Origin of the sequence: Corynebacterium sp. c25Ua_89, assembly GCF_047459735.1 — a bacterium.
Taxonomy (GTDB): domain Bacteria; phylum Actinomycetota; class Actinomycetes; order Mycobacteriales; family Mycobacteriaceae; genus Corynebacterium; species Corynebacterium simulans.
Map to the genome: position 1 here is coordinate 1 of NZ_JASBOD010000003.1, position 399,715 is coordinate 399,715.

Annotated in this window: 374 protein-coding genes, 12 tRNA genes, 1 other RNA gene, 5 pseudogenes and 2 riboswitches; of the genes and pseudogenes, 241 read left to right on the forward strand and 151 right to left on the reverse strand. The window is 59.0% G+C overall.

Going from position 1 to position 399,715, the window contains the following annotated elements; genetic code table 11:
- From QKB66_RS05370 to QKB66_RS05385, 4 genes are all read left to right on the forward strand, one after another.
- Positions 1 to 584 (forward strand): sensor histidine kinase (locus QKB66_RS05370; RefSeq protein WP_414252865.1); only part of this gene is annotated, 584 nt, incomplete at its 5' end.
- A complete protein-coding gene (locus tag QKB66_RS05375; RefSeq protein ID WP_005530578.1) occupies positions 581 to 1,222 on the forward strand; it encodes a response regulator transcription factor in 642 nt (213 codons plus the stop codon). The genes QKB66_RS05370 and QKB66_RS05375, both read left to right, overlap by 4 nt.
- Positions 1,219 to 2,625 (forward strand): DUF5129 domain-containing protein, encoded by a 1,407-nt coding sequence (locus tag QKB66_RS05380; protein ID WP_248092872.1) that lies wholly within the window; start codon positions 1,219 to 1,221, stop codon positions 2,623 to 2,625. Before QKB66_RS05375 ends, QKB66_RS05380 begins: the two co-directional genes overlap by 4 nt.
- An 81-nt stretch (positions 2,626 to 2,706) precedes the next feature.
- Complete coding sequence (locus tag QKB66_RS05385) at positions 2,707 to 3,537, forward strand: alpha/beta fold hydrolase (protein WP_414252866.1); 831 nt, start codon at positions 2,707 to 2,709, stop codon at positions 3,535 to 3,537.
- A gap of 222 nt (positions 3,538 to 3,759) precedes the next feature.
- Here the strand turns inward: QKB66_RS05385 and QKB66_RS05390 are convergent, their stop codons facing one another.
- On the reverse strand, positions 3,760 to 4,260 hold the full coding sequence (locus QKB66_RS05390) for a hypothetical protein (RefSeq protein WP_049151470.1): 501 nt from the start codon (positions 4,258 to 4,260) through the stop codon (positions 3,760 to 3,762).
- A gap of 97 nt (positions 4,261 to 4,357) precedes the next feature.
- Positions 4,358 to 4,753: an NUDIX hydrolase gene (locus QKB66_RS05395; protein WP_414252867.1), complete on the reverse strand. Its 396-nt coding sequence runs from the start codon at positions 4,751 to 4,753 to the stop codon at positions 4,358 to 4,360.
- A gap of 274 nt (positions 4,754 to 5,027) precedes the next feature.
- Between QKB66_RS05395 and QKB66_RS05400 the strand changes: the two genes are divergently transcribed.
- Positions 5,028 to 5,252, forward strand: coding sequence for a helix-turn-helix transcriptional regulator (locus QKB66_RS05400; RefSeq protein ID WP_049151474.1), 225 nt, complete (start codon positions 5,028 to 5,030; stop codon positions 5,250 to 5,252).
- On the opposite strand, the gene QKB66_RS05405 is transcribed toward QKB66_RS05400, so the two are convergent.
- From QKB66_RS05405 to QKB66_RS05420, 4 genes are all read right to left on the reverse strand, one after another.
- On the reverse strand, positions 5,249 to 5,905 hold the full coding sequence (locus QKB66_RS05405) for a hypothetical protein (RefSeq protein WP_239299312.1): 657 nt from the start codon (positions 5,903 to 5,905) through the stop codon (positions 5,249 to 5,251). The two genes, QKB66_RS05400 and QKB66_RS05405, sit on opposite strands and share 4 nt — an antisense overlap.
- 27 nt (positions 5,906 to 5,932) lie before the next feature.
- Complete coding sequence (locus tag QKB66_RS05410; protein ID WP_414252868.1) at positions 5,933 to 6,388, reverse strand: hypothetical protein; 456 nt, start codon at positions 6,386 to 6,388, stop codon at positions 5,933 to 5,935.
- A gap of 139 nt (positions 6,389 to 6,527) precedes the next feature.
- Positions 6,528 to 7,670: an HNH endonuclease signature motif containing protein gene (locus QKB66_RS05415; RefSeq protein WP_311518731.1), complete on the reverse strand. Its 1,143-nt coding sequence runs from the start codon at positions 7,668 to 7,670 to the stop codon at positions 6,528 to 6,530.
- Between the two features lie 107 nt (positions 7,671 to 7,777).
- On the reverse strand, positions 7,778 to 9,085 hold the full coding sequence (locus QKB66_RS05420) for a M20/M25/M40 family metallo-hydrolase (RefSeq protein WP_414252869.1): 1,308 nt from the start codon (positions 9,083 to 9,085) through the stop codon (positions 7,778 to 7,780).
- Between the two features lie 77 nt (positions 9,086 to 9,162).
- On the opposite strand from QKB66_RS05420, the gene bioB reads away from it, so the two are divergent.
- Positions 9,163 to 10,143: a biotin synthase BioB gene (bioB, locus tag QKB66_RS05425; RefSeq protein ID WP_070497468.1), complete on the forward strand. Its 981-nt coding sequence runs from the start codon at positions 9,163 to 9,165 to the stop codon at positions 10,141 to 10,143.
- Positions 10,143 to 10,394: a hypothetical protein gene (locus QKB66_RS05430; RefSeq protein WP_248092879.1), complete on the forward strand. Its 252-nt coding sequence runs from the start codon at positions 10,143 to 10,145 to the stop codon at positions 10,392 to 10,394. Before bioB ends, QKB66_RS05430 begins: the two co-directional genes overlap by 1 nt.
- Here QKB66_RS05430 and QKB66_RS05435 read toward each other — a convergent pair.
- Complete coding sequence (locus QKB66_RS05435; RefSeq protein ID WP_248092880.1) at positions 10,391 to 11,368, reverse strand: lipase family alpha/beta hydrolase; 978 nt, start codon at positions 11,366 to 11,368, stop codon at positions 10,391 to 10,393. The two genes, QKB66_RS05430 and QKB66_RS05435, sit on opposite strands and share 4 nt — an antisense overlap.
- Before the next feature lie 183 nt (positions 11,369 to 11,551).
- Here QKB66_RS05435 and amn point away from each other — a divergent pair, with 183 nt between their 5' ends.
- From amn to QKB66_RS05455, 4 genes are all read left to right on the forward strand, one after another.
- Positions 11,552 to 12,937, forward strand: coding sequence for an AMP nucleosidase (gene amn / locus QKB66_RS05440; RefSeq protein ID WP_414252870.1), 1,386 nt, complete (start codon positions 11,552 to 11,554; stop codon positions 12,935 to 12,937).
- 73 nt (positions 12,938 to 13,010) lie between these two features.
- Positions 13,011 to 13,523 carry a phosphoribosyltransferase gene (locus QKB66_RS05445; RefSeq protein WP_248092882.1) on the forward strand — a complete coding sequence of 171 codons (513 nt, stop codon included), beginning with the start codon at positions 13,011 to 13,013 and terminating at the stop codon, positions 13,521 to 13,523.
- A gap of 21 nt (positions 13,524 to 13,544) precedes the next feature.
- Positions 13,545 to 15,020 (forward strand): SulP family inorganic anion transporter, encoded by a 1,476-nt coding sequence (locus QKB66_RS05450; RefSeq protein ID WP_414252871.1) that lies wholly within the window; start codon positions 13,545 to 13,547, stop codon positions 15,018 to 15,020.
- A gap of 114 nt (positions 15,021 to 15,134) precedes the next feature.
- The gene (locus QKB66_RS05455; protein ID WP_248092884.1) at positions 15,135 to 15,620 is read left to right on the forward strand and encodes a ferritin; all 486 of its coding nucleotides are present in this window, start codon (positions 15,135 to 15,137) and stop codon (positions 15,618 to 15,620) included.
- On the opposite strand, the gene QKB66_RS05460 is transcribed toward QKB66_RS05455, so the two are convergent.
- Entirely contained in the window at positions 15,617 to 16,678 is a 1,062-nt protein-coding gene (locus QKB66_RS05460; RefSeq protein ID WP_414252872.1) for an ROK family protein, read from the reverse strand. The genes QKB66_RS05455 and QKB66_RS05460 overlap by 4 nt on opposite strands.
- 96 nt (positions 16,679 to 16,774) lie before the next feature.
- Between QKB66_RS05460 and QKB66_RS05465 the strand changes: the two genes are divergently transcribed.
- On the forward strand, positions 16,775 to 17,344 hold the full coding sequence (locus QKB66_RS05465; RefSeq protein WP_061920146.1) for a TIGR00730 family Rossman fold protein: 570 nt from the start codon (positions 16,775 to 16,777) through the stop codon (positions 17,342 to 17,344).
- 69 nt (positions 17,345 to 17,413) lie between these two features.
- Positions 17,414 to 19,081: a DUF885 domain-containing protein gene (locus QKB66_RS05470; RefSeq protein ID WP_248092887.1), complete on the forward strand. Its 1,668-nt coding sequence runs from the start codon at positions 17,414 to 17,416 to the stop codon at positions 19,079 to 19,081.
- On the opposite strand, the gene QKB66_RS05475 is transcribed toward QKB66_RS05470, so the two are convergent.
- A complete protein-coding gene (locus tag QKB66_RS05475; protein WP_070433352.1) occupies positions 19,078 to 20,166 on the reverse strand; it encodes an AbrB family transcriptional regulator in 1,089 nt (362 codons plus the stop codon). The two genes, QKB66_RS05470 and QKB66_RS05475, sit on opposite strands and share 4 nt — an antisense overlap.
- 99 nt (positions 20,167 to 20,265) lie before the next feature.
- Here QKB66_RS05475 and QKB66_RS05480 point away from each other — a divergent pair, with 99 nt between their 5' ends.
- Entirely contained in the window at positions 20,266 to 21,048 is a 783-nt protein-coding gene (locus QKB66_RS05480) for a TSUP family transporter (RefSeq protein ID WP_083281314.1), read from the forward strand.
- Here the strand turns inward: QKB66_RS05480 and QKB66_RS05485 are convergent, their stop codons facing one another.
- A complete protein-coding gene (locus QKB66_RS05485; RefSeq protein ID WP_414252873.1) occupies positions 21,049 to 23,316 on the reverse strand; it encodes an ATP-dependent RNA helicase in 2,268 nt (755 codons plus the stop codon). It lies immediately after the preceding gene.
- Complete coding sequence (locus QKB66_RS05490) at positions 23,317 to 23,982, reverse strand: sugar O-acetyltransferase (RefSeq protein WP_070433354.1); 666 nt, start codon at positions 23,980 to 23,982, stop codon at positions 23,317 to 23,319.
- A 52-nt stretch (positions 23,983 to 24,034) separates the two neighbouring features.
- On the opposite strand from QKB66_RS05490, the gene QKB66_RS05495 reads away from it, so the two are divergent.
- Together QKB66_RS05495 and QKB66_RS05500 are read left to right on the forward strand one after the other, a co-directional pair.
- Complete coding sequence (locus QKB66_RS05495; protein ID WP_070433355.1) at positions 24,035 to 24,724, forward strand: alpha-ketoglutarate-dependent dioxygenase AlkB family protein; 690 nt, start codon at positions 24,035 to 24,037, stop codon at positions 24,722 to 24,724.
- Positions 24,725 to 24,762: 38 nt separating this feature from the next.
- A complete protein-coding gene (locus QKB66_RS05500) occupies positions 24,763 to 25,308 on the forward strand; it encodes an NADPH-dependent FMN reductase (protein ID WP_070433356.1) in 546 nt (181 codons plus the stop codon).
- A gap of 84 nt (positions 25,309 to 25,392) precedes the next feature.
- Here QKB66_RS05500 and QKB66_RS05505 read toward each other — a convergent pair whose 3' ends face one another.
- Entirely contained in the window at positions 25,393 to 26,970 is a 1,578-nt protein-coding gene (locus tag QKB66_RS05505) for an aldehyde dehydrogenase family protein (protein WP_414252874.1), read from the reverse strand.
- A 45-nt stretch (positions 26,971 to 27,015) separates the two neighbouring features.
- On the reverse strand, positions 27,016 to 29,265 hold the full coding sequence (betT, locus tag QKB66_RS05510; protein ID WP_414252875.1) for a choline BCCT transporter BetT: 2,250 nt from the start codon (positions 29,263 to 29,265) through the stop codon (positions 27,016 to 27,018).
- A 333-nt stretch (positions 29,266 to 29,598) separates the two neighbouring features.
- Here betT and betA point away from each other — a divergent pair, with 333 nt between their 5' ends.
- Genes betA through QKB66_RS05550 form a run of 8 tightly spaced genes read left to right on the forward strand, consistent with a single transcriptional unit; the run spans position 29,599 to position 35,149 of the window.
- Complete coding sequence (gene betA / locus QKB66_RS05515) at positions 29,599 to 31,374, forward strand: choline dehydrogenase (RefSeq protein WP_070497488.1); 1,776 nt, start codon at positions 29,599 to 29,601, stop codon at positions 31,372 to 31,374.
- A 19-nt stretch (positions 31,375 to 31,393) separates the two neighbouring features.
- Complete coding sequence (locus tag QKB66_RS05520; protein ID WP_248092893.1) at positions 31,394 to 32,116, forward strand: LysE family translocator; 723 nt, start codon at positions 31,394 to 31,396, stop codon at positions 32,114 to 32,116.
- Positions 32,117 to 32,141: 25 nt separating this feature from the next.
- On the forward strand, positions 32,142 to 32,495 hold the full coding sequence (locus QKB66_RS05525) for a DUF2218 domain-containing protein (protein ID WP_311518618.1): 354 nt from the start codon (positions 32,142 to 32,144) through the stop codon (positions 32,493 to 32,495).
- Between the two features lie 10 nt (positions 32,496 to 32,505).
- On the forward strand, positions 32,506 to 32,832 hold the full coding sequence (locus QKB66_RS05530) for a YbjQ family protein (RefSeq protein ID WP_062036309.1): 327 nt from the start codon (positions 32,506 to 32,508) through the stop codon (positions 32,830 to 32,832).
- Between the two features lie 4 nt (positions 32,833 to 32,836).
- A complete protein-coding gene (locus QKB66_RS05535; RefSeq protein ID WP_414252876.1) occupies positions 32,837 to 33,760 on the forward strand; it encodes an alpha/beta hydrolase family esterase in 924 nt (307 codons plus the stop codon).
- Between the two features lie 10 nt (positions 33,761 to 33,770).
- Positions 33,771 to 34,058 carry an RNA-binding S4 domain-containing protein gene (locus tag QKB66_RS05540; protein WP_070518330.1) on the forward strand — a complete coding sequence of 96 codons (288 nt, stop codon included), beginning with the start codon at positions 33,771 to 33,773 and terminating at the stop codon, positions 34,056 to 34,058.
- Positions 34,058 to 34,852 (forward strand): VOC family protein, encoded by a 795-nt coding sequence (locus tag QKB66_RS05545; protein ID WP_248092896.1) that lies wholly within the window; start codon positions 34,058 to 34,060, stop codon positions 34,850 to 34,852. The genes QKB66_RS05540 and QKB66_RS05545 overlap by 1 nt, the downstream gene beginning before the upstream one ends.
- On the forward strand, positions 34,853 to 35,149 hold the full coding sequence (locus QKB66_RS05550) for an MGMT family protein (protein WP_248092897.1): 297 nt from the start codon (positions 34,853 to 34,855) through the stop codon (positions 35,147 to 35,149).
- A gap of 4 nt (positions 35,150 to 35,153) precedes the next feature.
- On the opposite strand, the gene QKB66_RS05555 is transcribed toward QKB66_RS05550, so the two are convergent.
- Positions 35,154 to 36,002 carry a PrsW family intramembrane metalloprotease gene (locus tag QKB66_RS05555; protein WP_248092898.1) on the reverse strand — a complete coding sequence of 283 codons (849 nt, stop codon included), beginning with the start codon at positions 36,000 to 36,002 and terminating at the stop codon, positions 35,154 to 35,156.
- The gene (locus tag QKB66_RS05560) at positions 35,999 to 36,574 is read right to left on the reverse strand and encodes a hypothetical protein (protein ID WP_070732670.1); all 576 of its coding nucleotides are present in this window, start codon (positions 36,572 to 36,574) and stop codon (positions 35,999 to 36,001) included. The genes QKB66_RS05555 and QKB66_RS05560 overlap by 4 nt, the downstream gene beginning before the upstream one ends.
- Positions 36,575 to 36,616: 42 nt before the next feature.
- Between QKB66_RS05560 and QKB66_RS05565 the strand changes: the two genes are divergently transcribed.
- On the forward strand, positions 36,617 to 38,554 hold the full coding sequence (locus QKB66_RS05565; protein WP_248092899.1) for a M13 family metallopeptidase: 1,938 nt from the start codon (positions 36,617 to 36,619) through the stop codon (positions 38,552 to 38,554).
- Here QKB66_RS05565 and QKB66_RS05570 read toward each other — a convergent pair.
- Positions 38,541 to 39,047, reverse strand: coding sequence for a CG0192 family protein (locus tag QKB66_RS05570; protein WP_248092900.1), 507 nt, complete (start codon positions 39,045 to 39,047; stop codon positions 38,541 to 38,543). The two genes, QKB66_RS05565 and QKB66_RS05570, sit on opposite strands and share 14 nt — an antisense overlap.
- A 30-nt stretch (positions 39,048 to 39,077) precedes the next feature.
- Here QKB66_RS05570 and QKB66_RS05575 point away from each other — a divergent pair, with 30 nt between their 5' ends.
- Positions 39,078 to 39,911: an alpha/beta hydrolase gene (locus tag QKB66_RS05575; RefSeq protein WP_414252877.1), complete on the forward strand. Its 834-nt coding sequence runs from the start codon at positions 39,078 to 39,080 to the stop codon at positions 39,909 to 39,911.
- Positions 39,912 to 40,159: 248 nt separating this feature from the next.
- Positions 40,160 to 41,452, forward strand: coding sequence for a PepSY-associated TM helix domain-containing protein (locus QKB66_RS05580; protein ID WP_248092902.1), 1,293 nt, complete (start codon positions 40,160 to 40,162; stop codon positions 41,450 to 41,452).
- Positions 41,453 to 41,530: 78 nt separating this feature from the next.
- Here the strand turns inward: QKB66_RS05580 and QKB66_RS05585 are convergent, their stop codons facing one another.
- From QKB66_RS05585 to QKB66_RS05605, 5 genes are all read right to left on the reverse strand, one after another.
- Positions 41,531 to 44,896, reverse strand: coding sequence for an arabinosyltransferase domain-containing protein (locus QKB66_RS05585; RefSeq protein WP_414252878.1), 3,366 nt, complete (start codon positions 44,894 to 44,896; stop codon positions 41,531 to 41,533).
- 30 nt (positions 44,897 to 44,926) lie between these two features.
- Positions 44,927 to 46,897 (reverse strand): galactan 5-O-arabinofuranosyltransferase, encoded by a 1,971-nt coding sequence (locus QKB66_RS05590; RefSeq protein ID WP_414252879.1) that lies wholly within the window; start codon positions 46,895 to 46,897, stop codon positions 44,927 to 44,929.
- A gap of 37 nt (positions 46,898 to 46,934) precedes the next feature.
- A complete protein-coding gene (locus QKB66_RS05595; RefSeq protein WP_061919989.1) occupies positions 46,935 to 47,693 on the reverse strand; it encodes a decaprenylphospho-beta-D-erythro-pentofuranosid-2-ulose 2-reductase in 759 nt (252 codons plus the stop codon).
- A gap of 47 nt (positions 47,694 to 47,740) precedes the next feature.
- Positions 47,741 to 49,156, reverse strand: a complete 1,416-nt coding sequence (locus QKB66_RS05600; RefSeq protein ID WP_061919991.1) for an FAD-binding oxidoreductase — start codon at positions 49,154 to 49,156, stop codon at positions 47,741 to 47,743.
- A gap of 144 nt (positions 49,157 to 49,300) precedes the next feature.
- A complete protein-coding gene (locus QKB66_RS05605; RefSeq protein WP_061919993.1) occupies positions 49,301 to 49,579 on the reverse strand; it encodes a hypothetical protein in 279 nt (92 codons plus the stop codon).
- 34 nt (positions 49,580 to 49,613) lie between these two features.
- On the opposite strand from QKB66_RS05605, the gene QKB66_RS05610 reads away from it, so the two are divergent.
- From QKB66_RS05610 to QKB66_RS05625, 4 genes are all read left to right on the forward strand, one after another.
- Positions 49,614 to 50,078 carry a hypothetical protein gene (locus QKB66_RS05610; RefSeq protein ID WP_062036282.1) on the forward strand — a complete coding sequence of 155 codons (465 nt, stop codon included), beginning with the start codon at positions 49,614 to 49,616 and terminating at the stop codon, positions 50,076 to 50,078.
- Positions 50,079 to 50,133: 55 nt separating this feature from the next.
- Positions 50,134 to 51,024, forward strand: a complete 891-nt coding sequence (locus QKB66_RS05615; RefSeq protein WP_248092905.1) for a plasmid pRiA4b ORF-3 family protein — start codon at positions 50,134 to 50,136, stop codon at positions 51,022 to 51,024.
- Positions 51,025 to 51,095: 71 nt separating this feature from the next.
- Complete coding sequence (locus QKB66_RS05620; RefSeq protein ID WP_248092916.1) at positions 51,096 to 51,485, forward strand: GtrA family protein; 390 nt, start codon at positions 51,096 to 51,098, stop codon at positions 51,483 to 51,485.
- A complete protein-coding gene (locus tag QKB66_RS05625; RefSeq protein ID WP_248092906.1) occupies positions 51,485 to 51,946 on the forward strand; it encodes a GtrA family protein in 462 nt (153 codons plus the stop codon). The genes QKB66_RS05620 and QKB66_RS05625 overlap by 1 nt, the downstream gene beginning before the upstream one ends.
- Here QKB66_RS05625 and QKB66_RS05630 read toward each other — a convergent pair whose 3' ends face one another.
- The 3 genes from QKB66_RS05630 to QKB66_RS05640 form a co-directional block, all read right to left on the reverse strand.
- Positions 51,947 to 52,852 carry a glycosyltransferase family 2 protein gene (locus QKB66_RS05630; protein WP_311518632.1) on the reverse strand — a complete coding sequence of 302 codons (906 nt, stop codon included), beginning with the start codon at positions 52,850 to 52,852 and terminating at the stop codon, positions 51,947 to 51,949.
- 168 nt (positions 52,853 to 53,020) lie between these two features.
- Positions 53,021 to 53,815, reverse strand: coding sequence for an ABC transporter ATP-binding protein (locus tag QKB66_RS05635; protein ID WP_061920004.1), 795 nt, complete (start codon positions 53,813 to 53,815; stop codon positions 53,021 to 53,023).
- Between the two features lie 28 nt (positions 53,816 to 53,843).
- Entirely contained in the window at positions 53,844 to 54,695 is an 852-nt protein-coding gene (locus QKB66_RS05640) for an ABC transporter permease (RefSeq protein ID WP_282440109.1), read from the reverse strand.
- A gap of 240 nt (positions 54,696 to 54,935) precedes the next feature.
- Between QKB66_RS05640 and QKB66_RS05645 the strand changes: the two genes are divergently transcribed.
- Positions 54,936 to 56,192, forward strand: coding sequence for an aminotransferase class V-fold PLP-dependent enzyme (locus tag QKB66_RS05645; protein ID WP_248092909.1), 1,257 nt, complete (start codon positions 54,936 to 54,938; stop codon positions 56,190 to 56,192).
- Between the two features lie 24 nt (positions 56,193 to 56,216).
- Here QKB66_RS05645 and QKB66_RS05650 read toward each other — a convergent pair whose 3' ends face one another.
- The gene (locus tag QKB66_RS05650; RefSeq protein ID WP_414252880.1) at positions 56,217 to 57,176 is read right to left on the reverse strand and encodes an NAD(P)H-quinone oxidoreductase; all 960 of its coding nucleotides are present in this window, start codon (positions 57,174 to 57,176) and stop codon (positions 56,217 to 56,219) included.
- Between the two features lie 82 nt (positions 57,177 to 57,258).
- On the opposite strand from QKB66_RS05650, the gene QKB66_RS05655 reads away from it, so the two are divergent.
- Positions 57,259 to 57,343, forward strand: a tRNA-Ser gene (locus tag QKB66_RS05655).
- A gap of 202 nt (positions 57,344 to 57,545) precedes the next feature.
- Here QKB66_RS05655 and QKB66_RS05660 read toward each other — a convergent pair.
- Genes QKB66_RS05660 through QKB66_RS05675 form a run of 4 tightly spaced genes read right to left on the reverse strand, consistent with a single transcriptional unit; the run spans position 57,546 to position 60,604 of the window.
- On the reverse strand, positions 57,546 to 58,550 hold the full coding sequence (locus tag QKB66_RS05660; protein ID WP_414252881.1) for a ThiF family adenylyltransferase: 1,005 nt from the start codon (positions 58,548 to 58,550) through the stop codon (positions 57,546 to 57,548).
- Complete coding sequence (locus tag QKB66_RS05665) at positions 58,547 to 58,993, reverse strand: molybdenum cofactor biosynthesis protein MoaE (RefSeq protein WP_248092912.1); 447 nt, start codon at positions 58,991 to 58,993, stop codon at positions 58,547 to 58,549. Before QKB66_RS05665 ends, QKB66_RS05660 begins: the two co-directional genes overlap by 4 nt.
- A complete protein-coding gene (locus QKB66_RS05670; RefSeq protein ID WP_070497513.1) occupies positions 58,983 to 59,453 on the reverse strand; it encodes a molybdenum cofactor biosynthesis protein B in 471 nt (156 codons plus the stop codon). Before QKB66_RS05670 ends, QKB66_RS05665 begins: the two co-directional genes overlap by 11 nt.
- Positions 59,453 to 60,604: a molybdopterin molybdotransferase MoeA gene (locus QKB66_RS05675; RefSeq protein ID WP_414252882.1), complete on the reverse strand. Its 1,152-nt coding sequence runs from the start codon at positions 60,602 to 60,604 to the stop codon at positions 59,453 to 59,455. Before QKB66_RS05675 ends, QKB66_RS05670 begins: the two co-directional genes overlap by 1 nt.
- A gap of 83 nt (positions 60,605 to 60,687) precedes the next feature.
- Here QKB66_RS05675 and QKB66_RS05680 point away from each other — a divergent pair, with 83 nt between their 5' ends.
- Positions 60,688 to 60,945: a MoaD/ThiS family protein gene (locus QKB66_RS05680; RefSeq protein WP_061920158.1), complete on the forward strand. Its 258-nt coding sequence runs from the start codon at positions 60,688 to 60,690 to the stop codon at positions 60,943 to 60,945.
- 189 nt (positions 60,946 to 61,134) lie between these two features.
- Here the strand turns inward: QKB66_RS05680 and QKB66_RS05685 are convergent, their stop codons facing one another.
- Entirely contained in the window at positions 61,135 to 61,803 is a 669-nt protein-coding gene (locus tag QKB66_RS05685) for a hypothetical protein (RefSeq protein WP_141744820.1), read from the reverse strand.
- A 493-nt stretch (positions 61,804 to 62,296) separates the two neighbouring features.
- Here QKB66_RS05685 and QKB66_RS05690 point away from each other — a divergent pair, with 493 nt between their 5' ends.
- Positions 62,297 to 62,686: a hypothetical protein gene (locus tag QKB66_RS05690; protein WP_062036260.1), complete on the forward strand. Its 390-nt coding sequence runs from the start codon at positions 62,297 to 62,299 to the stop codon at positions 62,684 to 62,686.
- A 94-nt stretch (positions 62,687 to 62,780) separates the two neighbouring features.
- On the opposite strand, the gene hisC is transcribed toward QKB66_RS05690, so the two are convergent.
- Both hisC and QKB66_RS05700 read right to left on the reverse strand, forming a co-directional pair.
- A complete protein-coding gene (gene hisC / locus QKB66_RS05695; RefSeq protein WP_414252883.1) occupies positions 62,781 to 63,833 on the reverse strand; it encodes a histidinol-phosphate transaminase in 1,053 nt (350 codons plus the stop codon).
- A gap of 10 nt (positions 63,834 to 63,843) precedes the next feature.
- Positions 63,844 to 65,535, reverse strand: a complete 1,692-nt coding sequence (locus tag QKB66_RS05700; RefSeq protein WP_414252884.1) for an alpha-keto acid decarboxylase family protein — start codon at positions 65,533 to 65,535, stop codon at positions 63,844 to 63,846.
- 100 nt (positions 65,536 to 65,635) lie between these two features.
- Here QKB66_RS05700 and QKB66_RS05705 point away from each other — a divergent pair, with 100 nt between their 5' ends.
- A complete protein-coding gene (locus QKB66_RS05705) occupies positions 65,636 to 66,781 on the forward strand; it encodes a PucR family transcriptional regulator (RefSeq protein ID WP_414252885.1) in 1,146 nt (381 codons plus the stop codon).
- A gap of 74 nt (positions 66,782 to 66,855) precedes the next feature.
- A tRNA-Ser gene (locus tag QKB66_RS05710) sits at positions 66,856 to 66,947 on the forward strand.
- Positions 66,948 to 66,996: 49 nt separating this feature from the next.
- Here QKB66_RS05710 and QKB66_RS05715 read toward each other — a convergent pair.
- Both QKB66_RS05715 and QKB66_RS05720 read right to left on the reverse strand, forming a co-directional pair.
- Positions 66,997 to 67,728 (reverse strand): response regulator, encoded by a 732-nt coding sequence (locus QKB66_RS05715; RefSeq protein ID WP_414252886.1) that lies wholly within the window; start codon positions 67,726 to 67,728, stop codon positions 66,997 to 66,999.
- A 699-nt stretch (positions 67,729 to 68,427) separates the two neighbouring features.
- Positions 68,428 to 69,834, reverse strand: coding sequence for an NAD-dependent succinate-semialdehyde dehydrogenase (locus QKB66_RS05720; RefSeq protein ID WP_414252887.1), 1,407 nt, complete (start codon positions 69,832 to 69,834; stop codon positions 68,428 to 68,430).
- Between the two features lie 174 nt (positions 69,835 to 70,008).
- Here QKB66_RS05720 and QKB66_RS05725 point away from each other — a divergent pair, with 174 nt between their 5' ends.
- On the forward strand, positions 70,009 to 71,310 hold the full coding sequence (locus QKB66_RS05725; protein WP_414252997.1) for a TrkH family potassium uptake protein: 1,302 nt from the start codon (positions 70,009 to 70,011) through the stop codon (positions 71,308 to 71,310).
- Complete coding sequence (locus tag QKB66_RS05730; protein ID WP_414252888.1) at positions 71,303 to 72,001, forward strand: potassium channel family protein; 699 nt, start codon at positions 71,303 to 71,305, stop codon at positions 71,999 to 72,001. Before QKB66_RS05725 ends, QKB66_RS05730 begins: the two co-directional genes overlap by 8 nt.
- Before the next feature lie 5 nt (positions 72,002 to 72,006).
- Here QKB66_RS05730 and QKB66_RS05735 read toward each other — a convergent pair whose 3' ends face one another.
- From QKB66_RS05735 to QKB66_RS05755, 5 genes are read right to left on the reverse strand one after another with little or no spacing between them, the layout of a single operon-like run.
- Entirely contained in the window at positions 72,007 to 73,566 is a 1,560-nt protein-coding gene (locus QKB66_RS05735) for a polyamine aminopropyltransferase (RefSeq protein WP_414252889.1), read from the reverse strand.
- Entirely contained in the window at positions 73,554 to 73,952 is a 399-nt protein-coding gene (locus QKB66_RS05740; protein WP_061920035.1) for a DUF350 domain-containing protein, read from the reverse strand. The genes QKB66_RS05735 and QKB66_RS05740 overlap by 13 nt, the downstream gene beginning before the upstream one ends.
- A gap of 14 nt (positions 73,953 to 73,966) precedes the next feature.
- On the reverse strand, positions 73,967 to 74,356 hold the full coding sequence (locus QKB66_RS05745) for a DUF4247 domain-containing protein (RefSeq protein ID WP_005530417.1): 390 nt from the start codon (positions 74,354 to 74,356) through the stop codon (positions 73,967 to 73,969).
- Positions 74,353 to 74,835: a DUF2617 family protein gene (locus tag QKB66_RS05750; RefSeq protein WP_414252890.1), complete on the reverse strand. Its 483-nt coding sequence runs from the start codon at positions 74,833 to 74,835 to the stop codon at positions 74,353 to 74,355. Before QKB66_RS05750 ends, QKB66_RS05745 begins: the two co-directional genes overlap by 4 nt.
- Positions 74,836 to 74,841: 6 nt before the next feature.
- Entirely contained in the window at positions 74,842 to 75,453 is a 612-nt protein-coding gene (locus tag QKB66_RS05755) for a DUF4178 domain-containing protein (protein WP_414252891.1), read from the reverse strand.
- Positions 75,454 to 75,586: 133 nt separating this feature from the next.
- On the opposite strand from QKB66_RS05755, the gene QKB66_RS05760 reads away from it, so the two are divergent.
- The 6 genes from QKB66_RS05760 (at position 75,587) to QKB66_RS05785 (ending at position 79,195) form a co-directional block, all read left to right on the forward strand.
- Entirely contained in the window at positions 75,587 to 75,979 is a 393-nt protein-coding gene (locus QKB66_RS05760; RefSeq protein WP_414252892.1) for an MmcQ/YjbR family DNA-binding protein, read from the forward strand.
- A 16-nt stretch (positions 75,980 to 75,995) separates the two neighbouring features.
- The gene (locus tag QKB66_RS05765) at positions 75,996 to 76,373 is read left to right on the forward strand and encodes a YidH family protein (protein ID WP_414252893.1); all 378 of its coding nucleotides are present in this window, start codon (positions 75,996 to 75,998) and stop codon (positions 76,371 to 76,373) included.
- Positions 76,374 to 76,691, forward strand: a complete 318-nt coding sequence (locus QKB66_RS05770) for a DUF202 domain-containing protein (protein ID WP_311518871.1) — start codon at positions 76,374 to 76,376, stop codon at positions 76,689 to 76,691.
- Positions 76,692 to 76,802: 111 nt separating this feature from the next.
- Positions 76,803 to 78,377 (forward strand): SLC13 family permease, encoded by a 1,575-nt coding sequence (locus QKB66_RS05775; protein ID WP_061920049.1) that lies wholly within the window; start codon positions 76,803 to 76,805, stop codon positions 78,375 to 78,377.
- 148 nt (positions 78,378 to 78,525) lie between these two features.
- Positions 78,526 to 78,598 (forward strand) — tRNA-Arg (locus QKB66_RS05780).
- Positions 78,599 to 79,003: 405 nt separating this feature from the next.
- Positions 79,004 to 79,195 carry a hypothetical protein gene (locus tag QKB66_RS05785; RefSeq protein ID WP_235591329.1) on the forward strand — a complete coding sequence of 64 codons (192 nt, stop codon included), beginning with the start codon at positions 79,004 to 79,006 and terminating at the stop codon, positions 79,193 to 79,195.
- A 42-nt stretch (positions 79,196 to 79,237) separates the two neighbouring features.
- Here the strand turns inward: QKB66_RS05785 and QKB66_RS05790 are convergent, their stop codons facing one another.
- A complete protein-coding gene (locus QKB66_RS05790; RefSeq protein ID WP_061920054.1) occupies positions 79,238 to 80,266 on the reverse strand; it encodes a prephenate dehydrogenase in 1,029 nt (342 codons plus the stop codon).
- A gap of 39 nt (positions 80,267 to 80,305) precedes the next feature.
- Between QKB66_RS05790 and QKB66_RS05795 the strand changes: the two genes are divergently transcribed.
- The 7 genes from QKB66_RS05795 to QKB66_RS05825 all read left to right on the forward strand — a co-directional run bounded on the left by QKB66_RS05795 (position 80,306) and on the right by QKB66_RS05825 (position 88,350).
- Positions 80,306 to 80,785, forward strand: a complete 480-nt coding sequence (locus QKB66_RS05795; protein WP_414252894.1) for a tRNA adenosine deaminase-associated protein — start codon at positions 80,306 to 80,308, stop codon at positions 80,783 to 80,785.
- A gap of 31 nt (positions 80,786 to 80,816) precedes the next feature.
- Entirely contained in the window at positions 80,817 to 81,248 is a 432-nt protein-coding gene (locus QKB66_RS05800; RefSeq protein WP_239299236.1) for a nucleoside deaminase, read from the forward strand.
- Between the two features lie 44 nt (positions 81,249 to 81,292).
- Positions 81,293 to 81,493: a CsbD family protein gene (locus QKB66_RS05805; RefSeq protein WP_239299222.1), complete on the forward strand. Its 201-nt coding sequence runs from the start codon at positions 81,293 to 81,295 to the stop codon at positions 81,491 to 81,493.
- Positions 81,494 to 81,541: 48 nt separating this feature from the next.
- Positions 81,542 to 81,632: transfer RNA gene (locus QKB66_RS05810), tRNA-Ser, on the forward strand.
- A 110-nt stretch (positions 81,633 to 81,742) separates the two neighbouring features.
- Positions 81,743 to 84,145, forward strand: coding sequence for an MMPL family transporter (locus QKB66_RS05815; RefSeq protein ID WP_414252895.1), 2,403 nt, complete (start codon positions 81,743 to 81,745; stop codon positions 84,143 to 84,145).
- 5 nt (positions 84,146 to 84,150) lie between these two features.
- On the forward strand, positions 84,151 to 85,446 hold the full coding sequence (gene tgt / locus QKB66_RS05820; protein ID WP_414252896.1) for a tRNA guanosine(34) transglycosylase Tgt: 1,296 nt from the start codon (positions 84,151 to 84,153) through the stop codon (positions 85,444 to 85,446).
- Between the two features lie 390 nt (positions 85,447 to 85,836).
- Positions 85,837 to 88,350 (forward strand): VaFE repeat-containing surface-anchored protein, encoded by a 2,514-nt coding sequence (locus QKB66_RS05825; RefSeq protein ID WP_414252897.1) that lies wholly within the window; start codon positions 85,837 to 85,839, stop codon positions 88,348 to 88,350.
- A gap of 253 nt (positions 88,351 to 88,603) precedes the next feature.
- Here QKB66_RS05825 and QKB66_RS05830 read toward each other — a convergent pair whose 3' ends face one another.
- Together QKB66_RS05830 and QKB66_RS05835 are read right to left on the reverse strand one after the other, a co-directional pair.
- Complete coding sequence (locus QKB66_RS05830) at positions 88,604 to 89,065, reverse strand: hypothetical protein (RefSeq protein ID WP_414252898.1); 462 nt, start codon at positions 89,063 to 89,065, stop codon at positions 88,604 to 88,606.
- Positions 89,066 to 89,422: 357 nt separating this feature from the next.
- On the reverse strand, positions 89,423 to 90,139 hold the full coding sequence (locus QKB66_RS05835) for a queuosine precursor transporter (protein WP_239299214.1): 717 nt from the start codon (positions 90,137 to 90,139) through the stop codon (positions 89,423 to 89,425).
- Positions 90,140 to 90,443: 304 nt separating this feature from the next.
- On the opposite strand from QKB66_RS05835, the gene QKB66_RS05840 reads away from it, so the two are divergent.
- The 9 genes from QKB66_RS05840 (at position 90,444) to QKB66_RS05880 (ending at position 106,912) form a co-directional block, all read left to right on the forward strand.
- The gene (locus QKB66_RS05840; RefSeq protein ID WP_239299212.1) at positions 90,444 to 91,055 is read left to right on the forward strand and encodes a hypothetical protein; all 612 of its coding nucleotides are present in this window, start codon (positions 90,444 to 90,446) and stop codon (positions 91,053 to 91,055) included.
- On the forward strand, positions 91,055 to 93,964 hold the full coding sequence (locus tag QKB66_RS05845) for a vWA domain-containing protein (RefSeq protein ID WP_414252899.1): 2,910 nt from the start codon (positions 91,055 to 91,057) through the stop codon (positions 93,962 to 93,964). The genes QKB66_RS05840 and QKB66_RS05845 overlap by 1 nt, the downstream gene beginning before the upstream one ends.
- A gap of 72 nt (positions 93,965 to 94,036) precedes the next feature.
- A complete protein-coding gene (locus QKB66_RS05850) occupies positions 94,037 to 97,708 on the forward strand; it encodes a tubulin-like doman-containing protein (protein WP_414252900.1) in 3,672 nt (1,223 codons plus the stop codon).
- Entirely contained in the window at positions 97,708 to 100,569 is a 2,862-nt protein-coding gene (locus tag QKB66_RS05855) for a hypothetical protein (protein WP_248093310.1), read from the forward strand. Before QKB66_RS05850 ends, QKB66_RS05855 begins: the two co-directional genes overlap by 1 nt.
- A 14-nt stretch (positions 100,570 to 100,583) precedes the next feature.
- Positions 100,584 to 102,860, forward strand: a complete 2,277-nt coding sequence (locus QKB66_RS05860; protein ID WP_414252901.1) for a hypothetical protein — start codon at positions 100,584 to 100,586, stop codon at positions 102,858 to 102,860.
- The gene (locus QKB66_RS05865) at positions 102,860 to 104,407 is read left to right on the forward strand and encodes a hypothetical protein (protein WP_414252902.1); all 1,548 of its coding nucleotides are present in this window, start codon (positions 102,860 to 102,862) and stop codon (positions 104,405 to 104,407) included. Before QKB66_RS05860 ends, QKB66_RS05865 begins: the two co-directional genes overlap by 1 nt.
- Positions 104,408 to 104,412: 5 nt before the next feature.
- Positions 104,413 to 105,372, forward strand: coding sequence for a hypothetical protein (locus QKB66_RS05870; RefSeq protein ID WP_061920080.1), 960 nt, complete (start codon positions 104,413 to 104,415; stop codon positions 105,370 to 105,372).
- Positions 105,372 to 106,385, forward strand: coding sequence for a TRAFAC clade GTPase domain-containing protein (locus QKB66_RS05875; RefSeq protein WP_061920082.1), 1,014 nt, complete (start codon positions 105,372 to 105,374; stop codon positions 106,383 to 106,385). Before QKB66_RS05870 ends, QKB66_RS05875 begins: the two co-directional genes overlap by 1 nt.
- Positions 106,382 to 106,912 (forward strand): hypothetical protein, encoded by a 531-nt coding sequence (locus tag QKB66_RS05880; protein WP_414252903.1) that lies wholly within the window; start codon positions 106,382 to 106,384, stop codon positions 106,910 to 106,912. Before QKB66_RS05875 ends, QKB66_RS05880 begins: the two co-directional genes overlap by 4 nt.
- On the opposite strand, the gene QKB66_RS05885 is transcribed toward QKB66_RS05880, so the two are convergent.
- Positions 106,899 to 108,308 (reverse strand): hypothetical protein, encoded by a 1,410-nt coding sequence (locus QKB66_RS05885; protein WP_414252904.1) that lies wholly within the window; start codon positions 108,306 to 108,308, stop codon positions 106,899 to 106,901. The two genes, QKB66_RS05880 and QKB66_RS05885, sit on opposite strands and share 14 nt — an antisense overlap.
- 52 nt (positions 108,309 to 108,360) lie before the next feature.
- Here QKB66_RS05885 and gluQRS point away from each other — a divergent pair, with 52 nt between their 5' ends.
- From gluQRS to QKB66_RS05900, 3 genes are all read left to right on the forward strand, one after another.
- Positions 108,361 to 109,305, forward strand: coding sequence for a tRNA glutamyl-Q(34) synthetase GluQRS (gene gluQRS / locus QKB66_RS05890; RefSeq protein WP_414252905.1), 945 nt, complete (start codon positions 108,361 to 108,363; stop codon positions 109,303 to 109,305).
- A 70-nt stretch (positions 109,306 to 109,375) separates the two neighbouring features.
- On the forward strand, positions 109,376 to 110,932 hold the full coding sequence (locus QKB66_RS05895) for a cation:proton antiporter (RefSeq protein ID WP_070433395.1): 1,557 nt from the start codon (positions 109,376 to 109,378) through the stop codon (positions 110,930 to 110,932).
- Between the two features lie 24 nt (positions 110,933 to 110,956).
- Complete coding sequence (locus tag QKB66_RS05900; protein ID WP_061920092.1) at positions 110,957 to 111,289, forward strand: hypothetical protein; 333 nt, start codon at positions 110,957 to 110,959, stop codon at positions 111,287 to 111,289.
- Positions 111,290 to 111,310: 21 nt separating this feature from the next.
- Here the strand turns inward: QKB66_RS05900 and QKB66_RS05905 are convergent, their stop codons facing one another.
- Complete coding sequence (locus QKB66_RS05905) at positions 111,311 to 113,299, reverse strand: acyltransferase family protein (RefSeq protein ID WP_414252906.1); 1,989 nt, start codon at positions 113,297 to 113,299, stop codon at positions 111,311 to 111,313.
- 518 nt (positions 113,300 to 113,817) lie between these two features.
- Between QKB66_RS05905 and QKB66_RS05910 the strand changes: the two genes are divergently transcribed.
- Genes QKB66_RS05910 through QKB66_RS05920 form a run of 3 tightly spaced genes read left to right on the forward strand, consistent with a single transcriptional unit; the run spans position 113,818 to position 119,030 of the window.
- A complete protein-coding gene (locus tag QKB66_RS05910; RefSeq protein WP_414252907.1) occupies positions 113,818 to 116,439 on the forward strand; it encodes a YhgE/Pip family protein in 2,622 nt (873 codons plus the stop codon).
- Complete coding sequence (locus QKB66_RS05915) at positions 116,439 to 118,490, forward strand: YhgE/Pip family protein (protein ID WP_414252908.1); 2,052 nt, start codon at positions 116,439 to 116,441, stop codon at positions 118,488 to 118,490. Before QKB66_RS05910 ends, QKB66_RS05915 begins: the two co-directional genes overlap by 1 nt.
- A 21-nt stretch (positions 118,491 to 118,511) precedes the next feature.
- Positions 118,512 to 119,030 carry a methylated-DNA--[protein]-cysteine S-methyltransferase gene (locus tag QKB66_RS05920; RefSeq protein ID WP_248093299.1) on the forward strand — a complete coding sequence of 173 codons (519 nt, stop codon included), beginning with the start codon at positions 118,512 to 118,514 and terminating at the stop codon, positions 119,028 to 119,030.
- Positions 119,031 to 119,124: 94 nt separating this feature from the next.
- Here QKB66_RS05920 and QKB66_RS05925 read toward each other — a convergent pair.
- The 4 genes from QKB66_RS05925 to QKB66_RS05940 all read right to left on the reverse strand — a co-directional run bounded on the left by QKB66_RS05925 (position 119,125) and on the right by QKB66_RS05940 (position 122,273).
- Positions 119,125 to 119,213: transfer RNA gene (locus QKB66_RS05925), tRNA-Ser, on the reverse strand.
- A 154-nt stretch (positions 119,214 to 119,367) separates the two neighbouring features.
- Entirely contained in the window at positions 119,368 to 120,663 is a 1,296-nt protein-coding gene (locus QKB66_RS05930) for a glycosyltransferase 87 family protein (RefSeq protein WP_414252909.1), read from the reverse strand.
- 2 nt (positions 120,664 to 120,665) lie between these two features.
- On the reverse strand, positions 120,666 to 121,949 hold the full coding sequence (locus QKB66_RS05935) for a glycosyltransferase 87 family protein (RefSeq protein WP_248093297.1): 1,284 nt from the start codon (positions 121,947 to 121,949) through the stop codon (positions 120,666 to 120,668).
- A gap of 235 nt (positions 121,950 to 122,184) precedes the next feature.
- Positions 122,185 to 122,273, reverse strand: a tRNA-Ser gene (locus QKB66_RS05940).
- A gap of 140 nt (positions 122,274 to 122,413) precedes the next feature.
- Here QKB66_RS05940 and ffs point away from each other — a divergent pair.
- From ffs to recR, 6 genes are all read left to right on the forward strand, one after another.
- Positions 122,414 to 122,510, forward strand: an RNA gene (gene ffs, locus QKB66_RS05945) — signal recognition particle sRNA small type.
- Positions 122,511 to 122,610: 100 nt separating this feature from the next.
- Positions 122,611 to 123,882: an aminotransferase class I/II-fold pyridoxal phosphate-dependent enzyme gene (locus QKB66_RS05950; RefSeq protein ID WP_414252910.1), complete on the forward strand. Its 1,272-nt coding sequence runs from the start codon at positions 122,611 to 122,613 to the stop codon at positions 123,880 to 123,882.
- A 69-nt stretch (positions 123,883 to 123,951) separates the two neighbouring features.
- A complete protein-coding gene (locus QKB66_RS05955) occupies positions 123,952 to 124,428 on the forward strand; it encodes a suppressor of fused domain protein (protein ID WP_070731788.1) in 477 nt (158 codons plus the stop codon).
- Positions 124,429 to 124,484: 56 nt separating this feature from the next.
- Positions 124,485 to 127,031 carry a DNA polymerase III subunit gamma and tau gene (locus tag QKB66_RS05960; RefSeq protein ID WP_414252911.1) on the forward strand — a complete coding sequence of 849 codons (2,547 nt, stop codon included), beginning with the start codon at positions 124,485 to 124,487 and terminating at the stop codon, positions 127,029 to 127,031.
- Positions 127,032 to 127,097: 66 nt separating this feature from the next.
- The gene (locus QKB66_RS05965; protein ID WP_061920106.1) at positions 127,098 to 127,472 is read left to right on the forward strand and encodes a YbaB/EbfC family nucleoid-associated protein; all 375 of its coding nucleotides are present in this window, start codon (positions 127,098 to 127,100) and stop codon (positions 127,470 to 127,472) included.
- Positions 127,473 to 127,551: 79 nt separating this feature from the next.
- Positions 127,552 to 128,208, forward strand: coding sequence for a recombination mediator RecR (gene recR / locus QKB66_RS05970; protein ID WP_061920107.1), 657 nt, complete (start codon positions 127,552 to 127,554; stop codon positions 128,206 to 128,208).
- 124 nt (positions 128,209 to 128,332) lie between these two features.
- Here recR and QKB66_RS05975 read toward each other — a convergent pair whose 3' ends face one another.
- From QKB66_RS05975 to leuA, 6 genes and pseudogenes are all read right to left on the reverse strand, one after another.
- Positions 128,333 to 129,118 (reverse strand): type 1 glutamine amidotransferase, encoded by a 786-nt coding sequence (locus QKB66_RS05975; protein ID WP_061920109.1) that lies wholly within the window; start codon positions 129,116 to 129,118, stop codon positions 128,333 to 128,335.
- A complete protein-coding gene (locus tag QKB66_RS05980; protein WP_414252912.1) occupies positions 129,111 to 130,397 on the reverse strand; it encodes a MurT ligase domain-containing protein in 1,287 nt (428 codons plus the stop codon). The genes QKB66_RS05975 and QKB66_RS05980 overlap by 8 nt, the downstream gene beginning before the upstream one ends.
- A gap of 484 nt (positions 130,398 to 130,881) precedes the next feature.
- Positions 130,882 to 131,982 (reverse strand): annotated as a pseudogene (locus QKB66_RS05985) (DNA polymerase III subunit epsilon); the annotation flags it as partial.
- Positions 131,983 to 132,038: 56 nt separating this feature from the next.
- Positions 132,039 to 133,784, reverse strand: a complete 1,746-nt coding sequence (locus tag QKB66_RS05990; protein ID WP_414252913.1) for a hypothetical protein — start codon at positions 133,782 to 133,784, stop codon at positions 132,039 to 132,041.
- A gap of 223 nt (positions 133,785 to 134,007) precedes the next feature.
- Entirely contained in the window at positions 134,008 to 134,907 is a 900-nt protein-coding gene (locus QKB66_RS05995; protein WP_414252914.1) for a hypothetical protein, read from the reverse strand.
- A 19-nt stretch (positions 134,908 to 134,926) separates the two neighbouring features.
- Positions 134,927 to 136,744 (reverse strand): 2-isopropylmalate synthase, encoded by a 1,818-nt coding sequence (gene leuA, locus QKB66_RS06000; RefSeq protein ID WP_414252915.1) that lies wholly within the window; start codon positions 136,742 to 136,744, stop codon positions 134,927 to 134,929.
- A 295-nt stretch (positions 136,745 to 137,039) separates the two neighbouring features.
- Between leuA and QKB66_RS06005 the strand changes: the two genes are divergently transcribed.
- The gene (locus QKB66_RS06005; RefSeq protein WP_414252916.1) at positions 137,040 to 138,212 is read left to right on the forward strand and encodes a hypothetical protein; all 1,173 of its coding nucleotides are present in this window, start codon (positions 137,040 to 137,042) and stop codon (positions 138,210 to 138,212) included.
- Here the strand turns inward: QKB66_RS06005 and QKB66_RS06010 are convergent.
- A complete protein-coding gene (locus tag QKB66_RS06010; RefSeq protein ID WP_061920124.1) occupies positions 138,209 to 139,066 on the reverse strand; it encodes a DMT family transporter in 858 nt (285 codons plus the stop codon). The two genes, QKB66_RS06005 and QKB66_RS06010, sit on opposite strands and share 4 nt — an antisense overlap.
- Positions 139,067 to 139,325: 259 nt before the next feature.
- Between QKB66_RS06010 and QKB66_RS06015 the strand changes: the two genes are divergently transcribed.
- Both QKB66_RS06015 and QKB66_RS06020 read left to right on the forward strand, forming a co-directional pair.
- A complete protein-coding gene (locus QKB66_RS06015) occupies positions 139,326 to 140,591 on the forward strand; it encodes an aspartate kinase (RefSeq protein ID WP_061920127.1) in 1,266 nt (421 codons plus the stop codon).
- A gap of 21 nt (positions 140,592 to 140,612) precedes the next feature.
- Positions 140,613 to 141,650, forward strand: a complete 1,038-nt coding sequence (locus QKB66_RS06020) for an aspartate-semialdehyde dehydrogenase (protein ID WP_248093260.1) — start codon at positions 140,613 to 140,615, stop codon at positions 141,648 to 141,650.
- A gap of 97 nt (positions 141,651 to 141,747) precedes the next feature.
- On the opposite strand, the gene QKB66_RS06025 is transcribed toward QKB66_RS06020, so the two are convergent.
- The 3 genes from QKB66_RS06025 to QKB66_RS06035 form a co-directional block, all read right to left on the reverse strand.
- Positions 141,748 to 143,067, reverse strand: a complete 1,320-nt coding sequence (locus tag QKB66_RS06025; protein ID WP_070432787.1) for a hypothetical protein — start codon at positions 143,065 to 143,067, stop codon at positions 141,748 to 141,750.
- Positions 143,068 to 143,299: 232 nt separating this feature from the next.
- Entirely contained in the window at positions 143,300 to 144,622 is a 1,323-nt protein-coding gene (locus QKB66_RS06030; RefSeq protein ID WP_414252917.1) for a hypothetical protein, read from the reverse strand.
- A 267-nt stretch (positions 144,623 to 144,889) separates the two neighbouring features.
- On the reverse strand, positions 144,890 to 145,441 hold the full coding sequence (locus tag QKB66_RS06035; protein ID WP_248093246.1) for an RNA polymerase sigma factor: 552 nt from the start codon (positions 145,439 to 145,441) through the stop codon (positions 144,890 to 144,892).
- A gap of 185 nt (positions 145,442 to 145,626) precedes the next feature.
- Here QKB66_RS06035 and QKB66_RS06040 point away from each other — a divergent pair, with 185 nt between their 5' ends.
- Positions 145,627 to 147,174 carry a catalase gene (locus QKB66_RS06040; RefSeq protein ID WP_414252918.1) on the forward strand — a complete coding sequence of 516 codons (1,548 nt, stop codon included), beginning with the start codon at positions 145,627 to 145,629 and terminating at the stop codon, positions 147,172 to 147,174.
- Between the two features lie 16 nt (positions 147,175 to 147,190).
- On the opposite strand, the gene QKB66_RS06045 is transcribed toward QKB66_RS06040, so the two are convergent.
- Complete coding sequence (locus QKB66_RS06045) at positions 147,191 to 147,715, reverse strand: hypothetical protein (RefSeq protein ID WP_144290913.1); 525 nt, start codon at positions 147,713 to 147,715, stop codon at positions 147,191 to 147,193.
- 114 nt (positions 147,716 to 147,829) lie between these two features.
- On the opposite strand from QKB66_RS06045, the gene QKB66_RS06050 reads away from it, so the two are divergent.
- Positions 147,830 to 149,260 carry a hypothetical protein gene (locus tag QKB66_RS06050; RefSeq protein ID WP_414252919.1) on the forward strand — a complete coding sequence of 477 codons (1,431 nt, stop codon included), beginning with the start codon at positions 147,830 to 147,832 and terminating at the stop codon, positions 149,258 to 149,260.
- Between the two features lie 261 nt (positions 149,261 to 149,521).
- The gene (locus tag QKB66_RS06055; protein ID WP_414252920.1) at positions 149,522 to 149,776 is read left to right on the forward strand and encodes a pentapeptide repeat-containing protein; all 255 of its coding nucleotides are present in this window, start codon (positions 149,522 to 149,524) and stop codon (positions 149,774 to 149,776) included.
- Between the two features lie 46 nt (positions 149,777 to 149,822).
- Here QKB66_RS06055 and QKB66_RS06060 read toward each other — a convergent pair whose 3' ends face one another.
- Positions 149,823 to 150,536, reverse strand: coding sequence for an ASCH domain-containing protein (locus QKB66_RS06060; RefSeq protein WP_414252921.1), 714 nt, complete (start codon positions 150,534 to 150,536; stop codon positions 149,823 to 149,825).
- A 541-nt stretch (positions 150,537 to 151,077) separates the two neighbouring features.
- Positions 151,078 to 152,312, reverse strand: a protein-coding gene (locus QKB66_RS06065) for an IS3 family transposase (RefSeq protein WP_414252922.1) whose coding sequence is annotated in 2 segments (ribosomal slippage) — positions 151,078 to 152,024 and positions 152,024 to 152,312 — 1,236 coding nt in all. Because the reading frame shifts where the segments join, the coding sequence is not laid out codon by codon here.
- Between QKB66_RS06065 and QKB66_RS06070 the strand changes: the two genes are divergently transcribed.
- Positions 152,226 to 152,495 (forward strand): IS3 family transposase, encoded by a 270-nt coding sequence (locus QKB66_RS06070; RefSeq protein ID WP_414252923.1) that lies wholly within the window; start codon positions 152,226 to 152,228, stop codon positions 152,493 to 152,495. The genes QKB66_RS06065 and QKB66_RS06070 overlap by 87 nt on opposite strands.
- 36 nt (positions 152,496 to 152,531) lie before the next feature.
- Here the strand turns inward: QKB66_RS06070 and QKB66_RS06075 are convergent.
- Positions 152,532 to 152,780 (reverse strand): annotated as a pseudogene (locus QKB66_RS06075) (transposase); the annotation flags it as partial.
- 67 nt (positions 152,781 to 152,847) lie between these two features.
- On the opposite strand from QKB66_RS06075, the gene QKB66_RS06080 reads away from it, so the two are divergent.
- Positions 152,848 to 153,027 carry a hypothetical protein gene (locus QKB66_RS06080; RefSeq protein ID WP_246818172.1) on the forward strand — a complete coding sequence of 60 codons (180 nt, stop codon included), beginning with the start codon at positions 152,848 to 152,850 and terminating at the stop codon, positions 153,025 to 153,027.
- Between the two features lie 157 nt (positions 153,028 to 153,184).
- Here QKB66_RS06080 and QKB66_RS06085 read toward each other — a convergent pair whose 3' ends face one another.
- The 6 genes from QKB66_RS06085 to QKB66_RS06110 all read right to left on the reverse strand — a co-directional run bounded on the left by QKB66_RS06085 (position 153,185) and on the right by QKB66_RS06110 (position 160,980).
- Positions 153,185 to 154,957 carry an ABC transporter ATP-binding protein gene (locus tag QKB66_RS06085; protein ID WP_061921189.1) on the reverse strand — a complete coding sequence of 591 codons (1,773 nt, stop codon included), beginning with the start codon at positions 154,955 to 154,957 and terminating at the stop codon, positions 153,185 to 153,187.
- Positions 154,950 to 156,698, reverse strand: a complete 1,749-nt coding sequence (locus QKB66_RS06090) for an ABC transporter ATP-binding protein (RefSeq protein ID WP_061921192.1) — start codon at positions 156,696 to 156,698, stop codon at positions 154,950 to 154,952. The genes QKB66_RS06085 and QKB66_RS06090 overlap by 8 nt, the downstream gene beginning before the upstream one ends.
- Positions 156,699 to 156,705: 7 nt before the next feature.
- Positions 156,706 to 158,175, reverse strand: a complete 1,470-nt coding sequence (locus QKB66_RS06095; protein WP_414252924.1) for an ABC transporter ATP-binding protein — start codon at positions 158,173 to 158,175, stop codon at positions 156,706 to 156,708.
- Positions 158,172 to 158,897 (reverse strand): energy-coupling factor transporter transmembrane component T family protein, encoded by a 726-nt coding sequence (locus tag QKB66_RS06100; protein ID WP_414252925.1) that lies wholly within the window; start codon positions 158,895 to 158,897, stop codon positions 158,172 to 158,174. The genes QKB66_RS06095 and QKB66_RS06100 overlap by 4 nt, the downstream gene beginning before the upstream one ends.
- Positions 158,894 to 159,529 (reverse strand): MptD family putative ECF transporter S component, encoded by a 636-nt coding sequence (locus QKB66_RS06105; protein WP_061921197.1) that lies wholly within the window; start codon positions 159,527 to 159,529, stop codon positions 158,894 to 158,896. The genes QKB66_RS06100 and QKB66_RS06105 overlap by 4 nt, the downstream gene beginning before the upstream one ends.
- Before the next feature lie 216 nt (positions 159,530 to 159,745).
- Positions 159,746 to 160,980 (reverse strand): IS3 family transposase gene (locus tag QKB66_RS06110; RefSeq protein WP_414252922.1). Its coding sequence is split into 2 segments (ribosomal slippage): positions 159,746 to 160,692 and positions 160,692 to 160,980, totalling 1,236 coding nucleotides; the frame shifts between segments, so codons are not numbered across the junction.
- Positions 160,981 to 161,114: 134 nt separating this feature from the next.
- On the opposite strand from QKB66_RS06110, the gene QKB66_RS06115 reads away from it, so the two are divergent.
- On the forward strand, positions 161,115 to 161,876 hold the full coding sequence (locus tag QKB66_RS06115; RefSeq protein WP_414252926.1) for an NAD(P)/FAD-dependent oxidoreductase: 762 nt from the start codon (positions 161,115 to 161,117) through the stop codon (positions 161,874 to 161,876).
- A 137-nt stretch (positions 161,877 to 162,013) separates the two neighbouring features.
- Here the strand turns inward: QKB66_RS06115 and QKB66_RS06120 are convergent.
- Positions 162,014 to 162,090 (reverse strand) — tRNA-Pro (locus tag QKB66_RS06120).
- Between the two features lie 101 nt (positions 162,091 to 162,191).
- A complete protein-coding gene (locus QKB66_RS06125) occupies positions 162,192 to 163,064 on the reverse strand; it encodes a metallophosphoesterase (RefSeq protein ID WP_371326192.1) in 873 nt (290 codons plus the stop codon).
- Between the two features lie 51 nt (positions 163,065 to 163,115).
- On the opposite strand from QKB66_RS06125, the gene QKB66_RS06130 reads away from it, so the two are divergent.
- Complete coding sequence (locus QKB66_RS06130) at positions 163,116 to 163,580, forward strand: GatB/YqeY domain-containing protein (protein WP_061920175.1); 465 nt, start codon at positions 163,116 to 163,118, stop codon at positions 163,578 to 163,580.
- A gap of 110 nt (positions 163,581 to 163,690) precedes the next feature.
- Here the strand turns inward: QKB66_RS06130 and QKB66_RS06135 are convergent, their stop codons facing one another.
- Complete coding sequence (locus QKB66_RS06135) at positions 163,691 to 166,138, reverse strand: transglycosylase domain-containing protein (protein ID WP_414252927.1); 2,448 nt, start codon at positions 166,136 to 166,138, stop codon at positions 163,691 to 163,693.
- A gap of 223 nt (positions 166,139 to 166,361) precedes the next feature.
- Between QKB66_RS06135 and QKB66_RS06140 the strand changes: the two genes are divergently transcribed.
- From QKB66_RS06140 to QKB66_RS06155, 4 genes are read left to right on the forward strand one after another with little or no spacing between them, the layout of a single operon-like run.
- A complete protein-coding gene (locus tag QKB66_RS06140) occupies positions 166,362 to 166,685 on the forward strand; it encodes a WhiB family transcriptional regulator (RefSeq protein WP_061920180.1) in 324 nt (107 codons plus the stop codon).
- Between the two features lie 59 nt (positions 166,686 to 166,744).
- Positions 166,745 to 166,903, forward strand: coding sequence for a DUF4177 domain-containing protein (locus tag QKB66_RS06145; RefSeq protein ID WP_086892235.1), 159 nt, complete (start codon positions 166,745 to 166,747; stop codon positions 166,901 to 166,903).
- A complete protein-coding gene (locus tag QKB66_RS06150; protein ID WP_061920182.1) occupies positions 166,903 to 167,361 on the forward strand; it encodes a RidA family protein in 459 nt (152 codons plus the stop codon). The genes QKB66_RS06145 and QKB66_RS06150 overlap by 1 nt, the downstream gene beginning before the upstream one ends.
- Positions 167,362 to 167,380: 19 nt before the next feature.
- Positions 167,381 to 168,193 carry an MBL fold metallo-hydrolase gene (locus tag QKB66_RS06155; RefSeq protein WP_248093213.1) on the forward strand — a complete coding sequence of 271 codons (813 nt, stop codon included), beginning with the start codon at positions 167,381 to 167,383 and terminating at the stop codon, positions 168,191 to 168,193.
- Positions 168,194 to 168,294: 101 nt separating this feature from the next.
- On the opposite strand, the gene glxR is transcribed toward QKB66_RS06155, so the two are convergent.
- Positions 168,295 to 168,978, reverse strand: a complete 684-nt coding sequence (gene glxR, locus QKB66_RS06160; RefSeq protein ID WP_061920186.1) for a CRP-like cAMP-activated global transcriptional regulator GlxR — start codon at positions 168,976 to 168,978, stop codon at positions 168,295 to 168,297.
- 339 nt (positions 168,979 to 169,317) lie between these two features.
- Between glxR and nth the strand changes: the two genes are divergently transcribed.
- From nth to QKB66_RS06180, 4 genes are read left to right on the forward strand one after another with little or no spacing between them, the layout of a single operon-like run.
- Complete coding sequence (gene nth / locus QKB66_RS06165) at positions 169,318 to 169,971, forward strand: endonuclease III (protein WP_248093210.1); 654 nt, start codon at positions 169,318 to 169,320, stop codon at positions 169,969 to 169,971.
- Positions 169,972 to 169,990: 19 nt separating this feature from the next.
- A complete protein-coding gene (locus QKB66_RS06170; RefSeq protein ID WP_414252928.1) occupies positions 169,991 to 170,605 on the forward strand; it encodes a TlpA family protein disulfide reductase in 615 nt (204 codons plus the stop codon).
- On the forward strand, positions 170,602 to 171,309 hold the full coding sequence (locus tag QKB66_RS06175) for an NUDIX hydrolase (RefSeq protein WP_248093206.1): 708 nt from the start codon (positions 170,602 to 170,604) through the stop codon (positions 171,307 to 171,309). Before QKB66_RS06170 ends, QKB66_RS06175 begins: the two co-directional genes overlap by 4 nt.
- A 59-nt stretch (positions 171,310 to 171,368) precedes the next feature.
- The gene (locus tag QKB66_RS06180) at positions 171,369 to 172,565 is read left to right on the forward strand and encodes a MarP family serine protease (RefSeq protein WP_248093203.1); all 1,197 of its coding nucleotides are present in this window, start codon (positions 171,369 to 171,371) and stop codon (positions 172,563 to 172,565) included.
- Here the strand turns inward: QKB66_RS06180 and QKB66_RS06185 are convergent.
- From QKB66_RS06185 to QKB66_RS06210, 6 genes are all read right to left on the reverse strand, one after another.
- The gene (locus QKB66_RS06185) at positions 172,562 to 174,259 is read right to left on the reverse strand and encodes a dipeptide ABC transporter ATP-binding protein (RefSeq protein WP_248093191.1); all 1,698 of its coding nucleotides are present in this window, start codon (positions 174,257 to 174,259) and stop codon (positions 172,562 to 172,564) included. The genes QKB66_RS06180 and QKB66_RS06185 overlap by 4 nt on opposite strands.
- Positions 174,259 to 175,218, reverse strand: a complete 960-nt coding sequence (locus QKB66_RS06190) for an ABC transporter permease (protein ID WP_061920197.1) — start codon at positions 175,216 to 175,218, stop codon at positions 174,259 to 174,261. Before QKB66_RS06190 ends, QKB66_RS06185 begins: the two co-directional genes overlap by 1 nt.
- A complete protein-coding gene (locus QKB66_RS06195) occupies positions 175,211 to 176,137 on the reverse strand; it encodes an ABC transporter permease (RefSeq protein WP_248093189.1) in 927 nt (308 codons plus the stop codon). Before QKB66_RS06195 ends, QKB66_RS06190 begins: the two co-directional genes overlap by 8 nt.
- Before the next feature lie 338 nt (positions 176,138 to 176,475).
- On the reverse strand, positions 176,476 to 178,062 hold the full coding sequence (locus QKB66_RS06200; protein ID WP_414252929.1) for a peptide ABC transporter substrate-binding protein: 1,587 nt from the start codon (positions 178,060 to 178,062) through the stop codon (positions 176,476 to 176,478).
- Positions 178,063 to 178,299: 237 nt separating this feature from the next.
- Positions 178,300 to 179,235, reverse strand: coding sequence for an alpha/beta fold hydrolase (locus QKB66_RS06205; RefSeq protein WP_414252930.1), 936 nt, complete (start codon positions 179,233 to 179,235; stop codon positions 178,300 to 178,302).
- 161 nt (positions 179,236 to 179,396) lie between these two features.
- Complete coding sequence (locus tag QKB66_RS06210; RefSeq protein ID WP_070497029.1) at positions 179,397 to 179,891, reverse strand: phage holin family protein; 495 nt, start codon at positions 179,889 to 179,891, stop codon at positions 179,397 to 179,399.
- A 122-nt stretch (positions 179,892 to 180,013) separates the two neighbouring features.
- On the opposite strand from QKB66_RS06210, the gene QKB66_RS06215 reads away from it, so the two are divergent.
- Entirely contained in the window at positions 180,014 to 180,751 is a 738-nt protein-coding gene (locus tag QKB66_RS06215) for an oxidoreductase (RefSeq protein ID WP_248093182.1), read from the forward strand.
- Positions 180,752 to 180,760: 9 nt separating this feature from the next.
- On the opposite strand, the gene QKB66_RS06220 is transcribed toward QKB66_RS06215, so the two are convergent.
- Entirely contained in the window at positions 180,761 to 181,627 is an 867-nt protein-coding gene (locus QKB66_RS06220) for an HAD family hydrolase (protein WP_248093179.1), read from the reverse strand.
- A 404-nt stretch (positions 181,628 to 182,031) separates the two neighbouring features.
- Here QKB66_RS06220 and ssd point away from each other — a divergent pair, with 404 nt between their 5' ends.
- The 7 genes from ssd to QKB66_RS06255 are packed head-to-tail and all read left to right on the forward strand — an operon-like array spanning position 182,032 to position 186,427.
- On the forward strand, positions 182,032 to 183,057 hold the full coding sequence (gene ssd, locus QKB66_RS06225; protein ID WP_248093178.1) for a septum site-determining protein Ssd: 1,026 nt from the start codon (positions 182,032 to 182,034) through the stop codon (positions 183,055 to 183,057).
- Complete coding sequence (locus QKB66_RS06230) at positions 183,054 to 184,217, forward strand: TadA family conjugal transfer-associated ATPase (protein WP_371440779.1); 1,164 nt, start codon at positions 183,054 to 183,056, stop codon at positions 184,215 to 184,217. Before ssd ends, QKB66_RS06230 begins: the two co-directional genes overlap by 4 nt.
- Positions 184,214 to 184,990, forward strand: coding sequence for a type II secretion protein F (locus QKB66_RS06235; protein ID WP_070587217.1), 777 nt, complete (start codon positions 184,214 to 184,216; stop codon positions 184,988 to 184,990). Before QKB66_RS06230 ends, QKB66_RS06235 begins: the two co-directional genes overlap by 4 nt.
- On the forward strand, positions 184,984 to 185,514 hold the full coding sequence (locus QKB66_RS06240) for a type II secretion system F family protein (protein WP_070587219.1): 531 nt from the start codon (positions 184,984 to 184,986) through the stop codon (positions 185,512 to 185,514). Before QKB66_RS06235 ends, QKB66_RS06240 begins: the two co-directional genes overlap by 7 nt.
- Before the next feature lie 53 nt (positions 185,515 to 185,567).
- Complete coding sequence (locus QKB66_RS06245) at positions 185,568 to 185,759, forward strand: DUF4244 domain-containing protein (RefSeq protein WP_070587221.1); 192 nt, start codon at positions 185,568 to 185,570, stop codon at positions 185,757 to 185,759.
- A gap of 3 nt (positions 185,760 to 185,762) precedes the next feature.
- Positions 185,763 to 186,107: a hypothetical protein gene (locus QKB66_RS06250; RefSeq protein WP_070587224.1), complete on the forward strand. Its 345-nt coding sequence runs from the start codon at positions 185,763 to 185,765 to the stop codon at positions 186,105 to 186,107.
- A complete protein-coding gene (locus tag QKB66_RS06255) occupies positions 186,107 to 186,427 on the forward strand; it encodes an Rv3654c family TadE-like protein (RefSeq protein WP_061920222.1) in 321 nt (106 codons plus the stop codon). The genes QKB66_RS06250 and QKB66_RS06255 overlap by 1 nt, the downstream gene beginning before the upstream one ends.
- On the opposite strand, the gene QKB66_RS06260 is transcribed toward QKB66_RS06255, so the two are convergent.
- Entirely contained in the window at positions 186,424 to 188,787 is a 2,364-nt protein-coding gene (locus QKB66_RS06260) for a DEAD/DEAH box helicase (protein WP_414252931.1), read from the reverse strand. The two genes, QKB66_RS06255 and QKB66_RS06260, sit on opposite strands and share 4 nt — an antisense overlap.
- Before the next feature lie 186 nt (positions 188,788 to 188,973).
- Between QKB66_RS06260 and QKB66_RS06265 the strand changes: the two genes are divergently transcribed.
- Positions 188,974 to 189,177, forward strand: a complete 204-nt coding sequence (locus QKB66_RS06265; RefSeq protein WP_061920226.1) for a cold-shock protein — start codon at positions 188,974 to 188,976, stop codon at positions 189,175 to 189,177.
- Positions 189,178 to 189,226: 49 nt separating this feature from the next.
- Here QKB66_RS06265 and QKB66_RS06270 read toward each other — a convergent pair whose 3' ends face one another.
- Complete coding sequence (locus QKB66_RS06270; RefSeq protein ID WP_070587243.1) at positions 189,227 to 189,856, reverse strand: DedA family protein; 630 nt, start codon at positions 189,854 to 189,856, stop codon at positions 189,227 to 189,229.
- Between the two features lie 356 nt (positions 189,857 to 190,212).
- Between QKB66_RS06270 and topA the strand changes: the two genes are divergently transcribed.
- Together topA and QKB66_RS06280 are read left to right on the forward strand one after the other, a co-directional pair.
- The gene (topA, locus tag QKB66_RS06275) at positions 190,213 to 193,176 is read left to right on the forward strand and encodes a type I DNA topoisomerase (RefSeq protein WP_070587231.1); all 2,964 of its coding nucleotides are present in this window, start codon (positions 190,213 to 190,215) and stop codon (positions 193,174 to 193,176) included.
- A gap of 2 nt (positions 193,177 to 193,178) precedes the next feature.
- Positions 193,179 to 193,838 carry a hypothetical protein gene (locus QKB66_RS06280; RefSeq protein ID WP_049147250.1) on the forward strand — a complete coding sequence of 220 codons (660 nt, stop codon included), beginning with the start codon at positions 193,179 to 193,181 and terminating at the stop codon, positions 193,836 to 193,838.
- Here the strand turns inward: QKB66_RS06280 and QKB66_RS06285 are convergent.
- Both QKB66_RS06285 and QKB66_RS06290 read right to left on the reverse strand, forming a co-directional pair.
- A complete protein-coding gene (locus QKB66_RS06285) occupies positions 193,786 to 195,054 on the reverse strand; it encodes a DUF418 domain-containing protein (RefSeq protein ID WP_414252932.1) in 1,269 nt (422 codons plus the stop codon). The genes QKB66_RS06280 and QKB66_RS06285 overlap by 53 nt on opposite strands.
- A 60-nt stretch (positions 195,055 to 195,114) precedes the next feature.
- Entirely contained in the window at positions 195,115 to 196,647 is a 1,533-nt protein-coding gene (locus QKB66_RS06290; RefSeq protein ID WP_311518215.1) for an adenylate/guanylate cyclase domain-containing protein, read from the reverse strand.
- Here QKB66_RS06290 and QKB66_RS06295 point away from each other — a divergent pair.
- From QKB66_RS06295 to QKB66_RS06305, 3 genes are all read left to right on the forward strand, one after another.
- Positions 196,646 to 197,893 carry a DNA polymerase III subunit delta' gene (locus QKB66_RS06295; RefSeq protein WP_248093172.1) on the forward strand — a complete coding sequence of 416 codons (1,248 nt, stop codon included), beginning with the start codon at positions 196,646 to 196,648 and terminating at the stop codon, positions 197,891 to 197,893. The two genes, QKB66_RS06290 and QKB66_RS06295, sit on opposite strands and share 2 nt — an antisense overlap.
- Before the next feature lie 102 nt (positions 197,894 to 197,995).
- Positions 197,996 to 198,071: transfer RNA gene (locus QKB66_RS06300), tRNA-Thr, on the forward strand.
- A 144-nt stretch (positions 198,072 to 198,215) separates the two neighbouring features.
- A complete protein-coding gene (locus tag QKB66_RS06305) occupies positions 198,216 to 198,371 on the forward strand; it encodes a DUF1963 domain-containing protein (protein ID WP_248093458.1) in 156 nt (51 codons plus the stop codon).
- A 50-nt stretch (positions 198,372 to 198,421) separates the two neighbouring features.
- On the opposite strand, the pseudogene QKB66_RS06310 reads toward QKB66_RS06305, so the two are convergent.
- From QKB66_RS06310 to QKB66_RS06320, 3 genes and pseudogenes are all read right to left on the reverse strand, one after another.
- Positions 198,422 to 198,877, reverse strand: a pseudogene (locus QKB66_RS06310) (DUF4442 domain-containing protein).
- Positions 198,878 to 198,969: 92 nt separating this feature from the next.
- Positions 198,970 to 199,224 (reverse strand): annotated as a pseudogene (locus QKB66_RS06315) (response regulator transcription factor); the annotation flags it as partial.
- Positions 199,128 to 199,364, reverse strand: coding sequence for an ATP-binding cassette domain-containing protein (locus QKB66_RS06320; RefSeq protein WP_399530881.1), 237 nt, complete (start codon positions 199,362 to 199,364; stop codon positions 199,128 to 199,130). The pseudogene QKB66_RS06315 and the gene QKB66_RS06320, both read right to left, overlap by 97 nt.
- A 196-nt stretch (positions 199,365 to 199,560) precedes the next feature.
- Here QKB66_RS06320 and QKB66_RS06325 point away from each other — a divergent pair, with 196 nt between their 5' ends.
- The 3 genes from QKB66_RS06325 to nagE are packed head-to-tail and all read left to right on the forward strand — an operon-like array spanning position 199,561 to position 203,714.
- The gene (locus tag QKB66_RS06325) at positions 199,561 to 200,727 is read left to right on the forward strand and encodes an N-acetylglucosamine-6-phosphate deacetylase (RefSeq protein ID WP_414252933.1); all 1,167 of its coding nucleotides are present in this window, start codon (positions 199,561 to 199,563) and stop codon (positions 200,725 to 200,727) included.
- Positions 200,728 to 200,760: 33 nt separating this feature from the next.
- On the forward strand, positions 200,761 to 201,525 hold the full coding sequence (nagB, locus tag QKB66_RS06330; protein WP_070518615.1) for a glucosamine-6-phosphate deaminase: 765 nt from the start codon (positions 200,761 to 200,763) through the stop codon (positions 201,523 to 201,525).
- Positions 201,526 to 201,578: 53 nt separating this feature from the next.
- A complete protein-coding gene (nagE, locus tag QKB66_RS06335) occupies positions 201,579 to 203,714 on the forward strand; it encodes an N-acetylglucosamine-specific PTS transporter subunit IIBC (protein ID WP_311518212.1) in 2,136 nt (711 codons plus the stop codon).
- Between the two features lie 141 nt (positions 203,715 to 203,855).
- Here nagE and QKB66_RS06340 read toward each other — a convergent pair whose 3' ends face one another.
- Entirely contained in the window at positions 203,856 to 205,505 is a 1,650-nt protein-coding gene (locus tag QKB66_RS06340) for an AMP-binding protein (RefSeq protein WP_414252934.1), read from the reverse strand.
- 232 nt (positions 205,506 to 205,737) lie between these two features.
- Between QKB66_RS06340 and QKB66_RS06345 the strand changes: the two genes are divergently transcribed.
- The 3 genes from QKB66_RS06345 (at position 205,738) to QKB66_RS06355 (ending at position 208,416) form a co-directional block, all read left to right on the forward strand.
- The gene (locus QKB66_RS06345; RefSeq protein ID WP_248093494.1) at positions 205,738 to 206,550 is read left to right on the forward strand and encodes a GDSL-type esterase/lipase family protein; all 813 of its coding nucleotides are present in this window, start codon (positions 205,738 to 205,740) and stop codon (positions 206,548 to 206,550) included.
- Between the two features lie 110 nt (positions 206,551 to 206,660).
- Positions 206,661 to 207,776 carry an S-(hydroxymethyl)mycothiol dehydrogenase gene (locus QKB66_RS06350; RefSeq protein WP_049146094.1) on the forward strand — a complete coding sequence of 372 codons (1,116 nt, stop codon included), beginning with the start codon at positions 206,661 to 206,663 and terminating at the stop codon, positions 207,774 to 207,776.
- Between the two features lie 19 nt (positions 207,777 to 207,795).
- Positions 207,796 to 208,416 (forward strand): MBL fold metallo-hydrolase, encoded by a 621-nt coding sequence (locus tag QKB66_RS06355; protein ID WP_414252935.1) that lies wholly within the window; start codon positions 207,796 to 207,798, stop codon positions 208,414 to 208,416.
- A gap of 27 nt (positions 208,417 to 208,443) precedes the next feature.
- Here QKB66_RS06355 and rfbA read toward each other — a convergent pair whose 3' ends face one another.
- From rfbA to QKB66_RS06390, 7 genes are all read right to left on the reverse strand, one after another.
- Entirely contained in the window at positions 208,444 to 209,310 is an 867-nt protein-coding gene (rfbA, locus tag QKB66_RS06360) for a glucose-1-phosphate thymidylyltransferase RfbA (protein ID WP_049146097.1), read from the reverse strand.
- 10 nt (positions 209,311 to 209,320) lie between these two features.
- Entirely contained in the window at positions 209,321 to 210,664 is a 1,344-nt protein-coding gene (gene rfbD / locus QKB66_RS06365) for a dTDP-4-dehydrorhamnose reductase (RefSeq protein WP_248093497.1), read from the reverse strand.
- A gap of 53 nt (positions 210,665 to 210,717) precedes the next feature.
- Positions 210,718 to 211,716 carry a dTDP-glucose 4,6-dehydratase gene (rfbB, locus tag QKB66_RS06370; protein ID WP_248093776.1) on the reverse strand — a complete coding sequence of 333 codons (999 nt, stop codon included), beginning with the start codon at positions 211,714 to 211,716 and terminating at the stop codon, positions 210,718 to 210,720.
- A 100-nt stretch (positions 211,717 to 211,816) separates the two neighbouring features.
- On the reverse strand, positions 211,817 to 213,247 hold the full coding sequence (locus QKB66_RS06375; protein ID WP_062036100.1) for an HNH endonuclease signature motif containing protein: 1,431 nt from the start codon (positions 213,245 to 213,247) through the stop codon (positions 211,817 to 211,819).
- A gap of 108 nt (positions 213,248 to 213,355) precedes the next feature.
- On the reverse strand, positions 213,356 to 214,708 hold the full coding sequence (locus QKB66_RS06380) for a M1 family metallopeptidase (RefSeq protein WP_414252936.1): 1,353 nt from the start codon (positions 214,706 to 214,708) through the stop codon (positions 213,356 to 213,358).
- Between the two features lie 61 nt (positions 214,709 to 214,769).
- Positions 214,770 to 215,855, reverse strand: a complete 1,086-nt coding sequence (locus QKB66_RS06385; RefSeq protein WP_248093502.1) for an alpha/beta hydrolase — start codon at positions 215,853 to 215,855, stop codon at positions 214,770 to 214,772.
- Positions 215,856 to 215,894: 39 nt separating this feature from the next.
- Positions 215,895 to 217,307 carry an alpha/beta hydrolase gene (locus tag QKB66_RS06390; RefSeq protein ID WP_414252937.1) on the reverse strand — a complete coding sequence of 471 codons (1,413 nt, stop codon included), beginning with the start codon at positions 217,305 to 217,307 and terminating at the stop codon, positions 215,895 to 215,897.
- A gap of 608 nt (positions 217,308 to 217,915) precedes the next feature.
- On the opposite strand from QKB66_RS06390, the gene lpdA reads away from it, so the two are divergent.
- A complete protein-coding gene (gene lpdA, locus QKB66_RS06395) occupies positions 217,916 to 219,328 on the forward strand; it encodes a dihydrolipoyl dehydrogenase (protein WP_096336201.1) in 1,413 nt (470 codons plus the stop codon).
- Positions 219,329 to 219,532: 204 nt separating this feature from the next.
- Here lpdA and ramB read toward each other — a convergent pair whose 3' ends face one another.
- Complete coding sequence (ramB, locus tag QKB66_RS06400; RefSeq protein WP_248093513.1) at positions 219,533 to 220,939, reverse strand: acetate metabolism transcriptional regulator RamB; 1,407 nt, start codon at positions 220,937 to 220,939, stop codon at positions 219,533 to 219,535.
- 391 nt (positions 220,940 to 221,330) lie between these two features.
- Here ramB and QKB66_RS06405 point away from each other — a divergent pair, with 391 nt between their 5' ends.
- The 8 genes from QKB66_RS06405 (at position 221,331) to QKB66_RS06440 (ending at position 227,893) form a co-directional block, all read left to right on the forward strand.
- Positions 221,331 to 222,086 carry a succinate dehydrogenase cytochrome b subunit gene (locus tag QKB66_RS06405; protein WP_248093515.1) on the forward strand — a complete coding sequence of 252 codons (756 nt, stop codon included), beginning with the start codon at positions 221,331 to 221,333 and terminating at the stop codon, positions 222,084 to 222,086.
- Positions 222,087 to 222,101: 15 nt separating this feature from the next.
- Positions 222,102 to 224,117: a fumarate reductase/succinate dehydrogenase flavoprotein subunit gene (locus QKB66_RS06410; protein ID WP_414252938.1), complete on the forward strand. Its 2,016-nt coding sequence runs from the start codon at positions 222,102 to 222,104 to the stop codon at positions 224,115 to 224,117.
- On the forward strand, positions 224,117 to 224,866 hold the full coding sequence (locus tag QKB66_RS06415; RefSeq protein ID WP_061920270.1) for a succinate dehydrogenase/fumarate reductase iron-sulfur subunit: 750 nt from the start codon (positions 224,117 to 224,119) through the stop codon (positions 224,864 to 224,866). Before QKB66_RS06410 ends, QKB66_RS06415 begins: the two co-directional genes overlap by 1 nt.
- A 47-nt stretch (positions 224,867 to 224,913) precedes the next feature.
- Complete coding sequence (locus QKB66_RS06420) at positions 224,914 to 225,285, forward strand: hypothetical protein (protein WP_061920272.1); 372 nt, start codon at positions 224,914 to 224,916, stop codon at positions 225,283 to 225,285.
- 155 nt (positions 225,286 to 225,440) lie between these two features.
- Positions 225,441 to 226,727, forward strand: coding sequence for a DUF445 domain-containing protein (locus tag QKB66_RS06425; protein ID WP_311518482.1), 1,287 nt, complete (start codon positions 225,441 to 225,443; stop codon positions 226,725 to 226,727).
- Between the two features lie 11 nt (positions 226,728 to 226,738).
- The gene (locus QKB66_RS06430) at positions 226,739 to 227,119 is read left to right on the forward strand and encodes a hypothetical protein (protein WP_414252939.1); all 381 of its coding nucleotides are present in this window, start codon (positions 226,739 to 226,741) and stop codon (positions 227,117 to 227,119) included.
- Positions 227,120 to 227,169: 50 nt separating this feature from the next.
- Entirely contained in the window at positions 227,170 to 227,421 is a 252-nt protein-coding gene (locus QKB66_RS06435) for a DUF2516 family protein (protein WP_414252940.1), read from the forward strand.
- Position 227,422: 1 nt separating this feature from the next.
- A complete protein-coding gene (locus QKB66_RS06440) occupies positions 227,423 to 227,893 on the forward strand; it encodes a hypothetical protein (protein ID WP_061920281.1) in 471 nt (156 codons plus the stop codon).
- Positions 227,894 to 227,911: 18 nt separating this feature from the next.
- Here QKB66_RS06440 and QKB66_RS06445 read toward each other — a convergent pair whose 3' ends face one another.
- The 3 genes from QKB66_RS06445 to QKB66_RS06455 are packed head-to-tail and all read right to left on the reverse strand — an operon-like array spanning position 227,912 to position 230,108.
- On the reverse strand, positions 227,912 to 228,733 hold the full coding sequence (locus QKB66_RS06445; RefSeq protein WP_061920283.1) for a DUF2993 domain-containing protein: 822 nt from the start codon (positions 228,731 to 228,733) through the stop codon (positions 227,912 to 227,914).
- Between the two features lie 52 nt (positions 228,734 to 228,785).
- Positions 228,786 to 229,598: a class I SAM-dependent methyltransferase gene (locus tag QKB66_RS06450; RefSeq protein WP_311518479.1), complete on the reverse strand. Its 813-nt coding sequence runs from the start codon at positions 229,596 to 229,598 to the stop codon at positions 228,786 to 228,788.
- Between the two features lie 18 nt (positions 229,599 to 229,616).
- The gene (locus tag QKB66_RS06455) at positions 229,617 to 230,108 is read right to left on the reverse strand and encodes a DUF2505 domain-containing protein (RefSeq protein WP_061920287.1); all 492 of its coding nucleotides are present in this window, start codon (positions 230,106 to 230,108) and stop codon (positions 229,617 to 229,619) included.
- Between the two features lie 24 nt (positions 230,109 to 230,132).
- Between QKB66_RS06455 and QKB66_RS06460 the strand changes: the two genes are divergently transcribed.
- The 3 genes from QKB66_RS06460 (at position 230,133) to QKB66_RS06470 (ending at position 233,250) form a co-directional block, all read left to right on the forward strand.
- On the forward strand, positions 230,133 to 231,242 hold the full coding sequence (locus QKB66_RS06460) for a UDP-N-acetylmuramate dehydrogenase (RefSeq protein ID WP_248093533.1): 1,110 nt from the start codon (positions 230,133 to 230,135) through the stop codon (positions 231,240 to 231,242).
- 130 nt (positions 231,243 to 231,372) lie between these two features.
- Positions 231,373 to 232,218: an endonuclease domain-containing protein gene (locus tag QKB66_RS06465; RefSeq protein WP_248093535.1), complete on the forward strand. Its 846-nt coding sequence runs from the start codon at positions 231,373 to 231,375 to the stop codon at positions 232,216 to 232,218.
- 120 nt (positions 232,219 to 232,338) lie between these two features.
- Positions 232,339 to 233,250: an aldo/keto reductase gene (locus QKB66_RS06470; protein ID WP_414252941.1), complete on the forward strand. Its 912-nt coding sequence runs from the start codon at positions 232,339 to 232,341 to the stop codon at positions 233,248 to 233,250.
- A 16-nt stretch (positions 233,251 to 233,266) separates the two neighbouring features.
- Here QKB66_RS06470 and QKB66_RS06475 read toward each other — a convergent pair whose 3' ends face one another.
- A complete protein-coding gene (locus tag QKB66_RS06475) occupies positions 233,267 to 233,728 on the reverse strand; it encodes an S-ribosylhomocysteine lyase (protein WP_061920295.1) in 462 nt (153 codons plus the stop codon).
- Positions 233,729 to 233,808: 80 nt separating this feature from the next.
- On the opposite strand from QKB66_RS06475, the gene QKB66_RS06480 reads away from it, so the two are divergent.
- Positions 233,809 to 234,921, forward strand: coding sequence for a YihY/virulence factor BrkB family protein (locus QKB66_RS06480; RefSeq protein WP_248093540.1), 1,113 nt, complete (start codon positions 233,809 to 233,811; stop codon positions 234,919 to 234,921).
- A gap of 616 nt (positions 234,922 to 235,537) precedes the next feature.
- Positions 235,538 to 236,698: an RtcB family protein gene (locus QKB66_RS06485; RefSeq protein ID WP_005531143.1), complete on the forward strand. Its 1,161-nt coding sequence runs from the start codon at positions 235,538 to 235,540 to the stop codon at positions 236,696 to 236,698.
- A gap of 137 nt (positions 236,699 to 236,835) precedes the next feature.
- On the opposite strand, the gene QKB66_RS06490 is transcribed toward QKB66_RS06485, so the two are convergent.
- On the reverse strand, positions 236,836 to 238,113 hold the full coding sequence (locus QKB66_RS06490; RefSeq protein ID WP_414252942.1) for a Fic family protein: 1,278 nt from the start codon (positions 238,111 to 238,113) through the stop codon (positions 236,836 to 236,838).
- A 237-nt stretch (positions 238,114 to 238,350) separates the two neighbouring features.
- On the opposite strand from QKB66_RS06490, the gene QKB66_RS06495 reads away from it, so the two are divergent.
- A complete protein-coding gene (locus tag QKB66_RS06495) occupies positions 238,351 to 238,485 on the forward strand; it encodes a hypothetical protein (protein WP_282440168.1) in 135 nt (44 codons plus the stop codon).
- Positions 238,486 to 238,626: 141 nt separating this feature from the next.
- Here the strand turns inward: QKB66_RS06495 and QKB66_RS06500 are convergent, their stop codons facing one another.
- The 5 genes from QKB66_RS06500 to QKB66_RS06520 form a co-directional block, all read right to left on the reverse strand.
- On the reverse strand, positions 238,627 to 238,791 hold the full coding sequence (locus QKB66_RS06500; protein WP_248093558.1) for a hypothetical protein: 165 nt from the start codon (positions 238,789 to 238,791) through the stop codon (positions 238,627 to 238,629).
- A 9-nt stretch (positions 238,792 to 238,800) separates the two neighbouring features.
- Positions 238,801 to 239,103, reverse strand: coding sequence for a hypothetical protein (locus QKB66_RS06505; protein ID WP_248093561.1), 303 nt, complete (start codon positions 239,101 to 239,103; stop codon positions 238,801 to 238,803).
- A gap of 148 nt (positions 239,104 to 239,251) precedes the next feature.
- Positions 239,252 to 240,790, reverse strand: coding sequence for an AMP-binding protein (locus QKB66_RS06510; RefSeq protein WP_414252943.1), 1,539 nt, complete (start codon positions 240,788 to 240,790; stop codon positions 239,252 to 239,254).
- A gap of 44 nt (positions 240,791 to 240,834) precedes the next feature.
- Positions 240,835 to 242,565 carry a long-chain-fatty-acid--CoA ligase gene (locus tag QKB66_RS06515; RefSeq protein ID WP_414252944.1) on the reverse strand — a complete coding sequence of 577 codons (1,731 nt, stop codon included), beginning with the start codon at positions 242,563 to 242,565 and terminating at the stop codon, positions 240,835 to 240,837.
- 135 nt (positions 242,566 to 242,700) lie between these two features.
- Complete coding sequence (locus QKB66_RS06520) at positions 242,701 to 244,419, reverse strand: long-chain-fatty-acid--CoA ligase (protein ID WP_311518474.1); 1,719 nt, start codon at positions 244,417 to 244,419, stop codon at positions 242,701 to 242,703.
- Between the two features lie 82 nt (positions 244,420 to 244,501).
- On the opposite strand from QKB66_RS06520, the gene mshA reads away from it, so the two are divergent.
- The 5 genes from mshA to QKB66_RS06545 all read left to right on the forward strand — a co-directional run bounded on the left by mshA (position 244,502) and on the right by QKB66_RS06545 (position 249,804).
- The gene (gene mshA, locus QKB66_RS06525; protein WP_248093567.1) at positions 244,502 to 245,767 is read left to right on the forward strand and encodes a D-inositol-3-phosphate glycosyltransferase; all 1,266 of its coding nucleotides are present in this window, start codon (positions 244,502 to 244,504) and stop codon (positions 245,765 to 245,767) included.
- A 32-nt stretch (positions 245,768 to 245,799) separates the two neighbouring features.
- Positions 245,800 to 246,921: a sensor histidine kinase gene (locus QKB66_RS06530; RefSeq protein WP_414252945.1), complete on the forward strand. Its 1,122-nt coding sequence runs from the start codon at positions 245,800 to 245,802 to the stop codon at positions 246,919 to 246,921.
- Positions 246,921 to 247,577 (forward strand): response regulator, encoded by a 657-nt coding sequence (locus tag QKB66_RS06535; protein WP_248093570.1) that lies wholly within the window; start codon positions 246,921 to 246,923, stop codon positions 247,575 to 247,577. Before QKB66_RS06530 ends, QKB66_RS06535 begins: the two co-directional genes overlap by 1 nt.
- Positions 247,578 to 247,646: 69 nt before the next feature.
- Positions 247,647 to 248,327, forward strand: a complete 681-nt coding sequence (locus tag QKB66_RS06540; RefSeq protein WP_248093579.1) for an ATP-binding cassette domain-containing protein — start codon at positions 247,647 to 247,649, stop codon at positions 248,325 to 248,327.
- 277 nt (positions 248,328 to 248,604) lie between these two features.
- On the forward strand, positions 248,605 to 249,804 hold the full coding sequence (locus QKB66_RS06545; RefSeq protein ID WP_414252946.1) for a hypothetical protein: 1,200 nt from the start codon (positions 248,605 to 248,607) through the stop codon (positions 249,802 to 249,804).
- On the opposite strand, the gene QKB66_RS06550 is transcribed toward QKB66_RS06545, so the two are convergent.
- Complete coding sequence (locus QKB66_RS06550) at positions 249,801 to 250,874, reverse strand: hypothetical protein (RefSeq protein ID WP_414252947.1); 1,074 nt, start codon at positions 250,872 to 250,874, stop codon at positions 249,801 to 249,803. The two genes, QKB66_RS06545 and QKB66_RS06550, sit on opposite strands and share 4 nt — an antisense overlap.
- A gap of 114 nt (positions 250,875 to 250,988) precedes the next feature.
- Between QKB66_RS06550 and QKB66_RS06555 the strand changes: the two genes are divergently transcribed.
- From QKB66_RS06555 to QKB66_RS06565, 3 genes are all read left to right on the forward strand, one after another.
- Positions 250,989 to 251,735, forward strand: a complete 747-nt coding sequence (locus QKB66_RS06555) for a phosphoglyceromutase (RefSeq protein WP_414252948.1) — start codon at positions 250,989 to 250,991, stop codon at positions 251,733 to 251,735.
- 80 nt (positions 251,736 to 251,815) lie between these two features.
- On the forward strand, positions 251,816 to 253,078 hold the full coding sequence (locus QKB66_RS06560) for a sensor histidine kinase (RefSeq protein ID WP_414252949.1): 1,263 nt from the start codon (positions 251,816 to 251,818) through the stop codon (positions 253,076 to 253,078).
- On the forward strand, positions 253,075 to 253,773 hold the full coding sequence (locus QKB66_RS06565) for a response regulator transcription factor (RefSeq protein WP_248093599.1): 699 nt from the start codon (positions 253,075 to 253,077) through the stop codon (positions 253,771 to 253,773). Before QKB66_RS06560 ends, QKB66_RS06565 begins: the two co-directional genes overlap by 4 nt.
- 8 nt (positions 253,774 to 253,781) lie before the next feature.
- On the opposite strand, the gene QKB66_RS06570 is transcribed toward QKB66_RS06565, so the two are convergent.
- On the reverse strand, positions 253,782 to 254,705 hold the full coding sequence (locus tag QKB66_RS06570; RefSeq protein ID WP_414252950.1) for a hypothetical protein: 924 nt from the start codon (positions 254,703 to 254,705) through the stop codon (positions 253,782 to 253,784).
- A gap of 33 nt (positions 254,706 to 254,738) precedes the next feature.
- Between QKB66_RS06570 and QKB66_RS06575 the strand changes: the two genes are divergently transcribed.
- From QKB66_RS06575 to QKB66_RS06595, 5 genes are all read left to right on the forward strand, one after another.
- Positions 254,739 to 255,668, forward strand: coding sequence for a Ppx/GppA phosphatase family protein (locus tag QKB66_RS06575; protein ID WP_248093610.1), 930 nt, complete (start codon positions 254,739 to 254,741; stop codon positions 255,666 to 255,668).
- A 9-nt stretch (positions 255,669 to 255,677) separates the two neighbouring features.
- Positions 255,678 to 256,544 (forward strand): Yip1 family protein, encoded by an 867-nt coding sequence (locus QKB66_RS06580; protein WP_414252951.1) that lies wholly within the window; start codon positions 255,678 to 255,680, stop codon positions 256,542 to 256,544.
- Positions 256,545 to 256,697: 153 nt separating this feature from the next.
- Complete coding sequence (gene proC / locus QKB66_RS06585) at positions 256,698 to 257,489, forward strand: pyrroline-5-carboxylate reductase (RefSeq protein WP_414252952.1); 792 nt, start codon at positions 256,698 to 256,700, stop codon at positions 257,487 to 257,489.
- A gap of 236 nt (positions 257,490 to 257,725) precedes the next feature.
- On the forward strand, positions 257,726 to 257,914 hold the full coding sequence (locus QKB66_RS06590; protein ID WP_005527601.1) for a helix-turn-helix domain-containing protein: 189 nt from the start codon (positions 257,726 to 257,728) through the stop codon (positions 257,912 to 257,914).
- A gap of 244 nt (positions 257,915 to 258,158) precedes the next feature.
- Positions 258,159 to 258,260: a 30S ribosomal protein bS22 gene (locus QKB66_RS06595; RefSeq protein ID WP_003855542.1), complete on the forward strand. Its 102-nt coding sequence runs from the start codon at positions 258,159 to 258,161 to the stop codon at positions 258,258 to 258,260.
- 55 nt (positions 258,261 to 258,315) lie between these two features.
- On the opposite strand, the gene QKB66_RS06600 is transcribed toward QKB66_RS06595, so the two are convergent.
- Positions 258,316 to 259,332: an HAD-IB family hydrolase gene (locus QKB66_RS06600; protein WP_061920387.1), complete on the reverse strand. Its 1,017-nt coding sequence runs from the start codon at positions 259,330 to 259,332 to the stop codon at positions 258,316 to 258,318.
- Between the two features lie 138 nt (positions 259,333 to 259,470).
- On the opposite strand from QKB66_RS06600, the gene QKB66_RS06605 reads away from it, so the two are divergent.
- The 9 genes from QKB66_RS06605 to QKB66_RS06645 all read left to right on the forward strand — a co-directional run bounded on the left by QKB66_RS06605 (position 259,471) and on the right by QKB66_RS06645 (position 269,009).
- Positions 259,471 to 259,722 (forward strand): glutaredoxin family protein, encoded by a 252-nt coding sequence (locus tag QKB66_RS06605; RefSeq protein WP_414252953.1) that lies wholly within the window; start codon positions 259,471 to 259,473, stop codon positions 259,720 to 259,722.
- Positions 259,723 to 259,836: 114 nt separating this feature from the next.
- The gene (locus QKB66_RS06610; RefSeq protein WP_248093621.1) at positions 259,837 to 261,204 is read left to right on the forward strand and encodes a glutamyl-tRNA reductase; all 1,368 of its coding nucleotides are present in this window, start codon (positions 259,837 to 259,839) and stop codon (positions 261,202 to 261,204) included.
- 18 nt (positions 261,205 to 261,222) lie between these two features.
- Positions 261,223 to 262,110: a hydroxymethylbilane synthase gene (hemC, locus tag QKB66_RS06615; protein WP_248093625.1), complete on the forward strand. Its 888-nt coding sequence runs from the start codon at positions 261,223 to 261,225 to the stop codon at positions 262,108 to 262,110.
- A 215-nt stretch (positions 262,111 to 262,325) separates the two neighbouring features.
- Positions 262,326 to 264,005, forward strand: coding sequence for a uroporphyrinogen-III synthase (locus QKB66_RS06620; RefSeq protein WP_414252954.1), 1,680 nt, complete (start codon positions 262,326 to 262,328; stop codon positions 264,003 to 264,005).
- 100 nt (positions 264,006 to 264,105) lie between these two features.
- On the forward strand, positions 264,106 to 265,083 hold the full coding sequence (gene hemB, locus QKB66_RS06625; RefSeq protein WP_414252955.1) for a porphobilinogen synthase: 978 nt from the start codon (positions 264,106 to 264,108) through the stop codon (positions 265,081 to 265,083).
- Between the two features lie 64 nt (positions 265,084 to 265,147).
- The gene (locus QKB66_RS06630; RefSeq protein WP_248093631.1) at positions 265,148 to 265,963 is read left to right on the forward strand and encodes a hypothetical protein; all 816 of its coding nucleotides are present in this window, start codon (positions 265,148 to 265,150) and stop codon (positions 265,961 to 265,963) included.
- On the forward strand, positions 265,960 to 266,511 hold the full coding sequence (locus tag QKB66_RS06635; protein ID WP_239239233.1) for a tellurium resistance protein TerC: 552 nt from the start codon (positions 265,960 to 265,962) through the stop codon (positions 266,509 to 266,511). Before QKB66_RS06630 ends, QKB66_RS06635 begins: the two co-directional genes overlap by 4 nt.
- A gap of 66 nt (positions 266,512 to 266,577) precedes the next feature.
- Positions 266,578 to 267,618, forward strand: a complete 1,041-nt coding sequence (hemE, locus tag QKB66_RS06640) for a uroporphyrinogen decarboxylase (protein WP_248093634.1) — start codon at positions 266,578 to 266,580, stop codon at positions 267,616 to 267,618.
- Positions 267,618 to 269,009 (forward strand): protoporphyrinogen oxidase, encoded by a 1,392-nt coding sequence (locus QKB66_RS06645; RefSeq protein WP_414252956.1) that lies wholly within the window; start codon positions 267,618 to 267,620, stop codon positions 269,007 to 269,009. The genes hemE and QKB66_RS06645 overlap by 1 nt, the downstream gene beginning before the upstream one ends.
- Before the next feature lie 157 nt (positions 269,010 to 269,166).
- Here QKB66_RS06645 and QKB66_RS06650 read toward each other — a convergent pair whose 3' ends face one another.
- The 5 genes from QKB66_RS06650 to QKB66_RS06670 form a co-directional block, all read right to left on the reverse strand.
- The gene (locus QKB66_RS06650) at positions 269,167 to 270,285 is read right to left on the reverse strand and encodes a DUF1648 domain-containing protein (RefSeq protein ID WP_414252957.1); all 1,119 of its coding nucleotides are present in this window, start codon (positions 270,283 to 270,285) and stop codon (positions 269,167 to 269,169) included.
- Positions 270,282 to 270,650, reverse strand: coding sequence for a GntR family transcriptional regulator (locus QKB66_RS06655; RefSeq protein WP_062035995.1), 369 nt, complete (start codon positions 270,648 to 270,650; stop codon positions 270,282 to 270,284). The genes QKB66_RS06650 and QKB66_RS06655 overlap by 4 nt, the downstream gene beginning before the upstream one ends.
- A 106-nt stretch (positions 270,651 to 270,756) precedes the next feature.
- Positions 270,757 to 272,262, reverse strand: a complete 1,506-nt coding sequence (locus QKB66_RS06660) for an ABC-F family ATP-binding cassette domain-containing protein (protein WP_414252958.1) — start codon at positions 272,260 to 272,262, stop codon at positions 270,757 to 270,759.
- A gap of 120 nt (positions 272,263 to 272,382) precedes the next feature.
- Complete coding sequence (locus tag QKB66_RS06665) at positions 272,383 to 273,429, reverse strand: ABC transporter permease (RefSeq protein WP_256999694.1); 1,047 nt, start codon at positions 273,427 to 273,429, stop codon at positions 272,383 to 272,385.
- Positions 273,429 to 274,004, reverse strand: coding sequence for an ABC transporter ATP-binding protein (locus QKB66_RS06670; protein ID WP_414252959.1), 576 nt, complete (start codon positions 274,002 to 274,004; stop codon positions 273,429 to 273,431). The genes QKB66_RS06665 and QKB66_RS06670 overlap by 1 nt, the downstream gene beginning before the upstream one ends.
- 110 nt (positions 274,005 to 274,114) lie before the next feature.
- On the opposite strand from QKB66_RS06670, the gene QKB66_RS06675 reads away from it, so the two are divergent.
- Both QKB66_RS06675 and QKB66_RS06680 read left to right on the forward strand, forming a co-directional pair.
- Positions 274,115 to 274,324, forward strand: a complete 210-nt coding sequence (locus tag QKB66_RS06675; RefSeq protein WP_414252960.1) for an antitoxin VbhA family protein — start codon at positions 274,115 to 274,117, stop codon at positions 274,322 to 274,324.
- Between the two features lie 10 nt (positions 274,325 to 274,334).
- Positions 274,335 to 274,952, forward strand: a complete 618-nt coding sequence (locus tag QKB66_RS06680; RefSeq protein ID WP_049063784.1) for a Fic/DOC family protein — start codon at positions 274,335 to 274,337, stop codon at positions 274,950 to 274,952.
- Positions 274,953 to 274,958: 6 nt separating this feature from the next.
- On the opposite strand, the gene QKB66_RS06685 is transcribed toward QKB66_RS06680, so the two are convergent.
- On the reverse strand, positions 274,959 to 275,798 hold the full coding sequence (locus QKB66_RS06685) for an NAD(P)-dependent oxidoreductase (RefSeq protein ID WP_248093645.1): 840 nt from the start codon (positions 275,796 to 275,798) through the stop codon (positions 274,959 to 274,961).
- Positions 275,799 to 275,823: 25 nt separating this feature from the next.
- A riboswitch (guanidine-III (ykkC-III) riboswitch) is annotated at positions 275,824 to 275,897 on the forward strand.
- An 897-nt stretch (positions 275,898 to 276,794) separates the two neighbouring features.
- Between QKB66_RS06685 and hemL the strand changes: the two genes are divergently transcribed.
- The 7 genes from hemL to QKB66_RS06720 all read left to right on the forward strand — a co-directional run bounded on the left by hemL (position 276,795) and on the right by QKB66_RS06720 (position 283,245).
- Positions 276,795 to 278,117: a glutamate-1-semialdehyde 2,1-aminomutase gene (hemL, locus tag QKB66_RS06690; RefSeq protein ID WP_248093646.1), complete on the forward strand. Its 1,323-nt coding sequence runs from the start codon at positions 276,795 to 276,797 to the stop codon at positions 278,115 to 278,117.
- A 32-nt stretch (positions 278,118 to 278,149) separates the two neighbouring features.
- Positions 278,150 to 278,758, forward strand: coding sequence for a histidine phosphatase family protein (locus tag QKB66_RS06695; RefSeq protein ID WP_062035984.1), 609 nt, complete (start codon positions 278,150 to 278,152; stop codon positions 278,756 to 278,758).
- 46 nt (positions 278,759 to 278,804) lie between these two features.
- Positions 278,805 to 279,371 carry a TlpA disulfide reductase family protein gene (locus QKB66_RS06700; protein WP_248093778.1) on the forward strand — a complete coding sequence of 189 codons (567 nt, stop codon included), beginning with the start codon at positions 278,805 to 278,807 and terminating at the stop codon, positions 279,369 to 279,371.
- 42 nt (positions 279,372 to 279,413) lie between these two features.
- Positions 279,414 to 280,214: a cytochrome c biogenesis CcdA family protein gene (locus tag QKB66_RS06705; RefSeq protein ID WP_248093649.1), complete on the forward strand. Its 801-nt coding sequence runs from the start codon at positions 279,414 to 279,416 to the stop codon at positions 280,212 to 280,214.
- A 16-nt stretch (positions 280,215 to 280,230) separates the two neighbouring features.
- Entirely contained in the window at positions 280,231 to 281,874 is a 1,644-nt protein-coding gene (locus tag QKB66_RS06710; protein WP_414252961.1) for a cytochrome c biogenesis protein ResB, read from the forward strand.
- Between the two features lie 82 nt (positions 281,875 to 281,956).
- Positions 281,957 to 282,988 (forward strand): c-type cytochrome biogenesis protein CcsB, encoded by a 1,032-nt coding sequence (ccsB, locus tag QKB66_RS06715; RefSeq protein ID WP_414252962.1) that lies wholly within the window; start codon positions 281,957 to 281,959, stop codon positions 282,986 to 282,988.
- Positions 282,988 to 283,245, forward strand: coding sequence for a helix-turn-helix domain-containing protein (locus QKB66_RS06720; RefSeq protein WP_061920405.1), 258 nt, complete (start codon positions 282,988 to 282,990; stop codon positions 283,243 to 283,245). Before ccsB ends, QKB66_RS06720 begins: the two co-directional genes overlap by 1 nt.
- Positions 283,246 to 283,406: 161 nt before the next feature.
- Here the strand turns inward: QKB66_RS06720 and QKB66_RS06725 are convergent, their stop codons facing one another.
- Complete coding sequence (locus QKB66_RS06725) at positions 283,407 to 283,691, reverse strand: hypothetical protein (protein ID WP_248093651.1); 285 nt, start codon at positions 283,689 to 283,691, stop codon at positions 283,407 to 283,409.
- A 41-nt stretch (positions 283,692 to 283,732) separates the two neighbouring features.
- Between QKB66_RS06725 and QKB66_RS06730 the strand changes: the two genes are divergently transcribed.
- Positions 283,733 to 284,062: a DUF4229 domain-containing protein gene (locus QKB66_RS06730; RefSeq protein WP_061920409.1), complete on the forward strand. Its 330-nt coding sequence runs from the start codon at positions 283,733 to 283,735 to the stop codon at positions 284,060 to 284,062.
- 4 nt (positions 284,063 to 284,066) lie between these two features.
- On the opposite strand, the gene QKB66_RS06735 is transcribed toward QKB66_RS06730, so the two are convergent.
- Entirely contained in the window at positions 284,067 to 284,957 is an 891-nt protein-coding gene (locus QKB66_RS06735) for a 1,4-dihydroxy-2-naphthoate polyprenyltransferase (RefSeq protein ID WP_239239194.1), read from the reverse strand.
- Positions 284,958 to 285,171: 214 nt separating this feature from the next.
- Between QKB66_RS06735 and QKB66_RS06740 the strand changes: the two genes are divergently transcribed.
- Positions 285,172 to 285,843 carry a metal-dependent transcriptional regulator gene (locus tag QKB66_RS06740; RefSeq protein WP_034656208.1) on the forward strand — a complete coding sequence of 224 codons (672 nt, stop codon included), beginning with the start codon at positions 285,172 to 285,174 and terminating at the stop codon, positions 285,841 to 285,843.
- Here the strand turns inward: QKB66_RS06740 and menE are convergent, their stop codons facing one another.
- The 8 genes from menE to QKB66_RS06780 form a co-directional block, all read right to left on the reverse strand.
- Complete coding sequence (gene menE, locus QKB66_RS06745; RefSeq protein ID WP_005322961.1) at positions 285,844 to 286,977, reverse strand: o-succinylbenzoate--CoA ligase; 1,134 nt, start codon at positions 286,975 to 286,977, stop codon at positions 285,844 to 285,846.
- Between the two features lie 56 nt (positions 286,978 to 287,033).
- Positions 287,034 to 287,861 carry a metal ABC transporter permease gene (locus QKB66_RS06750; RefSeq protein ID WP_023020499.1) on the reverse strand — a complete coding sequence of 276 codons (828 nt, stop codon included), beginning with the start codon at positions 287,859 to 287,861 and terminating at the stop codon, positions 287,034 to 287,036.
- Positions 287,861 to 288,694 (reverse strand): metal ABC transporter permease, encoded by an 834-nt coding sequence (locus QKB66_RS06755; protein WP_023020500.1) that lies wholly within the window; start codon positions 288,692 to 288,694, stop codon positions 287,861 to 287,863. Before QKB66_RS06755 ends, QKB66_RS06750 begins: the two co-directional genes overlap by 1 nt.
- A complete protein-coding gene (locus tag QKB66_RS06760; protein ID WP_023020501.1) occupies positions 288,691 to 289,377 on the reverse strand; it encodes a metal ABC transporter ATP-binding protein in 687 nt (228 codons plus the stop codon). The genes QKB66_RS06755 and QKB66_RS06760 overlap by 4 nt, the downstream gene beginning before the upstream one ends.
- A gap of 6 nt (positions 289,378 to 289,383) precedes the next feature.
- Positions 289,384 to 290,550, reverse strand: a complete 1,167-nt coding sequence (locus QKB66_RS06765; RefSeq protein ID WP_414252963.1) for a metal ABC transporter substrate-binding protein — start codon at positions 290,548 to 290,550, stop codon at positions 289,384 to 289,386.
- A gap of 362 nt (positions 290,551 to 290,912) precedes the next feature.
- Positions 290,913 to 291,062, reverse strand: a complete 150-nt coding sequence (locus tag QKB66_RS06770; RefSeq protein ID WP_168162301.1) for a hypothetical protein — start codon at positions 291,060 to 291,062, stop codon at positions 290,913 to 290,915.
- A 34-nt stretch (positions 291,063 to 291,096) separates the two neighbouring features.
- Positions 291,097 to 292,065 carry a 1,4-dihydroxy-2-naphthoyl-CoA synthase gene (locus QKB66_RS06775; RefSeq protein ID WP_070497825.1) on the reverse strand — a complete coding sequence of 323 codons (969 nt, stop codon included), beginning with the start codon at positions 292,063 to 292,065 and terminating at the stop codon, positions 291,097 to 291,099.
- 295 nt (positions 292,066 to 292,360) lie between these two features.
- Entirely contained in the window at positions 292,361 to 292,822 is a 462-nt protein-coding gene (locus QKB66_RS06780; protein ID WP_414252964.1) for a DIP1984 family protein, read from the reverse strand.
- Positions 292,823 to 292,898: 76 nt separating this feature from the next.
- Between QKB66_RS06780 and QKB66_RS06785 the strand changes: the two genes are divergently transcribed.
- From QKB66_RS06785 to QKB66_RS06815, 7 genes are all read left to right on the forward strand, one after another.
- Positions 292,899 to 293,918: an o-succinylbenzoate synthase gene (locus QKB66_RS06785; RefSeq protein WP_311518902.1), complete on the forward strand. Its 1,020-nt coding sequence runs from the start codon at positions 292,899 to 292,901 to the stop codon at positions 293,916 to 293,918.
- Between the two features lie 156 nt (positions 293,919 to 294,074).
- Positions 294,075 to 296,495 (forward strand): excinuclease ABC subunit A, encoded by a 2,421-nt coding sequence (locus QKB66_RS06790; RefSeq protein WP_414252998.1) that lies wholly within the window; start codon positions 294,075 to 294,077, stop codon positions 296,493 to 296,495.
- A gap of 60 nt (positions 296,496 to 296,555) precedes the next feature.
- Positions 296,556 to 297,263, forward strand: coding sequence for a hypothetical protein (locus QKB66_RS06795; RefSeq protein ID WP_248093665.1), 708 nt, complete (start codon positions 296,556 to 296,558; stop codon positions 297,261 to 297,263).
- A gap of 33 nt (positions 297,264 to 297,296) precedes the next feature.
- A complete protein-coding gene (gene menD, locus QKB66_RS06800) occupies positions 297,297 to 298,922 on the forward strand; it encodes a 2-succinyl-5-enolpyruvyl-6-hydroxy-3-cyclohexene-1-carboxylic-acid synthase (RefSeq protein WP_248093677.1) in 1,626 nt (541 codons plus the stop codon).
- Between the two features lie 15 nt (positions 298,923 to 298,937).
- Positions 298,938 to 299,462 (forward strand): DUF3592 domain-containing protein, encoded by a 525-nt coding sequence (locus QKB66_RS06805; protein WP_239239178.1) that lies wholly within the window; start codon positions 298,938 to 298,940, stop codon positions 299,460 to 299,462.
- Between the two features lie 23 nt (positions 299,463 to 299,485).
- Entirely contained in the window at positions 299,486 to 300,682 is a 1,197-nt protein-coding gene (locus QKB66_RS06810; protein WP_061920433.1) for a glycosyltransferase family 4 protein, read from the forward strand.
- An 11-nt stretch (positions 300,683 to 300,693) separates the two neighbouring features.
- Positions 300,694 to 301,386, forward strand: coding sequence for a demethylmenaquinone methyltransferase (locus tag QKB66_RS06815; RefSeq protein ID WP_061920436.1), 693 nt, complete (start codon positions 300,694 to 300,696; stop codon positions 301,384 to 301,386).
- 111 nt (positions 301,387 to 301,497) lie between these two features.
- Here QKB66_RS06815 and QKB66_RS06820 read toward each other — a convergent pair whose 3' ends face one another.
- Positions 301,498 to 302,757 carry a geranylgeranyl reductase family protein gene (locus QKB66_RS06820; RefSeq protein WP_414252965.1) on the reverse strand — a complete coding sequence of 420 codons (1,260 nt, stop codon included), beginning with the start codon at positions 302,755 to 302,757 and terminating at the stop codon, positions 301,498 to 301,500.
- 99 nt (positions 302,758 to 302,856) lie between these two features.
- Between QKB66_RS06820 and QKB66_RS06825 the strand changes: the two genes are divergently transcribed.
- The 9 genes from QKB66_RS06825 to rplA all read left to right on the forward strand — a co-directional run bounded on the left by QKB66_RS06825 (position 302,857) and on the right by rplA (position 307,592).
- The gene (locus QKB66_RS06825) at positions 302,857 to 303,861 is read left to right on the forward strand and encodes a polyprenyl synthetase family protein (protein WP_061920439.1); all 1,005 of its coding nucleotides are present in this window, start codon (positions 302,857 to 302,859) and stop codon (positions 303,859 to 303,861) included.
- A gap of 86 nt (positions 303,862 to 303,947) precedes the next feature.
- Positions 303,948 to 304,029: transfer RNA gene (locus QKB66_RS06830), tRNA-Tyr, on the forward strand.
- Between the two features lie 251 nt (positions 304,030 to 304,280).
- Positions 304,281 to 304,356, forward strand: a tRNA-Thr gene (locus QKB66_RS06835).
- A 30-nt stretch (positions 304,357 to 304,386) separates the two neighbouring features.
- Positions 304,387 to 304,458, forward strand: a tRNA-Met gene (locus QKB66_RS06840).
- 129 nt (positions 304,459 to 304,587) lie between these two features.
- Positions 304,588 to 304,663, forward strand: a tRNA-Trp gene (locus tag QKB66_RS06845).
- Positions 304,664 to 304,688: 25 nt separating this feature from the next.
- Positions 304,689 to 305,021, forward strand: a complete 333-nt coding sequence (gene secE / locus QKB66_RS06850) for a preprotein translocase subunit SecE (RefSeq protein WP_414252966.1) — start codon at positions 304,689 to 304,691, stop codon at positions 305,019 to 305,021.
- A gap of 195 nt (positions 305,022 to 305,216) precedes the next feature.
- Complete coding sequence (gene nusG, locus QKB66_RS06855) at positions 305,217 to 306,131, forward strand: transcription termination/antitermination protein NusG (protein WP_248093691.1); 915 nt, start codon at positions 305,217 to 305,219, stop codon at positions 306,129 to 306,131.
- A 209-nt stretch (positions 306,132 to 306,340) separates the two neighbouring features.
- Positions 306,341 to 306,784 (forward strand): 50S ribosomal protein L11, encoded by a 444-nt coding sequence (rplK, locus tag QKB66_RS06860; RefSeq protein ID WP_061920442.1) that lies wholly within the window; start codon positions 306,341 to 306,343, stop codon positions 306,782 to 306,784.
- A gap of 103 nt (positions 306,785 to 306,887) precedes the next feature.
- Entirely contained in the window at positions 306,888 to 307,592 is a 705-nt protein-coding gene (gene rplA / locus QKB66_RS06865) for a 50S ribosomal protein L1 (RefSeq protein WP_070732057.1), read from the forward strand.
- Between the two features lie 416 nt (positions 307,593 to 308,008).
- On the opposite strand, the pseudogene QKB66_RS06870 reads toward rplA, so the two are convergent.
- A pseudogene (locus QKB66_RS06870) lies at positions 308,009 to 309,100 on the reverse strand (cryptochrome/photolyase family protein).
- A gap of 24 nt (positions 309,101 to 309,124) precedes the next feature.
- The gene (locus QKB66_RS06875; RefSeq protein ID WP_345791639.1) at positions 309,125 to 309,967 is read right to left on the reverse strand and encodes a siderophore-interacting protein; all 843 of its coding nucleotides are present in this window, start codon (positions 309,965 to 309,967) and stop codon (positions 309,125 to 309,127) included.
- A gap of 74 nt (positions 309,968 to 310,041) precedes the next feature.
- Between QKB66_RS06875 and QKB66_RS06880 the strand changes: the two genes are divergently transcribed.
- From QKB66_RS06880 to QKB66_RS06930, 11 genes are all read left to right on the forward strand, one after another.
- The gene (locus QKB66_RS06880) at positions 310,042 to 310,986 is read left to right on the forward strand and encodes an ABC transporter substrate-binding protein (protein WP_311517817.1); all 945 of its coding nucleotides are present in this window, start codon (positions 310,042 to 310,044) and stop codon (positions 310,984 to 310,986) included.
- Complete coding sequence (locus QKB66_RS06885; protein WP_414252967.1) at positions 310,987 to 312,054, forward strand: FecCD family ABC transporter permease; 1,068 nt, start codon at positions 310,987 to 310,989, stop codon at positions 312,052 to 312,054. It begins immediately after the preceding gene.
- Positions 312,051 to 313,103, forward strand: coding sequence for a FecCD family ABC transporter permease (locus QKB66_RS06890; protein ID WP_248093706.1), 1,053 nt, complete (start codon positions 312,051 to 312,053; stop codon positions 313,101 to 313,103). Before QKB66_RS06885 ends, QKB66_RS06890 begins: the two co-directional genes overlap by 4 nt.
- 6 nt (positions 313,104 to 313,109) lie before the next feature.
- Positions 313,110 to 313,904 (forward strand): ABC transporter ATP-binding protein, encoded by a 795-nt coding sequence (locus QKB66_RS06895; protein WP_248093709.1) that lies wholly within the window; start codon positions 313,110 to 313,112, stop codon positions 313,902 to 313,904.
- A 318-nt stretch (positions 313,905 to 314,222) separates the two neighbouring features.
- Entirely contained in the window at positions 314,223 to 314,744 is a 522-nt protein-coding gene (rplJ, locus tag QKB66_RS06900; protein ID WP_414252968.1) for a 50S ribosomal protein L10, read from the forward strand.
- A 79-nt stretch (positions 314,745 to 314,823) separates the two neighbouring features.
- The gene (gene rplL / locus QKB66_RS06905; protein ID WP_070432568.1) at positions 314,824 to 315,210 is read left to right on the forward strand and encodes a 50S ribosomal protein L7/L12; all 387 of its coding nucleotides are present in this window, start codon (positions 314,824 to 314,826) and stop codon (positions 315,208 to 315,210) included.
- Positions 315,211 to 315,338: 128 nt separating this feature from the next.
- The gene (locus QKB66_RS06910) at positions 315,339 to 316,295 is read left to right on the forward strand and encodes a DUF3068 domain-containing protein (RefSeq protein WP_311517814.1); all 957 of its coding nucleotides are present in this window, start codon (positions 315,339 to 315,341) and stop codon (positions 316,293 to 316,295) included.
- Positions 316,296 to 316,523: 228 nt separating this feature from the next.
- Positions 316,524 to 320,018, forward strand: coding sequence for a DNA-directed RNA polymerase subunit beta (locus tag QKB66_RS06915; RefSeq protein ID WP_070456866.1), 3,495 nt, complete (start codon positions 316,524 to 316,526; stop codon positions 320,016 to 320,018).
- A 136-nt stretch (positions 320,019 to 320,154) separates the two neighbouring features.
- Positions 320,155 to 324,147 (forward strand): DNA-directed RNA polymerase subunit beta', encoded by a 3,993-nt coding sequence (locus QKB66_RS06920; protein WP_414252969.1) that lies wholly within the window; start codon positions 320,155 to 320,157, stop codon positions 324,145 to 324,147.
- A gap of 458 nt (positions 324,148 to 324,605) precedes the next feature.
- Positions 324,606 to 326,951, forward strand: a complete 2,346-nt coding sequence (locus QKB66_RS06925) for a S8 family serine peptidase (protein ID WP_414252970.1) — start codon at positions 324,606 to 324,608, stop codon at positions 326,949 to 326,951.
- Positions 326,952 to 326,977: 26 nt separating this feature from the next.
- A complete protein-coding gene (locus QKB66_RS06930; protein WP_414252971.1) occupies positions 326,978 to 329,434 on the forward strand; it encodes a S8 family peptidase in 2,457 nt (818 codons plus the stop codon).
- Between the two features lie 119 nt (positions 329,435 to 329,553).
- On the opposite strand, the gene QKB66_RS06935 is transcribed toward QKB66_RS06930, so the two are convergent.
- The 3 genes from QKB66_RS06935 to QKB66_RS06945 form a co-directional block, all read right to left on the reverse strand.
- Positions 329,554 to 329,937, reverse strand: a complete 384-nt coding sequence (locus QKB66_RS06935; protein WP_311517810.1) for a hypothetical protein — start codon at positions 329,935 to 329,937, stop codon at positions 329,554 to 329,556.
- 392 nt (positions 329,938 to 330,329) lie between these two features.
- A complete protein-coding gene (locus tag QKB66_RS06940; protein WP_414252972.1) occupies positions 330,330 to 332,882 on the reverse strand; it encodes a S8 family peptidase in 2,553 nt (850 codons plus the stop codon).
- 426 nt (positions 332,883 to 333,308) lie between these two features.
- Positions 333,309 to 335,576 (reverse strand): S8 family peptidase, encoded by a 2,268-nt coding sequence (locus tag QKB66_RS06945; protein WP_414252973.1) that lies wholly within the window; start codon positions 335,574 to 335,576, stop codon positions 333,309 to 333,311.
- Between the two features lie 621 nt (positions 335,577 to 336,197).
- Positions 336,198 to 336,317: riboswitch (TPP riboswitch) on the forward strand.
- Between QKB66_RS06945 and QKB66_RS06950 the strand changes: the two genes are divergently transcribed.
- From QKB66_RS06950 to QKB66_RS06990, 9 genes are all read left to right on the forward strand, one after another.
- Positions 336,304 to 336,900 carry an ECF transporter S component gene (locus QKB66_RS06950; protein ID WP_414252974.1) on the forward strand — a complete coding sequence of 199 codons (597 nt, stop codon included), beginning with the start codon at positions 336,304 to 336,306 and terminating at the stop codon, positions 336,898 to 336,900. (Overlaps the previous riboswitch by 14 nt.)
- Before the next feature lie 39 nt (positions 336,901 to 336,939).
- Positions 336,940 to 338,406 (forward strand): ABC transporter ATP-binding protein, encoded by a 1,467-nt coding sequence (locus tag QKB66_RS06955; RefSeq protein WP_414252975.1) that lies wholly within the window; start codon positions 336,940 to 336,942, stop codon positions 338,404 to 338,406.
- On the forward strand, positions 338,399 to 339,166 hold the full coding sequence (locus tag QKB66_RS06960; protein ID WP_414252976.1) for an energy-coupling factor transporter transmembrane component T family protein: 768 nt from the start codon (positions 338,399 to 338,401) through the stop codon (positions 339,164 to 339,166). Before QKB66_RS06955 ends, QKB66_RS06960 begins: the two co-directional genes overlap by 8 nt.
- A 72-nt stretch (positions 339,167 to 339,238) precedes the next feature.
- Complete coding sequence (locus tag QKB66_RS06965; protein ID WP_248093752.1) at positions 339,239 to 339,817, forward strand: hypothetical protein; 579 nt, start codon at positions 339,239 to 339,241, stop codon at positions 339,815 to 339,817.
- 575 nt (positions 339,818 to 340,392) lie between these two features.
- The gene (gene rpsL / locus QKB66_RS06970) at positions 340,393 to 340,764 is read left to right on the forward strand and encodes a 30S ribosomal protein S12 (protein ID WP_046646811.1); all 372 of its coding nucleotides are present in this window, start codon (positions 340,393 to 340,395) and stop codon (positions 340,762 to 340,764) included.
- A gap of 6 nt (positions 340,765 to 340,770) precedes the next feature.
- On the forward strand, positions 340,771 to 341,238 hold the full coding sequence (rpsG, locus tag QKB66_RS06975) for a 30S ribosomal protein S7 (RefSeq protein ID WP_042529270.1): 468 nt from the start codon (positions 340,771 to 340,773) through the stop codon (positions 341,236 to 341,238).
- 348 nt (positions 341,239 to 341,586) lie between these two features.
- Positions 341,587 to 343,716: an elongation factor G gene (gene fusA, locus QKB66_RS06980; RefSeq protein ID WP_061920474.1), complete on the forward strand. Its 2,130-nt coding sequence runs from the start codon at positions 341,587 to 341,589 to the stop codon at positions 343,714 to 343,716.
- Positions 343,717 to 344,133: 417 nt separating this feature from the next.
- Complete coding sequence (gene tuf, locus QKB66_RS06985) at positions 344,134 to 345,324, forward strand: elongation factor Tu (RefSeq protein WP_248093753.1); 1,191 nt, start codon at positions 344,134 to 344,136, stop codon at positions 345,322 to 345,324.
- 112 nt (positions 345,325 to 345,436) lie between these two features.
- The gene (locus QKB66_RS06990) at positions 345,437 to 346,156 is read left to right on the forward strand and encodes a hypothetical protein (RefSeq protein WP_414252977.1); all 720 of its coding nucleotides are present in this window, start codon (positions 345,437 to 345,439) and stop codon (positions 346,154 to 346,156) included.
- On the opposite strand, the gene QKB66_RS06995 is transcribed toward QKB66_RS06990, so the two are convergent.
- From QKB66_RS06995 to QKB66_RS07025, 7 genes are all read right to left on the reverse strand, one after another.
- Positions 346,153 to 346,719 (reverse strand): alkaline shock response membrane anchor protein AmaP, encoded by a 567-nt coding sequence (locus QKB66_RS06995; RefSeq protein ID WP_248093757.1) that lies wholly within the window; start codon positions 346,717 to 346,719, stop codon positions 346,153 to 346,155. The genes QKB66_RS06990 and QKB66_RS06995 overlap by 4 nt on opposite strands.
- Positions 346,712 to 347,287, reverse strand: a complete 576-nt coding sequence (locus QKB66_RS07000; protein WP_248093758.1) for a DUF6286 domain-containing protein — start codon at positions 347,285 to 347,287, stop codon at positions 346,712 to 346,714. Before QKB66_RS07000 ends, QKB66_RS06995 begins: the two co-directional genes overlap by 8 nt.
- On the reverse strand, positions 347,280 to 348,116 hold the full coding sequence (locus QKB66_RS07005; RefSeq protein ID WP_248093767.1) for an Asp23/Gls24 family envelope stress response protein: 837 nt from the start codon (positions 348,114 to 348,116) through the stop codon (positions 347,280 to 347,282). The genes QKB66_RS07000 and QKB66_RS07005 overlap by 8 nt, the downstream gene beginning before the upstream one ends.
- Positions 348,116 to 348,310, reverse strand: coding sequence for a DUF2273 domain-containing protein (locus tag QKB66_RS07010; protein ID WP_061920486.1), 195 nt, complete (start codon positions 348,308 to 348,310; stop codon positions 348,116 to 348,118). The genes QKB66_RS07005 and QKB66_RS07010 overlap by 1 nt, the downstream gene beginning before the upstream one ends.
- An 11-nt stretch (positions 348,311 to 348,321) precedes the next feature.
- Positions 348,322 to 348,660, reverse strand: coding sequence for a hypothetical protein (locus QKB66_RS07015; protein ID WP_248093769.1), 339 nt, complete (start codon positions 348,658 to 348,660; stop codon positions 348,322 to 348,324).
- A 29-nt stretch (positions 348,661 to 348,689) separates the two neighbouring features.
- A complete protein-coding gene (locus QKB66_RS07020; RefSeq protein WP_248093770.1) occupies positions 348,690 to 349,193 on the reverse strand; it encodes an Asp23/Gls24 family envelope stress response protein in 504 nt (167 codons plus the stop codon).
- 68 nt (positions 349,194 to 349,261) lie between these two features.
- A complete protein-coding gene (locus tag QKB66_RS07025; RefSeq protein ID WP_414252978.1) occupies positions 349,262 to 349,480 on the reverse strand; it encodes a hypothetical protein in 219 nt (72 codons plus the stop codon).
- A 408-nt stretch (positions 349,481 to 349,888) separates the two neighbouring features.
- Between QKB66_RS07025 and rpsJ the strand changes: the two genes are divergently transcribed.
- The 11 genes from rpsJ to rpsQ are packed head-to-tail and all read left to right on the forward strand — an operon-like array spanning position 349,889 to position 355,067.
- Positions 349,889 to 350,194 (forward strand): 30S ribosomal protein S10, encoded by a 306-nt coding sequence (gene rpsJ, locus QKB66_RS07030; protein ID WP_003848085.1) that lies wholly within the window; start codon positions 349,889 to 349,891, stop codon positions 350,192 to 350,194.
- 42 nt (positions 350,195 to 350,236) lie between these two features.
- Entirely contained in the window at positions 350,237 to 350,893 is a 657-nt protein-coding gene (gene rplC / locus QKB66_RS07035; protein WP_061920490.1) for a 50S ribosomal protein L3, read from the forward strand.
- A complete protein-coding gene (rplD, locus tag QKB66_RS07040; RefSeq protein WP_061920492.1) occupies positions 350,890 to 351,552 on the forward strand; it encodes a 50S ribosomal protein L4 in 663 nt (220 codons plus the stop codon). Before rplC ends, rplD begins: the two co-directional genes overlap by 4 nt.
- Positions 351,552 to 351,854, forward strand: a complete 303-nt coding sequence (gene rplW, locus QKB66_RS07045) for a 50S ribosomal protein L23 (RefSeq protein ID WP_061920494.1) — start codon at positions 351,552 to 351,554, stop codon at positions 351,852 to 351,854. Before rplD ends, rplW begins: the two co-directional genes overlap by 1 nt.
- A gap of 35 nt (positions 351,855 to 351,889) precedes the next feature.
- Positions 351,890 to 352,726 (forward strand): 50S ribosomal protein L2, encoded by an 837-nt coding sequence (gene rplB / locus QKB66_RS07050; RefSeq protein ID WP_061920496.1) that lies wholly within the window; start codon positions 351,890 to 351,892, stop codon positions 352,724 to 352,726.
- Positions 352,727 to 352,739: 13 nt separating this feature from the next.
- Complete coding sequence (gene rpsS / locus QKB66_RS07055) at positions 352,740 to 353,018, forward strand: 30S ribosomal protein S19 (protein WP_005527741.1); 279 nt, start codon at positions 352,740 to 352,742, stop codon at positions 353,016 to 353,018.
- 3 nt (positions 353,019 to 353,021) lie between these two features.
- A complete protein-coding gene (gene rplV, locus QKB66_RS07060; protein WP_061920498.1) occupies positions 353,022 to 353,384 on the forward strand; it encodes a 50S ribosomal protein L22 in 363 nt (120 codons plus the stop codon).
- On the forward strand, positions 353,384 to 354,130 hold the full coding sequence (gene rpsC, locus QKB66_RS07065; RefSeq protein ID WP_248093772.1) for a 30S ribosomal protein S3: 747 nt from the start codon (positions 353,384 to 353,386) through the stop codon (positions 354,128 to 354,130). Before rplV ends, rpsC begins: the two co-directional genes overlap by 1 nt.
- Positions 354,131 to 354,133: 3 nt before the next feature.
- Entirely contained in the window at positions 354,134 to 354,550 is a 417-nt protein-coding gene (gene rplP / locus QKB66_RS07070) for a 50S ribosomal protein L16 (RefSeq protein ID WP_061920502.1), read from the forward strand.
- Positions 354,550 to 354,780, forward strand: a complete 231-nt coding sequence (gene rpmC, locus QKB66_RS07075) for a 50S ribosomal protein L29 (protein ID WP_061920505.1) — start codon at positions 354,550 to 354,552, stop codon at positions 354,778 to 354,780. The genes rplP and rpmC overlap by 1 nt, the downstream gene beginning before the upstream one ends.
- Positions 354,781 to 354,782: 2 nt before the next feature.
- Positions 354,783 to 355,067, forward strand: coding sequence for a 30S ribosomal protein S17 (gene rpsQ, locus QKB66_RS07080; RefSeq protein ID WP_061920507.1), 285 nt, complete (start codon positions 354,783 to 354,785; stop codon positions 355,065 to 355,067).
- An 18-nt stretch (positions 355,068 to 355,085) separates the two neighbouring features.
- On the opposite strand, the gene QKB66_RS07085 is transcribed toward rpsQ, so the two are convergent.
- Entirely contained in the window at positions 355,086 to 355,697 is a 612-nt protein-coding gene (locus tag QKB66_RS07085) for a GNAT family N-acetyltransferase (protein ID WP_414252979.1), read from the reverse strand.
- Positions 355,698 to 355,740: 43 nt separating this feature from the next.
- On the opposite strand from QKB66_RS07085, the gene QKB66_RS07090 reads away from it, so the two are divergent.
- A complete protein-coding gene (locus tag QKB66_RS07090; RefSeq protein WP_414252980.1) occupies positions 355,741 to 357,123 on the forward strand; it encodes an MFS transporter in 1,383 nt (460 codons plus the stop codon).
- Between the two features lie 81 nt (positions 357,124 to 357,204).
- The gene (locus QKB66_RS07095; protein WP_414252981.1) at positions 357,205 to 357,738 is read left to right on the forward strand and encodes a TetR/AcrR family transcriptional regulator; all 534 of its coding nucleotides are present in this window, start codon (positions 357,205 to 357,207) and stop codon (positions 357,736 to 357,738) included.
- A 48-nt stretch (positions 357,739 to 357,786) separates the two neighbouring features.
- On the opposite strand, the gene QKB66_RS07100 is transcribed toward QKB66_RS07095, so the two are convergent.
- From QKB66_RS07100 to QKB66_RS07115, 4 genes are read right to left on the reverse strand one after another with little or no spacing between them, the layout of a single operon-like run.
- Entirely contained in the window at positions 357,787 to 358,341 is a 555-nt protein-coding gene (locus QKB66_RS07100) for a metallophosphoesterase (RefSeq protein WP_414252982.1), read from the reverse strand.
- Entirely contained in the window at positions 358,338 to 359,975 is a 1,638-nt protein-coding gene (locus tag QKB66_RS07105) for an ABC transporter permease (protein WP_414252983.1), read from the reverse strand. Before QKB66_RS07105 ends, QKB66_RS07100 begins: the two co-directional genes overlap by 4 nt.
- A complete protein-coding gene (locus QKB66_RS07110) occupies positions 359,976 to 361,034 on the reverse strand; it encodes an ABC transporter substrate-binding protein (RefSeq protein WP_248092756.1) in 1,059 nt (352 codons plus the stop codon).
- Positions 361,027 to 361,998, reverse strand: coding sequence for an ABC transporter ATP-binding protein (locus QKB66_RS07115; RefSeq protein ID WP_414252984.1), 972 nt, complete (start codon positions 361,996 to 361,998; stop codon positions 361,027 to 361,029). Before QKB66_RS07115 ends, QKB66_RS07110 begins: the two co-directional genes overlap by 8 nt.
- 341 nt (positions 361,999 to 362,339) lie before the next feature.
- On the opposite strand from QKB66_RS07115, the gene QKB66_RS07120 reads away from it, so the two are divergent.
- Positions 362,340 to 362,801: a hypothetical protein gene (locus QKB66_RS07120; RefSeq protein WP_248092753.1), complete on the forward strand. Its 462-nt coding sequence runs from the start codon at positions 362,340 to 362,342 to the stop codon at positions 362,799 to 362,801.
- Positions 362,802 to 362,880: 79 nt separating this feature from the next.
- On the opposite strand, the gene QKB66_RS07125 is transcribed toward QKB66_RS07120, so the two are convergent.
- Together QKB66_RS07125 and QKB66_RS07130 are read right to left on the reverse strand one after the other, a co-directional pair.
- The gene (locus QKB66_RS07125) at positions 362,881 to 363,300 is read right to left on the reverse strand and encodes a multidrug transporter (RefSeq protein WP_248092751.1); all 420 of its coding nucleotides are present in this window, start codon (positions 363,298 to 363,300) and stop codon (positions 362,881 to 362,883) included.
- Positions 363,301 to 364,209: a carbohydrate kinase family protein gene (locus QKB66_RS07130; RefSeq protein WP_414252985.1), complete on the reverse strand. Its 909-nt coding sequence runs from the start codon at positions 364,207 to 364,209 to the stop codon at positions 363,301 to 363,303. It abuts the gene before it with no gap.
- A 21-nt stretch (positions 364,210 to 364,230) separates the two neighbouring features.
- Here QKB66_RS07130 and QKB66_RS07135 point away from each other — a divergent pair, with 21 nt between their 5' ends.
- Together QKB66_RS07135 and QKB66_RS07140 are read left to right on the forward strand one after the other, a co-directional pair.
- Positions 364,231 to 365,556: a glycoside hydrolase family 32 protein gene (locus QKB66_RS07135; RefSeq protein WP_414252986.1), complete on the forward strand. Its 1,326-nt coding sequence runs from the start codon at positions 364,231 to 364,233 to the stop codon at positions 365,554 to 365,556.
- Between the two features lie 130 nt (positions 365,557 to 365,686).
- A complete protein-coding gene (locus QKB66_RS07140) occupies positions 365,687 to 367,738 on the forward strand; it encodes a sucrose-specific PTS transporter subunit IIBC (protein ID WP_414252987.1) in 2,052 nt (683 codons plus the stop codon).
- A gap of 219 nt (positions 367,739 to 367,957) precedes the next feature.
- Here QKB66_RS07140 and QKB66_RS07145 read toward each other — a convergent pair whose 3' ends face one another.
- Entirely contained in the window at positions 367,958 to 368,848 is an 891-nt protein-coding gene (locus QKB66_RS07145; RefSeq protein WP_248092746.1) for a hypothetical protein, read from the reverse strand.
- A 531-nt stretch (positions 368,849 to 369,379) separates the two neighbouring features.
- On the opposite strand from QKB66_RS07145, the gene rplN reads away from it, so the two are divergent.
- From rplN to rplE, 3 genes are read left to right on the forward strand one after another with little or no spacing between them, the layout of a single operon-like run.
- Entirely contained in the window at positions 369,380 to 369,748 is a 369-nt protein-coding gene (gene rplN, locus QKB66_RS07150; protein WP_061920530.1) for a 50S ribosomal protein L14, read from the forward strand.
- Between the two features lie 4 nt (positions 369,749 to 369,752).
- Entirely contained in the window at positions 369,753 to 370,067 is a 315-nt protein-coding gene (gene rplX / locus QKB66_RS07155) for a 50S ribosomal protein L24 (protein WP_005527724.1), read from the forward strand.
- Positions 370,068 to 370,069: 2 nt separating this feature from the next.
- Positions 370,070 to 370,621, forward strand: coding sequence for a 50S ribosomal protein L5 (gene rplE, locus QKB66_RS07160; RefSeq protein ID WP_046646792.1), 552 nt, complete (start codon positions 370,070 to 370,072; stop codon positions 370,619 to 370,621).
- A gap of 57 nt (positions 370,622 to 370,678) precedes the next feature.
- Here the strand turns inward: rplE and QKB66_RS07165 are convergent, their stop codons facing one another.
- On the reverse strand, positions 370,679 to 371,701 hold the full coding sequence (locus QKB66_RS07165; RefSeq protein WP_235591317.1) for a hypothetical protein: 1,023 nt from the start codon (positions 371,699 to 371,701) through the stop codon (positions 370,679 to 370,681).
- A 194-nt stretch (positions 371,702 to 371,895) separates the two neighbouring features.
- Here QKB66_RS07165 and QKB66_RS07170 point away from each other — a divergent pair, with 194 nt between their 5' ends.
- Complete coding sequence (locus QKB66_RS07170; RefSeq protein WP_062035873.1) at positions 371,896 to 372,681, forward strand: formate/nitrite transporter family protein; 786 nt, start codon at positions 371,896 to 371,898, stop codon at positions 372,679 to 372,681.
- On the opposite strand, the gene QKB66_RS07175 is transcribed toward QKB66_RS07170, so the two are convergent.
- The 3 genes from QKB66_RS07175 to QKB66_RS07185 are packed head-to-tail and all read right to left on the reverse strand — an operon-like array spanning position 372,678 to position 374,514.
- Positions 372,678 to 373,430, reverse strand: coding sequence for a B3/4 domain-containing protein (locus QKB66_RS07175; RefSeq protein ID WP_414252988.1), 753 nt, complete (start codon positions 373,428 to 373,430; stop codon positions 372,678 to 372,680). The two genes, QKB66_RS07170 and QKB66_RS07175, sit on opposite strands and share 4 nt — an antisense overlap.
- Entirely contained in the window at positions 373,427 to 374,269 is an 843-nt protein-coding gene (fdhD, locus tag QKB66_RS07180; RefSeq protein ID WP_414252989.1) for a formate dehydrogenase accessory sulfurtransferase FdhD, read from the reverse strand. The genes QKB66_RS07175 and fdhD overlap by 4 nt, the downstream gene beginning before the upstream one ends.
- A complete protein-coding gene (locus QKB66_RS07185) occupies positions 374,269 to 374,514 on the reverse strand; it encodes a DUF6457 domain-containing protein (protein WP_061920542.1) in 246 nt (81 codons plus the stop codon). Before QKB66_RS07185 ends, fdhD begins: the two co-directional genes overlap by 1 nt.
- Before the next feature lie 353 nt (positions 374,515 to 374,867).
- On the opposite strand from QKB66_RS07185, the gene rpsH reads away from it, so the two are divergent.
- From rpsH to eccB, 19 genes are all read left to right on the forward strand, one after another.
- Positions 374,868 to 375,251 carry a 30S ribosomal protein S8 gene (gene rpsH / locus QKB66_RS07190; RefSeq protein ID WP_061920544.1) on the forward strand — a complete coding sequence of 128 codons (384 nt, stop codon included), beginning with the start codon at positions 374,868 to 374,870 and terminating at the stop codon, positions 375,249 to 375,251.
- 14 nt (positions 375,252 to 375,265) lie between these two features.
- Positions 375,266 to 375,802, forward strand: coding sequence for a 50S ribosomal protein L6 (gene rplF / locus QKB66_RS07195; RefSeq protein ID WP_061920547.1), 537 nt, complete (start codon positions 375,266 to 375,268; stop codon positions 375,800 to 375,802).
- Positions 375,803 to 375,805: 3 nt separating this feature from the next.
- Positions 375,806 to 376,207: a 50S ribosomal protein L18 gene (gene rplR, locus QKB66_RS07200; protein WP_248092739.1), complete on the forward strand. Its 402-nt coding sequence runs from the start codon at positions 375,806 to 375,808 to the stop codon at positions 376,205 to 376,207.
- Between the two features lie 40 nt (positions 376,208 to 376,247).
- Positions 376,248 to 376,874 (forward strand): 30S ribosomal protein S5, encoded by a 627-nt coding sequence (rpsE, locus tag QKB66_RS07205; protein WP_005527787.1) that lies wholly within the window; start codon positions 376,248 to 376,250, stop codon positions 376,872 to 376,874.
- A gap of 3 nt (positions 376,875 to 376,877) precedes the next feature.
- The gene (rpmD, locus tag QKB66_RS07210; RefSeq protein ID WP_061920551.1) at positions 376,878 to 377,063 is read left to right on the forward strand and encodes a 50S ribosomal protein L30; all 186 of its coding nucleotides are present in this window, start codon (positions 376,878 to 376,880) and stop codon (positions 377,061 to 377,063) included.
- A 3-nt stretch (positions 377,064 to 377,066) separates the two neighbouring features.
- Complete coding sequence (rplO, locus tag QKB66_RS07215) at positions 377,067 to 377,516, forward strand: 50S ribosomal protein L15 (protein ID WP_061920553.1); 450 nt, start codon at positions 377,067 to 377,069, stop codon at positions 377,514 to 377,516.
- Positions 377,517 to 377,763: 247 nt separating this feature from the next.
- Positions 377,764 to 379,089: a preprotein translocase subunit SecY gene (gene secY / locus QKB66_RS07220; protein WP_061920555.1), complete on the forward strand. Its 1,326-nt coding sequence runs from the start codon at positions 377,764 to 377,766 to the stop codon at positions 379,087 to 379,089.
- The gene (locus QKB66_RS07225; protein ID WP_070732028.1) at positions 379,089 to 379,634 is read left to right on the forward strand and encodes an adenylate kinase; all 546 of its coding nucleotides are present in this window, start codon (positions 379,089 to 379,091) and stop codon (positions 379,632 to 379,634) included. Before secY ends, QKB66_RS07225 begins: the two co-directional genes overlap by 1 nt.
- Before the next feature lie 6 nt (positions 379,635 to 379,640).
- Positions 379,641 to 380,441, forward strand: coding sequence for a type I methionyl aminopeptidase (map, locus tag QKB66_RS07230; RefSeq protein WP_414252990.1), 801 nt, complete (start codon positions 379,641 to 379,643; stop codon positions 380,439 to 380,441).
- Between the two features lie 117 nt (positions 380,442 to 380,558).
- Positions 380,559 to 381,395, forward strand: a complete 837-nt coding sequence (locus QKB66_RS07235) for a L,D-transpeptidase (RefSeq protein WP_414252991.1) — start codon at positions 380,559 to 380,561, stop codon at positions 381,393 to 381,395.
- 267 nt (positions 381,396 to 381,662) lie between these two features.
- The gene (gene infA / locus QKB66_RS07240) at positions 381,663 to 381,881 is read left to right on the forward strand and encodes a translation initiation factor IF-1 (protein WP_004566852.1); all 219 of its coding nucleotides are present in this window, start codon (positions 381,663 to 381,665) and stop codon (positions 381,879 to 381,881) included.
- A gap of 181 nt (positions 381,882 to 382,062) precedes the next feature.
- Positions 382,063 to 382,431, forward strand: coding sequence for a 30S ribosomal protein S13 (rpsM, locus tag QKB66_RS07245; protein WP_034656519.1), 369 nt, complete (start codon positions 382,063 to 382,065; stop codon positions 382,429 to 382,431).
- Positions 382,432 to 382,434: 3 nt separating this feature from the next.
- Positions 382,435 to 382,839, forward strand: coding sequence for a 30S ribosomal protein S11 (gene rpsK / locus QKB66_RS07250; protein ID WP_034656521.1), 405 nt, complete (start codon positions 382,435 to 382,437; stop codon positions 382,837 to 382,839).
- Between the two features lie 21 nt (positions 382,840 to 382,860).
- Positions 382,861 to 383,466: a 30S ribosomal protein S4 gene (gene rpsD, locus QKB66_RS07255; RefSeq protein ID WP_061920567.1), complete on the forward strand. Its 606-nt coding sequence runs from the start codon at positions 382,861 to 382,863 to the stop codon at positions 383,464 to 383,466.
- A gap of 114 nt (positions 383,467 to 383,580) precedes the next feature.
- Positions 383,581 to 384,591 carry a DNA-directed RNA polymerase subunit alpha gene (locus tag QKB66_RS07260; RefSeq protein ID WP_061920569.1) on the forward strand — a complete coding sequence of 337 codons (1,011 nt, stop codon included), beginning with the start codon at positions 383,581 to 383,583 and terminating at the stop codon, positions 384,589 to 384,591.
- Between the two features lie 73 nt (positions 384,592 to 384,664).
- A complete protein-coding gene (gene rplQ, locus QKB66_RS07265) occupies positions 384,665 to 385,150 on the forward strand; it encodes a 50S ribosomal protein L17 (protein ID WP_248092734.1) in 486 nt (161 codons plus the stop codon).
- A gap of 178 nt (positions 385,151 to 385,328) precedes the next feature.
- Positions 385,329 to 386,141: a trimeric intracellular cation channel family protein gene (locus QKB66_RS07270; RefSeq protein WP_414252992.1), complete on the forward strand. Its 813-nt coding sequence runs from the start codon at positions 385,329 to 385,331 to the stop codon at positions 386,139 to 386,141.
- Positions 386,142 to 386,147: 6 nt separating this feature from the next.
- Positions 386,148 to 386,996, forward strand: coding sequence for a tRNA pseudouridine(38-40) synthase TruA (gene truA, locus QKB66_RS07275; RefSeq protein WP_311517792.1), 849 nt, complete (start codon positions 386,148 to 386,150; stop codon positions 386,994 to 386,996).
- Positions 386,997 to 387,061: 65 nt separating this feature from the next.
- Positions 387,062 to 388,372, forward strand: a complete 1,311-nt coding sequence (gene eccB / locus QKB66_RS07280; RefSeq protein WP_311517791.1) for a type VII secretion protein EccB — start codon at positions 387,062 to 387,064, stop codon at positions 388,370 to 388,372.
- An 18-nt stretch (positions 388,373 to 388,390) separates the two neighbouring features.
- Here the strand turns inward: eccB and QKB66_RS07285 are convergent, their stop codons facing one another.
- Complete coding sequence (locus QKB66_RS07285; protein WP_414252993.1) at positions 388,391 to 389,605, reverse strand: S8 family serine peptidase; 1,215 nt, start codon at positions 389,603 to 389,605, stop codon at positions 388,391 to 388,393.
- Between the two features lie 7 nt (positions 389,606 to 389,612).
- On the reverse strand, positions 389,613 to 391,016 hold the full coding sequence (eccD, locus tag QKB66_RS07290; protein ID WP_414252994.1) for a type VII secretion integral membrane protein EccD: 1,404 nt from the start codon (positions 391,014 to 391,016) through the stop codon (positions 389,613 to 389,615).
- 237 nt (positions 391,017 to 391,253) lie between these two features.
- Between eccD and eccCa the strand changes: the two genes are divergently transcribed.
- From eccCa to glmM, 7 genes are all read left to right on the forward strand, one after another.
- On the forward strand, positions 391,254 to 394,994 hold the full coding sequence (gene eccCa, locus QKB66_RS07295; RefSeq protein ID WP_414252995.1) for a type VII secretion protein EccCa: 3,741 nt from the start codon (positions 391,254 to 391,256) through the stop codon (positions 394,992 to 394,994).
- Positions 394,991 to 396,121: a type VII secretion-associated protein gene (locus QKB66_RS07300; RefSeq protein ID WP_414252996.1), complete on the forward strand. Its 1,131-nt coding sequence runs from the start codon at positions 394,991 to 394,993 to the stop codon at positions 396,119 to 396,121. Before eccCa ends, QKB66_RS07300 begins: the two co-directional genes overlap by 4 nt.
- A gap of 119 nt (positions 396,122 to 396,240) precedes the next feature.
- Complete coding sequence (locus tag QKB66_RS07305) at positions 396,241 to 396,558, forward strand: WXG100 family type VII secretion target (RefSeq protein ID WP_061920581.1); 318 nt, start codon at positions 396,241 to 396,243, stop codon at positions 396,556 to 396,558.
- A 46-nt stretch (positions 396,559 to 396,604) separates the two neighbouring features.
- Positions 396,605 to 396,892, forward strand: a complete 288-nt coding sequence (locus tag QKB66_RS07310; protein WP_061920583.1) for a WXG100 family type VII secretion target — start codon at positions 396,605 to 396,607, stop codon at positions 396,890 to 396,892.
- Between the two features lie 325 nt (positions 396,893 to 397,217).
- Positions 397,218 to 397,661 carry a 50S ribosomal protein L13 gene (gene rplM, locus QKB66_RS07315; RefSeq protein ID WP_034656527.1) on the forward strand — a complete coding sequence of 148 codons (444 nt, stop codon included), beginning with the start codon at positions 397,218 to 397,220 and terminating at the stop codon, positions 397,659 to 397,661.
- On the forward strand, positions 397,661 to 398,203 hold the full coding sequence (gene rpsI / locus QKB66_RS07320) for a 30S ribosomal protein S9 (RefSeq protein ID WP_248092707.1): 543 nt from the start codon (positions 397,661 to 397,663) through the stop codon (positions 398,201 to 398,203). Before rplM ends, rpsI begins: the two co-directional genes overlap by 1 nt.
- Positions 398,204 to 398,329: 126 nt before the next feature.
- On the forward strand, positions 398,330 to 399,673 hold the full coding sequence (glmM, locus tag QKB66_RS07325) for a phosphoglucosamine mutase (protein ID WP_248092705.1): 1,344 nt from the start codon (positions 398,330 to 398,332) through the stop codon (positions 399,671 to 399,673).
- Positions 399,674 to 399,715 lie beyond the last annotated feature (42 nt).

Genomic DNA, 399,715 nt, shown 5'->3' on the forward strand with positions numbered 1-399,715 from the left:
TGGAGAGCGATGCGCGAGCCACGCTTATCGACGCCTTCTCCGGCGAGCGCCGCCGCATCGAACGGGAGCTACACGACGGCCCGCAGCAGTACCTCACCGCGCTCAAGCTCAACCTAGCCGCGGCGAAAAGGGGAGACACCGCGGCTCTCGACGCCGCCGACCACAACGCCAGCCTCGCTCTTGCCGCATTGCGCGATACGGTCCGCGGCATCGCGCCACAGGTCCTCTTCGATAATGGCCTGATTCCGGCTCTCGAAGAACTCCTCGTCCATTCCGGGCTGGAGACCACCCTCGAATGCAAGGGCGTAGAACGCTCCCTTGATGAAACCAGCGCCTTGTTGGCCTATCACTGCGTGGCAGAGGGGCTAACCAACGCCGTAAAGCACGGTGAGGCCACTGCAGCGACTGTGAAGCTGGATTACCGAGAAGGAATAAAAATTTCCATCACCGATAACGGGCACGGGTTAACCGCAGGCGAGGGAACCGGCATCGCCGGCCTGGAAGAGCGCGCCATAGCCCTGGGCGGAAGCGTGAAACTAGAAGACACTGATCAGGGCGCACGGTTAAGGATGAAACTGCCATGAAAATTTTGCTTGCTGAAGACTCCGCCCTGCTGCGTGCGGCAATCGAACAACTCCTGCGTTCCTTGGACCATGAGGTCACCACGGTCGAAGATGCTGATCAATTGCGTGCTGCGGCAGAAGGATTCGACATCATTGTCACCGACGTCAGGATGCCGCCGCTTTTGCAGGACGACGGCCTGCGAGCAGTCAATGAGATTCGCAAACGTACGCCCGAGCAGCCCGTCGTGGTGTTGAGCCAATACGTCGCCGCCAGCTACCTGGACGGACTCATCGAACACGGGGGATTCGGCTATCTTCTCAAGGAAAGAATCGCCGATGTGGATGAGTTCATCCATGCACTGGATACGGTCTCTGCAGGTGGCACCGTGGTAGATCCGGAAGTCGTGAGTACTTTGCTCTCCTCCCGGAAGATGGGCGTCGATAAGCTCACGCCCCGAGAACGCGAGGTACTAGCCTTGATGGCACAAGGCGCCAGCAATCGCGAGATCGAAGGCAAGCTCGTGCTCACTGCCGGTGCAGTAAGCAAACACGTGGCGAATGTTTTCATGAAGCTCGGGTTCAGCCCCGAAGACGAAAACCGCCGCGTCAAGGCAGTCCTGGCATGGCTGCGCACCAAGCGAGAATGGAGATTGGAATGAAAAAGATTCTGGCGGCATCTGCAGCAGCAGCGCTTTTGGTTGGCGGCGGCACTGCTTTCGGTGTTGCCACGCTTGCGGCATCTCCGGAGCAAGCAGATTATTCCGTCGAGAGGTCCGCAGACGTCAAGGTCGAGATCATGGATCCCGAAGATGTCTTAAACCCCGATGACGAAGCACGCATGCGTCGTGACGTTGAGCGAATCCACTTCGCAGCTCCGGTCAAGCAGCTGAACTACCTTGTCTTCAAAAAGAACAAGGACGAGGTAGAAGATTCCGTCGAAGAGTATCTACGCGATAATCACCCAGACCTCATTGGCGATGACCATTTCACCGATGGCCAGCTCTTCGTTGGCGTGGGCCTCGATCCACGTCAGGCTTTCATCTTCGCGGGCAACGATGTGGCGAAGGACCTGTCCCTGGAACTCGATGATGGCCATTTGGAAGACGCAATCGAAGAGATCAAACCGGGCGTGAAGGCAGGAAATATCCCGGCAGGTCTTTTCGCTGGCGCTGACTATGCTGCCGATGCAGACAAGGTCAGTGAGGAGCTTTATTCCGATGCTAAGGCTAACCGCGGTCTCGGTATTGGCTTTGGTGGTTTCGGCGCAGGTGCGGCTGCCGGAGGAATCGTGGCTGCGGTGGGCGCTACGCGGCGTCGGAAAGCGCAGCGTATTGCGACCGCCCGTGAGGATTGGAAATACGTTTCACGGGCTTATGGGGATATCGCTCAACGCTTGAATGCCATCGACGTGCGTGCGCACTCTTTGCAATCAGCGCTTGTCGACGCCCGGATGCGCGAGGAATGGGAGCAATTGCGCGACGAGTTCCTCAATCTCGACGATAAAGTTAGCCCTTTTGCCAGCCTGAACGAGCAGTCCTCCGACGAGGACTTCGAACAAGCGGCGAGTGGAATCGAGGAAGCGAAATCCATCTGTGATCGCGTAGATACCGCAGAACACAACATCGACCGTCTGTATGCCGTCGAGCATGCTGACGTTAACGCGCGCCGCAAGGAACTCTATGAGCTACGCAAGGACCTGATTGAGGCGCGCACGGAATCCACGGGCGGGGTCGCGGAAGAAGCATCCCGGCTAATTGCCGTTTCCGAGGAGATCGATGCGGCCGCGCCTGAATTTATGGATCGTTACCTCGAGCTAGTGGAGCGCGCAGCCACGCTCTTTGGGCAGATCCAAACGCAGTTACAAAAGGAAAACGAAGCGGATGAGTTGGCGGCGCGCCCGCGTATTGACGAGTCTTCCTTCTATCCGGGAGTGGGTTATCACGGATTCGTACCTTTTATGGCGATCAGCTCATGGAATAGCGCTTCCGTAGCTTCTTCACCCAATGTGAGCAGCAACTTTAGCTCGGGGTTCTCCGGCGCTGGTGGTGCCTCGAGTTTCTGACACTTTGAGTATTATCCGAACGTACACACCCGGCCACCCTATCTTGAATAAAATCCGTGAGCAGGGTCTATTCTGTGGGGCATGCGTCGAATTACCACCTTCCTCACGGCTTCTTTTCTAGCCGCTACCGTGTCCATCGCACCTGCTCAAGCTGCTACTTTTGAGACCTCAGTGCCAGAGAGCTACGGCATCAACGATCCGAGCTGCGTTTCTGAGGTTGAGCCAGTGGTTCTCATTCATGGCACCAGCGACAATTCCTCGGCGTGGACGGATCTGATTCCGCGGCTGCAGGAGCAAAACATGTGCGTGTGGGCATTCGACTACGGCGCGGACGATGTCACGTTGCAGAATGCTATCCCGGCCATGAAGGCGATTGGGGATCTTGATGCTTCTGCTCGCGAGATTGCAGAGCAAATCGAGTATGTTCGGTCCGCTACTGGCTCTGACAAAGTCAACCTCGTGGGCCATTCCCAGGGCGGGCTGCACACCAAGACTTTCACGCAGCTCTACGGTTCCCCAGAGGAGGTCTCCCGTGTTGTCGCAATCGGTGGCAACTATCACGGCACTACGCTGAGCGGTATGGGACCTGCGTTGAGTGATATTGCCAAGGTTATGCCGAAGCTGGCTGCCTTCTTGGGCACTACGGCCGGCATTCAGCAGCTGCAGGGCTCGGACTTTATTGAGAAAATGAACAAACTGCCCGATACCGCGCCGGGGGTTAAGTACACCTCGATCTATAGCCCGGCGGATACCACCGTCACGCCGAACGAAACCTCGAAGCTTACTGCGGTACCAGGCGCCGACGTTGAAAACGTCAGCTTGGGCGACGTCTGTGAGGCCCCAGCAGCGCATCCAGATCTGCCGCACGATTCTTGCGCGCTCGATCAGGTTATGTGGGGTCTTACCCGCTAATGATTCATGGGGCACTCGCTTGTCGACGTCGTGGCAAACAAGTGCGCTACCTGCCGCGAGTGGTTCGGGTCCTATGCCCCGCGATGAGCAGGCCGTCATGTGCGGTGCATGCGGCACGCAGATGGACTATGCCACCTATACCGCCACGTACAAATGCGTCCGCTGCGGGCACACATTCAATACTGGATGTGCGCTGCACGCGGACGAGTACTTTCTGTCCTCCTAGAAGGAAGAAAGCTGCGAAACCTGGGACTGTGCCTGGGAGAAGAGATCCTGGATGATCTTGTTGATGTCCGGAATGCGGAAGACCTGCGGGCCAACCGGCACATCAACCGTAGGCTGGCCAGGAACCACACCAACCGAAATCACGTTTGCTGGGGCAGGTGCTGGTTTTGGAGCTGGAGCTGGTTTTGGAGCTGGAGCTGGGGCCGGAGCGCCACCATTTAGACCACAACGCGCGATTGCCTCATCCGCGCGCGCGATGGCATCGCGGATTTCGCCACCACGCGGGTGGAAATTAGCCGCGGCGAGCGCCTGGGACTTCTTGGAGTTGTAGTCGGAAGCGTTGGTGTAATAGCGGCTTGCCTGATCGCAGGAGATCTGGCCCGCAGGAACCTTCGCGAGGTAGTCATCCACCATGTCGGCGGAGGCGGCTGGAGTGGCAAGGGAAACGGTGATTGCGGTGGCTGCAGTCAACAGTGCGGACTTACGTACTTTGCTCATGCAGGCCATTGTGTCATGAAAGTGCAGTAAGTGGAAGGTTTACGCGGCCAAAGACAGCAACTCCAACATGTCGCTCTATGCTGCTCGTGACCGCAATCTAACAATGCTTCTCGCGTAGTGCAGGGGTTTTCAGAAGCGGTGCGAGTTCAACGTGAGGTTCGGCCAAATCTACCCATGCGTACTCGGCAATCTCCGCTGCAATGTTTGGGATGACAGGGGATGGATAGCTGAAGACATCTGCAATGACCTCATGATTTTTCTCGTTGGCGGCGGCTGCGCGGAAGGTGCCGCGTGGGCTAAGTAGGGCGCCATCAAGCGTGACGCCAATTTCCTCTCCAACCTCGCGCACTGCAGCTTGGAGGGGTGTTTCGTCGGCGTCTGGCTTACCGCCCGGAAACTGAAACGCGGTGGTGTTTTTCTTTCGCACGCAAAGGACATGGCCTTCTGAGTTGTGGAAAATGACAGCGCTTACGTGAATTTCTGGTGTTGGCATGCGGTGAGCTTATCAACAGTGAAGTCACCCCTTTCAGTATGTAGTACATGTGCTACTGGTCCGGACACCTATCGCGGTGGATCTCGGATAATCCTGCGCAGTGGGAGTACGGCGGAGAATTCACCCCTGTGCTAGCTGTGGGGGTTCTTCTTACTTGGATCATCGTTGGATTTATAGTTGTTATTGCCTTGCTACGCTATAGCTTCCGCAAGGAGACTTTTGGCTCCCTCGCCAATATCCAATCCAAGACTCGGGCCCAAATCGGAATTTAGAAATGACTGAAGATATAGTTCACAACCGCATCGCTGTGATGCGTACTGACCGGCGAATCAGCCGACGTGAACTCGCCGAGGCCCTAGGCATTCACTATCAGACGATTGGTTACCTAGAGCGCGGCGAGTCTGCACCGTCGTTGCATCTTGCTTTGCGTATTGCGCAGTATTTTGGAGTGCCGGTGGAATCCGTTTTTTCCTTGGATGAATTCTCGCCGTTGTCTTAGCGGTTTGCCACCTTATTTACTTGCTTTTCCATGAGCTGGCGGAGTGCTTGTTCATCGTGCGAGCTGACGCTGACGACGGCGTCGTCGACAAGCGCGTGCGCCACGAATTCGCTCTCGCCAGGTTCACCGACTAGCGGGTTCCCAGCGTTCTCGATGGTTACCTTTGCGGCTTGCAAGTTCTCGACGCCTTCTATCTGCAAATCGAGCGGTGTGGTGGAGTAATCGCTGACGATTCCGCTGACGTCATTGGAAAAGGAAGCGCACTCCGCGAGGTCAGCGGGGAAGGGGAGCGTCTCTGGGTTCGTGCTTAGAGAGACCGTGGCATTGATATCTCCAGCGTTGAAATCGGCGGCGGAGAATGTATCCGGATTCTTGTAAATCTTGGCGATGAAATCCATCGCTGAGGTGGCAAGCGGTGCGCATTGCTCGGGGGTCGTGGTCTTTTCGGAGTCGCTGGAGACGAGGTCCTCGGTGAGAGCTTGGTCTTCGGTGCTCACTAGCTCGTTGATGTTTGAATATTCGTATCCTTCTGGCGCATCTTCTGCGGAGAGAATGTGATCATGGGCGTCAACTGGCGGCTTTGGTGCTGCGGGTTCTTGCTGGGAGCAACCAGAGAGAAGTACGGCGAGAAGAATGAAAGAGATCTTTTTCATGCAAAAATTATAAATGGAATTTTTGTTTTAAGTAGAGATCCAAATATTCATTGAAATTAAGGCAACAAGCACGATGATTCCGCCAATGAGGTTTGTTCGCAGCGGTTCTTGTTCAACCTCGCTCCACCGGCCGTGGAAGATGAAACCCATCGGGGCGAAGGTGAGCACGCCGAAATCGGAAATGCAGACGAGGATCTTTTCGCCGATGCTCAGCGATGCGTCACTAACAGCAACATAAAGTAGCTGCAGCGCGCACATCGCTGAGGCGCCAATGAGCCACGGCCAGAATGCCATTGCCCATTGGGCTTTGCGGTCATCCCCGGCGAAGCGCTTGATGTACGGCGCAAAGTGCCAAGCGGTGGCGAACATGCCTGCCACACCCACCGCGCACATGACTAATTGCACCCATGCGGGCCAACCGAGTGCATCCACAACCGTTGCTGTGTCACCAGCGCCAGCGGGCGTGATGACGAAATAACACACGCCCTCCATGATGGAAGCAAAGCTGAACCAGATCCATACAAGGCGTCTTGGTTGTAGCAGCGAGCAGATGATACCGCTGAGCAGGCTAAAGATAGGCCCCGCGGCAGCAATCAAAGCGGTGTGCGGGTCATGGTTGTGACTAGCTCTTTATCTCCTCCTTTAAAGCAGCGGCCTGCTCGTGGGCACGGCGACGCCTACTTGCGATGGCCTGCGCGAAAGTCTGCGCCCAGTTCTTCTCAGCGATGGGCCCGGTGGGCTCGGTGGATTTCCACGTCCCATCTTCGAAGAGCCAGAAGATATCCCCGGTGTATGGGTCCATGATGTAGAAGGCTGTGCCATCCGTTTTGATGTTGTGGTGGTGCTGGCACAGGCAAGCAAGATTTGCGGGGGTTGTTGGGCCACCGTCGGCGAAATTGACGCGATGGTCCGTCTGGCACTTATGGGCCGGATGGTTGCAGCCCGGGTAGCGGCAGGTGCCGTCGCGGCCCTCAACATACTTTCGGATATTCGCCGGAGTGACGTAGTTCTTGCTTTCGGCGTATGGGTCGACCTCGTGGACCTCCGAAGGGGAAACGGGAGTACGGGACCAACCGTGGCCTTGGATGAAGGTTGGCGCGCCGGGGATGTCAGTTGCTTGGTAGGTGTGCAGGATGACCTTTGGTTGGGCCTCGCCGAGGATGAGGCGCGTCATGGCCTGGGCGAGTGGAATCTGCTCGGCCTCGGCGAAGGCGCGTACCGCCTGGTCGACGCTCGCGATGGTTTCTGGATCTGCTTCCAGCGTTACGGAGAATGGGTCGGTGCTGTATCGACCACGGCGGCGCGTATCTTGCAGGGCAATCGTGTCATCTTCGGCGCTAATGAGCTCATTGAGTTTGCGTTTGATATTTGCTTGCGTGGGCGGGACTTGGTTCGCACGCTTTGGTGTGAGGTACTTGGTGATGCCTGCGTCGATGCGGGCGAGGGCGCCGGCAAGCGGTTCCCCAAGCTTGTCTAAGGACTCGTTGATGGCGATAAGCCGATCTAAATCTAGGTGGAGATAGCGCTCTTGGAGAGCATGTAGTTCTGGCATGGATTCGAGGCGATCTAAAGCCATGAAAATTTTGGAAATGCGCGTAGGGCTAACGCCGGTGGCAGAAAACATTCTCTGCACCGCGAGCTCAATATCGTTATCGAATTCCGGCAGATGCTCGCGCCAGAAGCGCAGCTCTGCATGCCGGATTTGTGCGGCGGCTTGGGCTATTTCGTCTTCGGGGTTGGTGTGAGAGTGGTAGGGCACTTTCATAGCAAGAGGTTCCTCACCGTTAAAGTGTTTCGAACTAACTTACGAATCACACTTTAAAACATGCCCCGGACACGGCTTGCCGACGCCGACTTTTTCCAGGTAGTGGCCTACTTTTCGGAAGAAAGGAACCGCGTTACAAGTGAGTCATAAGCGCGCACTGTAAGCTCCAAATCCTCGAGATAAAGATGCTCGTCGTGGCTGTGTAGCTGGGAGTTGGCGCTCGCCATATCGCGGGCTTCGGCATGCATGGCAAAGCCATAGGCGTTGCCGCCCATACGGCGCGCGAAACGCAGATCGGACCCACCCGTGGCGTGGACTGGAACCACATCTTTATCGGGGAAGAACTCTTTGGAGGTTGCCTCAATCGCGTGCCAGAGCTTCGAATCGGTGGAAGATTGCGTGGCGTCTTCCGTAATCAGGTGCTCGATTTCTACCTCGTCAGCAAGATCTCCTAGTGCCTCGCGCAGAAAGTCATCGAGCTCATCCTGGGTCTGGCCTGGGAAGGGGCGGATATCCATCTCCAGGTAGGCGTGGGAAGGCAGCACGTTGATTGCGCCGCCAGCACGTAGGACGGTCTCGGCGATGGTGGTGTGGCTAAACGCGTGAGCGTAGGCGGCAAGATCGCCGAACTTCGAGTAATCGCCGGTACCTGCAATTAGTGCCGCCTCTGTTTCTGGATCGAACTTGAAGGTCTTGACGAATCCCTCCCAGATCTCATTCGAAGCAACGGGCGGTTCAGCAGCGGCGATGCGGCGTGCGACCTCGCCGATCTTCAAAATTGCAAAGTCCTTGCCATAGGGCGTGGATCCGTGGCCGGCGTCGCCATGCACGTGGATGCGGCGCTGGCCGGCGCCCTTTTCGCCCACATTAAAGCCCACCGCGTCGGGTAGGTGGCTGCCGCCGGTCTCGGACAGGCAGTTCTTCCACGAAAACGCATCCGGGTGCTGCTCCGACATGAACTTCACGCCGAGCCCGCCGCGGGCTTCTTCGTCGGCCATGCCTACGAATGCAAGGGTGCCGCCTGGGTTGCCCTCCTGGGCAATCTTGCGGGTGACCGCCGCCATGGAGGCGGTAATAAAGAGCATGTCGACGGCGCCACGGCCGTAGAGCTTGCCGTCTTCAATGAGGGCGTCGAAAGGCGGCTTGGTCCACTTCGGCTCGTCAACGGGAACCACATCCGTGTGTCCCATGAGGGTAAGCGGCTCCTTTTCTGGATCGCCTGGGACGGTGACAACGATGCTCACTCGCGAGGGGTGGGATTCATAACGCGCGATGGAGACGTCGGTGCCCGCAAAGAACTTCTCCAAGGTGTCGGCGTTGCGCACCTCGTTGCCGGAGTCCGGCGTGAGGTCATTGACGCAGGCATTGCGGATGAGTTCTTGCAGTAGTTCCAGGGTGTCGTCGTAAAGCGTCATGCGTTTAAGGGTAGCCGCCGGGTGAAATTTCGGTTCTTTTAACAAAAATTGAACGACGTTCAAGTACGCTGCTCTCCATGAGCATTATCGATATCGCCCGTGATAAAGCCTTAGGCCAGGGAATTGGTCTCAGCCAAGAAGAATTGCTGGAAGTGCTGCAGGTTCCGGATGAGCAGCTCGAGGAAATCGCAGACATTGCGCACCAGACTCGCCTGAAGTGGTGCGGCCCGGATGTTTCCGTGGAGGGAATTATCTCGATTAAGACCGGCGGTTGCCCTGAGGATTGCCATTTCTGCTCGCAGTCCGGTCTTTTTGAGTCCCCGGTGCGTGCTGCCCGCCTGAACATTCCGGAGTTGGTGGAGGCCGCCAAGAAGACCGCCAAGACTGGTGCGACGGAGTTTTGCATCGTTGCCGCTGTAAAGTCGCCGGATGAGAACTTGCTTTCCCAGGTCGCGGAGGCAATCCCGGCGATTTTGGATGAAGTCGATATCGAGATTTCTTGTTCCCTTGGCACGCTGACCCGCGAGCAGGCGCAGCGCCTGAAGGACATGGGTGCCCAGCGCTATAACCACAACTTGGAAACCTCTCGTTCTTTCTTCCCCAACGTGGTGACTACGCATACCTGGGACGAACGCAAGGAGACCCTGGAGAACGTGCGTGCGGTGGGCATGGAAGTATGCTCCGGCGGCATCATCGGCATGGGTGAGTCCTTGGAGGATCGCGCGGAGTTCGCGTACCAGCTCGCGCAGATCGAGCCTTGTGAGGTCCCGATGAACTTCCTCGATCCTCGTCCTGGCACCCCATTCGCGGATTACCCGCTGGTTCCGCTGGGTGAAGCGCTGCGCGCCGTTGCCGCTTTCCGCTTGGCGATGCCGTCTGTGACCTTGCGCTTTGCAGGCGGCCGCGAGCTTTCGCTTGGCGACGACGGCACAGAGAAGGGACTGCTCGGCGGCATCAACGCGATCATTGCGGGCAATTACCTGACCACGCTTGGCCGTCAGATTGAGAAGGACGTCGACATGCTGGGCCGCATCGATCTGCCGATCAAGGCTCTGTAATGGATGAGTTGGCTGCTGCCGTATTGGCAGGGGAGGAGCCAATCTTCCATCCGAATACCGGCGAGCCGTTTAAAGACGCGCACCTGCATCCAGCGGCGGCCGCCGGCTTGGACGTGCCGCGTTTTTGCCAGATCTGTGGCCGCCGCATGGTGGCGCAGGTCCGACCCGATGGATGGAGCACGAAGTGTTCACGCCACGGAGAATTGGATTCGGATTGGCTCTACGTGGAGACGCTGCCTTCTTCTAACTAATCAATCAGTTCTAGAAGAGTGCGCACGATGGCGTGGACGCGTTTATCAAGCGGCATGTCTTCGTGCATGACCACGGCGCGTTTGTCGAAGTCTTGGACGTAGATGTTGCGCACGGTGCCGTCTGCTACTTTGCTGCCGTCGAGGAAGCAGGTCTCGGGCGGCACTACGACGGCATCGTTCTTGGTGGCGATGCAGGTATAGCTGACGCCGGGCTCTAGATCGCCATCGATATTTGTATCCAGCAGCACTTTGCTGCCGACGATCTGTTGCATGCCGGCGGGACCGAACCAACCATCGATGATGGAGCGCATGACGGATTCTTGACGGCTGCCGCGGATGAGCCGGCTTACGATGCCGCCTTGGGTGGTGCCGTGGTTGGGCGAGCTCAAGCAGATGAGGTGCCGTACCTTTTCCGCACCCCCGGTGATGCGCATCCAGTAGCGGGCGAGCAGGCCGCCTTGGGAGTGGCCGATGAGGATTACTTTTTCGGCTCCGGTGACGGAGAGGATGGCGTCGATGTAGGCGCCCAATTGTTGGGCGGATTCGGGGATGGGCTGGGTGGCGCGGTGGCCGTAGTCGGGGGCGAATACCGCCCAGCCGTCCTCACGTAGCTGGGTGCCTAAGATTTGCCAGATGCCCTTAGTGTCGCAGGTGCCGTGGATTAAAACCACTGGCCAGGGGCGTTCGACGGTGGGGCGAGCGGACCAGTCATCTTCGAAGACGCCGCGGGGTTTGATGCGCGCGCCAAGTGGCAGGGTGGCGGCGGTGTCGGCCTCGAGTACTTTTTCTCCCGGGGTGGTAGCGGTCTGGGCTTGCAGGCGGGAAGCGATTTCTTGGGAGACTTCCTCGCGCAGCGCGATGGCGCTGGCCGGGGTGGCTATTCCGTAGCGTGGGGAGTCCTCGCTAGGGCGCCAAAACTTCCCGAGCTGCTCGGAGATTGAGTTTCGCAGTTCAACGATCGGATCCGGTGCCATGAATTAACACTCTACCCCTTGACCATCATTCAAAAGGTTTATAAACTAAGGCTTGCCTAATCACGGGTGGCTACTTGAAGGGATGCGCTCCACTTCCTCTTTAAGAGCCGAAGATTAGTCATGGGGAGAAAGCCCGCCAGTGCGCAGCTGGCGGGCTTTCGCATTCCAAGTAGACTCGCTGGCATGACTGACCTGCAGCGCGTCCATTCCGTTGACGAGGCAGTGCGCCGCCTCATCCAGCTCTATGACAATTCTTGTGCGATCGCCCGGGCAGGCGACGTCGAGAAGCATTCGCAGGTGCTCTATCCCAAGATTGTGGTGGATGTCTTGGAGTGGCGGCCCATCGACCGTTCCGAGCCTTTTGGATACGTGGACGGAAAGGGGCGCTATTCGGCGGTTATCTCTAAGCCGCATCTTCTCCGGAGCTATTTGCGGGAGCAGCTCACCCGATTAACGGAGAATTATCCGTGCGAGATGTACGTGGGTTATTCGGGCCGTCGCATTGCGCCGGAGTACATTTCCGGGGTGGATCCTGATAATCGTGGGGAACTTCCGCGGCCCACGTTGGACGAGGTCAATGACGCGATTATCGACGGCGAGTGGGAAGCGTTCCACGGCGCTGAAAAGCCGTTGTTCCACTTTGGGCCACAGCGTTTCGATATCGCCTGCGCGCGCATCGAGCATTACACGGGCATCGAGGTCGATACCGTGCAGAAGTACATTCTGTTTACGAATTACGCGATGCATACCACCGAGTTCGTGAAGTTTGGCTTGCGCGAGCTGACGAAGGAGGACTCGCGTTATACGGCACTGGTGTTGCCTTCCGGGGAGACCATTCATTCCAATGACGCGGTGCTTGTCGATGTCGATGAACTCATGCTTACTTCCCGCTATCAGATGCCGCGTTTCGATCTGATCACCGCGGGCGGGGATGGAATCACGATGATCAACATTGGTGTCGGTCCTTCGAATGCCAAGACCATCACCGATTGCCTTGCGGTATTGCGCCCGGAGGCATGGATCATGATTGGCCACTGCGCGGGCCTGGATGGGCGCATGCGAATAGGTGACCTGATTTTGGGCAATGCTTATCAGCGCAAGGACAACATTTTGGATAGCAAGGTAGATCCTGGAAATCCGATCCCCGCCATCCCCGAGGTGCAAAGGATGCTGGAGGCCTCCGTGCTGGAGGTATATGGCGATGAGAATCCGCTGATGCGTACCGGCACCGTTTTGTCTACCGATGACCGCAACTGGGAATGGCGCACCTCGCAGGATCTCTGGCAGTGGCTGCAGCACTCTACTGCGGTCGCAGTAGATATGGAATCGTGCACGCTCGCCGCGAATGGGTATCGCTATCGCATTCCTTATGGAACACTGCTTTCTGTCTCGGACTTGCCCCTGCATGCAGTGCCAAAGCTACCCGCGGGAGCCCAGGCCTTCTATTCCAATTCCAAGGAGGCGCACGTGATGTGTGCGGTGCGCGCGGTGGAACAGCTGGCTGAGAACCCGGATCGCTTGCGTACCCGCAAGCTGCGCCGGACTTTGGGCGAGGTTCCCTTCCGGTAGGTGCCTTTTCTTTGGCAGGCATCGCTCGTTAAACTACAAAGAAAGCCCATGACGCAAAAGGAGCCACGCAAGCGTGTCTGAAAATTGGATCCACCCGGACCGAGAAAACCTCACCTGGGAGGTCTTCGGCGAGGCGAGCCGTAACCTGTCGGAACAGATTGTGGAATCTGGTTGGTTCCCAGACCTCATCGTGGGCGTCGCCCGCGGCGGCCTGATCCCAGCCGGCGCTATTGGTTATGCCATCGGCGTGAAGGCCATGGGCGCAATCAATGTGGAGTTTTATACCGATATTGGTCAGACTCTGGAAGAGCCAGTAATTCTGTCCCCCCAGCTGGATACAGATTCGCTCAAGGGCAAGAAGGTACTGGTAGTCGATGATGTTGCGGACTCGGGCAAGACCCTGGATTTGGTGGTTAACCTGCTCAAGGAAACCGCAGACGATGTGCGCTCGGCCGTCATTTATACCAAGCCAAAGACCATTTTCGAGCCGGACTTCTCGTGGAAGAAGACCGATCAGTGGATCAACTTCGCGTGGTCTGTGTTGCCCGTCATCACCGCAGATGGCTCATTTAAGGAAGGCTCCTAAAGTCCACTAGTATGTGCAGGCGTGATTAAAGAAGAGCCTGCTCCGACCAGCGTTATCGCCAGTTTCCGCTATGCATTTTCTTCGCCTGCGCGCCTGCGCATGGAGGTCTTTGGTGGTCTCGCGGTAGCGCTAGCGCTGATTCCGGAGGTGCTGAGCTTTTCCATTCTGGCTGGCCTCGATCCGCGGGTTGGCCTTTTTGCTTCGGTGATAATGGCGATTGCCATTGCCTTTACCGGCGGCCGCCCGGCCATGGTTTCTGCCGCGGCGGGCGCAGTGGCGCTGGTTATCGCGCCGCTTTCGCACAGCCACGGGCTTGATTTTGTGGTTGCCACCATCTTGTTGGCCGGCGTGCTGCAGATAGTTTTAGCGCTGCTGGGCGTCGCCAAGCTCATGCGTTTTATTCCGCGCTCGGTGATGACGGGATTTGTTAATGCGCTTGGCATCATGATGTTTACAGCGCAGTTGCCGCATCTTAAGCATGTGCCGTGGATGGTATACGTTCTGGTGGGCGTGGGTCTTGTCAGCATGCTGGGCCTGCCGCGGCTGACCACCGTGATTCCGGCGCCGCTGATGACCATCCTCGTGGTGACTGTGCTGGCCATCGCGTGCGGCTGGGAGGTGCCGGACGTGGCGGACCAAGGCGAGCTGCCAACGAGCCTGCCGGGACTGTTTATCCCAGACGTGCCTATGAACTTCGAAACGCTGGAGCTGATTGCCCCGTACGCGGTCGGCGTGGCGCTGGTGGGCTTGATGGAATCTTTGCTCACCGCGAAGCTGGTCGATGACATTACGGATACCCATTCCGATAAAACGCGCGAGTCCTTTGGCCAGGGGGTGGGCAACATCTTGTCGGCGCTGATTGGCGGCATGGGCGTGTGCGCCATGATTGGCCAGACCATGATCAACGTGAAGGGCGCGCAGGCACGCACGCGCTTGTCGACGTTCCTCGCCGGCGTCTTCCTGCTCATCCTCGTCGTTGTGCTGGGAGAGACCGTCGGACGCATTCCGATGGCAGCGCTCGTGGCCGTGATGATCATCGTTGCCGGAACCACCGTGGACTGGCATTCGATAACACCGCGCACGCTGTGCTTGATGCCGCTTTCAGAAACCGTGGTGATGCTCGTGACGGTCGCGGGCACGCTGCTCACGCATAACTTGGCGGTTGGTGTCGTGGCTGGCGTGCTGACGGCGTCGGTTGCCTTCGCTCGCCGCGTGGCGCATTTGGTCACGGTGAAGCTAGAAGGAAATACCTACTTTGTGCGCGGGCAGCTTTTCTTCGCCTCTTCTAATGACTTGGTCTACTCGTTTGATTACACGCTGCCGGTGGAGAAGGTTGTCATCGATATGTCGGGCGCGGAGATTTGGGATGCCTCTACGGTGGCAACTCTCGATAGCGTGCAGGAGAAGTACCGCGACCGCGGCGTGGACGTGGAGTTTTGTGGCCTCGACGGCGCTAGCTTGCAGCGGCTTGAGCGCTTGACCGGTAAGTTTGCTTAAGCAAACCTTGCTAGCGCTAACTAAAAACTTCTGTATTCTCGGGGAGGTACTTAATAATTGCCCTGGTTTGATAGGAAAAAAATTAGGGCCACGTCCAGAAGAAAGGTTCCTGACATGGACGAGAAGCTGCAAACCCTCCTGAACAATCAGGTCAACAACGAGCACGGCGCTGCTCTTATCTACACCCAGCTGGCATACGAGATGGATAACCTCTCCTTCCCAGGTATGCGCGACTGGTTCTACGCGCAGGCAGAAGAGGAGCGCGCGCACGCGCAGAAGTTCGCGCAGCACCTGCTGGACCGCGGCTACCGAGTAGAGCTTTCTGACATCCCAGTTCCTTCCATCAAGGCAGCTACCCCGCTGGATGCTTTCGAGGCGGCTTTCGCGCACGAGCAGAAGGTCTCCGAGCAGATTCGCGAGATCGCGCGCACCGCTGATGCGGCCGGCGATCTGGATTCCCGCTCCATGATCAACTGGTTCCTGGAGGAGCAGATCGAGGAGGAGTCCACCGTCAGCGAGATCATCGACCAGATCAAGCTCGTGGGCAACGATGGCTCCGGCCTCCTGCGCATCGACGCAGAGCTTTCCTCCCGCGGCTAAGCCTTTAGCTCGAGCGGCACGCGCAGCAGGGGATCGAGCGCAATTGCGCGGGTAATCGCCCCCACGATCTCCTGATGTGAGGGGATGAGACGTAGCTGGGTGGACTTTCCGGCTTTTTCTCGTACGACTGCCGCGAAGCGTTTCGGCGCTGCAGGGTCATCAAGGAATGCTCCACCGGCGAGCACAACAGTGGTGGGCTCATGTTCCTTGATGAGCCGTGCCGCGACAAGGCCTAGATGGCGAGCGCGTTCATCGAGTATCTCGCGGTGTGCGGAGGTATCGACGCTGTCTAGCCTTTTCTGCACGGCGGCGGTAGTTAAGGTTTCCTCTGGGTGGGGCACCTCTGCGACGGAAGGCAGGGGGATGATCTGGGAGACTTCGTCGCCGATGGAAAGCGCGGCGCCGATTGAGTCATCCGCAAAAAGAACTAGAACTGGATCAGTATTTCCAAGTTCCGCGGCTTGGGTTTCGGAGCCCAAGATTGCGGGCACGGCGGAGGAAACCACAACGGGCACGCTGAACTGATAGCGCAGGCGCTCTGCGATATCGACGTCGACCCAGCCCAGGTTTGCGGCGGTGACGCGGCCCGCGGCGTCGACAGCGCCGGAGGTGGTAATGCCCGCGGAGACCAGTTTGCGGTCGAGGCCTGCGCTTAGACGATGGACGCCGGCCATGATGTGCTCGATGAAGTCCTCCTCGCTCAGCTGCGCGACGGGGGTAGGTACGTCATCTTCGCGGATGGTGCGCCCGAGCGTGTCGTAGAAGCCGATGTGGGTCTGCGAGGTACCCACGGCGATTCCGGCCAGGATCCAGTCATTTTCGGCAACTTCGAGTGGAACCGTGGGGCGCCCGCGGCCGCGGGAACGGGTGAGATCGTTTCTTTCCTGGACGAGGCCCGCCTGGAGCAGCGCCGCGGTGGCGCGGGTGATGGTGGGCTGGGAAAGTCCTGTTGCCTCGACGAGCTCACTGCGTGTGATGATGGGGTTTAAACGCACGAGGTGAAGGCACTTAGCCGCTGGGGTGCGCGGGCGAGTGAACACGGGGCCAGGTTTGAGCATAATTAGAAGTATAGATTTGCTAGACCGTATTGTCTAGCATGTATCCGTAGGATTAGACAACATTGTCTAAGAGCTTCTTTCTATAGTGTGGTGTCCATGGATTCAATTGCGGTTTATTGCGGTTCGGCCACCGGTAACTCGGAAGCATATATCGAAGCAGCCCGGCAGCTGGGTGGGCAGCTGGCAGATCGTGGAATCAACTTGGTTTACGGCGGCGGCAACGTGGGGCTCATGGGCGTGGTAGCGGATGCATGTCTGGCAGGAGGCGGAACGGTAACCGGCGTGATTCCCGAGCAGCTGGTGGACCTAGAGCTTTCACATCCTGGCCTGACCTCACTCGAAGTGGTGGAGACCATGGCGCAGCGCAAGACCCGCATGGAGGACTTGGCAGATGGCTACGTGTGTCTGCCGGGCGGCGTGGGCACCCTCGAAGAGCTCGCGGAGGTGCTGACCATGCAGCAACTAGGCCACGTCGACGGCCCCGTTGGCTTGGTGGACGTCGCCGGATTCTGGCGTCCTTTCGTGGACATGTTCGCGGGCATGTCAGAGGCGGGCTTCGTGCAGCGCCGCTTTGTGGATGCGATCGTGCTTGAGCCAACGCCAGCGCAGGTTCTGGATGCCTTTGCGGGTTGGACTAATCCCGGGATGAAGTGGGATAACAAGTAGCTAACAAGCTGACAACGTTTGGCGCCTGGGTTGGCCCTGGGCTCCAGGTAGAGGATAGACTTCACCCTCATGAGTTCAGAGCCAAACCAGAGCCGCCATCCTTCCCTCTTGGACGCGGCCTGCGATAACTTTGTGCACGATCTTGCGGAGCTAAGCCCTACCGAAGCAACGGCGTGGGGCATCCCGGGATTCGAAGGCGAGCTGCAGGATTTCTCGCCGGAGTACTACGCGGCTATTGCTGACCGCACCCGTGACATGGTCGCTGACGTCGATGCTCTGGATGACACCACTGACGAGTCCGATGACGAAGATGACTTCGACGATGTGGATTATGTGACCGCAGCCGTCTTGCGCGATCGCCTTTGCCTGGAGCTGGACTTGCACCACCACGGCGAGGATATGCGCAACCTCAACAACATCGCCTCCCCAGTGCAGACCATTCGCGATACTTTGCTGCTGATGCCGCAGGACACCCCTGAGCAGCTTGATGCTATTCGCTCGCGCCTGTCCAAGGTTGGTGGCGCACTAAGCGGATACAAGGATTCCTTGCAGGAGTCGGCAGCACATGGCCTGATTCCGCCGCATCGCCAGATCAATGAAGTCTTCGTCCAGTGTGAGCGGCTTGCCGACGCCGGTTCCATGTTGGAGGGCCTTGGCGTCGAGGGTACTGAGGTCGAGGCGGCAAAGAGCGCTTTTGGGCAGTTCGCTGATTGGCTCTCCAATGAACTACAGCCGCAGGCTTCCACCGAGGATGCGGTGGGCCGTGACCGCTATGAGCGGTTTTCCAAGCTTTTCGTCGGCGATACCGTCGATCTTGATGAGGCCTACGAGTGGGGCCTGGAGCGCGTCCAAGAAATCCGTGCTGAGCAGGAAAAGATCGCGCACGAGTTGTATGGCTCTGAATGCACCGTGAAGGCCGCGATGCGCAACCTCAACCAAGAGGAGCGCTACGTGCTGGAGGGCACCGATGCGCTCGTGGAATGGATGCAGGGCACGGCGGAGAAAGTCATCAAGGATTTGGATGGCACCGAGTTCGACATTCCGGAGCAGATCCGCGATATCGAATGCTGCATCGATCCTGCCGGTACAGGCGGCATCTTTTATACCCCGCCTGCAGATGATTTCTCGCGTCCCGGCCGCATGTGGTGGTCAGTTCCGGCCGGCCAGGAGCGTTTCCACACCTGGCAGGAGCTGACCACGGTTCACCACGAGGGCGTGCCGGGCCATCATCTGCAGCTGGGTTCTGCGCTGGTCCAAGATGATCTCAACCTGTGGCGCCGTGCGGTGACCTGGAACTCGGGCCACGGCGAAGGCTGGGCGCTTTACGCTGAGGCGCTCATGGCGGAGCTGGGTTATATGGAGGATCCGGGATTCCGCATGGGGCTTCTCGACGCCCAGCGTTTCCGCGCCGCCCGCGTTGTGGTGGACATCGGATTGCACTTGGGCAAGAAGCTGCCGGACTGCAGCAACTCTGGCAAGTGGGATAAGGCCCACGTGAAGACCTTCATGCGCGAAAACACCGCGATGGATGACGCGAACCTCAACTTCGAGGTCAACCGCTACCTGGGCTGGCCGGGGCAGGCGCCTTCCTATGCGTTGGGCGAGCGCCTATGGCAGCAGACCAGGCAGGAGGCCGTTGAGCAGGGAATGAGCGTGCGGGACTTCCACTCCGAGGCCCTGGCGCTCGGCTCTGTCCCCATGTCCGTGCTGCGCGAGGCTGTACTGGAGACTGACTAAGGGCGCAGACGCTTTGCCAAGCGTAGGAGTTGTGGCAAATAACCAGCGACGACGAGGACCGCTATGAGGCGGGTGAGCTGGACTGCGATGACCGCGGGGCCGGCCCCGCCCTCGGCCGAGAGTGCGAGTACGGTCTCCAGCGCGCCGGGGCTGGTGGCCAGGTAGGCCTCGAAGTAGGAAATGTGTAGCCACATGGTCAGCGGCCAGGCGGTGGCCGCGCAGATGCCGATAATGACCACGATGAACAAAATTGTGGCAGGCAGCTGCTTGGCAAAGGCCTTGAGCGCCGGCAGCGAAAGCCCGCCGCCGCAGACCCAGCCGATGGACAAAAACGCCATCACCTTAAAGGCGTAGAGTGGCTCGAGCGTGTGGCCCTCCGGCAACACGAAAGAGGCTAGCACTGTCAGCAGCAAGGGACCGAGCACCGCGGCTGCGGGGAGGTGGAGGAACCTGCCTACCTTTTCGCCGATGAAGGCAATGGCGATCACTAGGGCAACTATCCACCAGGTGGTTTCGCCGTCGACCGAAAGATCCGCTCCCTTGCCGGCGGGCGTGTCCAATAGGGCGACCACGGCCGGTAGCGATACCGAGACTACTAAGAGGCGCAGGTATTGGGTGAGGGCGACGTAGCGGAAGTCGGCACCGAGTTCGTCGGCAAGCGCGGGCATGAGCGAAGCACCACCCGGCAGCATAGATAAAATACCGGTTTCGGAAGAGACATCCTGTGGCCGTGCGCGGTGTAAGAGTTGGCCGCCGATAACTCCCACCATCAGAGTGACAAGGGAGATCGTCAGGGCGGCAGGCAGGAAGCCAAGCAATTGGCCCACCGGAACCACGGTCAGCGGGATGGCAGCCATGATGCCAATAAAGCCGCGCGACAGGCTATAAAAACTCCGGTTTACGTGCAGATCTTCCCCGGTAAAAAGCGCCATGGCGCCGGAGGAAAGGATCGCTGCCAAAATCCAGGCCGCAGGTACGTGCCACATGCTAAAGAGCCAGCCCAGTACGACTGATGCTGGAATAACAATGGCCCACCGTGCCACGGTACGGGCACTAAGCCGGGTGCCTTCCTGTTGTGCGGCCATGCGAGCCTCCCGGTTCTGCTGCGGAAAAGTATAATGCCTGCTTTTCTCCACTACGGGGAGGGCAGTAGGCGGGTTATCACCTTACATCATTCAAGATTTATGATCGGGGGCGTGGAAATCGATGTGGTGCAGTGGATAATTCTCTTCTTTGGTACTGCGGCCGCGGGATGGGTCGATGCGGTCATCGGCGGTGGCGGATTGATCTTGATCCCGATGCTGCTGGCGGTCCTGCCGGGCCTTGCTCCGGCCGCTGCTTTGGGCACTAGCAAGCTCGCCGCGGTGACCGGCACCGGATCCGCTGCCGTGACCCTCGCTCGCAAGGTGAAGCTGGACAAGGCAGAAATGGCGCGCTTCATCCTCATCGCGCTGGTCTGCTCCGGATTGGGGGCCAGCGTGGCCTCGAGCCTCGATAAAGACATCATGCGCCCCATCATCATCGTGCTCATGGTGGCCGTGGGCATCTTCGTTGCCTTCAAGCCAGATTTTGGCAACAGCGACTCGGCCGGTATCCGTGGCGGGTGGCGGACCGTCGTGGTCTTGGTGCTCTCCGGCATCATTTCCTTTTATGATGGCATCTTCGGTCCGGGTACCGGAATGTTTTTGATCATGGCGTTTACCTCTATTTTTGCGCAGAATTTTTTGACCTCTGCGGCCATGGCCAAGGTAGTCAATACAGCTACCAACCTCGGTGCGCTTATCGTATTTATTATTGGCGGGCACGTGTGGTGGACGCTTGGCATCGTGCTCGGTGTAGCCAATATCGCCGGCGCACTCCTCGGCGCTCGTACCGTACTTGGTGGCGGCGCCAAATTCATCCGCTACGCGTTACTTACCTTGGTCGTGGTCATGAGCTGCTACCTGGGCTGGCAGCAATGGGGCTAACTACATTCGGTTTTTGGTGCGCGCGGTAGCAACCGCGTTCCACGGGTCCTCCGGCCACGGGTGTTTGGGGTAGCGCCCGCGCATATCGGCGCGCACGCCAGCATAGGGGCCGGACCAGAAGCTGGCGAGATCATCGGTCACCGCGAGTGGCCGCCCGGCGGGGGAGAGCAGGTGGAATTGCACGCGGTGGCCGCAGTATTCGGGAGATGCGGCCAGGCCGAAGCATTCTTGTAGCTTGATGTGAACCACGGGGCGATCGCCGGACCAGTCGATTCGTGCGTCCCGGCCGGAGGGGACTGGGAGGCGTTCAGGGGCGAGCTCGTCCAGGTGGGTGGCTTCTGGCCAGGGCAGAAGGCGTTGCAGCGCGGGGTACATGTCGAGCTTGGCGGCGGGGGTTCCTTCCGCGATGCGGTGGAGTTCGGATCCGAGCCACTCGGCGGGATCCGCCTGCTCCACGTCTGGCCACGGCTCGCCAAAGTGGGCGTGCAGGTGGCGCAGGCGGTCTTTTAAACTTTGGGCCTTCTCGCTGAAGGTAAAGAGGCCTAGGCCTTCTTCACGGATGCCGGCGGCAAGTGCCCCCTCGGCTGCGGGGCCGGTGACTTTGACAGGGGTTTCAGAAAGCGTGATGGCGCCCGCGGCCTTGACTTTGACGCCGCGCACACGGCCATCGCGCAGGAAGGCGCGGGTTTCTTCGGTGACGCCGATGGCCGCCAGAGCTGCGGTTTCCTCGATGCGGGCGGCCGAGCGGATGATGGCATTGCCCGCATTAGACAGGGAAACCTCCGCGATGGCGAGCCACGGGGAACCGGTGAGGCCCGAGCTATCGAGCAGGCGCGCGCGGGTGCCGCTAGCCAGCAGGTAGTCCTCGCCCATGCGCTTGGCCACCTGCTCGGGAAAGGCGGTGGCGACGACCTCCCCGGGATCGGCGGGGCCGAGATCGTCTACGAGACGTGCAAGCCGCTTGACCTCTTTTTGAGGTGGGCGGTGACGGGTGAGATCGGGGGTTAAGGGGGCGTCGGCAAGCGAGGCGATAACGGGCGCGGCCTGGCTGCCGTGGCGGAGCAAGGAGGCGCCGAGGCGCGGATCGGTGGGCAGGAGGGCAAGCTCCTGTGTGGCACCAATGCGCTTGAGCGTTGCCTGCGCGGATGCGAGGGCCTGGGCTGGGGGCGGATCGAGCAGCGGGAAATCGGGGCCCGCGCCCCAGCAGTCCAAAAACAGCGCGGCCTGGGTTAGGTCCGCGGAGAGGATCTCCGGAGTAGTGTGTGGGGAAAAGTGCTGATAATCGTCCTGCGAATAGCAGCGAATCACGGTGCCTGGTGCCTCACGGCCAGCACGACCAGCGCGCTGGTCGGCACTCGACTTTGAGGTAGACACCGTCACTAGCCCGGACATGCCGCGTTGGGTGTCGCGCCGGGGAACGCGGGAAAGCCCGGCATCTACCACCACGCGCACGCCCGGCACGGTAAGCGAGGACTCCGCGATAGAGGTAGCTACGACGATGCGCTGTTCATCGGTATATAGCGCGGCGTCTTGCTCCGCGGTGGTCTGCTTGCCGTGCAGCGGGAACACATTATGGCCCTGCAGCGCTTCACAGACGAGGTTTACTTCGCGCACGCCTGGCACAAAGACCAGCGTTGATTCCTGCTGACAGGCTGCCTGCTTGGCGATGTCCCCGTAAAACTCCCTCGTTCCCGCCGCCCTGCCCGGCAGGGGCGCGTAATGGATATCAAGCGGATGGGTCACCGCCTCGGTCACGTGCACGGGTGCGTCCATAAGTTGGGAAAAGCGCTGTGCATCCACGGTGGCGGACATGGCGATGACGCGAAAGTCCTCACGCAATTCGGTCAGCTCCAGGCACATGCCTAGCACCAAATCCGTATCGAGCTGGCGCTCGTGGACCTCATCGATGGCAACGGCGGACACGCCCTCGAGCTCCGGATCCTTAAGCAGGCGGCGCAGCAGCACGCCCGGCGTGACGAACTCGACCTCGCTGCCCTTGCGGGACTCGCCTCGGATGGCGAAGCCGACCTTGTCCGGGGTGCCGCTAAGCGTGCTTAATCGCTGCGCGGCCGCGCGCACGGCCACACGACGTGGGGCGGTGACAATGACTTTGCCACCTCCTGCCGCATGATTGGCTAGCGCCGGTGGCACGAGTGTGGTCTTACCCGTGCCGGGCGGGGCCTGGATGACGACGTTTCCGGTTTCCGGCAGCGAATCGATGGTCTCGGCGACGGGCAGACCATCGCCGATGCGAGCGAGATCAAACATTTACTTGGCGGCTCCAAAACCTTCGACAGGACCGTTGAGATCCTGGCGTTCCCAGACCTCTTCATTGTCTTCCAGCTCGCGCACCACGCGGCCGGGTGATCCCAGGACCAGCGAATTATCCGGGATATCGGTGGTAATAAGTGTGCCTGCGCCGATGACACAGTTCTTTCCGATGGTGATGCCTGGCAGCACAGTGACGTTGGCACCGAGCCAGGTGTTGTCACCGATGGTGATGGGCTTGGCTATCTCCCACCCACCAGCGCGCATCTCATGATCGTTTACCGGATGCCCCACCGTAATCAGGGAGCAATTGGGGCCCACCATGACGCCATCACCGAGCATCACCTGGGCCTGGGCCAAAATGGTAGCGCCAAAGTTAATGAAGACGCGCTCGCCGCATACTAGATTGCAGCCGTACTCCAGATTCAACGGCACATGCAGGCCTGGCACCGCGGAATCTTCCGGCAGTATCTCGTGCAAAATGCCTTCGGCACGCTCCTGGTCCGTATTGTGCAGCTCGTTGAGCTGCTTTACCAAGCGAAAAGTGCGCTGGTGCTCTTTCTTCGCCTCCGGCATGCTCGGCAAGAACCACTCCCCACCGGTCATTCGCTCCCATGAGCCGTAGCGTTCCAAGTCCTGCCGCTCCTGTGCATCCATGGTGGTCATTGTAGAGGGTGAGTGGATCGATTTATTGGGGTGCTCGGATTAGGGTGAGGTCATGCTTTTTGATTCGCTGCCGCGGCCGAGCGTGCGTGTGGCTCCGGGGGTGGGGCATGTGCCGGGATGGGTGGGCGTCGATAAGCAGAAAGCCTTGGTAGAGGAGATGCGCGGCATTGCGCGCGAGTATGCGGCGACACCGATGGCGATGGTGCGCCCGCGGTTGAAATCCGGCGGGCAAATGAGCGTATTTCAGCTGCATTTGGGCAGGTATTGGCATTATCCCAGCTATCGGTATGTAGATAATATGGACGGCACGCGGGTTCCGCCGGTTCCGGAAAGCCTGCGGCGGATTGCTCCGGGGGCATTGCGCGCCGCGGCCGAGGTGGCACCCGAGCTGGAGCCATGGGTCGAGACTTTCGTGCCGGAGATGGCGCTGGTGAATTACTATCCACCGGGATCGGCCATGGGCATGCACGTGGATGCCTTTGAGGAATCACCTGCGCCGGTGATTTCGCTTTCCATTGGGGATGAGGCACTTTTCCGTATGGGGCATACCGAGGCGCGCACGCGGCCGTGGGACGATATCACGCTGTGTAGTGGTGATTTGGTGGTCTTTGGCGGACCGAAGCGCTACGCCTACCACGGGGTGGTGCGCGTCAATGACGGCACGCTGCCGGAGGGCTGTGGGCTTAGAGAGGGACGTATCAACATCACCATCAGACAAGTATCTGCACGGTCTGTAATCTAGAGATGTTACATAAAGCTTGAAGAAAAGAAGGTTTTCTCATGTCTCGTATTGGCATCATCATCGGCAGCATCCGCGATAAGGCCGTCGGCAAGGTAGTAGGCGAGTGGCTCAACGACGTGGCCCAAGGACGCCAGAATGGCGTGGACTACACGTTGCTGGATCTCAAAGAATTCGATATTCCGGTTCTGACCACCGAAGTTGTACCGGCTGCCGCTAATAAGCAGTACGAGGACGAGAAGGTCCAGGCATGGTCTGATGCAGTGGACGCCTGCGATGGCTTCATCTTCATCACGCCAGAGTACAACCGCTCCGTGCCAGGCCCGTTCAAGAATGCCTTTGACTGCTTGGCCGCAGAGTGGGCGGGCAAGCCCGTTGCCTTCGTTGGCTACGGCCCATCCGGTGCCGTTCGCGCGATCGAGGCATGGCGCCCTATCGTGGTGAACTTCTCCATGCCACAGCTGCGCAACCAGATCGAGTTCTTCCTCGCCACCGACTGGGCGGAGGGCGAATTCCGTCCGGTCGATTTCAAGGTGGAGCGCACCACTTCCTTGCTGGCTGAGCTGGAAGACGCCGTTTCCGCATAATCAGTGCCCGTTGGCCGCATATAAAAAGCCAGCCCCCGCGCTCTTTCCGAGCAGCGGGGGCTGACTTTTATGTGGCCGGCTTAGTTACTGCAGGCCAAACTGATCCCAAGCGGCAGGGGAGAGGTTCTGGTACACGTGCTTGTGCTCCTGGTACTCGGCCAAGCCGGTGGGGCCAAGCTCGCGGCCGTTGCCGGACTGCTTGTAGCCGCCCCACTCGGCCTGCGGCAGGTACGGGTGGAAGTCATTGATCCAGATGGTGCCGTGGCGCATAGCGCGTGCCATGCGCTCAGCCTTGCCGGCGTCGCTAGTAAATACGGCGCCTGCCAGGCCGTACTCGGTGTCGTTCGCGGTAGCGATGGCTTCTTCTTCAGTGGTGAAGGTCTCGATGGTCACGGTCGGACCGAAGGCCTCGTCGTGGACGCATTCCATGTCCTTAGTGGCGCCATCGATGATGGTCGGCAGGTAGTACATGCCCTTGCCCAGGTCCGTGTTGCCGGTGCCGTGCTGGCCATTGGTGTCCTCGCTGGTAGCAGCGCGGCCGCCGGTGAGGATCTTGGCGCCCTGCTCGCGGGCCTTGTCCACGTAGGCGGCGACCTTCTCGCGGTGATCGGCGGAGATGAGCGGGCCGGTCTCGGCCTTCTCATCGGTCGGGCCACCGATCTTAATCTTATTGGCGCGCTCTACTAGGGCGTCGACGAACTTGTCGTGCAGGGATTCTTCCACGATGATGCGGGAACCCGCGGAGCAGACCTGGCCGGAGTGGAAGAAAGCGCCGTTGAGGGCGTTGTCCACGGCGACGTCGAAATCAGCATCGGCGAAGATGACGTTCGGGTTCTTGCCACCGAGCTCCAGCGCGGTGCGCTTGACAGTTTCCGCAGCGTTCTTTGCGATGATCTTGCCGGTGACTAGGCCGCCGGTGAAGGAAACCATGTCGACGTCAGGATGCTGCGACAGCGGGTTGCCGCAGTTAGCACCGGCGCCGGTAATCAGGTTGCCTACGCCGTCTGGCAGGCCACATTCCTTGAGGGCGGCCATGAGCAGCATCGCGGTGTGTGGGGTAAGCTCCGCCTGCTTGAGGACGAAGGTATTACCGGCGGCCAGGGCCGGGCCGACCTTCCAGGAGACCTGCAGAAGCGGGTAGTTCCACGGGGTAATCAGTCCACAGACGCCAACGGGCTCGGCGTCGATGCGCGATCGCAGGTTGGGATCCTGCGGGTCGACTACGCGGCCGGCCTGGTGCTGGGCCAGGGTGCCGAAGTACTCAAAGGCGTTGGCGATGTCATCCATATCGCCCAAGGACTCCTCATAGCGCTTGCCGGTATCAGCGGACTCGGCGGAAGCGAAAAGTTCCTTGTGCTCGCGGATGAAATCGGCCACGCGGATGACCAGCTTGCCGCGCTCTGCGGCCGGGGTATTAGCCCACTCGCCGCTATCAAAGCTTTCACGGGCAACCTTGATGGCGCGCTCGGTGTCCTCGTTGGATGCCTCGGAAACTTCGCCCACCGTGGAGCCGTCTGCCGGGCAAATGATGGTGCGGGTGTCGCCGCTTTGGGCGGCTTCCCACTTACCGTTGATGAACAGGGACTTCGGGGCGCCATCAGCATGTACGCCCTTTAGCAGCTCGGTCTGGGTGGGGTCGAACAAAGTGTTCTGGGTGCTCAAGTGAAAAGCAACCTTTCTCTCATAGAGGTAGTTGTAGTGGCCAGCTTAGTTATCTTCGCGCCAGGTGCGCTCGGGCTCGGCGCCATCAGAGACATCGGAGTCACCCGGCTGGGTCTGCTGCATGTAGAGGAAGGCCAAGTGACGCTCATAAAGATCCAGCACATTGTTAATGATCTGGTTCTCGGAATAGCCGTAGACGTCATAGCCCAGCGAACCGGTCATATCGTAGACCTCGAGGCGGTAGTACTCGTCGCCTTCGCCCGCGCTGAAATCGGGGCGCTCGGCCGCAACCGGGAAGAGCTGGTAGCGGAACATGCGCTCATTGTGCAGCTTTACTTCTAGGTCGAGCTGGGGCAGTTCGACGTCGGGAAGCTCACTGGTGAGCAAGATGGCGTCGTAGCCGCGGGTACGCATGTGCGTTGCCACCTGCTGGAGGGCGTAGGTAGCGGTTTCGCGCAGGTAGGTATCCATCTCCTGCTTGGAGGGGAAGGTATTGGCCCGGTCGAGGCGGTTCTTCCAGAGGTCGGCATTGGCCGGTTCGCGCTCGGTACGGGAGGAAATCACTCCGTGCATAGCGGTGGTGCGGGCCTCGCGCTGCACGTTTTCTAGGCGCAGGGACTTCCACAGGGAGAACATAATGAGGTAGACCACGAAGGCGAAAGGCAGGCCCATGACCACGGTGGCGGACTGGACTGTGGTGATGCCATCGATCTGCAAAAGCGCCAGGGTTAGTGCGCCCACGGTGACGGACCAGAAGATGCGCATCCACTTCGGGCCGTCCTGGCGGTTATCCGTAATCTTCGAGGTGAAGTTGGACATCACCAGCGCACCAGAGTCGGCTGAGGTGATGTAGAGCAGCAGACCGATGAACGTGGTCAAGAAGATGACGATGGATGCGCCGGGGAACTCGGCCAGCATGTCGTAGAAGCCTTGCTCCGGTGTATTGATCGCGGCTTCGGCAAAGTCGGGGTATTCGCCGGAACGAACCATGTCCAAAGCGGTGTTGCCGAAGAAGGACATCCACATCAGGATAAACAGGAAAGGGAAGGTCAGCACGCCGAAGATGAACTGCCGCAGGGTGCGGCCGCGGGAAATACGGGCGAGGAACAGGCCGACGAAGGTAGCCCAGGCAATCCACCATGCCCAGAAGAAGAGGGTCCAGGACTGCATCCAAGTGTCTACGTTGGCTTGGTCTTCGGCGAAGGCGAAGGTCTCCATGGTCCAGGATGGGAACTTCGAGACGTAGTCACCGATATTGGTCACGATGGCATCGAAGAGGTAGGCGGTCTTGCCAAAGACCACGACGTAGACCATCAGCGCGATGGCCAAATAGACGTTCAGCTCGGAGAGGAAGCGAATGCCCTTATCCACACCGGATACAGCCGACAGTGTGGCAATGGCCACCGCAATAATGATGAGAGCGGACTGCAGGCCAAGGCCCTGCTCGATGCCGAAGATGAGGTGGAAGCCGTAGGACAGCTGCACCACACCGATGCCCAGGGAGGCGGTCACACCGAAGACGGTGCCCAGCATGGCAGCGATATCGACTGCATCACCAACTGGGCCGTGTACGCGCTTGCCGATGAGCGGATACAGCGCGGAGCGGATAGCCAGTGGCATGTTGAGGCGGTAGGCGAAGTAACCGAAGGCCATGCCCATCAGTGCATAAAGCGCCCAACCGGTGATGCCGTAGTGGAACATCGCCCACACCACGGCCTCCTTGGCGGCCTCCATGTTTTCGCCTTCCCCGACCGGTGGGGTGACGTACATGGTCACGGGTTCTGCGACGGCGAAGAACATGAGGTCCACGCCGATGCCGGCGGCAAAGAGCATGGAAGCCCAGGAGAAGGTGTTGAATTTCGGCCGCGAGTGGTCCGGGCCGAGGCGGATATTGCCGGCATTGGAAAAGGCAATATAGAGCACGAAGACCACGGCGATGGTGGCGGTGAGGACATAGAACCAGCCGAGGTTGTGGCCGATCCAGCCGGTGACGCTGGCGAGGGTTTCCGCCGCGGAATCGCGGCCGAGCCCGGCATAGAGCGCCATGGCAATAATGAGGACGCCGGAGATGATAAATACCGGCCAGTTTGTCTTGGGAGCAGGGACCTGATCCGCGCCTACGGCATCGCCGGTTTCAGCCTTGTAGCTGCCGACGAGGGCACGAACTTGGTAGCGTGGGCTGCGCTTCTTGGGCTCTCCAGAGGGGGTTGCGAGAGAGGTGTTTTTACCCCCTTCTTGGGGGGCTTTATTTGAAGTGTGAGACTCCTCAGGATCGTGAGGGTCAAAGTTAGCCATCTACTTCTCCTAATGTTGGTTGGTTTGGGCCGAATCTTTCGCACGGGTGCCCCAAAATGCTCACAAGATCACAGGGAGAGAAAGGTGAGTGAAATGAATCATATTCGGACAACCTATGTGCAAAGACTTCGGATTTCATCTCCAGAGACATCCATCCGGACAAGGTAAATATACATTAAGATGGGCAAACTTCTAGAGGGATGTGTACTCTGAAGGTAGTGCCCGCACATGAGGCGATGTGAATAAATGCAGACTTTTGTATAAATTACAATATTTTCACTTCCAGTGGGACAATCTTGACGTGTGAAATATTTCACAGAAAGAAGGGGATTTATGGGTTTTATGGACAAGCTGACCAAGAAGCGTTCCGCTAAAAAGGTCACCGATGAAGTAAGCGACGTAGTTGTCGTTGGCGGTGGCTCCGCAGGCTCCGTCATCGCCGAACGCCTGACCGAAGACAAGAACACTCGTGTGCTGGTCCTTGAGGCCGGACGCAACGATTCCCTCTGGGATCTCTTCGTCCACATGCCTTCCGCATTCTCTTTCCCGATTGGTGCAAAGAACTACGACTGGATGTACGAATCCGAGCCGGAGCCAGAGATGAACGGCCGCCGCATCTACCACGCCCGCGGCAAGCTGCTCGGTGGCTCTTCCTCCGTCAACGGCATGATTTACCAGCGTGGTAACCCGATGGACTACGAGAAGTGGGCTAAGAACCCGGGCATGGAAAACTGGGACTTCGCGCACTGCCTGCCATACTTCAACCGCATGGAAAACGCCGCCGCGGCAGAAGATAACGATCCGCGCCGCGGCCACGACGGCCCGCTCTACCTTTCCCGCGGCCCGGCAACCAGCGAGCTCTTCCAGGCCCTGTTCAAGTCCGTGCAGCAGGCCGGCTACCACCTGACCAACGACGTTAACGGTTACCGCCAGGAAGGCTTTGCTCCTTTCGACCGCAACATCAAGCACGGCAAGCGCTGGTCCGCCGCGCGTGCATACCTGCACCCGAATCTAGACCGCGAGAACCTCGAGGTTCGTACCCGCGCGTTTACCACCAAGGTCCTCTTCGAAGGTCAGAAGGCCATCGGCGTGGAATACGAGTGGAAGGGCGGCGTCCACCGCGTATTCGCGGACAAGATCGTTCTTTCCGCTGGCGCCATCAACACCCCGCAGCTGCTGCAGGTCTCCGGTGTCGGTGACGAGGAGCTGCTGCGCAAGCACGGAATTGACGTCGTCAAGCACCTGCCGGGCGTCGGCGAGAACCTGCAGGATCACCTCGAGGTCTACATCCAGTACGAGACCACCAAGTCCACCGCTTCTTCCCAGCCTTACCTGGACAAGTGGCGCTGGCCATTCATGGGCCTGCAGTGGATTCTCACCAAGAAGGGCCCGGTTGCAACCTCCCACTTCGAGGGCGGCGGATTCGTTCGTTCCAACGAGAACGAGGAATACCCGAACCTGATGTTCCACTTCCTGCCGATGGCAGTGCGCTACGACGGCCAGAAGGCCGACGTCAAGCATGGCTTCCAGTGGCACGTTGGCCCGATGTTCTCCGATACCAAGGGCCATGTCCGCATCAAGAGCGCCGATATCCACGAAAAGCCGGAGATTCTCTTCAACTACCTGAAGACCGACCAGGATCGCCGCGAGTGGGTCGAGGCAGTGCGCGTTGCGCGTTCTCTGCTGGACACCGAAGCCATGGCTGAGGTGGGCGCCCGCGAGTTCAGCCCGGGCCCTGACGTACAGACCGACGAGGAGATCCTCGAATGGGTACGCAACGACGGTGAGACCGCACTGCACCCGTCGTGCACCACCAAGATGGGCTCCAAGGATGACCCAATGGCGGTTGTGGACCCAGAAACCATGCAGGTCTGGGGCATTGAGGGCCTCTACATCGCTGATGCTGGCGTCTTCCCGTCCGTGACCAACGGCAACATCTACTCGCCAACGATGATGGTGGGCGAGAAGGCCGCCGATCTGATTGCCGGAAAGAAGCCTTTGGCACCGCTTAACGACGTAACCTGGTACAAGGCCGGCGAGGACATGCCGCTGTACGCCCCAGGCGAGGCAGTGCGCGATCACAAGCAGGCCGTGAAGGGTGCTTACTAAGAAATAACAAAGGGGTCGAATGTCCGGAGCTGCTCTAGTCACGCTGCTTGGAGTATGGGTGGCCATGATTGTGGCTCCGGGCCCAGACGTAGTGCAGATTATTCGCGTTGCCCCGCGCTCCACGCGTGCCGGAATCATGTGCGCGCTGGGCATCTGCACAGGCATCGTCGTCTGGCTCACCGCCTCCCTGGCAGGGCTATCTGCTCTTATCGCCGCTCGCCCCAGTCTGCTCGGCTTGCTGCAGCTGGTGGGCGGCGGCTTCCTTCTCTGGATGGCCTATGGCTCCATCCGCTCGGGCCTGGCGCAACGGCGCTCTGCCCTTAACTCTGCCCGCAGTACTTCACAGGACTCAGCGGAAAACGCCGTAGAAAGCGCGGGAAGTTTCGACGAGGAGCACATCGAACAGGCAGTGAGCACTGGCGACGTCGAGGACATCACCGCTGGCCGCGCCTACAAGCTGGGCATGCTCACCAACCTTTCCAACCCGAAGGCGCTCGTCTTCTTCGGTGCCGTCTTTGCCCAGTTCATTCACCCTGACATGGGGCTTGAATGGACCGTGTTCATCGCCATCCTCCTGACTGTGGTCTCCGTGGCGTGGTTTTCTACCTTCGCGCTCATCGTCCGCGCGGCGGCGCGTTTTCTCACGAAGTATTCGGCCCATCTCGATATCGGCTCGGGCCTCATCTTCGGCGCCTTGGGCTGCGTGATGATTTATGAGGGAATACTCGCACTGGTTAGGTAAACCTAAAACGCGTACAGTGACCGGCATGAGCAATTCCACCGCACGCGTTTCAACCGATCGCCCGGCACGCTACGGCAAGCAGCTGGCATCACACTTCTCTGCCAAGATTGACGCCCACTGGGCACCAGAAACCGAAACCGGCCGCTGCGTCTTCGAGCGCGAAAACACTCGCGGCACCCTCGACCTTTCTGTTGAGCCCAACATCCTCCTCCTCAACGTCGAGGCAGACCCAGAAAGCATCGAGTCGGTCGAGCGCGTTGTGGCCCGCCACCTCGTGGCCTTTGGCAAGAAGGACGACTTGAAGGTCGAGTTCACTCGCGCCGGCGGCACGCCGGGCGTGCACTTCGGCGTCGCTGATCTTCCCCCAGAACGCAGGTAGTCTAGAGCTCATGATTTTCACCACCACCAACAACGTCGATGGTCACGAAATCACCGAGTACATTCGCGTCATTGCGGGTGAGACGGTGACCGGTATTAACTTCCTCAAGGACTTAGGCGCCTCCTTCCGCAGCTTCACTGGCGGCCGCTCCGCTGGCTATGAGGAAGAGGCAGTCAAAGCCCGCGAGGCAGCGCTTAACGAGCTGTGGAACCGCGGCCAGGAGCTGGGCGCCGACGCCGTCGTGGGCATCAGCTTTGACTACTCGCCTATGGGCCAGGCCAACGACATGCTGATGGTCACCGCCACCGGCACAGCAGTAAAGCTGCGCGCTCTCTAGATAGGTGCGCAAGTATCTTTTAATAGCGCTGTGCCTAGGCTTGAGCGCGTGCTCGCACGTCGATGAGCCGGGGCACGGCCCTTATGATTATCCCGCGGACATGGAAGCGGCCTCGGAAAAGGCCGAGCTTCCTTCCCAGGGCGCAACGCAGACCGGCCACTTTCGCACGATCGAGCTGCCTAGCGGCAGAAGCTTCATCGCGCACGTACCCGATAACTATGACGCAGCGCAGCCCGCGCCGGTGGTCATGGTCTTTCATGGATATAACAGCGATCCCGCGACCATCTTCCAGGACACTGAGCTCTATGAGGCCAACGCCATTACCCTCTTTCCGGCGGGTATTGGGGAGGCTTGGGCGCCTGCGCCTTATGCGCGGACTTCCTTGGGGGAAGACTTCGCTTTGGTGGATGACACCTTGGCCTGGGTTAAACAGAATTACAACACCGATGGCCGCGTCTTTGCCGCAGGCTTTTCCAATGGCGGCGGTTTCGTGCGCGCCCTAGCCTGCAACCGGCAGTTGGACGGCGCCGCCACGGTTTCCGCGGCGAACTACGATGCCGTGGATGAAAACTGTGAAGGTAAGCCCACCCCTTATTTTGCGGTGCACGGCACTGCCGACGTCGTTATTAATTACGGTGGCGGCACCGCCCACGGTGGCCACTACCGCGGTGTGGAGGAGACCATGGCGGAAGTCGCCGAGGACAATGCCTGCGATCCTTTCCCCGCCGAGCACCGGGAAGACGCAGTCACCCGCTTTACGTGGGGTTCCTGCGCGGTGCCCACCGTGAATTACAAAATTAAGGGCGGCACGCACACCTGGAACGGTGGCGTAACGGATCGCAGCGGGCTTGTCCCGCACGATTGGGCAACCAACTCCATTTTGGACTTCTTCAAGGTTGAGTATCCCGGCAAGGTGCCTTCTCGGTAAGCTATGCCGCATGTTAGAAGTCTCAATCAAGGGCGATTCCATTAAGCTCGGCCAGTTCATCAAGCTGGCCTCCCTCGTTGCCACGGGCGGTGAAGCAAAGGAGCTCATCGCGCAAGGCGAGGTTCAGGTCAATGGGGAAGTGGTGACCCAGCGCGGCGCCACCCTGCACCCCGGCGACGAGGTGAGCATCGCTGGCACCAGTGCCCGCGTGGCCGCAGCAGATGAGGACGAGGACGATTACTTCGATGAGGCCACAGCAGACGATGACTTTGATCCGGAGAAGTGGAGGAACATGTAATGCCTGCTTTCGAAGCTGAAGTAGGCATGCCCTACTGGATCGACCTGACCACCTCCGAGCCGCGGAAATCCGTGAACTTTTACGAGCAGGTGCTGGGCTGGGAAGTAGATTCCACCAACGAGTACCGCGTGGGCCGCGTGCAGGGCCTGCCGATTGCCGGCTTCATTCCGCAGCCAGAGCAGGCTTCCATGCCGGATACGTGGGTGACCTATTTTTTGAGCAAGGACATCGACGGCGATTGTGCGCATGCGGAGCAGCTTGGCGGCCGAGTGCTGGTGCCGGCAACGCAAGTGCAGCTGGGCCATATGGCGCTGCTTGTCGACGTCGCCGGTGGCATGTTTGGCCTCATTCAACCGGCGGGCGCGGACCAGTTCGTGGCCGGCGGCGAACCAGGCACGCCGGTCTGGCACGAACTGACTGCCACTACCAGCTACCAGCAGGCCTTGGACTTCTACGGCCAGCTGTTTAACTGGGAGGTCCGTGGCGGCGATGCTTATGCCACCGCGGAGGAAGATGGCGCGCCTTTCGCCGGCTTTTGGAACGCGGAGGGTCAGTTCCCGCCGCAGGTGCCAAGCTTTTGGCAGACCTACCTCGGCGTGCGTGATCTCGAGGCGGCTGCTGCCAAGGCAGTAGAGCTTGGCGGTGAGGTTATCCGCGAGCCGTGGGATTCGCCTTTCGGGCGCCTGTGCCTGCTGGCTGATTCCACCGGCGCTACGGTCACTCTGGCCGAGGTCGAGGACGCGCCGGAGGAAGAGCCGCGTGAGTCAGACGACGTGCTCAACCTCGACTTTTAGATGAAAGACAAGGTAGAGGAAGTAGCGGAGGTCGTTCGGCGCATTCCGGCCGGCAACGTCTCTACCTACGGGGAAGTGGCTAAAGCGGCGGGCTGCCATGCCCGCTACGTGGGCTGGGTGATGAAGAAGGTCCCTGGCTTGCCCTGGTGGCGCGTGGTGCGCGCCGACGGCACCTCGCACGCGCCTGAGCGCTCAATCCCACGCTGGGAAACCGAAGGAATTACTCATAAAGACGGCCGCGTAAACATGCGTCGCCATGGATTAGATGCCCGCGACTTGGAAGGGTTGATCGGTTGAGAGCTTAGTTCTTTCTCTTGCTGGCTGCAGTGCCAGCATGCATCACGCTGTATGTGGTGTCCTCCCGCGCGAACTTGTTGCCGCGATAGACCAGGTAGATGTTCAGTGGGTAGAGCACCAGCCCCACCAGCACGTATTGAACTGGCACCAGCGTGGTGTTATCCGGCAGGTAGTTCCAGCAAAAGTGCAGGCCAAAGGCTAGCAAAAGGAAGCCAAAGATGGAGCCCAGGCGCCACCACACTGTCTTGTTCGCGCTGAATAGCGCCCAGCCTATTCCCCAACCCGCCAGCGCGGTGAGCAAGACGTGCAGCGCCGGACCCGCGATGAGGCGCAGACCCCACATCTGAAACATTCCGGTCCAGTCAGAAAGCGGGTGCATCGTGCCGCCGACGACGCTGTACAACACGTTCTCGAAGGTCTCAAAGCCTAAGCCCACGGTGGCGCCCACGACCCAGCCGTGCCACGGCCGGTTGAGCTGCCGGAATGACAAAAGAATGAAGAAGACTCCGGTGGCCTTGGAAATCTCCTCCGGGTAGGCACCTGCCCACGACATCGTGGCGGCCTGCCACCCGAAGGATGACGCCAGCGTCATCAGCGGAGTAGAGGAGAGCAAAGCCATGCCCACCGCGGTGCCGCCACCCCACAGGAGCGCCGCCCAGACCCATCCGCGCGCCGGGAACATGGGGCTTAGGCGAAGCAAAAAGAGGACGAGGGCCACGTAGGCGCCGCCGATGAGCACGCTGGGTACCACCAAAGCAGGAGCAATCAGCAGGTAGCCGATTAGGTTAGCCATGATGCTCACCATGCCCAGAGCCAGTAGTACCCACAGCGAGTTGCGGAAGAGTTTGCTCATGATGCCACTACTCCCGTCTCCGCTTTCACCGGCAGCTCGCGGTGTCCAAAGGCCTGCCAGATGAGTTCCGCGGCGTGGGTGAAATCGCCGCCGGTGAGCACCACGATGTAGTCAAAGTCGGTAAAGTCGCCCTCTCCGTCGCGGGAGAGGACGATTGCGTCGGCGGGGGCGTCGTAAAGCGCGAGTGCGTCGCCCTCCCTGTGGATCTTTGCCGTGGAAACTTCGCCGTAAGCATAGCCGCGGACGGCGCGATGCATCGCCACCTCCTCGTCGACACCGTCGAGGCCCTCAGTGCTGACCACCTGCACGAGCGTCGCACCGCAGTCCCAGGCTTGGTTCGCCATGGTCTCCGAATTAGGCGTGCAACGCAGACCCGGGACCTCAATGGTCCAGGTTTCATCCTCGCTGAAACCTGTTGTCGCAGAATCAAGCACCACCTCCTCGGTCTTCGGCTCGGGCGGGGTCACCGTTGCTGCGATAAGCGTGGGGATGACGAGCACTACCAGCACGAAGCTAACGACCGCGAGAAAATATCCGCGGAGTTGTGATGGTGGGAACCGATAAGTTGGCATAACCCACACCTTATAGACCGTGATTGACATAGAGTGGCTGGCATGAAAGATCTCTACCAATTTGTCAACGGACCATGGCTACAATCCCATGTCATCCCCGATGATCGTGGCGTTGATGGCACCTTCCACAACCTTCGTGACGAGGCGGAAGAGCTCGTGCACGAGATTGTTAAAAATGACACTGGGCGCCCAGGAGCGCTCTACGCATCGCACCTTGATACCGAGGGCGTAAATGGTGCAGGCATGGCGCCAATCGACGCCGACCTCGACCGCCTCACCGCAGCCGACCCGCAAGAGCTGGCGCAGCACCTGGGTGAGCTGGAGCGCGAGGGAGTCGGCGCCCCGGTGACCTTCTGGGTGGAAAAGGATTCCGGCTCCGAGGAAGCCGTGGCCTACGTCATCCAGTCTGGCCTGGGCCTGCCGGACGAGGCTTATTACCGCGAGGAAGCGCACGCGGAGACGCTGGCTGCATACGAAAAGCACATGGCGCAGATGCTGGGCTTCCTGGATCCTGCCCGCCTGTTCGGCTTGGGCGCCGACGTTGCCGCCACGCGCATCGTGGGTTTGGAAAAAGAGCTGGCTGCCGGTCATTGGGATGTCGTTTCCACGCGCGATGCCGTGAAGACGTATAACCCGATGCCTTTCGAGGAGCTGCCGGAGTTGGCACGCGCCATCCTTTCAGGTGGCGGCCTGGAAGCACAGCGTGTAGTGAACATGATGCCTTCCTACCTCGAGCACTTCGAGACGCTTTTCACCGCGGACCGCATGGCAGATTGGCAGCTGTGGGCCACCTGGCACATCCTGCTTTCCCGCGCGCCGTACCTGCCGGAGGAAGTCGGCGCGAAGAACTTCGAGTTCTACGGCACCCGCCTTTCAGGTGCTACCACTCAGCGTGACCGCTGGAAGCGCGCCGTGGGCCTGGCGGAGTCCCTGGTGGGCCAGGAGATTGGCAAGGTCTTTGTGGACCAACACTTCCCGCCGGCATCTAAGGCGGAGATGGACACCCTGGTTGATTACTTAACCGCTGCCTACCGCGAGCGCATCTCCCAGCTCGAGTGGATGACGCCCGCTACCCGCGGGCGTGCCTTGGAGAAGCTTGCCCAGTTCAAGGCCAAGATTGGCTACCCGGATAAGTGGCGCGACTACTCCGATCTTTCCTTCAGTGCGTCGGGCAAGGACCTGATTGCGAACGTGCGCGCCGGCAACGCGTGGGCACACGACTTCGAGCTGCGCAAGATCGGCAAGCCGGCGGACCGTGACGAATGGTTCTCCACCCCGCAGACGGTCAACGCTTTCTACAACCCGGTGGTCAATGACATCACTTTCCCGGCCGCCATCCTGCGCGCGCCGTTCTTCGTGCCTTCTGCTGAAGGTGGAGACGTTGCAGAGAACTTCGGCGCAATCGGCGCGGTCATCGGCCACGAGATCGGCCACGGTTTCGATGACCAGGGCTCGCAGTACGATGGCCAGGGCAACCTGAACTCCTGGTGGACCGAAGAGGACCGCGCGGCATTTGAAAAGCTCACCGCGAAGTTGGTGGAGCAGTTCAACGGCCGCGTGCCTTCCGTTCTGGAAGGCACTGATTCCGCGGGCGTCAATGGCAGCTTCACCCTGGGTGAGAACATCGGTGACCTGGGCGGACTGGGCATCGCAGTGGTGGCTTACAAGAACTACTGCGCGGACAACGGCCTCGACGTCGCCGGCCAGGTGGCCCCTTTTGAGGTAGAGGACGCATCTCCTGCGCTTTACGACGCCGAGTACAACGGCCTGCAGCGCCTCTTCCTGTCCTGGGCGCGTGTTTGGCGCACCGCAATCCGCCCGGAGATGGCCACCCAGTACTTGGCCATCGATCCGCACTCCCCGGCGGAGTTCCGTTGCAACCTCATCGCGGCGAATGTGGCGGAGTTCTACGAGGCCTTCGAGGTAGAGAAGGATTCTCCGTTCTACCTGGCCGAGGAAGACCGCGTCACAATCTGGTAAGACGCGCTGCGAGGTAGTCGGTTCCGGTCTCGGAGTCGACTACTCGTAATTGCCCAGCCTCCGGTGGGGTGACGGTAAGGGTGGGCAAGAACTCGATTTCGCCAGGTAGTCCGCCGGTGCCATAGGCGTGGAAGCGCTGGGGGCCGGTGGAGTATGTGGCGGAGGTTTCCTCGTTTTGTACAAGATGGACCCATTGCGTGATGGCGACTGGGTCGTCTTCGGCGCGGGCCACCGAGCGCTTTCCGAGCACGGAGTGGTCCATGGCGCACAGTGGTTTGTTGGTGGCATTGTCGGCGGCGCGGTAGGTGACGGGGAATTGGACGATGTTGCCGGCGTAATCGTGGCCGAGGAGGACCTCGATGCCAACTTCGTCATCAGGATCTACTGCGCGGTAGCTTCCAATGATCTCGTCGATGTGGGCGTACTTAGCTGCGATTTCGGCTTTAGTGGGGGATAGTTCGGCGGTGGGGTGGAGTTTGGCTACCTTCGTCATGGCCGCCATAGTAGCGGTAACCTCGAATGCATGACTTCGATTGAGCAGTGGCAGATTGGCGGACAGGACCGCCAGTTGAGCGAGGAAGAGCAGCTGGAACAGCTCTATTCCTACATGCAGGTCCACTACCCACTGCCGGATTTCCGTCCGCCGTGGGCTGGCGGCGGCTCGCCGGATGCTGACCGCTACTGCGCGCTTTTGCCGGATCGCATCACGCAGGCTTCCATGATGGTCTTGGGCACGGCAGTTGACCACGCGTTGCCGGGCACCAAGTTCACTGATGGAATCACGCAGCGTGACACTGAGGCCGGCGCCATCTTTGAGCCCACTGCGCCGAATGGCAAGTGGGCAGTCTCCCTCCACTCCGGCGGCTGGTGGCGCGGTGATGGAACCGCGTTAGAGATGCAGTGGCGCCCCGAAGTTGCCGCCGCAGCACAGTTGTCCGGCACCACCATCATCGACGTGGACTACCCGCTAGCACCTGAGCACACCGTGGCGGACATGGTGGAATCCGTCAACAAGGCCATCGCTTATGCCCGCGAACAAGGTGCGAATTCCGTGACCGTGTGGGGCTACTCCTCGGGCGGCGCCTTGGCTGCACTCGCGCCCGCCGATGTACTCATCCTTACTTTCCCTGACTTCGCCGCGCTTTCCAATCTCCCCGAGGAGATCCGCGCCGGCTACGAGCTGCCCACCGAGTACCCGCGCACCCTGGTGCAGACTGCGGCGCAAGACGAAATCGCCGAGCGAGTCACCATCCCCGGCGCCGAGACCGCCGACTACGTCTCGACCCACCGCATCTCCACTCCGGCAGTGGCCCGCCAGCGCATCATGGACACTGCGGACTTCCTGCGCTCCGTCTAAGCTGCCTGGTTTTAGCGTTTAGCGGTTTGGTCCCATTGGTTGGATCCCCTTGGGGGTAAAGCTACCCAATGGGGCATCCCGCACGGCTTCGCTACTCGTAAAGGGACCATTAGAGGGGGACCCAACCAGGGAAGCCAAACCGAATTGAGGGCAACCTGACTACTGCCGGCAAAAGTTCCCGCGATTCGAAAGGATCACAAGAAAACTTTATCGGGAACTATTGCTAATAACGTCGCGACTATTCACCCATGAGTATTTCCAATCATGGTGCGATGTCGCGCTTACACAAGACAGCTGGTGTCCTCATAGCGCCGTTCCTCATCGTTGCAGCGCTGAGCGGGTTCTTCTACGCCTTGGCCCCCAGCATCGAGTCGGTGGTGTACAAGAATGAGATCGTGGCGTCAGGAAGCGGTGAAGCACACAGCCTCGATGAGCAGATCGCAGCAGCCCAGAAGGTCTATCCGGATCTCGCAGTAAGTAAGGTGCAGGCCTTCGACGACAGCGCGAAGAACACCCGCGTGCTCTTCGCGGATGACGCACTGAAATCCTCCAGCTACGCCCACGCAGTGTTCGTGGACCCCGCCACGCTCGAAATCAAGGGTGACCTCGTGCAGTATGGTTCCTCTCGCGCGTTGCCGTTGCGCAGCTGGATCTCCGAGGGGCACCGCCGCCTCTGGCTTGGCGACGCCGGCCGCATCTACTCCGAGCTCGCCGCCTCATGGCTGGGCGCACTGGCGATCATGGGCATCTACCTGTGGTTCAAGCGGCGTCGGAAAGCGGGCAAGATGCTCACCCTGCACTCCAAGATCGGCGCGTGGCTGTTGCCCGGCTTCGTGTTCCTCACCATCACTGGCCTGACCTGGTCCTTGGTTGCTGGTGAAAACATCTCTACCCTGCGCGAGAAGATGGACTGGATGCAGCCCAAGCCCGCAGCAACTGCCGCCGCGGACCCGCATGCCGAGCATCATCACCATATGGACATGACGGGGGACATGAACGTGATGGGCGGCGCAGACGCGTTGGCGGCCGCGCGTTCGGCGGGGCTGACCGGCATCCTCGACATGACGCCGCCTTCCGCGGAGACGCCAGCGTGGACCGTCACTGAGGCACGCCAAGACTACAAGCTGAGCTACGATGCCATCGCTGTCGACCCGCACACTGGCGAAGTGGTGGACCGCGTGGACTTTAAGGACTGGCCGCTCATGGCCAAGGTGGTCCCATGGCTCATCCAGCTGCACATGGGCACCTTGTTCGGAATCTACAACCAGGTTGTGCTCGCGCTTCTCGCGCTAGGCCTGTTGGCGGTCAGCGTCATGGGCCTGTGGATGTGGTTTAGTCGCCCGAAGCGCGCGCTCCAGCACCTGAAGCTCTCGCCAGCGCTGGTCGTGGGCGCGGTGCTGTATTCCATCATCGCTCCGCTCTTCGGCGCATCCCTGGTGCTGTTCTTCCTCGTGGATTGGGCAGTGCAGCGCGCTAAGAAGGCGAAACAGACCGAGCCACGCGAAACCCAAGAAGGGGAAAGCATCAAGCAACCTGTCTAGAACGATTGCCATAAAGTAACGAGAAGGAGGACCACCTGGTCCTCCCTCTCTCGTACTCGCTGGGTGTCTCACCCAGCATTATTTCTTCTCAGAGCCCTCCGGGCGAATCTTCATCTCGGATTCCTTCCAGAGTCCGGAGCGCGAAACGATCTCATGATCGATGTTCGCCTCGGCAGGTGCCTCGCCCTTGGAGTTGGTGCGCAGCTCGTACTTTTCGATTGCGCCCCAGTCTCGAGCCCAATCATTGTTGAGGTAGCTCGGAATCTCGTAGGAGTAGTTGACTGCCTCAGCCGTGGCCATCGCGCCACCGCCCGAGAAGGACTGGAAGTCAGTCAAGGATGTCTGCGCCGCAGCATCGGGCAGGATGCGGTATTCCGGAATCTCCGTAACACCGGCGTAGTGGTCGAAAGTGCGCTGGCATGGGAACTGCAGAGCCACAGACCAGTCCAGCAGCGCCGGGGTCTGCGAATCGAACTGTGAGTTGATGGTCGCAAGCTCCGGCACGCGCGGCGGAGTGAAGGCGAGCCATTCGTCCTCGTCAGTGGAATCATCCACGGCCACCAGGCGGACCACGTTGGCCTCAGCCGGCAGCTTGTCCAGCGGGATGCGCAGGTTGCGCCACTTCGGGGTAGCGCCGACGTCGGAAAGCTCTGCTTCGCCCTTGTTGGTGGCCTTGCCGTCCTTGTAGGTGGCGTACTCCAGCTTGAGCTCCATGCCGTCCTGCTCGATGCCGTTGACATCGTGGTGGTAGATGTTGCCCGCCGCAGAAACAGCCAGAATCGGGGCGTTTTCCTTGGCCTCAGGCAGGTTGTACCACTGGGTCGTCACGGTAGAGGTAGAACGCTGCTTTTCATCGTAGGAGCCCAAAACCGGTACCTTGTTGTAATCCAGGTTGAAAGGCAAGTGACGGGTCGAGCCGTTTACGCCCTTGGTCCCACGCACGCCGCCGCTTTGCTCATTGGCGGACTTTTCGCTGCTTTCCTCCGACTGCGCGGCATCGGCAGAGTCAGCATTTTCTGCCTTCTCGGTTGAGGTATTCGCAATTGCGCCAACCGACGCCGAGTTCAGGTTCTCCGGCTCGATGGATTCCGGGATGTTATCGGGGCCAAAGCCGAAGGAATCTTCGCTTGGGTCCTCCAGCGAATCCTTGAGCTCGCCTTCAACCGGGCTGAGGAAGGAGTCGTTGGTGTTGGTCTCGACCATCGTGGCGTCGGCAAGCGAGCACTGGTTGCCCTTCAGCGAGGCCAAGTTGCCCTTGCCCACGGAGTAGGAATCCTGCTGCGAAGCATAAGCCTTAGCGAAAGATGCACACGAGAAGGCCACAATCAGCGCGCAGGCCAAAGCCAGCGGCGCGGACATGATGCCTGCCCAGCGCGAAACTTTGGCGGCAGCCTGTGCCTTGAACTCCTCGAGGCGGCCTTCCTCTTCTGCTTGAGCCTTGCGGTAACTGTGGAACATCGCCTGGACGACGCCGACGGCAAGGACCACCAAGCCAATAAACAGCAGCACAGTGTTGGCCTCAATGGCCTTGAGCTGAACCGTGCGATCCCACCACGGGATGCCGAAGGAGGAGACGTACCACCAGGCATTCCAGCCAGCCATGGAGATAGCCAGCAGGAAGATGACCGATGCGAGGGCGAAGGTGCGTGCGCGTGGCGAGCGCATCGCGATCTGGGAGAGGACAACCGCGCCCAATGCCGCAATCACGCCCGCGACGCCGGCGTAGATACCGAAGTGGTGGGTCCACTTGGTTGGGGTGAACATCAAGAAGAAGGTGCTAAGCCCAACGATGAGCAGCAGGCGCTGGGTTGGGCCGACCGCTGCGCCGACGACGCGGCGATCCTTGATGAAGGCATAGATGATTAGCGCCAAGCAGAAGATCATGGTGAACATGGCGAAGCGGCGGGTCATCGAGCCGTCCACGGACTGCTGGAAGAGCGTGGTGTAGCGTACGTATTCTGAGTACCACGGCAGCGAAGGGCCGACCTCAGAGCGCACGCGGGTGGACTCCATGACCGAAGCTAGTGTCTGATCACCAAAGGCTGCGACCATGATGGCGGTGCCGGAAGCGAGGAAAGGTGCAATCATGGCGAGCCAGCCCACGTGCGGGGCGCGCTCGGCCATGAAGGCAAATAGCTTCGGCAGTGATACCAAGAACACGCCGACGGCGAAGAGGCCGGTAGGGCCAGCGCCCAGCGTCAAGGTTGCGGCGATGGTGCCCACGGCTGCTGGCAGTAGGCGGCGGGTGGCAATAGAGCGCTCGAAGGATGCCCAGGTCACCATGACACCGAGAGCCACGATCGGCTCTGGGCGGGTGCCGTTGTTATATGGCAGCCAGAATGCCAAGAACATGAAGGCGGCGGTCCAGTGCGCCACGCGGCGCTTATTCACCAAGTCACCAAAGCGCGGCAGAATCTCGCGCGAGAGAATGAACCAGACGATGAATGCGGAGATGAGCGCAGGAAGACGCACGAACATTGACGTACTGGAAATCTCCGACAAGAAGGCCACGAGGTCGTAGTACGGGGAGCCGAACGGGGCCTCGGGAACGCCGTACCAGCGGTAGTAGTTCGCCATATAGGAAGCGTGACCGGAAACGCGGCCCATCGTCAGGATGAAGCCGTCATCCGAGGTATTTGAGCCGAAGATATGCCAGAAGACGAGGACGGCAGCAACCACGCCGTCGAGCGGGCGGATCTGCTTCCAGGTGGCAGGCATAAAGCCCAGCTTGCGCCCGTCTAGACGGTCAATGCGCCACAGGCAGACAAGGCTCAGGATGGTCATGGCCACGCCCAGCCACATCGCAATCTTCTTTAGCAAAGAAGGCGAGGAGGTAAAGCGTGAGTTGATATCGACGTGGACGTTTAGCCCTTCGTCGACAAGCTGTGCGGCATCCTTATCTTCTAGCTCGGTGTAGACGCCGGTGACCTGCGGACGAACGTCGTCCTTCGTGGTCTCGGAATGCTTATCCACGCTGACCGTGGTGCCGGAGCCGGAGGAGTCGATCTTGAGCACGGCGTCGTCAGGCAGTGCGGCTACTTCCTTGGGGGTAAGGGCAAGCAGCACCTCGTCCAAGGAGACGACGGACAGGCCTTGGTCGCTCACGCGGACGAACATGCCGCGGTTGGAGGCCTTGGTGGATTCCGGCGGGATGGTGCCGTAGAGCAGGTCCTGATCATTATGGAGCTGGTCTGCGGCGCTCAGCGGGATCTCGGCCTTGATGTCCTCCGGCGCCACCGAAATCAGCGGGGCGTTTATGGACTGCAGTGAATTATTCTGCGGCCAATCAAAAGAGGACTGGGTTTGGTTCACCGGAAGTAGCGGGGTCGCTACAAAACAAATGAAGCCAATCAGGCCGGCAATAATTGCGGTTAGCCGCAGCGAACGCGGGGCGTCCGCTATGGCTAAGCGGGTATTTTCGGTACTAGGAAGGCTAACTGACACGGCGATCAGTTTACGGCACGGCCCCTAGAGTTAGTGAGAACGCACCGCCACCACGAATGGGCCGACCTGCTTGGTATCCCAGCCTTCCTCGAAGACATCTGGGTTGAAGAAGACCGCACGGTAACGCACGTTGGGCTGGTTGGGATAGATATCCTCAGCCAGGTGGATCTTGAAGCCATCGCCCGGCTCTTCGAGGCTGCCGCGGAAGATGACAACATCGGGACCATTCCACTTCGCGGAATCGATCGCCTTCTGGAACTCGGCCGGCGTTTGCTCCCAAGAGTCCTTGCCCCAGGCTTCGATCTGCGCGTTGCGGGCGCTGAACTCACCCAGCGGGTTGGCGTAGTGGCTGGTAAAGGCGTTGAAACCCCAGTATGGGTGATAAGCCATAAACAGCTTCTCGTCCGTCATGACCGTGGTCGCATTCGGCGCGTAGCCGTGGGAGTCGATGAACTCACGGATCTTCAGGTAGTCCTGAGAGGAATCGCTGGCAAAGCGGTCGGCGCGCTCGCCATTGCCGTCGGTATCGGTATAAGCGTGGTCGAGGGCATCCTCGTTGGCTTCCGGGATGTGCTGCGCGTAGTAGATTCCGCCGAATACCAAGAAGACGGCGAACACTGCCGTGATGCGCTTGTTGGTGGTCTCACTAAAGCGCGCCGGGTACAACGTGGGAATGCCCAGCAGGCGGATTTCTGCCAGACAAAGAACGCCGGCGGTGGCGAAAAGCAGCACGATGATGCTCTCCAGGCGGAAGCCCAGCAGGGTGGAGCCGGCCAGGGTGACCACCATGGACATCACGACCCAGAGGTAGGTACCCAAGGTGGCGATGACGAGGGCGCGTACTGCGGCGTCTTCCAGGCGCATGGCCATGTAGATAAGGCCGATGAGGCAGAGCGCGCCGATGATGCTGAAGGAGAGGAAAGGCACCGGAATTTGGGTTCCTTCCTCCGGCAGGTAATGCTGAGCGGCGGACTCCAGCGGCGCCTCTGCGTGGAGGGTGGCGAGCAGATAAGGCGTCCAGGCAATGGCGGCGATGGCCAGCGAGCCGACGCCGATGACCACCAGGTGCACGAGGGGGCGCAGGGAGCGCTCGTAGATTGCGGTGACGATAGCAACCAACGAGACCACGGTCAGTGCGATGGCGCCAGTGAACAAGGTGTAGAAACAGGCGGAGAAACCCAGGTACAGGGCCACGCCTAAGGTAGAAAGCCAGGAGCCGTTGAAGGCGCGGGCAGCCAGCACAGCTACTGCCGGAACGCCCATGGCGATGACCGCGGAATAAGGCTCCTCAGCGTTGACCGTGAGCGTGACGGCGGTGGTCACGAGCGCGATTGCGGTGGCAACTGGAAGCGAGCCCACCAAGCGCTGCCAAAGCGGAACGAGCAGGCAGCCACACATCGAGATGGAAATCAGCGCCCACGGCTGGAAGACCTCCCAACCAGGCATGTGCAAAAGGTTGGCCAAGCGGCCGCCAAGCCAGAACCAGCCCATGGGGTAGAAAGTGGGAAGGCCCTCGTAGTTCATGTCGGCGTAGCCCATCTGATCCGTGGTGCGGGTCAGGAACTGGGTGCGGAAGACCTGGTCCACCTGCACGCCGTCCAGCCACAGCTTGGAGGCGGAAAGCGGCAGACCGATGGCAGAAAGCACTAGCAAGGCAGGCGAGAGATAGCACGCCGCGTAGGTCAGCCACGTTCGCCACTTAGGCCGCGTGAAAGCAGGGCGGTGGGTGTCATAAATCCACTTCACGCAGAGCACGCCGACCAGCAAGAGGGTCAAAACAATGCCGACCGTGCACAGCGCACGGGTGACCATGGAGGTACTAAAAGCCGGCAGGGAGACCGTCTTGAAGGCATAAAAACCGAGGAGAGCGACGACCGCCCCGCCAAGGGCAGCCGCCGCTATGCCCAGCAGAGCCGACTTACGTGAAAGCTCGTCGGCGTTGTAATCCGTGGCACGGGTGTGTTCAGTGTGCATGGAGTGCATGGTTGCTGGGCTAGTCATGCACACTAGTTTCCCACATTCGGGAGGATTGCTGGAACTAGAAAGGCAGCTTTCGGAAGATGGATTGTGGGATGAACTTGAAGGCCAAGGAGACGTACTCGAACAGTGGGTGTACGTAGATGGACTGCGTGCCGTTCAAGATTGCCTTGACGGTGGCCTTGGCAACATCGTCAACGTTGACGGTCAGCGGAGCCTCGCCAGCGTTCGCGGACATCTTGGTGCGCACCTGGCCCGGACGAACCACGAGGACGTTGGCGCCGGAGCCGCGCAGTGCCTCACCTAGGTTGATGAAGAAGCCATCCACGCCGGCCTTGGAAGCGCCGTAGACAAAGTTGGAGCGGCGCACGCGCATACCCGCCACGGAGGACATGGCGACGATGGTGCCGTGGCCCTGCTCCTTGAACTTCTGGCCCAACAGCACGCCCAGGGAGACCGGGGCGGTGAAGTTGGTCTGTGCGGAAGCGACGGCCTTGGCCTGGTCCTGCCAGAGTTCTTCCTGGTCACCCAGGGTGCCGAAGGCGACGATGGCAACGTCGACGTCGCCGCGGTTCCATGCCTGCTTGACGACGTCCGGGTGGGCCTCGAAGTCAGTTGCGTCAAAGTCGATGACCTCGACGTCAGCACCGCGGGAGGTCAAAGCGGCGGTGGCATCGGCGATGCGCGGGGACTGTGCGCGGGCAGCGAGGGTGACCTTGGCCGGGCCACGCTCCAAGAATTCCTCGACGATGCCGAGGCCGATTTCGGAGGTGCCGCCAAGGAGAAGGATGTGTTGTGCTTGGCCTACTGCATTGAGCATGTGGGTTATTCCTTAAAAATCTTCTGCGTTGTGTTCGGTGCGGACGTTTAGCGCAGCTCGAGGCGGCGGGACATGTCGGATGCGAAGACGCCGGTTGGGTCGATGGCGTTGCGGGTGGCAAGCCAGCCCTCCATGCCCGGATACATCTTGTGGAAGTTCTCCGCAGAGGTACGGGATTCCTTGGCCAGGTAGAGGCGGCCGCCGAATTCCATGACGCGCTTGTCCAGATCATCAAGAAAGGCGCCGAGGCCTGGCTTGATTGGGAAGTCCACGCAGACGTTCCAGCCCGGCATCGGGTAGGACAGTGGTGCCTTGTTGCCTGGGCCGAAGAGCTTGAACACGTTCAGTGCGGAGTAGTGGCCGGACTTTTGCATGTCACGGATGATCTCCTTGAAGGGCTCAACTGCCTCGGTCGGTACCACGAACTGGTACTGCAGGAAGCCGTTGGAACCGTAGCCGCGGTTCCACTCGCCGATGAGATCCAGCGGCTGGTAGAACTGCGTCAGGTTCTTGATCTTGTTACGAGCCGGCGCGCCCATGAGGTAGTAAGCCTCGCCGATGGCCATCAGGGAGAGCTTGTTCATGGTGAAGTTCGGGAAGATATCCGGCACCGTCATCAGCTGTGGAGCGTTGAACTTCAGCGGATCCTTCGCCAGCTTTGGTGCGAGCTCTTCGAGCTGCGCCAGGGTGGCCAGGCTGCCGCGGGAGATGGTGGAGCGGCCGAGCTTTGGCTCTGGGGAGATGACGTCGAACCAAGCAGAGGAGTAGGTGTAGTTGTGCTCGGAGCCATCCGAGTGGAAGGCTACGGTCTCATCCAGGTTCTCGGTGCGGTCCGTGTCCGCGATGAAGTAGGCGGTCTCGGTCTTGGTCATGCGGATCTGCGCGCGCAGGATGATGCCGGTCAGGCCCATGCCGCCGACGGTGGCCCAGAAGAGCTCTCCGTCTGGATCATCCTTGGAACCGTTAGGTTCCAAGTGGAGTACGCGGCCGTCTGCCACGAGCAGCTCCATGGAGGTGACGTGGTTGCCAAAGGAACCGGCGGAGTGGTGGTTCTTGCCGTGGATATCCGGGCCGATTGCGCCGCCGATGGTGACCTGGCGGGTGCCTGGCAGAACCGGGACCCACAGGCCGTATGGCAGGGCGGCCTTCATCAGCTGATCCAGGGTTACGCCACCGTCTACGTCGACGATTGCGGTTTCCGGATCGATGGAGTGGATCTTGTTTAGCGGCTGCATGTCGATGACCAGGCCGCCGCCGTTTTGGGCAGGGTCACCGTAGGAACGGCCCATGCCGCGGGCGATGACGCCGCGGCGCAGGTGTGCTGGTTTGTCGGAGTTATCTTCTGCAACCTGTGCGACGGCCTTCTTGATGACCTCGACGTCTTCGGTGGACAGTACGTGGGCAGTCGTCGGCGCGGTGCGGCCCCAGCCGTGCAGGGACTTTTCGGTGGTATGTAGTTCCATCTCTTACTCTTTACTCGACGTGATATGTCGTTCCTAGCCTACTCACCAACACGGACACGTGACGTGTGTGACGTTAGTGATATTTGGAACATGTTCGGGCATCGGCCGTGCCCGAACATGTTGATTTGGCGTCCTAATCCAGATCTAATACAGATCCATGAGCTCGCGAATCTCTGCTGGGAGCTGCTCCTGGGAGGTAATCTCCGGGCCCTTGTAGGAACGCAGAATCTCATAGACCCGACGGCGCGAAGTGGAATCGAGGATGGGCAGCTCTTCAGCCATAAGGCGCGTCATAAATCCATCGAGCGGGAGATTGGTGTGCTCGGTGGCCAGGAAGTGGCCGTTGTACTTGTCGTCTTCAGCGCGTTCGTCTTGGGCTGCGCGCTGGGCAGGGGTGAGGTGCTCTTTCTTTGAGGAGTACATGCGCTTTAGCTTAGTGCCGCATAAAGTAATCCCCATGACTGAGCAAGACTCCGCACAAGAAACCGAGCGCGTCGACCGCTACGCACTCGATGACACCCTGGCTGGCCGCATAACGCAATCGCTGGCTTTGGGCCTTATGACCTCCTATCCAGATTGGATCAAGAACAAGAAGGCACTCGTCGCCGCTTATATCGGCTCGTTTCTGGGCTTCGGCGCGCTGGTTGCGGTGACCAATGCACAGCGCGAGCAGGAAGAACAGCAGCCGGTACAGGCACAAGAACAAGAGATGGACGTGAAGGCCTGGGCAGCATTTGTTGCCGTAGTACTGGTTCTCATCGCCGGTGGTTTCATCAACGTCAAGGTTGCGCAGGCCATGGTCAAGCCCCTGCGCAAGCGCGGTGTGCAGAAGCCATGGACCACTCTGGGTGCCATCGGCGCAGGCCTGCTTTTTGTGGTGAGCGAGCTGGAAGCACGCGACATCGCCAAGCGCGCGGCGTAGCCTCACGCGCTTGCCTCCACAACTTTGACCCGCAACTTTGCGTATGGTGGGGCTCATGAGCCTCGGGGTCACAGATTTGAGTACGGTACGCGCCAAGCGTGACAACTCTGTAGTGACCCTGCGCCGCGAGCCTCTCACCGTCATCTGCCAGGTTTCCAACGTGAGCGCGGACGTCGAAGTCCACCGCCAAATCGGGTTTTCTGACGCCCTTACCTTTGAGCAACTCCACCACGTGCTCGAAGTCTGCTTCGGGCTCCCCGATGAAGATTCGCCGTGGCACTTCTTTGAACACCATGAAGCCCGCGGGGCCCGCATCGATCCCAAACATCAAGTCTCCGAGTTTTTGTGGCGTGAGGGCGTGCAGCTGGACTATGTCTGGGGGTTGTGGGACTTTAGCCTGGTTGTGGTTGACATTTACCCGCGCGATTCCGGTACCCCTGAATCATTGTGTGTAGGCGGATCGGGCGCCTTCACGCAGCCTTTCGATCTTACCGCCATCAATGCGCAATTAACTGGCCAGGAGACCATCGATGAAGTGCTCAACATCGTGGCCCCGCCGGTGCGCGCGCTCATCCAGCGCAGCAAACTTTTCGATTTCGTGCCGCTGCTGCAGGCGCTCGATTTAGAGCGCAGCGATTCAAACGCGCCTTTATCAGTCCTAGATTCTTTGCCGCGCGAAGTTACCGCAGAAGGCCAGGACTCGTTTTGGTCCATGGTTTTAGCGCTGACCTGCATGGGTGGGCGGGAGCTTAGCAATTCCGTGGCAGAGTCCACGATGGATGCCTTGGGTTGGGTCTCTGATGAAGGCAAGCTCTTAACGGGCGAGGAAATACGCGAGTTGTGTAGCGCTTCGCTTTCTGTGCTTGCAAGTGTGGGCGCCTATGGGGATGAGGCACTAGCACCGGTGGATCGTCTTGACATTTACCGTGCCCTGCTGCGCAGGTAGGCTTTTTAGCCGTGACTGATAAGAATCCTTCTGACGCGGCGCCCCGCGACGTCGAGGTGCGCCGCACCTCGCTGGCGACGCAGCTTTTCCGTTTCGTATTCGTGGGCGTGTTCACAGCGGCAATTGACTACGGACTTACTTTGTTACTGACCCATTTTGGCCTGCACCGTTCTGCGGCAAAGGCAATCGGTTGGGTCTTTGGCACTATCGCTGCCTACGTTGCCAATGCGCGTTGGACATTCGGCGCGCAGGTCTCCGGCCGCACTGCGGGTGCCGTGGCGGCGTTGTATGCCTCGACCTTTGCGGTACAGAACTTCCTGTATTGGGTGCTCAACGAGCCGCTGATTTCTATGGGCTTTGAGGGAGCAATCAAAGACACCATCGCGTTTGTCATCGCGCAGGGCGTGGCCACCGTAACCAACTTTGCCATTCAGCGCATCTTCATCTTTAAGGGAGATTAATGGCGACCAGCGCAGAGAAACTCTCACGCTCGAATTCCCTGCAGGCGCAGGGAACCAAGTTTGTTATTACGGGCGCAATCTCTGCGATCGTTGATGCCGGCCTAACGTGGCTTCTGCAGCTGGGCTTGGAGCTGCTTGATAAAGACGGCGCCCGCACCGTTGGCTTTATCTTTGGCACGCTCGTGGCGTACTTGCTCAATCGCCGTTGGACGTTCAACGCCAAAGCCTCCAAACGCCGCCTTGCGGCAGTGGCGGCAACGTACGCCCTGACTTATTTGGTCAACATGGTGATCTACCGCCGGGCTTTTAACTTCTTTGACGAGGACCTGGCTTGGTCATCCACGTTAGCGCTGGTCGTGGCGTATGTTCTTGCGCAGGGCACGGCCACCATCATCAACTTCTTCGTGCAGCGCTGGGTAATCTTCCGCCGCACCCGGAAATCCTTCGTGGTGGAGGATTAGTTAGGGCCGGCGGAAGTCTTCCTTGCGGCCCTGGTTATGCAGACGAAGCCACTCCACAAAGCCTTGTGGATCGCGTTTTTGGACGAGGAAGAACCAGCCAAAACGTGCGAATTCTTGGGGCAGGAGCTTGCGCATGCCGCGCTGCCAGAGCAGATAGCCGCGGTTGCGGTAGGTAAAGAACCTCTTGAACTCGCCGTCTGGGTACTGGGTGTGCATCTTGCCGCCAAGAATCGGCTTGAACTCGTCGGAGCCATCCGGGTGTAGGTAGCTGGTGGTCAGTGCGGTGCCGAACTTGAGGCCCGAGCCTGCTAGGCGGCGGTGGTATTCCACCTCGTCGCCACGGATGAAGAGGCGATAGTCCGGTACACCGATTATCTGCATGGCTTCCGCCGAAATCAGCGCGCCGTTGAAAAGCGATGCAATACCTGGCAGGAAGTCTCCCTCGAGCTCGCTCATGTAGCGGCGCCACACGAGGCCCTGGCGCAGCGGGAAGGCTAGGCGGGCTGGTTCGTTGATGTTGCACACGGCAGGGGAGACCTCGTGCAAGCCGTTGGCTTCTGCCACGCGGTAGAGCTCTGCGAGCACGTTTTTATCGGCGGGGCGGCCATCGTCGTCGGCGCACCACACGGCGTCGGCGCCCAACGAAAGAGCCGTGAGGAAGCCAAGGGCGAAGCCACCCGCGCCGCCCAGGTTTGTCTGGGAAGGAACGTAGACGGCGCGGTCGCCGGCAGTCTCATTGACCAATTCCTCGACTGCGGTCTCGGCCCCATTGTCCACCACGATGATCCACTGCACAGGGTGGGTTTGGTGCGCTACCTGCTCCAATGAGGCGCGAAGCAGTTCCACGCGCTGGTGGGTGACGATTACGGCGGCCGTCGAACCGGCGGCGTTCAAGGTGGCAGTCATGGGCTCTATTCTGCCACCCGCGGCGCCGCGTATAGGCTTTGGACATGGAGTTAGAACAGATGTGGCCGCCGTTTGCTGTGCGGATTGATGCCAGTGGCTTTACGACGACACCGGCTACACCATTGAAGTAGAAGGCGTAACCGGTGAGTTAAAGAAGATGCTTGGGGCTTAGTCGTCTTCGTTGTCGAAGCGGCGGCGCAAGTCCTTGACGTATTCGCCTACCTCGGGGCCTTCGTATTGGCCCACGACTTCAGAGACCTCGCCGGCAGAGCGGACGGTGCCGTGGTCAATCCACAGCGCGGTGTTGCACAGCTGGGCCAGGAAGTCATTGGAGTGGGAAGCAAAGACGAGGATGCCGGAGCGCTTAACCAGCTCCTGCAGGCGCACGCGGGCCTTGGCCATGAAGGCGGCGTCGACTGCGCCGATGCCCTCATCGAGCAGCAGGATTTCCGGCTCGATGGAGGTAACCACGCCGAGCGCCAAGCGTACGCGCATACCGGTGGAGTAGGTGCGCAGCGGCATGGCGAGGTAGTCACCCAGTTCAGAGAACTCGGCGATCTCATCCATCTTGTTTTTCATCTGCTTGATGGTCTGGCCCAAGAACAGGCCGCGGATGATGATGTTGTCGTAGCCGGAGACCTCCGGGTCCATGCCCACGCCCAAGTCGAAGACAGGGGCGACGCGGCCGCGAACGTCGGCAGTGCCGCGCGTGGGCTCGTAGATACCAGAAAGCAGACGCAGCAGCGTGGACTTGCCGGCGCCGTTGTGGCCCACGAGACCTACGCGGTCACCTTCGCGGAGGTGAAGGTTGATGTCTTTGAGGGCCTCAACCACGACGGTTTTGTCGGAGTTTTGGCCAATCGCACCGCCGGCTGAGGAAAGTACAGCCTTCTTTAAGGAGCGGGACTTGGCATCAAAGATGGGAAAGTCCACGCAAGCGTTATAAGTATCGATAGAAACCATTGTTGAAGATCCTTTCGTGCAGCTTGCGCTATACCCAGTAGCTCACGCGGAAACGCCATTGGCGCATGGCCAGGCCGGCGACGAGGAGGCCCACGACGGTACACGCGATGACGATAAACCAGTGGTAGCCCGCGACGGGCTCACCGATCATGGGGGCACGCACGATCTCCATGTAGTGATACAGCGGGTTGATCTCTGCGATGCGAGCGCGGTTGCTCACGGCACCGCCTTGCTCCTTCAAAGTGTTGGTCATCCAGACAATCGGCGTGACGTAGAACAGCAGCTGCGTGAGTGCCTCGAGCAGTGGCGCAATGTCGCGATAGCGGGTTGCCACGATGCCGAAGAACATTGCTACCCACACGCCGTTGACCAGTAGGAGGCCAAGTGCCGGGATGAAGAGGAAGAACTCCCAACCCAGGTGACGCGGGAAGATAAGGATGAGTAGCAACCAGATGATGAGGTTGTGGCCCAAGAATAGCGTTTGGCGCCACACCAAGCGGTAGACGTGCACCGATAGGGGAGCCGGGAGCTGTTTGATGAGGCCCTCGTTGTCAATGAAGACGGTAGAGCCTTCCTTGATTGCGCCCGAGATGAAGTTCCACATGATAAGGCCCACGGTGACGTGAGGCAGAAACTCCGCGACTGGGATCTGGAAGAGCATGGAGTACAAAAGGCCCAGTGCTGCTGCCATCACACCGGTGGCGATGGTGATCCAGAAAGGTCCTAGAACCGAGCGGCGGTAGCGTTGCTTGATGTCCTGAATGCCCAGCATGAACCACAATTCGCGCTGTTTGGCGCCTTGGATAAGATCGGCAAAAGCCGCCTTCATGGTCATGGACTGGGAGGCCGGTACCGCGCTTTCCTCCGGGGTGGAGGTCATGCGGGCGATGTCGGCGCGCAGTTGGTTGTTATCTTGCACGTCAAAACACCCTAGCGCGCGTGCTGGACAAACGGGTATCTACACGCCGTCTGTACTGGGGGAATGGCTGTAACCTGCACAAATTCCTTTTTAGGAAACCAAACCCAAAGCCGTATAGAGTAGGGAGTCGACTGCCCCACAGCGGCCCCTACAAACGTTGCGTTTGGGTACCAATGAAAGGCGTAGAGGAAGGTTTTATACATGCCATTAGGCTTGCCAGCACGGTATGACGTCGCCAGTGTGCGAGGTCTTTACACTGGCCTATCGGACGGGTGGACCTACCTCAACGCGAATGCTGCGCCGCAGATCTCTGAACGAGTAGCGGCCGGCGTAGCTCGCTCGTTCCGTATGTCCCCAGCAGTGGCCCCGCAGGAAGATGCCACGGGCGCGCACTCGGCCAATAGCGCGCCGGGCCGGTTGGAAGGTGCGGCGCATTACGACGCCGCGCGCATGGCGATTGCGGATCTTGTTGGCTCGAAGGCCAGCCGCGTGGTCTTAGGTCCTTCGCTGCCGGCTTTGTACCAGACCTTAGCGCGCAGCCTGCGCCCGATGTTGCGTCATAATTCTTCGGTGGTTCTGTCCAAGTTGGATCCGCCGGCGCTGTACTCCGCGTTGTCGGAGCTTGATGCGGAAGTGCGTTGGGCACAGCCGGATCTGGGCACGGGTGAGCTGCCGGCTTTCCAGTACGCCGAGCTTGTCGACGGCTCGACACGCCTCGTTTCTTTCTCCGCAGCGCATGAGCTGTTGGGCACGGTAGCACCCACGGCGGAGATTATTGAGAAGATTCGTTCGCGCTCGCGCGCGTGGACGCTTGTCGATGTCTCCGCGTTGGCGCCTTATCGTCCCCTGGACTTTGATGAACTCGGAGCGGACATCATCGGTATTGATATCGGAATGCTCGGCGGCCCGCAGCTGGCGGCCTTGGTATTTCGTGATGAGGCGATGTTCCGCCGCGTCGATGCGCATAGCCCGGTGAAGGCTTCTAATTCTGCGGAAAAACTAGAGACCCCAGTATCTACCGGCTTGGCCGGTGGCGTTGGCCCTCTAGTTGATCACTTGGCAGCGTTGGCTGGCGGTGAGGCTGGTTCGCGCCGCGTGCGCGTGCATAAGTCGATGGAGGCGCTGAATGAGTACTTGGGCGATCTGACCAATGACATGTACACCTACTTGGAGACCTTGCCGGCCGTCCACATCTTGGGCGTGACGGGTGAGGCCGCCGCCGGCGCTTCAAAGGACCGCCTGCCGCGGCTTACCTTCGCGGTGCAGAACGTACCGGCAGAAACAGTGCACCGCCGCCTCATCGACAACGGCCTGGTCACCACGTTGGCGCTGCGCACCCCGCTTCTTACGGAGATGGGCGCCGACGAAATCGGCGGCGCCGTTACCGTGGCACTGGGCCCGTTCAACACCCGCCACGATATTGAACACCTCACGCGCGTGGTGGCGTCTTTGGCCTAAGCCAGTAGCTTAGACCCAAGACGTTTAAGACACCGTCAGCACCAACTTGCCGGTGACCTCGCCAGCGTTGAGCGCCTTGTGCGCTTCCGCGGCCTCTGCCAGCGGGTAAGTGCCGTGGAGATGGTGTTTGACGGTGCCATCTTCCAGCCATGGCCATACGTTGGCGACGGTGTCTGCCACGATTGCGGCTTTGTCCTCAATGCTGCGGGAGCGCAGCGTCGTGCCCTGCACGGTGAGGCGCTTTGCTAGAACGATGCCCATGTTGAGCTCTTCCTTCGTGCCGCCTTGCAAGCCGATGGTGACCATGTGGCCGTCGGTAGCCAGCGCCTTCAGGTTCTGTTTGAGGTACTTCGCGCCAATGATGTCGAGGATGACATCGCATTGGTTCTTTAGCTCTTCGGCGAAGTCTTGTTCCTTGTAGTTAATAAGGATGTCTGCGCCGTAGCTCTTGCAGGTCTCCAGCTTTTCCGCGGAGCCGGCCGTCACCGCAACAGTAGCGCCCAGCGCCTTGGCCACCTGGATGGCGAACAAGCCGATGCCGCCCGCACCACCATGAATGAGAATGGTTTGTCCAGCGTGCAGGTTCGCTTCCATGGCGAGGTTGGACCATACGGTGCAGGCCACCTCGATGACTGAGGCGGTATCGGTAAGCGAAAAGCCCTTCGGAATGGGCAACAGCTGGCCCGCTGGTACCGCGACATATTCGGCGTAACCACCGCCGGCAAGCAGCGCGCCAACCTGGGTGCCTTCTTTCCACTCGGTGCCATTTGCATCCACGATTTCACCGGCCACCTCCAGGCCGATGGTCTCGGAAGCGCCTGTTGGTGGCGGATAGTGTCCGCGCGCTTGCAAGAGATCAGCGCGGTTCACACCTGCAGCATGGACCTTTACTAGAACTTCTCCGGGGTGGAGCAGCGGCTTTTCGACGACGCCTAGCTCCAGCGCGCCGGGATCTTCAGGGTTGGTCTGCACGATAGCTTTCATGCCCACCCAGCTTAACGAAAACTCCGAGGCCGAATATGATCTGCATCGCTAGGTTTAGTAGGCTTAGTGGGTCGCAAGACAAGGAGACGTGGCAGAGCGGCCGAATGCACTGGTCTTGAAAACCAGCGTGGGTCAAACCACCGCGGGTTCAAATCCCGCCGTCTCCGCCGTGTGAAGTCTCGAGACATCGTTCCTTTGGATGGTGTCTCGAGATTTTTGTTTCCTTCAAACGCCCTTCGCATTGCCAGGCGTGGTTTCATGTACCGATATATGTAAATAGCGGCCAGAAAACCAGTGATTTAGGCACGCTATATACACACAGAGGTACATACGCCGTGGACTGTCTTCGGTGTCCTTAATATGGGGCGCCTACGCGGTATTCTGCTCCAGCCAGGCATTGATGCCGCCGCGCAGGGAATAGACCTGCGTGTAGCCGCGCTCGCGCAGTGCGGCTACGGCTTGGGCGGAGCGGATGCCGCCGGCGCAGTGGATCACGGCGGGTTCGTCGTGGCCGAGCCGGGGATTCTCACCCGCCAGGATGCGGTCCAAAAGGAAGTGCTCGGAGCCGGGAATGGAATGCTCCGCGCGTTCTTCCTCGGTGCGCACATCGATGATGCGGTAGCCGGAGGGGACGGTGCGTACTTCGGGGGCGTCGGCAGGCTGCGTGGGCGTTGCGCCGCCGGCAACCACCGGAATGTACTCCCAAGTGCAGGTCAGCGCATCGAAGTATCCAATCTTTCCGGTCAGCAGCGTGCCCGTACCCGTGAGGTACTTGAGTGCCTCCAATGCCATGGCAGAACCCACCGTGCCCACCACGGGGCCCAGCACGCCGGCTTGGGAACACGAAGGCACCGAGCCAGGGGCAGGTGCCGTGGGAAAGACGTCCTCGTAGACCGGACCGTGCCCAGACCAGAAGACGGAAAGCTGCGCATCGAATCCTAAAATCGAGGCCCACACGTGCGGAATACCCAGCTCGTGGCAGGCCCAAGAGCACAGGTAGCGGGCTTCAAAATTATCGGTGCCGTCCAAGAGAACGTCGGCTTCAGCCAAGTGCGCAAGCGCCGTGGCGGAGCTTAGGCGCGGGTACTGCAGTACCTGTACCTCCGGATTGAGCTGATGGATCGTCTCCGCGGCTGACGCAGTCTTCGGCCCACCAATATCGTCCATGCCGTGGATGACTTGGCGTTGCAGATTGGATAGGGAGACCACGTCGTCGTCGAAAAGCAGGATGCGTCCCACACCTGCGCCTGCGAGGTAGAGCAGGGCAGGCGAGCCAAGCCCGCCGGCACCGATGACCGCCACCGTTGCATTAGCTAGCTTGGCCTGGCCCTCTGTACCCCACAGGGCCTCCTGGCGTGCGTAGCGATTACTCATTCCAAGCCCACCCAGTTGCTAAAACCATCTGCGTAACGTTGTTCTTTCCAAATCGGCACCTCCGCCTTCACGCGGTCGGCGCACTCTTCCGCAGCCGCGAAAGCATCCCCGCGGTGGGCCGCGGCAGCGATCACCACGAACGCTGCCTCGCCCACGCGCAGATCACCGGTGCGGTGTGCGCACCACAGGCGGGTATTAGGATGCGCGGCGATGACTTCGTGCGCCACGCGGGAGATCTCGGATTCGGCAGTGGGGTGCGCGGTATAGCGCAAGAGCTCCACGCCGCCGCGCCCGCCATCATGGTTGCGCACGATGCCGTCGAAGGTGACCACGGCACCCATCGCCGGGGTGGAAATATCGGGCTTTTCAATGGGCGAGCTCGTCATTATTGCCCCGATTACCTTTCCGGTATCGGCGCTGACAAAGGCGGGATCAGTGCTCATGCCTTCCTTCCAATTGATCGACGATGTGCGGCAGCAAAGGTTCCAAAACCTTACAACCATCCTTCACCCCGCCCGTGGAACCGGGCAGCGCCATGGCGAAGGTATGCGCGTTGACGCCGGCGACGGTACGCGAGAGCGCGGCGGTGGGCACGCTTGCCGACGCCGCGTAAAAAGCATGCGCTATCCCCGGCAGCTCCCGTGCCAGATGCGCGGAGACGGCCTCCACCGTGGCGTCGTCAGGCGAAATGCCCGTGCCTCCGGAAGTTAAAATGACGCTGGGCTGGGCGGCGAAGACCTTATCGAGGGCCTCGGCGATTTCGGCATCGGGTACCACGAGCGCATCCGGGGTATCAAAGCCCATCCGCCGCAGAAACTCCACCGCGATGGGGCCGGAACGATCTTCGTAGATGCCCGCCGCCGCGCGGGTGGAGGCAACCACTACTACTGCACGTCGCGCCATTAGAACGGGATGACCTCAACGACATCGCCCGGCTGCAGCTGTGCGCCGGCCGGGATGCGGATGAGGGCGTTGGCGCTCATGGCCTGCGAAATCAGGTGGGAACCAGTGCCGGCAAAGAGCTCGGCCGTGGCGATACCGTTTTCATAGTCGATGATGCCGCGACGGAACTGGTCACGGCTTTCCAAGCCGGTAACCGGAACGGTGACCTGCGCGGTGTGTGCGGCCCTGGCGCGACCCAGCGCGGGTCCTACGTAGATACGGAAGCTGACCAGCGTCGAAACGGGGTTGCCGGGTAGGCAGATAACCGGGACGCTGCCGAGCTTGGACAGTCCCTGCGGTCCGCCGGGCTGCTGTGCCACGTGGCCGAACCAGCCGTCTTCTTCGAAGACCTGGCGCACGACTTCGAACTTGCCGTGGGATACGCCGCCGGAGGTGACGATGGCGTCGGGCTGGTAAACGCGGACCACGCCTTCCAGATCGGAGCGCAGGATGCCTGGGTCATCGTTGGTGCGTACAAAGGCGACGACCTCAATGCCGTACTCGCGGCAGAGAGCAGCAATCATCGGCGCATTCGCATCGGGGATGCTGGCCGCACCTTGACCGCCGATCTCCGCGCCACCCGTGGCGACCACGATGCGTGCCGGGGCATAGACCTCGACTTCAGTGATGCCTTGGGAGGCCAACGTGCCGATGATGGCCGGGGTCAGCCGCGTGCCTTCCTCCACCAGCACCTTGCCAGCCGCGATGTCGGATCCGGCCTCGCGGATGAACTGGCCCGCCGGAGCCGCCGGAATGGTGACCTTTTCACCCTCGCGCGGGAACTGCGGTGGCTCGCATTGCTCCACCGGGACGATGGTCACGGTGCCCTCTGGAACCTTGGCGCCGGTCATGATTGGGGCCGCGATGCCATCCTGTGCCGCGCTGGGTACAGCACCGGCAGCTACCGTCTGGCCGACGGTGAAGGTGCCGCCTTCCGTCGTGGTGATGGCGTAGCCGTCCATCTGCGAGTTATTAAAGCGCGGCATGTCATAAGCCGCGGCGATGGTGCGCGCGAGGATCAAGCCATTGACCTCCAGCAGTGAGCGAGTCACCACCGTCGGCGCAGGTAGTGCCCCACGGATAGCTGCTAGGTGTTCTTCGTAACTGCGCATGCTGGCGTGCCTCTCCTTATGTGCCTGGTTAACCTCTTCAATTTTAACGGCACTTTCAATGCAAAACTGGCATAGTGGCAGACATGGTTGAAATTCACTATTTCGCCGCTGCCCGCGCAGCGGCAGGCTTAAGCCATGAACAGACTGCAGCTCCTGCAACGCTCGGTGAGCTGCTGGACACCGTGGCTGCAGAGCATTCCGGCACCACCGAGGCCGGCATGAGCTTGGGCGAGGTGCTAGACCGCTGCACCTTCCTGGTGGATGGCAAAAACGCCGAACGCGCCGCCACCCTCACGGGTGCGACGCGTGTTGACGTGTTGCCGCCTTTTGCAGGCGGGTAGGGCTGCTGGTCTAGTGTCCTGTATCGGACCTCAGGGCATTTACGTCCGACAACAAACTCTGCCGAGTATCAACTAGCCTCCAACAAAGTTGGTCTGGTCTGTTCCTAGGCGTTTAGCACTTCAAGGAGCTGATTCCGGTATTGCATTGTGAGGGTGTCTGTTTCAGTACAACTAGGGGGAGCAGTTTACTTACTTCTGTGGTGTGCAAACATAAGGGGGGTTCATTCCTGGGACAGGATTTTGCCAAAGGATGATTCCCTGGTCATTCCAGTCGCATAAAGCTCCTGCTGCAACAAGGGCCCCTAGTCCTACTGCAACCCATCCAGCAACTGAAGCTGCGAGTCCTTCTGCAATGATTTCTTTTGTCACCGCGCCAGCGGCGCCTCCGGCAGTGAAAATTTTAGTAGCTTTAGAAACCACATTGTGACTCAGATAAACTTTTACGACTGGCCCCCAGTGGGACACCTTTGTTTCATTTCCGTATGTGGTAAAAGTAGGGTGTCCAGCCGGGTCGACGGCTGAATTATTCTGTTGAATAAATTCATCGATCCTGGTAGCGCCGTCTTTATTTGCTGAGCGAACATCCGCGGGGATAACCGCAGTGGCGAGTCCTTTTTCGTCATACTTGATATATTGGCCGAGCTTCTCGAAAGCTTCACGATCTGCTTCAGATCGGTATTCGACATAGGTTTTATCGGACTCTTCCACTGGCAATTTCGATGTGGATGCTTTCGTTGTTTGATTATGCGTTGCTTCAGTAGCGGGAGCAGTGTCTGCCTGTGCCAATGGTGTTGCGCCAATTGCAAGACCGAGCATCACAGTCGACAAGAGGACTCCTGGATTGCGCAAAGATTTCATGGAAGTGAACCTTTCTGGTTGATAGACGAGTTCCACAATGCTGGCTAATGGAACACGCCCACTTTCACCTACATGATCTAGTCAAACCACAAAATCCGAGAAGAGTATACGAAAGTATCCGATTTAGAAACAGGACTCATTGGTGGGAAAAGAATTGTTAGTCTAAAGGGCGATTCTTAAGTTCAGTTGATGACGAAAATTGTAAGGACGATGCGGAAATGAAATTGCTTAAAGTTTTTACCCTTGTCGTTCTCATTGCAGGGGGTTTGTTGTGCGTAGCGGGCCTATATTGGGAAAATAAGCTTACCAATCTTGGGGTTCCCATAGCCTTGCTAGGCATCGCTCTTTCGGTTGCTATACCTGTGAAAAAGAGAAGCGAAGGGGAAAAACACGCTTAGCACAGATAGTGAAATGAAGAACGCTAAGTTTACGTGTTTCATTCATCAATGAGTCCCGTTTGAAGTGTCTTCGGGAGCCGAAAATTATAAAGTCCATGTTGCCCGATAAACCGCGCAAGATTCTCACTGCCGATGAAGTCTACGACGCTGTCATTGATTGGTTCAGAGCCGATGATGATTGGGTCAATCTTGTCTACATCGTCCAAGATACCGGCTACGATGACGACGCACTGACTAGTGAGCAGCTTCAGGATGTCATTGAAAAAGTCATGAGCTTTGATGACCTTGCTATATATGACGCTGCAAGCCCTTCATCAAGTGAGATTGGAACAAACTTTGGTGGCAACCCACTGCCTAGGGACGCGGACGCAGCGGCATTGAGCCGATTCATCATTGAAAAGGACCGAGCTGGCCTGCTGATGGCGCTTATGGTTGTCCCGCATCCGGATAAGCACAAGATGCCTTACGAATACGACGAGGAATAGGAGTATATCGCGGCTTGCGATATATCGCTTCGCTAAAAGGGGGTGCCGCATTGGTGGCAACCCCTTTCGGTGATCTTTTACCCGCTTTGCCGCTTTAGACGCCGAAAGCAGCCTCCCACGCCTTGAGGAGTACATCGGTCTCCTCAGCGGTGGTGATGGAGATGCGCACGCCTTCGTCGAAGGCGCGAACCAGCACGCCGTTTTCGGCGAGCTTGGCAGCGACTTCTTGTGGGGTGCCCAGTTCGGTGATGTTTGCTGCCGGGAACCAGATGTGGTTGGCCTCGGAAGAAGGAACGCCGAACTTAGCAAAGTGTCCGGTGACGCGCTCGCGCTGGCGGACGGTCTCATCAGTGCGCTCACGCAGGGAATCCTGTGCCGCCAGAGAGTGCAGGGCGCCGACCTGAGCCACCGTGTTCACGGAGAACGGGATGGCTACCTTGTTCAATGCCTCAATGATCTCTTTGTCGCCGAAGGCATAGCCCACGCGCACGCCCGCTAGGCCGTAGGCCTTGGAGAAAGTGCGCAGGCCCACGACGTTGCGGTGCGTCTTGACGTAGTCGGTGGCCAGCGGCAGGGAGTCGTTGCGGTTGTACTCGATGTAAGCCTCGTCCAATGCCACGATGATGTCATCCGGCACGGCCGCCAGGAACTCGTCGAATTCCTCGCGAGTGATGATCGAACCGGTGGGGTTATTCGGATTGCATACGAAGATAACCTTGGTCTTTTCCGTCACGGCCTTGGCCATCGCCGGCAAGTCCACGCGGTGCTCCTCATTCAGTGGGACCGGAACCGGCGTCGCGCCAACCACGTGGGCGAAGATTGGATAGGCCTCGAAGGAACGCCACGGGAAAACCACTTCATCGCCAGGCTGGCAGGTGATTTGTACCAGCTGCTGGCAGATGGCAGAAGAACCCGTTCCCACGGCCACCTCATCGAGCGTCAGGCCAAGGTGCTCTGCGAGTGCAGTGCGCAGCTCGACGACGCCCATGTCTGGGTAACGATTGGCGTCGCCAGCCGCGGCCTCCATGGCCTTGAGCGCCTCCGGAAGCGGAGGCTGGGTGGCCTCATTGGAAGACAGCTTCAAAGCAGTCTCGTTGCGGGCACCGGGAACATAGACGGGCAGGGAGGAAAGATCGGATCGAATCATGGCAACCACCTTAGCCCTGGGAAGAGGTTTCCGGGTTGCGCGGACCGCGAGGGCCGTAGTCAAACTCCGCCGTGAGTGGGCCGAACGCCTGCAGGCCCTTCGGTGCATCAAAAGCGTCGAGCTGAACCTCAAGGAAGGCGCCGCGTTCCGGGTGCTCAGAAATGTCCGCGAGCGCCTTAGCCAGCTCGCCCTCGGTCTTCGCTGCGTAGGACTCCATGGTGGTATCTGCCTTGAAGACCTTCGGCAGCTCGTTGTAGTTCCAGTTCTGGATGGCGTTGTACTCCTGCTCCATGCCCAGGATGTAGCGCTCGATGGTGTAGCCATCGTTGTTGACCAGAACGATGATGGGCTTGAGCTCCTGGCGCAGGATGGTAGAAAGCTCCTGGGCTGTTAGCTGGAAGGAACCATCGCCGATGAAGAGCACGTGGCGGCGCTCCGGGTTTGCCAGCTGGGAGCCCAGCACGGCAGGCAGGGTAAAGCCGATGGAACCCCAGATGGTGGAGTTGATGTACTGCACGCCCTCCGGCATACGCAGCGGGCCCAGGCCGATGTTGGAAGTACCCGCCTCGGCGATGACCACGTCGTCTTCCTTGAGGAAGTGAACCATCTGGTTCCAGATGCGCTCCTGGGTCAGCGGTGCTGACTCGTCTTGCTCAAAGGCCGGCAGCTCAAACTTCTCGCCCGCGGCGGCTTCCTTGGCTGGGATGCGCTCGACGAGGACGTCGAGAAGCTCAAGCGTATTGATGCCCACGAAGTACTCGCCGTCAGCGTTGAGGTGCTGATCGCCAAAGTTGAACACGTGCGCCTTATCCAGATTGTGGGTGAAGGAACCGGAGTTGACCTCGATGAAGCGTGGGTTGGTGGTGACCAGGAAGTCGGAGTTTTCGATGCGCTCCTGAACGCCCGGGGCGGAAGCGGCGCCGTTGTAGGTGCCGATGAACAGCGGGTCGCGCTCGGACAGGATGGCCTTGCCGGAAGAAAGCTGGGAGTACGGCAGCTGGGCCTTGTCGATGATGGCGCGGAACTTCTCGGTAAAACCGTGGCGATCGGTGTCTTGGTCGATCAGGAAGATGGGATCCTTGGCCGCAGCCAGCGCCTCGAGCACGCGATTGGCGGCGGCGTTGAGGCGCTCCTGGTCGGAGGTAGCCAGCTCGGTGCTGAACGGGGTATCCGGGACCTCGATGGTCAGGTGCGTGATATCGGAAGGGATCTGGATGTGCACCGGGCGCTTCTCGCGCAGGCAGGTGTGCAGGGCGCGGTCGAATTCCTCGACCACGTTCATCGGGGAAACGCGGGTGGCTACCTCGGTAAACGGTGCGATGGCGTCGAGCATGTTGGCAAAGTCGCCGTCGGCAAGCGAGTGGTGCAGGTTCCAACCGAACTCGGTGGCGTACTGCGGCGGAGCGCCAGCGATGGAGACCATCGGAACGTGCTCTGCGCGAGCACCCGCGATGCCGTTGAGCGCAGAAAGCTCGCCCACGCCGTAGGTGGTGAGCAGACAGCCGACGCCGCGCTGGCGGGCGTAGCCATCAGCGGCATAGGCCGCGTTCAGCTCATTGCAGGCGCCGACGAATCGGATGTCCTTGTCTTCGTCGATCTGCTCGAGGAAGCTCAAGTTGAAATCACCTGGGACACCGATGATTTCGGTGATGCCGATGGCCTTCAAGCGATCAAGGATAAATTCGCCGACAGTAGTCTGCATTGCGAGTCCTTTCTTTTGTTAGCGATAAAACGTGCTTTTCCGATTATCGTAGGTCACATTTTTGTTGTCATTAGTCAAAATAGAGAACTATCTTTGACATATGTCGAAACTGACGGCGCCGAACCTGGCACGGATTCAAGAGCTAGCCGATGACATCGCGCGGCAGTTGCAATGCTCCGTGGAGGTAACCACTCCTTCTATCAACGTGATTGCGGCAAGCGCGCAGTTGGGCGCCGTGGATAGTCACCGCGTGGCCTCGATTCTGGAGCGTACCCCGCCGCCGGAGCCGATCCCGTGGATGCTCAGTTATGGCATTCAGGAATCTTCTGCCCCGGTGCGCCTGCCGGCGAATGCGGAATACGACATGCTCCCGCGCGTGGTTGTTCCGTTGCGCCACGGCCCTGACCTGGTAGGGCACGTGTGGATCATTGATGAGCACGCGCTTTCCGACGCCGCTCTTGCCTCCGTTTCCCCGCAACTGAGCACGCTGACCAAGTTGGTAGACGAGCGCGATGCTTATCTGGCCACTCGTGCGCAGCAACTTGGTGACTTAACCCGTGACATCGTTGCGGGTGATGAAAGTGCGCTGGCTATAGCCCGCGAGCGCGACCTTTTGCCGCGTGATGGGGACGTGCTCATTCATCGTATCGACGTAGACGGTGATTTAGTTCAGCTGACGATGGAGCTCGCCCGTCCGCTGCGGCGGCGTCCGTTTCTGGCCCTGGACTTGCATGATTCGCTCATCATCGTGGAATCCCCGCGCGACGAGCAAGACACGAAAACGCTGATTGAGGAGGTTGCTTCCGCGGCCCTTACGGCGGGAACGCGAATTGGTGCGCGGGGCAGTGCGCCTACTGCGCGTCGGGCTCGTTTCATGGCCGACGTTGCGCGGCTAACCGGGAAACCTGCGATGGACTGGGCTGCGGCTGGCGCTTGGCGCGCGCTGTTGGGATGGGATCTGAGTCCGGCTACCGTGCGCGCGCTGAGCCCCGATGCCGCACTGCTTTTAGACGCCGAGCGCAATAGCTACTGGGAAAGTCTGCTTTGTTATTTCGAGCATTCCCGCAACGTCAATGACACAGCCGCCGCGCTCTATATTCACCGTGCTACTTTGCATTATCGCCTAGACCGCGTCCGTGAGATCCTGGGCTCGGCTGCCCTCGAAGATGGCTGGCGCTGTGCCGCTTTGTATGTGGCATTGAAGCTGCATGCGGCGCTTAATCGCCGTTATAACTTGAGCAGTTAGACGGTAGTGAGGGGGCTGTTTGGCACGCGTGGAGGGGCTCGGGTAAAGTAAGCGAAGATTCATTGCGAATCGCTGGAGACGTGCCAGAGCGGCCGAATGGGGCTCCCTGCTAAGGAGTTGACTTGCTTGCGCAGGTCCGGAGGTTCAAATCCTCTCGTCTCCGCCACTTGAGAAGTCTCGAGACATCGTTTACTCGCTGTCTCGAGACTTTTTGCTTAGACCCCGATGTGGGGCAGTGCGGTTATTGCCAGGCTGAGCCTGGAGCTCACCGCGAAGACGGACATTAGGTGGGAAATCTGCTTCTTAACGGTCGATTGTGCGTAGTGCATCGACTTGGCGATCTCTGCGTTTGAGCGCCCTTCGCAGATGTAGCTCAAGATTTGCTTCTCAGTATCGGTGAGTAAGGCGTACTTCTCATTGAACTCGATAACGCTGGATTCTTTGTCGTTATCGCCCTCTGCATGGGAATCGGAATGGGGAAGGTAGTCAACCAGGCGGGTTAGCGCGTGCGGCGATACGGCTGTGCCACCGTTTACCGCCTCGCGCACAGCGGCATACATTGTGGCCGGCTTGCTGCTTTTTACAACGTAGCCGGCCCCTCCGTTGGTTAAGACCTCGATCATTGTTTTGTCAGTGTCTAAAGCGGTGATTGCTACGAATGCCGGTGGGGTGGGCCGCTTCTTGGCCTCGCGCAAGAGCGTTATTCCGTCCATCTCGGGCATGTGAATATCGGCGATGATGACATCGATGTCGATTTGGTCGAGAAGCGAAAGGGCTTCGACGCCGGTGCTGGCCTCGGCGACGACGTGAATGTCGGCAGTGCATGAGAAGTAGGTCTTCAGCGATGAGCGGACAAAGGGATCGTCGTCGACGATCAATGTTGCAATGCGGCTATTGGTGTCAGCGGCGGTCATTGATCGTGGCTCGCGGACTTCAGAAATAGCCATAGGTATCTACTTTCATAGTTAAAACTCTTATTTATGCACACTTTATTTTTACCATCATTGAGCTCAATTAAAACCTCGTGCATTGGGCACGCGCGAAGGAGGATACTAAAGTATATTTCGCCTGAATATAAAGCTAAATTTGGGCCATTTTCGGTGGTCGAAGCGTGGTTAGGGGTAGCTTACTTACGGTAGCGGAAGTATGGTCCTAGGTGGATTCAGGCAAAGCCCAGTTCCACTTGTTAATGACCCTTTTACAGTTAGGACTCCATCATGGAAATCGCATCCACCGTTCTCGAAATCCTCGGCGGCATCTTCGAGGCAATCGCTGAAGGTCTGCAGAAGTAAAAGCTTCTAAAACCTTCAAACGCTCCCGCAGGCTAGTTCAACCGCACGGCCTCCGGGAGCGTTTGCATGTTTTGCGTGGGATGTTGCGCTTGGACTCTTTATCGGTCTTAGGGGCGTCCTTGTGCTGCACCGTGGTTGCCGCTAGGTGGTGAGGGTTGCCGCTAGGTGGTGAGGTCTAGATGGTGAGGAGTAAATGGTGAGGTCGCCTAACAATAATCACAGCGTTTAACACGAACCTCAGTGGTTACGTGGTGACCTCACCATTTGTGGCCGCAGTAAAAGATGAACCCCCGCCCCACCAGTGATGAGCTGGCAGGACGGGGGTGCGGCTCCGGAAGAGCGGGCTCGGTGTACTTACATCGCCGGGGAGAGGCCCGCGTCGTCCTGGCCGCTGACGCGGTAGAGGTGCTCGTTGACGAACTCGCCCACGCCCCAGCGCTCGAGCTCGCGGCCGTAGCCGGAGCGGTTAATGCCGCCGAACGGGAGGCCGGCAGCGGTGACGGAAGCCTCGTTGACGAAGGTCATGCCGTCGTTAAGCTGCTGCGCCACCTCGAAGGCCTTGTCGAGGTCGGAACCCCACACGGAGCTGGAGAGGCCATAGTCAGAGTTGTTGGCAATCGCGATGGCCTCGTCGATGTCCTTTGCCTTGTAGATGACTGCGACTGGACCGAAGATCTCGTTGCAGGCGATCTCGGCGGAAGGATCCACGTCGCTAAGCAGCGTTGGCTCCATGTAGGCGCCGTCGCGGTCTACCTTCTTGCCACCCACACGGACGGTGGCGGTGCCATCGGCAACAGCCTTGTCGAGGCGCTCGATGATTTCGTCGCGGGCACCGATGGAGGACAGTGGGCCGATGTCGGCATTCTCGTCGTCGTATGGGCCGACCTTGAGGTTGCCGATCTTCTCCACCAGGTAGTCGAGGGTGCGATCGTGGAAATCCTCCAACACAATCAGGCGCTTTGGGGCGTTGCAGGCCTGGCCGGTGTTGTACATGCGGATAGGTACGAACTGATCGAGGGTCCACTCGAGCTTCTTGTCATCGATGATGATGAATGGGTCGTTGCCACCGAGCTCCAGCACGGACTTCTTGTAGTTCTCACCCGCGGTCTTTGCCACCGCAGCGCCGGCTGCTTCAGAGCCGGTGAGGGAAACGCCCTTGATGCGCTTGTCCGCCACGAAGGCATCCATCTGGGAGCCGGAAGCGTAGATGTTGATGAAAGCGTCCTTCGGCAGACCTGCCTCTTCCAGGAGATCCTGGCAGGCCTGGGAAGACAGCGGGCAGATGGAAGCGTGCTTGAGCACGATGGTGTTACCCAGCAAAAGGTTTGGCGCCGCGAAGCGGGCAACCTGGTAGTACGGGAAGTTCCATGGCATAACGCCCAGCAGCGGGCCGAGCGGCTCCTTTTTAACAACAGTCTTTTGCGCGCCCTGGGCCGCCAAGTACTCGGGCGCGAGCAGCTCGTGAGCGTGCTCGGCGTACCAGCGGTAGATGTCAGCGACGATTTGAATCTCGCCCTTTGCCCAGCGCGTGAGCTTACCCATCTCACGGCCGATGTGCTCGGCTAGCTTGTCTGCATTTTCTTCATAGAGTTCTGCAGTGCGGAAGAGGATGGCTGCACGCTCCTCGATTGAGGTGCGGGACCAGCTCTTGAAGGCTTCCGTGGAGCGGTCCAGGATCGCGTCACGGTCAGAGTCATTGATGCGGTCAAAGGTCTCCTCAGAGACGCCAGTGTTTGGGTTCTCAAGTGCAAAAGTACTCATGTCCCCTGTGTACCCGCGATGTGCCGAGCCTTCAAGAAAAATGACTCACTTATAAAATGGTAAATCGCCCTAACAGGTCTAATATCCCTATTTGTGAAACGAAGATCTTTGCAGAACCGAAGCCGCATCTTTGGCCCTGCACGCGTGACAGCTTTGGGCTTTTTTCTGCTCATCATGCTGGGGGCATTCCTGCTGATGCTGCCATTTTCTACCGAAGGATCGCAGTGGACTCCTCCTTTACACGCTTTCTTTACAGCGACTTCCGCTGTTTCTCTGACTGGTCTCATCGTTGAAGACACCGGCACGTACTGGACTCCCTTCGGCCAAGTGGTAATTATCGCCCTCATCCAGCTCGGCGGCTTGGGAATCATGTCGCTTGCCTCCTTATCCGGCATGCTTTTAACCGGACGCATCAGCTTGAAGGCGCGGCGCTCGACGGCCGCCGAGGGCCGCCCCGTAGCCGGCGGCATTCGCCGTACTCTCTTGTTTACCTTTCTCGTCACCCTCGTTTGCGAGGCTGCAGTTGCTGTCCTCTTGGCCCTACGCCTGCATTTCGCACATGGCGTCCCAGTGCTGCGCGCGATGTGGGAGGGCGTCTTCCACGCGATTTCGGCATTTAACAACGCGGGTTTTAGTACGTACTCGGACAATATGATTGGTTTTAATACCGATGCGTGGATTCTGCTGCCGGTGGCCTTTGCGCTCATCGTGGGTGGCTTGGGCTATCCCATGTTGGCGGAGATAGTGCGCCGTATCCGCGGCCGGATCAAGCTCGCTCTGCGAGGGCGTGCGCCGCGCGTGCACCACATGTCCATTACCGCGCGGATGACGCTGGTGGGAACTGCCATTTTGCTCTTCGGCGGCATGGCGTTTTTCTTGGTGGCCGAGTGGTCCGGCGTGCTGGCGGACATGTCGTTTGGCACCAAGCTGCTCAATAGCTTCTTTATGAGTGCTTCGCCGCGTACCGCGGGCTTTAATGCCATCGACTACGGGCATGCGCATTCCATTACTTTGATGGCCTCGGACATCTTGATGTTCATCGGCGGCGGATCCGCCGGTACGGCCGGCGGCGTGAAGGTGACCACCACCTGCGTGCTCGTTGTGGCGATGGCGGCGGAGTTCCTGGGCCGTGAGGACACCACCATCGGTAAGCGCCGTTTGCCGTATTCGATTACGCGCCAGGCGCTCGCCCTGACTGTGGCCGGTGCGGCGGTGGTGATGTTCGGAGTTGGAAGCCTGGTGGTTTTGAACCCGCAATTCTCCACCGACCAGATCACTTTCGAGGTGCTCTCGGCTTTCGCTACCGTTGGTCTGTCCACAGGAATTACGGCCAGCCTGACCGCGCCTTCTCAGATTATTTTGTGCTTCATCATGTACCTTGGTCGCGTCGGGCCGACCACGTTGGTGGCCGCTTTGGCCGCGCGCACGGTAACTCGTCACTATCGCTACCCAGTAGAAAGGCCGTTCATTGGCTAACATCTTCGGCGCGCTGCGCCGCGAAAATCAATCCATCGACATCCCCGCAGTGGTGGTCATCGGCTTGGGGCGCTTCGGTTTTTCCCTGGCACGTGAACTTATGGATCATGGCGTTGAGGTGCTTGGCATCGACAATTGCGAGAAGTTCGTGCGCGATTATTCGCCGGTTCTCACCGAGGTAGTACAAGCTGATACAACCGACGCCGAGGTCTTGCATCAGCTGGGCATCGACGAGGTGGACCGCGTGGTGCTGGCCATCGGCTCGCACCTAGAGGACTCCATTTTGACCGCCTCAAATCTGGTGGAACTCGGCGTAAAGGACATTTGGGCGAAGGCGGACTCCGACGCGCATGCACGCATCCTGCTGCAGCTGGGCGTACACCACGTCATCCGCCCAGAACGCGACACTGGCCGCCGCATTGCGCACTTGCTCGGCGGCAAGTTCGAAGATTTCGCCGAAATCGCCGAGGACTATGGCGTTACCAAGCTCACCCCGCCCGCGCACTTGGTGCAAACCCCACTAGATCCGCAGAAAACGTGGGAAAAACATCGCGTGCAGCTGGTCTCAGTGCGCAAGGACTATGGCTGCTGGATGCCTGTTGAGAAAGGTCAGCAATTGAACCCGACGGATCTCATCGTGATTGCCGGCAGCCCCATCGCCTTGGAGAAGTTCTCCGAGGCTGGGTCTTAGGCTTCTTATTCCCCTGCCTGGCGGTATCCGCGGCGCAGGTCATCGACCACATAAGGATGATCGAGCGTGGAGGCCGGCAGGTTGCGCGGTTGGTTATCTAAACCGAAAGATTGCGCGGCCTCAAGAGTCGCATCATTGAGGTAGCGCAGCGGGGGAGCGAAGCTGGGCATGGAGATTTTCTCCGCGCAGGCCACAAAGCCCCAGTCACCAAAGGTGGGCACGTGCACGTGATAAGGCACGGTGGGGCAGCCGGCGGAACGCAGTGTGGAATCGATACGCCAGAACACATCGGGAGTACTAAAGGCGCTGGTTGCCTGCACGACCATCTTGCCGCCGGGAGCGAGCATCTTGTGCGCCATGGAGTAGAACTCTTCCGAGTAAAGGCGGGCCATGGCGGCGGAGTCGGGGTCGGGTAGATCGATGAGGACGGCGTCGTAAAGCGTGTGATCACCACCCGATCGTAGCCAGGTAAACGCGTCCTCGTTGAGGATCCGCACGCGCGGATCTTCCATGGCGCCCCCGTTGTCCTCGCGCAGGACCGTGTTGGCCACGTTCACCACCTCGGGATCGAGCTCGACCTGGGTGACCTTAAAGTCCATCTTGAGCAGCTCGCGCGCGGCTAAGCCATCGCCGCCGCCAATGACGAGCACTCGCCCGCCCGGCTCGGCAGGCAGCACGGGATAGACTAGGGACTCGGTGTAGCGATACTCATCGCGGGAGGAATATTGCAGGCCACCGTTGAGATAGAGGCGTGAATCCTTGCCGCGTTTGGTCACCACGATGTCCTGGTAATCCGAGGTATGGGCGTAAATGACAGGATCTTCGTAGAGCGATTGCCGGGCGGTTACCACTATGGATTCGCTGCGGATGATGAGAGTAAGCAGCAAGGCGATAGCGCCCAGCAGCGCGAGGACATGCATTAGAAGCTGCTTGCCGGAGAGCACCGTGCGCAGTAGAAGCAGCGCAACCACGAGTGCGGCGATGAGGTTGACTAAGCCGGCCGCAGCGGTGCCACGAATCATGCCCAGCCACGGCAGCAAGATAAATGGCCATGCCAAACCGCCCAGCAGGCCGCCGACGTAATCCGCGAAGTTGAGGTTGGCCACCACCGAGCCGGAATCCTCAGCATTCGAGGTACGCCCGCGCTGAATCAGCGTCATAAGCAGTGGCACTTCCATACCCACCAAAACGCCAATGAGCAGCGTCGCTACGACCAAAATGAGGGTGGACTGGCCGACAAGCGCGAAGACCATGTAGAGCACCACGGCGCTCACGCCGCCGCACAGGCCAAGCAAGGTTTCGACGATGAGGAAAGAACTCGCCGGCCACGACAAGAATGGCTTGGCCATCAACGCGCCCAGGCCTAAGGAGGCGACGTAGCCTGCCACGATCAGTGAGGTCTCTACGATGCCGCCGCCGTTGAGGCTCGTGGACAGCGTCAGCAAGGCCAGCTCGTAGACCAAGCCCGAAGCTGCGCAGATACAGACGGAGATAAGCAGAGCTATCCGCCAGGCGCGCGAGCGGACCAGCGAATCTGCGGCGGGGGAAGCGTTTAGGTCAGGCATGCGGCATTGATTGCGCCGATGACGATGAGGATGACGCTCGCGCAAAAGGTGCCCGCGCGGGGCTTGGTATCTTCCACCAGATCCCGGAAACGGCCGGGGATAAGCGCCTCCAAAATGACCAACGCTAGTGCCTGCAGCACGATGCCGACTAGGCCGTAGACAGCGGTTTCTAGCAGGTCAAAAGAGTGCACGATGGCGGTAACCAGCACCGCTCCCAGGGCAATCTGCTGGGCGGAAGCGATGACCGCAGCGTTGACGTGATGATCAACGAAGACAGCGCGGTAAAGCTTGCCCGGGGTGAGCAGATCCAGAACTACGAAGCCGGCAAGTAGCAGTACCGCTGCAACGCCGAAATAAGCAAAGGTGGCCAGGATTGAATCGAGCATGAACTAAAGCCTTTCTATTTCACGCCGCCGGAAGACCCGGAGGAGCCGCCGGAAGAACGGGAAGGGGAGGAGGGACTAAAACCGGGACCTAAGAAGATATAGGTGCCGTCGTGGAAGTGATCGAGATTTTCCACGCGCACTGAACAGTTCTGCGGGCCAGTGGGCTCGACCTTGACAATTTGCTTGCGGTAGCGCAGGTACTCCGTGCCCGTTGCGGGATCGAATTGGCGCGCCTTCGGCTTGTGCTCTGCTGCAAGGCGGTTGGCCTCTGCCTGAACATTGTTTGCCTGACAGGCGCCTGACCTGATGGGAGCGCCAGTAACGCCGGGTGAAGTCAGACCACCAATCACTGCGAAAAGTACGGCGAAGACCAGTGACCATTTCCAGCCTTTGTCATAGTTCATGGAATCCACCTACTTGTAGTCTTCACGATTACTTCTTCTGCAGGGTACATATGCACCGTTTCCCACCCGAAGCCTGCGCAGTCTTCGGGTGCGGTGCCCTTGAGGGCGGTGACGTGGTACTCGCCCTGCCCAGGAAATTGCGCCGAGTGCCAATCCGTGCCCGATACCCGCTGAAATTCTGCGGCGAAGCCATCCGCCCCATGCTTGGCGACGTCCGTCTTCAGCTCGTAACCCGTCATCTCACTGTAGGCCTGCGGCAGCGGACCTTCACAGTGGCAGGAGATCTCCTCGCGGAAGAGTAGTGTCTCGCCGCGATAAACGCTGGCAGTATGCGAAGCGCCGATGATATCCAGCTCAAGCCGCAGGCCATCGGAACCGTGAAGCATGGTCGTGCTCAACGCCTGCGGGCGCGGGCCGTTTAAGCGCAGCCCCAAGTCAGCGGCACTGACGTCAGCGCTGGGGCAATCTAGAACCTCCACTGCGGCTTATGCCTTCGGAGCTGGGTACACGGTGAACTCACCCGGCAGCATGGTACGGCCGGTGGATACCTCCCAGCTGTCATTGTTAGCCCAGCCCTCAAAGCCCAGCAGCTTTTTACCCGCGGAATAATCTACGTAGCGCATCTCGCCGGATTCTGGCAGGCCGGTGGTGCCGGTGGAGGTGTAGCGCGCATGGCCACGCTCGTCCTCACTATATGTAACTCCCTCGAATTCCACGGTGCCGTGATCTGGCGTGACGCCGGCGCCCTTGCGGGAGGTCCACCAGGTGAGATTGAGCTGGCCTTCATCGACCTCGACTCCCAGCCAGGAGGAGTTATCTCCACCGTCGAGCAGGTACTCGTACCAGTAATAAGGGCCCTCATTTAAGGTCAGGGTGCCGCGGACGACGTAGTCGGTGGCGCCGTAACGGATGATTGCACCCGGACCAAGGTTTTCCGGATTGAACTCGTTTTGGCCTTTGGCCTCGGCGAAGTAATCCTTGGAGAAGGTATCACCCGTCTCCTGCGCGCTAGCCGCCTTGGCTTGGCGCGATTTAAAGAACATGTAGATGGCCGCGATTAACAAAACCACGGCAAGCAGAAAGAAAATCTTGTTCATGACTGGCCCTTTAATTTTTTTGCTTAGCTTAGGTCTGTAGCAGTCACCTTAGCCCACGCCTTGGACGTCTGATAGTCCTACGCATTAAGCTGGGGAATTGTCGTTTTAAATTCGATGGATTTTAGGTCGGCGTATGGACGAAAAAGAGCTTATTTCTATTGCGAGCGATGCTGCAGCAGAACTCATTGACGCTGAGTCCTATCCCTTCGTCGAAGGCTGGCGAGCCTGGCGGGTGCGCGGAAAGTGGTTCATGCTGGCCACCACAATGCCTGCGAATAAGTCCTTCGGTGGAAAGAAGGCCATCATTCTCAAAGCCCCGCCGGAGGATGTCTCCGCTTTGCAGGCTGGTTATGCCGACATCGGCCCTGCGTATCACATGAATAAGCGACATTGGTACACCGTGTATCCCGGGGATTCGATAGACCCCAAGTTAGTTCGGGAGCTCGTCCAGGAATCCTATGCCGCGGTGGTGCAAAAGCTGCCTAAGGCGCAGCGCCCTGCCGGGTGGCAAGAGGCAGTGCGTTAAGGAAGTATAAGACGCAATGGATAAATCTAATGGCCGGTTCCCACGCTTTGTCTATGAAAAAGGCACAGAGCCCGATCCGCGTTTCAGCATGGCCAACGAGCGTACGTTCTTGGCATGGATTCGTACCTCGCTCGCTTTCATCGCAGGCGGCGTTGCACTGCAGGCTTTCGACCTCCCGATTCACGGCACGCTGACCCTTATCATCTCCGTGATCATGCTGGTGGTCGCCATCGTCTTGCCGGCGGTGGCGTGGACGCATTGGGCGGCGTCGGAAAGCGCGATGCGTGAACAAAAGCCCCTGCCGCCGAATGCCGCGATGCCTCTGCTCGTATTGGTGGTGCTGCTTATCGGCGTGCTGATCCTGGTAGGTCAGCTCGTGGGCGCGGGGGCATAAATGTATGACCCAGGGCTGCAGCCGGAGCGCACCCGGCTGTCGTGGCAGCGCAGCCTTTTGGCGTTCGTGCTGGTGGTTCTGGTGGTTTTGCGCAGTGAGCTGCCGTGGAACATTGCGGAGCTCATCGCCTTCGTAGGCGGCGCGAGCGCCTGCGCTTGGCTGGGTTGGCGGGTGCGCCGCCGTAACGCGCTTTACGACGCCGCCCTTCACACCGGCGGCGCCCTCCCCGGCGCCGCGGCGCTGGCGGGCCTAGCCGTGGCCGTGATGCTGCTGGCAGTGCTGGCTCTGGTGGGCCTTGGTGGGGGTAACCGCGTTTAAAAACCGATTTTTTCTTTGGTTCAAAGTTGTATGGTGTTCGCAAACGTGGGTATTGCATGGTTCACATTTTGCTTATCCCCGCGTGCTAGAAGGTTTGGCAAGGAGAACTGAATGACGACCCCGCAAACACATGAATCAACAGCACACGTAGAAGGCGAAGAAGATCACGGCGTCGACAAGCGCGAATGGCGCCGCATGCTTATAGGCGTGTTCCTAGGCTTGGCGCTGGCCGCCCTGGTGTGGTTTATTTTTCCGTCGAATGCGGTGGATACCGTGCTGCAATCCTCGGGCGCGGACCCGGAGGAAACCTATACTTATGGCGCGATTCGCGCGGTTGCGGCGGTGACCATCCTGATGGGCGTGTGGTGGATGACCGAAGCAATTCCGCTGGCAGCTACGGCGCTTTTGCCTTTGGTTATCTTCCCGCTGGCCGGCGTGGGCACCATTAAGGAAGTTGGCTCGCCTTATGCTTCGGCGACGATTTTCTTGTTTATGGGCGGCTTCCTCATTGCGCTCGCGTTGCAGCGTTGGAACTTGCACCGCCGCATGGCCCTGGCGGTGGTGAAGGTGGTTGGCACTTCGCCAAAGCGTATTGTGCTGGGCTTTATGCTGGCAACCGGCTTTTTGTCCATGTGGGTCTCAAATACGGCGACCGCGGTGGTTATGCTGCCTATCGGTACTTCCGTGCTGGCGCTGACCGCAGACACTGTGGGCGGCATGGCCAAGCAGAAGAAGTTTGCAACGGCGCTGATGCTTGGCATTGCGTATTCTGCGTCTATCGGCTCCCTGGGCACGCTGATCGGTACTCCGCCGAACGCTCTGTTGGCCGGATATATGAAGGAATCTCACGACATTGTCCTCGGCTTTGGCAAGTGGATGATCGTGGGAATGCCGCTGGCGGTTATCTTCCTGTTTATCGCATGGCTGTTGTTGGTGACCATCTTCAAGCCGGAGATGGACCGTATTCCTGGCGGCAAGGAGCTCATCGACAAGGAAATCGCAGCTCTTGGTCCGTGGACTGCTCCGCAGATTCTCACCGGCATAATCTTCCTAGGCGCAGCTATCGCCTGGGTGGCCGTTCCTTTCTTGGTTGGCGAGGACTCCAACTACGACGATGCCATCGTCGGTATTGCTGCCGGCCTGCTGCTGTTTATCATCCCGGCCGACGCTAAGACCGGCGTTCGCCTGCTGGACTGGAAGACCGCGAATGAGATGCCGTGGGACGTCCTGCTTCTTTTTGGTGGTGGCCTGTCTCTGTCCGCGATGTTTAACAACTCGGGCCTATCTCTGTGGATCGGCGAGATGGCTAAGGGGCTCGGCGGCCTGCCCACGGTGCTGCTCATCGCGGCAGTTGCGCTGCTGGTTCTTTTCCTGACCGAAATTACCTCCAACACGGCAACGGCGGCGACCTTCCTGCCCATCATGGGCGGTGTGGCCGTGGGCATTGGCCTGACTGCCAACGGGGAAATCAACATCCTGTTGCTGACCATCCCGGTTGCTCTCGCGGCAACCTGCGCGTTCATGCTGCCGGTGGCAACCCCGCCGAATGCCATCGCATACGGATCGGGTTACGTGAAGATTGGCGACATGATCAAGGGCGGTGTCGGCCTCAACCTCATTGGCTGCGTGCTGATTACTCTCACGGTCTACCTGCTGGCCGTGCCGGTCTTTGGGCTGGTGCTTTAAAGGCTGGTGTTTAAGTGCAGCTATCGCCAGGTTAACAACGCGTAAAAACGTGTGTTGGCCTGGCGATTTGCCGCCTTTAAAGAACGGCACTATAGTTAATCCACGTTGCAGCGAGAGATTGCACAGCAATCAAACGCAGTAGCGGTAAGCGCCCGTAGCTCAACGGATAGAGCATCTGACTACGGATCAGAAGGTTGGGGGTTCGAATCCCTCCGGGCGCACAAAATTTTCTCGCGGTTTCCTTCTTGGAGGCCGCGAGATTTTCGTTTTGTATGGGTGACGCGAGGAGGCGCTTGGTGGCGCTTGGCGGTGGCGCGGAGCCAAATGGTGAGGCCGGCCAGTCAAATGGTGAGGTGTAGATGGTGAGGTCACCGCTCACCAGTCACGGGCGTTAACACCAGCCACTTCCGTTGCGGGGTGACCTCACCATTTGCGATTCGCAGCCGCAGGGGGGCCGTGCAGAGAACCTGGTGCCGTGCGAAGGACCCGCGGGGCACGGAAGCTGCTGCGAGAGAGGCCGCGGCGTACGATGAGCCCGGAACAGTTTTAAAAGACCTAATTTTTAGGTGCTTAGCTTCATGACCAGTAAAAAGTTTGCCTTCGCTACGGGAACTAGAAAGGTGAGCGTGAACAACAACAAACTCGTGCCCTGCTTGGTAGCGGGCGCAATCCTCGGCGTGGTGCTGTGGGTTGCCTCGGGAATGCTGGTGCTTTTCCCGATTGGGCTCGCACTGGGCTTTCTGGGACTTCCCATCCTTGCGGTGAGCAGAGATGAATCGAAGTCCCGCAAGCGGCGCGACGATACGTTCCGTGACTAGACGGGGCGGGAAGCCTAGACGGGCCTAGAAGCCTAGACGGGCCTAGAAAATCTCGATTCGCCCGCCCAAAGACTCCGACTGACGCAGCTGCGCCACCCAGTTCGGGCCACCCGGGTGCAGGCGCAGTACCGGCCGCGAGGAAATCTTGACCGGGGAGACCGATTCCTTGCGGGCGCCGGAGCGTGCCTCAATGCGGGTGCGGGCGCGGAAGCCATTCTCCGCGAGTTCAGCAACAGAGGGCTGCTCAGCGGCGAGAGAGTCGCGCGCGTCCTGGAGGAGCTGCAATGCTTCATCGAGGGCGTCGACAAGCGCGGGTGCGTTGGTCTCACACATCTGCCGCACCAGCTCCGGGGTGGTACCGGCCACGCGGGTGCCGTCCTTGAAGGAGCCCGCGGCCAAGGACTGCGCGAGGATGCCGCCGTTGTCGCCCACCACGGCAAGGGTTTCAGCGAAGACGTGCGGCAGGTGAGAAATGCGCGCCACCGCGGCATCGTGATTTGCCACGCGCACGGGGACGGCCTCAGCGTGCACCATCTGCGTCATACGCACTACATCGGAGAAGGTCTCAATCCACTTCTTCGGGATGCGCTCCCCGCGGGCCTCGCACTCGGCGGCGTAGTCATAGGTAATTGCCCATGCTGCACGCTTAAAGAGCTTGGTCTGCGAGTGGTCCCAGCCTGAGTTTTGAGTGCCGGCCATCGGGTGGCCGCCCACGTAGCGCGATTCCATGCCGCGCTCCAAGAAGAGATCGCGCACCTCAGTCTTCACGGAAACTACGTCCGTGATGCCACAGCTCGGCGCGTGCTGTTGAATCTCGTCTAAGACCGAAGCGACCGCTTTCATCGGGGTAGCGATGACGATTAGTGCATTGTCTGCCTCCGCGCGGGTCAAAATTGCCTGCAGGTCATCGGTGACGTCATAGCCCGCTTTTATGGCGCTGCGGGCACCGGAAGTCGAGTGATTATAGCCATATACTGCGTGTTTGCTTGCCACGAGATCGCGCAGCAGGGAACCGCCAATAAGGCCTAGGCCGATGATGCATACGGGTCGTTGAACGTCTTGAGAACTCACGGTGACAATTCTGGCACAACACGACTAATCTCACGAGGTATGAGTGATGACAACATCTCCTTCGCAGTTACCGTTGCCCGCAATGAGGGGCAATGGATGATTCGGGAGTTTGATGACGACTTCGAGGACATCAACACCTCCATCAGCGCGGTGCGCGCGCTGCGCTCCGAGGGCGCGGCCTTCGCGCTGCTGTGCGTAGAGGATGATTACTTCGTTGTCGTACGCCCAGTGCCGGGAGATGTGCGCATGCTGATCTCTGACGCCACATATGCCGACGAGGATGATTTCGCCGCAGACTTCTTGGAGCTGCGCGACCTCGATTTCCCGGAGATCGACGAGGACGATGACGACCCTGATCCATACGGCGACGGCGACTTCGATATCTTTGCTGATCTTGGGCTCAGTGAAGATCAGTTGGGCTACATCATCGACAATGATGAAGATTGGCCCTCCGACATGCTCCTGCGCATCGCGGGCGATTTAGGCTTCGGCGACGAGCTCGAAGAGATCATTGCTTAAATCCCAAGGCTTGGCCCGCGCCGAGGCGCGCATGCGCCGCGCGCTCGAGGTGGCACGGCAGACTCCGGCGGGAGACATCCCGGTAGGAGCGGTGCTTTACGACGCCGCCGGCAACGAGCTTTCCACCGGCGTCAACCGCCGAGAGCAGCGTGGCGATCCCACCGCGCATGCGGAAGTGGAGGCGATTCGCGCGGCCGTCGCCAAGCATGGCGATGGCTGGCGCCTAGAAGGCTGCGAACTTGTGGTCACCCTCGAACCGTGCGCGATGTGCGCCGGGGCCATCCAGGGTGCCCGTGTGGCTTCCGTGGTCTTTGGTGCTTTCGAACCGAAGACGGGCGCGTGCGGCTCGCTTGTCGATGTCCTGCGTGCTCCCGGTGCCCTGCACGTGCCCGAAGTGCGCGCCGGGGTGTGCGAGAAAGAATGCGCCGGACTGCTCACCGGCTTCTTCGGCGAGCTGCGCTGAAGTTGCGTAGGATGGGGTCATCGCAAACAAAAAGGAGAATGAACATGGGTGATTTCGAAAACAAGAAGGACGACCTAGTAGGCAAGGCCAAGGAAGCTGCGGGAAACGCAACCGACAATGAGGATCTTGCTAACGAGGGCAAGGCAGACCAGGTTACTTCCCAGGTTAAGGACAAAGTTTCTGACGCTGTCGAGGGTGTAAAGGACAAGGCCAACGAGGTTATTGGTGGCCTGAAGGACAAGTAAATCCGGCGGGATTTTGTGCCGCGCGCTTCAACACGTAACCTAGACCACGGTGGCGTGTCCGAGCGGCCGAAGGTGTTCGCCTCGAAAGCGAATGTTGGGTAACCCCCAACCGCGGGTTCAAATCCCGCCGCCACCGCCATAGCGAAAGCCGTGGGGCAAGCAATTGCTCCACGGCTTTTCTTGTTTTAGCTGCCAGCGGCTGGCCGCTAGACTGGGCGAAGTTAATCAACGAAACAGAAGGTAACTCCTGTGGCAAAACTCTTGTACCGTCTTGGGCGCTGGTCCTTCCTCAACAGATGGAAAGTGATCATCGCATGGCTTGTGATCTTTGTGGCCGCCGTGGGCGCCACGATTGCCTTGATGAAGCCCATGACTTCGGAGTACTCCATCAAGGGCACACCGGCGATTGACGCTACCCACCGCGCCGCCGAGCTCTTCCCGGAAAGCGGCAACCTGGCCAGCGCGCCTTCTGTGAACCTGGTCTTCCAGGCGCCGGAGGGACAGAAGCTTTCTGACCCGCAAAATAAGGAAGCGATGCAGCAGGTGGTCGATCAGATCACCAACGAGCTCGGCATCAAGGACCAGCAACGCTGGGGCAACCCGCTCGACGTATCGCCGGCTTTGCAGCAGCAGGTTATCGATCAATTCACCTCAATGGGCCTGCCGGAAGAGACCGCCCGCAAGGATGCGGATAACCTCGCGATGGTTAATGAGGACGAGACCATCGCCTACACCACCTTCAACTTCGATGCGGAAAGCTCCTACACCGTTGAGCAAGAAGACAAGGACGTCGTCACCGCGGCGATGGAGCTGGGCCGGGAGAAGGGGCTAACGGTCGAGGCCGGCGGCGCGGGCTTTGGCGATGAGATTAAGGTCAACTCCACCTCGGAGATCATCGGCCTGGGCGTGGCCTTCCTCGTCCTTATCTTTACCTTCGGCTCCTTGGTTTCGGCGGGCATGCCGCTGATCTCGGCCGTCGTGGGCGTGGGCCTGGGCGCGCTCGGCGTCATGATTGCCACGCACTGGATTGAGCTCAACAACTTGACCCCGGTCCTGGCCATCATGATTGGCCTGGCCGTGGGCATCGACTATGCGCTGTTCATCATGTCGCGCTACCGCCAGGAGCGCTCGCGGATGGATGGGCCCGAAGCCGCCGGCATGGCGGTGGGCACGGCAGGTTCCTCCGTGGTCTTCGCCGGCGCCACGGTCTTCGTGGCACTCTTTGCCCTCATCGTGGCCAAGATTGGCTTCCTCACTGCCATGGGCTTGGCCGCCGCGGGCACAGTGTTCATGGCGGTGCTCGTCGCGCTGACCCTGGTGCCGGCGATGCTTGGCCTGGCTGGCGATAAAGCCTTTGCTGGTCGAATCCCCGGCATCGCCGGCAACCCGAATAGGAAGGGAAAGCGCCGTAAGGGCGCCACCATGGGCAACCGCTGGGTCCGTGCGGTGCAAAAGGCCCCGGGTCTGGTCATGGCTGTGGTCGTGTTGGGTCTTGGTGCGCTGAGCGCCCCGGTGCTGAACATGGAGCTCGCGCTGCCGGCGGATACCAGCTCGAATCCGGATACCACCCAGCGCAAGTCCGCGGACCTGCTGGCAGAGGGCTTCGGCGCAGGCGTCAATGGTCCATTCCTGGTCATCGTCAACGGTGAGGAAGCTAATCCAGACGCGCCGGCCCTCCAGCCGCTGATTCAGGGTCAAGAAGGCGAAGACCAACAAAAGAAGGCAACTTTTGCCTCCTTCATGTACGCGACCCAGCAGCTTAACCAGGTAGGCGGCGTTAAGCACGCGCAGATCGTTGGCCTCAACTCTGATCAGACTGCGGCACAGATCATGGTCGCACCGACCACCGGCCCGACGGATCCCACGACCGTCGGCACGGCGTCGGCACTGCGTGCGGAAAACGAGCGCTTGGGCGAGGTCACCGGCGCGGAAATCGGCATGACTGGCCTGACCGCCGTGCAGCTCGATATCACCGAGCGCTTGGAGGCCGCCATGCTGCCTTATCTGGCCATCGTGGTGGGCCTGGCCATCCTGTTGCTCTTCCTAGTCTTCCGCTCGGTCTTGGTCCCCGTGGTGGCTGGCTTGGGCTTCCTGCTTTCGGTGGGCGCGGCCTTCGGCCTTACGGTTCTGGTGTGGCAGGACGGCCTCTTCGGCCTGGTCCCGGCGCCTGGCCCGCTGATTTCCTTCATGCCTATCTTCCTGATCGGCGTGACCTTCGGCCTGGCCATGGACTATCAGGTCTTCCTGGTCACCCGCATGCGCGAGCACATCGCGCGTTATCCACGCGGCAATGGCACCAAGTACAACGCTGTGGATGAGGCCACCATCGCGGGCTTTACCGAAGGTGCGCGCGTGGTCACGGCCGCAGCCATCATTATGATTTCGGTCTTCGTGGCGTTTATTAACCAGCCGCTGCCGTTCATTCAGATCTTCGGTTTCGCCCTTGCCGCAGGCGTGCTTTTCGACGCCTTCCTCGTGCGCATGTCCCTCGTCCCCGCCACGATGTTCCTCTTGGGCCGCGCGACCTGGTGGCTGCCAAAGTGGATGGATAAGGTCATGCCTTCCCTCGACATCGAAGGCACAGCTCTGGAAGAAGAGTGGGAGCGTGAGCATGGCGGCGCATCGGTGGATGAGCCGCAGCACGTAAACTAGCCTCTATGATCGAGCAACAGCCGCCTTTTCCTGCACCCAAGCTAGAGACTGACCTGAGCTTCGACGTGCGCACGCGCCTCGACCAGGCTGGTCCTGGCAAGCATGGTCGCAGCGGCACCATTCATACACCGCACGGGGATATTCAGACCCCGGCCTTTATTCCCGTGGCCACAAAGGCCACGGTCAAGACCCTGACCCCGGAGCAGATCCGGCAGACGGGCGCGCAGGCCATCTTGTCCAACGCTTATCACCTTTATCTGCAGCCGGGCCACGACATCGTGGATGAGGCTGGCGGCGTCGCGGCCTTTGAAAACTGGCATGGCCCCACCTACACGGACTCCGGCGGATTCCAGGTGATGTCGCTTGGCGTGGGATTCAAGAAGGTCCTGGCCATGGACGTTGCGAACCTCACCGAGGGCGACATCCGCGCGGCCAAGAAGGAGCGCATGGCGCAGGTCGACGAAGACGGCGTGGACTTCAAGTCCGTCATTGACGGATCGAAGCACCGCTTTACCCCGGAGGTCTCCATGCAGATTCAGCATGGTTTGGGTGCTGACATCATGTTCGCCTTCGACGAGCTGACCACGCTCATCGATAGCCGCGCTTATCAGGAAGAGTCGGTCGCGCGTACCCATCGCTGGGCGCAGCGTTGCTTGGATGAACACCACCGCCTGACCGAGGAGCGTGGCCCGCAAAAGCCACGCCAGTCCCTATGGGGCGTCGTCCAGGGCGCGCAGTATGAGGACCTGCGCCGCCAAGCCACGCGTGGGCTCGTGGCGCTTTCCGACGCCGCCGAAGCTAACGGCAAGCGCGGTTTCGGCGGCTTCGGCATCGGCGGCGCGCTGGAGAAGGAGAACCTGGGCACCATCGTGGGCTGGGTCTGCGATGAGCTGCCGGAGGATAAACCGCGTCACCTGCTGGGCATTTCTGAGCCCGATGATTTGTTCACCGCGGTTGAGGCAGGCGCCGACACCTTCGACTGCGTTGCGCCTACCCGCCTGGGCCGCCGCGGCGGCGTGTACACGCTCGATGGCCGCCTGAACCTCAAGGGCGCGCGCTTCAAGCGCGACTTCACGGGCATCGACGAGGAGTTCGGCGGCTACGTCTCGGAGAACTACTCCCGTGCGTACATCCACCACCTGCTCAAGGCCAACGAATTCCTGGCCGGCACGCTGTGCACCATGCATAACCTGACCTTCATGATCAAACTCGTAGACAACATTCGCGCCTCCATCGACGGCGGCTACTACGAGGCTTACCGCGACGAGTTCATGGGGCGTTACTACGCCCCCAAACCTTAAAAAAAGCAAAGATTTCTGAACTGGCAGGGAAATCACAGGAAGAAAAGTGTTCTATCTCACACACCCCAGCCCTTAGTCAGCTGAATTTACGATTGTGATCCAATAGGCATAAATAAGAATCTCCAGGTAGAAGGGGTTAAGTAGCGCATTTTAGCCCCTTAGATGCTGAATATTTCAACCTTAATAAACATGTAAGAATGGCAATTTGGCCATGCTGTGTTAAGGTTTCTTTAAACCTTGTCCCTGTGTGTCCCTAGCGACGGTAAAATCGCCGTGAATTAAGGGGGCCATACTGCTGATAAAGGTTGAAATTTGCTCAACTGTGCCCCTTCATTCAGGGGCTTGACTCATTAGTCTGGCGGTTCCCTGTGCCGCTAGGGATGGAGAAACATGAAAACCAACTTTAAGCGGGTGCTTGCTGCGGTTGTTGCTTCGGCGACCGTAGCTGCAGCTGCTCCGGTGGTAGCAAATGCTGCCGAGGGTGATATTTATCGCGCTTTCGACGCGTCCGAATTTGTACGCGGAAAGACTTCCAGTATCGGAGATCTCTTTGTAGTCCCAAAGGAGACTGCAGAGAGCTCGACTACAATGCCGTCTCTTGATGCAGCGGAACTCGTGTACTGTTTTAATGAGAACTGGCAGTTTCCTACTGCCTGGTCGACGAAGAATGACGAATGGAAGAGTAAGCCAATCCATTTGGTTGATTACAAGAAACTTCCTAACGCTGGCGGCGACATCTTCTACAAGTTGGCAAGTCAAGATGCTTCCGACGTTAAATTTAAGTCTGTAGATAGTAATGGGAATATTATCGACAGCACCAAGAGAGGGTTGAGACCCAATACTCCACGCGTGCCTGCGGCTGAGTTGAAGAGCAAGGTGCTTGACGTTATCTACAACGGCTTTGATCAAGCCAATGCAGACCGTGCAGGTATTCAAAAAGCTCTTGGACTGAATAATGCAGAATTCCACGATGCTACCCAGCGAGCTATTTGGTACTACACGGAAAGCTCCCAAAAAGCCATTTCTAATGCAGAAGAGTATCTCCCTTCTGAAGGAGCGGTAACTGCTTACAAGCTACTCATCGGAAAGATCGACCCGTCAGAGGTTCCGGGGGTTGAGCTGAAAAAGGCTTCGGACAACGCTGAAGCCACTTTGAACCTCTTTGAAAATAGCAATATGATTGGCTCGGGTGGGCAGCCATTTCAGCACCTGCTAAGTGGTAAGTTTGTCAAGCCGGACGGAGAAACTCCGATCGAGGAGGGCCCTGCTCCGGAACCTGACCCGCAGCCGACTACGGAGAAGGTAACTAGCACTACTACCGCTGCTACGGAGACTGAGGTCGTTACCACGACACCTAAGACGACCGTCACCGAAACTGCTCCATCGACCGTTGAGACTGTGACCGAAACTACTGGTGTGACCACCACGACTGTGACCGTTCCTGGCGAGCCGGTTACCACTACGGAGACTGAGCCGGGCAAGGTTGTCACCACGACCGCTACTGAGCCGGATTCCACCACTACGGAGACTGAGCCGGGCAAGGTTGTTACCGAGACCGCTACTGAGCCGGATTCCACCACTACGGAGACTGAGCCGGGCAAGGTTGTTACCGAGACCGCTACTGAGCCGGATTCCACCACTACGGAGACTGAGCCGGGCAAGGTTGTTACCGAGACCGCTACTGAGCCGGATACCACGACTACGGCTACCGAGCCGGGCAAGGTTGTCACCACGACCGAGACGGCTCCACAAGAGACGGTCACTGAGACAACCACTCCGGCAGAAGCTACGGTAACCACCACTGTTCCAGTTGTTACTGAGGTAGAGAACGCTCCGTACATCGGTACCAAGGCGACCGATAAGGCTGACCAGGACAAGTCCTTCACCCCTGAGGGTGGCGTTCTTGTTGATACCATCGAATACCTTGGCCTCAAGCCAGGTACCGAGTACACCGTATCCGGTGAACTCATGGAGAAGGACAAGGATGGCAATGCTATCCCAACCGGTATCAAGGCTGGTGCAACCTTCACTCCGGAGACTGCTGATGGTTCTATCGACGTAGAGTTCACCATTCCGGAGGGCTTCGAGGGCAAGACCCTGGTCGTGTTCGAGGAATTGGAACTTGCAGGCAAGGTTGTTGCCGAGCACAAGAACATCGACTCTGTAAACCAGACCGTTGTTGTTGGCGAGAAGACCCCGCTCATTGGCACCATTGCTCACGAGAAAGGCTCTGACAAGACCGACAAGATTGTTGAGTCCGGCAAGGTTATTGACGAAGTTGAGTACATCAACTTCATCCCTGGCGAGGAATACACCGTCAAGGGTGAGCTGATGGACTACGCAACGGGTAAGGGTACCGGCATCGTCGCCGAGAAGACCTTCGTTGCCGAGGAAGCTAACGGCACTGTAGAGCTTGAGTTCACCATTCCTGCCGATTTCGGCACCAAGGTTCTGGTGGCCTTTGAGACTGCATATGATGCCAATGGTGAAAAGGTTGCTGAGCACGTAGACCTCACTGACAATGCACAGACCATTGCTACCGGCGCTGAGCCTAACGACGGACCAAAGCCTTCGAACCCAGGCGACAATGGTTCCTCCCACGGTGGCTGGCTCTGGGGCCTGATTCCGGCGGCGGGTATCCTCGGATTTATCGGTGGCTCTTCCCACGGTTCTTCTAACGGCTCCTCCCACGACGGTGTCGTAGAGTCCCCGAAGCACGAAGCACCTAAGGGCGAATCCGCACAGGAAGCACCTAAGTCTGAGCAGCCTCAGGAGGCACCAGCAAAGGGTAAGCGAGCAAACCTCGCTAACACCGGTGCTGATGTCTGGATGATTGGCTTGGCAGCACTGCTCCTCGTGGTAGCAGGTGGCGCACTGGTTCTCCGCAACCGTCGCGAGTCCTAATAGCCCAAGCTTGCTGAAAAGCTGACGAGTCAAAAGACTCCTTTGAGAACGCTCCATCCCCTTCTCTGGGATGGAGCGTTCTCCCCGTTTTAGATGAGTTATGGGCCTGCAGCACTGCGCTCGTGGCTTAAGAATAAAGCGGCTTAAGCAACGAAGGTCACTAGTACGCAAGTCTTGATGCCAAAACAAAAGCGCGCTAACTGTTCTTCTGGAACAGGCAGCGCGCTTCTATCTAGTCCTGCGGCTATGGTTCTTAGGCCAAGTGTCCCTCGACGATAACGTTGTAGCCTAAGTCTGTCGTGCCATCGACAGAACACGCAATGAGTACGAGACGCCCAGGAACTGATGTATCGATCAGATGAGTGTCGTATGCGGCGGTATTTTTGTCTACCAGGTACGCGGTATCGATAACCCATTCACGGGCATTGCCATCTGGGGATTCCATACGCACGGTGGAACCATTGAGCACGTCGGTGCTGAAATGCTCAACGCGCATGCCCTCATCGCCGGCAACGACTTCTGGATTGTTGAAGTCTACATTGGCAGTGACGGTCTCTGAGATCGGGTTAAATACTAGTGGCATTTGGCCCCACGCATGCCCCAGCACGTAGGTGGTTCCTTGTTCTGCCGTAGCAGGGGATTGCCCCCATCCTTCGACCCACCGGACCATGGTTTGCTGCGGGCCCGCGGGGTTAAGAGGCAACACATAGGGCATCGAGTCGTATGTTGCCCCAGTAATTGTCGCGGGGCCGTCCATGGAAAAACTACCCACAAGCGCAGGGGCTTCGCCTTCATTCGCCGGAGGGGCTGGAGGTGGAGCAATGCTGGACGTTGTAGGCGGCGGGGTGCTCTTCTTAGCGCTAGGGCGCACTGAAGGTGTCTTGGAAACCGATGTTTGGGTGACTTCCTCCGCTTGATCTTGGTTGTCACCGTTGCATGAGAACAAGATCGATGCACCCAGAATTGCACCTGCAGATAGGGCTGCAATATAGCGGAATGGGACTTTGGGGCGGGGACGGGTCATGCACCCAATTCCACCATGGTTGGGGTCCTAAAGCGAATGGACTGCGGACTATTTCACGGCTACTGACATATAGTTCGCGGTATAGTTTTCGCGACTCTTGACCCACTTGATAACAAAGGTGGTCAGCGGAAGCATCACAACTTCAATCAATGTCTTCCAAATAAAACCGACAACCACATAGTTAAGGAATCCGCCGAACGTCGTGACACCAATGACTGGGGCGGCAACGGCACAAAACAAGACGGTATCGCCGAGCTCCCCGACGACGGTGGAAGCGACGAGGCGGCCAATTAGCCCCTTTTCACCTGTTTTTGCTTTCATGCGTGTCAGAGTGAAGGAGTTGAGCAGCTGTCCCACCACGTAGCCAATTAGCGAAGCAGCGAGGATCTGCGGCATTAGCCCCAAGGTAGCGGCGAAGGCCTCTTGGCCCTTGTAGAAGTCCGCTGCGGGGAGCCAAATCGCAATATAGAAGCACACAGCGGCCAGAATCGCCATGACGAATCCGATGTAGACTGCGCGCCGCGTGGACTTGAAGCCATAGCATTCGGACAGGACGTCGCCTGCGATATAAGCCAGCGGGAACAGGAAGAAAGCGCCATCGGTAATAAGCGGGCCGAGCTGGACGCCCTTTGTGGCATTGATGTTGGAAATGAGGAACGTAACGACGAACACCGTAACCAACCACGGGTACAGAGTGGACTGTACCGGGATGAATCGGATGCTCTCGCCACTGGAAGTGGTTGCGGTTGCCGATTTTTCTGTCATGGGCTTATCTTGCCATGTCGTCTTATGGTGCCGCCTTATGGACTGAGAAACCAGAAATGCTCACACATTTTAGGGGAGACTGGGGAATGATCCTCAAGGCAGATCCAGCGAGATATGTGCAGTTGAATCCGGCTTTATTGATGTGGCGCTGGGGTAGTGGAGGGTAAATCCCAAGGAAGAGGCGAAATGAGGCCTTAAGTATGGCATTCTTTTGCTTGCAGCACTTGTGCCTATTTTGTTCCCTTTGGTTTCCCTGGCTGCTCTCTTGGCTGGGGGAGCGCTATTTGAGAAAAGGTCATTAGTTATGACATTTGGTTCGCCTGGCTCATCGCCCCAGTTTGGCGGTCCGCGCCCCGGAGCGGGTAGCGGGCCCAACAGTGGCCCCAATAATGGCCCTAACAATGCAGCCGGCCCGAGGTTCGGATTCCCAAGTTCCCCTAGCTTCGGTTCGCCGAATCAACCAGGAGGAAGCGCGCCGTCGTTTGGCGCAGCTGGCCCCGCGCAAGGTGGCGGCCAGGGCTTTGGCGCACCGGGCGGGCAGCCCAGCGCGCCGCGTAGCTCGCGCCCAGCCACTCCAGCCGCACCCACCAAGGGGCCGTGGCCTTTGCTCATCGCCGCTGGTGTGGCCGCCATTTTGTCTGCAATCGTCGTGATTGCTGCGCCGTTGGTTTCCACTGCGACCCAAGGCCTCTTCTTTGGACTGGCAATTACCGGTTGGGTGTTTGCAGGCATCGTCGCCTTCGTGCTCCTTGGCCTGTACACCCTGCAAAACACCAGGCGTCAAGCAGAGAGCTTCTACATTGAGGACACGCGCCAGACGCTGGTCTACCGTCTCGTCATGATCGGCGGCTTCTTGCTTGTGATCGCTTCCGCGGTGGAGATCGCCTTCTACGTAGGAAAGGTGATGGGCGCCTAATGCGAAAACTAAATCGTCTCCTCGCTCTTAGCAGCGCTGCACTGTTGTGCGGTTTCGCAGGTTCCTTGGGAGCTTCCGCGCAAGATGCGCCAGCGCCTGCTCCGGCGCCTGAGGCGGCTCCGCCGGCAGAACAAGCCCCACCAGAACAAGCTCCACAGGCCTCCGAAAGCAGCCTCTCTGAAGCCTCACAGAAGAACCTCGCGGACTTCAGCTCATGTATCGCGGATAAGAAGTCCGCGGACCTCTTGTTCGTGCTCGACCAGTCGCAGTCGCTCATCGGTTATGAAGGCGAACCCGCCACCGATGGCTCCCACTTCCGTGTTGATGCCACCAAGGACATCGTCAATCAGCTGGCCAACCTAGGCAAGGACGCCGGCGCGGATATCAATGTCAAGCTTGCCGGTTTCGGCTCCGGCTATTACTCCGAGGCCGGCGAGTACGGCGGCTGGACCAATGTTTCCGGAAACGCCGGCGCTTTGGACAAGGAGATTGACGCTTTCCGTAACAAGGAGCGCACCTCCGATCTGGAAACCGACTACGGTTTGGCCTACTCGGGCGCGCTCAAGGAATTCGGCGATCATGATGGCAGCGATTGCCGCGCTATTGTCTTTTTCACCGACGGCGCCTACGTAGGCGTTGAGACTGGCAAGGACAACGCAGCAGCCCGCAACATTTTGTGCACCCCGGATTCCACGGTGTCCGCATTCCGCCAATCCAATATCCGCCTCTTCAACGTCGGCCTTGTACCGGAGCGCGATGCGAAGGAGCAGACGGAGCTTCTCACCGATTTGGCTGAAGGCGAGGGCTGTGGCCAGGGCGAACCGAACGGTGCTTTCTTCAACGGCGGTGAGGATCCCGCCGCATTGTTTGCGGCTTTCCGTAACCTCATTCCTACCTCCGGTGGCTTGAACAAGGAAGGCACTTTCACCGAGCAATTCGATTTCTTCCTGGATAACTCGGTCGACCCGGTCCGCTTGTCCGCGGTTCCGAAGACCAGCGTGGAAGAAGGCAAGATCATCCCGACCCTCACCGGTCCTGATGGGCAAACGGTAGAGCTGAAGCCGGATACCAAGAAGGTCGCCGGCGCCGACGTGGAGATCACCACCAATGACCGCCTACCGGGCATGGTCGACGTCGCAATGAAGAAGGGCGGCGAAGGCTGGGCCGGCAAGTGGACCTTTGGCTACAAGCTGGAGGGCGGCGCCGAGGGCGAGTACCAAGCATCCATGGTGATGATTCCGGGGCTGAACCTCAACCTGCAGCGCGAAAACGGTGAGAAGCTAAGCGGCGGCATCAACTCCGACCAAGTTATTAAGGCACAGCTTGTCGACGGCGGCGGTCAGCCGCGCAAGCTCGAAGGCCAAGGCACACTGCGCGCGGAGTTCGTTCCCGAAGAGGGCGAGCCAGTAACGCTGCTCGAAAACGCCCCGATCGTGGACGGCAACGCGGTGGATATCCCGTTGGACAAGGTCGAAAACGTTGCCGCGGGCAAGCTGATGACCAGCGTGGACATCACCACGAAGGGCGTCGATAATCAGCCGGGCTCCAAGCTCAACCCCATCAAGAGCGAAACCCCGCTGACGATTACCCCGGTCAACATGCCTTCCGTTGGCTCGGCACAGGTGGTGTCGATGACGGAAAAGGAAGTCACCGTTGATGTTCCGGTAACGGGCCCAGGCAAGGTGTGGCTGGCGGAGCAAAGCTTAGGCGCTGACGAGGCCACGCTGCCACAGGGTGTTGATGCGCTCAAGGTTACGTCCAAGCACGATTCCGCCGACAACGCGCTTGAGCTGGACAAAGGCGAAGAGGCGACGCTGCCTGTGACCCTTTCTGCCGAAAACATGGAAGACGGCGCATTGGCTTTGAAGCCAGAGCTGAGCTTGCAGTCTGCGGAAGATAACCAGGAAGCGCAGCTGCCTTTGCAACTCAAGGGCTCGATGACCACGCCTTTGAGCAAGAGCGCTTTCGGCCTTGCCTTCGTGCTGGCGGTCCTCTTGGGCCTTTTGATTCCGCTGGCAGTTCTTTACTTCATGAAGTGGTTCTCCGGCCGCATCCCTGAGTCCCCGCGTATGTTCGCGAAGACGATTCCGGTTAAGAAGGAAGGCACGAGCCTCATCCGCACGGATACCGGCAAGCCTTTCGCGGTCTCCAAGGAGGAGTTCCAGGGCGCAGTGCCTGTCGACGCCGCGCCGCGCCGGGCAAACCTGGGCCTGTACGAGGCGAAGGTAAAGATGGGCCTTAGCCCATTTACCGCGGCCCATGTGGAAGTTGAAAAGGATGGCTCCATCTCCGGCAAGGGCAAGCAGTCCGGCGGCCGCGCAATCCTGCCGCTGGCAGTTCAGAACAACTGGTTCTTCGTGGGCAACCCGAATGACAAGGACCGCGGCGAAATCGTCTTGACCATCGACACGATGGCGCATGCCGAAAAGTACGACGAGCTTTCCGAGGAGATCAACCGCTCCGCACCGGTGCTCTTCGAGCAGGTGCAGTTCCCAGCGCCGAAAGAGCCGAAGGCGCCAAAGGGCCCGAAGGGCGAGCAAGGCGCACAAGGCGCACAGGCACCGCAGAACGCGCCGGGTGCTAACGCTCCAGTGCAGCAGTTCCCGGGACAGCCGGGCCAGCCAGGTCAGCAGCGTGGCTTCGGTCAGCCAGGTCAACAGGGCGGCTTCGGCCAGCCGGGCCAGGCGCCGCGCCCGAACCCGCAGCAAGGTGGCTTCAGCCAGCCAGGTGGCCAAGGTGGCTTCGGTCAACCAGGTCAGCAGGGAGGTTTTGGCCAACCGGGTAACCAAGGCGGCCAGCCAGGCGGCTTTGGGCAACCGGGCGGCCAGGGCGGCTTCGGCCAGCCGGGAAACGGACCACGCGGCAACAACGGAGGATGGCCGCAGGGCCCTTCCTTCGGAAACAACTAGCCCGAACCATAACGCAAGCAGAACACACAAGTTGAACACTTAAAGAGACATCCCGAAAGGTATTAAGAGCAGATGAAGAAGTTCCTCGTAGTTGGCTGCGGTGGCTCCGGCGCCAAGACCTTGGCCTTTATCATGGACCAGCTCAAGGCGGAGCTGCGCACCATCGATCCAGACATCACCGAACTGCCCAAGGCGTGGCAGTTTGTGAACATCGATGTTCCCCTCGAAGAGGAGGCCGGCCCGCAGAAGCTGCCGAACGTTACCCAAAGCGGCGGTCAGTATGTGGGTATCGGCTCACGCCAGCATTACAACCAGTTCGATGCTGGTATCTCTGAAACGTTGGGCCGCTCTGGCAAGCTTGGTGAGATCGCCACGTGGGCTTCGCGTACGCCGCAATCGAATGACACGAAGCTTGCCGACGGCGCCGGCCAGTACCGCGCCATCGGCCGCATCCTGACTTTGCGCCACCTGAAGGACATCCGCAACGCATTGAACGCGGCGGTGTCTGAGATGTTTACCCAGGAAGCTATCCAGGAGCTCAACGAGCTCAATTACAAGCAGTCAAAGAAGCGCACCGATACTGGTTCCTCCGCGCCGGTTGTGCTGGTTGTTTCCTCCATGGCAGGCGGCGCAGGCGCTTCGATGTTCCTGGATGTCTGCCGCGTTCTGACCACCATCAAGAATCTCGATCCGACCAGCACGCTGGTCTTCATGTACACCCCGGAGATCTTCTCCGACAACAAGGCAGAGGACATGGCCGGCGCATGGCCCAACTCCCTGGCCATGTTCGGCGAGGTCGTTGCATCCCAGATGGGTAACTCCACCGCGCATGACCGCGCCATCTTCGAGGCCTTTGACATGGGCACCCCGCCAGAGGGCCCGACTTTCGGCCGAATCTTTCCCATCGGTTCCAAGATGGGCACCACCGGCTCCCGCTTTGGCGATGGCTCCGCGATGCCGATCTACCGCGGCCTGGGCCGCGCGCTGGCCGGTTTGATGGCCTCGACCCGTGCGTCTGACAACCTGGTCTCTTATGCGTTGACCAACACTCCTTCCGGTGATGGCGGCCGCCGTTTCTTTGGCTGGGACCGCGATCAATCGCAGGGCGGTACCCCGTGGGCCCGCCTGCCGTGGGGTTCGCTGGGTTATGCGCAGATTTCCATGGGCCGCGATCGCTTCGCCGAGTATTCCGCGCAGCGCCTTGCCCGCAGCTCCTTTGAGCGCCTGCTCAACGGACACCTCGATAAGGCCAATCCAGAGGCCGGCGAGATGCAGATTGCAAAGCGCCTTGATGAACGCCTGCCGGGCCGCTTCCAAGACATGATGTTGGATCCGAGCTGGGCGATGGGCGGACCTATCGATCCGAACTCCGCGTATAACTGGCTGAACACCGTATTCGGCGGCATGGGCCAGCCAGCTGCCGAAAACGCAGCGCGCAGCCTGCGTAACTTCATCCCGGTAGGGGAAGGGCGCAACGTTAACGAGTGGCGCGCAGAGCTCATGCAGAACCTGAGCGATCCACAGAACCAGCAGTACATCGCGGGAATGCTCCAACAGGCAGCGTATGACACCACCTATCGTTTCGCTAACTTCTTCTCCGACAAGGTCTTGAGCACGGTCGAGGGCGAGTTGGCGGCAGTGGGCCTGCCTTATGTTCGCGAGATGCTCGATCGCGTCAAGGACGTCTTGGCCAGCGGCGACCGCCTGCAGCCGCAGCTTAATGAGTTCTCTAATTCCTTCCAGAACTTCGCCGTGCTTGCGCTTCCGCAAGGCGCGGAGCCGATCCTTAGCCCGCTGACCGGCAAGGGCCAGATGACGGATCCAACGCCGACTGTCAACGCTCTACTGGGCCTTTATCACCAGCAGTTCTACCACTACTTCCTGTTGGCTACGGCGCATATTCTGCAGGACGTTCTGCAGGATTACGTCGACGAGAACCTCTTCCATCTGCAGCGTGAGCTTGGCGACGCCCATGAGGTGCTCGAGAAGGCGGCACAGTCACGCCCGGAGACCAACAAGCTGGCAGACGTTCGCACCAACGAGGTCAACGCCTGGCCGGAGGAAGTAGACGAGGTCGTTGAGTCTCGCTTCAAGGGCGCGGAAAACGAAATCATGTTGACCGACGTCAACGCGTTTATCACCGACTACCAAACCCAGATGTTGCGCACCATTCAGGGCCAGCAGTCCACTGCCGATGTGCAACATTACGATCAGGCTTATCCATTCGCGGTGCGTGCGGTCATTCGCGGCGAGTGGGATTCGCTAGATGCCAACAAGGCACCGCGGGATACGCTGGCGCCGCAGAAGCGCACCAACGATGAATACAGCAACCGTGCAGGTTGGGTATCCAAGCACCTGTCGCAGCATCCGCAGACCGGGGAGCGTCGCGAGTCCCAGCGCGCACAGTACCGTTCGCGCATCCGCCCGGCAGATCTGCTGGAGCGCTCCCGTGCGTGGATTAACCGCCGCGACTATGAGTTCTACAAGTTCAACTCCGTGGATTTGCGCAGCTACCTGACGCTGACCCCGGATATCAACGAGGTGGAGCACTCCCAGCGCATTGACCGCTTCGTCAGCGCCTTCCAGATGGCGCTGAGCTACGCCCGCCCGTTGGCTGCCGTGTCCAGCGACATGGTCCAGCGCATCCACGGCAAGGACGTGCAGTACACCTACTCCTTCTCTGATATTCCTTTCGAGGCTTTGGGCAGCGAAGAAACCGGCATCGTTCCACGCCTGGGCGAGCTGCTTGCTACGCCTTCTATTGACGAGCCATCGCAGGTGGCGTTGCGTAACTCGCTGAACATGTCCGAGCAGGTACAGCACATCGAGATCTTCGGTTCCTACCCGAACTACTCGCCGATCGTATTTTCTTCCATGTTCGGCTACATCGCCGAGGACATCGATAAGCAAGAAAACTTCGATGGTTCCTACTGGTCGGAGCGTCGTACCCGTCCGCTCGCGGCGGCTCTGCCGCTGACTGAGACCGAGCGTCAGGCCATGGTGGCAGGTTGGATCATCGGCCGCATTACCGGCCGGATCCACATCTCCAACCCGGATTCCGATAACGCCGCGGCACATATCTACGACGACACCGCCAATGGCGTAGGCGATTGGGTACCTTTCCCGAACCCGATGCTGATTTCCCCGCGCCGCATGGTTAAGAAGTCCGACTGGATGTCTTCCGTGCTTGAGTCCATCTTCATCGCGTACGCGAGGGTACAAAAGAACGGCGCATACGGCTTTGCCTCTTCCTTGTACCCGTACCAGTTGCTGCGCGGGCTTTACGACGACGGCCAGGACTTTGCGCACTCTGGTGCTTCGACGCACCCACTGGTCCACCGTCTGGCGGCCTTCCTGCGTGATGGCACCGTGCCGGGCCGCGGCGTCGTCGGCTCCAGCATCCAGGATCGTTATGAATCCTTCGTTGCGGAGCTCGATAAGTTCGTCCGCGGCGCAGATCACTTCATTCCGGGTGGAATGAATTCTCTGCCGGGCCAAGGCATGGATGACAAGCCATTTGCAAACATTCGCCGCCGCGACGTCGCCTCCGCTACGCCGTACTACCGCGACCTGGCGCCGGACGTCGTCGTCATGGCGCAGCGCATCCGCGATCTGCTGGGCCAGGCAAAGACCGTCGCTGAAACACCCGTTACTTTCGAGGCTCCCGCGAGCCGGGATTCTTCCAGCCAGACCCCGCGCTTTGAGCCTGAATTCAACCTCACCGACTTGGATGACACCTTCTAATGACTAACGTACTGTTCTTTGGACACGGCGCCACGGCCGATGAGATTCGTTCCCGCCTTTTCGACCTGCGAGCTGTTGGCTTGCTGCAGAACTTCATGTGGGTGGACTACACCCAACCGACGTCGGCAGCCGCAGTACGCTTCTTCGACGCCGAGGGAAACCCACGTATTGCCACTCTCGATGAGTCTCTGCGCAACCACGAAGGCGATATGCTCCTCGTGGTCATCGATACGCTGGATGAAAGTGATTCCTTGCAGCCAGACGCTTTGTCGCGGTGGGCGGCGGCCGTGGATTCGCGCATCGTCCAGGCCTCGAACCAGCGCGTTCGCCTGTTGCTGACCACCTTGCCTTTGCAGCCGGCACACATTGAGCCGCTGCAGGTGTGGGAGAACCTGGTGCTTTCCCCAGAAGAGGGCGGCACTCCTTCCGCTTCGCATATTCGCCCCATCATGCGCAGCGAAGATGGCTTTGCCTTGGCACAGTTCGCAGCTCCTGCCGTGGCATCCATCTTCGGCCTGTGGCGCGGAATGCCGGAGGCAGCTGTATTCGAGGCCGAGTCGGGCCGGCTGATGGAAACCGGAAATTGGGAAAACTTCCGCCTCGTGCGTGCTTTCCACCGCACTATCGATGCCAGCGAGGTCGAAAATGAGGTCAAGGACCGAGTATTCAATCCGAATAATCGCCTGCCGCGTACCCGCGTGAATAACACCAGCTACACCGAGCACGCTACCGATCCGAACGCGCTTACGCAGCACTACGCGGATACCCTCTTTCACGCTTTTGGTGGCAGCCTGATTTCCCAGGAAATCCCGCTGGAGACCCCGAAGACGCAGAAGATCGGCGCGTGGGCTGCGCTGCGCGATAACCTGCGCCTGTACTGGGCAACCGTCATCGGCAAGCCGCAGGATTGGGTCAACGACCGTCGCGGTGCCGTAAACAGCGCAACCGCCTCGTTCCTGCAGAATCTTCTCTATGGCCGCAATTCCAACATGGAGGTGGTTTTGGATGGCCATTCCGGCAAGAGCGAGAATGCTGTATCCATCGCACAGATGCAGCAGAAGAATAACCGGACGCTGAATGAAGCCCAGAAGGTCCAATTCGACGTTGGTGATACCCCGCAGCTGGCTGGCATGTGGGAGGCCTATCATGACTTTGCGCTGGGTTTGGTCGATGGCCAGTGGAAGGAAAACGCTAACTTCACCCCGCCGAAGGGCAATAACCAGGACGTGCTCATTGTCCAGCACGGCAAGCAGTCCGTGCCCGATGTCCGCCAATCCTTCCGCGGTTTCCACCCACTGATGAACCGCACGGTGGGCTATGAAAACGAGGCGCAAGCAACGATTGCACCTTTCGATCCACTCGCTGCGGAGAAGTTCGCGGCTGACCTGGAGTGGACTAGCCAGAGCACACAAAACACTGAGATCAACCGTAAAAAGCAGCAATTCGCGGCATGGCGTAACCAGCACCAGGAAACCTTCGCATGGAAGGTCGGCTCTGGTTTGGCCGCAAGCCTGCACTCCGCGCGCCAGCGCGAGGCACACTTCGAGGACGTCGCCCGCCAGCTCAGCGAGGAAGCCAAGGGCTTTGCCGAGCGTGACTTTAACGCCGAAAATCGCAAGCTGACCACCAAGCTGCGTGCCATGTGGGGCGTGCTAGGCGCGATTTTGCTCGTGCTCATTTACCTGTGCATCTCGCACTACAACAGCGACTTGCGGATCTGGGATTCCATGCCCACCCTGGACTGGAAGTGGACCACCTTCGGCGTCATTGTTTCCATCGCCTTGTTCCTGGTTTGTTCTTGGCTTGCCTTCACCAAGGCGCAGCGCGAAATCTACGATTACGTACAAAGACAAAAGCTCAACCGCCAGAACCAGGAGATTGCCGCGCGCAACATCGTGCTCGCAGCGGGAGACATCGACCGCAACATCAATGCATACGGTCAGTTCCTGAGCTGGTCTTCAGTTCTGGGTCGCGCAATCTATGCGCCATTCGGCTTGAAGTCCACCACCAGTGACCACCTGCGCACCCCGGAATCCGGCTTGCCGGATAACGCGCGCATCGGCAAGGCAAAGGTCTCCGACGATGAAACCAGCCGCATGGCCGAAGGAATTCGTTCCCACGTCTTCTCTGAGGGCTGGGCTCATAAGTCTTTGCGAGGGCTCGTGGATTACATGAATTCTGTCTTCGAGCGTCACCAGGTGGGCAACGGCTCTATCCAGCCGAGCGCCATGTGGGGCATGCGCGGCCAGTATTCGAAGTCGCCGCTGGACATGATTGCTCGCAACCTGGATCACCCGGCGATGGTGGATCGAGATTTGAAGCCGCAGGTCTGGCACAGTGCGATTACCAATCCACAAATGACGGGCAGCATGCAGCAGTTCCTGTCCTCGGTGACCTTCTTGGACGATAACCGCAGGCAGGAGCAATCCACCCAGCAGTTCATGGCGGGCATGAGCGAAGAAAAGGGCGCTATGCAGGCCTTCAGCAATGAATCGCTGACCACGTTGGGCGCCTCCGATGGATACACCGAGATCGATCCTTCCCGCACCCGCATCATCGAGGTCGATAGCAATACCGCGCTAACCAGCCAGCTTTCGCGTTCTTTGACCGTGGTGCAGTTCGGCCGCATCACCGATTTCAAATACTTGCTGCCAAAGGAAGCGCAGCCGGAGACAGAAGCTGCTTTACCTTCCTTCGCAGATGCGCTCAGTGGACTGGACGAAACCGACCACATGGACTCTTTCAACAATGCTTCGCAGGTGCAGCCGGGCCGCCACAGCGCCGGCGAGGGTTCCACCGGCTTTAGCTTTGGCCGCCACAGTCAGACGCCGTCCCTCGATGACTTGGACGAGACGTTCTAGGAGCAATCACCAAGATGACGCAATCACCCAAGATTACGGATATTCCGCTTTCGCAATTACGCCCGCTGCACGATTTGGAGCAGGTCTCAGCTGAGGACGTGCGTCGGCACATTGCGCCGCAGTACGGCGAGTTTGCAGAACAAATCGCGGCGGTATTCAACGGCAGCGCCGTTGCGCATCCGGAACTTAACGCGGCCAATCTCAACCCGCAGCCGCCTGCTCCGGAGCCCCAAGCAGCGCCCCAAGCACCGGAGCCCCACGCGGACGCTACCCTATCCTTCTCTGGAACTTCGGAGATCAAAGACATGAGTCCCCAAAAAGAAAACCCACAGCCGCCACAGTCGCCACAGCCTGGTAACAAGGACATCGACTGGGCAGCGGAGCTTGCCAAGCTCAAGGCCAAGGAGAACGTACGTACCCAGGTCAACGAGGACGATTACACCAACCTGCCGGCAGATGCATTCAGCGCGCCTTATAAGGGCAAGCAGCCAGAGGGTTGGGTAGTGCCTGAGATGCACGCTGTGGTCGAGGTCCCGGAAACCACCGATGCAGCGGCAGAAGCAGAAGAAGATCCTTATGGCTACGAGCAGCCGGCAGAGGATAATTCGGACGTCCGCCACCCGGTGCGCATTTGGTGGGAGCCGGTTTCTGCGCAGCCGGGAGAACTGGTTTTCTACCGCGTCGTTGCCGATGACCGAGAGATGATTGCCTCGCCGGAAGCAGGCGAGACATTGATGATTACCCGCGGCACCGCTTACCGCGACATGGATCCGGGTGCGGCCGGTCTGCGCCACTATGCGGTGTGGGCTTATAAGGGCGCCGATCTGGGAGAAGCGATTAGCAGCCAGCCGCTGTTTATGGGCGAGACGGCAGTAGTCTTCCCGCCGGTCAACGTCAAGGTGACCACCATCAAGGGCGCAATCCAGGTCTCTTGGGACTTGCTGGAGGGCCATGAGGCCGCCGTCGTTTATGCATGCAAGGACACCGAGCGCAACTTGCTTTCCCCGCGGTTTGAGCAGGACATCGAAAGCAGTGGGCGTAAGGCCACCATCCGTGTGCAGGAGGCGGGCCAGACCATGGTTGTCTCCTTGCTCGGCCAGGCGCAGTTCCGAGATGGCAGGTTGACCAGCTCGAATGAGACGGTAGTGCAGCATTCAGTGAAGCTGGCCAGTGAGTTGGAGAAGATGTCGCTTACGCGCTGTGAGCGGGAGAATTCCGATGGCCACGACAACATCGAGATTGAGTGGAACTCGCCGAAGACGGGCGAAGTCAAGATTTATCTGACCCCGCACGCCCCACGTCCGGAGCTGCGCACCAAGGCCATCGATAAGTCTTATGTGGAAAACGCGTTTGCCGACGCCGTGACTGAAACGCGAGGCGCAACCCCACCGGATTCCGTGCAGAACACCACGATGCCGTGGCCTTCTGATTGGTACGAGGTTTATGTCACCCCGGTCAACTTCAACGAGGCCGACGCATGGGTCGGTGAGTCGCGCGTTCTGCAGCGTGTGCTGCCCATCGGGGAGGATGAAGTGCGGCTTATCGAGCGCGTGGATAGCCAGTTGATTTCCTTCACCTGGCCGCGCGGCGCCACGATGGTGGAGTGCACGACCAACAGCGGCACTACCACGGTGCGCGAGGAGGAATACGAGTTGCAGGGCGGCATTCGCCTGAAACTTGAGCGCCACAGTGATGTCGTGCGCCTGCGCCCGTTTGCCATGTTTGCGGGCAAAAGAACTGAGGCTCGCGAACAGATCATTGAATACCCCGGCCTGCGCACGGTGACTTATGACTTCCACTATGACTTCAACACCCGGCAGCTCCGCGTTTACCTATCTAGCTTGGATATGGGCGATAGGCGCCCATTTTCTTGCCAGGTGATTTATAACCCGGTGCGCCTGCCGCTGTTTGCTGAGGATGGTGTGCCGTTGAAGCTGTCTGGCATGAACACGGACCGCTACACCAGCCAGGGCCTGCACCAGGGCACTTTTGAGCAGCCTGATTTCATCGTGGACTTAGACCAGCGAACCTGGAACGGCGGCTATGTTCGCCTGTTTGCGGTCGAAGACTTTGCTACAGGTGATTTTTCCGCGCAATCTTTCAACCCTGACTTCGGCCACGACTTCAGCTTGGGCCAGCAGGGCAGCTTCGATTCTGATTCGGCGTCGCAGTTCAATGCCACTGATAGGACGGTCGTGGTAGAAAGCGGCGTCGCCCAGCGCCTGCGCTTTGATCCACTGCCTTCCCCGCAGGATGGTGCGCAGAACTTCCAGCAAGGAGGGCAGTACTAATGGCGGGTGCTTTTAGTTTTGCATCCTTCTCGCGCGGCAACGGTCGGGCAGGTGGCTGGGGAGTAGGCGCAGTAAGTGGGGATATTTCCCAGGAGCAGCTGCAGGAGCTGGTTAGTTTTGTCCCAACGAGCTTGAACAGCGGTGCACCTATCCCGGACTTTCCTTCGGCTCAGGAGCGCGCGGAGCTGGTGCGCCGCACTGCGGTATTCACGCTGACCGAGGAGGGCGAGCAATGGGTCACCATGGTCTCCGTTCCCGCCGGTATCGACGCCACGGGCCGCGGCGGCAACGTCTTTACCTATACCGCGGTTTCAGACGGGGGAGTGCCGCCCGCACCGGCGGACGTGCTGTATTCGCCGGATGTGCCGACGCCTTTTTCCATCTTTGAAGTGGACAAGGTGGAGATCCCGGAAAAGATTTCGCGTAAAGGTCCGCTTGCGAGCGATGCGCTTATCGACGACTTCTTGGCCGGCGAATTCCGCAGCCCTGCCGCGTTGCCAACGCCCTTCAAGTCCGTAGTGCCGCATAACGACGCCGCCTATAACGCGCGCTTGGTAGAAGCGATGGCGAAGGTGCTTTCTTCGAAGAAGAAAACTCTCGTCATCCTGGTGGCGCCCGAAAACCAAGCGGCCTTTTGGGTTGCTGCCGCAGCCCGCGAGGTAGGCGAGCCGGGATTCGGATTCTCTACCTTTGAAAAGCCAGCCGCCATAGCTGAGCTTCCACTGGGCACTTCGACCATGGTGGTGGTTCCTGAGTCCGAAAAGTTGCGCCTTGCCGAGCTGACCAAGGCCCGCGCTATTCCTGGCAATCCGGTGATCTTCGAACTGGGCGAGCCACTGCCGGACTTGAGCGCCTACGAGGGCGCCGGGGTAGTAGCGTCGGCGCCGACCCCAGCTCCGGCAGTAGCAGAGCCAGAGGCTAGCTCGCCTTTTGCTGACGAACCTGCACAATCTCTGGCCGAGCCATGGGCTGAGTCGCCGGCTGCAGCTGCCGCAGACTTGTCGGCTGCGTCACAGGTAAACCCTTTCAGCGAAAGTGCGCAATCTGCGCCACGGGGCGAGGCAAACGGGGCATCGCCAAGCATCGCGCAAACGGAACCTGCACCGACCGCAGCAGCTGCAGCGGCCCCTGCGGCGCTGGGTGCGAACGCCGTCGTTCCGGGGCTTACCTCAGATGAAGTGGAACAGCTGCGAGACTTCGATCCAGCTTGGTGGATGGGTTACCTGGAGAAGCATCGGGGGCGTGCTATTCACTTTGCGCTGCTGCATCCTTCCTGCTTCCCCGAGGGAACGCGGGTCTTTGCGCTGGCGGCAGCATTGGCTTCTTGGGTGAAATATTTTCCGGCCGATTATAACTTCCTAGTTTCGCAGGCTTTGGGCGGCATCGACACGGCGTCGCTGGATCAAGCGCGTGCACTCACTATCGAAAGATTTGCGCCTGTTATCCAGCTTGAGGAACGGCGGAGTGCGGCGACTGGTGAATTAGGACGTTACTTGGGCGGGATTTTTGCAGAAATCAAACGAGCACACGGTTTCACGGAAAGTTAAAAACAATGGCTAAATACACTTTGAAAGACGGGGAATCTCGTCACCTTACAATCACTGACACCATTCGCGTCGAGGCTTTCGAAATCGGTGCGGGTGGCGCGCAGGTTGAACTCGCTATCGTGCCCGAGGGGGTGGATTACACCCGCGTAGATGACCTGCTGCTCATCGTGCATGCGGTTACACAGGATGCGACGATCCAGGTGCGCCCGAAGGGCTTCGGCACCTTTGGTTTGCGCAGCGAGATTCGTTTGAATATCAGCAACGGTGAGGACACCGTGAGCTTCCCGCGCGTGCTTATCGACGGCGCGGAAGATAGCCCCGAGCGTCTCGCCGAGCTGCAGGTTGAGGACCAGCAGCTGCGTCTTTCGGCCTTTGGTTCTTCCGAGGGTGCAGGAATCACCGATTCGGCGCGCGAGGTCCGCTCTAAGATGCGCCGCGCGGCGCTTGATGACGCTGAGCTGGCCGATGCCATCGCGGTTATCGATAGCTCTGCTTCCATGCAGGTCAATACTTCCGATGGTGCTATCGAGCTGGCGGCGAAGTACATCAATGCCCTAGCGGATTCCTTCGCGAACTTCACCGCGACCGATGGGCAGGAACGTACCGCTGGCCATACCGTAAGCGAGCTGCAGAGCTTTATCACTGGTGTTATCGATGCCGGTGCTGACCGCGTGGGGCGTCGCCAGTGGAAGGGACATGACTTACATGAATCTTCCTCGCTGTTTATCTATGTAACCGACAGCCCTACTGCCGCGATGCTAAGCGGTGAAAAGCCCGCCGTGGTGATTGTGGTTAGCCCGATTGCCGAGCAGGAAGTTGAACTCGCTCGCGCAAGTGCAGGCGAGCACCCGGTGGCATTCGTGGTGATTGACCGAGACGACGTCGATAAGCAGCGCAGCGCATTCAACAGCGATCTTGCGCGCCTATCCGATGAAGTGGCAGCGATGCTCAAGGAGGAGTACTAATGACCAGCACCGCCGCATGCCCGTGGACTTTCCGTCCACTGGAAAAGGGCGCTACCGAAAGCCCATATAACAACCGCGAGCTGTTGCCGGACTGGACGGAATCCGTGACCCACTGCGTGGCCATGGCCGGCGCGCGTAACTCCGGCAAGTCGCTGTATACCGCAGTGATGGTCAAGCAGCTCAAGCAGCTTGCGCACAAGCACGATCACTCCGTGCTGGCGGCCGATGAATCCACGGCGCAGCGCTATGCGGAAAAGTACGAAAATCCGCTCTTTAAGGAAATGCAGAGCATGGAGCCCACCCCGAGCGCCGTGGCCACCGATGCTTATCAGCGTGACCCGCTGATCTTTGATCTGGGCCGTTGGCCAGATGCCGAAGGCGTAATGCGTACCAATTATCTCGTCTTCCGCGACGTTGCCGGCGAGGACCTGGAGAACCTGCCGGAGCGGGAAGAAGACCGCGAGGCGCTGTCCTTCTTCAAGTACGCCGACCTGGTTATCTTCCTGTTTGACCCGCTGCGTGAGCGACAAATCCGGGACTACCTGCACGGACTTGTTCCGGACTTTGGTGAGCTCGGTGCCGAGCCCACGCAGGTGCTGGAAAACCTCATCACGCTGATGGGAACGGAGTGCCCGCCGCCGCTGGCAGTTACCATCTCCAAGTTCGATACGCTGCAGAAACTGGAGCATAACCCGAATACGCCGTGGGCCAAGATCATGGGCAACGCGGGCGCTGCCTTCCGCCGCGATACCGGCTGGAACTTCCACTTCGACGATTCCTACGTCCTGCACCAGGAAGTGGACTCCTTGCTGCGCTACCTGGAAGCCTTCGACCTCATCAACATGGTCGCCAACGTCAGCAAGAACGGATACCGGTACTTCGCGGTCTCCGCTCTAGGCGAGGCGCCGACAGGCCGGCACCTAGCACGCAGTGGCATCGCACCTTTCCGCGTGCTGGACCCAATCCGTACGCTGCTTAGCGGCTACGGCGTATTTGGAAAGGATGTCCAGTGACCTTCGGTACGCCCAACGGAAACCAGCAATTTGGGGTTCCTCCCCAAAGCGGTGCTGGCGGAGCACAGTTTGGTTCCCCAGCGATGCCGGTCAGTGACTACCGCTATGGGCAGGTTGCAGACCAACAGAAGGCGGCGCGCCGGGCCGCCGATATGTTCGCCTGGCGGGCGCCGTGGGCGCTACAGATCGCTGCGCTTTTTGTGCTGGGAATCTCGGCCTACATCGTCTACTACGTATTCGAGCTCGTGGCCTCCGAGCGCGTTCCCGAACACTTGAACCGCATCGAGCGCCTAGCCACTGAGCTGGGCGTGGGGCTTTCACTCGTGGTGCTCGCGCTGTGCGTGCTCATGGTCTATACGCTGCATGCCCAGCACAAAGCGCGAATCTGGCTGACGGTCATCCTTGCCATTGTGGTGTTGATGCTCGTGTTGCCACATGTCTGGCCCATTTCCTTGGCAGCAATGGTAACCATCGTGCTGCTGTGGCTACCAGGCAACAAGGAATGGTTCGGCTTTAAGCCTTCTTAGCCAATGCCGCGAGTGCCTCCTGATTGTTCGCCGTATTAAACAGCTCATAGGCCACGCGGTACTTCTCACGTGCGGTGACAGTATCGTTCGCGGAGGTATAGCGATCCCCCAAGAGCTCAACGACTTCAGCCAAGGCGTTGAAATCTAGGGGGCTGCGCGCCGAGGCGATGGGGTGGCGGCTTAGAAAGTCCATCAGGACCTGGGTGGACTTAAACATGTTTTCTGCCTCCGTGCGCAGCGTCTCGGAGAACAAGACGGTCCAGCGTGCGGCGATGGGCAGCTCCGTGTACTTGAGTGCGTTGACGTACCGTGAAGCCAAGATGTCGTGCGCTTCATCGCGGTCATTGTCGATGAGGAAGACCTCGACCTTGCGCAGCAGCATTTCTAGCTCGCGGGCTTCATTGCCGTTGCGGGAGTATTCCTTAGCCGCAAGGCCGTAGAAATCAGCTGCGGTTTCGCCCGTGGTATCGGTATTGTTTCCGGCCGCATCAGCGTAAAAGCGTGCCAGCATTCCCGCAGGCAGCGTGGCATATTCGGGGCTGAGGTGGTACTTGCGCAGGATCTCGTTGCTCTTGTTCGCCACGTGGCTGCGCGTCGCAAAGGAAGGGCACGCCCACAGCGCGCCGACAGCGGATTCGAGGAGGATAGACAGCGCCTTCGCGAGGGCGGAGTTTGGGTTCGGCACCGCGCTGACCGGGGAAGCCGGAAGCGAGTCTTCCTCGCTGAACGCAGCGAGCTGGACTTGGCGGTTGATGTCGACGAATTCCTCGCTGTGCTCTTTGACGTTCTCACGCTTGGCAATCTCGAGGCGGTCACGCAGCTCGTTTAGCTGCTCTTCGAGGGTGCCGGTTCGCTCGCGCTCTTCCGGTTCTTCTGGCTCTAGCTCTGCTGTTTCTTCTGCTTCGGCTGCTTGTGCTTGCTGGGCGGCTAATGCTTCCTCGGCGGCGCGCTCTTGCTCGGCGATGTTCTGCAGCTTTATCAGTTGGGCGTCGTCTCCTGCCTGGGCAGCTTTCTTGGCGTATGCCCATGCCTTCTCGGAGTCTTGCAGAGCATCGTAGTAAAGGGACGCGAGCCTAAAGCCGCGGCTGGTGATGGCCGGATTACCAGCTAAGGCGCCGAGGCTTGCGATGTGCAGCGCGGACTGGGCCGCTGCGGGAGAGGACGGGTCCTGCCAGATAAGCAGGAGCATGAATGCATTGAGCAGGTCAGCGGTAGGCGCTACGTCCTCAGCTGAGCCCACGAATTTATCGTCACCGATGACTTGGCTTAAAAGTGCGCCGATTTCCTTTAATTCCGCTGCGGGAAAAGCGGTGTCGTTGTCGTAGCTTTTCGCAATATCCAAAAGCGCGGTGGCACGTTGAGCATCGAGAATAGGGTAAGTCACATCGGTAGGCATGGGGCAGATTTTAGTGCAGGAACATATAAATTTCGCTCGTACACTAGATTCCATGGATTCTCACACCCACGCTGGACGCTACGCCCCGAGCCCTTCGGGGGATCTCCACTTCGGAAACCTCCGCACAGCCCTTCTGGCATGGCTTTTTGCGCGTTCTTCAGGGCGGCGCTTTGTGGTGCGAATCGAGGACATCGATAAGCAGCGCTCCTCGCTTGATGCAGCGCAGCGCCAATTGGAAGATCTGGCCACGCTCGGAATCGACTGGGATGGCGAGGTCATCTACCAGCAGGATAGGGAAGCCGCCTACAGCGCGGCCTTGGAGAAGCTGCAGTACTATGAGTGCTTCTGTTCGCGCAAAGACATTCAGGAAGCCGCGCGCGCCCCGCATGCCATCCCCGGGCAGTATCCGGGCACCTGCCGCTATCTTGATGAGGGAACCAAAGCGCAAAAACGCGGCGAGCTTGCCGCGCAAAGCCGCGTGCCATCGCTGCGGCTGCGTGCGGAAACAAATCAGTTCACCATCCAGGACAAGCTGCATGGCAATTACACAGGCGACGTCGACGATTTCATCTTGCGGCGCGGCGGCCAGGTTATCGATATTGATAATCCAAAGACGGACTGGGCTTATAACTTGGCGGTGGTGGTAGACGATATCTACCAAGGAGTCGACCAGGTAGTCCGCGGCGATGATTTGTTGAGCTCCGCCCCGCGGCAGGCTTATCTCGCGAGCTTGCTGGGCCAGTCGGCGCCAGAGTTTGTTCACGTTCCCTTGGTTCTCAACGCGGAAGGCAAGCGCTTGTCCAAACGGGATGGTGCGGTAACGCTGCGCCAGTTGCTGGAGTTTTATACCCCGGAGCAGGTGGTGGGGCAGATGGCGCATTCGCTGGGCTATACGGCAGCAAGCGCTCACGAGCTACTGGAAAAGTTTCAGCCGGAGGCGCTGAGCACTCAGCCTTATGAGTGGAGCGATGGGCGCCGAGGTGCCGCACAGGACTAATACCGGCCAGACTATTGTTTAAAGGGTAAGCTACAAGGGGCAGAGTCGGCGCGTATGTGGAGTGAGTTTTGTGGAAGTACTGCTAGTACTCATTGGTTTGATGTTGTTGACCGTGATTGTGGTGGCAGTCGGGGATAAGACCGGGCTTCCCTGGCCGGCTTTGCTTTCCATTCTGGCGGCACTGTCCATGTTCATTCCGAGGCTGCCGGACTTTGAGATTCCAACCGATCTCATCCTGCCCGTCTTCCTGCCGCCTTTGCTGTGGGCACTGGCGCGTAGAACCTCCTGGGGTGTAATCCGCGAGCAATGGGTGACTATCTTGAGCTTGTCCGTGCTCTTGGTGGTTGCCACCACGCTGACCGTGGGCATGACTGCCTATGCCTTCTTGCCTGGAGTCAGCCTGGCGGGTGCGATTCTCATCGGCGCTGCTATCGCGCCGCCTGACCCAGTTGCGGTGGAAGCAGTGGCTGAGCCCGCGGGTATCCCGCGCCGCATTATTTCCACGCTGCAGACTGAAGGCCTGTTCAACGACGCGGCATCGATTGTGGCTTTCCACCTCGCACTCGTGGCGGTGACCGATGATTCCACCATGACCTGGGGGAATGCTATCTTGAACTTCCTCTACTCGGCAGCAGTGGCGGGTGTGCTGGGCTGGGGCAGCGGACGCCTTGCCTCCATGTTCATCGCGCGAGTTCATGAAGTGGTTGCCCGCAATGCGCTTACCTGGGTGATTCCCTTCGCCGTCTATGTAGTTGCGGAAGAACTCCATGCTTCTGGTGTTATTGCAGTCGTTATCGCCGCGGTGGAGCTGCATTCGCGCGCGTCGATTCAGGCCGAAGACCGACTTTCCGGTCAATCCTTCTGGGAGACCATCGAGCTGCTGTTTACGGGCGTGGCCTTTGGCCTTATCGGCATGACCGTTAACAGTGCGGTACACGAGGCGGGCACCAACCTGGGGCATTCGATCATCGTTGGCGTGCTGCTTTCCCTCGTGGCCTTTGTAGTTCGGCTGCTATGGATGTGGCTTTTCTACCGCATCAATCTGCGGCGCGGAAAGCCACGCCTTGCACCGCTGCGCTTGCAGGAAGTGCTGCTTATGGCTTGGTCTGGCATGCGTGGCCTGGTCACCCTCGCGCTGGTTTTGTCCATACCGAGCGATGCCATTGCCTATAGTGATGAACTTTCCGTTATCGCGCTGACCGTTCTGGTGATGACCATGGTGCTGCCAGGTCTCCTGCTGCCGTGGCTCATGCGTCAGCTGGATCTGACCACGTATTCACAGGCAGCTTCTGACAAAATGCGCGCGGAAATCACCAAGCGTGCGCGCAAAGCTGGCGTGGCTTCGATGCGGAGGAAATACAAAGAATTGGACCCAGAGATTGCCGCCAATATCTCGCAGTGGTTTGAGGATCGCCTTGGTGAAGACGAGGACGGCGACGATGCCAGCACCCGTCTGCAAAAGGCGATCAAAGCTCGCGACGTCGCGCTGGCGGCGCGCCGGGTTGCCTTGGCAGGCGCCCAACAGGAGCTGCTTCGCCTGCGCCGTGACCGCAACTTCAACCCGATGATCGTGGATGAAGTACTCGAGGAAGTAGACCGCATGACCCTGGGAACCAAGGCCCACTAGGCTGGGGCCACAAGGAGTAAAAACATGAATGCACTCGAATATGCCCAGCTGGAAGACAGTATGGATTATCTGTACGACTTCTTCGACGAGGACCTAGAAGCCCGCGTGCGCGCCGAGCGTGAATACCTGCCGGAGTCTCTGCAGGACTTGCTGGGGGATCACAGTGTGCTGGACTATATCTGGCTGTGGATTAAGGAGCCGGGCAAAAACGGTTTCAAGGCCTATCTGCGCGATGGCGGCTACTCGGAAGCAGAAGTAGAAGAGGCTTTTGTGTGGACCCGCAATGAGTGGGGCCACAACACCCCACCTCATATTGAATGGTTAAAGGCCGATGGCTACGAGCCACCGGCCTTCTAACGAGCGCTTTTAAGAAGCTTCTTATTGCGTGGGCTGAGAGTCCACGGCCACGATCTGCTTGTCCGGCTTGGAGCCGTCAGCAGGGAATGCCTTGGCGATTGCCTTGGAGAAGTACTCCGCGCGCTTCTCGTTGCCACCGGTGTTGTAGTGGACGTCATCGCCCTCCAAGAACCACTCGGTCCGGGCATCGGCAGCCCAGTCATAGACCACCAAGTTCGGGTAACGGTCACGCGCTTTGAGCAGGGCCTCGTTGAAAGGCGCCATGTTGGCGTTGGCGTAAGCACCGGAATCCAGGTTGGTCTTGGCAGTCGGCCACATCACGCGGGCTTTGCCAAGCACCTGCATGATCTGGTCCACACGCCAGTCTTCCTCGCCGGAACCGCCCACGGCGCGGTTTGCGGCGTCGTTCACACCAGCGCCGATGACCCAGCAATCGCCCTCGCCGTAGCCCTGCTGTAACAGCTGATTAACGGAATCGAGGATGGTTGGATCCCCCTCGAGGGCCTCAACGGTGGAGCGGGCGCCGGTGACGTCCGCGACGACTTCTTGAGCGCCGACGTTCTTGTAGGTCACCTGGGCATTGAGCGAAGGATCGGAGACGTAGTCATCGGAGAACATGCCGATGGAGGTGGAGTCACCGACGTGGATGATGGTGGTGCAGCGCGTCTTGCCCTTCTGGTTCGGATCTGGGGCAGCGGAGCTCGGGGCCGCGCTAGAAGACGCATGAGGTGCTGGCGCCGCAGCCGCGGTGTCCTTCTTGGGTCCGCCTCCACCGACCTTCAAGCCCATCTGCTGGGAGCCTGGGGTTTCTTCCTGGCCCAGTGAATCGTTCCATGCGGCCGGAATGCCCATTGCAATCACGGCCGCCATAAGCGTGGCTGGAACGGTAAGGCCAAGGCGCGGCATGCCGATGCTCTTGCGCTTCGCCCACCAATTCTTCACCGGCTCGACGACGCCGTTGCGGCGGATCGGGTCCTCAACTAACGCCCAAGAAATGGCCGCGAGGAGGATGGAGATCACGGTGACCAAGATGGGGTGCGCTACGGACCAGTCTGGAATGAACACGATGGCGGGCAGGTGCCAGAGGTAGATACCGTAGGAACGCTCACCGATCCAGCGCAGTGGTGCCAGCGCGAAGAAGCGCGAGAGGAGGCTGTGCTGATCCAGGGCCGCGGCGATGACCGCGACGGTGGCGATGGAAAGAGCGATAAGGCCCCAGTTGTATAGGTGCGGCGAGTAGTCCGGCAGCAACCAGAAGAGCAGGCCAATACCAACCAGACCGAGAATGGAAGCCGGGATGGTAAGTGCCCGCGGCGGGATACGGTAGCCGCGCTGCTTGGTCAGTGCGATAGCGAGGGCAGCGCCAAGCAGAATCCCGCCGGCACGGGTATCGGTGCCCTCGTAGACGCGGGTGGCATCGGCGCCGGTGTTGAACAGGAAGGCCATCCACCCGAAGGACAGTGCGGCAAGCACCAGCGTGGAAATAAGAAGCGGCTTGCGCTTGCCACGGGTGAGCTTGAGCAGCACAAACAACACCAGCGGCCAGAATAGGTAGAACTGCTCTTCCACCGACAGCGACCACATGTGGTCCAGCGGTGCGTGGCCGGCAAAGCGGTCAAAGTAGGACTGGCCCTCCAAGATGACATGCCAGTTGTTGACGTAGAACAGCGCGCTGAGCGCATGGCCGCTGGTCTCGCCGAGCTTGGGGAGATCGAAGAAGATCGTCAGCAATACTACGGCGACCAGCATGAGAACGACTGCCGGCACGAGGCGACGGAAGCGGCGCAGCCAGAAGGTAGGCAGGCCAAGGCCCTTGCCGCGCAGGTGGCTGCGCATAAGGTTGGCAGTAATGAGGTAGCCAGAGAGCGTAAAGAACATACCGACGCCCAAGTAGCCGCCGGGCAGCCAGGCCGGGTCTAGGTGATACGCCACGACGCTGAGCACAGCGATGGTACGCAGGCCGTCGATTGCGGGCACGTAAGAGGTATGTGAATCAACCGGTCTTGGCATCCGGAATTCTCCTATAGGGAAACATCAATCAAGGGGGCGGAAACGGACATCTCTCGCGCTGCTTTAAAAAATGAAGGGCAGTCACAGCGCAAAGCTCCACTTACTCTAAACCCTTGTCTCGACATGTTTGGCTCTTGGGGGAGAATATTCCCCACGGTGTGGGGGTTGCGGGGTGAGTAAAAGTTTTATGTAGTTCTTTAGGCCTCGTATATATGGTGAGTGACATATTTAACAAAGTGGTTTAAAGGTGGTCTATAGATCGCGGTGTTGAAAGGCTGTGCCTTTTGCGTGCTAAGGCGAGTCTCGAAAGCGTAAGTGATAGTGCGGGTTCCGTTTAGACCGAGAAGCTCGGGAAATAACTCCGATGTCCCAAGTTTGCTCAAGCCCTCGTCCGGGGAAGGAAAGCTGTATAAAACCGTCGGCCCGCAGCTTGAAATGAATAGTTTCTAAAATGAACTACTTTCGTTCGTTGAACAATAAAGGTGCTGGTTAACGCCATGTCCGAAAGCTTAAGTAGTATGTTCAGCGTGCGTTATGCTTGGCAAATTTTTCTAAGAGATATTGCCCGTCTTGGGCGCACCAAAAAGTCGTGGATCATTCTCATCGGTTTGGTCATTACGCCCGCGCTTTATTCGTGGGTCAACATCGCGGCATTCTGGGACCCATACGGAGCAACCGAAAATATTAAGGTCGCCGTTGTCAATGAGGACAAGGGCGGATCTTCTGATGTCACCGGTCATATCGACGTCGGCAAGCAAGTCACGGAGCAGCTGCACGACAATCACCAGCTGGGCTGGCAATTCCTTGACGCTGAAGAAGCCGAGCGCTCCTTGGAGCGCGGGGAGACCTTCGCCACGGTGACCATCCCGGAGAATTTCAGCTCGGATCTTCTAGGCGCGCTGCATGGCCAATATGCGCAGCCAACGTTGGAGTACCGCGTCAATGAGAAGGCCAGCGCAATCGCGCCCAAGATCACCGACAGCGCCGCATCTAGCTTGGACGAGCAGATCACCTCTGCATTCAAGCAGCAGGTGGCAGAGGCAGCGGCCTCCTCGGTGCGCGATGAGGGCAATAAGTTCGAAGACCGGCTGCAGCGCTCTCGCCAGAGTTCGGAGGGTGCCTTCGACAAGGCGGCTAATAACATCGAGTCCGCGCGTGCGGATTTGCGTGAGGTTGGCGATAAGCTTGGCAACTCGCAGGTCAAGATGCAAAATGCCAAGCAGACGGTGCGCGATGTTGAGCAGGCTATGACGGATGCACAAGCCGCACTTGGCGACGTCCAGGATGTCATCGCCAGCGCACAAGGCGACGTCACCGGCTATACCGATTCCCTGACCTCGGCTTTCGTCGAGGGCTCAACCGGCGTCGCGCAAGGGACCGCGCGGGCCCAGGAATCCGTCGCGGATATTACTGCGCAGCTCGACCAAGCAAACTCCCGTTTTAACTCCGCGACCCAGCAAACCAACGATGCTATTGCCGCCGGGGATGAATCCATCCGGCAGCTGCGCGATGTCGTTAATTCGCCCGCCGTAGCTCCGGGTGTGGCGGGCCCGCTCAATGATGCAATTGCCACTTTGGAGGAGGGCAACGCTGCGAATAAGCAGCTGCTGGGTAATCTCCAGGCACTCAGCAATGACAGCAATGAGACCGCCAAGTCCGTGAAGTCCACGGCGGATGCGGTCAATCAGGCGGCGCAGGATACGAAGAAGACCTCCCAGGTTCTCTCGGACACAGTCGATAAGTCTGTGCCGGAGATTAATCGCGCGATGAGCAACCTAAGCTCCAAGGTCGGTGCGTTCTCGGCTTCGCTGGACACCCAAAAGGCGACGATGGAGGAAGCACAGAACTTGCTGGACGGCGTCGGCAAGCAGCTTGGCGCAACCCAGGACGCACTTGGTTCCTTCGATTCAGATCTTGCCTCCCTGGCAGATGGTGTGGAGGGCGCGCGTGACGACGTCCGCGCCATCACCGCTCACTCGCGGACCAAGGAACTGCAGACCATCACCGGCCTGAACTCCGATGAGATTGGTTCCTTCTTCGCTGATCCCGTTGAGGTGAAGAGCGCGCCAGTCTATCCGGTGGGCTCCTACGGTTCCGCGATGGCCTCGCTGTTTACGAACCTCTCGCTGTGGATCGGTGCCTTCGTGCTCGTGGTCATCTTCCGCGTGGAGGTGGATCTCGAAGGCTTTAAGCGGCTCACGGTGGGCCAAGCTTATCTAGGCCGTTTCCTGCTCATGGCCGTGATGGCGATGGTGCAGGCTGTAATTGTCACCGTGGGTGACTTGGTCGTGGGCGTGCAGACAGTAAATCCAGTCGCATTCGTTGCCACCGGCGTGCTCATCGCGCTGGCTTATCTCAGCATCATCTACGCGCTGTCGACGGCCCTTGGTCACGTGGGCCGTGGCCTTGCAGTGGTGCTGGTTATCGTACAGATTCCGGGTGCCTCCGGCCTGTACCCGATTGAGCTGATGCCGAACTTCTTCCGTTCCATCTACCCGCTTCTGCCATTCTCATATGGCATCGACGCCATGCGCGAGACCATCGGCGGCTTCTATGGTCTGCACTATCTCAAGTTCATGTCCGTGCTGGCCTTGATGTTCGTAGTGGCTTTCGCCTTGGGCTTGTTGGGGCGTCGCAGCTTCGCGCACTTTAACTTGCTCTTTAACCGCGAGCTGGCCAAGACCGATCTCATCGCGGCAGAAAACGTCCAGATCGTCGGCGATGGTTACCGCTTCGCCGATGTCCTGAAGGCACTGCAAGGCCGTGAGGAATTCGCAGCTGATTTGGAAAAACGCAAGCACGATTACAGGCACTGGATCCGCGTGGCTGCAGTACTTGGCGTTGTGGGCATGGTGGTGCTCGGAATCGTGGCTGCGCTTGTGCCTTCGCAGAAACCATTGTTGTTGGGCATTTGGACGCTGTGGTGCCTAGTTATCTTGGGCATCGTGGTCACCCTCGAGTACCTGCGCAAGAGCCTCGCGCAGTCCACCGAGTTGGTGGACTTCAACGAGGAAGAGCTCCAGCACTCCGTTGCCGCCCGCGGTGAAGGTGTGCATTCGGCTCCGGCAGATGATGAGCAGTTCCAAGACGGTGTCTTGCACAATGAAGGCACTCTCAACGAAAAAGGCGAGGAGAAATAATGAAAAAGATCGGTGGAATTTTCTTCGATGATCTTCGCCGTGCCACTAGCAACGTCATGGCATCGGTCATCCTCTTTGGCCTCGTCGTTATCCCTTTGCTGTTTACTTGGTTCAACGTGTTGGCCAGCTGGGATCCTTTCTCCAACACGGGCCAGCTGAAGGTAGCCGTGGCCAGCGAGGATACCGGCTATAAAAGCGACATCTTCCCGGTTCCGGTCAACGTAGGCGAGAAGGTGCTCTCGGAGCTGCGTGCAAATGACAAGTTGGATTGGGTCATCACCGACGCTGAAGACGCCATCGACGGCACGAAATCTGGCGAGTACTACGCCTCCATCGTGCTGCCGGAGCACTTCAGCTCGGACATGATGACCTTTTATGCGGAAGGCTCCAAGCCGACCGAAATCTCGCTGTACACCAACGAGAAGAAGAACGCGCTGGCGCCGAAAATTACGAATAAGGGCGCAGAGGGCGTTTCCTCCCAAATCGCGGAGTCTTTCACACACACGCTTGGCGACGTCTCCCTAGGCCTGATTTCCTCCCTCGACGAATACCTCAACGAGTCCGACGCAAAGGCAACGTTGAAGCGCATTGAAGATCGTGCCGATGGCATCGAAGCACAGCTGCACACCGGCGCGCGTACGGCCCGTTCGATGGGCAGCCTGGTGGATTCTTCGGTGCCGCTCGTAGAAAGCGCACAGCGCATCGCCAATGCGCCGCGGCCTTCGCTGTCGGGCCCAATTGGAGATCTGAACCTGTCCACGGAGTCCCTCGACGCGGCGCTTTCGCAGACCGCCGATAGCTACGATGTAGTACGCCAGCGCATCGACGAACTATACGATTCAGCAGATACCTCGCGCGCCTCGATGCAGGCCACCTTGAATACGCTGGCAGGCCAGGTGCAAGGCCAGATTGATGCCTACAAAGGCCTGCGGGATCGCGTAAATAGCGATGTGAAGCCAGTGCTGCCGGCTGAGGCCGCGCAGCTGACCAGCAACCTCGACGAGGCCATTGCGGCACAGGAGGCCGTACACTCCCGCTTGGTGGCCGCAGCGAATGCGCCGGGTGCGCAGAAGCCGGACTTTTCTTCCATCGACCGCGCCCAGCAAGCGATCGAGTCTAGCCGCGACTCGCAGCTGCGCACCTCTGTGGGCAAGCTCCAAGACTCCCTGCAGCGCATCGGCAGTGACATCGACTCGCAGGGCTCCAGTATCAGCTTGGACACCGAGTCTCTGACCGGCGCCCGGGATGCGCTGAGCACCCTTGCTCAGGAGCTGGATTCGGATGCGGACCGCTTCGGCGAGCTAAAAGATGAGCTCGACCGCGCACGCGATACCGGCGATCTCTCGCGCCTAGCCAAGGTGGTGGGCAATAACCCGGATGCCCTGGCAAGCTTTATCGCCTCGCCGGTTTCGGTGGACCGCCAACCGGTCTACCCGGTGGCGTCCTTTGGCGCGGGCATGGCGCCGCTGTATACCACCCTGGCGCTGTGGGTAGGTAGCCTTCTTACGGCCGTCACGTTGCGTACTGACGTCAGCAACCGCGACTCTTATACCGTGGTGCAGCGCTTCTTTGGCCGCTTCGGCATCTTCGCGCTGATTGGCTTCTTCCAGTCCACGCTGCTTTCGCTTGGCCTTATCTTCTTCGTGCAGCTAGAACCGGCACATCCGGTGTTGCTGTGGTTGGCGGCCTGGGTCTCTTCGACCGTATTCATGATGATCATCTATACGCTCGTGGTCTCCTTCGCCAACGCCGGTAAGGCTTTGGGCGTGCTCTTGTTGGTCATTCAGGTCTCCAGTGCGGGTGGTGCTTATCCGTTGCAGCTTTTGCCGGAGTGGTTCCAGAACATTAGCCCGTGGTTGCCGGCAACGTACACGATTCGCGCCTTCCGCGCGGCAATCGGCGGCGTCTATCACGCTGATTACTGGCTCTCGCTGCTGGTGCTGCTGGTCTTCCTGCTGCCGATGTTCTTCCTCGGCATCGTCCTGCACAAGCCACTGCATGCTTATACCTCGAAGCTGGATGCAGCACTCGCTGAGACCAAGCTGATGTAATACCGAACTAGAATCGCCGGCATGGCATCTACACCCCGCTCAGTTACCTATCGTTACGTCGACTCGCCTGTGGGCGAACTCCTCGTGGCGGCGACTGAGCGGGGTGTGGTCTATCTGGCCTTCGCGTGCGAAGAGTCCGCGGAAGTCTTGGCGCTCCTCAACAACAAGATCGGTCCGGCAACCATGGGCACAAGTCCGGTGCTGACTCTTGCTGCCGCACAGCTAGACGAGTACTTCGCAGGCGCGCGCCGCACCTTCAGCGTGCCCATCGATGAGTCCCTCACCTCGGGCTTTCGCCAGCGCGTCCAAAGGTTACTGACGGACATTCCGTACGGCGCGACCACTACCTACGCCCAGCTTGCCGACGCCGCCGCAAACCCCAAGGCTGTCCGCGCCGTGGGCAGCGCCTGTGCGCGTAACCCCGTGCCGATTATCGTGCCATGCCACCGCGTATTGCGCAGCGACGGCAGTCTCGGCGGCTACCGCGGTGGGGTAGAGGCAAAGCGCTTTCTGCTCGAGCTGGAGACTCGTAACGGCTGAGTTCGGTTCTTTCCCAAGACGACGTCGCGAGTGGAGGATCGAAAACGGAAAAGGAAAACGAAAGAGGTCCCAACTCCGAAGAGTTGGGACCGTGTGGCGGAGGATAGGGGATTTGAACCCCTGAGGGATGTGACTCCCGCACGCGTTCCAGGCGTGTGACATAGGCCGCTAGTCGAATCCTCCGTTGGAAAACATTATCAGCCTTGTCTAGGTGTGCAAAATCACCAGGTCAGCGGGCAATTGAAGGTCTGAAGCGTAAATGGGGTGCCGTGCGTTGCAGGACGTCTTCGCAGTTGCCGACTTTGTCGACATTGCTTGGGAACTTCGTGACGCTTAACTATTGTGCACGTGGCTTTTCGCTTTCTAATGGGGCGGGGGGTGTGGCAGTTTTCTGTGAAATAACCCAGGTGCGCCAGACCAAGACTGCGACGGCGAGGATGGCCCACCACACAACAGAGCTTTGGACATAGTCCCGGAACTCCGGTTCGCGATCAACGATGAGCGAGCCGTGTTTGAACTGACTATGCGGGATAAAGAAGACCGTGACGCTGAGGTAGAGCAGTACGAGAAGGGTAAGCCACTCGTCGTGGTGGCGATAGCCGATCTCGAACAATGCGATAATCATAGGCACCATCCACACCCAGTGGTGATCCCACGAGATGGGGGAGATGAGCAAGCCGAGGAAGGCGATGGTGAGTAAAGCGAGTGTGTCCTCGCCGGCGCGCAGGAGTTGGCGTGCGACCCACGTGAGGGCGACGAGAGTGACAATGACCGCTATGACCCAAATGATCGTTACGCTGTCTGTGGGAAGGAAGCGCTCGCAGACACTGCGCAAGGAGAGGTTGTAGGACTCGCCTAGGTTGACAGCGTCGTTGATGTGGAACATGTGGTCCGTGTAGTACTCCCATGTTTCGTGCGGGCGGAGAAGTGCGCCCAGCGCATTACATGCGATGGCGGCTAACACCGTATTGGACAGCGTTAACCAATTCTTGCGCAGGACGAAGTAGATAAGGAAAATGCCCGCGGTGAGCTTGATGGACACGGCGATGCCGATGAGCGTGCCTACCGGAGCCCACTTACGCCACTTGGGCGTGGTACACCAAAGATCGGTGAGCACGAGTGCGGCGAGCAACAAGTTGATCTGGCCGTAGAAGAGGGTCATTCGTACAGCGTCGAGCCATAGGAAGGCTGGAGTCAGCGCGAACGTGAGGTGCAACGGCTGAGGCACGCCTAGGCGGTTGAGGGTGAGAAAAATGATCCACCCTAGTGCTGCGGTGCAGGCTAAAAGGAAGAAGAACTCGGTAGCGTCTTCACTTAGGATGCACAGCGGTTGAAAGAATAAAGCAGCAAAGGGTGGATAGATGTAGGCCAAGTCAAAGCCGTTTTCCAGAGGCACACGGTCGGCATACAGAGGCGTGCCGTCCAATAAGCGAAAGGCGGTTTCACGGAAGACATGGAGAACCTGCAATTGCTGGAAGTCGGCATGATACATGGATAGGTGCCGGTCCTCCTGCATGCGCAGAATGAGTGAGGATACTGAGGCTACCAAGGAAAAGATGAGGAGCCACGGTGAGGTGATCAGTCGAGTATAGGTGCGCAGTGTCGTAGATTCTGGAGCGGTCTGGGTACTCATCCTTATGCCTCTGCTGGGGTAGGGGTGGCTTCGGTTTGCGGGTGCGGCTCTGTTGACGCCACTAACTGTGGCGCGAAGTAGCACAGTGCAATGAGCGTGACGATGCTGAGCACGAGCACACTCGACTGGGCGAGGTGAACCAGGGTGTAGCCTTCGGGGTTTGCCGATAGCGCATCAGGGAAGTGTCGGTGTGGGATGAATACGGTGGTCACGCTCAGCCAGGCTAGGAGAAGTGCGAGGAGACGTGGTTCTGCACGACGCCACGTGCAGATGCCCAAAATGATAAGGAGCGGAACCTCCCACACGAAGTGATGTTGCCACGAGATAGGGGCGAGCATGAGACCAAGGTAGCCAATCGCCACGCCGGCAGCCTCTGTGGCGCCCGCACGCTGCAAGCGTACAAAGGCCGCAATCGCAATGACCAGCACAGCGGTGATGAGCAGGCAAGTGGCGAAAGAACGGGCAGACTCAGGGACGTAGCGCGCGCCAACACTGTGGAGCGATAAGTTGTGCGAACGATTCTGGCCGAGGGTCTCGGTCATCTTGCCCAATTGAGTGCTGAAGTAATAGCGCACCAGCTCGAACTTGATCAGGCCCACGATGGCGAAAGAGGCGAATGCTGTGGTCACCATGACAAGTATGGGCTTTATTTCTCTGCGTAGGGCGAAGTAGAGGATGAAGATCGCCGGAATCATTTTGACGCATGCGGCGATTCCGATGAGTACACCACGAGGCAGGACCTTCCGTATCCGCGGTGAATCTAGCCACAGATCGGTGAGCACGAGAGCGAGCAGGATGAGGTTGATCTGCCCGTGGTAGAGGGTGTTGTGTACTGAGTCCACGCACAGCGCAATGGGCATGAGCAGGCTGGCCCACGCTAGTGGGTGGGGAGATGCGAAGCGGCGCAATGTGAGAACGATAATCCACCAGAGACAAGCCACGCTTATGGCGTTAACCACGAACCAGCCATGGCCCCAACTCAGGAGTGCCAGCGGTTGGAAGAACAACAGTGCGGTAGGGGGATAAGAGAAGGGCAGTTGCGTGTCCTCTGCAATGTTGATCTCCTCCAAGTACAAGTTGGGGGAGTTCCAGAGCCCGCGTGCGCCCTCGATATATACGACGACGTCCTCCGCGGTGCGTGACTGAGCATAGAATCCCGGGGCGTAACCGTGTTGAAAGAAGACACTGACGAAGTAGGCTGCGGTCACGAGCCACGCTCCTACGACGAATGGCGTGGAGCGAATCAGCGCACCGTAGCTTGGGTGGGTCGGTACAGGAGAGGGCACAGGCAGAATTGTCTTTCGCGTGAGGAGTGACGAGGGGAGAGTTTGGCCCCAACTGGGGGATGGAGAGGTACGCACCTATGTGCGCGTCATAAGGGAGCTTATCGCTAGCGTTCTCCGGTTGGCTAATTGATCAATCAAGTGCCGTTTCCGCTCAATAGCGTGCGTCCGCAACCTCAGAACCATTAGGAGGGTGCTGGAAATGAAGAAATCCCGGTCCTAAGACCGGGATCTTCTCTGGCGGAGGATAGGGGATTTGAACCCCTGAGGGATGTGACTCCCGCACGCGTTCCAGGCGTGTGACATAGGCCGCTAGTCGAATCCTCCGTTGGAAGACTCTACACGAGCAAGCCCAAAGGAAAAATTCGCACTGCACACGCCGGGTACTGGCCGGGGTTGTATAAGACTGCAAGGCGGTAGGAACGTGAACGGTTTGCCGCAGGGGTAGCAGGCGCGCTAGGCTTATCGGCAGGATTCCGCGTGGCGTCCATCCTCTGAACTCCCCCAGGGCAGGAATGCAGCAAGGGTCAGGAGGCTCTGACGGGTGCGCGGGGTCCCTTTTAAGTTTTCTGGGTGATAAACATTACAAAAGCTGCACACAAGCGTTAGTATTGGTTGCCATATATTCGCAACTACCCGCAACTAACCCGGAAGGTGGACAGGAATGTCCCTGCTCAATCTCGAAAAGTCTGAGCTCGACGAACTCGCAGCGAAGGTTCGTAAGGACTACGAGGAGCTGAAGGCTATGGGCCTGCAGCTGGATTTGACCCGCGGCAAGCCCGCAAAGGCGCAATTGAGCCTGTCCAACGATCTGCTCGAGCTGCCAGGCGCGGGCAACTATTCCGACGCCGCAGGCAACGACCTTCGCAACTACGGCAACCTTGAGGGCATCAAGGAACTGCGTGAGCTGTGGGGCAAGCTGACCAACATCGACCCAGAGCTGCTTTTGGCTGGAGATTCCTCCTCCCTGAACATCATGTTCGACCTCATCTCTTGGGCTTGTGCTTTCGGCACCAACGATTCCGAGCGTCCGTGGTCCCAGGAAGAGACCGTCAAGTGGATCTGCCCGGTTCCAGGTTATGACCGCCACTTCGCTATCACGGAGCACTTCGGCTTCGAGCTGATTTCGGTCCCTATGCTTTCCGACGGGCCCGATCTCGGCGCCGTCAAGGAATTGGTCAAGGACCCGCAGGTCAAGGGCATGTGGACCGTTCCGATGTTCGGTAACCCAACTGGCGTGACCATCTCCGAGGAGATCGCCCAAGAGTTGGCCTCCATGGAAGCCGCAGCGCCAGACTTCCGCATCATCTGGGACAACGCTTACGCGGTCCATACTCTCACCGATGAGTTCCCGGAGATCCTGCCGATTCTCGACATTGCAGCTAAGGCAAGCAACCCGAACCGTTTCTGGGCTATGTCTTCTACCTCCAAGATCACCTTCGCTGGCGCTGGCGTTGCGTTCTTCGCCTCCTCCCGCGAGAACTTGGATTGGTACCTCTCCCACGCGAAGATTCGCGGCATTGGGCCGAACAAAATCAACCAGCTTGCTCACTACCAGTTCTTCGGCTCCGCCGAAGGCGTGCGTGCGGTCATGCGCCGCCACGCGGCGCTGCTGGCTCCGAAGTTCAACGCTGTCCTGCGCATCCTTCAGTCCCGCCTGGGCGAGTACGAGGTCGCGCAGTGGACCGAGCCGAAGGGCGGCTACTTCATCTCCCTCGACGTCGTCGATGGCACCGCCACCCGCGTCTGGGAGCTGGCGAAGGATGCGGGCATCGTGCTGACCAAGGCTGGCTCTGCCTTCCCGCACGGCGAGGACCCGAATGACCGCAACATCCGCTTGGCACCTTCGCTGCCGCCGCAGGAAGAGGTCGAGGCTGCAATGGACGGCGTCGCAACCTGCGTGCTGCTCGCCGCTTTGGAGAAGCTGGGGGCTTAAGCCATCAATTCCGACGAGACTTCGTACTGGCTAAACCAGGTCATTCCCGTTCCGCTGGAGTTTAAAAACGTGGAAGGCCGTCGGCTTGGTTTAGCCGCGCTTGACGACGCCCAGTCCCTCGCCGTTACCACCACCTTCGGCGAGGTAGACACGGGGCTCAAGCATGCGGAGCAGGGCGTCGATGTGCGCTGCGAGCTGTTGACTGTGGCGCGCGCGACGCAGCCGGAGGTAGCTGCTGCGGTTACTGCGGCTGCAGAAAAGCTGACCAAGGCCCGAGGCATGCTGCCGGCCCAGCCGGGCATCATGCTGCCGGAGATACTTTCGGAAGATTCGCTCAACGTGCACCATGGTCTGCTGATCGCGCCTTATTTGTGGGGCGGCAGCACCCCTCAGCTGCCGGAGGAAGGTCGGCTGACTTTGGTCTGTCAGCTGCTGATGCTTACCGATTCAGAATATGCCTATGCGGTGGAAGAGGGCGTCGCCAAGCTGCAGGAAGCAGTAGCTGAACAGGGCGTCGATATTCTCGATTGGAAGCGCGCCGGCTAGCTGTCTCCGCCCGCTGCGGGGGAGAGTGTCAGCCGCAGAATGTAGACTGACTAACCGTGGCTCTATACCGGAAATATCGTCCAGCAACGTTCGCGGAAGTGGTCGGCCAAGAGCAGGTCACCAAGCCTTTATCCGCTGCCCTCGACGCAGGGCGTATCAATCATGCCTACCTGTTTTCCGGTCCGCGCGGCTGCGGCAAGACTTCCTCAGCGCGCATTATGGCCCGCTCGCTCAACTGTGAGCAGGGGCCTACGTCTACCCCGTGTGGCGTGTGCGAGTCTTGTGTTTCGCTGGCACCAGGTGGCCCGGGCAATCTGGATGTAACTGAGCTTGACGCGGCTTCCCACAACGGTGTGGAAGACATGCGTGAGCTGCGTGACCGCGCGTACTATGCACCTGCTGAGTCGCGCTATCGCATCTTCATTATCGACGAGGCGCACATGATTTCCGCCTCGGGCGCCAACGCGCTTCTGAAGGTGGTGGAGGAACCACCGGAGCACGTGATCTTCATTTTTGCCACCACCGAGCCGGAAAAGATCATCGGCACCATTCGTTCGCGTACCCACCATTACCCGTTCCGCCTGCTAACCCCGCCGGCCATGAAGGGCCTGTTGGAGCGCACTGTGGCTTCGGAGGGCGTGCACGTCGATGATTCCGTGTATCCCATGGTCATCCAGGCCGGTGGCGGTTCCCCGCGTGATACTTTGTCGATTCTGGATCAGCTCTTGGCTGGTGCGGGGCCTGACGGTCTGACCTATGACATTGCTCGTCCGCTGCTGGGCGTGACTGACCTAGGTCTGTTGGATAAGACCATTGAGGCGCTTGCCGAGCAAGACAAGGCAGCCTTGTTCATGATCGTCGACGACGTCATTGAAGCCGGCCACGAGCCGCGCCGATTTACCATCGACCTTTTGGATCGCCTTCGCGATCTCATGATTCTGCAAGCAGTGCCGGGTGCTTTGGAGGCCGGCTTGGTCTCGGCCCCGACCGACCGCGGTGAAATCCTTTTGACCCAAGCCCAGCGTTTCACCGGCCCGCAGTTGGCTTACCTGGCAGAGACCGTCAACAGCCGCATCTCTTCGCTGCGTGGCGCTACTTCGCCGCGCCTGCTTCTGGAGATCCTGTGTGCTCACCTCTTGGTTGGCTCTGCGCCTGCAGCAGCCGCCGCGGGCCAGACTGCTGCGCTGCCACAGGGCATGCCCGCTGGCTCACCGCAAGGCGCTTCCGATGGAACGCCTGCTGCCGGCCACGCAAATACCGCAGTTTCCAACCAACCTGCACCCGCTACTGCCCAAGCTCAAGACCCTGCAGCCGCGGCGGCTGCCATCATCGCTGCTCGCCGTAACCGTCAAGCTCAACAGCAGGCACAACAGCAACAGGCCCAGGCGCCGCAGGCTCAGCCGGAGCAATCGGCATCTGCACAGCAGCCGCAGCAGTCCGAGGAACAGCCAGCTGAGCGCGCCGAACAGGCGTCTCAGCAGCGAACCGAAACTCAACCTGCACAGGAGTCTGCTCCGGAGTCAGCCAAGGAACCGGCACAGCAGTCTGCTCAGGAACATGCAGTTGATGTCGCGGAGCAAGTGCGTTCGCAGTGGTCGAACCTTCGCGCAGCCGTGGGACGTCGCAACAAGGTTGCAGAGATCATGCTCGCTGAGGCGCGCGTGCTTGGCTTCCGTGATGACACATTGATTCTGGGACACACCACGGGTGCCCTTGCGGAGCGAATCAATTCGCCGTCCAACAACGATGCAATCGTGGCAGTTCTTAAGGAAGAGCTGCGCCGTGACATCAAGATCAACTGCATTATCGGCACCAACCCGAAGGCAGCAGGCTTTAGCGAAAGCACTCCGCGGCAGCAGCCAACGTGGAACCCAAACCAGCAACAGCGCGAGTCCGCTGAGCCAGAACAGGAGTCTGAGAGGCCTAGCCCGCAGACTGAACCCGAGCAGCAATCGGAGCAGTCTGCCAGCGCATCTGCGTCTGCATCTGATGATCCGTGGGGAGCACCGCGACCTATCGGCACGCAGAGCAACGAGCCTGCTCGCGAAGAGAGCCCCGGGCCAGTGACACCGGCTGCGGCATCGGCGGCTGCGGCGGCGGCCACAGCGGCGGCGGCAAGCGCGCATCAACCTGCACCGCAAGCTACTCCGCCTGCGCAGCTGCAGGCCCCGCGTCAGCAAGCGGCGGAGCCGGTACAACAGTCATCCCAGCAGGGTGGTGACTGGCGTTCGCGAATCGCGCAGGCCTCACAGGTGGCACAGAAGCGTGACGAGGAATTCAACAAGATTCCGCAGTTCGGTAACGGTGTACCGCTGCCACCCGAACCAGCGCCGGAAGACGATTTTGAGGCACCACCAGAGGAGTACTATCCAGCTGACCCGCAGCCCAGCCAACCGGGGCTGGGGCAGCAGAACCAGGAAATGGGGGCGTCGGTAAGCACTGCGCAACCGGCACCACAACCTGCTCAACAGGCCTACTCCCGCGATGAACAAGAACGCGAAATGATGGAAGAAGCCCAAAACGCCGGCGAGATGGACCACCGCAGCTCCACGGAAGTTGCAATGGAACTGCTCACCAAGGAGCTAGGTGCACGGCGCTTGTAGTTAAGCGTCTGTACACTTGGCGGGTAGCAAAAATCTTAAAGAAAATTTACGTTGAAAGGACTTTCCATGACTGACCCAATGTCCCAGGCAAATGACATGAACGACCTGCTCGCACAGGCTGCCCGCGTGCAGGCTGAGCTGCAGAAGGCACAGGAAGAAATCCTGGCCGCACACGTTGAAGGCACCGCAGGCAACGGCCTGGTTAAGGTTGTCATGACCGGCGGCGCAGAGCTCGTTGACCTCCAGATTGATAAGTCCGTTGTGGACCCTGAGGACGTTGACACCCTCCAAGACCTCGTCATCGGCGCTTTCAAGGAAGCACACGCTGCCGCTGGCAAGCTGGCTCAGGAAAAGATTGGCCCGCTGTCCCAGGGCATGGGCCAGTCCCAGCAGGGCTACGATGGACCTTCCTTCCAGGATGTCTTCGGCGGCAACCAGTAGTCGCGCGTTAAACTAAAAGGCCGTTATTCCCCGCAGCGGGGGAAAGCGGCCTTTTTGCATTTCATAGATAGGGAGAATCGTGTTCGAAGGACCTCTGCAGGATCTCATCGACGAGTTTTCGCGCCTTCCAGGTGTCGGGCCGAAGTCGGCGCAGCGTATCGCTTTTCACGTGCTGCATATGGATCCGGAGGACGTCGACCGCCTGCAAAACGCGCTCGGCGCGGTACGTGATGGCGTGACTTTCTGCCGTATCTGTTGCAACATCTCGCGCGAAGAAGTCTGCCGAATCTGCGTGAACTCGCAGCGCGATGCATCCACTATTTGTGTTGTAGAAGAGCCTAAGGACATCCAGGTCATCGAGCGCACCGGTGAGTATGAGGGGCGCTACCACGTTCTAGGCGGCGCTTTGGACCCGCTGGCGAACGTGGGCCCGAAGGACCTCAACATCTCCGTGCTCTTGCAGCGCATCGGTGGTGTGTTGCCTGACCGCGAGCTGGCGGATTCCACCCCGGACGCGCCGTTGTATGACACGACGCCGGAGATCAAAGAGGTCATCCTCGCCACGGACCCGAATACCGAGGGCGAGGCTACCGCGGCTTACCTGGTCCGCTTGCTGCGAGACTTCCCTGACCTAAAGATCACCCGCCTCGCATCAGGCATGCCGCTGGGTGGCGACCTTGAGTTCGTGGATGAACTGACGCTTTCGCGTGCGCTGTCGGGTCGTTTGACAGTGTAGCTGTCTTAGCAGCCGCCCTAATTGCCGGATTGTGGCGCCAAGTTGCGCGAAAATGGCGACGATTTGGCATTTAGGGCGGCTAAGGCAAGCCACGAGCGTCAGCTGAGCGCCCGCAGTTGCGTGTCTAGAGCTGCGAGCGCGGCGGCTTTGATGCGTTGAGGCGCTCGGTGCGCAGCTTGTCCACGGCCGGAATGTCGAGCGGTTCTAGGTCTGTGAGGGCAACGCCCATGGCCTTGGCCAACAGGAGATCCGCCAGCTGCGGGTTGCGCGCCAGTGCCGGGCCGTGCATGTAGGTGGCGATGACGCTTCCTTGGACGGCGCCTTCGGCAATGCGCTGCTCGGCGGCGTCGGAAAGATCGGCGGTGGCTGCGGTATCGGCGTTGCCCTGGCCGCGAATGAGCTTGCCCAGCGGCTGTGCGGCGGGGCCCAAGATGGTGGCGCCCATGTGGTTCTCGAAGCCGGTGAGGGTTTCGGTCAGCTCCGCGGTGATACCAGCGCCGGTCGGCTGAGAGGAGACCTCGCCGATGGCACGCTCAGCCATGGAGGCCGTGGTGGCGTCGATGAGACCGACACCGTCAATAATCTGGCCAGAGGCACGGAAGGACTCGCCTAAAACCTGCAGGCCAGCACAAATTGAAAGGATCGGGCGGCCAGCCTCAGCCGCGCGGGTCAGGCCGCCGTCTTTGATGAGGTGCTCCGCCGCGAGAATCTGCGCGGTGTCCTCACCACCGCCGAGTGTGTAGACGTCGAGGGAGTCAGGGACTGCCTCGCCTAGCTTGATCGGAACGATCTCAGCCGAAAGACCGCGCATGCGGGCGCGCTGGCGCAGGACAAGGGCGTTACCGTCGTCGCCGTAGGTGCCAAGCACGTCGGGCAGAATGAGGCCGATTTGCAACTGCGTCTTAGCCATTGGCGTTCTCCTTTACTTTGCGCTCAAGCGCCTTCTTCAAATCACGGAAAGCGGTGTAGTTAGCCAGCACCTCGATGCGGCCCGGTGGGCAGGACTCGATGGCTTTGACTGGATCCGGGATGAGCTCGTGAGAGATATCGGCGTAGACCAAGCGCACAGCAAGGTCGGTGCCGCGCTCGCCGGCGGCCTTGACCGCGAGGTTTTCAAAGTCCTCGAAGCGTACGTCCCACAGCCAGGACATATCGATGCCGTCTGCCACGTGGCCGTTGGTGGCAATGACTAGGCCGTCGGCAGAGCGATCCACCATGGACAGGGCCTCCTGCCAGCCGGCTGGGTTTTTAGCCAGCAGCAGGCGAATCTCACGGTCACCCAAGGTGATGGTGGAGTAGCGGCCGGCCACGTCGTTGACGGATTCGGTGGCGGCGATGGCCTTGGCCTCGTCCACGCCGAAGCCTTCCACTGCGGCGGCGATGGCCTGGGCGGCATTGCCGCGGTTGGCGCGTCCAGGCAGGGAGAGGTTTAGCTCCTTGTCACCCTGTGGGGTGTGCAAACCATCTTGGTCTACGCGCCAGGTTGGGGTGGGGCGGCGGAATTCGCGGCCGTCGGGAAGCGGCTTGACCGCACGCCAATCATCCTCATCACGCACGATGTGGCCACCGGTGCGTGGGCAGGTCACGGACTCGCCGAGCCATCCAGCGCCGGCGGAGACCCAGATGACGTTCTTGGCGTCGTAGGCCACGGAAGTCATGAGGACATCGTCGCAGTTGGCGATGACCAGCATGTCTGGGTGGGCTTCGACGGCGCCGCGCAGAGCGCGCTCGATCTTATTGATCTCACCGACGCGGTCGAGCTGGTCACGGGAGAGGTTCAGCAGCACCAGCGCCTGCGGATTCAGGTTGTCTGCCACGTGCGGAACGTGCAGCTCGTCTACCTCCAACACGAGGTGGGAGGCGTCTTTGCCCGCCATGAGCGCGGAGATGATGCCAGCATCCATGTTGTCGCCGCCGTCATTGGTAGCGACCTTGTACTCGCTGCGTACAGCGGCGGCCAACATGCGGGTGGTGGTGGACTTGCCGTTGGTGCCGGTAACCAGCACCGCAGGGCGGCCACCGCCGAGGTTAGCCATGATCTGTGGATCAATCGCGCCAGCGATAAGGCCACCGATCATTCCGCCGGCGCCTCGTCCGGTTGCGCGGGAGGCGGTGGTGGCCAGCTTGGCAGCGGTCGTGGCGGCGTTGGTACGCAATGAGCGCAACGTGCCGGAAAGGTTAAAACTCATGCCCCTAGGGTAGTCGCGTCAGCCCGCGGGGCGGGTACTTGCGCGCCTAGTTTTGGCCGGAGTTTTTATTCTTGGCAGACCCATTTGTCCCGGAGCTGTTCTTTCCGGAGCTGGTTTGGCCCTTGTTGCCCTGCGAGTTTCCGCCCTTGGCCTTGCCACCACGCCGGCCACGGCCACCGCGGCCGCCACGGCGCCGCCGCCGTTTGTTGCCACCCGAGTTCCCAGAGCCGGATTTCTCATCGTTCTTCGGATTGCCGCCGGGCTTGGCGTTGGAAGAATTGGGATTTTCGTTTGTTTGCTGATTATTGTTCTTCTGCTGGTTGCGGCCGGAGGATTTGCCCGAGCCCGACTTACGGCGCGAGCGCCGCCTATTAGCGCTGCCGGAGCGGCGATTATTGCTGTTCGGCACGTGCGCCTGATCGCGACTATCGGAATCCTTCTCTGGCTCCGGCTCGATTGCTTCTTGGATGCGCTCGAGTGCTGCAAGGAAAGCAGTGTCAGACATCAGCGGGATGCCCTTGCGGTGGGCGTGCATGGGCTTGCCCACGAAATCGGTGGTGATGTTGCAAACCACCAGTGAGGATTCACGCGTGAGCTTTTCCGAATAGTTGAGCTCTTCACGTGCGATAGCCGCGATGATGGTGTCTGGATCTTCCATGATCTCTGGCGCGACCACGATCTCCATGCCGCGGTGCAGCTCCTTGCCAGGAACGTATTTGCCCGGATTGTGGTGCTGACGTGGGGCTTCTGCGGCGTCGACACGCACGTGCGAGCGCTGCAAACCAAAGCGATCCGCGCGCAGCTCATCTGGCGCGTATGCACTACGCGTGCCGGTTGCTTGATGCTGATAGAGGCGGTACAGCAGCTGGGTTTGCTCGCGGGAGGTGGCGGCCTCGCTGCGTTGGGCACGTTCAACGGTTGCGGTGGGTGGAGCTACATCAAGGCCGCTGCGCTTGGCGACGGCCGCGAGGCGGACATCGTTATCCCACACACCCTGGCGGCGGGCAGTGGCCAAAGTATCGACGATGCTGACCGGGGTAGGAACGTGGCCGACCTTCTGGCGGCGGCGCCTGCCCTTATTACGGTTGCGGTTTCGCGAGCGGTTCTGGCGTGCGGCGGCCATCATGGTGCGACGCGCCTCGGAGACGATGAAACCCCAGGTAAAAGGGGTATCGTGCACGATCAAAGTGCGGCCGTCAATTAGCCGATCAAGTGGCTTGAGCAGCCGCGAGAAAGACTGGCCTTCTGTTACTTCCTCAACGCTCAGCCCATGCAGGTGCCGTGGACCCGGGTTGGTACCAGGGTTGATGACGGCGTGGAATTCTTGGCCTACCTCGTTCTTTTCGTTATAAGTCAGGGCATCGATGGCAACGAGGCGCCCGGTAGAAGGATGAATGCCGGTGGTCTGCACCGTGAGTGCGACGAAAGGGTAGGCGGCAACGGCCTCGGCCTGCGCTATTTCTTGCGCGCTTGGCTGCTTGCTTTCATTGTTGGTGCTAGCCCGGCCGGGATTGTGCGGGCGGCCAGCAGCCAGCGCGGCCGGTGAAGGCGCGGGGGCTGAATCGGGGCCGGGGGTGGTGCTCATTGTTTTAAGTGTAGTACCCCGGCTGGACACGTTGGCTCAACGGGCGAGCGTGTGACCTAGCCGCGGATGATGATGGTTCCTGGCGTGATGGGCTTCCAGACCGTTGGCGTTGGGGAGGCCGGACGCGTGGTCGAGTCAGGTGTCGTGGACTTCTCGGTGGTGCTTGTTTCCTTAGTTTCGGTGGTGCTTGCTTCCTTAGTTGGGGTAGGAGTGGTGGAAGTCGAGCTCGGCTCCGATGTCGTCGGCGTGGTGGAGGTTGCTGGTGGCTTCGGGATGGTTGTATCCGTGCGGGTAGGCGAAGGTGCAGTTCGCGTTGGCTCGGTTGCATTACGCGGTTGGGGAGAAGGCTCCTTTGTTGGGGTGGCCGGCGGAAGCGTCGGGACCGGCAGTGGCGCTGGAAGGTTCTGGGCGTCACCAGATGCATGGCGCGGCGACGTTGGGCGGGAAGGATCGCGTGGGTTTTCCTTGTTACCCTCGAGCGTGGTCTGCGCATCTGGCGCAGCGAGGATGCGTTCGTCAGAATCCCGGGAGCCTTCGTCCGTGTTGGGTTCTGCGGTGGGTTCGACGGCGTCGGAAGTCTGCTTCCGTGTAGCTACAGCGCTGCGGTCTATGGTGCGTTCGCGGGAATCAGCGTCCCGGGAACTGCTATCCAAACCATCACGATCTTCTGCGCGGGAGCGGGAATCCTCGCGAGACGTGGTGCGTGAGCTAGGCTCTTCCGTGGCCTTTTGGGCGCTGGAAGTGCCGAAAATGTCCCGGTAGGGCGAAAGGCCGCGTGGGAAGACTGAGCCCTCATAGGAGCGGCTTTGTGCTTCGGTAGCTTCTTCGCGAGCTTGCTCATCCACGGAAAAGATGGAGGCCGCGAGGTTAGCGCCACCGCCGACGATGATCGCTGCGCTGGCAGCGGCCACGAGTTTTAGTCCGGCACTGCCGCCGACGAGAGGCATGGAGGAAGTCTGCGAAGACATCAGCGCCGCGACTTCATTGTTGGTGGAGCCGAAGAAATTCACGTTGGTGTGTTCCTGTGCCTCCGTGCGGGCGGCGGCCACTGCGGAAAGGCCCATGGAAGCCGCAGTAGCAGCGCCGGCGACGCCAGCGACAACGGCACGCTTGTCATCAGACCGCTCATCGGCATAAACGACAAGGCGAGGCTTGCCCTCATCGATACAGTAATAGGCGCGTGCTACGGCGAGTAGGCCACTGTTTTGGTAGCTCGAAACGGTATCGGCCAAACGGTGAGCGTCATCACGGCTAAGCGAGGCGATCTGCACACCATCGACCGCCGCGTTGACGCTGCGGCGGCCAAAGAAACGGCGCGCATGCAGGGTGACCAAGAAGTGTTCGGCGGATTCCGGGAAGACGTCCATCTTGGACTGGAACTGAGTGATTGTCGCAGCCGTAGTGCCAGGCAGCATGGCCCAGCGCTCAGCCGGCGGGTTATTGACCGGAACACACAGGCCAGGGGCCGGTAGCTCGACATCGAAAGAAGGCCATTCCTCGCCATCAAACTCCACCATGGTTACACGTGCGGTAACCAGAGGGCGCAAACCTGCATCGATGATCCAATCAAGCTCGGTATAAGCTGCAGCTTCTTCCCGTTCGAGGTAGCCGATGGTGGTGTCTTCGTAGCGGACACGGAAGCCTTTGGCAGAAGAGCCCGTGAGGTTGACCTCCACTGCAGGCTGTTCAGAGCCAGATTCTTCCATTAGCTCGACGAGGAAATCTGGGCTTACTTCTTGGATGGGAATTCGATTTACATCGCCAAAACCATGGTTAGGGACCATGTAGTTTGTCGATTTCATCTGTATTCGCTTTCGTGGGGGTGCAGGAAAGAAGTTTGGGAGTAGGGATGCGAGCTATAAGGAGACAGACTTAGAGGGTCTGCTGCGCCTCGAGCGCGCTAACCCTCTAAAAGAAACTAATTCCACCCTACCGCCTTGTAGCTTTTAACTCAAACGTATAAGCGGCATTTGAGCAGGTCGAAAGGCTGCCGAGCGCTGATTGAGTTGGGCAATGAGCGTGCAATTAAAGCGCAAGCAACACTGCGATCAAAACGGCGATGCAAACAATCACGAGGGCGAAGATGAGCCAGCTCTTATTGTTCTTTTTTGTCGGGGTGGAATCCGCCGTGGCCTTTTGCGGGAGCCGGTCGATACGGGACAAGTCTTCATCGGTGATGGCTTTGAAACTGGTGGTCTCAAAAGTGGCCGCAGCAGAGCTTGCGCAACGGGTGTTTTCCGCCAATAGGCGTTCCTGGCCGGAGCCGTCGCGGGTTTCCTGTTCTATCTCCTTGCCAGCATAAATGTTGAGCACTCGTCCGCCTTGGCGAGGGAAGTGGTAGGCATGGGCGAGCGTGCTTAGCCCCTGCTTGGCATGCTGGACGAGCAGGTCCGGAAGATAGTCCGGGTAGCTATCCAGCGTGCCGATGAATTGTGGGCCAAGATAAGCGCTGATGCGCTGCGGATCGGATTCGGCCGCGCGCAAGGTAACCAGCAGGTGGATTCGCCCAAACTGCGGAATGTCGACCTCGTCTGGGATATCCGTGATGCTTATCGCTGGGGCAAAAGAAAGCAGCGCCCACGGGCTGGACGGCGGATTATTCGCGGGCAGGCACAGGCCCGGACGCGGCAGCAACACCGTGGGCTGGGGGCTTTGGCGAAGCGTTACTGCTGGAGTCAGCTGGGCGTCGAAAAGCAGCTCTATCTCTGGGTACTCAGCCGCATCCTGAGGCGCAATCAGACCTACGACGCCGGCGGCGGTCGCCACCTGCCAGGTGCCGTCGGGCTGCCTGGACAAAGTGGCGTTGACCTCTCGCTGTTTTGCTTCCGCAGAAGGCGAATTCTGGGATGCCGATGCGGGGTGCACGGGCAATTCCTGCACCGCGCCGAGCCCCAAGTGTGGGATGGGATAGAGCGATAAAGTCATGCCTCGACTTCTACCACCTTCAGCCCAGCGCGCGGTTGACCGCCGAATTGATGGCGAAAATCGAAGCGCGTGTGGTGGAGCCGGCAATGCCAGCGCCCCACACCTTGGTGCCGTTGACGTCGGCGGCAATGTAGCAGGCAGCCTCGGCGTCGTCGCCAGCGCTACGCGATTGCTGTGCGTACTCGATTACCTCGAAGTCAATTCCCAGCGCTTCGAGGGCATTGGCGTAGGCCGCAATCGGACCGTTGCCGTGGCCGGACACCACAGACTCCACCTCGTTGTAGATGACTGTCGCGGTGACCTTGGCTTCGGCGTCGTCGCCTACCGCGTTATCGATCTGGAAGCTCTTGTGTGCAAGCGGTGCCTCGCGGTCCAGAAACTCGGTGGCGAAGATATCCCACATGCCCTTGGAACCGACCTCGCCGCCTTCGGAATCCGTGACTTCTTGGACCACGGCGGAAAATTCTGCCTGCATCGCGCGCGGCATATGAATGCCGTGATCGGTCTTCATGATGTAGGCGACGCCGCCCTTGCCAGACTGGGAGTTCACGCGGATAACAGCCTCGTAGTCGCGCCCGACGTCCTTCGGGTCGATTGGCAGGTAAGGCACCTCCCATTCGGTCTCGCGCAGCTCTTCCCACGAGACGTCCGTGTTGATGGCACCGGGGCGTACCTCGTCGGCCAGGGCGTCGAGGCCCTTGTTGATAGCGTCCTGGTGGGAACCGGAAAAAGCGGTAAAGACCAGCTCGCCGCCGTAGGGGTGGCGCTCAGGAACGCGCAGCTGATTGCAGTACTCCACGGTATCGCGGATAGTGGGCAGGTCGCTGAAATCAATTTGTGGATCGACGCCTTGGGTGAGCATGTTCAGGCCCAGCGCCACCAGATCTACATTGCCGGTGCGCTCGCCGTTGCCGAACAGGCAGCCCTCGATGCGGTCCGCGCCCGCCAGATAACCCAGCTCGGCAGCCGCGATGCCGGCACCGCGGTCGTTGTGTGGGTGTAGCGACAGGATGATGCTTTCTCGCTTGGCCAGGTTGCGGTGCATCCATTCGATGGAATCCGCGTAGACGTTAGGCGTAATCATCTCCACCGTGGAAGGCAGGTTGATGATCATTGGGTGCTCGGGCGTGGGCTCCATGATTTCAACCACGGCGTCGCATACCTCTCGGGCAAATTCTAGCTCCGTGCCGGTGAAAGACTCCGGGGAGTATTGCCAGCGCCAGTTCGTGTCGGGGTAGTCCTGGGCTACTTCTTTGATGAGCGCTGCGGCGTCGCAAGCCAGCTTTTTGATTGCAGAGCGGTCTTTGCGGAAGACCACGCGGCGCTGCAGCTTCGAGGTGGAATTGTAGAAGTGCACGATGACGTTCTTGGCGCCCGCGCAGGCCTCAAAGGTGCGCCGGATTAAGTGCTCGCGTGCTTGCACCAGGACTTGGATGGTGACGTCTTCAGGGATCTTGTTCTGCTCGATGATCTCGCGCACGAAGTTGAAGTCGGTCTGAGATGCGGAAGGAAAACCTACCTCGATTTCCTTGTAGCCCATCTTGACCAGCAGGTCGAACATGCGGTGCTTGCGCTGCGGGCTCATGGGGTCGATCAGCGCTTGGTTGCCATCGCGCAGATCGACCGCGCACCACTGTGGAGCGCAAGTGATTTTCTTATCCGGCCAAGTGCGGTCCGGCAGCTGAATGTCTTCTACTTCTTGGGCAAAGCTGCGGTAGCGGTGGGTGGGCATTGCGGAACCGCGCTGCTTATTCCAGGCGGGCTGGTTCTTGCCAAAGTCGCCGTTAGGGGTGGTGATTTCGCGTGGGGCGGTGATAAAAGAATCGTTGGGAGCCATGATTTGTCCTTGCTGCTTCGTTAAGGAAGCGGATAAAGAGGTACCGTTTGGCCAGCAGCGGCGGGGGTGGGAAGGCGCAGTTTGGATGCGCATTGTGAAAACCCGCGACGGGGGCGCTGGCCGGTGGGTTTTGAAAGGCCTAAATCCCGCCGCGGCAAATAAGGAGGAGGCTCTGCCGCATAGTCATGTGAATCACACTAGCGCTTTTCTCACGATGTGGCAAGAGTTCTCGCATATTGGGATCTCCTTTGTTGGGGTGGGAGAATTCCACGCAAATCGAGGTGGGGTCTGAAGCATGCCGATAACATTGCATAACGTGCACGAAGTCAAGAATGTGGCCGGCGCAGAAGTAGCGCATAGCGTGGTCCCTCGTCTCGGTAGGCAAGATTGGATTGCCGCGAGTCTAATTGCTGTGCTGGGCAACCTCCTGCGGATTGGGGTGCTCGCCATTTTTGCGCAGGCTAACGAAGATAACTTAGGCGGCCTGCTGACCAAATGGGACGCAAAATACTACACGGAGATTGCCCGTGCTGGTTACTTCGGTGCTGACGTTGCCGCGGACGGAAACGTCAATGAAGTAACGATGGCCTTCTTCCCGGGCTTTCCACTCGTCATAAAGGCGGGCAGCTTCTTTGTTGCGAATGAAGCTGCCGTCGCGATTGTTTTCAATTTCTTTTTCACTTTCCTTATGGCAGCGGGCGTCATGGCCATCGCGCAGCGCATAGGGGCCGGTTTTAAAGCCCGCTTGGTCGCCGCCATCGCCGTGAGCAGCGCTCCGATGTCCATCGTGTTTGTCATGCCTTATACCGAGGCGCTCTTCGGCGCGCTGGTGATGTGGATGCTCGTTGCCTTGCTGGATGAAAAGTGGTGGCTGGCCGGCCTTTTCGGCTTTGCGCTTTCCGCAGTGCGGCTGACTTCAATCGACGTCCTCGTGGTCTTTGCCCTCATCGTATTGTTCAAGGCCGTCCGCGAGTGGAAAGCCTGGCTGAGTCTCATCTTCGCAGCGATTCCATTGGGTGCTTACCTGACGTGGACGAATAGCTATCTCGGGCAAGCAGGTGGCTACTTTGGCATCCAAGAAAAACACTGGAACTCCCATTTTGATTTCGGTGCGGCAACGCTCAAGTGGATATGGTCCACGCTTTTGACCTCTGACAACGTGGGCTATCTGCTTTCCACGCTCGTAATCGTCGGCACGCCCATCCTTCTGCTCTTGGGCTGGCGGCGCTTGCCAGCGCCGGTTTGGCTTTTCGCCGCCGCACTCATAGCGAATGTTTTGTTCTCTGATGGCATCATGCATTCGCGCCCACGCCTGCTTTTGCCCGCGGCGGTCTTGTTTATTCCATGGGCAATCAAGCTGGCTAATTCCGCGAGCACCCGCAGCACCGTAGCGCTATGCGGCGCCTATGTTCTCTTTGGTGCGTGGTTTTCGGCGCACATGCTTGCCGTATTCGAGTGGGCTATTTAGCTCTGGATCTGCCGCGTGGAGGAGCCCACTGGGCGGCGCGACAAGATGACCGTGCCTAGGATCATCACGGCTAGAGCTAAGGACATGAGCGTCCAGCCCGCCAGCGAATCAACCTGGAATTGCTCGCCCAAGACCACGTAGCCCAAGCCAAAAGCAACGATGGGCTCCATGATGGTCATAGCTGGCAGGGATTGCTTTAGTGCACCGGCGTGGAAGGAATATTGCTGGAGCACGGTTCCGCCGCCGGCGAGGGCGATTAAGCCCCAAAACTGCCAGGACACCAGGAGCTGGCCAAGGCCCTCGTGGGAGAAGATATCCACCACAGACTTAGATAGCAGCGCCACATAGCCATAGAGGATGCCGCAGGAAGTTCCCAAGGCCAAGGCGCGCCGGGCGGGGAAGCGCCACGCTAGGACGCCGAGCAGCGCCAAGCCCAGTGCGCCGCACAGCAACGGCGGCCACCATTGTGAAAGGGAGGGGCGCGGATCGCCGGCAACGGGGCGGCCGTAGACCACCAAGATGCCCACTGCGATGGTCAGCGCGCTGCACCAGAAGATTTCATGGAAAGACAGCGGCCGCTTGGAGTACCAGGCAGAAAGCGGCAACGTGAACATTAGCGAGAGCACCAAGATGGGTTGAACTACCAGCAGGGTGCCAAAGCCTAGGGCGACAATCTGCAGGCCATAAGCCACAATGGCGGCAAGTGTGCCGACCCACCACACGGGATTGCGCATCGCGGTGCGCATGACCGAGCCGGAGGCTTCAAGTGCGATCCGGTGACGGACTACCGTGCCCCAGGCCACGGTGAGCGCGGAGGCAAGGGCAAAGAAAACCGCCAAGAGATTGCTGAACACCCCCACCACCGTAGTAGGTAGTCGCCCTTTTTAACGAATACTGCTCACGGGTGAAAGTAAATGTTTCTAAGTCGTTAAGTTTGCCTCTTTTGGCGCGGTGAATAAAAACACTTTGATCCCCTTCACATATTGTGAAAGGAAGTACCTCGTCGGGGTAGCATGGACAACTGACTAATGCACGACAGGTATAGCGGGGCTTATCGGCCCTGTGGCTATAGACTGTCGCGGGAAACGCACAGTGAAAGGTGGATATCCCAACGTGGCCTTAATCGTTCAAAAATACGGAGGTTCCTCCCTCGAAACCGCGGATCGCATCCGCGCCGTCGCCGAGCGCATTGTGGCTACCAAGAAGGCAGGCAACGACGTGGTTGTTGTCTGCTCCGCCATGGGGGACACCACCGATGAACTCCTCGACCTTGCTGCCCAGGTCAACCCAGTGCCGCCGCAGCGTGAAATGGACATGCTGCTTACCGCCGGCGAGCGCATTTCTAACTCCCTGGTCGCCATGGCGGTCGAGTCCTTCGGCGCCGAGGCCCAGTCTTTCACTGGCTCTCAGGCCGGCGTGCTTACCACGGAGCGCCACGGCAACGCGCGCATCGTGGACGTCACGCCGGGCCGCATCACCGAGGCCCTGGGCCAAGGCAAGATCTGCATCGTCGCTGGTTTCCAGGGTGTTAATAAGGAAAGCCGCGACGTCACCACCTTGGGCCGCGGCGGTTCCGACACCACTGCGGTAGCCCTGGCCGCTGCGCTGCACGCCGATGTCTGCGAGATCTATTCCGACGTCGACGGTGTCTACACCGCAGACCCACGCATCGTGCCGAACGCGCAGAAGCTCGAGAAGCTCTCCTTCGAGGAGATGCTGGAGATGGCAGCCGTCGGCTGCAAGATTCTGGTTCTGCGTAGTGTGGAATACGCCCGCGCATTCGATCTGCCCCTGCGAGTTCGCTCGTCTTATTCAAACGACCCCGGCACTTTGGTGGCCGGTTCAATGGAGGATATCCCTGTGGAAGAAGCAGTACTGACTGGTATCGCGACCGATACCTCTGAAGCAAAGGTCACCGTTCTGGGCATTCCGGATCGTCCAGGGGAGGCCGCCAAGATCTTCCGCGCCATCGCGGAGGCGGAGATCAACATCGATATGGTCCTGCAAAACGTCTCCTCCTTGGAATCCGGAACCACCGACATCACCTTCACCTGCCCGCGCGCGGATGGCCCGCGTGCCATGGAGATTTTGACCAAGCTCAAGAACGAAGGCCACTGGGCAAACGTGCTTTACGACGACCAGGTGGGCAAGGTTTCCTTGGTCGGTGCCGGAATGAAGTCGCACCCAGGGGTCACCGCAGACTTCACCGAGGCGCTACGCGACGCCGAAGTAAACATGGAGCTCATCTCCACTTCGGAGATCCGCATCTCCGTGCTGGTGCGAGAGCTGGAACTGAACAAGGCAGCCATTGCGCTCCACGAGCGCTTCCAGCTCGGGGGCGAGGAAGAAGCTACCGTTTACGCTGGCACAGGCCGTTAATTTAGGAAGAAGGAATTTTTCATGACCACCGTTGCAGTTGTTGGTGCTACCGGCCAGGTGGGACGCGTCATGCGTTCCATCTTGGAGGAGCGGAATTTCCCAGCTGACAAGGTTCGTTTCTTTGCCTCGCCGCGTTCTGCTGGCCAGGAACTGATGTTCCGTGGCGAGAAGGTTGTGGTTGAGGATCTCTCGCAGGTAACCGAGGAATCCGTCGCTGACGTCGACATTGCTTTGTTCTCTGCCGGCGGCGCTACTTCGCTCGATTGGGCCCCGGTCTTTGCCGCTGCAGGCGCGACCGTGGTGGATAATTCCTCCGCATACCGCAAGGACCCCGAAGTTCCGCTCATTGTCACTGAGGTAAACCCCGAGCAGGCGAAGAACCTCCCGAAGGGCATCATTGCTAACCCGAATTGCACCACCATGGCCGCAATGCCGGTTCTTAAGGTCTTGCACGATGCTGCCGGTCTGAACCGTTTGCACGTGTCTTCTTATCAGGCAGTTTCTGGCTCTGGCTTGGCTGGTGTTGAGGCCTTGACCAAGCAGGCCGCCGAAATCGGAGATCGCAACGTAGAGCTCGTCCATGATGGCTCCGTTCTCGAGGTCTCTGAGGAAGAGCTTGGACCATACGTTGCTCCGATTGCTTTCAACGCGCTGCCTTTCGCTGGCAAGTTGGTTGACGATGGCTCCGAGGAAACCGATGAGGAGCAGAAGCTGCGCAACGAGTCGCGCAAGATCCTGGGTATTCCTGAGCTCAAGGTTGCTGGCACCTGCGTGCGGATCCCAGTATTCACCGGCCACACCCTGACCATCCACGCGGAGTTCGACAAGGCAATCACCCCAGACGAGGCACGCCGCCTGCTTGGCGACGCCCCCGGTGTCAAGCTCGTCGACGTTCCGACCCCGCTTGCTGCCGCAGGCGTGGACGAGTCCTTGGTGGGCCGCATCCGCCAGGATCAGTCAGTTGATGACAACAAGGGCCTCGTGCTGGTTGTCTCCGGCGATAATCTGCGCAAGGGCGCAGCTTTGAACACGATTCAGATTGCTGAGTTGTTGGTCTAGCGCGCGGACCTAAAACAAAGCCATAAAGCGCAGAAAGGAGCTTGTACATCCAATAAAAGGACGTACGAGCTCCTTTTTAGTTATTTACTTCGGATTCCTACTTTGGTACTTCCGGCTTGGTGTGCTCCACGAAGACCACGGAAGGATCTGGGTCCTCGCGGTCATACTCGAGTTCTTGGTCTGCTTCGAGATCTTCGTGGATTTCTTCTTCGACGGCATCGACAAACTCCGCAGTTTCCATGTTGGAGGCCGTGGCCAAGGTGCGCAGTTCCTTCTCATTCTTCTTGGTAAAGTGCTCGCGCGGATCAAGGCGGCGCTGGACCAGCGTACGAGCACGCATACGGCGGCCTGATTCCTTTACCATCTTGCCGCGATTCTTAACCCAGCCAAAGAGCATGATAGCGATGACCACCAAGCCGCCGTAGCCAAGAATTGGATAAATCAGTCCGACGAGGTCCTTGAAATCAGCGAAGGACAACGCAAAGCCAAAGAGGCAGGTGATGAGGTAAACGGGGTAAAAGCGCTTCTCATGGCCGCGCGTCAGGCGTTTAGCCAGCGCGTAGAACATGCCCACTGCGGTGTTGAAGATCATGCCGTAAATGACAAAAGTCATTCCGTAACCCAGCGCCGGGTGGATGGTGTTAATCAACGCTAGGACAGGCATTGCCTGGCCATTTACCTGCGGTGCGGCAAAGAATAGGGCGCAGACCAGCAACGCCAGCATGAACAGGAAAATAGCGCCACCAATAACACCGCCTAGGCCGACGGTCTTGTTATCTAAGAAGTTTCCGCCAATCACAATGGCCATGGAAACGGTGCAAATAGCGGTCAGGCCAGTGTAATTAAGGGAGGCGATCCAAGGATTAGCGATTGCCGGATCAACGTTGTGGATGGCGTAGTTGTTTGCTTCCTCAAAGGTCGCTTGGTTCGTTACCAAAGTGTAGATGGTGACGAAGCCGATGAAGAGGATGATAAAAGGCGTGATAAAGCCCAAGACAGCGGTGACTTTATCGACATCGAGAAGCCCCGTGATGAGCACCAGCACCAGCATGATCAAGGAGCCCACCCACGTTGGGAGGGAAGAAAATTGCTGGGCGAGGTTGGCGCCGCCGCCGGCGAACATGACAAAGCCCACCGCAAAAAGCGTGATGATGGTGGCCCAGTCGAGGATCTTCGAGGTGATAGGCGCGGTGATTTGGGAGTAAACAGCGGTATGCTCCGAAGCCTGGAAATAGGAACCAAGCTGTAGGAAAGCGATGCCTGCGACGACCATGAGGGCGGCGGCCAATACCATGCCCCACAATCCGAGCGTGCCGAAGGATACAAAATATTGCATGGCTTCCTGGCCGGAGGCAAAGCCAGCGCCGACCATAACGCCAATAAAGGCCATGGAGATGGCTACTGCGCGTTTAAACATAAGGTGTGGGGAGTCTCGCTATCTCACACGCGCCGGAGGGTAAGTCCGCGCTCATCATTTTGCAGGCTGTGCTGTTTATGTGCGAGGCGTTTGCTGCCATGGTGGCGCAAGACCGGTTCGACGTTCGATTTATCACGTGTGCGTTGTAAAACATTAGGCGTATGAGCTGGGTTAGGCCAACTCATACGCCTTGGAAAGGTCTGCTCAAGCAGGAAGGGGAGAGAGCTTTGTATTAGTCTCGTGGAACTTCTGGCTTGGTGTGCTCGACGAAGACAACTGAAGGATCAGGATCTTCACGGTCGTACTCGAGCTCGTCATCTGCCTCGAGCTCCTCGTGGATTTCTTCGGCAACGGTGTCCTCAAACTCGTCGGTCTTCATATTGGAAGCGGCCGCGAGCTTTGCGAGCTCCTTCTGGTTCTTCTTGGTGAAGTGCTCGCGCGGGTCGAGCTTGCGCTGGACCAAGGTGCGAGCACGCACTCGACGTTTGCTTTCGGAAGTAATCTTGTCGCGCTTTATAACCCAGTTGAAGACCATAACGGCGATCATCAGCAGGCCAAGGTAGCCCAAGATTGGGTAGATGTTGCTGACCAAAGACTTGAAACCGACGAAGGAAAGAATGAAACCGATGATGCAGGAAGCGGCATAGACTGGGTAGAAAAGCTTCGGCTTCTTACGGGTCAGGCGCTTGCCCAGCGCGTAGAACATGCCCACTGCGGTGTTAAAGACCATGCCGTAAATGACAATCGTCATCACATAGCCCAGAGACGGGTGAATGGTGTTGATGAGTTCTAGAACCGGCAGATCTTTTCCATGCACGGTCGGTGCCACCATGAATAGGGAGACCACGAGCAGTGTCAGCAGAAGCAGGTAGATAAAGCCGCCAATGAGGCCGCCGATGCCCACTGCGCGATTGTCGAGGATGTTACCGCCGATGACGATGGACATGGACACCGCGCACATGACGTTCAGGCCGGTGTAGTTCAGGGCGGCGAGCCACCAGCTGCTCAGCGGGGTGTCAACGCTATTCGTGGCGAATTCGTTGAGGTGGCTCCAATCGACGTCGGCGGTGGCAATGGTATAGCCGGTGGCCAAGACGATAAAGATGATGATGAATGGAGTAATGGTGCCGATGACTGCGGTGACGCGGTCAACGTCGAGCAGGCCGACGAGCAGGACGAGCACCAACATCAGCGTTGCACCTACCCAAATCTTTATGTCTGGGAATTGCTGCGTGATGGTGGATCCGCCACCGGCGAACATCACGAAGCCGATGGAAAAGAGCGTGGCAATCGTGGACCAGTCCAAGATCTTGGAGGTAATTGGTCCGGAAATTTTGTCATACACCGCCGTGTGCTCTGTGGCCTGGAAATAAGATCCCAGCTGCAAAATTGCAATGCCGGTGATGATCATCAACCCGGCAGCCAGCGCTACGCCCCAGAAACCAGTGGTTCCGAAGGCGACGAAGTACTGCATAGCTTCCTGGCCCGAGGCAAAGCCCGCGCCGACAACGACACCGATAAACGCCATGGAGATAGCCAATGCGCGTTTCATCATGAGGAGATTTCTCGCATTCTCACACGCGCCGGGCAAAAAGAAATGCGCGCATCTTTGTGGCGCGCTGGCCCGGGTCGACCTTCGATTTGTCACGTGTGTTTTTAAGCCACGTTACTTTTCTTTTATGCCTATCATCCAGACGATTTTCTAAAAGTGCACAGAACTTTCGCGAAAAGTTCTTGGGTTCCGGCGCTAAAATCGCAGCTAGCTGTACCGAAAGTGAAGCCTGGTAAATAGTAGGTAACGATTCGCGCTAATGATTCCCGGCTAGGCTCCCGTACCTTCAATGAGGTCTTTGCGGGCGCGGGCAACGCGGGAACGAATCGTGCCTATGCGTACGCCAGCGATTTTAGCTGCTTCTTCGTAGGAATAGCCCAGTACCTGGGTGAGGATGAGGGCTTCGCGGCGGTCTGCGGGCAGGGCGTCGATTAGCGTGCGGGCGTCGATCCAATCGCTCCAGGCTCCGGAGTTCTCGGTCGAAGGCGTCTGTGCCGCTGCGTCTTCATATTCCGTTGCAGCCTTTCGTGGGCGCGCCATGTCGTGGCGAATGTTGTCCACCCATACGCGGCGCGCGAGGGAAAGCAACCAGGTGCGTGCTGAGGAGCGTGCGGCGAAGCGAGGGAGTGCGCCAATAACTCTTAGGTACGTCTCTTGGGTGAGATCGTCTGCGATTTCCGCGCCGCCTAGGTGTGCGAGAAGACGCCACACATCATCCTGAGTGGACTTAATAAACTCCGTGAGAGCTGCGCGATCGCCGCGGCCGGCCTTGAGCGCAAGGTCAGTGACGCGGGCGTCGTCATGCTCGGAGTGGTGTTTCACCAAAATGAACTTACCAGGATGAACGCTAAATTAGATTTCCCTGCCAGAACTTATTAATTTGCTGATTTTTGTTGCGAGGGCCTATTGAACGGGGTAGGTTATTGCTTGTCCGTGATTGATAATCCACCCCAAATTATCAACAATTTTATTGACTAGTTCCCGCTAGTTTTCTTAGGAGGCTTTCCATGACTAACTCTGAAGCTGACAAGGTCCTCGACAAGGGTCAGCGCCCCGCGGGCGGCCCAAATACCACCAGCCCTTCCGGCCAGCCGGTTGCTACCGAGAATACCAGCATTACCGCAGGGCAGAACGGCCCAGTTGTTCTCAATGACATTCACCTGATTGAGAAGCTTGCGCACTTCAATCGCGAGCGCGTGCCAGAGCGCACCCCGCACGCAAAGGGTCATGGCGCCTTTGGCGAGCTGCACATCACCAACGATGTCTCGCGCTACACCAAGGCGAATCTCTTTCAACTAAACACTGTCACCCCAATGATGGGGCGTTTCTCCACCGTTGCTGGCGAGCAGGGATCTCCGGATACCTGGCGCGATGTGCACGGCTTCGCACTGCGTTTCTACACCGAGGACGGCAACTACGACATCGTCGGCAACAACACCCCGGTCTTCTTCCTACGTGACGGTATGAAGTTCCCTGACTTCATTCATTCCCAGAAGCGACTCGGCGTCAACGGCCTGCGTGACGCGGATATGCAGTGGGACTTCTGGACCCGCAACCCAGAGTCCACTCACCAGGTCACCTACTTGATGGGTGACCGCGGTACACCGAAGACTACCCGCCACCAGAACGGCTACGGTTCCCACACCTTCCAGTGGGTCAACGAGGAAGGCGAGGCCTTCTGGGTGAAGTACCACTTCAAGTCTCGCCAGGGTGTTGAGAACTTCACTGATGCTGAGGCAGGCGAGATGGCCGGCAAGAACGCCGACTATCACCGCGAGGATCTCTACAACGCCATCGAAGAGGGCGACTACCCAATCTGGGACGTCAAGGTGCAGATCATGCCGCTTGCTGAAGCAGCTGAATACCGCTTCAACCCGTTTGACCTCACCAAGGTTTGGTCCAAGAAGGACTACCCATTGGTTGATGTCGGATACTTTGTGCTCAACCGCAACCCACGCAACTTCTTCGCGCAGATCGAGCAGGTTGCACTGGATCCTTCCAACCTGGTCCCGGGCATCGGCCTTTCTCCGGACAAGATGCTGCAGGCTCGTGTCTTTGCTTATGCTGACCAGCAGCGTTACCGCATTGGGCCGAACTACAAGCAGCTGCCGGTTAACCAGCCGCTGAATGCGGACAAGGTCAACACCTACGAGCACGAGGGCAGTATGCAGTTCCTCTTCAATGCTCCTGAGGATCCGGTTTACTCCCCGAACCGCCACGCAAAGGGCGGCGGCTACCTCGACGGTGACGTTAACGATCGTAGCCAGCTAGAGACCACTACCGCTCCGGATCTCTACGTCAACCCGGACCCGGCAGGTCTGGACTTGGTTCGCGCACCGTATGTCCGCCACGCTGAGGATTCCGATACCGCGCAGGCAACCGACCTGTACGAGAACGTCTATAACGACGAGGAGAAGGAGCGCATGGCGGACAACATTACCAACGCCATGGCTGGCGTTTCCTCCGAGACCGAGGAACGCATCTACGCTTACTGGGGCGCAGTTTCCCCACGCCTAGAAAAGCGCGTCCGTGAGCTCTTCGCTGAGAAGAACTAGCACGTAATACAACCTCCTAATCACAGGCCTGAGCGTGCACTGCCATAGTGTCGCTCAGGCCTCGTGCTTTCATGCCTTCGACGTCATAGCAGGGGCCCTGCATGCCGCTACTAGTGGTGCCGATGTGAGGTTCACCCTTCCACTTTTGGCCATCCCAATAAGCCCAGGTGACCCAATCGGTATTGCGCTGGCCAACGTATGCCCACGAACCGTCACAATCGATAACGCTCATGTTGCTCATCGAGGTGTTGACCTGCTGAAGCGCATCGACTGAGCAGCTACCCATGCTTTGCGCCTGTGGCGTACCTGGCGCTGGCTGCTCCGGCTCGACCGTGGCGGTGACGGTCTTCGTTGTTGGGGCAGGTGTTTCTTCGGTCTTGCTGCTGGTGGGGGTTGGGGTCTCGCTAGTGGCGGTTTCTTTTGCGGCCGTGTGGGATTCGGCTGCTGCGAACTGCGGCTCGCTATCTGCAGTGTCTTTGGGGGAGCAGGCGGTGAGTGGAAGAAGTACGGCTAGGGGGAGAACCATTAGGGAACGTTTCATGGGCTAAATCCTATGATTAGTTGGTTGGAAGTTTTTGAGTTTCCGCATCTTTGCCTTGGCGCGAAACGGCGCGCCTGCGTTGTTTGCGGTGGTGGGAGCGATAATTTTTAAAAGATGAACTCCCGCCTTGCTGATTCGCCGTCCCGTCCCTCGCGCCTGCGTGGCGCACTTCTGTGCTTGCTGGTGGTTCTGCCCTTGGTGGTAGGTGCCATTGTGGCAGGCGTGACGGGGTGGGATGCCTCACGTGCGTGGTCGAGTGAGGGAACCGGTGCGCCGACAGAAGGTCAATCAGATGCGGCGTCGTTAAGCGAGGCGGCGCGTGCCGCAAGCCAGGCGCAGGCCCAGGCTGGCTTTTTGAAGTCGGGAACCCAGCAGCTTTCCACTGGCACGGGCAAGCTGAAGGATGGTGCTGGTGAGCTGGGCGGTGGCGTCGACAAGCTCAGTGCCGGATCGCAGGAGCTTTACGACGGCCTGATTCAGCTGCAGTCTGGCACCAACCAGCTGGGCAATGGTGCGACTGAGGTAGCAAACGGTGTTGGCAACGCAGTGGATCAAATTACAGGTCTTACCGTGGTGCAGGGCCAGCTGCTGGCCGCCATCGACGGCACGCTGAAGGACCTTGAGGGAAATAATTCCCCCGAGGCGCGCAACATCAAGTCGCAGCTCGGGGACCTGCGCAATCAAGTCAATAATTTTCAGATTGACCAGAATCTAACTAACCAACTTAAGCGCTTGAAGGATGGCTCACGGGAGCTTTCCAATCAGCTCGCGGTTAACGGCTATGCCTATCACGATGGCGTGTATAAGGCAGCGGATGGCGCCAAGCGTTTGAACGATGGCACCAAGGAGCTTAATTCCAAGGTTGATGAGGCTCTCGGCGGCATCGACAAGCTGGACAAAGGTGCCAAGCGTGTTGACGGCATGGCGAAGCAGAACCAAACCAAGGTGCAGGATGTGCAGCGTGCGTTGCCGGCTGCCGCGGATGGTCAGGGTGCGGAAGTAAAGATGCTGAGCCCCATCGTGGCGCTGCTTATCGCGGCGATGGTCTCGCTCGGTGGCACTGCCCTGGGCGCTTATGTGGTGCGTTCGCGGAAGCCTTGGCTGAGCCTTCTTGCTGGTGTAGTTGTGCTGACTGCCGCGGCTGAGATTGTCTTTATGATTCTGGCTACCGGCGTTGATGGCATGGCTGCGGGGCTGGCTGCTGCCATGGCTGCGGCGACTGCACTGGGAAGCGCTGGTCTTACGGCAGTGGTGCTGCACTACTTCCCGAAGCTTGGGTCTGGCGTGGTCATCGTTCTTGGCCTGCTGCAACTTGCTGTGGTGGGCTGGTTCTGGAAGCAGGCAACTGCCGCCACCGCTGTGGCCGGGGTGTGGAAGACTGTGATGGGCTTGCTGCCAATGCACTGGTCAACGGTTGGCTTTACGGTTGCCGGTAACTCGGGGCCGCTGAGCCTCGCGTGGATCGGGCTTGGCATCCTTGCAGCAGTTGGAATTTTTTCGATAGGTATTATGAAGCGCGGCTTTTCGGCGATTTATAAAGACTAAGGCGCTAAATGCACTGACCAATTGGTTTTTCTAAAACTAGACCAAACGTGCAATTTTGTGATTCCTTCTGTGAAAACTTTTGATTGGTTACCGTTTTGTTTCGAATCGGTGCTAGAGTGAATCTTGCTCACAATGCCTACTTAGGGGGTAGGCAAACGGTTTCTCCAATCCGTTGTGAGTGATAGGGAATAGGGGCGACGCGGCTGCTGTAGGGGCGCCGCGTCGTTTCCCGTTTTGGCCCTCAAGCAGGAAGAAACGGCAATGTATAAGCAAACGCCTGATACCTGGTTGCAAGAATTCGCAGGCCGAGATATTTCCGGAAAAGACTTCTCCGGCTACGACCTGACCGGAATAAACCTGGAAGCAAGTATCTGCCGCGGCTGTTCTTTTCGCGGCGCGATGCTCGCCTGGGCCATCCTCCACAACGCGTACATGAAGCCAGTAATCGCCTCGTCAGAGCAGCTCGCGCATTGCGAAGGATTTGAAGCGGGTGCTGTGGAATTTCATAGCCGGTGAGCTTGTCGCTAAAGCGCAAGTGCTCAAGAGCGGAAAGGCTAAATTTTCAGTCCGCTAATTTGAAAGTTACGACATCGACCGGATCGTTTGGTCCAAGTTCTGGATAGTGGAAATCGAGTGCAGAGTGAAGTTCTGCCAAGTTTTGAAAACCATCGTTGCAGGCATCTTCTTCGGTTAATTCGCACCGTTGCGTTTGCACCACCGCCGTGACTTGGGCAGGAAGAGTGGTTACCATTCCGTTTTCTTTTTCGAATACCAAGGAAGCAGGTCCGACGTAAAAAGGGTCGTCGATTCTAATAGTTTGTTCTTTTGATCCGTTGCGAATGGCTTCTTCATATCCTTCCCACATAAAAATCTTCTGCGGGGTTTCAAGTTCTTTCCAGTCAAAGGAATGGGGGAGAAGCTCGGTGACAGTCTTGGATTCGAATCCATTACTGCCGCGGATTATGCACTTGATGGATGGGCCGATGTCATATAAAATTTGGCGGCATTTTCCACAAGGCGGTATTACATCTCCTGTCGGGCCGTAAATCGCTACGATGGCTTCGATTGGATCATTTGGGCAGGCAGCAGCATGGTTGGCTAAAGCTGTAATTTCTCCGCAGGGTCCGCCAAGGAAATGATAGGCGTTAAGTCCATGGATAGTACGCCCTGATTTTGTTAGTAATGTGGCGCCAACGGTGTGGTCATCATCGTCGCTTGCTTGGCGCGTAAATGAAGTTGCTTCTTTTAATAACGAACGCAATGAATTGGTGAGCATAATGCCATGCTAGTGAGTCCGCTCAGGAGAAACTATGGGTGCATCTTCTTTGAGAGCGTCAGATGGTTTGTGTGTGGGAATCCATCCCGTATAAGGAAGAGTGTCTGATGGTTTGTGTGTGGGAATCCATCCCGCATAAGGAGATAAACCAGAAGGAAGATATTACCGAGTTTAAAAGTAGGTCACTAGCAAAGTGTTTGCTGAATACGTTTATTCCTGGTGGCGATAGTGCTGCACAAAGTCTGATTGAGGCGTGGGAGGTAGCCTAGTCTGAAATTCGACGCAATGACGATAACCAACAATGACTAAATGGAATACCGTCACGTTGGCTACGTGATAATTGCCATTCCTTATATGGGGTTGAATCTTCTCTGCAAATGCGCTGACCGGCAAAACTCGTTAGGGTCTTGAGCACGGAGGAGAGGAGGATATCTGATGGAACCGACCAATCTGGATGTGCTTATTGTTGGCGGAGGCTTCGCAGGAATGGCTGCGGGGATTACCTTGGCGCGAGCTCAGTGAAGTGCCCCGAGTTTTGTTCCTAGGCATTTGCCTTGATCGTTATTATTTCCTGTGGCGGGGTCTGCTCCCAAAAATCGGTTTCCACCTCAACCGGGGTTCGGTATCCCAAGCTTTGGTGGAGCCTTGTCTCGTTCCACCATGACACCCACTCGAACGTCGCGATTTCTACCTCGACAACATCATCCCACCTGCGAGTATGGATTAGCTCGTTCTTGTAGGAGCCGTTTACGTTTTCAGCAAGAGCATTGTCGTAGGAGTCGCCAACCGTCCCAGTGGAAGCGGCAATACCGTGCTGGGCTAGTCGCTCGTTGTAGACCACGCTGACGTACTGGGACCCGTGATCCGAATGGTGAATGAGACCTGTTGTTTCCTCAGCACACACGATCGCTTGGTTGAGAGCTTGCAGCGGCAGTGCTTCAGTCCGCATTGAGTCTGATAACGCCCACCCAACGATCCGGCGGGAGTAAACGTCGGTGACAAACGCGGCGTACACAAAGCCTTTCTTCGTGCGCACATACGTAATGTCGGCCACCCACAGCTTATTTGGACCCTGAGCTTTGAATTCACGCTCGACCAAGTCCGGGCGCAGATCAGGCACGTTAGCTCTTCGGGTTGTGATAGGTGATCTGCCTTTGCCTTTGCCAGAAATACCGGCCAGGCGCATCAACCGAGTGGTTTGTTCACGCCCGATATCAATTCCTTCACGGCGAAGAGCATGCCACATTTTCCGCACCCCGTAAACACCGTAATTATCCTGATGAACAGCCCTAATGCGTTCAATCAGCACAGCATCGCGAAGGCGACGAGCACTTAATCCACGGGCCTTGGACTGGCGATAACCACGCGAGGTGATAAACCCACCAGCCCGGTTATTCTTCAACGTCTTACAAATGAACTCGATAGAGAAACGATTCCGGTGTTCATCGATGAATCGGATCATTTCCGACGTTTGGGGTCGAGTTCCGACGCGAAAAAAGCTGAGGCAGCCTTCAGCAGCTCATTAGTATCGCGTAGCTCTTGATTCTCACGGCGTAGTCTCGCGTTTTCGGCGGCCAAATCTTCAGGCACAGGTTCTGGAGTGTTTCCCGAACGGCGGGCCTGCTGGGTCCATTGACGAGCTGTGTGCCATGAAACCCCCAGCTTTGGGGCTACTGCCTGGCACGCGGCTTGCATCGACATATTTTCCGCCAAGATGCGGTCCTCAACGAGACGGACCACGCGGTCCTTCGCATCCTGGTCAAATTTCCTTGGCATGTTCCAGATTTTCCCATCTACTCAAACGGAACAAAACCTGGGGCACTTCACTCTGTCAAAGAATTTACCGCTGCGGTAGACGCGTACATCGACTGGTACAACGCGGAAAGACTCCAGCTGGGACTTGATGGTTGCACCCCGATGAAATACCGGGATAAGGCCCTTAAGACGTTAGCCGGGTAGGATTACCCCTAGTCCAACTTTCGGGGGCAAGTTCAGTTTCAGTTCGCGGTTTTCTCGACGCAGGCGCCTGAGTTCTTCTTCCATTGTTTCGCCGCCTGAAGCGTCAGAATTATCGTGTACTGAAGCGCTGTCACGGTACCAAGCCCGCAACGTGTGGTGGGATACTCCAAGCAGCTCACCGACCTCCGTGTAGGCGCGTTGCAGTGAGCAAGACTCCAGGCGGACCATTTCGATGATCTGATGGACCGCCTTCTCCTTGAACTCGACGGAATATTTTCTAGGCATAGTTCAATCCTTCCTTAGCTGAGGTAGGAACTAAACCCAGGACGCTTCACTTAGCTTCGTCCTGCTTATGGGGCCGGATACGAATGATTGGATCATCGCCGCGCCGCTGACCCTGTACGGCTTGGGCCTGGGGTTCGCCTCCACGCAGCCGACCGACACGATGCTGCGGGATATTCCCGTCGATGACTCCAGGCAAGCCTCCGCAACGCAAACCACCGTGCGCCTGGGGCAGTGGTGTAGACCTTAAGCGAAGGCATGGCCAACGCCGCGCAGTGGTCGCTCGTAGCCGCTACCGCATTCTTCGCTCTGAGCCTTGTTGGTGCACTTAGGGTGCTCCGTGCTGCGGGGGAGAGAGGGGGAGAGAAGGGTGTCCCCCGCAAACAATGCCGATCTCGGTGCCCGCGTTAATCGCGTCCCGAACTGATTTTCCACCCGCTTGCTGCTTTGCGTTGCTGCCAGAAGTGACGGTAGATACCAGGGACATCGGAAAGCTCAGAATGCGTGCCTAGCTGGCTGACTTGCCCGTGTTCATCCAAGACTACGATTTGATCAGCAGATTTGATTGTATCCAGCTTATGGGCGATGACAATAAAAGTAGATTGCTCCCGTAGCTCGTCCATCGCAGCAAGAATGTTTGCCTCATTTTCTGCATCGAGCGCGGAGGTAGCCTCATCAAAGAGTACAATCGGCGCTTGCTTGAGAAGCGCGCGAGCTACAGATACGCGCTGGCGTTCACCACCGGATAGAAGCCGCCCGCCTTCACCAACAGGAGTATGCCACCCTAGGCGGTTGGCAATAGAAGTCACGCCTGAAAGATCAGCTGCGCGGAAGACTTCCTCATCGGAGGCGTCGGGACGACCAACGCGGATATTAGCGATTAACGAGTCGTCGAAGAGGTAAACGTCCTGAAAGACCATGGACAGTCTGGACATTAACTGTTCGGTTCCAAGCTCGCGGATATCTACGCCGTCAACCATCACCGCCCCGGAATCTACATCCCAGAATCGCGAAATAAGGCGCGCAATTGTGGTCTTTCCGGAGCCAGAAGGACCGACAATGGCGGTAACGGTGCCTGGTCGAGCATGGAAAGTGACATCTACCAATACTGGTTTATCGCCGTATCCAAACGTGACATTAAGCAGCTCGACATTTCCCGAACCATCGCCTAGGCGCGGAGTAGTGGGTTCTGGCAGGGAAGGGGCATCGGTGATGAGCTCAGTTTCTGTGAGCGCGATACGGCCGGCATCTAAACCGACGAAAGAAGAACCCAGCTGTTCAAGCGTGCGGGTAAACCTCAAGCTGATTCCGATGATCGCAATTGTTTCTAGTGGCGATAGGGCGCCTTCAACGGCAAGATCCGCGGAGACCATTATGAGAGCCACAATGAAGATCTGCACTATTATGCCGTTGAGTAGCAAAGCTAATGTGGATACCCATAGCTCGCGTATTCGTGCTTTATGGTCGATTTCTAGCGCTTGCTCTAGTGGCGCAAAAACTTGTGATTGTCCTGCCGCGCGCAGGGCTGGTTGACGGTTAGCAAATTCTACGATGCGCTGGGAGAGCTCTTTACTCGGCCCCAGTGCGCGGTTCGATGCTTTCTCACGAATCCATGCAGCCAACTGCATCACCACGAGCGCCAATGGTGCGATGATAAGAAGGACCAAGCCCAGCTTCGGGTTCCAGAAACACGCTCCTACTAACAAGGTGACAAGTGCCGCGCTATCGCGGTATATCGTTCCTTGAATATGCGCAATGGTCTCGGCCGCCACCATAAAGCGATCTGAAACGAGGCGAGATAGGCCGCCGGTATTAGCCGGTACGAACCAGCCGAGCGGTAGCGTTGCTAATTTATCGCCCACAGTCGTGTGCGCGGCTCGGATGAAATCCAAGGCCGTGTGGTAAGAGGCCATGGTTGCGAAAAATCGTAGCGCAAAAGCTACGAGCGCAATTGCCAAAAGCGTCCACATCCATGGTGCGATCGTCGTATCCCCATCGAGTGCCTTTGTAAGTGGCACGAGCGTGAGAACGGCGAGGCCATCAAGCACGCCAACGATAAGCGATAGACAAGCATACCTTTTATTGAGCTTATGGCCTACAGGACTTTGCAGCTTTTTGACACTGCGAGTGAGTAGCGGATCACGAAGACGCGAACTAACAGGCGTAGTGGCATTAGACATGAGAATTATCCTTCATAGGCTTGAGGCAGATTATTTGGTCTGCTCCTTGGATGGACTCCGGCTTGTGGGCGATGACTAAGACGGTCTTGCCTCTGACGAGTGTGGCTAGAGCTGCTTGAATTTCTGCTTCGCAGTCAGGATCAGTTGCCGCAGTAGCTTCATCCAGGATCAAGATTGGGGCATTGGTAATGATTGCCCGGGCAATAGAAATGCGTTGCTGTTGTCCACCGGATAAAGAGGTGTCCTCACCAACAACGGTGTCGAGCCCAGCCGGTAAAGCGCGAATATCAGCAGCTATGTGCGCAGCCTCTGCGGCTTGCCAGATCTCTTCATCGCGGGCTTCTGGGCGTGCAAGGCGAATGTTTTCCCGAATACTCATACGCAGTAAGTGAGGATCTTGTAAGACGAAAGCCACAGTGCGGTACAAACTGTCGAAAGTGAGATCACGGATATCCACGTTGTTGATAGTGATTGTGCCCGAATCTGGATCCTGGAAACGCGCCAGCATCGTTGCTGCTGTGGATTTGCCAGACCCGGAGGGGCCAATCAATGCCGTGACAGTGCCTGCATTTAGTTGCGCAGAAAAGTCTTGGAGGACTGGTGTGTCTGGGGCGTAGCTAAAGCTGACCTTATGGAACTCCACCTCCATGTCTTGACTACTGGCATCGAGTCTCTTTTGGCCTTCTTTCACATGGGAAATTGTCATGACTTCATCAAGGCGCAACGCCGCATTGCCAGCGAGCTGGTAAGACCACATCATTTGGCCGACGGTTTGAATCGTGCCTGGGAGCACCAGCGCAATTAACGTTGTTGCGATGACTTCAGCGACCGTGACATAGCCACCAGCTATCAGCAGGGAACCGACTCCTAGATTGATAAGGATGAGGACAGGAACCGCCACCACAGACTCTGAGATTGCGGAAACACGCAGAAGCGGACGTACCCACTCGTAATAGAATTCCGCGAATTTTTGGGCAGCTTCGCGATATCGAGCGTGGGCTTTGCCAACGGTGCCGAAAGCCTTGACGACGGAAATACCTTCGGAGAACTCCACCGCAGTCGCAGAGACCTCACCCAGATAATTATCCATTTCCGCAGTTTTTGTGCCCATATCTTTCATTGAATATGCTTGGATTGCTAGGAAAATGGGCACAGTGGCAATAGAAAGTAGACCAAGGCGCCAATCCAAGATAAAGGCATAAACCAGAAGCGCGAGGGGCGTAAAGATCGCGGCGACCTTCTCTACAGGAGCATGGGCTGTCAGGGTGTGCAGAGTTAACGTATCGTCCTCGACGGCTTTGCGGACTTTGCCGGAATTAGTCTGGCTAAACCACGAGAGTGGTGCTTTCGCAATAGCGGTAATAATTCGGCGCCGGTTAATCCCCACCAGCTTTGCATCAGCGAAGTGGGTGATTGCAAGGGCAAGGAAATAGAAGAATAGCTGGCCCAAAAATGCAGCAAGTAGCCATTTCACAATGGACGCGACGTCATCAGTTTTGCCGTCGATTAGAGCATTTCCCAGTGCCACCAACGCGACGTAGGGTGCTACGGCGAGTACCGAGGATATAAGCGCGAGAAACTGTGCGAAGTAGATGGTTGTTTGCACTGGGGCCAGTAGTTTTTTTAGAGCGACCTGGCCGGCTTTTAGTTTTGCGTGAGCCTCTTCTTCCGGTGACGCACCGTGTGATTCTGGTGCGTGGGTTCCGCTTGATTCTGTGGAACTTTGTTTTAGTTCAGACATTTCTTTCTCAATTCTTGTTGATGTCAGTCATATCGATGATTCTGGTGACTGATTCTTGGATGAATTCGTGGTCATGGGTGATGACGATGACCACTGCTCCGTTTGCTGCAAGAGATCGAAGTAGCGCAGAGATGGATTGCAGTTGGCGCCAGCCCACGCCAGAGGTAGGTTCATCGAAGATGTAGATCGCTGCTTGCTCGGCTTGGGCTGAAGCTATGGCTAAGCGTTGCCGTTGCCCACCGGACAGAGACTGCGGATGCCGTTGGGCCATTCCTGCCAGATCGAGGCGATGGAGAATCTCATTGACATCGATGTGGTCCCGCTTCTTCTTTGCCAGTCCGAGCGTGACTTCTTCTTCGGTGGTGGCTGCGAATAATTGGCGGCCAACATCTTGCATCACCATGTACGCGGCACGTCTGCGGGCAGCCGCTCCTACTCGTTTGCTGTTCAAACGGAGACTACCGCCGCGTTTGGGAGAAGCAAGACCACAAATGATCCTGGCGAGGGTGGTTTTTCCAGCGCCGTTGGGCCCGATTAAGGCGGTGACTTCGCCGCTGGGGAAAAATGCGTGGTCAATGTTTAATACCTCATGTGCGCCATAAGAAAAACAGATGTTGCTTAGCTCGAGTCCGCTCCGCTGGGGATCGGCGTTTTCGAGCGTGGGTGGTACCGGCACGCTCGCGGGCAGGGGAACATGGTGTAAGCTGCGTAGCCCCAATTGTTTGCGTTCGGGTTCGTCTAAGGCATAAAACTCCTGAGCGCGGAAACTCCGCGTTATTTTTCCCTGAGTCAAGTAAATAACTTGGTCAGCGATATCTTTTAAGAAAAAGAGACGGTGATCAGCGATAATGATCGTTGTGCCTAATTCCTTCAAGCGGTGTAGCACGCGTGCAAGAATATCGATGCTTTCCATGGAGAGATTGGACGTGGGTTCATCGAGAAGCACGAGACTGCCCGGGGACACAAGCGCGCATGCGCATGCCACGGTTTGTAACTGCCCACCGGATAATTCTTTGAATCGCCGGCCCCGAAGATCGTTAATGCCTAGTAGCTCGACCGCTGATTGAATCCTCGACTCAATTTCTTTGGGATCTACACCAAGGTTTTCTAGCCCGAAGGCCAATTCTGCATTGACGCTTTCAGTGAAAAATTGTGTCCTTGGATTCTGGAATACTGAGGCGCTGAACTCGATGGCTCGGGACAGCGGTTCTTCCGCAGGGGTAAAAGCCTGGTCATCCTCCATAATAGTGATGGTGCCTAGTAGCTCTCCTGGATTGAAATGGGGGATGAGTCCGTTGATCAACTTGAGTACCGTGGACTTTCCCGATCCGGAATCACCGGTAATCAGTAGACACTGTCCTGGAGAGACAGAAAAAGACACATCAGATACACCTTGAATGCCTGGCCGAGCTCCCAATGGATATGTAAAAGAAACGTTGTGGGCGTCTACACTGGTTGCGATACTGCGTTCGTTCATAAGTGGACCTCCGTGGGAAGCCAGACAGAGGCAACAACGAGGCCCAACCCAGCTAGTGCAGTTGCATCGACAAGCTTGAAGGAAAGATCGGCGGTGGTGGTTGGGCGTGCGGGTCCTCCCAATCCCCGGACAAGAGCAGAGGCAGCGAGCTCATCACCAGCGCGGACGACGGCACCTAATAAGGGGATGATCAACATCGCGGACGATTGTGTGGGCTGTGTGATCCAGCTTTTTACTCCAGTCTGGAGACCCCGAAGGACCATGGCATCGCGGATGGCTTTGGCTTCTGCCACGATGATCGGCAAAACGCGCAGGAATACCGCCGGTGGAATGGTGGCCCAGCCTGGTAAACGCAGGTCCCGCAGTGCTGAGGTCAACGTGGATGGTGTGAGAGTGAGCAAGCCGAATGCGCCGATGGACATGCTGATGACAAAACGGCTTAGCCACGAAAAAATTGCCGCTGAAAAAGCGAAAAATGTGGAGCCAGGAAGCTGTAATAGGCCCCAGTACCCTAGATAGGATAATGCAAAAGCGAACAGGCAAATAAGACCATAGTGTGGCTTTACTGTAGCTAGTGCGATGGAGCTGAAAGCGATAGAAATCAGCAGTGTCGGTAGGTGGCCGTGGCTGAGAGCTACCGCATTGATTACTAGAACAGAAAGCAGCACGGTCCGTGGATCGATCGAAGATCGACGAAGCACGCCCTGTTTTTGCAGGCTCACAGGAGACCAGCGCTTTCAAAGTGTTTGCGGCTGACGCGAACTCCGACCTTTCCTCCGATAAAGCCGACGATGAGCGCACAAATGGCCAGTACTCCAATGGTCCATGGCTGGAAGATATCCGACATGGCATCGGCATATTCTTGACCCATTTGGTCTGCGATATCGACGTAGTAGGAGTCCGTATCCAGAATTAGCGGGATAAAAGGCATAGAAATCCAGACACAGAAGACGCTGTAGGCAATAGGGAAGGATCTGGCAATACTGAGGTGGCTTTTTGTAATAATCAAATCCGCGATAAACCCTAGAATTATGCTTCCCAGCAGGGTCCAGAAGTAGTGTCCGGTGAGCATGAATGCTAGTCCGTTAATACCACCGACGAGGGTGAAAGCACCCATTTTGGGCGTGCGGGCGGCATAAAGCGCTAGCACGATTCCGTTTGCGATTGCCGCGATGAACCATCCAATAAACATGAATTGTGGTCCTGCGAATCCAATCATTCCGCTTACAAAGGTGATTACAAAGTAAAGTGCAGCAAAGATACCAGCGTTGATGAGATCTCTGGTGTTTAAACGTGCCGTCGCCCCACTGGATGAGCTTGTACTCCGTGCGGGCGTAGAGGACTGTTGGGTCATAGTAAACCTCGATTCATGAACAGCTGGAAAGGCAAGGCTTACCTAATACAGATAGTGCTGTATATAAACTATTTCTAGTTTTGATCTGAAGATTCACCCTTAATGGGGGCGAATGTAGATAAGCGGACATCAAACCAGAGCACGACTACCGACTATGCACCGACAAAGTAAGCACCAACGGCAAGATAACCCTGTGAAGTGCCCCGAGTTTTGTTCCTAGGCATTTGCCTTGATCGTTATTATTTCCTGTGGCGGGGTCTGCTCCCAAAAATCGGTTTCCACCTCAACCGGGGTTCGGTATCCCAAGCTTTGGTGGAGCCTTGTCTCGTTCCACCATGACACCCACTCGAACGTCGCGATTTCTACCTCGACAACATCATCCCACCTGCGAGTATGGATTAGCTCGTTCTTGTAGGAGCCGTTTACGTTTTCAGCAAGAGCATTGTCGTAGGAGTCGCCAACCGTCCCAGTGGAAGCGGCAATACCGTGCTGGGCTAGTCGCTCGTTGTAGACCACGCTGACGTACTGGGACCCGTGATCCGAATGGTGAATGAGACCTGTTGTTTCCTCAGCACACACGATCGCTTGGTTGAGAGCTTGCAGCGGCAGTGCTTCAGTCCGCATTGAGTCTGATAACGCCCACCCAACGATCCGGCGGGAGTAAACGTCGGTGACAAACGCGGCGTACACAAAGCCTTTCTTCGTGCGCACATACGTAATGTCGGCCACCCACAGCTTATTTGGACCCTGAGCTTTGAATTCACGCTCGACCAAGTCCGGGCGCAGATCAGGCACGTTAGCTCTTCGGGTTGTGATAGGTGATCTGCCTTTGCCTTTGCCAGAAATACCGGCCAGGCGCATCAACCGAGTGGTTTGTTCACGCCCGATATCAATTCCTTCACGGCGAAGAGCATGCCACATTTTCCGCACCCCGTAAACACCGTAATTATCCTGATGAACAGCCCTAATGCGTTCAATCAGCACAGCATCGCGAAGGCGACGAGCACTTAATCCACGGGCCTTGGACTGGCGATAACCACGCGAGGTGATAAACCCACCAGCCCGGTTATTCTTCAACGTCTTACAAATGAACTCGATAGAGAAACGATTCCGGTGTTCATCGATGAATCGGATCATTTCCGACGTTTGGGGTCGAGTTCCGACGCGAAAAAAGCTGAGGCAGCCTTCAGCAGCTCATTAGTATCGCGTAGCTCTTGATTCTCACGGCGTAGTCTCGCGTTTTCGGCGGCCAAATCTTCAGGCACAGGTTCTGGAGTGTTTCCCGAACGGCGGGCCTGCTGGGTCCATTGACGAGCTGTGTGCCATGAAACCCCCAGCTTTGGGGCTACTGCCTGGCACGCGGCTTGCATCGACATATTTTCCGCCAAGATGCGGTCCTCAACGAGACGGACCACGCGGTCCTTCGCATCCTGGTCAAATTTCCTTGGCATGTTCCAGATTTTCCCATCTACTCAAACGGAACAAAACCTGGGGCACTTCACAGCGAAGCGTTGCTGTCGTCGATAGCGGCAAACCTCGCAATCGGTTTAGCTCGCATGCGCACGGAATTATGGGGCTCGACGGTGTGAACCCGTTGGAGTATTTGGAAAAGGGGCAAAGCGAGTTTCGTGCTTTCGGCGGTAATTATATAAAAGGCACTGTTGCCAAGCTTGAGCCTGCCGAGGGCGGCGCACTGGGCTGGCGAGCTTTTACTGTTGAAGGTGATGAAATCCGTGCCAAACATGTCTTGGTCAGCACGGGTATTACGGATGAATTGCCAGATGTTCCCGGTGTAGAGGAGCTGTGGGGCCAACGAATTTTCCATTGCCCGTATTGCCATGGATATGAAGTGCGTAATCGTCGAATCGCGGTTATCGGCGGCCTCAATCCGGGATTTACTGTGCGGATGGTGCACTTGCTGCGAAAGTGGAGCCCGAACATTACTTTCTTCCCGAATGGTCTTTCTCTTGGCGAAACAGACCTCAAGCAATTCGCCGCGCGTGGCATCGAGGTAAATAACAAGCCTGTGCAGCAGGTTGCCGCCGATCCTGATTTCTCTGAGGGGCTTATCCTCAGCGTGGATGGGGAAAAGATCCGGTTTGAGTCTTGTTTTGTGGGGCCGGCTTTCCACCCGAACCACCAGCTTTTGATTGAAGCAGGCTGTCAGTACGACGAGGACGGATGGGTTCAGCAATCCAACGGACGTACTTCCCAACAAAATCTGTGGGCTGCAGGCAATGTAACCAGTTCACCAGACCAAGTCCCACAAGCTATGGGAGCCGGAGCTGCCACCGCAATTGCGATCGACCAAGCAATGCTGACCGCTGAATTAAGCGAGCTGGTTTAAGTCAATCTTGCTGGTAGCCAGCTTTCGCTACGCGCTTCATGGCGGGGAAGCCGACCGGCGGGCGGCGGCGGAAAAAGAAAAAGGTCGCTGCTCTGTGTGAAGCAGCGACCATTTCTGTCAGCTTGTGCTGATTGTATTGGTCGGGATAACAGGATTTGAACCTGCGACCTCTTCGTCCCGAACGAAGCGCGCTACCAAGCTGCGCCATATCCCGGAAACCGTCTTAAGCGGTACCCGAATACTTTAACGCAGCCTGAGGGTGAACAACAAAACGCCAGATGAGCGGGGACTCTAGCCTGTGGCCAGGATGCGGCGCTAGTTGGCTTCGGTGATGCGCAGCAGCGTCGCGGAAGGTCGGCAGAAGATGCGCACAGGGGCAAACTTCGAGGTGCCGAGGCCGTTGGAAACGTGCATCTTCATCGGGCCGAAGTCATGCAGACCCTGGACACGAGCGCGGTCGATTCCGCAGTTAGTGACCAGTGCGCGGGAGCCCGGCAGACAGATCTGGCCGCCATGGGTGTGGCCGGATAGGGAAAGCTGGTAGCCGTCGGCAGCGAATTGCTCAAGTACGCGCGGCTCAGGGGCGTGGAGCAGTGCCAATGCCAGGTCCGCATCCGGGTTGGGGGCGCCGGCGATCTCTGAATAGTCATCAAGGTCGTGGTGCGGATCATCCACGCCAGCGACGGCGAGCTTGACGTCGCCCACCTTGAATTCCACGCGAGCCTGGTTGGCGTCGTGCCAGCCACGCTCAATGAATGCCGCACGCATGCCCTTCCATGGCAGGTCAACGTAGGAAGGCTCACGCTTGCGGCCCAACAGGTACTTGAATGGGTTGACCGGACGCGGCGCCCAATAGTCGTTGGTGCCGAAGACGAACAGGCCTGGTCGGTTCAGCAGCGGGCCGAGGGCGCGCAGCGTATCGGGCACGCCGCCCTGGTCCGACAGGTTGTCGCCGGTGTTGACCACCAAATCGGGATTCAGCTTATCCAGCGCCGCAACCCACTCAATTTTTGCTTCTTGCCCCGGAATCATGTGCAGATCCGAGATATGGAGGATGCGGAACTCTTCCTCACCGCGCAAAGTGCCCGCAGGCAGCAGCGGCAGCGTGTACTCTTTCAGCTCAAACTTGGTCAGTTCGGTGTAACCCCACGCCAGGGTGCCAAGGCCAGCGGCGGCAATGCCGCCCATAATCGGGAGAATCTTCACCTAATCAAGCCTACCTGGCGTAGATTGAAGTACATGAGCCAGCTTAAAGAAACCATTCGTGGAGATCTGAAGACCGCAATGAAGGCCCGCGAGAAGGAACGCACCAGCGCTATCCGCGCCCTGCTCGCTGCAATTCAGGCAGAAGAAACCAATGGCGCACGCCATGAACTAACCGATGAAGACGTACTCAAGGTCATCGCACGCGAAATCAAGAAGCGCCGCGAGTCCGCTGAGGTATACGCAGAAAATGGCCGCCAGGAGCTTGCCGACGCCGAGCTTGCCGACGTCCCTTACTTCGAGGCCTACCAGCCAGAGCAGCTTGACGACGCCGAGCTGGACACCCTCGTCGGCGAGGCCATCGCTGAGGTAGAAGCAGAAACCGGTGAGACCGTAACCATCAAGCAGATGGGTAATGTGATGAAGGTTGCCACCGCGAAGGCCGCTGGCCGCGCTGATGGCAAGCGCCTTTCCGCGGCTGTAAAGGCAAAGCTGTCTTAAGCCCTAAAAACGCGTACCGCTCTATGCAAATAAGGCGTTCAATCTCCGCGATCGGAGTGCCTTAAATACATAGAGCGGTATTTTTTATGCCCTTCTAGCTTCTCTAGAAGCTAGAGGCCGAAGAAGCTGCGGATGTCGTTAGCGACGGCGTCGATGTCTTCCTGACGGATGAGCGGCTCCGGCGCGGGTTGCTGCTGTTGCTGATCGCCGGAAGGGGCCGAGTTGGCACCGCCGGTGCCGGTCCGTGCTGCTTCGGCGCCTTGGCCGCTACCGTTGGAGGAAGGTGGAGGTGCGGCAGAAGTGCCGTCGGAAAGCTGCAAAGTGACCTCCGCACCCTTCTTGAGGCCCCTTGGCCCAGTAATCGCGCGGACCACGCGGCCATAAGGCACGCCGTTGCCCTGTACTTGCGAGATCTTTACCTCATAGCCCTCGGCCTCTAGCTTGGAGCGAGCCTCGCTTTCGGACTTGCCGCGGAGGCTGTCGAAGAGCGAATTGACCTTGCCCTCGTCATAAGCCTTGTTGTAATTCGGAACCGTGCCCTGTGCTGCGGCCGGAATGCTAGAGGCCATTGAGTAGAAGGAACGCGCGGGCTCAAGGCCGCCGAAGAGATCGCCGTAACCACACTGGCGCACCGGGCTGGTACACAGTGAGGAGGTGTTGGTACCGTCGTTGTAGATATAAGGAGCGGCAGATATAGCGGAGTTAAAGCCCAGGAATGCGGAGGACTGATTGGACTCTGTAGTACCAGTCTTTGCCGCAGCCTTGCCGTTAAAGCCCATCATCTGTGCGGAGGCAGAGGCAGTGCCCTTTTCGGTATCGGCCGTCATGTTGTTGGTCAGCGTATTGGCGATGTCCTTGTTGACGGCGCGCTCGCAATTCGGAACCTTGAGGTAGACCTCGTTGCCGTCCTTGTCCGTGATCTTGCTGATCGGGTTAGGCTCACACCACATGCCCTCCGAGGCCAAGGTGGCGCCGACGTTAGCCAGCTCCAGCGGATCTACGGCAGTCGGGCCAAGCGTGTAAGAACCCAGGTTGGATTCCTTGATGTGTTGGGCGATCGAGGTGTCCTTGTCGTAGCTGCCCTTTTCGCCATAGGAGCGCAGGCCTAGTTTTACCGACATATCTACTACGTGCTCCACGCCGACCTGCTCGATGAGCTTGATGAAGGTCGTATTCGGCGAGAACGCCAAGGCATCCTGCATCGTCATGGTCGCGGCGTAGTTGCCGGCGTTTTCCACGCAATAGCGGTTAGGTGGGCAGCCCGCGGCACCGCCGGAGCCCAAGCCCTCTGCTTCGTAGCGGGTTGGGACATCGAGTTGATTTTTGATGCCATAACCAGACTCCAGAGCGGCAGCGGCGGTAAAGACCTTGAAGACCGAGCCGGCGCCGTTGCCCACTAGGGAGTGCGGCTGCGGGAGCATGGTTTCGTTCTTGTCGAGGTCCAGACCATAGGTGCGGGAGGAGACCATGGCGAGCACTGGGCGGTTGGACTTGCTGGGCTCGACCACGTTCATTACCTCGGCGACGCCGGGTGTATTGGGGTCTGTCTGAGAGCGCACCGCATTGAGCGCTTGGTCTTGTACGTCCGGGTTCAGGGTGGTTCGAATGGTGTAGCCGCCGCGGGCAAGCTGCTCGCGGGAGATGCCCTTTTCTTCTAGGTATTCGATGACGTAATCGCAGAAGAAGCCACGATCCTTGGCGCTGATGCAACCGTTAGGAAGCAGGGAAGGCTTATCGAGTACGCCGAGATCTTGCTGGGCGTACTTATCGGCCTCTGCCTGGGTGATGGAACCGCTATCTGCCATGGACTGCAGCACGAGATTGCGGCGCGAGAGCACCTCGTCCTTATTGGTAAAGGGGTTGAGGTACTCAGAGGATTGGACCATGCCGGCCAGCATCGCTGCCTGTGGCACGGTGAGTTCAGAAGCATGGGCGCCAAAATAGGTGCGCGCAGCGGCCTCGACACCGTAGGCGTGATTGCCGAAGGGGACGAGGTTCAGATAATTGCTGAGGATTTCATCCTTCTCTAGCTTCTTATCGAGGTCCGTTGCCATGCGCATCTCACGCAGCTTGCGCGGTACCGATTGCTCGATGGCGGCAGCGCGTTCTTCTTCCGTTTTGGCATTGACCAGCAGCAGGTAGTTCTTTACATATTGCTGGTTCAAAGTTGAAGCGCCCTGGGAGACGCCGCCGGAAGCCAAGTTGCTCCAAAGGGCACGGAAATTGCCTTGGAAGTCAACGCCCTCGTGCTCGTAGAACCGGCGGTCCTCGATGGCGACGATTGCCTGCTTCATCGGCTTGGAAATCTTCTCGGCGCTAACAGGGTGACGACGCTGCTCATATATATAGGCCAGGTTGTTGCCTTTGGCGTCCAAAATCGTGGATACGCCCGGGGCGTCGCCAGCAGTGAGATCTTGCAGATCTGACTGCATGGTGTCGTTGGTACGGGCAATTGCCACACCGGAAAGCCCCGCAAAGGGGGCAATTACTACGGCGATGAGCGCCCCCACGAGAACCGTGGAGAGGGCAATTTTTCCCAGGGATTTGATGACAGTCACGAGAAACACCCTACGTGGTGAAACTGTGAGCGGGGAAGAATGAACTCCCCCCTAAAGTGTGACGTGTTAGACAAGTGCTTACGCGTGTGAATACACTTACCGTTGTTACATAATATTCCGCAATATGAAACATCTTACAAGCGGCTGCGCTGCTTGTATGGGGTTTCATAAAAATTATTCCCAAAGCCGCGGAATAGGTAATAGAGGAAGGAGCTACCCAGTCATGACCGTAAGCCTGAAGGTAACGGGAGCGTCTAAGTCTGCAAGTGCGACCGAGCGCGGTGAATGGGTAACTCAAGCAAAGTGCCGTAACGGTGACCCAGACGCATTGTTTGTCCGTGGAGCCGAGCAGCGTAAGGCTGCCGTAATTTGCCGCCACTGCCCGGTGCTCAATGAATGCCGTGCCGATGCCCTCGATAACCGCGTGGAATTTGGCGTATGGGGTGGCCTGACTGAGCGCCAGCGCCGTGCGCTGCTGCGCAAGAACCCGCACATCACCAGCTGGGCACACTACCTAGCTGAGGGCGGCGAACTCATCGGTATTTAACCAAATCGCAGGGTTAGTTAACGCGCCATTTTTGCCCTTAGGCCGGTAGGATATGGTCTATGACTAAATGGGAATACGCTACCGCGCCAGTACTGACTCACGCGACCAAGCAGATCCTCGATTCCTGGGGTGAAGATGGTTGGGAGCTGGTTACCATCACTCCCGGCATGAATCCGGAAAATGTCGTGGCTTACTTCAAGCGTGAGGTGGAGCAGTAATGAGCCATCTCACGCGCCTTGCTGATCTTGGATATTCACTGCCTGAGGTGGCAAAGCCGCTTGCTTCCTACGTGCCTGCAGTTCGCGTAGGAGATCAGGTGTGGACCTCCGGTCAGTTGCCCGTAATTGACGGCAATCTGCCTGCCACCGGCAAGGTCGGCGCAGAGGTATCTGTCGAAGATGCGCAAGAATACGCCCGGGTGGCAGCGCTGAATGCTCTCGCAGCTATCGATTCCGTTGTTGGCTTAGACAACGTCTCGCGCGTGGTCAAGGTTGTAGGTTTCGTGGCTTCGGCACCTGACTTTGTGGAACAGGCTGCTGTTATCAACGGTGCTTCTGACTTCATCGGTGAGCTATTCGGAGAGGCTGGCACTCACGCTCGCTCGGCTGTGGGCGTGGCCGTTTTGCCGAAAAACTCGCCCGTCGAGGTTGAAGTTATCGTAGAAATTTCTAAGTGATCGGATAGGCTTAGTAATCATGGAGCATCCTGCATACAGCCAATTGCGTCCCGTGACTCAATCCGTGGGCGTTGTTCTTTGTGACAACCCAAGCTACACGGCACTTGAGGGAACCAACACGTGGATCATTCGCGCTAACGAAGATTCTAGGGCCATCGTTGTTGATCCGGGCCCAGAAGATGAAGGTCACCTCAACGTCGTCAGCGCTAACGCTGGCGAGGTGGCGCTGATTTTGGTTACCCACCGTCACGATGATCACGCATCGGGTGCGCAGCGTCTTCGCCAGCTTACCGGTGCGCCGATCCGCGCTTTCGACCCGAACTACTGCAACGGAGCAGAGGCGCTTGTCGACGGCGAAATTATCACCGTCGATGGAATCACCCCGCAGCTAGAGGTGGTCCACACCCCAGGGCACACTGCGGATTCCACCTCTTTCTTTGTGTGGTCTGGAGTTGCCAAGGATTCTCAGCTCGAGGGAATCATGACCGGTGACACCATTGCCGGCCGCCACACCGTCTTGCTGTCTGAGACCGACGGTGACCTGGGCGAATACTTGAAGACCTTGGACATGCTGGAAGAGCGCGGCAAGGACATCCCGCTGCTGCCTGGCCACGGCCCAGATTTGGACGATGTTTCCCAGGTTGCGCGCAAGTACATTGAGCGTCGCTACCACCGTCTTGAGCAGATCAAGGAAATCCACGGCCGCTTGGGCGAGGACATTGATCTCAAGACTTTGGTCGATGAGATGTATGACGACGTTGACCCAGTTCTGCGGCATGCAGCTGAGCAGTCCACTCGTACTACTTTGAAGTACTTAGCTGCGCGCAAGTAGGCGGGGCAAATAAACTGCCTGAACAAAACCGCTAAAACTAAAAATAATCTCCCGGCCTCCTGAAGAAGGAAGCTGGGAGATTATTTTTAGTTTTAAGGCTTTTAGCGAGCGCGCTTTGCTAGGTGCTCGGTATCCACAATGAGGACGGACTTGCCTTCGAGGCGAATCCAACCGCGGTGCGCGAAGGTGGCTAGAGCCTTGTTGACGGTCTCGCGGGAAGCGCCGACCAGCTGGGCGATCTCTTCCTGGGTGAGGTCGTGGTTGACGCGCAGTGCGCCACCTTCCTGCACGCCGAAGCGGTTAGCCAGCTGCAGCAGGGTCTTAGCAACGCGGCCCGGAACGTCGGTGAAGATGAGGTCCGCGAGGTTCGCGTTAGTGCGGCGCAGGCGGCGAGCCAGAACGCGCAGCAACTGCTGGGCGATGGCAGGGTGATCAGCGACCCACTGCTTGAGCATCTCGGAGTTCATGGTGGCTGCCTGCACCTCGGTGACGCAGACTGCGGAGGAGGTGCGTGGGCCTGGATCGAAGATGGAGAGCTCGCCGAACATATCGGAAGGGCCCATGACGGTCAGCAGGTTCTCGCGGCCATCCGGAGCGTGGCGGGCCAGCTTAATCTTGCCCGAGGTGATGATGTAGAGACGGTCACCGGGCTCGCCTTCATCAAAAATGGTGGTTCCGCGCGGGAATCGGACGGTTTCCATCTGCTCAATGAGGTTCTGTACCGCGACGGGATCAACGCCCTGGAAAATACCAGCGCGAGAAAGAATGTCCTGTACGCCTTCCACGATTTACTCCTTGAAGTCAATGGGGGGTAGTGGTGTTGAAATGCCCAGAAATCTTCCAAGCATTTGACGCGTGTGTAACGAAAACCTAGATGTGTTCTAGCGATACAGGCGCGCGCCCCTATGTAACTCATCTCATCCTACAGTGTAATTTGTCACTTTATCTAACCTCGTGAAAAATTGTCACAGCTTAGAGGAGGTCAGGGGCGTATGCGAAGAAATTTCTTAGTTTCCTAAGACCTTCGCCTCAAGCTTTTCCATGAGGATTGCAAACAGCGCGAGGGCGACGGGCACGATGATAACCAGTGAGACCATGCCCGCCATTCTACTAAGGTAGGAAAGATGTCTGAGTCATCGCCCGCGAGCCGTGCATCGCGCATCAATGAGCTGCTAGCAACGGAGTACCCCGACGCCGAATGCGAACTAGATTTTCGCAATCCCCTAGAGCTGCTCGTGGCCACGGTGCTCTCGGCACAATGCACCGATGCCAGGGTCAACCAGGTTACCCCGGAGCTTTTTGAAGAGTATCCCTCTGCCGCGCATTATGCCGCGGCCCGAAGGGCCGACCTAGAGGCTATTTTGCGCCCGCTGGGCTTTCAGCGCGCGAAGGCGGGGCACTTGCTGGGCATCGGCGAGAAAATCATGGCCGATTTCGATGGGCAAGTCCCTACCGGGATTAAGGAGCTGACCTCTTTGCCCGGCGTGGGCCGCAAGACTGCGCTGGTGGTACGCGGCAATGCCTTTGGGCTGCCGGGGATTACTGTAGATACCCACTTCGGAAGGCTCATGCAGCGCATGGCTTTGAGCGAATCCAAGACGCCGCTGCAGATTGAAAAGGACATAGCCCAGCTGCTGCATGAGGAAGAATGGACGATGTTTTCGCATCGCATCATCTTCCATGGCCGCCGTGTTTGCCATGCGCGTTCCCCGCAATGCGGTGCCTGTGTAGTGCGTCATTTGTGTCCTACGGGCGCCGCACCTCCTGATGTCCGGTAGGGGCAGTAAGGTATTGCGCATGAACAGGCCCAACGTTTATGTCATCGGTTCGCTCATCGCAGCAGTGCTTGTTGCCTTGGTGGCCTTTGTCGGAGCACGCAGCCTTTTGGGCACAGGCCAGGATTCCGCAAACAGTGCCTCAAACAGTTCCCAGAATGCGGCCCAAGGCGCGGACCAGAGCGCTACTGCGGGTGTTGGCGCGAACGCGGACGTCGCCAAGCGCCCAGCGTGTCCGGAAGGGCCGGTCGCCGGAGTAGAACTTGAGTGCTTGGGCGCGCAGGCCAAGGGGAAGGCAAAGGATGTACAGGTCATCAACGTCTGGGCCTGGTGGTGCGAGCCTTGTCGTGCTGAGCTGCCGTATGTGCGCCAGATTGCGGATGAGCATCCCGAATGGTCCGTCGTGGGCGTGCATGCGGATAAGAATGCAGCAAATGGCGCGGCCTTTTTGGAAGACCTCGGCGTGAATCTTGCAAGCTACCAGGACTCCGATAATTCCTTCGCTGGCACCCTGGGGCTTCCCGGCGTCATCCCGGTCACCGTCGTGGCCTATAAGGGCGAGGTGAAAAAGCAGTACGTCAAGCCTTTTGAGTCGGCGGAAGAGCTGGAAAAGGCTGTGGAGGAGGCCCTGCGATGAGCACGCGGGAACGCACGGTTTTTCCAGAAAGAGCGCCGGGGTGGCTGCGTCCTGCCTTAGGCGTGGATGCGCGGGCGGTGCAGGAGCGAATCGGCAACCGGGATGCGGATCGCTTTACCCAAACCACACCACCGGTGCGGCGTGAGTCTGCCGTCTTGGTCCTGTTCAAAGGCTCTAGTTTTAAGGATGGGGAAGTGCTGCTCACACACCGTTCGCCCACCATGCGCTCTCATTCAGGCCAAATTGCTTTCCCGGGCGGACGGCGGGACCCAGAAGACGCCACGCTTGTCGACGTTGCACTACGCGAGGCCTGGGAAGAAACCGGGCTGGAGCGCGCGAGTGTGACTGCCCTGGAAGTGTGGGAACAGTTGCATATTCGTGCAACGGGTAACCCTGTAAGCCCGGTCTTGGCCTACTGGCACTCCCCGGGCGAGGTCTGGGCTGCCAGCCCGGAAGAGACCGATGACGTGTTTTGGTATCCATTGCGTGAGCTCGCGGAGCCGAAGAATCGTTTGCTGGTGGGCTTCGGTCCGTGGCATGGCCCGGCCTTTTATGCGAATGACTACCTCGTGTGGGGTTTTACTGCCGGAATTCTGGCAACAATATTGGAGCACGCTGGGTGGGAGCGTACATGGGATAACAATTCCGTGCATGATCTGCACGGCGCACTAAGCCGCTCGCGGAATAATGAGAAGATGTTTTAGCTTCCGCAGGCAACTTACGGCTCTTCTTAGACAATAGATAAAGAAAGATTTTTCCTCCCGTGACCCTGACCCTCGCCCTAGACCTCCTGATTATGGTCGCCGTATTGCTCGCCTTGGCGGCGGGCTGGCGCCAAGGAGCTATCTCTGCCGTGCTTTCCTTCGTGGGCATCGTGGCGGGCGTTGTGTTGGGCACGGTGCTGGCCCCCGTTGCCATGCAGCTTACGGACCAAGCGGCTTTGCGCTTCCTGCTGGCCATCGGCGTGCTTATTCTGCTCGTGGGCGTCGGCCAGCTCATCGGCGCAAGCATCGGCGCGCGCTTGCGCGATAGGATGCGGACCCGGCAAAAGCAGCGCGTGGATTCTTTCATCGGTGCCGGCTTCCAGGCAGTGGCTGCGATCTTTGTGATTTGGTTGGTTTCGCTGCCCTTGGCGTCCAATGTGGGCGGTACCCCAGGCAAGGCCTTGCGCGAATCACGCATTCTGACGGCGCTTAATGGGGTGGCGCCTACGCAGCTGGCTGCGCTGCCGAATGGCGTCGCGGCGATGCTGAATGAATCCGGCCTGCCGCCGCTGGTCTCGCCGTGGCAGACTTCCGGCTCAGCCGTCGAGGTGGCCGCGCCGCCACAGGACGTGAACGATCCTGCACTGGTAGAGCAGCTGCGTCCATCAATTATTCACGTGCTTGGCGACGCAGAGGTTTGCTCCCGCCGCCTGATGGGTTCCGGTTTTGTTGCGGCCGATGATTTCGTGATCACTAACGCCCACGTGGTGGCCGGCACCGAGAAGGTGCACCTCGATACCGTGTTAGGGCTGCGCGAAGCGCAGGTGGTTTATTACAACCCGGACGTCGATATTGCTGTGCTGCACAGCAAGAACCTGGGAATTGCTCCTCTTGAGTGGGCTGAACAGCCGGCAGATACCGGCGATGACGTAATGGTCATGGGCTTCCCGCACTCCGGGCCGTTCGACGCCGGCATGGCGCGAGTGCGCGAGCGCATCACCATTGCTGGGCCGGATATCTATTCCAAGGGCCGCGTCGAGCGTGACGCTTATACGGTGCGCGGCACCATTCGCCAGGGAAATTCAGGTGGCCCGATAGTCAATGACATGGGCCAGGTGTTGGGCGTGGTCTTCGGCGCTTCCGTGGATGATGCGGAGACCGGCTACGCCCTTACCGCCGACGAGGTAAAAAGCCACATCGGCGATATAACGCAGCTGCGGCGCCCGGCAGACACCGGCAGCTGCGTTGCTAGCTAGCTTTTGGTCAGCCCCAAGTTGCTGCCCGTGCCAATCTCCAAGTGCATACCCGGAACCGAGTTGATGAGGTTGCGGGTGTATTCCTCTTGCGGGTTGTTGAAGATGGCCCCGGAGGTGCCAGCCTCCATGACCTTGCCTTTGCGCATAACCACGACATCGTCAGCAGTCTGACGCACCACAGCAAGGTCGTGGGTGATGAACAGGTAGGACAGCTTGAGCTCGGACTGCAGCTGCGCCAAGAGCTTGATGATCTGGTCTTGGACCAGCACGTCGAGTGCGGAGACCGCCTCGTCGAGAACAATGACCTCTGGGTGCAGGGCCAAGGCACGAGCGATGGCGATACGCTGACGCTGACCACCGGAAAGCTCGTTCGGGTAGCGGCGCATCGCAGAACGCGGCATTGCCACCATGTCGAGCAACTCTGCAACGCGGGCCTCGCGCTCTTTGCGGTTACCCACCTTGTGCAGCGCGAGTGGTTCCTCAATGCACTTGTAGATGGAATACATCGGATCCAAGGAACCATATGGGTTCTGGAAGACCACCTGCATCTTGCGGCGCAGTTGGAAAAGCTCCTTCTTGGACAGCTTCGAGGTGTCCTTGCCCTCGAACTCAATGGTGCCGGAGGTCGGGGAGAGCAGGCCCAGCACCATGTTTGCCACGGTGGACTTGCCCGAACCAGACTCGCCCACGAGTGCCATGGTAGTGCCGCGACGGATATCAAAAGAGACGTCGTCGACTGCCTTGAGCAGTTTCTTCTCGCCGCGCTGACCACGGATATCGAATTCCTTGTTCAGGTTGCGCACGGAGATGACGGCTTCATCTTCGATGTTGGCGCTGTGCGAAGTCGCGGCCTTGAGCTCTGTGCTTTCCACGCCTGTCTCTTGGGCAGCGCGGATGCGCGAGGAAGCCAAGGAAGGCGCTGCGGTAACCAGACGCTGGGTATATGGGTGCTCTGGAGCGCGCAGAATCTCGCGCGAAGGGCCAGACTCCACGATGCGGCCGCGGTGCATCACGATGAGGTGCTCGGCGCGTTCTGCCGCCAAGCCCAGGTCGTGGGTAATAAATAGCACGGCGTTGCCCAGCTCTTCAGCGAGGTGACCCAGGTGATCCAGGATGGTCTTCTGCACGGTCACGTCCAGCGCCGAGGTGGGCTCGTCGGCAATCAGCAGCTTTGGGCGCGCAGCCAGGCCGATGCCGATGAGCGCGCGCTGGCGCATGCCGCCAGAAAACTCGTGTGGGTACTGCTTGGCGCGACGCGCGGCGTCGGGAAGCCCTGCTTCCTCCAGGATCTCCACGACGCGCTGTTCGCGCTCGGAGCCCTCCAGCACGTTGTTGGCCTTCAGCGACTCTTCGACCTGGGTGCCGATACGCCAGACTGGGTTCAAGTTGGACATTGGATCCTGCGGAACCAAGCCGATCTTATTTCCGCGAAGGGCCTCGAACTGCTTGTCGTTGTAGTGGGTGATGTCCTCACCCTCGAAGAGGATTTGTCCCTTCGTCACCTTGCCGGTGCCCGGCAGAAGGCCCAGGATGGACATCGCGGTGGTGGACTTACCGGAACCGGACTCGCCCACGATTGCCACGGACTGGCCTGGGTAAATGGTCATGTTGACGCCACGTACTGCCTCGACGGTGCCGGTGGAGGACTCGAAGGAGATGTGGACGTCCTTCATTTCAAGAAGTGGCTTATTCATTAGCGATTCCTTGCCTTCGGGTCGAGGGCGTCGCGGACGACGTCGCCCATCATGATGAAGCTCAGAACGGTCAGGCCCAGAGCGCCTGCCGGGTAGAACAAAACGGCTGGGTTCATGCGCAGGGAGGCCTGTGCATCAGAGATGTCACCGCCCCACGAGACGAACGTGGAGGGCAGGCCGATGCCGAGGAAGGACAGCGTGGCCTCGGCAACGATGTAGGTGCCCAGCGCGACGGTGGCATAAGAGATGATCGGAGCCGCAGCGTTCGGCAGGACGTGGCTAAACAGGATGCGGGCGTTGGAAGCACCGATGGAACGCGCGGATTGGACGAATTCCTCGTTCTTGATGGATACAACGGCACCGCGGGTGATGCGGGCGATGGATACCCAGCCGAACAAGCCAAGTACGAGAACCACCGTGATGATGGTGCGGTGCTCTTTGAACATCTGCATGACAACGATGGCCGCCAGCACCAGCGGAATGGCGAAGAAGATATCGGTGATGCGGGAGAGAACAGCGTCAATCCAACCGCCGAAGAAGCCGGCTATGGCGCCCACTAGGGCACCGATGATGACCACGAGGAGGGTGGTCAAAACACCGACGATCACGGATGCGCGTGCGCCGTAGATAACGCGGGCGTAGATATCGCAGCCCTGGCGGTTAAAGCCGAATGGGTGGCCTGCCTCTGCTGGGTCGAGCGACTTGGAGAGCTCGCACATACGCGGGTCAGTATTGGTGAAAAGACCGGGGAAGAGCGCGAGGAGAATCGCCAAGGTGATCATCACGGCGGCGACCCAGAACAATGGGCGGCGGCGCAGGTAACGCCATGCTTCGCCCCACTGGGAGGAAGGAGCGGATTCATCCTTGACAGCGTCGACGGCGCCGAGGCCGGTCTCGTCGACGTCGGAGATGAAGTGCTCCTGGCCTGGGTACTGGGTGGTCTTGTCGAGTTTAGGCATAGCGGATCCTCGGGTCGAGTACTGCGTAGAGGAGGTCAACCAGCAGGTTGGCGATGATGTAGATGATCACCAGCACGGTGGTGAAGGAGACGATTGTGGTCGGCTCGCCGCGCAGGATGGCTTGGTACATGGTGCCGCCGACGCCGTTGATGCCGAAGATGCCTTCGGTGACGATGGCGCCGGTCATCAGCGCGCCGATGTCGGCGCCGATGAAGGTGGCAACGGGGATAAGCGAGTTGCGCAGCACGTGGCGGCGGGTGACAGCACCGCTGGAAAGACCTTTTGCACGCGCGGTGCGCACGTAGTCAGCGCGCAGGTTCTCGGCCACAGACTGACGTGTCAGGCGGATGACGTATGCCAGGGACAGCGCACCCAGGACGATGGCTGGCATGAGCAGGGCCTCGAAGGAAGCCTTAGCGCCGACGGTTACGGGCAGCAGCTGCCATTTAATGCCGATGAGGTACTGGAAGACGAAGCCAATGACGAAGGAAGGAACGGCGATAACCAAGAGGGACACGACCAAGACGGTGGAGTCAAAGAAACCGCCGCGGCGCATGCCGGCGATGACGCCGAAGAGAATGCCGAAGACCGTCTCGAAGACGATGGCCATGAGAGTCAGCTTCACCGTGACGGGGAAGGCATTAGCCATGACCTGAGTGACCGGGATGCCGGAGAAGGTCGTGCCGAAGTCCAGCATGAAGATGCCCTTGATGTAGAGCAGGTACTGGACAATGAATGGCTTGTCGAGGTTGTATTCCGCCTCGATCCTGGCGCGAGCTGCCTCGGTGAGGCCGCGGTCGCCGCCGAGGGCTTCGACCGGGTCACCGGGCATCAAGAAAACCAGTGCGTAGATGAGCAGGGTGGCTCCGAAGAACACCGGGATCATCTGGAGCACTCGTCGCCCGATATAGCGCAACATAGTGTCGTCCTTTACTAGTTGTGTGCATTCGCTTGCCGACGCCGCGTGGAACCTGGCGGGTCCGTGCGTATTTGCGCTGTGGCAGAGGCTGCTTACGCGTTTATTAAAATCTGTCGCCTGTCTGGCTATAGGAAATCGTAGTTTGTGACCTAGCTCAATGTGTAATATGCAGGCGTTATCGAATAATTGAAGGGGGTAGTGCGCGGGGGCCTTGTCAATAACGGGCCTAGTCCGTAACAGAAACTGTGGGATGTCTAAACCGAGAGGGAGGACGGGCGTGGCAATGCTCCGCCTCGAACACGCTGAGGCGGAGCAAGGTGCCATGAGCGGAAGGCGGGTTACTCCTTGGTGATTTCGTAGTAGACCGGTACGCCCTTCCAGCTGAACTTAGTGTTGCTTACGGCCTTGGAGAAGCCGCCGGTGGCGTTCGGGTACCACAGTGGGATGGCCGGCAGGTCCTCGAACAGGATTGCCTGAGCCTCCTTATACTTGGCATTAGCCTCTTCCTGGGAGCTGGACTTTGCTGCCTCTACCAGGAGCTTGTCGAATTCCTCGTTGGAGTAGTCGCCGTCGTTAGAAGAACCACCGGTCTGGTACAGCGGTGCCAAGAAGTTGCCCATGGATGGGTAGTCTGCCTGCCAGCCGGTGCGGAAGCCGGTCTTGATGGTGCGGTTGGTGACTTCATCACGCAGGGACTTGAAGTCCGGGTAAGGCGCGCCAACGGCCTCGATGCCTAAGGTGTTCTTGATGGAGTTGGAGACTGCGTCAACCCAGCTCTTGTGGCCGCCGTCAGAGTTGTAGGCGATCTCGAAGGAAGGCGAGGACCACTTGTTCATCTTGTCGGCCTTGGCCCACAGCTCCTTGGCCTTTTCTGGGTCATACTTCAAGACCTCATTGCCCTCGATGTCCTCGGAGTAGCCCGGCAGAACAGGGGAAGTGAAGTCCTTGGCTGGGGTGCGGGTGCCCTTGAAGATGGTCTCGGTGATCTCGTCACGGTTGATTGCGTAGGAGATTGCCTGGCGGCGTAGCTTGCCCTCTTCGCCGGAGAAGTGCTCGAGGTTCTCACCGATGGTGAAGGACTGGAAGCCTGCATATGGCTGGTTGGATGCGCGGTCACCCAGGTCGGACTCGTAGACGTCGAAGGCGGCATCTGGGACGGCGTCGAGAAGATCCAGGTTGCCCGAGAGCAGATCGGCGTAGGCGGCGTCGTTAGAAGTGTAGAAGACGAACTTAACGCCGTCGTTAGCAACCTTCTGGCCACCCTTGTATTCCTCGTTCGGAACGACGGTAGCGTCCTGGTTGTGGTTCCACTCGGCGAGCTTGTACGGGCCATTGCCGATCGGGTTCTGGCCAAAGGTCTCCAGGTCATCGAAGGCGGACTCGTGGAGCGGGTAGAACGCGGAGTAGCCCAGCTGTGCTGGGAAGTCTTGCTCAGGGTTGTTGAGCTCGACGGTGAAGGTGTAATCGTCTTCTACCTTCAGGCCCTCGAGCTCCTTTACGCCCTCCTTGAAGCCCTTGATGTTGCTGAAGAAGGAAGCGTTGAGCTGATCGTTTGCCACTGCGTAGTTCCACGCGTCAACGAAGTTCTTTGCGGTAACCGGGGAACCATCAGAGAAGTTGGTCTTCTTGAGCTTGATGGTGAACTTGGTGTTGTCCTTGTTCGGCTCGATGGATTCTGCGATCTCGTTCTGCGCCTTGCCATCTGCGTCGTAGTACACGAGGCCCGAGTAGATGCTGTCAACGATGCGGCCGCCGCCGGTTTCGTTGGTGTTTGCCGGGATCAGCGGGTTCTGGGGTTCGCTGCCCCATGCGGTGATGTAGTTGCCGCCGGAACCGTTCGCGGAGCCGTTATCGCTACCGCATGCCGCGAGGGCCAGAGTTAGGGAGGCTGCAGAAACTACAGCGAACGTCTTTTTGATCGTCATAACGGGGAGAGACCTCCGAATTAGGTCGAGCCTTGAGTGAACATTGATGAACCTTGAAAAAGGTTGGAACTGAAGTTACACTGTGGCTGCGCACACATTCAAGGGTTTGAAAATTATAAGCGTGTGATGAAAACTATAAGTCGGCAGATAGTATTACCTGAACTGGCCTTTTGCGTGAATACATAAAGAAAACGCCACCCCTTTGTGGGGTAGCGCTCGGAAAGCATTAATTGTTACTTATTTCGTATTTTGTTCCCTTAAGGGGGCAAGCCATTGCTGAAGGGTTTCGACGAAAACGCCTGGGGCCTCGATGTGCGGCAGATTCTTAGTCTGCGGAATGGTTATTTCTTGGAAGGTGCCAAGGGTGCGGTTTTTCGCGCGGCGAATAAGCGGGCGCCACAGTTGCTGAGCGGGATGAAGATAAAGAACGGGTGCTTCCACCGCGGAGTCGATCCAGCTTAATGGCGGAACAGCAGTGCGCATGCGGTGGTTCCACAAGATGCCGCGGCGCACATTGCCGATTTGTGAGGCGGTAATGCGCAGCTGCGCAATCTGGTTGCGTGCGTCGTGCGAAAAGCTCGAGTCGGTGTTGAGGGCCAGCTCTTTTTCATAGCTTGAGGAATAAAGGAGAGGGTTGCGGCGGCTGAGTGGTCCGCCCAAGCGGCAAAGGGCGGCGCGCAAAAGGAGCCAGCCGAAGTCCCAGGGACGTGCCGCCATCGCGCGGCGCAGATCGACCGGGTGGGAAGAAGAGATGGAAACTAAGCCAAGCGTGCGTTCTGGGCGCTCGCTAGCTACCGCCCAGGCAATTGCGCCACCGGCATCTGCGCCAACCAAGAAGGCTGCATCGTGGCCCAAGGCTTGGATTACGCCGGTGACATCGCCAACCACTGCGCGTATATCCTGGCCTGCCTCGACTGGCGGTTTATCGGAAAGGCCAAAGCCGCGCATGTCGAGGGAAGCAACGTGAAAGCCTTGTGTGGCCAAAGGGGCGATGGCGTCTTTGAAATCAAACCAGCCGCCGAAAGAGCCGTGCAGAAAAAGTACGAGCGGATCACTTGGAGAACCTGCGGTTGCAACGTGAAGACGGATGCCGCGGGTATGGACGTACTCGTGTTTGAATGGTCCGTCTAGCTCTACCACCGAGGGCGACAAGGGTGCTGGAGTCTGGGCCATGAGATGTGGTTCCTTTCACCAGATAAGGCAGCTTGCAGCAAGAAGGGGTGGGAGAGACGGGGGAGGAGGAGAAAAACAAACTCGCCTATTAAATGCTAAACCCGCCCGAGCAAAAGCAAGCTCGGGCGGACTAAGCGAAGAAAAGTCTCAAGGTAGAAGCTTTAGGTGTACAAACCGCGCTCGACGGACTTGGAAGCCTTGCCTGGAACCAGCTTCTTTAGTTCCTTGGTGGACTCAATGGTCTTCTCAGGTGCCTTGACCTTCTTGATGTTCTTAAAGCCGATGAAGCCAACGACGGCTGCGATCACTAGCATGATGAGGAAGACGATCAGGAATGCGGCCCAACGGTCGAGCCACTTGTCAAGCAGCTCGGCGAGGAAGAAGAAAAAGAAGAAAGAGCTGTAAAGCGCAACGGTTCCGGCAACGCCGAACATGCCAGCGCCGATGCCGCCCTTCTTAGCGGACTGAGCCAGCTCGGTCTTGGCGAGCTCGACCTCGGAGCGGACAAGCTGAGACATCTGCTCGGTAGCGTTGGAGACCAGTTGGCCAACGGAAGCCTCGCCGCGCTTCGAGCTATCGGCGTCGCTAAGCGGGATAGCGTTGACCTTTGGGGCGAACTGGTTCGCACCGTCAGTGAATAGTCCGTCGTTGCTCACGGTTAAATACTCCTAGCGTTTGTCTAAATCTGTATCGGCCATAGTTATTGGCCATAGTAATGAAACCTGACAGCTGCGTGTGTGAGGAATCGCAGTGGCCGCACAGGTCTATCCTAGAGGATATGGCAGAAAAAGACCCGTTGGCCCCGCTCTTTGCTTTACCTGGTGTGGAAAATTCAGCCGCGCGTGCGGTCGAGAAAATTTCTCGCGCGCACCGCCGTCCGGCTGGATTACGGAAATTTGATGTCATTTCTGCGGAATCGGCGATGCGGGGTGCACGTGCTGCGGTCTTTGTAGATGGGCTCAAAATTTCGCCCAATGTTGCGCCCGATCTATCCCCCGATCTAACTGCTGAAGACGCAATGGAAGGGCCGTTGGCCAATTCCATTAGTGCCTATAGTCTCTTGGCCCCGGAGGTTCAGGCAACCACGGTGCGTACCTTTGCCCGTGCCCCGTTGCAGGTGCTTGCGCGTCTCGATGTTGCGGCCGGCGGCACGGGAATGCCAAACAGCGCACAAGCAGCACGCGTACAAGCCCTTTCTCGTCTTGTAAGTGGAGGAAGCGGCGTTGCCTTCGACCGATTGCTGCCCGTCGTGGTGCATGCGGAAATTGCGGCTTATGAGGTATTTGGCCCACGCAGTAACTTGATTGGAATGGTTGCCGCACGCCTGGCGGCCATCCATAGCGGATTCGATCCGCGTGGCTTCGCCGTACCGGAGACCTATTACAACCGCCATAGCGCGCAGTATTGGCAGGCCATAGGAGAATATTCGGCAAATCCCGGGCCCACATTGGAGTTTCTGCTTGCTGCCTGGGCTGCCGGCGGCGTGGAAGCAGATGGAATTGCGCGCTCGGCCTAGAAGCTGGCACTAGGCACTGGACTTTGGAGCACGCAGAAAATCCGGGTGCTGGTTGAGCCAGAGCCCTGCGGCCACAACCGCTGCGATGCCAGCGACGACGGCGGAACCTATGCCTACTTCTTTCGCGCCGGGCATCGTAAAAAGCGGAACTGGATCCTTGAAGGTGCGAATATCCCAGTCATGTTCCAGAGCATGCTTTTTCATGTGGCGATCGGGGTTGACCGCCACTGGGTGGCCAACCAGAGCCAGCATCGGGATATCGGTGGCGGAATCAGAATAGGCAAAAGAGCGATCCAGGTCGATATCTAATTCCGCAGCGAAGTCCGCAATGGCTTGAGCCTTTGCTGCGCCCTTGCAGTAGCGCAGAATCTTTCCGGTGAACTTGCCGTCCACCTCTTCTAGCTCAGTAGCGACTACGCGCTCGATGCCTAGCTCTTCAGCGATGGGGCGCACGAGCGTGGCAGCCGAAGCTGAGATGATGATTACCTCGTGGCCGGCTGCTTGGTGGAAATCGATGAGTTCCCGGGCCTCTGCGTAGATGGCGGGCGTGACCACGTTGTGCATGGTCGCTTTGGCGATGCTGTGTACCTCCGCGACGGACCAACCGGCGATCATTGCGGCTAGTTGATCGCGAGTGGCGTCCATCTGCTGGCTGGAGTGCCCCGCGAACATGTAGCTTGCTTTTGCAATCGACATCTGCAGCGCCTCCGCTGGGGTAATGAGCCCGTTGTGCATGAACTCTTTGCCAAAGGCGAAAGCAGATGAGGTGGCGATGATGGTCTTGTCTAGATCGAAGAATGCAGCCACGCGTGCGCAATCGGCGGCCGGGTTTACGGGGGCCTCGCCGCTGCGGTGGTGGCTGGATGCATCATTCATGTTGTGGCCAATGTTAAAGGTGTTGTGTGGCTGCGGCAAGAGGATCAGTGCAAGCTAACAAATGCAGGAAACAAGCTGGATTGCTGCTGTTGTCAACCTGTCTCTTACATGTCATAATGAGCCTTGCAAGGCCCCGATATACAGTGCGGCCTGCCCCGGCTCACCCCCCCGATGCCGGGTTACCGATGACCCGCGCACACCCCCCCGAGGCGCGGGTCATCATCTATTTGCAGGCGGGATGCCCTAGAAACCACGCGTTCAGGCAAGTACTAACCGCACTATTTCCACAGTTTTTAGCTGATACGTCACCTTGAGTCGCGATAGGTGCTTTAAAACCGGCGAGTTATCCACAGCCGCAAAATTTCCTCTAGTGCTGGGGATATCGCTTCACCAATGCTGGAGGCATGAGTTCATACGACGCCAGCATCGCTATCGCAGTGGGAGATTCCGCGCTGCGAGTGGAAGTAATTGCCGCGGCAGCGGCGACGAGCGCGCAGGTTACTGCGGTTGAGGACCCGCGTGACTTCGCGCGGTACCTGCCGAAAGCCACGGTCATCGTTGCGGATAAGCTCACCGCGGAGTTAGTCGCCAGCCACAGTAGGGCACCAGTGCTTTTCGTAGCAGCAGATCCAGGACCCATTGATTATGAGGCCGCCATGAAGTGCCGCAGCGCCGAGGCCTTTATCATTCCGGCGGAATCGAAGCAGCTTTTGAGCGCTTTGGCAGATCGAGTCCGGCCGCAGCAGACAAGCGGCAATAACTTCGCGTTGGCCATAGTTGGCGCGGCAGGGGGAGTAGGAACTTCGACTTTTGCTTATGCCGTGGCGAGCGTGGCAGGGGCCGGACTGCTTATCGACGCCACCTCTTACTCCGGTGGGCTTGACCTACTGGCAGGAATCGAGGAGGAGCCGGGAGCGCGTTGGCCGGATCTTGCGGCAGGTAGCGGAAGCGTAAACGCAGTGGATCTACATCGCGCGCTGCCGCGAGTAGGCGAACTGGGAATTTTGGCTGCTGCGCGGAGCGGCTATGCAGGCCAGCCGAGTATTAAGCCGGCGCGCCGGGAGGCTATTTTTCAGGCTGCCGCGATGCACCCAGCCGGGGCAGTTTTCGATTGCTCGCCCCTTGAAATCCCACAGGCCTGCGAGCATGTCGTAATCCTAACGGCTGCTGAGGTGCGCCCGACTGCCGCATGCGCCAAGCTCGTGGCGGAGCTGGAAGCCAAACAACAAAAATGCAGTGTAGTGGTGCGCTACAGGCAGTGGTCAGGCCTTTCGAAGGAAGACATCGCCAAAATTGTTCACCGCGATCCGATTGCCGAAATTCCCACGCTCCGGGGTCTTACCAAAGCCTCCGATACGGGTGGTCTACGGCGGCTGCCACGCGGGCTGCGGGTGGCAGCCGAAAACGTTGTCGGCGAGGTCCTGGCATGAGCGGCGGTGCAGGGATGAGCGAGATAAATCTCTTGGATAGGTTGCGCACGATTGTGGCCGCGTCGCCTGAGTTGGTGGCTGACACTACGGCGCTCGCGCGCCGGATTCGCCAGGAGGCAGGCGTTATCAGCGATGCAGACGTGCTGGATCTGCTGCGTCGCCTGCGGCATGATTCCCTGGGCCTGGGAGTCCTCGAGCCGATCCTGGCGCAGCCCGGGCTTAGCGACGTCGTGGTTAACGGCCCGCGCAGTTGCTTTATCGACCGAGGCAATGGGCTAGAACCCACGCCAGTTTCCTTTGTCGATGATGCCGAAGTCCGCCAGCTGGCCACGCGCCTGGCCGCAGTAGCCGGCGTGCGCCTCGATGATGCGCAGCCTTTTGCCGATGGCCGGCTTGCCCGTGGGGATGGCATTGCGCTGCGCCTGCATGCTTTGTTGGCACCGCCTTCGGCTGGCGGGACGTGCATCAGCTTGCGCGTGCTACGCCAAGCACAGACGAGCCTGGAGCAGCTTGTTGCTAGTGGGAGTATCGCGAAAGAGGTGGAGCCGCTGCTGCGGGCCATCGTGGAAAAACATGCTTCCTTCCTCGTCATTGGCGGCACCGGTGCGGGAAAGACCACTTTATTGTCGGCGCTGCTGGGCACGGTGCCTAAGAACGAGCGCATCCTCGTCATCGAAGACACCGCGGAGTTGGCGCCGCTGCATCCGCATGTGGTGACTTTAGTATCCCGGCGCGCTAATGCAGAAGGCCGCGGTGAAATAACGATGGCTAAGTTGCTGCAGCAGTCTTTGCGTATGCGCCCCGACCGCATCGTGGTCGGTGAGATTCGTGGTGCGGAGGTCGTGGACCTGCTCGCCGCATTAAACACTGGCCACGATGGTGGAGCAGGAACGTTGCATGCCAACTCCGTGTGGGAGGTGCCAGCTCGCATGGAGGCACTCGCCGCACTGGGTGGGCTGGACAGGGCGGCGTTGCACTCCCAACTGGCCGCCGCAGTGCATGTGGTCCTGGCGATGGAAAGAGGGCATGAGGGAAGGCGCCTGGCACACATTGGGGTGCTGGAAGGCAATCCAGTACGGCCGCAGCTTATCTGGAGCGCCGACACCGGGCCGGGAGAAGGCTTTAGCGAGTTTGCTGAGCGCTTAGGGGTGGCGCAATGACTTTTATATTTCTGGCTTTAGCTGCGCTTTTAGCGCAACCATCCGCCGCGCGGCGCTTGCATCAAGCGGAAGGGCGCACGCGTGTCCCGACGCTTTTGATTGGGCCAATCGTCTTTTGTGGTGGGCTGTGCTTTTATGCCTTTGGCCGCTTAAGCGTCGCCCTCGCAGTGCTCTGCGTCATTGCCTGCGCGGTGTGGTACCTGCGGGATATCAACTCCGCGCGGAGGTCCCGGCGCGCCCGCAAAGAACTCGCCACGTTCCTGGGCACGGTCTCTGCGGATCTGCGGGCCGGTGCTACGACGGCTGGTGCCCTAAAGCGAGGCGTGGAAGCGCTACCTGCGGATTGCCCCGCCACCGTGCTCGTGCCGCTGCGCACTGCGGCAGGCATGGCCGCCCACGGTGGGGCCATCCACGGTCCGCTCGTTGCGGCCACGGAGCCGGCGGTGGTGCGGCTAGGCCACGTCATTCGGCTCTCTTCTTTGCACGGCGTGGCGCTGGCGGGGCTGGTGGAGCAAGCCCAATCTCAGTTGGATGCGGCCCGCCGGCATGCGCAATCCACGGAGTCTTCTCTACAAGGTCCGCAGGCCACCGCGCTTATCCTGGCATGTCTGCCGCTGGCCGGCATCGCCATGGGAGGCGCGATGGGCGCGGATTCGCTGGGGCTGCTTTTAGGAGGCGGACTTGGAGGCCTTCTTCTCGTCATCGGGGTTGGCCTGGCCTGCGGCGGGTTTGCGTGGTCGCGCTACATCTTAAGGAGCGCGACGGCATGCTGACTTATCTTTGCCTGGCTCTTGCACTGTGCATTCCCACGAGCGCGCCGCTTCGTCGGCTCGTACGGCCCAAGACTCCGCGGGATGGCCCCGGAACACAGCCGGCACCGCTCGATGTGGCCGCCGACCTAGAGCTCTTCGCCGCCTGCGTGGAGGCAGGGCTGTCGGTACGTGAGGCCTTGGCAGGCGTGGCGTCGACAAGCGCGTGCGCTGCCTGGAAGGAAGCGGCGACGCTGCTGGGCGTGGGCGCTCCGCTGGCCGCTGCCATGGACGTGCTGCGCGCACAGCCGCAACTCGAAGATCTCGCTGGATTATTGGAGCTTTCCGGGGAATCGGGTGCGGCGATTGCCGCGGGCTGTCATCGCCTAGTCGAAACCTTGCGGGCGGAAGCCACAGCTCATGCGACCGCACGGGCAGAGCGCGCCGGGGTATTCATCGCGCTGCCGCTGGCAGTGTGCTTCCTCCCAGCCTTCATAGTCCTGGGATTGGTGCCGGTGATATTAAGCCTCGGTTCCCAATTGTTGTAACCATAAACCACACATTTTTCACCTCAATTCACCCACAAGGAAAGGAAGAGAACATGCACAAGATTGCTGCTCAGGTTAATGCCGCTTTAAAGAATGACGACGGTATGTCCACCATCGAATACGCCATGGGTTCGCTGGCCGCTGCGGCCCTTGCGGCTGTGCTCTATGCCGTCATCAACGGCGGCCAAGTGCCAGACGCCATCGAATCCATCATCACTGACGCTTTGTCTAACACTCCGGGTTAAACAATGCGGCGCTGTTATCTTCATATCGTTCGGCGCCTTAGCGGCGACACCGGTTCGGTCACCATTGAGGCAGCCCTCGGGTTGAGCTCTTTGGTCATCGTTGCAGCCGGTGCCGTTGCGGGTGTCGCGACGATGGCGGCCCACCTGGCGGCTGTCGACGCCGCCGGTGCCGCTGCGCGTGCATACGCGATAGGCGAGGACTACTCCCATGAGAAAGTAAGCGTCGACATCGCTGAAAGGGGTGGCCTCGTCACCGCACAAGCCACCGTGCACTCGCCGTTGGGGGAGATGAAAGCGCAGGCAGTGTTTCCGGCCGAGATAGCGGGTTCGGCGGGAGGCGGGCAGTGATGTGCCGCAAAGACGCTGAGGCTGGCTATGCCACCGTGGTTAATGCGGGGATCATCGTTGCCATCGTCTCCCTCCTCTTGGTTGTTGTCACCGTGGCTAGCCGCGTGGCAGCGCGCCATGAGGCGCAGGTGGCCGCCGACATGTCGGCGGTGGCGGCCGCGTGGGAACACGCAAAAGGCCAAGACGGGTGTGCCGCGGCGCGGGAGACCGCGCAGCACAACAACTCCAGTGTTAGGCAGTGCCGCGTAGTCGAGCGCGATGTCATCGTCACTGTCGCCGTGAGGCGCGTGGAGGCGGTGGCTCGCGCTGGTCCGGTCTAGGTCTCGGCGGGCATGGGCCCTGACTGCGTCATCGTCACCAGTGCACCAAGCAACTTAATGGCACCGGCCTTATCCAGCGGGTTGTTGCCGTTGCCGCACTTTGGTGACTGCACGCACGAGGGGCAGCCTGCCTCGCACGGGCAAGAAACCACCGTTTCATACGTGGTGGCTATCCACTCCGGGAAGCGGCGGAAGCCTTCATCGGCAAAGCCAGCGCCGCCCGGGTGACCGTCGTAGACAAAGACCGTAGGCAGACCAGTATCCGCATGCTGCGCCGTGGACACGCCGCCGATATCCCACCTATCGCAGGTAGCAATCAGCGGTAGCAGGCCAATCGCCGCGTGCTCCGCCGCGTGCAGAGTGCCCGGAGTATCGGCGGCGCTCACACCCATTGCTGCAAGCGCCAGCGGATCAATGGTGTAGGCCACCGCACGGGTGTGCAGGCGCTGCTGCGGCATGTCCAGCGGAATGTCATCGCCAACCGTGCCGTCGGGCAGGCGCACCTGGTAGCCGGTTACTTGATCGACTACCTCCACTTCTACGTTGGCCACCCACAGCCCCGGCGCATAGTTGATGAGCTCATCGGCCTCGCGCACGATGCGGATATCCGTAGTCGAGCGCGGGGTCGTTGTATATTCCGGCGTCTCCGGCTTTGCCAGCGCCAGGTAGTCCGCGAAGTGCAGCTGTTCAATCACGAAGCTTTCGCCCTGATGTAGATACACCGCGCCGGGGTGGACCTGGCTGGCGGCGCGTCCAGCGTCGATGGTGCCAAGCAGGCGGCCGTCGGAAGAATCCACGATCATCACTTCCTCGCCTGCGCTGCCGCGCAACGATACCGTCGAGTGTGCGGTCTCTGGGGTGAGCTCTTCGCCCGCCGGGAGGGGCGCTGCAAACCAGCCACGGTCGCGGCGTCGCAACAGCCCGCGCTCCGCCAAGGAATGGACAACCTCCTGCGCACCCAGCTGGACGATCTCCGCATCCTGCAGCGGCTTTTCCACCGCCGCGCAATAGACATGGCCGAACAAAATATAGGGATTTGCTGGGTTAAACACGCTGGCCTCCACCGGCCTTCCCAGCAGGGCCTCCGAATGATTCACCAAGTAGGTATCCATCGGCTCGTCGCGCGCGACCAAGACCACCACGGAGCCTTGCCCGCGTCTTCCCGCGCGGCCCGCCTGCTGCCAGAAGCTAGCCACCGTTCCCGGAAAGCCCGCAATGACCACGGCATCAAGGCCGCCGACGTCAATGCCTAGCTCCAGCGCGGAGGTGGTGGCGACGCCGAGCAGCGTGCCGTCGTCAAGCGCGTGCTCTAACTTGCGCCGGTCCTCAGCTAAGTAACCTGCCCGATAAGCCGCGATGCGACGAGCGAAATCGGGCCGTCCGAGGGAACCAGATAGCTCCTCCGCGGTGCGCAAGGCCACCGTCTCCGCGGCGCGCCGGGAACGCACAAAGGTAAGAGTGCGGGCGCCTTCTGCCACCAAAGTCGCCATCATCCCGGCCGACTCGGTGGTTGCGGCATAGCGCACGGGAGCGCCATTTTCGCCCTCCGCACCATCGATGAACCCGGGCTCACAAAGAGCCACCGTCCGCGCACCCGTGGGCGCGCCGTCTTCTGTGACCGCAACCGTGTCACGCCCGGTAAGGCGCTGCGCATGCAGTGCTGGGTCCTTCATCGTGGCCGAGGCAGAAATCACCACCGGATGCGCGCCATAGTGTTTGCATAAGCGCAGCAAGCGGCGCAAAACCAGCGCCACATTCGCGCCAAATACTCCCCGGTACGAGTGGCACTCATCTACGACGATGAAGCGCAAGTGCCGCAAGAAACGCGCCCAGCGTTGATGCGAGGCCAGCATCGACATGTGGATCATGTCTGGATTCGAAAAGATAAAGCGCGCATCGTCCCGGATGCCGGCTCTGGATTCGGTGGGCGTATCGCCGTCGTAAGGCGCCGCGACCACACCACGCAACTGCTCAACCTCACGGCACATCTGCAAAACCGCGTGCAGCTGATCCGAGCCCAACGCCTTAGTGGGGGTGATATACAAAGCGCACGCGGTGGGCTCTTCCGCCAGCCTAGTCAGGATGGGAAGTAGGTAGCCCAAAGATTTGCCGGAGGAAGTGCCGGTGGCGACCACGACGTCGTTGCCCCGCCATGCTTCTTCGGCCACTTTAACTTGGTGCGAATAAAGCTTTGCCACGTCATGGCCCTGCAAATAGGTTTTAAGTCCCGGCAAAACCCAATCTGGCCACGGCCCGAATTGGGCAGGCTTCGCCTCTAAAGTGGTGACGGAAGTAAACGTTGTTTCATCGAAGCGGCGTTGCAGCAGCTCGACTAATTCTTGGCCTAGGGGGTTGGGCACGCTACCCCCTTTCTAAAAAGATTTACGTGGCGAGCTATCGCCAGCTAACCAAACGTGCCACACTGGGTGCTAGGCCGATAAATTCTTGGCTCAGTGTTTTTCTTTTGGTTAGTGCTGGCGAAGATTTGTTTTCCACAATCCATTTTGTCCACTACTCGTAGACACTTACATAGAAGGTTAAACACCATGGCACAAGGCACCGTCAAGTTCTTCAACGCAGAAAAGGGCTACGGCTTTATCGAGATGGAAGATGGCTCCGGCGACATCTTCGTTCACTACTCCGAGATTCAGGGCAGCGGCTTCCGCACCCTGGAGGAAAATCAGAAGGTTTCCTTCGAGGTCGCCGAAGGTCAAAAGGGTCTGCAGGCCCAGAATGTCACCGCCCTTTAAAACGCGGCGTTTAAAAGCTCACACACGGCCCCTTCAAGCCTTTAAAGGCTTAAGGGGTTTCTGCATATCCGCGGCGGGTATCCCACCACTCGAGCACCGCATTCTGGGCCTTTTGTAGGCCAAAGCCGATGATGATGGCGGCGATGATGCTGACAATCATCGCCACGGCGGGAGAATCCGAGAAGGCCTTGCCGCCCACGAAGCCAATGGCCAGCGCCTGCGCGGCCCAGATGCTGACGCCGATGATGTCGAAGAAGAAAAACAGCGGCCAAGGATAGCGCATCGAGCCCAACAGGATGGTCATGAAAAGGCGGGCTGAAGGGATAAAGCGGGCGATGATAATCGCCGCGCCACCGCCGCGGCGCATGTTGCGCTTGACCCAAGCCAGGCCCTCGTAGGCCTTGGTGCCCTTCTGGACGCGATTGACCAGCGTCATCAGGCGGGTGCCGAGCAGGAAGCACAGGTTATCGCCCACGATGGCGGCCAGAATTGCCACGAAGAACATCATGGGGATGTGCGGGTAGCCCTGCGAGGCCGACCATGCTCCAACCATGTTGAGCGGGATCTCTGAAGGCAGCACCGGGAAGAAACAATCGAGGAAAATCAATGTTCCTATCAGCGGGTATACCCATTGGGTTAGCATGACTACTTCGATCCATGCGGTGACGGATGCAACCATCATTCCTCCCCATCGGGTACGCGATTCGTGTTACTGTGCCTGTTACTGTGCCCAGTTACTGTGACAAAGCAGTGCTGCTGCTGTGGTCGAAAGGCTCTGCCATTCGCCTACTTCTAACAGCCTGACACCGCAGAACGTTACAAAGCGTCCAGTATAACCGTGCATGTCTAAAGGCAGCAGGTAAGGCAGCGCAGCTGCCCTAATAAGTACAGAGTAAAAGAACTTCTGTACGCTATTGCTCAATTGCCTTTTGATCGTGCTCGTTTAACGTAGCGTGAACAAAGGGCGTTGTATAAGCGTTGTAGAAGCAACGTATGAGCGACAAGTGATCGCATCATCGAAAGGGATGAAGTCGAGTGGCAGAAGTAGCCGGGAAAACCCTGGTCATCGTCGAGTCGGCGACGAAGGCTAAGAAGATCCAACCCTACCTAGGCGACAATTACATTGTTGAGGCCTCCGTGGGACACATTCGTGATCTCCCACGCGGCGCCGCCGACGTCCCGGCGAAGTACAAGAAAGAATCTTGGGCGCGCCTCGGTGTCAACCCCGAGGATGACTTCACCCCGCTCTATGTCATCAGCCAAGACAAAAAGAAGAAGGTCGCTGACCTTAAAGCCAAGCTGAAGCAGTGCGACCAGCTCTACCTCGCAACAGACCCCGACCGCGAGGGTGAGGCGATTGCGTGGCACCTGCTTGAGGTGCTTAAGCCAAAGGTGCCAGTGCGCCGCATGGTCTTCAACGAGATCACCAAGTCCGCCATCTTGGAGGCGGCAGAAAACACCCGTGAGCTTGACGAGAACCTGATCGACGCGCAGGAAACCCGCCGCATCCTGGACCGCCTTTATGGCTACGAGGTCTCGCCGGTGCTGTGGAAGAAGGTCATGCCGCGCCTTTCTGCCGGTCGCGTGCAGTCCGTTGCCACCCGCGTCATCGTCGAGCGTGAGCGTGAGCGCATGGCGTTCATCTCCGCCGAGTACTGGGATCTTACCGCTCGCCTGCACAGCGAGAAGGCTGAGGCGAAGGAAGCTTTCGATGCTCGCCTGACCGCCATCGACGGCAAGCGTGTTGCCCTAGGCCGTGACTTCGATGATTCGGGCAAGCTCAAGAGTGACGAGGTGGTCGTCGTCAAGCAGGCGCATGCACAGGCGCTTGCCGACGCCCTGAAAGGCGCCGCTTTCTCCGTCACAAGCGTCGAGCACAAACCATATACCCGCAAGCCTTATGCGCCGTTTATGACCTCGACCCTGCAGCAGGAGGCGGGCCGCCGCCTGCACTACACCTCCGAGCGCACTATGCGCATTGCGCAGCGTCTTTACGAAAACGGTCACATCACCTACATGCGTACCGACTCGACCTCGCTGTCTAAGCAGGGCCTGAACGCGGCGCGTGGCGCGGCTAGCTCCATCTTTGGCGCGGAGTATGTCGCTGATTCCCCGCGTATCTATGACCGCAAGGTGAAAAACTCCCAGGAGGCCCACGAGGCGATCCGCCCGGCGGGCGAAAAGTTTGCTACCCCGGGCGAGCTGTCGAGCCGCCTCGATGCCGAAGAGTTCAAGCTCTACGAGCTGATTTGGAAGCGCACCGTGGCCTCCCAGATGGCAGATGCCAAGGGAACCTCCATGAAGGTCACGGTGGCTGCGAATGCGAATACCACCGAGGGCGCGCAGGACGTTGAGTTCTCCGCCACCGGCCGCACCATTACCTTCCCGGGCTTCCTGAAGGCCTACGAGGACGTGGCTAACAAGAATTCCGACGGTGAGTCCCGCCTTCCGCACCTCGACGAGGGCGACGCGCTGGCCTCCCAGGAAGTTTCCGCTGACGGTCACTCCACCAACCCGCCGGCGCGCTATACCGAGGCCAGCCTGGTTAAGAAGATGGAAGATTTGGGCATTGGCCGTCCTTCCACCTATGCCTCCATCATCAAGACCATCCAGGACCGCGGCTACGTGCTCTCGCGCGGCAACGCCCTAGTGCCGTCTTGGGTTGCCTTCGCGGTCATCGGCCTGATGGAAGACAACTTCACCGAGCTGGTGGACTATGACTTTACTTCCTCGATGGAAGACGAGCTCGACGCGATTGCCACTGGTAACGAGAACGGTACCGAATGGCTCAAGGGCTTCTACTTTGGCAATGCTGCGGCCAAGGAGCAGAAGGCGGATTCCATCGCGCGCCACGGCGGCTTGAAGTCCCTTATCGATATCAACCTTGAGGCCATCGACGCCCGCAAGGTCAACTCCTTGCTGCTCTACACCGACTCGGAAGGCCGCGATGTCTTCGTGCGCGTCGGCCGCTATGGCCCGTACATCGAGCGCGTGGTGGGCACGGCCGAGGACGGCACACCGGAGTATCAGCGCGCCAACCTTTCTGAGACCACCACCCCGGATGAGCTGGGTGAAGAGCTCGCTGAGAAGCTCTTTGCTACCCCGCAGGGCGGCCGCGAGCTAGGCGAGAACCCCGCCAATGGCCGCATGATCGTGGCCAAGGAAGGCCGTTTCGGCCCGTACGTCACCGAGCAGGTGCGCGAGGATGAGCGCGAGAAGGCTGAGGCCGAGGCCCTCGAGCTGGTCAAGCAGGAGCGCGAGGCTGAGGATAAGCAGCGCGCCGAGGAAGGCAAACGCGCCAAGAACTGGGAGACCAAGACTGCGGAAAAGCAGAAGGAAAAGCGCATCGCCGAGTACATCGACGAAAAGCTCAAGCCTGGCACCGCTTCGCTGTTTAGCTCCATGGAGCCTTCTTCGGTCACCCTGGAGCAGGCCCTGCAGCTGCTTTCCCTGCCGCGTGAGGTGGGCGTGGATCCTTCCGATAACGAGGTCATCACCGCACAGAACGGCCGCTATGGCCCGTACCTGAAGAAGGGCAGTGATTCCCGCTCGCTGGCTAACGAAGAGCAGATCTTCTCCATCACCTTGGACGAGGCGCGCCGCATCTACGCGGAGCCGAAGCGCCGTGGCCGCGCCGCCGCGCAGCCGCCGCTGAAGCAGCTGGGTGACAATGACGTCTCCGGCAAGCCGATGTCCGTCAAGGATGGCCGCTTTGGCCCGTACGTCACCGATGGCACCACGAATGCTTCGCTGCGCCGCGGCGACGATCCCGCAACGCTTACCGACGCCCGTGCTAACGAGCTGTTGTCCGAGCGCCGTGCCAAGGAAGCCGCGGATGGTGGTAAGAAGAAGACCACCAAGAAGGCTGGTAAGAAGTCGACCAAAAAATCGACTAAGAAATCCACGAAGAAGGCAACCAAGAAATCCACGAAGAAGTCGACGGCGAAGAAGCCTTCGCCAGGCACTAAGAACGTGGTCAAGGCAGGCAGCCGCAAGTAGCGATGGACTTCCTGCAACGCACTGAACAGGGCGCCGCCGCGCTGTGGCGGGCGGTATATCCCGCAATCACCGATCCCGCCGGCCACCCCGCGCGCCTAGGGTTTCTAGCCGCCGGGGAGGCCAGCGCTTGGGCACGCATCTTCGGGTTTGAGCCCCGGCTTCTCGACGCCGCGGTAATAGCTACTCTCTGCACCCAAACGGCGAACCCGGTGCTGCGCGGTGGCCTTGCTGCCGGTTCGGTGGGCCAGTACTGCAAGCGCGGCGAACCGAATGCTCTGGGCATTGCCGCCATTGCCTTGCATCACGGAGCTTATCTGTATCTTTTGCGCGCGCAGCGCAACGACAAGCTGGGCTGGGGCCTGCGCATCGGCGCGTGGGCTGGCGGCCTTGCCATTTCTAAGGGCCGCTACCGCGCGGCCACCGCAGTGGCTGGTGCGGCTGTTGCCGCCACTTCGGCGCTCGCAGGGGATCCAGCCTTGCGTGCAGACGCCACGAAGGGAGCGAGCCACGGCGCCAACCTCATCCTCTTTTCAGAGGGGCTTACCCTTGCACGCACCCTGCCCGTCAACCCGCTGCGCGATAGCCGCCTGCTGGGCGCCGCCGAGGCCGCTAGCCGCGTGCTTGGACATTTCCTTCTGGTTGATGCACTGGAGCGCCACTGACGGGTGATTCAATGCCACTAGGCGGCTGCCTTTTTAGTTCTGGCCGCATCGTCTTGCCATAAGAAATTCGGCGATGCAGCCACTCGAACGGGCCCGGCTTGCCAAAGTATTCGAGAAGGCAGGCCAGCAGCAGAGTGAGCAGCCAGTTGCCCACCGCCAACAAGGCCAAGCCGGAGGCATAGAACTGGGAGCCGATGTTCAAGGTGAACGGGAAAATCACCGCGAAGAAGATGATCGACTGCATGATGTAGCCGCTCATCGAGCGCTTACCCAGCGCACTAAATGGCCACAGCCACCAAGGCAGTGTCTGCACCTTCTCTAGCACCAGCGCGAGCATCGCCAGGATGCCCGGGCCGGTAATCACGCCGACGAAGGTGTTGAGCTGAAAGAAGGCCCCCTCGACTTCCGCGGGGAGCACGCCGATAGTAGCAAGGCCCCACGGCAGGCCCACGCCCAAGATGATCACTGCTGTAATGCCTGCCCAGATGCGCAGCTCGGTGCGGTGAGACGCGACGTCGGCAAGCGTGCCCTGGCGCGCCCACGTAAAGCCCACCAACATGATGGGTCCGTACATGAGCATGAACGGCACGGCGCTAACAGCCTGCCCCAACAGCATCAATAATCCATCCAGCACCAACTTCCCATAGGATTGGGGAAGCTCGGAAAAGAGGACGTAATTCATGCCTGATTCCGGAACCAAAAGCGTAAACACAAACGCACCGATTCCAAGGACCGTAATGATGGTCAGCAGGGTATAAGCGATCTTCTTGAGAGTTTTATCGTGCAGGGAAATAAACATGCTGATGACCAAAGCACAGCAGCCGTAGAAAAACATGATGTCGCCATAGAAGATAAACACCAGGTGGATAATGCCGAAAACGGCCAGGAAGCCGTAGCGCTTGATGATGACCATGCGCGCCTGGCCGAGCGGGAAGCCGCGGCGCCAAAGGCTCAGGGTGATAAGCCCGATACCGAAGCCCAGGAGCGTGGAGAACATCGGCAAGCCGCGGTTATGTGCGAACATCGCGGTAAAGAGCACGGTTGCTTTATCCCACGCGTTGCCGGAATCGATGCCGCCGAAGTACTGGCCGTCTGGATGGGTGGTGGTAATCCATCCAGTGCAGACGTTGGCTAGGGCGATGCCGAGAAGAGCCATGCCACGAGCTACGTCGGGCACGATCATGCGAGGTCGAGACTGAGACACTGCGGAGGTCATGGGCCGCATGTTACAGATCTTATGAAATTAGTTCTCGGTTACTGTGCCGCGGTTGCTCCGCTATTGTTCCGCACGCTCAGCAAGCGTGGAACGGATAGGGCGTGCCAGTCGCGTCATGCGGCGTCGTCCGCGCAGCTCAATGGACTTCATCATGGTCCAACGTGCCTGCTCGGCCTCGTTGGCGCCGCGCAGCGTGGCGGAGTTAGTTAGCACCTGGCCCGGGGTGTCCTTGGCTAGCTCGGTCAAGCGGGCCGCCTCGTTTACTGCATCGCCAATGACGGTGTATTCAAAGCGATCCGCGCCGCCGATGTGGCCGGCCACCACGTGACCCGCCGCGACGCCGATGCCTGCCTGCAGCTCCAAGCCACGCAGCTCCTGGCGCAGCTCGCGCGCCGCCTGCAGCGCCATGGAGTTAGCGTCGTAGACGTTAAGCGGAGCGCCGAATACGGCCAGCGCGGCATCGCCCTGGAACTTGTTGATGATGCCCTTGTTGCGGTGCACCACTTCGACTACGTGCTCGAAGAACTTGTTGAGTTCTTCGACGACCTCCTCCGGGGCGTGCTTGACCGCGAAGGTGGTGGAGCCGATGACGTCGATGAAAAGAACTGCTACCTTGCGGTCCTCGCCGCCCAACTCGGGGCGTTCCTCCAGTGCGCGCTGGGCGACCTCGATGCCGACGTAGCGGCCGAAGATATCGCGCACGCGTTGACGCTCGCGCAAGCCGCGCATCATCTCATTAAAACCTGCTTGCAGCACGCCCAACTCGGAACCGTCATAAATATCGACCTGCACATCATTTTCGCCGCGGCGCACGCGGTTGATTGCATCCTGTAGCTCGACGATGGGGTCAACCACGCTCATCATCGCGAAGACGGTACCGGTAAAACCCGTTCCCAGGGCGGTCAGCGCTAGGGCGATTACCGCGGGCATGATGTCGTTGGCGTTATCCGTGAACATGCCGGTGCGCTGGCCCACGAGCACCAGTGCGATGCCGACGAGCGGAATGCCGGAGGTCATCACCCAGGTATAGATGAGGCGGTATTTAATCGGCGGCTCCAGGGTGGAGTCCTCGAAGCGGCGGGCCACTGCCTGCGCCGCCACGGGGCGCACGAGGCGTTCTGCCTGCAAGTAGGTAAGCAACACCACCAACAGGCCGGCCAAGGTTGTGGAAACTCCCACGACTAGGCCCAGACTGCCGGAGGATTGGGTGGCGATGATGATGGCCAGGACGATGCCGATGATCCACACCAGGCCGGCCACTGCGGCTTGATAGATGGGTATGCGCAGCACCAGGTTGCGCACCATGTTTGGATCGTGGGCTTCGGGATTGCGCTGCCAGTCCAGCACCGGCCGGAAGAGTAACAGGGTTACCGAAATGCCGATGAGCACGGCAAAGGAAACATACAGGACGCCGATTAACGCCAAGTGCGGGACGTCGGAAGTAAAGTCCTTAATCTCCGGCATCGGTAGGAGGAAGACCACGAAGGTCATGATCGCCACGGCGCCTAAGATGTTGGATCCCAGAACGAGCGTGGCGTACATCGGCCATTGGGTGCCCATGAGCCAGCGGGCGCCACGCAGTAGTCTGTTCATGGTTTATTACTTTAGTTATCCCAGTAGGCTAGGGCGAGTGAATACCGGAAGCGTTGCGCAACGATTGGCAGATACCCCAGCAGTGGCCCAGACCATCTTGGCCGCAGCCCGGGCCGCCCGAGGCGAGGGGGATCTGCGGGCGATGAGTCATTCTTGGCTGCTTACGGGTCCTCCCGGGGCGGGCCGCTCTTTGGCGGCGCTGTGCTTTGCGGCGGCGTTGATGTGCACGAGCAAGGATGAAAACGGGGACCCCGGTTGCGGGCAGTGCGCGGCCTGCCGGGCGGTATTGGAACAACAAAAACACACCGACCTAGTTTTCGTCGACCCTAAGGAACAATTCATCACCGTCGGCGAGGCCCGCGACGTCATCGGCCGTGCGGCGAGCCTGCCCAGCGTGGCGCCGTGGCGCGTGGTTATCTTCAACAAAGCCGACCGCCTGCGCAACGAGGCCGCCAACGCTTTGCTGAAAACAGTGGAGGAGCCGCCGGAGCGCACCGTCATCGTCATGGTGGCTCCTTCCGCGGACCCACAAGATTTCTCCCAGACCCTGCGCTCGCGGTGCCGCCACCTATATATTCCTTCGCCCAGCGTGGAAGGCGTGGTCAAACAGCTCGTCGCCGAGGGCGCCAGCGAACACGATGCTCGCTTGGCCGCCGTCACGAGCTTGCAGCACGTGGGCCGTGCCCGCCACCTGGTACAGGACGCGGCCGCACAAAAGCGTCGCGCCATGGCCATCAACCTGGCCGAAGACGTCTTCCACGGCTCCCAGGCCTTCCAATCCGTTACCGCTCTGCTGAAGTTCATTGAGAAGGACGCCAAGGATTCTCACGCTGAATCCGAAGAAGCGGAGCGCTCCAAAATTGAGCAGTCCTTCGGCATCGGCGCCAAGGGTAAGGGAGCAAGCAAGGCGCAGCGCGACGCCCGCAGTGCCCTGAAAGAACTGGAGGAGCTCCATAAGAAGCGCGCTAAACGCCGCATCGCCGACGGCCTCGATATTGTCCTTGTGGATCTTGCCGGTATCTACCGCGATGCGCTCATGCTCAAAGTTGGCGCTGAGGTGGACATGACCCACCCGGACTTCGCCGGCCTGGCGGGCGAACTTGCCCAACGCGTGAGCGAGGATGGGCTGCTTGCCGCTCAGTCCGCCATCCGTACCTGCCGCGAGCAGCTGCCGCAGAACGTCACCCCGCAGGTGGCTTTCGACGGCATGATTGGCCGCCTGCGTTTGGCCTGCGGTGCGCGCTAGCGTGCACGTGTGCTGCGCGTGTAGTGCGGGTGGTGGCCCGATTTCTTTCTTAGCCCGGGCCTAGGCTAAACTTTCACGCGGTGCATCTTCCCGTTGCGCCGTGCCGCCTTAGCTCAGTCGGTAGAGCATCTCACTCGTAATGAGAAGGTCGCGAGTTCGATTCTCGCAGGCGGCTCCATGCCCCGATATACATAGTGCCCTTTCTCTAGCCTTCACGTTAGAGGAAGGGCGCTTCTTTTTGCCTCTTGAGTATAAGCAGGGATTAGTGGTTTCCGGGTAAAGGGCCAGAAGGGGATGCGCAGTTTTTTGTAACCCGATCCTTATGGATCCGGCTGATCCCCGATTTACGCTCGCGACAATAGACCAGGATGGCCCTTGCGAATGGGGCGACGCCGGGGTTGGAAACTTTTACATCCATCCCGATGACCTCGCTGTGCGCAATTTCGATCGGGTCGAATTTGCCTGGGATTGCGGATAAGACCCGTGTTGAGCATGCCGGAGTAAGCATTCAACGAACTGAAGTAGCATTCACTTTTGCTTGCGCCGGTAATACACCTGGCGGCGCACATGGGCGACGACATCGCCTTCCTCATCAAGGATGTCCACGTCGAACCAATGCAGGTATTTCTCGCCGTTAGCCGTCTTTTCTTCGATGAGAGCGTAGGTCTTCTCGGGAATGCGCATATCGGCGGTGACTGTGCCGCGGCCGGGTTTGAGGTACTTAATCTCGCCGGCGGCATCCCAGATGCGGGACTCCTTGCCCAGGCGGTGCATGGAGGCAAGCATGAAGAATGGATCTGTCATGGCGGAGAGCGTGCCGCCGAAGGCAACGCCCATGGCATTCTTGGTCAACATGTTCGGCTTGTGGCTGACCACGACGCGTGTGCCATCATCAGCGAATTCCTTGACCTTGATGCCAGCGCCTAAAAAGGGCGGTCAGAATCCCATGAAGAGCTTGAGCTGGCGTGCGGAAAAGTGGGCCATGAGGATTGCTCCGTGAAAGTGGTGGTCAGGTGGGCCAAATGGCATCAACTCTACCGTCACGAGAGGAGGAGTGCCCGCAGTACGCCTAGAAGCTACAGCCAGCCGCGCTCATTGGCGATGGTGTAGGCCTCGAAGCGATTTTCCGCTCCAGTCTTTGTCATGGCGGAGGAAATGTAATTGCGGGTTGTACCCGGGGCGAGATGTGCAGCTTTCGCGATGGCCTCGATGGAACGGCCCCGCCCGGCCATGGCTAGGACCTCCGCTTCGCGTTCCGTGAGCGGTGAGTCCCCGGCGGCAATGGTTGCGGCGGCCAGGTCGTGGTCCACGTGGCGCCTTCCAGCGTGGAGGTCTTGCCCGCGCCGTTCGTGCCCAAGAGCCCGAAGGTTTCTCCGCGTGCAACGCACAGGCTTATCCCGTTCACCGCGGTGTAGTCGTCGTACTGCCGGTAGAGGTCATGAATTTCGATGGCTGATTCTGCTGTGTTCATGGCTCTAACTTTTCCGTTGGGCAACGCCCGCTGGTAGAGGCGTATGTCAGCGATTTACATGACAAAAGTCATCGCTCTTCACACACAGCTCAAAAGGTATCACAGTTCACAAGCGAGTCTCATCCTGATAAATTGCAACGTAGTTACCAACCGGGCGGGTGCCGTGTCTGCCCAGACATACAGAATCGAATGAACTATGCAGCCAGAGGGAACAGGGAGTCAAGGCCACGTCGAGGGCCTCTACATCGATGAAAACTTCGAGCTGCGCGCCGGGGCCGTTACGTTCGGGGAGAATATTGAGGGCATAAAGCTTGGCTCTGTCCCCCAAGCCGAGGCCGCCTGGCGCGCCGGGGACCCGGATGCGCTGCTGTGGGTGCCCGGTTTCGTGGATCTGCACAACCACGGCGGTAACGGCGGGGGATTCCCCAACGGCGACTATGAGCAGTGTCTGGCCGCAGCCCGCTTCCACCGCGCGCAGGGTACGACGACGCTGCTGGCCAGCTTGGTTTCCGGCACACAAGAAGAGCTGTGCGCCCGGGCGGAGCTTTTGGCCCAGCTGGCTGAGGAGGGCGAAATCGCCGGCATCCACATGGAAGGCCCCTTCATCGCGGCGGCTAAGTGCGGCGCGCAGGACCCTTCGCGCATCGTGCCCGGTGACCCGGACTTCTTCCGCGCGGTCATCGCCGCGGCCCGCGGCCACCTGCGTTCGATTACCTTTGCGCCGGAGACGGAGAACGTCGACAAGCTGCTCGAAGTCTGCGCGGAGCAGGGCATCATCGCCAGCCTGGGGCATACCGAGGCCGACTACGACACCACGCTGAAGGTTATCGCCAAGGCTAAGGAGCTCGGCGTCACCGTGACCGGCACGCACCTTTTCAATGCCATGCCCTCCATCCACCACCGCGCGCCGGGCCCTGTGGCCGCCCTACTCACCGCGGCGAAGGCGGGTGATGCGGCCGTCGAGCTCATCGCCGATGGCGTGCATCTTGTCGACGGCACCGTGGACATGGCTCACAACCCCCGCGCCTTCGCGGTGACGGATGCCATGGCGGCCGCCGGTATGGCCGACGGTGACTATGAATTGGGCTCCCTGCCCGTCACCGTGAGCGGGGGAGTCGCGCGCGTGCCCAGCGGTGCTATCGCGGGTGGCACGTCCACCTTGGCCCAGCAATTCGCCAGCTTCGCCGCACGTCATGGTCTGGGCGAAGCGGTGCGCTTTACCTCCACCACGGCCGCCGATGTGCTGGGGGAGACGGAGCTAGGCCGCATCGCGGTCGGTGCGCACGCCAACTTGGTGGGCCTCAATGCTCAACTGGAGCCGGTGCGCGTCATTGTCGGTGGCACTGAATTTATACACTCTTAAACAAGACTCTCACTCACATTAGGAAGGCACCTCATGGACATCCTCATCCGCTCCACCCCCGCCGAGGTCGCCGCCGCGGCTGCCGATTTCCTCGCAGGCTACGCCAACAAATCCGCCACCCTAGGCCTAGCCACGGGTTCCACCCCGGTGGCTACCTACAAGGAGCTCATCGCCCGCCACGAGCGCGGCGAGGTGAGCTTCGCCGGCAGCCGGGCTTTTCTTCTCGACGAGTACCTTGGCCTTAACCCCGAACACGAGCAGTCCTACTACGCCACCATCCGCCGTGACTTCACCAGCCACGTCGATTTCGATGATGCCTTGGTCAAGAGTCCAGAAGGCAACGCCGCCGACCCCGTGGCAGCCAGTGCCGCCTATGACCAGGCCATCCGAAATGCCGGTGGTGTCGATGTCCAGTTGCTCGGTATTGGCGCGAACGGCCACATCGGCTTTAACGAACCGTCGAGTTCCCTGACGTCGCGCACTCGCGTGGTGGCCCTGCACCCGCAGACTGTGCAAGATAACTCCCGCTTCTTCGACACTGTCGAAGAGGTTCCGCGCCACGCACTCACGCAGGGCTTGGGGACGATTGCTGAGGCCCGCCACCTGCTCCTCATCGCCACCGGCAGCAACAAAGCCAACGCGGTGCACGCGATGGTCGAGGGCCCGCTTTCAGCGCGCTGTCCTGGCTCGGTGTTGCAGCTGCACCAGCACGCCACGGTGATTGTGGATGAAGCCGCCGCTGCCCGCTTGGAAGACCGCGAGTATTACCTCTTCGCGGACCAGAACCGCCTGCGTTAAAGCTTCTTTTCCTCATTCCATCCTTCTCTTCTACTCGAAAGGACGATTCAGACATGAAAATAGATGTCATGGGGCCGCTGCAGCGGCTCGGAAAAGCCCTCATGGGCGCTGTGGCGGTGCTGCCCGTCGCGGCGATCCTCAGTGGCGTTGGCTACTGGATCTCCAGCGCGGCTGGCCCGGATAACCTCGCCGCCCAGCTGCTGATCAGCTCCGGCGACGCTGTGCTGTCCAACCTGGGCTGGATCTTCGCCATCGCCATTGCTTTCGGCCTGGCCAAGGATTCCAACGGCGCCGCGGCGCTCTCTGGTTTCCTGGCCTTCGCCACCTTCATGAAGCTGCTGGGCCCGGAGGCCGTGGCCGGCTACCGCGGCATCGAAGACCCCACCGCGCTGACCGGCGATGAGGCCCTGGAATGGGCCGCGGAAGGCTGGAACGCCGTGGGCGGCGGCAACGTCCTCTTCGGCATCCTCGCCGGCGTCATGGCGGCCTGGGTATATAACCGCTTCCACGGCACCAAGCTGCCGGATTTTTTGGCTTTCTTCTCTGGACGGCGCCTCGTGCCGATTCTTACCGCCGTCATCGCCATAGTGATTTCCGGCATCCTCTACTTCGTGTGGCCGTTCATCTACAACGCGCTCTTTAACTTCGGTACCTCCATCCAAGGATTGGGCGCGGCGGGCGCCGGTATTTATGGCGTGGCTAACCGCCTGCTCATCCCGACCGGCCTGCACCACGCGCTGAACTCCGTCTTCTGGTTCGATGTCATCGGTATCAATGACATCGGCAACTTCCAGGCCGGTCAGAAGACCATCGAGGCAGCCGCTACTGCTACCTCCGCCGCCGATTGCCCGGGCATTTGGGCCAACGGCCAGTGCACGGTCGAGGGCGTCGTCGGCCGCTATCAGGCGGGCTTCTTCCCAGTCATGATGTTCGGCTTGCCGGGCGCGGCACTCGCCATGTACCTGCGCGCGGATAAGAACAAGCGCAAGGTCGTCGGTTCCCTGATGGCCGCAGGTGCTTTGGCCTCCTTCTTCACCGGCGTGACTGAGCCGCTGGAGTTCTCCTTCATGTTCGTCGCCCCGCTGCTCTACGTGGTGCACGCGCTGCTGATGGGCCTGTCCGTCTTCATCGCTTCCGCCATGGATTGGACCGCCGGCTTTGGTTTCTCTGCCGGTTTCGTGGACATGTTGCTCTCCTCGCAGAACCCGCTGGCTAATAAGTGGTACATGCTGCTGGTCATGGGTGTGGGCTTCTTCGCCCTGTACTTCGTCATCTTCTACTTCCTCATCGGCTGGCTCAACCTCAAGACCCCGGGCCGCGGCGAGGACGATGCGGTAGCAGATTCCATCGAGGATTCCGCCACCGGCGATGAGAAGACTGCTCGTGATGCCGCCCGCATCATCGAGGGTCTCGGCGGCAAGGACAACATTGACTCATTGGATTACTGCACCACGCGCCTGCGCGTCGGCGTGAAGGAGCAGGCGCTTGTCGACGACTCCGTGATCAAACGCGCCGCCGTCTCCGGCGTCATCCACCCCTCCGAGAAGAGCGTCCAGGTCATCGTGGGCCCGGCCGTGCAATTCATGTATGACGAGGTCAGCCACCAGCTGCGCCACGGCTCCCCGGCCCTGGCCACGACTGGTGCAGCGAGCGCGGCAGGTGCTGGAGCCAGCGCGCCGGCCAGCGCCGCTGCCGCTCAGAGCGGAAGCGGTGATGCCGCTGGCGTCGACGTGCGCGCCCCGTTCGCCGGAGACGTTGTCGAGCTCTCCCAGGTCCCGGATGCGTCCTTTGCGCAGGGCATGGTGGGCGAAGGCTTCGCGGTGATGCCTGATGCCGTCGATGCCTTCGACGTCTGCGCCCCGGTAGACGGCACCATCACCATGATCTTTAAGACGCGCCACGCCTTCGGCATGAAGACCGCGGATGGGCTGGACCTGCTCATTCACATCGGCATCGACACCGTGGAGCTCAAGGGCGAAGGTTTCACCGCCCTGGCTAAGAAGGGCGATACCGTCACTGCCGGCACGCCGATCATCGCGGTGGAGGCAAGCAAGCTGCGCGAGCGCGGCGTCAACCTCATCACCCCGGTGGTGTGCCCGACGGCCAAGCAGGTCGCCGGAGTCGACATCGCTCGCGAGGGCCATGCCCTGCCAGGCGAAGTCGCAGCAACCGTCAAGCGCAGCAGCTAGCCGGCTGGATTAAATCCCAGACACAAAAACTGCCCGAGTTGCCAAAAACAACGTTGTTCCCTGCGGTTAGGAGCGAAGGTTTTGGCAACTCGGGCAGTTTCGGCTCGGAGGGTTCTACGTCTTGAGAGGAATAGGCGTGGGCTAGTCGGTGCCGTGCAGCAGGCGCGGCACCACCTTGCCCGTGGCATTGCGCGGGAGTTTGTCCAGGAAGTGGACATCGCGCGGCACGGAGTGGTCCGCCAGGTTCTCGCGGACCCAGGCGCGGATGGCGTCGGCAGTCACGGCGTTGCCTAGGGCGTCCCGCGTGGGCACCGCCCACACGGCGATGCGCTGGAAGGTGGTTTCATCCTCCACGCCACCGGCATGCACCTCCGCGATGCCCGGCATGGCCTCGAGCACCTCCGTCACCGACTGCGGGTGCACGTTCTCGCCGCCGACGATGATCATGTCATCGGCGCGGCCCACCACATGCAGGTAGCCCTCGGGGTCGATATAGCCCAAGTCCCCGATGGAAATGAGGCCATCGACCTTGTGGAGTGGGATCTTCGGGTTGGTATAGCCAATGAGCGCGGTGGAATTGGTCAGGTAGATCTCGCCGACCTCGCCGCGCGGAACCTCATTGCCCTCCTCATCGAGGATGCGCAGCTTAGTGCCGGAGGCAATCTTGCCGCCGATGGTCGGGTCTTTAGCCACCTCTTCCATGCTGGCCGTCGACGCCAGCGCCAGCTCCGTGGAGCCATAGACGTTGCAGAGAATCGGGCCGAAGCGCTCGTGGGTTTCCTTCACGATCTCCGGGGTCAGCGCATGCCCGGCGGAGGCAATGAACTTCAGGCTCGAGGTGTCATACGCCGAATCCGGGTCAACCTCAACCATCTGGCGGAAGAAGACGGGGGAGGAAAGCAGACCATCGAGCTGGTAGCGCTGGATGTCATCGAGCGCGGCCGCCGGGTCGAAGACGCGACGGGTGACGATGGTATTGCGCAGGCCCAGCGCGATATTGAGGCAGGCCCAACCCCACGTATGGAAGATGGATGCGGTCATCTGCACCTTCTGGATGGCACGCCAGGGGATGTTTTCCACGATGGATGCCAGCACGACCGGCAGCGTCGGCTCCGGGCGCATGATGCCCTTGGGGATGCCGGTGGTGCCAGAAGACATCAGCACGATGTGCCCGTGCTTCGGATACTTTGGCAAGCGGATGTCGCGCACTGCTTCGGCGTGCTTGACGATGCCGTCTAGCGTCGGTAGCCCGAAATGTTCCGCGCCCGAGTCATGCCCGATAATAACGGCGATCCTCTCGTGATAGGCGGGATCGAGGCGGTCGATGAATTCGTCGTCGATGACGAGCACGTTGATGTTGTTTTCCTCGATGCAGCCTGCGAGCTGCTCTGGGGAAGAAGCGACGTTGAGCAGGAAGATATGCGCGCCCGCGTATCCCTTGGCACCTAATGGGGTGATGATGCCGCGGCCGTTGCGGGCCATCACGCCGAGGCGGATTTCTGGCAGATCGAGGCTGCGTAGGTGCTTGGCCAGGGTCTGCGCGTTGTTGCGCAGTTGGCGGTAGGTAAGGGTGCCGTCGTCGTCGATTAGCGCAAGGCGCTCTGGGCAGGTGATATAGCCCTGCTCGAGCTCGCGGGCAGTGGTAAAGCGGTAGCGGCTTAAGATGGGCCCGGCCTTGAGTAGCGGGGTAATGCCATCACGGTGGGTGATGATGCCGGACTTAAAAAGCTGCGGGATAAAGCGGCTCAGGGCAGCGGCGTGGAAGGTTAAATCAGAGAAATTAAAAGGCATGTTGAGTAAAAGTCCTACGTCAATAAGAGAAAGCTAGCGCGACAGTTAGGCTACCGGCTTGTTAAGCGTGTGGGCTGCACAGGCTGTTGCACGGCTCGGAAGATTGTTACTAATGTTACAGAAGTTGCCCCTGTGGACTATAGTATATTTTTGTCATAGAACATATATTGATTCTGAACGGACCGTCCAGGTTGGGCTAAGATGATGGGCAGCAAAATTTGAGAGGAAATCCATGAACCTGAAAAAGAAGGTAATGGCAGCTTTTGCTGCGACCTGTATCGCGGTAGGCCTGGGCACGGCACCTCAAGCGGTGGCAGCCGATGCAAATCTGGTGGCCTTTGGTGATTCCGTGTTGGCCGACCCAGACGCGGGTGCTTATCTCACCGCGCGCCTGAGCTCCCAGAGTGCTGGCGGCGTGAATTGTCCTCAGTCTAATAACTATGCCCGCCGCACTGGCGCGAAGCTGGGCCTGCCGGTCGCGGACTTTTCTTGCTCCGGCGCTGTTTCCTTCTCGCGCGGCCCGCAGATGTTCGCCCAGGTTGATCGCGCGATCCAGACCGGCGCGTTGAGCCCAAATACCCGCCGCGTTCTCTACACCACGGGCTTTAATGACACGTATAACAACCCAGGCATGAGCGAGGGCGAGCTGCGCCGCCGCTTCGTGGATGCGAACGCTCCGCTCATCGGCCGCATCCGTGCTGCGGCGCCAAATGCACGCATTCAGATCGTCGGGTATCCCACCATCGGCTCTGCTGGTAGCTACTGCCTGCTGCACGTGGGTCCGGCACCGCTCGATCACACTTTCTTGCCGAATGTGCAGGCTTGGGAAAATGCTTCCCAATGGATGCAGGTGGACTTGGCCGCTCGTACCGGGACCGAGTTCCTCGACCTGAAGCCGAGCACCCGCGATAACGGCATGTGTGCCACCGCAGATCGCCGCATGTGGGCTGGCCTGGTTGACTTCACTGCTGGCGACGGCAACCTGCCGCTTCACGTAAATGCGCGCGGCCACGAGCATGCGGCAAACGTTATTGCTGGCTCTTAATTTCTAATTTTCGGCGTGCGCTGGGGTAACCCGCGCACGCTTTCGCATATCTGCTGAAATGAATTTTCATTAGTTCGGCCTTGCTGGAAATCCGTGTACGCTGGGGCCACATGAGCAACAACACTGTTAAAGCCGTAATTGCCCGCTCCAAGGGAGCACCGGTCGAGACCGTCAACATCGTGATCCCTGAGCCAGGCGCAAACGACGTCATCGTCAAGGTGCAGGCCTGCGGAGTCTGCCACACGGACCTGGCTTATCGCGACGGCGATATCGAGGACGCCTTCCCATTTCTGCTTGGCCATGAAGCCGCGGGCGTCGTCGAGCGCGTAGGCTCCGCCGTTACCCACGTTGCCGAGGGCGACTTCGTCATTCTTAACTGGCGCGCAGTCTGTGGCGAGTGCCGCGCCTGCAAGAAGGGCGAGCCAAAGTACTGCTTTAATACCCACAACGCCTCCGCCAAGATGTACCTGGCCGAAGATGATAAGGACGCAGGCGCCGAGCTGACCCCGGCCCTGGGCATCGGCTCCTTCGCGGAGAAGACCCTCGTTCACGAAGGTCAGTGCACCAAGGTGGATCCGGAGGAGGATCCGGCGGCGGCGGGACTTTTGGGCTGTGGCATCATGGCTGGCTTGGGTGCGGCCGTCAACACCGCGGAAATCCAGCTCGGCGAGTCCGTGTCCGTCTTTGGTTGCGGCGGCGTCGGCACCGCAGCCATCGCCGGCGCGAAGCTGGCGGGCGCGGCCAAGATCATCGCCGTCGACATCGACGAGGCAAAGCTCGAGACCGCGCGTGAATTCGGCGCCACCGATGTCGTCAACTCTAAGGACATGAGTGAGGATGAAGTCATCGAGGCCGTACGCCAGCTAACCGGCGGCTTCGGCACCGACGTTTCCATCGACGCCGTGGGCATCCAGCCGACTTGGCGCCAGGCCTTCTACTCCCGCGACCATGCCGGCCGCATGGTGATGGTGGGCGTGCCTAACCTCACCGACCACGTCGATATCCCAGCCATCGACCTCTACGGCCGCGGCGGTTCCATCAAGCCGGCGTGGTACGGCGACTGTTTGCCAGAGCGCGACTTCCCTGCATATGTGGCACTGCACCGCAACGGCCAGTTCCCGCTGGATAAGTTCGTATCCGAGCGCATCTCCTTGGACGAGGTCGAAGATTCCTTCGCCACCATGAAGTCCGGCAAGGTGCTGCGCTCCGTCGTTGAATTCGCATAGATTAGGAGAACTAAAGCTAATGCAGATCGACAAGGCCGTAACCAAGGGCAAGTTCCGCCTAGACGGCGGCGAGTGGGACGTGGACAATAACGTCTACGTCGTAGGCGATGCTTCGGGTGTGTACGTCGTGGACCCTTCCCACGACTTGGATGCGGTGGCCGAGCTCGTGGGTGATCGCCCGGTCAAGGGCATCCTGCTCACCCACGCGCACAACGATCACTGCGACTTGGCGCCGGCGGCCGCCGAGCACTTTGGCGCCGAGGTCTACCTCCACCCAGATGACCAGATGCTGTGGGAAGAATCCAACGGCGGCGCCGCGTTCCGCCCGCTGGAGGATAACCAGCAGTTCCAGGTCAGCGGCGAAGACATCACCGTCTTCCATACGCCGGGCCACTCGCCGGGCTGCGTGGTGCTTCACCTGCCGAGCGAGGGCGTGCTGCTTTCCGGCGATACGCTCTTCAACGGCGGCCCCGGTGCCACCGGCCGCAAGTACTCCGACTTTGACGTCATCATCGAATCCCTGCGCAACGTGGTCTTCAACCTGCCCGCCGAGACCCGCGTGCTGCCGGGCCACGGCGATGAGACCACCGTGGGCGCAGAGGCCGCGCGCATCGACGAATACGTCGCCCGCGGCTACTAAACCCGGCTGATTATTAAAACCGCCTGATTAATCCTCGCGCGCCGAGGCCAGCAGGTAGGAGCCGTAGCCGGACTTCATGAGCGGCTCTGCCAGCGCGGCCAAGGCCGGACGGGAGATGAAACCTTCCCGGTAGGCCGCCACCTCCGGCGAGCCGATGACGGTGCCGGTGCGCTTTTGCATCACTTCGACGTAGGCGGAGGCCTCGCTCATCGAGTCCACCGTTCCGGTATCGAGCCACACGTCGCCGCGCTGCATGCGCTGCACCCGCAGCTTGCCGCGGCGCAGGTACTCCTCGTTGACGGCGGTGATTTCCAGCTCGCCGCGGGCGCTCGGGCGGATGCCCTTGGCAATGTCGATTACTGAGTTATCGTAGAAATACAAACCAACCACGGCATGATTGGACTTGGGTTGGGCTGGTTTTTCTTCGATGGACAGCGCGTTGCCTGCCGCGTCGAATTCCACCACGCCATAGCGCTGCGGATCGGAGACCTCGTAGGCGAAGATGATTCCGCCTTCTGGGTCGCGGCACTGGCCCAAGGCGGTGGCAAAGCCGTGGCCTTCGAAGATGTTATCGCCCAACACCAAGGCTACGGAGTCATCGCCGATGAAATCCTCCGCAATGAGGAAGGCCTGCGCCAGGCCCTCTGGACGTGGCTGCACCGCGTAGGAAAGCATGAGGCCTAGTTGGGAGCCGTCGCCAAGCAGGCGCTCAAAAGACGCCGAATCCTCGGGGGTAGTGATGATGAGGATCTCCCGAATGCCCGCCTGAATCAGGGTGCTGAGCGGGTAATAGACCATGGGTTTGTCATAGATCGGCATGAGCTGCTTCGAGATGCCCTTGGTGATGGGGTAGAGGCGTGAGCCTGAACCGCCCGCGAGGATGATGCCTTTCATGCTTGAAAGCCTAATCCAAAGGATAAAGCGCAAGGTAGAGCGCTAGCGCGGCGCGCCAATTCATCGGGCTAAAGCCGGTGGCTTCAATCTTGGAAAGATCCAGCGTAGATTCGCTGGGCCGGCGGGCAGGCTCGACGCCGTACTCCGCGGTGCTGACCGAGTGGACCTCGGCGGGGTCGTGCCCCATGCCGATGAACGTGGCCATGGCGAGTTCATCGCGGCCCACGGTATCGCCCCCGGAGGAGAGGTTGTAGATGCCATAAGGCGCCTGGGTTTCCAGCAGGTGCGCGATGCCCTTGGCCAGGTCCTCTGCAAAGGTAGGCCGGCCGCGCTGGTCATTGATGACCTTCGGCTCGATGCCCTTATTTGCCAGCTGAGCCATGGTTTTGATGAAGTTGTTGCCCTCGCCAAAGACCCACGAGGTGCGCACCACATAGTGCTTAGGTGCCACGCTTGCCGACGCCTCACCCGCCGCCTTCGACGCCCCATACAGGCTCAGCGGGCTAGGGCTTTCTTCCTCGGTGTGTAATTCGGTTTCGCCGTCGAAGATGTAGTCGCTGGAGACGTGCACAAGCGTCAAGTTGTTATCGGCGGCGATGCCCGCCAGCTTGGCAGGTGCCAGCGCGTTGACTTCCCAGGCGCGGGCACGGTCGCTTTCTGCGCCGTTGACGTCGTTGTAGGCGGCGCAGTTGATGATGGCGCTGTAGCGGCGCCAAGGACGCGGCGGCGGATTGGTGATGTCGAATTCCTCGCGCGTGCAGAACTCCGCGTTCGGTAGCACCTTGCGCAGCGCGCGGCCCAGCTGGCCGTTGGCGCCGGTGACCAGCACCTTGCGCGGCGCCATGGGCGTGACGTCCGCTAGCTGCGGGTGCGCGCGGTCTTTGTCGGAGATTTCGGTCGGCTCGAGCGGCCAGTCCACCATGTCGAGGTTGACGAAGGTGTACTCCGCGTCAGGTGACCAATGATCGTTGACCAAGTAGGAATACGCGGTTTTCTCAAGCGCCTGGAAGCCGTTGGCCACGCCCCACGGGACAAAGACGGCGGTATTGGGGCCTACTTCATGGGTGACCAGCTCACCGTAGGTTTCGGAGCCTTCGCGCAGATCGCACCATGCGCCGAAGACCTTGCCGTGGGCCACGCTTACCAGTTTGTCCCAGGGCTCGGCATGCAGACCGCGGGTCACGCCCGCCGCGGCGTTGAAAGAGACGTTGTTTTGCACCGGCTGGAAATCGGGCAGCCCGGCGTCAACCATCTTTGCGCGCTGCCAGTTCTCCTTGAACCAGCCGCGATTGTCTCCGTGGACGTCAAGCTCGATGAACAGTAGGCCCTCGATGGCCGTCTTGGTTACCTGCACGTGTGCTCGTTTCTTCCTGTCTAGGTTTCGTTTAATGGGGTTGCGCTGCCGGCCTAGTGGCCGCGCTGGGCGTAATGCTTCTCGACGTCGCCTTTATCCGGGCGCCACCATTTCTCATTGTCGCGGTACCACTGGATGGTCTGTGCCAGCCCTTCGCGGAAGTCAGTGTAGTGCGGCTGCCAGCCTAGCTCGCGGCGGAGCTTGGAAGCGTCCATGGCGTAGCGCTGATCGTGGCCGGGGCGGTCAGCCACGTGCTCGTAGAGCGCGCCGCCTGCAGCGTTGGTAGCCCCCATGATCTCGCAGATGAGCTCGATGACCTCCTTGTTGTTGATGTCTTTCTGGTCAGCGCCGATGTTGTAGGTCTCGCCGATTTCGCCGTGATCGAGGATGGTGAGGACCGCGCTGTTGTGATCGTCGACGTGAATCCAGTCACGGACCTGCTCACCCGTTCCATATAGCTTGGCCGGCTGGCCGTCTAACAGGTTGGTGATTTGGCGCGGGATGAACTTTTCTACGTGCTGGAAAGGGCCGTAGTTGTTGGAGCAATTCGAGATGGTTGCCCGTAACCCAAAGCTGCGCGTCCAGGCGCGCACCAAGTGATCGGAGCTGGCTTTCGACGCGGAGTACGGCGAGGAAGGCGCATAAGGGGTGGTTTCGGTGAATTTGGTAGCGGCACCGATTTCGAGGTCACCGAAGACCTCGTCGGTAGAGACGTGGTGGAAACGCACATCGTGCTTGCGGCAGGCTTCCAACAAGGTGAAAGTACCTACGACGTTGGTCTGGATGAACGGGGAGGGATCCTGCAGCGAATTATCGTTGTGGGACTCGGCTGCGAAGTGCACCACGATGTCGCTTTGCGCCACCAGTTCATCCACCAGCGCGGCATCGGCAATATCGCCGACAACCAAGCGGCACTCTACGCCTTCGAGGTTCGCTCGGTTACCCGCGTAGGTGAGTTTGTCCAGCACCGTGATGGAGACTTCTGGGCGCGTGGCAGCGACCAAGCGGACGAAGTTGGCGCCGATGAATCCGGCGCCGCCAGTAACTAGCATTCTGCGCATGGATAACAATTTTAGGCTACCTACCTTCACTATTTTCACCTCGCGATAAAACGCAAGCGCAATCCGCCCGCAGGGCACAAGTATCCTGCGGTTAGGCGCTGAGTTTGTGGGCCGGGGCTTTATGTGCAGCTGGGCTGTCGTTGAAATGGATCCTTTCCGACCCTGCCGGACGATAACCAACTCTTCGAGTTATTGGGTCTCGCTCTGCATGCCCCATGTTGCGGAAACCGTCACGTCGGTCATTGTTATCCGCATGATGTCTTCTGCAGAGGAGCGTTAAGTTCTTGAGATCCGTTGCTCCACCTGCTGCCCACGCATGGAGGTGGTGGACATCGCATTCGACCCAAGGGCGGTCACAGCCGGGATGGGTGCATACCAACTCCGAGGCCGCCAAGGCTATCTTTTGATAAAGGCTTGCGCTGCGCTTGCAGCGGCCCAATTCCAGCGGGAATTTCTTATCATCAACCACACCGATGAAATCGTGTGATGCCGCTCCAATACGTAGTAGGTCCAGCGGGGAGAGCTCCACGCCAGCGTTGGTGGCGAACCGGGTGGAAGAATCCATCTCTTCCAACTCGTTCAGCGTGGTGGTGATAAGCAAGGAACCCACACCACCAGTGCCGTGCTGATGAGATTCGAGATAGCTGTGGACAATGGCAGAAAGCTGGTCTGCCATTCTTTGGGAGTATGTGCGGGAATCTTCCTCTGCCGGAAGATTTGGCCCTCCCTGATGGCGAGCTGGGGCAAATGCGGCTTTTAGCATTGCTGCCGTGGCGGCATCGACGTATCCACTGATGAAGACGCCACCATCAGCATCTGGCTGGGAGATGCGCAAGCGACGCTTTTTAATGACTGCGTCTGCATCGGAGACTGATTTGTTTGCTGCACGAATGGCCTCGCGCAGCCAGGCTCGGAGCGCTGTATGTGACATCTCCCGAGACTTCTCCAAAGCGTGCTGGCTAAGCTCTTGCCGGCCAGGGAGCGCGCCCTCCGTGAGGTGCTCAAGTTCCTGTTCGATGAGTGCGATAGTGCGCGCGTGTGCGGCTTCTTCTTCAAGCATTTGCCGGCGGCGCTTTTCTGCGGCTTCCCGCTCCCGACGGGCGCGTTCACGGGTGGCGTCCTCACGCTTTTGTTCTGCCGTTTCGCTGTCACTGCCCGTCGCGCTTGGATGGGCAGAAGCTGGCGCATCTGCGGCCGCTTCCTCCGAAAGCGGGGCAAAGAGCGATTGCCCGGTCTTTATGCGCGCCTGTGCCTCCGGATAGGTCAGGCCCAAACGTGCGGTGAGATAGTCTTCCGGCTTGCTGGAGCCGACTGTACGGCCAGCGTCATCTCGGGCAGCAAGGAAGGCAAAGGCGGCATCGATGGTGGTCTTCTTTCCCATTGCGTTCTCGAGGTGCTCGAAAGCAGGATGCAAACGGCCGAAGTAGAGGTCTGCGGGTTCTTTCATAAGTTCCCGCAGTTCTGTTAGCGATGTGGCAATTTCGTTGACTGTGGAGATAATCGCTTCGTGTTTGTCTTGCATGGCGCCCCACCCCCCTCGGCGTTTCGATTACATGTTCTATTTTATCCACATACAACGACCTGTCAAGGGTAAATTGGAAAATAAGTTCGAAAGTTTGGGGGGTGGTGCTTAAGCCGGGAAGTGCGGCAATTGTTCTTGTTCCAGCCACTGCTCCAGCAGGCCATCGAGCGTGGCCGTATCTTCCGCGCGCTCGCGCAGCTTCGCAAGCAGGTTTTCCGGCGTAACCACGCCGTGGCGGCCTTCTGCCAGGTAGGAGCGCACGGCGTCGAAAAAGGCGGCGTCGCCAAGCAGTACGCGTACCGCATGTACCGTGAGCGCGCCGCGTTTGTATACGCGATCATCGAACATGTCTTGAGTGCCCGGATCTGCCAGCAGCACATCCTGCGCCTTGCGAGCGAGCACGTTGTAGTGCGAACGCGCAGACTCATGCACCGTCCGGCCATGCGCGTGCTCCATCCACAACCACTCGCAGTAGCAGGCAAAACCCTCGTTGAGCCAAATATCCTTCCACTCGCTAAGGCCTACCGCATTGCCAAACCACTGGTGGGAAAGCTCGTGAGCGATGAGACGCTCGAAGGTAGGCGAGACATGGTTGGAGCCGAAAATCGAAAGGCCCTGGGCTTCCAGTGGGATTTCCAGCTCGTCCTCGGTGATGACAACCTGATATTCGTCAAACGGATAGGCGCCGAAGCAGGAAGAGAAGAAGTCCAACATCTCCTGCTGCTGGGCAAAGACCTCTTGGACAGGCGTCTTGAGCGCTGACGGAACCCAGGCGCGCACCGAGTCGCCAAGCCTGACCTCGCTAAACTCGCCTACCTGAACCGTAACGAGGTAGGTAGCCGTGGGGTGTTCGGTGCGGTAATGCCAGCGCGTCATCGAACCGCTGGCGGATTTGCGGGAAACCAGCTTTCCATTCGAAATCACGCGGAACGGATTATCTGCGGTGATCTTAATGTCAAAGGTGGTCTTCTCGCTCGGGGTATCGTCGCATGGGAACCAGCTCGGGGCACCGTTGGGCTGGCTAGCTACTAGAGAGCCGGATTCGGTTTCCTCCCAGCCGAGTTCGCCCCACGGGGTGCGGATGGGGCGTGGGGAGCCGCCGTAGCGGATGTGTAGCTCGAACTCGGTTCCCTCTGCGATGGTATCCGCGAAAGTCAGGCGCAGCTTGCCCACGGACTGGCGGAACTTCGCCACCCGAGGCGCGCCCTTGGCGGTGATGCGGCGGGCTACCATGGCGCCGCCGAGATCGAGCGTGAGCTTGTCGACGTCCTCTAGCACCCGGATATGCAGGACCGCTTCACCTTGCAAAAGGTTGGGCTCAACGCGGTAGGTAAGGTCCAGGTCATAATGGGTGACCTCATAACCTAAGTTGAACGCGACACCTGTGTATCTATCGCGCTGTTCAGATAGTTGACCGGCGGTGGATGCGACGTGCGAAAGGGCGGTGGAAAGCAGCTTCATAATGCTGCGATCCTACCGCCCTTTAAGGATGAAACCCTATTCGCGTTGAGGCCTTATAGGCCTATACACCGAGAGCCGATGCAAATACGGGCCAGGACTTCTCGATGTCCTCGCGCCAGCCCGGCCAAGAGTGGGTGCCGGTATTGCGGAAGTTGTAGGTAGCCGGGATGTTCTGCTGGTCCAGCTTGGCCTTCAGGTTGTGGGTGCAGCTGTTAACCGCAGCCTCGATGATGCCGCCCTCGACCTGGAGCTGTGCGGATCCGACGAATGCGGCGGCCGGGTTCATGCCCTGTGCGGTGTAGTAAGAAGGCATATCGGTCTTGCCAGCCAGGCCGGAGGCAGACGAGACGTACAGAGCGGTGCCCTCCAGATTGTGGGAATTCAGAAGGGCGTCATTGTAGCGGTTGTAGTCGCTGCCCATTGGGCCCCACATCTGCTCCGGCTGGCCGCCGCCACGGTTGACGGTCAGGCGCAGGAACTCATAAGGGAGCTGGGAGGAGGTTGCGGCACAGCCCGCGTAGGAGCCGGCTGCGTCGTAGAAGCCTGGATTGTGCTCTGCGAACAGCAGGGAAGAAGTAGCGGACATCGACATACCAGCCACTGCACGCTTATCGGAAGCGCTGAGGCGCTGCTCGATTGGTCCTGGCAGCTCCTTGGTCAGGAAGGTCTCCCACTTCTGCGGGCCCTGCAGGTACTTACCGTTTGGCTCCTGCTCCCAGTCAGTGAAGTAGGAGAAAGCACCAGCCTGCGGAACGACAACGTTGACGTCCTTCTCGTGGTAGAAGTCAACCGCGTCGGACAAGCTTAGCCAGTCAGAATCCTGCTCTGCAGATCCAGCGCCGTTGAGCAGGTAGATGGTTGGACGGTCCTCGCTCTTAGCCTTGATGACAGCCAGCGGGATATCGCGATCCATGGAAGGCGAGTGGGCCAGCAGCTTCTCGACGCGGCCGTCATCCTTGTACTTCTTGTACCACTTGGTGCCTGCTACATCAGCAGGAACGGCGCTCGGGTCGATCTCAGTGATGGTGGACAGCGCAGTGTCACCTGCAATGGTTGCTGGTGCAACGGTAGCAGCACCAGCAGAAGGTGCAACGAGTGCGCCAGCAGCGATTGCGGCTGCGGCGATGATAGAGCTAATACGCTTCATTAACTTCTTTCCCAACGTGTCGAGAGTTTTAAGGAGAGCTTACTGTGCTGGCGCTTCTAGGTCTACCGGCGGGGCGTCAGCGGGGGCAGGCTGCTCATCATTAGGGATATCGGCGTCGTCAAGCTTTTCGTTAGCAAGTACTTCATCAGCATTGTTTGCCTCGGCGACGTGAGCCTCCGATTCTGGGGTGTTGAATGCCGTGCCGAAGACCTTCCAGGAAGCGTTGATGTCTTCCAACCAGCCCGGCCAGGAGTGGGTGCCGGTGTTGCGGAAGTTGAATGTAGCCGGCACGTCTTCGTGATTGAGCTTTGCCTGCAAGTCATGGGTACAAGCGCTCATTGCGGCTTCGATGGCACCACCTTCAAACACGAGGGTGGAAGAAGACTTGGTCGAACCTAAATCGGTTGCGCCCGCGAGGCCGGAGCCGGCGGACACGTAGATGTCGGTGTCACCCAGGTTGTTCTTGGTCGCGTTGATGAGACCGTCGTTATAACGGTTGTACTCGCCACCCATTTCGCCCCACATCTGCTCTGGGGTAGCGCCGCCGCGGCCCAGGGTTAGCTGGAGGTAGAAGTGCGGCAGCGGCCTCGAGGTAGCGGCGCAGCCGGCGTAGGAGCCGACTGCGTCGTAGAAGCGTGGGTTGTGTTCAGCCAGCAGCAGTGAAGAGGTGGCGGACATGGACATGCCAGCGATGCCGCGCTGCCCGTTGCCGTTGATGTGATCCTCCAGCGGGCCAGGCAGCTCCTTGGTTAGGAAGGTCTCCCACTTCTGTGGGCCCTTAAGCCCGTACTTGCCGTCCGGTTCCTCCAGCCAATCGGTGTAGTAGCTGAATGCGCCAGCCTGCGGGATGACGACGTTGACATTGCGGTCTCCGTAGAAGTCATCGATGTCTTGAGTGCCCGGCTTTTCCGGATCTAGGTCGCGGCCAGCGGTGCTGACGATCCAATCCATGCCTTGCTCAGCGCCGCCTGCGCCGTTGAGTATGTATAGCGTCGGGCGTTGCGAATCGAATTTGCCGTCAGGGGTGATGACGGCAAGCGGGATTTCGCGGCCATTCATGGCAGGGGAAGAGGCCTGCATGGTGACGATTTTGGCGCGGTAGTCCGGGTACTTGTAAACGTAGCCGTACCACTTCAACTCGTCTGGCAACTTCGCCATATCTAGGTCGAAGCTCAGCTCCTTGTACTTCGCGGCATCGAGAGTGCCGTCCGCTGCGGCTGCGCGGTAGGTATCGATGCTTTCTCGGTATTCGTCTTCGGAGACCAAAAGGCCCTGAATGGAGGGATCTGCGTTAAGGACTTTCCAGGCGGAATCCTCGGTGATGGTGGAAGGGGTGGCGTCGCCTGCCACGGTGGCAGCAGGCACTTCAGATGCGGTGGCCGGAATGGTCGTACACCCCAAAATCAGCGCTGCAGAGGCAGCGACTTTGACCAATGAGTGGAGAGTCTTCATTTAGGTTTGCTTCCTTAGAGGGAGTCGGTAATGCGTGAGAGGGTACGCGCATTTTCGTTGACTATATTCCCTTGTGCCCTCGCCAAAGGCAAGAGGTAGGAGAGAGGAGACAACGAGGGAGCTACAGTCAAACTATCAAGTAACAAAAGTGAATGCTGGTGAACATGTGGCTTTTGTGTCATAATTTCGGCTGGAATTAGCGCACTGCGTAACGTATGTGCCTAAGATGCCGTTATAAAGAGTGCAATTTACTCGCAGGAAACCATCCCCACCAGCAGGTTTCTTTCCCCTCCCTGCATTTGTGCAGCAACAACAGAAAGTAAGACTTCATGAACGCTTTTGATTCCTTCATTGTCGCCATCAACAACGTCCTCGGCGCTTGGGTACACGCTGGCTCTTCCATGTCCTCCGAGGCTGCGCTGGGCATGGGTCTGTTCTAAGACACTGCTTCGGCTGAACCAATCTCCCTTTCCTACCTTGCTTTTAAGGCAGGAAAGGGAGATTTTTTAATTCCTGCGAGGGCTGCGTTTTCGCCTTAAAAAGTTAAAAGGCACTCAATCTTGGGGGAGAGTGAGACAGCGCGGATAATCTTCCGTATTCTTGTACGCGTGACTCAAGAACATTATGACGTTGTAGTACTCGGCGCGGGCCCAGGCGGCTACGTGTCCGCCATCCGCGCAGCCCAGCTTGGCAAGAAGGTTGCTGTCATTGAGAAGCAGTACTGGGGAGGCGTCTGCCTCAACGTTGGCTGTATTCCTTCCAAGGCGTTGCTGAAGAACGCCGAGGTAGCACACACCTTCAACCATGAGGCTAAGGCATTCGGCATCTCTGGTGATGTCTCCTTCGACTTCGGAGTTGCTCACAAGCGCTCCCGCAAGGTCTCTGAAGGCATCGTCAAGGGTGTCCACTACCTGATGAAGAAGAACAAGATCACCGAGATCAACGGCCTTGGCTCCTTCAAAGACGCAAAGACCATCGAAATCACCGAGGGTGATGACAAGGGCAAGACCGTCACCTTCGACAACTGCATCATCGCAACGGGCTCCGTCGTTCGCTCCCTCCCGGGCGTTGAAATCGGCGGCAACATCGTTTCTTACGAGGAGCAGATCCTCAAGGATGAAGCTCCGAAGTCCATGGTTATCGTGGGCGCCGGCGCAATCGGCATGGAGTTCGCATACGTTTTAGCTAACTACGGCGTGGACGTCACCATCGTCGAGTTCATGGACCGCGTCCTGCCGAACGAGGACAAGGACGTCTCCAAGGAGATTGCTAAGCAGTACAAGAAGCTTGGCGTGAAGCTGCTGACCGGCTTCAAGACCACCTCCATTAAGGACAATGGCAACGATGTCACCGTCGAGGTCGAGTCCAAGGATGGCTCCAAGACCGACACCCTGACTGTTGACCGCTGCATGGTTTCCATCGGCTTCGCACCGCGCGTTGAGGGCTTCGGCTTGGAAAACACCGGCGTTGAGCTCACCGAGCGCGGCGCTATCGCAATCGACGATTACATGCGCACCAACGTTCCGGGCATCTACGCAATTGGTGACGTCACGGCAAAGCTTCAGCTTGCACACGTTGCTGAGGCACAGGGCGTGGTTGCTGCTGAGGTTATCGCTGGCGCTGAGACCCAGCTACTGGGTGACTACATGAACATGCCGCGCGCTACCTTCTGCAACCCGCAGGTTGCTTCCTTCGGCTACACCGAGGAGCAGGCACGCGAGAAGTTTGCTGACCGTGACATCAAGGTCGCAACCTTCCCGTTCTCCGCAAACGGCAAGGCAGCGGGCCTCAACGAGACCGCCGGCTTCGTCAAGCTCATTGCTGACGGTGAGTTCGGTGAGCTCATTGGTGGACACATGGTTGGCTCCAACGTCTCCGAGCTTCTTCCGGAACTGACGTTGGCACAGCGCTTCGACCTCACCGCTGAGGAAATCGGACGCAATATCCACACCCACCCAACGCTTTCTGAGGCAATGAAGGAAGCTGCCGAGGGCATCGGCGGCCACATGATTAACCTCTAAGCGCTTTTCGCGTTAAGGCCCCCGCGAGGGGGCCTTTTCTGCATCTTCTGGCAAATACCCAGCCCTGGAAACACAGACCTGCTGGTGGCGATCCCGCGAGAACAATCGGGGATGCGAGTACGACCACGAGGTCTTGTTTTTCAGGGCTGGGTATTCGCGTTCCGGCAGCGAAGCGCGGCGCCGCGAGCCCAGGATGTCGCGTGCTTAGTACGGCGCCACTGCGGAGCGGTGGGCGTCGATTGTCAGCGTTTCGTTGATGGCGGGGAAGGCGCGCTGGGCGCAATTGGCACGTGGGCAGGTGCGGCATCCGTTGCCAATCGGAGTCGCGGCAGATAGGTCGCCCAGATCAAGGCCCTCGGCATATACCGTGCGGTCAGCATGACGAGCCTCGCAACCCAGGCCAATGGCGAAGAGCTTATTTGTATCGCCGTAGCGGCCCTGGTGGTGCTGAACCGAACGCGAAATCCACAGGTAGTTGCGCCCATCGGGCATCTGCGCGAGTTGGCGGGAGATAACTCCGGGGTTAGAGAAGGTCTCATAAATGTTCCACAGCGGGCAGGTGCCGCCCGAGTTGGAGAAGTGGACGCCGGTGGCCGATTGACGTTTGGACATATTGCCGGCGCGGTCCACGCGGACGAATGTGAATGGAATGCCACGCTTGTTCGTGCGCTGCAGGGTAGATAGGCGCGAAGCCACCGTTTCGTAGCCCACGCCAAAGACTTGGCATAGGTATTCCAGGTCATAGCCCGATTGCTCTGCTTCAGAATGAATAGTGGTGTAGGGAAGGATTGTGGCTGCCGCAAAGTAGCTGGCGATGCCTCGCTTAGCAAGGTTGCGCGAGGCGTCGGAAGTGAAGGGCTCTTCGTCGACAAGGGAGTCGATGAGCTCGCCAGCTTCCAGAAATCCCAGCTCAGCAGCCATGCGGAAGGAGCGCTGCCCCTCGGAGAGGCGGCTGGCGAGGCGGAACGTTCCGCTTTCGCGGTCGAAACGGTGTAGCGTGCCATCCATTTGTGGTGTCGTTATGATCTCGACGCCGTGTTTGTCGCGCAGTCGCGCTGAAAGGGCAGCCTCGGTATCGCGGATGCGGAATTGCGAAACGTCCAGCTCAGAAGCGAGCGTCTCAGCGTGAACGTCTAGTTCATCCAGGTAGTTTTGGCGCGCATAGAAGAAGTCGCGGACTTCGTCGTGTGGCATGGAAAGCGCCTGTGTGCCTGCGGAGCGGCGGGTATCGGTGGCAAGAGACAGTTTGTCGCGAACATTGCCGTAGCGGCGGTGAATCTCCACCAGCGTGCGGGCCACGGTGGGGTGGTTATAAACCAACTCGGACAATTCCTGCAGTTCAACGGGGGAGGGGCATAGCTCCTTGTCTTGGATGACATCCTGGATTTCAGCCAGCAGGCGGGAGTCATCATCGCGGGAGAAGAAGGTGGCGTCGACGCCAAATACTTCAGTAATCCGCAGCAGTACCGGTACGGTTAAAGGACGGACGTCGTGTTCGATCTGATTGACATAGCTAGCCGAAAGCCCCAGCGTGGAGGCTAGGGAGGCCTGGCTTAGATCCCGTTCGCGCCGCAATTGGCGCAGGCGTGAACCCACGTAAGTCTTACTCATGTGAAAAAGATTACTGGTCCTGCCATCCTGTAACAGGATTTTTGCAAAGATCGTGTGAAGCTTCTTAACCGCCCTGCGAACAGGGGTAAAAATGTGTGGAGTGTGGGTGGTGTGACTCCTGCGAAAGTTTGACACATAAAGGGGTAAACTAGTCACTCCGAAAATTAGCTGTGACGAACCTCATAGGCGCCTGGGAATTACGCAACGTGAGTATTGCGTAAAAAGCAGCGTGCAAGGTAAACGGCTTTTCGAATACTCCGTTTTAGGCGATCCTTACCTAAAGAATTTTCTACGGACTGCTCAGGCCCTTAAGAAGAGGCTGCGTTGGCCCGAATTTGACTAGTTGCCAGCGGATAAGGCTGCGTAAGGTAATAGCGACTATGGAGGTGTCATGTCTGTAAAAAATCCTGACCGTGAGGCAATCGCTCACGGCCGCATCACTAACGAAACGATTCGTACTAAGCCTTCCGTACCCACCTGGGCACTGAAGATTACGATGGCCATCACCGGCCTGTTCTTTGCGCTTTTCGTAGTCGGTCACATGGCCGGCAACCTGAAGCTTTACTTGCCGGCACACGACGGCGACGAAGCACTCGATATCTACGGCGAGTTCCTGCGTGATCTGGGCGCACCGCTCATCCCGCACGGCCACCTGCTGTGGATGATCCGCATTGTTTTGCTGGCTTGCGTTATTGCACACATTTACGGTGCAGTCGCACTTACCGCTCGCTCCAAGCAGTCCCGCGGCAAGTTCAAGCGCACCAATCTGATGGGTGGCCTCGACTCCTTTGCAACCAAGACCATGCTGGTCACCGGTGCAGTCCTGCTGCTGTTCATCATCTTCCACCTGCTGGACCTCACCATGGGTGTGCAGCCGGTTGCGCCTGAGGCATTCGTGCACGGCGAGGTCAAGGCAAACATGATTGCCACCTTCAGCCGCTGGCCAGTCACCATCTTCTACGTTCTGGCGATGTGCTGCCTGTTCCTGCACCTGACCCACGGCATCCGTCTGGCTGCTTCTGACCTGGGTATCACCGGTGCGAAGTGGCGTCAGGTCTTCGTGATTCTGGCCTACATCATCCCGGCTGTAGTTTGCATCGCAAACATCGTTATGCCGCTGTCCGTCGCCCTGGGTTGGGTCAGCTAAAGGAGCTTTTTAAAAATGACTAACACTGAACTCAAGCGCGAGCACCCGAAGTTCTCGCACCCGACGTCGATTGTCCCGGGCGTCACCGCAGGTCGCATCCTGGAGTCCCACGAGCCGCACGGCGTTCCGATGAAGGAAATGTGGAGCTACCAGAAGGATCATATGGATCTGGTCTCCCCGCTCAACCGCCGCAAGTTCGAGATCGTTATTGTTGGTACCGGTCTGGCGGCCGGTTCCGCAGCTGCCGCCCTGGGCGAGCTGGGCTACAACGTGAAGGTCTTTACCTACCACGATTCCCCACGTCGTGCGCACTCCATCGCTGCGCAGGGCGGCGTCAACTCCTCCCGCCACAAGAAGGTGGACAACGACTCTGCATATCGCCACACCAAGGACACCGTGAAGGGCGGCGACTACCGCTGCCGCGAGTCCGACTGCTGGCGCTTGGCATATGAGTCCGTTCGCGTTATCGATCACATGAACGCCATTGGTGCTCCTTTCGCCCGCGAGTACGGCGGCACCCTGGCAACCCGCTCCTTCGGTGGTGTCCAGGTTTCCCGTACCTACTACACCCGTGGTCAAACAGGCCAGCAGCTGCAGCTGTCCACCACCTCGGCGCTGTACCGCCAGATTGGCCTGGGCAACGTGGAGCTGTTCGCTCACCACGACATGCAGGACATCATCACCTACAACGACAACGGTGTGAAGCGCGCGGGCGGCATCGTTACCCGTAACCTGATTACCGGCGAGCTGAAGGCCTTCACCGGCCACGCAGTAATCCTCGGTACCGGCGGCTACGGCAACGTCTACCACATGTCCACCCTGGCTAAGAACTCCAATGCTGGCGCCATGATGCGTGCTTACGAGCACGGCGCATACCTGGCTTCCCCGGCATTCATCCAGTTCCACCCGACGGGTCTTCCGGTCAACTCCGAGTGGCAGTCCAAGACCATCCTCATGTCCGAGTCGCTGCGTAACGACGGCCGCATTTGGTCCCCGATCAAGGAAGGCGACGACCGCCCCGCCAACGAGATTCCGGAGGAGGAGCGCGACTACTTCTTGGAGCGCCGCTACCCGGCCTTCGGCAACCTGGTTCCGCGTGACGTTGCTTCCCGTGCGATCTCCCAGCAGATCAACAAGGGCCTGGGCGTCGGACCACTGCACAACTCCGTTTACCTGGATTTCCGCGATGCAATCCAGCGTCTGGGTAAGGACAAGATCCGCGAGCGTTACTCCAACCTCATCGAGATGTACGAAGAGGCAATCGGCGAGTCCGCATACGAGACCCCGATGCGTATCGCACCGACCTGCCACTTCACCATGGGTGGCCTGTGGACCGACTTCAACGAGATGACCGCTATCGACGGCCTGTTCGCCGCCGGTGAGTGCTCTTGGACCTACCACGGTGCGAACCGCCTGGGCGCTAACTCCCTGCTGTCCGCATCCGTCGACGGCTGGTTCACCTTGCCGTTTACGGTTCCTAACTACCTGGCTAAGCACCTCGGTGAGGACAAGCTGGCTGAGGATTCGGCCGAGGCACAGAAGGCTGTTGCGCACGCACAAGATCGCATCGACCGTCTGATGGGAGTGCGTGGCAATGACCCGCACGGCCCGGCTCACTACCACCGCCTGCTCGGTGAGATTCTCTACTGGGGCTGCGGCGTTTCCCGTAACGTCGAGGACCTCAAGGTTGCTATCCAGAAGATTCGCGATCTACGCGAGGAATTTTGGGCTAACGTCCGCATCACCGGCAACGCCAACGACATGAACCAGGTTCTCGAGTACGGTCTGCGCGTTGCTGACTACATCGACCTGGGCGAGCTCATGTGTGTTGACGCACTGGACCGCGACGAGTCCTGTGGTGCGCACTTCCGTGACGACCACCTCTCCGAGGATGGCGAGGCTGAGCGTGACGATGAGAACTGGTGCTTCGTTTCTGCCTGGGAGCCAGGCGCAAACGCTGGCGAGTTCATCCGCCACGCAGAGCCGCTGTACTTTGATTCGATCCCGCTGATGACAAGGAACTACAAGTAATGAAACTGACACTTGAGATCTGGCGTCAAGCCGGACCGACGCAAGAAGGCAAGTTCGAGACCGTGCAGGTTGACGACGCCGCCGAGCAGATGTCCATCCTGGAGCTGCTCGACCACGTCAACGAGGGCATGGTCGAGGCTGGCAACGAGCCTTTCGCATTCGCATCCGACTGCCGTGAGGGCATCTGCGGCACCTGTGGTCTGCTGGTCAACGGCCGCCCACACGGCCCAGGCCAGAACACCCCGGCCTGCCAGCAGCGCCTGTTCCAGTTCAAGGATGGCGACAAGATCAAGCTGGAGCCATTCCGCTCTGCCGCATACCCGGTTATCAAGGACATGATCGTGGACCGCTCCAAGCTGGACCACGTCATGGAGCAGGGTGGCTACGTCTCCATGGACGCCGGCACCGCTCCGGATGCCGATACCCTGCACCTCAACCACGAGACCGCCGAGTACTCCCTCGACCATGCTGCCTGCATCGGCTGCGGTGCCTGCGTGGCATCCTGCCCGAACGGTGCAGCTCACCTGTTCACCGGCGCGAAGCTGGTTCACCTCTCCCTCATGCCGCTGGGCAAGGAAGAGCGTGGCCGTCGTGCACGCAACATGGTCGATGACCTTGAGCAGAACTTCGGTCACTGCTCCCTCTACGGCGAATGCGCTGACGTCTGCCCGGCAGGCGTTCCGCTGACCGCTGTGTCCGCGGTTACCCGCGAACGTGCACGTGCTGCTTTCCGCGGCAAGGACGACTAAGATATAGTCATTCACAGGAATAACAGGAACGAGAGAAAGTTTCAGCCATGAGCGACAACACCCACGCAGTTGCTGATCACGCAAGTGAGACCTACCCGGAGTTTACCGGCAAGATCCAGGACTCCTACATTGAGGGATACGACCCAGTATCCTTCGGCGCACCGCACTCTTCTTTGCTGCGCACCTCCACCTGGGTCGGCATGGGCCTGATCCTTTCTCTGCTGCCGGCAGCCGGCACCCTGATTTGGGGCCTCGGCGCTGGTGCCTTCCAGTACGGTGTGGGCCAGGAAAGCTCCAAGATTTCCATCATCGTCGGTGCTGCCCTGCTCGTCGTCATTGCTGTCGCTTGCGTTGGTCTCATCCACTACGGTCGTCGTTACTACCGTCAGTACCGTTCTGAGACCGGTCGTATCAACTAAGCTGGTGCGAACTTAGCATTCCTGCCACAGCGCCCTTAGCCATCCTCGATGGAGGCTAGGGGCGCTTTTCATTTCCCTATCTGCACCAGGGAAGAGGCCACGTACCAAATCCGTTAGTACAGTTATACGGAGCAACAAAAGGAGTCACCGCCAACATGAGCATTGCCGTACCAGGCCCTAACCCAGCCGACGTCGCCGAGCGTCGCCGCACGCTACGCAAGTACCAGTGGGGTGTCACCGGCCTTTTGATCTTGGCCGCCGTCATCTTCTTCGCATGTTCCTGGTGGCAGCATCAGGACGCGACTGCTCCGGCGTGGGTGGGGTTTGTGCGCGCGGGCGCGGAGGCTGGCATGGTCGGCGGCTTGGCTGACTGGTTCGCCGTTACCGCTATCTTCCGCCATCCCATGGGCATTCCGATTCCGCACACGGCGCTGATCCCAAAGAAGAAGGATCAGGTCGGCGAGGCCTTAAGCACCTTCGTGGAGGAGCAGTTCCTTACCCCGGACGCTCTCTCGGCGAAGATTTCGGAAAACAACATTCCCGAAAAGGCCGGCGCCTGGTTGGCCCAGGAGGCTAACTCGCAGCTAGCCGCGCAGAAGGCGGCCGATATCCTGGCACGCGCTGTCAATAGCTTCGATTCCGCCGAGGCCGAGGATCTCATCCGCACCCAAATCCTCGACCGCATGCTGGAGCCCGAGTGGGGGCCGCCGGTAGGACGTTTGCTGGAAGGCTACATCGCCGACGGCAAAGCAGAGCCGCTTGTCGACGACCTCATTGACTGGGCGCATGCCAAAGTCCTCACCCTTGAAAATGAAGTCATCGAGCTTGTCGACGAAAAGATGCCGGCTTGGCTTCCCCGCTTCGCCCGCGGCATGGCCGGTGACAAGGTTTACGTCGCCATCGTGGAGTGGGCCTCCGAGGTCAAGTATGACAAGAACCATGCCGTGCGGCAGTCCATACGTCGCAACTTGGAGCTGTTTGCACGGCGCCTGCAGGACGACCCCGAGATGGTCGCCCGCGTTGAGGGTATCAAGCAGGAGATGATGAACTCCGAGCAGGTACAAGCCATGCCGGGGGCAGCGTGGGAGGCCTTTAGGGCGGGCGTCGCCAAGCAGGCGAGCGAACCGCAATCCTTCCTGCGCACCAAGATCGCGGCCGAAGCGCAGAACTTCGGCGTGCGCATTCAGCAGGACCCGCGTTTTCGTGACAAGGCGAATGAAATCGTGGATAAAGCCGCGCGCTGGGCGTCGGAGAATTTCGCCGGTGACATCATCAGTATCATCCCGGAGACCATCAAGCGCTGGGACGCCACCGAAGCCGCCGAAAATATCGAGCTTTTGGTGGGCAAGGATCTGCAATTTATCCGTCTGAATGGCACGGTTGTGGGAACGCTGGCAGGATTGGTTATCTACACTGTAAATCACCTCGTCTTTGGTGCTTAAAGGAGAAAATAATGGCTAATTCCTTCGTTAATTCTTTGAAGACCGCGGGTGCTTCCAGTTTGGAAGCCGCCAAGGATTTTTCGAGCCGCGTGAAGGCAGAGCACGCGCAGCAGCCGAAACCGGAAGGCTCTTTACTCGACAAGGTCACCGGCACCGCCCGCGGCCTTGGAGAAAGCGTCAGCAACGCCGCCGGTGAGGTGCGTGACTCCGAGGCTTTTGCCCGCGCCCGCAAGGACTTTAATGCGGCCTATGAGGAGGGGCGCGCGGGCGTCGAGAATGCGATTGCCAGCGTGAAGGAAAAGCGCTCCGGCTCCACCTCGGCAAACGGCAACATCATCGACGGCGAGGTCATTGGAGAAGGCGAAGAAAATCCGTTTGGCCCGGCCCGCTAGGCTGGGATGTCTATGGACATCATCATTTACCTTCTCAACCACGCAGCTGGGTGGTTTTTACCGTCTTGAGCATCTTCGCCATTGTTGGCGCCATCCTCGCCGCCACCACTCGCGAGGATGCCTACCGCGCCGGCGACCGCAAGAGCAAGTGGACCTGGGTTGCCATGCTGGTAGGTTCCGCGCTGGCGCTGAACTTGCCGCTTTCTTTCCTGCCGTGGATTGGCGCAGTCGTGACCGGCGTCTACTGGTTCGACGTCCGCCCGCAGCTCAAGGCCATCGTCAACGGCGACTACAGCTACTAAGATGCGCAATCTCTTAAACGCCGCTCTCGACGACGTCCGCGCCGCCGCGCAGCCGGATGAGGCCGTGCTCGTCGCGCCCACGCACGTGCTTGCCGCACAGGGCGCCGCCCACGTGGTCACCGTCGCCGGCTATCCCACCGGCCGCCACCATAGCCTCATCAAGGCCTCCGAGGCGCGCCTGGCGGTGCAGTCTGGCGCCGCGGAGGTATGGGTCGCGGTAGACGCCCTGCTTGGCGACGCCACCAGCCTGCTCACCGATCTCATCACCGTCCGCGAGGCCTGCCCGCAGCCGGCCCAGCTTGGGCTTATCCTTCCCGCGAGCGAGAATGCTCTCACCGCGGCGCAAGCTGCGACGCAGGCGGGCTTCGATAAACTCATCTATTCCTCGCCTGCCCAAGCCGAGCAATTACAAGAAAAGCTCGCGGGCCAGCCGGCAGGTTTGTTGCCTGCCGAGGTCTGGCCCGCGAGCTAGCCTAAGTGAAAACGCCTTTTAGCGGCCTTGTTGCGCGGGTGCTGGGGCGCCTTCCTTCGCGCCTTTGCCCGCCGCATTGGCGGCGCTGCCCAGCTCGCTCATCGGCACGTCCTGGCCAGTGATGGTGAGGTTGAGCTCGCCGTCAGCCACATCCACTTCGTCGACGCTCAAGCCCTCGCCGATGAACTGATCCTTCATGCCCTTCTGCAGCGCAGTAGAGATGGCGTCGGTTGCTTCCTTCGGCAAGTCGAAGCCCAGCAGGGAGGCGTTCTTTGCCGTGATCGACAGGTTGCCGTCCTGCGCCTTCGGCTCCAACGCGAGATTGGCGAGGCCGCCGGCGAACTCGACGTCGAGAAGATTCTCGGCGTCGTTAGCCGTGATGTTGGTGACCACCAAGTTGCCGACCTGTTCGCTACCGGACTCGTCTGCGATGCCCTTCTGGAAGGTGGCCAACAGGTAATCATCTGGAACCTTGGTGGAAGCTCGGAGGGAGCCTGCCACCGGGTCATCGGACAGCGTCATGTCTTCGATGTGGACGTTGGTAGCCGGCTGGCCCTTGATCTCGGTGCCGTCGATCTGCAGCGTGGACGGCGTTTCCATGTTCATTTCGCTGAGCTTGCCACCGAATAGTCCAAGCAGGATAGGAGTGGTGCCGAAGCTAATGTTCGGATCCTCCTGAGACTCAATTCCTTGGTCCTTGGCGGCTTGGGCGAACTGGTCTTTCATTTGGTTGCCCATGAACCAGCGCAGGCCGAACTCCGCCAGCAAAATGAGAACGAGGAATGCCACGAGCACTCCGATGAGAATTTTCCAAGCCAGAGACGTCTTCTTTTGAGCCATACCTACCAGTGTTACTTATGTGAACTCACAGCGCCAATGAGGGCAACCTGCTTCACAGCTTCGGCGCAACGACTTCCCAGTTAACGCTCAAGACGCTATCGCGCATTCTCCTGCGCACCGGATGCACGGGCAGCCCCGCATCAATCATCGCCTGTTGCGCCATTCGCCAGCGCACACGAGGCCCGTGGGGAGCCCACCCCGCGGCGTGATCCCATGCGCGGTCGGCGGCCTGCAAAAGCTCATGAATCGGCTCGCCCGGAACATTGCGGTGGATAAGTATCTTGGGCAGGCGTTCCGCTAAGTCAGAGGGACGCTCCACGTTAAAGGGATCCCATGCCAAATGCAGGCTCTGCGGGCCTTCGCGGTTGAGCAGGATCCAGGTGGATAGCCTGCCCAGCTCATCGCAGGTGCCTTCCACGAAGAAACCGCCAGGGGCCAAGCGCGAGGTAACCTCTTCCCAAGCCTCGGGAACCTGCGAGACATCGTATTGGCGCAGCACATTGAAAGCGCGCACCAGCTGGGGGCGATACCCCGCCAGCTCGAAGCCGCCCAGCTCGAAGGTCACGCCGTCGCGCGGCGGCAACACCCGCTCCGGTGCAATCTCCAGGCCGGTCACCCGCACGCGCGGATTCACCCGGCGCAGCCAGCCCGCCCACTCCACGGTGGTGAAATGGGACGCGCCATAGCCGACGTCTAAAGCCAAAGGCTTCTGGTGCCCACGCAGCAGGGAAGTGATAGCCGGATGCGTAGCCATCCACCTATCGCAGCGGCGCAACCGATTCTGATTGGTGGTACCGCGGGTAATAACACCGAAAGGCCGACCCGCACTCGCGCTTGCGCGCAGGTTATGTGCGTGATCGGCCATTTCTGTTAAAAGTAGCGTTTAGAGGTTGTCCGCGATCCACTGCTCGGTCAGCTTGCCCTCGTTATTGAAGAGCTCACCCAGGGCATCGGCAACCTTCGGCTCGATGGCAGCGCCCATCATCGGGATCTTCACGGAGATCTCGTTGACGTAGGACAGGGTGGTGGTATCACCCTCGCCGGTCAGGGCGATGTCGCCGCCGAAGTCAACAGGGGTGCCCTTGACGTCAGCGGTGTACTTGACGTCGGCAGCATTGCCATTGAGCTCACCAATGGTGACGACGCGCTTGACCTTGAGGTCCTGAGAAACCATGGCGCGGACAGCTTCAGGCAGCAGGGTGGTTGGCAGCACCTCGAAGAGGATGGCTACGTTGTTGGTGAAATCATGAACCTGGCCCGGATCCGGAGAAAGGTTAGCAACAATGTGCTCCCAGTAACCCTGCGTGAGCAGCGCCTGGTGAACCTTTTCGATGGGCTGATTGATCGTTACGGTGTTTTCGCTACGGGTTGACATGCTTTACAGACTACCTTGGTAGACGTGCTTGATGAATTTATGACCCAAAAGTTCTCTGCGATCGACGGCCTTGTCCTCGACACGGAGACCACCTTCGCAGACCTGACCACCCTGCGCGTAGGCGGCAAACCTGAGCTGTGTTTGCGGGCCACGCTTGCCGACGCCGCCATTTCCGCCGTCACGGCACTGGATCAAGCTTCTATTCCTTTCGTCGTGGTGGGCGGCGGTTCTAACCTCTTGGTCGCCGATGAGGGCATCGATGTCGTGGCACTCGTCCTCGACTTCGCTGAGGTGAGCGTGGACGCGGAGACTGGCGTGGTCCGCGCGGAAGCCGGCGCGAACTGGGACGAAGTGGTTGCCGCTTCCGTGGAGGCGGGCCTCGGCGGCATCGAGTGCCTGTCCGGAATCCCGGGAACCGCGGGCGCTGTGCCGGTACAAAACGTGGGTGCGTATGGCGCAGAAATCTCGGACGTGCTTAACCGCGTGCGCCTGTATAACCGCGAGACCGGTGCCGATGAGTGGGTTCCCGCCTCCGACCTGGACCTGGCTTATCGCTACTCCAACCTGAAGTTCACCCACCGTGCAGTCGTGCTCGAGGTGGAACTGCAGCTTTCTACGGATGGGCTTTCCAAGCCGCTGCGCTTTGGCCAGCTCACGCAGACCCCGGGCGAGCGCCGTCCCGTCGCGGAGGTGCGCTCGCAGGTGCTGCAGCTGCGCCGCGGCAAGGGCATGGTCTTGGACCCAACCGACAACGACACTTGGTCCGCCGGCTCCTTCTTTACCAATCCCATCGTGGACTCTGCGGTTGCCGATAACATCCAGGAAATCGTGCGCACCGAACGCGGTGCCGAGGACGCAGACCGCATGCCGCGCCACGCCGTCCTCGCAGGCTCGGACGGCGAGGAAATAAAGCTCTCGGCCGCCTGGCTCATCGAGCGCGCCGGGTTCGCCAAGGGCTATCCAGGTGTTGGTCCGGCTACCTTGTCCACGAAGCACACTCTCGCGCTGACGAACCGTGGGGCCGCGACGGCCGCCGACATCGTGGCGTTGGCGCGCGAGATTCGCGCGGGCGTCGCCAAGCGCTTCGGCGTGGAGCTCGTGCCGGAGCCGGTCTGGATTGGGGTGTCCATTTAGGGCGTCCTGCCCCAGGACGTCCCTCTGTGTGAAAATAAGGCCTTCCAATTGCGCAAATTGGAGGGCCTATTTACATTGAGAGGTATCCGCATGCTTGGGGGAGCTGTGCACACTTGGGGGGAAGTAGAGGATGCTGCAACCTATTCGGGGGAAACACTCGCGTACTATCGATCGCCTCGTGGCGAAGGGCAAAGCCGTGCGCATCACGCCGGGCCTGGCGTTGCCGCGCCAACCCACCCCGCGCGAACTCGCGGGGATTTTGAACGAGCGCTATCCCGGCACCGTGCTGGATGGAAGCTCGGCCGTTGCGGTCTATACAGAGCGCAAGCTGGAGTTTCCGCTGCAGCTCATGGCGGCACGTCACGCTCGTACCTGCGAGTATTTCACCACGCGGCGCGCCACGCCCAAGGGCCCATATATGGTCAACGGCCTAAACGCGTGCAATCCGCTGCAAGCGCTGGAGGTTGTGGAAGAAGACAAAGCCATTGAGTTCTTGGAGCGTTTCTGCAACGGCAAGGATGGCCACCAACGGCTGGCCTTTTATAAGGAGGATTTCCAGCGCTTTCCCGCGCGCACGCGGCGGATTATGCAGCGCAGCGTCATCGGCAGTGATAGCAAATACGAGCGTCTTCTCACCCAAGCCCTTGCCGATGCCTGCCTCGCAGTGGCCAACAACCAACGCATCGGGCCGTATTACTGGGATATCGTGCTGGCCAAGGAGAAGGTCGCAATCGAGATAGATGGCTACGAGTACCACAAAGGTGAGCGCATCCAGCGTTTCGAGCTGGACCGCCAGAAGCTCAACGACGCGGTGCAGCGCGGGTGGAAGCCGCTGCATTTCACGGCGGGGATGATTGAACATCATCTGCAGGTTGCCGTCGACCAGGTCATCGCCGTGGCCCGCGGGGGAGGGCAGTTGCTGCCGCCAGCGTGGAAGTGGCATCACTACTTCCGCTACGAGAACGCGCGGTGGTGAGCGCTGTGCCCGCGGCACCGTACTTCTGTGTGTATTTAGCGCAAGAAATCGGGCCGGTTTGAGGGAGCTATTTACACAGGGAGGTACACGTACACGAGGGAAGCAGCTACGGTGGTGTCCATGATTGCGCTTGGCTGTACCTCAATGACTCCGCACTCCTATCCCGATTCCCCGCGTCGTACCGAGGTGGTCGATGTCCTGCGTGGCGCGGTGGAGGCAGGCGTAGAGCTCTTCGACACCTCTGAAATCCAGGGGCCCTTCACGGGCGAAGAAATGCTTGGCGACGCCCTGGGCAACCGCGCCCGCGTCCTCACCAAGTTCGGATGGGAGATTAAGGAAGGAAAGCCCACTGGCGCTTTGAACTCGCGCCCGGAGGTCATTCGCGCGAGCGCCCATGGTTCGTTACGCCGGCTAAAACGGGAGCGCTTGGACGTGTATATGCAGCATCGCGTGGACCAAGACGTGCCCATTGAGGAAGTAGCGGGCACAGTAAAAGAACTTATCGATGCAGGTGACGTGGCCGCATTCGGACTGTGTGAGGCAAGCCCGGAGACCATTCACCGCGCGAACAAGGTTTGTCCGGTGAAGTATCTGGAGTATGAATACTCCATCTTCAGCCGCGACGTAGAAGAAGAAATCATCCCGTTAGCCCGCGAGTTGGGCGCGGAGTTTATGGCCTATTCACCGCTGGCGAAGGGACTTTTGGCAGGCCGCAGCGAGCCAGATGATGATTCTTCCTCGCCGCGTTTGCACTCTGCGAACTTCGCGGCCAACAAGCAGCTGGCGCAGGAAGTGGCGGCAGCAGTGTCCGGCCGCAACGTCTCCGAGATAGCGCTGGGCTGGTTGCTGGCCAAGGACGTGGTGCCGATTGCCGGTTCGACGAACCTCGCACGGATCAAAGAAAACCTCGCAGTCACTGCGCTGAGCACGCAGGAGTGCGAGGCCGTTGACGAGGTACTAAGCCGAAAGCCCGTGCAGGGCGCGCGGTTGACGCAACTGCACGAAGGCTTCGTGGATAAGGGCCGTAGATAAGGCCCGCGGATAAAGGTTAGGCCATAACCTCGAGCCACTCGTCTTTCTTGGACAAGAACTCGCGGGCGGCTGCCTGTGCGCCTTCGAGGGAGTGGCTGGCGCCCCAGCCGCATTGGCGCTCGTTGGCGGCGGGAACCTCGGTGGCGTTGAGGATATCCTCGAGGCCGTGCTCGAGTGCATTGAGCAGCTCCTCTTGCTCCATGCCGTTGGTGATGGCATAAAAGCCGGTCTGGCAGCCCATCGGCGCAAAACCGATGAGTTTATCGGTGTAATCGCGCATGAAGTTGGCCATCATGTGCTCGATGGAGTGCACCGTGGGCATTTCGAGGTGAGCCTCATTGGGCTGGCAGAAGCGCAGGTCGTACTTGATGATCTCGGCGCCGCCTCCCAGCGGGGTACGGCCGGCCACGCGGACATAAGGAGCCTTGACGTTGCGGTGGTCCAGCTCGAAGGATTCAACATTGCTGCGTTCAGTCATATATAACAGCCTAGTATCTACTTGACGTGCCACGGGTGTCACTTCTCTGGCAGCTAGCTGAATGTGCTTAGTCTGGCGAAATGAGCCAGCAGGAACCTTCCAAGATTCTTCCCCCACACAGCACTGAGGTGCTGGACATTGACCAAACGGAGAGAAACCCGCTTTCGCGTAAAAATCGCCTGCGCAAGGAGAGCTGGGGTCTTGTGCTGCGTCGGACGTGGTCGGACTATTTCCTTGAGGGGCTGGGCGACCGCGGCGCGGCGATGACCTATTTCACGCTTATGGCTTTTGCCCCGACCGTCCTGGCCGTTTATTCGATTGCCACTTTGCTTTTTGCCAATCGGGAGCAAGAGGTGGAGCAGCTGACTCGGCGGCTCATTCAAGATTATCTGCCGCAGGACGTTTCGGCGCAGGCCATGGACATCGTGAATACCATCATTGGCTCGAGTGCAAAGGGCACCATAGCGCTGGTTTTATCCGTGCTGGTTTCCTTGTTCTCGGCCTCTGGTTACGTCCGCGCTTTTTCGCGCACCGCCAACATGGTCTATGGCCGCGTGGAGGGCCGCGGGCTGTTGCGCACCTGGGCGATGATGTGGGTTCTCACCATCTTCTTGGTGGTCGGCGCGGTGATTTTGGTCTTTGCCAACCTGCTGCGCGATACCGTCATCACTGGGCTCATTGAACCCGTCTCGCGTCCGCTGCATCTGGAATCCGCCGTGGACTTCTTGCTGCGCATTTTCCTTCCGGTGTGGAACTGGCTGCGCTTTCCGGTGACGGTGTTGATGGTCATGGTGCTGATTGCGGTTCTTTATCACTATGCCCCGAACGTGCGCCCACCGCGCTTCCGCTGGATTACTTTAGGCTCTGTGGTGACGCTGCTTGTCAACGTCGTGGTGTGGTGGTTCTTTGGCCTCTATCTGAGCCATTTTGCAGGCGTGAGCGCCTATGGCGCGCTGAGCACCGTGCTGGCTTTGTTCGTTGCACTCTGGATTATGAATACCGTGCTGATCTTGGGGCTCAAGCTCGATGCTGAGGTGCTGCGCGCCAAGGAACTCCAGATTGGCCTTGGCTCCCAGCACTATATTCAGGCGGCACCGCGTTCCGACGTCGCGGCGCAGGCCCAAGCCAAGATTCAGCAAGACTTGGAAGCCCGCGGCGACGCCATCCTCAACGCGAGGGAAGAGGATCAGTAGGCGCACGAGCAGAACCGTGCCGCCGCCCTCGCCTTCGAGGAAGCCGCCGCGGCGGCGGTCGTTGGCGCGGGAGATGGAGCGCTCGTCGATGCCGCCGGCGACCACGACGTCGGCTTTACCCAGAGCAATCTTGCTGTATAACCCAGATAAAGATCCAGCCCACTCTCGACTAGGTCGAGGCGGGCTGAACGATCAAATGAAGCTCATCACGGCGCACGACTCCCCGCCAGACGGACGAATAAATGAGCAGGCAGCGAATGCTGTTGAATGGACGGTGTCAAGTTTTCGTGGCTGGGTGAATTTCTTCGCATCATCAATCGCATGTAGAAATCGCGTACATCGTGTAGGATCACACGCAGCACTAACAGCCCGAAAGAAGAACGAGAAAGCATAAAGGAGGCGAACCCGCGATGATGACCCATAACAATCAGCCGCTAGGACGCTTCTTTAAGCAACTCTTCTAACAGGCTGACTTGACCATTTCCCGGGAAAGCGGCCCTGCTTATCCCGGACGTTGGTGCCAGCCGCGCGACCCGCGCGCAAACTTATAAGTCAGCCGCCCAAGCAGGCCCTTTCTCACGAACTGCGTTATGCAAACGCAGAGAAAGGCTCTTTTATGCGCCTGCACAACTTCGCCTCCATTGTTGAAGACAAGACGGTGGCGCAGGCACAACTCGTCGCTGACCTGCCCTTCGTCTACCCACACGTGGCGCTCATGCCTGATGCCCACTTCGGCAAGGGCTCCTCGGTCGGCACCGTTTTCGGCACGCTGCGTGCCGTCATCCCGGCGGCCGTCGGCGTGGACATCGGCTGCGGCATGATTGCCGTGCGGACCCACCTTACGCACGCGGATATCCAGGACTTCGCTCTCGAGGACCTGCGCACCGCGGTCGAAGACTCCATTCCGCTCTCGCCCGGAAACTACAACGGTTGGATCATGGACCCGCGCACCGAGGCCCGCACGCGCGAGCTCGCGCAGCTGGCCCAGGACACCGGCGTGGACCTTAGTCATTCGAAGAACTGGCGTCAGCAGCTGGGCAGCTTGGGCGGCGGCAACCACTTCATCGAGCTGTGTCTCGACGAAGAAGACCGTGTCTGGCTGTTTCTGCACTCCGGCTCGCGCGGCGTGGGTAACAAGATTGCACAGAAGCACATCAAGGCCGCGCAGCGCCACTGCGAGAAGCACTGGATCCAGCTCGCGGACAAGGACCTGGCCTACCTCGTCGAGGGCACGGAAGAGTTCGACTCCTACATTGCGGATCTCCACTGGGCACAGCACTTTGCGCTGCTCAATCGCGATGAGATGATGGACCGCTTCCTCGACTGCGTCGCCACCTGGTCCGGCGCGGATCGCGAGAACCTCGAGCTCGAGCGCATCAACTGCCACCACAACTACACCCAGCGCGAGAACCACTACGGTAAGAACGTGTGGCTCACGCGCAAGGGCGCCATCAAGGCGGATGAGGGCGACCGCGGTCTCATCCCCGGCTCGATGGGCACCGCCAGCTACGTCGTGGAAGGCAAGGGCTACGCGCCGGGCCTCAAGTCTGCGCCGCACGGCGCAGGTCGCGTCATGTCACGCACCCAGGCCAAGGCCCGCTTCACCGAGGCGGACCTTGCCGCACGCATGGAAGGCATCGTCTATCGTCCCGGCGCCGAGTTCGTCGATGAGATTCCGGACGCCTACAAGGACATCGACCGCGTGATGGCCGATGCCACCCAGCTCGTTGAGGTCAAGCACACCCTGCGCCAGATTCTCAACGTTAAGGGCACCTAACCTGCGCCACTATGGGACCGTCACTTTGAGTGACGGTCCCTTTTGCGCTTTCCGATGCCCCTTCCTGTAGCGTCGCACCAGCACGAAGCTTTGCCTTATGCAAGGAAACGAAGTGTGTGACTACAAATGATTACTGCTTATTTATCGCGAAGGGCTGGAACCGCTCGGCCGGTCGGAGGTGAAAGCCGAGTATTAAACTGCGTCGAGGCGAGTTGGCGTTCAGCATCGTCGACCAACAAGAAAACATCGTCAGCGAAGTAACCGAGAAGCCCGCCCGCACCGATGACTTTCTTACGCAGAATGCCAGCGTCGGTGAGTGAATCGAGAGCATCTCGGGCCGTGCTTGCCGATGAAATCCCCAGCTCGGACTTCACGATGGGCACCGTGACCAAAGGCATGGCAGGTAGCTTCTTGAGCAGTTGGAACTCCGTCGAATTCGATTTCAATGCGCGCTTGCTTCCTTGCGCAGTGCGGTGGTGATTGACCTTGTCCATCCACTCTGCTTCTAGGGCGGCGACGCTATCCGCAAGTTCAGCTGCTTTGGTGGTGGCGACTTGTGCAGCCTCGACGAAGAAAGAGATCCATGCCAGCACGTCGCCCTCGCGGAATTTCGTGAGTCCGTCGACGTAACGGTCACCGAGCGTTGCCAGAACCATACTGACGGGGAGAACCGCAGCATCGGTGAGCCCTCTGCGCTGCAAAAGCGCGTGAATCATGGCTCGCCCCACGCGTCCATTCCCATCCGGGAATGGGTGGATGGTCTCGAACTGTGCATGAACCAGCGCTGCCTGAACGAGCGCGGCGTGGTCTGCCCCGTTGAAGTATTCAATGAGATCGTCGAGGAGTTCTGGGACTTGTACAGGAGGCGGGGGGACAAAAGCCGCATCGATGGGGTGATAGTCAGACCCGCCAATCCAGTTTTGAGTAGTTCGTACTCCTTGCAAAGGATTTTCTGCAACGAGCGCTGTCTGCATTGCAACAATGTCATCCAGGACCAGCTCATCTTTGTAAGCCAAGTCTGCATTGATGGTGTCGAGGATGGCGACATTGCGGGCGACAGCTGTTGCGGATTCTTTGAAACCCCGAATTTCGGAATCTGATTCACGCGCGAGGATCGCCATGGCCACTTTGTCGGAGTTGGGAGCGATTCCCTCGATCCGGGAGGAAGCGACGGCCTCAGAACGGAGCAGGAGTCGCGCAACTCCTTCAAGGGAGTGGGTATTGTCTCTCATCCCAAGATTGTGAATCTTCCGCTCGATGCGAACGATACGTCGCGAGAGCTCGGACGGAAGCTTCAACGACATGCCTGCAAGTGGATCGGGAACGAAAGCGTGATACTTACCTCCTTGTTTTGCGCGTCGAGAAAGACCACTGCCATCAGCGGGGATCCATTCCAATTCGACTGTCTTTGCCACAGTTGACTCCTCTCATGCGCTCGACGCATTGGGGATAAGACTTATCCCGGTAGATCGATATCCTAGTTTACCGGGATAGCTGTTATCCCGGTGGACTGCGAGCGTAATGTGCCAGATAACTCTTATCGTGAGCCACTGCTTTGCAGACGAGGCGGAAGCCGGATATAACCTCGAAGTCTTGCGCCCTTCAGCATTGGAAAACCTCTTGCACAGGGTATTTGCGGGCGTGGGTTGAATGTGCCTCAGGTTGGGATCGATGGGCGCACCTACAATCCACATGAGTGGTTCGTCGCGCCGCTTCCGGTGATCAATCAGGCGATTCAGATGATTCAGACCGGCGATATCGTTTCCGCCGTTTATGACCCTGAGTAGCAAAAGTCGGTTGAGCGTTAGCTGAAAGGTAGTGGCCGATTCGACGGGGGCTACAAAAAGCTCAGGCCCGCTTCCCTTTTCAGGAAGCGGGCCTGAGCTCTATCTACTACTGGCTGGTCTGGCCAGCCAGTTAGTTAACGACTACGCACTCGGAAATTCCCCGTTTGCGCCTAGGCGCACATCGGCGTCGAGGAGCATGGAGATTTCCGCGGCCTTGTCGGTGTCGACGAGGTCGTAGCCGTCAATCATTACCTTGGCGTCAGCGTGCGGCAGGCGGCGGCAGCGGAAGACCCGCGCTGTTGACATAGCGCCTGCTCAAAGATGCCCGGGTGAGCATAGACCAGCAGCGCGCCGACGTGTCCGAATCCGAGCGAGGTGAGCGCCGCGGTCCTCACGCTGCGGCCGGCGGCCGAAAGGTCCATCGGGAAGCTCCACCAGGCGGGGCGCGAAGTCGCGGTAATCAAGCGGCTCGGGCAGCTCCGTGCCCGGTGTGGCCAGAGCGTCGCGTTGCTCGGGCGTAGCAATCTCCACGATGACGCTGCCGTGACTTGCCGACGCCGCCGTTTCCATCACTAGTGCCAAGCTCAGCGCCTCCTGCGGGTCGTGCAGCGCCAGCACTCCGAGGGCGCCTTGGGAGTGGCCGAGTGCCTTTTCCGGGCAGAACCCTGGCCGGCGAAGAGGATGGTGGCGCCGGTTAGGCGGTGAAGTAGCGTCAGGGATGACAAATGCATCGGGTTATTATCTCGGAAGTTCTTGGTTGGAAGAATTACAGAAAACGCTCGGCCACAGCGCGGCGGCGGAGTTTGCCCAGGCCATCGCGGCCTAGGTCTGGAACCATGATGAACTCGCGCGGGACCTTATAGCGGGCGAGCTGGCCACGGCACCACTCGCGGAGTTCTTCCTGCGTGGGCTGCGCGGCATCCGCGGGCGCGCCGGGTTGGGCGCTGGCGAGCACGATGCAGGCGACGACGTCCTCGGAGCCGTCGGGGCGAGGGCGGCCGATCACGGCGGCGTCGGCAAGCACAGGGTGAGAAAGTAACACCTCTTCGACCTCGCCGGGGTAGACGTTGAAACCGCCGGTGATGATGGTCTCCTTGAGGCGGGCACGCAGGGTGATAAAGCCATCGGCGTCCTGAGTGGCGAGGTCGCCCGTGCGCAGCCATCCGTCCTGGAAAGCGGTGCGGGTGGCCTCCGGATTGTGGAGGTAGCCGGAAAAGACCTGCGGCCCGCGCACGAGCAGCTCCCCGGTGTCGGGGTCGATGCGTACCTGCGTATCCGGCATGGGGATGCCAATGCAGCCGGCGCGGCGGTGTTCGTTCAAAGGATTGCAGGTCACCACGGGCGCGGCCTCGGTAAGCCCATAGCCTTCCACGAGGAAGCCGTGGGCCTGAGTCTCCCACTGGCCGATGGTTGCAGAAGGCAGCGTCGCGGCGCCGGAGATGGCTTGGGCGATCTTCGGAAGCTCCGGTGCGGCGTCCACAATGCGCTGATAAACCGTAGGGACCGCGGGCAGCCAGGTGGGAGGGGCTGCCGCAATTGCCGCAAGGATAAGCTCCAAGCGCGGGGCGGGCACGAGGCTAATCGACGCCCCCGTGACCACACCTACCGTCAGCGACATGGTCAGGCCATAGGAGTGGAACAGCGGCAAAACCGCCATCGCTTGTGGGTGCTCCTCCGGTAGGCGCCAGTGGGCCATTTGCAGTGCGTTGGCGGCGAGATTGCCATGAGAGAGCATGGCGCCCTTGGGGGTGCCCGTGGTGCCGGAGGTGTAGAGGATGAGTGCGAGATCGTCTTTGTTTACTTCGGCCCGTGGCGTTTGCTTCTTACCCTCGGCGAGGAAATCTTCCCAGTCTGCGTCGGCGTCGATGACGTGCTCAAGCTGCGGCAACTCGCGGAAGATGCCTACCGCGGGCCCCTGTGCGATGGCTACGTGGGCGCCATGGTGGGCCACCATCGGGGTCAGTTCATGCGTGGTGAACTGGGGATTGTGCTCCACCACGGCAGCGCCCAAGCGCAGTGCCGCATAAAAGGCAATGACGTGGGCGGGGCGGTTAGCAAGCGCCAAGGCCACGAAGTCGCCGCGCTGCACGCCGCGGGCGCTCAGTGCGCTGGCGGCCCGGTTGATCTCGGCGTCGAGCTGCGCATAAGAAAGTTCTTCGCCCATATAACGCAGTGCCACCCGCTCGGGGTGCGCAGCGATGGTCTCAGCCAGTTGGCTAAGAAGCGTGGCGTTGCCGTAGTCCAACGAGGTGGGTGTCCATTCGCCATAGAAGCGGTGCCAGGGCTGAGAAGAAGAAAACTGCATCGCTTTTTAAGCTTAGCCCTGGCTGCTATGGCGGGCCTAAACCGCTAGCTGTGTTTCCCGGACTTTAGGCGCTGCAGCAGATCCGCCTGCACTTCGCGGCGGCGAACCTTGCCCAGCTGGTCTGCGGCAAGGTGCTCGAAGTGATAGAAGGTGCGCGGCACCTTGTAGCGGGTAAGGTTCTGGCGCGCGAAGTCCTTCATGCCTTCTGGGTCGAGGGCGGCGCCGTCGCGCAGGATGACGCAAGCGACGACGTCCTCGGAGCCGTCTTCTCGCGGGCGGCCCACCACGGCGACATCGACGACGTCGGGGTGCATGCCGATGACCTTTTCGACTTCACCAGGGTAGACGTTGAAGCCGCCGGTGATGATCATCTCCTTGATGCGGGAGACGATCTTGATGAAGCCATCGGACTCCATGACCGCCATATCGCCGGTGCAGAACCAGCCATCGTGGAAGGCCTTTTCAGTGGCTTCTGGGTTCTTGAAGTAGCCCTTGAACACCTGCGGGCCGCGCGCGAGCAGCTCGCCGGGCTCGCCGTCTGGCATGGTCTCGTCAAGGTTGTCCGGGTTAGCGATACGGATTTCGGTATCGGGGAAGGGGATGCCGATGTAGCCGGGGCGTCGTGAATTGTTCATCGGATTGCCGGTAAGGACTGGGGAAGTCTCGGTGAGGCCGTAGCCCTCAACCAGCAGGCCGCCGCTCAAAGACTCCCACTTCTCAACGGTCTCCGGCGGCAGCGCGGCGGCGCCCGATAGTGAGTTGTGTACGCCGGTGATGTCGACGTTGTTGGCTTCTGCAGTTTCGATGATCTTGGAATACAAGGTGGGCACGCCCGGCAGCCAGGTAGGCCGGTGCTTTTTCATGATGTCCATGATGAGCGTGATCTTTGGTGCCGGGGTGAGTATGAGCTCGCCGCCGACGTAGACGCCGAGTGCTGCGATGAGTGTGAGGCCGTAAATGTGGAACATCGGCAGAGCGGCCAGCATGCGCTCGGGCTTACTGCCAAACTCGGGCACCCAGGCCACGCCTTGTTTCACGTTGGCGCAGACATTCGCGTGGGTGATTTCCGCGCCCTTCGGCGTACCCGTAGTGCCGGAGGTGTACAGGATGATGGCGGTGTCTTCGGGGTGAATTTCGGCGTCGGCAAGCTTGGTGCCATCGCCGCCGATTGCGGTGCCGGTCAGGGTGCTCCACGGCACGGTGTTGGGCGCTGGGGCGGTGAGCTGCTCGCGCTGCTCCGTGATGGGTGGGATAGGAATGCGCAGGAGCAGCTGCTTGCTGCGCGGCATGGCCTCGGTCATGTTGACGGAGATGATCGTCTCAAGCGGGGTGGTTTCGCGCAGCTGCTCGAAGGTGGCGGTCATCTTGTCCCAGACAATGGCCACGCGGGCGGCGTGATCCTGGAAAAGGCCCTCGAGCTCGTGGGCGGTGTAGAGCGGATTGTGCTCGACGACGATCGCGCCTAACTTGAGCACCGCATAAAAGGCCGCGATGTGCTGTGGGCAGTTAGGAAGCGCCATGGCCACGCGATCGCCGGGGCGGATGCCAAAGGCCTTAAGCCCGGCCGCTGCGGCGCGAACCTGGACATCTAGCTCGTGGTAGCTTTGTTGGCGTCCAAAGAACCAGGTAGCCGGCCAAGTTCCGTGCTTGGCAAGGTTCTCGTTGTAGATATCAAGCAGGGTCTGTTCGCCGTAGTCGAGGTGGTGGTTGGTCCACTCGGCGTAGCTGGCAAGCCAAGCTTTGGACTCGTATGCAGATGGCTGGGTATCCGACATGACGTCACTCCTTTGGGGTGGCAAACAGTTTTGTTTCGGACAGTATAACCATTTTGTGAACTAAACACTTCTGTCTGCCAAACTTTTCCGTCATGCTCTTCCGGTGGGGCCGGGAAGTGGAGTCGGAAGCAGTGGCTACTGCCCAGCCTTCTCCTTTTCCAGGCGCTTGAGCAGATCGGCCTGGACTTCGCGGCGGCGAATCTTGCCCATCTGGTCCTTGGCCAGTTCCTCGAAGTGGTAGAAGGTGCGCGGCACCTTGTAGCGGGTGAGCCGCTCGCGGCAGAATTCCTTCAAGCCTTCAGGGTCGAGCGCCACGCCGTCGGCCAGGTCGATGCAGGCCACGACGTCCTCAGAGCCGTCGGAGCGTGGGCGGCCGACAACCGCGACGTCGTCAATCGCCGGGTGCGTACGCAGCACCTCTTCGACCTCACCTGGATAGACGTTGAAGCCGCCGGTGATGATGATTTCCTTGATGCGCGAAACCAGGCGGATGAAGCCGTCTTCTTCCATGATGCCCATGTCGCCGGTGCGGAACCAGCCGTCGTGGAAGGCAGCTTCGGTGGCCTCAGGGTTGTTGAGGTAGCCCTTGAATACCTGGTGGCCGCGGGCGAGGACCTCGCCCTCGACGCCGTCGGGCTGGGTTTCGTCGAGGTTGTCCGGGTTTGCGATGCGGATTTCGGTATCCGGGAACGGGATGCCCACGTAACCTGGGCGGCGATCGGTGCTCATCGGGTTGCCCACGATGATGGGGGAGCACTCGGTTAGGCCATAGCCTTCAACCAGCAGGCCGCCGGTGTATTCTTCCCACTTTTCCACGGTATCGACAGGCAGGGTGGAAGCGCCGGAGAAAGCCGCGCGCACGCCCTTGATGTCAATGTTGTCTTCCTCAGCTGCCTTCACGATGCGCTCGTAGAGGGTCGGCACGCCCGGAATCCACGTCGGGGTGTGCTTCTTCATCAAGTCCATGATGAGGGAGATGTCCGGCTTCGGGATGATGACCAGCTCGCCACCGATGAGCGGCTGCAGGATGACGTTCATGACCAGGCCATAAGCGTGGAAGAAAGGCAGCGCACACAGCATGCGCTCTGGCTTATCGCCCAGGCCAGGGACCCAGTGCTTGCCCTGCAGAATCACGGCAAAGAAGTTGCCGTGGGAAAGCTGCGCGCCCTTTGGCTGCCCCGTGGTGCCGGAGGTGTACATGATGACCGCCACGGTGTCCTTGGTGACGTCCTCCGGCGTCGTGACGTCGCGGCCGTCGCCGCCAATCGCGTTGCCGATGAGGCTATCCCAGGTCACGGTGTTCTTTGCGTGGGCAGAAAGCTGCTCGCGCTTGGACTTAAGAAATGGCAGGTACTTCAGCGCCAGCTTCTGAGTCGTTGGCATCGCATCGATCATGTTGATGGAGATGACCGTCTCAAGGTTCGTGGTGCCACGCAGCTTCTCCAGGGTAGAAGCCGTCTTGTCCCAGGCAATTGCGATGCGGGCGCCGTGATCTTTGAACAAACCCTCCAGCTCGTGCGCAGTGTAGAGCGGGTTGTGCAGCACGGCGATGGCGCCGAGCTTCAGGATGGCGTAGAAGGCCGCAACGTACTGCGGGCAGTTCGGAGCGACGATGGCCACTTTGTCACCCGGGCGCACTCCAAATGCCTGTAGGCCGGCGGCCGCGCGGCGAACTTGGCGGTCGAGCTCAGCAAAAGTCTGGGTCTTGCCAAAGAAGTACGTCGCGGGCTTATCCGGGTTGATTGCCAGATTGTTGTCGTAAATGTCGAGGAGAGTGGTGTCTCCGTAGTCAAGGTGATGTGGTGTCCACTCTGGGTAGAACTGGAGCCACTCCTTGTTGTCGATTGCCGACATGGGGAATTCAGCACCTTTCGGTTACGTAAGTTTTAGCACGGGCCAGTATAGCCACGAATAGGGAACGCTAGACTGTGTGGCTATGCGCATCGCGATGATTTCTCTGCATACTTCCCCTATCGAGCAGCCCGGTTCCGGCGATGCCGGCGGCATGAATGTCTACGTTCTTAATATCGCGCGGCAGCTGGCTAAGCAGGGAGTAGAGGTCGATGTCTTTACCCGTGCTACCCGGCCTAGCCAGGGGGAAGTCGTCGAGGTTGAAGAGCGCCTCCGGGTTATCAACATCGTGGCCGGCCCGTACGAAGGCCTTGATAAGGAAGACCTTCCCACGCAGATGATCGCCTTTGCCGGTGGCCTGGTGCAGTTCGTCAAATGCTTTGGGCTGGAATATGACCTTATTCATACGCACTACTGGCTCTCCGGCCAGGTGGGCTGGCTGCTGCGCGATTTGTGGGGCGTGCCGCTGGTGCACACGGCGCATACTTTGGCGGCGGTAAAGAATGCCCACCGCACCGCGGACGATACGCGTGAATCGGAAGCGCGCCGCATCTGCGAGCAGCAGTTGGTCGATAACGCTGACCTGCTCGTTGTGAACACGAAGCAGGAGGCGCAGGATTTGGTCGAGCATTACGACGCCGACCCTTCCCGCATCAAGGTGGTCTTGCCGGGCGCTGACGTTGAGCTGTTTACTCCGGGCACCAACCGCAACACAGAGCGTTCGCGCCGCGAGCTGGGTATTCCGATTCACACCAAGGTCGTGGCCTTCGTGGGCCGCCTGCAGAAGTTCAAGGGCCCGGAGGTTCTCATTCGCGCAACCGCTGAGCTCATTGAGCGCGATCCTTATCGCAATATCCGCGTGCTGTTCTGCGGTGGCCCATCGGGTGCGAACTCGACGCCGGAGTACTACCAGAACCTGGTGCACAAGCTGGGGCTTTCCAAGCACGTGCGCTTTCTAAGCCCGCGTCCGCCGGAGGAGTTGGTCTCCATTTACCGCGCGGCCGATCTGGTGGCGGTGCCCAGCTACAACGAGTCCTTCGGGTTGGTGGCTTTGGAGGCACAGGCCTCCGGTACCCCCGTCATCGCTGCGCGCGTGGGTGGCCTGCCCATCGCTGTAGCAGATGGAAAGACCGGCGAGCTCGTCGACGGCCACTCACCCGAGGCTTGGGCGGATGCCTTGGAGCACTTGCTTGACGACGACTCGCTGCGCATCAGCATGGGCGAAGCCGCCGTCAGCCACGCCGCGAAGTTCAGCTGGGCTGAATCCGCCAGCGTTCTTGCCCAGATCTACGAGGAAGCCCTGCGCATCGAGGTCCCGGATTGTCACGCGCGCCGGGCAATTGGTTACTAAGTAGCGGGAGAAAAGACTTGATGTCTAAAGGCATGACTTTTCTGCGCACTCTCCGCTTAGGCGATGTGCTGCTTGCGGGCTTGGCCGTGCTACTGGCGCTCTTGTACACCTTGATACCGGGGCCGCTGCCCATGGGGATTTATATCGCGCAAGCTGTGGTTTCGTGGGCCTTCGTCCCGTTCTTTGCTATTTGGCGCTCGCGTCCTGCTTTGGCTTCGGCAGGCATGATTTTCTGCCTCGGTGTATGGGCACTCATTTGGTTTTGGGCGCTTCCGGTTAACTCTGGATTCTCTCCGTGGTTGGTCGCTGCTCCTTTAGCTATTTATTCTTCTGCGCGTTTATGTGAATCACGCTGGATTCCAAAGGCGATTCTTGGCGCAACGTTCGCTGGCACTTTTGCTTCGCCGCTCATGTGGAAGCTGCAACCAGACCTGACCGTGCGATACCGAAGCGGAACGGATTTTCTATTTACTTTCCTTTTCCACTGGCTACTTTTGTTACTCGTTTATGTAATTGCGGTGCGTTTGCGCGACAAGGAGCTGGAACGGCAGGCGCGGCAGCGTGAAGCTCAGGAAGAAGAGCGGCTTCTTATCGCGCGTGAACTACATGACGTACTAGCTCATTCGTTGACCCTCATCAAAGTTCAAGCAAATGCTGGTCTTGTTGCTTCGGGGACATCGGAGGAAGCATTGCGAACTATCCGAACTGAAGCGGACGGAGCGCTCGCGGAGGTGCGTTCAATTGTGTCGTCGCTACGGGCGCCGACAACGCGCGAGCCATCTCGCCAGCTATCCGATATTCCCAAGGTCGTTGAAGGTTTTCGCGCTGCAGGCCTTGATATCAGCGCAGATTTACCGAATACCCCGGTGACTCTTCCTGCGCTAACCCAATTGGCGTTGGTTCGGATTATCACGGAGACGCTAACTAATGTGCTTCGCCACCAAGGGGTAGGGGCGACAGTTCGCCTGAAACTTTCTGATTCTGCTGGGCTGAGTGTTGAGTCATGGGGTAGACCACAAGGAGAGACATCAGGAGCCGGTGTAGGTTTGGTGGGAATCGCCGAAAGAGCTAATGCCTTGGGCGGTTTCGTGCGTACCTCCGGAGACGCTCGGCACTTCCTAGTTGAAGCACAATTTCCGCGGAGGACCGTGTAATGATTCGAGTACTTCTTGCTGATGACCAGCCGCTGCTGCGCAGTGCGTTGGAAACCATTCTTAATGCCGCAGGGGACATTCAGGTCGTTGCCGCGGTCGGTGATGGGCAAGCAGCCGTCGAGGCTGCAGCTGCGCATTCGCTCGATATTGCGATTCTTGATATTCGGATGCCGGGGATGGATGGAATAGCTGCTGCAAGTGCCCTCTTGGCAAGGAACCCGTCACTTAGGGTGATCATGCTAACGACGTTTAATGAGGAGGAACTGGTTCGTTCTGCATTGCTCGCGGGAGTTCATGGTTTTCTTCTCAAAGATTCAGACCCGGAGGTGCTTTTAGGCGCTGTTCGTGCAGTGCATGCAGGAGAAGCCGTCCTAGCAAGCGGAGTGACCGGAACTGTTCTCGAGGGGTATCGCGGAGCGATTGCTGGGCGGGCTGAATTAACGGCTGTGCAACGACAAGGGCTTGCTCTGGTCACCCGACGCGAACTAGAGGTACTTCGGTTGGTCACCGCTGGAGCGACCAACCGTGAAATTGCCCAAGAACTCGTTCTCGCTGAGACTACCGTAAAGACGCACGTTTCCTCGCTCATGTCGAAGCTGCAAGCTAGGGACCGCGTGGCTTTGGTGTTGCTAGGCCAAAAAGTCCTACTGCAGTAGGAGAACTTCAGACCAAGGTTGGTTCTGCTGGGGGATACAGGAAAGAAGCTACGGCGACATACTTCTTTCATGTCCTCATCACTTAGCTTGTCACGTGTCACCAAGTCGTTCGGGAACCAGCGAGTCCTCAACGACGTCTCGCTTTCAGTAACTCCTGGACGAGTTCATGCTTTATTAGGGAGAAATGGCGCGGGAAAGTCCACCCTGATGTCGATTTTGTTGGGACTTTCCTCTCCAGATTCGGGAACAATCGGTGAGCTGCCCACGGTCGGTGCGTCCTTGAATGGTCCGGCTTTCTACGGGCACCTCAGTGCCCGAAATAACCTTCTTGTGCACACAAGATTGCTTGGTCTGCCCGCGGAGGAGGCAGACCGGGCTCTTGCTGTGGTTGGGCTGGTGGATGTCGGCGGCAAGAAAGCCAAGAGCTTCTCGACAGGAATGAAAGCTAGGTTGGCCCTAGGACAAGCGATTCTCGGCGACCCCGAAGTGCTCGTACTTGATGAGCCGCAAAATGGCCTTGACCCGCAAGGAATTAGCGAGCTACGCGAGCTGTTGCGTGACTGGGCTGCGCGAGGCGGCACGGTTCTAGTTAGTTCTCACCAACTCGGGGAAGTACTTCATCTCGCAGATGACATTTCTGTGCTGGCACAAGGTGAAATCGTTTATTCGGGGCCTTTGCGTGATTTGGCTCCGGAAGGAAACTTGGAAGAAGAGTTTTTCCGCCTCACCGCAGGGGGACGCAATGTTTAGGCGTCAGCTTTGCACAGAGCTGTTGCGCGCTCGCGGTACTTCGTTGGTGTGGCTGCCTTTGATAGCCGTGCCTTTGGTCCTTCTGACATATAACTTTTCTCGCCTTGCATCTTCTGCCACCGATGCGACGGGCGTGCTCATGTGGCAATCAATGTATGTCACTGGGATGGCGGCTCCACTTGTTGCAATGTTTGCTGCAGCTGCGGAGGCACGGGAGAAGCGTGCTCGGTTTGGCGGGACGCATATGCGTTTGGCGGGACTTCCGAAGGTGCGAAGGATGCGATTCTTGAATGCCGAGAGGTTGGCCCGCCTCCTCGTTGTCCTCCTCAGCATTGCTGTATTTCATGTAATTAATTTCGGCGGAAGTTGGTTAGCCGTCTATTCGCGCGAGAATAGCTCACGCATTCTCGCTGTCGGTGTGCTGTGCTTTGTCGGCTCGATTGGCATTGCTGGATTGGCAGCAGCAGTAGCACGCCTGACCAACTTGGTAGTGACACTCGTAGTGTTTGTTATCTGGCAACTATTCTTTGCCCTAAATCCCGTCGTGGAAGCCGACAATTGGTGGATGTGCCCGCCAGCATGGCCGGTGCGAGCTGTATTGCCGATTATGGGCATTCACCGAAACTCCGTTCCACTTGAGCCGGGTGCGTCTTTGGCAGCTGAGAAACCATGGAACGCATTAGCTTTGTGCGTTCTTCTTGCTCTGGTGGGAATTGCAGCAGCGCTCTGGGCACCAGATAGCTGGCACCCACGGCTAGTCCGACGCTCGAAAGCGGCAGCAAACGAACCTGGGGTGGGGTGGAAGCCCGCTGTGGTTACAAGGGATTGTGCACAACGGCCACGGCCATTTTTAGCGCTTTGCTTTGCGGCTACGACACCAGCGCTAGTGGCCTGCATGGTTCTTAGCGCAACGCTGCTGGTGTTTACCGCTTTGCTGTACCCAGCCTCTTATGTCCATGGCCTGTTCGTGTTCGGCATTTTGCCCATCGGATCGGGGCTGACACCCGTGCTGGGATGGGCTGCACTGCGCGATAGTTGGCCGTTGATGTTGCTCGAATATCGGGGGTGTCGAAGCACCTTTATCTACTGGTTAATCAACGTGGTCGCTGTAATGTCAGCATGCAGCTTGCTTGCTGGGCTCATTGCTGGCGGTGCGCTTGGCGATGAGCTTCGCCGCCTCGTGCTCAGCATCGCAGTGGGCACCATTATCGCTTTGGCAAGCTTGTTATTAAATACCCGATTCGGGAGCACGTTCACGCTTGCTCTGAGCATCGTGTTTGCGATCATTTCGCTTACGCTGGGCGGAGATGTCCTAGCGAATACTCCATTGTGGACTGTAGTCTTTAGCGCTTGGCCGGAGACGGTCACGAATATCGGCCGAATGACAGTAGCGATACCCGTGATGGTGGTAGCGCTCGCATCCCTTTGTTTCTGCTGGCAGAAGAAGGCTCCCATGGTCGGGCGCTCGGATTCTTAACTCGCGAGTGACTTCGTCCAGGAAGTCCACCAGAACTTCGGCTCAATGCCCAGCTTCGTGTTGATGGCGAGCATGCGCTCGTTGCTCAGCGCGTTGTAGGTGGTGACACGCTTTAAGCGTGGGTAGCGGGCAGCGATTTCGCCCCAGAGCGCCTGCTTGACGAGCATGCCCCAGCCGCGGCCACGGGCGCGGCGGTGGGTGATGGTCAGCTCTTGCTTGGCTACTTCGGGGTGTGAGGGATCGAGGAGCAGCACGGAGAGGGCGGCGATGCCTTCTTCATCGATGAGAACCGCATTGGCCGTGACCGTCTTGGAGCGAGCATGGTGCTTTGCGGCTTCCTGCAGCATTTCTTCGGTCCACTCGCGCTCGATGGGGCCTTCGGCGGTGGGGACGTCGAGGTCAGCAATTGAGAGGATCTCAAGGAAAGAGTCGGTGTGGTCCGAGAGGTGCTCGGGCAGGAGATGGCCCTCGAAGTACTCGGCGCGCAGGCCTGCAGGCAGCTGCGCTGGCTCGGCTTTGGCAAGTTCAAGCTGGCAAGCCTGCTCCACGATGCCGAGTGCAAAGCCGTGGCCTGTGAAAGCGGCGGCACGGGGGTCGTCGTCAAGCCCGCCTATAGCAAAGTCAGCATCCAATGTAATGGTGGTGCGGCCGTGCTGTGTCATGAGCTCCGCGGCCGCACCCAAGAGCGCATCGAGAACTTCTTCGCTGTAGTCATCGACGAAGATGGGGGCCAAATAGGCCAGCGTGGTCTCACCCGTCAGCGGCATGTTTACTCGCAGGAAGCCGCGTGCGCCGAGGTCGGTCTCATCCTCTTGGGCGCGCAGCTGACCTTCCTGCTCGCAGGCAGCGAGCAGGAAGGAAAGGCGCTGGGGACTTGGACGCAAACTATTGAGCAAGCTGTCCATGGACTCGCAGAAATCATCGTTGCCCGCGAGATAACCCACCAGCGCACTGTCCGCCTCGTGGCATACGCGCAGCGCTAGGGAAGGGGAATCGTTGGTTTCCAAGTGGGGTGGGGCTATCTGAATGACGTGCATGGCAGCTTCTGCTTTCGGCGAGTGTTTTTCCATTTAATTGTGATTTAGATTTCTTGAGCAGTAAAAGCCCATTGTAGTAAATTTTCGGTTACCGCTGAGGGCTAAAAGTTGCAGCGCGGGCCATTAAAAACTGGCATGCTTGAAGGCATGACTCAAGGAAAGCTTATTCTTCTTCGACACGGACAATCCCAGTGGAACGAATCCAACCAGTTCACCGGTTGGGTCGACGTGGACCTCACCGCAAAGGGCGAGGCAGAAGCAAAGCGCGGCGGCGAGCTGCTTAAGGAAAAGGGCCTGCTGCCGGAGGTTCTCTACACCTCACTGCTGCGCCGTGCTATCCGCACCGCAAACATTGCGCTTAACGCGGCAGACCGTCACTGGATCCCGGTCGTGCGCGATTGGCGCCTCAACGAGCGCCACTACGGCGCTCTGCAGGGCCTGAACAAGGCAGAGACTAAGGACAAGTACGGCGAAGAGCAGTTCATGGCATGGCGCCGTTCCTACGGCACCCCGCCGCCAGAGCTGGAAGATTCCTCCGAGTACTCCCAGAGCGCCGACCCGCGCTACGGCGACCTGGAGCAGGTCCCGCGCACCGAATGCCTGAAGGACGTCGTCGAGCGCCTCGTTCCGTACTTCGAGGAGGAGATCCTCCCACGCGCCAAGAAGGGCGAGGTCGTTCTCATCGCCGCACACGGCAACTCTCTGCGTGCGCTGGTCAAGCACCTGGACAACATCTCTGACGAAGACATCGCTGGCCTGAATATTCCTACGGGCATTCCGCTGGTCTACGAGATTGCGGAAGACGGCAGCGTCCAGAACCCAGGCGGCACCTACCTGGATCCGGAAGCTGCTGCTGCCGGCGCCGCAGCGGTTGCGGCGCAGGGCGGCGAGTAAGAGCTTTTGAAGTACTGCGTACAATTCCCCGGGGGTCTATACTCCCTGGGGATTGTTTTGTTTTAACTGGTAATAGATACGTGGAATTATTTTTAGCTTTTCTAGCCGGCGTGGTGGTTTGCGCCTTCGCTCTACCGGTGATCTCTTGGGGGCGCGGGCGCATCGAGCGTTTTCGCAAATCTAATGATGCTGATTCCAACCGAGTCACTACCGTGAGCCAGGTTTTGCACTTGGCTATCCAAGGCGCGCCGACAGGCATCACGGTGCTCTCGCGCTCGAAGGAGGTCATCCTTTCTAATCCTTCAGCCCATGAGATGTCTTTGGTCCATGATCGCACTGTTAATCCGGATATCTGGAAGGTCGCGGAGGAGGTCTTCGCAGATAAGGAAACGCGCTCGCTCGACCTTTCCATTCCGAAACGCCGCACCGGCAACCGAGTTACCCAGGTGCTGGCGGTGGTTAAGCCGCTGACGCTTAACGACGACCGCTTCGTCATCGTCTACGGCACCGACGAATCGGAGTCTGTGCGCATGGAAGCCGCTCGCCGCGACTTTGTGGCGAATGTCTCCCACGAACTCAAGACCCCTGTCGGCGGCATCGCATTGCTGGCGGAGGCTCTGCTCAATGACCCGGCTGACGTTGAAACCGTGGAGTACTTCGGTGGCAAACTACAAAAAGAAGCCAACCGCATGGCGGATATGGTCAACGAGCTGATCGCGCTTTCCAAGCTTCAAGGTGCGGAGGCGCTGCCGGAGATGAAGCCGCTAAATCTTGATGAATTGGTGGATGAGGCAATCTCCCGCAATCAGCTGGCAGCCGATTCACATCAGAATGAACTTACCCGCGGCAAGCCGGTGGGAGTACAGGTCAAGGGCGATAAGGCGCTGCTTATCACCGCTATTTCCAACCTCATCTCCAATGCAATCCACTACTCGCCGGATGAGATGCCGGTGTCGGTGACCCTCAAGATCGTCGGTACCGATATCGTGCTCGTGCGCGTGACCGACCGCGGAATCGGTATCGCCCCGGAGGACCAAAAGCGAGTCTTCGAGCGCTTCTTCCGCGTGGATAAAGCTCGCTCGCGCCAGACCGGTGGCACGGGTCTGGGACTGGCCATCGTTAAGCACGTGGTGGCCAACCACGGTGGCAACATCAAGCTGTGGTCGCGGCCGGGAACGGGCTCGACCTTCACGATCGAGCTACCTATTTACAAAGACGAAACTGCAGCGGATAACGTAGAGAATCAGGATAATGAAGTAGATGGTGCCGTCAGCTCAGCTGCGCCTGGGCTTCCTCGTGCCGTCGCTCGCGTAGCCGCACGTCGAAAGGACAAAGCACAATGACCAACATCCTCATCGTTGAAGATGAAGAGTCGCTGGCCGATCCACTAGCATTCCTTCTGCGCAAGGAGGGCTTTGACGTCATCCTCGCACCGGATGGTCCGACCGCCCTCGAGGAGTTTGCGAAGAACTCCGTCGACATCGTTCTTCTGGATCTCATGCTGCCGGGAATGTCCGGCACCGATGTGTGCAAGCAGCTGCGTTCGACCTCCTCGGTTCCGGTCATCATGGTCACGGCGCGTGACTCGGAGATTGATAAGGTCGTCGGCCTTGAGCTGGGCGCGGACGACTACGTGACTAAGCCTTATTCTTCCCGCGAGCTCATTGCGCGTATTCGCGCGGTTCTGCGCCGCGGTCAGGATTCTTCTTCTGAGGCTCCGCAGGAGGAGTTCGACGAGCAGATTCTTGAGGGCGGCCGCGTACGCATGGACGTTGAGCGTCACACCGTCACTGTCGACGGCGAGGCAGTCTCGATGCCGCTGAAGGAATTCGACCTGCTGGAGTACCTGCTGCGTAATGCAGGACGCGTTCTTACCCGCGGCCAGCTGATTGATCGTATTTGGGGCGCTGACTACGTGGGCGATACCAAGACCCTAGACGTGCACGTCAAGCGCCTGCGCTCGAAGATCGAGGCAGAGCCTTCCCGCCCGCAGCACCTGGTGACGGTGCGCGGTCTGGGCTACAAGTTCGAACTTTAATAGGCGCCTTAGTAAGCGTTGGCCTTCACGCTGGCCGGGTGCCGCGTGAGGTTAACGCCAGCCTTGGCTGCTTCGGCTCGTGCGGCGCAGTGAGCAGCCAGGATTTCGTAGCATTCCTCGCCCATTAGGGCAATGAGCTCGGTTTTCTGAGAGAGCCACATGGGTTCCGGCGAGGTATGGCAGGCCGCATCAGCGGAGCAATACCAATCGAAGTCTTCTCCGCCACCGCCCCAACCGCGGCGATCGTATTCGCCGATGGTGGTGCGCAGAATTTCCTGGCCGTCTGGACGCTCTTCATATTCCTCATGGCGGCGCAGCGGCAGCTGCCAGCACACTTCCGGCTTGACCACGGTCAGCTCTTCGCCTTCCGCCATTGCCCACTGATGCAGTGCGCAGCCCGCGCCGGTGGTCCAACCCGCGCGGTTAGCAAAGATGCAGGCGCCATCGACGATGGGCGTTTTAAGTGCTGGCTCTGGTTCCCCGTCGTCCCCGTCGAGCTCGTCCCATACGAGCCAGGGTTCTAGCTCGGTGGGGTCTTCGGCGGAAAGGTATTTATCTACCCCAGCTGGGCGTAGCTGCCAGTACTTGTCTGGCATGCGCTCGACGGCGTCGTAAAGCTGCTCTCGATCCGTTTCATCAGCCATGTACGCGCCATGGACGCAACAGCCGACGTCGGGTTGGCTGGCATCGATGCCGTGGCAAGCCGCGGTGCCGAACTGACACGTGTAGTGCGATTCGACCCACGTGAGATCGATTGAAAAGACATGGTGGGGGTCTGCCGGATTGGTGAATTCGAACCATTCCCGTGGGAAATCGGGTGCCTCCTCGTGGCCTGCAAGGATCGAGAAGGCAGCGGGGGAAGAGCTGGGGAAACCAAGATAAACCGTGTGAGAATCTGGGTTATTTTTTGAGCTAGATTTCGGGCGATTCACACCTAACCACGGTAGACCTACTACTCTAGGAGTGTGCGATTAGGTGTATTAGACGTCGGAAGCAACACTGTTCACCTCGTAGCGGTTGACGCCGCTACGGGTGGACGTCCGACTCCGATGAGCGATTGGAAGACTCCGCTGCGTCTTGTGGAGCAGCTGGATAAGGATGGCAACATCCACGAAAAAGGCTTGAAGAAGCTGATTTCGGCGGTTGCTGAAGCAAACGAGCTGGGGCAAAAGTTGGGCTGTCATGAGTTCATTGCTTTTGCTACCTCGGCAGTGCGTTCTGCCTCGAACTCTGAGTACGTGCTTGATCAGGTGGAAAAGCAGACGGGTGTACGTCTGGAGATCCTCTCTGGCGAGGAAGAAGCACGTCTGACGTTCCTGGCCGTGCGCCGCTGGTACGGCTGGTCTGCAGGTCGCATCACCAACTTGGACATCGGCGGTGGCTCATTGGAGCTTTCCACCGGTACTGATGAGCATCCTGACTTGGCATTTTCTCTGGACCTGGGCGCGGGCCGCTTGACTCACAATTGGTTCGATACCGATCCGCCTGAGAAGGCCAAGGTTAATATGCTCCGCGACTACATTGATGCGGAATTGGTACCAGTGACCGATCAGATGCGTGCAATGGGTACCGCGGGGCTTGCTGTGGGTACCTCAAAAACCTTCCGTACGCTGGCACGACTTACCGGTGCCGCACCGTCTTCTGCGGGCCCCTATGTAAAGCGCACGCTGACCGCACCGGGCCTTCGTCAGCTCATCTCATTCATCTCCCGCATGACCGCAGCAGACAGAGCAGACCTCGAAGGGGTAAGTTCTAACCGATCGCATCAAATCGTCGCTGGCGCATTGGTGGCTGAGGCAAGCATGCGTGCCTTGGGCATCGAAAAGCTGGAGATCTGCCCGTGGGCACTCCGCGAAGGCGTAATTCTGCGACGAACCGATAAGGGACTGGAATAGGAAATAAACGTGGCTGACGAAAAACAGTTGACAGTAGCGGAGCTCCTCGCCCGAAACTCGAAGGGGCGCGCTGGTGCTGATTCTGAGGGCGGTTCACGCCGTCGCCGCCGTAGCTTGGAAGACGGTGGCGTCTCGGTTGCCGAGCTCACCGGCAACCTTGAAAAAGTAAAGGCAACTCCGGCCGAGTCGAAGCACTCGAATGTCTCCATCGACGAAACCGCTCCAGTCATCCCTGCCCCAAAGCAGGAGCAGGATGAAAAGCAGGCCGCTGATGCAAAGGCCAAGGGCACCGACAAAGTCGCTGGCGAAGTTGCTGAGGAAAAGGCAGCAGATAAGTCCGCTGACAAGGCTTCCCAGCCTTCTACCGATGACACCCGCGTTATCAAGCGCGTAACGGACAAGCCTGAGGCAAAGCAGGACGCTAAAGATGCTAAGGCTGAAGCAGCCAAGGCTGATTTCAAGGACGACAGCAAGGCTCCTAAGGCTGCTGCGGCAACCACCGCGGCTGCTGGTACCACTGCAGCGGGCGCTGGCGCGGCAATGGGCGACAGCGTTCCGGTAAAGGCGCAGGAGAAGGACTTGCTCGAGACTGAGTCTGATGCGGATTACGAGGAAGATGATGAGAAGCTCAATCCGTTCTCTGTTTTGCTGCTTGCTCTCGTAGGAATCGTGCTCGGCGCAATCGTCTTCAAGGGCTTCGAGATTCTCTGGGATAGCTTCTCCCGCTCCATCGTTGCCATCCTGGCCGTTGCTGTAACCGCTCTCATGGTTGCTCTGGTGCACGTGCTGCGTACCAATCGTGATGGCGCCTCGATGGCGCTGGCTGCCTTCGTTGGTCTCGTACTGACCTTCGGCCCGCTGCTCATCGTCATGTAGGCGAAAATTCATCGCACCTTATAAAGCGCACCGCTTAGCTCTTAAAGCAAGCGGTGCGCTTTTGTATATCGTCAGCGAGGAGACTAAACCCAAGGTGCAAAGGAGCGGGTAACAAGGTGGCCTGGCCGCAAGCTTTCTGGCACTGTGGTTGGCATGACAAAAATTGCAGTACTTGGTGGAGGACAAATCGGTGAGGCCCTCGTTTCGGGCCTTGTGAACGCTGGCTATGACGGTGCGGACATCGTCGTGACTAACCGCAGCGAGGATCGTCGCGCGCACATGGAAAAGACCTACGGCGTCAAGACCTTGAGCGATAACAATGCGGCTGTGAAGGATGCAGACTTCGTCTTTGGCTGCGTGAAGCCTTATGCCATTGAAGAGGTCTTCGCAGAAGCAGAGATTCCTACAAGCGCTGTCGCAGTGTCCCTGGCTGCTGGCATCCAGTTAGAAAAGCTGGAGGCCGCTGCCGGTGACGGAGTGCCGGTTGTGCGCGTTATGCCGAATACGCCGATGTTGGTGGGCAAGGGCATGAGCACGGCTACCGCGGGTACCCACGTCAGTGAGGAGCAATTCGACGGCGTTGTGGAGCTTCTGGGTGCCGTCGGTGAAGTAGCAGTCGTTGCTGAAAAGGACATCGATGCAGCCGCAGCGTTGGCGGGTTCCGCACCGGCTTATTTCTTCCTTGTTGTTGAGGCGCTTGTCGACGCCGGCGTGCAGCTGGGGCTTACCCGTGACGTTGCGACGAAGCTGGCCACCCAGACGGCTTCTGGTGCCGGTGCCATGCTCGTCGAGTCCGGCCGTGAGCCGCTCGCGTTGCGTGCTGGCGTTACCTCCCCAGGCGGCACGACTGCGGCAGCAGTGCGAGAGTTGGAGGAGTCCGGCTTGCGTGGCGCGTTCTACCGCGCGGCAGAAGCATGCGCACAGCGTGCCAAGGAGCTTGGCTAAAGGCTTCCTAGCAGCACGGGTGTCCCCAATGTGGACCAAAAATCAGAGCGGCCGATCCTCGTGTGACACCAGTTGCGCGGGGAGTTTGGCGAGAGCTGGGGGACACCTGGGAAAAAATTTGGCTCTTGGGTCGCATTAGTCACAGGTTTCACGATAGGCTGGTACGAGCACGTGCGTGAATGTCCTGTGGGAGGGGAAGCCTACAGCGCGTCACGGGCTGAAGGGTTAGATAAACTATGGCTAATGAAGATAAGGGAACCTTTTTGACCATCGCCGAGGTCGCAGAAATCATGCGAGTCTCCAAGATGACTGTCTACCGTTTGGTTCACGCAGGCGAAATGCCGGCAGTTCGCGTTGGACGCTCTTTCCGCGTTCACGAGTCTGCGGTTAACGAGTACCTCGAGGCTTCCGTTTACGGAGCTTAAAATACTCGCGCCTTCGACAGTGCCCACCTCTGCTGACCAGCTTGGTCTGCGGTGGTGGGCACTGTCTTTTTTGGTACGTAGGCCCCGACTGGGTAAGATAGTCACCATTCGTGCCAGCGGTCCTGCGTCTTCCACGCCTTGTTCGCAAAGCGTGGGGTTGCTGAGAAGTGCACCTTAGCGGCCATTTCCAGGCTGTGGCTGGCAGGTTTAGTACGTACTGATCTCGAAAGTGAGGAAACCTACTATGGGTTCTGTCATCAAGAAGCGCCGTAAGCGCATGTCCAAGAAGAAGCACCGCAAGATGCTGCGCCGCACCCGCGTTCAGCGTCGTAAGCTTGGCAAGTAAACATTTAGGCCTCGGTTTCCCGAAAGGGAGCCGGGGCCTTTTTGTCGCAAAGGCGCTACTTTCTTATCCAGCGCCAGCCGCCATAAGAGAAGGCTGCGGTGGCCAGGGCAGGAAGGCCGTAGGCGCGCACGGCTTTGCGCACAGACCGGTAGTCGCGGATGAGCCAGCCGTTGTCTTCGGCGACGTCGCGTAGCTTGGAGTCGGGGTTAATCGCTACGGCGGTGCCAACCATCGACAACATTGGTACGTCGTTGACGGAGTCCGAGTAGGCGGTGCAGCGCTCTAGGTCGAGGCCTTCAATGGTGGCCAGTGCCGCGACGGCATGGGTCTTGCCAGGGCCGTGCAGGATATCACCCAGCAGGCGGCCGGTGAACTTGCCGTCTTTTACCTCAGGCACGGTGCCGAGCGCACCAGTGAAGCCAAAACGCTTTGCCAGCACCTGGGCCAGCTGTACCGGGGTCGCGGTTACTAGCCAGACCTGCTGGCCCGCGGCCACGTGCAGCTGCGCCAGCTGATTGGTTCCCGGATATGCACGGCGGGCCAGGGAAGCATCGACGATTTCCTCGCACAGTGCCACCATGTCTTCAACCGAGCGGCCTTTGACAAAGTCCAAGGCCTGCACGCGGCCAGCGGCGACATCGTCGGCATTTTCGCTGCCCGAGACGCGGTACTTCAACTGCTTCCACGCAATGGGCAGGATTTCCCGGAGCTTGAAGTAGCGCTTGCGGTAGAGCCCAAAGGCAAAAGCAACCAGTGAGGAGCCCTGAATCAGCGTGTTGTCCACGTCGAAGAAAGCCGCAGCCCCGGCGTCTTGTGGGACATCCGGATCCGGCTGGGTGATCTTCTTCGCGCCGGCGGACTCAAAAGAACCCTGCACGGAATCCACGCCCGAGTGATAGGACTCGAGGTCGAGGCCGAAAATGCTATCCACCGCAGCGCGTGCGGCAGCCTCACCAGCGGTCTTTTGTGCGTCGTCGTCAAGCGGCGCTAATGCTTGGTTCTCAAGAAAGTTGCGTAGATTTCCCCGGCTGGCGGTCCAATTTGCTAGGAAGTCGCGGGGAGAATCAGGCATTCCAGGTGGGGTGGGGGACGCAGAGGACACGGGTATGCATGCAGCTTTCGACGGGGAGGCGGACTATCGTGTCCATAGTAAACCTTTCGACCAATGGCGTCTTTTTATAAAGCGCCAAAGTCAGGAGCAAATAGGCATATGTCGCGCCGTGTCGTAGAGTTGATGGTTCGTACTACCTGCGGTTCTTGCGCTAGGGTACGGGAGCAAATTGCCCCAGTAGTAGAAGCCGCCGGAGCGGCTTTTTATATCCGCAACGTTGATGAAGACCAAGAATTAGCAATGGAATACGGCGACCGTGTGCCCGTTGTAGTCATTGACGGAGAAGAGTTCTCCTGCTGGGAAGTAGACAACGAAGAGCTCGCAGCCGAGCTTGCGGCTAGCCTTAATTAGCCCTAATTAGCCCCTAATTAGCACAGCCTTAGTTCGGCAAAAGCCGGATAAACTATTAGGCTTTTGGTTGATTTATGTCAATCAAAGGGTTGATCTGAAAGTGGAGGATTGTGCATGAGTGTGCTCGTCGTGGGCATGTCCCACCAGTCGGCACCAGTAGCGCTGCTGGAGAAACTAAGCATGGATGACGCGGTGCAAAACACCGCTTGCGGGGAGCTGGTTTCTGCACAATCTCTTTCCGAGGCCATGATCATCTCCACGTGTAACCGAATGGAGGTCTACACGGTCACCAATTCCTTCCACACCGGTGTCCAGGACGTGGTGCACGTGCTGGCTGAGGTTTCCGGGGTTCCGGAGGAGGACCTGCGCCGCTACCTGTATGTGCGTTACGCCGATGCCGCGGCCGAGCACCTGATGACGGTGACCTCCGGTCTTGATTCCATGGTCATGGGCGAGCAGCAAATCATCGGCCAGGTGCGCGCGGCTTATCAATCGGCCTCGGACCAGGGCACGGTCGGCGCACGACTGCATGCTTTGGCGCAGTCCGCACTGCACACCGGCAAGCGCGTGCACACTGAGACCAACATCGACGAGGCCGGTTCCTCGATGGTTTCCTTTGCCTTTGACCAGGCGCTGCAGCGTATGGGACAGGAGAACCTGCAGGGCCAGCGCGTGCTTATCCTGGGCGCGGGCGCCATGGCTTCTTTGGCCGCCACCCACGCGGGACGATTGGGCGCCCAGCTGGTCATCGCTAACCGCACCCGCGAGCGCGCCGAGCGCCTTGCCTCTCATGCGCATGAGGCGGGCGTGCGCGCTGAGGTCGTTGACTTTGGCGAGCGTGCCCAGGCTTTAGGGCAGGTAGACATGGCGATTTCTGCCACCGGTGCGCAGAACTTCACCATTACTGAAAGCGACGTCGCCAAGCACAGCGCACAAGGCAAGGCCTTGATGCTCGTCGACCTTTCCCTGCCGCGTGACATCGATGATGCCGCGGCGGACATCGATAACGTTGATCTGGTTAACATCGAGCGCCTGAGCCGCTCGCTCAACGCCGCTGACACCGACATCGCTGCAGGCACGAGCCCACACGCGCAGGCTCGCCGCATCGTCAACGAGGAGCTTGAATCCTATGCTTCCGCACAGCGCGTGCGCGACGTCGTTCCCGCAGTTTCTGCTTTGCGACGCCGCGCTGCCGACCTCGTCGAATGCGAAGTCGCCCGCCTGAACCAAAAGCACCCGGAACTGGATGAAAAGCAGATGGATGACGTCTCCCGTGCCCTCAAACGCGTGGTGGACAAGCTGCTACACGAGCCGACGGTGCGAGCTAAGCAGTTGGCTGCTAACTCCGGATCTGTCAGCCACGAAAGGGCGCTGCAGGAGCTGTTCGGTCTGCAGCTAGAAGGCAGCGGCGTCTCCGTAGACGTCGAGGATCTGCCAGCCTTGAGCGAAGTCAAAAAGAGCCAAGAACAAAGCACTAATTAGAGGAAACTTTTAAAAAATATGTTCAAGATCGGTACCCGCGGTTCCAAGCTCGCTACGACGCAGTCCGGCCACGTGCGCGATTGGCTGGCGGCCAAGGGCTTTGAATCTGAGCTCCACATCGTCACCACTCACGGTGACGTCAACATGGCGCCGGTCGAGCGCATCGGTGTGGGCGTATTTACCCAGGCGCTGCGCGAGGCGCTGTATGCCGGCGAATGCGATATCGCGGTGCACTCCTTCAAGGATCTGCCCACAGCAGCGGACGAGCGCTTCCTCCTCGTCGTCCCGGAGCGGCAAGACGTGCGCGAGGCGCTCGTGGCGCGCGATGGACTTACCTTGGCGCAGCTGCCGGAGGGCGCGCGCGTGGGTACCTCGGCGCCGCGACGCATCAGCCAGCTCAAGGCGGTGCGCCCGGACCTAGACATCCAGCCGTTGCGCGGCAACATCGATACCCGCATGGGCAAGGTAACCTCCGGCGAGCTTGATGCCGTGGTGCTGGCCTATGCCGGGTTGGTGCGCGCCGATTATCAGGACCGTGCCACCGAGGTTTTCTCGCCTGCAGACTTCATGCCGGCGCCGGCGCAGGGCGCGCTGGCCATCGAGGCTGTCAAGGATTCTGCGGCTGCCCGTGCCATCGAAACCCTCATTGATGAGGAAGCAACTGCGGCCGCACTGGGCGAGCGCACCGTGCTCTCCCGCTTAGAGGCCGGCTGCACCGCTCCGGTAGCAGCTACCTCCGAGGTGGACGGCGATAAGCTCACCGTTCGCGGCGGCGTATTTGCGCTTGACGGCTCTCGCCAGCTTCTGGCCACCGCTTCCGGTTCCCTGAGCGATGCTGCGGCACTGGGCAGCGCTGTATCTGAGGAGCTTTTCTCCCGCGGCGCAGCCGAGCTGCTGGGGAACTAATTTTTTGTTTAGGCCTTGATAATTTAAGGTGTATCTAGCACACAATCATTGGCCCCCAATGATTCGGCCCCCCTTAATTTGATCCCAGGACTTCTGGCCTGGGATTTTGGCCGTTAATACGCTGTGAAGAACACCGCCCGCTGGTCGCAGGGTTTTCGCCGCGCACGATCATGTCCGTGCGTGGTGCCTGAGGCCCAAACGTAGAAAAGAACCTTATGAGCAACGCTGTGCCGGACACTCAGTCTGAACTGGGAAAAGTCGTTTTTGTAGGCGCCGGCCCAGGCAATCCTGACCTGTTGACCGTCCGCGCCCGCGAGGTTCTCGAGGCGAACGCAATCGCAATCGTCGATGAAGAGGTTTCCTCCGGAATCCGCGACGTCGTCGCGCGCGCAGTTCCCGTACCGCAGGAGCTTCTCGACGCCGCGGAAGAAGAGTACGCGCGCATCTGCGCGGAGGCCAAGGAGGCTGGCGCGCGCCGCAAGCCGCCGCGTCCTGCTCCGCCAACGGCAGCGGTATTTTATGCACCGCAATCTGAAGACATCGTGGCGCAACTGCGCGAAGGCTTGGTAGAAGCCGATGGTCTTGACGTCATCCGCCTAGTCAGCGGTAATCCGCTCAACCGCGAGTCCATCAAGGAAGAAATCTCGGCCGTGGCCGCCGAAGGCCTGGAGTTCCAGGTAGTGCCCGGCATGTCCCTGCCTTCTACTGTTCCTTCCTTCGCCGGTCTGGCTTTGGGTGCTACTTATACCGAAGCGGATATTACTGAAGGCGCTGACTGGGATGCGCTGGCAAGCGCTACCCAGCCGCTGGTACTGCAGGCAACTGCCGCCGACCTTCCGGTGATTTCCCGGGAGCTCATCGAGCGCGGCATGTCTGCGGACATTGAGGCTTACGTGACCGTTCACGGCACCACCCGTCTGCAGCGCACGCATGAGACCACCTTGGGAACTTTGGGCAAGCTCGACGCCGAGTTGCCCGGCGACCTCGTGGTGACCTTGGGGCGCAGCTTTGACGATCGTTCCAAATACTCTTGGTGGGAGAATCGTCCGCTGTATGGCTGGCGCGTGCTGGTGCCACGCACCAAGGAGCAGGCAGCTGCCATGTCTGCGCGCTTGGCCGGCTATGGCGCTATCCCGCAGTCTGTGCCGACTATCTCGGTGGAGCCGCCTCGCAACCCGGCGCAGATGGATCGCGCTATCAAGGGCATCGTGGAAGGCCGCTACAAGTGGATCGTGTTTACCTCCGTGAATGCGGTTTCTGCAGTGTGGAGCAAGATTGCGGAGCTAGGCCTGGACGCCCGCGACTTCGCCGGCGTTCACCTGGCCGCCGTTGGCACTAAGACCGCCGATGCCATCCGCGCCAAGGGCATGGTCCCGGAGCTGCTGCCGAATAAGCGCAAGCAAAACGCTGAGGGCTTGGTCGAGGTCTTCCCGAACTACGTTGAAGACATCGATGCTGTAGGCCGCGTGCTTTTGCCGCGGGCGGACATTGCGGGTGACGCACTGGTCACCGGCCTGGAGGAGCTGGGCTGGGAGGTTGATGACGTCGTGGCTTATCGCACCGTGCGCGCCGCCCCGCCTTCGGCGGAGATCCGCGACATGATCAAGTCCGGCGGCTTCGACGCCGTAGCCTTTACCTCGGGCTCTACCGTGCGCAACCTAGTCGGCATCGCCGGCAAGCCGCACGCGCGCACCATCATCGCCTGCATCGGCCCTTCCACGAAGGCCGCCGCCGAAGAGTTGGGCCTGCGCGTCGACGTGGTCCCGGAGGTTGCTGAGGTGCCAGCGCTTATCGACGCCCTGGCTGAACGCGTTGCCGCCCTGCGCGCTGCGGGTAACCTGCCGGCGCCGCGCAAGAAGCGCCGCTCGCGTAAGAAGGCGACTAAGTCCGCCTAATTGCGCCGAACGCGAAGAGGTATTGGGGCAAGGTTAGTCTGCAACTAAAGTATGAGTAGACTGACGAGGCAAAGAAAAAGACCTCTAGGGAGAAATACTCATGAGCCTTGTTCGCCGTCCCCGCCGCTTGCGCCAGTCTGCCGCTTTCCGCGAATTGGTCGCGGAAACTACCCTGCAGCCTGCGGATCTGATCCTGCCGATGTTCATCATGGACGGCATCGATAAGCCGCAGGAAATTACTTCCATGCCGGGCGTCTATCAGCACACGCTCGATTCCCTCAAGCGCGCTGCCCATGAAGCGCTCGATGCGGGCGTTAAGTGTGTTGACCTCTTTGGCGTTCCGCGGGAGGAAGACAAGGATGCCACCGGCTCCGTTGCCTGGGATCCGGAGGGTATCTTGAACCGCGGCATTGCGGAGCTGCGCCAGGAGTTTGGCGATGACCTCATCGTTATGGCAGATACTTGCCTGGATGAGTTCACCTCGCACGGCCACTGCGGCATGCTCGATGAATCCGGACGCGTACTCAACGATGAGACCGTCAGCCTGTACCAAGACATGGCTCGCTCGCAGGCTCGCGCGGGTGTTCACATGGTTAGCCCTTCCGGCATGATGGACGGCCAGATTGCCGCCATCCGTGAGGCGCTTGACGAAGCCGGCCATGAAGACGTCGCCATCATGGCTTATTCCGCAAAATACGCGTCTTCCTTCTTTGGCCCGTTCCGTGACGCCGTGGGCTCCTCCCTAGAAGGAGATCGCCGCACCTACCAGCAGGATCCGCGCAATTTCCGCGAGTCCCTTTTGGAGATCGACTTGGACATTGAGGAAGGCGCTGACTTCGTCATGGTCAAGCCGGGCCTGCCATACCTCGATGTGCTGGCCGCTGCGGCTGAGCGTTCTAGCGTGCCGGTTGCGGTTTACCAGGTTTCTGGTGAATACGCGATGATTAAGGCCGCTGCGCAAAATGGCTGGATTGATGGAGAGGCCGTTATGCTGGAGTCCTTGACCGCATTCAAGCGCGCCGGTGCGGATCAGATCCTTACTTACTTCGCCACCGACGCCGCTCGTTTGCTGAAGTAGCCGCTTCTTTCTTTCCGCGGCCACTGGCCAATTTTTCGCGAATATACAGTACATAAGGAATTTTGTGACACTTCCGGCTTCCCCTCAGCCCCCTCAGAATCAGCAGCCTCCACAGCCGCAGCAGGCTCCGAAGGAGCGAACGGAGACTCAAAACCCGCAGCATGCGCCGCAGCACCGTGGGGCGCCGCAGACAGGTAATGCCAAGCCGCCGCAGGCCCCGAAGGAGCGCACGGAGGCGGTAAACCTCATGCTGAAGCTGTGGGCGGGCACGCTGGCTTTGGAGGTCATTCACCAGATTTTGAACCTGGTGATGACGTTGCTGAATCGCTCGGTGCTTTTTGCCCAGGCACGTCAGACGGCAGAGGAAGCCGCGCAGGACTCTGGTCAGAAGGTCTCTGATTCCTTGATTGAGGTAATCGGCTATGGCTCGGTGGCATTTTCCTCCGTGCTCTCGCTGGTTATCATCGTCGTTCTCGCAGTGATGCTGCACTCACTCAACAAGGGCGGCAAAGCCGCGGCAACCGGACGCCGCCTGTGGTTCGCGTTCTCCCTCTTCTTCGCCTTCCGCACGCTCCTAGTCTTCCTCGCCACGCCCGCGGGCAATGAGGCGCCGGACTGGCTGATTGCCGGCGATGGCATCATCCAAATCCTGGTTGGTGTCGGAGCAGTAATGGGCCTTATCTTCTCGCTTAAGGAAGAGACGCTGGATTACACCGGCGAGCTGGAGCAGATGCGCAAGCTGGAGCAAGAGCTGGCGCAGGAGCGCCGCGAGAAGGAACGCGAGCGCCGCGAGCAAGAGCGCAAAGAGCTGCTGGAAAAGCAGCAACAGCAAAAGCAGGATGCGGCCGCCGGTGAGGATGAACAGGAGCCACGCCGATGACCAGCATGTTCCCAGGCCAGGGAAACGGCCAGCCTAAGGGCGACCCATCGCGCCCAGGTCCGGTGGACTACAACCGCGCTGACCGCAAGCAGGCTGGACACAAGCAGTCCGCAGCAGACACCGCGGGTGCTGGCGGCGCGCCGAAGTCGCTGCGCTTTGCCTATTGGGTACTGGTAATTGCGGCGATAATCATGCTGGTTTCCGGCATGATTGGCATGTTCGGTGACTCTGGCGCGGAAGAAGTCGCTGCCTCAAAGCAGATTGCTGATTATTTGTCCCGCAACCGCAACTTCGTGGCTATTTCTAACATCGTGTGTGCGCTCGTGATGGCGCTGTGCGCGCCGCAACTGCCGCATGGCTCCAAGTGGTCGCGTCGGATCATCACCATCGCGATTGCCTTTAGCTTGTTTGTCAACATTGCCGCCATGGCCTTGGGCGTGGGCGGGCTCGGCCTAGTGGCCATCCCGGTTGTGTTGGCCGTGGCGCTGTTGTTGCTCTATCGCCCGGATTCGAACCAGTTTATGCGTGAGCGTAATCCGCGCTTCTAGCTCGCGGGCCTGCCCAAGGCAGAGCTAACTAGATTTAAATCCAACTTTTGATTCATAATGAAGACCATGTCACGACTTAAAAACGCCCCGCTCATCGATGCCGCCGCTGGCCGCACGCCGTCCCGTCCGCCCGTGTGGTTCATGCGTCAAGCAGGGCGTTCCTTGCCGGAATACCGCAAGGTTCGGGAGGGCATCGACATGCTCGACTCGTGCTTCATGCCGGAGCTGCTCGCTGAGATCACCCTGCAGCCGGTGCGCCGCCACGACGTTGATGCCGCGATTTTGTTCAGTGATATCGTTGTGCCGCTCAAGGCCGCTGGCGTCGGCGTAGACATCGTGCCTGGCCGCGGGCCAGTGATGGAACAGCCAGTGCGCACCAAAGAGGACGTCGCCAAGCTGCCCATCCTGGACACTGATGTTCCGCAGGTTCGCGATGGCATCGCCATCATCTTGGATGAGCTGACCGAGACCCAGGCGCTTATCGGTTTCGTCGGCGCGCCATTTACCTTGGCCAGCTACCTGGTGGAGGGTGGTCCTTCCAAGAACCACGAGAAGACCAAGGCCCTTATGCATGCGGAGCCGCAGACCTGGCACGCACTGATGGAGCGCCTGACGCCGACCATCATCAACTTCCTGCAACTGCAGATGGAAGCGGGCATCGATGCGATGCAGCTTTTCGATTCCTGGGCGGGCTACCTCAACGAGCGTGACTACCGCGAGTTCGTGCTTCCTTATTCCACGGAAATTCTGAAGGCCGCGGAAGGCCGCATCCCGCGCATCCACTTCGGCGTGGGAACGGGCGAGCTGCTCGGCGCGATGTCCGAGGCCGGCTCTGAAGTCATGGGTGTGGACTACCGCGTCTCCATGGATGCCGCAGCCAAGCGCGTGAGCGCGCGCACTTTGCAGGGCAACCTGGATCCTGCGCTCTTGTTCGCTGGCGACGACGCCATCCGCGGCGCAGTGCGCACCATCAAGGACGAGGTCGCGGCAGCCCAAGCAGCCGGCGACATCGATACGCATATCTGGAATCTTGGCCACGGAGTTTTGCCAACCACAGAGGCGGAGGCGGTTACCCGCGCCGTCTCTATCATCCACGAGGAGGGCTAATGAAAATCGCGATTATTGGTGCTGGCCTGGCAGGCCTCACAGCAGCGTGGGAGATTGCCTCCCGTGACTCTGGGCACAAGGTGGACGTGTATGAGGCTGAAGGCCGCATCGGCGGCAAGCTTTACACGGTTCCGTTTAACGACGGCCCAACAGACATGGGAGCCGAGGCTTTCTTAGCCCGCAACGAAGAAGTAGTGGAATTTTTCACCAAGCTGGGCTTGGCGGATTCCTTTGTTTCTCCTTCGGGTCTATCCCCGCTGTTCTACGTCGATTCCAAGCTGCAGTCCCTGCCTTCCGGCGGCATGATGGGCATCCCGTCCTCGTCTGAGTCCATCGCTCCGCTGGTCTCTGCGGAGACCGCGCGCCGTATCGACAATGAAGAGCCTTTCGAGTGGAAAATCGGCGGCGATGTTTCGGTGGGCAAGCTGGTCCGTCAGCAGTTTGGTGACGACGTGGTGGACCACGTGGTCTCCGCCCTTCTGGGTGGCGTCTATTCCTGCACTGCGGATGACTTGGGCCTGCGCGCCACGATCCCGGCGCTGGCCGCTAACTTGGACAAGCTCGCAGCTGATGGCCCGGTCAAGCTTTCCGACGCCGTCCGCGCAATGGAGCAGGCACGCCCACGCACCCCGGGCAAGGGGGCGCCTTTCCAGACTTTCCGCGGCGGATACGCTGAGGTTTACGAGGCACTCGCGGAAAAGTCCGGCGCCGATATTCACCTCGATTCCTTTATCTCCGGCGTGACCCGTGAGTCCGAAGGCTTCCGTGTCAAGGGCGCACCGAACGAGGCCGGCCTTTATGACCGCGTGCTTTTTGCTACCCCGGCGCCCACTACCGCGCGTCTTCTGCCGGCTCTTTCTCCTGCGGCTTCTGCCGCGCTGAAGAAGGTAAAGTTGGCCGGTTCCGTGGTTGTTGGCTTTAAGTTTGAGTCCGACACGGATCCGAACGGCAACCGCCTGCCGGATAACACCGGCATTTTGGTGGGCACGGACCAGACTGATGTCCACGCCAAGGCTTTCACGCTGTCTTCGCGCAAGTGGCCGCACTTGGCTGAACGCGGCGGCGCGCTGGTGCGTGCTTCCTTCGGCCGATTCGGCGACGACGCCCTCGTCCGCGCGGAGGAAGACGATCTGGTGGATTACGCCTTGGACGATCTTCAGCACATCACCGGCTTCGATGGCCGCGCTGCAGGCGTATCCGAGATCTTCACTCAGCGCTGGTTCGGCGGCATCCCACGCTACGACGAGACCCACCTGGACACAGTCGCTGCAGCGCACGCCGCGCTTGCCGACGTCCCCGGCATCGAGGCCACCGGTGCCTGGTCTGGCGGCGTGGGCGTGCCAGCCGTTGTGGCAGATGCACGCGGTGCCGTTGAGCGGCTGCTCGCGTAGCTAGAGAGCAGGAAACCCCTCGCCCTTCGCCGGCCAGAATCCCCAGTCCTCGAAGAAGCTTGCGAAGACTCTGGTCGAGGCCTTGGGGGAGCAGGGCTAACCTCTGGCCCAATGTGGGCGGCCAGGCCGCCTACGAAAAACCTCCACCGACAAGCTGCTAGAGCAAAATCGGCAAAGCGATGGAGCCTATGAGCAGTAGCAGAATGACGGCCATGAAAACCTTCGCCTGCCAGCGGGCGTAGTTGAAGTCCACGCCGGCGCCGAAGCGCTTGTCTACCATGACGGCTGGGTCGTCAGGGTTGTAATAGAACATGCCCCACTTGTAGAACTCGTCATTATCGGGGGAGTCTTTGCCGTCGTCGGGGAAATTCACGCCCCGCAGGGCGTCATCGATGCGCGTTTGTGCGCGCAGGATCATCACGAGGAGGGCGATGACTCCGACCAGGCTCATGACGATAACGCCGATGAATCCCACAGGCAGCCAGCCGGCGTAGCGAGGCAATGCGGAGGCAACCTGAATCTGCGCCATGGGTAGGCAGATTGCAAAGAGCAAGAAGCCTGTTGCCTGGTTTGTTGCGTCCATTACCGCGCGGTTTCGCAGCTGACCCTTGATAGAGCGGTCCGAACGTGCATGGACCGATGAGGTGCAGACGAACCAAAAAATGAGTGCGAAGACTGCGATCATTCCGAGGTTAACGAAGGTCAACCCGAATACAGTGCCGATGCCTTTGTCGCTCCAGGCGTCGGGCTGCATGGAGGCGCCCCAGTGCGTAGGGATGGTCTCGGGAATCGTGTCCCAGCCTTGGGCAACGATGCCCGCGGCAGCTGCGGTCATGAGCAGTGAACCGAGGACCCAAATCCAGGGAAAGCGGGCCTGGGCGGTGAGGTTGGCCAGCGCGCTGTTGTTCAGCGACGTGGCAGTTATCTGTGCGGAAATGGCTGTTTCGACATTGTCATACCAGCCGCCCGCGGCTTTAGCCTCGATGATGCGGCGACGCGATTTAACGTAAGCAAAGAGTGCTCCAAAGATGACGAAAAGGGAAGGGAACGCTGCGATTGCTGGCCACTTCCATGTGGCCACTGAAATAAGGGTGGCGGCGATACCAATCGCCCACACGAGGCAGCGGTAGTGCTTAATCGCATCAGTTACTGCAGGCTCAGCGCGTTTGTCTTGGGGTACTGAAACGCCAAGGGGCAGGACGGCTATCGCCGGTGCTGCCGCCAGGGCCCACGTCACGGCTAAGATGACCGCGGCCATTGATAATGCGAAAATCATGGTAGTTCCTTCAGGATGGCGTCGAGATGGTCACGGATTTCGGAAACGGTGAAGCCCTGCGCGCGTGCAAGCCAGGCGACGCGGGTGAGGCCCTCGTCGAGTTGCTGGGATTGGGCTGCAGTGCGGGCGCCTGGGCGGACCACGGTGCCGGAGCGACCAGCGGTATCCACGAGGCCGTCGGCTACGAGCTGGTCGTAGGCCTTCTTGACCGTGGCCGGGTTGATACCGAAGTTGGCTGCGAGACGGCGAACTGGATCGAGCTTGTCGCCGTCACGGAGCTGACCGTGAGCGATGGCCGCAACTATCTCGTTGTGGATTTGTTTAAACAGTGGGACGTCAGAGTCCGGGCTAAGGGTGATGAACATGCACCCTCACTTTCTGTGTTGTTCTTACTAATACAACGTTGTATTAGTAAATATAGCACAGATTGTATTGGTGTCAATGATACAAACTCGGGCTGAAACTAGTTACCTAAAGCTCAACGGTGCGATCGAGAAGCAAGCGTGAACAGAAGTGTTCGTCGTGACTCACCACCAGCATTGCCCCGCAGTATGCAGAGAGGACGTCGATAAGCCAATCCACCGTGGGAATGTCGAGGTTGTTCGTTGGTTCGTCGAGGAGCAGAAACTTCGGCGCTGGGTCTGACAACAAGACCCGGGCGCATTCGGCCCGAAAGCGCTCGCCGCCTGATAACTGGGAAAGCGGAGCGTGTACGCTGTCGTTCTGGAACAGTAATTGTGCAAGCTGATTGCGCAGATACTGCGGCGCAGCGTGAGGATTGGACTCGGTCACTAACTCCCACACGCTTTTATTGCCGGGAAGCGTTATGCGCTGACGCAAGTAACCACAGGCTAGTGCGTAGTCGACGTCGCCGTTTGCCACGCGGTTGAGGAACGTTGTCTTTCCGGAACCGTTGGGACCTGCGAGTCGGACGCGCTCTGGGCCTACGATGCTGAGTAGCTCACTGCGGAGAACGTGGGTTGCGTTAGGCAGTTGAGTGCTCGGAAGCTCGATATGGACGGCAGAATCGTCGCGTATCCGCAGCTGAGCTTTGTCGTACTCCTGCTGTGCGCTTGCCACTGATTGGGCAGCTTCGTGCGAGCGCTTGGCAGCTGAGTTTTGAGAGCGATTCTTGTCCAAGCCCAATGCGAGAGGAGGCTTGCGTTTGGAGGCCGCGTATTTCTTTCCGCGACGCTCATCCCGGGCTAGCCGCGTTTGCATTGCTGACCGCTGGCGGACTTCCTTGCGTAAGGCGGCCTTGGCCTGGTGGACGTCGGCAAGCGCGGCGTCCTGTTCTTGGTCAATAGCCTCCTCATAGGAGGCGTAGTTCCCAGTAAACATGCGTAATGAGCCGTGGTAGAGCTCGGCGATGCAATCTGCGTGATTGAGTAGATCGCGGTCGTGTGAAATGACCAAAACCTGGGCTGGCGAGTCGGCGATCAAGCTAAGGAGAAGTTCCTTGGACTGCGCATCAAGGTTGTTTGTGGGCTCATCCAAAATGATCACGTCAGGTTCGGAGAAAAAGAGCGCAGTAAGCGCGACAGTAACGGCCTCGCCGCCCGATAGGCTACCGATTGTGCGATTCAAGGAAATGGGCAATTCCGACGCCGCGAGTGCAGTACTGATTTTTTCCTTGAGATCCCAACGCTCGCCGACGACCTCGACGAGCTCGTCGGTGTAGTGTCCCGCTTCGATTTGCTCGATGGCCTCCAATACTTCACGGGCGTGGAATACGTCGGCAACAGTATCGGAGACTTTCAGGCCTAAGTCTTGGTCGAGGTACCCGACGCTAGGGGCGCTGACGGTACCTGAGGTTGGTTCGAGTATTCCGGCCAGCACCTTGGCCAGCGTTGATTTGCCCGAGCCGTTGGTGCCAACGAGTCCGGTGAATTGAGCGCTAAAAGTCCCGTTGAGATTCGCGAAACAGGGTTTACCGTCAGGCCACACCATGGTGAGGTCAGTGAAAGAAATAGGCATGGATCGATCCGCCTTCGAGTCAGAGGTGTTGATGTGAGCTTCGAATTAAGAGCGGATCTTCATGGCAAGGAAGGTTAGCAGCGTGCCTGCGTGCTGTCAATAGTTTGTGGGGAAATGGGATTACAAGAAAAGCGCCACTGCCACTACTGCGAGGCCTTTCCAACCACGGCTTAAGTAGCCCACCACCTCAGGGGAAAAGGAAGCACCGAAACCGCCCGTATCGACCATGCTCATTTGCGTCACGCGGGCAGGGCGGGACCTGGTGTAGCCGGCCCACGCCAGGCCTACCGCGATGACTGCAAGTGCGGCAAGTGAAAGCTGCCACACGATGGCAACAAAGACCGTTCCTATAATCGCTGTGCCTATCGCAGCGCTCATAGGAAGACCCCACTCTGCCCAAGGCCCTTCCACGATTCGCCCAAAGGAACCTGCGCGGCTTACGGCCGCACCCACCATGGACCAAGCGGTGGCAAATGCAAGAATGCCCAGCGAACCCAGGTGCGGTGCGAACCCGAGGCTCAAACCAGCAACTGCCAGTGCGCCGACGCCGATGTACCAACGCCTGCCTAGACGGCGCGCGAAAAGACCAGCTAAAGAAGCGGACGAACCGATCTGCGGTTTCAACCACATGCTTTGGCTGGCTAGGGCGTCGGAGCTGACCTCAGAGTCGAGCAGGTTCACACCTGAACTGCTCACCTGGCGGGAACGGCCAGCAGCGAGCAGTGACGCAACGGTGAAGGAACGCCAGCCCACGGCCATGCGTAATGCTGGCGCTGCCAGTGCGAATAGAGGAGATGCGCCGAGGGACACGCAAAGCAGCAACGCGAGTGCAGTGACCCCGAGCAGCTGCAGAACTGAAATTGAATCCATGCCCCGCAGGCGTCCTTGTGGGCGGAGGTGGTAAACCCACCGAGGGCCTGACATCCCACGCAGCGGGAACAGCGCCTCCAGAAGCGCAATCAGCGCCAGCAATCCCAGGATGCCGCCCGTTGTCTGTAGAGGAGCAACGTCGGTGCGAATTACGACGAAAGGCAAATAGTCGGCGGCGTATTGCCATACGCCAAAAAGTACGCCTAGGAGACATCCAAACATGGTGATCGCTCCAACGACGTCACCGAACTTCGACAGGGCCCGTGTCATGCCAGTACGAGAGTTGGTGTCAGGCATCATAGCTCCACCAACTCATCGCACGCATCGGTGACGGTAGGCGAGTGGGACGCCACGATGATGCAGCGACCTTCTTTCGCCAGGTGGCGCAGTTCGCTGCTGAGGAATTGCGTCCACTCGGCGTCGAGGTGGCGCTCGGGTTCGTCGATAAGCAGCACTTGCGCGGGCTGGTAGAGCTGGATGGCCAGGAAAACGCGCTGGCGCTGGCCCGCGGACAAACGCGTGGCGGGGTGAGGTAGGAGCTCCTCAAGCGCCCACAATTCGATGATTTCAGCGAAGTCAACGCCAGTGGTCCGGGCGATGAGATCGATGTGCTCGCCCACGGTGAGGTCCGGTAGGAAGATTGGGTCGGCCACGGTGAGCACCGCGCTTGCCGACGCCCTCGTTCCCACCTCCTTCCCATCAACACGGACGGTGCCCTCGAGAGCCGCGAGCTCGCCACCGAGAGTGGCGAGCAGCGTCGACTTGCCTGAGCCGTTAGCTCCCTTGAGGCCGTACATGCGGCCCGGGGCAAACTCGCGGGCAAGATGGCCGAGGGCTGCGGTATGTCCGTAAGTGGCATCGATGTTCAGCATGCGGCAAGGCTATCAATTCTGCTGCTTGCAGGCTTTCAAGACCTTGGTTTTGGTACCTTGAGCTGCTAAAATTTAGCGTCAAACAGCTATTTTTGGGGGGGAGAAAAAGAATGGTTAATCCACAGCCCGCTAATGAGTTCATAGACACCGAAATTGATAAACCGAGGGATAACAAGTTGGCCTTGGGAGACGCAGCAATGCGTTTGGCCGGCCATGACGTTAGTGACCCGGAAGTCCGTGACTTGGCCCGCCGCGTAGCCGCTGGCACGGTGTCTGCTGAGGACGCAATAGCCCAAGTTCGCCGGACGGCATTTAAGTAAGCAGGGGAAAATGAGCGGGGGTTGGAAAGATTACTTCATTCCAGGAACAACGGTTCTGAAGAATCTATTGGGGGCAACTGATGCTGAGGAGCTCCGATTACTCGAGGAAAAACTGGTATTCCTGCGAATCTCGGAATTACAGCATGAGCCCCTAGAGGGGAATTTTGATTATCAGCATTTCAAAGCCATCCATCGCCACCTTTTCCAGGATGTTTATGAATGGGCGGGGCAGGAGCGTACGGCTCCTACTGACCAGTTCATGGTGAAGGCCGGTCATGCTTATTACCCAGCGGGTCCAGAGCTGACCAAGGCCGCGAACAAGATTTTTGCTGGTCTTGCCCGCGATAACCTGTTGTGCGATATGACTCTTGAGGAGTTCGTCCCGAAGCTGGCGGAAGTGTGGGGTGAACTCAACGTTGTGCACAGCTTCCGCGAGGGAAACACCCGCACGCAGACCGTCTTTTTCGCGTTCCTTGTGGATAATGCTGGGTTTGCCTTGGACGTGGAGCGCCTAGCCGTTGATAGTGAACTGCGTGAGCGGTTCATCGCTGCACGTTTTCATAGCCAGGACACAGGCGATAACGCGCAGCTGGCGCGGGTGCTGCGCGAAATCGTCGGCAACCGCTAGCTCGTGCTAGCCCTTGTTGCGGAATACAAAGATAGAAGAGAAGTCCTGGTCGCCGTGTCCCATGGACTGCTGTTCCTCAAAGCGTTCGATGGCGGCATGCACTGCTGGCAGCGGCTTAGAAGAGGTAGCCTCCATGAGCTTGGCATCCTTGCAGAGGGCATCGACAGTGAAGTCGCCTGGAGTGGTATTGCGCTCGCCGGTGACGAACGGGCCCTTCATGCTCTTCATGAATGCCAGGCCCGTGATGTCCAGCATTTCCAAGACGACCTCGGAATCGAGGCCCTCGGATTCGCCGAGCTGAAGAGCCTCCAGCAGTCCCTCGGCGGTAACAGCGAGCGCCAAGTTGGCAAGCAGCTTGCCAATTGCCGCGGTGGCTGCCGATTCCACACCGATGAGCTTGTTCTCACCAGCCCAGGGCTCAACCAGATCCATGGCCTGTTCGCGGCGGGCGTCGTCAGGCGTGCCCACGTAGACGCCGAGCTCACCATTACGCGCCGGGCCAAGGGAGCCCACCACCGGGGCATGGACGTAGGACTCCACCGCCGCGGCGAACTCGCGGGCGGCCTCCGGGGAGACGGTTGTGGTATCAATCCAGGTCACACCCTCCGGAATGAGGTTGGTGTCGATAACACGCTCCCGGATGTCATCCGGGCCGAACAGCGAAGTGATGATGACCTCAGCATCTTTTACCGCATCCTCCGGGGCGGCGGCGAGAGCGGCGCCTTCGCGGACAAGCGGCTGCGCACGCTCGGCGGTGCGGTTCCACACGGTGACGTCGTGGTTAGGGATGAGGTGGCGGGCAAGCTCGCTGCCCATGCGGCCGGTTCCAAGGAATGCAATCTTCATGGCTGCCAGTGTGCCATTATTGAGCGAAGGCGCGCAGTCTTGTAGGGCGTGCCTCCGGACGAGGGAGCCGTACCCGGCCAGCGTGACAAGACGGCCAGAAGGAGCAAAGCGGCGTGGTTCGTATCCCGTCGGTACTGCCTACGCCGTCTGGGCTGGCGATGATCATCGGCGGAACCGTAGGCCTGAAAACCGTGGGCTAGGGCAGCGGGATGTAGATTTCCTCTGGACGCGGAAGTGGTGGCGGTTTCGGGATTTGATCGATTCCCTGTTGTACCTCCGGTGGAAGCGGAACCTTTGTGGGAATCCGCGGCGGCGCTGGTGGCGGCGGTGGCGGTGGCATATGAAATTCCGGCAGCTTTGGCAGGCCTGGAACTGGTGCGGGTGCTGGACGCCGTGGTGGCGGAGCCGGCGCAGGTGCGTGGACAGTTACCGTATCGGGTGAATGCGGCGGTGCTTCTGGTGGTGAGGCCTGTTGGCTTTCTTGCGGAACTTGCTCAGGTGCGGGCGCCTTCGGTGTTTCTTTCGGCTTTGGTTCGTGTTTGCTGGATGACTCTTGCGCGGAATCTAGCGCTAAGCGTGTGGCCGGTTGTGGCGCGGAGCCCTGGGCCCAAGGCGTGGTGCTTTCTGATGTTTGCGTTTCCAGCGGTTTCATATCTTGAGCTGGAACCATGGTGACTTCTCTGCTTGCGCAGGATGCACAGAATAAAGCGCTAAGGCCGATAGCGCAGAAGAAAATGCGTGAGCGCATGATGAAATTCCCCCTTTAAAACCACCGCCACGGGTGTTGGTTGCAAGCTGCATGAGCAGCCTGAGCACAGCGCGCTTTGTTGTTCCCCCATGACGCTGCGATCGTGGCGACGGCAGTAGCTTAACCTCATTTTGAAGCGCGTGCAGGATTAACGAAATGCGGAGTAGCTGCGGTGGGGCGCGAAGTGCTCTGGGCGCGGTGGCGCGTTTCGGGCACTCCAACTCTTGTATAGGGACAAAGCAGTTACAATGTTGGCTATGCCTAATACGAGTCAGCAGCCAGTTTCCCAGTCCACCCAGTGGTTCGAGCGCGCCTCCAAGGTCACCCCAGGTGGCGTGAACTCTCCAGTCCGTGCCTTCGGTTCGGTCGGCGGCCAGGCCCGCGTCATCGCACGCAGCGAGGCTTCCCGCCTGTGGGACGTCGACGGCAACGAGTACGTTGACCTGGTTAGCTCCTATGGCCCGATGATCCACGGTAATGCTCACCCGGCAATCGTGGAGGCTGTGCAGAAGGCAGCGGTCGATGGCCTTTCCTTTGGCGCGCCGACTGAGGCAGAAACCCTGCTGGCAGAGCGCATCGTTGAGCGCACCGCAGTCGAGCAGGTGCGTCTGGTCAACTCCGGCACTGAGGCAACCATGTCCGCCGTGCGCTTGGCCCGTGGCTTTACCGGCCGCGCAAAGGTGTTGAAGTTTGATGGCTGCTACCACGGCCACGTCGACGCGCTCTTGGCGTCGGCAGGCTCCGGCGTTGCTACCTTCGCCCTTCCGGATTCCCCAGGCGTTACCGGCGCAACCGCTGCCGATACCATCGTTGTTCCTTATAACGATCTGGATGCTGTGCGTGAGGCTTTTGCCGCACACCCGGGTGAGATCGCCTGCATCATAGCTGAGGCAGCCGCGGGCAACATGGGCACCGTGGCTCCCGATGAGGGCTTCAATGCGGCGTTGAAGGAAATCGCGCATGCCGACGGCGCGCTGCTCATCCTGGATGAGGTCATGACTGGTTTCCGTACCTCCCACAAGGGCTGGTTCGGCGTCGACGGCGTCGCTGGTGACTTGGTCACCTTCGGCAAGGTTGTCTCCGGTGGTCTGCCTGCCGCCGCTTTTGGTGGCCGCGCCGACGTCATGGCTTACCTGGCACCGGCTGGTCCGGTCTACCAGGCAGGTACTTTGTCCGGTAACCCAGTTGCGATGGCTTCTGGTCTGAAGTCCCTGGAGCTTGCCGACGAAGAGCTGTACCCGCGCCTTGGCGCAAACGCTGACCGTCTGACCGGTCTTATCTCTGCGGCATTGGATAAGGAAGGCGTCGCTCACAACATTCAGCGCGCTTCCTCGATGTTCTCCATCCGCTTCGCTGAGGGCCGCGGCCGCAACTTCGACGATATGAAGGCTGCCGATACCTGGCGCTTTGCTCCGTTCTTCCACGCTCTTCTGGAAGGCGGCGTCTACGTTCCGCCATCAGCTTTTGAAACCTGGTTTGTCTCCGATGCGCTGACCGACAATGATTTTGAGGTAATCGAAAAGGCGCTCGCGCCCGCAGCAAAGGCTGCCGCAGCAGCCCAGCGCGCTTAAAGCTCATTTAAAGAAGAGCGAAAGGAACTTCTATGTCGACGACTATCGTCCACCTGGTCCGCCACGGTGAGGTGTACAACCCGGAAAAGATCCTCTACGGACGCATCCCGGGCTATCACCTTTCCTCCCGCGGCCACTCCATGGCGGCGCGCACTGCGGAGGCTTTCCGTGGCCACGACGTGACCTACTTGGCAGCTTCCCCGTTGCAGCGCACGCAGGAAACTGCGCAGCCGATCTCCAAGGTCACCGGCCTTGACGTTGAGATCGACAAGTCCGTCATCGAATCCGGTAACCGTTTTGAGGGCCTGCGCACCAAGGGCTGGAATTCCCAGCTGTGGAACCCACAACGTTGGCCGCTGCTGCGCAACCCGATGCAGCCTTCCTGGGGCGAGCCTTTTGAGGAGATCGCTGCCCGCATGGTTAATGCAGTCGAGCGCGCACGCGATAAGGCAGAAGGCCACGAGGCCATCATCGTCTCCCACCAGCTGCCCATCGTCATGGTCCAGCGCACCGCACTGGGCAAGCGCCTTGCCCACGCACCATGGGACCGCGAGTGCGACCTTGCCTCGGTGACCTCGCTCGTCTTCCAAGATGACCAGCTCATCGACATCTTCTACTCCTCCCCGGCACAGGATATTTAAGGCAGAGTCCGTGAAACACAAACTTTTGCCTGTAGTTGCCTCGTTGATGGTTGTCGCTTCGGCTACCACTGCGTGCGGTCAAGACGCAGATAAAGCACAAAATGCAGTGGCGAGTGGCGGCACCTTTGAATTCTTTGCTCCAGGCGGAGAAAAAGTAATCAAATATGCGCCCGAAGAGCGCAAACCGTTGAAGTCCTTTACAGGAGAGAATCTGCGCCACGACGGCCAGACCATTTCCTTGGATGATTTCTCTGACCAGATCGTCGTACTGAACTCTTGGGGACAATGGTGCGCTCCTTGTCGCTCCGAATCGGATGACTTACAAAACATCCACGCCGAGCTGACCAAACGCGGTACCGGTACAGTTCTGGGAATTAATGTCCGCGACTTCAACCCGGAAATTTCCCGTGACTTTTTGGAAGATAACGGGCTGGAGTATCCGTCCATCTACGATCCGCCTTTCAAGACGGCTGCGGCTCTTGGCGGCGTACCGACCTCTGTCGTGCCAACCACCATCGTGCTCGATAAGCAGCATCGACCAGCCGCCGTATTCCTGCGCGAGATCACCGATAAGGATGTTCTCGAAGTCGTAGATTCGCTGGAAAAAGAGTAGTTTCCACTGCTAGACAACTTATTTAGAATTGCGCGAGGTTTCATGGACTTTACGGATACGGCGCTCAACGTCGAATCGGTCATCACTAGCGGTCCTTTCGCCCTAGGTTTTCTCCTCGCTATGGCCGCTGGCTTGGTCAGCTTTGCCAGCCCGTGCGTGGTCCCGCTCGTTCCCGGCTATATCTCTTACCTGGCCAGTGTGGTTGGCGGTGAGGTTAGTTATGACGCGGAGTTTGGCGTCGGCGTCGGCAAGCGCAAGCAATGGGCTGTAGTACTTGCCGCGGCGCTGTTTGTGCTGGGCTTTACCGTGGTATTCGTGCTGGCGACGGTCTCTGTTTTCGGCGCTATTTCCGCGCTGACGCTCAACGCTGATGCGCTCATGCGGATAGGCGGCATCATCACCATCCTCATGGGCGTTGTGTTCATGGGCGTGGTGCCGGTGCTGCAAAAGGACACCCGCATGGCGCCGCGGCGCTGGACCACGTGGTTGGGTGCGCCGCTGCTCGGCGGCGTCTTTGCTCTTGGTTGGACGCCGTGTCTGGGGCCTACGCTCGGGGCGATTATCTCTGTCTCCGTTGGCACTGAAGGCATGACCGCGGTCCGCGGAACGTTCCTTATCATCGGCTATTGCTTGGGACTGGGGCTGCCTTTCCTGCTCGTTGCGCTGGGCTCAGCCCGTGCCATGCGCACTATCTCTTGGATGCGGCAACACTCTCGCACCATCCAGATCATCGGTGGTATCGCCATGATTCTGGTGGGCCTCGCACTGGCTACCGGCTTGTGGGGCAACTTCATCAGCTTCATCCGCCAGTGGACGTTTGAATACGGCGCGACCCTAATTTAAGAGGATAAGAAGGCATATGAAACTTATCGTTCGCTATCTGCGCAAGGCATGGCATTGGCTGACCAGCATGCGCACCGCACTGGCATTGCTGTTCCTGCTCGCCCTGGCTGCGATCCCGGGCTCGCTGCTTCCACAGCGCGATCTCAACGAGGCTAACGTCAAGGACTTCATCAGCTCCCACGGCAAGGTTGCGGAAATCTACGACAAACTGCAGCTTTTCGACGTCTTTTCTTCCATCTGGTTCCAGGCCATCTTCATGCTGCTGATGGTCTCCCTCGTGGGCTGCATCATCCCGCGTTCTTGGGAGCACTACAAAGCCTGGAAAACCCCGCCTACCCGTGCTCCGAAGTACCTGGAAAAGATGCCGCTTCACGCCGAAGGTCATTCTGAGCATTCGCCGGAGGAAATCAAAGCTCGAGTAACCAAGCTACTGAAAAAGTGGCGCGTTGCTGAATCAGGCCCGGAAGAAGACCGCCAGGGGCTGCAGTCTTTCTCCGCTGAGCGCGGCTATGCCCGCGAGCTGTGCAACCTGATTTTCCATATTGCCTTGGTGGCCATCTTGGTCACCGTTGCCGCCGGCCGCCTGTCTAACTACGAGGGCCAAGTCATCGTGGTCACCGAGTCCGGTTCCCAGGATGGGGAGACCAAACTGGATCAGTCCACCGAGTTCTGCAATACCTCGACCTCGAACTATGACTCCTTCCGCGCTGGCTCGCTTTTCGACGGCACAGGCCTGCACCCGTTCTGCTTCGTAGCTCACGACTTCACCGCGGATTATCTGGATAACGGCCAGGCGGAGATGTTCACTTCGAACGTTTCTTATGCGGAAGGCGATGACATCTACTCCGATCCTTCTAGCTGGAAGGATTATGAGCTCAGCGTCAACCACCCGCTGCGCCTTTCCCATAATCGCGTCTACCTGCAGGGGCACGGCTACGCGCCGACCGTGACGGTGGAGTGGCCAAACGGTGAGAAGCGTACCCAGACCATCCAGTTCCGCCCCGATGACATGGTTCGCTTCCTGTCTTCCGGCGTCATGCGTTTTGACCCGCCGGCTGGCATGTACTCGGATCTCTTTGAGCGTCGCCAGAATCAGCTCGCCATCCAGGGCCTTTTCGCGCCGACCGCACAGTGGTCCGGGGAGAACGGTCAGCTGCTGACCTCCGCGTACCCAGGGCTTACCGATCCGGCGCTGGCCATTGACATCTATCGCGGCGATGCCGGCCTCGATACCGGTACCGCCCAGTCCATCTTCGATCTGGATTCCTCCTTGGTGCACTCGGGCCAGCTGCAGAAGATTGACCGCGTGAATCTCTCGCAGAACGAATCCGTGACGCTGGACGATGGCACGAAGGTCACCTTCAACGGTGCCTCCCAGTACGCGAATTACCAGATTTCTTATGACCCATTCCAAAAGTGGGTCTTGGTCTCGGCCCTTTTGATGCTCGTCTCCTTGGTCGGTTCGCTAGTTATCAAGCGCCGCCGCGTGTGGGTGCGCATTAGCCCGGCCGCGGATGGAGGAACCGACATCCAGATGGCGGGTCTTGCCCGCACCGACCGCGCCGGTTGGTCCGAGGAGTTCTACGCGCTCTATCGCGAGCTTTTGGAACTGCCTGACCCGGACGAAGTAGAAGAGGACGAGATCTGGGTGGATGATTAATTCATCCGACTAAAGTTTGATGTCGCCTGCATGCGGGAGTATCGTATGCAGGTACTATTTGGAGCAAAGCGCAAGGTTTTCAATGCTGATCGATCAGAATCTGTCGAATTTTTCCGACATCGCCGTCCAAACGGCCTTCGTTATCTACGCCATCGCGCTGTTTATCTCGCTGGCGTACTACGGCCGCATGCAGTCGGTCATCGATGCCCGCCGCGCAGCTGCAGCAGATCGCGCGCAGTCCAAGCAAAAGGTAGCGGCAGGCGGCAGCCCCTACGCACCAGGCGCTGATGACGCTGCGCTTGCCGACGCCGCCGTCGCCGACACCACCCCAGTCAAAGACCCCAGCGTCCTCGAGGAAAAGGCTGACAAGCTCGGCGGCATGACGCAGATGCTGCTGTGGCTGGGCATTGTGCTCCACGTCGTGGCAATCGTGCTGCGTGGCCTAGCCACACACCGCTTCCCGTTTGGCAACCTGTATGAGTACGTGCTGATGGTGACCGCTGGCGTGCTCATCGTGTCCAACATCGCGATGCAGCGCAAGGAATGGCGCACGATGTGGCCGTGGATCCTCACTCCGATTTTGGCGCTGATGTTCTACGGTTCCACCAAGCTGTATGCGGAATCCGCTCCGGTTGTCCCGGCGCTGCAGTCGCACTGGCTGCCAATCCACGTCACTGTGGTTTCCCTCGGTGCTTCCATCAGCGTGGTTTCCGGTATCGCGTCTTTGCTGACTATGTTGCGTGTCTGGCAGCCGAAGGGCGCTGAGCGTAGTTTCGCTGGAGTTGTGGCAAAACCGCTGCCTTCGGCGAAGAAGCTGGATCAGCTTGCTTACCGCCTCGGCATCATCGCACTGCCGACCTTGGGCCTGGGTATCGTCCTCGGCGCCATCTGGGCGGAATCCGCATGGGGCCGCTTCTGGGGCTGGGACCCGAAGGAAACCGTCTCCTTCGCTACCTGGATTCTTTATGCGGCTTACCTCCACGCGCGTGCGACGCCGTCCTGGCGTAAGTTCTCGCCGTGGATCAACATTGCCGCGACCTCCTTGATGGTCTTCAACCTGTTCTTCATCAACATGGTTGTTTCCGGTCTGCACTCTTACGCGGGGTTGAACTAGTGCCTGATACGCATAAGCCAAGAAATAAGCAAGGAAAGCCAGCAGGCGATAACCCGCAGCTGCTCGCCATCGGCGCGGAGTTCGCTGCTCGCCGTCGCGAGCTCGGTATCCTGCAGCAGCAACTGGCCGATGCCGCAGGCGTATCTCGCTCCACTTTGCACACCATCGAGCACGGCGGCAGCGGTGTGCGCTGGGAGAAGGTCACCGCGGTCGCGGAGGCCCTCGGCCTTGAGATGAGCTTCCAGCCGCGCGCTTAGCGGCGTAGCTTTCCATCACTTTCTTCATGGTCCCATTGCTTGGGTCCCTTTGTGGGGCAATGGGACCATGAAGCGCGTTTCAGGGTTGCTGTTACTCGTAAAGCTACCCGTAGAGAGGGACCTTTAGAGGGGGACCATTCCGTGCCGGCGGAGAATACACTCTACTTCTCGTCCGTTTGGTCGCGCGGGAGCTCGTCGCGGTGGCTCTCGCGGCGCTGTTGACGGCGGCGCTCCTCGGCTTCCCGCTCGGCCTGCAACTCGCGGGCGCGGCGCTCCTTGAAGCGCTCCTTCTCGAGGTTCCACAGGAACTCTTCATCGTCGTCTGGGCCCTTGATGGCTGGGCGCTGCTGCGTTGTTTGCGGCTTCTTCCAGCTGGAAGGGCCAAAAGCCTTCCAGACCAGTACGGCGGCAAGAACAACTAAGACAAGCAAAATCAAACGACCCATGCGTTATATCCTACGGAATCGAAAGCGTAGACTTTAGCCCCATGACTGATACTTCTTCTGCACATAATCCGGAGCCGCCGGCACCCGATCCCGAGCTGCGCCGCCGCTCCCGCGCCGCGCTTTGGAAGTACGGCTTGGCCCGCCTGGTGCTTTTCATCCTGCTCACGGTGGTCATCGAGCTCATCGCCATCCTGGCAGGTTTCCCCATTCCAGTACTGCTCGCAGCGCTGCTTGCCCTATTCGTGGCGTTGCCGCTGTCGATGCTCGTGTTTAAGAAGTGGCGCGTAGAAGCCACCGAGACCTTGGCTGAGTACTCCGCTCAGCGCAAGGCTCATAAGGCTTGGGTCCAGGCTGAGCTAGCCGGCCGTTAATCCCTTAAACAAGAAAAAGCGCAATCGCGCTGACCAGCGCCCATGCCAGCATTGCGCGGCCAGTGATCCCAAGTACCGGGATGAGCTGGGGGCCGCGGGCGCCGCGGTTGACGGTGCGCACCGCCTGTAGTGCGAACGGGAAGTAGACCAACGCCGCGAGCGCCAGCCAGGAATCGAATGCGATGACAATGGTCAGCAGAACCGGGATGAGCAGCAGCCACATGAACAGGTTGCGAGACTTCTTATCGCCCAAGCGCACGGCCAAGGTAATCTTGCCGGCCTCAGTGTCGGAGGGGATGTCGCGAATGTTGTTGGCTAAGTTGACCGCGGAGCTCATTCCACCAATACCCACTGCGAGCGCAAGACCCGTCAGCGTGATGTGGCCTGCCTGCGTGAACTGGGTGCCCAGTACCGCCACCAATCCGAAGAAAATGAAGATAGCGACCTCACCGAGGCCACGGTAACCGTACGGATTCTTGCCACCGGTATAAAACCATGCGCCGGCAATACAAAGCGCGCCTACCAAGATGAACCACGCGGCGTTCGCTACCAAAGACAACGCAATGCCAGCCACGGCAGCAACTGCGAACGAAGCAAAGGCCGCGTACTTCACGTGCTGCGGCTTCGCCAGCCCACCGCCGGTTAGACGCTGCGGGCCAGTGCGGTCATCGTCGGTGCCGCGAATGCCATCCGAGTAATCGTTGGCGTAATTGACACCGATGATGAGCGCCCACGCCACAATGAGTGCGAGAAAGGCACGGCCCCAGTGTGCGCCGTCGGCAGCCGCGGCGGCGCCAGTACCAGCGATGACTGGGGCGAAAGCATTTGCCCATGTGTGCGGGCGAGCGCCTTGGAACCAGTCTTTGGCAGTTGCGGGATAGGCAGAAAGTGACATGTCAGTTATTGTGCCACGCCACCGCGGACATGCTGTGCACAAGGGACGCGCACGGCGGACATATAAAAGCCACGGGTATGGCGGAAGCGCGTCGTACGTACCCAAGAAAGGACGGCTGTGGGCCACACCCGTGACAAAAGTTCAATGCGTTGAACTTTCTTAAAGTTATCATGTGAATCGCTCGCGGGGCAAGGCCTTTACTACGATGAATGTCATGCATTTAAGCGATCTCCCTGAACGTACCCAGGACTACCTCAAAGTCCTGTGGGACCTCTCCGAGCACTCCGGCGGCGCGCCCATCGCGCTCAAGGAGCTGGCGGGGCGATTGAACCAAAAGGTGCCCACGGCGTCGGAAGCCGTAAAGCGTCTCGTTGCCCAAGGGCTGGTGGAACATGAGCGCTACGCTGGCGTTTCGCTGACCCCAGAGGGCCAGGCACTGTCCATGGGCATGGTCCGCCGCCATCGTCTCCTCGAGACCTTCTTGGTCAAAGAGCTGGGGTACACCTGGGACGAGGTTCACGAGGATGCCGATCTCCTCGAGCATGCATGCTCCGATCGCTTCATCGATCGACTCGATCAGCACCTGGGCCATCCTCAGCGCGATCCCCACGGCGATCCCATCCCCGACGCGCAGGGCAGCATCGAGGACCTTGGCACGCTCACGCTTGACGACGTCCCCCTTCACACCCCTGTCACCATCGAGCGGGTATGCGACGGAGACACCGAGCTGTTGCGCTACCTCGACAGCCATGGCGTCGGCCTGGGCGTCGAGGTCGTAGTCGATTCCCGCGTTGCGGGCCTGCTCAACCTGCACGCAGGGGACGAGGAGTTCTCTCTTGCGGAAGTCGCGGCCGCCGACGTGACGGTGCGCGCTAACGAAGTCTAATCAGTTCTTAAAGAGCCCTGCGACACCACGACGGTCCACCTTGCCGGGGCCGGTCAGCGGCATCTCAGCAATGCGGATAATCTCGCGCGGAATCTGCCACCGAGGCAGGTCATCGAGCGCTTCGAGGATGTCGGTGCGCGAGGCCCAGCCGGTGTAAGCTGCGGCGATCATCTGGCCAAGACGTGGATCAGGGATGCCCACCACGCATACACTGTCGACGCCCGGTACCTGCAACAAGAGCTGTTCCAGTTGTTCTGGGTGCAACTTCAACCCGCCCGAGTTGATGATGCTGTCCAGACGTCCAGTGACGGTGAGTTGACCGTGGGCGTCGAGCTCCCCGGCGTCGGAAGTTGCGAACCAGCCACCGACGAAGTCGCGCGATTCCACATTGCGGTAGCCCTGCGCAATGGTCGGCCCGCCCAGGAAAATGCGGTTATCTTCCCCGATGCGCACCTCGGTGCCGGGCAGGGGAGTGCCGTTGTAGACGCAACCGCCCGCAGTCTCCGAGGAGCCATAGGTGGTTACCACGGTGATGTCGAGCTTGCGCGCAGATTCTAATAGCTGGGGATGTGGCGCTGCTCCACCTACCAGGATGGAGTTGAAACGGCGCAGTGCTTGGATGCCGTCCAGCGAATCGAGTGCCTTGTGCAGCTGCATCGGTGTGAGCGCGGTGTACATGCGGTCCTCGGTGTGGGCGAGTTCTTCTGCTGCGCGGGCGAACTCGGTGATGTTAAAGCCTTGGGACAGGTCGAGGCACAGTGGCTCCACACCCGCCACCAACGAACGCACGAGCACCTGGATGCCCGCGATGTGGTGGGCGGGCATGGCCAGTAGCCATTGGCCGGGGCCACCCAGGAAAGAATGGGTGGCATCCGCACTCGCCACCAGGTTAAGCGGGCTTAGCTGCGCACCCTTCGGTGTGCCCGTGGAACCCGAGGTGGACACCACCAAAGCAATGTCCTCAGCAATCGATTCGCCCGCGCGCATGTGGTTGCGCAGCAATTCCGTCCGCGTGCGGTCCGCTGCGGGAAGGGGTAAGAGCGTGGTCTGCCCAGCGATGGCCTTCTCGAGGTCATCCAAAATTCCTGCGGGATTGCGGGGATCGACTGGGAGTGGGGCGAGGATATGAGTCACGAATAATCAGGTTACCCGGGCATATCGCTCGTCCCGGGAGGCGGCGCGCCGGGCGTTTAGAGCAAGGCGCGCAGCCCCATGCTGAGCAAATAGAACACACCCGCCAGCACCGCGATGCAGCCGCCCGCCGACAAACTGAGTGCGGCCGCCAGCCAGAGCCCGCCGCATGCCAGCGCAATGCCCGCGATACCGGCACCGAGCATGAGCTGGGTCGGGCGCTTGATCCACGGCTGCAACGCCGCCGCCGGGGCTACCAGCAGCGCCAGGGACAAGATAGTGCCCACTGCGGGAATCACCACCACCATGGTCACGCTGATAAGCGTGAGGGTAAGCAAGTCATAGCGGCCGGGCTTTCCGCCTTGTGCGCGGAAGGACGTCTGGTCGAAGTAGAAGGAGACTAACGTCCGGCGAAATGCCACCAGCACGCCAAGGCTGACCACCACCAGGGCGCCGACAAACCAGACATCCTGCGCATTGACAGTGGTCAGCGAGCCCACGAGAAAGCTATCCACGTGGATAGGTAGCGGTTGGAACCAGCGCAGCAACAAGATGCCCAGGGAAAATCCCAAGGTGAGCGTCACGCCGGCGGCAGCGGTCGAAGAAATGCCCTCGACGGTACTCAACCACCGCATAAGCCAGGCCAAAGGCAGGCAGAACAGTGCCGCCCCCACCATCAAACCCGTGGAGAGATCCAAGCTCAGAAGGTTGGCCACTACTACACCGAGCACCGCGCCGGGGAAGATTCCGTGCGACAGGCTCTCAGCGAAAAAGACGCGCTTGCCCATGACCATCAAGGTTCCAACTAAGCCAGATAAACATCCCACAGCGATGGCCTCAAGGAGGGGCATCCGCAGGATCTCTGGATCAAGATGAGACAGTCCCATTAGCTAAATACCCCCTTCAAGCCCGCTAGCGGCACGGTGGCAACCAGCATCAAGCTGACGATTGCCTGCGGCGAAATCTGGTGCGTGGTTTGGGACAGCATGATGGCAAATCCAACCACCACTGCCAGCGTGGACAAACCCGCAGCCCAGAAGCACATGCTGCGCGGGGATCCTGCGATCAAGCGCGCCGAGAGGCCTGGAATGACAATAAAACCGATAACCAGCAACACACCCACTGCCGAGCTAGCCGCCACCACGATTAGGCCAACCGCGATATTCGCAATGAGCTCATAAGCCGCCACGTTGATGCCCATGGCGCGGGCCGCTGTGGTATCGAAAGCGACGAGAATCTGCATGCGCCAGGTTGTCAGGATGAGTAGTGCCGCAATCACGCAGAGCGTGACGGAGGTTGCCAGCCTGGACTGCGTGACGTCGAGAAGCCGGCCAAACATGAGGGCCTCCAGCTGCCCGGACTTGTCGCCATAGGCCAAACTGATGACCACGCCGATGCCGTACATAAAGGTCAGCACCACGGCCGTTCCGGCTTCCATATCCAGCTTCTGCGCTGACTGGCCCTGCCCAGAACCCAGAGAAGCCAGCACCAGCACCGTCACCGTGGCCACCGCGGCCGCACCCGGCACGATGCCCGGGATGCCGCCCACGATGAGCCCTACCACGATGCCCGGAAAAACCGAGTGCACGAGGGCTTCCACCGTAAATTCCATGCGGCGGAGATTAACGAGGACGCTAATGGCAGCTCCCGCAATCGATAGGCACAGCAGGAAGAGGAAGGCATTGCGCAGGTACGGGGCGAAGAGAATCTGCTCTATCACAGTCGCGCGCCTTGCTCCATATAGGTTTCCACTGCTTCCTCGGTTCCCATGGTGCGGACCTTGCCGTCGATCACAAACGCCGCCCAGTCGCAGGTGTGCTGCGCCAAGATGGGGTCGTGAGTGGAGACGAGCAGGGCGATTCCTGCTTCCTTGAGATCCGCAATGATCTGAATCAGGATTCGGCGACTTTCTTGATCAAGCCCGTTGAAGGGTTCGTCGAGAAGCACCAGCTCCGGGGCCGAAACCAACGCGCGCGCGATGAGCACGCGCTGGCGTTGCCCACCCGAGAGCTGGCCAAACCGCGTCTCGGCGAGGTGCTCCATCCCCACTTGTCGCAGGGCATTGAGTACGCAGTCGCGGTAGCTACGCATGCTCGTGCACCTGTGCCACCAGCTCACTGAGGGCAAAAGGCCCATTTCCACGACCTTGTAAGCCGTGACGGGAAAGCTCAGGTCGGAGTCTTGGTACTGCGGGACGTATCCGAGCGAGGCGTCGATGGTGGCCATGCCGCGCAAGGCAGCCAGGCCAGTGATTGCCTTGAGCAGGGTAGATTTGCCCGCGCCGTTGGAACCTAGGAGCGCCACGGCCTCGCCCGCGCGGATCTCAAGGTCAACGTCGGTGAGGATATCCCGGGCGCCATAGCCGCAGGTGGCATTGTGCAGAGTGACTAATGGGGAAGACATAAAGAGCTACTTTCGCTTGGCGACGTCGAATTCCTGCAGCGATTCTGGCAACGGTTGCTGCTTGGAGTCCCAGGCGCTGACCAGGGTGTTGATGTTGTGGACGATGGATCCGATGTAGGTCTCGCCCTCACTGCCTGGCACACCTAGCGAGTCGCCGTACAAAGCGTCGTCGGATGTAACCGCCTTGACGCCTGCGGCGCGGGCGATGGCCTCGATGGACTTCGAGCTGTTGGAATTCTCCGCAAAGATGGCCTTGGCACCGGACTCGCGGACCTTCTTTACCTGCTCATCGATGTGGCTCGAGGTGGCGTCCTGCTGGTGGTTGAAGTCAGACAGTGCGGAGCCGATGAATTTCACGCCATACTCGTTAGAGAAGTAGCCGAAGGCGTCGTGGGAAGAGAAGAGCACGCGGTCTTGCTCAGGAACTGCGGACATGGAATCGCTGGCCCACTTGTCGAGGTCCTCCAGCTGGTCGGTGTACTTCTTGCCGGCGGCGGTGAAGGCGTCCTTGGCCTGCGGGGAGGCCTGGGACAACGTGTTGACGATGTTGTCGACCTGAATCTTGGCCTGCTTCGGGGAGGTCCACACGTGCGGGTCGTACTTGAATTCTGGGGCCTCGCCGTCCTCCCCCGGGAAAGGCCACGGGCGCGGGCTCACGTGTTCGATGCCCTCGTCGATGGTGTACTTGCCGTTGCCATCGCTCATGCCTTCGCTCTTGACGCCCGAGGTCACGGCCATGACGCCGTGGAAGCCGGAGGAGTCCACGGCTTGGTCGAGGAAGTGCTCGAGGTCGACTCCGTTGACGAACATGTAGTCGGCCTGGGAGAGCGCCTGCATCTGCTGTGGGGTCATCTCGTGCTCGTGGGCGCTGGCGTTGGGGGCGAGCAAACAGGTGAGGTCGAGGGTCACTGGGCCCTCGCCGGAGTTGGTCTCCGCACCCTGGGAGTCGACCTTGTGGAGCTTGAGGCCGCCGGCGGCTATCTGGGTGAGGTAGTCGCAGATCTGGGTAGTCGTGGCCACGGCCTTGACGGTGTCGCCGTCCTTCGGCTTTGCAGCGTCGGTGGATTCTTTCGAGGCGCTGCAAGCGGCGAGGCTGGCGCCGAGTGCTAGGGCACAGGTGCCTGCGAGAATGCGCTGTAGGGGCCGGCGTGGGGTGCTGTGATTTGAGCTCATAATGAACTTCCTTTGCATTGTGAGAAGCGAACTCAACAAACACTATCACCCTTGAACTGAATTGTTCAATACCGTGAACTTAGGTAGTCCTATCTCCTTCTTGAGCTGCTAAACTTAAAAAATCCTCTCACTTCAATGGATGAAGTGAGAGGTTGGGAAGCGGTGGCCTTAGTTGGCTACTTTTGTCTTCTTGCTGAAGAGAAGCTGGTCCAGGGAGTGCATGCCGGGGCCGGCGGCGACGAGCATGACGAATGAGTTGCTGAGTTTCATGCTCAACACTTTACGTATGAACTATGGACATGTCCACAATTGCTTGAGGTGTCTCACTCGGGAGGCGTGGGTGTCCCACGCCATTTACTCCGCTACATGTATGGATTGCGCGGGGTGTCCTCCTGATCGAAGGGACGCTCCCCACGCCTTTCGGCGTCTTTGATATGGCGCAGCATCCACACGCGCGAACCAAGAACGCCCGCAAACGCCAGGACAGCCAATCCGATGCAAAGATAAATCATGCTTCTTGCCTTGCTATAGCCATTAGCTGAAGCGCTAATAGTAGTACGGGAACTGCTCCCACTGTGGATCACGCTTTTCGAGGAATGCCTCTTTGCCCTCGACGGCCTCGTCAGTCATGTATGCCAGGCGGGTCGCCTCGCCGGCGAAGACCTGCTGGCCCATGAGGCCGTCATCGGTCAGGTTGAAGGCGAACTTCAGCATGCGCTGGGCTGTCGGGGACTTGCCGTTGATTTCGCGGCCCATCTGGATGGCGGCATCTTCCAAGTCGGCGTGATCGACGACCTCGTTGACGGCGCCCATCTCGTACATGCGCTGGGCGTCGTAAGTGCGCCCCAGGAAGAAGATTTCGCGGGCATACTTTTGGCCCACCATCTTTGCCAAGTAGGCCGAGCCATAACCGGCGTCGAAGGATCCGACGTCGGCGTCGGTCTGCTTGAAACGGGCCTCTTGACGGGAAGCGATGGTCATGTCGCAGACCACGTGCAGGGAATGCCCGCCGCCGGCAGCCCAGCCATTGACCACGGCGATGACCACCTTGGGCATGGTGCGGATAAGGCGCTGGACCTCCAAGATGTGCAGGCGGCCGCCTTCGACCTTCTCGCGGGCGGTGTCCACGGTGGATTCATCAGCGGTGGCATCATCGTGGGCGTGCTCGGTGGCGTAGCGGTACCCGGAGCGGCCGCGAATGCGCTGGTCACCGCCAGAGCAGAACGCCCAGCCGCCATCCTTTTCGGACGGACCATTGCCGGTGAGGAGCACGGTGCCTACGTCTGGGGTGCGGCGTGCGTGGTCTAAAGCGCGGTAGAGCTCATCCACGGTGTGGGGGCGAAAAGCGTTGCGCACCTCAGGGCGGTCGAAGGCAATGCGCACGATGCCGTTCTTGCGGCCCTCGCCGTTGAGCCGGTGATAGGTGATATCCGTGAGGTCTTCAAAACCCTCTACGGAATGCCACAATTCCGGCCGAAAGGGATTATCGGTGCTGTATTTTTTCTGCTCGCTCATAACGGCCAGCTTAGTGGCAAAAGAAGAATAGTCCCCATTCCCAACCCTCACCCACACACGCTGCCCAGCAGGCTGGTAATAATCAATACGTGATACTGCGAGGTTGTTGCCCCGCACAATACCCGTGTACGCCATACCAGCGCGGTACTCCATGCCATGGGGAGACTCGAACTCCCCCGCCCCTTAAAGCGCTAAAGGGGGCCTGCATTCCCTGAACTTTCCCCTCCAGGGTGGGGGCCTGCTCGCTGCAGGCGTGTGGGCTACCATCGCGCGCTTTAAGCAGCGCGCGATATGACTATCCGTTCTTCAGTTCGGTATTCCAGTTCAGTTGCTGGATGCGGGTATCCAGCTCGCGGTACTGCTTAGACAGATCGTCGACACGCTTGCGCATATCCGCCACCGAGATGGTGGAGACAAACTTAATCTCGTTGCGGGAATAACGATCCGAGCGTGTGCCCGCCCGCTGCGCCAAGTCGTGGTAGATGCGGCGCTTGCGCAACAGGCCGTCGCGAAGTGCGAGGGCTTCCATCAAGTTCCTCTTCTCATCAAAGGCGGTTGCGATATTCGTCGCATTAATGGCCTGCACCAGCTCATCGATGCGCCCGGTCACGCCGTCGAGCTCGCGCAGCAGCTCCTGTGGATCCTCCTCCGGGGTATCGCCCTCCTGCACGCGAACCACGGCGAGTAGCCGCTCGTGCAGGCTATTGAGACGCTCTTGCGCCTGGGCGCGCTCCGCCAATGCCTCAGCTAGCAGCATAATCCCTCCTTTATTGGTATAGGTTCCCAAAATAGCGCAGAGCGGGGGAGGGGGTCAATGGTCTGAGGGCGCTACCATGAATGCCATGCATATCGATGACGTCCTCGACCGGGCCCACGTAGTCTCCCTCCCGCTTGCCGTGCGTTTCCGCGGCATCACCACGAGGGAGGCCCTGCTCATCGATGGCCCGGCCGGTTGGGGCGAGTTCTCACCTTTCCTGGAGTACGGCCCAGCCGAGGCTGCGCATTGGTTGGCAGCCGGCTTGGAGGCGGCTTATGAAGGCTTCCCGGAACCAGTCCGCGATCTCATCGAGGTCAACGGCACCATCCCCGCCGTGCCTGCCAGTGAGGTTCCTGCCGTGATGGAGCGCTACCCAGGCTGTCGCACCTTCAAGATCAAGGTTGCCGAGAAGGGCCAAACGCTTGCCGACGACATCGCGCGCGTCACCGCCGTGCGCAACTACATCACCGAGCGCGGACGCGTCCCCGTCCTTCGCGTCGACGCCAACGGCGGCTGGAGCGTTGAGCAAGCAGTCGAGGCAGCCAAGGCTTTGATGCCGCTGGACTATATGGAACAGCCTTGCGCGAGCGCAGAAGAACTCGCGGAGGTGCGTCGCCAGCTGATGCGCAACGGGCTTTTTGTGCGCGTTGCGGCCGATGAGTCTATCCGCAAGGTCGAGGACCCGTACCGCGTGGCTGATCTGCAGGCAGCCGACGTCGCGGTGGTAAAGCCGGCGCCATTGGGCGGAGTGCGCAGGGTGCTCGACGTCGCCAAGCATCTACGTTCTCGCCACATGGATATTACGGTGGCTTCGGCCTTGGATACCTCGGTGGGAATCGGCATGGGGCTGGCCACTGTCGCGGCGCTGCCGAAGATTCTTGATGACGAAGACGTCGACGTCACTCCTGCCGCCGCTGGGCTGGCCACGGGCTCTTTGTTCCTCGAAGACGTCACGGAGCCGCGCCAACTGATTGATGGGCACCTTGCCGCCACCCCGCTCCCACCGGATCCGGCGCGCTTGTCCGGCCTGGCGGCCGCGCCCGAGCGCCGGGATTGGTGGTTTGCGCGCGTGCGTGAGTGTTGGCAGTTCCTTTAGAGTTTTAGTTCTGTCTGCAACGGCGTTTGTGCGGCGTGGAAAACCGCACAATTTGCCAATTAGCGCCTGGAAAACGCCAGGATCCCCGCCACTAATTGGCAAAATGTGCACTGTTGGCCTGAGTTTGTGCGCGGTAGGCTGGCGGCCATGACTGGCATGATTAGCGTCCGCGACGCCCACCTTCATAACCTGCGCAACGTCGACGTCGATATTCCGCGCGGCAAGGTCGTCGCCGTGACTGGAGTTTCAGGTTCGGGTAAGTCTTCCCTTGCTTTCGGCACCATCCACGGAGAAGGCCAGCGCCGCTACCTCGAATCCGTCGCGCCTTTTGCACGCCGCCTCATCGGCTCCGCCGTGGATCCGCAGGTCAGCCAGATTGAAGGCCTTCCACCCACAGTGGCCCTCGAGCAGTCCACCTCAGCGGGCGGCGCGCGCTCGACCGTCGGCACGATTTCCGCCATCTCCAATTCCGTACGTCTGCTCTATTCGCGCGCCGGGGATAACCCGGAAGGCCTGTATTCCGATTCCTTTTCGCCGAATACGCCCGAGGGGATGTGTCCGGAGTGTCAGGGCACGGGCGTGGTGCATGTGGCGACCGAGGAGTCGATGGTTCCGGACCAGTCCTTGAGTATCGAGGAGGGCGCCATCGCCGCCTGGCCCGGTGCATGGGCAGGCAAGAACTTTCATGACATCCTCATGACTTTGGGCTATGACATGGATTCCCCGTGGCGCGAGCTTCCGCGCGCAGACCGAGACTGGATCCTCTTCACCGAGGAACGCCCCGTGGTCACCGTCAAGCCACTGCGCGGCGCTGACCAGATTCAGCGCAACTACGAAGGCACGTGGCGCTCGGTGGCCAGCTACCTCAACAAGACTCTCGCGGAAACGCAGTCCGAGAGCTTGCGCAAGCGCACGCTCCAGTACATGGAGTCACATACCTGCCCGACCTGCCAGGGCCGCCGGCTGAATCCGCGCGCGCTGCAGGTCACTTACGCGGGCCTGCCAATCGACGCCCTCAACGACCTGCCCTTGGATGAGCTCCACGAGTTGCTTGCCAAGCAGAAACCGGAAGAAAACAGCGCCGAGGATCTCTTACTCAAACAGGTTATTCCTGCCTTGACCTCCGCCCTGGAACTCGGCCTGGCGCACCTGAGCCTAGGCCGCCCCACGGAGACGCTTTCGGCCGGCGAATTACAAAGAATCCGCCTCGCCGCGCAGCTGCGCTCGGGGCTCTTCGGCGTCACCTATGTGCTGGACGAGCCCTCCGCCGGCCTGCACCCAGAGGAGCGCACAGCCGTCATGGACATCTGCCGCCGCTTCGTCGCCGCCGGCAACACCGTCCTGCTGGTTGAGCACGACATGGATTTGGTCGCACAAGCTGACTGGCTTGTCGACGTCGGCCCTCACGCCGGCGAAGGTGGCGGCCAGGTACTGTACTCCGGCCCAATCGCCGACTATGTTGCCGATACCCCGACCAGTAAGGCGCTGGCGCGGCGTCGTTTGGCATTGAATGAGACCCCACGAAAGAGCGAGAAACAACTGCACTTACGCGGCATTAAGGCGCGCAATCTGCGCGGGCTCGACGTGGACTTTGCACTAGGTGCCTTCACTGCAGTTACGGGTGTCTCCGGTTCGGGAAAGTCCACGCTGGTCTCGACGGTTCTTGCAGGTCTGTTGCGCGAGCAGGCTACTGCCGTGACCGACGCCGAGGAACAACCCGACGGCGCGGCCCGGCAGTGGAGCGTCGAAAACACAGAAAATCTCGGCGAAGTCACCCGCCTGGTGCAAATCACTCAGAAGCCCATTGGCCGCACGCCGCGCTCGACGCTCGCGACCTATACCGGCCTCTTTGACCACGTCCGCAAGCTTTTTGCCAACACGCAAGAAGCCAAGCAGCGCAAGTGGACGGTCTCGCGCTTTTCCTACAACGTCAAGCAAGGGCAGTGCCCTACCTGCGGCGGCGCGGGGCAGATCGAGGTTGAGTTGGTCTTCCTTCCCGGTTCTTACACGCTATGCCCGGATTGCCAGGGCAAACGCTACAACCCTGAAACACTCGAAGTGACGTGGGGCGGGCGCACGATTGCGCAGATCCTGGAGTTAAGCGTTGACGACGCCCACGAGGTATTCGCCGCCGCTGAAGGCTCCGCGCAGGTCACCGCAATCATGCGCGCGCTGGAGACCCTCCAGGCCGTGGGGCTGGGCTACCTGCGCTTAGGCCAGGGCGCGCCCGAGCTTTCCGGCGGTGAGGCCCAGCGCATCAAGTTGGCCACCGAGCTGCAGCGCTCGCGCAATTCCCACCGCGGGCACACGGTTTACCTCCTCGATGAGCCAACCACTGGTCTGCACCCAGCGGACATCGCCTTGCTGAATGCGGAGCTGCACAAGCTTGTCGACGCCGGGCAGACCGTCGTCGTGGTCGAGCACAATCTCTCGGTTATCGCGGAGGCAGATACAGTCATCGAGCTGGGCCCTGGTGCCGGTGCAGCGGGCGGAAAGATTGTGGCTACCGGCACGCCAGGCGAGGTTGCCAAGCAGGACAGTCCAACTGGCGGCGCGCTGGCTGCAGCTGCAAGTTAATAAGGCGGCTTGCGGGTTTCTGCCTGTGTTTCTACAGGAAAATAGGGTATTTCTAGGAGCATGGCTAATAACTTTGGAAATAATTCCGGCGGCTACTCTGACGATGAAACCCGGCAGATTGGTCGCGTGACTGGGTATGGGCCGGGCTCCAACTCGGGCTTCGGCAGCAACGACGCCACCCGTCAATTCGGCGCGTCAGAGGAGCGGCCGCGTCAGGTATTTCCTGGCCAGGGCGCGCAACAGTCTCCGGCGCCTCAAGCAAGCCCTGGCGGATATGGTCAGCCCAGCGGATATGGTCAGCCTAGCGGCTATGACTCTGGCTACGAATCCGGCTATGAATCTGGCTATGAGCCGGTGCCCTCCAGCTATGAGGTGGAGCCGGAACGCAAGCGTAAGAGCGGCGGTTCTGGGCTGACCAGCGTCTTCGCTGCTATTGCGGCCCTGGCAGTTATCGCGGCCGGCGCACTGTTTTTCATGTGGCGCAACGCCAGCTCCGAGGCGGATTCCCAGCCGGAGACGGTAACCTCCACCGCAACGGTTACTGAGGAAAAGCCCACCACCGTTACTGAAACGGTCACCGAGGAAGCACCACAGAGTGAAAACCCGATCGACCAGCTGCCAACCGAGCTTCCGCCAGACGTACAGGATCAGCTGGATCAGGGTGGCGAGGACCTAGAGAGTCTACTGAACGACCTGCTGGGCGGCGGAAACGGCAATGGGAATGGCAATGGGAATGGCAACGGTAACGGCAACTCCCAGGGAGCTTAAGCCCCTAAACGCCAGCTAGTACTATGGAGCACCATGACTGACTCCATGAAGCTGGCGGAGGCGGTGGCTGCGCAATTGGCGCGCCACCTGTCTGACGTCATTATCTGCCCAGGCTCCCGCAACGCGCCGCTTTCTTTGGCGCTGCTGGCTCGCGAGGATATCCGCGTTCACACTCGTTTGGATGAGCGCTCCGCGGCCTTTACCGCCCTGGGCATGGCGCGCGTGCAGCGCCGCCACGTTGGCGTTGTGATGACGTCTGGCACCGCCGTGGCTAACGCTTTGCCAGCGATGGTGGAGGCAGCCCACTCGCATACCCCGCTGGCTGTCATCAGCGCCGATCGTCCCGCACGCTTGGTGGGCACGGGCGCTTCTCAGACCATTCAGCAGCAGGGCATTTTCGGCGTCTACGCTGCGACCACCCAGGTGGCTGAGGAAGCAGACATTCCGCAGGTTGCGCAGCGTTTTACTCGTGACCTGCAGGTGCACATCAACGTTGCCTTTGACGTTCCACTTCTCCACGAGTCACTGCCGGAAAAGCCGTCTGATCACACCTCCCGCAAGGCGCCTACGCCGCGGCCTGTCAACCACGGCGAGGTCGAGGTTGACTTGAGCAAGAACACGCTCGTTATCGCCGGCGACGAAGCTTGGGAGGTCCAAGGCCTCGAGGACGTTCCGACCATCGCCGAGCCCACTGCGCCGGCACCATTCCACCCGGTGCACCCAGCGGCAGCTCATATCTTCCGCCGCGCGCAGGTCTCGGCTAACGATTACGTGGTTAACACCAAGGTCGAGCAGGTCATCGTGGTAGGCCATCCTACGCTGCACCGCGGCGTCATGGCGCTCATCAACGACCCAGATATCGAGCTCTTCGTTCTTTCCCGCAGCGCCGATTTCACCAATCCGCGTGGCGAGCAAGCCACCTTGGGTACCACGGTCAAGACCACCGGCGAGCCGAGCCGCGAGTGGCTAAAGATCTGCGAGGGCGCCGCTGAGATGGCTTCCTCCGGGGTGCGCGAGGTCCTTGAGAACGAGGAGCTTGGTTTCACCGGCCTGCACGTCGCCGCCGCGGTGGGGGATACCCTCTCCGTCGAAGACACCTTGGTCCTAGGCGCCTCGAACCCGGTCCGCGATGCCTCGCTGGTAGGCCTGCCTTTCGACGGCGTGGATACCTTCTCACCCCGCGGCGCCGCCGGCATCGACGGCACCATCGCACAGGCCATGGGCATCGCGCTGGCCACCCAATCCCGCGAAGCTGATGCATGGCGCGCCCCGCGCGTTATCGCATTGCTTGGCGATGTCACCTTCCTCCACGACGCCACCTCACTTCTTGTTCCAGAAGGCGAGGCCCGCCCGGAAAATCTCACTATCGTGGTGGCCAATGATGACGGCTGCGGCATCTTCGAGCTCCTGGAACAGGGCGCAGAGCCGTTCCGCCCCTCCTTCGAAAAGGCCTTCGGCACCCCGCACGGAATGAAACTGGAACAGGTGGCGGAAGCCTTCGGTGCCGAGTACCGCGCGGCGAATACACCACAGGAGCTTCTCGATACGCTCGCCGAGCTGAAGGAATACTCCACCGGAGTTACCATCGTCGAAGCACACACCACCCGTGAGACCCGCCGCCAGCTGCAGGCGGAGCTGACTGCAAAGGTCGGCCAGTAGGTGGGCGCATTTCCGGTGCGGCCGCCCAAGGCGCCGAAGACGGCAGTGGCCCCGCGCTACACGCCTGTCGTGTATCGCCGGCGCCTGCATCAGCTCATCATTGCGTTGTACGCGGCGTCGATTGTCGCGATGCTGGGGATGATGGTGGGGGCTTTCCTAAACGATCGCTCCATCGAGTCCAATCCGGGCCGCGCGCTGGCGACGGTCACGGACGTAGGAATCACAAGAACCTACGTCGATTTCCAGGACTCCGAAGGCATCTACCAATCCCCGCAATCCGGCCTGCTTTATCCCACCGGGCTGGGGGAGGGCCAACAGGTTTGGGTGCTCTACTCGCAAAGTGACCCTGACCTAGTAAAGGTCGAGGGCCGCGAATGGACGCTGTCTATCCTCCCGGCGCTTTCCTCGATGGTCGTGGCCAGCCTGATTGCCGCCGCTGCTTGGTGGATGGTGGGATTGAGCACGCGGGCGGCGGAACGGCGTCGCCAAGCAAAGGAAAGTGTTAACCAAAATTTTCCGCAGGCTTCACCGGAATCCTAGGCAAATAGGGGATTATTGAACCCATGCGTGTTGCGATTGTGGCAGAGTCCTTCCTTCCCAACGTCAATGGAGTGACCAACTCCGTGCTGCGTGTGCTTGAGCACCTGGCAGAAACCGGGCACGAGGCCTTGGTCATTGCCCCCGGTGCGCGCGAGGGCCAGGAGGAAATCGCGGATTACTTAGGCTTTCCCATCGTGCGGGTTCCCACCGTGCGCATCCCGTTGATTGATTCGCTGCCTGTCGGCGTACCAACCACCGCCGTGGACGAGGCATTGCGGCAGTTCAAGCCCGACATCATCCACCTGGCCAGCCCCTTTGTTCTGGGTGCGGCCGGGGCCTTCTCCGCCCGTCAGCAACGCATTCCGTCGGTGGCGCTGTACCAAACGGACGTCGCCGGTTTCGCCACCAAGTACCACGCTTCCGCGCTGGCTTATGCCACCTGGGAGTGGCTGCGCACCATCCACAACGCCTGCCAGATGACGCTCGCGCCTTCCTCGTTGACCATCCGCGATTTGGAAGATCACAACATCAAAAATGTGCGCCACTGGGGCCGCGGTGTGGATGCGGAGCGTTTCCACCCGTCTAAGCGCTCCGCGCAGTTGCGCAAGCAGTGGGGCGCAGACGGCAAGAAGGTCGTGGGTTTCGTTGGCCGTCTTGCTGCAGAAAAGGGCGTGCACCGTCTGGCTGCGCTGAATGATCGCTCCGATATTCAGCTGGTCATCGTTGGCGACGGTCCAGAGCGTCCACTGTTGGAGGCACAGCTGCCCAACGCTTACTTCACGGGCGCGCTCGGCGGCGACGAATTGGCCCAAGCTTATGCCTCTCTCGACGTTTTCGTTCACGCGGGCGAATTCGAAACCTTCTGCCAGGCCATTCAGGAGGCGCAGGCTTCCGGCGTCCCCACGATTGGGCCGCGCGCCGGAGGCCCGGTGGATCTCATTCAGGAGGGCTACAACGGGCTGCTTCTCGAAGTCGCGACCTTCGTCGAGGATCTCCCCAATGCCGTCGATGCGCTGCTGAACCCAGAAATCCACGAGGAGTTGCGTGCGAATGCCCGCGAGTCGATTTCTTCCAAGACGTGGAAGGCGCTGTGCGAGCAGCTTCTGGGCTACTACGAGGAGGTCTTGGAAGATACTCGCCGCGTGCCGTTGACCATCCTGGGTCAGCGCCCTGAGCTGCCGCGGTGGGCGGCGCGTGCCCTCGGTGCACGCGTGGCCTAAACTAGCTACTTATGTCAAAGGCAGATCTCGATAAGAAGCCCTTCGACGTTGCGCGCATGTTCGACGCCGTCGGTGCCAAGTATGACATCACTAACACGGTGCTGTCCTTCGGCCAGGATAAGACTTGGCGTAAGCGCACCCGTGAACGCTTGGACTTGCGGCCGGGGGAGAAAGTCCTCGACTTGGCGGCGGGCACGGCTGTGTCGACTGAGGAGCTCGCCAAGTCCGGCGCGTGGTGCGTGGCCTGCGACTTCTCCCGCGGTATGCTGGCCGCCGGTGCACAGCGCGATGTCCCGAAGGTTGCCGGCGACGGCATGCAGTTGCCCTTCGCAGACGAGACCTTCGACGCCGTAACAATCTCTTATGGCCTGCGCAATATCCACGATTTCGAGCTGGGGCTGCGTGAGATGGCTCGCGTAACCAAACCGGGCGGCCGTATTGCAGTGGCAGAGTTTTCCAAGCCCATCATCCCGGTCTTCGGCACGGTCTACAAGGAATACTTAACCCGCCTGCTGCCGCCGATTGCGAAGCTAGTTTCGTCGAATCCGGAGGCTTATGTCTATCTCGCTGACTCGATTCGCGCCTGGCCCGACCAGGAGGAACTCGCCGCAGCCATCAACCGCAATGGGTGGGAAGGCGCGGGCTGGAAGAATATGACGCTCGGCATCGTGGCGCTGCACTCCGCGACGAAGCCGTTGCGCTAGGTCCAGCAACGCTGGCTCCGGCCCTGCCGAGCTCTCTGCCGAGCACTCACCGAGCCCTCTGCCGAGCTTTCGCCAGGCTCCCCCGGGGACCATCTGAAAAGGCGCGCGGGCCTAGAGCGAGTTCCACAGCGGCGTATCGCGCCGCGCCGCCGCTACGCCGCGGCCAGCCAGGCGCCACGCGCGAGCGATGAGGTCGCGGTCTTCTTCTGTGACCAAGTTGCCCATGAGCCGGGCTGCCGCCGGCATCAGCATCCGGCCGACCGGCCCGCGCAGCGCAACTGGGCCCGCGAAAGGCAGGAACTGCGGGTAAGTCAGCAAGCGCGCGGCCGTGCGCGCCAAGACGAAAGCCTCGCCGTACTGCGCCTGCAACAAATTTGGCCAGGCCAGTGTGAAGTCCTTGGTTCCCAACAGCTCGACTGCAAGCTTTGCGGTCTCCAAGCCATAGTCAATGCCCTCGCCATTGAGCGGGTTCACGCAAGCCGCGGCGTCACCAATGAGCATCCAGTTGGCACCGGCCACGTTCGAGACCGCACCGCCCATAGGCAGCAGAGCTGAGGCTACGCGGGTGATTTCGCCTAAGCCCCAGTCCGCGCGCTGCTGCTGCGCGTAGTGAGAAAGCAGCTTCTTGGTGTTGATGCGGGCCGGACGCTGCGCCGTTGAAAGCGCGCCAAGTCCGATGTTGACCTCACCGATTTCCGCACCCAGCGGAAAAATCCAGCCATAGCCCGGTTGCACCTCGCCGGTCTCCGACTTCAGCTCCACATGCGAGTGCATCCACGGCTCCGCTGCGTGCGTGGAGGTTGCATAACTGCGCGCAGCGATGCCATAGACCTCGTCTTGGTGCCAGGCGCGTCCTAGCTGCTTGCCAAAGGCCGAGCGCACGCCGTCGGCAACGATCACCCACTTGGAACGCACTTCGCGCTCACCAACGCGGAAGCTGGTGAGAGACCCGTTTTCCACCTCTGGGGCGGTCGCAGGCGTGCCGGTCCACGTCTTTGCACCTGCGGCCTGTGCGGCCGCAAAGACGAGATTGTCGAACTCGTGGCGCGGCAAAGCCGTGCCCACCGAAGTCGGGTAGCTGGAGGGCCACGGTGCGGTTACCGAGCCGCCATAACCGTGTAGCTTCAAGCCCTTATTGCGATATTGCGCATTAATGTCCAGCCCCAATAGATTCAGCTGATGCATCGCGCGCGGGGTGAGCCCGTCGCCGCAGGTCTTGTCACGGGGGAAAGACGCGGCGTCGATAAGCAACGTTTCGTAGCCCGCTTTAGCTGCGTGAATGGCGGCGGCGGAACCTGCCGGCCCTGCGCCGATGATGGCTACGTCTACAAGTTCTGGGTTATCGATCTGCTGCGACATGGGCACTATCATTGCACGCGTTGGCCACCTTGAGTGTGTTTAGGGCCGTGGTATGGACTACGGTAAGTAGCTGATTATCACTGCCATTTTTGAGTTAAAGGAACGCTGTTAATGTCTCACGGCCAGACTCATGCCACTCATGTGGACTTGGGTGACCCGCAGCTAAGCGAGCGCATTGGCGCTGGAATGGCTGCCGTTGAGGAATTGCTGCACCATGAAATTGATCGTGGGCAGGACTTCGTAAAAGAGAAGGTCAGCCACCTTTCGAGTGCAGGCGGAAAGCGCTTTCGTCCAATGATGGCTTTGCTCGCCTCCGAGTTTGGCCAGCGCCCAGCTTCTGCTGAGGTTATTAAAGCCGCCACGGTGGTTGAAATGGTGCACGTCGCAACGCTTTATCACGATGACGTGATGGATGAGGCTGAGCGCCGCCGCGGCGTCGAGTCCGCCAATTTCCGCTGGACCAACTCCGTGGCAATTTTGGCTGGCGACGCCCTCTTGGCGCATGCGTCCCGCCTGATGTCCCAGCTTGATACCCACACGGTTGGCCACTTCGCGGAGACTTTCGAGGAGCTGGTCACCGGCCAGATGCGTGAGACCATCGGCGCGGGCGAGGCTAATGCGGTGGATCATTACATGGCGGTTATCCGTGAGAAAACGGCCGTGCTCATCGCGTCTGCTGGCTACCTGGGCGCTTATCATTCCGGTGCTACCTCTGAACAGGCCGCCGCGTTGCGCCAGATTGGTGGCGCAATCGGCATGATTTTCCAGATCGTCGACGACATCATTGACATCTTCTCCGACCCGAAGGAATCCGGTAAGACCCCGGGCACCGATCTTCGCGAGGGTGTATTTACCCTGCCGGTCCTCTACGCCCTGGAGGAGGAAGGTCCAGTGGGCGACGAACTGCGTGCGCTTTTGACAGGCCCGCTTGCCGACGACGCGTCTGTTGACCACGCCATCGACCTTCTGCGTCGCTCGGGCGGCCGCGAGAAGGCCATGGACGATGTGCGCGGCTACCTGCGTGTTGTGGAGGAGCAGCTTTCGGTGCTGCCGGAGTGTGCAGCTAGCGAGGCGCTGCGCCAGTTGGCGGATTACACGGTTCGCCGGGTTGGCTAAGTAGACACTAAAAGGGCTTGTGTCCTGCCGATTTGCATGGCGGTGGGCACTTCGTAGTAAAGTACCTAATCGCACCTCGAGTGCAAGCCAGGTTGCCCGAGCGGCCAAAGGGAGCGGACTGTAAATCCGCCGGCATTGCCTTCAGAAGTTCGAATCTTCTACCTGGCACAATCTAAACCCCGTGGTTTCGACCGCGGGGTTTCTTCGTTTTCGCGTAGTGGGCAGAATCTAGCGGTCGTGGTCTTCAAGCTTGCCTCACTCCGCTCCTTGGGCCAAAAGTGCGCGAAAACGTGCGTCTAAAAGAGTTCAAAAACGTAGAGTGAACTGGCGATTTGTGTAATTAGACTAAATCGGGTTAATCTTTTCAAGGCTTCAACGAGAGCACAGCGAACAAGAAGTTCGTTACTCAACGAGGCTGTGCCCCCTTAGCTCAGTCGGCAGAGCGTTTCCATGGTAAGGAAAAGGTCGACAGTTCGATTCTGTCAGGGGGCTCCAATCATGTCTGCATCTAGTGCACATGGTTATGGCGGTGTAGCTCAGTGGTAGAGCAAGCGACTCATAATCGCTGTGTCGCGAGTTCAATTCTCGCCATCGCTACCGGGAAAAGAAAGTGCCCCACAACGCGGGCGCTTTTTTACTACCGACTCCGGCCCAAGGGCTGGCGGTTTAGAAGTGAATCGCAGTTCTGGTAGGGTTGTGCATGCTGTCTTTGACAGTTACATGCATAGGGGCGTGGCGCAATTGGTAGCGCAACGGTCTCCAAAACCGTAGGTTGCAGGTTCGAGTCCTGTCGCCCCTGCCAAAACTTTTCCAAGGAGGATCCAGCTGTGAGCGATGAACAGCAGCCGATTAAGTCAGGCGCTTCACGCCCCACCGGTAAGCGTCAGCTCTCCGGTGCAGCTACCACCTCTTCTCAGGTGTACACCGACAAGCGAGTCGTACGCGTAGAGGACAAAAAAGATGACGCAACCGTTGGCGGCGGTGTAGCCGCTTTCCCGGGCGAGGTTGCTTCCGAAATGAAGAAGGTCGTCTGGCCAACCACAAAGGAAATGGTTCAGTACACCGTAATTACCTTCGCCTTCCTCATCGTCCTGACCGCCCTTGTTTGGGGAGTGGACACATTGTCCGGTCTGGGAGTTGAGAAGATTCTGACTCCTTAGTAGTCTTTTAATACAAGCTTTTATCCCGCTGATTTCACTCGCGAGGCGAGGGAAACGGCGGGATACTTTTTGCTCTAGTGGCTTGACGGGGCGGCGTTCGTTTAGGGGCCGCAACGTAGGTAGGCTAGGGCGCAGAAAATTCTTGAAGCGCCTGCTTCTTTAAAGCTCGCGCGCGAACGGATGGAGTAAAAGACCATGAGCGACGAGAACAACGTCGAAACGCCAGAAACCTCCCTCGAAGCGGCCCTCATCGGCAACGTACAGGACCAGGCAGCTGAAGCTGTGGCTGATTCCGAGTCCGCCACCGAAGAGGCTTACACCGAAGCCGGCATGGAGGCGCCACAGTTCAGCGAGGCCGAGTCCGCGGACGCACCTGCCGCAGAAGGTGCAGAAGCCGCTGAGGACGCGTCTAATTCTGCAGACGCAGAGGCTGCAAGCGCCGCTGAAGCTGAGGGAACCGAGGACGATGACTACCGCCGTCGTTTGCGCCAGTTCACCCGCGAGCTGAAAAAGCAGCCGGGCCAGTGGTACATCATCCAGTGCTACTCCGGCTACGAGAACAAGGTGAAGACCAACCTTGACATGCGCGCCCAGACTCTTGAAGTTGAGGATTCCATCTTTGAGGTTGTCGTTCCGGTCGAGCAGATTCTGGAAAACAAGGACGGCAAGAAGAAGATCGTCAAGCGCAAGCTGCTGCCGGGCTACGTCTTGGTCCGCATGGAGCTCAACGACGCCGCCTGGTCCGTCGTTCGCGAAACCCCTGGCGTGACCTCCTTCGTGGGCAACGAGGGCAATGCGACCCCGGTCAAGATCCGCGACGTCGCCAAGTTCCTCATGCCGAACGAGGCTGCACCGGAGTCCAAGCAAAACGCTGGCGACCAAGACGGCGAGCAGGTCGTCGCAATGCCGGAGAAGGCTGCTGCGAAGGCTTACGCGCACGACTTCGAGGTCGGCGAGGCAGTTACCATCCTCTCCGGCCCGCTGGCATCCGTTTCCGCAACCATCTCCGAGATCGACCCAGAGACCGGTAAGATGCAGGGTCTGGTTTCCATCTTCGGCCGCGAGACTCCAGTCGAGCTTTCCCCGACCGAAATCGAGCGCGTCTCCTAACCCCACTTGGCGCGTAGCCTGGGAAAATGGCAGGCTACGCGATTTGGTAGCAGGGCGCACGGTGTTCTAAGATGAAATGCCGTGCGCCTTTTTGCGTGCACAGACAACTAAACGTTTCTCCCCCGGTGGCCCACTTGAGGTGAGCATCCGGACGGGGCGTTGTTATTCATCGTGGCAGCGCACCGGTAACACAGGAAAGAGGTAATTCGATGGCTCCGAAGAAGAAGGTTTCTGGCTTCATCAAGCTGCAGATTGAGGCTGGCGCTGCTAACCCGGCTCCGCCGGTTGGTCCGGCACTGGGTGCCCACGGCGTCAACATCATGGAGTTCTGCAAGGCTTACAACGCTGCGACTGAGTCCCAGCGCGGCAACGTTGTGCCTGTTGAGATCACCGTCTACGAGGATCGCTCCTTCGATTTCAAGCTGAAGACCCCGCCGGCAGCGAAGCTGCTGTTGAAGGCCGCTGGCATCAAGAAGGGCTCCGGCGTTCCTCACACCGACAAGGTCGGTTCCGTGACCTGGGATCAGTGCAAGGAGATTGCACAGACTAAGTTCGAGGATCTGAACGCTCGCGACATCGAGAACGGTGCTCGCATCATCGCCGGTACTGCTCGTTCCATGGGCATCACCGTCGACGGCATCCCAGCCAAGTAAACAACTTCATCAAAAAGTGAGCGGCCATCTCGTGTGGTCGCTCGTGGTAGGGCCAGCTACGGCCCGCCAAGACCACACCAATCCAAGAAAAGGAATTGCTTAAATGAGCACCAACTCTAAGGCTTACAAGGCGGCTGCTGAGCTCGTCGACAAGTCCCGTCAGTACTCTCCGCTCGAGGCTGCAAAGCTCGCTAAGGAGACCTCCTCCAAGAACTTCGACGCTACTGTCGACGTCGTTTTCCGCCTGGGCGTTGACCCACGCAAGGCTGACCAGCTGGTTCGCGGCACCGTTTCCCTGCCTAACGGCACCGGTAAGGACGTTCGCGTAGCTGTCTTCGCAGAGGGCGAGAAGGCTGAGGCAGCTAAGGCTGCAGGCGCTGACATCGTCGGCACCGACGAGCTGATCTCCGCTATCAACGAGGGCAACATCGACTTCGACGTTGCAATCGCTACCCCGGACCAGATGGCTAAGGTCGGCCGCGTTGCACGTGTCCTCGGCCCACGTGGTCTGATGCCGAACCCGAAGACCGGCACCGTCACCGCTGACGTTGCGAAGGCTATCTCCGACGTCAAGGGCGGTAAGATTTCCTTCCGCGTTGACAAGGCTTCCAACCTGCACGCAATCCTGGGCAAGGCTTCCTTCGACGCTGAGAAGCTGGCTGAGAACTACGGCGCTCTCTACGACGAGATCCTGCGTCTGAAGCCGTCCTCCGCTAAGGGCCTGTACGTCAAGAAGGTAACCATCTCCACGACCTCCGGTCCTGGCATCCCGGTTGACGCTTCTGTTCAGAAGAACTACGCAGAGTAATTTCTGCGTCTGTTAGTGGTTTGCTTTAAGCGCCGCTGATGGTTCGCCCCGACCGCGTCGCGGTTGGGGCATTCTTTTTGCCTTTTAACCCCTTATTCCGCTCGATTTCGGCGGTTGTAACCTTGCCGTTTTCTAAATTTCAGGAAACTGGCAGGAACGCACAGGGGACTTGCAGGTTGAATTCATTGTCTCGCAAGTTCCATGCCCCATACTTATGTTGTGCGTTTGAGAGAGGCGCATGAGAGATAGAGAGAACACCCTGAGCTTTGCAGGGCGCAGCGGCTTGAGAACCCGCAGCGATATCCAAAGCGCATAGAGAGACATCGAGGGCCCCGGCCGTAAGGCCGGGGCCCTCGATGTTTTCCGGTTGTCTCGCCGGCCTGTCTTGCACGACCGTGTCAGAACACGCGGCAGGCCTAACGGATTTCCTGGTATGCGTCCAAGGCGGCTTGCCGCGACTGCTTGAGGTCCACGATGGGCGGTGGGCTAAGCGGTGGTGCCCATTGGCGCACGTAGGTGCCGTCGGGATCGAACTTGCTGGCTTGCAGCTGCGGGTTAAAGATGCGGAAGAATGGCGAGGCGTCATCGCCGCAGCCAGCGACCCATTGCCAATTGAAGGGATTGGAGGCAGGATCGGCGTCGACAAGCGTGTCCCAGAACCACTCTTCGCCGTGGCGCTAGTGGATGCCGAGGTTCTTCGTCAAAAAGGAGCCCACCACCATGCGCACGCGGTTATGCATGTAGCCGGTATGCCAGAGCTCGCGCATTCCGGCGTCGACAAGCGGGATGCCGGTCTCGCCCGTGTGCCAGGCTTCTAGTTCCGGCAGGGGATGCGGGCGCGGGTCCTTTCCGGAGCTGTCGATTCCGCCGGGGTCCCAGTAGTCTGCGAGACGCTGTTGCCAAGGGAGCGGGGCTTCATCGGGGAAGGGCTCGGAAAGCTCGGCAAAGGCCTGCGCGCCTGGGCCACTAAGCGCAGGGGTGGGCACGGGATCTCCGAGAGGATGGTCATCAAGGTGCTGGCGTGCTGCGCGGGCGAAGGGAGTGTAGCCTTTATAAGGCTTGATGGCGGTGGGCTCAACGAGGAGGTGGCCGGCAAAGGAGTGAGTAGCGATGCCGGACGAGGTGAGGGACTCTTTTACTGCTGCGTCGACATCCCGCACGTGATAGCGGCGGTTCCAGAGCACCGCATCTGGGCCAATCTGGTGGGCAAGGCGGGGAATGGCCGTGCGGGCATCAGCGTCTAGGCGCAACAGTGGAATGTCATGCTCGGCGAGACGGGTGCGCAACTGTGCCAGGGAGCGCTCGCGCCACCACGCCGCCGCACTTCCGAGCGGGCGCGAGCCTGGATAGGCAGGCTCGTCGAGGACGCAGGCAACAACCTCGCCCCGGGAAGCAGCCCAGGTGAGTGCGGGGTTATCGCAAAGGCGCAGGTCATCGCGAAACCAAACAAGGGTGGTCATGGTATCCCAGCATACGGATGCACGGTGAGCGGGCAGAGAGATTGCCATGTAGCGTAGATGCGTGCGAAGGAATTAAGGCCGCGGCTTGCCTTTCATCCAGTACACGGACCAGATAACGTCTTCGCGCGGTACACCCCAGTCATGCACGGCTATCGAGCGCACTGCTTTGGCCAGGTCTCCTTCGCCTGACACCCACACCGAATCCGGCGCTGTATCCGCGGAGAATCGGGATCTAAGAAGCTGGCTAGCGCGCGTGCTGTGTTCCTCGTGCGGGGCGGTGATCATGGCGAGTGAGCGAACCTTGTCGCGCCACGTTTCCTCAAAGCCGTCTTCAACTTCAGCGTCGTCTGCGATCATGGCAACGACGTCGACTGCACCCAAGGTTTCCGGTGACAAGGCTTCGTAGTGCTCGAGGATGTGCCATAGCGCCGGAAGGGCAGAGGCATCTGCGAGCAATAGTTGTGACTTCTTAGGCGCTTGCCACCGCACTTGCCCGGTATATATTCCGGCGGTATCCCCGGGGTGGGCATTGAGGATCCAGCGTGAGCCCGGGCCATTATCGCCATGGGTCACAACGTCGACATCGATGGTGCACGCTTCTTGGTTGAGCTTGCGAATTGTGTACCAGCGCAATGCTGGGCGTATGCCGTCGGGCAATCCGTTGACGGCAGCACGAACATTGGCATCTTCGACTGGGAAAGGGGAGAACTTCTGCCCGTCTTGGGGCATGAGGAGCCCAAAATACTCGTCAGGCCCGGCTAGGGGGTAGTCACTAAAAGCCGGCGAGTGAAAAGTTAAACGGTGCAGCCGCGGCTTGAGGCGGGTGTTCCCGGTGAGGGTAACGGGCAATAAGCGGTGATTCGTCAAGGGAATTGTTCCTAGGTAAAAGAGACATTTGAATCCATCATAAAGCAAAGGGTAGGCTAGCCTAAAATAGGCTAGGGGTGCGAATGCTTGCGTGCTCGTTCCCGTTAAAGGAAAGGTTTTTCATGCTTGCTATCAGCCGGCGCGCAAAAGGCGTGCTCGCGATTGTCTCAGCGGCAGCGATTGCTCTGACAGGGTGCTCGCGCGGAAGTAGTGAGGATAGTACGGGTGCGGACAGCGCTGAGGAGGTGCGCGTTGCCAGCCTAGGGCTGGGTGATGCCGATACCGTGCTGGCACTCGGAATCACTCCGGTTGCCGTAGCACCATGGGGTGCGCAAGGCGACGGTGATGGCTCCGGCGTTGGCCCATGGGCGAAGGAGCTTCTGGGAGATGCCCAGCCCGAGGTGATCTATAACACCGCTTCCGGTTTCACGGCAGAGGTACTTGAGCAGGTCACTGCCTCGGATCCCACACAGATCATCGCCGTGAACCAAGCTGTGGACCAGGAAGCGAAAAAATCCCTCGAGGATATCGCCCCGCTGACCGTGAAGCCCGAAGGTTTCGAAGACTGGCAGATTCCCTGGGAGGAACAAGTCAAGACCATCGCCTCAGCCGTGGACAAGGAAGAGGAGGGGGAGAAGCTCATTGACCAGGCGGAGGACGCCTTCGAGCAGTTCAAAGACTCCCACCCAGAGCTGCAGGGCAAGCGAGCAGCCATCGTCATGCCCTATGAGGGGAAGCTGGGCCTCTACACAGCAGAAGACGGCCGCGGCCAGTTCATTGAGAACCTCGGCTTTGAGATTCCGCAGGAATTGCAGGGTGATGGTTCCAGCTTCTTCGTGGACTATGCCCCGGAAAACTACTCCCAGCTCAACAACGTGGACTACCTGTTCGTCTTGGACTACAACGGCGCGGTCGATGAAATCAAGAAGGATTCCACGTTCCAAGGCCTTGACGTGGTCAAGGATGGCCGCGTTCGCTACCTGGACACGGACACCGGCAATGCGATGAGCATTCCGAACCCGCTGACGATCCCGTGGGCCGTCGACAAGTTCGAAGAGAAGCTCTAAATGCTCGCACTACCGAGGAAGGCTGATGCTATCCACGGTGCTGCGGGTGCGCGCCACGGCGGTGAAGCAGCCGCATTGGATTCGCGGGGAAGAAGCCGCGCACTGCTCACCACGGCCCTAGTTGTGTCGACCCTCCTCCTTTTGCTGTGCTCGCTGGTAGTGGGGTCAAGGACTATCCCGTTTCCGGATCTGTTCGCTGCCCTCCTCCACGGGGGCGAGGCAGATATCGAGAATATCGTGTGGGATTTACGCATCCCCCGCACGTTCGTGGCCTACTTCGCGGGAGCTGCCATCGCGGTATCGGGTGTTATCGCTCAGTCCTGGACTAGGAACCCCTTGGCCGATCCGGGCTTCATTGGTATTACTGCGGGAGCCTCGTTCCTTGTTGCCCTCGGGACAACACTAGGGATCGCCACCTCAACCGGGATGCGGACAGCGCTCGCCCTCCTCGGCGCTGGCTTGGCCACGGCATTAGTGCTGGGTGTGTCCCGCAGGTTTCAGGATCCTTTGACGCTGGTCTTGGTCGGCGCAGGCGTTGCTGCTGCCTTGAGCTCTAGCGCCATGTTGATCGGCCTGTACTCCACGGATGTTCTCGACAGCATGCGCCGGTGGACCATCGGCTCCACGTTTGGGCGCGGCCCAGAGGATGTCGCCATTGCAGGTGTTGGGTTGCTCATCGGGCTTATCATCGCCGCACGAGTGGCGCGCCCGCTCGACCTTTTAGCCATGGGGGAGGAATCCTCGGTTGCTCTAGGTGGTTCTCCCACGCTGGCGCGGCGCGGCGCTGCCTTGAGCATCGTTGTGCTAGCAGGATGCGCTACCGCGGCGACGGGGCCCATTGCCTTCGTTGGTTTTGCCATCCCCCATCTGCTGCGCCGGTTCACGGGGCCAGAAGTTACCGCGATGGTTGCGCCAGCCGCCTTACTCGGTGGCTGCTCCGTACTCGTTGCGGATATTCTGGGCCGCCTCATCGCGGGTCCCTCTGAGCTGGAGATGTCCATCGTCTTGGCCTTTGTGGGCGCACCAATTCTCATCTGGGCCGTACACCGTGGGGAGCACGAGCTATGAGGGGGTTGCAGAAGGGGGACGTCGTCAAGCATCTGCGTTCCCAAGAGCGGCAGCGCCGGACATGGATATGGGCAGCGACTTGCTTCTTTGTTGTGGTCGCCGCAAGCTCCTATGTCCTCATGCTAGGGCAGGGCCCTGTGGCCTTGAGTCCGGGGCAGGTCCTGGAGATTCTCAACGGCGGGGGAAGCCGCAGCGAAATTCGCGTTGTGTGGGACCTGCGCATGCCGGTAGCGCTAGCGACGCTCATCGTGGGTGCCGCGCTCGGACTGGCGGGGTCGTGGACGCAGTCGATGTCGCGCAATCCGCTGGCCTCTCCCGATATCCTTGGCGTGACTGGTGGTGCGTCCGTCATGGTGGTCCTCGGAACGGTGCTCTCCCGGCCTGTGCTTGCCGAAGGGCTCTCCATGTTCTGGTGGCGGGCCGGGCTCGCGTTGCTGGGTGCCGTGCTAGCAGCCATCCTGCTGGTAACGCTTGGGGGAATCGGCACGAGCAACCGCATCGTTATCGTCGGAATCGCGCTCTCGCTGCTGTTTCAAGCGCTGGTGGCGTATCTTTTGCGCGCCGCCGAGCTCCTTCGCGCGGCGCAATCGCAGCTGTGGCTGGCGGGAACCACGGGCTTCGTGCGGATGGAGGTCATTGCTCCTCTTCTCGTGGGGTTGACTCCTTTCGTGGTGCTTGGTCTGTGGTGTGCCAGGGAGCTGCCACTTCTTGCGCATGATGATCTCTCGGCCCTTTCCCTCGGAGTTAACATCACGCGAACACGCGCGTTCCTGCTGGTCGCTGCTACGGGAATCTGCGCGGTGACTGTATCCGTGGCCGGCCCCATTGGTTTCATCGCGCTTCTGGCCCCGCATGTGGGGCGCATTGTTGCCCGAACACCCACGCCGGTGCCGTTGGTTTCTTGCGCTGCTGGCGCCGCCTTGTTGAGTGCGTGCGCTGTGATTGCTGGAGCGTTGCCAATGGACGCTCCAGTGGGTGCAGTCTCCTCCATCATCGGAGGATGTGCCCTGGTCATCTTGGTGTGGAATGCCGCACGGCGGAGAGGATAAAAGCTTGTGAAAGACAGAGAAATTACGGCCACCGGTATCCATGCCGGCTATAAGGACGGGGACGACATCCTGTCCGGCGTTGACCTGGTGGCCCACCCGGGTGAAATCACCACGCTCATTGGGCCTAATGGCTGCGGCAAATCCACGCTGTTGAAGACCTTGTCTAAAATTCTTCACCCGCGGCGGGGAAGCGTGCGCATCGGCGAGCTAGACGTACATGGCATGAGCCCGAAAGAAGCAGCTACCCACGTGGCGCTTCTTCCACAGCAGCCGACGGCGCCGGACGGGCTGCGGGTGGGCGAGCTTGTAGCGCGCGGGCGCTACCCGCACCTGGGCCGCGGTCGGGGACTGTCTGCGAAGGACCGCGACATCATCGCGCAGGCCTGTGTGGAGACGGGCATTACGGACTTCATCGACCGTGATATCGCGGCGCTCTCGGGTGGCCAACGCCAACGGGTGTGGCTGGCGCTTGCTCTGGCGCAGGACACGCCAGTGCTGCTTCTCGACGAACCCACAACCTACCTCGACCCAGCCCACGCCATGAGCGTTTTGGAGCTCGTGCGCAAACAGGCCGACGCCGGGAAAACGGTGGTCGTTGTGCTGCACGATCTCATGCTGGCCGGCCAGTACTCCGACACCATGGTGGTCATGAACAACGGCGAGGTCATCGCGCAGGGAACTCCCCAGCAGGCGTTGACGAAAGAAGTGCTGGCAGCCGCCTATGGCATCAACGTCGAGATCTGGGATGACCCGCGAAGCGACGCCCCCGTCATCGTTCCGCGCGGGGTGCTCAGGGACTAAGAATTCTCGTTGGGTGAAACAGGGAGAAGGAAGCCCCGAGAGTCGCGATTTGGAGTTGGCTAGCGTGGCTTGTATAGTTCCTAGCGAAGTTTGAACGGCCTGAAAGGTCGAGTCAAAGTTCACCGAAGACCGTCGGTCATCCGGGAGTCCGGATCGAAGGTTCCTCATCCTAGGGGACGGCCCACGCAGGAGACACTTTGCGATTAATCGCGGCATTCTCTTATGCTGCGCGCCCTGTGCTCTTGCACGGGGCATTTTTTATTGAAGATGTCTCGACGGAAAATCACAGAGATGTTTTGAAAGGAGGCGAAGTAGAACATGGCAAACCCAAAGAACACCGCAGACCTTGCGGCTCTGAAGGAGAAGCTCGCTGGCTCTGAGTCCATCGTGCTGACCGAGTACCGTGGTCTGACCGTTGCACAGCTCCAGGTGCTGCGTAACAACCTGGGCTTTGACGTTGAGTACTCCGTCGCCAAGAACACCCTCTTCAAGATCGCCGCTAACGAGGCTGGCATCGAAGGTCTTGACGATAAGCTGACTGGCCCGACCGCAATTGCGTTCATCAAGGGCGAGGCAGTGGATGCCGCTAAGGTCATCAAGAAGTTCGCTGAAGACAACAAGGCATTCGTCGTCAAGGGCGGCTACATGGATGGCAACGCTCTGTCCGCAGAGCAGGTTGCTGCCATCGCCGAGCTGGACAACCGCGAGACCACTCTCGCAAAGCTTGCCGGCGCTATGAAGGGTTCTATGGCAAAGGCTGCGGCTGCATTCAACGCTCCTGCTACCAAGATGGTCCGCACCGCTGCGGCCCTGCAGGACAAGAAGTCTGCCGAGGCTTAAAGTCGCCAATCAAGGCGCATAAAAATCAACACAAACACAATCTGGGTTGCATGGCAGCCCAAAAGAAAGGATGGCCATCATGGCTAAGCTCACCAAGGACGAGCTCATTGAAGCTTTCAAGGAAATGACCCTCATTGAGCTCTCCGAGTTCGTTAAGGAATTCGAAGAGGTCTTCGACGTTGAGGCTGCTGCTCCGGTTGCAGTTGCAGCTGCAGGCGCACCGGCTGCTGGTGCCGCTGCTGAGGAAGAGAAGGACGAGTTCGACGTCGTTCTGACCGACGCTGGCGCAAAGAAGATCGGCGTCATCAAGGCTGTCCGCGAGATCGTCTCCGGCCTGGGCCTGAAGGAAGCTAAGGAGCTCGTTGAGGGCGCACCGAAGGCTATCCTCGAGGGTGCTTCCAAGGACGATGCTGAGGCTGCTAAGGCTAAGCTGGAAGAGGCTGGTGCTTCTGTCGAGCTCAAGTAATTTTACTTGGCTTACAACCCCGTTTCCCCGCTGGGAGACGGGGTTGTTCCCGTTTTGGAGGTGTTTGTCCGTCCCGCCCCGCGTGCAGATTCCAGTCTCCGCGCCCGCGACCTGTAGAATATTCCACCATGCTGCCCAAGTCCCGAATCTTTTCTGTCCTGCTTCTAGGCCTCGGCGTTGCGCTAATGGCTGCAGGTATCGCGGCGCCGAAGTTCTTGAGCTTCGAACCGCGCATGCCTTTGGATTTGCAGCACACCACCTGGACCCTGCACGACGATTCCGCCAAGTCGCAGGTAGTGACAGGGGAGGGTACGAGTCCTTACGAGGGGCCAATGACTTATCAGCTCAACATGGACATTCAAGATCCTTCAGATAAAGAGCAGACCACGCTCCGCATCGGTGAGTCGGCCATGCGCGGCGATAGCGGCAAGGTGGAGGATCTTTCCATGGCGCGCGTGTGGAGCTACCCCATGGACCGCCTGAGCGGTGACGCGCTTGGCGACGCCTCCCTTACCCACACCCTGGGCAGCCCTACCGCGCAGGTCACCGTCGATGGTGTGTGGTTAAAGTTCCCGGCAGCAACCGAGCAGACTACGTACCCAGTCTTTGACCCCTATCTGCGCAAGGCTGCCGATGCCGTCTTCGAGGAGGAAATGGAAATCGAGGGGCGCACCGTCTATCGCTTCCATCAAGAAGTTGAGCCGACTAATCTTGCGACCTTGTACCCAGGGCAGACCACTACCACCTTGCACAATGAAGATGATTCGACCGAGCAGGGGTACCTATTCCACAAGGCGACACGCGACTTCTACGTCGATCAGGTAACCGGCATGGTGGTAGGAATGGACGTGGCTATTGATGACTATTGGGGCGACCGCAGTGGTGCCGGCCGCGAAACCCAATTCATGTTCGAGGGCAAGACCTCTGACGAGGACCGTGCCGCCTTCCTCGCACAAGCCGCGGAATTCCCAAAGCCCGCCTTTGCCACCATGGTTCGCTGGGCCGTCTTGGGCCTAGGCGCGGTGCTGACTCTCATCGGTTTGGCTGGGGCATTGGGTGCCTTCCAAAAGCGCCGCCGTAAGTAACATGCTGATTTCGTCTTTACACGGTGGGAATTTTCCTATAAGCTATATCGTTGCGCTGGAATCTGGATCTTCGGTGCACATTTAGCCTTTCAAGTAGGTGATGGCAAAACCGACTTGACAAGGTGATTTTGTGCATTCTGAACCCAGATAATCCACAGCAGACCGAATGCTAAATTTACCAGCGGTTTTGCACCTCGTCGGCCAGGGCGGGGAGGCAATCCGCGTGAGGTGCTGGAAGGACCCATCTTGGCAGTCTCCCGCCAGACCAAGTCAGTGGCCAATATCCCTGGAGCCCCGAAGCGATACTCGTTCGCGAAAATCAACGAGCCTATCGCCGTCCCGGGCCTCCTCGATCTACAACTCGATTCCTTCGCATGGCTGATCGGCTCGCCAGAGTGGCGCGAGCGCGAGCAGGCTGAGCGCGGTCCCGAGGCTCGCGTCACCAGCGGCCTCGAGGACATCCTTGAGGAACTGTCTCCGATTCAGGACTACTCGGGCAACATGTCCCTGTCCCTGTCGGAGCCTCGCTTCGAGCCGGTGAAAAACACCGTCGACGAGTGCAAGGAAAAGGACATCAACTACTCCGCGCCGCTGTACGTGACCGCAGAGTTCATCAACAACGACACCCAGGAGATCAAGTCTCAGACCGTCTTTATCGGCGACTTCCCGATGATGACGGACAAGGGTACGTTCATCGTTAACGGTACCGAGCGTGTCGTCGTTTCCCAGCTCGTTCGCTCCCCGGGCGTCTACTTCGATCAGACCATCGATAAGTCCACCGAGCGTCCACTGCACTCCGTGAAGGTGATTCCTTCCCGTGGTGCATGGCTGGAATTCGACGTCGACAAGCGCGATACCGTCGGCGTCCGCATCGACCGTAAGCGTCGCCAGCCAGTAACCGTTCTGCTCAAGGCCCTTGGTTGGTCCGAGGAGCAGATCCGCGAGCGCTTCGGCTTCTCCGAGCTGATGATGTCCACCCTCGAGTCCGATGGTGTGGCAAACACTGACGAGGCTTTGTTGGAGATCTACCGCAAGCAGCGTCCGGGCGAGCAGCCAACCCGCGAGCTCGCGCAGTCCCTGCTGGATAACTCCTTCTTCCGTGCAAAGCGCTACGACCTCGCAAAGGTGGGCCGTTACAAGGTCAACCGCAAGCTGGGTCTGGGCGGTGACCACGATGGTCTGATGACCCTGACCGAGGAAGACATCGCTGTCACCCTCGAGTACCTGGTACGCCTGCACGTAGGCGAGCGTGAGATGACCGCTCCGAACGGCGAGACCATCGCCATCCACACTGACGACATTGACCACTTTGGTAACCGTCGTCTGCGTACCGTCGGCGAGCTCATCCAGAACCAGGTCCGCGTTGGCCTGTCCCGTATGGAGCGCGTCGTCCGCGAGCGCATGACTACTCAGGATGCGGAGTCCATCACTCCGACCTCCCTTATCAACGTGCGTCCGGTTTCTGCTGCTATCCGCGAGTTCTTCGGTACCTCGCAGCTATCCCAGTTCATGGACCACAACAACTCCCTGTCTGGTCTGACCCACAAGCGCCGTCTGTCTGCGCTGGGCCCAGGCGGTCTGTCCCGCGAGCGCGCCGGCATTGAGGTTCGAGACGTGCACGCGTCTCACTACGGCCGTATGTGCCCGATTGAGACTCCGGAGGGCCCGAACATTGGTCTGATTGGCTCCCTGGCCTCCTACGCTCGCGTCAATGCTTTCGGCTTCATCGAGACCCCGTACCGCAAGGTTGTCGACGGCAAGGTCACCGACGAGGTCGAGTACCTCACCGCTGATGAGGAAGATAAGTACGCAATTGCGCAGGCGGAAATCGAGAAGGAAGCTGACGGCACCATCGTCGGCACCCGTATCGAGGTCCGCCTGAAGGACGGCGATATCGGAGTTACTGACGCTTCCGGCGTCGACTACGTTGACGTTTCCCCTCGCCAGATGGTTTCCGTGGCAACCGCCATGATTCCGTTCTTGGAGCACGACGATGCTAACCGTGCACTGATGGGCGCTAACATGCAGCGCCAGGCAGTGCCGCTGGTGCGCTCCGAGGCACCTTTCGTTGGTACCGGTATGGAGCAGCGCGCTGCATACGACGCCGGCGACCTCATCATCACCCCGAAGGCTGGCGTTGTAGAAAACGTCACCGCGGATCTCATCACCATCATGGATGACGAGGGCCAGCGTGACACCTACATGTTGCGCAAGTTTGAGCGCACCAACCAGGGCACTAACTACAACCAGACCCCGCTCGTCGAGCTGGGCCAGCGCGTAGAGGCCGGCCAGGTTTTGGCTGACGGCCCGGGCACCCACAACGGCGAGATGTCCCTGGGCCGCAACCTGTTGGTTGCCTTCATGCCTTGGGAAGGCCACAACTACGAGGATGCAATTATCCTGAACCAGCGCATCGTCGAGGACGATGTTCTGACCTCCATCCACATCGAGGAGCACGAGATCGATGCTCGCGATACCAAGCTGGGTGCCGAGGAAATCACCCGCGAGATCCCGAACGTCTCTGACGATGTTCTGCGCGACCTGGATGAGCGAGGCATCGTTCGCATTGGTGCTGATGTTCGCGCAGGCGACATCCTCGTCGGTAAGGTCACCCCGAAGGGTGAGACCGAGCTGACCCCGGAGGAGCGCTTGCTGCGCGCCATCTTCGGTGAGAAGGCACGTGAGGTTCGCGATACCTCCATGAAGGTTCCACACGGTGAGAACGGCAAAGTTATCGGCGTTGCGCGCTTCTCCCGCGAGGACGACGACGATCTGGCGCCGGGCGTCAACGAGATGATCCGCGTTTACGTCGCTCAGAAGCGCAAGATCCAGGACGGCGATAAGCTCGCTGGCCGTCACGGCAACAAGGGTGTCGTGGGCAAGATCCTGCCGCCAGAGGACATGCCATTCATGGCTGACGGCACGCCTGTCGACGTCATCTTGAACACCCACGGTGTTCCGCGTCGTATGAACATCGGCCAGGTCCTCGAGGTCCACCTCGGCTGGCTGGCCCACGCCGGCTGGAAGGTCGACGTTGATGACCCAGCTAACGCTGAGCTGCTCAAGACCCTGCCGGAAGAGCTTTACGACGTCCCGGCTGGTTCCCTGACCGCAACCCCGGTATTCGACGGTGCTTCCAACGAGGAGATCGGCCGTCTGCTGGCTTCCTCCCGCCCGAACCGCGACGGTGACGTCATGGTTGACGAGCACGGCAAGGCACAGCTTTTCGACGGCCGTTCTGGCGAGCCGTACAAGTACCCGGTTTCCGTCGGCTACATGTACATGCTCAAGCTTCACCACTTGGTCGATGAAAAGATTCACGCTCGTTCCACCGGCCCTTACTCCATGATTACCCAGCAGCCGCTGGGTGGTAAGGCGCAGTTCGGTGGCCAGCGCTTCGGCGAGATGGAGGTGTGGGCAATGCAGGCTTATGGCGCTGCCTACACCCTGCAGGAGCTGCTGACCATCAAGTCTGACGACGTCGTCGGCCGTGTGAAGGTCTACGAGGCAATCGTGAAGGGCGACAACATCCCGGATCCAGGTATCCCGGAGTCCTTCAAGGTCCTCCTCAAGGAGCTGCAGTCGCTGTGTCTGAACGTGGAGGTTCTCTCCACCGACGGCACGCCGATGGAGCTGTCTGGCTCTGACGATGACGACATGGATAGCCCGTCGCTGGGTATTAACCTTTCGCGCGACGAGCGCGCTGACGCCGACATCGCATAGCACGCTTGAGCTCAAGCGTGAGAGCTTACGGTCCTAGCTGGTAGCTCCCGAGCTACCAGCAGGGCACACTATTTGAGAATTTTTTAAAGCCATCAACGTTCCCCACACTCGCGTGGGGATGAAAGGGAGACATTACGTGTTTGACGTAAATCTCTTCGACGAGCTCCGCATCGGTCTGGCCACTGCCGATGACATTCGCCGTTGGTCCAAGGGCGAGGTTAAAAAGCCTGAGACCATCAACTACCGCACCCTGAAGCCGGAAAAGGACGGCCTGTTCTGCGAGCGCATCTTCGGCCCGACCCGTGACTGGGAGTGCGCTTGCGGTAAGTACAAGCGTGTTCGCTACAAGGGCATCATCTGTGAGCGCTGCGGCGTCGAGGTCACCAAGTCCAAGGTTCGCCGTGAGCGCATGGGCCACATCGAGCTGGCTGCTCCGGTAACCCACATCTGGTACTTCAAGGGCGTTCCTTCCCGCCTGGGTTACCTTCTGGACCTTGCTCCGAAGGACCTGGAGCGCATCATCTACTTCGCAGCCAACATCATCACCTCTGTTGATGAAGAGGCTCGCCACAACGACCAGTCCACCCTGGAAGCAGAGATGCTTCTGGAGAAGAAGGACGTCGAGGAAGACACCGAGTCTGAGATCGCAGAGCGCGCTGCCAAACTCGAGCAGGATCTGGCCGAGCTGGAGGCTGCTGGTGCGAAGGCTGACGCACGCCGCAAGGTCCAGAACGCTGCTGACAAGGAGATGCAGCACATCCGTGAGCGTGGCGAGCGCGAGGTCGCACGCCTGGATGAAATCTGGAACACCTTCCTGAAGCTGGCTCCGAAGCAGATGATCATCGACGAGACCATCTACGAAGAGCTCGTTGACCGCTACGAGGATTACTTCACCGGCGGCATGGGTGCTGAGGCTATCCAGACCCTTATCCGCAACTTCGACCTCGAGGCCGAGGCCGAGGAGCTGCGCGAAGTCATCAACAATGGCAAGGGCCAGAAGAAGATGCGCGCGCTGAAGCGTCTGAAGGTCGTAGCAGCCTTCCTGCGCTCCGGTAACGACCCGGCAGGCATGGTCCTGGACGCGATCCCGGTTATCCCGCCGGAGCTGCGCCCGATGGTTCAGCTCGACGGTGGCCGTTTTGCCACCTCCGACCTGAACGACCTGTACCGCCGCGTTATCAACCGCAACAACCGCCTGAAGCGCATGATCGATCTCGGCGCTCCTGAGATCATCGTTAACAACGAGAAGCGCATGCTGCAGGAATCTGTTGACGCGCTCTTCGACAACGGCCGTCGCGGCCGCCCGGTCACCGGACCTGGCAACCGTCCGCTGAAGTCTCTGTCTGACTTGCTCAAGGGCAAGCAGGGCCGTTTCCGTCAGAACCTGCTGGGTAAGCGTGTTGACTACTCCGGCCGTTCCGTTATTATCGTCGGCCCGCAGCTGAAGCTCCACGAATGCGGTTTGCCGAAGCTGATGGCTCTCGAGCTGTTCAAGCCATTCGTAATGAAGCGCTTGGTCGAAAACGACTACGCACAGAACATCAAGTCTGCAAAGCGCATGGTTGAACGCCAGCGCCCAGAGGTTTGGGACGTTCTGGAAGAGGCTATTTCCGAGCACCCGGTTATGCTCAACCGTGCGCCTACGCTGCACCGTCTGGGTATCCAGGCCTTTGAGCCGAAGCTGGTCGAGGGTAAGGCAATTCAGCTGCACCCGCTGGCTTGTGAGGCGTTCAACGCTGACTTCGACGGTGACCAGATGGCAGTTCACCTGCCGCTGTCCGCAGAGGCACAGGCTGAGGCTCGTGTCCTCATGCTCGCTTCCAACAACATTCTCTCCCCGGCATCCGGTAAGCCACTGGCTATGCCGCGTCTGGATATGGTCACCGGTCTTTACTACCTGACCATGGACAAGGCAGAGGGCGAGATCGGCGGCGAGGGCCGCTACACCGAGGCGACCGAAAACGGCCCTGCAACCGGTGTTTACTCCTCCTACGCTGAGGCCATCATGGCTCGCGACCGCGGCGTTCTGGGCCTGCAGGCACCAATCAAGGTCCGCATCTCCCACCTGCGTCCGCCGGCTGAGATCGAGGCTGAGCAGTTCCCTGATGGTTGGCAGAAGGGCCAGGCTTGGATGGCACAGACCACCCTTGGCCGCATCATGTTCAACGACTTGCTGCCGTGGAACTACCCGTACCTCGAGGGCGTCATGGTCCGTAAGGGCGGCGCCGAGAACTCCGTACTGCTCGGTGACGTCATTAACGACCTCGCTGCTAAGTACCCGATGATCACCGTTGCCCAGGTTCTGGACAAGATGAAGGATGCCGGTTTCTACTGGGCAACCCGCTCTGGCGTGACCATTACCATGGACGACGTTCTGGTCCTTCCGAACAAGACCGAGGTTCTCGAGTCTTACGAGAAGGAAGCACAGCGCATCGAGCGCAAGTACTGGGAGCAGGGTGCGCTGACCGAGCGTGAGCGTTACGACCGCCTGGTTGAGCTTTGGAAGGACGCTACCGACACCGTCGGTAAGGCAGTCGAAGATCTCTACCCGGATGACAACCCGATTCCGATGATCGTTAAGTCTGGTGCAGCGGGTAACATGCGTCAGATCTGGACCCTGGCCGGTATGAAGGGCATGGTCGTGAACTCCAAGGGTGACTACATCACCCGTCCGATTAAGACCTCCTTCCGAGAGGGTCTGTCGGTCTTGGAGTACTTCAACAACTCGCACGGTTCCCGTAAGGGTCTGGCCGATACCGCACTGCGTACCGCGGACTCCGGCTACCTCACGCGTCGTCTCGTCGACGTGGCACAGGACGTCATCGTCCGCGAAGAGGACTGTGGCACCCGCCAGGGCGTCCGCGTTCCGCTGGGCGAGTGGGCCGGCGACAAGCTGGTTCAACACGAGCTGTGGGAGACTTCCGCATCCGGCCGCGTTGTCGCGTCCGATGTGAAGGCTGAAGATGGCACCGTCGTCGCTGAGGCAGGCTCTGACCTGACCGAGGAACTGACCGAGAAGATCCTGGCTGCCGGCATCGCCGAGATCAAGGTTCGCTCCGTTCTTACCTGCCAGACCCCAGCCGGCGTTTGTGCGAAGTGCTACGGCAAGTCCATGGCCTCCGGCCAGCTCGTCGACATCGGCGAGGCAGTCGGCATCGTGGCTGCACAGTCCATTGGTGAGCCGGGTACCCAGCTGACCATGCGTACGTTCCACCAGGGTGGTGTCGGTGGCGATATTACCGGCGGTCTGCCACGTGTGCAGGAGCTGTTTGAGGCACGTAACCCGAAGAACCGTGCGCCGATCGCATCGGTTGATGGCACCGTGTCCCTGTCCGATGAGGGTAACTTCTGGACCTTGACCATCACTCCGGATGACGGTTCCGACAATGTTGTTTACGAGAAGTTGTCGAAGCGCCAGGGTCTGGCACAGGTCCGTCGCCCGATGGAGTCCAACCCGGATGCAATGATCGAGCGTTCCCTACGCGACGGTGATCACGTCACCACCGGCGAGCGCCTGATGCGTGGTGCGGCTGATCCGCACGATGTCCTCGAGGTCCTCGGCCGTCGCGGCGTCGAGAAGCACCTGATTGACGAGGTGCAGGCCGTTTACCGTACTCAGGGTGTTGCCATTCACGATAAGCACATCGAGATCATCATCCGGCAGATGCTGCGTCGCGGTACCGTTATTGACTCTGGTTCCACCGACTACCTGCCGGGCGTTCTGGTTGATCTCTCTGAGGCTAAGCAGGTCAATGCCGCTCAGGTTGCCGAGGGCGGTGAGCCAGCTCAGCTGCGCTCGGAGATCATGGGTATCACCAAGGCATCGCTGGCTACCGAGTCCTGGCTGTCCGCGGCCTCCTTCCAGGAGACCACGCGCGTGCTTACCGATGCTGCTATCAACAAGCGCTCCGATCAGCTCATTGGTCTGAAGGAGAACGTAATTATCGGTAAGCTTATCCCGGCTGGTACCGGTATCTCGCGTTACCGCAATATCTCTGTTAAGCCGACCGAGGCTGCACGTAATGCTGCGTACTCGATTCCGACTTACGGCGATTCGATCTATGGTGATGATGGCTTCGGTGAGTTCACCGGTGCCTCTGTTCCGTTGGATGAGGACTTCACCTTCTAAGAAGTCGCATTCGCCTCGGTAGTCCCGAGTGTCATTAACCACCTGTCAAAGGCGTGGAAAATGGCACTCGGGACTTTGTCGTTTTAAGCGTTTTGAGAAGACGGGGGTGAAAAGTCAATTACTTAATAGGAGTCTGGATGCCTGTGTTTAAAATCACTTTTTGTAATGCGATTATGGCATTCGTGCTCTAACCTCTATTTGTTAAGCCCGTTGGGGGTGAAAAACATAGTTTGACCTGGTATTCGATGAAATAATGAAACCTATTGCCTGCTAGATATAAGTGTCGGAAAACCGTGAACCTTTAAGGCGTAGTGTTAGAAGGCGATTGGAAGTATTGTTAAAAGTTTCGGGAAACCTTAAAGAAAGATAAGCTAAAGGTCGAAAATATGTCTCACGTGCCACATCTCTTGGCGACTGGGCGTTTCTTACCTTTCTCAATATCTCTAAAAGGATGAAACTTGAATAGTCAAGGAAAGCGCCGGATTCTCACGGCTTTGATTTCTTCTGTATGTCTATCCCTTAGCGTGGTAGTGCCTGCTTCTGCGCAAGAAGAGCAGGGAATTCCTGAAGACCAGTTTGCGGCCGAGGTGACCGCGAACGTCGACAAGCCTATTGTTTCGGTGCCTGAAGAAGGCGCTGACCGATTTATTGTCGCCTACAAGAACAAGACTCGTAACGATTTGACCCGCCCTGCGGCTGCAAAGCTTCGCCAAAGCGTCTTCTCGGCGCCGGCGCTGAACCAGGGCACTCGAGCAGTTGAAGATCGCCAGATGCATAACGGCTCATCCGTGGTGCAATTGGATCACGTGCTCGATCAGGAAGCCGCGAAGCAATTCATTGCCGATGTCCAAGCGGACGAAAACGTGGCTTATGTCGATGTTGACCGCGTAGCATACCCAGATGCTTCTCTTCCCACGGACCCGAAGTACCCGCAGCAGTGGCACGACAAGCCAGTTTCGGAGACTAACCCTTGGGCCAAGGGCATCGGCTTGTATGGTGCAAACGTTGAAGGCGCTTGGGACCTCGGCTACACCGGTAAGGGTGTGACCGTCGCGATTGTCGACACGGGCCTTACCGATCACCCAGATCTTGAGCGGAACACACTACCGGGTGCTTCCTATGATTTCATCTCCCACGCCGAGCGTTCTCGCGATACGGTGGGGCGTGACAACGATGCGCATGATATGGGCGACTGGTACGAGGTTGGCGAATGTGGAGCCCGTTCGAAAGGCCGTGAGTCCACTTGGCACGGCACCCACGTTGCAGGAATTATTGGCGCGACTCACAACAATGAGGGCGTAGCCGGTACAGCTGCAAATGTCGAAATGTACCACGCGCGTGCGCTTGGTAAGTGCGGTGGCCTGACTTCCGACATTGCCGATGCAATTGCTTGGTCGGGTGGCGCAGATGTGCCAGGCGCGCCGAAGAACGAGCACCCAGCCGACCTCATTAACATGTCCCTGGGCGGCGAAGGCGTCTGCTCGCCGACCTACCAGGACGGTATTAACGCCGCTAACAAGGCAGGTGCACGTATCATCGTATCTGCTGGTAATGAGAATCAAAGTACCTTCATGAAGGAACCTGCTTCCTGTGCAGGTGTTATGGTCGTTGCAGCTACTAATCCAGAAGGCCGCAAAGCTAGCTACTCGAACCGCGGCGACGAAGTTGATATCGCTGCCCCAGGCGGTGACCAAAACTACATTGATTATTCGGATTTGAAGCCCAAGCACGATCCAAATCGCGGTATTTGGTCAACGTTGAATGATGGCGAAAAGGGCCTCGGTCAGCCGAACTACGAGCCATATGACGGTACGTCTATGGCAACCCCATTGGTTACCGGTATCGCTGCACTCATGCTCGAGGCAAACCCGAGCTTGACCCTAGCGCAAATTCAAGAGGCGATGCAGACTACCGCAGTGGACTTCAGTAAGAATGAGTACAAAATGGGCCCAGGCATCGTCAATGCTGAAGCGGCTGTACGCGCAGTAATGACGGAAGAACCGCAGCCGGAGCCGACTGAAGAAACACCGGTTACTGAGACTGTGACGAATGTCGTAACTGCAACGGAAACGGCAACAGAGGTTAAGACTGTCGAAGAGACCGTCACCGAAGAAGTAGAGCCTTCCGAGCCAATCGTGGTTACCGAAACTGCCATTCGTGAGCCGGCAACCACTACGGTGTTCGCAACGGAGACTCAGATTGAAAAGGTACCGGGAAAGAAGATCACTACCACGGTTGCGCCAGAGCCGGTAACCGTTGTTAAGGACCCAGTCGAAGAAACTACTGTGGTTGAAGCTGATGATGTCACCGAGACGTCGACTGTGACTTCCACGCGCACGACAACACTGCCACAGAAGACAGTTGTTGAAACTGCCCCTGCAGGCGAGGATGAGACCGTAACGGCTGAGCCTTCTACCGTTACTTTGGCACCAGTTACCGATACTGAGCCGGCCGACGAGCCAGTAGTCACTGTCACGAACGTCATTACCCCAGAACCGGGCAAGGCCACGGTTACTTCGACCGCTAAGGAAACGGAAACTACCACTGTAACTTCCACCCGCCGCGTATCTGATAATGGCAGCGAAGTTCCGCAGACCACTACCACTGTCATCGTTGCTCCTGACCGCGGTAGCAGCGACCTCGATCCAGAAGACGTAGCAAATGGCTCCAGCCACGCGAAGAAGTGGAGCGTTGTGATGCTCATTCTCGGCATCCTGGCTGTACTGCTCCCGCAGTTCGCGCAGAACAACTTGTCGAGCTTTGCTCTTCCCGATATGAGCCGTCTCCGGACTTTCATCAAGTAAGCGTAAGTAGAAAGACTTTCAGGCACATGATTTCTAAGAATAACCGTGCTCCGCGCACCATCCTGGCAGCCGCTACTGCGCTGCTGATTCCTGCGGGGTTCCTGGTCGTACCAACTGCGACTGCAGTTGATGCTGGAGCTTTCAATGCGAAGATTATTGAAACTGATGCAACCGGATTTGCTGCGTTGGATTCTATCGACGTGGAAAATCCTGGCGGCTCCCACCGTTTCGTGGTGAAGAACCAGCAGGCAACGAACGAAGAGCTACAGAAGCTCGACGACGAAGGCCGTATTGAGCAGCGCGCCAAGATTGCGAAGGCAGCAGCGGATGACGCTAATGCGGCATTGGCTGACTCTGGTGAGGGCGAGTTCGTTCCCTTTAGCGCTACTGCGCCAGGGCTCGGTTTCGAGAATGTCTTCCTGGTAGAGACTGACCGTGACCTCAATGAATCTGAAATTGAGGCTTTCCTGAAGGCACTGGCCGATCAACCTGGTGTCCGCAGCGTCGAGCAGGACGGTTGGATCGCTCCTAACGCGGTACAAAACGATGAAAAGTATCCAGTTCAGTGGAATCTGCACCAGGCTGATCTTCCCCAGATTACGGGCAACTACAGCTCTAACCAGGACCGCGCTTGGGACATGGGATTCACCGGTAAGGACAAGGTCATTGCGATCCTGGACACCGGTATCACCGACCACCCTGACCTCGCGAAGAACCGCCTGCGCGGTTTTGACATGATGTCGGACCCCAAGCTGGCACGCGATAACGATGGTCGTGACGATGACCCGACTGATGAGGGCATGTACCGCGACGCGGGAGAGTGTGGATACGCAGCAAAGGAATCCACTTGGCACGGCACCCACGTTGCCGGAATTGCGGCGGCAGAGGCGAACAACGGCATTGGTATTGCCGGCGCAGCACCTGACGCTCAATTCCTGCCCATTCGCATCATGTCTGGTTGCGGTGGCAGCCCTGCAGATCTTGCAGCCGGCATCGTTTGGTCTGCAGGCGGACACGTCGACGGCCTCGAAGACAACAAAAACAAGGCCGATGTCATCAACATGTCCTTGGGTACGCAGAGCCGTTGCCGCGACACCACTCCTTATCCGGAGGCAATCGCTACTGCTCGCGAGCTAGGCGCCGTCCTTGTTGCGGCTGCTGGTAACAACAATGACGGAGCGGATTGGACCGCACCTGGAAACTGTGCCGGACTGATTACTGTCGGAGCTACTGGTCCTACTGGTGAGCGCGCTTTTTATTCGAACTATGGCCCTGAGGTCGACATCTCTGCACCTGGCGGTGATAGCTGGCCGGATTCCATTGAGAACCTCTCCAGTGGCGTCGACGATTTCCAGATTTGGTCGACCGTGAATACTGGGCTAAGGGGACCAGAGTCTCCATCCTACGGAGTTCAGCAAGGCACTTCTATGGCAACCCCGCTGGTTTCTGCAGCGATCGCCCTGGGCCTCGAAGCAAAGCCAGATGCAACGCAGGACGAGATCATTGCGGCTCTCAAGAAGACCGCGAACAAGGTAGTCAACCCTGATTCCGCTAAGCCAATTGGTGCCGGCATTCTTAATACTCCGGCTTTCATTGAAGAGCTAACTGGTGGAGCGGTAGAGGTTCCTACCACCACTGAGCCAAGCACCCCAGTTACCACGTCACCGGCTGACGATGGAGACAACGGTGTCACGAGTACAGTTACGGCAACGAGCACGGCGAAGGTTACCGCCACCGTTACCTCGACTTACAAGAAGCCAACTACGGTTACGAATATCTCGGAACCAACAACGTTGACGACTACGGTCGAGCCGGAGCCGACTACTAAGGAAGTTACCGCGACCACCACCAAGCGTGTCACGGAAACTGAGCCAAACGTCACCTCCACCGTTACGCTGCCGCGAGAAACCGTCACTCTGGAACCAACCGAGACTTCTATTGTGACCAGCACTCAGGCAGGCACCACGGTGAAGGAGACCGCGACGACGGTTGTTGATTCTACTGTCGAGCCAGCTCCGGTAACCTCGACTGTTACCGAGGAACCAGGTGTAACCACGGTAACTCCAAAACCCGTTACGGTTGTACCGACGACGACCGTAGTTGCTGACCAGGAGACGTCGACCGTTTACTCCACTCAGCCTGTTGCAGACGAGACCGTAACTGAGGAGGTTACCGAAACCACGACTGCTACTTCTACCGTTGTCGTCGACGAAAAAGAGAACACTGTTCCAGTGGTCACCGTTACTAAGCCAGCACCAGCTGATGAATGGAAGATCGAGTGGGGCGGCATGCGCGACAACTTGGGTTCCTCGCAGGCAGGTGGAATTCTCAAGTTCTTCGGCGCCTTCGTTGGTCTTGGTTCCTTGTTCTCGCTAATTGCGTTGATCGCAGGACAGTTTATTCCAGGGGCTGCACCGCAGTCCTCCGGTTCTAGCTTCGGATTCTTGACTCCGCTTATCCAGTGGGTTCGTGACCGTTTCTAGGAACAGCTGACAGGCCGTCTGTTATGGGCGGCGTGTAGTGGAAAAGGCCGGGTTCCTTCCAATAATCGGAAGGAACCCGGCCTTTTGGATCTTAAATTGCTGCAGCCTAGAAGAACAACCTACTGCGGACCCGTTCCCCCGGAAGAAATGAACGCTGCGCTATCGCTTCCCGCGTACTCGACTTCACTCAAGGCATTTAATGCTGACAAAAAGGCCTCTGTCTGCTCCGGTGCTAGCTGGCGGTTGAGGTCAATGGCATAGGCACCATTGAACATTTCAACGCCAAACGATGCCTCGGCGTCGTATTGCGCCGCAATCTCGTTGATGAGTGCGACACGAGATGCACGGTCTTGGGGCGCTTGAGCGTTAAATTCAACGATGAATTTTGAGTTGCGGACCTTCTCGGCCCATTCGGCGTTCGCCGCAGAACGAGAATTTGGTAAAGGTGTTCCGGCGTTAAGGGGAGGATTCGGTTGCTCTGGCATAGTACTCGTCGCTTTCATTGGGGCGTTAGTATGAGACGCCGGCATGGGCGCCGATGGTGTGATTTCTTGGACGGGCGTAGCGGCGTGCTGCTGCCTGGAGAGGATTGAAGACCCCTCATGAAGCGAGGATGAACCTTTGCTTGATGTCGCTAGGGGAGGCGTTGTGTGGGCAGTAGAAGCCCCTTTTTGTGGCTCTTGTGTAGGCGTTGTCCCACACCCAGCCAGAGACAACGTGACTATGAGGGTAGATATCAAAAGATGACTTCTCAAAGAATTCTCCGTTGGCTTGGGGAGGATCTAAACTACTAACAAGAATAACTGGTCGGAACCTATAAATACAGGAAAGCGCCCTTCCTCGAATCAAAGAGGAAGGGCGCTTAGAAGAGGATGAGTCTTAGATTTTAGGACTCTTACCCGTTGGTCGGGACATCGAAGAAGTCAACAAAGAGGGAGCTCAAGAGCAGGCCCAAGTTGATCATCGAAGAGCCGACAGCTACCTGGGTACCATTCGGGCGCATGCCGTCAAGCGTTGCACCGATGCGGTTCATGGTGTCCTTATCAACGACGCCTGCACGGCCCAACAGTTCGTTAGTGGTAACGCCGATGCGCTCGAAGAATGGGTTGACGATGTCGCGCACACCAGGCATGTTAATGGCAGCGGCGAGGCCGACTGGAATCATCAGCAATGCTGGCCACCAGTTAGCGCCAACGCGAGCAATGTGCTTTTCCCCACCAGGTGCGGCAGGCGCAGTAGTGGTAACGGTGACCGGCGCAACGGTGGAGGTGGTGGTAACCGGGACCTCAACCTCAACGGTGGTGGTCTCCGTGGTGGTTACAGGATCCACCGGCTCGTTGTTTTGGTTGACCGTGGTCGTCACAGTAGCGGTAGTCGTAACTGGCGCTGGCTTCTCAGTGACGGTCTCGCGAACAGTGGTCTCTTCACCAGGCGCAATGCTGGTAACGGTTTCCTTCACGGTGGAAGGCTCTGGGGTGACGGTCTCAGTGATCTTCTCCCCAGGCTCCTTCACGGTGGTGGTAACTGGTTCGCCTTGTGCAGTGGTGGTGACGGTCGCGGTCTCCTGAGACTCGGTCTCAGTTACAGTGACCGGTGCCTTGGTCTCGGTGGTGACTTCGGTAATGGTCACTGGATCTGCAGGTTCCTTCACCGTGGTGGTTACGGTCTCAGTCGCAACCTCAGTTACGGTGGACGGCTCTACCGTCTCAGTTACGGTTTCGACGACTGTAGTAGGTTCTACATCCGGTTCGTCGCCGCAGTCCTCTGGTGCGTTGCCAGCCGTACGCGCTGCCTCACAGACAGCCTCGAAGGCATTGATGCGACCTGCACCCATGTGATTTGCGGTGCGGGTTGCCTCGTAGAGTTTGCCGGATGGGTAAATACCAAAGGTATCGCGGATATTTGGCTCTGCAGTGTATTCGTCTGCGGTGTCCTTGAGGATCTGCTCAATCTGACGAGGAGTCAGGTTCGGGTTGGCAGACAGCATCATTGCAGCAACACCGGTTGCTACCGGGGTAGCCATAGAGGTGCCCTCTTTGTAGCCATAGTAGTTCTGGATACGGCTATTGGGATCGAGGTGCTGGCCGTCGCTCGGGTGAATCGTTGACAAGAATTGGTGTTCATTCACCACGGAGACGCGTCCGGACTCATCGTATGCGACGATGTTGCCGCCAGGGGCACCCAGATCAATTGCGTCGCCGTAATTGGAGTAGTGAGAGCGGTGTCCCTCGGGGCCAGTAGCGCCGATGACGATGACATTATCGCAGTTTGCGGGGGTGATGGTGTCAGTGGAGCGACCATCGTTACCGGCTGCGACAAAAATAGTGGTGCCCTTCGCTACGGCAGCATCAATCGCGCGCTGGTAAAGCGGGTCGCACCTGGAGACTTTAGCATCGCCGCCTAGGGACAGGTTCATGACCTTAGCCGGGTGTTCATTTTTTGGAACACCAGGAACGTCGACGCCTGCGGACCAAGCGATCGCGTCGGCGATATCGCGGGAGGTACCGCCGCAGTGGCCGAGAGCACGAGTCATAGTCAACTGCGCATGTGGTGCGGTGCCTGCGACGCCCTCGTGGTTATCAGTGATTGCGCTGATGATTCCGGAAACGTGGGTCCCATGCCATGAAGACGGGGTCGCTGGACCACAATTCATCGATGATTCGACCCAGTCTCCCGTATCCATATAATCATTTTCACGGCCGGTATTATCGCCGGCTACCAGGGCGTTGCTAATCATATCGTAGCCGCCGATGACTTTATCGCCCGGTGGGACGTCTCCGTTGATTGCTAGACCGGAGTCAACCACACCAGCTACAACGTCGTCGCCCAAGAATCCAAGCTTCCAGGCTTCTTCGACGTGGGCACCGTGGTTGTCCTCAACACGTGCGTTCGGGACCCGGATGCCATCGTCCATGTACGCCCATTGGCGTGGGTAAAGGGTGTCATCTGGTGCGGTGTCTGGAAAAGCCATTGGGCCGTAGACGGCGTTGACTGAAATACCAGATCGAGAGAACTCAGCCTTGGACTGCAAGAATCCATGAAGCTGGTCGCGCTTTTCAGCAGGTAGTGGAGGCTCAAGGTTAACGACCCAAGTGCCGTCAAAAGCTACCGAAGGAACCTCTTCCTCGGTTTTTGGATCGACTTCCATTGCTCGTGAAGGTACGACATTGGTGCCGTATTCTTTGTTGAACTGTTCGAAAATCTCCTTGAGTCGTGCAACCTTCTTCTCATCAGTCTCAAGCGTGGCCATGTTTTCTTGCCACTTCAGGTTGATGCTGGAGATTTCTTGCTTAGAAAGATCGACGGTCTGACCCGCTTGAACGTGAGCGCGGAGGTTTGCTTCGGTAACTTCATCGCCGGGGATTGGGGACTCTTGTGCCGAAGCTGGGACGATTGTTTGTCCCAACGCAACGGTAAGAGCTGCGATAGCAATTCCGGTACGCTTCATCAGACTCCGATTACCAGGAGTGGGGGAGAGATGCATAAGCATTCCTATTCGTTTACTAGGGGATTGACCCAAGCCCATCTAAAAAGGACTGAGCCAATTCTATTAATAGAGAGTTGCTTGCGCTCAGCTTTATTGGATAAACGCAAGCCGGTGAACTTATGAATAAGTCATACTAAGCATAGCTGAGGAAATGATAAGCGTCGAATCAAAAATATAAAAACTTATTCCCACTAAGGCGCTGTTGTATTACTGAGTTCTTCTAAAAGTTGATTGGTTTAACGGTGTAAAAGTGAATTCTTGGTGCGGGCCGAGTTTTCTTTAAGGCTTTAAGTATTTCAACAGGCATTTGCTGAAGGTTTATAGATCGTCAAGAGGCCTCTCCACACCGTGGAGAGGCCTCTTGTGCGTTTTTTCTATCCCAGAAGGCTAGAAACGGAACATCTTGAAAAGCTGGTCAAACGCGTTGCGAACTCCAGGCAGAGTCAAGAACGAGAAGATTCCGAGCGGTAGCAAGAAGAACAATGGGAAGAACCCGAAGGAGGAGGTTCCGGTATGTACAGGCTTGCCGGGCTTACCAGGGGCTGGCTTAACAGTCTCAGTGACTGGTGCAGGCTGAGTAATCACGGTGGTTGGAATCTGCTTCGTGGTAGTTTCCGTCGTAGTCTCAACCTTCGTTACAGGTTCACCGTTGTCGTCGATAGGCTTGACCTCGGTCACCGTGGCGGTAACGGAAATGGTTTCCGGCTCCTCGGACACGGTAGTGGTCTCGGTGACAATCGAACCAGGTGCAGTGGAGGTTTCGACCTCAGTCTCGTTGATGGTAGAAGGCGCAACCGTTTCTTTAACCGTGGTTGCTTCTTCTACGGTCGTCTCGGTAACTGTTGACGGCTCTGCAGAAACGATCTTCGTTTCAGTAGTTGGAGCCTGCTTTTCTGTAACGGTTACATCCGCAGCAGTGGTCGTTGTGGTTGCAGTGATAGTGATCTCTTCAGCTGGCTCAGTGACGGTGGTTGCTGAAGTGACAGTGCTGGTGGTCGTCTTGGTGACTGGTTTCGGGGTCACCGTCGTGGTCACAGTGGTTGTGGTTGGCTCAACCGGTGCCTCGGTAGGCTCCGCGGACGTTGGCTCAGCCGGGGAAGTCGGCTCAGTCGTCTCTACAACGTCCGGCTCACCACATTGCTCAGGTGCTTTGCCTGCGAGATCGGCAGCGGAACAGACAGCTTCAAAGGCGTCGATGATTCCCGGACCCATCTTGCTTGCTGTTTTGTAAGGGCGGTAGTGGCCGCCGACGTATGGTTCTTTGGTGTAAGGCTGAGCGGTGTTTTGGAGAATCTCGCTGACCTGCTCAACTGTAAGGCTTGGATTAGCCTGCTTCATCATCGTGACAACGCCGGCTACGAGCGGGGATGCCATAGAGGTTCCCTCTTGGTAACCATAACCAGCGCGGCCCGGATCCTTGGTGCCGAGGTTGATGGTCGAATAGAAGGAGTTTTCCGGCTTAGGGATCACGTAGGAACCAGTTAAACCTTCTTCGTATGCGTCAGTGTTTCCACCTGGTGCACCGATGGTGATTTCCTCGCCGTAGTTGGAGTAGGAAGCGCGGTGTCCCTCAGGGCCGGTAGCGCCGACAACTACGACGCCGTCACAGTTGGCAGGCTGGTATCCAGCAGTGTCCTCGTCATAGTTGCCTGCTGCAGCAACGATGATGGCGTTGTGCTTCCTCGCGATAGCAATAGCGTTTTGGTATTCAGCAGAGCATTCCGTGCGCTTGCCGGAAATGGACATGTTGACCACCTTGGCTGGATGCGGGTTAATCGGGAGATCCCCGACTTTTTCACCCACAGCCCATGCGATACCGTCGGCGATATCGGAGGCAGTGCCGCCACACTTGCCCATGGTGCGAACTGGAACGATGCTTGCGTCCTTGGCAGTGCCAGCGACGCCCTCATTGTTGTTCGTGAGTGCAGCAGCGATGCCGGCGACATGGGTGCCGTGCCAGCTCGAGTCGTCGGCGGAGTTACCCTGGCAACCGTAGTCGCCTGGATCGGATGGATCGTCGTCACGGCCGGGTTGGTTGTCCCCAGAGTTGACATCGTTACGAATCATGTCAAAGCCGCCGGCAACCTTATCGTCCAAATCAGGGTGCTTGGTGATGCCGGAGTCGACGATGCCGATGTATTCGCCTTCACCAGTGAACCCGAGGTCCCACGCTTCAACAACATTTGCGTCGTGTTCGTTGTGGAAAGGCCACTGCTTGTCGAACTCTGGGTCATTCGGAGCTGCTGCTGGGAACTGATAAGCGTCGATGTATGCTTCGGTGATTTCTTCACGAGCATTGAGCTGCTTAGTTAGCTCTGGTACGTCAGCGGCGGGAACAGGCTTATCCAGTTTCAGGATCCAGTTTCCTGCAATGGAGATGCGGTCGAATTCGACGGTCGTGTTGAAGTCCGCAAAAATAGCATCCGCAATCGCCTGCTTTTCCTCGTCAGTTGCTGGGCTGGTGGCTTCGTCCCAATCGATGATGAAGGAGTAAGCGTCCTGCTCATCTTCGGAAGGCAGCTCTTTTGCCTTTTCAACGGTTTGGAAGGGCTTGACGTCAGTTGGGAAAGGCGCAGTTTGGGCGTGCGCCGGCACAACCGCCATGCCGAGGACGAGGGATGTCGCGACGACTGCTGTGAGCGATTTGTTTTTCATAGGTATCTCTTTCGATAGAGGGGCTCCAATTAATTGGAAGAGAAGTGAACTGGGGCCGTGGGGGCAGTTGCGGTGCCAGCAGCCAAGGTGACCGCAACGAGTGAGGCGCAAGCCTTGAAAGCGGTCGACCGAAGCCTTCCGTTAGATGGGGAAATGGACATGTCTTTCCTTCTTTAAGAGAAAGGAGCGAGAGTATGAGATTTGGCTGCCAAGCAGTTGTGAATTTTGGCAAGCGGTTTCAGCATATCGGCCTTAGCCTCTGGTTACCAGTTGGATTTAAGCCCTTTATTTCCTTTAATAAATAGTTTTATTAAGAAATCTCAGCTTGGCAGCGGCTTTCCCATCGAAACGGTCTCATTTTTGCTGGTAATCAGGGGTAGTAATGAGGGTAGAAAAGACTTAAGAAGACTAGAAAGTGAGCACTTTCACGAAGTGTTTTCGCAGGCCGCGTGAATCTGACACTGGCTGTAGCTCCTGTGTGGTGAAGGCAAAGGGCGGTGGTGTCGTGGGCATTTGCTAGTGTCGACGTGGTGTAAAGCGGGAGCCTGCGGGCTTTCGCCAAACAAGATAAGCGCGGGTGCTTTTGTCGCGTTGGGTGCTCAGAGCCTGATGCGGGGATTCGTGAAATTCCCGATGAGGTCTAGGGTGCAGCGAGGCTGGGCTGAGACGTGGCGTGTAGCCACGAACCGTTGAACCTGATCCGGATAATGCCGGCGTTGAGGGAGGAATGAATCCTATGAAGTGGCGTGTCGTTGACATTGTTATTGCAACTGTTCTTGCGGTTGCTTGTGGTTTTCTGTTCTTAGTTTGGAACACCGTTGGCTATGCCTGGTACGAGGCCCTAGACGCTGTTACACCCGGACTTGGCGGCCTTCCGGCGGGAATGTGGCTGATTGGCGGCGTGGTGGGTGCCTTGGTAATTCGTAAACCGGGAGCCGCGATTTACGTCGAACTTATTGCGGCTTGTGTATCCGCTCTCCTGGGATCCCAATGGGGCATTAGCACGGTGTGGTCAGGTATCGCTCAAGGCTTGGGCGCTGAACTAATCGTTGCGCTCTTTCTCTACCGTAAATTTGGTTTAGGAGTTGCTGCCCTCGCTGGCGCCGGCGCCGGTGTCGGGGCATGGGTCCTCGAATTATTCACCTCAGGAAACCTGGCCAAGGGAATCGAATTCTTGTCCATTTATCTAGGCTGCTTGGTTGTTTCCGGAGCGGTGTTGGCAGGAGTACTTGGCTACCTGCTTGTCCAAGCCTTGGCTAAGACTGGCGCGTTAGATCGTTTTGCTGTGGGCCGAGAGGCACGGGCGGCTCAAAGTCGCGTCTAAAAGTACGACCTCGCACAGTGCTTCTGAAAGGCACACACTATGGACAGATTTTCGGAGCCTTTGGGCATCTCCGCGCGCGAATTTAGTTGGACGCACGCGGGGCGCATCAAGCCGGCGTTGCGTCAAGTCAACTTGGACATTCAGCCAGGTGAACGTGTCCTCATCTGTGGTGATTCTGGCTCTGGCAAGTCCACTTTGATGGCTGCTTTAGCGGGAGTACTTGGCGGCGACGATGAAGGCGCTGCCGAAGGGAGTCTCGATCTCATCACAGGAACTGGAGCGCACGAGCCAGGTTCCGGTGTTCCAGTAGGCCTAGTTCTCCAGGACCCTGATTCGCAGGTTATTGCTGCCAGTGTGGGACGAGACGTAGCTTTTGGCTGCGAAAACCTAGGCCTAGAAAGAACTGAAATTTGGCGGCGCGTTGAGGAATCGCTGTCCCTTGTCGCCCTCGATCTGCCGGTGGATTATCCCACGGCGGAGCTTTCCGGTGGGCAGAAGCAGCGGCTCGCTTTAGCAGGGGTTATGGCGATGGGGGCCGGGCTAATTCTATTAGATGAACCTACTGCCAATCTCGATCCCCAGGGTGCGCGTACTGTTATCGCGGCAGTGCAGCGGGTGGTGAAAGCCACGGGAGCAACTCTTGTGGTTGTAGAGCACCAGTATTCCCAATGGGAGGGGCTCCTAGACCGGGCTATTGTGCTGGAAAAAGGAGCAGTGCTTGACGACGCCGATTTTGCAACGGTCGTCTCATCCCGTCAGTTAGGTGGATTACCAGTCGCTGAGGAAACTACGTCGTCTCCCGATCTTTGGTCAGAGGAATTACTGACGCGATTTGGCCCGCCGCGTAACTGTGAAATTCCGGCAGGGTGCTCAACTGTGATCACTGGTGAAAATGGTTCCGGGAAGACGACTTGGCTGATGACTATGGCCGGCCTGTTGCCCAAAGTCAGCGGAGATATTGGAGTAGCGGAAAGAGTTCGCCGCGGAGCAAAGGGAGAACCCAGCGAGTGGACGTCACGTGTGTTGGCGGAGCGCATCGGATTTGTTTTTCAAAACCCGGAACACCAGTTCGTCGCGCGCAGCGTTGTTGAGGAAATGCGGATTGCCCCGCGAATTGCGTACAGAGCTTTGCATGAGAAACGGTGGTGGCAAAAGGTCTCGCACGCTGCGCAAAAAGGAATAGATGGGGGCGTCGATAAGCGCATTGCGGAACTGCTGGAGCGTTTGCGGCTGACTGACTTGGCTGACGCGAACCCATTTACTCTATCCGGAGGAGAGAAGCGAAGGCTATCCGTTGCGACTGCATTAGTCGCGGCCCCCTCTGTTGTCCTACTTGATGAACCAACGTTTGGACAAGACCCGACGACGTTTGGCGAACTCGTCACGATGCTGCGGGAATTGGCGGACAGCGGAGTAACAATTGCCTCCATCACTCACGATCCAAATTTCATCGCTGCTTTAGGTGACAAAAAAATTCACTTTAAGAAGGGGAGTACTGGTGCCTAATCGCTTGGATGGCCTTAATCCAGTGACAAGGCTGCTACTCATCGTGGGTGTGACTACACCGATTTTCCTATCTTTGGATTGGGTTTCTGGACTTAGCTCAGTGCTCCTAACCTGTGCTTTAGCGCCTATATGCGGGATGTCTTGGCCACAGCTATTTAAGGCTGCTTGGCCACTTTTTTGGGTCGCCCCAGTTTCTGGCCTTTCGATGCTGTTGTATGGCAACGAAGGAGGTCAAGAGTACTTTAGCTTCTGGATGGCCTCCATCACGGACAACTCCATACAGCTTGCTGGTGCCGTGATGATTCGTGTTTTCGCAGTTACGCTGCCGGTGATCGTATTGGCGCGGGGAATGGATCCAACGCGTCTAGGCGACGCCTTGGCGCAGGTTCTGCATTTGCCTTCTCGTTTCGTGATTGGCGCCGTGGCGGGAGTACGCATGGTTTCGCTATTCAGAGATGATTGGGACTCTCTAGCCCGTGCTAGGAGGGCCCGCGGAATTGCGGATATGGGTCGAGCTAAATATCTTGCGACGATGAGCTTTGGTTTGTTGGTGCTCGCGTTGCGACGCGGCGGAAAGTTGGCCACAGCTATGGAAGCTCGAGGTTTTGGCCGCACCCCACCAGGTATCGTCCGCACGTGGGCAGAGCCGTCGCAGCTCCATGCCAAGGACTATTGGGCGCTAGCTTTTGGGGCCGTCATTGCCGCGATACCGGTTCTTTTGTCTCTTTACCTAGGTGCCTGGCGCCTATTCGGCCTGTAGTGTCATAGGAAAGAAGTACGGCTTGAAGCGCCGCGACTCTCCTAGCGCTTAGGTCAGTTTCAAAGGATTTGAATGGATTACGACAGACAGCTCGAAGAACTCCTCGCCAGGATCATCAACATTGCAGAATCCCGGAAGCAGCCTTTTCGTCCAGTGACGGTACTAATCGATGGACCGTCGGGCGCGGGAAAAACCTGGAGCGCGGCTACTCTGGCAGGCAAGACTGGCTGGAGGGTTGTCCATCTCGACGAATTTTATCCTGGATGGCATGGCCTTGAGCGAGGCTCTGAAATCGTGCATGAGCAGGTACTTCGCGAAACTAACCCAGGATATTGGAGATGGGATTGGGAAGTCGATGCTCAAGGTGAGTGGGCGAGCCTCGACGCGCGCGACGACTTGATCGTTGAAGGTGTCGGTGCCGTGACCGAGGCGAATGTACAAGCTGCGGCAGAGCGTGGAACAGTGATCACCGTCGGCATTTATGGGCCGCGGGAGGCACGTCGGGCCCGCGCGATTGAGCGCGATCCCAACTATGCCGAATGGTTCGAGACTTGGGAGGCCCAAGAATCCCACTACTTCGAGGCCCTTGCGACGCCGCCCGAGTTGGTTTGGGAATGGACGGAAGGCGCATGGACAGAGCACACCGAATGATTCGAAACCATCACGTGGTTTGGATGGATCATGGTCGGTGCGCTCCTCAGCGGCTGGCTACTGCTGGTGTGCAGGCCAACTTCAAAACCTAACTTATGTGCCTGGCCGATAGCTTGCTCCAATTGAGCGGAGGTGAGGGGTCCCGCCGGAGAATACGAGGGCGTCGAGTAGCCCGCGCCGCGTATCTAAAGCTCAAGTACTTTTGACCACCGATGAAGGCAGGCCACAAACACAATCTGCGAGGGTGCAATTGTCACAGGCCCAATATCTTGTACCACTTCCGTCGGTGTCACGGAATCCGAGTACACGATGTTGTGGTTGTGATGTATTTCTATTGCAGCGGGCGAAAATGCGGGGCATTGCGAAAAACTCGGGATTTGGGGTATGCGTGGGCGGGTGATAAACTCCACTGAGGTTTCGCCTTCGAGTAGGGCGAAAAGTCTGATCGATTAATCGGCTTGAATGGCTGATTGATGTTCTGGACATGCGGAAGGGCCCCGGAAAAGAGCCCCTATTTTTGCGTGTTTGGGCAGCATCGGTCAGTTCAGCCGAAGTCATACAGAAAGACTAGATTTATGCCAACTATTCAGCAGCTGGTCCGTAAGGGCCGCCATGATAAGCGCTCCAAGGTCGCAACCGCAGCGCTGAAGGGTTCCCCTCAGCGTCGTGGCGTTTGCACCCGCGTTTACACCACCACCCCGAAGAAGCCGAACTCTGCACTGCGTAAGGTCGCTCGTGTTCGCCTGACCTCCGGTATCGAGGTTTCCGCGTACATCCCAGGCGAGGGCCACAACCTGCAGGAGCACTCCATGGTGCTCGTCCGCGGCGGTCGTGTTAAGGACCTCCCGGGTGTTCGTTACAAGATTATCCGTGGCGCCCTGGATACCCAGGGCGTTAAGGACCGCAAGCAGGCTCGTTCCCGCTACGGTGCAAAGAAGGGACAGTAATCAACAATGCGTAAGAATGCTGCTCCGAAGCGTCCTGTAGTTAAGGACCCGGTATACAACTCCGAGCAGGTCACCATGCTCGTGAACAAGATCCTCCTCGATGGCAAGAAGTCCACCGCAGAGCGCATCGTCTACGGTGCACTCGAGGCTTGCCGTGAGAAGACCGGTACCGACCCAGTCGGCACCCTGGAAAAGGCTCTGGGCAACATCCGCCCCGACCTCGAGGTTCGCTCCCGCCGTGTCGGTGGCGCTACCTACCAGGTGCCAGTTGAGGTTAAGCCGGCTCGCGCTAACACCCTCGCTCTGCGTTGGTTGGTGACTTTCACCCGCCAGCGTCGTGAGAACACCATGATCGAGCGTCTCGCTAACGAGATCCTGGATGCATCCAACGGTCTTGGTGCTTCCGTGAAGCGTCGTGAAGATACCCACAAGATGGCTGAGGCAAACCGCGCCTTCGCACACTACCGCTGGTAATTTTCCAGCGTATGCCTATGGTCCGAGCAACGTAATAGTTTTGCTGAACAGTTCCACCCGCTTTCTGCGGTTAAAACTGCAAACACAACTTCATATCGTTGCTCGGGCCATTTTTCTAAGCGGGTGTCTTCTCTTTGTGGGCAGACGGCTAGCTTGGGGAGGCAGGCTACATAAAGGTGTATTAAGGTGCACCGCTGGAAGTTTTAGTAGCCCTGCGGCTGCTAAGACGGCCGAGACGTGGCAAGATTAATAAAGACCTATCCATGCGGACGGATTGGTGCTGGAACCTCGCTTTGAAAGTGGGGAACCGGCGCGAAGCGTCCACGATAAATAAGTTGGGGTAAAACCGTGGCACAAGAAGTGCTTAAGGACCTTCACAAGGTCCGCAACATCGGCATCATGGCTCACATCGATGCTGGTAAGACCACCACCACCGAGCGTATTCTCTTCTACACCGGTATTAACCGTAAGGTCGGCGAGACGCACGATGGCGCATCCACCACTGACTGGATGGAGCAGGAGAAGGAGCGCGGTATCACCATTACCTCCGCTGCTGTTACCTGTTTCTGGAACAACAACCAGATCAACATCATCGACACCCCGGGTCACGTTGACTTCACCGTTGAGGTCGAGCGTTCCCTGCGTGTCCTGGATGGCGCTGTCGCTGTCTTCGACGGCAAGGAAGGCGTTGAGCCACAGTCCGAGCAGGTGTGGCGCCAGGCTGCTAAGTACGACGTTCCGCGTATCTGCTTCGTCAACAAGATGGACAAGCTGGGCGCTGACTTCTACTTCACCGTTCAGACCATTATCGACCGCCTCGGCGCTAAGCCACTGGTTCTGCAGCTGCCAATCGGCGCTGAGGACGACTTCGACGGTGTCGTTGACCTGCTGAACATGCGTGCCATCACCTGGCGCGGCAAGGTCGAGACCGGCGCTGAGCCGACCATCGAGGAGATCCCTGCTGACCTGCAGGAGAAGGCAGAAGAGTACCGCGAGAAGCTGCTCGAGGCTGTTGCTGAGTCTGACGAAGAGCTCATGGAGAAGTACTTCGGCGGCGAGGAGCTGACCCTTGACGAGATCAAGGCAGCCATCCGCAAGATGACCATCAACTCCGAGATCTACCCGGTTCTGTGTGGTACCGCTTACCGCAACAAGGGCGTTCAGCCGCTGCTCGACGCAGTCGTTGACTTCCTTCCGAGCCCGCTGGACGTCGGCGAGGTCATTGGCCACGCTGTTGGCAACGAGGAAGAGCAGGTTACCCGCAAGCCGGCTGTTTCTTCCCCGTTCTCCGCACTGTCCTTCAAGATTGCTGCACACCCGTTCTTCGGCCAGCTGAACTTCGTTCGCGTTTACTCCGGCCAGGTCTTCCCAGGCACCGAGGTGCTCAACTCCACCAAGGGTAAGAAGGAGCGCATCGGTAAGCTGTTCCAGATGCACGCCAACAAGGAGAACCCTGTTGAGCAGGCTGACGCAGGTAACATCTACGCAGTTATCGGCCTGAAGGAAACCACCACGGGCGACACCCTGTGCGACAAGGACAACCCAATCATCCTCGAGTCCATGGACTTCCCGGAGCCGGTTATCAAGGTTTCCATCGAGCCAAAGACCAAGGCTGACCAGGAGAAGCTGGGTACCGCTATCCAGAAGCTCGCTGCTGAGGACCCAACCTTCACCGTCGAGCTCGACGAAGAGACCGGCCAGACCGTTATCGGCGGCATGGGCGAGCTCCACCTCGACGTTCTGGTTGACCGTATGAAGCGCGAGTTCAAGGTCGAGGCAAACATCGGTAACCCACAGGTTGCTTACCGCGAGACCATCCGCAAGACGGTTCAGTCCCTGGACTACACCCACAAGAAGCAGACCGGTGGTTCTGGTCAGTTCGCAAAGGTCATCGTCACCATCGAGCCTTACAACCCGGACCCAGAGACACTGGAGGAGGGCGAGTCCGCAACCTACAAGTTCGAGAACGCCGTCACCGGTGGCCGCGTTCCGAAGGAATACATCCCTTCCGTAGACGCTGGTATCCAGGACGCAATGCAGTACGGCTACCTCGCTGGCTTCCCGCTGGTTAACATCAAGGCAACCCTCGAGGACGGCGCTTACCACGACGTCGACTCCTCCGAGATGGCCTTCAAGCTCGCTGGCTCCCAGGTTCTGAAGGAAGCTGTTGCTAAGGCAAAGCCAGTCCTTCTTGAGCCGGTCATGGCCGTTGAGGTTGTTACCCCTGAGGAGTACATGGGCACCGTTAACGGTGACATCAGCTCCCGTCGTGGCCAGGTCTTCGCTATGGAAGACCGCTCCGGCGCAAAGGTTGTCAAGGCAAAGGTTCCGCTGTCCGAGATGTTCGGTTACATCGGCGACCTGCGTTCTTCCACCGCTGGCCGCGCAAACTTCACCATGGTCTTCGATTCCTACGCTGAGGTTCCTTCCTCCGTTGCAACCGAGATCATCGAAGAGCGCACCGGCAACAAGGCCTAACTAGCCTTAAGGCAATCGCCACCCCCTCACGCTTCAGCCCCGCATACGGCTGGTAGTCTTTGCCAGTAGATTCCAGTTGCGGGGCGGGGCAAAAGCTTGCAGCTTTTCTCCCGCGTGAGGCAACTGGTTGGGTAGCGGTTGGCTGAACTTGCACTTGCAAAAGTGTTGGTTGAGCCGGCCGTTACCCTCCCAGGATCCGTTATCAGATTCTTGTCGAGGGTCAACGACCGCACAACATGCGCGGGGTTACCTCCTATTTAGGCGGTTTGAAAAAACTGCGGCATAAATCTAGGATCGTGTAACTGGCACGTAAAGAAAGCGTCATTAGCGCTTCGGAGCATTCGTTCCAAGTGCCAATGACATTAACCAACCACGTGGCTGCCTATGCAGCCGCCATAGAGTCCAGGAGGACAAACAGTGGCAAAGGAGAAGTTCGAGCGTACGAAGCCGCATGTTAACATCGGCACCATCGGACACGTCGACCACGGCAAGACCACCACCACCGCAGCGATCACCAAGGTTCTGGCTGACCAGTACCCGGAGGAGAACACCGCTTTCGCATTCGACATGATCGATAAGGCTCCTGAGGAGAAGGAGCGCGGTATTACCATCAACATCTCCCACGTTGAGTACTCCACCCCGAAGCGCCACTACGCACACGTTGACGCTCCGGGCCACGCCGACTACATCAAGAACATGATTACCGGTGCTGCTCAGATGGACGGCGCTATCCTGGTTGTTGCTGCAACCGATGGCCCGATGCCGCAGACCCGCGAGCACGTTCTTCTGGCTCGCCAGGTTGGCGTTCCTTACATCCTCGTTGCACTGAACAAGTGCGACATGGTTGACGACGAGGAAATCATCGAGCTCGTCGAGATGGAGATCCGCGAGCTGCTCGCTGAGCAGGACTACGACGAGGAAGCTCCGATCGTTCACATCTCCGCTCTGAAGGCTCTTGAGGGCGACGAGAAGTGGGTACAGGCTGTTGTCGACCTCATGCAGGCTTGCGATGACTCCATCCCGGATCCGGAGCGCGAGCTGGACAAGCCGTTCCTGATGCCGATCGAGGACATCTTCACCATCACCGGCCGCGGTACCGTTGTTACCGGCCGTGTTGAGCGTGGCTCCCTGAACGTCAACGAGGACGTTGAGATCATCGGTATCCAGGACAAGTCCCTCTCCACCACCGTTACCGGTATCGAGATGTTCCGCAAGATGATGGACTACACCGAGGCTGGCGACAACTGTGGCCTGCTTCTGCGTGGTACCAAGCGTGAAGAGGTTGAGCGTGGCCAGGTTGTTATCAAGCCGGGCGCTTACACCCCTCACACCCAGTTCGAGGGTTCCGTCTACGTCCTGAAGAAGGAAGAGGGCGGCCGCCACACCCCGTTCATGGACAACTACCGTCCGCAGTTCTACTTCCGCACCACCGACGTTACCGGCGTCATCAAGCTGCCTGAGGGCACCGAGATGGTTATGCCTGGCGACAACGTCGAGATGTCCGTCGAGCTGATCCAGCCGGTCGCTATGGACGAGGGCCTGCGCTTCGCTATCCGCGAGGGCTCCCGCACCGTTGGCGCTGGCCGCGTTACCAAGATCATCAAGTAAGAGCATTTGCTTGAGCGTTTAAAGTAACGCCCTTTAAAGCCACCGCTTTCCCGTCCCGGGAAGGTGGTGGCTTTTTACATGTCTTGCACCCGCGCCAGTTAAGCTATGAGCCATGCTTGATCCCACACGCATCGACCGCACCCTGCAGGCTCTGAAAGCTGCGTGGGAGGGGCAGCCGGAGCTCCCCTTGGGCACGCTGTTTGCAATGCTGGCCAAACAAGGCCTCGGATGGGGTGCTGATGACGCGGATATGGTTCGCGCGTTGGAGCAAATGGCGCGGTTGCATCCACCGACACTGCCGCTTGGCGACGGTCGCGTGGAGGAAGGATTGTGGCTACTCGTCACCGAGCGTGAGCGCGTGACTATTGGCGAGGAAAATGTGGTCATTCGCCGTACCGGCGATGATGGTCCTCGGCAGCCGGTGGCGTGGAAGTACTCGGCTGTTCGGCCGGTGGGACCTGGTCGTCCTCTTGTTATCAAGGACTCGGAGTTTATCGAACATCGCTTTGGCGTAGTGGAGTCAATTACCCGCCTAAAGCAAGATTCACGCCGGCTCAGCGGGTTGAAAAGGCACAACGTAGGAGAGCGGGCGTGGCTTATCCGCACCGAGCAGGAAACCATCCTCTTGGACCACGGCTTACATGCATTCAGAATTGCACGGCGCTGCCTGCAACGTGCTGACTATTCCTGGCAGCAGGTTCTGCAGTGTAGTCCCGGGAAGCCTTTGCAAGTATCGCTGTCACGTGGGGTTACGCATGAATTTGGGGCGGTCACCGAGGTGCTCCTCGCTGAATCCGCTCCTGCCATTGCCGTCGATGGTTACATTGACTAGTCCTTCAGTGCCTTAACCTGCCTAAAGTGCAGCTTGTACACGGTATCTAGATTGGCGTCGGGAAATGCTGTGCGGAAGTCTTCCTCGCTGGCTTCGACTGTCTTGGTTAGCTCATCTAGTGGCATATCCGCGCTGGCTTCTATCTTGTATTGCAAGGTCGGCCGCGCACGGTCATAGGCCACCAACCGGTGAACCTTCTCGACTCCGTCGAGAGCATCAAAGCTTTTGGCCACGGCACCAGCAATAGCTTGCATATTGGTGGAAATGGCGCCTTCATCATTCGAAGAATCGGATGCGACGTTGTTGAAGCGCCGGTGGCGCAGGTTCGCCACGATGAGCCAGATGCCGGCTACCGCTAGGAGCATGGTGGCTGCACCCAGCGCTACCGGCCACCAACTAGCGCTAGGCAGTGCTGCCCAAGCGTCGTGATCAACCCAGCGTGCCAGGGAAGTGGCGAAGGGAACCTCAAAATGAATGAGGATCGGCCAAAGCCCTAGCGCAATGAGGACTACGGCGATGAGGAATAACAAGAAACGGTCGAATGCTGCCAAGCCCTTAGACATGATTATCGACCTCCGGGAGATTTTCTGCCTTTACTTTTAGCTGTGGGGCGCGCTCCAACGAGGAAAGGGCTTGCGATACAGCCTCTTCCACGCGGCTGACCAATAGTTTGTCCTTAGTGTCGCCGTTGACGGTGATATCGACGCCGATCTTCTTCTTGCTGATTACTGCGCGGCTACGGGCAGCACTGACGCCGGGCACGCGGCGCGCAGCGGCTGAGGCCACGCGCGCGATGTCTACCGAGCGCAGCCACATCGAGGCGGTGTCGGAGGAGAGCCTGGTATGTGTCTTTTTGCGTGGTTTGAACACCGCAATGAGCAAGATGAGGCCAATGGCAATAGCGATGCCGCCGCCTATCAGCATCCAGGTTTCGACCGCGTCCTGTGACATCACGTCGATGAAAGGCTGCAGCCAGGAATTGGCTTTAGTGCTGACAGCCCACGTTTCCCTTCCGAGAAAAGCTGCGGCGCTCAAGCAAACGATTCCGAGGAAAACGGCCCATTTACGGGCTGCAGGGGATGCCGCCGGCCTTTGGCCAAAGCCCTGCGGGAGAGCATCTTTCTTAGACATCCTGGCCCCCTCTGTACATCGGGTTGATTGTGATTTCGCGCAGTGGCTGTGGACGGGGCGCTACAACATGTCGAACCGGCGCGGTACCTTGCAGTGAGGCCTGGCGGACAGGTGCTGGCTCGGGTGCGCGGACTGTGCGCAGCGCAACCGGGCGGGGAGCACTTACCGGACGCGGCTGCAGCGGCCGAGGAGTCGCCACGCTGCGTACAGCGACGGGATTGGGAGCGGTGACAGGGCGGACGTGGTTAGGCGTGGGCGCCGTTACCTGCAAGAGCCTAGTTGGCTCCGGGGCGCGTACGGACGCGACCTGAAGCGGAGCGCTGTCAGCGTCGATAGAGCGCACCGGTTGCGGGGCAGGCGCATCTATATTGCGTATTGGCACCGTATGGTTGGTGGTTATCGGTTTAAGCTGGCGCTCCGGAAGTGACCGCGGAGTGATTGCCCGTGGCGTTTGTCGCGCGTCGACGGCAGGGCCTGACACGCGCTCGCCCGGTACTGCTGCGGCAACGGTGACGTTGACGCGGGTGGTGCGGTAGCCGGTATAGGCTGCAACCCATTCCTCGATGGCTTTGCGGGTCGACTTCGCTACGTCCGTGACAGGACTCGGCCAGGTCACCGCGATCGAGGCATCCACCGCTAGCACCTCGGAAGCAGGATCGCTCTGGATAAGCAGGCGCGGAAATGCGCGCCCGGCTAAGCCGGCGAGCTTGGCGTCGATGGCTTCGGTCCCGGGGACGGAAGCGATGGCGCTAGTGACAATGTGCTCGAGAGCCTTGTGCGTAAACCGCAAGGTGCCATCAGCGCGCTGTTGTGGCGTGGCAGATGGCATTATCCCTGCCCTTTATCCTTGCCGATAATTCCGTACCACACGGCGGTGAGGTCGATACGGCCGTCGAAGTGCGCACCTACAACACCACCGATGGCGGCAAGCAGGATGGCCAACACCGTGGGCCACAGGCCAAGGTGGATGAAAAAAGCCAAAACCAACCCGGCAACAATGCCCAATGTGGAGTAGTTCTTCATAATCTTCCTTCTTAATCTTCCAGTGCGCTGCTTAATGCATCAGCCACGACGACATCAACACGTTGCAGTCCCGGGCAGGCCTCAAGCGCCGCGGCGCGGGCGGCGTCCGCGATTGTGGCAACCGGAATGCGCTTCGCGACGTCGATGACAAGGTGTACCTCGACATGGCTATCATCGCGCGGACTCGGGCGCTTTATGCCGCCGATGCGCTCGCCGGGGTAAAGCAACGCAACTTCGCCGAAAGAACCGGGATGCAGCTTGGCGACGCCCTGGATGGCTGCTACTGAGTCGACGATGCGATGTGCAGCAGCGGCATCTAGTTCAAAGCGCTCCGGAGAGGACTCCATCATTTAAATAACTGCCTTAGTCTTTGAAAGGCCTATTCCTGGCCCTGTGCCAAAGCGTTGTTGGAGGCCTGCTCGCTGGCAGTGTCTTCCTTTGGCAGTTTGACGTCGTGGACCACAACGTCAACACGCTCAACGTTTAGGCCGGTCATGCGCTCGACTGCGTTCATGATGTTGCGGCGGATAGCCTCAGCCAACTCGTGGATGGCAACGCCGTACTCGGCAATGATTGCAACCTCGATTGTGGCTACTGCGTTGTCGACCTGAACGTTAACGCCTTGGCGGACATCCTCAGATGCGCCGAAAGACTCACGGATGGAGCCCATCATGCGTGCGCCGCCACCGCCCAATGCTGCAACGCCAGAAACCTCGCGGGCTGCGATGCCAGCGATCTTGGAAACCACCGCATCATCAATAGTGGTGGTGCCGTACTCGGTCTCCAGGTTCTTGTTGACCTCTGGGGCCGCAGCGGCGGCGTTTGTCTGCTCGGCGGGGGCTGCTGCGTTCTGTTCAGTGTTTGCTGGGGTATTAGCGGACATTGCTGCTCATTCCTTATCTATAGGGGACTTGCTCAATTGTTTCTTGATTGCGAGAAGTTTCGGCTCAACTACAAAGCTACCTTTCCGAGCTTATAACCAAATGTGGACATTGTGGGGTGCTCAATAGCAATCTTTTGCAAAACGTGACTTTGCGCACGGTTTGGAAAAAAGTTTGGAAAATGCGCGATTACATGCTTAAATACAAGGGTTGCTTTAACATAACGGCGTTTGAAGATCGTGAGCGTTGCCGCTCCGATGTTTAGCAAAGTTGCTGGTAAAGCGAACATGACACCTTCGCAGGTGGGCACTTTTCAAGTGCGTGCCGAGAAGGTCATTTAATCGGGCTAGGTCCGCGTTTAGCAGAGACATCCCGAGCGAATGGACCGGAGAAGGGGCATGGCAAATAAACAGCGGCAGTATATGAATTGGATTTGTACCTCCACGTGTAATGCGTGAGGAACCGTCCTCTTTCTATAGAACTTTGACTTACGGGTCTTGTACCCCGTCGAAAGCACTGCAACCGGGTTTATTGCCAGGTCGCAACTTTTGGTCGTCATGACAGTCAGACAACTGGCGTTGCGCCCAGGCCCTAGAGTCCGGACAACGTTATAGAGAAATCGAGAAGCAATTCCCACCGCTTCACGCCCCGGATACGCCGGGAATGTGAATGTGGGGTAGCGAGGAAGAGGATAAGCGTGGCGGGACAAAAAATCCGCATTCGGCTGAAGGCCTATGATCACGAGGCTATCGACGCTTCTGCAAAGAAGATCGTCGAGACCGTTACCCGTACGGGTGCTCGTGTTGTTGGCCCGGTGCCGCTCCCAACTGAGAAGAACGTATACGCCGTTATTCGTTCTCCGCACAAGTACAAGGACTCTCGCGAGCACTTCGAGATGCGCACTCACAAGCGCCTCATCGACATTCTCGACCCGACCCCGAAGACCGTTGACGCTTTGATGCGCATCGACCTTCCGGCCAGCGTCGACGTAAACATTCAGTAGTGTAAAGCGATCGACGAATAGATATTTGGTGGAGAACTAACAATGAGTGAAAACGAGATCAAGGGCATTCTGGGCAAGAAGCTCGGCATGACCCAGATCTTCGACGAGGAAAACCGCGTTGTACCGGTTACCGTCGTTGAAGCTGGGCCGTGCGTTGTTACCCAGATTCGCACCGCAGAAACCGATGGCTACAACGCCATCCAGATCGCATTTGGCGAAATCGACCCACGCAAGGCAAACAAGCCTGCCGCAGGTCACTTCAAGAAGGCTGGCGTAACCCCACGTCGCCACGTTGCCGAAATCCGCATGGATGACACCTCTGCTTACGAGGTTGGCCAGGAAGTTACCGCTGACATCTTCGAGGGCATCACCTTCGTTGACGTCACCGGCACGACCAAGGGTCACGGCTACGCTGGCGCCATGAAGCGCCACGGCTTCGCAGGTCAGGGCGCTGCCCACGGTAACCAGGCTGCTCACCGCCGCGTCGGCGGCATCGGCGCCTGCGCTACCCCGGCTCGCGTCTTCAAGGGCACTCGCATGGCTGGCCGCATGGGCCACGACCGTGTGACCACCCAGAACCTGAAGATTCAGAAGATCGATGCCGAGTCCAACCTGCTGCTCATCAAGGGTGCTATCCCTGGTGCACGCGGTGGCCTCGTCACCGTTAAGACCGCAGTGAAGGGCGGTGCACACGCATGAGCAACCTCAAGCTAGACGTCCAGACCGCTGAGGGTAAGACCAACGGCTCTGTCGAGCTGCCAGCAGAGATCTTTGACACCGAGGCATCCATCGCTTTGATGCACCAGGTTGTCAACGCTCAGCTTGCTGCTGCACGCCAGGGCACCCACAAGGCAAAGACCCGTGGCGAGGTTTCCGGTGGTGGCCGTAAGCCTTTCCGCCAGAAGGGCACCGGTCGTGCACGCCAGGGTTCGATCCGCGCACCGCACTACGCAGGTGGCGGCATCTCCCACGGCCCGGTTCCGCGCGACTACGCACAGCGCACCCCTAAGAAGATGATCAAGGCTGCTCTCTTCGGTGCACTGTCTGACCGCGCTCGCAACGAGCGTATCCACGTAATCGAAGAGCTCGTCCCAGGCCAGACCCCGTCCACCAAGGCGGCAAAGGCTTTCATTGAGCGTCTGACCGAGCGCAAGAATGTGCTGCTCGTTGTTGGCCGCGAGGACATCAACGCTCGCCGCAGCGCCAACAACCTGCCTAACGTCCAGATCCTGGATGCAGGCCAGCTTAACACCTACGACGTCCTTTACTCCGACGACGTTGTGTTCTCCGTTGAGGCTCTGCACACCTTCGTCGCTCGCGCTCAGGGTGCGAACGAGGAAGTTAAGGAGGAGAAGTAATGGCTAAGCTCGCTAACCCGCGTGACATTGTCATCGCACCGGTCGTTTCCGAGAAGTCCTACGGCCTGATGGAGCAGAACGTTTACACGTTCTACGTCTCCACGGACTCCAACAAGACCCAGATCAAAGATGCCATCGAGCAGATCTTCGGCGTAAAGGTTGACTCCGTGAACACCGTCAACCGTGCAGGTAAGCGTAAGCGCACCCGCACCGGTTTCGGTCAGCGTAAGTCCACCAAGCGCGCTTATGTGACGCTTCGCGAAGGCAGCGACTCCATCGACATCTTCGGCGGCGGCGCTTAAGCGCCACCGGAGAGCCGAAAGGAAAAGGAAGAATTATGGCTATTCGTAAGTACAAGCCGACAACTCCGGGTCGCCGCGCATCCTCCGTGTCCGAGTTCGAGGAGATCACTCGTTCTACTCCGGAGAAGTCCCTGCTGCGCCCGTTGACCAAGACTGGTGGTCGTAACAACTACGGCCGCATCACCACCCGCCACATCGGCGGTGGCCACAAGCGTCGTTACCGTCTGATCGACTTCCGTCGTACGGACAAGGACGGTATCCCGGCAAAGGTTGCTCACATCGAGTACGACCCGAACCGCACCGCAAACATCGCTCTTCTGCACTACGCAGATGGCGAGAAGCGCTACATCATCGCCCCTAAGGGCCTGAAGCAGGGCACCATCGTTGAGGCCGGCGCCAACGCCGACATCAAGGTTGGTAACAACCTGCCGTTGCGCAACATCCCTACCGGTACCACCATCCACGCTGTGGAGCTCAAGCCGGGCGCAGGCGCTAAGCTTGCTCGCTCCGCTGGTGCTTCCATCCAGCTGCTGGGTAAGGAAGGCAAGTACGCGATCCTGCGTATGCCGTCCTCCGAGATCCGCCGCGTCGACATCCGTTGCCGCGCAACCGTGGGTGAGGTCGGCAACGCTGACCAGATGAACATCCGTTGGGGTAAGGCCGGCCGTATGCGCTGGAAGGGCGTTCGCCCGACCGTCCGTGGTGTCGTCATGAACCCGGTTGACCACCCACACGGTGGTGGTGAGGGTAAGACCTCCGGTGGTCGTCACCCTGTGTCCCCATGGGGCAAGAAGGAGGGTCGCACCCGCAACCCGAACCGTTACTCGAACAACATGATCGTGCGCCGTCGTCGCCCGAACAAGAAGCGCTAAGAGGAGGTAAACAATGCCACGCAGCCTTAAGAAAGGCCCGTTCGTCGATGAGCACCTCCTCAACAAGGTGGATGCTCAGAACGAGGCCGGCACCAAGCAGGTCATCAAGACCTGGTCTCGCCGCTCGACCATTCTGCCTGACTTCATCGGTCACACCTTCGCCGTCCATGACGGCCGTAAGCACGTGCCGGTGTTCGTAGAGGACTCCATGGTCGGCCACAAGCTCGGTGAGTTCGCACCAACCAAGACCTTCAAGGGTCACATCAAGGACGATAAGAAGGGACGTCGATAAGCGATGAGTGAAACCATCACCTCCGCATCCGCAACGGCCCGCTACGTCCGCGTTACTCCGATGAAGGCACGCCGTGTCATCGATCTGGTTCGCGGCAAGTCCGTAGCCGAGGCACTTGCAATCCTGAAGTACGCTCCGCAGGGCGCTGCTAAGCCAGTCGCTAAGGTTGTTGCTTCTGCAGCTGCTAACGCTGAGAACAACTTCGGTCTGGACCCACGCACCCTGGTCGTCTCCGAGGCATACGCCAACGAAGGCCCGACCATGCGTCGTTTCCAGCCACGCGCACAGGGCCGTGCATTCATGATTCGTAAGCGCACCAGCCACATCACCGTGGTGGTCGAAAGCCAGAAGGAAGGGGCCAAGTAATGGGCCAGAAAATCCATCCTCACGGCCTACGTTTGGGCATCACTTCCGACTGGAAGACCCACTGGTTCGCCGATAAGGACTACGCGAACTACGTAGCCGAAGACATCAAGATCCGTCAGTACCTCGAGAAGGGCCTCGACCGCGCTGGCATTGCCAACGTCGTTATCGAGCGCACCCGTGACCGTGTACGCGTCGACATCCACACCGCCCGCCCGGGCATCGTGATCGGCCGCCGCGGTGCTGAGGCAGACCGCATCCGCCGCGAGCTCGAGAAGCTCACCGGCAAGATGGTCGCCCTCAACATTCTCGAGGTCAAGCAGGTCGACGCAAACGCAACCCTCGTTGCTCAGTCCGTCGCCGAGCAGCTGGTTAACCGTGTTGCATTCCGTCGTGCAATGCGCAAGGCTATCCAGTCCGCTATGCGCCAGCCGCAGGTCAAGGGTATTAAGATCCTCTTGAACGGCCGTCTGGGCGGCGCGGAGATGTCCCGTACCGAGCGCTACCACGAGGGTCGCGTTCCGCTGCACACCCTTCGCGCCGAGATCGACTACGGCACCGCAGAGGCTCACACCACCTTCGGCCGCATTGGCATCAAGGTGTGGATCTACAAGGGTGACGTCGTCGGTGGCGTACGCGAATCCGAACTGAACGCTCCGGCGCAGGGCCGTGGCCGCGGTGACCGTAACGGTCGTCCGCGCCGTGGTGGCCAGCGTCGTCAGCGCGCACAGCAGAAGCAGGAGGGCTAATCCATGCTGATTCCTAAGCGCGTTAAGTACCGCCGCCAGCACCGTCCTACCCGTACCGGTGTTTCCAAGGGCGGTAACCGCATCAACTTTGGTGATTACGCAATCCAGGCTCTCGAGCCGGCTTACATCACCAACCGTCAGATTGAGGCCGCACGTATTGCCATCAACCGCCACGTCAAGCGTGGTGGCAAGGTGTGGATCAACATCTTCCCGGACCGTCCGTTGACCCAGAAGCCGCTCGGCGTTCGTATGGGTTCCGGTAAGGGCCCGGTTGAGAAGTGGGTCGCCAACGTTAAGCCGGGCCGCGTCCTCTTCGAGATGTCCTACCCGAACGAGGCCACTGCAATTGAGGCACTGCGCCGCGCAGGCCAGAAGCTTCCTTGCAAGGTCCGCATCATCAAGAAGGAGGACCAGTTCTAATGGCAACCGGTACCCCCGCCCACGAGTTCCGTGAGCTCGACAACGCTGAGCTGGAAAAGCGTCTGCAGGATGCGAAGGAAGAGCTGTTCAACCTTCGTTTCCAGAAGGCTACCGGCCAGCTGACCAACAACCGCCGCATCGGCACGGTTAAGCGCGACATTGCCCGCATCTACACCGTTCTTCGCGAGCGCGAGCTGGGCCTGTCCGTAGTTCCGGGAGCTGAGGCTTAATCATGAGTGAGGCAAACGTGAACGAAGTAAAGAAGGAGCGCGGTGCGCGCAAGACCCGCATCGGTATCGTAGTTTCCGACAAGATGGATAAGACCATCGTCGTCGAGCTCGAGGACCGCAAGCAGCACGCGCTTTACGGCAAGATCATGCGCTCTAACAAGAAGGTTAAGGCACATGACGAGAACGAGACCGCCGGCGTCGGCGACCGCGTTCTGATCGCCGAGACCCGCCCGCTGTCTAAGGACAAGCACTTCCGTCTCGTCGAGGTCGTTGAGAAGGCTAAGTAAAACCTAGCTTTTCAACACTTAAGCCGGCCGAGCTTTTCCTCCTTTAGGAAGAAGGTTCGGCCGGCTTTTCATATGCGCGTATTTTTTAAGCGTTCGTCGCGCTGCCCGGTATAGCAACGTATCTAGCGTGGTCTCCCAGTAGACGGTGTCGATGCCGGCACCGGGGTCGTCGCAAAGCGTGTCTGCTCTATCGGCATAGCGGGATAGTGCCGTCATACTCTGCTTGTTGGTAGACCAAGTCTTGGCGAGGATGGGGCATTTCAACCGCATTGCGGCGGTGCAGATATGGCGCACATACGCGTTAGTGAGTCCGTGCTTGCGCCATTCGTGCGCGGTGACCGCGGTGCTCACGTATAGGTAGCTTTGGCCCTGCCATTGATAGGGATAGTAATAAGCGCAGAACCCTGCCAACTTGTTGTTGCGGGTGACCGTGATGATGGTGGCCTTTTCGATCAACGACTCGTAATAGTCTTTGATTCCCGTATTCGCTCCCTGGCTGTCCCAGTCGGTCTGTCCAACGGCCGCGCGCTGCGAGAGCGGGGGAGTGAAGTCCTTGTCGCAACGAGTTAGAAGTTCGAAGAGTTCTTTTGCTTCGCCGACGGGAATCTGTCCTGGTTTGTAGTGGCCCATTAGCGTAGTCTCCAATCTCTTTAAAAGTGGTAGTTTGTAACGCATGGTAGAGACTATCGCTAAAACGCATTGGTCGCATCTATTAACACTGTGTGCCGGAATTATGACGTTGTATATGAATACGACCATGGTTGCGGTTGCCCTGCCAGCATTGACGAACTCACTAGGTGCGAGCCCCGCGGAAGCCGCATGGGTTGTCTCCGCATACAATGTCGCCTTCCTTGCGGTATTGCTGCCGTGCGGGCTCTTCGGCGACAGGCTCGGACATAAACGACTACTCCTCTTAGGAAGCATGGTCTTTTTTGTATCCGCGCTCGTGTGCGCGCTTGCTCCGTCGGCCATCTGGCTCATTGTCGGACGTGCGGGCATGGGACTTGCGGCCTCGGTGTTTACGCCGATGTCGCTGGCCCTTTTGCCCACGGTGATAGAGCCTTCCGACATGGCACTGGCCAATAGTTTGTGGACCGCCGCCGGTGGTGTTGGCGCTCCTTTAGGTCCGCTCCTGGGTGGCTGGATTATTCATGCTTTAGGCTGGCGAGGCATCTTCTGGCTTGACGTCGTTGTCATCGCCCTTGTCTTTTTCGGCTGTAGCCGACTGCCGAAGGCAAGGTCTGTTCCTTCCCATCTGGCGCTGCCGTGGGTACAGATCTTGCTCTCTGCCTTTGGTTTCCTTGTTCTCACGGTCGGCATGATTAACGTCAGCGGCAAGGTCTCATTTAGTGCGGTTTGGTTACCAATTCTGATTGGGTTGGCTGCTTTGGCACTGGCCCTGGTCTTCGGCGGAAGGAGCGATCAAGCGCTCGTGGACTTGGGGCTTATGAACAATCCGCGCTTCCTCGTGAATACTGTGACCCTGTTCTTTATCAACTTGGTGCTTTTCGGGCTGCTTTATGTCACTCCGCACTACCTGCAGAATATCTTGGGCAACTCGCCTGCCCGGGGTGGCTTGATGCTTATGCCTTTGGCCGGCACTGCCATCGTTGGCGCCTTGGCAGCCGGGCTGTTGGTGCGGCGAAGCAAGATTGGGCGGTGGCTTCTGCCTAGCTCGATTTTCCTCGTCGCCGGGGGGCTGCTGGTTGGTGCGTTGACGAGTCCATCCAGCGGATATGGATATTTGGCCGCGGGGTTAAGCCTTGCCGGCTTTGGTGTGGGGGCGGGGCAATCCTTGGCTTTGCAGGAGGCGATGGCGCAGGTTCACCCGGAGCGCCGGGGAAGTGGTGCCTCGTTGGTTAATACAATTCGGCAGCTTGGCTCGCTCCTAGGCGTTGCTTTCATCGCCTCACTCGTAATTAACTTGGCAGGCGAGCCGGCTAGCGACGCCTCCTATATCCATGCGATGGATAGCGTCTTTGTCCTGTGTAGCGCTGCTTGTGTTTTAACGGGATTTGCGTTGTTATTCATGCACACGAGGCAGCAGAAATTATAGAGTTAAGGCATGGTGTCACGTCCTTTAGAATCTTCGTCTTCGGACAATCTTGGGCTTAATCGTCGCGACCGAAAGAAACTTATGACGCGGCGCGCGATCCGAAGTGCGGCGCTCGAGCTTTTTGCAGAGCGTGGATATGACGACGTCACCGTGGCTGAAATTACCGAAGCCGCTGATGTCTCAGCGATGACCTTCTACCGCCACTTTGGCACGAAAGAAGCCGTTATCACCAGTGTCATCATCAGTCCCGAAGCAACAAAGGTTCTGGTGGACATCGCGCAGATGACTGATTATAAGAACTTGGAGGCAGCGCTCCGCGAACTCTTCAGCGATGCCGATGCGTGGGGAGGACAGCTCGCAGATCGAGTCCTTCTGTTGCGTGAAAATCCTTCGTTGCTGGGCCATATCTGGCAGCACTCGGACCAGTGGGTGGACTGCGTCCTAGCTGAGACGGGCACCAGCATTATCGACCGCACCCGTGCCCGCAGTCTGATCGGCATCTTCATCGAATGCATCGCAAGTTGGTCCGAGCACAGGGATTTTCCAAAGAACGCCGGCCTCAAAGAGCTTTTAATTCAGACCATCCCAGCAACTCTCGCGCCGCATCCGAGTTAACGACCCCCGAGCGGTCTCTGCTCGCAAAGACAACCTTTGAAATAGTCTTTAAGAAAACCTGCTCACCGCGGAAGTCGTCGGGTCGTAGTGCACGCCGGCACGCATTCCCGTCCAACCGATGAACGGTTCCGCGCTTAGCGTGACGGGCTTGTGCACGTGCCCAAGCACCCACGTCGCACCGCTTTCTTGCAGATCCTCTAGCTTGCACGGCAGGCAAGGCTTGCGGCTGAACTCACCGTGCACAGAGGTGTGAAGCAGTCCCAGGCCATTGAAGCTGGGGATTTTGATTTCTCGTGGGTCAGGGTCGGTGGCCACGCCGCAGGTCCACGCCTGCACACCGTCGATCTCGAAGAAGTGTGGTTCGGTCCCGTGCACGATGATTCCTTCGGGCCATTTAAAGTCATGGTGGACATCGTGGTTTCCCGGAATAAAGTGGATAGTCTCAAAGGAAGATTCGGCTAGTAACTTTTCACCTTTGCGTGCCCATTCCGTGCCGACGTTTCGGTCCACGATGTCGCCAAGAACCACCAAGGTACCGTCTCCCTCCGGGAGCTCATAGCTGCCGGGTAGGCCTAGGTGAATATCTGAGATGATGGTGATCATGCACGTTCCTTTTGCTGCCACAGGGTGACGAGTACGAGGACGATGGTGGAGGTGCCCACGCCCATGAGGGTCATTGCCATGGCCTCAGCGCGGTGGCCTTGATCGAATTGGCTCATGATCCAGGGCGCTAGCAGGTTGATATTGTTCGGGCGCACTAGAGAGGACATGACGAGTTCGCGGAAGCCCACGAAGAAGGCCAGAATCCAACCCGCAGCGATACCCGGCGCTAGCAAAGGCAGCGTGATCCGGAAGAAGGTCTGGTGACCCTTGGCACCGGAGACCTTCGCTGCTTCGTAGATGGTCGGGGAGACTGCCGTAGCAGAGGTTTTGATGTTCTGCACGGCCATTGGCGTAAACAGCACCGTGAAAGCCATCACCAGTATGAGCTGTGTGCCATAGGGGCTCCACGGCAGATTCGGCGAGTTCCACAGCAGGATGAAACCAATGGCTAGAACGATTCCCGGAACGGTATCGGGTGCAACTGCGAGGAAGTCCACTATGCGCGCAACTGGTCTACGGCGGCGTGTAGTCAATAGGGTGACGGCCAGCGCTACTAGAACGGCAACCGTCGCACCGATTGCACCAAGCAACAAGGAACGCAGCATTGCTTCGCGGCCCGAAGACATCGACAGAACGATGCCGAAGTAGTCAAAGGTGAGGTTATCCGGCGTCGGCGGTGCCGAGCGCAGAATCGTCATCGCTGCTAGTGCAATGGAAATATACGGGATGACCACGGAAAGGGCGATTGTCAGCGCCACCCAACCGCCGCACAAGAATCGGGCGAACGAACCCAAACGCGCGGACACGCTGCGGGCGACGCGGCCGCCGTTGGTTATATCTCGGCGCGCGGCCCATTGCTGTAACGCCCAAGCACCCACACCGATGGAAAAGAGCACCGAGGACGAGGCCGCCGCTTGAGAAAAGCTCAGAGGATCAATGGTTACATCCTGATAGATCGAAGAGACCAGCACCTCGTAGCCGATTGCATTGCCCAGCGTGACCGGCGTGCCAAACTCACCTGCTGCCTTGATGAATACAATCAACGCGCCTAGAGAATAAGGCCCCAGTGTCATCGGTGTGATGATGCGCCGGAAAAACTGCCACCGAGAGGCTCCTGCAACCTGCGCCATCTCCAGCGTCGATGCCGGGATGCTGGTAAGACAGTTCCGCAGCACTAGGTAGAAGAATGGGAAGAGCTCTGCAGCCATGATGAAGGCCATGCCGCCTACCGAATAGATGGCGTCGTGTGCCAGCTTGCCCAACATTTCACCCAGAAGCATCGCGGCCACGCCACCGCGGCGGGTGAAATCCATCCAAGCCATCGCGGCGGCGAAGGGCGGTGTCATGAAGGGAATCATGATTGCGACTTCGAGCGCGCGGGAGTTGCGCCACGAGGTCCATGAACGCAGAAACGCTAGTGGGGCCGCGAACAAGGTCGCGAAGACTACAACGAGGAAGGACAACCACAAGGTGTGGCCGATAATGCCTGCCATTCCCGGCTGCGCCAGGGTTCCTAAAGCCGATGGTTCTTCGCGGTAGCCCAAAAACGCACTAGCCAACACCGCCACTAGTGGTGCTGCTACGAGGACAAGCAGGACAACGAGAATGGAGTAAAGACCAGTGCGTCTTGCCATTTACTTCTCCAAGTAGCGGGAAACGAAGGACTCCTTGACGTCGGAGGATTCCTTAGACAGGGCATTCCAGTCCTCAGAGAGCTGGGAGATGTCCTGCAAAGCCGGGCCGTTCTTAGGCTCTACATTCTTGGCAGCAGGGATCATGTTCTTGGAAGCGGAAATCTGCTGGGCTTCCTCGGAGAACATGAAATCAACGAAGGCTTGTGCTGCTTCCTTGTTGTCAGTGGACTTAAAAATCATGACCGGACGCGGGGTAACGGTGGTGCCGGACTTAGGGATTACCACCTCGAGCGGCTCGCCCTTGGACTTGGCGGAGTATGCGGAGTAATCGACGCCGCCTAAGACGATGCCGCGTGAGCCGGAGGTGACCTGGTCAAGTGCTGGACCGTTAGCGCCCTGCACGATCATGCCGTTGTCGAAGAGTTTGTCGAACAGCTCCCATGTCTTGTCTTCGCCCCACTTGGAGACCATCGCCGTGATCAGATCAGCGGCGGTGCCGGACTCACGCGGATCCGGCATGATGACCTGATCCTTGTACTTCGGATCCGCGAGCTCCTCCCAATCCTGCGGGACCTCGTCTACGACGTTGGTGTTAGTGACGAGGGCGAGGGCAGAACCATCGCGGCCGGTGAAGGTCTTGTTTGGGCCAGTCCATTTCTGGTTGATGTCGTCAGAGTTCTCCGGCGTGTATTCCGCTAGTGCACCGGTCTTGTCCTGCTTGCTGGCGGCGTTCCAAGATGCAAGGTAGACAACGTCGGCCTGAGGATTTGCTTCCTCAGCCTTGATCTTGGCGGTAACTTCGCCGGTGGTGCCGGCGAAAACGTTGACGTCTACGTCGGTCTTTTCCTCAAAGGCCTCCACGAGGGCGTCGGTAAGCCCCTGCGGATTCGCGGAGTAGTAATCGAGAGAACCGGAAAGGCCTTCGGGTGCCTCCCACTTTTCGGCCGCTGCGACTGCGCTGTCCTGCGCGGAATCGGAGGTGTTAGCGCTGTCTACAGATCCGCAGCCAGTCAGGGTGAGGGCAATTGCGGCGATGGGAAGAGCGATTTTCTTAAACATGGGAAACTCCTTGTGGTGTGAGATAGAGCGTTTGTCCTGGTTGAAGGCGAGTGCGGCTGTAGACAGTCCATTCCTCTGCGGCCCCGGCCACGGCGCATTCGACTTCAAAGCGTCCGCCGACGAAGTGGGCCGAAAGTACCTCGGCAGGGATTGCCCCGCCCACGTCATCGACGGAAACGAGAACGTTTTCCGGGCGAACGGGCGGGAAGTCGGGGTGGTGGTTCATGGTTCCCACGAAACTTGCTACGAAGTCATTAGCTGGGTGTTCGTAAAGCGTGACAGGGTCGTCGAATTGCACGATGGAACCCGAATCCATGACGGCGATGCGGTCAGACATAGCTAGGGCTTCCGCTTGGTCATGGGTGACATAAATGACGGTCAGACCCAGTTCACGGGTGATGCGAGTGAGCTCGGCACGGATTTGGACGCGGAGTGCAGCATCGAGCGCGGACAGTGGTTCGTCCATCAACAACAAACGGGGATTGGATACCAAAGCGCGGGCGATGGCCACGCGCTGTTGCTGTCCGCCAGAAAGCTGGGCTGGGCGCGCGTTTGCTTTACTCGTGATGCCCACCATCGCCATGGCCTGGGCTACGGATTCTTTGCGCTTTTGCTTGTCGACGCCCTGAATCGACAGGGGGAAGTCGATGTTCTTCTCCACGCTCATGTGTGGCCAGAGCGCAAGGTCCTGGAAGACCATGGAAAGGCCGCGTTCATTAACAGGGATAACGCTGTTTGGGCCGAAGACTTCGCGGCCGTCAAGAGTGATGCTGCCAGCATCTGGTGTTTCTAGGCCGGCGATACAACGCAGCAGGGTGGACTTACCGCAGCCCGACGGGCCGAGGATAGAGATGAACTCACCTTCGCTTACGGAAAGATCTGTTTCATGCAGGCCGGTGTTATCCGCGAATTCACGGCGTACCCCGTTCAGCGAGAGATAAGCATCATGGGATGAGCAATGCATGAGTGGATAGGTTAAAGATGGCGTTTTAAGTATCAGAAGCGGCTAATTAAACAGTGTCTTAATTTTTAAAGTCTTTTAAGATACGTATTCCGGCTTCGCCCAATAGTGGGGATGTACCCAGTAAACTGCGAAGCATTTGCCGCTTGCCGACGCCGCCGGATCGCCGATTTCCACAATCCTCACCGCCCCAGGGCGTTAAGCTAAAAAGCTGTCCCCTATCTCCTTATGTGTTTTGAGGTCCAATCATGCGCCGCTATGTTTCCTTTCTCTGTGTTGCTGCCCTAGCGCTTTCTGGCTGCAGTAATTCCGGAAAAGACGACTCCGCTAAAGAAACAGAGAAGATGTTCAATACGCTGGTGCCGCAAAGTTCAGCAGAGGCGGATTCCCAAGAATCCACGGCGTCAGAAGAATCGAAGAAACCAGCGGTGGTCGTTGAAGACGGCATCTTGAAGATGACGGGTAAGGTTGTAAAGAAGAAAGGTCGTGAGACCCTAGGCTCGCATCCTGAATCCGGAATCCTTGAAAGCGAGCTCAACGGCGACTATTGGATCCTCGAATTTGACGCTCCGGGGGAGATCACCGGGAACAAGGCAGGTTACAAGGAAACCCGTGTGGTCGATAGCGGCTTCCTTGCATCGCACTACAGCGCGCACGAGGAAAGCCGCGAAAAGGCAGAGCCGTGGGTGGGCAAGCATGTGACGGTGTCGATCGCTGCTAACAACGTTAGTTGGCCAAGTGATCCCTCTTTGCCGATCGGCCTGCCTCGTGTGGGCACCAGCTTTGAAATCGAAGCTGCTGAATAACAAGAACTCCTTGTGGCTGCGCAGAGCAACTACAAGGAGTGCTTGATGTTTTTCGGGGAGCCAAAGGCAGTTTCGCCGATTAGTGCTTGACCGGAGTAACGCGGCCAGCCCGCCAATCCAGGAAGGCCATGGCGGCGCAGAAGATGTTGAGCACGGCGCTGGTGCCCAGGGTGAAGGTGCCTACCTTGTACATGGTGGTGCCGGCGGCGTCGAAGTTGTTGAAGATGATAAGCCAGCAGATCCAGCCGATGAGCGCGGTCAACGCAGCGAGGGCGGAAAGTGCGCGCAGGCCACGTGCGGGGCGTTCAGATGGGGCGAAGGCTTTGTGCGCGGCGTCGACAAGAATGGCGAGCGCAACGAGGATACTCACGATGCCGGATAGCCACGTGGGCAGCAGGGCAGAAGTGCCCAGGACTACCGGGAAGATGAAAGACAGCGCCACGAAGATGAACGCCACGGTGTGAAGTATGGCGCTACGGCCCTGGTAGGAAGCAAACACTTAGGCCCCCTTCTTCTGAGCATCTGCTTGCATGGCAAGCACTTCTGCGCGGTGCGGTGGCTGTGCGCCCTTGTGAGAGACGGTAATCGCAGCGGCTGCCGCTGCGAATTCCAAAATCTCTTTCCAGTCGTATGCGCTCAAGTGAGTGAGCTCTTCGGCCGTGAGGTTGTGGCGGGCGATCTCTGTGAGCAGCGCACCCATGATGGTATCGCCCGCGCCGATGGTGTCGGCGACGTCGACCTTGACGGAAGGCACATCGAGCCGGGTCGTGCCAGCGCGCAACGTGAGGCCCTCGCTGCCGCGGGTAACCACCACGACTGGAACCTGCTTGAGCGCCTGCTTGCCCAGGAATTCCACCTCTTCCTCAGAAAGCTTCAGCACGGTGACGTGGGCAAGTAGCTCGTTGAGGAAGGCCTTGTGCTTATCGTTGGCGTAGAACGGGCGGATATTCGGATCGAGCGCCACGATGCTGCCCTTAGCTGCGAATTGCTTGAGCAGTTTGCCATAGCGCGAAGCACCCGGCTCCAACGCGAGAGAAACAGTGCCGAAGCAGGCAATCTCGGCGTCGGAAAGCGTGGGCTCAACCAACCTATCTGCCGTGCCCTCCGTGTAGAAGGTATAAGACGCCGAACCATCATCACCGATGCTGGTCACGGCCAAAGTGGTGGGCTCTGGACCGCGCTGGACCATAGACGTGTCCACGCCTTCTTGTTCCAGCCTTTCCACCAGCGCGTTACCGAAACCGTCGGTGGAAAGGCGCGACTGGAAGCTGACCTCGCCGCCCAGACGCGCCGCCGCGATGGCCACATTGAAAGGCCCGCCGCCCAAAGCCGGCGTGAGGTCTTGCAAGCTACCTGGGCTGACGGGGACGAGATCGACGAGTCCTTCGCCACACACATGGATTCTCATGGATTCCATAGTATCGGTGATATGAACTACCGTCCGAACTTCCACATCGCGCCCCCGTATGGCCGTCTCAACGATCCAAATGGTGTCTTTCTAGATGGCGACACCATGCACGTTTATTACCAACACGACCCCTGCTTCCCGCATGCGCCGAAGCGCACGGGGTGGGCGCATGCCTCGGCGAAGTACTCGGTGGCAGGCCCCTGGCGGCATCATCCGGACGTGCTTTCACCTGACCTGCCCTATGACAAGGACGGCTGTTACTCCGGCGGTGCCGTGGTCGATGGCACCGACGTGTGGCTGTTTTATACGGGCAACCTCAAGGTGGATGGCAAGCGCATTCCTTCCCAGAACCGCGTGCGCGTTCTCGACCCTTCCGGCCCTGAGGGCGGCATTTATCATCGCGATGCCGCGAACCCGCTGATTCCCGATAGCGAGGAAGGCTTTACCGGGCACTTCCGCGATCCGCAGATTTCCCGGGATGAGCAAGGCTGGCGCATGGTCATCGGCGCGCAACGTGAGGACGAGAACGCTGCGGTGGTGCTCTACCGCTCGCAGGACCTTAAGAACTGGGACTTTGAGGGAGCACTGGATTTCGCGCTTGACGACGCCGCGCCGGGGCTTAGCCCCGATCTCCTACCGGGCGGATATATGTGGGAGTGCCCAAACCTTGTGACCTTGACTGATAAGGCAACTGGTGAGTCTAAGGACGTCCTGGTCTTTTGCCCGCAGGGGCTTGAACCCGTCAAAGTGGATGGGCAAACGCACTACGCGTCTTCTGACCAGTGCGGCTACCTAGTTGGCAAGCTGGACGGCACCACCTTCCACGTCGAGCGTGGTTTCAGCGAGCTGGACTATGGACACGAGTTCTATGCCCCGCAGCTGGTTGGCATGAGCGATGGCCAAGCGCTGCTGCTCGGCTGGATGGGCCTTCCTGCTCGAGATGACAAGCCCACCGTGGAGGAGGGCTGGGTGCACACCCTGACCTTGCCGCGCCGGGTATGGCTGGAAGACGGCGTGCTTTATCAATGGCCGGTGTGGGAGACGATTCCCGATGCTGCTGGTAGGGAGGGCTTCGGCAGCACGGTGAGCCTGAGCTCTTCGCGTGGCGGCAGCTATAGCCTCGTGGATGCTGAAGGTAGGGAACACCTGCGCTTTACCGCAGGCGGAGGGCTGCTGCGCGTGAGTGTGGGCGATGACGAGCGCGTGATTGCTTGCCCAGAGGGCGGGGTCATGGCCATTGCCGATGGCTGCGCCGTGGAGATTTTCGCTGGCGGTGGGCGAATTGCGGCGTCGGCAAGCGTATTTGGCGAAGGCGAAGCGCGATGGAGCGGCTGGGTTAAGAACTAGGTGACCGTTCAAACGGCAAAACTTGGTGAATTTTCCCTCAAATATGTCCGAGCTCTTGGCTTTTTGTCTGGAAGCTGTATCTAATGGTTCTAGGTTGATTAGCTCGTGAAAAAGAAAGGGAGCTTTTCCTATGGACCATAAGGAAGTTGCCGCACGGACCCTGCGTGCACTTGGCGGCGAAGAAAACATCATCGGCTTGGCGCACTGCGCAACGCGCCTGCGCATGGTGCTGAAGGATACGAAGAAGGTCGATACCAAGGCCTTAGAGGCTGACCCTGATCTCAAGGGAATCTTTGAAGCCGGTGGAATGTTCCAGGTCATCGTTGGCCCAGGTGACGTCAACATTGTTTATAAAGAATTGAACGGCATGATCCATAAGGACGTTGCCGTTTCCACCGAAGAGCTCAAGGACATTGCCGCTAATTCCGGCAACTGGTTCTCCCGCGCCGTCAAGGTGCTCGCGGATATCTTCGTGCCGCTCATCCCGATTCTGGTCGGCGGCGGTTTGCTGATGGCGCTGAACAACGTCTTGTCGGCTGAAGGGCTGTTTGGTGAGAAAGCGGCCATTGAAATGGTGCCGGCACTTAAAGATGTAGCTGGCCTTATCAACCTGCTGGCTTCTGCCCCCTTTGCCTTCCTGCCCATTTTGGTGGGCTTTACTGCCACCAAGCGCTTTGGCGGCAATGAGTTTTTGGGCGCGGGTATGGCCATGGCAATGGTTATGCCGGACCTGGTCAACGGCTACAACGTGGCTGAGACCATTGAGGCCGGCGACATGGAGTACTGGAACATCTTTGGCCTCGATGTCGCACAGGCCGGCTACCAGGGCTCCATCCTGCCGATTCTGGTTATTGCGTGGATCCTGGCCACGATTGAGAAGTTCCTCCACCGCCACCTAAAGGGCACGGTGGACTTCATGCTCACGCCGTTGATTACCCTGCTGGTCACCGGCTTTATCACCTTCGCGGCCATTGGCCCGGTTTTGCGTACTGCCGGTGAGTGGTTGGGCGTTGGCTTGGCCAATTTGTATGACTTTGCAGGCCCGGTCGGCGGCTTCCTTTTTGGCTTGGTTTACTCGCCAATCGTCATCACCGGCCTGCACCAATCCTTCCCACCAATCGAATACATGCTGTGGGATCAAGGCGGATCTTTCATCTTCGCCACGGCAGCGATGGCGAATATTGCCCAAGGTGGCGCAGCCCTCGCGGTCTACTTCCTGGCGCGTAGCGAAAAGCTCAAGGGCTTGGCTGGTGCTTCCGGTACCTCGGCACTATTCGGTATCACTGAGCCTGCCATCTTCGGTGTGAATCTGCGCTTGCGCTGGCCTTTCTACATCGGCATGGCTGCCTCTGCAGTGGCCTCGACTCTCATTGCCATCTTCGACGTGAAAGCAACAGCACTCGGCGCGGCCGGCGTCATCGGTTTCGTTTCGATGCGCCCGGAGGATTACAGTCAGTTCTTTATCTGTGCTGCAATCGCACTCGCGGGTTCCTTCATCGGCGCCTACCTTTATGGCCGCTACCTAGCCCGCAAGAACGGCTCCATTGATCCGGATGAGGTGAATCCTCCGGCGGCCGAGGCTCAAGCCGCCGCTGCCACCCCAGCTGCGGTAGCAGCCGAGGATGCCTGCACCATCTTCTCCCCATTGGAGGGCACCGCCGTGCCACTGTCTCAGGTCAGCGATCCTATGTTTGCCGGCGGCAAGCTAGGCCAGGGCGTGGCTATCGAGCCGACCGTGGGCAAACTGGTTGCGCCTGCCGACGGCAAAATCACCGTTACCTTCCCTTCCCACCATGCCTACGCCATTCGCACCAAGGACCCAGTGGTGGGCAATATCGATATCCTCATGCATATTGGTTTCGATACGGTAAACCTTAAAGGCGAGCACTTCACCTCCCACGTCACCAAGGGCGATGAGGTCAGGCGGGGCGATGTCCTCGCCGAATTCGATATCGACGCCATCAAGGCCGCCGGCCTTCCCGTAACTACCCCGGTGGTCGTCTCGAATTCGAAGAAGACCGGCCCTGTTATTCCTACCGCGGCTTTCCGCCCCGGCGAACTCACTGGCTTCGGTACCGATATCTTTACTGTGGATCCCAAGCCCGATCCAACATCCGCGCCAGCCACTGGACATGCAGCTACACCTGCATTCACTGACGAGCCTGCAGGCACAACCCGTTAGCTTGTAAAGAACAAAGGCCAAACTGAGGAGAACTCCTTCCCAGTTCGGCCTTTAACGGTTTAGGAATAGCGGCGCTCTCTGGAGCGAAGGCTCACCTTGAGCCCAAGCAAACTGTGACGCACCAGGGAGCCTATAGCAAAAAGCTGCGCCGACCGGACCGAAGCCCGACCGGCGCAGCCAGTCTCAATTCAGTTTCCTACTTGGTAGGAAGGCTCTTGCTTAAGCGAAGAACTTGCGGCGTGCAGCGAAAGCGCCAGCGGCAACCATTGCAGCTACGGCCAGAGCAGCCAAAGCCTGTGCAACGGAGTTGGAGCCGGTCTCAGCGGACATACCACGTGCGGCTGCCGGGGCAGCGTTGCCCTCAGCGAGCTGGCCACCCTGGGCGATAACCGCATCCTTGTTAGCGTTCAGCATCTGCTCGGAAGCAGCCTTTTCCTCAGCGGTCGGTTCCTGGTTCTTGCGTGCTTCGTCCTTGACGTAGGTCTTGCCGTCCTGGGAGAGGTACCAGGTGATGCCACCAATCACCAGGGCTGCCGGAAGCGCCAACCATGCGAGCTTCTTCTTGTCGAATTCAGGCTTCGCATCTTCAGAAGGGAATGCCTTCGCGTAAGCGTCACGCATCTCGGCGGTAACTTCCACGTTGACCAAGGCCGGATCGTTGACGTAAACCGCCGGATCCTTCATGCTCTGGTACCAAGTGTTGCCCTCAGCGTCCATCTTGGTGGCAGGAGCAGGAATTGCGGAGGTGTCCTGCTGCTCCTTCACGAACTTTTCTGCCTGCTCAGGAGTCAAGCGAACAGGATCGCCTGCGACCGGCTTGGACAACCAAGAACCGTCTTCCTGCTTGAAGTACTCGACACCATCGACGGTAATCGGATCGGCAGCAACATCATGGCGTTCAATATCGCTGGTGTTCTCTTCAGCTGGGGTGCCTGCTTCAGCTGGGCTGTCTTCGGTGACGGTATCTTCATCCGCAGACGGGGTAGGCATCTCGGACAGGGTCTCGTCCACTACCGAATCCGGAATTTGGGCCTGAGCAACAGCTGCGCCACCAAAGGCGAGTGCGCCGGTCAGGGCAGCAGCGGTCAAGGTCTGTGGCAAACGCTTCATGTGTTTCTCCTTCGGGAATATGGGAAAGCGCAAAAATGTCTTTCGCGACGCAAACAACAATAGTCACATAATTCACAGTTGTCACGCGGAAATCAGAAGTTAACTGTAATTTTCATACGTCACAGCTGTGAAAAAATTGGATTATTAGAATGGTCGTGCGACCCGATTTGCACTGAGGAACGTTAAGGTGAGGTTTATATGTGCAGAGTGTGCCGATAGTTTTGGAGACTGTTTGTGTGTCGGTGCATTCGAAATAATGGGCTAAGGGGTAAGCGGGTGTACTGGCGAAAATAAATGTGGAGGTAGAGGGGCGTCGACAAGCGTCGAGCAGCGTTTTGGTAAGGGTGCTGGCGTGTGGTTGAATGTATAGGTTGCAAAAGCTGGTCGGCCCGTAGCGGTGCGTTTCCGAACCGCCGGTCCGAGACCCTTCGGTGTAATCCGTTGTCAAGGCTTGAGCATCGCAAGTTTGTAGACCGCGTGCGGTAAGGACGGAAATCTTACCGCACATCAATCCAGGTCAGGAGACCCATAGTGATTCAGCAAGAATCCCGTCTGCGCGTCGCCGACAACTCTGGTGCACGTGAGATTCTGTGCATCCGCGTTCTCGGTGGCTCCGTTCGACGCTTCGCTGGCATCGGTGACGTAATCGTCGCCACTGTCAAGGATGCTGTCCCAGGCGGCAACGTTAAGGAAGGCGACGTCGTTAAGGCTGTCGTCGTCCGTGCAAAGAAGGAGACCCGTCGTCCGGACGGTTCTTACATCCGCTTCGATGAGAATGCTGCAGTCATTCTCAAGGGCGACAACGAGCCACGTGGTACCCGTATCTTCGGCCCAGTTGCTCGCGAGCTTCGTGACAAGAAGTTCATGAAGATCGTTTCTCTCGCACCGGAGGTGATCTAGTCTTATGAAGATTCATAAGGGCGATATGGTGATTGTTATTTCGGGTCCTGACAAGGGCGCGAAGGGCAAGGTCATCGAAGCATACCCGAAGCGCGACAAGGTCCTCGTTGAGGGCGTCAACCGCGTGAAGAAGCACGTTGCTAACTCCGCTACCGAGCGTGGCGCCGAGTCCGGCGGAATCGTTACCCAGGAAGCTCCGATCCACGTTTCTAACGTTGCAATCGTTGACTCCGAGGGCAATCCGACCCGCGTGGGCTACCGTTTCGATGAAAACGGCAAGAAGGTCCGCATCGCACGTAGCAACGGGAAGGACATCTAATCATGAGCGAGAACTACACTCCGCGTCTGAAGACCCGCTACCGCGAGGAAATCAAGAAGACCCTGAATGACGAGTTCAACTACGACAACGTCATGCAGATCCCAGGTGTCACCAAGGTTGTTGTCAACATGGGTGTTGGCGACGCTGCACGTGACTCCAAGCTGATCAACGGCGCTCTCGAGGACCTCACCGCGATCACCGGCCAGAAGCCGCAGCTGCGTCGCGCAAAGAAGTCCATCGCGAACTTCAAGCTGCGTGAGGGCATGCCAATCGGCGCCCGCGTCACCCTGCGTGGCGACCGCATGTGGGAGTTCCTGGACCGCCTGCTGACCATCGCGCTGCCGCGTATTCGCGACTTCCGCGGTCTGTCCGATCAGCAGTTCGACGGCCACGGCAACTACACCTTCGGTCTCACCGAGCAGACCATGTTCTACGAGATCGACATCGACAAGGTTGACCGCCCACGTGGTATGGACATCACCGTTGTCACCACCGCTACCAACGATGAAGAAGGTCGCCGCCTCCTCAAGGAGCTCGGCTTCCCGTTCAAGTAAAGCGGCTTAAGCTTTTCGCCCTCACCTTTTGGTGAGGGCGTTTGGCGTTTTGTATGCCTACTCTGCCGGTGGGGTAACGGTCGTGACGCCTTCGTATTGCCAGCCCACCACTGCATTGCGCACGGAGGCTTCAAGGAGGTTGAGCGGCTGAATGCAGCTGATGGTGAGAAGGCGGCCTGGCATGGGGCCTTCGCCCCAGATTGTGGTGTCTTCGGCGAGGCCTTCTTTTACTGGGTCGTGCATGTCGGTGGCGCTGTAGACCAGCCAGTTGTCGCCGGAGTTTGCAGTGCGCAGGTAGAGCTTGTCGCCGAGGGCGACCTTGTGCTTGTTTGCGCCGCCGTCGTAGAGGTTGTTGAAGACACCGGGAACGCCGGCGCCGGTGTGTCCGGCGATGACGGTGATGTCTGGCGCATTAGTGCCTGGCAGCGAATACGGACGGTCCGCAGCGGTATAAGTGCAGGCCTCCGTCATCGTATCCGGGTTAATCGCGCCGTCTTTGACGCGGCAGGAGCCATCTTCAAATTCGGCATGGACCTCGATTGCAGGGATGAACATCTCAACTGCGGCGGAGGGCTCAATGACTGGAGCAGCTGCCACAGGGACTTGGTTGCTTTCTAGTCCTTCAGGAGGATCGACCACGTGATGCATCGTGGCGGCAAGAGCCACACTTGCAAGGACCGCACTTGCAAGGACACCAACCGTAATACGGAACTTGCCCGAGCTGGACCACAATTCCAGCGCGCGAGTATGGAGCGCCGGCGTGTTCGTTTCTGGCGCGCGGTGGCGGCCACCCGTGCTTTGCGACTTTGGTTGGGGGCTGCGCTTTTGGCGGTTAGGTAGTGGATTCGGCGCTGCTGCTGTTGATGTTGGTGTCTTCGGCGTCGTTGGCGTTGGGGGAGTGCGCCGCACGTAGGTGCGCTCGCCGTCGGGGTTGCCGTTGCCGGCGCGGCGGGTATCGATGGGTCTGCTATTGATGGGGCGGCGCTGTGTACTGGCGCTGGTGCTGCTGGTCCTGGCTGCCCGGGGGCGCGTGTGATCTGCGCTGTGATCTGGCAGATCGTGAGGATAACGCGGGGGCATGGGCGGCGGCTCCAGGGGGTGAGGGAGGTGGGTTCTAAAAGTAAGTGAATTTTCTAACTAACTTTAATCCTTGGCAGGCGTTAGCAACAATAACCGCGGAAAATACCCACGTGTGGTGGGCATAAAGTTGTTGGCGCAGCCTGGAACTTCGCTGTAGTGTTATCGCAGTTATAACTCTAGGTAAAGGAAGCTTCGTGTCTCTCAACGAATCTGCTGCAGCAGCAATTAAGAAGAAAGTGACTCTGCTCGACGAGTCCTTCGCCCGCTTCGCGGTACGTGCAATCCTGGCCGGCGTCTATCTCGCCATCGGTACCGGTTTCGCGGCCGTCGTAGGTCAGGCCGTCGACAAGCACGCAAAGGGCCTGGGTGCACCAGTCTTCGCCATGCTTTTCGGCCTTGGACTTTTCGCCATCGTCATCCTCGGCGCGGAGCTTGCTACCGGCAGCATGATGTACGTCGTCTACGGTGCCATCAATAAACAGGTGGGCTGGGGCAAGGGCTTTTGGCTGCTCATCGTCACCACATTCTTCAACTTTGTTGGTGCCGTACTCTTCGCCGCTGCCATGGGTGTTTCCGCGAAGCTGGGGCACATTGACCCATCGCACCTCATCGCAACGCTGTCCATGGGCAAACTAGAAAAGGGCCCAGGCGGCCTGCTGGTTGAGGGCATCCTCGCAAACTTCGTGGTCAACATGGCTATCGTCGGTGCTGTCTTTGCCAAGGACATCGTCTCGAAGTTCTTCGTCATCGTGCCGATCATCGCCTGCTTCGTGGGCCTTAGCCTCGAGCACGTCATCGCAAACTTCTGCTTGATGACGCTGACCTTCTTCTGCTCTAACCCCCTGCCGGATGGCTTTACCCTGGGCGCAGTTCTCACCAACTGGTCGCTGGTTTGGGTCGGCAACGTCATCGGCGGCGGCTTCCTCATCGGCGGCGTTTACGCCTGGCTCAACAAGGGCCCTGAGGCTTACCGCGACTAATCATTATCTTCTGCGCGCAGGATGCGCATTGCAACGACGAGTTCCGAGGAATACTCCCGGAGCTCGTCGATTAGGTTTTCACCCACAGCGCGCAGCTCGACGTCGTCGACAGGTTCCAGTGCATCGAGGATGAACAGCGCCGCAGTGGTGTCGTCGTGCAGCGCCGTGCGGGTGCACTGGCGCCAATTCCAGCGGCGGCATGTGACCCCGTTCGCATCGAGCCAGACCACCTCGCCCGGTTCGGGATGCTCGGTTACAGGCTCGCCTTTGTCCATAGTGGCGAAGTTCTCAGCACCAGTAGCTCGCACCAGCTGTGGAGCGGATACATAGTCGTTCAGGTCTTCGCCGCCGAAGGGGATCTCGTAAGTCACGGACAGCGAGTTATAGATGTCCGTGAGGCGGTTGATGCGAGGCAGCCCCTTTTCCGCGCGGCGTATGAGCGCCTCCGTGCTGTTGCGGGTTCGCGATGGCTTCGCGCCGAATCCTTGATAAGCCTTGCGCCATGCTGCGATGTGCGGGAAGTCCGTGACGGCGCACTTGCCCAAGCGTGCGCGGGCAACGTCTTCGGCGTTGCGCAAGAGCTGCTCCGAGTGGGCGTCGGAAGGCGCAGGCGTGATGCCATCGACGGCGATGAGCAGCGCGCGGTAGTCGGGACGTAAGGCCGCGACCTCGGGGCTGATGCTGGCGTCAGCAAGGAACTCGATGAGTTCCCCAGTACTGCGGATCTTTTTTGAAGAGTGGTTGCTCATCGTTTGAGTTCTCCTGGCTTGAGTTCACCTGCGTAGATGTTGAAACGATCGCCGCGGGCAAACCCTACCAAAGCCATGCCAGTCTCCCGGGCAGTCTCCACAGCGAGCGAGGATGCCGCGCTAACAGCAACGAGCATACCGAACCCGGCCATTGCTGCCTTTTGTACAAGCTCGAAGCTGGCGCGGGAGCTCATAACCAAAATAAGGTCGTCTGCGGGCAGGCGATCTTCAAGGAGCAGGTGCCCGATGACCTTGTCTGCTGCGTTGTGCCTGCCGACGTCCTCTCGCACAACGATGGGTTCGCCGTCTAAGGTGAATGCGCCGACGGCGTGGATACCACCGGTCTTGCGGAAGAGCTTTTGCTCGGCGCGCAGCTTTTCGGGCAGCTGCGCAACCACGGCTGGGTCAATCTGGATGTTGGGGAGCGCGTAGCGCGATTTCTTGTTTAAATCCTCGATGGAGCTGGTGCCGCATACGCCGCACGCGGAGTTCGTCAGCGTAAGCCGCAGATCTTTTAGCCCAATGACATTCTTCTGGGCCAGATCGATATCCAGCAGGTTATAGGTGTTCATACCGTCCACGGTGGAGCCGGCGCAGTAGCGGGCCTCGGCGACGTCGGAAAGCGCCGTGATGTGCCCTTCCGAATGAAGGAAGCCATGAGCTAGCTCAATATCATGGCCCGGAGTGCGCATGGTGGTGGTCAAAGTCTGCCCGCCGACGCGAATCTCCAGCGGCTCCTCGCCAGTGACGATGTCGGCGCGGGTATCCACCTGGGTTACCTCCGTGCCATCCAAGTGAACCTTGGTCACAGCAAAGGACTTTGTTGCCCGGCCCGCCACTAGTTCAGCTCCGTCCGCAGCTTGGCGATGTTCGCGCGCGCCTCGTCCGAATCCCGCGAGGCCAAACCAACCAAATATGCCGTCAGGGGAGCGGCCGGGCGCGAGGTGCTGTGAGCAACGTCGCGGGTGAGATCGAGCAGCTCACGGGTCAAGGCAGTGGCATCTTGCTTGTCGACGCCGATTAGTTCTGCCGCTTCCTCCAACCACTGGTGGGCGGAGTGAATAGGGTCATTTTCTGCAGTCATGACGGCCACTCTAGTCTTCGAGGGTGACATGCAGCTTCGACGCTAAAAAAGATTTGGAAAACTGCAGGTTAGCGGGTAGTGTTGCAGTTTGGACTCACGTCGAGGCTGTAGTGTGCCCAGATGGCAAATGAAATCTAGCCCTACAAGCTGCAGAAACGTAGAGCCTGAATCAAGAACTGAACATCATCTACTTTGTTGTAGGCCCCCCGCCGTTTCCGGCGGCCCGTTGTATGTATCAAAGGGTGGCGAGCGCCTTACGGTATTGACCGTGAGGAGCGTGAGTAGCCCGAAATCACACGGAAAACGCTTTGGTGGGTACGGGAACCGCAACGAGAAAGGTAACGGTCACTCACATGACCATGACTGATCCTATCGCCGACATGCTGTCGCGCGTGCGCAACGCAAGCCATGCGCACCACGACACCGTGTCGATGCCGACCTCCAAGATCAAGGCAAACATCGCCGACATCTTGAAGCAGGAAGGCTACATCGCTGACTACTCCGTTGAGGGCCGCGAGCTCGAGCTCACCCTCAAGTACAACAACCGTGAGCGCTCCATCTCTGGTCTGCGTCGCGTGTCTAAGCCGGGTCTGCGTGTGTACGCAAAGTCCACCAATCTGCCGAAGGTCCTTGGCGGCCTGGGCGTGGCTATCATCTCCACGTCGCAGGGTCTGCTGACCGACCGTCAGGCTCAGGAGAAGGGCGTAGGCGGAGAAGTTCTCGCCTACGTCTGGTAAGGGAGGATTGACACATGTCTCGTATCGGTCTAGCACCAATCGCCGTACCATCCGGCGTTGAAATCAAGGTAAACGGCCAGGAGGTCGAGGTTAAGGGTTCCAAGGGTACCCAGACCGTCGTTCTGCCAGAGCCAATCACCATCGCAGTCGAGGATTCCGTAATCACGGTTTCCCGTCCAGATGATGACCGCAAGAACCGCGCTCTGCACGGCCTGTCTCGCTCTCTCGTCAACAACGCAGTTATTGGCGTGACCGAGGGCTACACCATCAAGATGGAAATCTTCGGTGTCGGCTACCGTGTTCAGCAGAAGGGTAGCGACCTCGAGTTTTCTCTGGGTTACTCCCACCCGATCCTCATCAAGGCTCCGGAGGGCATCACCTTCGCTGTGGATGGCGCAACCAAGCTCTCCGTATCTGGTATTGACAAGCAAAAGGTCGGACAGGTCGCCGCTAACATTCGCCGCCTGCGTAAGGACGATCCTTACAAGGGCAAGGGCATTCGTTACGAAGGCGAGCAGGTCCGCCGCAAGGTCGGAAAGACGGGTAAGTAAGCAATGGCTAACACTGAAAACGCAAAGCGCAATCCAATCGGCAAGGACATCTCCTCCCGCCGTCGCGAAGCACGCGCACGCCGTCACTTCCGCATCCGTAAGACCCTGCGCGGCACCCCTGAGGCACCGCGTTTGGTCGTTCACCGCTCTTCCCGCCACATGCACGTCCAGGTCATCGACGACCTGGCTGGCCACACCTTGGTCGCAGCTTCCTCCATGGAAGCTGACGTTCGTGCACTCGAGGGCGACAAGAAGGCAAAGGCCGCAAAGGTTGGCGCCTTGATCGCTGAGCGCGCCAAGGCTGCTGGCATCGAGGCAGTTGTCTTCGACCGTGCTGGCTACAAGTACCACGGTCGCGTTGCCGCTCTCGCAGAGGCAGCTCGTGAAGGTGGTCTGAAGTTCTAATGATCATGGCAAACGGAAACATCAACGGAAGGAACGCCTAATGTCGGACCGTGAAAAGCGTGACGGCGGACGCTCCGCCGAGAACGGTCGTAATAACGACCGCAACAATGGCGGTCGTCGCAACGATCGTCGTAATCAGCAGGACAACGAGCGCGATAAGTACATCGAGCGCGTAGTCACCATCAACCGCGTCTCCAAGACCGTTAAGGGTGGCCGCAACATGTCCTTTACCGCTCTCGTCGTCGTTGGCGATGGCCAGGGCATGGTTGGCGTTGGCTACGGCAAGGCTAAGGAAGTCCCTGCCGCAATTCAGAAGGGTGCAGAAGAGGCTCGCAAGAACTTCTTCCGCGTCCCGATGATCGCCGGCACCATCACCCACCCGGTCGAGGGTCGCGACGCAGCTGGCATCGTTATGATGAAGCCTGCCGCACCTGGTACCGGTGTTATTGCCGGTGGTGCTGCACGTCCGGTGCTCGAGTGCGCTGGTGTGCAGGACATTCTGTCGAAGTCCCTCGGCTCCGACAACGCCCTCAACGTCGTCCGCGCTACCGTGGACGGCCTCAAGCAGCTGGTTCGCCCTGAAGAGGTTGCCGCACGTCGTGGCAAGTCCCTCGAAGAGGTTGCTCCGGCCCAGATGCTGCGTAAGCGCGCAGGTCAGGAGGCATAAGCAATGGCTCTGAAGATTACCCAGGTAAAGGGCCTGGTGGGTACCAAGCCGAATCACCGCAAGAACATTGAGGCTCTCGGCCTCAAGAAGATCGGCCAGTCTGTTGTAAAGCAGGACACCCCGATCATCCGCGGCATGGTTCAGAAGGTACGCCACCTGGTCACCGTCGAAGAAGTGGCAGGGGAGTAAACCATGGCTGATATCATCAAGCTGCACGACCTGCGCCCATCCGCAGGAGCAAACAAGCCTAAGACCCGCGTCGGCCGCGGTGAGGCTTCCAAGGGTAAGACCGCTGGTCGCGGTACCAAGGGCACCAAGGCTCGTAAGCAGGTTTCCGCTGCTTTCGAGGGTGGCCAGATGCCGATCCACATGCGTCTGCCGAAGCTGAAGGGCTTCAAGAACCCGAACCACGTTGAGTACCAAGTAGTCAACGTTGCAGACCTCGCAGAGGCATTCGCAAACGGTGGCGACGTCACCGTTGCAGATCTCGTCTCCGCAGGCCTGGTTCGTAAGAACCAGCCGGTCAAGGTTCTGGGCAACGGCGACATCAACGTCAAGCTGAATGTCACCGCTGACAAGTTCTCTAAGTCCGCTGTTGAGAAGATTGAGGCTGCTGGCGGCACCGCTACCGCAACCAAGTAATCAACTGCGTTACTTAAAGCATTAAGGCGCCCGCTTTCCCGAGTCTTCGGGAGGCGGGCGCTTTCTTTATTAGTTGGCTGGCAATCCTTACCTTAAATGTGGCTAAATGGCGCGTGGCTGGTAGGCTTGCATGGTCATAAGTGTTCAACCTTCCCCATGTTAGGGGACAGATGAGTTCCACCTCCGAGCGTTGTCACCTATTTTCCCTTAAACGTTGATAGCGCCGGAAGGCCAGGAGGATTTTGTAGTGTCCGCCATTTTGCAGGCTTTTAAGGACGCCGACCTGCGTAAGAAGATCATCTTCACCATCTTGATGATTATTGCTTACCGCATTGGCGCCCAGATTCCATCCCCGGGCGTTGATTACGCTTCGATCTCCGGTCGTTTGCGTTCTCTGACGGAGGAGTCCGGCAATCTGTATTCCGTGATTAACCTGTTTTCAGGTGGCGCGCTTTTGCAGTTGTCTATCTTCGCCATCGGCATCATGCCGTATATTACGGCTTCGATCATCGTCCAGCTGCTGACCGTTGTCATCCCGCACTTTGAGCAGCTGAAGAAGGAAGGCCAGTCCGGTCAGGCCAAGATGACGCAGTACACGCGTTACCTCACGCTCGCGCTGGCGTTGCTGCAGTCTTCCGGCATCGTGGCCCTAGCGGACCGCGAGCAGCTGCTGGGCCAAGGCGTACCGGTTCTGGCTGAAGACCGTAACTTCTTTACCCTTATCGTTTTGGTCATCACCATGACCGCGGGCGCCATCCTCGTTATGTGGATGGGCGAGCTCATTACTGAAAAGGGCATCGGCAACGGTATGTCCCTGATGATCTTCGCCGGCATTGCAACGCGCTTGCCTACCGACGGCGTGGGCATCATGCAGAACAACGGCGGTCTGGTCTTCGCCATGGTCGCCGCGGGTCTTATCGTGTTGGTCGTTGGCATCACCTTTATCGAGCAGGGCCAGCGCCGCATCCCAGTACAGTACGCGAAGCGCATGGTTGGTCGCCGCCAGTACGGTGGTTCCTCTACCTACCTGCCGCTGAAGGTTAATCAGGCCGGCGTTATCCCGGTTATCTTTGCGTCCTCGCTTATCTATATGCCGGTGCTTATCACCCAGATCGTGAACTCTGGTTCCGGTAACGTTCCGGATAACTGGTGGCAGCGTAACGTGATTGCGCACCTGCAGTCCCCGAGCTCCTGGCAGTACATCGTCTTGTACTTCGTCCTGACCATTTTCTTCTCTTACTTCTATGTCTCGGTGCAGTATGACCCTGCTGAGCAGGCAGACAACATGAAGAAGTATGGTGGTTTCATCCCGGGTATTCGTCCGGGCCGCCCAACCGCACAGTACCTCGGCTTCGTGATGAACCGTCTGCTGTTCGTAGGCTCCCTATACCTTGCGTTGATCGCTATTCTGCCGAATATCCTGCTGGATCTCGGCGTTGGCCATTCTTCCGCAAACGGCACCTCCGCTTTCGGCGGTACCGCTATTCTGATTATGGTCTCGGTTGCTCTGACTACCGTCAAGCAGATTGAGTCCCAGCTCCTACAATCCAACTACGAAGGACTTCTCAAGTAATGCGTTACGTACTCCTCGGCCCTCCCGGTGCCGGCAAAGGCACCCAAGCAGCAATCCTGAGCGAGAAGCTGTCTGTTCCGCACATCTCCACCGGTGACCTGTTCCGCGCCAACATTGGCGAGGGCACCCCGCTGGGCGTTGAGGCAAAGTCCTACATTGATGCCGGCAAGCTCGTTCCGACTGACGTCACCGCGCGCATGGTTGAAGATCGCCTTAACCAGGACGACGCTGCAAACGGCTTCCTGCTGGACGGCTTCCCACGCACCGTGGAGCAGGCTGACATTCTGGCCGAGCTGCTCGAGAAGAAGGGTGTCAAGCTCGACGGAGTTATCAACTTCGAGGTTTCCGAGGACGTCGTCGTTGAGCGCATGCTGGCCCGTGGCCGCGCTGATGACAACGAGGAGACCATCCGCACCCGACTCGGCGTATACCGTGACGAGACTTTCCCGCTCATCCAGCACTACGGCGATGAAATCATCAACGTCAAGGCTGAGGGCACCGTTGAAGAAATCAACGAGCGTACCCTGAAGGCTATGGGCAAGTAATACGCCATGGGATTTAGACGCCGCAGCAAAACCATTCCCGCACGCACCCCAGGTGAACTGGATGCGATGCAAGCCGCCGGAGAAATCGTCGGCAAAGCATTGCAGGCCGTGCGCGCCGCTGCGGCGTCTGGCGTATCCACACTCGAGCTCGATGAAGTAGCCGAGCAAACAATCAGGGACTTGGGTGCTACCCCCACCTTCAAGGGTTATGAGGGCTTCCCAGGTTCCATATGTGCCTCCGTCAACGATGTCATCGTGCACGGCATTCCGGGCCAAGACATCGTGTTGGCGGAAGGCGACTTAGTCTCCATCGACTGCGGCGCAACGCTTGACGGTTGGGTAGGAGACAGCGCGTGGACCTTCGGTGTGGGCAATCTGGCCCCCGAGGCGACCGCGCTTAACGACGCCACGGCATGGGTTTTGGCTGAAGGACTCAAGGCGATGGTCCCGGGCAATCGCTTGACGGACGTTTCGCACGCTCTTGAGCAAGCAACTTACCGTGCCGAAGACAAGTTTGGCGTCGATCTTTTCATCGTGGATGGTTACGGCGGCCACGGTATTGGCCACACCATGCACGAAGAGCCTTATCTCGCGAACGAAGGAAGGCCGGGCCGCGGCCCTCTCATTCAAGAAGGGTCCGTTCTCGCGATTGAGCCGATGCTTACCCTGGGCACGGAAGATAACGCCGTGCTTGACGACGATTGGACTGTGGTCACCCTTGATGGCCGCCTCGCCGCTCACTGGGAACACACCGTAGCCGCGACCGCTAACGGCCCGCGAATCCTTACTCCTCGCTATAAGCCTTAATCCTTGCTGCCAACCTGTCCCGCTGCGCGTGCCCGCAGCTGGTAGCTGAAATTCACAGGGGATGATTATGGTCGCGTCGAGTATGCGGATTCCACGTGAGGGTCTATACTCGTTGCCATGTCTAAACTTCGCCCCCGCAACGTGTCCTCTAAGGCACGTCGTGCCCTAGTTGCCCCTATGACCGCCGGCGTCATGACCGTCTCCGTTCTGGCAGGCGCCCCAGCTGCTTCCGCACAGACCGTTCCTTCCATCGAGTCCATGAGCTCCGATGCGCAGTCACAGATTGATGCCCTGACCGCGGACGCCCGCGCACAGATCGATAACTTCGTCGGTCAGTCCCGTGAGCAGGCTTGGAACACCCGTAACCAGATCCTGGATCAGGTTAAGGTTCTGAACCCGTCTGCTGCAGACGCTATTCAGCCGGCTGTTGACGCCGCAGTCAACGCTGTTTTCCCAGGCCTGATTGACCAGAAGAACGCGGAAGCACGCGCGGCACGAGAGGCGCAGGAGCGTGCACACGCAGAGCAGGTTGCACGCGAACATGCTGCGGCTGAGGCGGCTGCACGTGAGGCCGAGGCGCAGCGCAAGCGCAACGAGTTTGACCGCGGCCCTTGCCCGGCGGATGCACGCGTCTGCGTTGACCTGAACGGCAAGCGCACCTGGCTGCAGGACAACGGCAACGTTTCCTACGTAGCATCTGCGATGTCTGCTGGCATGGCAGGTCAGGAAACCCCGCGCGGCACCTTCTACATCAACCGCAAGATCAAGGACGAGATCTCCCGCGAGTTCGGTAACGCGCCGATGCCTTACTCCATGTACTTCACCAACTCCGGCCACGCATTCCACGAGGGTTCCCCGGCTTACGAGTCCAACGGCTGCATCCACCTGTCGCACCAGGATGCTGTTCGCTTCTGGAACGATGTGCCAGTCGGCTCCAAGGTTTTCATCTACTAAGCATCCAAAGCGCAGACGCTTTTAATCTCTTTCAAAGAGAATTCTCCCCGTGGAAGATAATTCCCCGGGGAGAATTTTTTGCTTTATTGCCGCTTTGGCGCGTGTCGCTAAGAGTGCGCAGGTAGAGGAGTTTGTTTATTGCTCGCACGCAGCGTATGCTAGAGCGCTGGTGTATGTTTGCGGTCTTATTTACCGCGACGTCGCCAAGCAGTAGACACCAAACATGCAGGTGACACTCACTTGAAGTCACCTAGAAAAGTAGAGGTTATGGCTAAGGAAGGCGCAATCGAGGTCGAGGGTCGTATTATCGAGCCTTTGCCAAACGCAATGTTCCGCGTCGAGCTCGACAACGGACACAAGGTTCTTGCACACATTTCTGGCAAGATGCGTCAGCACTACATTCGCATCCTCCCAGAGGATCGCGTGGTTGTAGAGCTGTCCCCTTATGACCTAACCCGCGGACGCATCGTCTACCGCTACAAGTAAACACTGTAAGCCTCCTTACCCTCTGGCATAGCGGCGCTATGTCTAGCCCACCTCAGGCTGCGATGGCCTGAGCCCGCACTGGTAAGTAGCCCACAGATCCGGCATCGGCCCGGGCGAAGTGCTGCATGGAGCGGGGCGGATAGGGAGAAAACCATCGTAACAACCCGAAAGGACACGCCACATGGCACGTCTAGCTGGTGTTGACCTTCCACGCAATAAGCGTATGGAGGTCGCTCTCACCTACATCTACGGCATCGGTCCAACCCGTGCCAAGGAATTGCTGGAAAAGACTGGCATTTCTCCTGACCTGCGCACCGACAACCTCGACGATGATCAGCTGTCGGCGCTGCGTGACGTAATCGAAGCTACCTGGAAGGTCGAGGGTGACCTCCGCCGCCAGGTTCAGGCTGACATCCGTCGCAAGATTGAAATTGGTTGCTACCAGGGCATTCGCCACCGCCGTGGCCTGCCGGTTCGTGGTCAGCGCACCAAGACCAACGCTCGTACCCGCAAGGGCCCGAAGAAGACGATCGCAGGAAAGAAGAAGTAATTCATGCCTCCAAAGACTCGCTCCGGCGCGCGTCGTACTGGCCGTCGCGTCGTAAAGAAGAATGTGGCCGCAGGCCACGCTTACATCAAGTCCACCTTCAACAACACCATCGTGTCCATCACTGACCCGTCCGGTGCTGTTATCTCCTGGGCATCCTCCGGCCACGTTGGCTTCAAGGGTTCCCGTAAGTCCACTCCGTTCGCTGCACAGATGGCTGCTGAGAACGCTGCTCGTAAGGCAATGGAGCACGGCATGAAGAAGGTCGACGTATTTGTTAAGGGTCCGGGCTCCGGCCGCGAGACCGCCATCCGTTCCCTGCAGGCTGCAGGCCTCGAGGTTTCCTCGATCACGGATGCAACCCCACAGCCGCACAACGGCTGCCGTCCAACCAAGCGCCGCAAGGTTTAAGGGAAAGGAAGAGGTAAGAAAATGGCTCGTTACACTGGCCCCGCTACCCGCGTATCCCGCCGTCTGCGCGTCGACTTGGTCGGCGGCGACATGGCATTCGAGCGCCGCCCGTACCCACCGGGACAGGCTGGCCGCAACCGCATCAAGGAATCCGAGTACTTGCTGCAGCTGCAGGAGAAGCAGAAGGCTAAGTACACCTACGGTGTGCTTGAGCGTCAGTTCCGTCGTTACTACGCCGAGGCTAACCGCCGCCCGGGCAAGACCGGTGACAACCTGGTCGTTCTGCTCGAGTCCCGCCTCGACAACGTCGTCTACCGCGCTGGCCTGGCAAACACCCGCCGTCAGGCTCGCCAGCTTGTCTCCCACGGTCACTTCACCGTGAACGGCAAGAAGATCAACGTTCCTTCCTTCCAGGTTTCGCAGTACGACATCATCGATGTTCGTGAGCGTTCCCAGAAGATGGAATGGTTCGAAGACGCTCAGGACCGCCTGGTCGATGCCAACGTACCGGCATGGCTGCAGGTTGTTCCTGAGACCCTGCGCATCCTCGTGCACCAGCTGCCCGAGCGCGCTCAGATCGACGTTCCGCTGCAAGAGCAGCTCATCGTCGAGCTTTACTCGAAGTAAACTTAGTAACCGAGTGCCCCGTTTGTGGCATTCGGAGAAGAGTGAATCTTCGAAACCTCAATCTTTACCCCTTCTACCGACGTCAAATAGCGGGCGTCGACAAGGAGATATTCAATGCTCATTTCCCAGCGTCCTCAGCTCACCGAGGAATTCATCGAGCCGTCTCGTTCCAAGTTCGTCATCGAACCGCTCGAGCCGGGCTTTGGTTACACCCTCGGTAACTCCCTTCGTCGTACCCTGCTGTCCTCCATCCCGGGTGCAGCAGTAACTTCCATCAAGATCGATGGTGTTCTCCACGAGTTCACCACCATCAACGGTGTGAAGGAAGACGTCTCTGAGATCATCCTCAACATCAAGGGCTTGGTTCTGTCTTCCGACTCTGACGAGCCGGTTGTTATGTACCTGAGCAAGGAAGGCCCAGGTGTTGTTACCGCGGGCGATATCCAGCCGCCGGCTGGCGTGGAGATCCACAACCCGGATCTACATATCGCATCCCTGAACGACACCGCCAAGCTGGACATGGAGCTCGTCGTCGAGCGTGGCCGCGGCTACGTTCCAGCAGCACCGACCTCTGGTGAAATCGGACGCATTCCGGTTGACCAGATTTACTCCCCGGTCCTGCAGGTCTCTTACAAGGTCGAGGCAACTCGTGTTGAGCAGCGCACCGACTTTGACAAGCTGATCATCGACGTCGAAACCAAGAACTCGATTTCTGCCCGCGACGCCCTGGCTTCCGCCGGCGGCACCCTGGTCGAGCTCTTCGGCCTGGCTCGCGAGCTGAACAATGCTGCTGAAGGCATCGAGATTGGCCCGTCCCCGCAGGAGACGGAGTACATCGCGGCCTACAGCATGCCTATCGAGGACCTGAACTTCTCCGTTCGTTCCTACAACTGCCTGAAGCGTCAGGAGATCCACACCGTTGGTGAGCTCGCAGAGTGCACCGAGTCGGACCTGCTGGATATCCGCAACTTCGGCCAGAAGTCGATTAACGAGGTAAAGATCAAGCTGGCTAACCTGGGCCTGGCTCTCAAGGACACCCCTGAGGACTTCGACCCAACCCAGCTTGAGGGTTACGACGCAGAAACCGGTGACTTCAAGGATCCGTCTGCGGACGATTCCGAGTAAAGCACCACACTGACCTGCGGCCCGAGCTTATGCTCGCCGCGCGCTCACTTTATCCGCACACGAGGAGTACATAATGCCAACCCCTAAGAAGGGTGCCCGTCTCGGCGGCTCCGCTACCCAGCAGGCTCACCTGCTGAGCAACCTGGCTGCTAGCCTGTTCGAGCACGGCGCAATCAAGACCACCGATGCGAAGGCGAAGATGCTTCGTCCTTACGCTGAGAAGATCATCACCAAGGCTAAGTCCGGCACCCTTGCTGACCGCCGCGCAGTGCTGAAGCTCATCCCGCACAAGGATGTTGTTGCGCACCTGTTCGACGAGCTGGGTCCTAAGTTCGAAGGCCGTGAGGGTGGCTATACCCGCACCATCAAGCTGGAGAACCGTACCGGCGATAACGCCCCGATGTCCCAGATCTCCCTCGTTCTCGAGGAGACCGTGACTTCCGAGGCAACCCGCGCTACCCGCGCAGCTGCTTCCAAGCAGGCTGAGGCTGAAGAACCTAAGGCTGAGGAAGCACAGGCAGAAAACACCGAGGCTTCCTCCGAGGAGTCCGCAGAGTAGTTCTGCCTTATCCTTAAAAGGCCGCACCGCCGCGCCATCTTTTCCAGCCCGTTAGGGTTGTGGGAGACTGGCAAGGGGTGCGGCTTTTGCCGTATTCGGTTTTGTTAAACTGGGCAGTCGCTAAAATGCAACGGCCCTATTACTCCTAATACTGCAGAAAGATCCTAAATCTCTCGAAATGACTCCACTGTTTTCCGTTCTGTACGTCATCGGCATTACCGCTGAGTCGATGACCGCTGCCCTTTCTGCGGGCCGGCAGAAGCTCGATTTGTTTGGCGTGATGCTGATTGCGTCTATTACTGCTCTAGGCGGCGGAACGGTGCGTGACATTGTCTTGGATGCCTATCCCTTGACCTGGGTGGGCGAGCCAATGTACCTCCTAGTGGTGCTCGCCGCATCGATTGTCACGGTGTCCATGTCATTTTTGATGCACTACTTTAGGCATCTTTTCTTGCTTCTCGACGCCCTGGGCCTTGCCGTATTTAGCGTTCTCGGCGCCCAGAAGGCTTTGCATTTGGGCCATGGTTTCTTGATTGCAGCCACAGCGGCAGTAATCACCGGTGTCTTTGGTGGCATCCTGCGTGACCTGCTTTCGGACCGCGTCCCGCTGGTATTTTCCGGCGAGTTCTACGCCTCGATTTCGCTGCTCGCGGTCTGCGTCTACATGGGCCTGCTTCACGTTGATGTTGGTGAACACAACGCCGCGATCATCACCGTTGTCGTTGCCTTCATGGCACGCATCGCGTCGATGTATTACGGCAAGGGGCTGCCGGTCTTCGAATACAGAGGCGCAGATCAGCCCATCGACCCGCGAATTCGCCTATCTGCGCGCCTGGTCAAGGCCGGTGCGCGAAAGGCAAAGCAGACCCTGCACTTAGATCGGGCTAGCTACGTCGCGATGAGCAAGCTGCGCCCGCCGATGCGCTTGCGCATGACACGCAATAAACAAGACTGGGATCTCAACAGTGATGGCCCTGGACAAGGGAGTTAATTAAGCATGCGTCTGCGTATCGATCTGTCCTATGACGGCACGGATTTTCATGGTTGGGCCCGTCAGAAGGGCGAGCTGCGTACGGTGCAGGAGGTTCTCGAAGACAATCTTTCGATGATCCTGCGCCATGAGGTCGAACTGACCGTGGCAGGGCGCACGGATGCCGGTGTGCATGCGGCAGGCCAGGTCGCGCACTTCGACATTCCAGCTAGTGCACTCGAGCAGCGGTCGATTGATGGTGACCCGGTAAAGCTCGTGCGTCGCCTAGCGAAGCTCCTTCCGGAAGACGTTCGCGTACATGACTGCCAGCAAGCACCAGAGGGCTTTGACGCGCGCTTTTCGGCCCTTGAGCGCCACTACGTTTACCGCATCACCACGCATCCGCGCGGGGCATTGCCGACGCGCGCCCGCGACACTGCGGTCTGGCCGAAGCCGGTGGACATCGAGGCAATGCAGCAAGCCGCGGAGCAGTTGGTTGGCTTGCATGACTTCGCCGCCTTTTGTAAGGCAAAGCCGCATGCCACGACAATCCGCGACCTTATGTCTTTTGAGTGGGTCGATGTATCTACCCCGAGCGAGCCGCAGCTTTATGAAGCCCGCGTGGGCGCCGACGCCTTTTGCTGGTCGATGGTTCGCTCCCTCGTCGGTTGCTGCTTGCGGGTAGGCGAGGGCTCCCGAGGAATCGACTTTGCCTCGGAGATGCTCGCTTTGAACTCCCGTTCTTCCCACATTCCGCTAGCGCCGGCAAAGGGGCTGAGCCTGGTCCAGGTGGACTATCCGGCAGATGCTGATTTGGCGGCGCGTGCTGCGCAGACCCGTGACCGTCGCACTGCGGATGAGCTTTCGCTGGGCTAAGCTAACGCGTGGAATGACAAAACTAGGGCAGTAGGGGTGCTGCCTTGTTTGAGGGGGAATTTTGCATGCCACGTCCAATGCCGACGACGAAAGCACAGGTATCCGGGCATAAATTTTTGCAGCGCCGCGTGGAGCATGGCCTGATACTTGGCGATATTCGCATGATTCACGATCCTTTAGCGAGCCGGCGCCGCGCCCTCATCTTTGGGAGCATCGCAGTGGCGTTTCTGGCTATTGGTTCGGGAATGCTCGCGTGGCTCCAGCCCAATCCCAATCCGGGCGATGCCCCCATCGTGCGCTCGCAGCAAGGCCAGCTTTTCGTTCTGGTTAATGATTCCTATCATCCGGTGAGCAATTTGGCCTCCGCGCGCCTTATCGCGGGAGAGCCGGCGGCACCCCAGGCCATGGGCAATGAGTTCTTGAGCAATGCGCGGCTCGGCACTCCGCTAGGCATCGCTGATGCCCCGGATTACTTGGCCAATCCTGCAACCCCGACACAAGGCTGGGCGGCCTGTTATGCGGCCGCGGCTGACGAGGACAAAGAAAATCCCACCACGATTGACGGGGAAGGCAGCCGGCCCGGGGAGACTGTGGTACTGGCCAACGCCAAGGTTGAGCACCTCCGCAGTGAGGAGGCGGCGTTGGTTTCCACAGGTGGCAAGGAATGGCTATTGACTTCGGCAGGGCGCGTAGAGCTGCCTTCTGCTGCCTCGACACAGGGCCGGGTGCTGCGCCGCGGCATCGGCGTGCGCGATGATTCCTATGTGTGGCAGATCCCGGAGGATTTGCTGAATGCCTACGCGGAGCTGCCACCGCTGCGCTTTCCTGAGCAAAACCCGCAGATTTTAGACACCGGCGATGATCTGTGGGTGCGTGTAGGCGCAGGTGATGAACAGGGCGTGGCCTCGATTACTCCTACGCAGGCAGAGATGCTGGCAGGCATGGGCGCCTCGCACGAATCAGTCGATGGCGCCGAAGTCGCCGCGCTTTCCGACGCCGCGTTACCCTTCAACCTGCCCGCCAATTCATATGATTTCCTGTCTCCAGGTCGTGGTTGGCTCTGCGCGGATGAGCGGGGCGCAACGGTCTTGAGCCCCGCGGTTGAGGCTACTGTCTCTATTGCCGGCAAGGCCACTGCTGATCGGTTCGCTGGCTTGGAAGCTGGCGGGGTAGGAGTAGACAGCGGTCACGGTTTCCATGTGGTTTCGGCGACGGGTATCAGGCACTCCGTGGCACAAGGCGCACTAGTCGAAGCGCTGGGCACGACCACGCAGGCAAAAGTCCCGTGGGAAATCTTGCGGTTGCTGCCGGAGGGCTCTCCTCTAGACCGCGAAAGCGCCTTGGCGAGCCAGGGCGGCGATGAGGGAACCGAGTAGAGCGCCGGCTTCTAATTCCTAGTGCTGTTTGGCGCGCCGCAGCGTTGCGGCGATCACGCCAGCAAGGCCGAGCGCTCCAAGCAAAGCCATAAGCCGGGTTGGTACCTGGCTGTGATGCATGGCAGCTGGATAGACGGTGACTGTCTTTTCTTCGTCTTCTGCCTCAGCGTTTTTGTCATTGTCTTGTGCCCGGTGAAAGGTAAGAGCTTGCAGCGGATCGATGAAGCCGTGGCCTGGCTCGGCAGCGGCATAGATACGCTCGCGCAGCTGTGCCGCTGAATCGTGCGGATAGCGTTGGGCGAGTAGCGCCACGGTTCCCGTGACCACTGGAGCGGCAAAAGAAGTACCGTGGAACTCAGCAGCCTGCTTGCCACCGGTGCTTTTGGCTTCTGCCCATTGATTACCCGGTGCTAGGGCGAGCGGGACATGGCCTTCGGCGCTTAGCTCTGGTGCTCCATTGCGGGCAGGGATGGAATAGTCCGCGACCTCGTGCGCAGAAGAAAGCGCGCCCACTGCAAGAACGGTATCCGCATGGGCTGGATAGACGGTGTCTTCCTTGGTGCATCCATCGGAAGAAGCATTGCCCGATGCCGCAACTATGACCGTTCCTTCGTGCTCTGCGCGTTGGAGCGCGGCGTCGAGATCGCGAGTGTCGACGCGGTCCGCGGCGTCGCTCGGAATGCAGGAAACTACCGAGATGTTGATGACCTTGGCCTGTTCATCCAAGGCGCGGTTTAATGCGGCGGCCAAAGTCTCCAGCGTGCCGGAGGTACTTTCTGAGTTAGCAGCGCGGTGCCGATAGTGCGCGCTGGTTTGCCGGATGGATAAAATCTCGGCCCGCGGCGCAATGCCGATGTCATAGCCTGCGATGACGCCTGCAACCGCGGTGCCATGTACATCGCAGTCCCGCAAAGGATCTGGTTCTTCAGGTGTGACAAAGTCATCCACGCCGCGCAAAGCGCGCAGCTGCGGGTGTGGGCTGACACCAGTATCGATGACGGCAACTTTGATTCCCTCGCCAGTGGCAAAGGAATGCAACCGCGCCCGATACGCGCTTTGCTCCGCTGAGGTATGCGGTGACTGCGCTGCCGCAATCGGCTGTGCACAGGCGACGTCGGGTTCACGCGCCGACGCTAGGGTCGGCGCGGTAAATGCAGAAATTGCTGCTGCCGAGGGAAATCCCGCTAGCAGTAATGCGGCGAGCCTTTTCTGGACGGTTTTTGACTTCACCATGCTGGACCTATCCCAGTCCGCGGATGAGGAAGAACAGGCCTGCCACATGCGCGGCGAGCGGCAAGCACGCGGCCACCGCGATGGTTTCGGCGCGTTCGTACCAGGCAATCGTGGTGGGCTCAGCCGCTGCAACCTTGTGCGACCACAGCGGAGTAGAGGCCATCGCCGCCACAATGATGAACCCAAGCACACTCATCACCCACAGGCTCCACGGAGCTGGGTGAGCAAGCTCTTGCCAACCCCGGCCCACTAGCACCACAGCGGCGGTAGCGGCCGCCAGCGCACACGTGGAAAGCGCCCAACTGGAGACCACCCGGGCGTGCCGCACGGAATGCAATACCGTGGCACCGGCTAAGGTCAGGCATAAAAGCTGTGCGAATAATGCGGCTATGGCGTCCGAACGGCTCAACGGCATTCCTGCTACAACCATGAGGCTGGGAATGCCGGCGATAGCTGCGCCGATGCAGATGCCCTCATATGCAAGCCCGGCGCGCTGTGCCCGCGCATCGACGTCGCTTTGTACCGAGTCGGAGACGTTGAGGCTTTGCCCAGCGGTGGGAAGTTGCGGGACCTTGAGCCCTGCTAAATGGGTGGACAGTGAGGCGGCGTTCGCCAAGGCAAAGACCATGGCCAGCAACAAACACGCAGCACCGGCAGCAGGTACAACTTCGGGGGCTGTGGGACCAGCGAGTCCGGCGGACTGCGCGCCGGGTAGATAACTGCCGGCCGCGCCAACTGCGAAGAGTATCGCGGCAGAGATGGTCAACATGGCCAGTCGGGTTCCGCCGAGTCGCGCCATATGGCAGGCACATAAAGCAAGAAGTGCGCCTGCGCAGGCGGCCCATATTCCCCACGGCATTTCATCTTGAGCAGGCGCAACAAAAAGCCAGCCCGCTGTACTAGCAGCGAGGATGAAAAGGCTCGTTATAAGCGTCGAACGCGTCCATAGCGCGAGGGCGAATGCGCCAAGGGCACACGCAGCTGCCGCCGCTGCGAGACCTGCGAGCGCCGCGATGATGCAGCTGGCGCCGAGCAAACCACAACTTGCCCACAGCGTGGCAGTGCGCGCGGGTTTAGCATCGGCGGCATCGTGTGCAAGTGCTTCTGCCGCATCGCGCACGATGGGCGCAGGCTTGTCAGCGACTTGCTCGATGAGAAGCAGACTGCCATCGTGCAGTGGCGTGCGCTCCAGAGCCGTGCTGAGAGCAATGGCCTTTCCACCAGCGGTGCTGGCTTGGAGCGGGACGGTGAAAATCGGGGCGTCGACAAGCAGCAAAAGCTCGCCCAATGCCTCCCCGATACTGACGTTTAAGGGCAAACAAACGTCAGCCTCTTTGCGGAATTCACCGATGTTGAATCGAACCGTAAGCCGCACAGATTGTGTGGGCGCGATGCTTGGCGCATGCCTCATGTGCAAAAATCCTCCCCCGAGAATCCTGAAGGCGCCAAAATTATTGGCTTTTGCCTTCTCCCCCTTGCCTATAGGCACACATTGTGGCTTACTAGTGGCAACGTGTCCACCGCAGTCAACATTTTGGTGTCTGCGTGTTTGGCCACGAAGGTAGCTGGGGTGCTGCCTCGTGGTTTAGATAAGCAGGAAAAGCGTGTGGGCGCGGCACAAAAATCGGAGGGATTTTTATTGGGGGGAATGATGTCCATTCTTGGGCTTTCGCGCGAGAAAATTGTCGAACCTTTAGACAGCGCACTTCGCGAGCCGGCTCCGCCGCTTCCGCAGGCAGGCATTGATGCAGAGCCAGTTCCGGAGGCCGTACGCCCGCAGCCCGTGCCGCTGATTAGGCTGCTCATGCCGATTGTCATGGTGGCTGCGATGTTGGGCATGGTCGCGCTCATGGTGTTGGGAGCAGGGCCTGGCCGCCGTATTAGCCCGATGAGCTTGATGTTCCCGCTCATGATGTTGGCCTCTGTGTTCATGATGATAAATCCGCAGGGTGGCTCCCAGGATCCGGATGAGACGCGGCGGACTTACTTGCGGCATTTGAAAGCGCTGCGGGAGAAGGTTCTTGAGGTCTCTGCCGCGCAGCGCGCGCATGAGGAACATCGCAACCCGGCGCCGGCTCAGGTCGCGGCGTTGGTGGGAAGCTACCGGATGTGGGAGCGAAATGCCGATGCCCCGGATGCATTGGAGGTGCGGGTAGGAACTGGCCCGATGTCGCTGTGTGTGCCTATCAACGTGCCGGACTCAGGAGCTACGGAAGACCTTGACCCAGTCTGTGCGGTCAGCGTGCGCCATACGGTCAATGCTTTGCGCACGTTGGCGCAGATGCCGGTGGTCATACAGATTCAGGCTTTCAATTATCTGGGGCTTAGCGGAGAAAATGCCGCTGGTGTAGCGCGCGCTATGGTGGCGCATTTGGCAGTGGCGCATGGCCCGGAAACGCTGGGAATTGAGGTTTATCCGCAGGCCAGTGGGCCGTGGGAATGGGTGAAGTGGTTGCCCCATGCACGCGCCCCGAAAAAGGCGCGCTTTCGCATCGTGCTTGTCGACGCCACAGCAATCCCACCGCATGAGGACCTTTGGGCAGAAGAGGAAATAACGGCCTATATCTGTGTAGGAGTGCAACGCTTTACGCCGCTTGGTCAAAGGGCCGAAGAAGACGGCATCTTCTTGGTGGCCGATGACAAGCTACAGGTAGTAACCGCCGCCGGGGAGGAAGTTCTCGGTGTGCCGGACATGGTTTCAGCGCCCGATGCTTTATTGCTTGCCCGAAATTTAGCGCGCTTTCGCAGGCCAGATTCTTATCGCGGGATTAAGACTCGCAAGCACAAAAATGACCTTCTGGATCTGGTCGGGGTGCGTGATGTGGATGAGCTTGCTGCCAGCGGGATGTGGCATGGCCGCGCCGGGGAACAGCGGCTGAAAGTGCCGATTGGCTTGGACGAGGTTGGGCAGCCGGTCTTTCTCGATTTGAAAGAATCCGCCCAGGGCGGAATGGGCCCACACGGGCTATGTATCGGCGCCACCGGCAGTGGCAAGAGCGAGCTCCTTCGAACACTCGTGACGTCTTTGGCGGCCACACATACGCCGGCCGAGTTGAACCTGGTGCTCGTGGATTTCAAGGGCGGCGCCACCTTTTTGGGCTGTGATTCGCTACCGCACACCTCGGCGGTGATTACCAACCTGGAGGATGAATCTACGCTAGTAGAGCGCATGCACGATGCTATCTCCGGCGAGATGAATCGCCGCCAGGAGCTGCTGCGTGCGGCGGGTAACTTCGCCAACGTCGATGCCTTCAATGCTTCGGCGTCTGCGGTTGGAAAATTCGGTCCGTTGCCGGCGCTAGTCATCGTGGTCGACGAGTTCTCCGAGTTATTGGGGCAGCATCCTGATTTCGCAGAGCTTTTCGTCGCGGTGGGCAGGTTGGGCAGGTCTTTGCATGTGCACCTGCTTTTGGCATCGCAGCGCCTGGAAGAAGGCCGATTGCGCGGGCTGGATTCGCACCTTTCTTATCGCATCGGTTTGAAAACTTTCTCCGCAGCCGAATCCCGTCAGGTACTTGGCGTCACGGATGCTTATCATCTGCCAGCCCAGCCGGGCGCGGGCTATCTCAAGACGGATGCCGATGCCCCAGTGAGCTTCCAAGCCACGTATGTATCGGGGCCGGTTGAACGCCAAATCCCCGTGGCTATCGGTTCCTCCGAGGAAGGCGAGGCAGCTGCGCATGTCGCGCGCGGGCGAATCAGCCTTTTCAATGGCTGGCCTGAAAATACGGATGAGGATGCAAAGCCTGCACAACCAGATACGCAGACGGTGGTGGACGATACGCAAACGCTTCTCGACGCCGTGGTCTCCGCCGCCGCCAGCGAGGCACAACGCCGTCAGCAGAAAGCGCATCGCATCTGGTTGCCGCCGCTGCCTGATGTAGTGGAGCTTTCCAAGGTGGTGGGCAATACCCGCGAGCAATTGGCAGAACAAGCAGGGCCGCCGAACCTGGAAGCGGCGCTCGGCATCATCGATAGGCCATATCACCAGCGCCAGGATCGCCTCCTCGTAAACCTCGCAGAAAAAGGCGGCCATCTAGCCATTTGCGGCGGGCCGCAATCGGGTAAATCCATGGCGTTGCGCAGTCTAGTGAGCACCTTGGCGGTGCTGAACCTGCCTACACAGGTGCGCTTCTACGTCATCGATTTAGGCGGCGGGGACTTAGCTCCATTGGAGCGTCTCCCGCATGTCGCCGGTGTGGCTGGACGAGCAGAACCCGAAAAGGTCCGCCGCATCGTGGATGAAGTAGTAGGGCATATTCGGTGTCCAAGTGAGACCCATACTTTTCTGGTAATCGATGGCTGGCACCACATTGGTACGGCTGGTGCGGAATACGAGGATTTATCTGAAGCTATCACCGGCATCGTTGCCGATGGTGCCTCAGCCAATATCCATGTGGCGGTAAGCACGAACCGTTGGACCAGCCTGCGGCCAAACGTGCGTGACCTTATTTCTCAACGATTGGAGCTGCGCCTCGGCGAGGCGATGGATTCGCTCATCGACCGAAAGGCCCAGCAAAAACTGCCGAGCGCGCCGGGGCGGGGCCTTACTGGGGAAGGCGAGAACATGCTCATTGCGGTAACTGCCAATCAGGACATCGCTCACGTCGGGCGTCTGCATGCGGACTCACTTCCTGCCCCGGCTCTGAAAATGCTGCCGGATAGGCTTGATGAGGTACCCGCTCAAGATGCAGAAGCTGGTATCCCATGGGGAATTGGTGGACCGGATCTCGAGCCGCTTTATTGGAACCCAGACACGACTGCGCATGTTGTTTGCGTGGGCTCTCAAGGCTCCGGAAAATCTACCTTCCTGCGCACCCTGGTTCGTGGAATCGAGGCATTCCCGCGTGAGGAAGCCCGCTTGGTTGTTTTGGATCAGCGCCGCGCCCACCTGGGGGAGTTCAACCCTGAGATGGTCGCTGCCTACGCGGCAAACACCGCCGCCTGCCAACAAGTCATCAGCGATACCGTACGCACCCTGGAAGCCCGAATGCCCGGCGCGGAAGTGACCCCGTCCGAGTTGGCGGCCCGCTCGTGGTGGGAGGGGCCGGAGATCTATCTAGTCATTGAGGACCTTGATCTCATAAGCGAGATCACTTTGGCGCCGCTCCTTGAGCTGCTTCCGCATGCCCGGGACATTGGCCTCCACCTCATCATCAGCCGCAAGTCTGGCGGAATCTCGCGCGCCTTGTTTAGCCAATTCCTCTCTGCAGTACGTGACCTGCAGCCGGCGGTATTCCTTCTTGATTCCGATCGCGAGGAGGGCACCATCTTCGGACTTAAGCCAGCGGTCCAACCAGCTGGCCGGGGCCAATGGTTCGTCCGCGGGGCGCTTATCGGCATTGCCCAATCTCTCTACACCGAACCAAACCAGGAGAATGACTCATGAATTCCATGCTGACCGGCGACAATCCAGCTACTGGTTGGACAGAAACCGAAACTCTCGTCGTTACCATTTTGGATGCTGCCACCATCTTTGAAGGTCCTGAAACCGTCTACCGTTATGACCTGCCAGGCACGGGCATCGTCGAAGGCTGGGCGTTAAACGCCGTCGTGGAACAATGCGCGAAAATCTGCGGCCCGCAATGGCCGCAGGTTAACGCTGAGGTGATCGTTGATATTTCCGGTACCGCCGTATCTTTCGAAGCGGCAGAAATTCTGCGTCGCCAGCTCGCTGTAACCGGAGTATCCGTAGCTCCCGGTGAGGAAGAAGACTTTGCGAGGCCTGCCTCGCAACCCAGCCCGCTAGAGAGTGGGCCACTAGAAAATGAAGCGGTAGAAAATGCTGAATTTTCAGCCGGACAACCGGCACAAATGTCGCGAACAATTAACGGTGAAGAATCCGGTGATAACACCAGCCTTAAGCCGGAAAAACTACGCGTTAAAAAGAACGGCATTGCAAGCAAGGCGGCGCTGCCGGGCTGGTTCGATCCCTTCTATGCCTCCATAGCGGCAATCGTGCTCATTGTCGCTGTCCTTTCCTGGTGGGCAGTGGGGCGAAGTACCGAGACTGCGCCAGCGGCGGAGGCGATGCCTTCGGAAGAGGAGGCATCGCCAAGCGCTCCTGCAAAACAAAGCATGAGCGCTAACACGGAAGATGGGGCACAGCCGGAACTCGCGCCGGGCCAAAAAGAACTCGATGTTGAGGGCATGCACGTGGTCTTGCCGCTTGGATTTCAAACGGAGATCAAGGACGGGGTTGTTACGGCAACTGGTGAAGACCCCAACCTGCGAATTCTGCTTGCAGCCGATCCCCTCTATGCAGTGCCAGCCGACATGCTCTTGAAGGAACTCCATGCCGAAATCGAGGCCGATCCCGCCCTAGGCGAGGCACACGAAGAAGCAGGCCGGCTTTCTTACAAAGAAGACCCCGGAGACGGTTCTAAGATCGCGTGGATGACGTGGGCTGACAAGGACCACCAGCTATCCGTGGGTTGTCATACAAGGTACGAGGCCAACGTGGTGCAAAAGGCTGCTTGCCGCATGGCCGTGGAATCGCTGGTCAAAAAGATCTAAAAAATTTGGCGCTGTGGGAACCTCTTGCGGAAAAGGACAGTCCAATAAAGATGAGAAAGCCGCACTCGGCTTTTTCGGGGGAAATACACACCACTTGAGCCCAAAGGGAGGGGCAAGAAATGACTCAGCTGTTTAAGACTGAAGCCGATGTAATGGTGGCCACCGCTGGCCGCGTGGACACCACCAACGATGAAGTGCAGGGGGAACTGACTCGTCTCCAGGGCGTAGTGGATTCTGTACGAGCTAACTGGGACGGCCGTGCACAGGTCTCCTTCGACAACCTGATGCAGCGCTACAACACCTCGGCGCAGCAGCTGCGCGAGGCACTGACCTCGATTTCTGACAATATCCGTGACAACGCACGTCACTTCGATGACGTTGAGGCCACCAACGCACAGGCATTCAGCAACGTCGGCGGCGCGGGCCTCGCGCTTTAAACACACATCATTGGCAAATACTGGACAAGAAGAAAAGGAAGAAAGCATGTCTGCCATCAAGTACGAATTTGGTGCCATCGCCGGCGCTGCCGCTGATATCAACTCCACCTCCGGCCGCATCAACGGTCTGCTCGGTGACCTGAAATCCACCCTGCAGCCGATGGTTGCTACGTGGGAAGGCGAGTCGGCTGCTGCATATAACGAAGCACAGGCTAAGTGGGATAAGGCAGCGGCGGAGCTCAACACCGTGCTGGCCACCATTTCGAAGACTGTCTCGCAGGGCAACGATGCAATGAGCGACGTCAACCGCCGCGCAGCTGCAAGCTGGGGGTAAGAAGCTTTCACGCGCATAAGCGCGCAGCCGGGCCCAGAATTTCACCGTTAGAGCAGGGTTTTCAGGAGGCGAACGCAACCAGCTGCGTGTTTTAGAAAAGTTCCTTGCACTACTTTTGGCAACAGCCTTTGGTGGAGCAGGGGACTTTCGGCGTTTTAGCGGCGTTTTGGGTTTCAAGCTGCGCCCGAGTAGGGTTATAGCCCTATGTGTTCGCGCTGTTGTATAGCGCGCGTTTTCTGCAGGTCCCCACCGGCCGCTGTAGCAAAGCGTTTGGACATTCATAGCGTTGGCCGGCAGTCCTCAGACAGACTTTCAAGGAGTCATTTTGTCTACTTTCCACCCGAAGAGCGGTGACATCACCCGCAAGTGGTACGTCATCGACGCTACCGATGTGGTACTGGGCAAGCTTGCTTCCACCGTTGCAGACATGCTGCGCGGTAAGCACAAGCCACAGTTCGCACCGAACGTTGATTGCGGCGACCACATCATCATCCTGAACGCGGACAAGATCCACGTTTCCTCCAACAAGCGCGAGCGCGAGATGCGCTACCGTCACTCCGGTTACCCGGGCGGCCTGAAGTCCATGACTCTTGGTCAGTCCTTGGACACCAACCCGGTTCGCGTTATCGAAGAAGCTGTTAAGGGCATGATGCCGCACAACAAGCTTTCCGACGCCTCCATCAAGAAGCTGCACGTCTTCGTTGGTGAGGAGCACCCTTACGCCGGTCAAAAGCCGGAGACCTTCGAGTTTAAGCAGGTGGCACAGTAATGACCGAGCAGAACATCGCAAACGCTGACAACAACGTAGCCGACGCTGCCGACATCGCTGCAGCAACCGCTGCGACCGAGGAGTTCACCAGCACCATCGGTGATTCCATCGCTACTTCCACCGAGGCAGAGGCTGAGACCGCTGCTCCGATCCACGAGGGCCCGATCCAGACCGTCGGTCGCCGTAAGCGCGCCGTCGCTCGTGTTCGCCTCGTGGCTGGTTCCGGCGAAATCACCGTTAACGGTCGTTCCTTCGAGAACTACTTCCCGAACAAGCTGCACCAGCAGGACATCCTCCTGCCGCTGACCCTGCTTGAGCGCGAAGGCCAGTTCGACATCAAGGTCACCGTTGCAGGTGGCGGCCCGACCGGCCAGGCAGGCGCTCTGCGTCTGGCTATCGCTCGTGCACTCAACGTCTACAACCCGGCTGACCGCGCTGCCCTCAAGAAGGCTGGCCTGCTCACCCGTGACGCACGTGCCGTCGAGCGTAAGAAGGCTGGTCTGCACAAGGCACGTCGTGCCCCGCAGTACTCCAAGCGTTAATCTTTCGCTTACGTACAGCTCAAGCCGTTGCTTCCTTTTTGGAGGCGGCGGCTTTTGCCGTTTTCGCACCCCGCAAGGCTTACCTCATGCTGCGCGGTGGTGGGGCCAACGTGCATAATTAGATCCATGACTCGACTTTTTGGAACCGACGGTGTTCGCGGTCTTGCGAACTCGAAGCTCACCCCAATCTTGGCTCTGCAGCTGGGACAAGCAGCGGCGGAAGTGCTTACCGCCAACCGTGAGTCCTACGAGCGGCGGCCCCTGGCCATCATCGGCCGCGATCCCCGCGTCTCTGGCGAAATGCTGGATGCTGCTATTGCTTCCGGCCTGGCCTCCCGTGGCGTCGACGTCGTGCGAGTGGGCGTTTTGCCCACCCCAGCTATTGCCTTCCTGACCGATGATTATGGGGCAGACCTGGGCGTGATGATTTCCGCATCCCATAACCCGATGCCAGACAACGGCATCAAGTTCTTCTCCGCGGGCGGCAAGAAGCTGCCTGACGACGTCGAGGATCAGATTCAGGCCGCCATGGAGACGCTGACCGAACATGGTCCAACGGGCACCAAGCTGGGCCGTATCATCTCCGAGGCACCAGACGGCCGCGAGCGCTACCTGAAGCACCTAGCTGAGGTCGTTACTACCGACCTCAGCGGCATCAAGGTCGTTGTGGATGCCGCAAACGGTGCCGCCTCCAAGGTCGCACCGAAGGCATACGCGGATGCGGGTGCTGAGGTCATTGCCATTCACAACAAGCCGAACGCCTTCAACATTAACGAGGATTGCGGTTCTACCCACATCGAGAAGGCCCAGGCGGCCGTCGTCGAGCACGGCGCTGACCTCGGCCTAGCACACGACGGCGACGCTGACCGCTGCCTGGCTGTCGACGCCGACGGAAACGTCGTCGACGGTGACCAAATCATGGCCCTTCTGGCAGTGGGCATGAAGGAAGAAAATGACCTGCGTTTCAACACTCTCGTTGCAACGGTGATGTCCAACCTCGGACTGAAGCTTGCCATGCAGGAGCAGGGCATTGAGGTCAAGGAGACCGCCGTCGGTGACCGCTACGTCTTAGAAGAGCTCAACCGCGGCGATTACTCGCTCGGTGGTGAGCAGTCTGGTCACCTAGTGCTGCCGGATGACTGCACCACTGGTGACGGCACGCTGACCGGCCTTTCCATCATGGCTCGCATGGCTAAGTCCGGTAAGTCTCTCAAAGAGCTGGCGTCCGTGATGACCGTGTTGCCGCAGGTGCTTATCAACGTCCCGGTTTCCGATAAGTCCAGCATCATGGCTTCCCAGGAAGTTCAGGACGCAATCGCTGCGGCCGAGTCTGAGCTCGGCAGTACCGGCCGCGTTTTGCTGCGTCCTTCTGGCACGGAGGAGCTTTTCCGTGTGATGGTTGAGGCAGCTGAAAAAGAGCAGGCACGCAAGGTAGCAGGACGCCTTGCAGCTGTCGTAGCCGCTGTATAAGCAGCCTTTGCGCATAATTTAAAAGCCAGTCTGTGCGGTGAA

Excerpts from the sequence above, each read along its gene's own strand:
- QKB66_RS05375 (WP_005530578.1), top strand. The coding sequence starts at position 581 with ATGAAAATTTTGCTTGCTGAAGACTCCGCCCTGCTGCGTGCGGCAATC.
- QKB66_RS05380 (WP_248092872.1), top strand. The coding sequence starts at position 1,219 with ATGAAAAAGATTCTGGCGGCATCTGCAGCAGCAGCGCTTTTGGTTGGC.
- QKB66_RS05385 (WP_414252866.1), top strand. The coding sequence starts at position 2,707 with ATGCGTCGAATTACCACCTTCCTCACGGCTTCTTTTCTAGCCGCTACC.
- QKB66_RS05390 (WP_049151470.1), bottom strand. The coding sequence starts at position 4,260 with ATGAGCAAAGTACGTAAGTCCGCACTGTTGACTGCAGCCACCGCAATC.
- QKB66_RS05395 (WP_414252867.1), bottom strand. The coding sequence starts at position 4,753 with ATGCCAACACCAGAAATTCACGTAAGCGCTGTCATTTTCCACAACTCA.
- QKB66_RS05400 (WP_049151474.1), top strand. The coding sequence starts at position 5,028 with ATGACTGAAGATATAGTTCACAACCGCATCGCTGTGATGCGTACTGAC.
- QKB66_RS05405 (WP_239299312.1), bottom strand. The coding sequence starts at position 5,905 with ATGAAAAAGATCTCTTTCATTCTTCTCGCCGTACTTCTCTCTGGTTGC.
- QKB66_RS05415 (WP_311518731.1), bottom strand. The coding sequence starts at position 7,670 with ATGAAAGTGCCCTACCACTCTCACACCAACCCCGAAGACGAAATAGCC.
- QKB66_RS05420 (WP_414252869.1), bottom strand. The coding sequence starts at position 9,085 with ATGACGCTTTACGACGACACCCTGGAACTACTGCAAGAACTCATCCGC.
- bioB (WP_070497468.1), top strand. The coding sequence starts at position 9,163 with ATGAGCATTATCGATATCGCCCGTGATAAAGCCTTAGGCCAGGGAATT.
- QKB66_RS05430 (WP_248092879.1), top strand. The coding sequence starts at position 10,143 with ATGGATGAGTTGGCTGCTGCCGTATTGGCAGGGGAGGAGCCAATCTTC.
- QKB66_RS05435 (WP_248092880.1), bottom strand. The coding sequence starts at position 11,368 with ATGGCACCGGATCCGATCGTTGAACTGCGAAACTCAATCTCCGAGCAG.
- amn (WP_414252870.1), top strand. The coding sequence starts at position 11,552 with ATGACTGACCTGCAGCGCGTCCATTCCGTTGACGAGGCAGTGCGCCGC.
- QKB66_RS05455 (WP_248092884.1), top strand. The coding sequence starts at position 15,135 with ATGGACGAGAAGCTGCAAACCCTCCTGAACAATCAGGTCAACAACGAG.
- QKB66_RS05460 (WP_414252872.1), bottom strand. The coding sequence starts at position 16,678 with ATGCTCAAACCTGGCCCCGTGTTCACTCGCCCGCGCACCCCAGCGGCT.
- QKB66_RS05465 (WP_061920146.1), top strand. The coding sequence starts at position 16,775 with ATGGATTCAATTGCGGTTTATTGCGGTTCGGCCACCGGTAACTCGGAA.
- QKB66_RS05470 (WP_248092887.1), top strand. The coding sequence starts at position 17,414 with ATGAGTTCAGAGCCAAACCAGAGCCGCCATCCTTCCCTCTTGGACGCG.
- QKB66_RS05475 (WP_070433352.1), bottom strand. The coding sequence starts at position 20,166 with ATGGCCGCACAACAGGAAGGCACCCGGCTTAGTGCCCGTACCGTGGCA.
- QKB66_RS05480 (WP_083281314.1), top strand. The coding sequence starts at position 20,266 with ATGATCGGGGGCGTGGAAATCGATGTGGTGCAGTGGATAATTCTCTTC.
- QKB66_RS05485 (WP_414252873.1), bottom strand. The coding sequence starts at position 23,316 with ATGTTTGATCTCGCTCGCATCGGCGATGGTCTGCCCGTCGCCGAGACC.
- QKB66_RS05490 (WP_070433354.1), bottom strand. The coding sequence starts at position 23,982 with ATGACCACCATGGATGCACAGGAGCGGCAGGACTTGGAACGCTACGGC.
- QKB66_RS05495 (WP_070433355.1), top strand. The coding sequence starts at position 24,035 with ATGCTTTTTGATTCGCTGCCGCGGCCGAGCGTGCGTGTGGCTCCGGGG.
- QKB66_RS05500 (WP_070433356.1), top strand. The coding sequence starts at position 24,763 with ATGTCTCGTATTGGCATCATCATCGGCAGCATCCGCGATAAGGCCGTC.
- betT (WP_414252875.1), bottom strand. The coding sequence starts at position 29,265 with ATGGCTAACTTTGACCCTCACGATCCTGAGGAGTCTCACACTTCAAAT.
- betA (WP_070497488.1), top strand. The coding sequence starts at position 29,599 with ATGGGTTTTATGGACAAGCTGACCAAGAAGCGTTCCGCTAAAAAGGTC.
- QKB66_RS05520 (WP_248092893.1), top strand. The coding sequence starts at position 31,394 with ATGTCCGGAGCTGCTCTAGTCACGCTGCTTGGAGTATGGGTGGCCATG.
- QKB66_RS05525 (WP_311518618.1), top strand. The coding sequence starts at position 32,142 with ATGAGCAATTCCACCGCACGCGTTTCAACCGATCGCCCGGCACGCTAC.
- QKB66_RS05530 (WP_062036309.1), top strand. The coding sequence starts at position 32,506 with ATGATTTTCACCACCACCAACAACGTCGATGGTCACGAAATCACCGAG.
- QKB66_RS05540 (WP_070518330.1), top strand. The coding sequence starts at position 33,771 with ATGTTAGAAGTCTCAATCAAGGGCGATTCCATTAAGCTCGGCCAGTTC.
- QKB66_RS05545 (WP_248092896.1), top strand. The coding sequence starts at position 34,058 with ATGCCTGCTTTCGAAGCTGAAGTAGGCATGCCCTACTGGATCGACCTG.
- QKB66_RS05550 (WP_248092897.1), top strand. The coding sequence starts at position 34,853 with ATGAAAGACAAGGTAGAGGAAGTAGCGGAGGTCGTTCGGCGCATTCCG.
- QKB66_RS05555 (WP_248092898.1), bottom strand. The coding sequence starts at position 36,002 with ATGAGCAAACTCTTCCGCAACTCGCTGTGGGTACTACTGGCTCTGGGC.
- QKB66_RS05560 (WP_070732670.1), bottom strand. The coding sequence starts at position 36,574 with ATGCCAACTTATCGGTTCCCACCATCACAACTCCGCGGATATTTTCTC.
- QKB66_RS05565 (WP_248092899.1), top strand. The coding sequence starts at position 36,617 with ATGAAAGATCTCTACCAATTTGTCAACGGACCATGGCTACAATCCCAT.
- QKB66_RS05570 (WP_248092900.1), bottom strand. The coding sequence starts at position 39,047 with ATGACGAAGGTAGCCAAACTCCACCCCACCGCCGAACTATCCCCCACT.
- QKB66_RS05575 (WP_414252877.1), top strand. The coding sequence starts at position 39,078 with ATGACTTCGATTGAGCAGTGGCAGATTGGCGGACAGGACCGCCAGTTG.
- QKB66_RS05580 (WP_248092902.1), top strand. The coding sequence starts at position 40,160 with ATGAGTATTTCCAATCATGGTGCGATGTCGCGCTTACACAAGACAGCT.
- QKB66_RS05590 (WP_414252879.1), bottom strand. The coding sequence starts at position 46,897 with ATGACTAGCCCAGCAACCATGCACTCCATGCACACTGAACACACCCGT.
- QKB66_RS05595 (WP_061919989.1), bottom strand. The coding sequence starts at position 47,693 with ATGCTCAATGCAGTAGGCCAAGCACAACACATCCTTCTCCTTGGCGGC.
- QKB66_RS05600 (WP_061919991.1), bottom strand. The coding sequence starts at position 49,156 with ATGGAACTACATACCACCGAAAAGTCCCTGCACGGCTGGGGCCGCACC.
- QKB66_RS05605 (WP_061919993.1), bottom strand. The coding sequence starts at position 49,579 with ATGTACTCCTCAAAGAAAGAGCACCTCACCCCTGCCCAGCGCGCAGCC.
- QKB66_RS05610 (WP_062036282.1), top strand. The coding sequence starts at position 49,614 with ATGACTGAGCAAGACTCCGCACAAGAAACCGAGCGCGTCGACCGCTAC.
- QKB66_RS05615 (WP_248092905.1), top strand. The coding sequence starts at position 50,134 with ATGAGCCTCGGGGTCACAGATTTGAGTACGGTACGCGCCAAGCGTGAC.
- QKB66_RS05625 (WP_248092906.1), top strand. The coding sequence starts at position 51,485 with ATGGCGACCAGCGCAGAGAAACTCTCACGCTCGAATTCCCTGCAGGCG.
- QKB66_RS05630 (WP_311518632.1), bottom strand. The coding sequence starts at position 52,852 with ATGACTGCCACCTTGAACGCCGCCGGTTCGACGGCCGCCGTAATCGTC.
- QKB66_RS05635 (WP_061920004.1), bottom strand. The coding sequence starts at position 53,815 with ATGGTTTCTATCGATACTTATAACGCTTGCGTGGACTTTCCCATCTTT.
- QKB66_RS05640 (WP_282440109.1), bottom strand. The coding sequence starts at position 54,695 with ATGACCTCCACCCCGGAGGAAAGCGCGGTACCGGCCTCCCAGTCCATG.
- QKB66_RS05645 (WP_248092909.1), top strand. The coding sequence starts at position 54,936 with ATGCCATTAGGCTTGCCAGCACGGTATGACGTCGCCAGTGTGCGAGGT.
- QKB66_RS05650 (WP_414252880.1), bottom strand. The coding sequence starts at position 57,176 with ATGAAAGCTATCGTGCAGACCAACCCTGAAGATCCCGGCGCGCTGGAG.
- QKB66_RS05660 (WP_414252881.1), bottom strand. The coding sequence starts at position 58,550 with ATGAGTAATCGCTACGCACGCCAGGAGGCCCTGTGGGGTACAGAGGGC.
- QKB66_RS05665 (WP_248092912.1), bottom strand. The coding sequence starts at position 58,993 with ATGAGCACTGATCCCGCCTTTGTCAGCGCCGATACCGGAAAGGTAATC.
- QKB66_RS05670 (WP_070497513.1), bottom strand. The coding sequence starts at position 59,453 with ATGGCGCGACGTGCAGTAGTAGTGGTTGCCTCCACCCGCGCGGCGGCG.
- QKB66_RS05675 (WP_414252882.1), bottom strand. The coding sequence starts at position 60,604 with ATGCGCAGTTACGAAGAACACCTAGCAGCTATCCGTGGGGCACTACCT.
- QKB66_RS05680 (WP_061920158.1), top strand. The coding sequence starts at position 60,688 with ATGGTTGAAATTCACTATTTCGCCGCTGCCCGCGCAGCGGCAGGCTTA.
- QKB66_RS05685 (WP_141744820.1), bottom strand. The coding sequence starts at position 61,803 with ATGAAATCTTTGCGCAATCCAGGAGTCCTCTTGTCGACTGTGATGCTC.
- QKB66_RS05690 (WP_062036260.1), top strand. The coding sequence starts at position 62,297 with ATGTTGCCCGATAAACCGCGCAAGATTCTCACTGCCGATGAAGTCTAC.
- hisC (WP_414252883.1), bottom strand. The coding sequence starts at position 63,833 with ATGATTCGATCCGATCTTTCCTCCCTGCCCGTCTATGTTCCCGGTGCC.
- QKB66_RS05700 (WP_414252884.1), bottom strand. The coding sequence starts at position 65,535 with ATGCAGACTACTGTCGGCGAATTTATCCTTGATCGCTTGAAGGCCATC.
- QKB66_RS05705 (WP_414252885.1), top strand. The coding sequence starts at position 65,636 with ATGTCGAAACTGACGGCGCCGAACCTGGCACGGATTCAAGAGCTAGCC.
- QKB66_RS05715 (WP_414252886.1), bottom strand. The coding sequence starts at position 67,728 with ATGGCTATTTCTGAAGTCCGCGAGCCACGATCAATGACCGCCGCTGAC.
- QKB66_RS05720 (WP_414252887.1), bottom strand. The coding sequence starts at position 69,834 with ATGAGTACTTTTGCACTTGAGAACCCAAACACTGGCGTCTCTGAGGAG.
- QKB66_RS05725 (WP_414252997.1), top strand. The coding sequence starts at position 70,009 with ATGCTGGGGGCATTCCTGCTGATGCTGCCATTTTCTACCGAAGGATCG.
- QKB66_RS05735 (WP_414252889.1), bottom strand. The coding sequence starts at position 73,566 with ATGCCTGACCTAAACGCTTCCCCCGCCGCAGATTCGCTGGTCCGCTCG.
- QKB66_RS05740 (WP_061920035.1), bottom strand. The coding sequence starts at position 73,952 with ATGCTCGATTCAATCCTGGCCACCTTTGCTTATTTCGGCGTTGCAGCG.
- QKB66_RS05745 (WP_005530417.1), bottom strand. The coding sequence starts at position 74,356 with ATGAACTATGACAAAGGCTGGAAATGGTCACTGGTCTTCGCCGTACTT.
- QKB66_RS05755 (WP_414252891.1), bottom strand. The coding sequence starts at position 75,453 with ATGAACAAGATTTTCTTTCTGCTTGCCGTGGTTTTGTTAATCGCGGCC.
- QKB66_RS05760 (WP_414252892.1), top strand. The coding sequence starts at position 75,587 with ATGGACGAAAAAGAGCTTATTTCTATTGCGAGCGATGCTGCAGCAGAA.
- QKB66_RS05765 (WP_414252893.1), top strand. The coding sequence starts at position 75,996 with ATGGATAAATCTAATGGCCGGTTCCCACGCTTTGTCTATGAAAAAGGC.
- QKB66_RS05770 (WP_311518871.1), top strand. The coding sequence starts at position 76,374 with ATGTATGACCCAGGGCTGCAGCCGGAGCGCACCCGGCTGTCGTGGCAG.
- QKB66_RS05775 (WP_061920049.1), top strand. The coding sequence starts at position 76,803 with ATGACGACCCCGCAAACACATGAATCAACAGCACACGTAGAAGGCGAA.
- QKB66_RS05795 (WP_414252894.1), top strand. The coding sequence starts at position 80,306 with ATGAGTGATGACAACATCTCCTTCGCAGTTACCGTTGCCCGCAATGAG.
- QKB66_RS05800 (WP_239299236.1), top strand. The coding sequence starts at position 80,817 with ATGCGCCGCGCGCTCGAGGTGGCACGGCAGACTCCGGCGGGAGACATC.
- QKB66_RS05805 (WP_239299222.1), top strand. The coding sequence starts at position 81,293 with ATGGGTGATTTCGAAAACAAGAAGGACGACCTAGTAGGCAAGGCCAAG.
- tgt (WP_414252896.1), top strand. The coding sequence starts at position 84,151 with ATGATCGAGCAACAGCCGCCTTTTCCTGCACCCAAGCTAGAGACTGAC.
- QKB66_RS05825 (WP_414252897.1), top strand. The coding sequence starts at position 85,837 with ATGAAAACCAACTTTAAGCGGGTGCTTGCTGCGGTTGTTGCTTCGGCG.
- QKB66_RS05830 (WP_414252898.1), bottom strand. The coding sequence starts at position 89,065 with ATGCCCTATGTGTTGCCTCTTAACCCCGCGGGCCCGCAGCAAACCATG.
- QKB66_RS05835 (WP_239299214.1), bottom strand. The coding sequence starts at position 90,139 with ATGACAGAAAAATCGGCAACCGCAACCACTTCCAGTGGCGAGAGCATC.
- QKB66_RS05840 (WP_239299212.1), top strand. The coding sequence starts at position 90,444 with ATGACATTTGGTTCGCCTGGCTCATCGCCCCAGTTTGGCGGTCCGCGC.
- QKB66_RS05845 (WP_414252899.1), top strand. The coding sequence starts at position 91,055 with ATGCGAAAACTAAATCGTCTCCTCGCTCTTAGCAGCGCTGCACTGTTG.
- QKB66_RS05850 (WP_414252900.1), top strand. The coding sequence starts at position 94,037 with ATGAAGAAGTTCCTCGTAGTTGGCTGCGGTGGCTCCGGCGCCAAGACC.
- QKB66_RS05855 (WP_248093310.1), top strand. The coding sequence starts at position 97,708 with ATGACTAACGTACTGTTCTTTGGACACGGCGCCACGGCCGATGAGATT.
- QKB66_RS05860 (WP_414252901.1), top strand. The coding sequence starts at position 100,584 with ATGACGCAATCACCCAAGATTACGGATATTCCGCTTTCGCAATTACGC.
- QKB66_RS05865 (WP_414252902.1), top strand. The coding sequence starts at position 102,860 with ATGGCGGGTGCTTTTAGTTTTGCATCCTTCTCGCGCGGCAACGGTCGG.
- QKB66_RS05870 (WP_061920080.1), top strand. The coding sequence starts at position 104,413 with ATGGCTAAATACACTTTGAAAGACGGGGAATCTCGTCACCTTACAATC.
- QKB66_RS05875 (WP_061920082.1), top strand. The coding sequence starts at position 105,372 with ATGACCAGCACCGCCGCATGCCCGTGGACTTTCCGTCCACTGGAAAAG.
- QKB66_RS05885 (WP_414252904.1), bottom strand. The coding sequence starts at position 108,308 with ATGCCTACCGATGTGACTTACCCTATTCTCGATGCTCAACGTGCCACC.
- gluQRS (WP_414252905.1), top strand. The coding sequence starts at position 108,361 with ATGGATTCTCACACCCACGCTGGACGCTACGCCCCGAGCCCTTCGGGG.
- QKB66_RS05900 (WP_061920092.1), top strand. The coding sequence starts at position 110,957 with ATGAATGCACTCGAATATGCCCAGCTGGAAGACAGTATGGATTATCTG.
- QKB66_RS05905 (WP_414252906.1), bottom strand. The coding sequence starts at position 113,299 with ATGCCAAGACCGGTTGATTCACATACCTCTTACGTGCCCGCAATCGAC.
- QKB66_RS05910 (WP_414252907.1), top strand. The coding sequence starts at position 113,818 with ATGTTCAGCGTGCGTTATGCTTGGCAAATTTTTCTAAGAGATATTGCC.
- QKB66_RS05915 (WP_414252908.1), top strand. The coding sequence starts at position 116,439 with ATGAAAAAGATCGGTGGAATTTTCTTCGATGATCTTCGCCGTGCCACT.
- QKB66_RS05920 (WP_248093299.1), top strand. The coding sequence starts at position 118,512 with ATGGCATCTACACCCCGCTCAGTTACCTATCGTTACGTCGACTCGCCT.
- QKB66_RS05930 (WP_414252909.1), bottom strand. The coding sequence starts at position 120,663 with ATGAGTACCCAGACCGCTCCAGAATCTACGACACTGCGCACCTATACT.
- QKB66_RS05950 (WP_414252910.1), top strand. The coding sequence starts at position 122,611 with ATGTCCCTGCTCAATCTCGAAAAGTCTGAGCTCGACGAACTCGCAGCG.
- QKB66_RS05965 (WP_061920106.1), top strand. The coding sequence starts at position 127,098 with ATGACTGACCCAATGTCCCAGGCAAATGACATGAACGACCTGCTCGCA.
- QKB66_RS05975 (WP_061920109.1), bottom strand. The coding sequence starts at position 129,118 with ATGGCTAAGACGCAGTTGCAAATCGGCCTCATTCTGCCCGACGTGCTT.
- QKB66_RS05980 (WP_414252912.1), bottom strand. The coding sequence starts at position 130,397 with ATGAGTTTTAACCTTTCCGGCACGTTGCGCTCATTGCGTACCAACGCC.
- QKB66_RS05990 (WP_414252913.1), bottom strand. The coding sequence starts at position 133,784 with ATGAAATCGACAAACTACATGGTCCCTAACCATGGTTTTGGCGATGTA.
- QKB66_RS05995 (WP_414252914.1), bottom strand. The coding sequence starts at position 134,907 with ATGACTTTATCGCTCTATCCCATCCCACACTTGGGGCTCGGCGCGGTG.
- leuA (WP_414252915.1), bottom strand. The coding sequence starts at position 136,744 with ATGGCTCCCAACGATTCTTTTATCACCGCCCCACGCGAAATCACCACC.
- QKB66_RS06005 (WP_414252916.1), top strand. The coding sequence starts at position 137,040 with ATGCCGATAACATTGCATAACGTGCACGAAGTCAAGAATGTGGCCGGC.
- QKB66_RS06020 (WP_248093260.1), top strand. The coding sequence starts at position 140,613 with ATGACCACCGTTGCAGTTGTTGGTGCTACCGGCCAGGTGGGACGCGTC.
- QKB66_RS06025 (WP_070432787.1), bottom strand. The coding sequence starts at position 143,067 with ATGTTTAAACGCGCAGTAGCCATCTCCATGGCCTTTATTGGCGTTATG.
- QKB66_RS06030 (WP_414252917.1), bottom strand. The coding sequence starts at position 144,622 with ATGATGAAACGCGCATTGGCTATCTCCATGGCGTTTATCGGTGTCGTT.
- QKB66_RS06040 (WP_414252918.1), top strand. The coding sequence starts at position 145,627 with ATGACTAACTCTGAAGCTGACAAGGTCCTCGACAAGGGTCAGCGCCCC.
- QKB66_RS06045 (WP_144290913.1), bottom strand. The coding sequence starts at position 147,715 with ATGAAACGTTCCCTAATGGTTCTCCCCCTAGCCGTACTTCTTCCACTC.
- QKB66_RS06050 (WP_414252919.1), top strand. The coding sequence starts at position 147,830 with ATGAACTCCCGCCTTGCTGATTCGCCGTCCCGTCCCTCGCGCCTGCGT.
- QKB66_RS06055 (WP_414252920.1), top strand. The coding sequence starts at position 149,522 with ATGTATAAGCAAACGCCTGATACCTGGTTGCAAGAATTCGCAGGCCGA.
- QKB66_RS06060 (WP_414252921.1), bottom strand. The coding sequence starts at position 150,536 with ATGCTCACCAATTCATTGCGTTCGTTATTAAAAGAAGCAACTTCATTT.
- QKB66_RS06080 (WP_246818172.1), top strand. The coding sequence starts at position 152,848 with ATGGGGCCGGATACGAATGATTGGATCATCGCCGCGCCGCTGACCCTG.
- QKB66_RS06085 (WP_061921189.1), bottom strand. The coding sequence starts at position 154,957 with ATGTCTAATGCCACTACGCCTGTTAGTTCGCGTCTTCGTGATCCGCTA.
- QKB66_RS06090 (WP_061921192.1), bottom strand. The coding sequence starts at position 156,698 with ATGTCTGAACTAAAACAAAGTTCCACAGAATCAAGCGGAACCCACGCA.
- QKB66_RS06095 (WP_414252924.1), bottom strand. The coding sequence starts at position 158,175 with ATGAACGAACGCAGTATCGCAACCAGTGTAGACGCCCACAACGTTTCT.
- QKB66_RS06105 (WP_061921197.1), bottom strand. The coding sequence starts at position 159,529 with ATGACCCAACAGTCCTCTACGCCCGCACGGAGTACAAGCTCATCCAGT.
- QKB66_RS06125 (WP_371326192.1), bottom strand. The coding sequence starts at position 163,064 with ATGGGCGGCATTGCCGCCGCTGGCCTTGGCACCCTGGCGTGGGGTTAC.
- QKB66_RS06130 (WP_061920175.1), top strand. The coding sequence starts at position 163,116 with ATGAGCCAGCTTAAAGAAACCATTCGTGGAGATCTGAAGACCGCAATG.
- QKB66_RS06140 (WP_061920180.1), top strand. The coding sequence starts at position 166,362 with ATGACCGTAAGCCTGAAGGTAACGGGAGCGTCTAAGTCTGCAAGTGCG.
- QKB66_RS06145 (WP_086892235.1), top strand. The coding sequence starts at position 166,745 with ATGACTAAATGGGAATACGCTACCGCGCCAGTACTGACTCACGCGACC.
- QKB66_RS06150 (WP_061920182.1), top strand. The coding sequence starts at position 166,903 with ATGAGCCATCTCACGCGCCTTGCTGATCTTGGATATTCACTGCCTGAG.
- QKB66_RS06155 (WP_248093213.1), top strand. The coding sequence starts at position 167,381 with ATGGAGCATCCTGCATACAGCCAATTGCGTCCCGTGACTCAATCCGTG.
- nth (WP_248093210.1), top strand. The coding sequence starts at position 169,318 with ATGTCTGAGTCATCGCCCGCGAGCCGTGCATCGCGCATCAATGAGCTG.
- QKB66_RS06170 (WP_414252928.1), top strand. The coding sequence starts at position 169,991 with ATGAACAGGCCCAACGTTTATGTCATCGGTTCGCTCATCGCAGCAGTG.
- QKB66_RS06175 (WP_248093206.1), top strand. The coding sequence starts at position 170,602 with ATGAGCACGCGGGAACGCACGGTTTTTCCAGAAAGAGCGCCGGGGTGG.
- QKB66_RS06185 (WP_248093191.1), bottom strand. The coding sequence starts at position 174,259 with ATGAATAAGCCACTTCTTGAAATGAAGGACGTCCACATCTCCTTCGAG.
- QKB66_RS06190 (WP_061920197.1), bottom strand. The coding sequence starts at position 175,218 with ATGCCTAAACTCGACAAGACCACCCAGTACCCAGGCCAGGAGCACTTC.
- QKB66_RS06195 (WP_248093189.1), bottom strand. The coding sequence starts at position 176,137 with ATGTTGCGCTATATCGGGCGACGAGTGCTCCAGATGATCCCGGTGTTC.
- QKB66_RS06200 (WP_414252929.1), bottom strand. The coding sequence starts at position 178,062 with ATGACGATCAAAAAGACGTTCGCTGTAGTTTCTGCAGCCTCCCTAACT.
- QKB66_RS06205 (WP_414252930.1), bottom strand. The coding sequence starts at position 179,235 with ATGGCCCAGACTCCAGCACCCTTGTCGCCCTCGGTGGTAGAGCTAGAC.
- QKB66_RS06215 (WP_248093182.1), top strand. The coding sequence starts at position 180,014 with ATGGCAGAAAAAGACCCGTTGGCCCCGCTCTTTGCTTTACCTGGTGTG.
- QKB66_RS06220 (WP_248093179.1), bottom strand. The coding sequence starts at position 181,627 with ATGAATGATGCATCCAGCCACCACCGCAGCGGCGAGGCCCCCGTAAAC.
- ssd (WP_248093178.1), top strand. The coding sequence starts at position 182,032 with ATGAGTTCATACGACGCCAGCATCGCTATCGCAGTGGGAGATTCCGCG.
- QKB66_RS06230 (WP_371440779.1), top strand. The coding sequence starts at position 183,054 with ATGAGCGGCGGTGCAGGGATGAGCGAGATAAATCTCTTGGATAGGTTG.
- QKB66_RS06235 (WP_070587217.1), top strand. The coding sequence starts at position 184,214 with ATGACTTTTATATTTCTGGCTTTAGCTGCGCTTTTAGCGCAACCATCC.
- QKB66_RS06240 (WP_070587219.1), top strand. The coding sequence starts at position 184,984 with ATGCTGACTTATCTTTGCCTGGCTCTTGCACTGTGCATTCCCACGAGC.
- QKB66_RS06245 (WP_070587221.1), top strand. The coding sequence starts at position 185,568 with ATGCACAAGATTGCTGCTCAGGTTAATGCCGCTTTAAAGAATGACGAC.
- QKB66_RS06250 (WP_070587224.1), top strand. The coding sequence starts at position 185,763 with ATGCGGCGCTGTTATCTTCATATCGTTCGGCGCCTTAGCGGCGACACC.
- QKB66_RS06255 (WP_061920222.1), top strand. The coding sequence starts at position 186,107 with ATGTGCCGCAAAGACGCTGAGGCTGGCTATGCCACCGTGGTTAATGCG.
- QKB66_RS06265 (WP_061920226.1), top strand. The coding sequence starts at position 188,974 with ATGGCACAAGGCACCGTCAAGTTCTTCAACGCAGAAAAGGGCTACGGC.
- QKB66_RS06270 (WP_070587243.1), bottom strand. The coding sequence starts at position 189,856 with ATGGTTGCATCCGTCACCGCATGGATCGAAGTAGTCATGCTAACCCAA.
- QKB66_RS06280 (WP_049147250.1), top strand. The coding sequence starts at position 193,179 with ATGGACTTCCTGCAACGCACTGAACAGGGCGCCGCCGCGCTGTGGCGG.
- QKB66_RS06285 (WP_414252932.1), bottom strand. The coding sequence starts at position 195,054 with ATGACCTCCGCAGTGTCTCAGTCTCGACCTCGCATGATCGTGCCCGAC.
- QKB66_RS06295 (WP_248093172.1), top strand. The coding sequence starts at position 196,646 with ATGGTTTATTACTTTAGTTATCCCAGTAGGCTAGGGCGAGTGAATACC.
- QKB66_RS06290 (WP_311518215.1), bottom strand. The coding sequence starts at position 196,647 with ATGAACAGACTACTGCGTGGCGCCCGCTGGCTCATGGGCACCCAATGG.
- QKB66_RS06305 (WP_248093458.1), top strand. The coding sequence starts at position 198,216 with ATGGATCCGGCTGATCCCCGATTTACGCTCGCGACAATAGACCAGGAT.
- QKB66_RS06320 (WP_399530881.1), bottom strand. The coding sequence starts at position 199,364 with ATGAACACAGCAGAATCAGCCATCGAAATTCATGACCTCTACCGGCAG.
- QKB66_RS06325 (WP_414252933.1), top strand. The coding sequence starts at position 199,561 with ATGCAGCCAGAGGGAACAGGGAGTCAAGGCCACGTCGAGGGCCTCTAC.
- nagB (WP_070518615.1), top strand. The coding sequence starts at position 200,761 with ATGGACATCCTCATCCGCTCCACCCCCGCCGAGGTCGCCGCCGCGGCT.
- nagE (WP_311518212.1), top strand. The coding sequence starts at position 201,579 with ATGAAAATAGATGTCATGGGGCCGCTGCAGCGGCTCGGAAAAGCCCTC.
- QKB66_RS06340 (WP_414252934.1), bottom strand. The coding sequence starts at position 205,505 with ATGCCTTTTAATTTCTCTGATTTAACCTTCCACGCCGCTGCCCTGAGC.
- QKB66_RS06345 (WP_248093494.1), top strand. The coding sequence starts at position 205,738 with ATGAACCTGAAAAAGAAGGTAATGGCAGCTTTTGCTGCGACCTGTATC.
- QKB66_RS06350 (WP_049146094.1), top strand. The coding sequence starts at position 206,661 with ATGAGCAACAACACTGTTAAAGCCGTAATTGCCCGCTCCAAGGGAGCA.
- QKB66_RS06355 (WP_414252935.1), top strand. The coding sequence starts at position 207,796 with ATGCAGATCGACAAGGCCGTAACCAAGGGCAAGTTCCGCCTAGACGGC.
- rfbA (WP_049146097.1), bottom strand. The coding sequence starts at position 209,310 with ATGAAAGGCATCATCCTCGCGGGCGGTTCAGGCTCACGCCTCTACCCC.
- rfbB (WP_248093776.1), bottom strand. The coding sequence starts at position 211,716 with ATGCTAGTTACTGGCGGCGCCGGATTCATCGGCGCCAACTTCGTCCGC.
- QKB66_RS06375 (WP_062036100.1), bottom strand. The coding sequence starts at position 213,247 with ATGCAAGACAAACACGAAGCGATTATCTCCACAGTCAACGAAATTGCC.
- QKB66_RS06380 (WP_414252936.1), bottom strand. The coding sequence starts at position 214,708 with ATGAAGCTGCTTTCCACCGCCCTTTCGCACGTCGCATCCACCGCCGGT.
- QKB66_RS06385 (WP_248093502.1), bottom strand. The coding sequence starts at position 215,855 with ATGAAGCGTATTAGCTCTATCATCGCCGCAGCCGCAATCGCTGCTGGC.
- QKB66_RS06390 (WP_414252937.1), bottom strand. The coding sequence starts at position 217,307 with ATGAAGACTCTCCACTCATTGGTCAAAGTCGCTGCCTCTGCAGCGCTG.
- ramB (WP_248093513.1), bottom strand. The coding sequence starts at position 220,939 with ATGAGTAAGACTTACGTGGGTTCACGCCTGCGCCAATTGCGGCGCGAA.
- QKB66_RS06405 (WP_248093515.1), top strand. The coding sequence starts at position 221,331 with ATGTCTGTAAAAAATCCTGACCGTGAGGCAATCGCTCACGGCCGCATC.
- QKB66_RS06410 (WP_414252938.1), top strand. The coding sequence starts at position 222,102 with ATGACTAACACTGAACTCAAGCGCGAGCACCCGAAGTTCTCGCACCCG.
- QKB66_RS06415 (WP_061920270.1), top strand. The coding sequence starts at position 224,117 with ATGAAACTGACACTTGAGATCTGGCGTCAAGCCGGACCGACGCAAGAA.
- QKB66_RS06420 (WP_061920272.1), top strand. The coding sequence starts at position 224,914 with ATGAGCGACAACACCCACGCAGTTGCTGATCACGCAAGTGAGACCTAC.
- QKB66_RS06425 (WP_311518482.1), top strand. The coding sequence starts at position 225,441 with ATGAGCATTGCCGTACCAGGCCCTAACCCAGCCGACGTCGCCGAGCGT.
- QKB66_RS06430 (WP_414252939.1), top strand. The coding sequence starts at position 226,739 with ATGGCTAATTCCTTCGTTAATTCTTTGAAGACCGCGGGTGCTTCCAGT.
- QKB66_RS06440 (WP_061920281.1), top strand. The coding sequence starts at position 227,423 with ATGCGCAATCTCTTAAACGCCGCTCTCGACGACGTCCGCGCCGCCGCG.
- QKB66_RS06445 (WP_061920283.1), bottom strand. The coding sequence starts at position 228,733 with ATGGCTCAAAAGAAGACGTCTCTGGCTTGGAAAATTCTCATCGGAGTG.
- QKB66_RS06450 (WP_311518479.1), bottom strand. The coding sequence starts at position 229,598 with ATGGCCGATCACGCACATAACCTGCGCGCAAGCGCGAGTGCGGGTCGG.
- QKB66_RS06455 (WP_061920287.1), bottom strand. The coding sequence starts at position 230,108 with ATGTCAACCCGTAGCGAAAACACCGTAACGATCAATCAGCCCATCGAA.
- QKB66_RS06465 (WP_248093535.1), top strand. The coding sequence starts at position 231,373 with ATGCTGCAACCTATTCGGGGGAAACACTCGCGTACTATCGATCGCCTC.
- QKB66_RS06470 (WP_414252941.1), top strand. The coding sequence starts at position 232,339 with ATGATTGCGCTTGGCTGTACCTCAATGACTCCGCACTCCTATCCCGAT.
- QKB66_RS06475 (WP_061920295.1), bottom strand. The coding sequence starts at position 233,728 with ATGACTGAACGCAGCAATGTTGAATCCTTCGAGCTGGACCACCGCAAC.
- QKB66_RS06480 (WP_248093540.1), top strand. The coding sequence starts at position 233,809 with ATGAGCCAGCAGGAACCTTCCAAGATTCTTCCCCCACACAGCACTGAG.
- QKB66_RS06485 (WP_005531143.1), top strand. The coding sequence starts at position 235,538 with ATGCGCCTGCACAACTTCGCCTCCATTGTTGAAGACAAGACGGTGGCG.
- QKB66_RS06500 (WP_248093558.1), bottom strand. The coding sequence starts at position 238,791 with ATGTCAACAGCGCGGGTCTTCCGCTGCCGCCGCCTGCCGCACGCTGAC.
- QKB66_RS06510 (WP_414252943.1), bottom strand. The coding sequence starts at position 240,790 with ATGCAGTTTTCTTCTTCTCAGCCCTGGCACCGCTTCTATGGCGAATGG.
- QKB66_RS06515 (WP_414252944.1), bottom strand. The coding sequence starts at position 242,565 with ATGTCGGATACCCAGCCATCTGCATACGAGTCCAAAGCTTGGCTTGCC.
- QKB66_RS06520 (WP_311518474.1), bottom strand. The coding sequence starts at position 244,419 with ATGTCGGCAATCGACAACAAGGAGTGGCTCCAGTTCTACCCAGAGTGG.
- mshA (WP_248093567.1), top strand. The coding sequence starts at position 244,502 with ATGCGCATCGCGATGATTTCTCTGCATACTTCCCCTATCGAGCAGCCC.
- QKB66_RS06530 (WP_414252945.1), top strand. The coding sequence starts at position 245,800 with ATGACTTTTCTGCGCACTCTCCGCTTAGGCGATGTGCTGCTTGCGGGC.
- QKB66_RS06535 (WP_248093570.1), top strand. The coding sequence starts at position 246,921 with ATGATTCGAGTACTTCTTGCTGATGACCAGCCGCTGCTGCGCAGTGCG.
- QKB66_RS06540 (WP_248093579.1), top strand. The coding sequence starts at position 247,647 with ATGTCCTCATCACTTAGCTTGTCACGTGTCACCAAGTCGTTCGGGAAC.
- QKB66_RS06545 (WP_414252946.1), top strand. The coding sequence starts at position 248,605 with ATGCGATTCTTGAATGCCGAGAGGTTGGCCCGCCTCCTCGTTGTCCTC.
- QKB66_RS06550 (WP_414252947.1), bottom strand. The coding sequence starts at position 250,874 with ATGGAAAAACACTCGCCGAAAGCAGAAGCTGCCATGCACGTCATTCAG.
- QKB66_RS06555 (WP_414252948.1), top strand. The coding sequence starts at position 250,989 with ATGACTCAAGGAAAGCTTATTCTTCTTCGACACGGACAATCCCAGTGG.
- QKB66_RS06565 (WP_248093599.1), top strand. The coding sequence starts at position 253,075 with ATGACCAACATCCTCATCGTTGAAGATGAAGAGTCGCTGGCCGATCCA.
- proC (WP_414252952.1), top strand. The coding sequence starts at position 256,698 with ATGACAAAAATTGCAGTACTTGGTGGAGGACAAATCGGTGAGGCCCTC.
- QKB66_RS06590 (WP_005527601.1), top strand. The coding sequence starts at position 257,726 with ATGGCTAATGAAGATAAGGGAACCTTTTTGACCATCGCCGAGGTCGCA.
- QKB66_RS06595 (WP_003855542.1), top strand. The coding sequence starts at position 258,159 with ATGGGTTCTGTCATCAAGAAGCGCCGTAAGCGCATGTCCAAGAAGAAG.
- QKB66_RS06600 (WP_061920387.1), bottom strand. The coding sequence starts at position 259,332 with ATGCCTGATTCTCCCCGCGACTTCCTAGCAAATTGGACCGCCAGCCGG.
- QKB66_RS06605 (WP_414252953.1), top strand. The coding sequence starts at position 259,471 with ATGTCGCGCCGTGTCGTAGAGTTGATGGTTCGTACTACCTGCGGTTCT.
- QKB66_RS06610 (WP_248093621.1), top strand. The coding sequence starts at position 259,837 with ATGAGTGTGCTCGTCGTGGGCATGTCCCACCAGTCGGCACCAGTAGCG.
- hemC (WP_248093625.1), top strand. The coding sequence starts at position 261,223 with ATGTTCAAGATCGGTACCCGCGGTTCCAAGCTCGCTACGACGCAGTCC.
- QKB66_RS06620 (WP_414252954.1), top strand. The coding sequence starts at position 262,326 with ATGAGCAACGCTGTGCCGGACACTCAGTCTGAACTGGGAAAAGTCGTT.
- hemB (WP_414252955.1), top strand. The coding sequence starts at position 264,106 with ATGAGCCTTGTTCGCCGTCCCCGCCGCTTGCGCCAGTCTGCCGCTTTC.
- QKB66_RS06635 (WP_239239233.1), top strand. The coding sequence starts at position 265,960 with ATGACCAGCATGTTCCCAGGCCAGGGAAACGGCCAGCCTAAGGGCGAC.
- hemE (WP_248093634.1), top strand. The coding sequence starts at position 266,578 with ATGTCACGACTTAAAAACGCCCCGCTCATCGATGCCGCCGCTGGCCGC.
- QKB66_RS06645 (WP_414252956.1), top strand. The coding sequence starts at position 267,618 with ATGAAAATCGCGATTATTGGTGCTGGCCTGGCAGGCCTCACAGCAGCG.
- QKB66_RS06650 (WP_414252957.1), bottom strand. The coding sequence starts at position 270,285 with ATGATTTTCGCATTATCAATGGCCGCGGTCATCTTAGCCGTGACGTGG.
- QKB66_RS06655 (WP_062035995.1), bottom strand. The coding sequence starts at position 270,650 with ATGTTCATCACCCTTAGCCCGGACTCTGACGTCCCACTGTTTAAACAA.
- QKB66_RS06660 (WP_414252958.1), bottom strand. The coding sequence starts at position 272,262 with ATGCCTATTTCTTTCACTGACCTCACCATGGTGTGGCCTGACGGTAAA.
- QKB66_RS06665 (WP_256999694.1), bottom strand. The coding sequence starts at position 273,429 with ATGCCTGACACCAACTCTCGTACTGGCATGACACGGGCCCTGTCGAAG.
- QKB66_RS06670 (WP_414252959.1), bottom strand. The coding sequence starts at position 274,004 with ATGCTGAACATCGATGCCACTTACGGACATACCGCAGCCCTCGGCCAT.
- QKB66_RS06675 (WP_414252960.1), top strand. The coding sequence starts at position 274,115 with ATGGTTAATCCACAGCCCGCTAATGAGTTCATAGACACCGAAATTGAT.
- QKB66_RS06680 (WP_049063784.1), top strand. The coding sequence starts at position 274,335 with ATGAGCGGGGGTTGGAAAGATTACTTCATTCCAGGAACAACGGTTCTG.
- QKB66_RS06685 (WP_248093645.1), bottom strand. The coding sequence starts at position 275,798 with ATGAAGATTGCATTCCTTGGAACCGGCCGCATGGGCAGCGAGCTTGCC.
- hemL (WP_248093646.1), top strand. The coding sequence starts at position 276,795 with ATGTTGGCTATGCCTAATACGAGTCAGCAGCCAGTTTCCCAGTCCACC.
- QKB66_RS06695 (WP_062035984.1), top strand. The coding sequence starts at position 278,150 with ATGTCGACGACTATCGTCCACCTGGTCCGCCACGGTGAGGTGTACAAC.
- QKB66_RS06700 (WP_248093778.1), top strand. The coding sequence starts at position 278,805 with ATGGTTGTCGCTTCGGCTACCACTGCGTGCGGTCAAGACGCAGATAAA.
- QKB66_RS06705 (WP_248093649.1), top strand. The coding sequence starts at position 279,414 with ATGGACTTTACGGATACGGCGCTCAACGTCGAATCGGTCATCACTAGC.
- QKB66_RS06710 (WP_414252961.1), top strand. The coding sequence starts at position 280,231 with ATGAAACTTATCGTTCGCTATCTGCGCAAGGCATGGCATTGGCTGACC.
- ccsB (WP_414252962.1), top strand. The coding sequence starts at position 281,957 with ATGCTGATCGATCAGAATCTGTCGAATTTTTCCGACATCGCCGTCCAA.
- QKB66_RS06725 (WP_248093651.1), bottom strand. The coding sequence starts at position 283,691 with ATGGGTCGTTTGATTTTGCTTGTCTTAGTTGTTCTTGCCGCCGTACTG.
- QKB66_RS06730 (WP_061920409.1), top strand. The coding sequence starts at position 283,733 with ATGACTGATACTTCTTCTGCACATAATCCGGAGCCGCCGGCACCCGAT.
- QKB66_RS06735 (WP_239239194.1), bottom strand. The coding sequence starts at position 284,957 with ATGTCACTTTCTGCCTATCCCGCAACTGCCAAAGACTGGTTCCAAGGC.
- QKB66_RS06740 (WP_034656208.1), top strand. The coding sequence starts at position 285,172 with ATGCATTTAAGCGATCTCCCTGAACGTACCCAGGACTACCTCAAAGTC.
- QKB66_RS06750 (WP_023020499.1), bottom strand. The coding sequence starts at position 287,861 with ATGGGACTGTCTCATCTTGATCCAGAGATCCTGCGGATGCCCCTCCTT.
- QKB66_RS06760 (WP_023020501.1), bottom strand. The coding sequence starts at position 289,377 with ATGTCTTCCCCATTAGTCACTCTGCACAATGCCACCTGCGGCTATGGC.
- QKB66_RS06765 (WP_414252963.1), bottom strand. The coding sequence starts at position 290,550 with ATGAGCTCAAATCACAGCACCCCACGCCGGCCCCTACAGCGCATTCTC.
- QKB66_RS06770 (WP_168162301.1), bottom strand. The coding sequence starts at position 291,062 with ATGATTTATCTTTGCATCGGATTGGCTGTCCTGGCGTTTGCGGGCGTT.
- QKB66_RS06775 (WP_070497825.1), bottom strand. The coding sequence starts at position 292,065 with ATGAGCGAGCAGAAAAAATACAGCACCGATAATCCCTTTCGGCCGGAA.
- QKB66_RS06780 (WP_414252964.1), bottom strand. The coding sequence starts at position 292,822 with ATGCTGCTAGCTGAGGCATTGGCGGAGCGCGCCCAGGCGCAAGAGCGT.
- QKB66_RS06785 (WP_311518902.1), top strand. The coding sequence starts at position 292,899 with ATGAATGCCATGCATATCGATGACGTCCTCGACCGGGCCCACGTAGTC.
- QKB66_RS06790 (WP_414252998.1), top strand. The coding sequence starts at position 294,075 with ATGATTAGCGTCCGCGACGCCCACCTTCATAACCTGCGCAACGTCGAC.
- QKB66_RS06795 (WP_248093665.1), top strand. The coding sequence starts at position 296,556 with ATGGCTAATAACTTTGGAAATAATTCCGGCGGCTACTCTGACGATGAA.
- menD (WP_248093677.1), top strand. The coding sequence starts at position 297,297 with ATGACTGACTCCATGAAGCTGGCGGAGGCGGTGGCTGCGCAATTGGCG.
- QKB66_RS06810 (WP_061920433.1), top strand. The coding sequence starts at position 299,486 with ATGCGTGTTGCGATTGTGGCAGAGTCCTTCCTTCCCAACGTCAATGGA.
- QKB66_RS06815 (WP_061920436.1), top strand. The coding sequence starts at position 300,694 with ATGTCAAAGGCAGATCTCGATAAGAAGCCCTTCGACGTTGCGCGCATG.
- QKB66_RS06820 (WP_414252965.1), bottom strand. The coding sequence starts at position 302,757 with ATGATAGTGCCCATGTCGCAGCAGATCGATAACCCAGAACTTGTAGAC.
- QKB66_RS06825 (WP_061920439.1), top strand. The coding sequence starts at position 302,857 with ATGTCTCACGGCCAGACTCATGCCACTCATGTGGACTTGGGTGACCCG.
- nusG (WP_248093691.1), top strand. The coding sequence starts at position 305,217 with ATGAGCGACGAGAACAACGTCGAAACGCCAGAAACCTCCCTCGAAGCG.
- rplK (WP_061920442.1), top strand. The coding sequence starts at position 306,341 with ATGGCTCCGAAGAAGAAGGTTTCTGGCTTCATCAAGCTGCAGATTGAG.
- rplA (WP_070732057.1), top strand. The coding sequence starts at position 306,888 with ATGAGCACCAACTCTAAGGCTTACAAGGCGGCTGCTGAGCTCGTCGAC.
- QKB66_RS06880 (WP_311517817.1), top strand. The coding sequence starts at position 310,042 with ATGCTTGCTATCAGCCGGCGCGCAAAAGGCGTGCTCGCGATTGTCTCA.
- QKB66_RS06885 (WP_414252967.1), top strand. The coding sequence starts at position 310,987 with ATGCTCGCACTACCGAGGAAGGCTGATGCTATCCACGGTGCTGCGGGT.
- QKB66_RS06890 (WP_248093706.1), top strand. The coding sequence starts at position 312,051 with ATGAGGGGGTTGCAGAAGGGGGACGTCGTCAAGCATCTGCGTTCCCAA.
- rplJ (WP_414252968.1), top strand. The coding sequence starts at position 314,223 with ATGGCAAACCCAAAGAACACCGCAGACCTTGCGGCTCTGAAGGAGAAG.
- rplL (WP_070432568.1), top strand. The coding sequence starts at position 314,824 with ATGGCTAAGCTCACCAAGGACGAGCTCATTGAAGCTTTCAAGGAAATG.
- QKB66_RS06910 (WP_311517814.1), top strand. The coding sequence starts at position 315,339 with ATGCTGCCCAAGTCCCGAATCTTTTCTGTCCTGCTTCTAGGCCTCGGC.
- QKB66_RS06930 (WP_414252971.1), top strand. The coding sequence starts at position 326,978 with ATGATTTCTAAGAATAACCGTGCTCCGCGCACCATCCTGGCAGCCGCT.
- QKB66_RS06935 (WP_311517810.1), bottom strand. The coding sequence starts at position 329,937 with ATGAAAGCGACGAGTACTATGCCAGAGCAACCGAATCCTCCCCTTAAC.
- QKB66_RS06940 (WP_414252972.1), bottom strand. The coding sequence starts at position 332,882 with ATGAAGCGTACCGGAATTGCTATCGCAGCTCTTACCGTTGCGTTGGGA.
- QKB66_RS06945 (WP_414252973.1), bottom strand. The coding sequence starts at position 335,576 with ATGAAAAACAAATCGCTCACAGCAGTCGTCGCGACATCCCTCGTCCTC.
- QKB66_RS06950 (WP_414252974.1), top strand. The coding sequence starts at position 336,304 with ATGAATCCTATGAAGTGGCGTGTCGTTGACATTGTTATTGCAACTGTT.
- QKB66_RS06955 (WP_414252975.1), top strand. The coding sequence starts at position 336,940 with ATGGACAGATTTTCGGAGCCTTTGGGCATCTCCGCGCGCGAATTTAGT.
- QKB66_RS06965 (WP_248093752.1), top strand. The coding sequence starts at position 339,239 with ATGGATTACGACAGACAGCTCGAAGAACTCCTCGCCAGGATCATCAAC.
- rpsL (WP_046646811.1), top strand. The coding sequence starts at position 340,393 with ATGCCAACTATTCAGCAGCTGGTCCGTAAGGGCCGCCATGATAAGCGC.
- rpsG (WP_042529270.1), top strand. The coding sequence starts at position 340,771 with ATGCGTAAGAATGCTGCTCCGAAGCGTCCTGTAGTTAAGGACCCGGTA.
- QKB66_RS06990 (WP_414252977.1), top strand. The coding sequence starts at position 345,437 with ATGCTTGATCCCACACGCATCGACCGCACCCTGCAGGCTCTGAAAGCT.
- QKB66_RS06995 (WP_248093757.1), bottom strand. The coding sequence starts at position 346,719 with ATGTCTAAGGGCTTGGCAGCATTCGACCGTTTCTTGTTATTCCTCATC.
- QKB66_RS07000 (WP_248093758.1), bottom strand. The coding sequence starts at position 347,287 with ATGTCTAAGAAAGATGCTCTCCCGCAGGGCTTTGGCCAAAGGCCGGCG.
- QKB66_RS07005 (WP_248093767.1), bottom strand. The coding sequence starts at position 348,116 with ATGCCATCTGCCACGCCACAACAGCGCGCTGATGGCACCTTGCGGTTT.
- QKB66_RS07010 (WP_061920486.1), bottom strand. The coding sequence starts at position 348,310 with ATGAAGAACTACTCCACATTGGGCATTGTTGCCGGGTTGGTTTTGGCT.
- QKB66_RS07015 (WP_248093769.1), bottom strand. The coding sequence starts at position 348,660 with ATGATGGAGTCCTCTCCGGAGCGCTTTGAACTAGATGCCGCTGCTGCA.
- QKB66_RS07020 (WP_248093770.1), bottom strand. The coding sequence starts at position 349,193 with ATGTCCGCTAATACCCCAGCAAACACTGAACAGAACGCAGCAGCCCCC.
- QKB66_RS07025 (WP_414252978.1), bottom strand. The coding sequence starts at position 349,480 with ATGTTCGCTTTACCAGCAACTTTGCTAAACATCGGAGCGGCAACGCTC.
- rplC (WP_061920490.1), top strand. The coding sequence starts at position 350,237 with ATGAGTGAAAACGAGATCAAGGGCATTCTGGGCAAGAAGCTCGGCATG.
- rplD (WP_061920492.1), top strand. The coding sequence starts at position 350,890 with ATGAGCAACCTCAAGCTAGACGTCCAGACCGCTGAGGGTAAGACCAAC.
- rplW (WP_061920494.1), top strand. The coding sequence starts at position 351,552 with ATGGCTAAGCTCGCTAACCCGCGTGACATTGTCATCGCACCGGTCGTT.
- rplB (WP_061920496.1), top strand. The coding sequence starts at position 351,890 with ATGGCTATTCGTAAGTACAAGCCGACAACTCCGGGTCGCCGCGCATCC.
- rpsS (WP_005527741.1), top strand. The coding sequence starts at position 352,740 with ATGCCACGCAGCCTTAAGAAAGGCCCGTTCGTCGATGAGCACCTCCTC.
- rplV (WP_061920498.1), top strand. The coding sequence starts at position 353,022 with ATGAGTGAAACCATCACCTCCGCATCCGCAACGGCCCGCTACGTCCGC.
- rpsC (WP_248093772.1), top strand. The coding sequence starts at position 353,384 with ATGGGCCAGAAAATCCATCCTCACGGCCTACGTTTGGGCATCACTTCC.
- rplP (WP_061920502.1), top strand. The coding sequence starts at position 354,134 with ATGCTGATTCCTAAGCGCGTTAAGTACCGCCGCCAGCACCGTCCTACC.
- rpmC (WP_061920505.1), top strand. The coding sequence starts at position 354,550 with ATGGCAACCGGTACCCCCGCCCACGAGTTCCGTGAGCTCGACAACGCT.
- rpsQ (WP_061920507.1), top strand. The coding sequence starts at position 354,783 with ATGAGTGAGGCAAACGTGAACGAAGTAAAGAAGGAGCGCGGTGCGCGC.
- QKB66_RS07085 (WP_414252979.1), bottom strand. The coding sequence starts at position 355,697 with ATGGGCCACTACAAACCAGGACAGATTCCCGTCGGCGAAGCAAAAGAA.
- QKB66_RS07090 (WP_414252980.1), top strand. The coding sequence starts at position 355,741 with ATGGTAGAGACTATCGCTAAAACGCATTGGTCGCATCTATTAACACTG.
- QKB66_RS07095 (WP_414252981.1), top strand. The coding sequence starts at position 357,205 with ATGACGCGGCGCGCGATCCGAAGTGCGGCGCTCGAGCTTTTTGCAGAG.
- QKB66_RS07100 (WP_414252982.1), bottom strand. The coding sequence starts at position 358,341 with ATGATCACCATCATCTCAGATATTCACCTAGGCCTACCCGGCAGCTAT.
- QKB66_RS07105 (WP_414252983.1), bottom strand. The coding sequence starts at position 359,975 with ATGGCAAGACGCACTGGTCTTTACTCCATTCTCGTTGTCCTGCTTGTC.
- QKB66_RS07110 (WP_248092756.1), bottom strand. The coding sequence starts at position 361,034 with ATGTTTAAGAAAATCGCTCTTCCCATCGCCGCAATTGCCCTCACCCTG.
- QKB66_RS07115 (WP_414252984.1), bottom strand. The coding sequence starts at position 361,998 with ATGCATTGCTCATCCCATGATGCTTATCTCTCGCTGAACGGGGTACGC.
- QKB66_RS07120 (WP_248092753.1), top strand. The coding sequence starts at position 362,340 with ATGTTCAATACGCTGGTGCCGCAAAGTTCAGCAGAGGCGGATTCCCAA.
- QKB66_RS07130 (WP_414252985.1), bottom strand. The coding sequence starts at position 364,209 with ATGAGAATCCATGTGTGTGGCGAAGGACTCGTCGATCTCGTCCCCGTC.
- QKB66_RS07135 (WP_414252986.1), top strand. The coding sequence starts at position 364,231 with ATGAACTACCGTCCGAACTTCCACATCGCGCCCCCGTATGGCCGTCTC.
- QKB66_RS07140 (WP_414252987.1), top strand. The coding sequence starts at position 365,687 with ATGGACCATAAGGAAGTTGCCGCACGGACCCTGCGTGCACTTGGCGGC.
- QKB66_RS07145 (WP_248092746.1), bottom strand. The coding sequence starts at position 368,848 with ATGAAGCGTTTGCCACAGACCTTGACCGCTGCTGCCCTGACCGGCGCA.
- rplX (WP_005527724.1), top strand. The coding sequence starts at position 369,753 with ATGAAGATTCATAAGGGCGATATGGTGATTGTTATTTCGGGTCCTGAC.
- rplE (WP_046646792.1), top strand. The coding sequence starts at position 370,070 with ATGAGCGAGAACTACACTCCGCGTCTGAAGACCCGCTACCGCGAGGAA.
- QKB66_RS07165 (WP_235591317.1), bottom strand. The coding sequence starts at position 371,701 with ATGCCCCCGCGTTATCCTCACGATCTGCCAGATCACAGCGCAGATCAC.
- QKB66_RS07175 (WP_414252988.1), bottom strand. The coding sequence starts at position 373,430 with ATGAGCAACCACTCTTCAAAAAAGATCCGCAGTACTGGGGAACTCATC.
- QKB66_RS07185 (WP_061920542.1), bottom strand. The coding sequence starts at position 374,514 with ATGACTGCAGAAAATGACCCTATTCACTCCGCCCACCAGTGGTTGGAG.
- rpsH (WP_061920544.1), top strand. The coding sequence starts at position 374,868 with ATGACCATGACTGATCCTATCGCCGACATGCTGTCGCGCGTGCGCAAC.
- rplF (WP_061920547.1), top strand. The coding sequence starts at position 375,266 with ATGTCTCGTATCGGTCTAGCACCAATCGCCGTACCATCCGGCGTTGAA.
- rplR (WP_248092739.1), top strand. The coding sequence starts at position 375,806 with ATGGCTAACACTGAAAACGCAAAGCGCAATCCAATCGGCAAGGACATC.
- rpsE (WP_005527787.1), top strand. The coding sequence starts at position 376,248 with ATGTCGGACCGTGAAAAGCGTGACGGCGGACGCTCCGCCGAGAACGGT.
- rpmD (WP_061920551.1), top strand. The coding sequence starts at position 376,878 with ATGGCTCTGAAGATTACCCAGGTAAAGGGCCTGGTGGGTACCAAGCCG.
- rplO (WP_061920553.1), top strand. The coding sequence starts at position 377,067 with ATGGCTGATATCATCAAGCTGCACGACCTGCGCCCATCCGCAGGAGCA.
- QKB66_RS07225 (WP_070732028.1), top strand. The coding sequence starts at position 379,089 with ATGCGTTACGTACTCCTCGGCCCTCCCGGTGCCGGCAAAGGCACCCAA.
- map (WP_414252990.1), top strand. The coding sequence starts at position 379,641 with ATGGGATTTAGACGCCGCAGCAAAACCATTCCCGCACGCACCCCAGGT.
- QKB66_RS07235 (WP_414252991.1), top strand. The coding sequence starts at position 380,559 with ATGTCTAAACTTCGCCCCCGCAACGTGTCCTCTAAGGCACGTCGTGCC.
- infA (WP_004566852.1), top strand. The coding sequence starts at position 381,663 with ATGGCTAAGGAAGGCGCAATCGAGGTCGAGGGTCGTATTATCGAGCCT.
- rpsM (WP_034656519.1), top strand. The coding sequence starts at position 382,063 with ATGGCACGTCTAGCTGGTGTTGACCTTCCACGCAATAAGCGTATGGAG.
- rpsK (WP_034656521.1), top strand. The coding sequence starts at position 382,435 with ATGCCTCCAAAGACTCGCTCCGGCGCGCGTCGTACTGGCCGTCGCGTC.
- rpsD (WP_061920567.1), top strand. The coding sequence starts at position 382,861 with ATGGCTCGTTACACTGGCCCCGCTACCCGCGTATCCCGCCGTCTGCGC.
- QKB66_RS07260 (WP_061920569.1), top strand. The coding sequence starts at position 383,581 with ATGCTCATTTCCCAGCGTCCTCAGCTCACCGAGGAATTCATCGAGCCG.
- rplQ (WP_248092734.1), top strand. The coding sequence starts at position 384,665 with ATGCCAACCCCTAAGAAGGGTGCCCGTCTCGGCGGCTCCGCTACCCAG.
- QKB66_RS07270 (WP_414252992.1), top strand. The coding sequence starts at position 385,329 with ATGACTCCACTGTTTTCCGTTCTGTACGTCATCGGCATTACCGCTGAG.
- truA (WP_311517792.1), top strand. The coding sequence starts at position 386,148 with ATGCGTCTGCGTATCGATCTGTCCTATGACGGCACGGATTTTCATGGT.
- eccB (WP_311517791.1), top strand. The coding sequence starts at position 387,062 with ATGCCACGTCCAATGCCGACGACGAAAGCACAGGTATCCGGGCATAAA.
- QKB66_RS07285 (WP_414252993.1), bottom strand. The coding sequence starts at position 389,605 with ATGGTGAAGTCAAAAACCGTCCAGAAAAGGCTCGCCGCATTACTGCTA.
- eccD (WP_414252994.1), bottom strand. The coding sequence starts at position 391,016 with ATGAGGCATGCGCCAAGCATCGCGCCCACACAATCTGTGCGGCTTACG.
- eccCa (WP_414252995.1), top strand. The coding sequence starts at position 391,254 with ATGATGTCCATTCTTGGGCTTTCGCGCGAGAAAATTGTCGAACCTTTA.
- QKB66_RS07300 (WP_414252996.1), top strand. The coding sequence starts at position 394,991 with ATGAATTCCATGCTGACCGGCGACAATCCAGCTACTGGTTGGACAGAA.
- QKB66_RS07305 (WP_061920581.1), top strand. The coding sequence starts at position 396,241 with ATGACTCAGCTGTTTAAGACTGAAGCCGATGTAATGGTGGCCACCGCT.
- QKB66_RS07310 (WP_061920583.1), top strand. The coding sequence starts at position 396,605 with ATGTCTGCCATCAAGTACGAATTTGGTGCCATCGCCGGCGCTGCCGCT.
- rpsI (WP_248092707.1), top strand. The coding sequence starts at position 397,661 with ATGACCGAGCAGAACATCGCAAACGCTGACAACAACGTAGCCGACGCT.
- glmM (WP_248092705.1), top strand. The coding sequence starts at position 398,330 with ATGACTCGACTTTTTGGAACCGACGGTGTTCGCGGTCTTGCGAACTCG.